Consider the following 425,999-nt stretch of genomic DNA (forward strand, 5'->3'; position numbering starts at 1 on the left):
TAGCCTGGGCGATTATTATCTGGTCTGGCCAAAGGGAAAGGCCGAGTCAGAGCCATTGAAATCCTTCCGCAAGTGGCTGCAAACGCAACTTGACCAGGCACCTAAACATAGCTGACAGGCAGAAGACCGCCCTTTCGCCGCTACACGTCCAGAGATCGCGCGATCAGCTCTTTCATGACTTCGTTGGTGCCGCCATAGATCATCTGTACCCGCGCATCCGCATACAAGCGGGCAATCGGGTACTCCATCATGAACCCATAGCCACCAAATAACTGCAGACATTCGTGCATGACTTCATTCTGCACCTCCGAGCCCCAGTATTTGACCATTGATGCGGTGGCGGCATCCAACTCGCCTGCCTCAAGCTTGCCGATGCAATCATTGACAAAGCTGCGCAGCACTTCGGCCTTGGTCTTGCATTCAGCCAGCTTGAACCGCGTGTTCTGGAAATCCATGACACGCTGACCGAATGCTTTTCTCTCCTGAACGTATTTCACCGTCTCAGCGATGGCAAAGTCGATTGCGCCCAGCGCCATCAGGCCAATGGTCAAACGCTCCCAAGGCAGTTGCTTCATCAACTGATAGAACCCCTGACCTTCTTCGGGTCCTAAAAGGTTGGTCATGGGAACCTTGACGTCTTCAAAGAACAGCTCGGCGGTGTCGTTGCCCTTCATTCCAAGTTTTTTGAGGTTGCGCCCGCGGCGAAAACCATCGGCCCCGTCGGTTTCCACGGCAACCAGCGATACGCCTTTGGCCCCGAGGGATTTGTCTGTTTTGGCCGCAATGATTATCAGGTCCGCAGTCTGTCCATTGGTAATGAAGATCTTGGATCCGTTGATACGATAGGAATTCCCATCCTTCTCAGCTGTCGTCCGAACGGCTTGCACATCTGACCCTGTACCGGGTTCGGTCATCGCAAGTGCGCCAACCATCTCGCCCGAGGCCAGCTTGGGCAGCCATTTCTGTTTTTGATCTTCGCTGCCATAGGCGGTGATGTAATGGGTGACAATGGATTGGATACCGTACCCCCACCCTGCATCCCCACGCGCGGCCTGTTCGTAGATGGTGACTGAATCGAATCCCATTCCGCCACCGACACCGCCGTATTCCTCGGCGATCGCCCCCGCCATCAGGCCGGTGTCGCCTGCTTTTTTCCAGAACTCACGATCAACGACGCCGTTGGCGGCCCAGGTCTCGACATTTGGGCTAAGCTCATCATCCATGAATCTGCCTGCCATTTCAGCAAACATCCGGTGTTCGTCAGTGACCCATGCGGCGGTGGAGGAAAACAGCGACATCTCAAACTCTCCGATCAGTGGTTACAGAAAGGCTATATTTTGCGAAGCCCTCTGCCAATCCGTGTGACGCCGCGTCGCAAACCGACGCAACGCAACGTTCGCAGCTGCCTACGTCGGGACTTTCACATTACGCAAAACCGGAAAATTCAGGCGATCAGCCCTGCGCAATCTCGAGCAGTTGTTGCGCGGCCTCTTTTGCATCTTTGGCGGGGCTGGTGTTCTTCAAAAGTACAGCAGACACGATTGCGCCCTCTTGCAACAAGACGATCTGACTGGCCAGCTTTGCCGGATCGTCTACCCCAGCGTCGCGCGCCAATCGGGTGAAATGCTCCAACAGCAGGCGCTTGTGTTCAGCAGCTTGCACATGAATCGGGTGGTCGGCATCCTGATACTCGGCCCCCGCTTTGATGAACATGCATCCGCGAAAGCCGTCTTCCTCGAACCATTCTCTCAGCGCATCAAAGCTGGCGATCAGTTGTTCAGCAGGTGTATCCGCCACCTCTTCGATCCGACGCAGCAGCCAGTTGCGAAAGCTCTCATCCCGCAGTCGCAGAGCCGCCAGGATCAGGTCTTCCTTGGTGCGGAAATGCTTGTACATGGAGGTTTTGGACACACCAGTTTCCACTACAAGCTTGTCCATGCCGGTGGCGTGAAACCCGTCTCTGTAAAAGACCTGCAGGGCCTTTCTGACCAGCTCATCCCTCTTGTTTGGGCGCATGATTCGGCTCCTATATGTACCGATCTGTACATATATAATCGAACCATCGGGCGCAACATCACGATATTTAATACATTTTATCAATGCAGTACGTCACGGATGCTAATGCACTTTCGCACCTTGCCTGTTTTTTGCGTGAAAAAGGTTACCGATCTGTACATTTTCAATATAGTTTACCGATCTGTACACCTTAGGATCTGCCCAATGAAACGCCATGCCAGCCCGTTTTCCGCGCAATACGTCCCACTCATGTTGACACTTGCCCTTATTGCCGCCGCACTGACTTGAAAGACTAAAAAATGGGCCGACCCCCTCTACCACCCTTCACTCAGGAAACCGCCACTCAAAAGGTTCGGATGGCGGAAAACGCATGGAACAGCCGAGATGCGGATATTGTAACGCCAGCGTACACAGACGACAGCCAATGGCGGAACCGGGCTGAGTTCCTGTCGGGCCATACTGACATACATGCTTTTTTGACCCGCAAATGGCACAAAGAGCTGGACTACCGGCTAATCAAAGAGCTTTGGGCTTTTTCAGGCCACCGTATCGCTGTCCGCTATGCCTATGAATGGCATGATGACAGCGGACAATGGTTCCGTTCTTATGGAAATGAAAACTGGGCGTTTGCTGCAGATGGAAGAATGTCGCATCGCCACGCTTCGCTGAATGACCTTCCCATATCAGAAGATCAGCGGTTGTTTCACTGGCCGCTCGGCCAACGCCCCGATGATCACCCCGGGTTGTCCGATCTTGGACTTTAAGAGGATTTGTGATGCCACGTGCCTTTTCTGAACTGACCTTCACCCCCACCGTTCGCGCCCATCAGGAACGAATGGGGTCAGCAAAAAACTACGCAAAATTCATCGAAAGCGGACCGCAGCAGGGACATCTGATCGGAGACGCAGAAAAGGCGTTCATCGAGGCACGGGATGGGTTCTATCAATCCACGGTGTCCGAAACCGGGTGGCCCTATGTGCAGTATCGCGGTGGCCCCACCGGGTTCCTGAAAGTGTTGGGGCCGCAATCCATCGGCTACGCGGATTTCTCGGGCAACAAACAATATATCTCGCGCGGGAACTTGGACGGCAATGACCGTATTGCGCTGATCCTGATGGATTATGCCAATCAGCGCCGCCTCAAAATCCTCGGTCGGGTTGAATTCACCGAAGGCAAAGATGCGGCGGCCAGCCTGTATCCAGATGGGTCCGAGGCCCCCGCAGAGCGTGCCGTCATAATTCGCGTTGAGGCACTGGACTGGAACTGCCCTCGCCACATCACGCCCCGGTTTACCGAGGCTGAGCTGCGCCCGCATTTGAACACGCTGGGGCGGCAGCTGGCCGAGCTAAAGGCAGAAAACGAGCGATTGAAACAGGAAGTCGCCAATTCAGGTTGAGGTCCTCAGCCGTCACAAGAACCTTTTCCAAACGTGAGTTCAGGCAGCAAACGCCTTATTGCGCCTAGGTTGGCTTTTCTTTGATCAATTTTGGCGTCACGGAAGTTACAAAACATCCCCCAGTCAAGTCCGCGCAGCCTTTACCATTGCTTCGATGCCCGCGGCGCAGAACTCGATCAGATGATCGACATCGGTCAAATCTCCGCCTTGCGCCAATGCCTCGACGCGCCACGCACTATTGAGATGTGCAAGCATCGCTGAAACCGAATAGACCTGTCCGCTGGCCAATAGCGCTGGATCAGTATCGGGATAAAGCGCCGCAATCTCAGCAATAAAACGGTGCGCAGTTGGGTCAAAACACTCGGCCGCAATGTCGCGCCAGCGCGGATCGACCGAGACATGGGCGACCAGACGCCCATAGGCTAACCATCCCGGTCCTCCCGTTTGTGCAAGCATCACATAGGGGCGGATAAAACAGTCCAAAATGGCCCGCAGTGATAGCGCACCCTTTGCTTTGACCATTTCCAGCGCCTCGATCCTACGGAGAGCCAGGGCGTTAGCGCGGCGGGCAACTGTGCGATAAAATAGCTCTTCCTTACCGCCGCCGTGGTGATGCACCAACCCAATCTGAACACCCGCCTTAGCAGCAATATCCCGGATCGAAGCCCCTTCGAATCCTCGTTCGGCAAAAATGGATTCCGCCGCATCCAAAATGCGTGCCTTGGTCTGCAGGGACCGCTTGGAAGGCGCTCTTTGCCTTGGTTTTTCAGCACTTTTGATCGTCATGAGATTCATCTTGCCTTATTTTGGTCGTTCGTTCAAGTTAAGCGTCACGAACTTGGGGAGGGTTCATGACGGAGACGCGCGACACATTCGCCCTGATCGGGGCGGGCCCAATGGGTTTGGCTGCGGCCAAAGTGCTGACAGAACAGGATATCCCCTTTCAGGGGTTCGATCTGCATTCGGATGTCGGCGGTCTGTGGGACATCGACGCCCCCAGGTCGACGATGTATGAATCCGCCCACCTGATTTCATCCAAACGGATGACTGAATTCACCGACTTCCCGATGAAGGATGCGGTCGCCGAATACCCTTCACACCGTGCAATGCGTGACTACTTCAGCGACTTCGCCGATCACTACGGATTGCGTGATAAGTATCTGTTCAATGCCGAAGTTACCGAGATCTCGCCGCTCGGTAAATCGGGCGACGGCTGGCGTGTCTCGTGGCGAGATCAGGATGGTGAACACGAGGCCGAATTCGCCGGGGTTCTGATTGCAAATGGCACCCTTTCAGAACCCAACATGCCCGCATTCCCCGGCACCTTCGACGGCGAGTTGATCCACGCGTCGCAATACCGCTATCCCAGCCAGTTCGATGGCAAACGTGTCCTTGTCGTGGGCGCAGGAAACTCCGGTTGCGACATAGCGGTGGATGCAATCCACCATGCGCAACGCTGTGATCTATCGATGCGACGGGGATATTACTTTGTGCCAAAATACGTGTTTGGCAAGCCCGCAGACACGATGGGCGGCAAGATCCGCCTGCCGATGTGGCTGAAGCGCAAAGTGGACAGTCTGATACTCAGCTGGTTTGTTGGCGACCCACAGAAGTACGGCTTTCCGAAACCCGATTACAAGCTCTACGAGAGCCATCCAATCGTGAACTCTCTGGTCCTGTATCACGCAGGTCACGGCGATTTGCGCATCCAACCGGACATAGAACGGCTGGAAGGAAAGACCGTTCATTTCAAGGATGGCAGCCGCGAAGATTACGACATGATCCTTGCAGCAACAGGGTACAAACTGCACTACCCCTTCATCGACAAAGACCTTCTGAACTGGCAAGGCGATGCTCCGCACCTTTATCTCAATGCCATGCATCCTGAACGGGACGATCTATTTGTTCTAGGGATGATCGAGGCCACTGGGCTGGGCTGGCAGGGGCGGCATGAACAGGCCGAGATGGTGGCCCGATACATCAAAGGCCTTCAACATGATTGCCCTGTGGCCTCCGAACTGACCGCGCAAAAACAACAGGCTTACGGGCGCGCCACCGGAGGCATGAATTACCTTAACCTCGCCCGCATGGCCTATTACGTCGACAAAGCCACCTATCGCAAAGCGGTTACCGGTTGGATCGCACGTCTCAGGAAAGCCACCGGATGAGTGGTATTGACGAGATTACGCTGAATTTCAGTCCGGGTTCGCTGACATTGCTGAACGCAATCCTGGCGATTGTCATGTTCTCGATAGCCATTGACCTGGCGCCCAGAGATTTCGATCGCCTGCGCAGGGCCCCGAAGCCGGTTATCGTTGGGTTGGCTTCCCAGTTCATCATTTTGCCCGCGCTGACCTTTGCGATGGTCTGGGTAGTGGCTCCGCCTCCTTCGATTGCATTGGGTCTGATCCTCGTGGCCGCTTGCCCGGGCGGTAACATATCGAACTTCATCACGCATCGCGCAGGTGGAAATGCCGCCCTGTCTGTGTCCATGACTGCATTTGCCACGATTGGGGCGATCTTTCTAACGCCGCTGAACATCGCTTTGTGGGGTGGGTTGTACCCCCCAACCCGCTCGATCCTACAGCAAACCGAGATCGACCCGGTTCAGATCACCATCATTGTCGGGCTGATGCTGATCCTGCCGCTTGTGCTGGGCGTCACATTGAACCAGCGCCAACCAACGCTGACGGCGCGCCTGCGCGCGCCACTGCAATACCTGTCGATGGGGATTTTCATCGCCTTCATCATACTCGCTCTGGCTGCCAACTGGGGGTTCTTCCTAAGCTACGCCGGAGCCGTCGCAGGGCTTGTGATCCTTCACAACGCTCTGGCTCTGGGCGGCGGTTGGGTTGCTGCCACTGTCAACCGCTTGTCCCCCTTTGACCGACGCGCAATCACAATCGAAACAGGCATTCAGAATTCGGGCCTTGGCTTAGTTCTGATCTTTGCGTTCTTTCATGGGTTGGGCGGGATGGCCGTGGTCGCTGCGTTCTGGGGAATCTGGCACGCCATCTCGGGCCTCGCGCTCGCCTCGGTCCTGTCCAAAACCGAGGCCACACGATGACCCGGATCCTGATCACTGGTGCGGCGGGCATGGTTGGGCGCGCTCTTTTGGCCGAACTGCATGATCATGAGGTCTTCGCCACCGATTTACATCGCCTGGACGACATGCCCAAAATGATCAGTTTCCTACGTATGGATGTCACCACAGAGGACCCCGCACGGGTCATTGCTGAGGTCAAGCCTGATGTCGTTGTTCACCTGGCCTCGATCGTTACGCCACCGCCCAAAATGGGACGCGAGGCCGCTTATGCAGTCGATGTCGAGGGCACGCGCAACGTTGTGGAGGCCGCCATCGCCAATGGCGTGCGCCGTTTGGTGGTCACGTCTTCTGGTGCTGCATACGGTTATCACGCAGATAACCGCGTGCCTCTACGCGAGTGCGACCCTTTGCGTGGAAATCCTGAATTTCCGTACTCGGACCACAAACGGCAGGTTGAAGAATTGCTGGCCGAAACACGAAAGCACGCCCCGGAACTGGAACAGGTTGTTCTGCGTGTCGGCACGGTGCTGGGGGAGGGCACCGAAAACCAGATTACCGCTCTGTTCCGTAAACCGCGCTTGCTGGCTGTGTTCGGGAGTGAAAGCCCGTTTGTCTTTATCTGGACCCGTGACCTGGCCCGCGTCTTAAAGCGCGCCGCCACTGATGGCCCGCCTGGTATCTTCAACGTCACCGGAGACGGCGCTTTGGGTATCACTGACCTTGCCAAAGCAATGGGAAAGCCAGTTCTGCGGCTACCCGCATGGGTGCTAAAGACGGCATTATGGTTGGCGCGGCCGTTGGGCTTGTCGCGATACGGGCCCGAGCAGGTTCGCTTTCTGCAATACCGACCTGTATTGGACAATTCAGCGCTCAAGTCAGAGTTCGACTATACGCCCGAAAAAACCAGCGCCGAGGTTTTTGACCTCTGGAAGCAGCAGGCTGACCTATGAAAACCGCTGTGATATCGGGCGGTGCAGGTGGGCTGGGTCAGGCACTGTCCAAGGCTTTGTTAACACGTGGCTGGCGGGTTGTGGTGTTGGACCTGAACGTCTCAGACCTTGCGCCCACCCCGAACCTAGTGCCCATCGCCTGCGACCTGACGCAGCCTGAGCAATTGAGCAGCGCCGTCTCTGACATCATCGCCACCAGCGATAGCGTCGATCTGGTCATCTACAATGCCGGGATCACCCAAATTTGCGGGTTTGATCGATCCGATGAGGCCAGCCATCGCAAACTGTTCGAGATCAACTATTTCGCGGCCGTTGAAATGGCACGTGCGTTACTTCCCGAAGTGCGAAAATCCGGTGGCGCACATCTGGTGATGTCATCCGTCGCAGGGTTCACGCCGCTGTATCATCGTACAGCATATGCGGCTTCCAAACATGCGCTGGAAGGATTCTTCAAGTCGCTCCGCTCAGAAGAGAAATCCTATGGTGTGACGGTACACATCGCGGGCCCGTCCTTTGTGGCGACCAACACAGGAAACGCGGAAGCACGGACTGATGGCACTGCCAGACCGGGTTCGGCGCGGGACGGGATGGATGAAATGAGCCCCTCTGAGGCAGCCGAGATAATCTTGCGCGGCCTTGATAGATCGCAGCCCACAATTCCTGTGGGTCGCGTGGCGCGCCTCGCATGGTGGCTCAACCGTATTTCTCCGCGGCTGTACCAGCGATTGATGGAACGAAAGATCAGTGGATCCTGACTTAATCCAGAAAATCGCAAACCGACCCCTTGACCTTCCCGTCACTGGAAGCCCCATGTGAAGGGCAGACAAACTACGGGATGAGTCGGATGTCAGACGTTCGAACAGTTCAGCTGAACATTGTCGGAATGGGATGTGCATCATGTGTTGGTCGCGTCGAAGCAGCGTTGCGCGAAGTACCTGGCGTCGAAGATGCACCGGTCAATTTCGCGTCCGAAACAGCGCAAGTCACCTTCGCGGGCCCGATGTTGGACATTGCGAAAGCCTTGGACACCGCAGGATATCCGGCGGCGACGCGGCAAGTTGAACTTCGTATCGATGGAATGAGCTGCGCGTCTTGCGTATCCAAAATCGAGCGCGCGTTAGAATCCGCTGCTGGAGTTGTTGCGGCTCAGGTGAACCTCGCGACTGAAGGTGCGACGGTTACCTATCTCGAAGGATCAACCAGCCCGGAGGCGCTGTCCCAGGTTCCAACCGGCTTAGGTTACCCTGCGCGGCCGAGTTCGATTCAAGGTAACGAAGCGACACCTGACGCGAAAACCGAAGAAATTCAAAAGCTGACTCATACAACAATTGTTGCCGCCGTGCTGGCGCTGCCAGTTATTATTCTGGAAATGGGCGGTCATATGATCCCTGCTTTTCACCATTGGGTCCACGCAACCCTTGGCGCACAAACCAGCCAGTTGATCCAGTTTGCATTGACATCTGGCCTGCTGATCGGGCCGGGGCGGGTGTTCTATTTGAAAGGCATCCCGTCATTGATACGTGCCGCGCCGGATATGAATGCACTGGTCGCCTTGGGCACCGGTGCTGCCTATCTGTATTCGGTCACAGCCACTTTTGCGCCACAAGTGCTGCCCCAAGGCACTGCGAATGTGTATTTCGAAGCCGCTGCGGTCATCGTCGTTCTGATCCTGTTGGGTCGCCTTTTGGAGGCACGCGCCAAGGGCAAGACCGGTGCGGCAATCCGCAAGTTGGTAGGATTGCAGCCCAAAACCGCGCGGGTCGAACAAAACGGTACCACTGTGGATCGTCCAATCGCGGAAATTACTGTTGTAGACATCCTGCAAATCCGGCCGGGTGAGCGTGTGCCTGTGGACGCCGAGGTTCTGGACGGCACTTCTTATGTCGATGAAAGCATGATCACGGGCGAACCGGTGCCAGTCGGAAAATCCGCAAAGGATCAAGTTGTCGGAGGTACAGTGAATGGCGCGGGTGCGCTGCGTGTGCGGTCCAGCCGTGTCGGTGCGGATACCGTGCTGGCACAGGTCATACGGATGGTCGAACAAGCGCAAGGGGCCACTCCGTTGTTTATGGCGATTGATGGTCAGGCGGCGGCAAGCCTAACCGTCTCGGACCCGATCAAACCGGGCACCCCGGAAGCACTGGCGCAGTTACACGAGATGGGCCTTACTTTGGCTATGGTCACCGGCGACAACGCACGAACAGCGCAAGCTCTAGCAGATCGGCTGGGGATCGATCATATCACCGCCGAGGTGCTGCCAGACGGCAAATTGAGCGCGATAAACGCGCTACGAAATCAGTATGGAACGCTGGCATTCGTTGGGGATGGCATCAACGACGCCCCAGCACTAGCGGCTGCCGACAAAGGCATCGCGATCGGCACCGGTACAGATGTAGCGATCGAAACAGCAGACGTCGTTTTAATGTCGGGCGATCTGCGCGGCGTGACAAATGCCATGGAAATGAGCCGCCGAACTATGCGCAACATCCGCCAGAACCTAGGATGGGCGTTTGGCTACAACATTCTTTTGATCCCGGTGGCGGCCGGCGTTTTGTACCCGTTCGGAGGGCACCTTTAGTCGCCTGCACTAGCGGCAGGCGCTATGGCATTGTCGAGCGTCTTTGTCGTCTCGAACGCGCTGCGCCTGCGCCGTGTCCGCGCCAGTGCAGCGGAAACCACGTTAGCCACACCTAAGGAGGCCCATGCATGAATATCGGAGATGTCTCAAACCGCACCGGTCTTCCAGCCAAAACCATCCGGTATTACGAGGATATCAACCTGATCAAACCGATGCGCGACGACAACGGATATCGTCGGTTTCGCGAACAGGACGTGCATAAGCTTAGCTTTTTTGGGACGTGCCCGTGCATTGGGGTTCACAATCGAAGACTGTCGCACCTTGCTGGCCCTCTATGAAGACGAAACACGGGTCAGCGCCGACGTCAAACGGATCGCGCGAGATCATCTTACACAGATCGAGGCCAAGATAGCGGACCTGAATTCCATGCGCGACACGCTTGGCCACCTGATCGACGCCTGCGCAGGCGATGACCGCCCAGATTGCCCGATCCTGCACGATCTGGGTGGCAAATCGTAACGCGGGGTTGCCCTTTCGGCGCAGCTTTGCTTTGTCTCTGCTGAACAATCCGGTCCGCTGCTCGGCAGGCGGAGGGACCGGTCAGCGGAGAGGATCACCAAATGGCAAAAGTTGCTTTCCTTGGCCTTGGCGTCATGGGCTATCCCATGGCTGGCCACCTACAGGCCGCGGGTCACCAAGTCACCGTTTTTAACCGTACCACCTCAAAGGCCGAGGCCTGGGTGGCTGAACACGGTGGCGCATTGGGCAAGACACCCAAAGAAGCAGTTCAAGGCGCAGATTTTGTCATGGCTTGCGTCGGCAATGACGACGATTTGCGCAATGTCTGCACTGGTGATGATGGCGCGTTCCATGGGTTGAGCGCGGGCGCTGTTTTTGTGGATCACACAACCGTATCGGCCAAAGTCACCTTCGAGCTGTATGACGCGGCCAAAGCGCAAGGAAATGCATTCGTCGATGCTCCGATTTCTGGTGGTCAGGCTGGAGCAGAGAATGGCGCGCTGTCCATCATGTGCGGCGGCGATCAATCGGCTTATGATGCGGCAGAACCAGTGATGCAGGTCTATTCGAAGATCTGCCGACGCTTAGGCGACAGTGGCGCGGGACAGATGACGAAGATGTGCAACCAGATCGCTATCGCCGGGCTGGTTCAGGGCCTCAGCGAAGCCCTGCATTTCGCCGAAAAAGCAGGGCTGGATGGCCGCGCAGTTGTCGAGGTTATAAGTCAAGGCGCTGCGGGCAGCTGGCAGATGGCGAACCGATACGAAACGATGCTGGACGACCATTTTGGCCACGGTTTTGCCGTCGACTGGATGCGCAAAGATCTGGGCATTTGTCTGGACACCGCGAATGAGACCGGAGCGTCCCTGCCCGTGACCGCTTTGGTCGATCAGTTCTATAAGGATGTTCAAAAGCTGGGCGGTGGTCGATGGGATACATCCTCACTGATCAAACGGCTTCGGGCACTGGACTAGGGAACCCAAGAACAAATGGCCGATTTGACTGCATTTTGGGTTAACGCGTTGCGCACGCATTGGGGGCTTGAGGTCAAGCTCTCGCGCCTCGATGGCGAATACGATCTGAACTTCCTGGTTCAGGCCAAAAATGGGCAGGACTACGTGCTCAAGGTCATGCGGGCAGGCTGCGCGCGTGAATTGGTCGATTTGCAGATCAAAGCGCTCGAACACATCGCTACTGAAGCTCCGGGACTGCCATTTCCCAAAGTGTTGCCGGATCTGAAGGGTGCGTTGCTTGTCGACATTCAGGACGAGACTGGCGAGCAAAGGCTGGCCTGGTTGCTGGAACGCCTGCCCGGACAGTGCTACGCCAAGGCCGCCCCCAAAAGCGAAGAACTGATCCTTAAACTCGGCCGCGTTCTGGGCGCAACGGATCGCGCTTTCGAGCAGTTCGAACATGACAGTCTTAATCGGGCCGGTTTCAAGTGGGATCTGACACAGGCGGGTTGGGTCGCCGACAAGTTAGAGGTGGTTTCCAATCCTGACCGGCGCGCTTTGCTGGCCGGAATCGCAATAGAATTTGATGGCATCGCGGGCCAGCTGAGCGCCCTGCCGAAACAGGCCATTCACAACGACGCCAATGACTACAACATTCTGGTCGAAGGTGAGTTGGGCCAACGCCAAACAGTATCGGGCATGATCGATCTGGGCGACATGTGCGCCGCGCCGCGTATCTGTGATCTGGCTATCGCCGGGGCATACATCGTACTGGATCATCCCAAACCCGAGCGCGCCCTGACCGCTTTGGTCCGCGGCTATAACGCTGCCAATCGCCTGAGCCCGGCCGAGGTTGACCTGATCTGGCCATTGCTGCGGATGCGACTGGCGGTGTCTGTGGTGAATTCCACCCTGATGGCGATGGAAAACCCGGATGATCCGTATGTCACCATCTCTCAGAACCCGGCATGGAGGTTCTTGGAAAACACCTCGATCAATGGGGGCTTGATGCCGGCACGGCTGCGCGCGGCGTGTGGGCTGCCTGTCACCGATGGGGCGGAACGCATCCACGCCTATCTGTCGGAACATAGGGGGCATTTTGCTCATATTTTCGATCAGGACCTAGGTGATGTGCCAATGGGATCCCTTTCCGTCGAAAACTCGGTTTGGCCGCAAAATCCGTTTCACATGCCATTGGAAGAGGCCGCGAGGGTTGGCGAAGAATTCGGCGAAGACCTATGGCTTGGTTACTATAACGAACCCCGCCTGATCTACACCGAATCCGGATTCAGAAAGGGGCCGTGGAAAGCATCCGACCGCCGTACAGTGCATCTGGCTGTGGATGTCTTCGCACCCGCCGGAACCGTCCTGCATGCGCCGATGAGCGCGCGGGTCGAAGCGCTCGAAAACCGGGACAGCCAACTCGACTATGGCGGCGTAGTCATTCTCCATCATGAAACACCCGAAGGTGATCCGTTCTATACGCTTTATGGTCATTTGGACCCCGAGGTTTGCGACCGCCTAAAACCCGGTGACCCGGTGGCGCAGGGTGCCGCCTTTGCCCGTCTTGGCGATGCCAGTCAAAACGGCGGCTGGGCTCCGCATGTGCATTTCCAACTGGCACTGACAACAGATGGGATGGAGGCCGACTGGCCCGGCGTCGGCGACCCGGACGAAATGGAATTGTGGCATGCCGTTTGTCCCAATCCCGCAGCCCTGCTGAACTTACCAGATGACAAGGTGTTCTACCGCCCCACAGACAAACAAGCGATCCTGCAAGGGCGACACGACCATTTTGGCGGCAACCTCAGTCTGACCTATGATGACCCCGTTATGCTGGTTCGCGGATGGAAACATCACCTGTTCGACGAATGGGGCCGCCCCTATCTGGACGCCTACAACAACGTCCCCCATGTGGGCCATGCCCATCCGCGCATTCAAGCCGTTGCGGCAGATCAGTTGAAGCGGATGAACTCGAACACGCGGTACCTGCACCCGGCGCAGACGGCATTCGCCGACAAGATACTCTCCAAGCTGCCAGGTCAGTTAGAGGTCTGCTTTTTCGTCAATTCCGGCACCGAAGCCAACGAACTGGCCTTGAGACTGGCGCGTGCACATACCGGGGCTAAGGGGATCGTGACGCCAGACCATGGCTATCACGGCAACACCAACGCGGCTGTGGCTATCTCGGCCTATAAGTTCAACAAACCAGGCGGCGTCGGCCAGGCGGATTGGGTTGAACTGGTCGAGGTTGCCGATGATTTTCGCGGGTCTTTCAAGCGGGATGATCCGGATCGTGCTGAAAAATTCGCAGATTTGGTGGACCCGGCAATCACCGCTCTGCAGGAAAAAGGGCACGGGGTTGCGGGTTTTATCGCGGAGACGTTCCCCTCGGTCGGTGGGCAGATCATTCCGCCCAAAGGTTACCTGCCTACCGTTTACGAAAAAATCCGTGCCGCAGGCGGCGTTTGCATCGCGGATGAAGTTCAAACCGGCCTAGGGCGGTTGGGAAAGCACTACTTTGGCTTTGAACACCAAGGCGCTCTACCGGATATCGTGGTTTTGGGCAAGCCCATCGGCAACGGCCATCCATTGGGCGTTCTGGTGACGACCCGAGAGATCGCCGAAAGCTTTGACAACGGGATCGAGTTTTTTTCGACCTTCGGCGGTTCAACCCTGTCTTGCCGGATCGGCAAAGAGGTTCTGGATATTGTCGATGACGAAGGTCAAAAGGACAACGCCCTACACATGGGATTACGTCTGATGGACGGGTTGCGCCAGATCGCAGCTCAATTCGGGTGCGTCGGCGATGTGCGGGGGATGGGTCTGTTTCTGGGTGTGGAATTGGTCAACCCGGATGGAACCGAGGGCACTGAAATCTGCAAATACGTCAAGAACAGAATGCGCGATCACCGTATCCTGATCGGCAGCGAAGGTCCAAAAGACAATACCCTGAAAATCCGTCCACCTTTGACCATCGAGGCCGAGGATGTGGACATGATACTCTGGGCCTTGCGAGAGGTCCTGTCAGAAGTTGGCGAATTTACCCCTGCCCCTCTGTGTGACCATGATCATCACCACGCAGGATGTGGGTGCTGCTGACTCACAAAAAACCGGCTCTCACCGGGGTTTCGCGGTCAGGCATATCAATCTAGTGCAATACAGCCGAGTGAGCTTTGTGACCTGTTGTTGGCATCGGCACGGCGGCTGTCATGCGACGCAGGGCCAGCCCCAGCTCTTCCGACATTGAAGCCAATGCAGGTGCAAAATCAGGGCGCACAATCAGCGACGCCATCATCATCGCGTCTTCGCGCGCGCCGTCAGACGCTGCTGCAATCATCTGGGCAAAACAATTCTCATCTGCGCCGAGACACGCACATCCCAGCCCGTGACGCACCAATGGACGGCGGCCATGATCGGCGCAAAGCGAGCACAGACGATCCAGTGTCAGCATCACCGCTCGTCCGTGGTCGCGACCCAACGCGATGTCAAAATCGCTGGCGGCATCAGCGCGACCGCTTTTGCCTTCGCCCCAAAGGCGCAGATACATAACGGCACCGGCTTCGACCGGGCTGAGGTCAGACAGGCGACCAACGGCCGCCCCACCCCGAGACGCAGATCCGCTCATTTTGTGAGGATCAATTTGCCGGCGCGGGTGATGCGCAGCGTGTAAAGCTGATCGCCCAGCTCGATATGGGCCAGGTTGCCACCTTTTGTCAGCTCTTCAGCTTTATGCGCGGGAAGCATCGAGACTGCATAGGACTGGCTGGGGTTTGGGGTCTGCGCGTTCATCGGACAACTCCAGAGGTTTTAAGGCAAACGGCCTAATCTGTTCGCGTTTCTAACGATCTGGCTGACCCAAAATCAGGTTGGCTGATGGTACCTACACTTAATCTGATTAATTTAGTAAGGTATGTCAAGTGCCGGCTGGAAAGAACCTGAAACCGGCATGATTGCGGTGCATCTCATTGCGCGATAGGTCTTGGAAAACGCTTGAAATGGGCAGGTTTTCAATGAACACAGCAATCGTATTCGATCTCGATGGGACGCTGGTGGACAGCATTGGTGACCTAGCCGGGGCAGCGAACAGAATGCTGGCAGACGTGGGCCGAGATCCTTTGCCGCTGGACATCATCAAACGATTCGTCGGCAACGGCCTGCCCAAGTTGGTCGAACGGGTTCTTCAGCATTGCGACCTGCCAATGGACCGCCACAACGAACTTACCCAACTCACCCTTTCGCGCTACACTGCTGCGGCCAGCGACACGACCGTGCCATACCCAGGCGTCCCAGAGGCCCTGTCTTACCTGCTGGCCAGCGGTTGTGTTTTGGGCGTTTGCACCAACAAACCGGAAGCACCAGCCCGCCATGTATTGGATGCACTGAATCTGTCCCAATACTTCGATGCCGTGCTGGGGGGTGACACGTTGAACACACGAAAGCCCGACCCGGCCCACCTGATCGCAAGTTTCGAAGCACTTCCACGCCATAACAAACGCCTGTTCGTCGGCGACAGCGAAGTCGATGCGGAAACCTCAGTTCGTGCGGAGATACCGTTTTTGTTGTTTACCGAAGGATACCGAAAGTCGCCTGTTGCCGAGATCCCGAACCAAGTCAGCTATAGGTCCGCAGCGGAACTGCCAGCGTTGGTGGAGCGCTTGTCTCAGCAGCAATAAAACTAAATGGAAGGCCTTAAAATTATTGAGGGGCCGACCGAGGGGGTAGAGGCCGACCCCTCATCGGGGAAAAGTGGTGTGGTCTGGGAAGACCTACTGGTTGAATCTTGTTTACCGACTCTTGTTGGCGCGCGAAATTGGGGGATTCCCGTAGACGGCCACTATTTTCCCGGTTTTGAGCGCGGTTGCCCTGCCCAATTCGCAAAAACGGCTGGTGCTTTGCCTTGAAACGCGGAACGGCGGCTCGACGTCTCGGAAAGCGGGAACAAAACCGCTGACAGGAAATGACTACCGGTCACGGGCATCGGATTGCATCCGAGCCAAATAAACTAAGAAAAGCCAACTGGTTTTGTAGTTTGACGCTCGATCAATCGCACTTGCGTGCGTTTGACCTCCGATGGCTCAACAGAGTTCTCCAGCCAATCCAAAACGGTTTCTGCAACCTGTCGACCAAAGTCATCGACACCGCAACAAATTGTGGACAATGCAGGCCAGCATTCTGCGGCCTCTTTGATGTCGTCGCAGCCGATAATCTGAAACTCTTCGCCAATGGTTTTTTGGGCCTTGTGACAGGCATTGATCATTCCAAATGCGACAAGATCGTTAAAACACACAGCCGCATCGTATTCCGGATGGTCTGTAAACAAAGAAGCTGCGGTGGTTTGACCGAATGAACGGCTGCTGCGGCCCGTCAGAACCATGGGCGGAAGGTCCTGTTCGGCCATGACCTCGAGATATCCTGAAACCCGTTCATGCGTAACAGGACGACCTTCGAGCCCGCCAACAAACGCAATACGCCGTGCTCCTGCTTGCAAAAGAACCCGCGTCGCCATACGGCCACCGGTCAAATAGTCAGGCGCCAGGAACGGAAACTTGGCGTAGTCACTGCTGATCTGACGCATCACTTGTATCGTTGGCACGCCAGAACGTTCGATCGCGGCAATCGAATTTGCCACGTCGCCATAAGCGGGCGATAGGATCAGCGCCGACACACCATGTTCCAGCATCGCACCAATAACCTGATCCTGGATTTCCGTATCTTCATTCGTGTTTGCCACAACGACGGCATATCCACGAGATCCCAAGGCCATCTGCAGGGACGTAGCAAATTCTGTGAAGAATGGGTTGTTAAGGTCGTTGATGACCAACCCTATCAGTGCAGTACCGGAAGATCTGAGATTTGCCGCGGACCGGTTGTAGACGTAGCCGATCTCTTTCATCGCAGTGTGCACCAATTGGCGCGTCGCGGGCTTCACCTGCTCACTGCCCTGCAGAACAAGGCTTACCGTAGATTTGGAAACGCCCGCCTTGGTGGCGACATCTATGATCGTCGGTCTGCGCATTCAGCTTATTGCTCAACCCCATGAAGGTTCAAAAGTGTGATCATCCGCTTTTTGGCCATATCCGGATCCAGAAGCAATCCGGCCTGATCCGCAAGCCGGAACACTTCGGCATAATGGCAGATGTCGCGGCTGGATTGGAAACCACCGGGCATAACAAAATGAGACTGCGCGCCGTTCAACCACGCCAAATACGCAATCCCTGCCTTGTAGTACCGAGTTGGCGCCCTGAAAATCTCACGGCTGAGAGGGACGGTTGGTGCGAACAAGGAGTTGTAACGATCCATGTCGTTCTGGGCGAGCGCTTCAAGCGCTTGACTTGCGGCCGGGGCAATTGCAGCGAAAATTCCCAGCAAGGCGTGAGAATACCTCGATCCATCCCCGGCAATTAAGTCGGCGTAGTTGAAATCATCCCCAGTATACAGGCGAACCCCGTCCGGGAGGCGGGCGCGAAACGCCTCTTCATGCGCCTGATCCAGCAAAGAGATCTTGATGCCGTCAACCTTGCCCGGGTTCTCGGCGATCAGAGACAGAACAAAGTCACTGGCCTTCTCGACATCGGCACTGCCCCAGTAACCGGTCAGCGCAGGGTCAAACACATCGCCCAACCAATGCAGGATGACAGGATCCTTCGCCCCATCAATCAATGAACGATAGACATGATGATAGACATCTGGCCCAGCCTCGATTGCTGGAAAAGCGCGAGATGCCATCAGGATCAGCTGTCCGCCTGCCGCCTCGATCTGTTCTGCCTGCATCTGGTAGGCTGACAGAATACTATTCGCGGTTTTGAGGTCTTCAAGGCGCATATGATCCGTCCCTGCCCCACATGCGACCCTAGGAGACAATGGATGAGATTTGGAGGCGACCATGGTGCGCTGGATCAACTCTAACGCAGTGTTCCAATCCACACCCATGCCACGCTGTGCCGTATCCATTGCTTCTGCCAGGCCAAGCCCTTGATCCCACAGCCCTTGCCTAAACTGTAGCGTTGCATCCCAATCCACAGCCGGACGTCCGTCCCATGGGCCTCGCTCGGCCAGCGGGTCCGAGACCACGTGCGCAGCGGCGAATGCCGTGCGGGTCAAGGGCACTTTCGGTGCGCGCGGCACCAACGGTGTTCCGGACAAAGTGTAAGGTGCCAATTGGCCATCGAGTCCTGGCAAGGTCAGGGCCATCTCCTCAGACCTCCAGATCCAGGACCAAAATCCCGTCGATCCCGCCTATTGCGTTCTCGACAAGCTGCCCGCCCAGTGCCTTGTGGGTTTCGTTGGTCGCATATGCCTCAAGCGCGGACCAGTCAGCGAAATCAATGACAAACCCGTGCATATAGCCACGCTCAATCTGTTCGGGGCTTTCGCTGCGACCCCCGGTAAACCCACCTGCCCCGGGCAGCGTCTCGGACAGATCAGAAAGCCCTGCGTAGATTTTCAATATGGCCTGCTCGGTCACATCCGGGCGAAACTTGGTTAGAACGATATGGCGGATCATTGTGTTAACCCCTGATCTTGTTTGATCATGTCAGCGGCTTTTTCACCGATCATGATGGTAGGTGCGTTTGTGTTTGATGAATTGACCATTGGCATGATCGAAGCATCAGCGACGCGAAGCCCTTCGATCCCGTTGAATCGCAGGCGCGAGTCCAAAACCGCTTCGGCATCGCCGCCCATCCGACAAGTGCCCGCACAGTGGTGAGACGTCTTGGAATGCATGCAGATAAAGTTGAAATACTCTTGCTCAGTGCGAACATCTGGCCCTGGCAAACGTTCGGCAAGGATGAAGGGTTTCAAGGCATCTTGCGCGAGGATGTTCTGGACCAGTTTCAGCCCGCGGATCGACATCTCTCGATCATACGGATCGGCCAGATAGTTCGGGTCGATCAACGGCATCGCTGCGGGATCAGCACTTTGTAATCGAACGCTGCCACGCGATCGCGGTCGTAAGAAACAAGCGTTAAGGGTTACGCCTCCATTCGGCATCGCCTCGACACCCGCTTCGATACCGGTTCCAAGCCCCAGATGCATCTGAAGATCCGGCGAACGCGCGTCTGGATCGGCGTACCAGAACCCTCCAGTTTCAAACAGGCTAGAGGCCACAGGACCTTTTCGGGTGAACAAGTATTGCAGGCCGGCAAAGGCTGAGAGATGCAACTTAGCAAAACGGTCGTACGTGTGTGGTCCCGAGACCTCACAAATCGAGTACAAGTCTAGGTGATCCTGCAGGTTTTCACCAACTTGCGGCTGATCAAAGACCGTCTTGATGCCAAGGTCTTCCAGATGATCCGCCGGGCCAACCCCAGACAACTGCAACAAACGTGGAGAGCCAATCGCGCCAGAACAAAGAATGACCTCATTCGATGCGCTGAATTTTTTACCGTTGATCAACTCCACGCCCGTTGTCCGGCCACGATCCACAAGGATGCGGCGGACCTGGGCTCCAGTCTGAACGGTGAGGTTCGAACGGCCCCGGTTTGGAGCTATAAACGCCATGGCAGCTGACGACCGACGCGCATTTCGCTGGGTCAGTTGGTAGTATCCGGCCCCGTCCTGTTTTTCGCCGTTTACGTCACGTGTTTCGGGAATTCCGACCTGTCCAGCCGCCTGAATGTAGGCGTCGCAAATCGGCAGGGGTGCGGCAGGCATTGAAACCCCCATAGGCCCGCCCCTTCCGTGGAATGTGTTGTCATACGTGTCGTTGTCTTCAGATTTCTTGAAATAGGGCAGCACGTCGGCATAGCTCCACCCGTCGCACCCCATCTGTCGCCAGTCATCGTAGTCCTGCGCGGCGCCGCGCGTGTAAATCTGTGCGTTGATCGCAGATCCGCCGCCAATCACCTTGGCTTGGGTATAGGTGAAAATCTTATCTTGCATGTGCTTCTGCGGAACGGTCGACCACCCCCAGCTGCCAATGCCTTTGGTCATTTTGGCAAATCCGGCAGGCAGATGGAAAAACGGGTGCCGATCGGTTGATCCGGCCTCGAGCAACAGTACATTGGCCGAAGGGTCTTCGGACAAACGCGCCGCAATGACCGAGCCCGCCGACCCGCCACCAATCACAATGAAATCATACCCTTCAGACATTCTGTTTTGCCCTCAGATCCTTGGTGTTCAAAGTCGCGAGATTGACAGGCCGCCATCCACTGGGATCACGGCGCCGGTGGCGAATTGCATCTGACCTTCAACAATCGGCAGGATGACATCCCCGATATCCTTCGGCTCGCCCCAGCGCGCCGCCGGGACAAGGCCACCCTCGATCCGATCTGTGTATTTGTCGCGCACCCCTACCGTCATGTCGGTGGCAATAATGCCCGGGCGCAACTCAAAGACGCCAATGCCAAGCGGTGCCATACGCACGGCAAAAAGCTGCGCCATCATCGCGGCGGCCGCTTTGGACACGCAATATTCTGCGCGTTCAATCGACACCATCGTTGCGCTGACAGAGGTGACAAAGGTTATCGACCGATAGCTGTCCCGAGGCTGCGCCTCCATGCGTCGCGCTACGTGCTGAGCCAGAAAGAACGCCCCGCGCAGGTTGATATTCTGTACGGAATCCCAGTTCTCGGGCGTTAGATCCAGCATATCTCCGCGCACGGGCGCACCCACGCCTGCGTTGTTGATCAAAGCAGTGATCGGACCCAACTCAGCCTCGACCTGATCCAACAGCGTTGGGACATGAGCGATATCTGACACATCGTGCTGCACATGGATGGCGGCAGGGCCAAGTTCGGTCAATGCCGCCTTCACCGCGGGTGTGTCAGGGGCCGAGCGCGATGCCAATGCCACCTTATAACCGGCAGCGATCAGGGCACGGGAAATGCCCAGACCAATGCCTTTCTGCCCGCCGGTGACCAAAGCCGTTCCGCTCATGCTGCAAACTCCGTTTCGATAATGTGGCGACCCGCTCGCAAAGCGAGGGCGGCGACGGTCAGCGCCGGGTTTACGGCAGCCGAAGTCGGTAAGACCGACGCATCAACAATGAACAGGTTCCGATGGTCGTGGCTGCGGCAATGGGTGTCGACCACGCTGAGTGACGGATCGGTGCCCATACGCGCCGTACCACACTGATGCGACGGGGTGCGCCGATCAAACGGACGAGAAAGAACGATCGGAAACCCGGCTTGCCGGAGGTGCTTTTTCAAACGCGCGACCAGTGCTTCGTGCGCTTGCCAGTTCGAACGCTTCCAATCCAGACAAATTTGCTGGCCTCGGACGGTCACGCGGCTGTCGCGGTTCGGTAAATCCTCGGACATCGCGTAGAAGTCAAAACTTCGATTGGCGATAAGCGCCGCGATGGGGCCCGGCAGGTTGGTTTGTGACGCAAGGATTGGACCCGTGATCTTGCCCAGCATCTGGATGTTGCCCAAGGGCGGAACTCCGTTGCCGACAGCGTTGTAATAGTCGTTAAACATCAGCGTCTTCTGATATACGGACCGGTTTCGGCGCAGCGGGTGAATAGCCAGCACTGCCGAGCAATTGTGGTTCATGAAGTTCCGGCCTACCTGATCTGACCGATTGGCAAGACCAGTTGGACAATTTTCGTTCGCGGACTTGAGCAACAACACTGTGGATTGAACTGCCCCGGCCGCCAGAGCAATCAAAGGGGCTTCAAAAGTGCCTCGCCCTTCGACTTCGACGCCTGAAACGCGACCTTCATCACTGGTTATCAATCTCTGCACAGCCGCACCGGTCTGCAGTTCCACATTTGAATGCAACAAAGCTTGGGCCAGCGCATTGGTTTCCGCATCCATCTTGCCACCGCAGGTGTTCGGATAGGCATCCCACGTGGTTTGTCCGTGTGCCAGCCATCTGTCGATATCGACCCCGAGCGGGACTGACGAAGGGGTCAGACCAGTGCGCTGCAGACGAAGTCTGAGATCCGCAATATCGGGCTCATCCGGAACTGGAGGATATGGATAGTCACCGCTGTGGGGCGGCTCGGTTGGATCCTCGCTGGTGACACCGCGTACATTGTAAAGGGTCTCGGCCGCCTGATAATCAGCCTCGAGTTCTTCATATCGGATCGGCCAACCGGGTGATTGCCCGCCCATATGTTGGCGCGGTTCAAAATCCGCGGCCCGGTACCGTATCAGCGCCGCACCGTAGAATTTGGAATTCCCGCCCACACAATAATAGTTGCCCGGGCTGAAGAGTTTACCTTCGCCATCCTGCCATGTCTCATCGGGTCGAAAACGCCCGTCAGCGAATATCGCGTTTGGATCTCGATCCCAAGATGACGGGGTCAGACGTTCGCCCCGTTCAAGGATCAGGATTCGGCGCCCGCTCGGCGCAAGCACCGCAGCCAATGTCGCCCCGCCTATGCCGGACCCAATGATTATGACGTCGGCACGTGTCACGGAACGATCCGCATCTCGCTTTCAGGATCAAAGGCCACTGCCTTTTCCATGTTGACGGCAAAGTTGAAATCCTGACCTGCCGCAACCTCGGCATCCGAACGCATCCGGGCGATGACATCGCGCCCGCCCAATTGCATCGACACAAACGTGTCTGAACCCGCAGGTTCGGTCACAACGATACGGTTGGTCATATTCGCAATGTTCGAAGACTTTCGGTCGGCGCCATCCATATCGGTAATCGTTTCCGGTCGAACCCCCAGCAGGATGTCACGCCCGGCCCACGTCGCTAGATTGTCCTGGCTAAAGGGCAAATGCGCCGTCGATCCATCGTGCAGCACTACTTCGGCATGCGGGCGACCGTTCAACACCTCTACGCGCGCAGGCAACACGTTCATTGCAGGCGACCCCATGAAAGTGGCCACAAAGATATTGGCCGGGGTGTCGTAGATATCCTGTGGCGTACCAAGCTGCTGAACGTATCCGCCATTCATGACAGCGATCCGACTGGATAGCGTCATGGCTTCGATCTGATCATGCGTTACATAGACAATGGTAGTGCCAAGATTTTGGTGCAGCTTCTTGATCTCGGTCCGCATATCCACTCGCAGTTTCGCATCGAGGTTTGACAGAGGTTCGTCAAACAAGAACACGTCAGGTTCGCGCACCAACGCACGCCCCATTGCAACCCGCTGACGCTGACCGCCAGAAAGCTGCCCGGGTTTGCGGTCCAGCAATTGTTCGATCTGAAGCAGACTGGCGACTTCGATCATGGCTTTGTCGCGATCCGATTTGGGAACGCCATGCATTTCCAGACCAAAAGTGATGTTCTGTCCAACGGTCATATTCGGATAGAGCGCGTAGCTTTGGAACACCATGGCGATGTTGCGGTTTGATGGGTGGACCCCGTTCATCACCTTGTCCTTGATCCGAACCTCACCACTGGTGATCTCTTCCAGCCCGGCGATCATGTTCAACAAGGTTGACTTACCGCACCCGGATGGGCCGACGAGAACCAGAAACTCACCTTCCTCCACCGAGATATCAACCTTATGCAAAACCTCGACCGAGCCATAGGATTTGGTCGCGTTGTCTATGTCCAGAAAACCCATAAGGCCTTATCCTTTCACGGAACCCGCCATCAGGCCGCGGACGAAGTATCGACCAGCCACGATGTAGACGAGCAGAGTTGGCAAGGCGGCAAGAATGGCGCCTGCAAAATGAACGTTGTATTCCTTCACACCGGTTGACGATTGCACCAGGTTGTTAAGCGCGACCGTCATCGGTTGGCTGTTGGCATCCGCAAAGGACGCACCAAACAGGAAGTCATTCCAGATGTTTGTGAACTGCCAGATGATTGAGACCACTGCGATTGGACCGGAGCTGGGCAGAAGAATGCGCCAGAAGATCTGAAAGAACCCGGCCCCATCGATTTGCGCGGCCCGGATCAGTTCGGTTGGGAAGACAGCATAGTAGTTGCGGAAGTAAAGCGTCGTGAATCCGATACCGTACACCACATGCACCAGGGCCAGGCCCCAAGTCGTTCCGGCCAACCCCATCAGACCCAGCATGCGTGCCATAGGGATCAACACGATCTGGAACGGGATGAAACAGGCGAAAAGCATCAAGCCAAACAAGATAGTGTCGTATTTGAACCGCCACTTTGTAAGCACATACCCGTTCAGCGCACCCAGAACGGTCGAGACTATGACAGCCGGAACCACCATCTTGATGGAATTCCAGAAGTACGGGCGCAAGCCTGTCGGCTCGACCCCGATCTGAGCCGACGACCAGGCTTTGATCCAGGGCTCAACGGTAAAGACCTGCGGCAAGTTCATCATGCCGCCGCCGGTAATCTCTTCCAGCGGTTTCAGTGAGTTTGCCAGCATCACGTATAGCGGCAGAAGATAGAACAGTGAGAACAGTAATAGCACCAGATAGATCAGCGTGCGCGTGATGCGCCCGGTGCGGATCGCGGTATCCTGAGTCGCCTGAGCCATCAGCGTTTCTCCCGCAATTCAGCATAAAGATAGGGGATCATGATCGCTGCGATAGTCATCAGCATAATCGTCGCCGATGCAGCGCCAATCCCCATCTGATTTCGGGTGAAGGTGTAAGAATACATGAAGGTTGCGGGCAGCTCGGTCGCGCGGCCCGGGCCGCCTCCGGTCAAGGCGATCACGAGGTCAAATGTCTTGATGGCCAGATGGCTGAGGATAACAAACGCAGACAGGAATGCAGGTCGCAATTGCGGAATAATGATGCGACGGTAGAGGTTCCAGTTCGACGCACCATCCATCTGTGCGGCACGCAGTATTTCGTTGTCGATCCCCCGCAGACCAGCAAGAAACATCGCCATAACGAAGCCGCTGGTCTGCCATACGGCGGCCAGAACAACCGTGTAAATTGCGTAGTCCCGGTTTTTGATCCAGTCAAACTCGAAACTTTCCCAACCCCAGCTGTGCATCACGTTTTCCAACCCGATACCGGGGTCCAAAAACCACTTCCAAGCGGTACCTGTCACGATAAAGCTGAGTGCCATGGGATATAGGTAAATCGGGCGCAGCAAACCTTCGCCGCGGATTTTCTGATCAAGGAAGATCGCCAGGCCAAGCCCGATACAGGTGCAGATCACGATATAAAGACCCGCAAAGATGCCCATATTGATCAGAGATGTTTCCCAATGGCTAAGCCGCCAAAGTTTGTCGTAGTTTTCCCAACCAACCCATCCAAATGACGGCAGGATGCGGCTGTCGGTAAAGGACAGGTAGACCGAAAACAGGATGAACCCGTAAACAAAGACCAGCATCATCGCCAACGAAGGCGACAGGACCAGTTTCGGGATCCAGTTTTGAAGGCGTGTCTTGAAATCCGCGTCGGCTGAAACAGCCATGGCGCGTCCTCCTAAAGTGGTGGTGTTCTAAGGCTTGGATTGCCCTCTTGGGACAGGGCGGTCGAATGACCGCCCCATCGGGAGGATCACTCTTCGATCACTTGGCGATCGATACGGCGTCAACCAGCTCGACCACAGCTGTTTCGCTGTCGTACTCACCGTTGAAATGCGCCGTCACGACGTCATAGACCGCATTCTTGACCGACGCGGGCGCTGCGTGGCCATGAGCCATCGAACCAAACAGGTTACCCGATGCCGCTGCTGCGGCCAGATCTTTCATGCCTTGCTTACCGCAGGCGTCAAAATCTGCGTCGCTGACATCTGTACGGGCCGGGACCGATCCCTTCACGACATTGAATGCCGACTGGAATGCGGGCGACAGGATGGCACTGGCAAGTGCGGCTTGTTCTGCCGAAACCGAACCGCCCTGATCGAACATCATGAACTGGTCGGCGTTGAACGTGACCTGATCGGCCGTTCCCGGGAAGCGGAAGCACAGGAAGTCTTCACCCGGAACTTTGTCCGCATTCAGAAACTCGCCTTTTGCCCAGTCGCCCATCATCTGGAAACCGGCTTCACCATTGATGACCATCGCCGTGGCGAGGTTCCAGTCGCGGCCCGAGAAGTTTTCGTCAACGTTGTCACGGATAAAGGCCATGCGGTCGAAGGCTTCTTTCATTGCGTCTCCGCCAAGTGTGCCTTCGTCCAGATCAACAAACGCCGCCTTGTAACCATCCGGACCCAGGGTCGACATCGCAACCGCATCAAATATGGTCGCGTCCTGCCATGCCTGACCACCATGTGCGATCGGCGTAATACCCGCGGCTTTCAACGCCTCGACGGCTGCAACAAATTCGTCCCAGCTGGCTGGTTGCGCGATGCCATTTGCGTCCAGCACGGCCTTGTTCGCCCAAACCCAGTTGGTCGAGTGGACGTTGACAGGCGCAGACACCCACTTACCGTCATGCTTGGCAAACGCTTTCAACGCGTCAGGTACAACGTCGTCCCAGCCTTCTTTGGCAGCAACGTCATTCAAGTCAGCCAGCGCACCCTGTGCGGCCCAGTCCTGAATATCAAAGCCCAAACCCTGTACAGCTGTTGGTGCGTTACCAGCAGTGACACGCGCCCGCAAAACGGTCATCGCCTGTTCACCACCGCCGCCTGCAACAGGCATATCGGTCCAGCCAACGCCCTGTCCTGACAAATCGTCCTTCAGGACGTTCAGCGCTGCGGCTTCGCCGCCTGACGTCCACCAATGCAGAACTTCGACCTCTTCGGCATGGGCAAGGCTGGACGTGCACAGCAGGCCAGCCACAATGGCCGATTTCGTCTTGAGTAGTTTGCGCATTATATTTCCTCCCTAAATGCGATCGTCGTTCGTTGAGCACCTTTTGTAGGTGCCTGTTGTTAGCTTTCCTGCACCCATCGCGTCCGGCTGTTGCCGATCCGCATAACCACAGATTTCACTTCAAAGAATTCCTCGAACCCATATCGTCCAATCTCTCGTCCCTGCCCTGATTGCTTGAACCCACCGAAGGCAACTTCGGGGAATCCATCCATCCAGGTGTTGGTCCAGACCGTTCCCGTTTCTGCACGGCGGGCGAGTTCAAGGCAGGTGTGAACACTCTCACTCCACGCGCCCGCGGACAGACCGTAAGCGCTATCATTGGTCAGTGTAACGGCCTCGTCCAGTGTTTTGAACGTCAGGATGGAAAGAACCGGGCCAAACACTTCGTCTCGTGCGATGGGCATGTCGGGCGTGACCTCGTCTATCACTGTTGGCTGATAGAACTGATTGCCCAGACCTTCGACGTTCAACGGGGCACCGCCAAGCACAACAGTCGCGCCATTAGCCTCGGCTTCCTTGACATAAGCATCAATTTTCAAGTTGTGCTGCGGGGTTACGATTGCGCCTACTTGCGTAGTTGGATCCAGCGGATCGCCGAACTTGACCTTGCGAGACAGGTCAACAACACGGTCGCGGAAATCTTCTGCAATATCTTCATGCACGATAATCCGACTGCTTGAGTTGCAGCACTGCCCTACGTTGAAATAGACACCAAAAACAACAGCATCCGCAGCAGCATCCAAATCGGCATCTGGGAAGATCACTTGGGGGTTCTTGCCGCCTAGTTCCAGAGCCACTTTCTTAAGCGTATCCGACGCTGTTGCGCTAATGGTTTTGCCAACCCCCGTCGACCCCGTGAAGCTCACCATATCTACGGCCGGGTGGCTGGACATCAAGCTACCAACCGGCACACCGTACCCAAGCACAATATTGCAGACACCAGCTGGTAGACCTGCCTCGACCAGCAGCTCACCCAGCATCAGGGTTGTCGAAGGCGTCATCTCTGACGGTTTCACCACGACGGTGCAGCCCGCCGCCAGTGCAAAGGGCAGTTTCTGGCTGAGAATCCAAAATGGGAAGTTCCACGGCGTGATGATCGACACTACGCCGATAGGCTCTTTCAGAACCATGCCTACTATGTCTTCACCCAGCGTGTTGTGACTGTCCCCATGTGTGCTGCGTGCCAGCGAGGCCGCATAGCGCCACAAATCTGCAGCACCACCGACTTCTGCCTGGGACTGGCTGATCGGCTTACCGCTTTCCAGTGTTTCCATCAACGCGATGCGGTCGACATTGCACTCAATCAAGTCCGCAACTTTGAGTAAGATCAATGCGCGGTGTTTGCCAGATGCCCGGCTCCAGACCCCGCTGTCAAAAGCCGCGCGGGCCGCTTCAATCGCTTTCTCAGCCTCAGCCTCTCCGCCCAATGCGGATCGGCTGACGATGTGCCCATGCGACGGGGAGTGGCGTTCGAAGGTCTCACCAGATGCGCTGTCACAAAAAACACCGTTGATCAGGTGCCGACCTTCGAAAGGTTCGGGCAGATCGAAAGAAATTGCCGGGTTGATCGAAAGATCTTTCATCTTGTCAAAGGCCTGAAAACTGAGGGTTTCGTTTTTCCTTAAAGGCCGCAACACCTTCGTCGCGATCCGCTGAAGCCGCAGCCGCAGCGCTACCGAGGGCTTCGACGACGGCCTGCATGTCTTCGCCAACCGCTGCATGGATCATGTTTTTTGAGATTTCCACGGCACGCGGGGACAAGCCTTGTATGTCAGCCACCATCTCAAGCGCGCGGGCCAGTGGATCGTCTGCCACCTCGGCCGCGAAACCTAGTTCAACAGCGCGTTCCGCCCCAATGCGACGGCCAAACAGCGCCATCTCTTTCACAGCGCCTTCCGGGATCAGCCGGGTTAGCCGTTGCGTTCCTGACCAACCAGGCACAATCCCGACGCGTGCCTCTGGCAAGGCCAGCGTCGCGCGGGGGGCCACCAGCCGCAGATCACAACAACTGGCCAATTCCAGCCCTCCGCCAAATGCATGGCCGTTAATCGCGGCAATCGTCGGCTTGCCCAGCCGCGCCAATCGGTCAAAAATCCGATGTCCGTCCCGCACCCAATGGCGCGAAAACTCAGCCGGGCTTAAGTCACCCCATGCGCCAATGTCGGCGCCGCAGCAAAAAGCCTTGTGGCCCGCACCGGTTACGATCAAGCTTCGTAGTGAGCTGTCGCGCTCAACTTGCTGAACCCGCGCTTCCAGCGCATCCAACATCTGCGTCGTTAAAGCATTCAGTTTGGCCGCGTTGTCCAACGTTAAGACTGCCGTTGACCCGTCGATATGAAAACCAATCCCGCTCATGGGGTCATCCCCATCGGGCCTTCGGCAAAAAGCTTACCGGGCATGAGTTTGGCGTTTTCTGCCACGGATATACGCCCGCCGGACGCGTCGACGATATCGCGTTGCGGATCAATACCGGGCATGATCTCGTTCGCGACCAAACCGCCCTCAGTCAAGCGGATCACGCAACGCTCGGTGACATATAGAACGTCTTGACCCGTCTCGCGCGCACGGCGCCCCGAGAAGGTGACATGTTCAACCTGGTCCACCATCTTGGTGAATTTTCCGGGCGCCGTGACATTGATACCATCTGATCCCAGATCGATCTTGGCGCCTGCCTCGAACCAACCGGAAAATACGATTTTCTTCGCCCGCGCTGTGATATCAACAAAACCACCGCATCCCGCTGTCAGGTAAGGTTTTTTGCCTAGCTTGGAGACGTTCACATTGCCTTCGACATCCACCTCGAGGAACGACAGGAAAGACATATCGAACCCACCGCCCTGAAAGTAGATGAACTGTTGTGGCGACGGTACGTAGGCATGGGCATTGGACGCGCATCCAAACGCAAATCCAGTCAGGGGCACACCACCCACGGCACCTTGCTCAATGGCCCAGGTCACTGCCTGCGGGTGGCCCTCTTCCAGTAGAATACGCGGGACCATTGCGCTGATCCCAAAGCCCAGATTCGCGCTCATCCCCTTGCGCAACTCCAAAGCGGCCCGGCGCGCGATGACCTTCTCGACACCGTGTTCTGCTAGAGAAAAACTATCCCAGGGACGCATGACCTGTCCTGATATCGCCGGATCATAGGGTGTCTCAGTGGTCTGTTTCTGAAGCGGGTCCTCAACAATCAGGTCAACCAGATGACCCGGGACACGCACATCATGGGGCCGCAGACTGCCCGCAGCAGTGACTCGCTGAACCTGTGCGATCACCAGCCCACCGTGGTTGCGCACGCAGATTGCCTGTTCCAACCCGCCCAGATACGCACCTTCATGTTCGTATGTCAGATTTCCGAATTCATCCGCCGTGGTGGCGCGCATAATACAAACGTTCGGAACGATGTTGGGAAAGTGTAACCAGGTCTGACCATCGAATTCTGCCCGGGCAACGATCGGTGCATCCGCACCGCGCGCATTCATCGCACAGCCTTCTCGGACCGGATCAACAAAGGTATCCAATCCGACTTGGGTTAACACGCCGGGCCGCTTTGCAGCAGCCTCGCGGTGCATATCGTACAGAATGCCCGAGGGAACGTTGTAGGCCGCCACCCGATCCTCGACGATCATCTTCCAGATTTCAGGCATCTCAAGGCTTGAAGGGCCCGAAGGGTACGATCCGGCGAAAACGCGGCTCAGCAGCCCGTCTTGGGCCAGATGCTCCATACCCTTTACCCCGTACATGTCCCCTGCCGCGATGGGGTGAAGTGTTGTGATGTTGCGCGGATGCCCTTCGGCCTGAAACCGCTGACCGATGGCTTCGAGCACCAGATCGGGGCATCCCAAAGCGGAAGATGACGACACCGTCACCACTGCATCGTCTGGGATTCGAGAAACAGCCTGGGATGCGGATACAAGCTTGGTCATCAGAACCCACCGTAATCGACATCAACCCGCTGGCCTGTCGCGGCAGCTTTACGCACGCAAAGTGCCACAGAAAGAGATTTTACCCCATCCGGGCCATCGGCGGCAGGCCGGCCCTGTCCTGTGGCGGCGGCAACAAACTCGGAAACGCCTTGAACATACAGGTCATGATCCGAGTACGAGATGTTTTCCTGACCGTCCTCGGTCACCAAGGTGATATCGCCAACCGGGCTTTGGGTCATAATGCCCTTTGCAAAAATCGATCCGTGCGTTCCGTGCACCTCCAAACCTGATCCGGCAAAAGGGTGCGTAAAGCTCTCATGTGTCATGACCATCGCACCGGAGGGCATGGTCCAGACAGACATGCAAGAATCCTCGACCCCCTGCCCCATGCCCGAGCTAGCCATCTGAGCCACGACAGAGGCTGGGTCCTCCTGCAGCAGAAAGCGCGTAACATCTGCGTCATGCACCACAATGTCAGGAATCACGCCGCCCCCGGCACCTGCATCGTTTATCCGCCACCCTTGTAGATTGCCTGGTAAGTGAACGGCATGATGAATGCGCAACGACAGTACCTGCCCCACGCGCCCTGCAGCAATCAGATCACGAATCGCGCGATGGCTGCCCGAACAGCGCAGGTGGTGATTGGTGCCAAAGACGGCATCCGCCGCCTCGGCCGCGCGCACCATCTCGATTGCCTCTTCCTGGGTCATCCCCAATGGCTTTTCGCACAACACGTGTTTGCCTGCCGAAATGGCGGCCATGGCCTGCGCATGATGCTTTTCGTTGGTGGATGAAATGTAGACAGCCTTTACCTTGGAATCAGAAAGCGCTTCGGACAGGTTGGTCGTCGCGCACGCAATTCCATGATCATCGGCCCATACCTGAACCCGTTCAGGAGAGTTGCTAACGATCCAGGTCACATCGTGCCCCGGTTGTTGGCGTACTGCGTTCAGCATGTGTTGGGCAGCGATTGTACTTGCTCCAACAAAAACCCAGTCCATTTCAGATCCCCCAATTAGAACGTTCCAATTCACTACTGGAACGTTCCAAACTTAGCAACAAGAAAATTCAAATCACGTCTGATCGGGGTAGTATGGCCTAAACGAGCCAAAGAATTTTGGCTGCCAGAAACCATTGCAGAAAGCCATTTCAGCATCGGTTTGACTTTGTCCTGTGCTGGGTCGTACCCCGGATCAGGTCACAGTCTCAGTCGACGGGCGCCGTTCAGCCCGTACTGTTCAGCGCGCCCAACATTCCGGTTTCTTTGACCGCCTCCATCGCGACAAATGTGGATGTACTGGCGACATGCGGCAGGGAAGAGACCTTCTCGGCTAGCACAGCGCGATACTCTGACATCGAACCGGTGCGAATTTTCAATAGGTAGTCGAAATTCGAGGCGATCATATGCGCCTGTTCTATTTCAGCTACTTTTCGAACCGCCGCATTGAACTCAGCCAGCGCCTTTTCACGGGTGTCTGCCAAACGCACCTCGACAAAGGCAACGTGATCCAACCCAAGACGGATCGGGTCCAACATAGCGCGATAACCGGTGATGATACCATCGGCTTCCAACCGTTTCAGACGTGCCTGCGTGGGCGATTTGGACAGCCCAATCTTTCGGGCGAGATCCGCAACCGAAATACGTCCGTCTTCGGCAAGCACCTTAACGATAGAGCGGTCAAACCGATCCAACGTTGGAAAGTCTTTTTGCATCTCAGTCCCCTAAATATTCAGGCGATTAGACCACAATACAGCAAAACTCGGTCCGTTGTCCTGTCATTTAGCGAATATACTAACAAAAAGCCCGGAGAAACCATGTCACGTAACCTGCGTACCCGTATCGATACCCTGACCTATGCGGACCAGACCGCAATTCTTGATGCCCTGATCCACCAAGCGGCCCTTACGGACGCAGATCGCAGTGCAGTTTGCGATGCAGCCGCGCAGCTTGTTCGAGACATCCGATCGAACACATCACCCGGTATGATGGAGGTCTTTCTGGCCGAGTATGGCCTGTCTACAGACGAAGGCATCGCCTTGATGTGCCTTGCCGAAGCGCTGCTCCGCGTTCCCGATGCGGATACGATCGACGCGCTGATCGAAGATAAAATCGCGCCATCGGACTGGGGTAAACATCTGGGACAGTCCTCATCATCTTTAGTTAACGCATCAACTTGGGCGTTGATGCTGACGGGCAAAGTCCTGGATGAAGGCAAGGCATCGCCGGTCGGTACATTGCGGGGTGCGATCAAGCGTCTGGGCGAGCCGGTGATCCGAACCGCCGTGGGACGCGCCATGAAAGAGATGGGGCGCCAGTTTGTGCTGGGCGAAACGATCCAGTCCGCGATGAAACGGGCCAGCGGGATGGAGGAGAAAGGTTATACCTACTCCTATGATATGCTGGGCGAGGCTGCGCGGACAGACGCGGATGCGGCGCGGTATCATCTGTCATATTCCCGGGCCATCGCCGCGATTGCCGAAGCTTGCACACATGACGACATCCGTGCCAATCCCGGTATCTCGGTCAAGCTGTCGGCACTGCACCCAAGATACGAATTGGCCCAGGAAGAACGGGTGATGAAGGATTTGGTCCCGCGCCTGCGCTCTCTTGCACTGCTGGCGAAATCGGCCGGAATGGGCTTGAACGTTGACGCCGAAGAGGCTGATCGCCTGTCGCTGTCAATGCAGGTGATCGAAACGGTGATGGCCGAACCGGCGCTGGCCGGTTGGGATGGCTTTGGCATTGTTGTTCAGGCTTACGGCCCGCGGGCCGGGCTTGTTCTGGATACGCTTTACGAGATGGCCCAAAGACACGACCGCAAACTGATGGTCCGTCTGGTCAAAGGTGCCTATTGGGACACCGAAATCAAACGCGCGCAGGTCGAAGGTGTCGACGGCTTTCCGGTGTTTACCCACAAGGCTGCAACCGATGTGTCCTACATCGCCAACGCCCGTAAGCTTTTGGGTATGACCGACCGCATCTATCCTCAATTCGCCACGCACAATGCGCATACCGTCAGCGCGATCGTACACATGGCCGAGGATCAACAGTACGAATTCCAACGCCTGCATGGCATGGGTGAGACACTGCATCAGATTGTGAAGGACCAACAGGATACGCGCTGCCGCATTTACGCTCCGGTTGGCGCACACCGTGACCTGCTGGCCTATCTGGTCCGACGGCTGTTGGAAAACGGGGCAAATTCGTCCTTCGTCAATCAAATCGTAGACGAGAACGTGCCGCCAGAGGAGGTCGCTGCAGATCCCTTTAGCACCATTCAGACACCGCCTGCCCCTTTGCCGACCGGACCAGAATTGTTCCAGCCTGAACGACCAAACTCAAACGGCTTCGATCTGAATCACACCCCGACGCTTGACATGATCGACGCCGCGCGGGACCAGTTCCGAACCTCTGATTGGCATGCTCGACCGCTATTGTCAGACAAAGCCAAGCCGGGGTCAGATGAACCCATCGTCAACCCAGCCGATCCCCAAGACGTGCCCGGTACTGTTTCGCAGGCGAGCGCTGAAGATGTCGAGCTGGCGCTTGCGTCGGCAAGCCAATGGCGGGTTCAGGCCACCGAACGCGCCCGTATCCTGAACGCTGCTGCGGATCTGCACGAAACCCATTATGGTGAACTTTTTGCCCTTTTGGCACGTGAAGCGGGAAAATCCCTGCCCGATGCGGTTGCGGAACTGCGCGAAGCGGTCGATTTCCTACGCTACTATGCCGCCAATATCCCGGATTCCGATCCAGCTGGTACGTTCACTTGTATCAGCCCATGGAACTTCCCATTGGCCATCTTTTCCGGTCAGATCGCGGCAGCCTTGGCCACGGGCAATGCAGTTTTGGCAAAGCCTGCGCCACAAACACCTCTGATCGCACACCGTGCAGTTCAGCTTTTGCATGAGGCCGGAGTGCCCCGCGATGTGTTGCAACTGCTGCCGGGTGGCCCGGCTGTTGGCGCGGCATTGACCTCGGATGCGCGCGTGTCCGGTGTGGCCTTTACTGGATCAACCGTCACGGCGTTGAAGATCAGAACAGCAATGGCCGAGAACATGCGCCCCGGAACGCCGCTGATTGCGGAAACCGGTGGTCTTAACGCAATGATCGTCGACAGCACAGCCCTGCCCGAGCAGGCCGTTCAGTCCATCATCGAGAGCGCGTTTCAGTCGGCAGGTCAGCGATGCTCGGCGCTGCGCTGCCTGTATCTGCAGGAAGACATCGCCGAGGATGTACTGACGATGCTCAAAGGCGCGATGGACGCCTTGTCGGTTGGGAACCCATGGATGATCTCAACCGATTGCGGTCCGGTCATTGACGAACTGGCACGTCAGGGCATCGCGGATCATGTCGCACAGGCGCGCAGCGAGGGGCGGGTTCTCAAGGAACTTGACGCACCTAACAAAGGAATATTTGTTGCCCCCACATTGATCGAGGTCTCGGGTATCTCGGCCATGGAACGCGAGATCTTTGGTCCCGTCTTGCACGTTGCGCGCTTCAAAGCTCAGGAAATCGACAAGGTCATCGCCGATATCAACGCTACCGGCTACGGGCTGACCTTTGGCCTCCATACCCGGATTGATGACCGGGTGCAGCACGTCACCGAGGCGATCCACGCGGGCAACATCTATGTGAACCGCAACCAGATCGGAGCCATTGTCGGATCGCAACCGTTTGGTGGGGAAGGTCTTTCCGGCACCGGGCCGAAGGCGGGCGGACCCAATTATATGGCCCGGTTCTGTGCACCGGATCGCCAAGCTGCGACGGGTACTTGGGACGCCAAGGCAGATCTGCCCGCGCCGCAGGCGCAACCTGCCGCGGTCAAAACCCAATCTCTGCCAGGTCCAACCGGCGAGTCCAACCGCCTGAGCGAATACCCTCGCCCACCGTTGTTATGCATGGGTCCCGGAGAAACCGCGGCGCGCGCGCAAGCGGAATCTGTGATGAACCTTGGTGGGACTGCAATTCAAGCGACGGGCATGCTGGACCTGCATCGGTTGGAAGACCTGACCGAAATCTCAGGCGTCTTGTGGTGGGGCGATGATGAGACTGCACGTCAGATCGAGCTGTCTCTGGCCCGGCGGGATGGCCCTATCCTGCCCCTGATCCCGGGGAAGCCAGACCGGACGCGTGTACTGGGCGAACGTCATGTTTGCGTCGATACCACAGCAGCGGGTGGCAACGCCGCCTTGTTGGGTGGTGCGGCATAACCTTGCCTTGACGCTGGGCGCGGAAAAGCCCAGCGTCGCGCCATGTTTCCTATTCGCGACCATAACCCTTCGGGGCGTACCCCTTACGTCGTCTATGCCCTGATGGCGGCGAACATTCTGATCTTCCTCAGCTATGTCGGGATCATGAATGACGCGCCACTGATCAACAGGTTCTATTTCGATTACGCGATCATCCCGGCGCGGATCAGCGACGGGGTGGCCTTCGAGACCTTCGTGACGTCAATGTTCCTGCATGGAGGCTGGATGCATCTGGCGGGCAACATGCTGTTCCTGTGGATTTTTGGCGACAACCTCGAGGACGAAATGGGCCATGTCCTGTTTCTTGTCTTTTACCTCGTCGCAGGCATCGGAGCCGGTCTGATCCATGTGATCACCGCACCCGAGTCGGTTGTGCCGACAATAGGGGCCTCTGGCGCGATTGCTGGTGTCATGGGCGGCTATCTGCTGCTGTTCCCGAAGGCGCGTGTCGATATCTTGCTGATCCTGATCGTCTATTTTCGCGTGTTCACGATACCAGCCTTTGTGATGCTTGGCGTCTGGCTGGGCATGCAGTTTCTTGGCAGCCTATCCAGCAACCCGGACGAAGGCGGCGTCGCCTATTGGGCACATACCGGCGGGTTTGTCGTCGGGTTGCTTCTATGCGTTCCGCTGTGGCTTAAGCGAGGGGGCATGGCGTTTTGGAGTCAAACCCGCGGGCACCCACCACATCCAGAGGCAAAATACCCCTTGTCCCGCTCGAGAATTCCAAAGATTCCGCGCAAGTGACTATGGCCAGCCCAAGTAAGGAGCTTAGTCTCGGATCACTTTGGCGAACGTGTCAAAGATCGGTTCGTTCGCACAAATGACTTCACCGTCAGTCAGAATATCACCTTCGGGATTCAGAGGCTGCACAAAACCGCCCGCTTCTTTCACGATGATGATCCCTGCCGCAATATCCCATGCGTTCAACCGGCGTTCCCAAAACCCTTCGTAGCGACCGGCGGCGACATAGGCCATGTCGAGCGCGGCAGCACCCCAACGGCGGACACCGGCGCAAGCGGGCATCAGACGCGCGAGATCTTGCAGTGTAGCGGGCAGGTCTGAACGGCCGCCAAATGGCAACCCTGTCGAGAAGATGGACTCGATCATGCGATGCCGTCCAGACACGCGAATTCGCATGTCGTTCATCCAAGCGCCTTCACCTTTTTCGGCAAAGAACATCTCGTCCTTAGCGGCGTCGTAGATCACACCAGCGACGATATTGCCTTTGTGCTCAAGGGCAATTGAAACGGCCCAATGCGGCAAGCCATGCAGGAAGTTGGTCGTACCATCCAGGGGATCGACAATCCAGCGGCGGGTTGGATCTTCACCGTCGATCGACCCGCCCTCTTCGGCCAGCCAGCCGTAAGTCGGGCGCGCACCCAGAAGTTCTTCCTTGAGAATTGCTTCAGCAGCGATATCAGCCTTGGAGACAAAATCACCCGCGCCCTTCATCGACACCTGCAAGTTCTCGACTTCACGAAAATCCTTGACCAAAGAACGGCCCGCCTTGCGCGCGGCCTTGATCATGATGTTGAGATTTGCACTGCCAACCATTGTCCAAAGGCTCCTGTCCGGTCAAACCGCGCGTATACTGACGCTAGGCGCCCTTGCCAAGAGGAATGATGCGCATAGCTGCCCCGCAAGAAACGCCGCTACTGAGCCTGCAGCTTACGCGCCTCGTCACGCGCCAGTTTCACCAGCTCTTGCACAAAGGGTTTTTCCAAATCCTCGGAGCGAACGGCAGCATACAGGCGGCGGGTGATACCTTCTTTTGTCAGTGGCCGCGTAACATAGTCCGAGTTGTATTTGACCTCTCGTACGACCCAATCCGGCAGGACCGAAATCCCGCGATTGGATGCGACCAACAGCAGTATGACTGCCGTTAGTTCGACCTGTCGGATCGTTGCCGGTTCGACCCGTGCAGGGATTAGCAACTGGCTGAACACGTCCAGCCGTGTTCGTTCCACCGGATAGGTGATCAGGGTCTGGCCACGGAAGTCTTCGGCTTCGATGAATTCCTTTTGCGCCAACGGATGCGAAGAGGCTGCCACGAATACCGCGTTATAGTCGAACAGTTCGACAAACTCGACACCTGGCAAATCCTCGGGATCCGAGGATACAACCAGATCGACCTCTTCCTTTTGCAATGCAGGCAGTGCGTCGAAGGCCAAACCCGGACGAATGTCGACATCCACGTCACCCCAGGACTTTCGAAACGCCTCAAGCACCGGGAACAACCACTCAAAACAGGCATGGCATTCAATTGCGATATGCATTCGGCCAGTGCGGCCATCCCTGAGCGATGAAAACTCGTGCTGCGTGGCCTCAACCTGCGGCAAAATCTGCTCGGCAAGGCGCAACAGACGTAAGCCTGCAGCAGACAGTTTCATAGGTTTTGAGCGACGCAGAAACAACTCGACCCCGGCCTGATCTTCCAGGCCTTTGATCTGGTGGCTCAACGCTGACTGGGTGATATTCAGCTGATCTGCCGCCCGCGCAAGCCCACCACATTCATGGATCGCTTTAACTGTCCGCAAATGCCGAAATTCAATATGCATAATTTACTGCGCTCATGTTGTTCTTGAACAATATGAGTTTGTCTCACAATGCGTCACATGGCACAAGTGGCCTAATTGATCCAATGAGGCCGTTATGACCAAACCTGAAATTTCATTCGAGTTCTTCCCTCCAAAATCTCTGGAAGCGTCATTCCGCCTTTGGGACACCGTGCAAACGCTGGCCCCACTAGACCCGCGGTTCGTCTCGGTCACATACGGTGCTGGTGGCACGACCCGAGAGTTGACGCGGGATGCTGTTTCAACTCTGCACAAATCCTCGGGGCTGCCCGTGGCGGCGCATTTGACCTGTGTCGATGCCTCTCGGCAGGAGACATTGGACATCGCAGACACCTTCGCCCGCGCGGGTGTTCAGGACATCGTTGCGCTGAGAGGCGACCCCCCCAAAGGCCAAGACCGGTTCGAACCGCATCAGGAAGGGTTTGCCAACTCGGTCGAGTTGATTTCCGCGCTGGCTGAGACCGAGATGTTCTGCATTCGTGTCGGCGCCTATCCGGACACTCACCCCGAGGCCCAAAGCGTCAGTGCCGGGATTGACTGGCTCAAGGCCAAACTGGACGCTGGGGCCGACGAAGCTCTGACCCAGTTCTTTTTTGAGGCCGAAACCTTTTTCCGCTTTCGGGATGCCTGTGCCAAGGCTGGTATCGACAAGCCGATCGTTCCGGGAATATTGCCGATCGAGAACTGGAAAGGCGCACGTAAATTCGCCCAGCGCTGTGGTGCCCACATTCCGAACTGGCTGGACCAGGCATTCGACAAGGCTGTCCGCGATGATCGTGAGGACCTGCTGGCGACCGCCCTGTGTACGGAACTGTGCTCGGACCTAATCGACGGCGGCGTGGACAAGCTGCATTTCTACACGCTCAATCGTCCGGAACTGACGCGCGACGTCTGCTTTGCGTTGGGCATCACGCCCAAAACGGAATTGCAAAACGTCGCTTGATTCCCACGCCCGCCTGCAAAACGCCCGGGTCACTAAATGGCCCGGGTGTTTTTGCGACCATATTTGTGTGATCCATTTCACAGCTCAGCGTTTCGCCGAATTCCAAAGACGGAACAATCCGGTCGTCGCATCTAAATTGTAGCGGCAACTACCCTCGAAACTCTGGAAAAATTGACAAAAATGTGGCGCTGCTCACACTGAGGATGTGTAGTTGTTTTTAGTTTAATGAGTGATTTGAGTATGGAGCCTGTAGATAAGATCAACGCGCGCACTGACGCGCTGGCGGACTTGGGGCTGGCCGCAAATGCCAGCCCGGATGACATTCGAAACGCATGGCGGCAGATTGCCTTCCATGCCCATCCAGACCACACGGGCGGTGATTGTGCCGACTTTTCGCGCGCTAAAGTTGCCTATGACTTTCTGCGCAACCAGGGGCTCACCGTCAAAGGTGCCGCGAATTCAGCAGCGCGACGGCCCCGGCGCCCGCGTCTAAAAAAGCGCATGATCGAATTGGCCCAGCAAGACATCACGTCTTGCCGGGCACTGCTGAACCCAGAACAGGCGCTCTCACACGACTCAGGGTTACGTGAGACCGTGCCAGACAGAGAACACTTCAAGGCATCGGATCACGTCCCGGAAGCCATAGGATGCTATGGGCGCAATCTGACCTATTTCGTAACCACTTCGGTATGTGAAGGTGCAAACCGCGTGGCTTTGCCAACAAGTGTTCTAACCAACAACCGGCATATGGAAACGGAAGTGCTAAGCTTTCAATCAAAAGACATAGGCGCTGGTGAAGTCGTCGTTCCCGACACCATCTGCGAAAGCAAATTTCCAGGCGCCAAAAGTGTTCGGATCAGGTTTGAAGCCAATCAAGACATGCGTGACGAATTCTGGTTGGCCAGTTAGGTCGCAAAGAAAAACCCGGCTCGTGAGGAGCCGGGCTTGCTTATTACATATTACAAACTTTTAGTTTGTGACGGGACCTTCCGAAGTGAACTTGGGAATAACGCTGGACGACGCATCCGCAGGCTCGATGCCGGGCCAATTGCCTTCGGCCAGGTTGATATTGCCAGGGACGTCTTCTTCCCAGAAACCGACAACAACATCAGTGATGTTGAGGTACAGCTTGTCATCAACGATACGCCACAGGTTCGGGTTCGCCGGAACTTTGCCGCCGCGCGACACGCCATAGGCGCAGTGGCCATCATATTGCGGCGCATAGTAGGCAGGGTTCTCCAGAAACGTATCGCGGTTTTCTTCCGAGGCAAAAGCCCAGGTAGCGCCGTTATAGTCTGCGGTGATGTCAGCTTGCCCACGCACAGGTTCAGGCTGAGACTGGCCAACGGCAACCTGATCCAGGCTGCGGTAGGCAACCACGTCGTAGCCAGAAACGGCAAATCCAGTTCCATCAACATATTGCGGACCGGCAAAAGCCGGAACGGCAAGGGCAATGGCCGCTGCGATTGAAAGGGCAAAACGTTTCATAAGGACAATCCTTTTCATGTCATCTGCATCAGGGGTGCCGTGTTGGCGCGATCACGGAGACAATAAGCGATTCTTCCCAACTTCGTAGTCATGCTCGCGCCGCTGTGACCACGGACGAAAAAACGTGAGAAGTTGCCCGCTAATTATTACAGGTTATGTCCCATGTTCGGGGTTGGAACATGAAAGTTGCAACATTAGCTGTAGATGCGTCGGGATCGCGGCCCCGAAAATGTCAAGAAAGGCAAAAGATGAGCGACCAATCCACTTACACTCCTCCAAGCGTCTGGACCTGGGACAGCGAAAGCGGCGGACAATTCGCCAACATAAACCGGCCAATCGCCGGAGCCACCCATGACAAAGACTTGTCCGTTGGGCGCCATCCTCTGCAATTGTATTCTCTGGCGACGCCCAATGGTGTCAAAGTGACCATCATGCTCGAAGAGTTGTTGGCACTCGGCCATGAAGGTGCCGAGTACAATGCCTGGCTGATCAATATCGGCGAGGGGGATCAGTTCGGTTCAGGTTTTGTCGACGCCAACCCGAATTCCAAGATCCCGGCGCTTTGGGATCGGTCAGGCGAAGAACCCCTGCGCGTGTTTGAAAGCGCGTCGATCCTATTTCATTTGGCTGAAAAATTTGACGAATTCCTTCCCAAGTCCGGCCCCGGACGCACCGAGGTCATGAACTGGGTATTCTGGCAAATGGGCAGCGCGCCGTATCTGGGTGGTGGGTTTGGGCATTTCTATGCTTATGCGCCTGAGAAGTGGGAGTACCCAATCAACCGGTTTGCAATGGAAGCTAAGCGCCAACTGGATGTTCTGGACCGGGAACTGGCCGACAAGACCTATATCGCAGGCGAGGACTACACGATTGCCGATATGGCGATCTGGCCGTGGTACGGCCAATTGGTGCTGGGACGTCTTTACAGCGCGGCTGAGTTTCTCGATGTGAACTCCTACAAAAACGTCATGCGATGGGCCAAACTGATTGATGATCGCCCTGCCGTAAAACGCGGCCGAATGGTCAATCGCCCCTTTGGCGAGCCGCATACGCAGCTTCACGAGCGTCACGAAGCCAGTGATTTCGAAACGCGCACCCAGGACAAGCTGGAAGCCAGCGTCGAGTAATATCACGCACACCTCATTACGCAGCGCGCAGGTGCTGCGTGATGTGCTGACCTACAGCTTGGTTACTTCAGGATCGGCGGTTTGTCGGGGTTGCTACCTGGGACCTGTCGCACCGGGTTAACCACTTCCGGCTGCGGTAGATCAAATCTTAAGCCCGTTTTTGCCAGCAGTGCCGCCGCCGCGTCTTCGGGTGCAAAAAACCCGACATCCATTGCGCCCGCTTCTATTCCTGAAAATGTCAGTGCTTCGGAGGCAGCCTTGGCCAGCGCGGTTTCAGCGCCTTCAATTGCGCCAACAAATCCCAGAAGATGTCCCATGACCCCTTCATCGGATTTCGTTGCCACCAAAAAAGCGGCCTGTGCAAACCCTCCGGCCGTCGCCAACTTGGCGTCCAGCGCAGTCAACAAGTTGCCCGGCAGTCCGGACGGCGGCAAAAACTCTGCCAGTTTTTCCTGCACTTCCTCAGGGGCGTGCTGCAACGTTGTTGCCAACCAGACCAGCGCCTCTGCCGGGATCAACATTGAAGAGGAAGCGGTTTCGAGGTTTAGCCCCATGCCGATCCCCTGCCCTGCCAGCATTGACGATAACACCCGGCCAGACAACGCCACATAGGGTACGGGACGACCCGCGAATTGCGCCAATCGTTCCTCGCGGTCAAAAGCCAGCACGAAACGCCCATCCGCAACATCAAACACTTCGGGCGAGATGTTTTCGTCCCGCGCTTCTTCGGTCAGCATCAGGAACAGCTCGCTATCCGACAACCGTTCAAAGAACTTCAGCCTGCTGGCATCATCCTGCGGGGCAGCCTGCATCGCGGCATGGGCGGCGTCCAACGCCGTGGTCTTAGTCATTCAACACCTCTTGAACCCTAGCGCGCAAGACCGGCAGCAGATCAGCCTCGAACCATGGGTTTTTTTTCAGCCATGCCGTATTGCGCCACGACGGATGAGGCAAGGCAAAGACCTGCGGCGCATGGTCCTGCCAATTTCGAACCGTTTCAGTCACCGAACTGCGCACGCCGAGATGGTATTTATGCGCATGCCCTCCGACCAGCACGGTCAAGGGAACCTGTCCCAACGCCCGCATCACCCGATCATGCCAGGTAGAGCCACAAATGGCAGGCGGCGGCAAATCCGCCTTCCGCGCGTCATAGCCTGGGAAACAGAACGCCATCGGCACGATGGAAACACGCGCCCGGTCATAAAATACTGTCTGATCTATCCCCAACCAGTCGCGCAAACGGTCCCCTGACGGATCAGTGAAAGGTAGCCCCGATTCATGAACGCGGGCGCCGGGTGCCTGACCGGCAATCAGAATAGGAGTTCCCGGCTGAAACCACACGACCGGGCGCGGCTCATGCGCTGTTTCCGTTTGCGCAAATGTTTCAGCGCAAATCCGGCATGCGTTGATTTCGTCTGCCAAGCTTTTCATTTGACTGCAAAGCGTCCCCAGCTGGATTCTATGCACATCCGCACAAAAGATTTTGTCGTCCGAACATGATCTAATGCTCCGACCTAAGCAGCAACCAAACATCACGTGATCCCGGCCACTGTTGGTATGCATTGATCATTTGTTTCATAATTCGACATAATGTAGCCAACATGAGACACTAGGAAACACGTTTCATCGCCACCCTACAAGAGCGACAAACAAACGGAATGAGCAGCAGGCCGCTAATGCTAGAATTCGAAAATGTCAGCAAATCCTTCTGGACCGGGACAAGCCGCAAGGTGATCCTGGATCAGGTCTCATTCCGGATTGAACTCGGGAAATCTATTGGCATTCTGGCCCCAAACGGGACTGGAAAAACCACTCTAATCAATATGATGGCTGGCTTGGAAAAGCCAGATGAAGGAGTGATACGGCGTGAGTGCAGGGTTTCTTTCCCGATGGGTTTCACGGGCGGCGTGTCCGGCAAGATGTCTGCACTCGAAAACGCACGATACATCGCCAAGATCTACGGAATGGACCCCGATTACGTCGAAGCATATTGCAGTTGGCTGTGCGGTCTAGGAGAGTACTTCAACCAACCGCTTGCGACCTATTCTTCGGGAATGCGCGCAAGGTTTACGTTTTCCCTGATGCTGGCACTGGATTTCGACATGTACCTGATTGACGAGGGGATGCCATCAACGACCGACGTTGAGTTCAACAAAAAAGCAGGTGCGATTTTGCAGGAAAGACTGCGTACGACGACCATCGTGATTGTGTCGCACAGCCCATCGATCCTTGAGAAATTTGCGCAGCAAGCCGCCGTTCTGCTGGACGGGCAGCTTTACGTGTTTGAAACCTTGGAAGAGGCAAAGCAGTTATATGACTACGAAACCCAAGGTTAAGAAATACAACTGGCGCCGTAAACGTCAGGGCGAGGGTACGGCCGATGCGCGGTCGGATGCGATTTCGCGCATCCGCAACGCAACGCAATCCCCCGCCGCCGTGAACGAACCGCAACCCGGAACAGAGCTGGACGAAATCAAGCGCGAAGGTTTGACGGGCCGTCAACTGCGCATCGCGCGACGACTGGCCCTGAAAAACGGGTTGGCCGCGACATCAGACTATGACGCTGTACGTTTGTTGCGCAAAAAGGGCATTGATCCGTTCGAGCGCACAAATCTGCTTGATCTGGCATCCGTGTCAAAACCCAATGACGACAAGAAGGCCAAACCGAAAGACAAGATCCAAATTCAATTGCCGCAGACGGTTCGTGAAGGACCTCAAAACCTGCCGGGTCCGGAACTGAGCCCGTCTGAGCGCCGCAACTTTGAAATCGGTGAAATTCAAAAAGACATCGCGCGGCGGCGGCGGCGCAAACTGTTCGCGCTTTTTGCACGGTTGGCAGCTTTCGTAATCTTACCGACATTTGTCGTTGGCTACTATTTCTACCGTGTAGCGACGCCCATGTACGCCAGTGACTCGTCTTTTTCGATACTGCAGGCCGATGGCGCGGCGGGCTCGATCGGCGGTTTGCTGTCCGGCACACAATTTGCAACGGCGCAGGATTCCATATCGGTTCAGGATTTCCTGGAATCCAAAGAGGCCATGCTGCTGCTGGATCGTGACGCTGGTTTTGCCGATGTCTTTAAGCAGGACTGGATCGACCCAATCCAGAGATTGGAGGCCAATGCGACACTGGAAGACGCGTATAAGCTTTACACTCGCATGATTACGATCGGCTACGATCCAACGGACGGGATTATCCGAATGGAAGTCGCGGCGCCCGACGCGCAGACATCCACCGAGTTTTCTGAGCGTCTGATCTCTTACGCCGAGGATCGGGTGAATACACTGTCGGGGAAAAAACGCGAAGACCAGATGCGCGAAGCCCGTCAGAGTTTTGAGGCGGCACAAGAATCACGCAGGTTGGCGCAAGAAGACTTGATCGAGCTGCAACTTCAGGGCGCCGTTCTGGACCCGGAAAACGTAATCGCCGGATTGCGTGGCCGTATCAACGAGCTTGAAATCCTCCTGCAAGACAAAGAACTTGAGTTAGCCGCTTTGCTCGACAATTTACGGCCCAACAAGGCCAAGGTCGACGGGGTCAGCGCCGACATTACCCGGTTGGAGAAAGTGCTTGAAGAATTGAACGCAGAGATGTTGGACGCCTCTGCCGGCGAAAACTCGCTGGCGCGATTGAGTGTTCGAATCCAGATGGCTCAGGCTGATCTGGTGGCACGGGATATGATGCTGCAAACGGCAATGCAGCAAATGGAAGCCACCCGAACAGAAGCGAACCGGAAGGTGCGTTATCTGACGGTGTCGGTAAACCCCGTCCCAAGCCAGGAACCCAGTTATCCGCGCAAGTTCGAAAATACGATTTTGGCTTTCCTGTTGTTTGCTGGTATCTACCTGATGATCTCGCTTACCGCGTCGGTCCTTCGTGAACAGGTATCCTCGTAAGACAAATGAAACATGTAAAAATATCCGACCTGACGGTCGGCAACGATCTTCCGCTGACCATCATCGCCGGCCCCTGCCAGCTTGAGACAGCAGACCACGCCCAAATGATTGCGGGCAAAATGAAAGAAGCCTGTGATGCTGCCGGGGCGCGGTATATATTCAAAGCCTCCTACGACAAGGCCAACCGCACGTCGCTGTCTGGCAAACGCGGCATGGGGATCGACGGTGGGCTTAAGGTTCTGGACGATATCCGCAAAGCAATGGGCATCCCTGTGCTGACCGATGTCCATACCGAAGCACAATGCGCCATCGCGGCCGAGGCGGTCGACGTTCTGCAAATCCCTGCCTTTCTGTGCCGTCAGACCGATATGCTTCTGGCAGCTGGTCATTCCGGTGCCGTGATCAATGTCAAGAAAGGGCAGTTTCTGGCGCCTTGGGAGATGCCAAATATCGTTGCCAAAATTGAGAGCACGGGAAATCAGAACATCCTGCTGACCGAACGTGGCTCCTCGTTTGGGTACAATACCTTGGTTGCCGATATGCGGTCCCTGCCCCAAATGGCTCAAACAGGGTATCCGGTCGTGATGGATGCAACACATTCCGTACAACAACCCGGTGGCATGGGCGGATCTTCGGGTGGGCAGCGCGAATTCGCTCCTGTGATGGCGCGGGCGGCCGTTGCAGTCGGCACGGCAGCTGTCTTTATGGAGACGCACCAAGACCCGGATAACGCGCCCTGCGATGGACCGAACATGATTTATCTGGACCAAATGCCTCAACTTATTGACACATTGATGCGCTTTGATGCGCTGGCCAAAGCTAATCCTATTCAGATTTAACGATTGAGACTTGTCATGACCAAACCGATCCCCGAGGTGACACCAAACACCTGGAGCTTTCTGCGCGACGCGATGATCAAACCAACCGGATTCCGGGAGTACGACGCGCGTTGGAAGTATCCAGAAGAGATCAACCTGCCGGGCATGACCGCCCTTGGTGTGGGTCTTGGAACACAGATGCGCAGACGGGGCATTGAACCCATTATTGCAGTCGGCAACGACTACCGCGACTACTCACTGGCCATTAAGAACGCGCTGATCCTTGGGTTGATGCAGGCAGGAATCAAGGTGATGGACATCGGACCAGCGGTGAGCCCAATGGCGTATTTCGCGCAGTTTCATCTGGATGTGCCCGCAGTGGCCATGGTCACGGCCAGCCACAACCCCAACGGTTGGACTGGGGTGAAGATGGGCTTTGAGCGCCCCCTCACCCACGGCCCGGACGAGATGTCGGAACTGCGCGACATCGTCCTGAACGGTGAAGGTTCCGGCCACGCCGGCGGATCGTATGAATTCGTTGATGGCGTGAAAGAGGCATATATCGACGATTTGGTCGGCGATTTCAAAATGTCCCGCCCGCTCAAGGTTGTCTGTGCGACGGGTAATGGGACGGCCTCGGCCTTTGCCCCCGAGATATTCGAGCGGATCGGTGTTGAGATTGTTCCCAGCCACAACACCCTAGACTACACCTTCCCTCATTATAATCCAAACCCCGAAGCCATGGAGATGTTGCACGACATGGCTGATTCCGTGAAATCCAGTGGTGCCGATTTTGCGCTGGGGTTTGACGGGGACGGCGACCGCTGTGGCGTTGTGGATGATGAGGGCGAGGAAATCTTTGCCGACAAGGTCGGCGTCATCATGGCCCGCGATCTTGCCAAACTACACCCAGGGTCGACCTTTGTTGCGGATGTAAAATCCACTGGCCTGTTTGCGAGTGACCCCGAATTGCAGGCCCTTGGCGTAAAGGCTGATTATTGGAAAACCGGCCACAGCCATATGAAACGGCGGGTGAAGGAAATCGGCGCCCTCGCAGGATTCGAAAAATCCGGGCACTACTTTCTGGCCGAACCAATAGGGCGTGGTTACGACTGCGGGATGCGCGTGGCGGTCGAGATTTGCAAATTGATGGATCGCAACCCGGATCAAAGCATGTCCGATCTGCGCAAAGCGCTTCCCAAGACATGGTCCACCCCCACGATGTCGCCCTATGCTGCCGACACCGAGAAGTATGACATCCTTCAGCGGCTGGTCGACAAGCTGGTCGCCAAGGCCGACGCGGGTGACAGTTTCGCAGGTCGCGCGATCAAGGAAGTTGTTACAGTCAACGGGGCGCGGGTCATTCTGGACAATGGCAGCTGGGGTCTGGTGCGGGCATCGTCAAATACGCCAAATCTGGTTGTGGTTTGCGAAAGCAGCGAAAGCGAAGAAGAAATGCGGGCGATCTTTGCCGATATTGACGCGGTTATTAGAACCGAACCTGATGTCGGTGATTACGACCAGACGATCTGAGTTTCGGGGCGCTCAATGCGCCCCGACTCTGGTGCCAATGCGTTTCAATCGGCACCAAACAGTTTCAGCAGGCCTTTCTTCGCCTCCTCTTCAAGTTTGTTTTTGACCGCGTCTTCTATCTGATCGCTATCCGTGATTGTTGTGTTCAACTCATCGCCGACCTTGTCAAAAACCTTTTGCTTGGCGTCGTCTTCCAGTTCTTTCACCTTCACATCCGCCGCAGCCTCGATGACCTTGGTCAGGTCTGGCTTGATCGAAGGATCGCTCCATGGCCCTGCGATGCGAACCGGAACTGAAATCCCCGCGCCCGAGTTCGCGCGCAATGCAACCGGTGTGAACAAATAGTCGATGCTACGCGCACCCAGATCGACGATACCCTCACCATCAGCACGGAAGTTTTTCAGGATCATCAGCAAGTCGTTGTTGGTCAGCACACCGCTGTCCATGACGTAGCTGGCAGTCAAGCTGTTGAACACTGTTGTGCCGCCCGACCCGGTACCGCGCCCCATTAAACGGTCAAGATCAAATCCCGAGATCACGCCATTGCCGATCTCTACATTTCCCTTGCCACTGAGCGAGCGCATGATCTGGTCCTCAGTCTGGCCGACACCCAGAAATTCAAATGCGCCCGCGCCTGTTCCCGAAAGGCGTTCGATCCCGCCCAAAGTCGTCAGCGCTTGCTGAACATCGATCCCGCTGACCTGCAAGTTTCCCCCAACCGACAGCCCGTTGCGGTTATTGGCGACGACCTGACCGTTCAATTGACCGGAAAACAAAGTGGCCGGGTGCATTTGCAGCACCGCCCGCGACCGATCCAGACTCAGCGTGAGGTCACTGGGGCCAAGGGTCATGCCCGGTACCGCGATCGACTTGGCCGTAAGCCGAATCTTACCATTGGCCAAGGACAGCGCCGACGCATCAATCCGGTCTTTTGACCATCCTTCATCGACCGCAGGCGCCTGACCTGACCCTTGTCCAGAACCGCCTTCGCTTTCGGCAAAATTCGACAAATCAAGATTGCCGGCGTCCAGGCGCGCGGTGATCTGAGGTGGATCAGCGATCGTCATATCGGCTTCTCCGGTAAACATATTAGCATCCAGCTTCGCCACCATGTCGCGCAATGAAATACGTCCGTCTCGGGTATAGGTCATCTGGCCGGAAACATCTGCCGCTCGCCCCAGACCCAATGGAACTGCGACTCCGGATTGGCCAAACGCCGCCAGCATCTTTTCGGTGTCCTTTGTGATAACTTGAACTTTGCCGTCCATTTCACCGACAAGATTCACGCGCCCATCGAAACCAATTTCGCCACCCGGAGCTTTCAACGCCAAATCCAGTGGGGTCACGGTGCCGGATGCAAAGGCGGGCAAATCCGGGATCTTCAGATCGACCTGTACTGTACCTCCAGGCACGGCCATATCAGCCTCCATCACCATAGGTGCTGTGACGTCCGGCCAGCTGGCGGACAGATTGACCTGGGCAAAGTCCAGTGCAACCGCACCGTTCTCAACATAGACAAGGCGCGCGTTTGTCAGTTCGAGGCCGTCCAGAGTAACCGCACCGGGAGCTTCTGCCGTGGCAGAGCTTGCTGGGGTAGTCCCCGAAGACGTGGACTGTGCCGGAGCGCTGAGCTCCCAATTGCCGCGCCCATCAGACAGCTCAAGCCGCAGCACTGGATTGTTGGCGAAAACACGCTTAATCCGCAGGTCACCCTTGATCAAGGCCGCAGCGTCGACGCCAACGGAAAGGCTCTCGGCGCTCAACATGGGGTCTGGCCCGGCCCAGCTGGCATTGCCGAATGTCACCGGCCCAGTCTCCATTCCCAGAATGGGCCAGAAGGACAGGTTAACATCACCGGAAAGTGTCAATTCACGCCCGGTCTGGGCCCGAACCTGTTCAGACAGAATCGCGGCCAGCTTGTCGCCCGGCATCAAAAGCAATGCGCCGATGATCAGCCCAAACGCCACCACCAGAATAAACAGAATGCGTATCAGCCATTTCATTTTCTGCTCTCCGCCTTTTTGGCTTTCCTTCGTTACAATCATTCAAACGACGCACCGCATTTGCAAGGGGAAGCTTTCCCCACTATATGCCGCGCAATGACCACGAACCCACCAAACCTCCGCCCCGACCTGGCGCCAGCCGCCCGGATCACCGAGACGCCCCGCAGCAATCAACCGACAATCGGTATGGTTTCGCTGGGATGCCCAAAGGCTTTGGTCGATAGCGAACGTATCCTGACCCGGCTGCGCGCCGAAGGATATGGGATTTCGCCCGACTATGCGGGAGCCGATGCCGTGATTGTGAACACGTGCGGGTTCCTCGACAGCGCCAAGGCCGAGTCTCTGGACGCAATTGGCGAAGCTCTGGTTGAAAACGGCAAGGTCATTGTCACTGGGTGTTTGGGGGCCGAACCGGACTATATCCGCGCGCATCATCCGCGCATCATGGCCGTAACCGGGCCCCATCAATACGAACAGGTTCTGGATGCCGTGCATTCCGCCGTGCCAGCTGACCCAAACCCCTTTGTCGATTTGCTACCCGCCCGCAGCGTTCAGTTGACCCCACGCCACTACAGCTATCTCAAGATATCCGAGGGCTGTAACCACAAGTGCAAATTCTGCATCATTCCCGACATGCGCGGAAAACTGGCCAGCCGACCTGCTCACGCGGTGCTGCGCGAGGCAGAAAAGCTGGTCGACAATGGCGTGCGCGAACTATTGGTGATTTCCCAAGATACCTCGGCCTACGGTTTGGACCGCAAATACGATGTGAACCCATGGAAAGACCGCGAGGTTCGTAGCCATATTACTGACCTCGCCCGCGAGTTGGGGCAGCTTGATGCGTGGGTTCGACTGCACTACGTCTATCCCTACCCGCACGTCCGTGATCTGATCCCGCTGATGGCGGACGCAGGGTGCAACATATTGCCGTATCTGGACATCCCGTTCCAGCACGCCCACCCGGATGTCCTGAGGCGTATGGCCCGACCGGCCGCCGCCGCAAAGACCCTGGAAGAAGTTCAGGCGTGGCGGGACATTTGCCCCGACATCACCCTGCGTTCAACCTTCATCGTCGGATACCCGGGGGAAACCGATGATGAATTCCAGACGCTGCTGGATTGGATGGATGAGGCGCAATTGGATCGCGTCGGGTGTTTTCAGTATGAAAATGTCGAAGGCGCAAGATCCAACGATCTGCCGGATCACGTGCCCGCCGAGATCAAGCAAGACCGCTGGGAACGTTTTATGGAAAAAGCCCAGACAATTTCCGAAGCCAAACTTCAGGCGAAAGTAGGCCAGACCATAGATGTGATCGTGGATGAAGTCGACGATGAGGCAGCGACGTGCCGGACCAAAGCCGATGCACCAGAGATTGATGGGAACCTGTTCATTGATGACAGTTACGAAGACCTCAAACCCGGGGACATTGCGACGGTTGAGGTGGATGAAGCAGGGGAATACGACCTCTGGGGTCGTCTAAAGCCCTGAACTGCCTTTGAGCCTAATCTCGGGTCGGCGTAAATCCGCCCGTTGAACATCTAAGCATAAAAAAACCGCCCTGAAGGCGGCACGACGGTCAAAAGAATGCAGACGGCCCCAAATTGGGACCGTCTGCGAATAATTTACTGACCAACTGGGTTACAGACGGTTTGGCCTGCTTCGGTTGTCGCCAGATCATACCCGCCTGGGCAGCTGGGTGAGCCGGACTTGTCATAGCTGGGCTGGGTGTAAACCGGTGTCGGTTCTTCCTGCTGCGCGCACGCGGTCAGGATCAGGGCAAATGCGCCAACAGCAGCAAATTTGAGTTTCATGTCCATCAGTCCTCTATTACTTTTCTGATATTGCCCAATTTTTCGGGGCCGCAACCAGAATACGATCTGAACGACAATCTGGCAACAGAATCGATCACTTGGCCGTGATCGCTGGCGGAACCACGCTTGGACAGCGGCGATTGTCGCAGGAAAATGCGCGTCGCTGTCTTTTTTGCCGTGTTGCTTTAAACTGATTTGACGACATCAGCCGAAATCGGAGGAGCCGCATGTCTGAACCGCGAATCGTAGCCCAGAAATCACCATTCCCAGTCGAGGTGACCGAAGGGAAAAGTTATTTTTGGTGTGCATGCGGCCGGTCCAAGCGCCAACCGTTTTGTGATGGATCCCACAAGGGGACAGATTTGGAACCTGTGAAATACACAGCCGATGCCAGCAAAAAATTGTTCTTCTGCGGATGTAAGCAGACTTCAAAGCCACCGCTTTGCGACGGGTCCCATTCGGGCCTTTAACCCACCGTTCAAGGCATTCAGAGCACTTGCGTTGGCGCAAAAGTCGGGCACCGCTTCCGCCCATTCCTGTTGCGTCGCCATCCAAACCTCGCAGCGCCGACTGCTGGGGCACGTCCGACAACGCGTGATTAACTCAGCGTAGCCTTCAGGTGACAGCTGTCCATCGGCCAACGCCCCGGTCAACGAAATACCCACGCAACGGGCGGCGGATCGCGTAAGCCAGAAGTGCTTGTCAATGTCCCCGAGTAGATCTTGCGACATCAGATCCTCGTAACAGTTTGGCTTGCAACACTGCAAACCGCTCCCGGTTTAGACAATGCGCGGGGACCTTTGCATCAGAGCGGTGACGATCCAACCAATCCGGGCAGTCAGGCGCCCACGCACAACCGCGGCATAACTGGACCATGTCAGCCCAATTGTCTTGGCTCAGGTGCCCATGCTGATGGGCCGACACAATATCTGTTCCGGTTACCTGAGCCATTCGCAACACAAGCCGGAGATGGGTCATGATCTCCCCCAATCGCGACATTTAACCCTCTCCTGAGCTAAGGCATCAGCTTGTGAAGAAGATCCCTGTTGCGACAATACTCGGGCGTGTGGTTCAGAAAAGCCGTATCACTTATCGTGCTCTGGCAGTGCGCAGGGTTTGGGCATTCTGTGCACCGCACAACAGCGTCAGAGATTTGATCGATAGAAACGGAACCGCCAATGGCGGCCTCTTCCAGATCAACGTCGAGCATTTTTGCCATCTCGTCCACCAGTCCGGCGTGCAGTCGCAAGGTCTCTCGGCTGGGCATGCTGGGTCCTTTCCCTAAAGCGAATTGCCCAAAGAATACCGTCTGCCTAAACTGAAACCTTTGACACAGGTCAATGTGCGACATCGATCTGATCGAGATAGGTGCGTGTTGCGTCCTGCACCCTCCGAAACCGGTCTCCACCCAGCTTTTTGCCACCATACCAGCGGGTGACAATGATCAAATGGTTCTCAAGACCGGCCCGCTGCATCATTCGAAGGATCACCATCCCGGCACCGCCTTCCCCATCATCCGCTTTCAGTGCCCCGGTCGGCAGTGTCGCAGCCCAGGTATTATGCGTGGCTTTCGCAAAGGTTTTGTCTGATTTCAGCTCATTCAAAACGGCATCGATTTCGGCTCTGGACGCAACACGCGCGCCCGAGACCGCGTATTTCGATCCCCTATCCGTCAGGACCACCCCAAGCCTGACCAAGTCGGTCATTGCGTTAAGCCGAGTTTTTGGGATGTCTCAAGCACCCTCTGAACCCGTTGCGCATTGGGCGGGTGCGATCCAAGAAACCGATCGCCCGGGTCCGGAATGCGGTCAAAGAACTCAGCCCCAATCAAAGGGTTGTACCCCGCCTTATACGTAATAACCGTTCCCAGTTCGTCTGCTTCCAGCTCGAATTCCTTCACATAGGCTTGGACGCCAACCTTGGCGCCCAGCTTTTGCGCCTCTTCGATTTCTGCATCGCTTCCACCTCGCTGTCGTTCCTGATCACCGAACTTCGTTGCCGCGTCGCTGGCGTTTTTAGACTGCCGGGCAATGTGACCCAAAACATGGTGCGCCGCTTCGTGCCCCATGACAAAAGCCAACTCATCTTCGTTTTGTGCGGAACGGATCATTGAGCGTGTAAAAATGATCACGGGTTGGTTGTTTTCGTCCAAGGTTTGAAAGGCGTTAGCAGGCGCGCGCGGGTTCACGTCGACCATGATCCTGAAATCGCAATTCTGCTTTCGTGTCTCACGTAAACACTGCGTTCGTGCTTCGCTTCCGACTGCGCGGCTTACTTCGCGAAACGTCGCGGCTGTGATGGGCGTGCCAGACGTGGGTTGATCCCATTCTTCAGCCGGCACAACACGAAAAGTATCTGTTTCACAAGCCGCCAACAGCAGGAAAAACAGGAAGAGTATTACACGGTGCATTACATTTCCTTTGGGCGCGCCCGGCCGCTGGGCCAGCATAACGTTACCTATGCGGGGTCGCCACTCACAGATCAATGCACAACGGCTTGCATTGGGCGTCAACCGGCTGCACTCTGCCAATATGTTTTCGATTGAGCATGAATTCGACTCGACCGTCATTACTCTGGTGGACGAAGGCCCAAAGCCTTTGCAAGAGGATGTCGTGATCAACAGTTTCGCTGAGTGCGTAACTTTAGAGCAATTGGACCCGCGCACAGAGCAAGTCCATAAGATAACCCTATCGCCCGAACAGGTCCGCGATCTGGCTGCTGCGTTGGACCTGCCGGAGGGGGTTTACCAGATTCGGGAAACTCAACGTCACGAGTCATGAGAAATACCTTTTCAGGCGCGTTTAGCCTTGTTACTGCCGCGAGTCTCATCTGACATCCCAGCACTACGAAAGCGTGCTATCTCGACCAGGTTAATTTGCCCTGATGCTTCTGAAAAAAGAAGCAATGATTTGTGATAGGTCATCCGGGAACTGAAGACGGTTGCGAAAGCCTTATCTCAGGTAGATGTCGATTGCTTCCCGACACCCTTCTTGCCAGATCAAGGACAACCAGTTGGAAAACTCTTGCGTAAAGCGGTCGTCTAGCCCGGTTTCGCCATACAGGTTGGTCTGACCGACCCATGCCTGCGGATCATCCTTGGCGGCCAGAGCCGCTGCCTTCAACTCCGCCCACAACGGATCATTCGCTTCGATTTCTGTGCCGTCTTCACGAACGCCGGCGCACATCCGCGCCCAAAAAGCGGCTGCCAAAGCGAGTCCTGTAACAGACGAACCAGCTCCGAGCGCGTCTCGAAGGGAGGGAAGCAAAAATCCCGGATGGCGCGAGGACCCGTCAAAGGCGACGCGGCGGGTTGTGTCATAAATCGTAGAATTCGCAAATCGACGTTCAACTAGCTTAAGGTATTCGTCAGGTCTTGTTCCTGATACAGCCGCGACATGCGGTACGATTTCTTCAACTTGAACTTTCCGGAAAAATTCCAGCACACCGGCGTCTTGCATGCAATCAGATATCGTCGGGATGTTTAGAATTTCCCCGACATTGGCAAGAAGCTGGTGACCCCCATTCAGAATCCTCAACTTCATGGCCTCATAGACATGAACGTTGTTTGTCATCGTCACGCCGACATCTTCCCAAGCAGGTCGTCCTGCACAGAAATCGTCTTCAATCACCCATTGGCGAAAGTTTTCATGCGTAACCGGAGCAAGATCGTCGATACCCAACTCTCTGCACTGGGAGACAACCTGATCCGTGGTGGCCGGGACGATGCAATCCACCATAGAATTCGGGAAGGCCCCGTGCTGATCGATCCAGTTTGCCAGATCGGCGTCAGACAGGCGCGCCAAACCCACTACGCAGTTGCGCAGGATACTCCCATTACCCTGCAGATTATCGCAGCTCAATGCGGTAAAAGGGGCTACCCCGGCCGCCCTGCGTTTACGAAGAGCGGCAACGATTGCACCAAAGACAGTTCTTGGGTCGGACGGATTCTGTGCGTCATGTCGGATATCATCATCCTGCACATCAAACGCGCCGGTGTTGGGATCCAGAAAGTACCCGCCTTCTGTCACCGTCAAAGACACGATGCGGATCGCGGGATCAGACATTTGTCGGATCAAGGGCGCATTGCCTGCCTCAATTGGCAGGTAGTCCGTCATTGGACCGACCACTTCTGCAGAAACGCCTGATGGATCAAGCTCAATGAGTGTCGTAAGGTAGTCCTGCCGGCGGAGCTTTTCGCGCATAGCAGCGTCATAGCTACGTACACCTGCACCGATAATTGCCCAGTCATGAGCAGCCCCCCGCTGCATTAAGCGATGCAAATACCATGACTGATGCGCGCGATGGAAATTCCCTACTCCGATATGGACAATGCCAGGTTTCAAGTCGGACCGGTTATACGACGGGCGTGCGATGGATGCCGGCAGATCAGCAAGTCGATCACGCCGCAGCTGGACAGATGCATGTGCCAGAGATCCCATTAGCTCATCCAGTTTCCGCCATCGACATTGTATGTCTGTGCCACAATGTAATTTGCCTCATCAGATGCGAGAAACACCGCTATGCCCGTCAAATCTTCCGCGCGGCCCATGCGCCCGTATGGGACCGCCGCTGCGACTTCGCGCTTTTTCTCACCGGGCGCTTTACCTTCATGTTTTGCAAAGAACGCGTCCACGCCGTCCCAATGCTCACCATCCACAACGCCGGGTGCAATCGCATTCACGTTGATTCCATGAGAAATGAGGTTCAGACCTGCCGACTGCGTTAACGAGATGACAGCCGCTTTGCTTGCGCAATAGACAGCGACCAAGGGCTCTCCGCGGCGTCCGGCCTGCGAGGCCATATTGATGATCCGGCCTTTTACCTGGTGTTCAATCATATGCCGCGCGACGGCTTGCATCGTAAACAAAGTGCCCGCGACATTGATGTTAAAAACTCGGTCGTAGTCGGCGCGGTCGATTTCGACAAGTGGCGCGGCTGTAAAGATGGCCGCGTTATTTACCAAGATATCGATTGCGCCAAACTGTCTAGCGGTGTTCGCGATTGCGGCGTCAATGCTTTGCTTATCGGCGACATTCATTTCGACAGCCATCGCAGCCTCACCAATCTCGGCTGCAGCCTCGCGCGCGCGAACGACATCGACATCCGCAATGGCCACGCGCGCGCCTTCAGAAACGTAGGTCTTGGCAAACGCCAGCCCGATCCCTCGCGCGGCGCCAGTGATCAGCGCAGTCTTACCTGCCAACCGTGTCATTCGATCCGCAGCCCTTTCGCGTCAAATCGATGGATTACGTCTGAGCGCGGCGTCAGATGGATGCGATCCCCGTGCTTAAAGGCCACTTCGCCATCTGCCCTTACGGTGATCGTTTCGGCCAAACCAGTTTCATGCACGTGAAAGAATGTATCTGAACCCAGATGCTCGGACACGCTGACCTTTCCAGACCAGGGACCTTCGCTGTCGGACACCGCAATATGCTCAGGACGCACTCCTATCGTATGAGCGCCATGCTTCGCAGCCTCTTCCCCTTCGATGAAGTTCATCTTGGGTGAGCCGATGAACCCCGCGACGAATAGGTTACGCGGCGCACGGTACAGGTCCAGCGGACTGCCAACTTGTTCGATCACACCTGCATGCAGAACCACGATCTTGTCGGCCATTGTCATCGCTTCGACCTGATCATGGGTCACGTAGATCATCGTGGTGGCCAGACGCTCGTGCAGTTCGCTGATTTCCAGCCGCATACCGACACGTAAGGCTGCATCCAGGTTCGACAGAGGCTCGTCGAACAGAAAGGCCGCTGGCTCGCGGACAATCGCGCGTCCGATCGCAACACGCTGGCGCTGCCCCCCGGACAGTTGCCCGGGGCGACGATCCAGATAGTCGGTCAGGTTCAGAACACTTGCGGCGCCGTCTACACGACGATCGATCTCGGCCTGCTCCAACTTGGCCATGCGCAGGGGGAAGGCGATGTTCTTGCGTACGGTCATATGCGGATACAATGCGTAGGACTGGAACACCATGGCGAGGCCACGCTTCGCGGGTGGCACATCTGTAGCATCCGTCCCATCGATCTCCATCGAACCTGAGGTCATGTCCTCAAGCCCCGCGATCAGACGTAGCAATGTGGACTTGCCACAGCCAGAAGGGCCGACGAAGACCGTAAACTCGCCATCTTCGATGGTTAGATCCAGCGGTGGAATGACCTGTACGTCGCCGAAGCTTTTGGTCACGGACTTGAGTTGAATACGTCCCATGTGTCGTGTTCCTTATTTCACAGCGCCGAAGGTCAGGCCTCGGACAAGTTGTTTCTGGCTAAACCAGCCAAGGATCAGGATTGGTGCAATCGCCATCGTCGAGGCCGCGCTAAGCTTGGCAAAGAACAGACCTTCGGGGCTGGAATAGCTGGCGATAAAAGCTGTAAGGGGTGCCGCATTGACAGCCGTCAGATTGAGCGTCCAGAACGCCTCGTTCCAAGCAAGGATGAAGTTCAACAAAACCGTCGAGGCAATGCCGGGAATGGCCATGGGTGTCAGGACGTAGAGGATCTCCTCTTTCAATGTCGCCCCGTCCATCCGTGCAGCTTCCAGAATTTCACCAGGAATTTCACGGAAGTAGGTGTAAAGCATCCAGACGATGATCGGCAGGTTGATGAGCATCAGCACAACCACGAGCCCCGCGCGGCTGTCCAGCAGCCCCAACCGGATGAACAGCAGATAGATCGGGTAGAGCACGCCCACCGCAGGTAGCATCTTAGTGGACAGCATCCACAGCAGGATGTCCTTAGTGCGTTTGGAAGGCACGAAAGCCATTGCCCACGCAGCGGGCACGGCGATGATCACACCTAGGATCGTCGAACCGCCTGCGATGATTACCGAGTTCCAAAGGAACCGCATATAGTCAGAGCGTTCCTGCACTATGGCGTAGTTTTCGAGCGTCCAGTCGAAGTTCAAGAAGATCGGTGGGCTGGCAATTGCCTGCGCCTCAGTCTTGAAACTGGTCAGTATGGTCCAGAGGATTGGGAAGAAGATCAGTAGACCGACAATCCAGGCTAAGGCTGTGTTAAAGGTCTTGCGTTGTGTCGTGACGGTGCGGGCCATGGTTTTGTCTCCTCACGCGTCCAGGTTCTTGCCGACGATGCGCATCAGGAAGATCGCAACGATGTTGGCTAAGATGATTGCGTAGACACCTCCGGCTGATCCAAGACCAACGTTCTGGCTTTCCAAAACACGTTGGAAGATCAGGTAGGTGAGTGTGCGGGTGCCGAAAGCGCCGCCGGTGGTCACGAAAATTTCGGCGAAGATCGACAGTAGGAAGATCGTCTGGATCAAGATCACAATCGTGATGGCGCGACCGAGATGCGGCAGAATGATGTGATAGAAGCGCTTTAGCGGTGGTGCACCGTCCATCTCAGCAGCTTCAAGCTGTTCGCTATCCAGGGATTGGATTGCAGTTAGCAGGATCAGCGTCGCGAAAGGCAACCATTGCCACGATACGATCATCACGATTGAGGGCATGGAAGCTTCGGACAGCCATGAAATGGGTTCCGCCCCGAAAAAGCGCCAGAGATGGGCAAACAACCCGTTCACAGGGTCCATGAACATGTTCTTCCAGACCAAGGCTGAGACAGTCGGCATGACAAAGAACGGCGCAATAACAAGGATACGGACAACGCCCTGTCCCCACATGGGTTGATCCAGCAGCATCGCCAGAAGAATGCCCAGGACGACCGTAATCGCCAGCACGCCGCCAACGATCACCAATGTCGCTTGAACCGCGGGCCAGAAGGAACTGGAGGATACGAACCGAACGTAGTTGTCGAAACCAACCCAGCCCAGATCACCACCGCGAAGCGGCAGGTATTTCTTGAAGGAAAAGTACAGTGTCATCGTCAGCGGCACGAGCATCCAGCCAAGCAGCAGGACCACTGCGGGTGCCATCATCAGGCGAGCAACGGATCGGGAATGTTGAGTAGCCATGACGCAAGACCTCTCTGTTCAGGCGCGTGTCAGCCTGCGAGAAAAACGCGAGTTGTGGAAGTAGTGTGTTGGGAGCGGGTGAGCAGAGAGCTGCCCACCCGCCTGGGAGAAAGCCTCAGTACCCTGCGGCTTCCATTTCTTCGGAGGTGAAGGCCTGCGCTTTGGCAAGTGCTTCTTCTACCGTCTGTTGTCCGGCATAAACTGCCGAGAACTCTTGGCTTACCTGTGTTGCGATGCCCGCAAACTCAGGGATCGCAGCGAACTGAATACCAACGTAAGGCACTGGCTTTACAGTCGGATTGTTCGGATCAGCTGACAGGATCGATTCCAACGTCATCTTGGCGAACGGAACGGCCTGATAATCCGGATTCTCGTACAGCGAGGTACGTGCGCCCGGAGGCACGTTGGCCCAGCCTTCGTTTTCGGCCACCAGCTCGATGTAGTCTTTCGAAGTAGCCCACTCGATAAACTGTTTGGCCGAGTCTGCCTGCTCCGTACCAGCCGGAATTGCCAGAGCCCACGCCCACAACCAATTCGAACGCTTGCCGAGCCCGGTGTCAGGTGCAAGTGCAAAACCCACGCTATCCGCGACTGTCGAGTCAGTCGGATTGGTCACGAAAGATGCCGCAACTGTTGCGTCGATCCACATGCCGCATTTGCCCTGCTGGAACAACGACAGGTTTTCGTTAAATCCGTTAGTGGCGTAACCTGCAGGGCCGGATTCGTTCATCATACCCACGTAGAAGTTCAGCGTGTCGGCCCATTCGGGCTGATCGAACTGCGGCTTCCAATCTTCATCAAACCAGCGCGCACCAAAGGAATTGGACATCGCAGTTATGAAGGCACCGCCCTCACCCCAACCGGCCTTACCGCGTAGGCAGATGCCGTTGATGTCAGCGTCGCGATCGGTCATCGCCGCAGCAGCTTCGCGGATGAATTCCCAAGTTGGAGCATCCGGCATTTCCATACCCGCTTTTTCCATCAGGTCGGTGCGGTACATGATCATCGAGCTTTCGCCGTAGAACGGAGCCGCGTACAGCGTTCCCTCATGGCTTAGACCGCCTGACATGGCTGGCAGGATGTCACCCACATCGTATTCTGCCGACAGGCCATCCAGCGGCACCAGCCAACCATTCGCGCCCCAGATCGGCGTCTCGTACATGCCGATGGTCATGATATCGAACTGACCACCCTTGGTGGTAATATCGGTGGTTACGCGCTGACGCAGCACGTTTTCTTCCAGTGTCACCCATTCGACGTCGATACCGGTCGCTTCGGTGAAATTGTCTGTGTAGCCCTGCATCCGGATCATGTCGCCGTTGTTCACGGTCGCTATTGTTAAGGTATCCGCATGAGCTGCTGCCGTCGCGACGAGTGTCATTGCAGTCGCCGCACGAAGTGCGTTTCTCAAATACATCCCTGTCCTCCCTGAGCTTGGATGTCGTACAGCAATCGTAGTTGAGAAGTTGCCGCGCCGTCAATAAAAACTTTACGCGCGTTAAATTTTTTCTATGCAGACTCCCGTAAAACCAGCCGTGCAGGAAACAAGGTTTCTGTCCGATTTCCAAGTTTCCCTCCGTTTTCAATGAGTTCAAAGAGGGTTTCCACACTGCGACCGGCCACATTGTCATAGTCATGTGCAGCGGTTGTCAGCGACGGGCAGGTGAATCGCGAGAAGGGATGGTTATCGTTTGATGCCACCCGCAACGCGCAATCTTCACGGCGGCCCACCCGAATCCCCATCTCATAGCAAGCCGAAAGAAAGCCAATCGCCAGACGATCATTGCTGCACAGAACCGAGTTTGTTTTCAGCTCCTGACGACCCAGAACCTTGGCCGCTCCTTTGCGCCCGATCTCTTCAAAGGCCCAACCTTCGCCATCGATCTTGATCACATGCGGCTCGAACCCAAGCTGCTCCATCACCTCAATGTATGCCTTGCGCCGCTTATTGGCGTTCGGGTTTGCAGGGGTGCGCATTTCGAAGAAAGAGGGTGGTTCGCCCGTTCGGGTCATGTATTCGACCGTTTGCGATACAAAACTGAAGTTGTCAGACCCAATGAAGGCCGCGCCAAGCCCTTCAAGATTGCTGTCAAACAAGACCGTAGGAACGTTTTCGCAAAATTTCTCAATCGCTGAGCGGTCCGATGCCCTGCCTAAGGGCGCAAGCAGTACGCCTGCGGGTTTCAATGATCGCAAGCTGTCCAGAATTTCATTTTCGAGTTTGTGTTCGCCATGCGAGCTGAAAAGTGAGGGGCGATAGCCCGCCGCGATACAGCTTTGCTCAAGGTACCGCGCGATTTCTGCAAAGAACGGGTCTGCGAGATAGGGCACCACGATCCCAATATTCTTTGTCAGCTTTCTGTTTTGGTTCACTGCGTAGATGTTCGGACGATAGTCGAACCGTTCCAGCGCTTCCTCGATACGAGCCCGGGTTGTCGCCCGAACGCTGTCTGGGTCGTGGAAGTATTTCGACACCGTAGGTCGAGAGAGACCACTGACCGCGGCAAATTCTTCCATGTTTCTAATTTTTGTCATGCTCTCTAACCTGCGGATTCGCACCGTCGCGATCTTACCACTTTTTACATATTCTTTGCGCGCGACAAAAAAATCAACAGCGGGACCCTTGTCGCAGAAACTTCGCAAGACTACAGGTTTCATATGTACGCAGGTATTGATATCGGCACATCAGCCGTAAAAGTTGTCTGTACTGACGGGGTGAAGATCCTGGCCGCGGCATCCGCTGATCTGGACACATCTTCGCCCAAGCCGGGTTGGTCCGAGCAGCACCCCGATATCTGGTGGCAGGCGACGTGCGATGCGTTGCGACAGTTGAGCGACAAAATCAATCTGTCTGACGTGAAAGCCATTGGGCTATCTGGCCAAATGCATGGCGCAGTTCTACTCGACACCGATCAACGGCCTATCAGGCCTGCGATATTGTGGAATGACAGCCGCGCTGCGAACGCGTGCGAGCAACTCCGCGGAGCCGTGCAGGATATCGGTCAAATAGCAGGTGTCCTCCCGCTGCCCGGCTTCACGGCCCCCAAGATCATGTGGCTGAAGCAAAACGAGCCTGAAAACTACAATCGCATTGCGTCGATACTGTTGCCCAAGGACTATGTTGGTTTGCGTCTTCACAGCGAGTTGGCGACAGACACATCAGATGCCGCCGGAACCTTATGGCTGGATCAGGCCGCGCGCGCCTGGAGCAGTGAGATCGCCGAGGCCGCGGACGTGAATACAAGTTGGCTTCCGCAAATATTTGACGGTCACGACATCGTCGGCGCGGTAACCCCTCAAGCCGCTGCGAAAAGTGGATTTCGGGTTGGTGTACCCGTCGTCGCGGGCGGCGGCGATGCGGCCACCGGCGCCGTATCGCTGGGCGCGACAGAACCGGGGCGGGGTTTCATCTCACTAGGGACATCCGGCCAGCTCTTTGTTGCCGGTCGGGCATACAAACCCAACCCCGCAAGATTTGTGCACGCCTTTGCGCATACCCTGCCAGACCGTTGGTATCAGATGGCTGCGATGCTGAACGGCGCGAGACCCATATCATGGATCGGAGGTCAGCTAGGCCTGTCGGCGGCCGAGGTTGTGGCTCTGGCGGAAACTGTCACAACCGATCGCGTGCCTATTTTTCTCCCTTATCTGACTGGCGAGCGCAGCCCTCATGGGGACCCACATATCCGAGCCTGTTTTTTTGACCTCGAAGATGCGACGACGCGCGCAGAAATCTGTCGTTCGGTTGTGGAAGCTGTTGCTTTCTGTTTCGCCGACGCGGCCGAGAGTTTTGGCGATACTCTGTCAAACCTGTCCGAACTGGCCTCAATTGGCGGCGGCAGTCGAAGCGACCTGCTGCTGAGCCTGATCGCCACTGTCACCGAGAAATCCATCATTCGGCCTGATGGGGCAGATTCGGGACCGGCGATGGGGGCGGCAAAGCTGGCGGCTTGCGGTGGTAAAACGCTATGCATCGCCGATCTGGGAGAGCCCCCCCCGGAGATAGGGGCTTTTGAACCTGAAGCAACGCCTGCCCTGATTGACCGGCTGCACAAGTTCCGTTCGCTCTATCAAAAGATCAGAACCGAGGTTTAGACATAGATCTCGCGTTTAGCAGGTGATTGTCGTTCACTTCCCCAGCCTGCCCACAACAGCGTGAAACAGACCCTTACAAAAACTCAAAGGCTGACTTGATCGCGGGCGATAATCACTTGGCAAATGGGCGACGAAATCGCCAATTTGGGTTCTTTATGCGACCTGAAACAAACACACATGTGAAAACCCGCATCAGTTTGCAACTCAGGAAAGTCACATCACACAAAATCAATCGCTTACAAAAGTCACGACTCCAGAATTGCGAACTACCTCGCATTTTTAACCAGTAAAAGGTTGTAACTATGAAAACTACGGCCACAAAAAAGCCGAGCTAAGCGCGGCTTCATTTCAGTGATTTATTAGTTTTGTAGCGCCTCTGTGGCAGCTGCCCGTTCCAAGACGTGTATTTTGGTTTTGTCTGGGTCTCGAACAGGTCCAACACCTTTGTTGTGCAGTCGTTTGAGAACGTGAGTACGATGAAGCCAAGTGCGTCTGATCAATTCTCTCGACGTCATATGTGTACCTTGTAATCGGTCGACATCCTCGCTGCAGCAATGCACAGGACGCCAAGCAGACTTGTACGCGGTGAAGGTCTCATTATTGGCTGCTCTCCTTCGCTCAGCCTCTTCATAGCAACTGAAATGATCTTCGATACTTGCGCCACCCGCCCCCCGTTTCTCTTTGTATTCTGACTTCAAAAGCCCGATTTTCATCTCAACGTTAGCTTTCTTTTTCTCAGCGAGTGCTAGAGCGAAAAAGTGGGTTTCAACACGGATGTTTCCAACGGCACTATGTGCCTGAAGGTCTCGACTAGTGAATAGTTGGGCGAGAGCGTTCTCATTCCCTGAGATCAGAAGGTGACCCTCTGAACTTCCGTTCACGACTTGGAAAGAAGCACTGCCGATGCGAACGCGATCATGAGGATCCCAAAAAGCTCTACCGCCGAGTTCTCCTTGTCTTTTTGCAATCAGTGAACGCGCCCTACCCACACAAGGGACTAAGGAGAAATCACCTAATGGCCGACGCGCTCCAGAACTCCGGCCGCAATCAGTCGGATCAATGTTCGAAAGCCCCGTGCCCCGAGATCAATGCGAAACACAAGTTTGATAGCTTCACAGCCCCAAGCAGCTGATCTGCCAATTCTAACGCTGCCGCATTAGCAACGTCGTCGCTTCTCGAACACTTCAAAAAACCTGGCATTGCGTAGTTCAACAGTGTCTATGCACTTGTCTAGTCAGGACACGCACCTCGTCAACGAAGCCAGAGCTTATGGTCAGGGCGATTATCGCGATCCTCGATCGAAACATGCACGCCAAGGCTTTCACCGAGACCGGTATTCAATGCACCTATTTTGTACAAGTATGGATCTGGAGCAGGATACGGCCGCTGTTTCTTTCTCTAGTCCAGCACGGATTTCGGAAAGTAGAACGACACTGTCCAATTCGGCATATCCACGATTTCACTGATCCGCAGGTCTCCGCAGACCGAACACAGCATATAAGCTTCAAGCGCGGTCATGCCTGTTGTCAATGATATCCAATCAACCATGCCCGAGACCGCATCGCGGGCAGCCTGCATCAGGTCCTCGCCGATACCGGTTGTAGCCCTGTACCCGGCGGTATCGAAATGGCGGGTAACGGGGCCGTTAGTCTCGAACCTCGGGAAGGGCAGGTTTTCGCCTCTGATCAGGTCGATCTTGATGGCCACGTCCATTGGGCTTTCGATGGCAGTACCGCAAATCTCTCCATCACCCTGCGCAGCATGGGTATCTCCCAAAGACAGCATCCCGCCTGCAACCTCGACCGGCAGGTAAAGCGTTGTGCCCACGCTATTGTCGCGGATATCCAAATTGCCACCGACCCGTCGCGGAGGCACAACCGAATGCAGGCCAGGTTCCACCAGTGCCAATCCTATTGTGCCCACAAACGGCTTGAGCGGTACCTTGCCACCGGGACCGAACAGGGCCGGGTCCATCGCCAAGGCATCATATTTCCAGATATGAAGCGCGGCATCGGGAAACTGGTCGGTTAGCAGGCCAAATCCGGGAATGTTGGCGGTCCAACCCCAGCCCGACGGCTTGAAGTCCAGGAAAGAAACAGCGACCGTGTCACCAGGCTCGGCCCCGTTGATGTGGATCGGCCCGGTAACCGGGTTGACCTCGTCAAAAGACAGCTTGCCCAAATCAGCCAGAGTCGAGGACGCGTTCAGCTGACCGCCCGAGCTGTCGATGGTCTCGACCTCGACCGTTTCGCCGGGATCGACACTCAGCACGGGGTCGATGGAGTTGTCCCAACCGAAATGGTGATTGTGTTTGTGGATGGTGTGGTTGCAGCCCATGACTCACTCCTGTCCTTTCAGTAAGAAATCTTCGATTTCGTGGTCGCCCATGATGCCGCCAGGGCGCAGCGCCATTGTCAGCACGATCACAACTCCAAGGGCGATACCCGACAGGCCCAACACCTCGGGCAGGTCAACGCCCAGCAGAACCGGACCGGTTTCCAGCCAGCGTACGCATTCCAAACCGAAGGATATCAGCAAAGTGCCTAGCACCGCCCCTGTGACCGTCCGCATGCCCCCAAGGATCAACATGGCGAGGGTCAGAAAGACGTGGTTGAAATAGAATGGCCGCGCGCTGATCGTGCCGAGGAAAAACGCATAGGCAATCCCGGCTACCGCCAGTAGGACCGCGGACAGGACCCAGGCGATCAGGCGCAGCCTGCGGATGTCCACACCCATCGCTGCAGCACCGACTTCATCATCGGCGCAGGCGCGCAGCTGGATGCCCCAACGGCTTTCTCGGAACAGGCGCACGACGAACAGCACGATCACCGACAGGATCACGATTGATGTCAGCGAAAACACCTGTGGAATACCGAAGAATGCCTGATTTCCCTTGAATATATCGGTGCGGTACAAAAAGACCGAATGCACAATGACCAGAACGGCAAGCGAAAAGATGGTCACACCCGACCCTGTCAAGCGCACCACGAACAACCCTATGATCAGGGCCAGCACCGCCGTGATCACGATAGCCAGAAAAGCCGAGCTCACCGGATCCAGTGAAAAGGCATTCAGCCCCCAGGGCGCATCGGGCAGGGAAATGGCTTTGACCGTCACTGGGGTCACACAGATCGCGGCAACATAGGCACCGATGCCCATGAACGCGCTGTGGCTGAGATTGGTCAGACGCGCATTGCCCATGAAGACCTGCATCGCCAGCACGACCAGCAGGTTCACAAAGGCGCTGTAGACCAACCGCAACTGATAACGCGAGCCGAAATAGGTCACGATCAGGCCAATGGCGATCAGCACGGCGGCAAGGATCGCGGCTCCGACCAGCCCGCGTTTCTGACTGGGGTTCAGGATCATATCTTGTCCCCCTTCTCGGTTCGGGGGGACAGGATGCCGTCCGGTCTCCAGACAAGAACTAAAGCGATGATGCCAAAGACAAAGGCATCTTTCATGCCGCCGTATTCCTGTGGCAGCAGGACCAGCATGGCGACCTCGATCGCGCCAAGAAGAAAGCCGCCCAGCACCGCGCCGGGCAGGCTGCCAAAACCACCAACCACGCAGGCTACAAAGGCCTTGAGCACCGGGTTGAATCCCAGATGCGGATCAACCGACCCGCGTCGCGCCATGATAAAGATACACGCCAGACCGGCCAGAAGGCCCGACACCATGAAGGCCATGGCAAAGACCCGGTTCGATCTGACGCCGACCATGCGGACCATCTCAAAATCCAGCGAGGCGGCGCGCATTGCCAGACCCAGCGTCGTGCGCTTCAGAAACAGCATTAGGCCGATGATCACCAGAACGGTCGTCACCGCCTCGAACACCTGAAGCGAGGACACCTGCACGCCCATGAGCCGCACCGGCCAGTCCAGAAAATAAAGTGAGGTGACAGCCACCGGCCGGGGCGACACTACCAAAAGAAACACGTTTTGCAGGATGATCGAAACGCCGAAGGCGGTCAGCAAACCCGTGGTTGGGTCCGCATAGCGCACGGGCCTGAACGCCACCCGTTCCAGCGTCAGCGACATCAGGACTGCCGCAGCAATCGCGCCGCCGATGACGATGAAAGGGTTGCTCAGCGCCAGCGCGGCAAAGGCCACCATTGTGTAGCCGCCAACCGCGATCACTTCGCCATGGGCGAAATTCACCAATCCCATGATCGAAAAGACAATCGCCAGACCCAGGGCGATCAGCGCGTATTCCGCCCCAAAGGCAAGGGCGTTCATAACCTGCTGGGCCACATACTCCATATCAGGCGATCCCCGTGAGTTCTGCCATCAGCGCGCTGCTTTGGCCCAGTGTCTCTTTTGTTCCTTCTGCCACGATCCGCCCGTTGTTCAGAAGATAGGCGTAATCCGACAATCGCAGCGCCTGCGTGGCGTTCTGTTCCACCAGCAGGATTGTCATGCCGTCAGCCTTCAGTTGTTCGATCATCTGAAAGATCTGGGTGACGATCTTGGGGGCCAGCCCGAGGCTGGGTTCGTCCAGCAGCAGGATCTTGGGTCGGGTCATCAGCGCACGGGAAATGGCCAGCATCTGCTGTTCACCGCCTGACAAGGTGCCCGCCAACTGGTCGCGACGCTCACCCAGGATCGGAAAGGTTTCAAGCCAGCGGCTTATGTCGGCGTCCTTGCCATCGCGGTCAGGGCGGGTTGCACCGCCCAGAACCAGATTTTCTTCGACACTGAGGTTTGAGAAGATCCGCCGCCCTTCGGGCGCCACGGACATGCCTGCCTGCACGCGTGATTCCACCAGCAGGTCCGAAATGTCGGCCCCGTCGAACGCAATCTGCCCCGACGATCGGGCCACGCCCATCAGCGCCGAGATGGTCGAGGTCTTGCCCGCCCCGTTCGGGCCCAGCAAGGACACACAGCGGCCCTGGTCCACGGCAAAAGAGATGCCGCGCACGGCCTCGATCGGACCGTGTGAGACGATTAGGTTTTCTACTTTCAGCATCGGTTCGGGGCCGGGCGCGGGAAACGCACCCGGCTGTGTGCTCAGTTCCAATCCTGCGGCGTGTTTTCCGGGATCTCGTTCGAGATCAGAACCCGCTTGCCATCCTTGAAGCCAATCACCGGGATCGTGCGTTGGGCATAGGTCTTGGTATCCTTGAACGAAATACTATCGACCGTCATGACCGGGATGGACTCGGCATTGCGGATCGTTTCTGCAATGACCGCCGGGTCCGAGCTGCCTGAGGTTTCGACCGCCCAGGCAACGGCCTTCACCGTGTCAGCGCCGGTTGCGGGGAACAGGCCGGGCATATCGTGGCCGATTTCCTTGCAATCAGACATAAACTTTACCACCGCGCTTTCGTCGTGGCTGGGGGCCAGCGTTGCGAAAAACACCTTGTCCAGGATCGATGGATCATCCGCGGCCACAGCATCCAATGATGGGTCATCAAACCCATCCGACCCCACGACCCAGGCATCAATACCTGCGCTGCGCAGCTGACGCACCAGAACACCGATATCCGGCATGATCGAAGAGATATAGACCGCGTCAATTCCTTCTCCCAGCGCTTTCATATCCGCGATCTGCGGAGACCAGTCAGATGTTCCGAAGCTGAAATTCATCTTGGCAAGCACTTTGCCACCGCCTTCTTCGATCACATCGCCGAACCACAAGGGGGTGCGCGCGGACCACGAACCGCCTTCGTCCGAAGTCAGCAAGACCACGTTCTTGACGCCCTGGCTCAGCGCATAGTTTGCGGCAGCCGTTGCGGTGAACGGATCGGGTGATACGCCGGTAAAGAAGTTGTCGACGATACCCGCGTGCATCTCGACCTGCGTGGACTGCGGCTGAAAGATCGACACGCCGTAAGGCTGGGCGATCTGCGCTACCGGGATCATCGTATCCGAGAACGGTGTGGTGCCCAGCATCACGACTCCTTCGTCCAGAAACTTCTGCGCCAGCGAGATTGCCGCTTGCGTATCGCCCGCAGAATCCTGCACCAGCACTTCGATCTTCTTGCCGCCTGCACCGCCTTCGGCGTTTATCATGTCGGCCATACAGCGCGCGCCCAGATATTCGGAATAAATCGCCAGATCGCCGGTCATCGGCACACCCAGCCCGATTTTGATCGTGTCTTCTGCAACAGCCGGAAGCGCCAGGCTCATGGCGGTCAGAGTGGTAAGGGTCAGCTTCTTCATACTCTCTCTCCTGTTGAAAGCCGCCTGCGTCACGCGGCCCGTTCATCGGTTTCGCCAAGATAAGCGTCAATAACCTCTTGGTTCTTGGTTATGTCTTCGGGCGCGCCTTCGGCGATGACGGTGCCCATGTTCAAAACGGTGATCCTGTCGCACAGCGACATGATGAATTTCAGATCGTGGTCGATGACCAGGATCGCGCAGTCCGAATGCGACCGAACCCAGCTCAGTGACCGGCCCAGAGCGTCAGTTTCCTGTTCGTTCATTCCGGCGGCGGGTTCATCCAGCATCAAGACGCGCGGATTCAGGGCCAGCGCACGCACGATCTCAAGACGCCGCAGCTGCCCGTAGGCCAGCGAGCCTGCGCTTTTGTTCAGTTTATCCGACAGGCCAAACTCCGGGATTGCAGCCTCCACCATCGCAGAACCCCGCCCGGAATAGCGGGCCACGTCGATATTCTGGGCCACGCTGAGGCTGGGAAAGACCCGAAGGTTTTGAAAGGTACGCGCCACTCCCAGCGCGGCGCGTTGATGCGCGCGCAGGCGGTCCAGGGGTTCGCCATCCAACGACAGGCTTCCCGCCGAATGGGCCAGCAAACCCGAAATCAGGTTCACCAGTGTCGTCTTGCCCGCCCCGTTTGGGCCGATCAGGCCCCGCACCTCGCCCGAGCTGACGGACATGGTCACATCCTGGACCGCGTGAACCCCGCCAAAGGTCTTGGTGATGTCGTTCAGGTCAAGCACGCGACAGCTCCTCGACCAGCTCGGCTGCGGTAACCTGCCGGCAATAGCCGTTGATCGCGCGCAGGGAGTTTTCGTGGCGCTCCGGAGTGTAAGTCAGGCACGCATCGGTGACCTGCGTCACCAGATAGCCCAGATCGCAGGCATCCCGGATCGCGCTTTCGACGCATTGATCGGTGATCAACCCGGCCAGAACCACCTGCCGGACGCCCAGATTGCGCAGGATGTAGTCGATATGCGTGGACACAAAGACCGAGGATGACGATTTGGGCAGTACAATCTCATCCCCCACGGGCGCAATCTGATCGATCACTTTTCCGTCCCAACTGCCTTTGGGAACAAGAAAGCCTGTGATTTTGTAGTCCAGCGACCGGTCGCGCCCGTCCAGTGTCAGGCTTTCGATATTGGTATACATGACTTCGACCCCGGCGGTGCGGCAGGCGGCCTGAATGGCTTGCATGTTGGGGATCACACGGGAGTCCAACTGATCGAAGTACCAGCCATATTTCTGCTGAAACTCGGCCGTTGGCAGGTCCTTGAACTCTGCTCCGCTCCGATGGGCCGAGAAATTCTGCACATCGATAAACACAAGCGCGGATTGCGACGGGATCAGAGCAACGTTGCGAGTCAGGGTCATGGCTTGGTCTCCAATATCCGGGTGAAGGCATCCGCCAGAAGTTGCGCCCAGTCTGCCGCGCCTGTTTCATCGCGGATCAGGTCGTTGCGGATTTCGACCAGAGAATGCGACAGGCCGCGCGGTTCGACGAAATGCGGGATGAACCAGTCGCTGTCGCTGTCGATCTGGTAGGGCTGGTTCAGTGCCAGGAGCAGATCCGGGCGGCTGGTCAAGATATGGTCGATGACGGCCTGCCCCGTTGCCTGGTCCGCACGTGTCAAGAATCCTGCGTGCCAAGGTCGGGACTCATCTGCAACACGCGGGGTGAAGGAATGGATCGACACGGCCAACGTCCGCGGAATTCGGTCGAGCATGTTTTCGATGGCGGCATTTAGCGGCGCCACAATCTCTCTCTGGCGTGCGATCCGTTCGGGGTCGGTCAGGTTCAGATTTGCCGGAATCTGTTCTCCGAAGCTGTGCGGCGGAATAGAATCTGGGGCAGCTAAGGGCCGGTTGCAGTCAATAACAAGCCGGGAATAACGCTGCAAAATCAGTGGGGCCTGCAACCGGTCGGCCAGTTGCCGCGCCACGGTCTCGGCGCCAATGTCCCAGCCGCGGTGACTGGCCCGCACCTCTTTCGATACACCCAGATTGCCCAGCTTTTGCGGGATCGCCTGCCCGGCATGCTCGCACAACAACACGACCGGCGCGGCGCTGTCGCGATTAACCCATTCCACCGGGGCAGGGTCCCCCGTGGTCAGCAGGTTCTCGAATGCGAGTGTTGTGGTCATGCGCCCCACGTTAGAGAACAAGTTTTTTCAGAGTCAATTAAAAATGTATTGACTGAAATTTTCTTTCCATGCGATCCGTTTTGATCAGGAGGTGTCTGTGTGCTTATTAGGCAAAGAATTGAGGCGAAGGCTGAAAGCATGACTGCGAGTGAACGCAAGTTGGCCGCTGCCTTGCTGAGCGATTATCCCTATGCGGGTCTGGTATCGATCCAGGAATTGGCCCGCCGGGCCGAGGTTTCGGCCCCATCCATATCGCGGTTTGTGATCAAGATAGGATTGAGCGGCTATCAGCAGTTCCAGCGCGCCTTGCTGTCCGAACTGAAAGAAGGGGAACGCTCGCCTACCGATCTGCACGGTGAGGGGCGCAGCGTCGATGGCGGGTTTCTGCGGGATTTCATAGCGCGCGCCTCGTCCCAGATGGCGTTGTCCGCAGAAGGCATCACCGAGGCGCAGTTTCAGCGCATCTGCACCCTGCTGAGCCAGCCCAAAAGCGATGTCTACACGCTTGGTGGGCGGATCAGCGACACCATCGCGCAGCACCTGTCTTTTCACCTGCGTCAAACCCGCAGAGGCGTGTATCATCTGCCTGCAAACCATGAGGTCTGGCCTGAATACCTGCTGCGGATGAAGCCCGCGGATATCTTGTTTTTGATTGATTTTCGTCGCTACCAACCGGCGCTGGCTCAGCTGGCAGCCTCCGCAGCGCAGGACCGCGGGGTGCGTGTCGTGTTGATGACAGACAAATGGCTTTCGCCCATATCACGCCATGCCGCAGAAATCTTGCCAGTGCCCATCGAAAGCGGCACACTCTGGGACACTTACACAGCGGCATTGGCCGTAACCGAAGCGCTGGTAACCCGTATTGCCGAAGACAATTGGGACCAGACGAAATCCCGTATCGAAGCCTGGGATGCCCTGCGATCCCACAACCAGGATCCGACATGACGATACCTAAAACGCCACTGATTTTTGTCGCCACATCCGACCTTGCCGGTAAACTGCGGGGTAAGGCATTTCCAGCCGAGCAGCTCAATAAACGTTTGCAACGCGGCGTTGGATGGACGCCGACCAACGTGCAAATCAATTGCTTTGATGAGATCGCCGAAAGCCCCTTTGGCGCCTTGGGAGATCTGCTGCTGATCCCTGATGCGCGGGCTGAGGCGAAGGCTGAATTTGGCGAAGATTTGGGCCTTCATTTCATCATGGGGAACATCGTCACGCTAGAAGGTGAGCCTTGGGACTTTTGCACGCGCGGTTTGCTCAGCGCGGCGCTAAACCGGCTGCACTCGGTTGCAGGCGCGCATCTGGTGGCCGCGTTCGAACACGAGTTCCAACTTAAAGGTGCGCCACAACCGGTGGGCCAGGCCTATGGTCACGGCGGTTTTAGCCAGCAACGCGACTTTTGTGAGACCTTGGTCGACGTTATTGCTCAGATCGGTTTGAAGCCGGATTCCATCATGAAGGAATACGGCCCCAACCAGTACGAAGTGGTCATCGGTCCGGAACAAGGTGTGCGGGCCGCCGACGCTGCCATCATGGTGCGCGAATTGACCTACGCCACCGCACGCGCCTATGGCGAACAGGCCACCTATACCCCCATCCGCGATGTCGCGAGCGTCGGCAACGGAGTTCATATCCACATGAGTTTCGTGGACGACGAGGGCACACCATTGACCTATGACGCAAACGGGTCTTGCAGCATGTCCGCGCTGACCGCCTCCTTCGCTGCGGGGGTTCTCAAATATCTGGACGCTATACTGGCGCTTACCGCACCGTCGGTGATTTCTTATGAACGTCTAACACCGCACCGGTGGTCGGCGGCGTTCAACAACCTCGGTTTCCGTGACCGTGAGGCCTCTTTACGGATTTGTCCCGTGACCGCCAAGGATCCGACCTCAATCGCTCGGCAATTCAACATCGAATACCGCGCGGCAGACGCGGCGGCCTCGCCCCATCTTGCGCTCGCGGCCGTCGTTTTCGCGGGAGCGCAAGGAATCGAAGAGGGTCTGGCCGCCCCGACCCCGACCGAAGATGATTTGTCGTTGTTGGATGCCTCTGAGTTGGCCAAAAGGGACATCGTGAGACTCCCGCAAACATTGGAAGAGGCGCTGGACCGGTTCGTGAGCAACCCGGTGGTGACAGGCTTGTTCCCGGACGGCTTTGCGCAGGTCTATCGCGCACATAAACAGTCGGAGATTAAAAAAACTGCAGAATTGGACACGGATGCTCGCTGCCGTTTGTATGAAGACACGTATTAAGGGCAAGCTACCTGGGTATTTTCGACTGGTATCATTCAGTTGCTTAGCGAACGACCGACTTGGGAGCGTGAAGCGGACGCAAGAATGGTGCCGGCTAAATGGCGGCTCAGGGCCGTTGTAGGGCGCTATGCAGGCAGCAGTAGCGACTACTGCTGCGGCGCACACGAGATCTGTTTGATGCCCAAACCACTTGATACTGCGCAAACCTGAATGACGGGTTTCTCACAGTCATAGTCCGGGGCTACAGTTGGACATTTTGTCGAAATTCTCGGGTAACAAGTTCACGCAGCGTGAAAAAACATGGAACCCCTTCACACTATCCGCAGCAACCATCGCCCAACTGAATTGGTGGGCAAGGAACGGTGGCGTAAGAGCAGTAGACACAACAGTCGCCTTCCATGGGTTTCAAAACTGTCTTGCATGACCTGCACTCGTAGAACCACTGGCAAGCATCCGTAGGCATTTCTTCCGCTTCGCTGTGCCCACACGCTGGGCACGTCAGTGTGCTTTCAAGCACCACAGTTTGGTCCGTCATTGTCTCACATCTGCATTATTAGGAAATCGTTGATCCGAGCCTCATAGAAAACGACAACCCAAGCCAATCCGGTCATCGCGGTCGTGCCCAAAAGCCACCACTTCAACTTTGGCAGTGAACCGCGCTGATAAGACATCAGCCAAGATACCATGACGAGCACGGTTGAAATCGCCAATACATAGAAGCTTGCCGCTGCTATCTCCCCAAAGACTGCCATCCAACTGCCGCCTATTCCCATCAGCATCATCGTCATGGGCAATATGCAGCACGTCGCGACCCCAAGTGCTGACAGCGATCCTATGTAACTGAGGCTAAGGTACTTCTGCATTTCCGTTTCTTACGGCCCTTTTTGTGAGGAGTTGTCTAAGCGATCCGGTCTTATATAACTTCTGTAGTCACTACAGGATCAAGGTAGGAAATCTCACATGTTTGCGATTGGGGAAGCATCTCGGCAAAGCGGAGTTGGCATTGAAACGATCCGCTACTACGAACGCGAAGAGATCGTACCCAAGCCAGAACGGGCATCAAATAATAGACGCATGTACTCCACGCAGGATATTGGAAGGCTTCGCTTCCTAAAAAAGTGCCGTGAACTAGGCTTTCCGTTGGCCGATGCGAAGACGCTCCTCGAACTATCCGAAGGCGACAGCGAGGATTGCCAATCCGCTAAGGGCTTGGCGGGGCACCACATCTTAAATGTGCGCAAAAAGATAAAGGAGCTTAAGCGTCTGGAAGCGGCATTGACTGAACTTACAGCCAATTGCGACAGTGGGAATGTTTCCTGCCCAATGCTCTCTCAACTCCGCTCCATGTAGTGGAAATTTGGGCGTTGCGCGGCCCTCTGGTACGCGCGCTGTATTGGGTTTGAACCCGGGCTGGGTTCGCCTCGTGAAGTACATTCGACCAAAAAACCCACAGTGCTAACGGTGTTTCTGATCCTTATTAAGGGGCTTGGGAGTGTTGTGCGTACGTTATCCAATGAGTTCGCTGGCGCTGAGCAACTCTTTCATCGTCATCGGCGGCGCGATTGCTGCGGCGATCCTGATGTCGCTGGCGTTGGAACGGGTGGCGTTCAGGCCCGTACGCGGCGGCGCCGATGGTTTGACCGATCCAGAAATGCTGGGTCTGTTGTGGCAGACCCCGGTTGGCAACGTTCTGGTCTATCGGGTTGCCAACACGGTTCTGATAATCGTCGGAGCATTCATGTCCTTAGTCGGCCAACGGATCGCACTTGTCGGTGGATTGATCGCTTTGTTTTGATTTGTTCAGATCGGACATGTTCCTGAATTGAAATTACGGAGCGTCCGTTTGCTATTGCTGCTGCACATTCCGGGCATTGCGTTTTGGATCGGCGCCCTTGGACTGTTGTGTGCCCTGTCGCAACGACCTGAATATCGGAGCAACGCGGCTGTGTTGGGGCATCGGTTTGGGCAGGCAGCTTCAGTTATTGTCCCTGCATTGATTGTGGCGGAGCTGCTGATAGCTTGGATGTTGCTGGGATATCTATGCGCTTTGACGACCACTGGCTACGGACAAACTCTGCTGATCAAGCTTGCACTTGCCGGCGCGGTCCTGACGTTGGCGGCTGCAAACAAACTCCGCTTCGTTCCTGCTATGCAGGCCGGGACGAGAAAGCTGCGCGCCACTTAGCACGCTCCATTGAAATCGAATCTGCGGTCATTCTGGTAGTGCTTGCAGCAACCGCGACGCTCACTAGCGTTTTGACTCTACCGAATTGAGGTATCCCATGAACGGGCGGGATTTTTTGATCATCATATCTTTCAGCTTCGCAACAGGCGCAAGTGCTGGTCACGAATTGCACGACCGGGACTCGGCCAATCGGCAGGCCCCACACGCCGAACAATGAGTGTCTTGCCATGGCGTCAATCTCGAAGGAGGGCAGCCGGATTGGCAGACGCCCGATGACAACGGCATTCTGCCTGCGCCGCCGCATGACGAGACCGGCCATACATGGCACCACGACAACCGGCTTCTATTCGAATACACCCAGCTGGGTGGCGCGGCGGCGCTGGACGCGCGCGGCGTCAACGGCTTTGCAAGTGGCATGCCCGGATTTGGTGATACCCTCACCAATGACGATATTTGGGTCATTCTCGTCTACATAAGGTCCATTTGGCTTGAGCGAGTTCCGGAAAATCAAGCGGGCCGCGATCCACCGCACCAGTGACGCAGTGTTTTCGAAGTCGGCATAGGAGATTGACTGACAAAAGTCCGCATGTTTGTGCGATGTGTAACTTCGGCTGAACCCGAATTTTGCAAATGCGACGAATGACCGCAATACGGGCTGCAAATGCAGAATGCCAGCCGTCTGCATGATGTCTCTCATGGGCCGTCCGCCGCTACTGTTGGAAGTGAAGTACCGCCACGCTGGCTAGGGTCGGCGCCAAGCTTAAGTGGCTCGAACTAAGCTAGTCACTTGTGTCAGCCCTCTCGAAACATCGACTGATAGCTCGACGGTGACGTGCGAAGGTGTCTATGGAATGCTCTGCGCATCTTCTCCTGATCACGAAAGCCGCAGGCCTTCGCGATGATTTTAAAACTAAGTGTTGTTTCAATCAGAAGGTTTCGCGCGGCGTCCACCCTCATCTTCTCTAGCGAATTGGCCGGGGTCAAACCCACGCTCGCTGCATAGCGACGCGAAAAGCTGCGAGAACTCATCGAGCATCTTTCGGCCATATCGCTGACACTGATGGAGTGGGCCAGATTGCCCCGTAGCCAATCATGTAGCGGAGCAAACTCGCCTTCTGCATCGCGCGTTTGACGGGCAAGATCGGAGCTGAACTGTGATTGTCCGGCCGACCGGATCATGGGCGTCACCAGAGATCTGGCCAAGTGAAAGGCGGGCGCAGCACCCAGGTCTTCGCGGACAAGCGCTAGGGCCATGTCAATGCCAGCGGTAATGCCAGCGGAAGTCCAGATCGAACCATCCTTGATGAAGATCGGGTCTTCTTCGACTTGCACGTTGGGAAACCGGTCTGCGAGTTGGCTGCAATCCTCCCAATGCGTCACGGCTCTGCGTCCATCGAGCAATCTCGCCTGAGCGAGAACGAATGCGCCACAGCAGATCGAGCAAGTGCGTCTGACGCTTGTCGACAATTCTCCGATTTCGCGAACCAACCGAGTGTCGGTCTCGGCTACCCGCGCCCCGTCGCCACCCACAACTACCAAAGTGTCGATCTTCGCAACTTTGGCACCATCCCGAAGCCCGGCGAGCGGCACGGTGTCAATCTGAACGATTGTGTTGGTCGGGACCGGGCCTCCTGCTATGGACGCGACGTGGGTATTATAGGCAAGATCACCGGTGTCACCCTCGCACGCTCGACTGAAGACATGCAAAGGTCCAACCAAGTCGAGCAAGACGATGCCTGGGTAAACAACGAACACGACGTTCGGTTTGTCGGGTGCGGGATTGGGTGAGTTGGCATGAAAAGGGGGCATGTTGTCATTCATGCCACAGGCCGCATCATGTATCCAGTGAGCGACAGGTAATGGAGACACACCATGAAAACGCTCGCCGCGCTGGTTTTCCCCGGCTTCCAAACACTGGATTTCTTTGGACCAATGGAGATGCTTGGAGACCCCAAATACGAGATCCGGATCATAACTGTCGCACAAACGAACGCCCCGGTGACCAGCCGTCACGGTCAGAGGATCGTGCCCGACACAACAATAGCTGAACGTTCCACCTACGACTTGCTCTTAATCCCCGGTGGGGATGCCGCGTTGGAAGAGTGTACCAATGCGGAGATGCTTCAGTGGATTAGGGATGTCTCCGAGTCCGCGGAACGTGTGATGGCCGTTTGCACAGGCACAATCGTCTTGGGAATGACCGGCCTCATCAATGAAAGACGCGCAACGACCAACAAGCAAGACTTCACCGCTACCATCCATCACGCGCCCAAGGTTGATTGGGTTAAAGAGGCGCGATGGGTGGAAGACGGGAAGTTCTTTACGTCCTCTGGTGTCTCAGCAGGAATGGATATGGCTCTAGCTGTCCTCGCGGACCTCTATGGGGACGAAAAGGCCGAGGCGACTGCAGTCGGGACGGAGTATTCATGGCACCAAAATCCACATGAGGACCCGTTTGCAAAACTCGTCGGGTTGGTGTGATGGCTTAAGCGCACTCGGCTCCAGTCGATGAAACGTGGATCGAAATTGAAAACAAAGACGAATTTGGGACCCGACGAGTGCGCGGCGAGTGTCCGAAATGCGGGCTGCAACCGCAGTATTGACAGGCGTCAGTCTACGGCAGCAACGGGCCGAGAGAGCTGCGTCAAAGAGCGCCGACTGCTTGCAATCGCGCTATTACGAGACTGGTCATGTTGGCGCATCGTGTGCCGCTAAATGGGAAGATTGCTTCGAAGCCACCCCGGACCCGGTTTTCAATTGTAGTTTGCAACCTGCGGCGGGGGTGAAAAATGCGTGTTCTTACCGTTATCGGGTTGATCTGAAGCTGACTTGCGATGGCGAGAATACTCATTTCTTCTACTTCGCACAGCAGAAACGGCGGTCGCAGATGGGGTGGCAGATCGGAAACGGCAGTTTCAAGCAAGTCTCTCAATTGGGCGCGCCCAAGCGCTGTGTCGGGCAGTTCAGAGTCTTGTCCGGGGAACATAGTCACATTGGGTGCGCTGGTTTCGTTCACGGTGTCGTACTCTTCAACAATACGCGCTTGTCTGCGCTCGTGCAGACCGCAGTTTCAATCACTAGGAAAATATGGCGCAGCTTGTGAACGGCCTCAGATGATACCCGAGACCACTCATTCGCATCACCCGTCAAATGACCTATTGAAACGTTTAGGTCATGTCGCATGAAACGCCACACAAAAGTTACATTAACAAATGGCTAACTACATTTCGAGTGCCCGCAACTGCGGCAGGTCATGCAGCCCTCAATCATAACCATGTCAAATTGACCACACGATGGGCATGCTTTGCCGCGTGGCGCATCCATGTTCACCACTTGCGCCTTTGGGTCAGACTTGAGACCCATGCCTTCGCCCTCAAGAAAGCCAATATTGACCATGTGCTGTTCGATCACCCCGCCAATCGCGGCCAAAATCGAGGGGACGTACTTGCCTTTGACCCAAGCCCCACCGCGCGGATCGAAAACAGCCTTCAGTTCTTCAACAACAAAAGAAACATCCCCGCCACGACGGAACACAGCAGAAATCATACGGGTCAGCGCAAGCGTCCAGGCATAGTGCTCCATGTTCTTCGAGTTGATGAACACTTCAAACGGGCGTCGGCGCCCACCGATGACGATATCGTTGATAGTCAGATAGATCGCATGCTCACTATCCGGCCATTTCAACTTGTAGGTCGACCCCTCCAGTGATTGAGGGCGATCCAGCGGTTCGGACATATAAACGACTTCGCCGCCATCAACCTGGTGGGGCGCGTCAGCACTTTCGCCCGGCACCTTGTCTTCGCTCTCTGATACGGTCAGAACCGATCCGGTCACGTCATTCGGGCGATAGGTGGTGCAGCCTTTGCAGCCCTGATCCCACGCCTGCATGTAGACGTCTTTGAACGCATCGAAACTGATGTCTTCGGGACAATTGATCGTCTTAGAGATCGAGCTGTCTATCCATTTTTGCGCCGCCGCCTGCATTTTGACGTGATCCGTCGGCGACAAGGTCTGTGCATTCACAAAGTAGTCTGGCAGTTCCGCTTCACCAAACTTATCGCGCCACATCTGCACGGCATAGTCGACCACTTCCTCTTCGGTGCGCGAGCCGTCCTTTTGCAGCACCTTGCGCGTGTAGGCATAGGCAAAGACAGGTTCGATTCCGGAAGATACGTTCCCGGCGTACAACGAAATGGTCCCTGTCGGCGCAATCGAAGTCAGCAGAGCATTGCGAATGCCATGTTCGCGGATCGCGTCGCGCACGTCGTCATCCATCTGCTGCATGGTACCGCTGGCGAGATAGTTCTCGGCGTCGAACAGGGGGAAGGCCCCCTTTTCGCGTGCCAAATCGACCGACGCCAGATACGCGGCGCGCGCAATCGCGTGCAACCAGCGCTCGGTCTGACGCGCCGCTTCGTCGGACCCATAGCGCAGTCCCAGCATCAACAGCGCATCCGCCAGACCGGTCACGCCGAGCCCGATGCGCCGTTTGGCCTGAGCTTCAGCCGCTTGCTCAGGCAGTGGAAACTTCGACGCATCCACCACGTTGTCCATCATCCTGACGGCAGTGGCGACAAGGTCCTGCATCGCGGTCTCGTCCAAATGCGCACTGCGCTCAAACGGCTCTGCAACCAGACGTGCCATATTGATCGACCCCAGCAGACAAGCGCCGTAAGGCGGCAATGGCTGCTCACCACAGGGGTTCGTCGCTGAAATGGTTTCGACATAGCTTAGGTTGTTGGCTGCATTGATGCGGTCGATGAATATCACGCCCGGCTCGGCATAGTCATGAGTCGCCTGCATGATCTTGTTCCAAAGGTCACGGGCTTGGACGGTGTGATAGACCTTGTCACCAAACACCAGTTCCCAAGGGCCATCGGCTTTGACCGCTTCCATAAACGCATCGGTCACCAGCACCGACATGTTAAACATGCGCAGGCGGGCCGGGTCGGATTTAGCGGTTATGAAATGCTCGATATCCGGATGATCGCACCGCATCGTCGCCATCATCGCACCGCGGCGCGACCCGGCGGACATTATGGTGCGGCACATCGCGTCCCACACGTCCATAAAGCTCAACGGACCCGACGCATCGGCGGCCACCCCATGCACGTCAGCGCCACGCGGGCGAATGGTCGAGAAGTCGTATCCGATCCCCCCACCCTGCTGCATGGTCAAAGCGGCCTCTTTCAACATGTCGAAGATACCGCCCATGCTGTCTGGGACCGTGCCCATGACAAAACAGTTGAACAGCGTTACCTGCCGCGCGGTACCCGCGCCCGCAGTGATGCGCCCGGCGGGCAGGTATTTGAAATCTTCCAATGCCGCGTAGAACTTTCCTTCCCAATGCGCAGGGTTTTGTTCCACCCGGGCCAGATCGCGCGCAATACGTCGCCAACTGTCTTCAACCGTCTGGTCGATAGGCGTGCCATCCGCTTGCTTGAAGCGGTATTTCATGTCCCAGATCTGCTCGGCGATGGGGGCGGCAAAGCGGCTCATTGGTGATTCCCTGTCTAGAAAGAGGTATCCAGAGTAGCTCATTTGGCACGCTTACCACAACACCTTGATGACGACAGATCATGAGCTACAATATGAAGACGGGTCTCGGGACGACTCTGTGGGAAAGCTGTGGATAAGTACGTAAACCTCATAAAACTCTCAGTTGGGTCGGAAAGCGTCGACACACTGATCGAATGGCAAGACAGCCGTAAACCGCTTTATGAGGACGGATTGCCGCGTCATGTCACACGCATGTGGCCCAAGCGACAGACCGAGATTCTGAGCGGTGGATCAATCTATTGGGTGATTAAAGGCGTGGTTCAATGCCGCCAGCGCATTCTGAGGCTGGATGAGGTCATAGGCGAAGACGGTATCCGCCGCTGCGCCATTGTATTGGAGCCCGAAGTGCATCGCACCCAGAACGCACAAAAACGGCCGTTTCAAGGCTGGCGCTATCTGAAACCCGAAGACACCCCCCCGGATCTGCCCAAGGGTCGATCTCAGGACGATGCCTTGCCCGATGACCTTAATCGTGCGCTGGCTGAAATCGGCGTGCTGTAGCCTCAGCCAAGCCGATCCAGCAGGTCTGTCAGAACTTGTTTTTCTGCGGCGTTGTATTTGGATATCCGACTACGCCACAACGTTGCTTGTGATTTTAGGATCAGCCCGTCAGACAGGATTTTCAGGTGGTTGGCCCGCAAGGTTTCCCCGGTCGAGGTGATATCCGCAATCGCCTCAGCTGTTTCGTTCATTACCGTGCCTTCGGTCGCGCCCTGACTGTCGACAAGGGTGAAATCGGACACTCCGGCGTCAGACAGAAATTCCCGAACCAGGCGATGGTACTTTGTCGCAATCCTCAATCGGTGTCCGTGAGTTTTGCGAAACGCCGCTGCGACAGCGTCCAGATCATCCAGTGTATCCACATCAACCCAACATGCAGGCGTCGCGATAATCAGATCAGCCTGACCAAAGCCCAAAGGAGAAACCTCTTCGACCTGCTGTTCCCAACGCGGCAGCTTTTCCTGCACAAGATCTGTGCCCGTAACCCCAAGGTGGATGCGCCCGGAAGCCAAGTCGCGCGGAATTTCACCTGCAGACATCAGAACCAGAGAAACTCCGTCGATACCATCGACTTTGCCCGCATATTCCCGCTCGGATTCACTGCGCGACAAGGTGATGCCACGCTTTTCAAACCACGAGAAGGTCTTTTCCATCAAACGACCCTTGGATGGCACGCCAAGTTTCAAGCTCATGAGGCGACCCCCTCGATCTCAAGCATCAGATCCGGTCGGAGCACGCCACCGACGGCTGGGATTTCTGCCCCTTTGCCCAGTTGGCGCGTCAAGGCGTCATACCGCCCGCCCGTTGCAATCGGAGGCAGGTCGGGACGACCTTCGGCATAAAACCCAAAGACAAACCCGTCGTAATACTCCATGGAGGTCCGGCCATAAGCCGCTTCGAAATCCAGCTTTTCGACATCAACACCCCGCGCCTGAAGCGCTGCAATTCGACGCTCTAACCGGTCCAGAGCTGGCGTGATCTGCGGTAGATCCACTGCTACATCACGCAATTGTTCCAACGCAAACGGCATGGTTTCACGCACGGCCAGCAAGGACTCGAGACCCGCAAGCTCGGTGTCAGAAATGGGTGGGGTCTCACGATCCTCGCGCAGCGCTTCGATCCGCGCTTCAATTTCCGAGGGGCGCCGCTTGCCGACCATCGGCATCTCATATGCCATCGGATCCTTCGCATCCAAAAGACCGGCTCTGTGTTCCGGCTCAGGTTTCCGCCCTGCGAACCGATCCAGCAGAGTGCGAAACCGGCGGGGGCGCCAAAGATGCCGCATCAACGCGGCCTTGCGCCGATCCGTTGTGCGCAATCCTTGCACCGCAGCCGTTAGTATGCCGATATCCCCTGTGGCGGCGCGCAAAGGTAGTCCGCGCAACTGCATGGCAAAAAGCGAAAATACTTCTGCATCGGCCCCAGCGGGATCGTCGCGATCAAAGACTTCGTAGCCCACCTGAATGTATTCGTTCGCCCGGTCGGGATCATGTTCCTGTCGCCGAAAGACCTCACCTGAATAGGTATATCGCGCGGGTTCTGCGCCTTCGTTCATATGCATCTGAACAACGGGCAGAGTAAAATCGGGGCGCAGCATCTGTTCGCCCCGCAGAGCGTCGGAGGTGACATAGGCGCGCGCGCGGATGTCCTCACCATAAAGGTCCAGCAACGTCTCAGCCGGTTGCAGCAAGGGCGGGTCCACGACCCGCGCCCCGGCGGCCTCAAACCGCAGGCGCATCGCCGCAGAACGGGCCTGTATCTGAGAACGGTTGGGCATAGTTCAGTCCTGACTGTCCAAAATTTCGCGCACTTTGGCGACCAAATCGCCGCGCGGCACTTCGAACTGGCTGGGGCGTTCTTTCCATTCCTCCAGCGTGGCGCTTTCGGCAATCTTTGCACCCAGGATCAAATCCTTGATCTGCACGATGCCACTCGCTTTTTCGTCACCACCTTCGATCACGGCGATCGGAGAATTGCGCTTGTCTGCATATTTCAGCTGATTGCGAAAGTTCTTGGGGTTTCCCAGATAGACCTCGGCGCGAATGCCAGCATTGCGCAGTTCAGCCACCATTGCCTGATAGTCTGCCATACGGTCACGATCCATGACGGTCACGACAACAGGTCCAGTGGCTTGGGCACTGATACGACCCTTTTCGCGCAGGGCGGCCAGTAGCCGATCAACTCCGATAGAAATACCAGTTGCCGGGACTTCTTGTCCGGTAAAGCGTTTCACCAGATCATCATAGCGACCGCCGCCTGCTACGGACCCAAACTGCCGCTTGCGGCCTTTTTCGTCGAAGATTTCAAAGGTCAGCTCGGCTTCGTACACAGGCCCGGTGTAGTAGCCGAGGCCACGGACGACCGATGGATCGATCTCAATCCGATCCGCGCCATAGTCACCCGCAGCCAACAGCGCACCAATCTGTTCGAGCTCGGCAATACCATCCGCGCCGATCTTACTATCACCCACAGCAGCCTGCAGATTGGCCAGTGTTCCCGCGGTATCCGTAGCTTTGGAGGTCAGGAACGCAATCACAGGTTCCGCCTGATCATCGCTGAGGCCGACACCGTCGATAAACGCGCCCGACGCATCCACACGACCCTTGGTCAGCAACTCGCGCACCCCGGCTTCTCCGACTTTGTCGAATTTGTCGATGGTGCGTAGTACGTTGTCGCGGGCAGCGACATCATCGCCCAGCCCCATTGCTTCAAGTACACCGTTCAAAACCTTGCGGTTGTTGACGCGCACCAAATAGTCGCCGCGCGGAATACCCACGGTTTCCAGCGTATCCGACAACATGGCACAGATCTCGGCATCAGCCGCCATTGAGGCCGTGCCTACCGTATCCGCATCACATTGATAAAACTGACGATACCTCCCTGGTCCGGGTTTTTCGTTGCGCCAGACGGGCCCCATCGCATAGCGACGATAAGGCGTCGGCAGGTCGTTACGGTGCTGCGCATAAACGCGTGCCAAAGGCGCGGTCAGGTCATAGCGCAGGGCCATCCAGTCGCCCTTGTCATTCTCGTCAACTTCCTGCCACGCAAACACACCCTCGTTCGGGCGATCTACGTCGGGCAGAAACTTGCCCAGCGCCTCAACCGTTTCAACCGCGCTGCTTTCAAGCGCGTCAAATCCGTAGCGATGATAGACGTCCGCAATGGCCCGCAGCATCTCGGTGCGCTGCGTGACTTCCTGGCCGAAATAGTCGCGGAACCCTTTTGGCGTGATGGCCTTGGGGCGGGGCTGTTTCTTGGGCTTGGCCATTTGGGGCGTCCTTGGGAGTTAGTCGTTCCGCGCGCGGTCTATCCCATGGCCGGGATCGGGGCAAGCCAACGCGCGGCCGCACAGCGCGGTTTCACTGGTCATGCGCTTGCCGGGCCGCTATGAGCGAGACAGACACAAGCCCCCACAGGAACCCGATATGCAGCATCTGGAAGAACAGATCGCCCATCTGACCCGTACGGTTGAAGACTTGAACGCAATTGTCACCCGGCAACAGGACGAGATTGATAACCTCACCCGCCGGGTTGAGATCCTGATGCGACGCGAAGGGGAACGGGCTCAGGAAGGAACAGGCGGTATCGTCTTGGGGGACGAACGCCCACCGCATTACTGAAGGTGCGGTGAATTTAAGGAGTTGTACAACACTCAGAGCGTGGATGTTACGACTTGTACAACACCCTGAACGACGCAAACCGCCCCAAAAGGCAGCAGACGGAGATAGCCGATGACCCAAAAACTTGCGCTTGTGACCGGGGCTGCCCGTGGCATCGGCTTGGCCACCACAAAGCTGTTTTTACAACAAGGGTGGCAGGTCGCAATGGTGGACCGGGACGCGGATGAGTTGAAGCTGGCCGCTGAGGGGTTGGGCAGTGCGCAGCCGTTTTTCTACGACATCTCGGTCCCGGAGCAAGTATCCGAAATGGTTGAGGCGGTACTCCACCATTTCGGGCAGATCGACGCGGTCGTGAACAATGCGGGCGTAGCGGATTTTGGTCCTATCGAAGAGGCGGATTTTGCGACCTGGCGACGGGTCATGGAAACCAATCTCGACGGTGTATTTCTGGTCAGTCAAGCGACTGTGCAGCCCTTGAAGACCAGCAAAGGCGCAATCGTCAATATCGCGTCAATATCAGGGCTCCGCGCCAGCACTTTGCGCGTGGCATATGGCACATCAAAGGCGGGGGTCATCCACCTGACGAAACAGCAGGCGGCGGAACTGGGTGAGTATGGCGTCCGGGCCAACTGTGTCTGTCCCGGTCCGGTCCGCACCAAACTGGCGATGGCCGTGCACACGCCCGATATCATCGCAGCTTATCACGACGCGATCCCCTTGAACCGCTATGGGTCGGAACAAGAGATCGCCGAGGTGATCTGCTTTCTGTGCTCGGACAAGGCCAGCTATGTGACCGGACAGGTGATCGCATCCGATGGCGGGTTTGACAGCACCGGCGTCGGGCTGCCCGCGCTTCGTCAGGACTGTTAGGAGGTCACGAAGCTAAGCCGCAACAGACCTGGCGATAAGCCCATCATAGTCCCAGCGTTGATTTCACCGCATTGTCAACAACACCAGCCAGCAATGCGTCTTTGTCATCCGCGCATCCGTCGCGCAGGGCTTCCACAAACGCCTGATGCAGTTTGGCTTTTTCCTCGTCAGAGGCCGCGTGGTCATTGATATCGATCTGACGGTTATAGATCGATACGGCGGTCAGCTTTTCGACGACGGCATAGATAAAGGCTTCATCCCCGTCTGCCTCTTCTACGACTGAGACACAGGTATGATACATCACGGGCAACGCATCCTGGACCATTTGTTCGGCGGCCTCATCAGCAAAGGCCACGCTTGGCAGTGCTACACAAACGCTTGCCAATACGGCTCTTAAGGGGGTCATACGCATCGCATTCACTTCCAGTTGTGTCCAATAAATGCCCCGGCCACACCACCAATGGCTGCGCCCTTGCCGTCTCCGATCAGGGCGCCAACCCCCGCGCCGATCAACGCGCCTTCGATCGTATTCTTCTTCTTTTTGTTGTCGGCAAGCCCCGCCGATGCTGACAACAGCACCAGCGACGCAGCCGCGGCGAAAGTGATTGTTCTGAAACCGGTATCCGCAATTTTCATCTGGGCGCTCTCCTGTGATCTGACCCTTGAATACACATTCTGAATTCAGCCTAGCGAGGCCTGGACTATCTGGCAACAAAGCCGTCTTCGGTCAGATCTCTTCGACTGACATCACACCTTCCAACGACTTCAGCGCACCTTTGATCTGTGGATTGATGGGAAAATCCTGACCCAGATCCAGTTCAACATCACCGGGCAATCCTGGATCCAGCAAACAAAGCTGGATTGGGCCTTTGGCCGCGCTGCGTGCGGCGCTGGCGGCGTCTTCCAACACTTTGGCGAGCGTTGGCACCGCCTGAGCCTGATCCACGAAAATCCGAAGACCGGTGGCGCCTGCGTCAGCAACAACCGAATCAATTGGTCCAACTGAGCGCCCCAGCAGTTTGAGCTGATCGGCCTCCATCGTTGCCTCAGCGGTCAGCACGACCTGCGCACCGGTTTCCAAAAACTCGCGCGATTTTTCCAGAGTTTCGGAAAACAGAGTGACCTCGTAAGCACCGCTTGGGTCAGACAATTGCGCAAAGGCAAAGCGGTTACCCCGGGCGGATTTCCGTTCCTGACGCCCCGCAACCACTCCCGCCATCTTTGCGATCAACGGGCCGGATCGCGCCTTTTCCATCACCTCGTCCAAGGTCAGAACCTGTTTGCGTTTCAACGCAGGCATGTAGTCATCTAGGGGATGGCCGGACAGGTAGAAGCCAATTGCCTTGAACTCTTCGCTCAGGCGCTCGGCCGGTAACCAATCTGGCGTCGGCGACAGGCGCGGTTCGGGCAAATCATCACCCGCCTCACCAAACAGCGACACCTGGTTGGAGTTCTTCTGTTCGTGAATAGCCGCCGAATACTGTACCAACGGATCGAGGCTATCGAATACACGGCGACGGTTTTTGTCGAGTTCGTCGAATGCCCCTGCCCGCGCCAACATCTCAAGCGGACGTTTACCAACTTTCTTAAGATCGACCCGGCGGGCTAAGTCGAAAAGATTGACGAATGGCTTCGCACCGCGTCCTTCAATCACAAGGTTCATCGCCTCGACACCTACATTCTTGAGCGCGCCCAGCGCATAGACCAAATGCCCTTCATTGACGTCAAACGTCGCCTGTGACCGGTTCACACAAGGTGGCACATACGGCAGTTCCAGCCCTTTGCGGACTTCTTCGAAGTACACAGCCAGTTTGTCGGTCAGATGGATATCACAATTCATGACACCCGCCATGAACTCGACCGGGTGGTTCGCTTTCAGCCAGCCGGTCTGATAGCTGACCACCGCATAGGCCGCCGCGTGCGATTTGTTGAAGCCGTAATTGGCGAACTTGTCGAGCAGGTTCCAAACCTCGGTCGCCTTGGCTTCGTCCACGTCGTTTTCAGCCGCACCTTTGAGGAATTTGGGCCGTTCGGCGTCCATCGCCTCCTGGATTTTCTTACCCATTGCGCGGCGCAACAAGTCCGCGCCGCCAAGGCTGTAACCCGCCATTTCCTGAGCGATCTGCATCACCTGTTCCTGATAGACGATAATGCCCTGGGTCTCGTCCAGGATGTGGTCGATGGACGGGTGCAGCGTGTCCCGCTCGCTCAGCTTGTTCTTGACCTCGCAGAACTTGGGGATGTTCTCCATCGGGCCGGGACGGTAGAGCGCGACGAGGGCAATGATGTCTTCGATACAGTCCGGCTTCATGCGCTTGAGCGCATCCATCATGCCGCTGGATTCCACCTGAAACACTGCCACCGTCTTGGCGGCGGAATAGAGTTTGTATGTCGCCTCGTCATCCAGCGGGATGGCGTTGATCTGGTTTACCGCCCCTTCAGCGGGCTCATAAAGCTCGGTGCCGTCAGGGGCGATGTGCAAATCGCGCCCGGACTTGAAGATCAGATCCATCGCATTCTGGATCACAGTCAGCGTCTTCAAACCAAGAAAGTCGAACTTCACCAGCCCGGCCTGCTCCACCCATTTCATATTGAACTGGGTCGCGGGCATATCGGAGCGCGGATCCTGATACAGCGGCACCAGCGCGTCCAGAGGGCGGTCCCCGATCACAACACCTGCCGCGTGGGTCGAAGCGTTCCGCAACAACCCTTCAACCTGTTGGCCGTAGGTGAGCAAGCGGTCGACGACCTCTTCATTGCGAGCCTCTTCGCGCAGGCGGGGTTCGTCTTTCAGTGCCTTTTCGATGGAGACGGGTTTCACACCCTCGACAGGGATCATCTTGGACAGGCGATCCACCTGGCCGTAGGGCATTTGCAGAACGCGCCCGATATCGCGCACGGCAGCTTTGGACAGCAACGCACCAAAGGTTATGATCTGCCCTACCCTGTCGCGCCCGTATTTTTGCTGCACGTAACGGATCACCTCTTCCCGGCGGTCCATGCAGAAATCGATGTCGAAGTCCGGCATCGAGACACGCTCGGGGTTCAGGAACCGTTCGAACAGCAGGGAATAGCGCAGCGGGTCAAGGTCCGTAATCGTTAGCGCATAGGCCACCAAAGAGCCCGCGCCAGAGCCTCGCCCCGGACCAACAGGAATATCCTGATCCTTGGACCATTGGATGAAATCCGCGACGATCAGGAAATAGCCAGGAAAGCCCATGCCTTCGATGATATCGAGCTCGAAATTCAGCCGTTCCTGATATTCCTCAGGCGTCACCGCATGTGGGATCACGGCAAGGCGTTTCTGCAAGCCTTCATTGGCGATACGGCGCAGTTCAGCAACTTCGTCATCGGCGAATTTAGGCAAGATCGGATCGCGGCGATAGGCCATGAAGGCGCAGCGTTTGGCAATCTCGATCGTGTTCTCGATGGCCTCAGGCAGGTCGGCAAACAGCGTCGCCATTTCCTGCTGAGACTTGAAGTAGTGTTGCGCGGTCAGGCGGCGGCGACCGGCCTGCTGGTCCACGTAAGCCCCTTCGGAAATGCAGATCAGCGCGTCATGCGCCTCATACATGTCCGAGGTGGGGAAATAGACGTCATTTGTGGCCACCAGTGGTAAGTTCTTGGCATAGGCCATCTCGACATGACCGCGTTCAGTCAAGCGTTCGGCCTCGGGCTGACCATCCTCGCCGGGATGACGTTGCAGCTCAACGTAAAGCCGGTCTGGGAACATCGACGCCAACTGATCCATCAAGGCTTCGGCCGCTGGGCGCTGGCTTTGTTGCAGCAGCCGCCCGACCGGCCCGTCCGGCCCGCCGGACAGGCAGATAAGGCCGTCGGAACGTTCTGCCAGTTCCTCCAACGTGACTTGCGGCAACTGACCGCCCTTGTCCACGTAGAGGCAGGAACTGAGTTTCATCAAGTTCTCATACCCAACCTCGGACTGAGCCAGCAGCACCAGCGGTGCCGGGATCTTGGGCTTTTCACCGGGTTGCGCTTGCACATAGGTCAGGTCAACCTGGCATCCCATGATCGGCTGGACACCTGCATCGCTGGCGGACACCGAAAACTCCAACGCCGAGAACATGCTATTGGTGTCGGTCACCGCGACCGCCGGCATATCCATCTTCTCGCAAAGACCCGGCAGCTTTTTCAGCCGTACGGCGCCTTCCAGCAGGGAATATTCGGTGTGAACGCGGAGGTGAATGAATCGGGGAATACTGCTCATACCACGCAAGCTATCCCAGCCGGCGGTCGCGCAAAAGCCGGAACCTTAACCACCAACTGTCAAAAAAATCATCGTTGATTATTCGGCTTTTTCAGAAGGTGCTTCGCAAGGCGGCGCCGACCTCCAGCATAAAATGCTTTAGTTCCAAACAATTAAACACTACACACACACGACGATCTTACGCTGCATTGATGGAATGGTGCATATTACAGGTAGTTTTTCTTGCCAGATCACGCACGCTGTTTCTAACATCTTATGGCAAGCTACCAGCCCGCTACTCTTTCTACGTCGCATCGAAGGAGGGCACCGAGGGGCGCAACCGGGTAACGCGACGGGTTTCACGAATGAACATCACGTTTCTTCTGAACGGAGAGACAGTGGAGCTGGCGGATGTAAATCCGACAGCGACCTTGCTGGACTGGCTGCGCGAAGATCGCGGCCTCACCGGCACCAAGGAGGGCTGCAACGAAGGCGATTGTGGGGCTTGCACCGTCATGGTGACTGATGAAGGCGGCGCGAAAGCTCTGAATTCCTGCATTCTGTTTCTACCTCAGTTGCATGGAAGGGCTGTGCGCACCGTCGAAGGGGCCAGCGGCCCAAATGGAGAGGTGCACCCGGTTCAACAGGCGATGGTCAACCTGCACGGGTCGCAATGCGGATTCTGCACGCCTGGTTTCGTGATGTCGATGGTTTCCAGTCACATTAATGGCGCCACGGATCACGACACCCAACTTGCGGGCAATCTATGTCGCTGCACGGGATACGCGCCGATCATTCGCGCCGCCGAAGCCGTCGAAAAGCACCCAGTACCGGTTTGGGTAAAAGACACGCCAGTAGCGACGCAGGTGACTTCTACCTTGCTGCCCGGATCGTCGGACGAGCTGGCCCGGATTTACGCGCAATACCCGGACGCGACCCTGGTCGCCGGTGCGACCGATGTGGGCCTGTGGGTCACCAAGCAGCTACGCGATCTGGATCCGGTGATTTTCCTGAATGGCTGTGACGACCTGAAAGAAATCACCATCACAGAGGAAAAAATCCGGTTTGGGGCCATGGTTGACATGAACCGGATGGGTGAGGCGTTGGCGGATCTGCATCCATCTTACGCCGAGATGATCCGCCGCTATGCCAGTGTACAGGTGCGCCACGCAGCTACCCTTGGTGGCAACATCGCCAACGGCTCCCCCATCGGAGACAACCCGCCTGCGCTGATTGCGCTGAATGCTGATGTCCACTTACGTAAGGGCGACGTGCAACGTTCGATCCCGATGGAAAGCTTCTTCATCGACTATGGCAAGCAGGACCGCGCTCCCGGCGAATTCGTCGAAGCCATCAGCTTCCCGCGTCAGACAGACCGGTTGAAATGCTACAAACTGAGCAAACGGTTCGATCAGGATATCTCGGCGGTGTGTGGATGTTTCAAGATTTCGGTCGTGGACGGTGTCGTTGCCGACGCACGGATCGCCTTTGGCGGCATGGCGGGCATTCCGAAACGGGCTGCATGTGTCGAGGCCACGCTGGTCGGAGAGCCCTGGACCCTTGAAACCATCCGGGCTGCTATCCCCGCCTTTGCCGACGACTTTACCCCGATGACGGACATGCGCGCCTCGGCACTCTATCGGCTTGAAACGGCCAAGGCATTGCTTGAGCGCTATTTCCTTGAGGATCAGGGCGAAGCGACCAATGTGTTGGAGGTGTCGGCATGAGCGTGACTAAACCCCTCCCTCACGACGCGGCGCCGCTGCATGTGTCTGGCACTGCCCGCTATGTAGATGACATCCCAACGCCCAAGGGAACGTTGCATCTGGCCTTTGGCCTCAGCCCGATTGCCAAGGGTACGATCAAGACCGTGGATCTGTCTGCAGTTAAGACTGCAGACGGCGTTTTGATGGTGATGACAGCAGAAGACCTTCCGTTTGCCAACGATGTCTCCCCTTCTATCCATGATGAACCCCTGCTTTCCAACGGCACCGTTCACTACATCGGTCAGCCTGTTTTCCTTGTGGTCGCGACCAGCCATCTAGCCGCGCGCAAAGCCGCAAGATTAGGCAAGATCGACTATGCCGAAGAGACGCCGATCCTGACAGTGGAAGAGGCATTGGCCGCCGACAGTCGGTTCGAAGATGGCCCACGCATCTATGCCAAGGGCGATGCGGAGGCCGCCATTTCAGCCGCGACCCATGTGATCGAGGGCACGTTCGAGATTGGTGGCCAGGAGCATTTCTATCTGGAGGGTCAGGCCGCGTTGGCCGTGCCGAATGAGGGTGCGGATATGCTGGTGCACAGCTCGACCCAGCACCCGACTGAGATTCAGCACAAAGTTGCGGATGCGTTGGGCGTTCCCATGCACGCGGTCCGTGTCGAGACCCGCCGCATGGGCGGAGGGTTTGGCGGCAAGGAAAGCCAGGGCAACGCCTTGGCCGTGTCCTGCGCGATCGCGGCGCGTGCGACCGGTAAGGCTTGCAAGATGCGCTACGATCGGGATGACGATATGATCATCACCGGCAAGCGCCATGCGTTCCGTATTTCGTACCGCGCCGGGTTTGACGAGCACGGTCATATTCAGGGGGTTTCTTTTCTGCACTATGCGATCTGCGGCTGGGCGCAGGACCTGTCCCTGCCCGTCGCGGACCGTGCCATGTTGCATTCGGACAATGCCTATCTGCTTCCGAATGCGCGGATCGAGAGCCATCGGCTTAAGACAAATACGCAATCCGCCACCGCTTATCGCGGGTTCGGCGGTCCGCAGGGCATGGTCGGCATCGAACGCGTCATGGACCACGCGGCCCATGAACTGAAGCTTGACCCGGTCGAGTTGCGGCAGCGGAACTACTATGAGCCTGCGCATGCGGTTGCCGATCTCGCGCCAACACCGAAGCCACTAGGACACCCGGATCCGCACGAAGATCTGACCAGCCGCGGCGCGGCTGAAATGGCCCCATCAAACACGCCGGTCCGCCCGGTACCTGAAGGCGGTAACACGACGCCCTACGGCATGGAAGTTAGCGACTTTGAATTGCATGGCATGACGACCGCCCTGCTGGCCTCCAGCGACTACGCAGCGCGTAAAGCGGCCATCGCACAATGGAACGCCAAGAATTTCGTGATCAAGAAAGGCATTGCGTTTTCTCCGGTCAAGTTTGGTATTTCTTTCACGCTGACACATCTAAATCAGGCGGGTGCGCTGGTGCATGTCTATCAGGATGGCTCGGTCCATCTGAACCATGGCGGCACCGAGATGGGGCAAGGGCTATTCCAGAAAGTGGCGCAGGTTGCGGCGTCGCGTTTTGGCATCCCTTTGGAGATGGTGAAGATCACCGCAACTGATACGGCCAAGGTGCCGAATACCTCGGCCACGGCAGCATCGTCCGGTAGTGACTTGAACGGGATGGCGGTCAAAGCCGCCTGCGATACGATCCGGGACCGCATGGCGGACTATCTGGCCGAACGCCATCAGGCCGATCCGTCAAGCGTTCGTTTCACCGACGGCCATGTGGAAGTTGGCGAGGAGCGCTACAGTTTTGCCGAGGCAGCGGCGCTTGCCTATCAGGGGCGAGTCAGCCTGTCCGCAACCGGGTTCTACAAAACCCCCAGGATCGAATGGGATCGCATCAAGGGGCACGGTCGGCCCTTCTTTTACTTCGCTTACGGAGCCTCGGTCACAGAGGTTGCGGTGGATATCCTGACAGGCGAAAACCGCATCCTGCGCACGGATATCCTGCATGATGCAGGCGCGTCGCTGAACCCTGCATTGGATATCGGGCAGATAGAAGGTGGCTACGTACAGGGCGCGGGCTGGTTGACGACGGAAGAACTGATCTGGGACGACAAGGGCAACCTTCGTACCCACGCGCCGTCGACTTACAAAATCCCGGCCTGTTCTGACCGGCCCGACGTATTCAACGTGGCGCTCTGGGACGCGGAGAACCGAGAGGACACGATCTATCGGTCCAAGGCGGTGGGTGAACCGCCGTTCATGCTGGGCATATCGGCATGGCTGGCGCTGTCGAATGCGGTGGCAGCCTGCGGCACTCGTTATTCGGCGCTGGACGCCCCTGCCACGGCTGAACAGATCTGGCACGGCGTCCAACGGGTAAGGGGAGATACCTGATGGGATTTGATCGGGAGGCTTTGAGGGAGGCGGTCATTAACCACGGCACCGTGGTCCGCGTTGTGGTCGCCGGGATCAAGGGATCGTCTCCCCGCGAGGTTGGGGCTTCGATGCTTGTTTGGAAGAAGGGTCAAAGCGGGACAATCGGCGGCGGCACTTTGGAATTTCAGGCAGCTGAGGCGGCGCGGTTGCAAACTGCGCCGTCCCGCCTGACGCAACATGCGCTTGGGCCAGATATGGGACAATGCTGCGGAGGGGCGGTGACGCTGTTAAGCGAGAGCTATGACCGAGCAGCTGTAGACTGCCTGGACGACGCCATTATTGCTCGTTCGGTATCTTGTGGTGAGATGCCTTTGTCGGTGAAGCGCTTGCTGGCAAAGGCCCGTGGACAGGGTGCGCAGCCAGATCCGCAACTCATCGATGGCTGGATGGTAGAGCCGGTGCATAACCCAACTCGTCATCTTTGGATCTGGGGCGCTGGCCACGTTGGTCGCGCGTTGGTTGATGTTCTGGCACCTCTCCCTGATCTGGCCATTACCTGGGTTGACACCGGACCAGAGCGGTTTCCCGAAATGGTACCAGCGGGCGTAACCACCGTGCCCGCGGCGAAACCCGCCGAGCTTGTCCGCCACGCCCCGCACGATGCCGAACATCTTGTGCTGACTTATTCACACAATCTGGACCTGGAACTGTGCAACAGGCTGCTTTTGCACGATTTCCGCTTTGCGGGCCTGATTGGGTCGGCTACGAAATGGGCACGGTTTCGGTCGCGACTGGCGGCCCTTGGGCATTCGCCCGAGCGGATCGGGCGGATCACCTGCCCAATTGGTGACCCATCACTGGGTAAGCACCCGCAGATGATCGCCGTTGGTGTCGCGGCGCAGATCCTGCGCCCAGCCCGGCAGAACGAACTGAAGAAGGACCTGAGCGCGTGACCACTCCACTTCTGAGCCTGCAAGGGCTGACCAAAGCCTATCCCGGCGTCGTGGCCAATGATCAGGTGTCCTTTGACATCGGTGAGGGAGAGGTTCACGCCTTGTTGGGCGAAAACGGCGCGGGCAAATCCACACTTGTTAAGATGATCTATGGCTTGGTGAAACCCGACAGCGGCACAATGCTGCTGCGGGGGCAGTCCTTTACACCATCCGAGCCCCGCGCAGCGCGCGCCGATGGGATCGCGATGGTGTTCCAGCATTTCTCACTGTTTGACGCGCTGAACGTGGCCGAAAACATTGCGTTGGGGATGGAGAACCCACCTGCGATGGGGGATTTGGCCTCGCGCATCCGGGAGGTATCCGAGACCTATGGCCTGCCGCTGGACCCGTTTCGTACTGTTGGTGACCTGTCAGCCGGTGAGCGGCAGCGGGTTGAGATCATTCGCTGCCTGCTGCAAGACCCAAAGCTGCTGATCATGGACGAACCGACCTCGGTTCTGACGCCGCAAGAGGTTGAGATTCTGTTCGAGACCCTGAACAAGTTGCGGTCCGAGGGGACCTCGATCCTGTATATCTCGCATAAGCTGGAAGAGATCCGGACGCTGTGTGACCACGCCACGATCCTGCGTTTAGGCAAGAACGTCGGCGAATGCGTTCCGTCTGAGACCTCGGCGCGCGATATGGCCGAGATGATGGTCGGATCGACCTTGCAGACACCAGAGCGTAGCGGGCGTGAGTTTGGCGATGTCGCACTGGATGTCAGCGGCTTGTCGGTGCCGTCGCCCTCAGAATTCGGTACAGCACTGCGCAATGTGCATATGACGGTACGCAAAGGTGAGGTTCTGGGCATCGGTGGGGTCGCCGGAAACGGCCAGGACGAATTGCTGGGCGTGCTGTCCGGTGAAATTCCGACCGCAGCTGATGCCATTAAATTCGCCGGTCAGCCTATTGGCAAGCTTGGACCCACCGCGCGGCGCAAGCTGGGCGTCCTGACCGCGCCAGAAGAGCGGCTGGGCCATGCGGCGGCGCCTGACATGAGCCTGACCGAGAACGCGTTGCTGACCGGATCGGTCCGCGAAGGGCTGGAAAACAACGGTTTCCTCAAGTGGGCCGAAACCCAAAGCTTTGCCGAGAAGATCATCAACGCGTTCGACGTTCGCACACCCGGCCCCGAGAACGCGGCGCGGTCCTTGTCGGGCGGAAACCTGCAGAAATTCGTCATCGGGCGAGAGGTTTTGCAAGATCCCGACGTGCTGGTGGTGAACCAACCAACCTGGGGCGTGGATGCGGCCGCGGCGGCCGCGATCCGACAGGCCATTCTAGATCTGGCCGCTAAAGGCACCGCGGTTGTGTGCATCAGTCAGGACCTGGATGAGCTCATGGAAATCTCAGACAGCTTTGCCGCGCTGAACGAAGGGCGGTTAAGCGCTCCGCGCGAGACGACCGGTCTGACCGTGGAAGAGATTGGCCTGATGATGGGCGGCGCACATGGCATGGAGGTTGCTCATGTGTGAGCCGCAGAATCGCCTTTGGCGAGAGTATTTACAAAAAGATGAAGAACGCGGGGGGATGAGCGTGTGATTGTGTTGGAGAAGCGGCCTCAGCCGTCCAAGGCGTGGTCCTATGCGACCCCTTTGGTGGCTGTGCTGGCAACGATGGTGTTTGGGGGCATCTTGTTCACCATTCTGGGCAAGAACCCCATCGAAGCCATTGGCACCATTTTTTGGGAGCCTCTGTTTGGCGAATTTGCGTTCTACTATCGTCCGCAATTGCTGGTGAAAGGCGCGCCATTGGTGCTGATTGCGATCGGCCTGTCGCTGGGCTTTCGCGCCGGCATCTGGAACATCGGTGCCGAAGGGCAATACATCATGGGTGCAATCTTTGGGGCGGGCGCCGGTCTGGCGTTTTATCCAATTGATGCGTTCTATGTTTTCCCGATCATGGTGCTGGCCGGGGCCTTTGGTGGCTGGCTTTGGGCATCTATTCCGGCCTTTTTGAAGGTGCGGTTTGGCACCAACGAAATCCTCGTCTCGCTGATGTTGGTTTATGTGGCCGAGCAGATGCTGGCCTCAGTCTCACTGGGGTTACTGAAGAACCCCGAGGGTTTTGGCTTTCCCGGCTCGCGCAACCTGCAATCCTACGACGCTGCCCATAACGCCGAGCTGATCTCCGGATCTGGCATGCATTGGGGTGTTGTGACCGCGTTGATTGCCGTGATCTTTGCCTATGTTCTGCTGAACCGGCACATGTTGGGGTTCCACATCCGCCTTACGGGTGAGGCTCCGCGCGCCGCTAAATTTGCGGGTGTGAACCCGGCCCGCTTGATCCTGTTTTGCCTCGGCCTTTCCGGCGCGCTGGCCGGGTTGGCCGGTATGTTCGAGGTCTCTGGCCCCTCTGGTGTGGTCAGCATCGATTTCAACGTCGGCTATGGTTTCACCGCGATCATCGTGGCGTTTCTGGGCCGTCTACATCCGGTGGGTATCCTGCTGGCCGGTGGGCTGATGGCGCTGACCTATATTGGCGGTGAAATTGCACAATCCCAATTGGGTTTGCCGGCCGCCGCCATTCAGGTGTTCCAGGGGATGCTTCTGTTCTTCCTCTTGGCCTTTGATCTTTTGACCAATTACCGCATCCGTGCGGCCCGTAGCGAGGTAGCCTGAGCCATGGATCTAGGTGAAATCAATCCCGTTCTTCTGGTCGCCTCGTTGATGGTGGCTGCAACCCCGCTGCTGCTGGCCGCCATCGGCGAGCTGGTGGTCGAGAAAGCTGGTGTGCTGAATCTCGGTGTCGAAGGCATGATGATCGTTGGCGCGATCAGCGGTTTTGCGACATCCGTCGAAACCGGCTCGCCCTGGCTGGGATTCCTTGCAGCAGCGGTCGGCGGCGCCGTGTTGTCGTTGCTGTTCGTTCTGCTAACTCAGGTTGCGTTGGCCAATCAGGTGGCCAGCGGGTTGGCCCTTACGTTGTTCGGGTTGGGATTCAGCGCCCTTCTTGGGCAAGGCTACGTTGGGGTAAAACCGCCAAGTATGGGTGAAATTCATATCCCGGTGATCAGCGATATCCCGGTGATCGGACCAATCCTGTTCCAGCATGATCCGATCCTTTACGTTGGCATCGCCCTAACCGCCGCAGTCTGGGCCGTTCTCAAATACACGCGCGCCGGCCTTGTGCTACGCGCGGTGGGCGAAAACCACGATGCCGCCCATGCTCTGGGATACAAAGTTATCAAGATCCGTATTATGGCGATCATGTTTGGCGGCGCCTGCGCTGGCTTGGGCGGCGCTTACATCAGCCTGATCCGAGTGCCGCAGTGGACCGAGGGTATGACGGCCGGTGTCGGCTGGATCGCGCTGGCACTGGTTGTCTTTGCCAGTTGGAAACCATGGCGCGCGCTTTTGGGTGCTTATTTGTTTGGCGGAATCACGGTCTTGCAGCTTAATCTGCAGGCAGCGGGCGTTGCCATTCCCGTCGAGTATCTGGCAATGTCACCCTATATCATCACGATCCTTGTGCTTGTGATCCTTTCGGCCGACAAGAGCAGCGCACCTGCCTCACTGGGCCGGATTTTCCACGCCTCGCATTAGACGGGGCCAATTGAACCAACTTGGGGAGTAACTACATGAAATTCACATCACTTCTGGCAAGCGCCGCCATGGCGCTGGGTCTGGCCTCGGGTGCCATGGCCGAAGACAAAACCAAGGTCGGCTTTGTCTATGTCGGTCCTGTCGGCGACGGCGGCTGGACCTATGAGCATAACAAAGGTCGCCTGGCCGTCGAGGAACATTTCGGCGACAAGGTTGAGACGGTGTTCGTTGAATCGGTGCCCGAAGGCCCGGATGCAGAACGCGTGATGACTCAGATGGCGCTGGAAGGCGCGGACCTGATCTTTACCACCTCGTTCGGCTATATGGACCCGACCATCAACGTGGCCCAAAAGTTCCCGGACGTGAAGTTCGAGCATGCGACCGGCTACAAAACGGCTGACAATGTATCGGTCTATTCGGCTCGCTTCTATGAAGGCCGTGCCGTTCAGGGGCACATCGCTGGTAAGATGACCGAGTCGAACATCATCGGCTATATCGGGTCTTACCCGATCCCCGAAGTGATCCGTGGCATCAACTCGGCCTACATCCACGCCAAAAAGGTGAACCCGGATGTCGAGTTCAAAATCATCTGGGCTTACACGTGGTTCGACCCGGCAAAAGAGGCTGATGCAGCTTCGGTTCTGATCGAACAGGGCGCGGACGTGATCCTGCAGCACACCGACTCGACGGCACCGCAAGCGGCTGCGCAAGAGGCCGGCAACGTGATCACCTTTGGTCAGGCCTCGGACATGAGCGAATACGCTCCGATGCCGCGCGTCAGCTCGATCATCGACAACTGGGCCCCCTACTATATCGCGCGCACGCAGGCCGTGATGGATGGCAGCTGGGCAACGGCGAACACCTGGGACGGTATCGGCCCGGGTATGGTCGAGATTGGCGAAATCTCGGACGCGGTTCCAGCGGATATCAAAGAAGAAGCACTGGCGATGACAGCGGCGCTTGCTGACGGTAGCTATCACCCATTCACAGGCCCGCTGAAAAAGCAGGACGGTAGTGACTGGCTGGCGGACGGTGAAACCGCAGATGATGGCACATTGGCGGGCATGAACTTTTACGTTGAAGGGCTGGAAGGCGAAATCCCGCAGTAAAGCCGCCAAAAGCGCTAAACTAAGAATGCCCGCATTGATCATGCGGGCATTTTCTATTTCGGTCAGGGAGGATCGACCACCCAGGTACTGCTGCTTAGCTGGCCCTAAGTGCTTTGGGAAAGCCCCTTCACGCCCTCACGCCGCCCGAGGCGCGCTCGGTGGTTCTTTCGCGCCTGTCATAAAGGCCACGGCATCAGACATGGTGTAGTCCTTGGGATCGATGACACAAAGCCGTTTGCCCAACCTGTGCACGTGGATACGGTCGGCAACCTCAAAGACATGCGGCATGTTGTGGCTGATCAGGATGATCGGAATACCGCGCGACTTCACATCGATTATCAGCTCTAACACCCGACGGCTTTCTTTCACGCCCAAAGCCGCAGTTGGTTCGTCCAGAATGATCACCTTAGACCCGAAGGCAGCAGCGCGTGCGACCGCAACACCCTGACGCTGACCACCTGAAAGGGTCTCGACGGCCTGATTGATATTTTGGATCGTCATCAAACCCAGTTCGGTTAATTTGTCCCGGGCGAATTTTTCCATCGCAGGCCGGTCAAGCATTCTGAAAACCGAACCCAACGGGCCTTTTCGACGAATTTCCCTGCCCATAAACATGTTGTCGGCAATAGAAAGCGCCGGAGACATGGCAAGTGTCTGATACACAGTTTCGATCCCTGCTCCCCGTGCATCAATCGGAGAATGAAAATTCACCTTCTGGCCCTCAAGCCAGACCTCACCTTCGTCAGGCGCCACCGCGCCCGAAACGGCCTTGATCAGCGTCGACTTACCGGCACCATTATCCCCGATCACCGCCAGGATCTCTCCTGGCATCAGGTCGAAGTCGCATTGATCCAGCGCGGTTACCTTTCCATAGCGCTTGACCAGGTTCCGTCCTTTGAGAATGGGTTCCATCAGGCTGCTACCTTTCTGATCCACTGGTCAACGGCGACCGCTGCAATGATGAGAATGCCAATCAGCAAGAAGGTCCATTGCGCATCAGCCCCGAGCAGGCGCAAGCCGAGCGTAAACACCCCGACAATCAGCGCTCCGAACAGCGATCCGAGGATCGACCCGCGACCGCCAAACAGCGAGATGCCACCAATCACAACCGCCGTAATGCTTTCGATATTGGCCAACTGCCCTGACGTCGGGGATACCGACCCGATACGCCCAATCAGTGCCCAACCCGCAAAAGCGCAAATCAGCCCCGACAACATGTAAACTGACATCAGCGTCCGATGGACGTTGACCCCCGACAACTCAGCCGCTTCCGGGTCATCGCCGACCGCATAAACATGCCGTCCCCAGGCCGTATGGCGCAGCGCATAGGAGAGCCCAAGGATGAGCAGCAGCATGAACAACACGCCAACAGTGAACACCGCCCCACCCACGTTAAACTTGGTTCCGAACAGCTGCAATATGGGTGCGTTGGCCTCGATGTCCTGGGACCGGATCGTTTCGTTTTGCGAATACAGAAAGTTTGCGGCCAACACGATTTGCCACATGCCAAGCGTGACGATGAAGGGTGGCAGCTTGATCCGGCTGATGAGAAATCCGTTCACCGCCCCGAACGCGGTACCAACGGCAAGCCCGCACAGGATCGCAACAGAGGGCGGCAATCCGTAGCGGAATGTGAATTGCCCCATGACGACGGAAGACATCACCATGATCGCACCAACGCTCAGGTCGATGCCCGCCGTCAGGATCACAAGACTTTGGGCTGCGGCCACGATGCCAACGATCTGAACCTGTTGCAGGATCAGGGTCAGCGCGAAAGGTGAGAAGAATTTTGCGCCGAGCAAAAGCCCAAACACAACAATAGCGGCGACAAGAACGATCAACGGAACCAGGGACGGGTTAACATGCAAAAAGTGCTGAACCGTCCCGACAAAACCACGGTGATGGTCATCAAACTCGGCGACTTGCTCCGGGCTGCCAGCTGCTGCGGCCTCGAAGTCATCGGATTGTCGTGAAGTCTCGGACATTAAGAATCCCCCAAGCGTCAAGTGCCCGTTTACGGACCACTTTAGCAAGTTTTTGGGTGAGAGGGTGGTTTGGCGTCAGGAGGCCACATTTGCAGCCTCCCGCAGGTTACTTTAGCCCCAGCAGAGGTCCATGCCTTCTTTCACTGAAATGGACTCAACGCCCTCAGCGGCTTGATCGGTCACAAGCGCAACGCCAGTATCATAAAAGTCTTTTCCCGGCGTGTTTTCAGGCTTAACGCCCTCGTCCGCCCATTTCTTGACCGCTTCAACACCCAGAGACGCCATCAAAAGCGGGTACTGCTGTGAAGTTGCCCCGATTACACCGTCTGCCACGTTTTGCACACCTGGGCAGCCCCCGTCGACGGATACGATCAGCACATCGTTCTCGCGCCCAATGGCTTTCAGCGCTTCATACGCACCCGCGGCTGCAGGTTCGTTGATCGTGTGAACAACGTTGATCGTCGGGTCCTTGGCCAGAAGGTTCTCCATCGCGCGGCGACCGCCTTCTTCATTGCCTGCGGTCACGTCACTGCCGACAAGGCGTGGATCATCTTCATCCCCGATGACATTCGGGTCTGCTAGATCAACTCCGAACCCTTCCAGAAAGCCTTGGTTGCGCAGCACATCCACGGTGGGTTGGCTGACCGCAAGGTCCAGCGTGGCGATTTTAGCATCATTAGCGGCATCCCCGAGGGACGCTTTCGCCCATTGACCGATCAGCAGCCCGGCCAGGAAGTTGTCGGTGGCAAATGTCGCATCGGCCGAGTCAATCGGCTCCAGCGGTGTATCCAGTGCAATCACAAGCAGGCCTGCGTCGCGGGCCTGTTGCACAGCCGGAACAATTGACGAGGTGTCCGACGCTGTCAGCAGAATGCCCTTGGCGCCATCCAGTATGCAGGTTTCGATCGCCTGCACCTGAGTTTCGTGGTCGCCATCGACCTTGCCTGCGAATGCCTTGAGCGTCATTCCCAATTCCTCAGCCTTGGCTGTGGCACCTTCTTTCATTTTGACGAAGAAGGGGTTGGTGTCAGTTTTGGTGATCAGGCAAACGGTTTCGCCTGCTGCCATCGCGCTACCCGCCATGGCAGTTACCGCCAGCGCCGTAGCACCCGCAAGATTTGCAAGTTTCATTAGTAATCCTCCCAGTTTCTCCCATGCCCGCAAGGGCATATGGGTGATCGGGTGGATAACGACCCGACCCCACAGGAAAAATCATCTTGAGATTCGGTATTTTTGTCAATAATTAAATCACTCTTAATTATTATTGACAGGTTGGGGCGATCCTCACATTGTTGAGCAAGGGAGGGAGCGCGTTGCCTGTGGACTTGAAGCAAGACGACACCCCGTCAGATCGGGTTTCAGACGTGCGCGGCACCAACCAAAGCGGTATGCGCGCGCGCAATGAACGGCTTGTTTTGTCCCTTGTCAGACGGCACCAGGCATTGGCCAAATCCGAAATTGCGCGCATGACGGGGCTTTCGGCGCAAACGGTTTCCGTCATCATGCGCCAGCTGGAACAAGACGGGCTATTGCTCCGGGGTGAACCGATCCGCGGCAAAGTCGGGCAACCCTCGGTTCCAATGCGACTGAACCCTGAAGGTGCGTTGTTTCTGGGTTTGAAAATTGGACGCCGCAGCACTGAACTGGTTTTGACAGACTTTCTGGGTAATGTCCGCCAGCGCGAAAGACGGACATATGACTATCCCACGCCTGTTGCTACGCTGGATTTCGCACGCGAAGCGCTTGACAAAATGCTGTCCGATCTCCCCCCGGTCGAGCGGGGCAGAGTTTCAGGCCTGGGGATCGCAATGCCTTATTTTCTTTGGGATTGGGCCCAAACGCTGCGGGTACCACAAGAAAAAATGGACCCATGGCGCACCACAGATATCAAAGCGGCTTTGGCTGCGACCTATGACTTCCCGGTTTTCCTGCAAAATGACGCAACAGCTGCCTGCGGGGCAGAACTGGTTTTTGGTCCCGCCGAAGGCCCCCGAGATTTCCTGTATTTCTATGTCGGCTACTTCATTGGCGGAGGGGTGGTTCTAAACAGATCGATCTTTTCAGGGAGAGGAAATGCAGGAGCGTTGGGGCCCCTGCCAGTGCCAACGGAAACAGGTCAGGTGCAACCTTTGATCGACGTTGCCAGCCTCTACGTTCTTGAACGTTCGATTGCAGGCAGCGGTGATGCAGCCAATTTGATGTGGGAATCGACAAGCCGATGGGACGTACCAGACCTCCATCTGAACAACTGGTTGAAACAAGCGTCACTCGGGCTGGCATATGCCATCGCCTCATCTTGCAGTGTTATTGATTTTAATTGCGTGAAAATAGACGGCTGGATGCCACCGGACATCAAAACCCGCCTGATTGAAGGGATCGAAGCGCAGTTGTCCCGCATCAATCTGACGGGTCTTGAGCGACCGGAAATTCACGCCGGATCTGTTGGCCCAGACGCGCGCTCGCTTGGGGCAGCGAGCTTACCTCTTTCAGAGAAATATCTGGTAGAGGCCTGATTTCAATGTCATTTCACCTGAATCCAAGCATCGGAATGGACGTCACTGGACGGCAGAAAATCATCCGCCAAACTTGATCACGGAAAAGGCGAAGTTGTCCTGGTCAGGCGAATCCAGATCCTTTAGCGCTTTAGCCAATCTGCCCGCTATTGCTTCGCTCTGATATAACCTATTCCCAGCCACGATGGATTGGATGCGTTCTTCGCTCAAGAATTGCAGGCCATCACTGGCTGCTATCAGGATATCGCCGGGCTCAAGATGGGAAGCGTGTTCCGGGCAATCTGTTTTGGGAATGTTGCCTCCCATGATCACCGACGTCAGCGTGTTTCGGTCGGGGTGTTCATAAGCGCTTTGTTGGTCCAGGATGCCCAATTTGACCATCATGTCGATCTGAGGTGCCATCGAATGATCCTCATTCATCTGACACAACTCTCCGTCACGCAGGCGATATAACGGCGAATCTCCAATGGACAGCCAGAAGGCCCGAGATTCGATCAGCACCAGGACCAAAAGGGTCGCACCCATGCCCCTGGTTTCGGAATAACGACTAGCAACCTCGCGTAAACAGCCATTTGCTACTTCGGCTGCTTTCATAAGGCATTCTCGCACTTCCGCGTCCGAGGATAGGCAATTCAAACCGGAGAACTTCCAGTAGTTGAACACTTCAGTGGATACAATCTTGGATGCGATATCCCCTGCCGCGTGACCACCCATACCGTCAGACACAACCACGATACCGATGTCAGAACCCACGGGGCAATCCATCAGGATCGCGTCCTCTTGATACTCGCGTTTTCCTGGGTCGATGACGGTTGCAATATCAAGCTGGGTGGCGGATTGACCCCGGGTTTTTGGCCGTTTCACTTTTTCAAATTGTACCATTAGCTTTTCTGAGTACGGATCTAATAAGTTCTTCAAGTTCATTTGGCTACCTGCGACGAAGTTGCCTAGAGGCTTTCTGGTTTGGATCACGCCCCTTCTAAAAATCCCCGAATACGCTCGCGCGTTGCGCGACAGGATAGGGCTATTTGACGGGTCGGGTTCGTGATCTTTCGCGTTACTTAGTTTCGAATATCTCTCAGCACCCAAAGGTCTCTCGCGATCTTCATCAACACGTTTTGAAGTCATTCGACCTCCTATCCACCGTTGGCCTGACTGTAGTTTCCTATTTGAATTCAGTCACTAAGGCGCAAGTGGAAGCTCGACGGCCTTCAATTCGCCGTTCCGCGCGATCGTCAACAGCGCCGTTTCCACTCCAGTATTCCCCAAGGCTTCAAATGTTTCTTCAAGAGCGTTTTGACCTTCAAAAGTAACTTTGGAAGCGGCTTCCGAGACGACAACATCGCCAACGCGTAAAGATGAAATTGCGGATGGGGACCGGGACACTTTTGTGATCCACTTGTCGTCGCCGATGCTAACCGTCATGAATTGCACACCATTTGTCAGTTCGGTGGCCTTGCCGGTGCCGACAATCAAACTCTGTTCGACAATGGGGCCGTCTCTCTCGGTTTTGACCCTCATTTCGACCAGCTTCTCACCCGTGCCAGAGACATCGGATTTTGACTGGATCGCACGAATGATTGATGCATCATCCACGACCAGATGGCCGTTGACCGAATAGATGATGGTGCCGGATTTCAACCAGTCCGTTGCGTTTTGATCAAGGTCTGACCGGACCAAGGTGACCATCGAAAAGCTGCCTTGTGGCTGCGCCGTGGTAACGGTTGTGAACGGCAGGTCAACTGCCTGCCCCGACCACCCAATCCAACTCGTTGCCAGAGCAGCTGGTGTAACCGCGGCCTCCGCTATATCAGCTTCGTCTGCCACGGGTTGAACGACAACTGCGGCGTCTGCGACAGATGCGAGTTCCTCAGCCGATGCCGCGGCCGCCACAACGCTTTCCTCGACCACAGGCTCCACTTCTGAAGTTGCAATATTGGTCACATTCGTTTCAGTCGGAGCTGGAGCGCCGCCTTGCATGACAAAAAATCCAACCCCGCCGATCACCGCAGCAACAACGAGCGCGATGAGAGCAACAGGTTTGGACCCGCCACTGCGCTCGGGGCCCATGTTCACTTCAACCGTATCGCTGACCTCTTTGACATCCGCGGGTACAGCCTTCATTTCGACCGGCATTTTTTCGTTCAGCGCATCCAACCATTCCTGAACGGACTGGAACCTGTCTGCGGGTGGAATGCTCAGCGCCCGATCAATTGATCTTAGGAAAGACGGGCGATACCCTTCTATTGCGCCTTCCAGCGGCTTGTAGGTGTCGGCTCCGTTCTGAGCCAAGCTGGCCAACCGTGCCTGACTGTCATCCGGCGCATTCCCTTTGATGACGTGATAGAAAGTGGCGGCCAGCGCATACAGGTCGCTGGATTGATCCTGCTCCCCCCCCTGAAGATAAAACTCCTGCGGGGAGTAACCTTCTTTGACGACACGCAGCATCGACATGGCCCGGTCAGATTTGGCTTCGCTTTCCCGAGCAGCGCCGAAATCGATAACGACAGGTTCACCTTTCTGGTTGATCAGAATGTTGTCCGGAGAAATATCCCGGTGAAGCATTCCGTTGCTGTGAATGAAACCCACCGCTTCGAGCGTCTGGCGCAGCATTCTTTCAACTTCGTCCGGTGGGATGTTCTCGCGTTCTTCTATCGTGTCCAACAAATCTTGGCCTTCGATAAAGTCGATCGCCATGTAAGCTGTTTCGTTGTCCCGGAAGACCTGATGAACACCTGCGATGTTCGGATGAACAAGCTTGGACTGGTTGCGGGCTTCTTTTTCAAAAGACCTTACAAGTGCCTCATAGGATGAGACATGCGATTGCGAGCGAGGGCGGACCGCCGTCTCGCTTCTCCGACAAATTGCCTCGGGGAAGCACTCCTTGATCACAACAGTTCGTTCTAGGCTGTCCTTGGCAAGATATGTGATGCCGAACCCGCCGCTGTTTAGAAAACGGATGATCGTATACTGACCGGATAACAGTTGAGTTCCCGGCGCAAGTTCATCCTGGAACTGCTGGCTAGTGTGAACTGGTTGTACCATGAATAATCGTTACCTTACTTTGACCAGGTCAATCTGTGACTGGCCGTTGTTTTGTCAGCGCCGCTACCTGAGTGTGTTAAGGCACTGACTTTTAATTCCTAACCTTCCCATGCGAACCCATCCGCATTGGGTCTTTGTACTTCGCTCCAAACCTCAACGCGTCGGTTTTTCGCACGACCTGCCGCGTTTGTGTTGCAGGCAACAGGAGCCATTTCGCCATAGCCCCTGATTTCGATCACGGTGCCTTCTGCCCCGTTTTGGTCAACGTTGTCTTTCAGTTCGCTCAGCACTTTTTTCGCACGTGCCAGCGACAAGCTGCGGTTCTTGCCAAAACTGCCGCCTGCATCAGCGAAACCGGCCAGCACAATTCTGTCTGGCTTGACGTCGGCAATGTAATCGGCAATCCGGGCGATATCCCGTTTGGCCTTGTTGTCCAAATTGGCGGACCCGGGCGCAAAGCGGAACGTTGTGGACAGGCGTGTTGTCGTAAGCCTGTCCGCGACGAAAGAACGGACTTCTGTCGCGTTGGCCGAAGCCGACATCGTTTCGATGTCCGCCTGCAGCTGATGGTATTTCTCTACCTCGTCCTGTTCGATAACGGACAGGCTTGTGATCCCCGATTTCGATACCAGCCCATCGATTTTGGGGCTGTCGAGAAAGCTCACAAACGATGCGCTAAGACCGTTCAGATCACGGCGGTTATACGCAGTGACCCGGTTTTGCAGGCCATATTCCTCGGTCTTCATGGCGAATTGGTTCGGCAGATGAACGATGCCGCATTCGCTGCGCAATGGGACGGGACGGGCGTCGCGGATGCTGGAAAACCGCATGACGCCGAAACCGTATGGATCGGATTCAATAGCGCGTGACAGCTCACGCACAGATTTAACCGTTTTTGTGTCTGAGCGGGCCTGACGCCCCTGCGGCGACAGGATCAGAGCATCGATCCGATGAAAGGCCTCTGATGCCTTTGGCAAAGTATAGACGTTGATCTTGTGATCAGGGCCACCCAGGTCTTGCCAATTGCCAACTTCACCGGACATGACCTGTGAAATCTGTTCGATTGTCAGAGTTCCAAGGGTGTTTTTCGGATGTACAGTGGCGGTATAGCCATCCACGGCCAGAACATGCTCTTGTTCAAAAGCGGTCAGCTCCCCAAGGCCGTTTTTTCTGGCCTGCGCGAAATTCTCGGGCGTAACGGGCTCTTCGCTGATAATCAAATCGCCTGAGCGCGAAATCAGGGTGTCAAACAGCCCCTGGCCAGAGGCTTCCTTGACCAGCACATTATGAACAGGGTTTGCATCTTCATCCGTGATCAGGATGTCAAAGGCGGTCTTTTCGTCAGCAGTAGAGTTACGGTCACCTAGTGTGCTGAATTCATACTGTTCACCAAGCGGCGAACCTTGCAGATCAAACACATCAGACAGAAGTTCTTGTTCAGCGGCAAACCCTTCAACAACCAGCGGCAGCAGGATGTCAGCAAGGCCTGCCGCCCCGGCAACGACCAGATCCGTGTTTGTTGGCAGAGCTTTAGGGCATGCAGCGCCCTGACAGTCAAACGCATCCGCATCTAAAGACAGAACACCGATATTGGACCGAATAATGAACTTTCCGGGCTGCGCGGCGACAAGCTTACCAGAAACCGATCTGGTGCCCTTCTTGGCCGTCAGGGTGACCTCCTGTGCAAGACCCGCAGACGCAAATCCGGCAAAAGCAATCACTGCAGTGTATTTTAACCAGGTCTTCATACTCGAACTACACCTTGGAAACATTGAACTTGATATTAGGAAGCCACGGCAATACGCGCCGTGGCTTCCATTCGTCATTTACTCCGCGATCCAAACTTCGACACGGCGGTTGATTGCACGGCCACGCGGGCTGTCGTTACACGCCACCGACTCAAGCTCACCAAAGCCAGCCGCTTTCATCTCAATCCCATCGAGCTCACCATCTGTCGCAACTTCGATGATGTGTTCCAGGGCGGCTTCTGCGCGTTCCTGAGAGATCAGCAGGTTCGAGTCGAACGGGCCTTTGTTGTCGGTGAAACCCACGACCAAAACTTCGCTTGGCTTGTTCTCTTTCAGGTAGCGCACCATACGCATCAGATCTCGCTCGGCCTTGTTATCAAAGCGTTTGGAACCCGGTGCAAAACGGAACGTCGTGGACAGACGCGAATGCGTGTTCATGTTCTTGAGAAGGCTCTCGACCAATTCGGCCTCGTACTCGTTCTCACCTTCTTCAAGCTCTGCAGCCAGTCGTTCTGCAGCACGTTCCTGGTTGTCTGCTGCGATCGACAGGTCGATGTAGCCAGCTTTGGCGACCAAACCGTCAAGGCTGCTGTCGTCCAGGAAATCAACAAGCTCTCGTGCATACCCTTCAACATCCGAGCGGTTGTAAGCCACAACGCGTTCCTGCAGATAGTACTCTTCGGTCTTGAGGTTGAAGTTAGTAGGATCCTGAATGATGCCACAGGTTGTCCGCAACGGTACAGCCCGAGCCGAACGCTTGGCCGCGTAGTTTACGATGCCAAAGCCGGCGACGTCTTCCATGATTGCCGTCGTAAGCTCGGTTCTGTCATGCACGATGCTGGATTCGTTCGTCAGCGTCTTGTCGGATTTTTTGAACAGAAGCTTTTCGATATGATGATATGCCTCAGTTTGCGGGTCGAAGGAATACACGTGAATTGGTGCATCTGAACCGCCCACTTCTGACCAGTTGGTGATGTCACCGGCCATGATGTCACGCGCTTGCTTAGCAGTCAGGCTGGGGATCTGGTTCAACGGGTTCACAATCATTGCAAAACCGTCCACAGCGATAACCCGCTCCTGATCAAAGGCACGCAAGTTACCACCCTGCCCTTCGGACACGATCGAACGATCCGCTTTTCGTGCAGCTGTTTCCGTAAAAATGATTGCTGCGTCATTCTTTGCCAGCCGTTCATATAGCCGCGCACCATTCGCTGTGTGAATTCCAAAGGTGGCGACGTCATCACCTTCGAGATCCGTCAGAACCAATGCAAAGTCGTGTTCTTCACCATATTTATGGTCGCCAACATCCACTGTTTCGGTATCAACCGGCTCGCCATTTTCGTCATACAACTGAGCTTCGGCTTCCAGGGCTGCCGCGGCGTAGCCTTCAGCCAGAATTGGCACCAAAACCTCAGCGATTTCGTCCGGGGCCGAAATCTCCATATCATAGACGTAGGTCTGCTCGGTTGGGCAGGCTTCGCCTTCACATGTCACCAGATCTTGGTTGATGACAAATTCGCCGATGTCCGTCTCGACTAGGAACTTACCATCTTTCGATGAAAGCAGATTGCCGATGACGTCAATATTGCTGTCTTTACCAACCAGTCGCACCTCTTGTGCGAAGGCCCCGGTTGCGATGCAACCTGAGACGATTGATGCGGCCATACAGAGCCGTGAAAACTTGGAACTCAACATCTTAACTCCTCGAGTCAGCACTCATTTGATGTATTTTTGATGCACTAAATTTGTGCAACAAAAAGGTCGGGATTGTGGCATCGTTTCGATTTCGTTGCTTTTCCGATGTATGAAGCGACTAAACCACAAAGTTGGTCTTCACCTGTTTCTAACCACCAAAGATTACGAAGCCTGCACTTTGTTTTTCAGGGGTAATTTATGGCTGTTGAAAGATGTTTTCTCTCTCAAGTGAAAACCGGTTACGTATTCGACTGAGACTTGAAACAGTCGAAATCAGGCCGGAAATTAGGAATCCAGTTTGATCGCCTCTTCGTACAGCAAAGCGGCTTTTTCTGATTCGAGTTCCAGAACATCCATTTCTTCGCAGAAATGCACAACATCATCGATATTCGGCACTTCCTGGCTGTCAAGCTGTTCTACAACCGGCTGCAATTTCGCCCAATGCACCTGAACTTCGGTCAGAGCCTCAAGCGCGGCATTGCTAGGCGGTTTTGCCATCGTGATCGAGCTGCTGCTGCCTTCGATCAACACATCGATGATCTTGCCGAATTTCTTGGCGTTCTTTTTGAACTTTTTGTGGTGCTCGGCAGTTTCCTTACCTGTCGCGGCAAGAGCAATCTCTTTGCAGATTTTCTGCGTGTACATCCGCTGACGGCCAGCAAAATCCAATGCCAAGGCCAACGCAAGATCAATATCTACGTCGCCGTAAGCCTCTTCCAGCTTGCGAACGACCTCATGGCAGGCTTTTTCCAGAACCTCATCATTGTCGACGATAAGGTGAAGGTGTTCATCATCGACCGAGCCGGCCTCGATGATTTCCTCGATAGCTTTACGGTAGGGCGCCCAAAGTGCTTCCACTTCTTTCAAGGCGTTGTTCACCGATACAAAGCGTTCACGGTCAACGCCCGACGTACCTTTACCTTCTTTGAAGCCCAGCAGAATGTTGTCGAATTCATCGTGCGCATACTGCAGTTCTTTAAGGTCCTTTTCGACCTCAGCACCCAGGCTCAGAAGCACAACGGCCTTTGCAACCTTCTCGGTCAGAAAACTCAGCTTGTCAGCGGCCAAAATTCTGTGCGCAACCTGACCAACGGCCATTGCCAATGCGTTCCCGCCAACCGGCAGTAACGTCGCAATCGCAGCTAGTGCAGCGCTGTTCATGAACGCGCGTCTGTTTAGTGTCATAGCAGTCAACCTTACCCTTTTAATCGTTAACCCACCGCTTTTACCTATTGCGACATTTCGTACGCCAATGTGGTCCGCCCAAGAAGAAAATGTGGTGATTTTAGGACTGGCGTGCGCCCAGTGGTTTGGTCGTAACGCTTTGTTTTATAATATCTAGTTGCACCGCCCAGCCTTCTGGACGGCGCAATCTGGGCGTTTTCTTCACGCCCACTTACAACGAAAGTGAAATTGACACGGATCTGAAATTAACCGGTGCGGCATCCCTCATTCGGGTCGCCGCCTCGACACTCCGCTACTCTGAAATTACGCTGCAAAGACGGGTTGTCGTCGTCCAGGAGAAGTCTTGGAAATCGCCTAGCCCAGCGGAATATGCCAACGAAATACTCTGGTGCAACATACGTTACCTTAGGTTGGCAAACAGTCCACACCAGAGTTCGAAATGGATGCGTCGATTACTCGTCCTGCCAGTCAAATGTCTCATCACAGAATGCAGCAAATCGCATCGTTGTCTTGCTGATCCGAATGCTGTCACCGCTAGCAAGCGCCACCGTGCTCAACACTGGACTATCGTTCAATCGCACAAGATTCGCCTTACCACCGTGACCCAAATAGCATTTGCGATCCTCGGGGTCATAGGCAATCACCGCGTGGCTGCTACGCGAAATGCCATTGTCGCCGAAATCCAGTTGAATGGATTGATCGTCATTGCGGCCGATTTGCATGAGACCGCCCGACAAAGCAATGCTTGTCCCGCGGCCAGGCCCATCGGAAATGACAAGCCACCCGACCGGGAAACTAGCACGAGCCGCCTCCGATTTGGCAACCGGAGCGCTGTCCATCAAGTCCTGAACGCGGTTTTCTGTCTGTCCAAATCCAATGAACGTGGTTTTAACCCGTTTGCGCCGATTTGCAGCCAGAGATTCCGATGCCTCCGCAACAGCTGGCGCAGCCTCGGGTACAGCGGCAGGCTCGGGCATAACCTCGGATAACACCGGTGGTTCAGGGTTGGTTGTGGGCTCAGAAGAGAATGCGACTTCTTCTTGCTTAAGGCTGTCGTCGGAAGCCTCTACAAGTTCGATAGCCGGTGTGGCGTACGCTTCATCGTTAGCCTGTTCAGATACCGTGCCAGCCTCATCTTCTCGCGCATCGTCGTCCGCCACCGGAGCCGAGACGTCATCATGAGGCTGTTGTTCCAGGCCTTCCCCGGACAGCGTCCGACGCAAAACGTCGGTATCTTTGAAAACTTCAACCGTTTTTTTCTGACCGGTTGCATCTTCGCCTGCTTCAGCGGGCGTACCGGTTCCATCGAGAATTCGGCTCAGTGGGCTTTTGTATTTAAACATCAATCGACACCTTTTACCTTAACAACATGATGGGAATGTGCTCCATCATGCGGAGCCCCCATTCCAGCTTTGAACCACAGGAACATCTATGTTCCCAAAACAAAAAGCCGGCCAAATTGTTAAAATTTCTCATTGCGTCCAAATTTTGTTCTCGAGGAGACGCCGATAAGGAAATGACTTGGTTCAAAACCCATTTTCTCGCCAGCGATCAAAAATCGGGGATATTGTTTTATTAGTTGGAAATCCGCGTGAAAACACAAACCGCTACCAAATGAGTTTATGCAAAAACTTAACTGGGCTAATAAATTCAATTATGCCAGATAAGACCCAAAAGAGGATCACCATGACTTGGGATAGGTTTCCAACGGGCTCCACTGTCATCGCCGCAATAGTTGCGAGTTCAGCGGTTGCAGAGATTGCCGAAGCACACGGCGCAAGTTTCTACCATTAGGTCATCGGGGACGGACCACCACTCCTAACTATACACGGCGAAATAGGCTAATCCACGAGTACCTACGCCCCTATTTCGATTGGTGGTCCGCAACATACACTGTTGTCTACTGTGACCATTCCAGAAATGGCTGCTCAGACAAACCGGATGGCTACGCGGATACGTCATTCGATCGCCCGGCATCCGAGGCGGCGGAACTGACAGCATTGCTTAGGCACAACGCGTTCATCTTGTGCGGATCGGCTTGACCGTTTGGTGTTAGGCGACACTGTCCCAGCTTTAGACCATCAGCCCACGGTGACTGGCCCGAAAGAGAATATGAAAGCGTTCGGGAAGCTTTTCACGCAGCCTATGCTGGACGATGCAGGCTGGCAGGCAAGTGGGATCCCGTTGCGCAGACGTACGTTCAACAATGGGATCCCGAAGTGGGCGCTGATTTGGGTGCGCGCAGGGTACACGAACATCGCGCGGAAAGCTGCCAGCGGCTTGCTCGGCAGTTTCAACACAGTTGAAAGGCTTCCGAATGTCCAAACTCGTGCCTTGGAAGTCGCTGGCAGTCACAACAGAACTACACCACATTCTCCCATAGGTGGTTTTTGTATTGAAATCGGAATACCAGTTCGAAGGGCTTCAGACCGATCACTTTGTTCGCGCCAGATAAGCGTTTCTAAAGCTTGATGCGGAATGCCGCAAAACCGTCCGCTCCGTCACCGGCATCTTCTATCTCTATGCCACCAACGTCGCTCATGTACCCCCGCCCGTTCGGGCCGGTTTCAAACAAGACAGTGGTGTCCCCAAGCGGTGCGAATGACCAGTTGCCGTCGGCCTTTGGATCAATCGTTCCTTGCTCAACAATGTAACGCACAATGACGTCGCGATTGGTGTCCGGAGCTTCGAACACTACGGTATCGCCTTTTGCTCCGGGGAATGACCCTCCTCCGGAGGCGCGATAGTTATTGGTAGCGATGATGAACTCCATGTCATCCGTCACTGGCACGCCGTCAAAAGTGAGGTTGACGATACGCTCCGCTTCAGGGTTCAGATCCTCGCCATCCGGGTCAAAACGTGAGGGCTGTGAGAGGTCGATCTGGTAGGTGACACCATCCATGACGTCGAAGTTATACGACGGGAAGGCCGGATTCAGCAGGATGGCATCTTGCGAGCCCGCTTCGATCTGATTGAACATTCCAGCCGAACGTTCCAACCAGCCACGCACCTGTGCCCCGTTTACGCGCACCGCGCGCACTGTGTTGGGATAGAGATACAGGTCTGCCACGTTTTTGATCGCGACATCGCCGACCGGTACGTCTGTGTAATATTCCGGTCCTCCGCGACCTCCTGCCTTGAATGGGGCTGCTGCCGACAGGATTGGCAAGCCCTCATGCTCGGTACCTTTCAGCATCTCTGCAACATACCATTTCTGGGCGATGGAGACGATCTGTACAGACGGATCATCAGCCACCAGGGCGAAATAGCTGTGCAGCGGGGCGGATGTTTTGCCGACCGCGCGGCGCACATACGCCAGCGTTTCTTCGTGATCGGCGGTCACCGAGTCCAATACGGATTGGTCATCTCCGACCAGTGCTGTGATCGAGCGATCTTCGTTGCGCCGCGAGATTGGCCGTGCCTCGGACGTGGTTGTGACCACGCGCCACGCATTGCCATCTCGTTCCAGCAATAAATCCAACAATCCCAGATGCGATCCCCAAAACCCGCCCATGACGGCTGGTTTGCCCATCAATGTGCCTTTGTCGACGTCGATGCCAGGAAGATCCGCAAAAGTGGGTGACGGAAATACCAAGTGATTGTGGCCGGTCACCAACGCATCGATGCCTTCAACGCCGGCGAGCACAACCGATGCATTTTCCATCCCGTCGGCATGATCGGCATCACCGATCCCGGAATGCGACAGAGCAATGATCAGATCACAGCCCTGCTCTTGCATTTCCGGTACATAGGCTTTGGCGGTTTCCACAATGTCGCGCGCTTCGACATTGCCTTCCAGGTGCTTGCGGTCCCAGTTCATGATCTGCGGTGGCGTAAATCCGATAACACCGATTTTGATCGGATGCTTGGACCCGTCACCCAACTCGATCTCGCGGTCGAGAATCGCGTAGGGCTTGACCAGTGTCTTGTCTTCACGCGGAGTTCCGCCCTTTTCCTTGGCGACGTTTGCCAGCACCACCGGGAACTCGGCCCCGGCCAGCGACTTCTCAAGGAAACTCAGACCGTAGTTGAATTCGTGGTTCCCCAAAGTGGCCGCATCGTACCCGATAGTGTTGAAGGCGGTAATAATCGGGTGGCTGTCGCCCTCGTTCATGCCGCGCTCATAAGCGATGTAGTCGCCCATTGGGTTGCCCTGCAGGAAGTCGCCATTGTCGACCAAAAGCGAGTTGGTCGCTTCTGAACGGATCTCATTGATGATCGAAGCGGCCCGAGACAGGCCAACAGTGTCACGCGGTTTGTCTGCATAATAGTCGTAGGGAAACACGTGAACGTGGATGTCCGTGGTTTCCATGATCCGCAGGTGCGCCTGATTGTTCGCCGCAGAAGCAGAGTATGGATGCAAGGCAATGACAGCGGCGCCGGTTGCCGTTGTTGCAAGAAACTGACGGCGCGAAATAGAGGAACGATGGATGTAGGGCATTTGGCACCTTTCAGAGTTTTGATTGACGCGGTTTCTGGATGCTTTTGACAACAGAGATGTGACACAAAACTGGAAACCACCACGCACGTCGGGCTGAGACGACTTACCGGATCAATTTGATACCATTCTCTTAGCCGAGTAAAGCAGCGCCGCTGACATGCTTGACCCGCGATGGAACGCAACAACCACATCGGGCTTGAACCAACGTATTACTTTGCTCCGCCGGCTGGCACCATAAAGGGGCGCAGGCTTTCACTGAAATGTTCAATGAACTCAAGCGTGATCAGGGAAGGTTGTTTCAGAACCGGCCGAACCAGTGACAAGGTATGCGGCTGGAAGGGTTTGAAGGGGCGAAAGCTCAGCCCCAAATCCACGTATTTGACAGCATCCAGTTCACTAACGATCGAAACCCCGACGCCCTGAACCGCCAATTCGCAAGCCGCAGTGAATTGGCGTACCTCAATGTGAGAATTCAGCGGGACTTCGGCGTTTTGAAACGTCTTTGACAGTCGAACAAAGAAATCACTGTCGCGCCGCGTGTGAATAATCTTCTCATGCGCGAGATCGGCTGGCGTAACCTCGGCAGCATTCTCTAAGGCATGCCCTTTTTTGAAGACGCACACAGTTCGGACGTTCACATCCCGGCTTTCGATTGCGGGATGCCCGTTGAACCCATCGGTGACGCCAAAGTCATATTGCTCGCCTATCATCCATTCCAAGATACGCTCCGGTCTGTCGGGTTCGATGGTCATGGTCACGCCGCGCCGGTCTTTCAGAAAGTTCGCGATGACCTTTGGCATGTGGCTTGTGGCAAACCCCGGAAGGCAGGCGACGCGGATATGTCCTGCTTTCCGCTGGGTGATATCCTGACTGACATCGGATATCTGGGTCATCAGTTCCAGAACGCGTTCGACACTGGGCTGTAGAAAACGGACCTCTTGCGACGGAACCAACCGCCCATCACGGCGATCAAAAAGCTGAAAACCTAGGGTTTTCTCAAGATCGGCCAGAAGACGACTTACAGCTGGCTGGCTGATACCAAGGCCCGCAGCAGCAGCCGTCATAGAACCGTTAACTGTCACAGCCATAAGTGCTTCAAGCTGTCTGACCCTCAGTGTTTGTCGCATTCCCTATCCCGTCGGCCGTCGCATTTCACCATAGTATAATGCAATGTTATGTTCCGACCCAATAATCAAAACTTGAATTATGATTTTCCGGCGGTAACGTCGTAAAAGTATCAAGTCCACCGTGTACGCGATGCGCACGGTGTTAACTGACGCATCAAAAATGATGCATGGGAGGAATCATGACTAAGAATCTACTCGGCGCATTGGCCGTAACCACAGTGTTGTCGCCAGTGGCGGCATTGGCGCAGACCGAAGTTCAGTTCTGGCACGCCTTTACAGGGCGTTTGGGCGAACTGGTGACGGCACAGGTTGAGGAATTCAACGCCAGCCAGAGCGACTATGTCGTAGTGGAAAGCCACAAGGGTAACTATTCTGAGACATTGAATGCTGGTATCGCCGCGTTCCGCGCCAGCGAACAGCCCCATATCCTGATGGTGTTCGAAGTCGGAACAGCAACAATGATGTCTGCCGCAGGCGCCGTCAGACCAGTCTATGAGGTGATGGCGGAAAGCGGCGCTTCATTCGACCCGGACGCTTATATCGGCTCTGTAAAAGGGTACTACACCACGACGGACGGCGATATGCTTTCGCTGCCCTTCAACTCCTCCACGCCTGTATTGTGGGTCAACCGCGATGCGATGACGGCCGCGGGTGTTGACCCTGACACTGATCTGTCAACCTGGGAAAATGTCGGAGCAGTTCTGGATCAACTCAAAGCAGGCGGGGAAGAGTGTCCACTTGTGACCGCCTGGCAAAGCTGGATTCACCTAGAAAACTTCTCAGCCTATCACGATGTTCCCTTTGCCTCTCAGGATAACGGGTTTGCAGGCCTTGATACCGAGCTGATGCTGAACGGCCCTGCCCAGGTGGCACACCTGACCGCCATGGGCGATTGGGCCAAAGACGGCAAGTTCATCTATACAGGCCGCAGAAATGAAGGCGGTGCGAATTTCCGGGCGGGCGAATGTGCACTGTTCACCGAAAGCTCGGCTGGTTACGCGGGCATCAGTTCGGAAGCCGAGTTTGAATTCGACGTGCGTCCGCTTCCGTATTGGGAGGCTGTCACGAGTGAGCCGCAGAACACCATTATCGGCGGCGCATCCCTGTGGGTGATGGAAGGTCATGAAGCTGATGAATACAAAGGCGTCGGCGAGTTCCTGAGCTTCCTGTCGTCATCAGATGTGCAGGCCGCGTGGCATCAGAACACCGGATACCTGCCAATCACTGCCGAAGCTGGAGATGCGACACGGGCGGCTGGGTTTTATGATGATAACCCCGGCACGGACATTGCTGTGATCCAGATGACGGCCAAGGAGCCCACCGCAAACTCGAAAGGTTTGCGCCTAGGGTCGTTTGACCAGATTCGCGGCATCATCGATGAAGAACTGGAAGCCGTCTGGTCTGGCGACAAGACTGCCCAGGAAGCGATGGACAGTGCCAAGGAACGCGGTGACGCCCTGTTGCGCCGTTTCGAATCTGCCAATCAATAACGTTGAAATCGATGTGGGCCCTAGCGGCCCACATCTTCTTTTGGGTGGGTTGCCGAAATGGAAAAACGCGTCACATTTCGCGGTTGGCTTTTGCCGCTGTTGCTGATTGCACCGCAGGTTGTCATTTCAGCCGTCTTCTTTTTCTACCCGGCGGCGCAGGCCATCTGGCAATCGCTGTTCATTCCTGATCCGTTCGGCCTGTCCTCACAATTCGTTGGCCTCGGCAATTTCGAATTCCTGCTTAGTGACAAGTTCTACCGCGCTTCGTTCGTCACAACGGCGATTTTCTCGACCCTTGTTACTCTCTGTTCGATGATTCCTGCGTTGTTTCTGGCGGTCATCGCGGACCGCTTGATCAAGGGATCTGGTGTCTACCGAACACTTTTGATCTGGCCTTACGCCGTTGCCCCGGCCGTTGCAGGTGTGCTTTGGCTGTTCATGTTCAACACCCGCGTTGGCGTTGTGTCCTGGTATCTGAGCCAGTTGGGCTACGACTGGAACCATGTGCTAAACGGGACCGAGGCAATGGGGTTGGTCGTGGTCGCATCTGCCTGGGGCCGCATCAGCTATAACTTCCTGTTCTTTTTTGCCGCTCTGCAATCGGTGCCTAAATCCGTGATCGAAGCTGCGGCGATTGATGGCGCCCATTTCTGGCGAAGGTTCTTCACTATCGTCCTTCCGCTGTTATCCCCTACAGCCTTCTTCCTGCTTGTCGTCAACGTGGTCTATGCATTCTTCGAAACATTTGGCGTGATCCACACGATCACCGGCGGCGGACCACAGCAAGCCACAACGATCCTTGTCTACAAAGTCTTTTCAGACGGGTTTGTGGGCCAGGACCTTGGATCGTCTTCTGCACAATCCGTCATTCTTTTGATTGTGGTCGGCCTGCTGACAGTGATCCAGTTCAAATACGTTGAAAAAAGGGTGCATTACTGATGGCGTCCCAACAACACGGAATGGTCGAAAAGCGCGGCGCCGGTATCTGGCTCACCCACGTGATGATGATCCTTGGCGTCCTTGTGATCTTCTTTCCGATCTGGCTGGCATTCGTCGCCTCGACAGTTTCGCAGCCGGAAATCACGTCTCCGCCCATGCCGATCTGGCCTGGGGATCGGTTCTGGGAAAACTATTCGGCTGCGCTGTTTTCCGGTGTGAATGTTCCTGTCGCAACCATGCTGTTCAACAGCCTCGTCATGGCCATCGGCATTGCTGTGGGCAAGATCATCATCTCGCTCTTGTCAGCCTTCGCGATCGTCTATTTTCGCTTTCCGGGCCGCACAACGTTCTTCTGGTTGATCTTCATCACGCTCATGCTGCCAGTCGAGGTTCGGATTGTGCCGACATTCGAGGTTGTCGCCGGGTTTGGCATGCTCAACAGCTACTACGGCCTGATCTTTCCTTTGATCGCCTCGGCAACAGCAACATTCCTGTTTCGCCAGTTCTTCCTGACCATCCCCGATGAATTGGCCGAGGCAGCTCGGGTTGACGGCGCGCGGCCCATGCGGTTCTTCATCGATATCGTCGTACCGATGAGCCGCACGAACATTGCCGCGCTGTTCGTCATCCTGTTCATCTACGGCTGGAACCAATACCTCTGGCCGTTGCTGATCACCACCGATCCGGACATGAACACCATCGTCATGGGCATCAAGCAAATGTTCCCATCGGGTGATGATGTCGCGGATTGGCCTGTGATTATGGCGACCTCCATTCTGGCAATGATCCCACCGGTCATCGTGGTGGTGTCAATGCAGAAGCTCTTTGTCCGTGGTCTTGTCGATAGTGAGAAATAAGAAATGGCAACAGTAACCCTTCAGAACGTCAAGAAGAGCTTTGGCGAAACGGACGTCATCCACGGAATTGATGTGGACATTGCGGATGGCGAATTCATCGTCATCGTCGGCCCGTCCGGCTGCGGTAAATCCACGCTGTTGCGCATGGTTGCTGGCCTTGAAACCGTAAGTTCGGGAGAGATCAGGATTGGCGACGAACGCGCCAACGAGAAAGAGCCCATGGATCGCGATATCGCCATGGTGTTCCAAAACTACGCGCTCTACCCGCATATGTCTGTGCGTCAGAACATGGGCTATGGGCTTAAGATCGCCGGATTGCCTAAGGGTGATATCGATCAAAAAGTGACTGAAGCCGCGAAGCTGTTGCAACTTGAACCGTTGCTGGACCGCAAACCCAGGCAGCTGTCTGGTGGTCAACGTCAGCGGGTCGCCATGGGCCGTGCGATCGTACGCGAGCCCGCCGTGTTTCTGTTCGATGAACCGCTGTCGAACCTGGACGCCAAACTGCGTGTGCAAATGCGTCTGGAGATTCGAGAGCTTCAGGAAAAGCTTGGAATCACATCCCTTTACGTGACGCACGATCAGGTCGAAGCGATGACGATGGCCGACCGGATGATCGTGATGAACGGGGGCATCGCGGAACAAATCGGAACACCGTTGGATGTCTATGAAACACCGCGAACACTGTTTGCGGCCCAGTTTATCGGCAGCCCAGCGATGAACATGTTTGACGCCGTATGCAAAGACGGCACGCTTAAGGTTGCTGACGTCGAAATCGGTCCTGCAGCGGTAGCGGATGGCGCTGTAAAACTGGGTATTCGCCCTGAGCACCTTGTGCAGGACGACAATGGCCCGATCGAAGCCGCCATCCAAATATCCGAACCGCTGGGCGCTAACACTCTGTTGCATGGTCAATTCACGGCAAACAAGACAGCCATTACCATCAGTCTGCCTGGCGTCCATCCAATAGAGGGCAAGCATGTGAACATGCGGTTTTCGGTGTCACCAACTCATATGCATTTCTTTGACCCGACCAAAGGGCACAGGTTGGAACGCTAACGGCTGTGTAGATATGCACGTACTCGCGAGACACCTTCTTTAAGCTCCAATTTGGAGAAGGAGGATGTAATCGATGACAGAGGACCAGTGAGAGATCCGTCATAAATTGCGTGTTCTTGGGCGGGTCGATGGGGTTCGCCGATATGGTCGCGATGTAAATACTTCTGGCCGGGCCAGCTGCCGCCAATATCACCAGACGGTCCTTTACGGAGGATCGTGGTAAATTGATGCAGTGATACAGAAACTGACGGGCAGAATGGCGCTTGCCATCCGTGCTCCACCAAGCAGCGGTCGGACAAGCGCTTGCAGAAGCAAGGGACCTTCCTACCAATTTACATAGACATGCCGCAATAGCCTCAGCAGTGAGACCAAAGCGATCGTGTTCCTCGATTAATACAAAGCCCTGTTTGTTGTGGTGTCGCGTGCATCAAATCCGCGGAAACCGCTCACTCCCTGACATCACGCACGCCCATTTTTTTCAGACCATCCGGCCATCGGGTGAGATACGCATCGCTCTCGAACGGCGCAGTTTTTACCTCGTGGATCGTGAAATCAGGTTTCACCACCAAAAAATTCGTCGACAACCCTTTGCTCCTCACTGGCGAGCCCAAGACGCCGCAATACCGGCGTATAGGTGTGTTTCAATCCGTCAGGGATTTAGTTCATCTGTTCGAAGGATGCTTTAGCTGCGTCATAATTCGCAGCGAAATGTCGGACCCAACCCAGATTCCAAAAATACCAGTGCTGGTGGTGCGGGTTCAGCCGGATCGCTAGTTTCATACACTCAACGGTCTGGGGCGGGTTGCCGCCATAGACCACTGGGTCAATGGAATCTGCCAGGACGAATGCTGAATTTGGCGTGATTGTTAAGGTCATCAAACGCCATGACTGCAGTGGAGAATTCATCTGACGCAGGCGCGATTTGCTCCTTTGAGGCAAGATTTCGCGTCGAACACCACGGTTGCCACCACGCAATAACCAACTTGACCATGGCGGCCGCGACGCTGGCTGCGATGAACGGCTCGCTTTTTCCAAACTATTCCCTGACGGGCGCGTTCAGGGCACGATGGCTGCAGCTCTATCATCCAAGGCAGGGCCGAACACGCGCACCGGCTCGGAGATGTTTTTAGCGTCATGCGTGCCCAAGTCCTGAATTGTAAGATCCAACTTGGTCTTCACTTGTTCGAACAGATTGGCCGACATGTATGTACCGCCGGGGCTGGCAATGCGGATGCATGCAATTCGATGCGCGAGCATAGCCGTAGCATCGCACTAGAACCCGCGTCGTTTGCTCGAGCTTGTGTCAATAGATCAATTCAGGCCATTTGTTTTCACATTCGGGACTAGTGTGGCCACGCACCCCATCTCGCCTTGCTTCGCAAAGGGCCTTCAGAGGCGCCAATCTCATCTATGTTCACATTAGGACAAGGCGAGTCACAAGCACCCGGCCAGTGTTTCAGCCATGTTTCTGATGAGTTGGGGGTAAAGGGCCGGACCCGGCTCCAGATCAGATCCAAGCGGGTCAATCACACCGGTATTGGCTTTTGTCCCGTCCAGCACGGTGGCGATAATACCTTGATTGAACTGTGGCTCGGCCAGAACACAATCGATACCTTCGTCACGAATACGGCTTTGGACTTCTGCAATACGAGCGGGGCTGGGATCTGAAGCGTCGCTAAGAGAGATTGCGCCGGAGGCTGGGAAGTCAAAGGTGTTCTCAAAGTACTGATAGGCGTCGTGAAACACGATGAAACTGCCACCGCGAGCAGGTTCGAGCATCGCCGACACTTCCGCCGAAAGCCTATCCATTTCCTCGCGAGCCGTTGCAGCATTGGCAAAATAGGCGCCCGCATTTTCCGGATCGGCTGACGAGAGTTGCGCTGCAATCAGGTTGAGCCAAACACCTGCGTTTTCAGGCGACAGCCACGCATGCGGGTCATGTGCGCCATGATCATGATCATCGTGATCGTCACCGCCTTCATGCTCGGCATGTTTTTCGTGATCGTGGTCATCGCCATCCGCATGGTCATCATGGCCGTCATCATGAGCATGTTCTTCGTCTTTGCTGTGGTCATCACCATGGTCATGATCTTTGTCCTTGGCATGTTCCTCGTGATCATGGTCAGTGTGATCGTCATCGCCATGCTCGTCTTCGTGATCGTGGCTGTCGTGCCCTGCATGGTCTTCGTCGCCATGATCATCGTCATCGTCATGATCATGCGCTTCGAACAAAGCTCCCTCACGGAAGTCCAAAAGGACGGTGCCGTCAGAGTCCAGCAAAGTCGTGACAGTCGCACCGTCGGCGAGGGTTTCTACCGCGCCAGTCATCCAAGGCGTCAGTTCCTCGCCCAGCCAAAACACCAGATCCGCATTTTGCAGGGCCGCAGCCTCGGACGGGCGCAGGTTGTATTCATGTGGAGACGCACCCGGTGGCACAATCAAATCAGGCGTGCCGACCCCCTCTATCACCATGGCCACCAATGAATGAACCGGCGCTATGTCGACCGCGACGTTCGGGACATCTGCTACGGCTGCACTACCCAACAACGCGGTGGTGATCGAAACTGGAAGGAGCTTTCTGGACATCAGACCCTCTGTGTGATTTTATAACGTTACGAGCCGCATACATGATATGGAATAACATGACAAGAGAGACTCGACCCGCGCCCGCCGAAGACTCGGCTCTCGTTGGGTTTCAGAAGCACAATCATGAAAACTGCGTTGAAACCGGCTTGGCCACGGCCGAGGCGCGATGCAAAGAAGACGGACTGCGATTGACGCCGGTCAGGCGTAAAGTCCTGGACTTGTTGCTTCAAGAGCATCGAGCGCTTGGAGCCTATGCCATCTTGGACCGGCTGCGGGACGAAGGGTTCGGATCGCAGCCGCCTGTAGCTTACCGAGCCCTTGATTTTCTGGTTGAGAATGGGTTCGTGCATAAGATCGAGCGCCTGAATGCGTTTGTCGCCTGTGCACATCCCGGCGCTACGCATTCGCCTGCCTTCATGATTTGCAGAAGCTGCGACGCCGTGGCAGAAGCCCATACCGCACCCGCTAAAGGTGCGTTAGGGGCAGCCGCGCGCGCAGTGGGTTTTGAAATAGAACGGACAGTTGTCGAAGCAGAAGGCCTGTGCCCCGACTGCTCCGAAAAGGCGTAGAAATGGAACTCATCACTGTCGAAGATCTTACGGTGCGATATGGCGCAAGCACCGTTCTGCGTCATGTCAACATAACGATTGCCCCAGGTGAGATCGTTACAATTGTAGGGCCCAACGGATCGGGCAAGACCAGTTTATTTCGGGCAATTATTGGGGCGACCAAGCCGGCTGAGGGGCGGATCAAACAAAGGGCGGGTCTAAGGATTGGCTATGTGCCTCAAAAGTTGCATATCGACCCGACGCTGCCGATTTCTGTCGAGCGTTTCATGCGCCTCGCAAATGGCGTGTCACTGCGGAAGTGCGAAGATGCGCTAGTAGCTGCAGGTGCGCCGGATCTCTTGAGACGCCAGATGTCACAGCTTTCGGGCGGACAGTTTCAACGCGTTCTTTTGGCAAGGGCATTAATTAACAAACCCGAGGTTCTTTTGCTCGATGAAGCAACTCAGGGTCTTGATCAGCCCGGCTCGGCCGCATTCTATCGTCAAATCGAAGCCGTACGTCGTGACACCGGGTGCGCAATTCTGATGATCAGCCACGAGCTGCACGTGGTCATGAGCGCGTCAGACAGGGTGATCTGCCTGAACGGTCATGTCTGTTGCGAGGGCTCGCCCGCAGTGGTGGCGTCGGCCCCGGAATACCGCGCCTTGTTTGGAACGGGGACAGGGGGCGCACTAGCGCTCTATCGCCATGACCATGACCACGATCACGATCATAGCGCAAATGCACAGGAAGCGGCGGAATAATGCTAGATGACTTCATGACGCGAGCAACGCTTGCTGGTGTTGGCGTTGCTTTTGCAGCTGCACCGTTGGGGTGCTTTGTCGTTTGGCGCCGCATGGCCTATTTCGGCGATGCGACGGCGCATGCTGCAATCCTTGGTGTGGCGCTGTCACTGACATTTCAAATGTCGATCTTTACCGGCGCGCTCGCCGTGGCTCTGATAATGGCGCTGGCCGTGACACTGCTTGCTGGCCGTGGCTATGCGATGGACACGCTTCTGGGTGTTATGGCGCATTCCGCACTGGCTTTCGGTCTGGTTGCCGTCTCATTCCTGTCGGGCGTTCGTATCGACCTGATGGCGTATTTGTTTGGCGACATTCTGGCTGTGTCGCGCGCGGATCTGGCGGTAATCTGGGGAGGAGCGGCCTTGGTCGTGGCGCTGATCGCATGGCGCTGGTCGCGGCTTTTGACCGCAACTTTGAACGAAGAGCTGGCCTATGCCAGCGGGTTCGACCCCAAACGCGAGCAGCTAGTGTTGACCTTGTCCCTTGCCGTCACTGTGGCAGTTGCAATCAAGGTGGTGGGTGTCCTGCTGATCGCAGCCATGTTGATCATTCCTGCCGCCGCCGCCAGAAACCTGGCGCGGTCGCCGGAATCAATGGCGGCGATTGCCGCCGCGATCGGAGCTGTTTCAGCGGTCGCTGGCCTGCGGGCGGCCTATGTCTTTGACACGCCGGCGGGGCCGTCGATCGTCTGCGTGGCCGCAGTTTTATTTGCTTTTCTCAGTCTCGTTGGCTGGCAGACCCGAACCGGAGCCTAGCACAACATCTGTGCTAGCGAGCGTGTGTGGAGCAGAGATCACTAGTCTATTCTTGTTTCCAATCGCGGCGTAGGCCCGTTGCATCTGTATCGAAACTATGTTCGGCGCCAGAAGTGCTGACGTCGGGTCGCCACCCGAACCTAGATCGCACTTGCTGCTGTCATGTTATTCTAGCTTTAAATCAATGAATCTGGAGCCTAAGGTGCGAGCAAACCCGAGAGTTTTCTTGCCCCGTTCTGAAGTGTGTCCAAGCACTGAGTTAAACTGCCCAAGTTACGGCGTTGGGTTGGCGCATGAACGGCCAGCGTGGCTACGAGCCTGTTATTTTCATCCAAGACTGGCACCGCAACAGCGGCCATGCCGGCCATGAATTCTTCGTCGTCAGTCGAATAACCTCTTTGCGTAATAAGCTTGAACTCCTCGCGTAGTGCTGTTGCGTCGGTCAAAGTCTGGTCAGTATGTTGGTGCAACTTGCGGGCGGACAGGTATCCTTCAAGTGTATTTTGTCGGAGGGTAGACAGGTACATTTTACCACTGGCCGTACAATGAAAAGGGACTTGTGTTCCGACAGGTAGTTGAATGCGCAGTGGCCACTTTGTCTCGACCCGATCCAGATAGATCATGCCCTCTCGGTCCGGGATGGCCAGGTTGCAGGTTTCACCGATTTCATCCGCAACCCCGCGCAGAATCGCAAGTCGCGCGGTCCGCAAATGTTCGGACGACACCGTGTTCACGGAGAGCTGCCGCAACCGTGGACCAGGTCCGTAAGACCGCCCATCCAAGTCACGCTGCAAGAACCCTTCTGCCTCGGCTGTTTGCAGCAAGCGATGGATCGTTGGTTTTGCCAGACCCAATGCCTCGATCAGGTCTGACGGTTTAACCGCGACCCCACGCCTGGCGACCTCTTCCAAGATCAGCAGCAAGCGCAGGTTGGTCGGTATTTGGGTATCTTTTTCTGGTGTGTCCGTGTAGGCCATCCCGCTACATTCTAGTTGTTTGGCAGCATGATCAAGGCCAGATCAGGTACGAGTGAAACCAAAATCCAAACAGACAGCAATGCCACAAGATATGGCACAGTGTAACGCAACAGCCGGAAATAGGGCACGCCCGTCACGCTGGATGCGACATAAAGGTTCAGCCCGTATGGTGGCGTAATGAAACCAATCGATGCACCGACCAGGAAGATCACTGAGAAATGGATTGGATCAACACCAACCGACGCAGCAATCGGTGCCAGGATCGGGGCAAGGATGATCGTCACCGGCAGGCTTTCCAACACCATGCCCGAGAAAAAGACAATCACCATAGACGTGAACAAAACCGCATAATACCCGCCCATAGACGTCACGAAATCGCCGATGGTTTGCTGTGCACCCAGCAATGATAGAATTTGCTGCATGACCACCGAGATGGCGATCAGCGGTGCAAGAATACCAGTAATCTGGGCCGAGCGGATGACGATTGAAGGGATCTCGGGGATTGTGAAGCCTTCGACGACCAGCATCTCAGCAAAGCTTTTATCGGTGGGTGAGACGTCGTCGCGAGCGCCCATGATCCGGTTGATCGGATAGCTGACCAATCCCGCTATCACGCAAAACCCGACGGTAACACCGGCCGCTTCGGTTGGGGAAAATTTGCCTGTGTAAATACCCCAAAGGACGAGACCGATGGCAAAGAACCCAAGCCACGCGCCAAACGCAGTTTTAAGGATCCGGTTCAGTTGCAACGGAATCAAATAGCCCCAGCCATTCATGCGGCAAATGATCCAGCAGGCAAATTGCATGCCAATGACCATCAAGGCGCCGGGCAGGATTCCAGCCAAGAACAGCTCGGATATCGGCAGGTTCATCAGGAACCCATAGACGATGAAGATAATCGACGGTGGGATAATAATACCGACGGTGCCACCAGCCGCCGCTGTCGCGGCGCTGAAGCGCTCGTCATAGCCGCCCTTGACCATCTCGGGGTGCAGCATCGAACCAATTGTTGCCGTGGTCGCCGAGTTCGACCCGGAAATCGCCGCAAACAACCCGCAAGCGCCCAATGACGCCATCGCCAGCCCGCCGCGTATCCAACCCAGACACGAGTAGGCAAAGTCGCTCAATCGTCGCGCGATACCTGACTTGTTGATCAAATCTCCGGTCAGAATGAACAGGGGCATCGCCAACAGAGCAAAGCCTTTGTTGAAGACGTTCAACAATTCGGCGCCCATGTTGTCGAGTGTCAGGCCCAACACAAAAGAGCAGCCAATCACCCAATAACCGATGACCAGCAGCACCGGCACGCCCAGCATGAATAGAAACGTGACCCCCAGCGAGATCAGTGTGACAATGGTTCCGTCAGTCATCAGTCTGCCCCAATCACGGCCTGCTTGATCAGCGGCTCGCCTGTTTTCCAATTGCGCAAATCGTCAGCCAAATTCTGAAACACACGGCCGACCATCAGAAAAAAAGAAAGCGGTGCCGCAAGCAGGAACCACCATTGCATGATGTTGTCGGTTCCTAGGACGATTTGGAAGTTCGATGCGGACAACGCTACAAGTCGCGAGGTTGTCACAATCACGATGACGGCAAAAACAAACCACAAGACTGCGTCCAAAATCAGACAGCCTAGCTGCCCGGCACGCGGCATTGCGCTACGAAATTCGCTGAAACTCAGATGCGTACGCAGACGTACATTGTAGGACGCCCCGAACCAGGCCATGACCATGAACAGCAGCGGCGGAATGGTTGTGGACCAAGGTTCCTGATCGTTAAAGACAAATCGGTCGATTACGCCCCAAAAGATGATCAGCGCGATGGCAAGATATGAATACACCATGACCGATCGTTCAAAATGGCGCTCGATGAACGGCACCTTGCGATAGATCAGCATAACGAGAAATCCGCCGATCGCGGCGACAACTGTGCCAACAACCCAAGCCGCATCGGATCGCAACGCACTTTGAATCTCGAACGAATCCTGGCTCAACAAGGCGCTGAAAATAGCGCCGACATCTGCCCAAAACGACATGAACCCCGTCCTCCCAGTCGGTGTTTAGGTGAACCGGCCCGTATGGGCCGGTTCATCAGAGCTTAGATTAGGCCTCGCCCTTCCACCAACGGCGTGGCTCAACATTTTCTGGCAGAGTATCAGCCGGGATCTCACGCGCGATGTCGTAGATCTCTTGATAGGTGTCGATACCACCAGCCCATTTATTCAGACGCTCGCGCCATTCAGCCCAGGGTTCCGGATTGTAGTTCGGGGCGCACATCTCTTCGGCCAGTTTGATCTGATCGTCGGCCAGGAACGCGGCACGCACGCCGTTTTCGGCAAAGATCGTGTTCGGCAATTGCGGATCCGAGAAACCAACTGTGTTCAGCAAGGCCGCTTCGTTGGCCCCTTGAATAAGCGCTTGGGTGAAGTAGGACGATTCCATAACCGCATCCTGCAATTCGCCACCCAGCCCATCGAAGACGCTGGCAGACATCGAAGTATGCTCGGTTCCGCAGAAGAACTTGAGGTTCACAGACTGCGACACCACTGGCGCCATGTTGGCGTATGCCACAGCGGATGCCCAGGTTTCTGCACCATCGATCAGACCTGTTTTCAACGCATCAAGGGTTTCTTCCCACGCCACCGGAACCGGGTTCAGGTTCAGAAGCTGCATCGCGATCCGGCCCAGCTGCGTGCCCGTGACACGGTTTTTGGTGCCAAACAGTTCTTCCAGTTTCGTAACCGTCGGCTTGTCAGCAAAGGTAGATCCCATCTGCAGGCCACGCAGTTCACAATGCGTAAACAAGAACTTCAGCCCATGCCGCTTCTCGAGCGGTTCACGCAGGATGCGCTGGCTCGCGGGGCTATAGAAGAAGTGATACTGCGCCGCGCGGCTTGGGAACATGTATGCATAGTCCAACACGTTCAGATAGGGCGCGCCACCCGCCGAGTTCTGGGTCGACGCCGCATAGATGTCGACGATTCCCTGCTGTGTTTTTTCGACACAACTTAGCTGGCCACAGATCTGATTGTCGCCAATGAACTCGATGCGAATCTCGCCGTCTGTGCGTTCTTCCAGGTCGCGTGCAAATTCAATTGCCCCGGCCCGCTCGATCAAAAGGTTTCTTGTATTGAACCCGGATGCACCGAATTTCAACGTATGCTTCGGCTCTTTCGAGAACCGCTTTTCATAGGTGGATTCTGCAGCTTGCGCCAGATTGGCGATACTCATGGCACCACCGAATCCGCCAGCAGCCAACAACGTGGAGCTCATGCCATACCGGCCTGCCACACGGAAAAAATCTCGACGCGAAATACCACTTAGTTTTCGACCGATCTCCATTGCTTACCTCCCTGATCGCAATTATTGAGACATTTTGTATCAAAAAAGGCTAGTATAATTCTTCCATCTTGCATAGAGTTTTTTTCAACGACGTTGGGAGGACCCGGATATGGAAGTGGATTATGCGATTGTCGGAGCCGGATCTTCGGGCTGTGTCATTGCCAATCGACTAAGCGCAGATCCAAAGACATCCGTGGCGCTGTTGGAGGCCGGCGGGCCCGACAGGAACCCCTGGATTCATATCCCCGTTGGCTATTTCAAGACGATGCACAACCCGTCGGTCGACTGGTGTTACCGCACCGAGCCTGATCCTGGCCTGAACGGCCGATCCATTGACTGGCCACGTGGAAAAGTACTCGGTGGATCGTCTTCCCTGAACGGCCTTCTTTATGTACGTGGCCAGAAAGAGGACTATGACCGCTGGCGCCAAATGGGGAATGTCGGCTGGGGCTGGGATGATGTGTTGCCCTTATTTAAGCGCAGCGAGGATCAGGAACGTGGCGAGGATGAATTCCACGGAATCGGAGGGCCTCTTGCGGTTTCGAACATGCGTATTCAACGACCCATATGCGATGCTTGGGTCGCCGCGGCGCAGACGGCGGGCTATCCGTTCAATCCAGACTACAATGGCGCCAACCAGGAAGGTGTGGGGTATTTTCAGCTGACCACCCGCAATGGCCGACGCTGCAGCGCAGCCGTCGCCTACCTCAAACCGATTCGGAACCGGCAGAACCTGAACGTCATCACGCATGCTCTAGTCAGCCGGATCGAACTGGACGGAAAACGTGCGACCGGACTGATCTATCGCGATCGCTCAGGTCAGATGAAAACGCTCAAGGTGCGCCGCGAGATCATACTATCTGGCGGCGCGATCAACTCTCCCCAGATTCTGATGCTGTCGGGCATCGGTGATCCGGATCATTTGAAAGACAACGGGGTAGAGCCCATTCACGCCCTGCCTGGGGTTGGCAAGGGACTGCAGGACCATCTGCAAGCCCGCCTTGTCTTTAAGTGCAACGAACCAACCCTGAATGATGAGGTGAGAAGCCTGTTCAATCAGGCGCGTATTGCACTGAAATACGCCCTATTCCGCGCCGGACCCATGACCATGGCGGCAAGCCTTGCGACCGGATTCGTTAAAACCCGCACGGACGCTCAAACACCGGACATCCAATTCCACGTCCAGCCTTGGTCCGCCGATAGCCCAGGTGAAGGTGTACATCCGTTTTCGGCCTTCACCATGTCCGTTTGCCAGTTGAGACCGGAAAGCCGAGGGGAGCTACGCCTGGATGGCCCAGACCCGACAAAGTATGTCAAAATCATCCCCAATTACCTGTCGACCGAAACGGACTGTAGAACCATTGTCGATGGCGTAAATATCGCGCGCGGGATCGCACGTCATAGTCCACTGACTTCCAAAATATCCGAAGAGTTCCGACCAACGTCGGATCTGTCATGCGACGACTACGAGGGTACATTGGATTGGGCGAGATCGAATTCCGTCTCGATTTATCACCCCACAGGGACATGTTCGATGGGCACATCCGAAAACTCGGTGGTTGATCCCAGCCTGAAAGTAAACGGAATTGGTAATCTTCGGGTTGCTGATTGTTCGATAATGCCCGAGATCGTCAGTGGGAACACAAATGCACCTGCGATTATGATAGGTGAAAAAGCCAGCGAATTGATCCGCGCCACTCTTTGAGATTGCTATCAAGGTTCAGTGAACCCGTGGGCGCACTGCCGTGTGCAGACAGGCCAGTTTTAGCAATACTGGCAGCCAACGCACAGCTTCTCGAAGGTGGATTTGAATTGACGGACAAGTATTTTAGCGACGCGGAAACAATCAAGCCATGTAGATACACAACATCTTCGGCTGGAACTTGATCCTGCGCAGGACTGTGAACCCGCGATGACAAACGGCCTGTATTCGATACAATCCTGAAACATGTAGAGAATCTATGCGGCGCCAATGGCAGCAACCTGCAATTGCTCAATCAAACTGGCACCCATTTGTACAACTCCGCCATCGGATCGTGGGACGACAATAGCTCATTCCCAATCGGGATGGAATTTAAACTCGCCGTTCCACTGGTCATGTGCATTGCAGTGACCGAAGCAAGGGCCGTCCACTACGACGATTCGAAGGAAACGGAATTCTACAAAGCGGCCATGAAGGGCGACGTACATCGGTGGGTATCGAGGGCGTTCGCACGCATCTTAATGTTCCGCTTATTCAGGATCGGGGTGCGTTCGGGAACTTTATTCTGAACGGCAGGGTATAAAGACCCTTCTCCTTAGACGACATTGCCCTGGTTGAAGCCTTCACCGCTCAGGCGGCGATCCCCATCGAAACCGCCGCGCAGCTCCGTGTCCTTTAAACTTGACTGGCGCGCATGGCACGACGTCCTGCAGGTCATCAGTCACAATCACGATGACGAGAAACCGGTCTTTGATGCGATCCTGAAACGTCTGCGCGCTGCGCAATGCCCTCTGGCAGGTCTAATTCCGGGGACATCTGAAGATGAGTTCAGACACTGGCAGCGCGCATCGGGATGTTTTCTGAGGCGATTGATCTATTCGAGACAGGGCAAATGCGGATGGGCGTACATTGTCTTTGACGATATAGGCCAAAGCGACCTGAAGAAGGTTACGGTCCGGTCGTACCTTCAATGGTGGATGCGTCCAATATCAATAACATACTGCTCGTCCCCTTGATGAAGAATGGCATTGAACAGCCCCACTCGAGTAATCCAAATTAAAAGTTGTTGCATGGTTGGGAGTGGGTCCATTGGGGTACGGGCCTTTGATGCTGGTACCTGGTCACAGAAGATAGTCAACTAACACGCTGGTAAACAGTTCAGGCTTTTCCAGATGTACTGCGTGTGCGCATCCTGGGATAACCGAAAGGCTTGCGTTGGGGATGCTCGACCAGAGCAAGCTGGTCTGCTCCCACGAATAAGTTCTGTCCCGGTCGCCACAAATTATGAGTGTCTCCTGAGGCAGTGCCGAAAGGTTCTCGGTACCTGACCAGTTCTTCATCGCATCAAGACCTGCTTGGATGGCCTCCATCGACGCCATTTGCGCCAGACGTTCACAAGCTTTGAAGTTTGTTGCCTGCTCGTTTTTCCAGAACCATGTCGCAGCGATCCGACTGGCCGTATCTTTAACACCATTGCTTTGAACCCGCGCTTTGCTTTCATCGATTGTTTCGAACCTGCCGGGTAGGACGCCGATCGCGCCAGTCGCATAAAGTATCAGACGTTGAACACCACCTGGATCCATGCGCGCGATCTCCTGAACGATCATCCCTCCCATAGAATGACCCAAGAGGTGATACTGTTCTATACCCTTGTCTCGAAGCGCACTTAGAACCCAATCAGCGAGTTCATCGATGCGACTTATGGCCGGCAAATGACGGTTGCGGCCGAATCCTGGCAGGTCAAGGGCGGTAACGCCAAAATGGTCTGAAAGAGCTTTGAGTTGCAGATCCCATTGTGCGCTTCCCCCCATCAGCCCATGGACAAGGACAAGCGGTTTCATTTGCGTTGACCCTGAACTATGCGATCCAAAATCATAGCACAGAACAGGATTGCAAAACCGGCGAGGATGCCCTGCCCGACGTTGGCGTATTGCAATGCCTCAAGTACATCTTCGCCCAGTCCTTTGGCGCCAATTAATGAGGCGACCACTACCATCGCCAGCGACAACATGATCGTCTGGTTGATCCCCGCCCGGATCGAGGGGCTGGCCAAGGGCAAATCGACCTTTGTCAGCAAGTACCATTTGTTGGCTCCAAAGCTGATCGCTGCCTCTCGCACACTTTCCGGTACGCCGCGCAAGCCAAGAACAGTCAGGCGAACGACGGGTGTGCCGCCAAAAATCATTGTGGTGACGACGGCGGCGGGTTTACCTGTTCCAAAGAACGCGATCACCGGGATCATGAAGACAAAGGCTGGCATTGTTTGCATAAAGTCCATGATTGGCTGAATAAACGCGTAAAACCTTGGACGCCTCGCCGCAAACATACCCAACGGAATGCCTATGATGATCGACAAACAGGCGGCGGTGCCCAGCAGGGCAAGCGTCGTCATCGCTTTTTCCCAGAAGCCGAGCAGACCCATATAGGCCAAAAACGCCCCGGAATAGATCGCCATCCGGACACCTGCGGTCAGCCACGTCAGCAGTATGATCAGCGCAGCGATCACGACCCACGGCGTGCTGACGAAAATCAGTTCCAGCGCGTCCAGCATCAACCGAATGCAATAGGTGATCCCATCGAACAACGCCTCGCCGTTCAACACCGCCCAGTTAAAGAAGGCTTCTACGCCTTCGATGCTGACCAGACGAATTTCCGGGTTGGTCGGGAAGTTGCTCAGGATCTCGAAGCGTCCGGGGAAACTGTAGTTCACCATGGCAACGGCGACGATCAGGACCATGAAAATCGCACTAAAAGCGATTTGGGATATCGGCATGCCCGAGCGGAGACTACGGTTCGAAAGCCATTCGGAAAACCGCGCTTCAAGCGCCCAATTGGCGACAATCGCTTCGACGAGCTTAACCGCAACAAGGACTGCAAGGCCCATTAAGGCAATTGTCGGGCCCTGCTCGGCCAGCGCCTCGGCTTCGGCGCGAATGCCGCCGATATTGGCTTCCAGCCCATCCACGGCACGTTGAAACGCATCCACCCTATCCGAGCCACTTTCGATGGCTGCCGCCAATTGTTGTCGACGTAGTTCCAGCGTTCCTTCAATCGAGGCGATACGCGCCATAGCGTCCGAGGCCAGATCACCAAACAAACCCCGCGCGATCTGCACAAATGCAATCGCCTCGACGATCAGAAAGCACAACGCCCAGGACCATAGCCCCCGCGCGCCAAACCAGATTGGGCCGAAAAGACCGGCGAAAAAATTGAAGGTTGCCGTGAACCTTGCCGACGCACCAACCTTGTCGAAATTTGCGATGTAATAGTCGGGGCTTGTGCGGACAAAAGCACGGATGTTTTCTTTGCGCTCTTCTGCATAGGCCAGCGCGGCCTCGCTTTCAGTGTCTTCCAGCGGATTGATGTTCTGATCTTTCATGACACCTCTGTCCCTTCAATAACGGTCCGCAAAAGATCAGCGCGGGTAATTGCGCCGACGTCAGCGCCAGCGTCGGTCACGACGATCGGCTTGTCGTCGTCAATGGCAAGGTTGATAAGGTTGCTCAACGTCTCGTCGGGTTCCACGCGGTACACATCGGCAGGCAACGGGCCATGAGTTTCGATCCAACTCTCGATGGGCTGCATCACCACCTTTGCATGAACCACCTTCAGGCGTGAAATCCCGGCCACAAAATCAGCGACATAGTCGTCTGCCGGATGCATCACGATATCTTCGGCGGTCCCCATCTGAACCATCTTTCCATCGCGCATAATCGCGATGCGATCGCCGATCCGTACGGCTTCATCCAGATCATGCGTGATGAAAATCGTTGTCTTCTTCAGTATTTTGGAAAGTCGTATGAACTCATCCTGCAACTGGCGACGGATCAGCGGATCGAGTGCAGAAAACGGTTCGTCCATCAACAACACATCCGGGTTTGCCGCCAGGGCGCGGGCCAGACCCACGCGTTGTTGCATACCACCAGACAATTCATGCGCAAACTTCGCGCCCCATGCGCCCAACTCAACAATATCAAGGATCGCTGCCGCCTGTCGCATGCGCTCGTTCTTGGCGACTTGCCGGATCTCTAGCGGCATCGCGACGTTATCCAGCACCGACCGGTGCGGCATGAGCGCGAAATTCTGAAAGACCATCCCGATTTTCTGATTGCGAAAATGCTGAAGATCTCTGGCCCCAAGGGCCATGACATCGGTTCCTTCGATTTCAATCTTTCCAGCCGTAGGCTCCAGTAATCGGTTGAAATGGCGCACCAAAGTCGACTTGCCACTTCCCGACAACCCCATAATGCAGAATATCTCACCCCGGTTCACTGACAGGCTCACATCCGCGACACCGACCACACAATTGTACTCGGACAGAACCTCGGCCTTGCTTAGGTTTCGGTCGCGGATCGCCTTTAGCGCCACTTGTGGCTTAGCGCCAAAGATCTTCCAGACGTTCGAGATTTCAATGACAGATTCTGGGGTCATTTCGCGCCTGCATGTAAGATTGGTCGGTTCCAGCACCGGCCATCGCCGGTGCTGTCGTTGTTGCGGGTGCGCTCAGAGCCCCAGCATCGAGTCGACGCGATCGGAATTGGCGCTTACCCAATCCTTTGCGGCGTCCGCTGGATCGCGCCCATTGGCACTTATCTCAAAGGCCAGCGCGCTCACATCATCTGCGGTCAGCGCGAAATTGGCAAAGAAATCGGCAATTGCGGGCGAGCGATCTACAAGCGAGTTCGACCACGCAATTTGCACCTGCTTCAGCGCGTCCTTTGTAGCAACGTTCGACTTTTCGTACCAATCCGCGTCATCTGAAGGCTGCACCATGACATACTTCGCGGGATCAAAGGTAGGCTCGGTCAGCATTTCGACGTCGAACATGAACCACACAGCATGGGGTTTGTAGCAATAGAATGCGTAACCCTCACCCTTGGCGATCGAGTCCTTGATCCGCGCGGTTTTCACACTTTCCTCGGCCCGGATCGGTTCGATAAAGTCCAGCAATCCGTAATCCCGCACTTTGACCTCGTTTACATTTGCCGAGGCCCAGCCTGGTGCGCCGATCCACATCTCTCCCTTCCCATTACCGTCGCTGTCCATCAGTCCCGCAACGTCTGGGCGACCCAGATCAGTAATGTCGGTGATATTGTTAGCCGACCCGAAATCCTTTGAAACGCAAAAGCCCTGATTACCCTCGTATGGGTTCGATGACAGCGTTACGGTGCCGGCTTCATCCACATATTTCTTAGTGAAACTTTCCTGATTTGGCAGCCAGACGTCAGGGTGTACGTCGATATCGCCCTTACCCTGATCCATCGCTTGAAAAATCGTGGCATTGTTGCCGGGCACGTATTCAACTGTGCCTCCGATCCGCGAGGTGACGACCTCACCCAGAACATAGGCGATGGCTTGTGCCCCGGTCCAGGAAGGCACACCAATCTTGACATCTTCAGCAAACGCAGGAGCGCCAAAAGCGCTCAAGAATGCCAAACCGGTTAACGTTTTCTTCAGTGTCATTACAAAGATCTCCTTGTTGGTGGTTTTTTGTTTATTGTTATTATGAAGCATACCCGGGAAGCCCGAAGGTATCAGAATAGCCAAAAAGGGCAGCGCTTCCGCCAGTATGCAGGAAAACCACGTTGTTCATCCCGTCAAAATACCCTTTGCGGATTTGGTCGATCAGCCCATCAAGCCCCTTGCCGGAATACACCGGGTCAAACAAAAGACCCTCGGTCCGCGCCAGCAACTTGATGGCCTCGACCATACCGTCGGTTGGTTTGCCATAGCCGGGTCCGACGTAGTCGCAGTTTGCACGCACATCACCGCGCAAAATTTCCACACCCGTTCCCAAATGATCGGCCGTGCGCGTCGCAAGATCAAAGACCATTTGTTCTTGCTTTTCCCGAGGCGCCCTGACGCCAATCCCCAGTAGGTGGGTGGTGCTTTTGATTGCAGATAACCCCGCCACAAGCCCCGCCTGAGTACCGGAACTACCGGTGGCATGTACAAGCGCATCCAATGAAAGGCCCATCTTGGCGGCCTGCTCAATCAGTTCCCTCGCGCAGTTCACGTACCCTAGGGCACCAACTGAATTAGACCCACCCCCTGGAATGATGTACGGTGTTTTACCCTTGTCACGCAAACGCTTCGACAGGGCCTCCATCTCGGCGTTCATGTCTGTGCCGTCACCGCGTTTTGACACAGTTGCCCCATGCAGGCGATCCAGCAATACATTCCCATTCAGAGTATAGTCGGGATCATTTGACCCGGTTCGGTCCTCGAGCAGAATATGACAGTCCATCCCCAGCTTCGCCGCGGCTGCAGCGGTTTGGCGTGCGTGGTTCGATTGGGTCGCCCCTTGGGTAATGATCGCGTCAGCACCCTGCCCTGCGGCATCCGCCATCAAAAACTCAAGCTTCCGTGTCTTGTTGCCGCCGGTCGAAAGACCGGTGCAATCATCCCGCTTAACCCACAAACGGGGACCACCCAGAACCTCACTCAGTCGGTCCATCGGCTCAAGCGGAGTAGGCAGATGTGCGAATGAAATACGGGGAAATCCTGCCAACGTGATCGAGAGCTCCTTGCAGAGACTAACAGTCATATCCACGGCATCACCGGCGCCGTGTTCCGCGATGTCTACTGTCTCGGCCATTCTCTGGGGTCCTCCAACTTGGGTTTTCCCAAAGCGTTTCCTATCGAAACACAGAAAAACAGTGCTTTTTTCTATGGCTGCTCATACTTTTGCTTTGGCTGGAGGTGAGATTAATGGATACGCAATGGCTGGATGACGTCCTTGCTCTTTTGGAAGAAGGTAATCTGAGCCGCGCTGCCGCACGCCGAAACATCACACAACCTGCGTTTTCCCGACGCATACGTTCGTTCGAGGATTGGCTGGGTGTCCCGGTTTTGAACCGGAAGACAAACCGCGTCGAAATTGGCGAAGCGTTGATTTCGAACGAGTCAGAAATCCGCGCAATTCTCTCACAACTACGCGAGATGCGCACAAAAATCGTTCATCATGATCCCAAAGCAAACACGGTCAGGATAGCGGCGCAGCACGCCCAGGTGTTTTCTCGTTTCCCGGATATGGCGCTCAAGGCGCGCAAAAAGCTGCCGGGCATAAAGTTTCGCCTCCATCCCGCAAACCTAAGCGATTGCGTGAGTATGTTCTTGCGCAAGGATGCAAGCATGCTTTTGTGCTACGAGTCTGAACTTGCCGAACCCCTGGAGTTCGGAGCAAATGTGTTAAGAGGATCGTGGGGTCGCGACTATCTCATACCCGTGGTCGGCGGCTCAATGCGTTTTGCTGTGAAAGACGGTGGTGACATACCGGCGGACTCTCCATCCGTTGTCTATCCAGACAACAGCTATTTCGGTCAGGTATTGCGAAAAAAGGAAAGACTGTTCGGAACCGCTGGTTTCAGCACAAATCCTATTTGCGAAACGGCATTTTCGACGGGGATTCGTGAGATGCTCCTCAAAGGGCTAGGCGTGGCCTGGTTGCCATTCAGCATGGTGCACAACGAACTGCAAAGCGGAGACGTGATCTCATTGGCAAATCGGCTTGGGAAAGAACCCATGGATGTTGCTATTTACGCCGACCGCAACAACCCAACTGCGTTGAGCCTGTTTGATATTTGGGGCAGTGCGCCAAAGTAGTATTCCAATCGTGCCCTGCCTCTGCATGGGCAATGAGTTCGCATCAATCAGACCATTTACACGGTTTGGAAACGGCACGCATCATCGTATTCCACCAACCATCTTGCTTTACCTGCGCTGGGATGAAATTGATCGCCTGAACTCAGCTTCTTACCCTTGAAACTGCGGCACGGCTGACCAACATACGTAGCGTCGATGTAAAGAAAGTTAACATATGACCTTGAAGAACCCCGCCGCCCTGGAGTTTCTGCACTCGCGTCGGTCCCGACCTGCCAAGACGTTGATCGCGCCGGCCCCTAACCGGGATGAGCTGATCCCCTTGCTGACGGCCGCAGCCCGCAGCCCTGATCACGGAAAACTGGAACCCTGGCGGTTTGTTGTTCTTGAGAAAGGCGCCATGCCGCGCCTGGCAAATCTGACCGAAGAAACCGGCCGCGCTTTGAACAAAAGCCCGGAAGAAATCGTGAAGGCGCGCAGCCAGTTTGACTTGGGCCATTTGGCCGTTGCGGTGGTTGAAGTACAAAAACCCTCGGCCAAGATACCCGCGATCGAGCAGACCTACTCAGCGGGGGCCGTTTGCCTGGCGCTATTGAACGCCGCTCTGGCCGCAGGATGGGGCGCGAACTGGTTGTCAGGGTGGCAAACTCATGATCGAGGATTCTGTGAAAAAGCACTGGGGCTGTCGGAGAATGAGCGCGTCGCAGGGATGATCCACATTGCCACAGAGAGTGCTGCCCCACCGGAACGTCCACGCCCGGATGTCACCACACTGACCAAATGGGTTTCTGAATGATCATCCTGAACGCCTTTTTTGCTGCCTTGGGTCAAATTGGTGATCCAAAGTTCCGATCCGTTCTTTTGCGCGGCATTGGCCTGACGATCCTGCTACTGATTGTCGCCTGCGCCGTTGCAATCTGGTTCATAAACATGCTGTCCGGGAATGAGATTTCACTGCCCTTCATCGGTGCTGTGCCCTGGTTGAACGATGTTTTGAACTACTCGGGCATATTGTTGGCGCTAGTGCTTCCAGTGTTTTTGATGATGCCCGTAGCCTCGGCCATAACGTCGATCTTTCTGGAAGATGTCGCGCAGGCTGTGGAAGACAAACACTATTCCAGCCTGCCCCCTGCCCATAAAATCCCCTTTGGCGAGGCGCTGCTGGACGGTCTGAGTTTTATGGGTGTGTTGATCGTGGCAAACCTGCTGGCCCTGATCCTCTATGCAATATTCACGCCGTTTGCGCCCTTCATATTCTGGGGAATGAACGGATTTCTGCTGGGTCGCGAGTATTTCACGCTCGCAGCGATGCGCCGTTTGGGGCGCGAGAATGCCCGAAAGCTCCGGGCGAAGCATTCAACGACCATATGGTTGGCGGGAACCTTGATGGCAATTCCACTATCTGTCCCGTTGGTAAATCTGGTGATTCCGATCATCGGTGTCGCCACGTTCACCCACATCTACCACCGGTTGTCCGGCCTCAATTCCTGATGGGCCTTACCGGGGTTCGAGGTTGTTCAACCAGTCGAAGTCCCGCACCGAGATCACACCGGAAATAATGATCCCGGCAATGATAACCCACAAGATCACCGTGATACCTGTGGTGATCCACAGCTTTTTCTTCATGTGATGCACTTCGGGGGCACCCGCGTGGGTGCCCGGCACAATCTCACCCAGATCGCCTTGTGTCTTGATGCGAATGGGCAGCACAACAAGCAAGGTCATGAACCAGATCACGGCGAACAACACCAAACCGGCTGTTATGGTCATTTCAGGCCCTCCGGGCTGGGGTTCAAACCTGCTCTAGCTCAACAAGGCAGCCGTTGAAATCCTTGGGATGGAGGAACAAGACCGGTTTGCCATGGGCACCGATCTTTGGGTCACCCGATCCCAGAACACGAGCCCCTGTTTCCTTCAGATGGTCGCGCGCCGCGATAATGTCTTCCACCTCGTAGCACACATGATGAATGCCACCGGCGGGGTTCTTTTCCAGAAATCCGTTGATCGGGCTGTCATCACCCAGCGGGTACAGCAATTCGATCTTTGTGTTTGGCAATTCGATGAACACAACGGTTACGCCATGATCGGGTTCATCCTGTGGCGCACCGACTTTGGCGCCCAGCGCGCTGCGATATTGCTCTGACGCCGCCTCAAGATCGGGCACGGCGATAGCGACGTGGTTCAGACGACCAATCATGTCATTCTCCTCAGTCCTGTGTTGCATGGGTTATGGGGGCAGACCTGCTAAAGGACAAGTGCGCCAAATCGCCTGTTAACCCTGTGTTAGCCAGAAGTTCCTAGCGTGAGGCATCTGCTGAATAGGAGATCTGCCATGGACGATTCGGGTCCTTTCGCCACCACCGTCGCTACGCCAACCGCTGCCCGGCCCTTGCTGGGGCAAACCATTCTGGTTGTCGAGGACAGCCGATATGCCTGCGATGTGATACGCCTCATGTGCATGCACAGCGGCGCCAGAATCAGGCGCGCCGATTGCCTGAAATCAGCGCGTCGGCATCTGCAGATCTACCGCCCCTCGGTTATTCTTATCGATATGGGACTGCCTGACGGGTCCGGCGCGGATCTGATTGCCGAGCTTTCGAATGCCAGCCCCCGCATCAGTGTCATTCTGGGGATGTCCGGCGACGATTGCACTAAAAGCGCCGCTCTGGACGCTGGGGCTGATGGGTTTCTAGCTAAACCGATAGAGTCCATGTCGTTCTTTCAAAGATCCATCCTGAAATTGCTGCCTGAGGATCGACGCCCCAGCGGCCTACACTCGGTTCGCGACGAGGTGATCCGGCCAGATCCCATGGCTTACCAGGATGACATGGCCCATATCGCGGACGTGCTGGCGGGGCCGAATGACCATCGGACATTAGACTATGCGGCACAGTTTTTGTGCGGCGTTGCGCAAGAAGCAGATGACAATGTACTGGCGGAAGCCGCTCGTCAGTTGGCCAGGTCGCGTGCACATGGCACACCGGTTACCGCGCAGGCCGCAAAGGTTGCCGGTATTGTCCAAGACCGCCTGGAACAACGGGAGGCAATCTAGAATGGTCACTGCCTATTTCATCACAGCAACCTTTTTGTGCCTGTGGGTCTACCGACAGACACGCCACACTGCACGAGCAATACGGGCGAACAGAAGCGACCTGAAAAACCCGTTGGACTAACGGTTTTCGACCTCAGCGAACAGTCCAACACTCGGGAAGCGCGGGCATTCGGGCCTAGCGGTGTCCGCGCCACCGGCAAAACAGTGGCGCGATTGGACGACCAGACTGTCTTTACACGCAGTTCAGGTTGCGATGGATGACTAGTCTTGCGGTATAATCCGCAAACCCAGTTCCATCATTTGATCTGAGGTCGGATCAGACGGCGCATCCATCATCAAATCTTCAGCACGCTGGTTCATCGGAAACATCATCACTTCGCGGATATTGGCCTCATCCGCCAGCAACATCACAATCCGGTCGATGCCTGCAGCGCAACCACCATGCGGAGGAGCGCCATAGTGGAAGGCATTGAAGAGTGCGCCAAAGCGGCTTTTAACTTCATCCTCACCATAACCCGCCAGCTCAAAGGCTTTCAGCATGATCTCAGGCTTGTGGTTCCGGATTGCGCCTGAAACCAACTCGTACCCGTTGCACGCCAAATCGTATTGATAGCCGCGTACATCCAGCGGGTTACCCTGCAACGCCTCCATCCCGCCTTGCGGCATCGAGAACGGATTGTGTTCAAAATCAATCGCGCCGGATTCTTCGTCCTGCTCGTAGATCGGGAAATCCACGATCCAAGCGAAGGCAAAGCGGTCTTTCTCGGTCAGGTTCAACTCGTTGCCGATCACGTCGCGGGCTTTGCCCGCAACTTTTTCAAAGGCTTTTGGCTTGCCGCCGAGGAAGAACGCGGCATCGCCGACGCCCAGACCCAGCTGTTGGCGAATTGCCTCGGTCCGCTCGGGGCCGATGTTTTTGGCGAGCGGCCCTGCGGCCTCCATGCCTTCGCCCTGATCCCGCCAGAAGATGTAACCCATTCCAGGCAAGCCCTCTTTCTGGGCAAAGGCGTTCATGCGGTCACAGAACTTGCGGCTACCACCGGTGGGTGCGGGGATGGCGCGAATTTCGGTGCCCTCTTGCTCCAACAGTTTGGCGAAGATCGCAAAACCTGAGCCACGGAAATGGTCGGAAACAACCTGCATCTTGATCGGGTTGCGAAGGTCCGGCTTGTCACTGCCATACCACAGCGCCGCGTCTTTGTAGGAAATCTGCGGCCAGTCCTGGTCGACCTTGCGACCACCGCCAAACTCTTCAAACACACCGGTCAGAACCGGCTGGATCGTGTCGAACACGTCCTGCTGTCCAACAAACGACATTTCGAGGTCGAGCTGGTAGAAATCAGTCGGCGAACGATCAGCGCGCGGGTCTTCATCGCGGAAACAAGGCGCGATCTGGAAGTACTTGTCGAAGCCCGACACCATGATCAGCTGTTTGAACTGCTGCGGGGCCTGAGGCAGCGCGTAGAACTTGCCTGGATGCAGGCGCGAGGGCACCAAGAAGTCGCGCGCGCCTTCTGGCGAGGACGCGGTGATAATCGGCGTCTGATATTCGCGAAAACCCTGATCCCACATGCGACGGCGCATCGAGGCCACGACGTCCGACCGCAGTGTCATGTTCTGCTGCATCGCCTCACGGCGCAGGTCCAGATAGCGATAGCGCAGGCGGGTTTCCTCGGGGTATTCCTGATCGCCGAACACCATCAGGGGCAGCTCGTCGGCAGCACCCAGCACTTCCAGCTCGCGCACGTAAATCTCGATTTCACCCGTGGGCAGTTTGGAGTTAACCAACTCGGGAGCACGCGCTTTGACCGTGCCATCGATACGGATGCACCATTCGGACCGCACCTTTTCGAGCTCGGTAAAAGCAGCGCTGTCGCCATCGCACAACACCTGGGTCACGCCGAAATGGTCGCGCAGGTCGATAAACAGCACGCCGCCATGATCTCGTACCCGATGCACCCAGCCAGAGAGGCGAACGGTTTCGCCAACATTGGCGGCGGTCAGAGCGGCGCAGGTGTGGCTGCGATAGGCGTGCATGAAATATCCCTTCGGGCGCAAAATTCGTCGCGCCGGTACACCGCGTCAGACTGAGAAAGTCAAGGCAGGTCGCGCCGTCAAAACGGCCTTTGCAGGTTCCCGCAATAGAAATACACACCCAAAGCCACGGCAACGATGATATTACCCAAGATTGGTCGCAACAGATCAACATGGAAAATAACCCGTGCTGATGGTAAGCCCAACTGAATGACAGCCCGCCCGCGACGGTCACGGCGGCGTTCAACAGTTGTGCCCCACGCCCTTCCGGCGGGATTGCGTGGTATCGCCAAAAACAAGCCGAAACCGCAACTCCTGCGGCATCGCCCGGGTCAACAGGTCACCAATTCTACCGGTATCAGCCCGCGTAGCGAGTTTCCCATATATACGGTTTGCGCATTCTGGAGATCGGTCAGGGTCAACTTGGACTCCGTAAACTCATGACCTTCCAAAAGCTCTTCGCGCAGAATGCCTGGCAACAGCCCACACGACAGTGCCGGAGTAAGGCGTTCGCCGTCTTGCATCACGACAAACAGATTGGTGATCGTACCTTCACAGAGTTCATCGTGCTCGTTCAGGAAAAGCAACTCGTCAATATCGTCCGCCATAGCCGCTCGGGCGGTGTCATATACCGAGCGCCGCGTTGTTTTGTAACGCAGCCAAAGATCAGACGCGTTCAGCCTTGTGTCGGCCAGCGCTAACCGCCAATGGGGCGGGTTATTCGCCAGAGGCGCTGTTGTCAGTTCGAACTTTCCCGAGATGTCCATCGTCAGCCTGCACCGCAACGGTACCTCATTCGGCACATCAGCCAGAGCTTCCAAAGCCTCGTCCACTATGAATGGCAAGCCTAGTGCGGCGGCGGTTCGCGCCATGCGCCTCAGATGGCGGTCTCGCCTTACTAAACCCTGATCTGGCCGGTGGGCCAACGTCTCGATCAGGCGGAAATCAGACTCAACTGGTGCGCAAAGCGGGCCTTCCATAGCGCTTCCTCATATTCAGACGGGGCTGTACTGTCCCAGACTACTCCACCACCCACGTTCAGCGTCGCCGCGCCATCTTCGACCATCAGGGTGCGGATGGCCACGTTGAATTCGGATCGTCCATCCGGGGCCGCCCATCCGATGGCACCGCAGTAGATGTCTCGCGCCCATGGCTCCAGCTCGGACAGTATTTCCATGGCGCGTATTTTGGGTGCGCCTGTGATGGAACCGCACGGGAACAGGGCAGACAAGATATCAGACAACCCGGCACCCACCTGCAACTGAGCCCGCACGAGCGACACCATCTGGTGCACCGTCGCGTAAGTTTCGACCTTGAACAATTCGGGCACGTGCACCGATCCTGGTAGGGCAACCCGGCTTATGTCATTGCGCAGCAGGTCGACGATCATCAGGTTTTCGGCCCGGTTCTTTTCGTCAATCGACAAGAAATTCCGCCGGCGCGCATCCTCGGCCATATCTTCGCTGCGGGGCTGCGTGCCTTTCATCGGGCGCGTTTCGATACATCCCATTGTATCGGTTCGAAAGAACAATTCTGGCGACCGGCTGAGCAGGTCTGGCAGGTCATCCTGTTCGACAAAGGCGCCGTGCCCGACAGATTGACGGGCTGTCAGCGCGGCAAAAAGCGAAGCACTATCGCCGTTTATGGTCATGTCGATCGGGAAGGTCAGGTTAGCCTGATAGATATCTCCGGCGCCTATGGCATCGTGAACCGTCTGAAAGGCCCGCGAGTATCTCTCATCATCCCACCTGGGTCTAAAGTCGGAGATTCCTGCATCCGCTTTTGGTAGGTCGCTTTGGGTCGGATGATCGTAAACGCCAAAACACATCAACGGCAAACGGCGATCTTGCGGCAGGAGCGCCAGAAGGCGCGCCTCTAACGCATACCCAAGCTCATAGCTTGCATACCCGGCCACCCAGGCACCGCTTGCGCGTGCCTCATCCAGCGCCGTCATTGCCTGGGGCACGTCCTCCGCCATGTCAGCGCGGATTATCTGGGAAGGCCGGGCAAAACGGGTTCCCGGACCGGCCGGCCCCTGATCAAAACGAATACGCAATTGCATCCTCATTTGCCGTGCAACGGGGTATAGAGATTACGCCGACGAGGGGAAGAGGGGAAAGCGGCAATTTCGCCCTTGTTTTCGATACCTCTTGAACCTTTTGGCGCGGTCCCTATAACGCAGGACAATTTGGGCGCTTGGGCGGCGCCCCTGACTCGCGAACATCGAAGGACGTAGGCCATGCCGAGAAGAACCGACATTCAGTCGATCATGATCATCGGGGCGGGCCCCATTGTCATCGGTCAGGCCTGTGAATTCGACTACTCGGGCGCTCAGGCCTGTAAGGCCCTGCGCGAAGAAGGTTACCGGGTCATTCTGGTGAATTCGAACCCTGCGACAATCATGACAGACCCCGGTCTCGCAGACGCGACGTATATCGAACCGATCACGCCCGAGGTTGTCGCCAGGATCATCGAAAAAGAGCGCCCCGACGCGCTGCTGCCCACCATGGGTGGGCAAACCGGCCTGAACACCTCGCTGGCACTGGAAGAGATGGGCGTGCTGGACAAATTCGGGGTCGAAATGATCGGCGCCAAGCGTGACGCCATCGAAATGGCGGAAGACCGCAAGCTGTTTCGCGAGGCGATGGACCGGCTGGGATTGGAAAACCCCAAGGCCACCATCATCACCGCACCAAAGAACGAAAACGGCAGTGCTAATCTGGACGCCGGCGTGCAGATGGCGTTGGACGAGCTGGAAGAGATCGGCTTGCCAGCCATCATCCGCCCCGCCTTTACCTTGGGCGGTACCGGCGGTGGCGTGGCGTACAACCGTGAGGATTATATCCATTTCTGCCGCTCGGGCATGGATGCCTCGCCGGTCAATCAAATTCTGGTCGATGAATCCCTGCTGGGTTGGAAAGAATTTGAAATGGAAGTGGTGCGCGACACCGCTGACAACGCCATAATCGTCTGTTCCATTGAAAACGTTGATCCGATGGGCGTGCATACTGGTGATTCGATCACTGTCGCCCCTGCCCTGACGCTGACCGACAAAGAATACCAGATCATGCGCAACGGCTCGATCGCCGTTCTGCGCGAGATTGGGGTCGAGACCGGCGGGTCAAACGTGCAATGGGCGATCAACCCTGATGATGGCCGTATGGTCGTGATCGAGATGAACCCACGCGTTTCACGATCCTCGGCGCTGGCGTCCAAGGCGACCGGCTTCCCGATCGCAAAGATCGCCGCCAAGCTGGCCGTTGGCTATACTCTGGACGAGTTGGACAATGACATCACCAAGGTGACCCCGGCCAGCTTCGAGCCCACCATCGACTATGTCGTCACCAAAATCCCGAAATTCGCATTCGAGAAATTCCCCGGCTCGGAACCGTACCTGACCACCGCGATGAAATCGGTGGGTGAGGCCATGTCCATCGGCCGCACCATCCACGAGTCGATGCAAAAAGCGCTGGCCTCGATGGAATCTGGGCTGACGGGTTTTGATGAGGTCGAAATCCCGGGCCTGAGCGTTGGCGTCTGGGAAGAAGCCCCTGACAAAGCGGCGGTGATCAAAGCCATCAGCAAGCAAACCCCGGACCGTCTGCGCACCATCGCGCAGGCCATGCGTCACGGTCTGTCTGACGATGAAATCTTTGGCGTCACCAAGTTCGACCCCTGGTTCTTGGCCCGTATCCGCGAGATTATCGAAGCCGAGCGTGACATCATAAAAACCGGCCTGCCGGTGACCGAGGCCGGTATCCGCAGGCTCAAGATGTTAGGCTTTACCGATGCTCGCCTTGGAAACCTGACAGGTCGCGACGAAGACAACGTCCGCCGCGCCCGCCGCAATCTGGGTGTTACGGCAGTGTTCAAACGCATCGACACCTGTGCGGCCGAATTCGAAGCGCAGACGCCCTACATGTACTCGACCTACGAGGCCCCGATGATGGGAGAGGTTGAGTGCGAGGCACGGCCATCAGACCGCAAAAAGGTTGTCATCCTCGGCGGTGGTCCGAACCGGATCGGTCAGGGCATCGAGTTTGATTATTGCTGCTGCCATGCCTGTTTCGCGCTTACCGACGCAGGTTATGAAACCATTATGATCAACTGCAACCCCGAGACTGTCTCGACCGACTATGACACATCGGATCGGTTGTATTTCGAGCCGCTGACCTTCGAACACGTCATGGAAATCCTGACGAAAGAACAGGAAAACGGCACTTTGCATGGTGTGATCGTTCAGTTCGGCGGCCAGACTCCGCTTAAACTGGCAAATGCACTGGAAGAAGAAGGCATCCCGATCCTCGGCACCACGCCGGATGCCATTGATCTGGCGGAAGACCGTGAGCGGTTCCAGGCTCTGGTCAATGATCTGGGCCTGAAGCAACCCAAGAATGGCATCGCCTCGACCGACGAGCAGGCGTTGGAGATTGCCGAAGACATCGGTTTCCCATTGGTAATCCGCCCCTCTTACGTTCTGGGTGGTCGTGCGATGGAAATCGTACGCGATATGGATCAGCTGCGGCGCTACATCAATGAAGCCGTCGTCGTGTCGGGCGACAGCCCCGTTTTGCTGGACAGCTATCTTGCCGGTGCGGTCGAGTTGGACGTAGATGCGCTTTGCGATGGCACAGACGTGCATGTAGCGGGCATCATGCAGCATATCGAAGAGGCAGGCGTTCACTCCGGCGACTCAGCCTGTTCGCTGCCGCCGTATTCGCTGTCGGACGAGGTCATTGGTCGGATCAAGGAACAGACCTTCAAGCTGGCCAAAGCCTTGAACGTTGTCGGCCTGATGAATGTGCAGTTCGCTATCAAGGATGACGAGATCTACCTAATCGAGGTCAATCCGCGTGCCTCGCGCACAGTGCCCTTCGTTGCTAAGGCCACGGACAGCGCAATTGCCTCGATCGCTGCGCGGGTGATGGCGGGCGAGAAACTTTCCAACTTCCCAATACGCCCCGCGTATCAAGAGGGTCAGGACACCAAGATCGCAGATCAAATGACTTTGGCCGATCCCAATATGCCTTGGTTCTCGGTGAAAGAGGCCGTACTGCCTTTCGCTCGGTTCCCGGGCGTCGATACGATCCTGGGCCCAGAAATGCGTTCAACCGGGGAAGTCATGGGTTGGGATCGGGATTTCCCGCGTGCGTTCCTCAAGGCGCAGATGGGGGCTGGCATGGTCCTGCCATCGTCGGGCCGGGCGTTCATCTCGATCAAGGACGCCGATAAAACCCCGGCTATGCTGGAGACTGCGCAAGTGTTGGCAGGGCAAGGCTTCACGCTGGTGGCCACGCGCGGCACACAGTCATGGCTGGCAGATCAGGCCGTTGCCTGTGATCTGGTCAACAAAGTCTACGAGGGCCGCCCGGACGTGGCCGACATGCTGAAAGATGGTCAGGTGCAATTGGTGATGAACACGACCGAAGGCGCACAGGCTGTTGAAGACAGCAAAGTCATCCGGTCGATCGCTCTTTACGACAAAATCCCTTACTTCACGACCGCCGCCGCCAGCCACGCCGCGGCGCTGGCGATCAAGGCGCAGGCCGAAGGGGATGTCGAGGTCAAATCGCTGCAAGGCTGAGCAGCCATAGATTTGAAACGAAAAGCCCCCGGTGACAAACCGGGGGCTTTTTTTGCTTTTAGTGACCGCTTAAGTGGCGGTTTGAACCGCCAGTTGCTTCCTCTCATCCCGCGCAAAGAACAGCAGGTAAAACACCGGCGCTGCAACCATGGTCAGGACCGTTGCAAAGGCCAGACCGCCCATGATGGTTACTGCCATCGAGACGAAAAACGCATCTGTCAGCAATGGTGCCATCCCAAGGATCGTTGTGATCGCGGCCAGCATGACCGGGCGCAGACGCGAGACTGAGGCTTCGATGATCGCCTCGCGCAACGGTGTGCCGGTCGCACGGACCAGATCGATTTCCTCGACCAGCACAATACCGTTCTTGATCAACATCCCGGATAAGCTGAGCAAACCCAGAAGCGCGGTGAACGTGAAAGGCAGACCGGTCCCAAGCAGGCCAATCACCACGCCGTTTACCGACATTGGTACCAGCAGCCAGATGATCACAGGCTGACGGATTGCGTTGAACAGCAGCACGGAAATCAGAACCATGATCAGCAAGCTAAGGGGCAGCTGCCTGCCCAAACTTGCCTGCGCATCGCCCGAGTCTTCGAACTCACCACCCCATTCCATCTTGTACCCGGGCGGCAGGTCAATTGCTTCTATTGCGTCGCGAACTTCGGCGTGAACCTGCGCCGCTGTCAGCTCGGGCGGGATATCGGCCCCAACCGTAATGGTCAAAACCCGGTCGCGACGATGTACCAGCGTATTGAGCGAGGTGTATTCGAACCCATCCACCATTTGCTCGATCGGAACAAACCTTTCGGACTGATCCGAGTACACGACCTGATCGACGATCGAATACTCGCCATCGGCCGGTCGGCGCAGGATGATCGGGATCAAGCGGTCACGCTCGCGTAAAACCCCTCCGGTGATACCATCAGTGGAAAACTGCAATGTCGCTGCAATATCTTCGCGCGTCACGCCTGCGGTCTGTGCGCGTTCGGTGGCATAGATCGGCTGCACGGCCAGCTCTTGCTCGCGCCAGTCGTGGTGAACCAAAAGAGCGTTGGGTGAGGCTGCGGCCATTTGTTGGACCGCTTCCTCAGCCAGTTGGCGCAGAACCTTCGGATCGCTGCCCGAGAACCGCGCCTGGATCGGATCCCCGCCACCTGGGCCGAAGACCAGACGTTTGGTGCCAAACTCTCCTTCGGGGAACTGGACCGATCCAAACGCCTCAAGGTCCGCCTGAAGGGCTGGGATGTCCTCCAAGGTTTCAGTGCGGATGATCATGTGACCATAGCTTGGATTTGGCTTTTCCGCCGAATAGGTCAACATGAACCGGGTTGCGCCCTGCCCCACAAAAGTGGTCGCAGAAACGACATCGTCCCGGGCCGCTAGCCATTCTTCAAAAACCGCCATATCCTGCGATGTGCGTTCAATCGGTGTGCCCTGAGGCAGCTTATAGTGAACAAAGAACAAAGGTGTGTTCGAGTTGGGGAAAAACTGCTGCTTCATCAAACCAAAGCCCGCATAGCAGACCACGGTGACCGCGACCAATCCGGCAACCACCAGCCAGCGGAACCGCAACGCCCAGCGCAGGATTGCACCATAGACGCGGAACAAAATGCCGCTGTAGGCGTCCAGCTCACCCTCTTTGCCTTGCTTGAAGAAATAGTGACCCAGCATGGGTGTCACCGTGATGGCCAATACCCAGCTCAGCAACAGCGAGATGCCAATGACGGCGAACAGCGAGAACAGGAACTCTCCCGTCGCATCCGGGCTGAGACCGATCCCCGCAAAAGCCATGATGCCGATCACCGTTGCGCCAAGAAGTGGGATCTGCGTTTTAGAAGCCACGTCTTCGGCAGCATCGCGCGAAGATTTGCCCCGCAGCATCGAGATCTGCATCCCTTCAGCCACCACGATTGCATTGTCTACTAGCATCCCCATGGCGATAATCAGGGCGCCCAGCGAAATCCGCTCCATCTCGATGGAAAACAGCGACATGAACAACAACGTACCGACCACGGTCAGCAATAAGGTTGAACCAACAACAACCGCAGCCCGCCAGCCCATGAAGATGCCCAGAACGGCAACCACGATAGCCACTGACATGGCGAGATTCACAAGGAAGTCGTTCGAGGCCTGTTCGACAACAACGTGTTGCTGGTAGATCGGCAAGATTTCCACACCAAAAGGGATTTCCGCATCCAGTTCAGCCAGTTTTGCATCCGCAAGTTTGCCAACCTCGACAATGTTCTCGGTCGCCAGCCCCGCAATCCCTAAGGTGAAAGCCTCGGTCCCATTGAACCGGATGATAATGTCGGGATCGGTTTGCCGCGCGCGATAAACATCGGACATATCGAACAGATTGATGACCTGACCCTGAGAGCCCACGGATAGCCCGGCGATGGCCGAAACGCTGTCCGAGCCTTCAGCGGTCAAAATGGTGGTTCGCTCACTTTCCGAGCGTAAGGACCCCGAAGAATTGACCGAGTCCGCATTGGCAATCGCATCATTGATCGCTTGTAAAGGAACGTTCTGGTTAACCGAAATCGCCAGGTCGGGTTCTACAAAGATGGCCTCATTCGGCAGGCCCTGCACCTCAACATCTGCGACTCCGTCAACGGTAAGCAATTCACGGCGCAGGAACGTTGCAAGCTCGTGTTTCTCCGCGTCCGAAAACCCCTCGGCCGTCACTGCATAAAACAAGCCGAATACGTCGCCAAACCCATCATTGACATAAGGGGCGCTGACCCCCGATGGCAGGCCACGCGCAGCGTCGCGCACTTTGGCACGCAGGCGCGTCCAAACGTCGGGCAATTCCGTGCCGTCGTAGATTGATTTGATTTCCACTTCGATCAGGGACTGGCCCGGCTGATTGACCGAAGTGATCACATCCACTTCACCCATCTGCTGTATCGCGGATTCCAAAGGTTCTGACACTTCCAAGGCCACCTGTTCCGCTGTAGCACCCGGGTATTGGGTCGCAATGACCGCGTTTTTGATCGTAAACGCCGGATCTTCAAGGCGTCCAAGCGACAGAAATCCCCAGATGCCGCCGAAAAGTGCAATCATAATTATCAGCCACGTGTAAAGCGGCCGGTCGATAGAGGCGCGTGCAATATTCATCTGTCAGCGCCTCAGTTCGCAAAGCCAGTAAAACGGCGCACAGCCTGACCGTCGGTCAGCACAGCGCCACCTGCGACGACGATCTCGTCGCCATCAGACAGGCCGGACAAAACACGGACATCGCCGGTTTGGGTCGGTTCGATCGTCACCGGCACAGATCGTACCGTACCGTCATCCGCACCAACCGGTGAAAAGACCATCACGCTCAGATCTCCGTTTGCACCAGCCACGATGGCGGTTGCCGGCACGACGATTCCACTGCGATCATCCTGCACCCGGACGTTTACGGTGACGGAGGACCCCGGCAGAATTTGCATGCCCTCGGGCGGGGTCAGACCAAACTGAATGCGAAAAGTCTGTCCTACGCTTGAGGTTTCCGCGTCGAATTCCCGGATTTCCAGCGGAAAGACTTCATCGCTGACCGGGAATTTGGCGGTGATTGTCAGGTCGTCATTCTGCCCCGATCGCTGAAACAGGATTTCTGGAACATCAACCTCGATCCGAAGTTCAGACATATCGTGGATGCGCACGACCGGCGTGCCCGCCGAAACGGTGGTAAAGGCCTCGACCGCTCGGCTGGAGACCAGCGCATCAAACGGCGCAGTCAGCGTGGCATGTTCCAGTTCGTATTCCGCATCCCGCAGCGCAAGCGCTGCCAGTTGTGCTTCTGTTTCGGCGTCATCAACCGCAACCTGGCTGGCGGTGGTTCCGCGCAGACGCGACAAGCGGGCTTCGGTCCGGTCAGCTTGGTCTTTTTGCAGGCGTGCACGATCCAGACGCAGCTCAAATGGCTCCTGATCAAGGCGGGCGATCAGACCTTCTTTGGGGATCACAAAACCTTCGGTCACCGGCATTTCAACAATTTGCCCTGCGACCTGAAAGGCAAGGTCAACGGTTTGGCGTGCGGCGACGCGGCCAAAAAACTGGCGCGAAAAACCGGGTGTCGTTTCGCTCACCTGCATCAGTTTTACCGGCTTGGGAACATCTTGTGCGACAATCGGTGTCGCCAGAACGGCCAGAGCAAGGCCCAGTGAAGTCAGGAGTTTCATTTCTTCAATCCCTCGGGAATTCCCGTTTTCAGAATGTTGTCACGGATTTTGCAAGCCATTCGCGCGAATTCGACAGTTTCTTCTGCGTTCAGTCCAGAGGCCCTGTGGAACAGGTCTCCGGCCTCAGCCACGAGCATGTTCCGCGTCTCGTGCCCCCGCTCTGTCAGAACAAGAAGCCAGGCGCGGCGGTCTTCAGGGTCTCGTTCGCGGATCAGGTATCCTTGCTTCTCCAAAGCATCCGCCGTGGCCGTGATCGTGGACGGAACACTTAACATGTCCGCAGCCAAAACGCCCATCCGCTTGGGTTCATTCAGCTTTATCAGCATATGGCATTCCGGATGGCTCAGGTCCGTTTCGATGCAATCGAAGGTTTCTTCAAGCTTCCAGTACAGGGCATAGACCCCCATGATCGCCTGGATCTCGGGGCTGAGGCGCCCAAGCCTGGAGTGGATATCATCTGGCATTCAAAGCCCTCGTGCGAGTCTGTGTTGCCATATACTTCAATTTTCGAACTATTCAAGATGTGAAGCGCATTGCGCCGCAAACATTCCCTTGGGTCAAGATCACTTGATCAAATCCCGTTGTGACTGCATTTTGGGCGAATCCGAAACATCCAGGACCTATCATGTATACGCCCGCCATCACCGGTACAGGTGTTTTCACACCCGAGAACATCATCACGAACGCCGAACTTGTTCAGGCTTTCAACGCCTATGCCGACAAGCAGAACGCCGAAAACGCCGAGGCAATCGCCGCCGGAACGATGGAACCGATGCAACATTCGTCTGAAGAGTTCATTCTGAAGGCATCCGGTATCGAGAACCGCTATGTGATGGACAAGACAGGTATTCTGAACCCCGGGGTCATGCATCCCTCGCTCCGCCAGCGTAGCGATGATGAGCCAGGCATAATGACCGAGATGGCGGTGGATGCTTGCACCAAAGCGCTGGCGCAAGCCGGGCGTACAGCCGCAGATGTCGACCTGGTGATCTGCGCAGCTTCAAACCACGAACGGGCGTACCCTGCGATTGCAATCGAGATTCAGCAGGCTTTGGGCATCGACGGGTTTGGGTTTGACATGAATGTGGCCTGTTCGTCGGCAACATTTGGCATTCAGGCCGCCGCAGACATGGTCCGGTCGGGCTCGGTCAGGGCCGCGCTTGTGGTGAACCCGGAAATCTGCTCGGGTCATCTGGAATGGCGCGACAGGGATTGCCACTTCATTTTCGGTGATGTGGCGACTGCTACGTTGATTGAGCGTATTGAAGACGCTCAGGGCCCTCATTTTGAGATTCTTTCGACGCGCTGCGCCACGGCGTTCTCGAACAACATCAGAAATAACAACGGTTTCCTGCGCCGCTCGCGTCCTGATGGCGTGGTCGACCGGCGCGACATGCAATTCATGCAGAACGGACGCAAAGTATTCAAAGAAGTTCTGCCCATGGTCAGTAAACATATCAGCGATCATATGGGTGCCGAAGACATCAACAGCGACGGCCTAAAGCGTCTATGGCTACATCAGGCGAACAAAACGATGAACGATTTCATCGGCAAGAAAGTCCTGGGCCGAGAACCTGAAGCGGGCGAACAACCCAACATTCTTCAGGACTACGCGAATACGTCCTCAGCCGGATCCATCATCGCATTTTCAAAGTACTCTGATGATCTGGAGGATGGCGATGTCGGCCTGATCTGCTCCTTCGGCGCTGGCTATTCGGTTGGTTCCGTTATCCTCAGAAGACACTCTTGAAGCAGTCAACGCGTTGCTGGTCTATGCGTTGACGCGGAAAATCAGGAACGCCGCGTCCGGTTTACCGGGAATTTCCTCTATCCCGTCTGGCAGATCTCCACGCAGCAACTCCGCCGGCAATCCGTCACCGTCGGATACGGACGACCAGTAAGCTGCCCGGGGATGAGGTTTGCAGACCATAATGTAGTCAACGCCAAGTTCATCAAGGCGAGGGCCAATCTCAGATGCTTTTGATCTGAAAAGGTCGATTTGGGCAATGATCCCTGCTTCGTTGCGATGGTAGTTGCCAGCAAGAACCGAGTGGTCCGTGTAGAGAAGAATATACGAGGCGAAGTCAAAATCAGCGACGATCAAACCCGGTTCTAGTTCTTTCAGAGGAAGAAAATCGTTCTCGGTTGTGCAGGAAAGAACGGGCGCAGCGTGACTCTGACCATTTGTTTCTTCCTTAACCGCAGTCATCGCCTTGTAGCTTTTTTCCAGGCTAGCCCCTGTTTTTGGCGACATAAGCGCGACAAACAAGATCATAAGAACGCCGAAACTACGCTGATCTTCAACTTTGTACTTTCGGTACATGACCCGCAGCACTTGAGCTTGCACAGCAACAAGCGACACCGTCAGAAAGGTCATCATCCGGGATTGATACAGAAACAGGACAAACCCTGCTGCTATCAAAAATAGAAACAGAAGATACTCGATCTTTGGTTCGGTTTTGTATGCAAAAAGGGCCGCAGCAAAAATCGAGAAAATGGCGATGCAGATCAGCGCAATAGTCTCTCCCGCGTAACGTTGGATAACGAGTGTGACGTTTTGCGCTTCAGTGACCTGGCTCAGCCAAAAGTCGCGGACATCGGACGCCATGTGGTTAACGGGGTTTTCCAGGCAATACGGCGCAAACATCTGTGCGACGACAACAACACTCCCACCCAAAACCAGTAGACAAGTTGCTCGCACGGTAAGTGCACGGTTCGAAGCGACAAGGGCCGCAAATGGTAAACCAGCCGCTGCAAGCCCAGCAGGCAAGACAACATTAAGAGTTAGTGCGTCACACCCTGGATAATAAAAACTGTCGCGACTTGTTGTTGCAATTACCGCCACTAGCAGCGTCAAGACAATTGCAGTGCCGAATTCAATGCTGCGGCGGCGGGCAGCCAAACCTGACAAAACCCAGTCAATGGCGACAAATAAACCTATTATTCCTATCTGTAGCAGGGATTCAGCACCAATTGACACAGACAGAGCAAGACAAAACCCCATCCACAGCCCGGCGTGCGGCTTGTCTTTTCTAAGAACAAAGAACATCACCGCATAGACGAACAGCAAAACCTGCAGCCCGTGATGATCGAATGAATACTGGTCAAACTTGCCGGAATTCATGAGCGCAAACACACCCATGACCAGAGCTGAGATCGCCCCCGCACGGTTCCCCAATGCCCCTCCCGTGGCGGCAAATGCCCAAAGCGTTATACCGGCCAGAAACGACGGCCAGATCAATGCAGTTGCGGTCAATGCCATCTTCGCAGGAAGAAACGCGCTGCTCACCCAGTAAATTGCTGCGATCGGAACATCGACAATGCGAGACCAGTGCATCAGAGTGCCCTCATCAGGCCCGAGACGGTGCTGATAGGGATCGAACCAGCCCTGCCCGTTTTGCAGGTCCAACACTGAGACCCAGCGCATGATGTCATCCGGGCCTTGCGTGGGGCCGGTGAGGATCATGAAGCAGACAAGCACCAGGAATGCCGCGCAGAACGACCAGCATACCAGCCTGTCAGCCAGGATGTTGTAAGATCCTTGCGATTCCTGCATGTTGTTCTGCCCTTTGTGTCGTGGCTTCAGGTCTTTGCAACTTTTCTGACAACAATGGGGCAGGAGATTGACGATGCATCGCACAGTGGATTTGTGATGCAAGTTGGTTGGCACAGCCTAATATTTTGGGCCGACCAATGCCGACAGTGCCCTGCTTGCGCAGAACAGGTTGATCCCGATCAACTCACACTTTCTTCTTCCAGATGTAGCTTCATCTCGATTAGAACCTGTTGCAAAAGGCTAGTTTCCCTCAACAACCGCTTGGCCTCGTTCATTGTGATGATGCCGTCTTCGATTGCCGCCTGATATTCGGTCATCAACATCGCGAATCTTTGGCTCAACGCGATGACATCAGAATTCACGCCACCTGTACGAGGGGCATCGGTATTTCGACCGTCATAAGACAGTGTGATGTTTTTCAGGTCGGCCAAGGCCGAGGTGACGTGGGGGTAAGCTGCCGCGTTTTCAAGCCGGGCCACTGCATCCACGGGCATAAATCGATCAGCATGCTCGGCATTGTCAGAATAATATCGTCCCAACGTTGCTTTGGACTTGCCCGTAATCTCACAGGCGGCCTCGATTCCGACATCTTTAACGAGTGCTTCTGTATGTTTCTTCAGATAGGCCCCGATATCTGCCATTGCTTTACCTTTGTTACCTGCGCGCGCCTTCCCGACGGTAGATACGGGGGAAAGCGTGGGGAAAATTCCCATACTCGATTCATAATTGAAATGTCATACATTGGCTATCCCTCAGATAAGCGGGGGATTTTGTGAGTGAGTGGCGGCAGTTTCTGCCGGTAAAGAGTGAACGCGAGGCAAGTTTTTTAGCTTCGCGAAGGTTTGGCCGCATGATGGCCAACGGCGTCGCTGTTGCGAGCGCGGGGGTTCCATCCCCAAGAGCTTACGCTCGGCCTCTGCAACCGCGATGGCGACGTCGCTTATCTTTGGGAATTGACGCCTTGTTCGTATGCCCGAAGCGTTTTAGACCCGCGCCATGGCTAAACTGTATTTCAACTATTCCACCATGAACGCGGGCAAATCGACCGTTTTGTTGCAGGCCTCGCACAACTACCGTGAACGGGGCATGGACACCTACCTGATGACGGCCGCCGTCGATGGGCGCGCAGGAGACGGGCGGATCGCATCGCGTATCGGGATCTCGGAACAGGCGGACAAATTTCGTCCGGAAGACGACGTGTTTTCGATGATCGAGAATCGCTTGAACCGCGGGGCAGTGGCCTGCGTGTTCATTGATGAGGCGCAGTTTCTGTCCGAAGTTCAGGTCTGGCAATTGGCACGCGCGGTGGATGACCTTAACGTGCCGGTGCTGGCCTATGGGTTACGCGTAGATTTTCAGGGCAAGCTGTTTCCGGGATCTGCCGCGTTGCTGGCACTTGCAGATGAAATGCGTGAAGTCCGAACGATCTGCGAGTGCGGTCGCAAAGCCACTATGGTGATTCGCCGGGATGAAAATGGGCAAGCCATTACCGAAGGCGCACAGGTGCAGATTGGCGGGAACGAGACGTACGTTTCGCTGTGCCGCAAACACTGGCGTGAGGCTGTGGGCGCCTAAACCGGATTGGGCAATGCACGCCCCTGGACAAACGCCGCGACATTATCCAACGCCATATGTCCCATGCTGGTGCGCACTTCTTCAGTCGCTGTGCCCAGATGAGGCAGCAGGGTCACGTTCTCCATATCCTGCAATGAGTTTGGAACGACTGGTTCGAATTCGTAGACATCCAGGCCAGCACCGGCGATTTGCCCGGCTTGCAGACCAGATATCAAGGCGGCTTCGTCCACGACTTCTCCTCGCGCGATGTTAACCAAAATCGCCGAAGTTTTCATCGCCTCCAAAACTTGCGCATTGATCAGGTGGCGTGTGTCGGCCCCACCGGGAACCGCCACAACAAGGAAATCCAATGCAGATGCCAGCGTCAGAATATCCGGCATGAAATCCGCCGCAAAGTCGAGCTGCTTGGCGCTGCGTGCCAAATAGGCAACCTGCATGCCGAATCCGAAATGGCAGCGACGGGCAATTGCCTGACCGATCCGACCCATTCCAACGATGCCCACGCGCTTGCCGGTGACGTGATGCCCCAACATCTGAGTTGGGTGCCAGCCTTGCCAATTGCCCGAACGGACCAAACGCTCGCCCTCACCCGCGCGACGAGCGGTAGACAGCAGCAGCGTCATCGCGATGTCCGCCGTTGCATCTGTCACCGCGCCAGGCGTGTTGGTAACCTCGATTCCCACGGCCTGCGCCGCGCTGACATCGATATGGTTGTAACCGACACCGAAATTCGCCAGCAATTTGCACTGCGGTGCGGGTACATCCTTGAAGACCTGCTCCCCAAACTGATCCCCCAGTGTCGGGACCACCATGTCGAATTCAGACAAGGCACGTGTCATCTCGTCATGGGTTAAAGGCGTGGTTGTTTCGCGAATCTCGGCATTGAACTCCTGAATCGCGCGGGCTTCAACCGCTGGTGTCATCGGGCGGGTGATCCAAAGCTTCATCAGTGCATCCGTCCACCAATTGGAACTTTCCCATCCGGGCCGATCAGGACGATCTCGTTGTTTTCATCCGGAAGCCCCAGAACCAGAACTTCGGACATGAATTTGCCGATTTGGCGGGGGGGAAAGTTGACCACCGCCATCACTTGCTTCCCAACTAAACTTGACGGGTCGTAATGCGCCGTGATCTGGGCCGAGGTTTTGCGTTCGCCAATCTTTTCACCAAAGTCGATCCACAGCTTGATCGCCGGTTTGCGGGACTCGGGATAAGGTTCGGCGCGGATCACTGCGCCAACGCGGATATCGACTTTGAGAAAGTCGTCAAAAGATATCTCACTCACGCGACAACTCCTTGGATCGATCAGTTGCGGCCTTAACAGCGCGGTGCAGAAGGTTCGGAAAACCTTCCTCCTCGTGCATCAATACTTCCAGTGCGGCATGGGTAGTGCCTTTGGGCGACGTCACATTGACTCGCAGTTGCGACGGGTCCTCATGCGAGGCCATCGCCAACGCCCCTGCCCCGGCCACGGTGGATTTGGCTAATCGCATCGCCAACGCGTGTGGCAGGCCCTGTGCTTCACCTGCTGCGGCAAGCGTTTCGATCAGGTGAAAGACATAAGCCGGGCCAGAACCGCTGAGGCCGGTCACAGCATCCATCTGCGATTCCGAATCCAAACGCACGGTATCGCCAATTGCTGACAGCAGGTTTTCGGCCAACTCCAGATCTGGGCCCGCCGTATGAGAGTTCCCGATCACCGCCGTAATCCCCTGGCGAATGGCAGCGGGTGTGTTCGGCATGGCGCGCACGATTGGGGTGTTATCACCCAAGACGTCTTCAAACGTCGCGATAGAGGTGCCCGCGGCAACGGAAATGAACAGGCTATCGCCGCCGCCAAGTGCCTGGATCGCAGGCAAAGCGGTACCCATCATCTGCGGTTTGACAGCCACCAACACAACTGCCGGTGCTTCGGGCAACGGAGTATTGATGCTGACGCCCTGGGCCTTCAGCCACTCTGACGGGTTGGGGTCAATCACCCAAACAGAAGCGGCGGGCAAGCCGTGATCCAGCCAGCCAGCCAACATGGCGGATCCCATCTTGCCGCAGCCCAGAAGCACAAGCCCCTGCTCGGCGATACGCGACATGTCCATGATTGCCCCTCCCCTTAACTAGCCGGTTCGGGGCAAAGCTTTACGCGCGGCCATAGGCCTCTGCAATGGCGACTTGCATCGCGTCTTCGGGGTCGCGGTTGCCCCAGGTGACCAATTGGATCGCAGGATAGTAACGCTCAGCGCTTAGCACTGCGGCAGTGATCATCGTATCGATCTGTTCCGGGCTGGCCGTTTGGCCGCCTGCTAGAACCAGGCCGTACCGGTAAACCATAAGCTTCTGGTTCGCCCAGTACGTAAATGCCCCCGCCCAGCACTGGTCGTTCATTTTGTTTAGAAGTTTATAAAGCTCGGTTTCGCGGTCCGCGGGTGGTTCCATCTCAAAGGAACAGACCATCCGCAATGTCTCGTCATAGTTAGACCAGGCCAGCGTGATCGAATATGTGCGCCACTGTCCTTCGACAGCCATTGCAATCTGATCGTCGCCGATGCGGTCAAAATCCCAGTCGTGGTGTTCGGCCAGATGTTCAACAATATCGATTGGATGAAGGTCTTCTTCGAGAAACTGCTCGGAAAGGGCCATAATGCCACCTCACTCTTCTCTAGCATTTAGGGGCTGGCAGCGCCCCAGCGCTAGTTGCCTGCTCTACAAGCCGGGCTTCCCCCGTTGGCCTGTACTAAATATGGTGCGATGTGGCCGATACTCTGGCAACCCCCATTTTTGGGGATAACAGCAATAAGTTGTGGATAGCTGGCAACGCGGATCAAAATATTGGCACTACTTGCAGCTTTGTCTTGATTAAATTCCGCAAGGCGTCAAACTACACGGCATCGCACAACCCGAGATTTGGATTGCGCGGCAATAGTCTTGTCCGAAAAACCTGATTGATACGGAACGCGACGGCTTTACTTATCCAGTTTAGCCTCAAGCGTCGCAATGCGGGCTTCCAGTGCCGCATTCTCTTCGCGCGCTTTTTGCGCCATCGCCCGAACGGCATCAAATTCTTCACGCGTTACAAAATCACGGTCAGCCAACCAACGGTCGACCATTGACTTCATTGCGTTCTCGGCCTCTTCCCGCGCGCCTTGCGCCACACCCATGGCGTTGGTCATCAGCTGAGAGACATCGTCCAGGATCTTGTTACGGGTTTGCACGGCTTTACTCCGGTATCGCAGTTGGTCTCTATATGGGTAAAGAATGGCCCGGGCACAAGGTTGACTTGCCCCGCAAACCCCGGGCAATGAGGCGCACATGCAGGCTGTTCTGAATTTCCCCGATCTGTCGCCCGAGTTATTCTCGATCTCATTGTTCGGGATCGAGTTCGCCCTGAGGTGGTACGCACTGGCTTACATTGCAGGTATCTTGATAGCGTGGCGCATGGCCGTGATGGTCCTAAGGCGCCCTGGCCTTTGGCCGGATGACACGCCACCAATGCGCGCTGAGCAACTCGATGACCTGATCACCTGGATCATTCTTGGTGTCATTCTGGGCGGACGCCTAGGCTTTGTGCTGTTTTACCAACCGGCCTATTATCTTTCGAACCCCTTGGACATCTTGAAAGTTTGGCAAGGCGGCATGGCTTTTCATGGCGGGTTGTTGGGTGTCGTCATTGCCTCGTTCCTGTACTCTCGCCGCCACAACATTCCGACGCTTTCATTGGGCGATCTTGTCGCGTTTACTGTGCCGCCTGGGCTGCTGCTAGGCCGTTTGGCCAATTTCGTTAACGCCGAGCTTTGGGGCAGACCAAGCGAGCTACCCTGGGCAGTGATCTTCCCGGGCATAGCCGCGCAGGAATGCCCTGACGTTGTTGTGGGCATGTGCGCCCGGCACCCCTCACAGCTGTACGAAGCAGCACTGGAAGGCGTGCTGCTGGGTGCCCTGCTCCTGGTTCTGGTCTATCGCAGCAGAGCCTTCCGTAAGCCCGGTCTGATCATGGGTGTGTTTCTTGCCGGCTATGGCGCATCGCGGTTCATTGTCGAGTTCTTCCGCCAACCGGATGCGCAATTCGTCTCACCCGGCAACCCCTTGGGGCTGGCGTGGCATGTCGGTGGCTACGGCCTGACTATGGGCCAGTTGCTGTCACTGCCTATGATCGCGCTTGGTCTTTGGTTTGCATTGCGCGCACGCCAGAAAACATGAGCCTATTGGACCATCTTACTACGCGCATTCTTCAGGATGGCCCGATAAGCGTGGCCGCCTACATGACCGAGTGCTTGCTGCATCCAAAGCTGGGCTATTACACCACGCGCGACCCGCTTGGCCCGCAGGGCGACTTTACCACCTCTCCTGAAATCAGTCAGATGTTCGGTGAGGTGATTGGATTGTGCCTGGCGCAAAGCTGGATGGATCAGGGGCAACCCTCTCGGTTTATACTTGGTGAGCTTGGTCCGGGGCGCGGCACTCTGATGGCGGATATCTTGCGCGCAACACGGCGCGTGCCCGGATTCCATCAGGCGGCAAAGGTAGTACTGCTGGAAGTGTCGCCTGAACTAGAGAAAAAGCAGGCCGAAACCCTTCGTGAATACGCACCGGAATGGGTGGGCAACATCGCTGAGTTTCCGGATCTGCCATTGTACTTGGTCGCTAACGAATTCTTTGACGCCTTACCGATCCGACAGTTTTTAAGGGATGGCGACAGCTGGCGTGAACGGTTGGTCGGCGTGTCAGCTGGCTCGCTGACGTTCGGCTTGGGTCCTCGCACAGAACAGTCCGGGCTCAAGCACAGGATGGATGACACGACGGATGCCGATCTGGTCGAGCTATGTTCGGCCGCAACTCCTATTCTGACGACGGTCGCCCAAAGAATCGCGACATGTGGCGGGTCAGCTCTGATTGTGGACTACGGTGATTGGCGCTCTCTGGGCGATACATTGCAAGCGATGCAAAACCATAAACACTCGGACCCGCTGGAAAACCCGGGCCAGGCTGATTTGACGTCACATGTCGACTTTGAAGCTTTGGCCGGGGCCGCCCGGGCAGCAGGGTGTGCATACACGCGTCTGACGCCGCAGGGTGTGTTTTTGGAACGGTTGGGTATCACGGCAAGGGCCCAGACATTGGCCAATTCGCTACAGGGATCTGAGCTGGAAGGGTTGATTGCTGCACATCGCAGGTTGACGCACCCCGAGGAAATGGGAAACCTGTTTAAAGTGCTGGGCCTGTATCCGGCACAATCGGCGCCACCACCGGGACTGGACTCATGACACTGGAAATCTTGACATCAGATATTCTGTCCCCTGTTCGCCATGGTTTCTTTAGCCGTCGTGGCGGTGCGTCTTCCGGGATATTCTCAGGTTTGAATTGCGGCCATGGATCATCTGACCAGACCGAGGCCGTGGCGCTGAACCGCCGCAGGGTTGCCGACGCAATGGAAGTGACGCCCGATGCGTTGATCGGCGTGCATCAGGTGCATTCTCCCACCGCCTTGACGGTCGAAGGACCTCAGAACGGCGAAAAACCCAGGGCGGACGCGATAGTGACGGCGACCCCTGGGCTGGCCCTGACAATCCTGACAGCCGATTGCCAACCGGTCCTTTTTGCCGATCGCGAAGCTCAGGTAATAGGAGCGGCCCACGCGGGCTGGCGTGGTGCTTTGGACGGGGTGCTTGAGACCACTTTGGACGCCATGGAAGCACTAGGTGCCAAACGGGAGAACACCTGCGCGGTCATCGGGCCAACCATCTCGCAACGGGCCTACGAAGTCGGCCCGGACTTCATGGACGAGTTCATTGCCGAGTCACCAGACAACACCCGTTTTTTTGCAAATGGCCAGGAAGATAGGCTGCAATTCGACCTCCCTGCATTTGGCCTTCACAGGCTTCGCCAAGCGGGAATCGGTCAGGCTGAATGGACAAGACACTGCACTTATTCAGACCCTGAACGGTTTTATTCTTATCGCCGTTCAACCCACGCGAAAGAAGCGGATTATGGCCGCCTGATTTCCGTCATTAAATTATAGAAGTTGCCGAAAATAAGGCAGGTTTGCCACCTTTCCGCCATATTTATTGTGTCTATCTTATTAAGAATCGTATTGAATTTTTGCCAGTAGATCAGACGTTATCTGACGATCCGACCTTTGAAATCTGGCATCCAAAATAAGAAGGACTGCCATACTTCATTTTCTGCCTGCATATCATCCAGCTAAAGCCTTATCGCTGCCTCAAATGGGCATGACACTAGGTTAATACGGAATTCGGGGCATCAGACCCCAAGCAGAGCAGGATCAGGGAATGAAAACGAAATCTCGCTTTCTCAGCGCAGTGGTCGCGGCCACGCGGGACCAGAATTTGGAAATGCCTTGGAAACGGGTTTCAAGCCATTCTGTCAGGGTCGCACGCCGTTTGGCCGCACGACGCTGAAGTAGGAAACCTGAGGGGCCAAGCTGCCGGTCTTGACGGGGAGAACGCGCATCGGAAATTGCTCCGGTCCGATGCGTAACAGGTCGCGATCAACTCCGCGGCATGTTTTTGGAGTGTGTGTGTAGGCAATTGTGGCCTGCAAAGTACGAGTTTGTCTGGGGGGTCACTATGTTGACCAAAGGAACGCGAAATTGCTTCGCTGTGCCGCGCCATATTGGCCGGGGCACAGGTCTTACCCGCTTGTTTCAAGACAAAGAACCTATCTGCCAGGCGGGCCTGTATGGGGTACGCCGCGCCTGACGGAATTTTGAAGGGAACGGAATATTATGACTATTCCAAATTCACTGGCCAGCCCGGCCAGCCACGCTGTTAAAACATCTGCATTACTGAGAGAGGCGCCACGACCAGCCACAACGCAGAAGGCACAGCTGCGGCGCTATGAGGTCAGCTGCTTGATGAAAAACGGCGACGTTTCGCAAATGCGCCATATCGCGCCTGCCTTGCCAATGTTCGAGGATGCATTCTGTGCGTTTTCGCGAGGATCTCTGGTAGAAACAGAGCTGGGGCCGGTTGCGATTGAAGATCTGATGCCTGGCGACAGTGTCCTGACTCAGGACGGCACTTCGCAAAAGGTGCTGTGGAAGGGGTCGGTCACTTTGATCCCTGGGCGCGAGGATTCTCGTGGCCGTACACGGCCGCTAACACGAATCATGGCAGATACGTTCGGAATGCAAAAGCCGTTGTCTGGCGTGATCGCCGGTCCTGCTGCGCGACTGCTGGGAACGCCTGCGCACCTGCGGCATATCCATGGAAACGAGGCTATCCTGACACCTGTGTCCGAATTTCAGGATGGGATGGGCGTTGTCGAAACAATGCCGCCAACACCAGTCGAATTGTTTCACATTTGCCTGGAAAAGCACAGCGTTATACGGGTGGATGGTTTACAATTTGAAACCTATCACCCAGGTATTAATGCAGTTCGGATGATCAGCCATTCACTTCGGTCGATTTATCTGAACCTGTTCGCGCATATTGAGTCACTGAACGATTTTGGCCCGCTTTTGATACCGCGCGCCGGAGATGGAGAGGTGGACGCAATATCTGCGTAAGTTGTTAACGATTACTGCAAGTGTGGGGGCATCATGCAGCTATTACTAACCTGGATCATATCATTGGCGGTTGTCGCTATTCTTCCGCCTTGCGAGGCACATTCAAAGCGCATGCGGTTTACGCCGTCCGGTTCATTCGTTCTTCCAGAACGTCGAACGGCACGCCGGGCTCGTCTTTTGCGCCGCGGATAACAAGCGAAGTCTTAACGCTGGCCACGTTTGGCGTGGTCAGCAGCTCGCCTGTCAGAAACTGTTGAAAACTGCTGAGATCAGGCGCAACGCATTTCAGAATGAAGTCGACCTCGCCGTTCAGCATATGACATTCCCGTACCAGGGGCCACTCGCGGCAACGGTCTTCGAAGGCACGTAGTTCTGTCTCGGCCTGACTGTCCAGCCCGACCATCGCAAAGACCTGAACTTCGAACCCCAACTCTCGCGAATTCACTTCGGCATGATAGCCAGTAATATAACCGGATTCTTCAAGAGTACGAACACGTCGCAAGCATGGTGGGGCCGAGATTCCGACGCGTTTGGCCAATTCGACGTTGGTCATACGACCGTCCGCCTGCAATTCCGCCAGAATCTTGCGGTCAATTTCATCCAGCCGAGTCGTGACCATCAAATGCTCCTGATTTTTCGGTTCTTATATCAGCACCCCGCCTATGCGCAATAATGTTTCGCATCTGCGCAATTTTCTTTGTTTTCAAAACGCTCGATTTTGTGACCCCATTCCCCAGCTGCATATCTGATGTTGCGCAGGAAGGGGCTTTAAGCCCTGCGCGACCGCCGTTATATCGGTGCGACGGGCAAATGGCCCAATTCAGCCAGTTCGAGCGGGGGTACCATGGCCGACACACGACACACCAAGGTTCTGATCATCGGATCGGGTCCTGCAGGATACACTGCCGGCGTTTACGCCAGCCGGGCGATGCTGGAACCGATCCTGGTGCAGGGGATCGAGCCCGGTGGACAATTGACGACCACAACCGAAGTCGAGAACTGGCCCGGCGATACCGAGGTTCAGGGCCCTGATCTGATGGTTCGGATGCAGGATCACGTCAAAGCAATGGGGTGCGAAGTGATCGGTGACATCATCAGCGATCTTGATCTGAACCAGCGCCCGTTCGTCGCAAAAGGCGACAGTGGAACCACCTACACCGCCGACGCCGTCATTCTGGCAACCGGTGCCCGCGCAAAATGGCTGGGCCTGCCGTCAGAAGAAAAGTTCAAAGGTTTTGGTGTCTCGGCCTGTGCCACTTGTGACGGATTCTTTTACCGTGGACAGGAAATCGTTGTGATCGGCGGCGGCAATACCGCGGTCGAAGAAGCATTATTCCTGACAAATTTCGCCAGCAAGGTCACTCTGATTCACCGCCGGGATGAGCTGCGCGCCGAAAAGATCTTGCAGGATCGCCTGTTCAAGAACGACAAGATCGAACCGCTCTGGTTCCACCAACTGGATGAAGTCGTCGGCACGGACACGCCACTGGGCGTCGAAGGTGTGCGCGTGAAAAACGTCAAGACCGGCGAGGTCACCGAGATCCCGTGCAAGGGTGTTTTTGTCGCTATCGGGCATGCGCCGGCCAATGAGTTGGTCAAAGACAAACTAGACAGCCACATGGGCGGTTACGTGGTCACCAAGCCCGGCTCGACCGAGACCTCGGTCCCTGGTGTGTTTGCGGCGGGTGATCTGACGGATCACATCTATCGGCAGGCCGTCACAAGTGCCGGAATGGGCTGTATGGCGGCCCTCGATGCTGAACGCTTCCTGGCTGAGCAAGACTAAGACAAAAGCAGGGTTCTCGGGCGCAGTCCTAAAACCCTGCTTCGCTTTCAAGCGATGCTGGGCATCGGAAGCGGGGCATCGCCTCACCCAATGAGCAATGATTTTGCGTCGATTCCAGTCGACTGAAATCGACGCTTGGCTTGACCCCCGCGCAGAGGCCCAGCAAACTTGCGCTGAACAGGATGAATGCGGGTGACAGCATTGGACAACGCTCTTTGGCGCGGCGGGTGGACAACCCGCCTTAGAATCGGCAGCGGCCTCGCTCTATTCACCTTCGCATTTTTTCATTTCATAAACATTGGCTTAGGCCTTTTTCACACCGACTATCTTCACGGCATGCAAGACGGGCGGCAAGCGATCACCCGCAACAACTTAATAAGCACGCTTTTCTACGCGGCATTGTTCGTACATGCAGGCCTGGCCCTTGCTTCAATCGCTCAGCGCAGAACCCTGCGCATGCCTATTGGTTCCGCTTTGCAGATCGTGCTCGGGCTGTTGATCCCGCTGCAATTGATCTCGCACATCGTCCAAACGCGCGTTGCTCATGAGATTTACGATGTCAATGACGAGATGGGCTATATCATTGTCTTGATGTGGCCCAACTCGGCGATATGGATGCAGAGCCTTTTGTTGCTAATCGTTTGGGTACATGGCTGCATCGGCCTGCACATGTGGTTGCGACTGACCCACTGGTGGCGCAACACGGTGCCTTATCTGATCGGGTTGGCGGTGTTCATACCGTCCTTTGCCCTGGCCGGGTTGCTGACCGAGGGTCGACGCATCTGGTCCGATATTTCAGACGAATTTCTGCGCGAACAGTATGTTGAACACTACAATTGGCCGTCACCCGAGGCGTTCCAAACCATGTTCAGCATTAAAGACAATGCTCTGATTGCGTTTTGGTTCGCGTTGGGTGCAACGGCCTTGTTCTATGTTGGCCGCAAATTGTGGCGGCGCAGACACTCGGTGCGTATCACTTATGCACGAGGGCCCGAAGTCGTGGCAGAAAAAGGCATGACTCTGTTGGAGATATCTCAAGCCAACGGCGTTCCACACACCGCGCTATGCGGCGGCAAAGGGCGGTGCACCACCTGTCGCGTCATTGTCGAAGATGGGGCAGACAGCTTGCCTCCGACTGGCGATGTCGAAGCGCGCAGCCTGGCTGCCGTTGGCGCATCCGGACAAACAAGGCTTGCGTGCCAAATTCGCCCCACCGAACCACTCACTGTTTTTCGCGTTTTCAGACCCGATGGTGGCCGCAATCGCGGGCACGCGAGTCAGGGACAGGAACGGCAACTGGCTGTTTTGTTTCTGGACATGCGCGGTTTTACTGCGCGCACCACTGGGCAGCTGCCCTATGACATCGTCTTTCTGCTGAACCGTTTTTTTGACGCGATTGTCCCGGCGATCACCGCCGAGGGTGGAGTTGTGGACAAATACATGGGTGACGGGCTGCTCGCGGTTTTTGAAAAACGTGATGCCTCCAGCTCAGCCCGCGCCGGGTTGAAGGCTGCGATCGACATCAGCCGGGCGCTGGACAGGTTCAACGAACAATTGGAAGCAGAAGGAAGCCCCCGGATTCGCATCGGGATGGGGTTGCATCTGGGTGATCTGGTCTTGGGTGAGATTGGAGCGGCCGGACACGCCTCACGGACCATCATCGGCGACGCAGTGAACGTTGCGAGTCGCCTTGAGAGCGAAACCAAGGCGTTAGGTGTTGAGTTACTGGTCTCAGACGAGCTGTTGCAGGCAGCAGACGTTGCAATCAATCCGGATGATGTGCGCTTGTTTCAGCTGCGCGGCGTCACGCAACCTGTTCCTGCCCTGCCAGTGGCCCGCGCATCAGACTTGGGCCAATCAGTCCATGGTATGGAACACATATACTCAGGCTGATCAGATTGTTGCCACGTGGCGGAACCAAAGTCGCATTTTCGACGCCTGACCGGAAATTCCTTCCCTTCCGGTGAAAATCAGCGCATATCGTCCTTTGTTTCATTGACGTCGGTGGACTCCGCTCAATAGTCGAGGCAAATGCCCTGCAAACCGCCTGGAATCACCGGCAATACAAAACTGCTATAAGAGTATTCTGATGACGATGTTAAGCAATTTGGCCCCTATCCCTGAACTTTATGTGTCGTATGACTCGGCCCTGAAATTGAAAGTCGAAGCCGCAGACCTGACCAGTTGGGACCTGAGTCCGCGCCAGATCTGCGATCTGGAACTGTTGATGAACGGTGGGTTCAACCCACTCAAAGGGTTCCTTGGTGAAGCAGATTACGACAACGTGGTCGAGAATATGCGTTTGGCAGACGGCACGCTTTGGCCGATGCCTATCACTTTGGACGTAAGCGAAGACTTTGCAGAGAAAATTGAGCTGGGTCAGGACATCGCCCTGCGCGATCAGGAAGGTGTCATTCTGGGCACCATGACCGTCACCGACCGCTGGGCGCCGAACAAGGCGCGTGAGGCCAAAAAAGTCTTTGGCGCCGACGATGATGCACACCCGGCGGTGAACTACCTGCACAACCATGCTGGCAAGGTCTATCTGGGCGGCCCCGTGGTCGGCATCCAGCAACCGGTTCACTATGACTTCCGCGCACGCCGCGACACACCAAACGAACTGCGTGCTTATTTCCGCAAGCTGGGCTGGCGTCGCATCGTGGCGTTCCAAACCCGCAACCCGCTGCACCGTGCGCATCAGGAACTGACCTTCCGCGCCGCCAAAGAAGCTCAGGCCAACCTTTTGATCCATCCGGTTGTCGGCATGACCAAGCCTGGCGACGTGGACCATTTCACCCGCGTCCGCTGCTACGAGGCGGTGTTGGACAAATACCCAGCCTCGACCACCTCGATGTCGCTGCTGAACCTGGCGATGCGCATGGCGGGCCCGCGTGAGGCGGTCTGGCACGGCCTGATCCGCGCCAACCACGGGTGCACTCACTTCATCGTTGGCCGTGACCACGCCGGCCCCGGAAAGAACTCGGCCGGTGAGGACTTTTATGGCCCCTATGATGCGCAGGACCTGTTCCGCCAGTTCCAGGATGAGATCGGCGTTGAAATGGTCGATTTCAAACACATGGTCTATGTGCAGGAACGTGCCCAGTACGAGCCTAATGACGAGATCGAAGACAAAGAAAACGTCACGATCCTCAATATCTCGGGCACCGAACTGCGCCGCCGCTTGTCTGAAGGTCTGGAAATCCCCGAATGGTTCAGCTTCCCCGAGGTTGTGACCGAGCTGCGCAAGACCAAACCGCCGCGCAGCCAGCAAGGGTTTACCGTCTTCTTTACCGGCTTCTCGGGCTCAGGCAAGTCGACCATCGCCAACGCGCTTATGGTCAAACTGATGGAGATGGGTGGGCGTCCTGTCACCTTGCTGGACGGCGACATCGTCCGGAAAAACCTGTCGTCGGAATTGGGCTTTTCGAAAGAGCATCGTGACCTGAACATCCGCCGCATCGGTTATGTGGCCAGCGAAATCACCAAGAATGGTGGTATCGCCATCTGCGCACCGATCGCACCCTATGCCACGACCCGCCGCGCGGTGCGTGAAGACATCGAACAGTTCGGCGCGTTTTGTGAAGTTCATGTGGCAACCAGCATCGAAGAATGCGAACGCCGCGACCGTAAGGGTTTGTACAAGCTGGCAAGGGAAGGCAAGATCAAGGAATTCACTGGCATCTCGGACCCTTATGACGTTCCAGCCAACCCCGAACTGAGCGTAGAGACCGAAAATGTCGAAGTCGACAATTGCGCCCACCAGGTTCTGCTGAAGCTCGAAAGTATGGGCCTGATCGCAGGCTAGTAGACCCGCGCGACGAAAAAATCAAAGGGCAGCGCTTGAACAAAGCACTGCCCTTCTCATTTTTAGTTTCGGCCGTTTGCGATTGTGTTCGCAACATCGTTGGCATCAATCGGCGCGCCAGAAGCCCGCAATAGATCGCCAACCTCCCAGTCCCCGCCGTTCACGGGTGCCGGATTGTCCAGCAGCGACATCAGATCGGCGTCGTCATTTGGCTTCCAGTTCGGCATGTTGCGCACAAAGGACATCGGATCGCCGTCCAGCAACCCTCCGAACACCTCAGCAACGATGGTACCACCCACTGCCCCGAGCATGCGACCCGAGTTGTTTGCCGGAAGAATTTGGCTTTCTTTCAAAATGTAGTGCCACAAGATATCCTCATGAGGATCGTTGATCGCATGCGGTGTCAAACCCATCCGCTGTGCCACATCAGAGCCTTTTGGCAACTCCAGACGCATTGAGCGTAACAGATTCAGGAAGGCCAGCATGTTGGGCTTGGGTGCCGGGCCTTCATCCAACGCAAAAACCGCCGACGACAGCTTTGTGTCAATCCGTCTGGCAGGCTGCGGGAAAGGTCCGGCTGAATTGATGTCGAAGAACCAATCCCATTGCACCGTATGGCGATGCGGGAAGGAGCGGAAACCGCGCAGGTCGTGGCGGATATCTCCTTGGTCATCCTCGGGGCCATCGGGGTGGAAGATCGGCAGCTCTTTTCCAAATCCAAGCCCGGTATCGTTATCATCGTTAACGTTGACCTGATATCCTGGACGTATCAGCGAATGGCCAAAGCGATAGGTCGCCACAGAAAACTCGACCGGCATAAACGGCTGATAGTTCCAATCATAAACGGTGCCGTTGAATTTGTGGTTGTCGGACTTGTCCAGAACCCTGGTCCAAATTGCATCGCTGACCAGGCGTTTAATGAAGTCGTTCCACACAACGTATTGATAGAACCAACGCACTTTGCGCTGTGCTTCCTGAAACTTTTCGCCGTCAAAACCGAACTCGGTCGTCTCATCATCCGGATCACCGGTTGCCAGCTTCTGCATGACCCGGTTGTGCAGTCGCAACATGGCCAACTGGAACTGGGAAACGATCACGTTCTCATCGTTTCGCATGTCGCCAATAATGGCGCGCCCCTGCCGGTTGCGCAGCAGGTCCGGTTCTTTCGAACCCGCGATGTCCTTGTCGCCCGTCCAGTCCTTCTCAGTTGTCCCAAGGAGGAACACCCCGCCACGATTCTTGTCGTACATAAAAGGTTCATCTGCCGGGCCTTCGCCATAGAGACAATCCAGGTCAAGGCGTGGCGTGCGGAAGTTTTCTAGCTTCTCGGGATCGCTTTGACGCATCAGGGAGGAGGTTGGGTCAAACGTAATGTCGTGATCCACGAACTGACCAAAATAGGTGTAACCCGCCGGCAGATTTGCATTGTCCAGATCGTCCTGCCCGGCTGTTTCGCTCATCTCGTTGGTCGCAAAATCGCGTAACGCTGCGACGGCTGTGGCGTCATCGCCATGGGGAGACCGCCACGGTGGAAGTTCGCGAAACAACCTTCCGAATGGGCCTTTGTAGTTCTTGGATCTGGGGAGGCTGGTAATGCCATACCTGGATGACGAAACGCTCATCAAAGTGCTCCTAAAATAATACTCGTTACTATTCAAACGGCCCTTCATCGGGCGCAAAATTGATAAAATTTAGTTCTCAAAAATGCCGCCCGACCCCGCAAAATACCGGGACGGCCGCGAAACAATGTTACCACGAAACGCGTGGAAACGATAGATTCATAAGTTATCCGCGCAAAAAACGGCCAGTGCTTGCAGTTCGTTCAATCATTGCAATTGCTTGCACCAAGGGACAATCATCCGTCGCACGCCAGGATGAAATCTCGGCCCGAAGTATTTTCACCGCTCGTCTTTCGAATTCTCAATAGTCCACGGCCTGCGTTTGGGCACTTTTTTGACGCCGTCAGACGCATTTTATTATACTCTGGGCTGGCGGTTTTGATGGCTGTTTGAATATCGTCGTGCGTTTCGCGCAGAATCATGCCGGCAGTGTCAAAGAAATCACCGATGTTGGGTACCCCCAATAGATCGGTACCGAAAGATACAGAACCGCATCGGTCAGTTCACCTGAGAGATAGTCCCTCTCGCACACCCACTCGATGACCGAATGACGCAATTAGTGCCCCACGAGATCCCGCTTGGCTGAGGTGGTCAAGGAACAGAACTTGGTCCTTTCGGACGACAGTTAGCCCCATCCCGGGACCATCGTCACGCCACAGCGCAGAAGGGCATAACTGCCTGAGTCATCAGAATTGATCAGGCAGATTGACCTGCCCGCGCATCAAGACATGGCCGCGACCTGCAACCTTAATCCCTGTCATTGCGTCGGGCGGGCCAACCCGGGTTACTGTCGCCTGACCGGGGCGACCCATATCGTGGCCTTGTTCAGCGGTGAACGTGTCTTTGTCCATCAGACCGTATTTCCACAGATAAGCAGCCATGGCACCCGTCGCGGATCCGGTAAAAGGATCCTCCGGCGGGCTGGGTGGTGCCAGCAATAGACGCGAGAACGTGTCACCCCCAGCCGTTGCACCCTGAAGTGTCACCAGAAACGGCTCGGCCATATCCGAGCCCGAATAGCCCGCGGCGGCAGCGACTTCGCGCAGCGGACCTTCAGCCAAACGCGCTGCTCGCAGTGTTTCATGATCACGCAAAACAGTGATGCAGAACGGCAACCCGGTTGACACCATCTGCGGCGGAGAAATGATCGCGTCCTCACTCAGCCCAATCGCAGAGGCAACAAGGTCAGCCGAGACATGTGCGCCAAATTTTGGCGCGACCTGGGTCATTTCAATCTCGTCCCCGTTCAGCTGTATCGAAACAAGCCCAGCCCCAGTTTCCAGGATCAGACTATCGCCTGAAAAAAGCCCCCGAGATTTCATGGCCGCAACCGTGGCAATTGTGGGATGGCCTGCAAATGGAATTTCGCGGCTGGCAAGGAAGTATCGAACCCGAACATCGGCGATGTCCGACGGACCCGTGAAGGTGCACTCCACCAGCGAGGTTTCACGGACATAAGCGGTGCAAACATCCTCGGTCAGCGCCGCGCCGCCATGGACAACAGCACACCCGTTGCCCCCAAAGGCGCGATCACTGAAGGCATCCACCCAATCAAACTCAAACCAGCTCATGCACCTTCTTTCGGATCTTAGCGGTCAAATCATTGGCCATCGGGCCGCGTCAGTGAACGGCCACGGGCGAAAGGTCATGCTGTCGCGCCAAGACAAAGGCCAGCTTACGATCGGCCACGAGCGCAAGTTGCTGACCGTCCGAGTCGTGCACGGCATACAGATGATCCAGATCGCCGGCCTGTTCTCGCAAATCACGCGGCAGGTCAGCCACATCCACAGATTTCACATAGACGATCCGGTCGCCTTCGGTATTGATCTCAATCGGTGTATTCATAGCTCTTACCCCTTCTTTATATTGATTGTTTGCACCACGGTTTCGGGCACGGCACGGGTCAGGTCGACATGAAGCAGACCGTTTTCCATGATTGCCTCGCCCACTTCGACCCCATCGGCCAGCACGTACATGCGCTGGAACTGGCGTGCGGCGATCCCGCGGTGCAGGAATATACGCCCCTCGCTGTCGTCGCGTTGACGGCCCCGGATCACCAGTTGGCGATCCTCGATGGTGATCGACAGGTCCTCTTCTGCAAAACCGGCCACGGCCAAGGTAATGCGGTACGAAAAGTCCGAGGTCTGTTCGATATTATAAGGCGGATAACCTTCGTTACCGGCCTTGGCAGACCGTTCCAAAAGGCGTTCCAACTGCTCGAACCCCAAAAGATGCGGGTATGAGCCAAGAGTAAGTTTTGACACGTTTTCTCGTCCTTTTTTGCCAAAGCGACGTTTTGAGCGGCCCCAGTTTCGGCAACCACACATAATAGAATATGGGAAGAAATCAGGATGTCCACAAGGTCTGGCCGGATTCACTTGAACACACTATCTTGTGTGGAACGCACCACCTTCAAAATTGAGTCGCCCATGAACGCGCCTACCGATCTTTCGATGAAAACAGATGAAGTTCTGCGCGTTGAGCTGGAGGTTTTCCGCCGCCAGCACCGCGATCTGGACGAAGCCATCGAAGCGTTGCAGTCCAAGGGCACCTCGGATCAGCTGACAATCAAACGGCTGAAAAAGCAGAAACTGAAGCTGAAAGACCTGATCCGCCTGATCGAGGATCGCCTGACCCCAGATATCATTGCTTGACGCCTAACAGCCTGACTGTAACGCATTGCCACGAAGACGGATTTGGCTATAGTTCGCGCTCTTTAAAAAGCCGGGGATATGAGCGGATGGGTGAGATCAAAGTCGGGATCATCATGGGCAGCCAATCGGACTGGCCGACCATGAAGGAAGCCGCAGATATTCTGGATGAATTGGGTGTCGCTTATGAAAAGCGCATCGTTTCGGCCCATCGCACCCCTGATCGGCTCTGGGACTATGGGAAAACCGCGGTCGAGCGTGGGTTGAACGTGATCATCGCAGGTGCAGGTGGTGCTGCGCATCTGCCTGGCATGATGGCGTCCAAGACCCGGATACCCGTGATCGGCGTGCCAGTGCAGACGCGTGCACTATCAGGTGTCGATTCACTCTATTCCATCGTGCAGATGCCCAGAGGCTTTCCGGTTGCCACTATGGCCATAGGATCTGCCGGCGGCGCCAACGCCGGTCTGATGGCCGCCGGCATTCTGGCCCTGCAGGATGAGGCGCTGGCCAGACGGCTCGAAGCATGGCGTGAGGCTCTCTCGGCCTCGATCCCGCAGGAGCCAAAAGATGTCTGAAACACTGGCACCCGGCGCAAGAATTGGAATCTTGGGTGGTGGCCAGCTGGGCCGCATGTTGTCGGTCGCGGCGGCGCGGCTTGGATTTGTCAGCCATATCTACGAACCGGGCGCAAACCCACCCGCCGGACATGTCGCAGATCACGTCACGACAGCGGGCTATGATGACGCGGATGCGTTGACGGCCTTTGCCGCCTCGGTCGATGTGATCACCTACGAGTTCGAAAACATCCCGACCGAAGCGCTGAATGTGCTGGAAGCGCACCGCCCGATCCGCCCGGGACGCGAAGCACTGCGGGTCAGTCAGGACAGGTTGACCGAGAAAACCTTCCTTCAGGGGCTGGGGTTGAATACCGCGCCCTTTGCCGACATCACCGATCTGGACAGCCTACGCGCCGCAATTGATGCGATCGGAGCGCCAGCGATCCTTAAAACCCGCCGTTTTGGCTATGATGGCAAAGGTCAAGCGCGGCTTCGCGCACCAGAAGACGCCGAAGCGGCATTGTCCGAGATGGCCGGAGCACCAGCCATTTTGGAAGGATTTGTTGAGTTCACACATGAGGTCTCAATCATCGCGGCACGGGGTCTGGATGGTCAGGTCGCCTGTTTCGATCCGGGCGAGAATGTGCATCGAGATGGTATCCTGCACACGACCACCGTCCCTGCCCGGCTGCCACCTGCGCAGCGCACCGATGCTATCCTAGTAGCGGCCAACATCCTGAACGCCTTGGACTATGTGGGTGTCATGGGGGTCGAGCTGTTTGTGACGCCGAAGGGATTAATTGTGAACGAGATTGCACCGCGTGTGCATAATTCGGGTCATTGGACACAGAACGGCTGTGCCGTCGATCAGTTCGAACAACACATCCGTGCCGTCACAGGTTGGCCGTTGGGTGATGGGCAGCGCCACTCGGACGTGGTGATGGAGAACCTGATCGGGCATGACATGGACCGAGTGCCGGAGCTGGCACGGGAGAGCGATGTCGCGTTGCATCTCTACGGCAAAGCCGAGGTTAAGGCGGGCCGTAAGATGGGCCACTTCAACCGGATGGTTCGTTAGGGTTAATCGCGCATCCGCGCGAGGCATCTGGCAGGAGTATTTGCGAAAAGATGAAGAGTTGGCGCGGCGTTAGGTTATGAACCTGGCGGCGATGTCTCCGGACATGTAGCTGACACGCCCACCAGCCATCGTGGCGACCACCCGGTGATTTTCAGCGTTCAAGATGACAAGGTCCGCACGTTTGCCGGGTGCCAACGCTCCGCGATCTGTCAGACCCAATACCTTGGCCGGGCCGGATGAGATCAGAGCCCACGCACCGGCCAGATCCAGCAGACCGCTTTTGGTCAGCATCAGCGCGGCACGACGCGGACTGGGATAGTGGTAATCCGACGCAAGCGCATCACACAGGCCCATAGCGATCAGGTCCAAAGCACTCGCGTTGCCTTTGTGCGAGCCACCCCGCACCACGTTGGGCGACCCTAGTATGATGTAGTCCCCGGCTGTGCGTGCAGCTTCGGCGGCGTCCAGCGTTTCGGGAAACTCAGCGACGGAGACACCGCGCGCGCGCCACCAGGCCCGCGCCTCAGCCGTTGCATCATCATGGCTGCCCAGACGAATGCCAAGATCAGCAAGGTCGGAACAAAGCACCTCTAGCGCAGCCGGAACTTCACCCCTGCGCGCGTGCATGGTCTGCAACATCTCAAGATGGGTTTCCGGGCTACGCCCGGCCTTCAGGGCTTGTCCCGTCAGACGTGGTGGCGTTCGGCTTTGTGCCAACCGGCCGTGCGGTAAGTGGTCGTTGAACACCACATAGGGCACCTGCCATCTCGCGATCCGTTCTGGCAATCCGGCATAATCATCCAGCATATGGGTCTCAAAACGCAGCTGTGGGATCAGGTCTGTCACCACACTGCCTTTCACAGCAGCAATCGCGTCAAAGACTTGAGAGGCAAATTCAGGCCCACGCACGCCCCCCTCCCAGCTGTAAAACTGCGCCAGAACAGCGGTGGTAATACCATTGGCAGCCAACTCGGCCTCAACTGAAAGGATGCCTTCATCCATCTGCTTCATTGCACCCCGGCGCGGCGCAATATGGCGTTCGAACCCGTCGCCGTGCAGATCGACAATACCAGGCAAGACAGTGTAGCCGGACAGATCCACTTGCGGCCCCGCAGGATCCTTTTGCACCTGCCCGTCAGCGATGGTCAGGTTCGCGCGCGACAATCCGACATCTGGCAGCAAGACATCCGCGCCTGATAAAGTCACCTCCAATGCCGTCATTGTGTCGGCTCCGAGTCCGGTTCTGAGCAGTCTTCTCCGATGCAGATCTCATCAATCACGTCCATCACCCCGTCAAGCCAGGTGATTTGCGGGTCAAACTGCCCGAATTCGATGAAATGCAGCGCTTGCGCCATGACACGTGGATTGTTCATCATGAAGGTGTGGGTCACAGGCAGAATGATGTAGTCGGCCATCCCTTCTACTTTGGTGGTTTCAATCGACACTTTGCCATCATCCGGACCATCAATCAGCGATGAAAACACCGGGTTTAATGAGTTTTTGCCTGCGATCACGCCCAGTTCAAAATCAACCGGCGGCAATTGTCGCGGTATACCTTCTGGCCCTGTTCCCAGTTGCAAACCTGCGGGCCCGTTGAGATAGCCAAACACTTCCCAGGCGCTGAGTTCATCAACCAGTTGACTGCCCTGATTTGGCGGGCCCAGCATAACGGTACGGCCCAGATTACTCGGCCGATTGTCCTGCAACCAGTAACGTAGCAATATCCCCCCCATGGAGTGAGACACGACATTCGCAGTATCTTCACCGCATGCTGCAAACGCATCGGGCAAGGTTTGGTTTGCCAAATCGGGAATGCCCATATCGGTTGACGGATAACCAGGGCGAACAACTGTGTAGCCATGGGTTTTGAACAATTGCTCCATGACGGAAAAAGATGCCTCGGTCCGCGCAAGACCATGCAGTAGGATCACGCATTTCGCGCTAACTGCGGCAGGGAAAAGACAAAAGAGGAAGGCGAACAGGAATCTCATATCCGCCAGATAAAGCCTATCCTTCGGCAATGAAAGACCTAGCCACGTCGTGGTCGCGCGACGGCCAATGCTATGCCGCCGAGGACGAACACTGCCCCCACGACCAAACGTGGTCCGGCTGTTTCGCCAAGCAGTATGACACCAGCGACAATAGCAATAACCGGAACGCTAAGTTGCACAACAGCTGCTGTTGACGGGACAAGCTGTGGCAGCACGCGGTACCAAAGCGCATAGCCCAGCCCTGAGGTCACACCACCCGACAGCGCGGCCAAGACGTATCCAAACACGCTCATTTGCCAAGCATCGCCAAGGGCCAGCAAAGCCACGGCTGTCACGGGCAGTGCCACAACAAAGTTGGCAGCCGTCCCTTCCAACGCATCCGGTTCGGATCTTCCGGCAAGCGAGTAAATGGCCCAGCCGACGCCCGCCGTGGCCATCAAGACCGCCCCGACCAGATCCACTTGGATCGCGCCGGATGGCCACAAGACCCAGGCCAACCCGCCCAGCGCCAGTCCGGCGCCCGCAAGCTGCTTAGCTGTCGGTATTGTTCCTGTCAGAGAAGTGGCGGCAAACATCGTGATCTGCACCACCCCGAACAGGATCAAGGCACCCAGCCCTGCGTCGAGCGTCAGATAGGCCACGGAAAACCCGATCATGTAAAGCGACAGAGACCCAGCCCCGACGATCCGTCTACGGTTGCTCAGGGTCAAACGACCACCGCGCAATTTCACCAAGCCAGCAAGGACCAGAGCCCCCGTAAGAACCCGGACAACGGCAAAGCCGGCTGGATCACTGGCACCACTGTCAATTGCAAGACGGTTCAGGATGGAATTCGACGCAAAGGCGCACATTGTCAGCGCTATTAGCAGAAACAATCTCATATCAACGGCATAGCTGCTTGCACGCGACATTGATACTCACTTTCGCGATCGTTTTGATCTGCGGCCAAAATTTAGGATTCTAGGCGCAACCATTCCCAATTGAATTCGGAGCTTCAAAAAAACGGGGCCGCACAACAGCGACCCCGTTCAATAGCATTGACGCGTGTCCGGTCGGCAGCTTGGCCAAAAAGGCCAAGCGCCACCAGGGCTATCAGAACTCGCCGAGGCGAATTCCGCGTTTTACATCATGCCGCCCATGCCGCCCATGTCGGGCATGCCGCCACCGGCAGGCGCGCCTTCTTTGGCGGGCTTATCAGCAACCATCGCTTCAGTTGTGATCAGCAGGCCAGCAACCGATGCCGCATCTTCCAGAGCGGTACGGACAACTTTGGCCGGGTCGATCACGCCGAATGCGAACATGTCACCATATTCTTCGGTCTGAGCGTTGAAGCCAAAGGATGCATCGCCGGATTCACGAACTTTGCCAGCTACAACCGCACCGTCAACACCTGCGTTTTCAGCAATCTGACGCAGCGGCGCTTCGATGGCTTTACGAACGATGGTGATACCGGCGTTCTGGTCAGCGTTTTCGCCTTTCAGAGTTTCCAGAGCTTTACCAGCCTGAACCAGCGAAACACCACCGCCAACGACGACACCCTCCTGAACGGCAGCGCGTGTTGCGTTCAGAGCATCGTCCACACGGTCCTTACGCTCTTTCACTTCAACTTCGGTCATGCCCCCGACGCGGATAACAGCAACACCGCCTGCCAGTTTGGCAACGCGCTCTTGCAGCTTCTCACGGTCGTAGTCGCTTGTGGTTTCTTCGATCTGGGTGCGGATCTGAGCAACACGTGCTTCGATCTCGGCTTTCTCGCCAGCACCGTCGACAATGGTAGTCTCGTCTTTGGTGATTTCGATTTTCTTGGCAGTGCCCAGCATGTCCATGGTCACGGACTCGAGCTTCATGCCCAGATCTTCGCTGATGACCTGACCGCCGGTCAGGATTGCGATGTCCTGCAGCATGGCCTTGCGGCGATCGCCGAAGCCCGGTGCTTTGACAGCAGCAATTTTCAGGCCGCCGCGCAGCTTGTTAACAACCAGCGTTGCCAGCGCTTCGCCTTCAACATCCTCGGCAATGATCAGCAGCGGCTTTTGCGACTGGATCACCTGCTCGAGCAGCGGAACCATCGGCTGCAGCGAGGACAGTTTCTTTTCGTGCAGCAGGATCATGCAGTCTTCGAGGTCTGCGATCATCTTGTCAGCGTTGGTCACGAAGTAAGGCGACAGGTAGCCACGGTCGAACTGCATACCTTCGACAACATCAGTCTGGGTTTCCAGGCCTTTGTTTTCTTCGACAGTGATAACACCCTCGTTGCCAACCTTCTGCATCGCGTCTGCGATCTGCTGACCGATTTGGGTTTCACCGTTGGAAGAAATGGTGCCAACCTGAGCAACTTCTGCCGAGTCTTTGACTTCACGCGCCATCTCTTTGATGCCTGCAACAACCTTGGCAGTTGCCAGATCGATGCCGCGCTTCAGGTCCATCGGGTTCAGGCCCGCCGCAACCTGCTTCAGACCTTCTTTGACGATGGACTGAGCCAGAACGGTTGCGGTGGTGGTGCCGTCGCCGGCTTCGTCATTGGTGCGGCTGGCGACTTCTTTCACCATCTGCGCGCCCATGTTTTCGAACTTGTCTTCGAGTTCGATTTCCTTGGCAACCGAAACACCGTCTTTGGTGATGCGCGGTGCGCCGAAGGATTTGTCCAGAACCACGTTGCGGCCTTTGGGGCCCAGGGTTACTTTGACAGCATCAGCCAGGATGTTCACACCTGCCAGCATGCGGTTACGGGCATCGGTGTCAAACTTGACGTCCTTAGCAGCCATGTATTTTCTCCTTGAGAAATAGTTTTAAGAATAAGCGTCCAGAGATCAGAGAAAGCGCAGGGCTTACTCGATGATCCCCATGATGTCGCTTTCTTTCATCATCAGCAGCTCTTCGCCGTCGACGTTAACCTCTGTGCCGGACCATTTGCCGAACAGGATTTTGTCGCCAGCTTTCACAGCCATCGCGATCAGCTCTCCACTGTCCTTACGTGCGCCTTCGCCAGTCGAGACGACTTCGCCTTCGCTGGGCTTTTCTTTTGCGCTGTCGGGAATGATCAGACCACCAGCGGTTTTTTCGTCGCTTTCGGTACGGCGAACCAGCACGCGGTCATGAAGCGGTTTCAATGCCATCTTTGCAGCTCCTTGGGCTCAAAGTTTGTTTTCCTCCCCCCGCCGGTTGGCGAGGCGTTATCACTCGACCCTTGCGAGTGATAACGTCGCATAGCTAGGGGGTCGATTGCAGCGAGTCAACAAGATGAGAGAGATTTTTTGGTTCGTCCGAAATGAATTGGCTTCAATCGGTCTGTTCCCAGCTATAGGCCCAGTGTTTCAGGCCGTCATACCCGGCATCAGTCAACCCGTAGATGCCCTTCTCCACCTTATCAAACCATCCATAATGGTTGTCTCGCATCAGGCGCGTCGCCTCGGTCACTCCGGTGGCCATGGCCACGTCCGATCCTTTACTCGCGCCGCACTCAGCAAGATGGCTGGCACACTTCAATGCGTCCTGACGGTAGGCCGTGACGATCCCGTGCCGTGTCGCACCCCCTGCGTTTGGATCACCTTCAAGGCGGTCGAATTCCCGCAGCAAGCGCGCGGTCTTTTTCTTGTCCTTACGCGGTGCGTAAGGACCTGGGTCGCACTGCACCTCGACCTCTCCATCCATCCGCACCGTGATAAGGCCCAGCCCCAACCGGCGACACAGCACGAGATTGTCCTTCAACATCCGCCGGGCACTGCGTCCCTTTGGTTTGCACACCGCGATGTAGACCTGATCGGTCAGTTTCAATCTGGTGATCGCCTGATGAAACAACGCCAAAGAGAATTTTAGCTTGAGCTCGACTATGACTGGGTCAGAGCCTTCGCGAATGGCCACAATGTCGGCCGCGCCGACCTCGCCTTTGACGTCATAACCCTGACGCTGCAACAAAGCCTTGATGGGGGGATAAAGATCCTGCTCGCGGTCCATGATCGCATGCTATGCGATTTGCTGCGGAATGCCAGAGGCCGCGTGCAACCCCTTGGTTCGCCTTGCACACCGCCCTGCGCCGGGGCAAGGTCTTGTGCAGAGATGACCCCATCAGGATACCACACATGCGCCTATTCCTGTTTCTGACCTGCCTGCTGCTGCCTGCGACAGCTCGCGCCGCCTGCGAGGGCCGCGATCTGAGAGAAGACTTTACCCCCGAACTGCAAGCAGAATTGGATCAGGCCCTGATCAACTGGCCCTTTTCGGAAGGCAACCATTGGGTCGCCACCAAGGGTTACACGGTGCTGCATCTGATTGGAACGATGCACCTGAACGATCCGCGCATGGATGCGACCGTCGCGCGGCTGACGCCAACACTCAGTCAGGCCGACGCTTTTTATTTCGAAGTGACTCAAGAGGAGATGAACGCCTGGGAACAGGAACTGGCCATGGACCCAAGCCAGATCTTGATCACGTCCGGCCCGACCCTGATTGACCTGCTGCCCGAAGAGGCTTGGACAACCCTGTCTTCTGCGCTGGCCGAGCGTGGCATACCCAGCTGGATGGGGGCGAAAATGCGCCCCTGGTTTTTGGGGATGACGCTGACTATGCCTGCGTGCTTAGTTCAGGACCCGGACGCCAATCATGGGCTGGACGCGCGTCTGACCGAGCTGGCCAAAGAACAAGGCATTCCCCAATTTTCATTGGAGAGCATTGAGGAACTGATGGCCATGTTCGAAATCTACACCATCGAAGAGCAGGCGGAATCGCTGGCGCGGTGGGTCAATTCGTATGAAAACAGCGACGATCAGATGGCCACTGTGACAAATGCTTATTTCGAGGAAAATCACGCACAGTCCATCGAACTCGGTCGAATTATGGCGCGTGAGTATTCTGGTATGTCGCCCGAAGTGTTTGCCGAGGAATGGAGCGCATTCGAACAACACTTGCTAATCGAGCGGAACAACAACTGGATGTCGCATCTCCTGAACATTCAGGATCAAACGGCCGTGATAGCCGTGGGTGCAGCGCATCTTGGCGGCACACATGGCCTGTTGAACCAATTGCAGCAGGCGGGGTACACCCTGACCCGCTCAGCGTTTTGACAGGACCTGGCTAAATTCAGGCCAACTGTCGCAGCGAAAACTCTGCCGGGTGACAACCCAAGCGGACCGCCCTATAAGGCGCGCAAATTCCCATTTTTCAGGATTCCGACATGACCACCCAAGTATTCGGCCATAAGTCCCCCGACACCGATTCCACCGGCTCTCCTATACTGTGGGCCTGGTACTTGAATGAAGTCAAAGGCGAAGCGGCCGAGCCTGTTTTGCTGGGCGAGCCGAACACCGAAGCAGCGTTCATGTTGGACCGCTGGAACCTGCCCAAGCCGCGGATCATCGAAGATGTGGCCGAAGGCGCGGCGGTTGTAATCGTTGACACCAACAATCCTGCTGAACTGCCCGCCAGCATCAACAGCGCCGATATCCAAGCGATCATTGACCACCACAAACTGGTTGGTGGCCTGGAAACCAAAGGCCCAATCGACATCACTGTACGCCCACTGGCCTGCACCGCGACGATCATGATCGACCTGATAGGCGATGACGTTGCCAAGATACCCGAAGCTATCAAGGGCGCGGCACTGACCTGCATTCTGTCGGACACTCTGGAATTCCGCTCACCGACGACCACCCCGCATGACCGCGCTGTGGCCGAGAAACTGGCGGCCGATCTGGGACTGGATGTTTCCGCCTATGCCGCAGACATGTTCGCTGCAAAATCCGATGTCTCATCCTTCTCGGATGCCGAGTTGATCCGCATGGACAGCAAGGAATACGAGGTCGACGGCACCAAGTTCCGTGTCTCGGTTCTGGAAACAACCGCACCAGGCGTTGTGCTGGACCGAAAAGCCAGCCTGGCTGAATCGATGGTGGATGTTTCGAAAGAAGACGGCGTTGATCAGGTTCTGCTCTTCGTCGTCGACATTCTGAACGAAGAGGCCACTCTGCTGGTGCCCAACGATCTGGTCAAAGGCGTCGCAGAAAAGAGCTTTGGGGCATCCGTTGAAGGCGACAGCGTCGTTCTCCCCGGCGTGATGAGTCGCAAGAAGCAGATCATCCCCAACCTTAAAGTCTAAAGAATGAGCGGGGCCTTTCGCTGTGCAGCAGTCAGGCCCCGCAGCATTGTTCTAAAGATAGCCTCCAACAACAGTTGTACCCAGTGTTGAATCTGATGCGAGTGCCGCCGAATACTTTTCGGAAGAACGGCGACTAAGCATTGTTTCACAAAGCAATGCTCATCGGTGTTTTGGCGTTTTCACTCACCGCATGCTCTCCATCCTGGAACAGGACAAACCTGGATGGGGCTGTAAAACAACAACCTGTGCGCCATGTCGCCGCAAGCCAGATCGAACTGAGCAGCGCCGCGTATCGATCAGTGGCCAATCTTTTGCCAATCGGTCATAAGGCGTATGCAGTTTCAGCTTGAGGCCACATATGACCCAGATCATCCCCTCCCTCGCCACTATTTCGGACCGCTACAAGGCCTTGTTTGTGGATCTCTGGGGCTGTGTCCACAACGGAATTACAGCCTTTCCCGAAGCCGTCGCCGCCTTGCAGGCCTATCGCGCCAGCGGTGGGTTGGTTGTGCTGGTCACCAATTCCCCAAAGCCGCGCGCCGGGGTTGCGACCCAGTTGGAGCAATTCAACGTCCCACCAGATGCCTATGACACCATCGCAACCAGCGGCGACTCGGCCCGGTCAGCGATGTTTCGCAGCGCTGTCGGCGAGAAGGTCTACTTCATGGGAGAATGGGAACGCGATGCAGGGTTCTTTGAACCTTTGAAATTGCTCCATCATCCCATCCACATCGAACGTGTTCCTTTGGATCAGGCGGAAGGTATCGTGTGTTGCGGGCCGTTTGATCCTATGGCGGATCCTGACGTGAACCGCCCTGATTTCCTGTATGCAAAGCAGATGGGCCTCAAACTGCTATGTGCCAACCCCGACATCGTCGTCGACCGGGGCGAGGTTCGCGAATGGTGTGCTGGGGCACTGGCACGGCTGTACACCGAAATGGGTGGTGAGAGCCTTTATTTCGGAAAACCGCACCCACCGATCTATGATCTGGCCCGCCGCCGGCTGCAGGAGCTGGGCACCGACGTTGCGGACGCGGAGATTCTGGCCATCGGGGACGGCCCCCACACCGACATCATGGGCGGAATGGGAGAGGGAATCGATACCCTCTTTATTTCGGGCGGTCTGGCTGCTGCGGAAACAAAAACAACGCACCATCCACACGCAGAATCACTAACCGATTATATTCAAAAAGAAAATATCAACCCCACCTATACAATCGGTCGTCTGAGGTAGATATTTTTCACTTGATTTTCTGCAACTGCGAAGTAATAAAGTTGCCAACCTTGGCCTGATGGTGGTTTTTTCTTTCACGGCCGATATCGAGTGAGGGCAACATGTTGGACAATCTTCCACGCGGAACGATTTGTATCGAAGACATCGAAATGGGCATGACCCGGCATCTGCGCAAAGTGGTGACAGATGAAGATATCGAGATGTTCGCGCAGATCTCTACTGACCGGAACCCGGTGCATCTGGATGATGACTACGCCCGCGATACAATCTTTGAGGGGCGTATCGCCCATGGAATGCTGACGGCGGGCCTGATCTCGGCCGTGATCGGTGAGCAGCTGCCCGGCCATGGTACGGTCTATATGGGCCAGTCGCTGAAATTTCTGGCCCCCGTGCGCCCTGGTGACATGGTTTATGCCGAGGTCAAGGTGATCGACATGGATGTCGCAAAGCGACGCGTCAAGCTGGACTGCCATTGTTCCGTCGACGGCAAGAAGGTGCTGGTGGGCGAAGCCATGGTTCTGGCACCGTCGCGCAAATTCGACTGATCACCCGTTCAAGCAATTAACCAAGAGATTTCCATTGGAAGGATCGGCCGCAAGTATGCGCCGGTTCTGGTCGCGAACGACCTGATGCGCCTTGATCAGCAAGGCAAGACACCACAGACGTTCGGAATTTTAGATAGACGTCGAAACGAGACGCTTGAACATAGTCTCGTTGGACAGTACCCACGCGTCATGCAGATTATTCGGGATTTCCAGTTTATCGAACCAAAGGATCGCGGGGCCAGTGTGGCGATCGGAAACTTTGATGGCGTCCATGTCGGGCATCAGTCTGTCATTGAACTGGCCCGCACTGCGGCACCAGATGCGCCGCTGGGCATCCTGACATTCGAGCCGCATCCGCGCGAATATTTCATGCCAGAAGCCCCCCCATTCCGTCTGATGCGTGGCAATGCACGCGCGCACCGGTTGCAAAAACTGGGCGTACAAAAACTCTATGAACTGCCGTTCAACGCGGCGCTTGCCGGTTTGTCGCCCGAGGAATTTGCACACAACGTTATCTGCGGCGGGCTGGGGCTGTCTCATGTCGTGGTTGGTGCTGATTTCTGTTTCGGCAAAGGCAGGAGCGGAACCGCACAGGATATGGTTGGGTTTGGTCAGGACATGGGGTTCGGTGTCACGATCGCCCCGCTGATGGAACGGTCGGAAAACGTTGTGTCGTCTACCGCAATCCGCACCGCTCTTACCGAAGGGCGGCCACGGGATGCCGCTGCCATGCTGGGTCACTGGCACCGGATCGAAGGCGAGGTTATCGGCGGCGAACAGCGTGGGCGCGAGCTGGGTTTTCCCACTGCAAACATGTCGATCGAGGGCCTTCATCCCCCAAGGTTCGGCGTCTACGCGGTACTGGTGGACGTGTTGGATGGCCCGCATCAGGGCAGCTATCATGGGGCAGCGTCAATCGGGGTTCGACCGATGTTCCAGGGTGAGACGCCAAACATTGAAACCTTCCTGTTCGATTTCTCAGGTGATCTCTATGGAGCGACCCTTTCGGTTGGACTGATCGATTTCCTGCGCCCGGAACTGAAATTCGACCGGCTGGATGGGCTGATTGCGCAGATGGAGGCGGATTGCGACCAGGCGCGCAGTATTCTGGCATCGCTATGACAACAGACCCTATTGATCGGGCAGGCCTGCCCGCGCGGTTCTGGGAGCGCAAGCCCCTGCGCAACATGACCCAACCCGAATGGGAGGCACTGTGTGACGGCTGTGGGAAGTGTTGCCTGAACAAGTTGGAAGACGAAGACTCAGGCGAAGTTGCCCTGACCTGTGTTGCGTGTCGGCTATTGGACGATGAAAGTTGTCGCTGCACTCAATACGACATTCGGCACCAATTTGTACCTGAATGCATCGTGATGACACCCAGCAATATAGATCAACACGCCTACTGGCTGCCACAGACCTGCGCCTACCGCTTGTTGTGGGAAGGTAAGCCTCTTTACGACTGGCACCCATTGCTGTCAGGTACACCAGACAGTGTCCACGCGGCTGGTGTTTCCGTTCAAGGACGCACTGTTTCAGAGTTCGAAACCCCCATGGAAGAGTGGGAAGACTACATCATCGAGGAGCCGACCTGATGCATTTCGCGTCCGACAATTCTGGTCCTGTTCATCCGCAGGTCATGGCCAAAATGACCGAGGCCAATCAGGGATATCAGATGGCCTATGGGGCAGACGTGCTTATGAATGAAGTGCGTGATCGCATCCGCGGTGTTTTTGAGGCTCCGGGGGCTGCCGTCTATCTGGTGGCAACGGGCACGGCAGCAAACTCGCTGGCTCTGGCGACCTTGTCACAGCCTTGGGAAACCGTGTTTTGTTCGCCGGTCGCCCATATCCACGAAGACGAATGCAATGCACCCGAATTCTACAGTGGCGCCAAGCTGACGCTGGTCCCCGGCGGCGATAAAATGAACCCTACGGCTCTGTGGAGTTCCATTTTGGCTGAGGAAACGCGCGGCGTGCATGGTCCGCAGCGCGGGCCGGTATCGATCACGCAAGTGACTGAGCGCGGTTCGGTTTATTCTCTGGAAGAATTGCAAGCGCTGTGTGCGGTTGCCAAAGAGTATGACCTTCCGGTTCATCTGGACGGCGCCCGGTTTGCCAATGCGCTTGTTGCCTTGAATTGCTCGCCCGCCGAGATGACGTGGAAAGCAGGTGTGGACGTTGTCAGTTTCGGGGGAACTAAGAACGGGCTAATGGGTGTGGAAGCCGTGGTCTTTTTTGACGAAAGCAAAGCCTGGGAGTTTGAGTTGCGCCGCAAACGCGGGGCGCATCTGTTTTCGAAACATCGCTTTCTGTCGGCGCAGATGGCGGCCTACCTGCAGGACGATCTGTGGCTGAAACTTGCGCGGCAATCGAATGCGAACTGTGCCCGCCTCGCAGATGGCCTGCGCGCGAAAGGCGCCTCGTTTCTGCATGAGCCACAGGCTAACATGATTTTTGCGTCCTTCCCGCGATCCAAACATAAGCTTTTGCACTACGCGGGTGCCACTTATCACCTGTGGGGTGCTGAACTGGTTGGGGCGGATGAAAACGAAGCTCTGGCCTGCAGGTTGGTTTGCGATTGGTCTATCGGGCCGGATGAGATCGATCGGTTTCTTGATCTGTTGTGACCGGCAGCGGGGCATTTGAACGCCAGAAGTCCTGAACCAGAATAGCGGTTTCGCGTGGATGCGAGATCGGCAGCATGTGCCCTGCCCCATCGACCGTTGCGTGGCTTGCCGAAGCGAGAAGTTGTGCAAGCCCGTCGCAGATGGCCGGCATGACAGGATGGGTTTTTGATCCGCTCAGCAGCAGGATTGGCATTGACGCCTGGCGCAGCGACGCGGGCGCAAGAAGCCCTGCACTGTCGTCATGCAACGCGGTTCGCACGGCTGGCACAACGTCTATCCCCCGGATCATGGCCGCGCGCGTGCGATCCGGCAAGTCAGCCCATCTGGGGCTGGACGTGGAAGCCCACATGCGATTGAACAATCGGGCAGCGCGTGGTTTGTCACCAGCTGCGAACGCCTCATCAACGGGCTGTGCATCGTTTTCGTATTGTTGAAACAGAGCAGGCGAGTTTTGTTGCGCCACCACAAAAAACACCGGTTCGATCAAAACGGCGCTGCGTACCAGGCCCGGGTACTCAACAGCCAGTCGAAGCGCAATCATCGCCCCAAACGAATGACCGATCACATCCATCGGTTCGCTCAATTGCGCCCTTGCCATCGCCGTGGTCTGATCAAAATAGTCACCTGTACCATCCCAATCTGAACTGCGGCCATGAGACAGCATGTCAGGAGCGAAAATCCTGACATGCCCTTTCAGAGCAGACGCCAGACCAGACCATGCACCAGAATGGGCTATCGTACAGTGAAGGGCGAGCAGATTGCGCTCGCCCTCTCCCATCGATCTGACATATCCCGGCTGACACGGCACAGCTTGGATCGTCACCTACTCAGTACTGCGAGATGTCGATCCAGGTCGTCCAACCGATCCTGGCCCCAGAACCGCTGATCGTCTTCGGTGATGTAGAACGGAGCGCCAAAGACACCGCGATCTACCGCCTCTTCCAGATTGGCCGCATAGGTTTCAGCGCCAACCAGAAGGCCGCTATCAGCAAGGTCCGGGTTGAACCCCGCGTTCAACAGGCATTCCCGGATCACCTCATCTTGCGCGATGTCTTTTTCTTCGGCCCAGCAGGCGCGTAGAACTGAATAGCATAGCTGACCGACATCCCCAGAGCCGTCCTTGATCGCGGCGATAACGGCATAAGACGACGGTGCCGCATTTGTTGGCCAGTGGGCAGGTTGAAGATTGAACTCCATCCCAACTCTCTCGGACTGACGCAGCAGCTCCTGCGCGCGGTATTCGATGCGCGAGATGTGCCTGTCTTTGGGAGAGACCCCGCCGGTCCGGCCAAACAGGGCGACGATGTCCAGCGGCTTGTAATTGATCGATGCACCATGCTTGGCAGCGATCTCCTCCAACCGCAGGCCCGCCAGATAGGAATAGGGCGACAGTGTCGCAAAAAAGTAGTCAATCTGGGTCATGTTCACTTTCTCCGCTGGGCTATCTTTGCGGAACGGTAAGGCCATGCTAAGCGGTGTCAACATCACGAATCTGTCACATTGCCAACGCTGCCCGGGGACCTCAGCCGATGCCGACACTCAACGAACCCAAGCTTATCGCTGGGAACGCAAATCTTCCGCTTGCCGAAACCATTGCCCGCCGCATGAGCCTGTATCGCGGTGTTGACCAAGGTCTGGTCGATGCGAGGGTCGAACGGTTCAACGACGGAGAGATTTTTGTCGAAGTGTTCGAGAACGTCCGCGGCGAGGATATGTTCATTATCCAGCCGACCTCGAACCCGGCGAATGACAATCTGATGGAACTGCTGATCATAGCTGACGCGCTGCGTCGGTCGTCGGCCTCGCGTATCACTGCGGTGATCCCTTACTTCGGTTACGCCCGTCAGGATCGCCGCACCAAAGCCCGTACACCGATCAGCGCCAAGCTTGTTGCCAACATGCTGACCGGTGCCGGAATCGAGCGGGTTCTGACCATGGATCTCCACGCTGCCCAGATCCAGGGCTTCTTTGATATCCCGGTAGACAACCTTTATGCCTCACCCATTTTTGCGCTGGATGTAAAGACCCAGTTCAAGGATCAACTCGACGAAATAATGGTCGTCTCGCCCGACGTTGGCGGCGTGGCCCGTGCGCGTGAGCTGGCAAAACGCATCAACGCTCCGCTGTCGATCGTAGACAAGCGCCGCGAAAAAGCGGGCGAAATAGCCGAAATGACTGTGATCGGGGAAGTCAAAGACAAGATCTGCCTGATCGTCGACGATATGTGCGATACAGCCGGAACGCTCTGCAAGGCAGCACAGGTTCTAATGGATAACGGTGCCAAGGAAGTTCATTCCTACATCACCCACGGCGTCATGAGCGGCCCAGCGGTCGAGCGCGTCACGAATTCCGTCATGAAATCGCTGGTGCTGACGGATTCGATCCAGCCAACCAAAGACATTACCAAAGCGAAAAACATCCGCATCGTTCCAACAGCTCCGATCTTCACCCAAGCGATCCTCAACATCTGGAACGGGACAAGCGTTTCGTCCTTGTTCGAGGACAAAACGCTGACTCCGATTTACGAGTCGATGTATCACATGGACTAACCGGGCGGGGCGGCAGAGTATTTCGTGCCTTGCCGCCAACGCTATGAAATTCTGACTTCATAAGACAATGATTGCCTGCAAAGCGGACCTATGCGTTTACATCGTCATTGTCGGCTTCGTGGTTCAAGAGGCCATACGTCAGTCAAACATTCGTAACAGCTGTGACTGTCTCTCGAAAGAAATCCAGCAAACCATCCGTTTCGTGCGAAACAATAATTGTGCGACTGACAACATCGCGCTGCCTTAAGCCATAGAAAAACTGCTGTTCAAAACGGGTCAGATGCCAGCCATCTCCTAACGCAAAAACTTCAAGCCCAAGAGCTTCGGTTCCTTTAGGGAACACTTCCTGACCGAGTTGCGTGATCACCGCCATCAAGGCTTCGCGAGAATTGGCCCGTTGCCAACTCGTGTCCGTCTCGTCGCGGAAATGCTCGATGCGAAAATCAATGTCATCCGAGATCAAGTCAAAAAGCGAGGCATCGCCGAAGATAAATTTCGTAAGCGCCTGTCCAATGGCTGTTTGTTCCAGCTTAACGGAGGTCAACTGCATGGTCATCAATTCCCTTTGTTGTGACCATGCCAATCTGCCGTCGCTCAATGTATTTGAAAATTGCCATTATATCTATCTATGATATAGGCAATGACTATGATAGATCTGAACACATTGCGCTACTTTACAAGCGCATTTGAGACAGGAACGTTTAGCCAAGCGGCGCGTGTAAACGGTGTCAGCCAGCCAACGGTCTCTGCGGCAATCCAAAAGCTGGAAGACAGGCTGAGCACGCCTCTGTTCAAGCGATCAAAGAGCGGACTGACGCCGACACCGCTGGCGCACAGGCTCTACTACGAAGCAGAGCAAAGCGTTACTCATTTGTCCACATTGGAGACCCGCCTGTGCGACCAGCCACAACAAACGGTCCGAGTTCATTGCGCCCCGGACATTCTAATCGAAGGGATCGCGCCCGGGTTGAGCAGTCTGCGGAGAAGTACTCCTACCCTGATCTTCAGCTTCACTGAGAATGCCCGAGACAGCGATCTTGCCTATCTGTCTGATATGTGTGTTCCAGAAGGCCACGTATTTGCCACGCTGGCAGAAGAACCATATCGCATCGCCGTCGCACGCTTCCATCCGCTCGCTTCATTGCCAGGAGTGCATTTGGCAGATCTCGAGGATGCCCCGCTGATCCACCGGCCATATTGCCCGAATGCCGATCGCATCGAGCTTGTGCCTTCTCGGTTGTCTGTCGCGGCACACGCTACAAACGACATGCAACTAATGGAACTGATTGGGGCTGGGTTGGGAATTGCTTTTGTGCCGCAGTCACACGGAGATGGGCGCGACGACATCAAGCTGTTGCCATTGCTCGATGCAGATGCCGGTACTCGCACGACCGGTATTTCACATCGCAAGTCCGCCTTCGCAAAAGGATTGGCCGAAAGACTGTTTCCGACTTAGATGCAACAAAACTGCGCTGTGTCGAACAACCTGTTTGCTGCGCCGCTCTTGTCCGTCATGACAGTCGGAATTTATGTGAAGGTTTGCTTTGATCGCTGTCGGACGCTCGCCATCATTAAGAATCCAGCTCTGCAAGGCAGAGCGCGACTTTTGCTAGATGCTAGCTAAGAAATGTCCCAGTCATCTTCATTTGCCACTTCGCCAATTGCAGTCCAGGCGACTCGGATGCGGGCGATGCGCGTGTCTGACCAGGTTCGGAATACAGCATAGAATCCTTCGACCGTAACCTCCTCGGCCTGTACTTCGGCGCGCAAGGCAGAGGACGTGTCCACGTCCCACAGTGACACACCAATCTGGACGACCGGAACTGACCGGAAAGGCTGGCTGAACGCAATTTCAGTCCTACGTTCACGCGGGCCATCGCCTGTCCACATCTGTCCGCCATCGGCGAATTCCGAAAATAGAACTTCTTCGCCCTGATCAATGCCAATGGGATGGGATTTAAACGTTTTCATTCTTGCATCATTTTCATTCAATTCTTGCAGCCTACCCCGACCTTATGGCGAACGCACGACAAAAAACGGCCCCGCAAACGCAGGGCCGTCTAAAGAAAACATAGTGCACAGAGACGCTTACAGGCTCATATGCGTTCCCAGAGCTTCCATATCAGCCAGCAGCTTGGCCGCATCGTCGACAACAGACTGATCCTGCCCCTCTTTAGCTGCATCATGCGAGGTGCGGGCCTCGGCGATCAGATCGTCCAGACGCGACCGGGTCACTTCGGCCACTGGAATGGCCTTTTCAGCCAGAACCGACAGGCTGTCGCCGTTGATCTGGGCAAACCCGCCGGTGACCAGATATTCGCTGGACCCTTCGGGTGCCTCGACCTTCAACAGACCTGGGCGTAGCGTGGTAATCGTCGGGGCATGATCGGGCATTGCCGTCATGTCCCCGTCCGCGCCGGGAAGCTGGACCGCGCTGACCTCAAGCGAAGCAAGGCTCCGCTCGGGGCTGACGAGGTCGAATTGCATCGTGTTTGCCATCAGGTGTGCTCCTTAGGCGGCTTCTGCTGCCATCTTTTCGGCTTTTGCGATCACTTCGTCGATGCCGCCAACCATCAGGAAGGCTGCCTCGGGCAGGTGGTCGTATTCGCCGGCGACGACGGCTTTGAATGACGCGATGGTGACATCGAGAGCAACCTGAACGCCGGGCGAACCGGTGAAGACCTCGGCCACATCGAACGGCTGCGACAGGAAGCGTTCAATCTTACGGGCACGGGCCACGGTCAGTTTGTCTTCTTCCGACAGTTCGTCCATGCCAAGAATGGCGATGATGTCCTGCAGCGACTTGTAGCGCTGGAGGATCTGCTGAACGTCGGTCGCAACGGTATAGTGCTCTTCACCAACGATGGCCGGGTCAAGCAGACGAGAGGTCGAGTCAAGCGGGTCAACCGCAGGGTAGATACCTTTTTCCGAAATCGCACGGTTCAGAACCGTGGTCGCGTCCAAGTGTGCGAACGATGTGGCCGGCGCGGGGTCGGTCAAGTCATCCGCAGGGACGTAGACGGCCTGCACCGAGGTGATCGAGCCCGACTTGGTCGAGGTGATCCGTTCCTGCATCGCGCCCATGTCGGTCGCCAGTGTCGGCTGATAGCCCACAGCCGAAGGAATACGACCCAGAAGAGCCGAAACCTCGGAACCCGCCTGAGTAAAGCGGAAGATGTTGTCGACAAAGAAAAGAACGTCGGTTCCGGTTGCATCACGGAATTGTTCCGCCAAGGTCAGACCCGACAGAGCGATCCGCATACGCGCACCCGGAGGCTCGTTCATCTGGCCGTAAACCAGTGCAATTTTCGAATCTTCCAGCTTATCAGGAACGATAACGCCGGATTCGATCATCTCGTGGTACAGGTCGTTGCCTTCACGGGTCCGCTCACCAACACCAGCGAACACGGACACGCCCGAGTGCACTTTGGCGATGTTGTTGATCAGTTCCATGATCAGAACGGTTTTACCAACGCCGGCACCGCCGAACAGGCCGATCTTACCGCCTTTGGCGTAAGGGGCCAGCAGATCCACAACCTTGATGCCTGTGACCAGAACTTCGGATTCAGTGGCCTGATCCGAGAAATCCGGCGCATCCTGGTGGATGGCGCGGGTTTCTTTGGTTTCCACTGGGCCTTTTTCGTCGATGGGCTCACCCACAACGTTCAGGATCCGTCCCAAGGTCGCGTTACCGACCGGAACCGCGATCGGGGCGCCGGTGTCGGTTACGGCTTCGCCACGGACCAGACCTTCGGTCGCGTCCATCGCGATGGTGCGGACAGTGTTTTCGCCCAGGTGCTGTGCAACCTCCAAAACCAGCTTCTTGCCGTTGTTGGTGGTTTCCAGCGCGTTCAGAATTTCAGGCAGTGCGTCATCGAAGTGCACGTCAACGACGGCCCCGATGATCTGTGTGACTTTGCCTTTTGCATTCGCCATGTTTCGTCTCCGGTTTGTCTCTACAGCGCCTCAGCGCCGGAAATGATTTCAATCAGCTCGTTGGTGATCACGGCCTGACGCGAACGGTTGAACTGGATCGTCAGCTTGTCGATCATTTCACCCGCGTTGCGTGTCGCGTTGTCCATTGCAGACATCCGTGCACCCTGTTCCGAGGCCCCGTTTTCGAGCAAGCCTGAGAAGATCGCAGTCGCAACCCCCTTAGGCAGCAAATCAGCCAGAATGGCTTCTTCGCTGGGCTCGTAATCGAACACCGCGCCGCTGTCGTCACCCTCGATATCCTCGAACGAGGCAGGGATGATCTGCTGTGCCGTAGGGATCTGCGTCACAACGTTGACGAACTTCGAATAGAAGATCGTGGCAACGTCGAACTCACCCCCGTCGAAACGAGACAGGACGTCCTTTGCGATGTCCTGCGCGTTGGTGTAGCCCAGACGCTTAACCTCGCTCAGATCGACATGGCCCACGAACAGATCGCCATATTCGCGTTTGATCGCGTCGCGACCTTTCTTGCCGACCGTCAGAATTTTGACCGTCTTGCCCTTTGCTTGCAGCTCATAGGCTTTGGCGCGGGCCAGCTTGGCGATGTTCGAGTTGAAGCCGCCACACAGGCCGCGCTCAGCTGTCATGACGACGAGCAGATGGACATCATCACTGCCCGTCCCACGGAGCAGCTTGGGGGCGCTGTCGCTGCCCCCGACCGATGCCGCCAGCCCCGCCATCACGGCATTGAACCGTGCAGCATAGGGGCGCGAGGCTTCGGCAGATTCCTGGGCGCGGCGCAGTTTTGCAGCCGCGACCATTTGCATGGCCTTGGTGATCTTGCGGGTCGACTTGACCGACTCGATCCTGTTTTTAAGATCCTTAAGATTTGGCATATGCCCGCCTCTCCCTTAAGCGAAGGTTGCGGCGTATTCGTCAATCGCAGCCTTGATCTTGTCGGAAGCATCGCCCTTGATCTTGGGATCTTCGTCGGTGATCCACTGGAGCAAGTCGGCGTGCTTGCCGCGCAGATGCGCCAGCAAGCCAGCTTCGTAACGGCCAACATCGGACACGTCGATCTTGTCGAGGTAGCCGTTGGTACCGGCGAAGATAACGCAGACGATCTCGGCGTTGGTCAACGGCGAGTACTGCGGCTGTTTCATCAGCTCGGTCAGGCGCGCACCACGGTTCAGCAGCTGCTGGGTCGCGGCGTCGAGGTCGGAACCGAACTGCGCAAACGCAGCCATTTCGCGGTACTGAGCCAGCTCCAGCTTAACCGGACCGGCAACCGACTTCATCGAGTTGGTCTGAGCCGAGGAGCCCACACGCGAAACCGACAGACCGGTGTTCACAGCGGGGCGGATACCCTGGTAGAACAGTTCGGTTTCAAGGAAGATCTGACCGTCGGTGATCGAGATCACGTTGGTTGGAATAAACGCCGAAACGTCACCACCTTGGGTTTCGATAACCGGCAGAGCGGTCAACGAGCCCGCACCGAAGTCTTCGTTCAGCTTCGCCGAGCGTTCCAGCAGGCGGGAGTGAAGGTAGAAAACGTCACCAGGATAGGCTTCACGTCCGGGCGGACGACGCAGCAGCAGCGACATCTGACGATAAGACACAGCCTGTTTCGACAGGTCATCATAGATGATCAGTGCGTGGCGGCCATTGTCGCGGAAGAATTCGGCCATTGCGGTTGCGGCATAGGGTGCCAGGAACTGCATCGGCGCCGGGTCGGACGCGGTTGCGGCCACAACGATCGAGTAGTCAATCGCGCCGGACTCTTCCAGTTTCTTCACCAGCTGCGCAACGGTCGAACGCTTTTGGCCGATCGCAACGTAAACGCAGTACAGCTTCTTCGACTCGTCGTCGCCTGCTGCATCGTTGTAGGTTTTCTGGTTCAGGATGGCGTCCAGAGCAACGGCAGTTTTACCGGTCTGACGGTCACCAATGATCAGCTCACGCTGGCCACGACCAATCGGGATCATCGCGTCAACCGATTTCAGGCCGGTTGCCATCGGTTCATGAACCGATTTACGCGGGATGATGCCAGGTGCTTTGACGTCAGCAACGCCACGCTCGGTGGATTCGATGGGGCCTTTGCCGTCCAGCGGGTTGCCCAGACCGTCAACAACACGACCCAGCAGACCGTTACCAATCGGAACGTCCACGATCGAGTTGGTGCGCTTGACGATGTCACCTTCTTTGATGTCACGGTCGGAACCGAAGATAACAACACCAACGTTGTCGCTTTCCAGGTTCAGCGCCATGCCCATGATGCCGCCGGGGAATTCGACCATCTCACCCGCTTGCACATTGTCCAGACCGTATACGCGGGCAATCCCGTCACCGACGCTCAGCACGCGACCGATTTCGGCCACTTCGGCTTCCTGACCAAAATTCTTGATCTGGTCCTTCAGGATTGCAGAAATCTCTGCAGCTTGGATTCCCATTTATCCGACCTCTTTCATTGCATTCTGTAGGGAGTTGAGCTTCGACCGGATCGAGCTATCGATCATCTTCGAGCCCACTTTAACGACAAGACCGCCGATGAGGCTTTCATCAACGGTCGCATTGATTGTTACGTTTTTGCCAACACGCTCGGACAGCGTCTTGGACAGTTTTTCCATTTGCGTCTTGGTAAGCGCCTTGGCCGAGGCAACATCGGCAGTCACTTCGCCGCGTTCATCTGCCAGCATGTCGCGCAGGACGTTCACCAGTTGCGGTACAACGAACAGACGGCGTTTCTGCGCCATCAGGCCCAGCGTATTGCGCAGGATGGCATGCAGCCCCATCTTGTCGGCAATCGCGGTAATGGCTGATTCCTGTTCTGAGCGAGACACCAGTGGCGACGCAATCAGGTCGCGCAAGTCGGGACTGTCGCGCAAAGCTGCTGCCAGATCATTGATGCCGGTTTCCAGACCTGCGAGGTCTTTATTCTCTTTGGCGATCTCGAAGATCGCGGTGGCATAGCGCATGGCAATGCCTGTGGAAATCGAAGCTGGTTCGGACACGTCCACCCTTCCGATATTTTGGGCCCCGAATTCGCGTTGCGGCAGCTACCCCGGGGGCGTGAAGAAACCCCGTCCAAAAGGCCGGGGATCAAAATCAACGGGGATGTAGCAGAGCCGAACCAAGCTAGCAATATATTATAACCATCACAGTGTTATCCACAAAACGTTTCAATTCATACACTTACGGCAAGTGCGACCCTTTGGTTCAGGCACACCAGTTGAAAAATGTTACGAAATTGCAGGTTTTTGCGATTCCTGTGACTTTTTTCCCTCATGATTTTGCCTTCAACGGACCTTATAAAGCCTCGATCCATTAGGCAGGCTTCAGCAATCCATCGAGTGCTTTTATCGGTCGTTTTTCGGTGTCTTTGGTCACGTTGCCACCTGGCGGTCGTATGTGTTTGGTCGCTTCCACCATCAGGACGCCACCTGCCATGACCGTCGGCAATCGTTGTCCTGTTTTTTCGATCAGGCTGCCGGATTTCAGCCAGTAGCGCTTGAAGGATGGCGGCATGTACAGGGCGGAACAATGAGACCCCGGCAGGAAATGATGGGCCTTTAACTGGTTTTCCAGTTGTGAGGCCGAATAAGGTCGCCCGTAGCCGAACGGGGTTCGGTCCGATCGTGACCATAACCCGGCCCGGTTCGGCACAATAAACAGCGCCCGCCCGCCTGGGCCCAGAACGCGCCAGCATTCTTCTAACAGCTGAGTAGGTCGTTCTGAGGTTTCCAGCCCGTGCATCACCACCAACTTGTCCACATGACCGGTTTCGATGGGCCAGAGCGTTTCTTCCGTCAGAACCGAAACATTCGGCATCCCGGCCGGCCACGGCATAACACCTTGCGGGCCGGGCATGAGGCCGATCACACGCCGCGCCTCCTTCAGGTAGGGGCGCAGCAGCGGCACAGCAAACCCAAAGCCTGCAACTGTCTGACCCTTTGCCTCGGGCCAAAGATCTGTCAGGCGGCCACGTATCGCCGCCTGCGCCGCACGCCCTAACGTGCTGCGGTAATAGAAATTCCTCAGATCCTGCACATCAAGATGCATTGCGGACACCCGGTCAATCGGCTTAGCTGAGTGCAGTCTAGCAACGAAAGGGCAAAAGGCCATGCCTCTTGAGATCGTCACCATCCCGTGCCTCAGCGACAATTACGCATTTCTCGCCCACGACCGTGTCAGTGGCGACACAGCGCTTGTCGACGCGCCGCAGGCAGAACCGATTCTTACCGCGCTGAATGAGCGGAACTGGCAGTTGAGCCACATTCTTCTGACCCATCACCACTGGGATCACGTTGATGGCCTTGCTGCTATTCGTGAAGCCCATCCGGCAGAAGTGGTCGGCGCTGCGGCAGATGCCCACCGCCTGCCGCCCCTGAACTTGCAGGTTGCTGAAGGGGATAGATTTGAAATCGGCGGCGAACCGGTCGAGGTTCTGGACGTCTCAGGCCACACTGTAGGCCATGTGGCCTTTTACCTACCCAAAAGCAAAGCGGTGTTTACAGCCGACAGCCTGATGGCCCTTGGGTGCGGGCGTCTATTTGAAGGCACCGCCCCTCAAATGTGGTCTTCTCTAAGCAAACTAGCCGCCCTGCCCGACGACACGCTGGTATGTTCGGGGCATGAATACTCCCAATCCAATGCCAGATTCGCCCTGACAATCGATCCGGACAATTTGGCTTTGCAGGACCGCGTAGTCGAAATTGATCGTGCGCGTGCAACAGGGATACCTACTGTTCCTTCAGTTCTGGCTTTGGAAAAGGCTACAAATCCCTTCTTGCGGGCGGCAGATCCGGCGATTCAAGCGCATTTAGGCATCGAAAACTCGGACCCAGCCAAAGTTTTTGCCGAGATCCGGTCTAGAAAAGACAGGTTTTAGTGCCTATTTCGCCCTCTTCACGGCCACGGTCACAGGAAATGTGACTGTCAAGTGAAAGAAAACCCTTGAAGCCGGGCGTCGATCAACCAAACTCTAATAGTATGAGGACATGGTTGGGATGGGGATCCGGCCGAAGCCCGCCCCTTCCGACCCAAGACAGAGGAGCACCCGCGTGCCTTCATTCTCGAGCACATTAGAACAAGCCATCCACGCGGCCTTGGCAGCTGCGAATGAGCGGCGCCACGAATTTGCAACGCTAGAGCATCTGCTACTGGCGCTTTTGGAAGAACCTGACGCCATCCGCGTCATGAAAGCCTGTAGCGTTGATCTGGACGAGCTGCGTAGCACTCTGGTCGAGTTCATTGATGAGGACCTGTCCAATCTGGTCACGGATATCGACGGATCCGAAGCTGTCCCGACTGCAGCTTTCCAACGTGTTATTCAGCGCGCCGCCATCCATGTCCAAAGTTCTGGCCGAACCGAAGTTACCGGAGCAAATGTACTGGTTGCGATCTTTGCCGAGCGCGAAAGCAACGCGGCCTATTTCCTTCAAGAACAGGACATGACCCGTTACGACGCGGTCAATTTCATCGCCCATGGTGTTGCCAAGGACCCAGCATATGGCGAAAGCCGGTCCGTCTCCGGTGCGGATCAGGTCGAAGAAGAGGCGCAGGCGGGTTCCGGCGAGGCAGAACAGAAAGAAAGCGCACTGGGAAAATACTGCGTCGATCTGAATGCAAAGTCCCGCGCTGGCGATGTAGACCCCTTGATCGGCCGGGCCGACGAGGTGGAACGTTGCATTCAGGTGCTTTGCCGCCGTCGCAAGAACAACCCGCTTCTGGTTGGCGACCCCGGTGTTGGCAAAACGGCCATAGCCGAAGGTCTGGCCTATAAGATTGTGCAGGGCGAAGCACCCGACGTGCTCTCCGAAACAACAATCTATTCGCTCGACATGGGCGCGCTGTTGGCCGGGACCCGCTATCGCGGCGATTTCGAAGAGCGTCTCAAGGCGGTGGTAACCGAGCTGGAAGACCACCCTGATGCGGTGCTGTTCATTGATGAAATTCATACTGTCATCGGTGCTGGCGCCACCTCAGGCGGTGCTATGGATGCCTCGAACCTGCTGAAGCCTGCGCTTCAGGGCGGCAAGCTGCGCACCATGGGGTCGACGACGTATAAAGAGTTCCGTCAGCACTTTGAAAAAGACCGTGCCCTGTCCCGTCGGTTCCAGAAGATCGATGTAAACGAGCCAACGGTTGAAGACAGCGTAAAGATTCTGCGCGGCCTCAAGCCCTATTTCGAGAAGCATCACGAGATCAAGTATACCGCAGATGCAATCAAGACAGCGGTTGAGCTGTCTGCGCGCTACATCAATGATCGCAAATTGCCGGACAAAGCCATCGATGTAATCGACGAGGCTGGCGCCGCCCAGCATCTGGTCGCAGAAAGCAAGCGTCGCAAAACCATCGGCGTCAAAGAGATCGAAGCTGTGGTGGCCAAGATCGCGCGCATTCCGCCGAAGAACGTCACCAAAGACGATGCCGAGGTTCTGAAAGACCTGGAAGCATCTCTGAAACGCGTGGTGTTTGGTCAGGATCTGGCCATCGAAGCGCTCTCAAGCGCGATCAAACTGGCGCGCGCCGGTCTGCGTGAGCCCGAAAAACCAATTGGCAACTACCTGTTCGCGGGACCAACTGGTGTCGGGAAGACTGAGGTCGCAAAACAACTGGCCGATACTTTGGGGGTCGAACTGCTGCGCTTTGATATGTCCGAGTACATGGAAAAACACGCGGTCAGCCGTCTGATCGGCGCACCTCCGGGATATGTAGGCTTCGATCAGGGTGGCCTGCTGACTGACGGTGTCGATCAACACCCGCATTGTGTGCTGCTTCTGGACGAGATCGAAAAGGCGCACCCGGATGTGTTCAACATCCTGTTGCAAGTGATGGACCACGGTGAATTGACCGATCACAACGGCCGTACGGTGAATTTCCGCAACGTTGTCCTGATCATGACTTCAAACGCAGGTGCGCAGGAACAGGCCAAGGCCGCCATCGGCTTTGCCCGTGATCGTCGCGAGGGTGAGGATACCGCAGCGATCGAACGCATGTTCACGCCGGAATTCCGCAACCGTCTGGATGCCGTAATCTCCTTCGCACCATTGCCGAAAGAGGTCATTCTGCAAGTGGTCGAGAAATTCGTCCTGCAGCTTGAAGCGCAATTGCTGGATCGCGGTGTGACCATCGATCTGACGACCAAGGCGGCTGCCTGGCTGGCCGACAAAGGATATGATGACAAGATGGGCGCGCGGCCTCTTGGGCGCGTCATTCAAGAGCATATCAAAAAACCTCTCGCCGAAGAGCTTTTGTTCGGGAAGCTGGCCAAAGGCGGTGTGGTGCGGGTATCGGTCAAGAAAGGTGAGCTGGACCTAGAAATCCTGGGGCCCGATCAGCGGCGTATCCCGGGCGACAAGCCGCCATTGCTGACGGCAGATTGATCTAACCGACCAAAATTTATCAAGAACCGCCCGGCCGCTGACCAGCGCCGGGCGGCTTTGCGTTTTGGTCTGGGTCAAATCTGACACTGTATCTTGTCTGCGCGACGGAAACTGAAACTCCATACGTTTAGTCCTAGTACACGGTCATCTGAGGAGTTTGGGAATGCACAGGAAAAAAACCATGATTTGGGGTGTCGCTATTTTGGCATCTGTTAGCGCGGCCGTAGCGACGGCACAGCATAGGTTTCGCTATCATGACGAAACCGAAACCAGACCGATCAACCTTGTGCCTGCAACGGTCGACCCAGGCACCAATCAATCCGAAATCAAAGAAACGGCATCTAAGCTGCGCCTGACTGGCAACGGCATTCCTGACCACCTTGTTGGGCAGTTTCCCAACCGCGGAAATCCACACAGCATTTCCACTCAGAATGTAAAACTGAACATTCCGGCAAATCCAAAATCGACCGGATCCAGAACACCGTTACAAATGGGTTGGAATTTTGGCGTCTCGCTGACCGGGGTGACGTTTGATCCACTGGCAGCAGAATTCTGGCACGGGGATCAACGCTCAGGGTGGTCTTACAATGCCTTGGGTGGAGCGATTGCTCTGGGTCTTGACGCGAACTATGCGCATGTTCAGCCAACTGGAAAATATCACTATCACGGCGTCCCGACCGGATTGATCGAACTGCATGACTGGTCACCTGTAAAGCACTCGCCCCTGATTGGGTACGCTGCCGATGGCTATCCGATTTATGCCATGACTGGTGTGATTGACGGCCAGGTGATCCAAATGACCTCATCTTACCGTTTGAAATCCGGCAATCGGCCAGGGGGCAACCAACCGGACGGTCGATATGATGGCACGTTCAACGAGGACTATGCCTATGTTCAGGGCAGCGGGACATTGGATCAGTGTAACGGCGCGTTTACTGTTTCAGCCGAATACCCATCTGGAACCTACGCCTATTTCCTGACCGAAGACTACCCGGTGATCCCAAGGTGCTTTGCCGGAACACCGGACAAAAGTTTCCGTTTTGGGCGTCAATAGTCTGAAGTCTCAGAAAACCAACGATTTCATCGTTCGGTGAGCTTCAGCTCGATCCGACGGTTCTGCGCCCGGGCTTCGGGCGTGTTGGCCGGGTTGACGGGTTGGAACTCGCCGAACCCGTTGGCCGCCAATCGGTTCGGCGGTATGCCCAGCGCGTCGACCATGTAGCGCACCACTGACAAGGCACGACCCTGGCTAAGCTCCCAGTTGTCACGATATCGACCACCACCGCCCAAAGGCACGTTATCCGTATGACCGTCGACCCGAATGACCCAGTTCAGGCCGGATGGAATTTCGGCCGCCACACCACGCAAGATGTTGGCCACTTTGGCGACTTCCTGACGCCCTTCCGCTGACAAAACCGCCGAGCCGGTATCGAACAGAACTTCCGAGGAAAAGACAAACCGGTCCCCCTCGATCCGAACGCCCTCCTGATTGCCCAGAACATCGCGCAACCTGCCGAAAAACTCGGAGCGATAGCGTTCAAGGTCTGCGGCCTGCGCCGTCAGCTCCTGATTTTCACCGGCAAGGGATTCCGCTTCCGCCTCAAGTCGAAGACGCTCGGCCTCTTCCAGCAATCGGCGGCGACGCTCTTCCGAGGCGGCCCGTGCCAATGCCGCGTTCAGGTCCTGACCCAATGTCTGAATTTGAACTTCTGAGGCTGCATTGCGCTCCTCGAAGTCGTCCAGCAGGGCCTGCAAAGACCCCAGCTGTCCTCGCAAAGCTGCGATCTGTTGGTTCAACAAGGCAGCCTCGCGTTGTGCTTTAGCGGAGATTGTCTTCTCTGCCAAAATTGTTTCGCGCGCGACGGCCAGCAGGGCCTCTCGTTGATCCGCTAATGATCTTTGCTCATCCGCGTCGACTTGCGCCTGTGTCCGCGCCGCAAGAGCGGCCTCCAACTGCGCTTGTAGTTCCTCGTTGTTCAGTTCCCCAAACTGGCGTTCAAGCTCAGCTCTGGCAGCTTGCGCAGCAGCCAACAAGGTCAGGGTTTCCTCGGCCTCCTTGCGCTGCGCCTCCAGCGCAAGGGTCATGGCCGTCAACTCAGCATCTGCGTTCTGCAACCGATTGCGCAGGTTTTCCGCAGCTGCAGCTTCCGCCAAGCGGGCCGCTTCTTCGTCGCTCAGGTTCTGTTCCAGTTCTGAAATCTGGGCCACACGTTCCGCTTCGGATTGCTCTAGATCAGCAATCAGTGCTTCCAGTGCCTCGCGACGGGACGCCGCCAAACGCGCTGCTTCAGCCTGTGCGTCAATCTCGTCCCGGCTTTGGGTAAGTGCAAGGTTCAGCGCTTCTTGCGCGCTAAGTAGTTGTTCACGCTGGTTTTCCAAAGCAGCGATATCACCCAACGCCCGTTCCTGATCAGACAACAAGGCCGCGACCTGCGCTTCGAAATCCGTGATACGGGTTTGGGCCTGATCCAATGCCGCCGCTTGCCGGTCCCTCTCGGTCGTCAGTGATGCGATCAGTGACTGCGCTTGCGCCAAGTCACCTTCGGCCTCCGAGAGTGTCGTCGTAAGCGCCCCGAGTCGAGCTTCCAATCGACTATTTTCGCGTTCTTCCAGACCAAGCGCGCCCGCTAGCGCAGCCACTTCATCTGACAGGGCCGTCAACTCATCTTCTTGCCCCGAGATGGTTTCACGCAGAACAAACTGTACCACCATGAAGATGGTCAGCACGAAGATCAGCACCATCAGCAAGCCCGTCATCGCATCCACGAAGCCGGGCCAGATAGAGCCTTGGAATCGTTGGCCGGTGCGGCGGGAGAGCGCCATGGGTTACTCCCCTTCCGGCGCGGTGCGCACCGCGCCGCGCGGCAGTGTCATCGCTTTGACTAACAGTTCAAGATCCTTGCGCAGTTCGTTCATGCTTTCCTGCCGTCCGGCGGAAATCTCTTCCAGAATGCGCAGCAATTGGACATCCATGGATCGCAAGCGCATGCGGCTTTCGGCATCAATCCCTTCGCCTGACCCGTGATCGCGCAAATGATCCAACAACGCGTCCTGGCCCAACGCGATCCGTTCCAGCGCGGCAGTCACGCCTTCGCTGTCTGCCTGACGCAAGTTCATGTCACCAATTACATCAACCAATTGGCTTAGCTTTGCTGAAACGTCTGCCCTCTCAGTTTCCTGCGAAATAAACATCGACTGCAACGCATCCATCTGTTCTGACATCGCATCAAGAACCGGCGTCAGCACAGCAATCTCGGCACCGCCATCCTCACCCGAGGCAAATCCGACGCGGGTGATACCAGACAGCCATTCTTCCAGCTCACGGTAGAAACGGTTTTGGCCGTGCCCGGCAAACACTTCAAGAAGGCCGACAATCAGTGACCCGGCCAGACCCAGCAAAGACGAGCCAAAGGCGACGCCCATACCCTGTAACTGCGCCTCAAGCCCGGTCATGAGGCGGTTGAATACGGCCAGCCCTTCTTCGCCCTCTTGCGGATTAAGGCTGCGGATAGTGTCGACAATGGCCGGCACGGTCGTGGCCAGACCGAAAAACGTTCCCAAAAGACCCAGATAGATCAGGACGTTGGTGATATAGCGCGTAATCTCGCGTTCTTCCTCGACCCGTTCCGCCACGGAATCAAGGATCGAGCGTGTCGATGTTGAACTGATCTGAGACCGTGCGCCCCGTTCCCGCAAAAGCGACGCCAGCGGTGCCAACAGTTGAGGCGTGCGGGCGTCTTCACGGACCACCCCGCCAACGAATGCCTCGATCCATCGGACCGAGCCGATAAGCTGCGTGACCTGATAGAAACAGGCGAACACACCGATAACAAAGACCAACAGAATAAACCCGTTCAGATACGGGTTCGCGAAAAACACCGGCAGCACATAGGGCAGCGCCATGAATATCCCCAGCCCTGCAAGGCCGATTGCGATCAACATCATCACAATCTGCCGAATGGGATGCGAGAAATGGGGTCTCGCGCCCTGATGTGCCTGCGCCATGCGCGTTGTTCCCGATATTTGCCTGCTCTGGGCCGAATCTAGCGAAATTACGCCGGTGACGCCAAGAGTTTATGCGGTAAGCTTGCGCACCCGTTGCGACAACCACTCAAGATCCGGATCGTGTAAGCCGATCTCGGTCAGATGTTCGGCTGTATTGTACAGATATTCGGTGTTAGGGCCGCGCCCGCCAACCGCATGGGCGATGATCTGGGCCTGATCCTCTAACGGCATACCGCCGCAATATTGAACATGATCGCCATCAATCACATATGTCACGGCATTCACGGCCTCGCCATTATCCAGATGAACATCCAGCATTCGTTCAACATAGGCCGACGAGATTAGTTCGCGTTCGCGTAGTTCTTGCAATGTAAGGTCTTCGTGCCCGGATTCCACCGCCAGAGCCAACCCTTTGCACTGAGCCTCGGCCTGTTCGTCCAACGCCAAGACAAGGCCCGGGTTTTCTTCTGTCCCGCGGTGGTGGATCGAGCTCATGCAAAATGACCGCGCATAACCGTGCAACGTCGCGCGTTCGCTGCGGGCCACCGGAAAGCCCGGATTCCACAGCAGAGATCCATAACCGAAAACCCACATCGTCATTGCACTGGTCCTTGCACGTTTCGGCCTATAAACATCAAATCCAAAGCAGGAAAAAGGGCCAATGCGCATGCGCCGTCTGATACGAGTGATCATTTTTGCGGCTCTCGCATGGAGCGCCTACTGGTTCGTTGCCGGGTATGGCCTGCGCAATGCGATCACAAGCTGGTTCGACCAACAGCAAGACCTGGGCTGGCAGGCCGATTTCTCGGATGTCGCCACCGCTGGATATCCCGCGCATCATCTCACCCGGTTGAACAATCCTGCGCTGGCGGATCCGGTGAACGGCACGGCCTGGAGCGCGGATTGGATCGAATTCCAAAGCCCCGCAATCTGGCCCGGACGGCAGGTTTTGCGCTTTGCCGAAACGCCTCAGCGCTTGTCCTACTATGATCAGACTTCAACCATTGAGGCAGATGCGCTTCAGGCCGAGCTTCAATTGCAGCCCGGCGTTGCCTTGATGCTTGAGAAAATGGCCCTGACTGCCGGGCCATGGATGATCACCGAAGACACAGAAACGCTGGCCGCCGGAAGCACACTCGGGCTTATCATGGAGCAAACGGCCGTTCCCGAGGCCTATATGATTTCGGGGAAAGTGGACGGCTTCACGCCCGGGGATGACCTGCGCAACCTGATGAAGTCAGCCGCGTCGCTACCGCAGGCGTTCGATACGCTGGAGTTGGATATGGTCGCCACGTTCGACAAGCCATGGGACCGCTCCGCGCTAGAGCAGAGCCGCCCGCAGCCGACGCAAATCGATCTGAATCTGGCTGAAATCAAGTGGGGCGAGTTAAGGTTGTTTGCGGCCGGAGAGCTTGATGTCGACACCCAGGGTATCCCAACTGGCGAGATCGCGATCAAAGCAGAGAACTGGCGCGATATGATCGCAATGGCGAATGCTGCGGGCGCCCTGCCCGATCAGGCCGTTGACCCAGTGACGCGCGCCCTGAATTTTCTGGCCGGCTTGGGTGGCAACCCCAATGCGCTGGATCTGCAGCTGAACTTTCGCGATGGATTCGTCGCGTTGGGGCCGCTGCCACTTGGGCCTGCCCCTCGCCTGATCCTGCGCTAGCGGCAGTATGGACCGCTGCGATAGCGTGCTGTGTCCAGATGGAAATGGTCGCGGTGGTAATGATCTGAGTTCGGCCCCAACACAGTACCAAAGGGTCCGCACGCGCCGCGCCAGACTTTCTTGAGTTGTTTTTGGGATGGGTTCTTACGCCATCCCTGATACACGCTCACCACTTCGCCATCTGCCATCACAAAACCCGAGATATCTATGGCGCGCCCTTTGCCATGCTCGGAAACACGGGCGCCTTTGCGGTTGTTGCGGGTGCGACACGCATAATGTGCAGCCACCTGCAACTGGACGACCGGACCCCGCCGCTTGAAGGTTGGCTTGACTGACTTATCCACCCACTTGTTCAGCGCAATTGCCGTTCCGCAATCCATTGTCGACGGGCGGCTTAGCTTCACACCCGAGATCGAGGTGATCTGAACAGCGTCCTTAACTCCGCACGCCTTGATTTTCCCCGGAACCCTTCCAACGGCTTTGCCTTGAATAGCGATGTCGCCACACACCGAGCTCTTACGCAATTTCCGTTTCTTGAACAGCACCTCTTGTTCCAGCGACTTGGGCCGCATGTACGGCATCAGAGATATGTCGGGTGCCAACAAGGGCAAATCCGACGGCCGCGCGGTAAAGGCCGCAACCTGCGGCGAGGCTGGGCGCAATTCAGGGCGCAATTTGGGGATGGCGATCACTTGGACCGACGCGCTCTGGACGGCGACGGGGACAATTGATGCTCCGCCTGAATAGATCGCCGGTCGTGCGACCGGTATCAACGACTGTTCCAATGGCATCGCCTGAGGCGCTGAGGCCCAGATGACTGCAACTCCGATTAGTAGTCTTCCCCCCAAAACTCTCATCAGCTTGCCTTTCCGCGACCGAAATTCGGCGCATCGGTATCCTGACCCGCGTCGATGATACCGCGCCGAATGGCGCGGGTACGGGTGAAATAGTCAAACAATTGCTCACCGTCGCCGGTTCGAATTGCCCGTTGCAACGCAAACAACTCCTCGGTGAAACGCCCCAGGATCTCTAGTGTTGCGTCCTTGTTGGTTAGGAACACATCGCGCCACATGGTCGGATCAGAGGCAGCAATACGGGTGAAATCACGAAAGCCCGCTGCCGAGTACTTGATGACCTCGCTATCGGTCACCCGCCGCAGATCATCGGCCACACCCACCATCGTGTAAGCAATCAAGTGCGGCGCATGAGAGGTCACGGCCAAAACGAGATCATGATGGTCGGCGTCCATCTCATCGACGTTTGATCCCAAACCTTCCCAAAACGCGCGCAATCGGGCGATGGCGTCCGGGTCGGACCCATCGACTGGAACCAGCAAACTCCAACGGTTGTCGAACAATTCGGCAAAGCCGGATTCCGGACCCGAATGTTCCGTCCCCGCCAACGGGTGGGCCGGGATAAAATGCACGCCTTCGGGGATGTGCGGAGCCACAGATTTTATGACGTGGCGCTTTACAGACCCTACATCTGACACTGTTGCGCCTGGCTTCAGAACCGGCGCGATGTCTTTCGCAACTGCGGCCATTGCCCCCACGGGTACGCATAGAACAACCAGATCTGCACCCTGGACAGCTTCTTGCGCAGTGTCGCATACCCGGTCGCACAGCCCAATGCGGCGGGCGGTGTCCCGGGTCGCCGTGGACCGGGCAAAGCCCGTAACCTCGTTCGCAAGGCCTGCGCGTTTGATCGCCCAGTACATGGACGAAGCAATCAAGCCCAAACCAATCAGCGCCACGCGGTCATAAATCTGGCTCATGCAGCGCCCCCTTTGAACGCAGTGACAGCCGCGACAACACGGCGACAGGCCTCTTCATCGCCCACAGTGATCCGTAAAGCGCTTGGCAGGTTGTAACCCGCAACACGTCGCACGATCAAACCCTGCGTTTTGAAGTGGTCGTCACAAGCCTCGGCCTCGGCCTGATCTGCAAAGCGCGCGAGAATGAAATTGGTGCTGGATGGATCAGAGGGCACACCAATCTTCGCCAGTTCATCCGCCATCCAAACCCTAAGGCGCGCGTTCTCAGATTTGCAGAACTCTAGGAACTCGGTATCGTTAATCGCAGCTTCGGCCGCAGCAAGCGCGGTCAGCGACAGATTGAATGGCTGGCGTACCCGGTTCAGCACATCGATAATCGGCTTCCGCGCATATCCCCAACCGACCCGCATACCGCCCAAGCCATACACTTTGGAAAAGGTCCGCGTCATGATCACGTTCTCAAAGCGGTCGACCAAAGACGCACCGCCATCAAACCCGTCGACGAATTCCGTATAAGCACCGTCCAGCACCATCAGACAATGGTCAGGCAGGCCCTGGGCCAGACGCTCCAATTCTGCTTCGGAAATCATGGTCGAAGTCGGGTTACCGGGGTTGGTTACAAAAACGATTTTTGTCTGTGGCGTCACCGCATCCAAAATAGCATCGACATCGACCTTTCGGTCGCGCTCAGCCACCATAACCGGTGTCGCGCTCGCCATACGCGCGATGATTGGGTACATCGAAAACCCGTGCTCGGTATAGATGACCTCGTCCCCCGGTCCCGCATAGGCCTGGGCTACAAATTGCAGCACTTCGTCGCTGCCGACACCGCAGATGACCTGTGCCGGGTCAAGCCCGTGCACATCACCGATGGCCGCGCGCAGGCTCGCGTGGTCTGTGTTGGGATAACGATGTAATGTGGCCGCGCTGTCGCGAGCGGCTTCAATCGCCTTGGGACTGGGGCCAAACGGGTTTTCGTTGGAACTCAGCTTGATAACCTGTTCCACCCCCGCAACATGCGACTGGCCGCCCTGATACAGCGCAATGTCCATAATGCCGGGTTGAGGGGTAATTTGGGTCATGAGAGGCTCCGTTAGTTGAGCTCCTCATACCTGTCTCAAGGCGTTGAGAAAAGCGGCAATTCCGTCAGGCGGCCTTGAAGCGGGCCGTCGCCGGATCAGCATTGTAATACGGCACGTACTCTTCGGTCCGGTGGGACAGCTCATTAACACTGTCGATGATGAATTGGACCGTTTCCTCGCTCATCAAATACGAGAAGTTCAGCCGCACCCAGCCGGGTTTCTTCATTTCCGCCCCGGCCGACAATTCGGCGTGCAATCTTTCCGAGGTCGCCTGGTCAATGTCCAAAAGGCGGTGGGCATAAGGGCCCGCGCAGGCGCATCCTCCCCTTGCCTGAATGCCGTAGATATCGCTGAGCATCCGTGTGAACAGTTGTTGATGCACCGGCTGTCCGGCATTGTCACGGACAAGGAAAGAATAAATCGGCAAGCGATGCGGGTTGCCCGTTCCCAGCAAAGTCAGGTTCGGATTGTCCTTCCAGCCGTCCAGCGCCATGCGGTTGTACAAAGCTTCGCGCCTGGCGATCTCGTCCGTGCCAACCACGTCTTTGACAATAAAGGCAAGTGCCGCACGAATATCGCCAATGACATTGGGCGTTCCGGCCTCTTCCCGCGCAGACAGATCTTCGCTGTAATCGTGCCGCCAGGGCGAGACGAAGCTAACGGTCCCACCGCCCGGCCAACTGGGGCATGTGCGTTGAACGGCAGGCCGGTTTACGACCAGCACGCCGGATGCACCCGGCCCGCCTGGAAATTTATGAGGGGACACAACGATTGCATCCTTACGGGCATCATGTGGCCCCATATCCATCGGCAGATACGGACCGCCACCAGCATAATCCCAGACGGCCAGCGCGCCATGCGCTTTCAGCAGCCGTGTCACCGGGTCAGGATCGGTGATGATCCCAGTCACGTTCGATGCGGCCGAAAACGACCCGATCACCAGATCCGCGCCTGAATTTGCACTCAAGGTGTCTTCTAACACCTGCAAATCAATACCTCCGCCAGATGCCTCGGGTATTTCTATCACCTGCGCTTTGCTTTCGCGCCATGGCAGGATGTTCGAGTGGTGTTCGTATGGACCGATCAAAACAATCGGTTGGTCAGCCTCCTGCACTCCCAGCAGACTGACCAACCGATTGAGCCCAGCAGTGGCACCAGATCCGGCAAATATCACCGCATCTTCTTCCCGTGCGCCAACAATGCGGGCTATTTCTGCGCGCGCCTCGCGCCGAAGCCGCGTCATATACGAACCGCAGTAAGAGGCCTCGGTGTGGCTGTTGGCATAGAACGGCAACACATGCGCGGCTACGAAATCTTCTACCTGCCGCAACGCGCGGCCTGAGGCGACGTAGTCCGCATATACAAGCGGCACGTCCCCATGCAGACCCGGGATCAGGACATTCTCTCCGATCAACCCATCGCGCAGGCTGGAATTGTGAGTGGTGGATTGGATTTCCGCACGAAAATTGGTCAGGGTCATAACACAGGCTCCTTACTGTAGAACCAATATGATTGGCCTGGATCGCAGAAACTTCGTCAATTTTTGCGTATACGTTCGAAATTTTGTGTCGTATGATCAGATATGACCTCGAAATTAGACCATATTGACACACGCATCCTTCGAGAGCTGCAAAAGGAAGCAACACTGTCGCAACGAGAATTGGCTGATCGGGTCGGCCTGTCTCAAAATGCATGCTGGCGTCGCCTGAAGGCCCTGAATGATGACGGGGTGTTGCTGGGATCAAATGCGCGGATCGCGCGCGAGAAACTTGGGTTGACCCTTGTGGTCTTTGTAATGCTGCGAACACGACACCATTCAGCCGACTGGCTGCAAGCGTTCCGCAGTCATGTACTGACGATCCCCGAGGTCGTGGATTTTCATCGGATCGGTGGAGATTATGACTATCAACTGAAAGTGGTGACGCAGGACATGGCCAGCTACGACAAGGTCTATCAACGACTGATCGAAAAAGTCGAACTGGACAGCGTGACGTCGTATTTCGCAATGGAAGCAATCGCTGAAAATCGCCCCCTGCCGATTTGATTACTTCAGAAACAACGACCGCAGCTTGCGAAAATGAGGCACGGCAATCGATCGGAAGGCTTCAAGTTTGGCAGAGGGCCAGACATCAGGATGTGCCACCACCCAGATATCGGCGTAGGGCTGAGGCGGCACACCCGGGATCTGCACCAAACCCGGCAGCGACCGACCCAAAAACATCGGCATCCTGACAGCGCCCAATCCAGCCTGCGCCGCGGCGGACAATGCGACCATATCGTCAAATCGCATTCGAATTCGCGATCCTGGAAGGGATTGACGCACGGTAGCCGGCAGTTCCGAATATCTCTCATACACCAGCCAATCGACGACACCCCGCGGCTCCGCTTTGATGCGTTCCACCCAGGCTTGGGTCGCGAAGCTGGCAGTGTGTTGCCCGGTCAGGCGCAACCCTTTGAGGCTGTCGCCAGGATTGCGGCTGATACGGATGGCAATATCAGCCTCTCGCCGGTTCAGATCCAGCATCTCATTGTCAGCCCGTACTTTCAGGTCGATCGCCGGATGTTTCCTGTTAAATGCATCCAGTACCGGGGCCAGAACATGAGCGATCAACAGCTGCGGAGCGGTCAGGGTCATAGCCCCCTCAAGCCGAGTGTCCTGCCCTGAAAGCCCGCGGCGCATTGCAAGTTCTGCGCTTTCCATATGTGCCGCGTGCTCGGCCACTGTCAGTCCAGCTTCCGTTGGGCGATATCCATCAGCCAGACGCTCGAACAGAGCTTGGCCAACGACCGCTTCGACCCGCGCGATCCGCCGCGCAACGGTGGTATAGTTTATCCCAAGCCGGTCAGAGGCTGACGACAACGAGCGTGCGCGCACGACTTCCAATACCGCTCGATAATCATCCCAATGCGCCAACATGATATGCGTTTTCGCATATCTAAGATGCATTTACACGCGTTTTTGCTCGAGCGCGCTGCGCCTAACTTGGTTCAGCACAACCAAGGAGCTGAGAACATGATCTACGCATTTGCGAAATTGACGGTAAAAGACCCCGGCGCGCTGGCGGCGTATCGCGAAAAAGCTGGCGCTGCGCTAGCACAACATGGTGGCAAGGTTGAAACAGCCACAGCCGAACCGACGCCACTGGATGGGACGCCGGATTTGCCGGACGTCGCAGCACTATTGTCTTTTCCAGACCGGGAGGCCGCGCTTGGTTGGATCAACGATCCCGAACTGACTGAAATCCATGCCTTGCGCCACAGCATTGGCGCATCAGATATCACTCTGCTGGGCTGACGCGGATTCGTACTTAAAAAAAGAAAGAGCCGCGCTCGAAGGCGCGGCTCTGAACTCAGACTGGTTCGGCGAAGATTAATTCTTCGCGTAGAATTCAACGACCAGGTTCGGTTCCATGACAACCGGATACGGCACGTCACCCAGGCCCGGCGCGCGGACGAAAGTTGCGGTCATTTTCGAATGGTCGGCGTCGATATAGTCAGGCACGTCACGCTCAGCCAGAGCCGCAGCTTCCAAAACAACAGCCAGCTGCTTGGACTTGTCCCGCACTTCGATCACGTCGCCTTCTTTGACACGGTAGCTGGGGATGTTGACCCGCTTGCCGTTTACTTTGACGTGGCCGTGGTTCACGAACTGACGAGCCGCAAATACGGTCGCAACGAATTTGGCGCGGTAAACGACAGCGTCCAGACGGCGTTCCAACAGGCCGATCAGGTTTTCACCAGTGTCACCCTTCACACGCTCGGCTTCGCCGTAGATGCGGCGGAATTGCTTTTCAGTCAGGTCACCGTAGTAGCCTTTCAGCTTCTGCTTGGCGCGCAGCTGAATGCCGAAATCTGACAGTTTGCCCTTGCGGCGCTGGCCATGCTGGCCGGGTCCGTATTCGCGACGGTTGACTGGGGATTTCGGACGACCCCAGATGTTTTCACCCATCCGGCGGTCAATTTTGTGCTTGGCAGACGTGCGTTTGGTCACGGCTGATCTCCTTCGTTTTGATCGAAGCCCGAATGGGCAACTATGAAGGGCGTTGTCCTCTTGAGGTTTCCCCCATGACAGGCATCCCCTTGCGAGGGCCACCAACACCAATGAAGCGGGGCTTATATCCGCAGTAACAGCAGAGTCAACAGGCCTAGCGGCGCAGTCGCAAAAATATCTAGAAAACCAAGGGGCCTGTTGTCATAGCGAATTCCAGCGACCCAAATGCGGGGGCCAATTCCGAAGACATTTTTGTTCGGCTAGGCTTGGGATGGGAAAGAGATTACAGCGGATCCGCCTATCTTGTCTGCATATTGCGGCAGGGGCTGCTCGGTCACTTCGCTGATCCAGAACTCCTGATCGCGTGGGGGGCATCCATGTTCGAAAACCAAAGTCGGGTAGATGTTGTCGTAATCAACAACAATATCCGCATCAAAGCTCTGAGCACCGTTGGTCAAAACTATTGTTCCACTGACGTGACCCGGCACTTGTCTGACCGTTGGAAAGCGACTGCCCGTTCGAGACGCAGCGCCACCAGCATACCCGGTCTGTTCGAGCTTGTGTTCCACAGCTTCACTCAGCACCATAGCTTGACCGCGCCAGGACCATGCCGCCCCAACAGCCAAATAGGCCAGAGGTGCAGCCTCAAGCCCATCAATATCCGTTTGTTTCCACGAAATAGCTACGCGACCGTTGAACCCGATTCTCATCTGCCCACTCACACCTTTCAACATACTACCACTTACGCACGCCCCCTTATCAGTCGAGATTCCGGCGGAAAAGAGACGCAATTGCAGCAATCGCGAGAATGTTACATTTCTCAAACACTGATGTGGAACTGGCGAGGCTTGGCCGGCCTCATGTATCGTACGCCTCACACCCCAAACCGGGCCGATACGTGGCGAAAGCGAACGCAGCGCTTGTATTGGGCGGGTTGGTTTTGATTGGCCAAGCCTTTTCAAGCTCTTGCCGAGGACCATTGGCCAAAAACAATAACCTCATCGCCAAACTGATTGATGACGAACGCATCGTAGAGATCAACCAACAGGCAAACCGGTTCAGCCACAAGGCTCATTCCTGCGCCTCATTTCCGCCAAAAGCGCCGCGCCATAGGCCGCCTTGACATGTGTCGGTACACTGCTTCGAAGGTCCAAGAAGCTTTCGCGGACTTTGATGACGGAATCATTCCGGGCCGCCGCGCCTACTGTGCGGATGGTTTGTAACAGCGGTGTGCCAAGCGCGCTGAGTTCGTGGTTTTGCGCCGATACTTGCATCTTTGTGCAGCAAAAGACCCCTGCCCGGGGCGAGGAGACAAAGAGGGGGCGATCATCATCACTTGCTACGGCTTGCGCAATCCTTTGATCCAAAAGAGCAAATTTATGGGCCAACGGGTCATCGAGAAGGTCATCGGCTCCGCCATCGACGAGGGCCGGCAAGGCGGTGTGATTTACGTATCCAGTTTCGTTGGAGGCAGTGGAAGCGCAGTGTGCACCGCATTTGCAGCGCACACTTCGTCAACAGTGTCTCTGGCGACGATCAAGCCGCGATTGTCACGGGCGATGACCTTGATGTCGGGTGTGAGCACACCCATGACGGAGCGCGCGAGATTCGCACCTTTTATTCCGCCACCCATGACGAATACATCAATGTCGTCGGGCTTCGCTACTCCTCTGTGGTCTGTGGGCCATAGCTGGAGAACAACTCTGCAGCCTTCTCTATGTCTGCTTCGCTTAGGACATGCGGCGTGCCCAAAAGGAGGCTGTGATAATACTGGCTGGCCAATTGTTCCAATTCACCGGCCAACCAAATTGCGCGCGTCATGTTCGGGCCAGTTACGACCATACCGTGATTTGCCATCAGGCAACCGGCGCTGCCGGTCATTGCCTCCAGAACCATCTTCGACAGATCATCTGTACCAAATGTTGTGTAGTCAGAGCATTTGATTTCAGTGGTACCGAAGGCTGCAATCATATAGTGGACCGCCGGAATAGGCTTGCGTAGGATTGACAAGATGGTAGCGAATGGTGCGTGGGTGTGCACGACCGCGCCAGCATCTTCGCGCGAAGCAAGGATGCCGCGGTGAAAACGCCATTCAGTCGAGGGCCTGCATGGCCCGTCCCACGCGCCTGTCTCGTCATCGATGGCAATTTTGGCAACTTGGTCGGGCGACATTTGCGCGCTGGGAATACCTGAAGGCGTGATCAGCATGTGATCTCCGCAACGGGCCGAGACGTTGCCTGATGCACCTTTGTTCATCCCTTCCAGGCTCAATTCCTGATAGGCGGCAACGACTTCGGCCCGGATTTTGGTCTCATTCATATGCTAGGCTCCACAAAAGTTGTTCAAAGGATTTCCCGTGATATAGTTTACCTCCTCGGCAAGAACTTGGGCAGCGTATTGTGCGGCCCGTGCCGAGGCGCTCGCGATGTAAGGGGTCAGTGTCACGTCATCGAGTAGAAGTAATGACCAATCGGGCGCGTGGATTCGACAGAGAATGTCTCGCGCATATGATCGGGCCCACGTCGGTCACAAGCCGCGCTTGCTCAGCGACAAGAGCCCCGACTAAGTCTCGGGCGATCTGGCTAAATGGTTGCAGGGCAAAGGCATGAAACACCCGCGCTGCGCGCCCTACATGATTGTGGCGCGACATTCAGGCTTTCCATCAAATCAGGCAATTGGTCTTATCTGTCCGGAAGGGCAGACGCTCGCCAATAACCTGCGAATTTAGGCACTAAACCCAAATAAGGTCTAACTACAGCCATGTATAACGCCGCGCAGTTCAGCGAGGCCGCGCATCCTGCCTACTAATGGATAACCAGGCTGTGACGGACGTGTGAGATCGCTCAGTAGGGCGTGGCCGTGGTCCGGTCGCATGGGGATCTCATAATCTGACCGTCCCTTATTTCGGCGCCGTTGCTCCTCGGCCAACAAGGCGCGGATTGTTGCAACCATATCGGTGTCTCCGGCCAGATGTTCAGACTCGGAAAAACTGTGGCGATTGTTGTCGCTTGGACCGTCGCGCACCGTATTGCGAAGATGTACAAAGTGGATGCGATGGCCAAGCTGAGCAATGAAAGACACAGGGTCGAACTCTGTATCAACACCCAATGAACCGGTGCATAGAGTTACCCCATTTGCCGGGCTGTCGACCGCATCCAACACGGTGACGTAATCACTTTGCGACGACATGACCCTAGGCAGCCCAAGCAAAGGAAAGGGCGGGTCATCGGGGTGGCAACATAACCGGATGCCGAGGTCTTCAGCCGTCGGGATTACCTCGGACAGGAAATCAACCAGATTGGACCGGAGCATTTCAGGTGTCACACCGATATATGCGTCGAGGTTACGTTTCACGTCCGCAAGAGACCAATTGTCGTTCGCCCCTGGCAAACCAGCGACGATATTGTTCGACAATTTCAGGCGATCTCCGTCGCCCAGATTTACAAACCGGGCCTGTGCAGCTTCTACGATCTCGGTTGAATAGTCTTGCTCTGCGCCTTTCCTGCATAGGATGAAACAATCGAATGCGATAAAATCCAAGAGATCAAATCGCATCGCGTGCCCACCATGTGGAAGCGCATAGCTTAGGTCTGTCCGCGTCCAATCCAGTACAGGCATAAAGTTATAGCAGACCGTGTAAATGCCGCACTCGGCCAAATTGCAAAGCGTTTCCTTGTACGTTTCAAGGTGATGGCTAACCGGTCCGGTTTGCGATTTAATTGCTTCAGACACCGGCACACTTTCAACGATATCCCAAGATAACCCGGATGGAACGCCTCCGGGCTGTTCAATCTGTTGCAGCCGCTCTTTGATCCGCTCGACGGACCAAACCTCTCCTGTTGGAACATGATGTAAGGCTGAAACGATGCCGGTTGCGCCGGTTTGCCGTATTTCACCAATGGAAATCGCATCGGAAGGGCCAAACCACCGCCAGGTCTGTTTCATGGTCTTGCTCTTTGATCATACGGGGTCACCATCACGCCTCATCTTTCCCGAGATTTACATCGACAGGAATGAGCGCGCCTTTGTGGCGGACGACATGGCTTGCAAGGCGACATCCTTGCCATATCCCGGCAGTTAAATCATCGTGGCTTAAAACGCTTGCCAATACGCCAGCATTAAAACTGTCCCCTGCCGCAGTGGTATCGACAACGCCTGTTACTGGATCAACGTCCACCACCCCGCGTTGACCATCTTTCTGAAAGACCACTGGCTGAGCGCTGTTTTTGACGACAATCTGATCCACCCCAATCTCAGCATATCGGTTCAGCGTTGCAATTGAATCGCGATCCCCGAACCACTCTGCTTCATCATCGTATGATGGCAGAACGATATCAGATTGTGACGCAGCCATCATAATCATGTCTGTCATTTCTTGCGGCGTAGACCAAAGCCGCGGTCTCAGGTTCGTGTCGAAGGCAACAGTCATTCCGTGCGCTCGAGCATGACGCAAAGCATCAAGCAACTTTTTGCGTGATGGTTGATCGAGAATAGCGAGAGTTATTCCAGACAAGTAGATTAAGTCTGCGTCGCCAATTGCCAGCCCAAGTGCAATCTCGTCGACCGCGAGTTGTCTGGCTGCGGAGTCGCTGCGCCAATAGGAAAAACTGCGCTCACCATTGGTGAGATGGATCATGTATAGCCCAACTGTTTTGCCTGCGATGACCTGGACGTGCGTATCGCAAATCCGACTGTCCTTTATAAACGTCCGCATATCCTGCGAAATCGCATCGTCTCCGACAGCGGTCAGATAACTGACGTCGATATCTGATGCGACCTGTGCAAGATACCACGCCGTGTTGAAGGTATCGCCCGCAAAACCAAGCTTGAACTCACCGATCTGATCTGATGGGGCAAGTTCTGCCATGCACTCCCCGATTGCCAAGAAACGCATATCAGTTACAAAAAATCGTCGCGACGGGGTGTGAAACTGTCGACCAATGTACCAGGCTCCAGGCATATGCAGCCATGGGTTTGACCTGATGGGATGACAAAACTGTCGCCGGGGCCAAACTCTTGTTGGCGTTCACCAAGTGTGAAACGAAATCGTCCACTCTCAACATAGGTCGCCTGAACATGCGGATGGCTGTGAAGGGCACCAATCGCCCCGGCCGCCTGAAACCGGAAGGCGACAACCATGATCTCCGAATGATCAGAAAGGACCTGCCGCGTGACATGCTCACCGGTGGAGACGATCGGAAAATGGGACACAGGTTCTCTCCTTTTCTATTAGGAAAATAGCATGCCACCGTTGAGATCAATATTTGCGCCCGTGATGAAAGCACTGTCCTCGCAGGCCAGGAATAGAACCAGGTTCGCTGCATCATCCACATGACCTTGACGCTTTAGCGGCGCGTTGGCTTCAAAGCCGCGACGACCGGCGTCAGGCGTGTGAACGTTGTGAAAATCGGTGTCGATCATACCAGGGCAAAGCGCATTTACGCGAATGTCGGGGCCGACTTCCTTTGCCAATCCGCGTGTCATGGTCATGACCGCGCCTTTGGCAGTGGCATAGGCGACGGCGCCCGGCCCACCACCATCGCGCCCGGCTTGACTGGCGAGATTCACAATGGCTCCTGACGTCATCCTGGACAGGCAGGCCTGCGTCATCAGGAATGTACTGGTCAGATTCAGACTCATCACGGCGTCCCAATGCTCAACGGACATTTCCGCAATGGTTTTGCGAGCAATCAGGCCGCCCGCGTTGTTGACCAGAATGTCGACGCCTCCAAAAACTTCGACAGTGCGATACACCAGCGCGTCAACATCCGCTCTCTTGTTCAAGTCTCCTTGTAAGGCGATCGCCTTACCGCCATTGGCTTCGATTGCAGCGACGGTTTCGTCCGCGCCATTCGAGCTGGAAAAGTAGTTAATCGCAACATTTGCGCCTTCAGTGGCGAGCTTGAGTGCAACGGCGCGACCAATATCACGGCCTCCCCCGGTCACGATGGCGGTTTTACCTGCAAGTTTCATCTTGGTCCTTCCTGTAGCGAAGCACCCAGCTTCGCATTTGTCATTGGTTTAAGTTGGCTGCCTTCGGAATGCGCTCATAGCGCAACGGGAGGAGCTACTAACGGAATGCCCCCGGCATAAGTGCCTTTGGGAGCCACAGAATGATTTCGGGAAATGCCGCCAGCAGAATGAGAATGACCAGCATCGGGGCAAGGATGAGCACAACCTCTTTCAGGACTTGCACAACGTTTAGGCCGCCGATCGCTGCAGAGATTAGCAAACACAAGCCGTAGGGCGGCGTCACGAGCCCGAAAGCAAGCGAGACGATACCGATGATGGCGAAGGCGATTGGATCAACCCCACCCGCTTGGGCCACAGGCATCAGAACCGTGCCAAGAATGATGATCGTCGGGATTGCGTCGATAAACAGGCCAAAGAGGAGAAACAGCAGGGCAATCAATAGTGCTGTTCCAAAAGCGCCGAACTCCCACGCGGTCAAGACGCCGACGATAAGACGCGGCGCATCGTAGAAGGACAGTAGCCAGCCGAATGCCGACGCGGTGCCGATTGCAAACAGCGAAATGGCTGCAAAACGTGCAGTGTCATAGAGGATGAAGCCCAAGTCTTTTGGTGTGACCGTCCGATAGACAAACATGCCCAAGATCAGCGCATATCCCGCTGCGATGATTGCGCTTTCAGTTGGTGTGACGAGCCCACCTACGATCCCGCCAATCACAAAAACCGGCGTCAAAAGGGCCAGCGCGGCCGCCTTCCACGCGGCCCAAAACTCACCCCAGTTCGGCGTCGCCGTCACCGGGTAGTTGCGGGCTTTTGCAAAGCCATAGACCGTAGCCATCAAGGCAAGGCCGATCATCAGGCCTGGAATTGCACCGCCCAGAAACAACGCGCCAACAGAGACCTGCATGACACCGCCCCAGACGATCATCAAAATCGACGGCGGGATGATGACCCCCATCACAGAAGAGCAGGCCGTGATGGCAACGGCAAAGCGCGTGTCGTATCCCTCTTTCTGCATGGCAGGTATAAGGATTTTTCCAATGCCCGCCGCATCCGCTGTTGAAGACCCGGAGATACCTGCAAACAGCATTGATACAGCGACATTCACATGGCCCAATCCGCCGGGCATCCAACCGGTCAGCACACGGGCCAGTTCGATAAGCCGGTCGGTTACCTTGCCGGAATTCATCAGGTTGGCTGCCAGTAAAAAAAATGGAACGGCCAACAGGATGAAGGAGTTATAGGATTGGAACATCCGATCCAGCACGATGAACGGCGTCAGCCGCAGCTCAAGCAACACAACCGGAAGGGTCGCCAAACCCAATGCGAATGCCACTGGGATGCGAATAAAAATCAGCACCAGAAAGCCAGCAATGAGCATCGTGGCGGCAGTTGCAGTATCGAGGATCATGCCTGGTTGCTCTCTCGGTCAAGATACTGAGCGACGGCTTCGGACAGCCGGTAACCCGACAAGAGAAACCAAAACCCTCCGGCAATCGGGACCGAGATGTGCGTAATCGCAAGATTGGCGCGCATCATTACCGACCGCTGGTTGCCCCCAAATTCGGTGTATTCGATGCCGTAAAACAGGAAGAACGCCCCAAAAATCATTATGGCAACGTGCACAATGCCGTCTTGAAGCAAACGTGGTAGCGGTCTCATTGCATTCCGGGTGATCCGAACATCGAAATGCGTGCCGTCCCAGACAGCAACAATCGACCCGATCATTACGATCCAGACGAACAGGAACGTCGCCAGCTCTTCGGTCCAAAGGTAAGTCGGGATCAAACCGGTGTAGCGAGAAACAACTTGCATCGCGACCGGGATGGCGAGTGTGCCCATCATCACACCAAGCAATATGCGAAGCCCAGCGCAGAACTTATCCAGATATTTTCCAAGCATGTTCCGCCCTACTCCGCAATGTGACGCGTCAAGCGCATCTGAAATTATGCCGACAGGCGAGCTTGATGACTCACCCGCCCGTCAGCTGGGAGATTACATTCCGCGAACGTTGTTGAGCAGTTCTGTCGCGCCCAGCTCTTCAGCATAGGCGTCTTGGACCGGCTGAACCAATTCCAGCATTTTCTCGCGGCCCTCGAACTCGTGCACTTCGATCTGACCTGCGTCGATCATTGCCTGAAGCTTTTCACCGTCCTGACCGCTCTCTAGCGCGCGACCAAATGCACCGGCTTCAGCGCCAGCTTCCATGATAGCAGCCTGCAGGTCCGCTGGCAGTTCATCGAAGATTTTCGCTGACATCACAATTGGGCGTACAGTGATCGTGTGCTGGGTCAATGAAACATGCGGCGCGACTTCGTAGAACTTCAGGTTCTGGATCGAGGCCGCTTCATTTTCGAACCCGGCAATAACGCCTGTTTGGATTGCGTTATAGACTTCGTTGTAGGCGATGGCAGATGGTGCCGCACCAACAGCTGAGAAAGTCTGCGCTTGAATCGGCGCCCCCATGACGCGCATACGGTGTCCTGCAAGCTCTTCCATGTTTGTGATGGGCTGAGCTGAGGCCAGGTTCCGCACACCGCCGCCATGATACCCGACAATCACGATGCCAGCGGCTTCGCGCAGATCATCCTCAAGAGGCTTCAGCGCATCTGATGAAAGCACCGCATCCCAGTGTTCAAGATCGCGGAACAGGAAAGGCATGTCCATCAATGGAATGGACTCTGAAAACACGGCCATGTTGGACGGGGCCAGGATCGTGTAATCTACCGCGACACCTTGGTTGAGGTAGGTGACATAATCGGATTCGACCCCAAGCTCACCATTCAGCCGAAGATCAAACTCGACCTCACCATCGTAGTTCTCGGCGACCAACCGTTCAAACTCGCGCAGTGTCTTGGTGAACGCATGCTCTTCATCAAACATGCTTGCGCCGCGCAGCGTGACGTCAGCCTGCGCGGTCGGAATCCCGCTTAGCAAAACAGCCGTCACAGCCATCGTCTTTAGTGAAAAATTGAACATTCTATCCTCCCAGATCAAGTTCAGGTCTTGTTTTCTTCCAGTCGTCTCTGACTGGCGATCGTGTTCGAAACCTTGCAAGCGGCCATGCCAGATCAGTCTTCACCCAAATCTGGATGATCTGATGCCCTCCCAGCTAGCACGATTGCTCCGCCCTCGTTCATGGGCATACACAACACGAAAACTGGGATACTAGTCAACATAGATTCTGTAAAATTTTTCAGACCATTTATAATTATCCATATAAAACAGTAAATATTATGTCTCCTAGTATCCTAATTTACTCTGTTACTTCTCTCATTTATCTGCCAAACTGGTGCTAAGCAGAGGTTGGAAAAAACAAATGGCAGCATTGGGAACCCTTGAGCGTACGACGAGTAGCGATGTCGTCTTTGACGAACTGTTTGGACAAATTACCCGGCTGGAGTTGCTTCCAGGGACAAAGATATCCGAAGCGGATGTCGCGAAATCATTCGGGTTTTCACGTCAACCTGTGCGAGAGGCTTTCACACGGCTTGCCAACCTCAATCTTCTTTTGGTTCGACCCCAACGGGCAACAGTTGTTCGGCCGTTCTCAAGGCAGTTAATCGCAAATGCTCGCTTTGTGCGGTCAGCGGTCGAGTTGGAAGTCATTCGTGCTGCAGCGTCAGATCGCGACAAGTCGGTAGATGCAGCGTTAAAAGCCAACCTACGTGAGCAGGCCACTGCAATCTCATCAGAAGATGTCAGTTTGTTCCATGATCTGGACTACCAGTTTCACAAACTACTTTGCGCTTCGGCCAAACAAGCGTTTGCGTTCGAAATCATCGCCGAGAACAAGGCGCAGGTTGATCGCCTTTGCATGCTGGCTTTGACCAGCAAAGAAGCAATGGATGTTCTGTACCAAGATCATCAATCTCTTTTGCAGGCCCTGTTCAGCGGGGATGCGCAAACAGCCGATCAAGTCCTTCGCACGCATCTTGACCGTTTGACACCGACGATCCAAGCGATTTACACGACCCACAACGCTTACTTTGATGAGTAGAAAACTTGTTTTAGGCGGCTTCTTTTATGTCTTGCTGCTCCGCTGTATAACGTAGAAACCGGTGTTACATGAAACGATCTCTGGCTGAGCAAGCCGGCTCGGCTGCGTGTCTCCGGCGTCTCCCCTTCAAGCGGTCCAAAAGCCGTCATTGGCTCAGGTGCGAAGAAGGCCTGCAACTCCCTCAGCAACACAAGGGCAGCTCGATCATCCGGCCCTGACCGCAACATCCCAATCACATCTGGAGCGTCGATTATGTTCACGCAAGCTGAGTAACAGACGTCCCTAGAAGATGCTCAAGGTGTTGGAGAGTACACATGCGAGGCTTTACCCATGGCGGTCAAACAGAAGATGAACAGCGCAGATTTGCTGGATGCACTATACCGATTGCTCCTGCAGCGAGGGAAACCCGAAAGCATTCGTTCGGACAATGGCTCACCCAAGGAGCCACGAAGGCGTTTGTGTTGAATGCGAAGACAAGCAAACTACTAGGTCATTGCATCAGCAAGCATATATGGCGGGCGGCGTCAGCCCCCGGAACGAAATTGGCAAGCCCGTCACTCGGTGCGGCTGTCACACATGACTGAAGCGCGCAACGAAGCGCCGATTCGCGCGATTACTCCGGTGGCCACTTTCGGGGCGCCCAACCTGTAGCAAGAGCAATCAGACCCTATGATTTACTCTTGCGGGCAATGCTCCGACTCCTCGTGAATTAGTTTCGAATGCTCAGTGACCAAATCAGCTATCTCTGGCCGGCAAGAACCGCAGTTCGTTCCAGCCTTAAGAGCATCTCCGATATCGTTCACACTGATCAAACGCTTGTCGTGAACAGCGCGGATGATGGTTCTTAGCCCGACCCCGAAACACGAACAGACGATTGGTCCACAGTCTTCCGAAGCCGCAGATGAACGGCCGGACAAAATCTGCTGGGGCGCGACCTCGGGTAAGGTTGCCAAGTAGTCTCGCATCAGTGTGATGGGTTTTCGGGATACGAAGAGCACCGCCAATAAGCGCCGCCCTTCCGACAGCGCAATTCTGTACGATCCACTCTTTGAATCTTCTACAGAAGTTGCCACGGCATTGTTTAATCCGAACCACTCTCGGGCAGTGCTTTCCCAGTCGTCGATGACGTGTTTCCCGGCCAACTCCATCCTGTATCCTTTGGCCGCTCTGGTGGTTGCCCAATAGTCTGCCTTAGGCGAGGCAGCAGCAACCGAAACGGCAAAACCGTACCAAGCGGCATTCATACGTCGTACAGAAACTGGTGTTGCCTTACTTTCCGGCTGTCCGGAAATCGGATCGGTCACACTTGGAACAAGCGCGTCCACACGGGCTGCTGGGGACGTTTCGCCCGTCCAGTGAATAGGCGCAAATACCTGACCCGGGGCGATAGCTTCCGTGATGCGAAGCCGAAAGATGCCGCTTCCGACTGAACTGCTAATTTCGACCAAATCGGCATTACCAAGACCCAGTCGATCAACGTCCTTCGGGTTAATCTCCACATAAGGCTCGGCAAGATGGGCCGATAGACGAGGCGACAAGCCAGACCGGGTCATAGTGTGCCACTGATCCCGATTCCGCCCTGTGTTCAATAGGAAAGGGTATCGTTCAGAGATTTCTGCCTCGGGTGGCCTGTGGGCGACAGGAATAAAACGCGCTTTGCCATCTGGATGGAAAAACTGCCCGTCGCCAAAGAAACGCCCGTCTTTAGTGCGCGATGTCGTTGGCCACCGTGTCGGGCTCAGCGCCTCATAGTCTTCTTCATCAATGTCTGAAAACCCTACAATGTCGAAGTCCTTGCCAAACAACACGGCAAGGGAGGTCATGTTTGCGTATTCTCGAAAAATCTGCGCCGGAGACTCATAGCTGAAAGCCTTTTTCCATCCCATGCGGCGACCCACCTCGGCCAGGATATGCCAGTCCGCGCGCGCTTGTCCCGGGGGTGTCAGCACAGCGCGTTGTCTGCTGATCGTGCGGTCGGAATTGGTTACTGTACCGCTTTTTTCGCCCCAACCCGCAGCTGGCAGCAATACGTCTGCGATGCGAGCGGTGTCTGTCTGAGCAGTCAGGTCGCTTACAACTGTGAATGGGCAGTTTTCGATAGCAGCTTTCACTCTGTCTGCATCTGGCATGGTGACTGCTGGATTGGTGTGGATGACCCAAAGCGCCTTGATCTGGCCGCGTTCGACGGCGCGAAACAGATCAACTGCTTTGAACCCCGGCTTCTTCGGCATCTTGGGCGCCTTCCAGAAATCCCGGACGGCTGCACTGTGGGTTTCGTTTTCGATATCCAAATGGCAGGCGAGCATATTGGCCAAGCCGCCCACCTCTCGACCGCCCATCGCGTTTGGCTGACCTGTGACTGAGAACGGCCCCATCCCTGCGCGCCCGATCCGACCGGTGGCTAAATGGCAATTCAGGATCGCGTTGACCTTGTCGGTTCCGCTTGAGGATTGGTTCACACCCTGACTAAAGATCGTAACAACCCGCTCGGTACCAATCCACAGATCGCAAAACGCCTCAATCTCATCAGGGCTAAGCCCCGTCTCATCGGGATCGTCAAGCTGTGCCAGCTCAAGGGTCTCAGTGAACCCAACGCTGCGATCCAGAAAATCCGCTGCCACATGCCCAGTTTGGTGAATTCTGGCTAACAAACGGTTGAACAGCGCCACGTCGCTGCCCGGCTGCAGTGCCAAATGCAGGTCGGCTTGATCGCAGCTAGCTGTTCGGCGTGGGTCTACAACCACAATCTTTGTACCGCGCGCCTGACGCGCCGCAATGACCCGCTGATAGAGAACGGGATGACACCAAGCGAGGTTCGAGCCAACCAATACAACCAAATCCGCCTGGTCTAGATCCTCATAGGTTCCGGGCACTGTGTCCGTCCCGAAGGCCCGTTTGTGCCCGGCCACGGTTGAGGCCATACAAAGCCGCGAGTTGGTGTCGATATTCGCCGAACCCATGAATCCTTTCATAAGCTTGTTGGCGACATAGTAATCCTCGGTCAGCAACTGGCCCGAGACGTAGAAGGCCACACTGTCCGACCCGTGCTCATCTATAGCGGCTGAGAACCGATCCGCGACCAGTTGCAACGCATTGTCCCAGCTGGTGTCCTGGCCAAAGGTGCGAGGAGACAGCAATCGCTTTTCCAGCCCAATCGTTTCGCCCAACGCTAAGCCCTTCGAGCACAAGCGCCCGTAATTCGCCGGGTGGTCCGGATCACCGCGTACCGCCAACCCTCCGGCCCCATCGTGACGCAACAGGACCCCGCAGCCGACACCGCAATAGGCACAAGTCGAGCGGACCTCAGGCAGGCCGGTTCCATCCATCAGGCCGCGCTCCGCCGGGTAACCGCACTATCGTCCAGCAGGATACGACCGTCTTCGAGACGCACTGGATAGGTGTTGATCCGACCTTCATCAGCGCCCTGCGCCTCACCCGTGTTCAGTTCAAAAACCCAGTTGTGCAGCGGGCAAGTGACCGACTGGCCATGCACGATACCTTCGGACAGAGGCCCGCCCTTGTGCGGGCAGCTATTGGTGGCGGCATAGACTTCCGTCTCGGCGGTGCGGAAGACGGCGATACAACCTATATGGGTTTTCACCAGGCGTGCGCCACGCAACGGCACCTCGTCGATATGTCCGATGTCGATCCAGCTCATTCCGCGGCCTCCAGTGTGAAATCTGCGATCGGCCCGTAGGTCTGCGCCTTCTCCCGCACATGTTCGGCCCAGGGATCCTTGCGGTAGATACTTTGGGACAGCTCGAACCGGGCGACCAAGGCGTCGCGGTTTTCAAGATCATCGACGACCTGAACTTTGACCCAGTCCATGCCGACCTTCCCCAGCCATTTATAAAGGCGGTCCAGATACTTACCGCCTTCTCGGTAAGCCTGGGTGACTGCCATAACGACTTCGATCGCTTCATCTTCTGTGGACACCTGGCATAGTGTTTCAGTCTCTTTCACATCCATACCCGCGGCCCCGCCGATGCTGATCTGATAGCCGGAGTCGACACAGACCACGCAGATATCCTTGCAGGTCGCCTCGGCACAATTCCGGGGGCAGCCCGAGACAGCCAGCTTGAGTTTGTGCGGTGTCCAAGACCCCCAGAGAATCTTCTCAAGTTTGATGCCGAGCCCCGTGCTGTCTTGGGTCCCAAACCTGCAATGATCAGTGCCAACGCAGGTTTTTACTGTGCGCAACCCCTTGGAATAGGCATGACCTGAGACCAACCCCGCCTTGTTTAGATCCGACCAGATTAAGGGCAGGTCCTCGCCCTTCACCCCCAACAAGTCGATACGTTGGCCACCGGTCACTTTGACTGTTGGCACGTCGTATTTGTCCGCCGCATCGGCAATCGCTCGCAACTCCTCGGGCGTGGTGATCCCGCCCCACATGCGTGGCACAACGCTGAATGTGCCATCCTTCTGTATGTTGGCGTGTTTGCGTTCGTTCACGAAGCGGCTTTGCGGATCGTCCTGATACTCCAGAGGCCAATCCGCCAGCAGGTAATAGTTGATCGCCGGACGGCAGACGTGGCAGCCGTTGGGCGTGTTCCAGCCCAGTTCCTGCCAGACAGCGGCCTGGCTTTTTAGTTCCTGTCCCTTGATCAATCGACGCACATCCTCGTGCGTCAGGTCTGTACAGCCGCAGATCGACTGCGCGGTCGGCATCTCGAACCCGTCGCCCAGAGTGACCTGCAGCAATTGCTCGACCAGACCGGTACACGTCCCGCAAGATGCGCTGGCCTTGGTGCTAGCACGCACTGCGCCCAGATCACCGGCACCCGCGCTTATCGCCTCTACAATATCGCCCTTGCATACGCCGTTGCAGCCGCAAATCTCCGCCTCAGGCGGCAATGCTGCAACGGCTGAGAGAGGGTCCGCAGTATCGCCCCCCTGGTAGGCCGGGCCGAAGATCAGAGTTTCGCGCATTTCATCAATGTTGGTGCCGTCCTTGATCAGGCCGAAAAACCAACTGCCATCGGCGGTATCGCCATACATGACTGCGCCGATCAGACAGTCCTCTTCAATCACGAGTCGTTTGTAGACCCCGCGCGAAGGATCACGGAACACGATATCTTCGCGTCCTGGTCCATCCGCAAAATCGCCCGCGCTAAACAGGTCACAGCCGGTGACTTTCAACTTGGTCGATAGGCTTTTCTGGACGAAGGAAGCTTCCTCGTCCAAAATCGCCTGCCCCGCCACTTTTGCCTGATCATAAAGCGGCGCGACAAGGCCGAAGACCTCCCCATTATGCTCAACACATTCCCCGACGGCGTAGATGTCCGGGTCCGAGGTCAGCATCTGGTCATCGACATGGATACCGCGCCCGATGGCCAGACCAGTGTCCTGTGCCAGCGCCGTATTCGGGCGGATGCCCACAGCCATGACCAGCAGGTCACAGGGCAGCTCGGTTCCGTCATCCAGCAGCAGCGCGCGGACTTTTCCGCTCCGCCCAAGGATCTCCTTTGAGTTCGCCTGCAGGCAGATCTTAATGCCTTTGTCTTCCAGCGATTTCTTCAGCAGGTAGCCTGCGGCTTCGTCCAACTGGCGCTCCATCAAGTGGCCCATGATGTGCACTATGGTCACGTCAACACCGTGCGCGGCCATACCTGCCGCCGCCTCAAGCCCCAGCAGACCGCCGCCAATCACGACAACCTTGTTGTCGGGACCCATGTCCATCATTTGTTGGGTATCTTCCAGGTCGCGATAAACGATCACGCCCTCAAGATCGTGACCGGGCAGCGGGATGATGAAAGGATTCGACCCGGTCGCGACAACGAGTTTGTCATAGGGCACATGCCCGTTCGCGCCCTCTACCACCTTCATCTCGCGATCGATCTTTTCCACTTTCTCGCCAAAACGGCAGGCGATGCCGCGCTCGGCATACCAGGCGTCATCATGGGTGACTATCTCTTCATAGGACTTCTCACCCGACAGCACCGGACTCAGCATGATGCGGTTATAGTTTCCGCGTGGCTCGGCGTTGAAAAGGGTGATATCGAACGCGTCAGGGGCAGAGGCGGTCAGGTGTTCTAACACCCTTCCCGAGGCCATGCCTGCACCTATGACAACAAGTCTTTGTTTCATGGTTTTACTCCGCTGCAATAGCTTTTGGGGCAGGAGATTTCGGCTTGGCGCCGTGTTCGTATTCTTCCAGGAAATCGAGGACTTCCTGCCGATAGGCGTAGTAATCCGGATGCTCCAGCAGGGCCTTGCGGGTGCGCGGACGCGGCAGGTCGACTTTGGTGATCTTGCCGATCGTCGCCTGCGGGCCGTTGGTCATCATCACCACACGGTCGGCCAGCAGGATCGCCTCGTCCACATCATGGGTCACACAGATTGCGGTGACCTTAGTGCGGGACCAGACCTCCATCAGGACTTCCTGCAATTCCCAGCGTGTGAGGCTGTCGAGCATTCCGAACGGTTCATCCAGCAGCAGCAGTTTGGGCGACAGGGCAAAAGCGCGGGCAATACCGACGCGTTGCTTCATACCGTTCGAGAGATCCGAGGCAGATTTGTCCATCGCATCGGCCAGTCCGACGCGTTCCAGATAGTACTCCACCACGTCCTGCCGCTCGGCGATGCTTGCCTTGGGATAGACCTTGTCGACGCCAATCGCGACGTTCTCCTTGGCGGTCAGCCAGGGGAACAGGTTGGGCGATTGGAACACCACAGCGCGTTCCGGGTCGGCGCCTTCGACGTGACGGCCATCCAGCTTGATCGCGCCTTTCGAGATATCGTTCAGACCCGCAGCCATAGTCAGAACCGTGGATTTGCCGCAGCCCGAATGCCCGATCAGCGAGATGAACTCACCCTTGTCGATTCTCAGGTCGAAATCCTCAACCACGGTCAGCGGACCTTTGGGCGTTGGATAGACCTTGTGCAGTTGCGAGAAGTCGAGGAACCGGTTCTCGATCAGCCCCTTCTGCGCCTCAGCCACCGCAGTCGGCACACCATGGATCGGCGTCACATCCGGCAGGATGCGCGAACCTTCAACTTTGGCCTCAATGCCTACATCCATCAAGTATTTGGTGACGTCCGCGCGCAAGTGTTTGAAGGTCTCGTCATTGTTCATGGCCCCGCGGTCGCGCGGGCGGGGAATCGAGACGCGGAATTCCTGCCCCAGCGTCCCATCTGGGTTCAGGGCAATGATGCGGTCAGCCAGAATGATCGCCTCATCTACGTCATTGGTGATGAGGACACAGGTTTTCTTGTCGGCTTCCCAGATATGTTCGATCTCATCTGCCAGATTGGCGCGGGTCAGTGCGTCAAGCGCCGACAGAGGTTCATCCAACAGCAAAACCTCGGGGTTCATCGACAAGGCGCGCGCCACATTAACCCGCTGGCGCATCCCGCCGGACAATTCCGCCGGGCGGCGCATCGCGGCGTGGCTCAGGCCCACCATTTTCACATAATGCGCGACCTTCGCGGCCTTGTCAGCCTTGTTGAGACCGGGAAAGACCGTATCGACAGCGAGCCCCACATTGCCGCTGACCGTTAGCCATGGCATCAGCGAGTAGTTCTGGAAGATCACACCACGTTCCGGCCCCGGTCCCTTGATCGGGGCATCCTTGAATGTGACCTCGCCGCCGGTTGGGTTATCCAGCCCCGCCAGCAGGTTGATCAGGGTGGTTTTCCCGGTGCCGGAAAAGCCGAGGATGACCAGAAACTCACCCTCCTGCACCTCCAGATTGATGTCTTTCAAGACATCGGTCCGCGCGATGCAGTCGCCAAAGGATTTCGAGGCGTTTTGGAAGCTCAAAATGCTCATCGCGCTCACCGGTTGTTGGTAAAGGTAAAGAGGGATTGCAGCGCGTACATCACCCGATCCAGCAAGAAGCCGATGACGCCGATGGTGAAGACGGCAACCATGATCTTGGCCAGAGAGCTGGAGGAGCCATTCTGGAACTCATCCCAGACGAACTTCCCCAAACCGGGGTTCTGCGCCAGCATTTCGGCCGCGATCAGAACCATCCATCCGACGCCAAGCGACAGGCGCAGGCCGGTGAAGATCAACGGTAGCGCCGACGGTAGAACCAGCTTGGTGATCTTGGTATAGGTGTTCATTTTCAACACCTTGGACACGTTCACCAAATCCTTGTCGATGGACGCCACACCCAGCGCGGTGTTGATCAGCGTGGGCCACAGCGAACACAGGGTCACGGTAATGGCCGAGATCAGAAAGGATTTGGCGAACCAGCCGTCATTAGTGACATAAACGGCCGAGACGATCATGGTCACGATCGGCAGCCATGCCAGAGGTGAGACCGGTTTGAAGATCTGGATCAGCGGGTTTAGGGCGGCATTTGCGGTCGGAGACAAGCCAGCAGCGATACCAAGCGGAACCGCGATCACAGTGGCGATCAAAAACCCGAAGAACACGGTTTTGATCGAGGTCCAGATTTGTTGGTAGTACGTCGGAGCCCCGGTGAAGGCGACATTTTTCACCTTCTCGGGCTGGCCTGCGTCAATGAATTTCTGATTGCGCTTCTCGACCATTGCCTCGAACTTGGCTCGCTTGGCCGCTTTGGCCTTTGCGTCTTTGTTCAGGCTTACCATTTCCCCCCAAACCTGAGCCGGTCCGGGAACCGCGCCCAGAGAGGTCTGCACCTTGGGTGCCAACGTACCCCATAGCAACAAAAAGGCGCAGATAGACAGTAGCGGAATGATCAGCAACCGCCAGATCTCGGTCATCTGAGCGCGGGGATTGTCTCCGGCGGCGGCCTTCAGAACGGGTGTGGCCCAACTGAGGCCCAGTACCTGAAACCATTTATCGGCTGCGTTGATGCGAGTGAAAAGGCGGGCGCGACGCTGTTGCCGCGCGACGTCTGTGTTGAATTCGGGATCGACCGTTGTCATCTTTTGTGTCCTTGCGATGGCGGGGCACCTTGGAGTCCACACCCGACATCAGCCGGGTGTGGCGTTTCGGGATTAGCCTTGTACGTCCGAGCCAACGATCTTCTGGTCGCCCTTCAGACCAATAGACAGGCTTTCGAGATAGGCGTTGGGGGTGCGACCGTCATAGGCGATACCGTCGATGATATCCTCTGACGGGGTCGGCGCTTTGTAGCCGTCACTGTTCCAAGGGAAGTCGTCGTCATTCGCCAGGCCTTCGTCGACCAGCAAGCGCGCGGCTTCCAGATAGATCTCGGGCTTGTAGACTGACTTGGCGATCTCGTGGTACCAGCTGTCTGGCTTGGAGTCGGGGATCTGGCCCCAGCGACGCATCTGGGTCAGGTACCAGATAGCGTCCGAGTAGAACGGGTAGGTCGCGTGATAGCGGAAGAACACGTTGAAATCCGGAACGTCACGTTTGTCGCCCTTTTCGTATTCGAAAGTCCCGGTCATCGAGTTGGCGATAACATCGTAATCCGCGCCGACATATTCCGGGCGGCTGAGGATTTCGACCGCTTCCGGACGGTTGGCATTTTCGTTTTCATCCAGCCACTGCGCCGCGCGGATCAGCGCCTTGGTCACGGCCAAGGTGGTGTTCGGGTATTCCTCGGCGAATTCGGCAGTGATGCCAAAAACCTTTTCGGGGTTGTTCTTCCAAAGTTCATAGTCGGTGATGACCGGAACGCCGATGCCCTTGAACACCGCTTGCTGGTTCCAGGGCTCACCCACGCAGTAGCCATAGATTGTGCCTGCCTCCAAAGTGGCGGGCATCTGCGGCGGTGGCGTCACCGACAGGAAAACATCCGCTCCGATCTGACCGGTGACGTTTTCGGGGCTATAGTAGCCAGGGTGCAGGCCACCAGCGGCCAGCCAGTAGCGTAGTTCGTAGTTATGGGTCGAAACCGGGAAGACCATGCCCATGTTGAAGGGCTTGCCTTCAGATTTGTATTTCTCAACAACTGGAGCGAGCGCCTCGGCACTAATCGGGTGCTGCGGACGGCCGTCATCCATCACAGGGATGTTCGGCTTCATCTCTTCCCAGATTTCGTTGGACACGGTGATGCCATTGCCATTCAGGTCCATCGAAAACGGAGTGATAATATGGGCTTCCGTCCCGTACCCGATGGTCGCCGCTAAGGGTTGCCCGGCCAGCATATGCGCGCCATCCAACTGACCATCGATCACACCGTCCAGCAACACCTTCCAGTTGGCTTGTGCTTCCAGCGTGACGAACAGGCCTTCATCAAGGAAGTATCCTTGCTCGTAGGCCACAGCCAGCGGTGCCATGTCTGTCAACTTGATAAAGCCAAAGGTTAGTTCGTCTTTCTCCAGTTCCAACTCAGCAAATGCAGGAGAAACAAACGATGTCGTCGCTGCCAGGCTCAAAAGTAGCTTTTTCATCTCGATCCCTTTCGGTTCAGCCCAACCCCATGGGCAAACAAAAAAGCCGCCGACACAGTCCGCCGGGAGGAGGTGGCGGATGGTCGAGCGGCTTTGCTCTTGATAGGTGCCCTGGATTGTGGGCGAATTCCGTCGGTAAGCGTCGTTGCCTGCCGATTAGACGATTAAGCCCGTCAGACGTCGGGACGTCATCAGTTTTTGCCATTTCGTCGTGAGAAATTCTGCACCGCAGCAAACTTTAATGCTGCGGTGCAAAAAAATTGTGCAATCTCACCCGGTCGGCTCGAAAACGCGCCGGTCGAAAAACACGTTTCGAGGCAGAATCAGACTGCCATTGGTCGACGCGACCGCGGTCGACTCGGTCAATGCACCTTCCAGCTTCTCGGATGCACCGGGTGTTTCAACGCCAAGGCTCTGCAATTCGCGACGATACAGATCGCTGCGAAAGACTTTGGCTGCCTGACGTTCCGCAATACCAGCGTCCAACCCGTTTCGTATCGCAAGTTGATGCGCGACCCACTTCGCCTGACTACGCCATGGAAAGGTGGCGGCTCCGTCGAAGAACTCGACAAACCCCTCCACATGGCGCTGCTCTCCAAGCCCGGAAATCGTGAAGTCGCCCATAAGAGCGCGGTCGATCAACTCGGGCGAGACATTCAGGTAGGCTTTGCGCGACAGCATCTCAGATGCGGTTGTCCGGCTTTCTGGGTTAGACAGCCACCGACCCGCGCGCCAGACCGTTCGCATAAGGCTGCCCAACAGGTGGGGCTCGGTTTCGGCCCAGCCGTTTCGGACGGCTAGCACCTTCTCCGGCGCACAGGTCCAGATTGCGCGACCCGGCAGGAGCAACGTACCGACACCGTCGTCTACGGCAACGGAACCCCAAGGCTCACCCACGCAGAAGGCATCGATCTCACCGGTCGCAAGTGCCTGCGCCATCAATGGCGGTGGTACGGTGCGAATTTCGACCTGTTTCGAAGCAAGTTCGGTTCCTGCTACCCAATAACGTAGCAATTCGACATGCATCGAAAACGGGAAAGGCACCCCGAAGACAAGAACGTCGCTGGCAGCCTTGGCCAAGCCAGCGCCTGCCGCTTCGGCATCCTTAAAATCGAAGCCATATCCCAAATCGGCTAGCCGTCCCGCCAGATTGGTGCCAACACCAATCACGTTGCCATTCAGGGATAGGACGGACACCGCGGAAAGCGGTGTCGCGATGCCGCCCAAACCCAAGGCCATCGCCACAGGGATCGGAGAAAGCAAATGCGCTGCATCGACATGGCCAAAGGCCAACATATCGCGCAGTGATGACCACGAAGGAGCTGGCTGCAGGTCCAGCGAGATGCCCTCGGCATGGTCGAACCCCATCTCGCGCGCGACGATCAACGGGGCCGCATCGACCAGCGGCATATAGGCGACGGGTAAGGTAACGGTTCTCACGATAGCAACCCCGAAGCTGTCACTAAGGCTTCGGCTACATCCGCGACGCGCCGGTTCTGGTTCATCGCTGTTTTGCGCAGCAGGGCGTAGGCCTCATCCTCCTGAAAGCCTTTTGCTTTCATTATCAGTCCCTTGGCCCGGTCGATCAGCTTACGCTCTTCCAGTGCGCGGCGCGTTTCTTCCAATTCAACGCGCATCTGACGCAGCATCTGAAACCGTGCGATCGCGATATCCATAACGGGTTTGATCCGATCGGCCTGAAGACCGTCGACGACGTATGCGGACATGCCTGCCTCAACTGCTGCCTTGGCCAATCCGCCAGCCGCACTGGATACAAACATTGCCACAGGGCGTTCCATTGGGCCCGAAGCAACGGTCAATTCTTCCAGCATATCGCGCGATGGATTGTCTATATCAATCAGAACAATGTCCGGGCTGTGCGTCGCAATCTGACGTGCTAGCCCTGAGACATTACCGATTACAAAGACGTCTACATCTCCGGACTCTTTTAAGGCATCTACAATCGCGAAAGCGTGTTCTTGATTTTGCTCGACTACAACGACAGTCAGGTGTTGTTTCATGCGAACTCAATTGAGCCCAAGCTTTGTTGATGACAATTCGAAAGCCATCAAACTCTCTGTCAGGCTACGGGTTCGCCCAATTTAACAGCGGTTATTTTGATCTAGCAGAATGATTGCACAGTTTTTTTGCATGCCATCAAAGAAAATTGCTTTGAGCCTGGTCTCCGAGCATAGGATCGAGTTTTTGGCTCATACATCTGACGTTCACCTTGGGTCACGAAGGACCAATACCATTCCCATCGGCAACGCGAAGTCGCATCTCGCTTGGGGAGCCCGTAGTTGTCGCAGTGCTGAATTTCGCTAGCAGTGGGGGCGGCCATTGTCGCAAGTCCGATTGGGCAACTCGACCCACGCGAACCCGAACCTGCGTGCGAATGTCGGATTTCCGCCGATTCTGTCAAAAAACAACGTGTTGCTGGCAGGTTGAAAACACACGGGGGACTCAGGCCCTAAGAAGACATTTTCAGAACCTGGGCTGCTGAGTCGGATCGATTCATTATTAATCCTGTCCACAAGATGTCGGGACTGAACGCCTAAAAGGCCACCCGATCTCCACCCTTCAAATCCAGAATTTCCCTGGCTTCATCGGGCGAAGCAACCTGACTGCCCAGATCCTCTACGATACGTCTAATTTTGGATACTTGCTGAGCATTGCTCTCGGCCAGTTTTCCGCGAGAGATGAACAAACTGTCCTCCAGTCCGACACGAAGGTTACCGCCCATCTGGCTTGCAGTGGTGGCAAGTGCCATTTGCGCGCCGCCAGCTCCTAGAACGGACCAACGATAATCGTCACCAAACAGCCTATCTGCAGTGTGTTTCATGAAGATCAGGTTATCGACCTCGGGGCCGATGCCACCGAGGATGCCAAAGATGAATTGAATGAAGATCGGCGCTTTGAACAACCCGATATCCATACAGAATTTCAGGTTGTACAAATGGCCGACATCATAACATTCGTGTTCGAACTTGATGTCATGCGGGGCCAGAGTTTCGGCCGCTTCGCGAATGTCACGGAACGTATTGCGAAAGATGTTCTGATCGGAGTTCGCAACATAGTCCTTCTCCCAATCAAACTTCCAATCGTCATCGCCATACCGTTTGGCCAGTGGATGAAACGAGAAGTTCATCGAACCCATGTTCATAGAACACATCTCGGGGCTGAAAGTCTTTGCCGGATTGATCCGGTCCTGAATGGACAGTGTCAGCGATCCGCCAGTCGATAGGTTCACGACAGCATCCGTCGCTTGTTTGATGCGCGGCAGGAAAGGCGCGAAGTCATTCGGGTCGACCGATGGTGAGCCGTTCTCGGGGTGGCGCGCATGCAGGTGCAGGATCGAAGCACCGGCCTCGGCAGCTTCGACCGCCTGCTGTGCGATGTCGTCATAGGTGTAGGGCAATGCATCTGACATTGTCGGCGTGTGGATTGCACCAGTTACGGCACAGGTGATTATGGTCTTTTTCTGTCGGGCCATGGGTTCAGTTTTCCTTGGATTGTCCGATGTGCTTCACGCGGTAGCCCAGCGGAAAAAGTTGCAGATCATAGCGGCTGCGGATAACGCCCCAGATGCCTTTGGGGGCCTTGAGCATGACGACAATCGCAACGACGCCAAGAACGATCAGGTAAGTTGTTCCGAGATCGGCCAGCGTTTCGCGCAGGGCAAAGAAAACAAGCGTGCCGATAATCGGGCCCTCGATTGTGCCGATGCCGCCGATCACCACGATGAAGATGACAAAGGCGGTCCAGTCGTTGACGCTGAAGGCGGCATCCGGTGATATGCGCAGCTTTTGCAAGAAAATGAGGGCACCAATCATCGCGGTGAAGGCCGATGTGACGACATATACGATGAATTTTGTGCGCCAGATATCGATGCCAAGACTACCGGCAGCCAGTTCGTTGTCGCGAATTGCCGTCAGCGCCAACCCTTGCCGAGAGCGCAGGAAGAGATAGACGGCTGTCACCACCAGAACAGCGGCCCCGAGCGCCAGCCAATAACTCAGCGCCTCTCGCATCGCTCGACCGGACGCCAGCGATTTCACGATGCCGACGGGCAGCGAAGATCCTGATCCCCCTCCAAGCGCAGAGATTTGTGCGAAGCTCAATCGAAAGACTTCGGCGATGACCCATGTACCTATGGCAAAATAGGCGCCGCGGAGCCTGAAGATCAGAACAGCAACCGGGATTGAGATCAAAGCCCCCAGCACTCCCGCGGCTGCGATAGCAACCAATGGATTCAACCCTCCCAGCATCGTAAGCGCGAAGAGCATGTAGCCGCCAAAGCCGACATAGGCCTGCTGACCAACCGAGACGAGACCGGCGTAACCCGCCATGAGGTTCCAAAGGGTGGCGAGGGATAGATAGAGAAACAACTCGCCCATCAGACGCATGTCAGCGCGGCCCGCCCACCAGGGCGCTGCTATCAGAACGAGTAGAGTGACCGCCGCAAGGATCGCAGCAACCCGGGCTGCTTTTGACGATCGAGATACGGAATAGTCCTGCAGATTCATCCTGAAATCCTCGGGAAGAGGCCGTTCGGACGAACGGCAAGAATGACAAGAAAGGCGATATGGCCAGCAAGCACCTGCCAACCCGGATCGATCTTGGCACCGATGGTCTGCGCAACACCAAGGATCACGCCGCCAACCAGTGTACCCCACAGGTTGCCGAGCCCCCCGATAATGACGGCCTCAAAGCCAAAGATCAGACGACCGCCGCCGATTGAGGGATCAAAGCTAGTCCGAATCCCAAGCAGGATACCGGCAATCGCAGTCACACCCAGGGCCAGAGCCATGGCCAGACCAAAGATGTGCCGACGATTAAGGCCCATGAGCTGGGCGATGTCCTGATTGTCCGAAACGGCACGGAACGCGCGCCCCAAAGCGGTATGATAGAAGGTCCATTGCAGCCCCCAGATCACCGCGATGGCGATACCGAAAGTGAGAAGCGGTAAGATTCCGAGTGCCACACCGCCCACGGCAACGCTTGCTGTTTCCAGCGCACCGGCATTCAATGTTTGGGGGTCTGCGGTGTAGACCTCCAGCAACCCGTTCTGGATGATCACGCTCAGGCCGAAGGTGACAAGCAAGGGCGGAAGAATATCGTCGCCCAAAGTTTGGTTCAGAAGGCCGCGCTGAAGGGCATATCCGATCAACGCCATGGCGGGAACAACGATCACCAACGCGGCCATCGGATGCATTCCCGTCGCGGTCGTAACCGTCAGCCCGAGATATGCGGCCAGCACAATCAGGTCACCATGGGCAATATTGACCAGCCGCATGACTCCAAAGATCAATGACAACCCTGCCGCGAACAGGGCGTATAGCCCGCCGAGTAGAGTTCCCTGCACGATAGCGTTCAGCCATTCCATGTTATTCGATCCCGAAATAAGCGCGCGAGATGTCTTCGCGCGAAACGGTGTCAGACGCGCTTTCCAGCGAAACGCGTCCCTCTTGCAGGCAGTAGACCCGGCTCGAGACCGACAGTGCCTTGGTGATGTCCTGTTCAACGATGATCGCGCTCATACCCTCGCCAATGATACCGGGAAGCGCTTCGTAGATGTCTTTGATGATTATCGGCGCCAGCCCGAGGCTAACTTCGTCAAAGAGGATCAAATCAGGGTTGGCCATGAGAGCGCGCCCGATAGCAACCATCTGCTGTTGACCGCCAGAGAGCGAAGTAGAGGCCTGATCTTTTCTCTCTTCAAGAATTGGAAATAGATCATAGACGGCTTTCAGATCCCAGGGGCCTTTGCGGCCAACTTGCGCACCTATCATCAGGTTTTCTTTGATTGACAAAGAGGGGAACAATTGACGACCTTCTGGAACCATGGCGAGGCCAAGTTCGGCAACCTCGTCCGCTCGAAGTCGGCTGACATCCTGCCCCCGGTAGTGGATCTGACCCGGTCCGTTCGTCAGCAACCCTGTGATGGACCGCATCAAGGTGGTTTTTCCCGCACCGTTTGCACCAATAATGGCAAGGACTTCGCCCTCGCCCACGTCCAGTTCGACGTCGTAGAGCGCTTGGAAGTCGCCGTAGAAAGAGTTTAACCCGCGTGTCTGGAGAATTGGATCAGGCATCGGCTTCGATCCCTAGATATATCTCTTTGACCTCAGTGCTTTCCATGATTGCCTGCGGCTCGCCCTCGGCGATCTTCTTTCCGAAGTCGATAACGATCAGGCGGTCCACAACGGCCAACAGGGCGTGCACAACGTGTTCGATCCAGATGATGGTGACGCCGGAGGCATGAATGTCCTTGATGGTTTGAACCAGTGATTTGCACTCGGCTTCGGTCAGCCCACCGGCGATTTCATCCAGCAGCAGCAATCTTGGCTTGGCGCAAAGCGCGCGTGTCAGTTCCAGGCGTTTTCGTTCCAGCAATGTCAGGCTACCTGCAACAGTGTTTGCCTTTGGCAGCAGCTCCGTTTGATCCAGTACTTCCAGACAAAACCGTTCAGCTTGGTGCCCACGCAGCCCAGCCGATTGCGTGGCGGCGATCATGGCGTTTTCGAAAACGGTCATGCCCGAAAATGGCTGCGGGACCTGAAACGAACGGGCGATCCCTGCATGGCTGCGTCTTGCTGCGCTCCATTTGGTGACGTTCTGACCATCAAACTCGATACGTCCGGAATTCGGTTTCAGCGTTCCAGTGATCAGGTTGAACATCGAGGTTTTACCGGCGCCATTAGGGCCAATCACCCCAAGTGCCTCACCTTGTTGGACCTGATAGTTCAGCGCATCGGCGACAGTGACTGCGCCAAATGCTTTGCTCAGGTCTTGGAGATTCAGGATTGTTGTCATGCTTCTCTCGGATGAAGGGTTCGGCACCAAGATCGGCGCCGAACAATTGGTCAGCCCAGCAGCTTCATGTCTGCCGTCACCGGAACCTCGGGCGCGGTGCTGTTTGCAACGATCTGCAACTCATACGCGTCCCCGGACTTTTGCCACTGACCACCGACCAGTGGCGTCTTGGTGACGTTGTTCATCGGCCCATCACCCCAGTTCACCGGCCCGACGATTGTGTTCAGGTTGGTGGATGTGATTGCCGAGATGATCGAAGACGGGTCTTCCAGATCATCCGCTCGTTTGGTGACATCCGCGACGACCTCAAACAGAGCGTGTTTGAAACCAAGCGGTTGTGTCCATGGGCGCCCCGACTCCGCCGTGTAACCTTCGGCCAGTTCTTTCGAGGAAATTCCGGTCAGCGAAGACGAGAACGGGTGATGTGGTGACCACCAGACCTCGGTCGACAATCCATCGCCACGATCGCCGAGCGATTCAATGACAGACGGGAACAACAGCGCCTTGCCGATCGTGACAACCTTGGGGTTGAAGCCCTGCTGTGCGGCCTGGCTCCAGAACGTTGCGAAATCCGGCGGGATCATGTTGCCGGTAACGATTTCACATCCAGCCGCCTTAAACGCTGCAATCTGGTTTGAGAAGTCGTCAGACAACGGCTGATAGCGACCGGGATCGGTCAGCGTGTATCCTGCAGCAGCAAGCGGTTTGGGCAGGCCCAGTTCCGCATCACCCCAGGCATTGCCATCGGCATCATTGGGGAAAAGACCGCCCACGGTCTTGGCCACGCCTGTCTTGTCCCACATGTCGAGGAACGCGGCGATAACGTCTTCAAGACCCCAGAAGAAGTGATAGGTGGTCTCAAACCCTTCGCCCGGAACGCCGTTGCGACCAAAGAAGTATGGCTGCCAAGGGCAGTCGGTTGTGATGCAGGGAACTTCATTAATCTCTGCCTGATCGGCGACAGGGTTCACCGTGTCCGGCGTTGACGCCGCAACTATGATATCGACTTCATCGCCCAAGATTAGGTCAGCGGCGACCTCTGCAGCGCGGTTTGGATTGGACTGGCTGTCTTTTGAAATGATCTCGACATTCCAGGTCTTGCCGTTGTTGTCCAACCCCGCCGAAAAGACCTGCTGAATGGCTTGCAGCACATATTCATCGGCCTCGGCAAAACCAGCCAGCGGCCCGGTGCGCGGGCTGACATTACCAACCCGCAGCGTCGGGTTCGCGGCATAGGCCCGCGTTGCCCGAAGGATGGCCGGAGCAGCAATCGCCGCTGTGACACCGGCTATGAAACCACGCCTTGTAGCTGTTTTGAAAGTCCTTGTCATTGCGTCCTCCCTTCACCGGCCTCCCGCCAGTGTTTGATTGATCTTACAAAGTCTTCTCGAGATTCTTCAGATGCGTTGCGACACGCTGGCGAACTTCATCTGCCTCGCCTTCGGCCCACTTTCTGAACCCTTCGCCGGATTTCATGCCCAGCTTGCCCGCATCGACGAGCGCCTTGAGATAGGTTGATGGTCCCTTGTGCGCCTCAAGATCGTGCAGCACGTTTTCGTGGATATCGAGCGTCAGATCGGTGCCAACAAGGTCAGCGTTCTCTAACGGTCCAAGCACTGCCAACCGGCGGCCAAAACTGGACTTGATCACGGTATCGACGGCCTCTGCGTCGCAGATACCGTTTTCCACCAGACTGACCGCTTCACGCCATAAGGCGTGCTGAAGCCGGTTTCCAATAAAGCCGGGCACATCCTTTTCGACCATCACCGGAGTTTTTCCGGCATCCCTCAATAGATCGTACATTGTCTGTGCAGTCTCTGAGTCTGTCCACTCAGTCTTGATGACCTCGACCAAGGGGATCATATGCGGCGGGTTCCACCAATGCGTTCCGATGGCCCGGTTTTTCAGCCGCAAACCAGACATGATCTGAGTGATCGGCATGACCGAAGTATTGGATGCGAGAATGCAAGTCTCTGGTGCGTGCGCCTCGATTTCAGCAAATATCGCTTGCTTAAGCTCCAATTTTTCCGGTGCCGCTTCGAAAACCGCGTCCGCATTTCGGACCGCGCTTTCCGTTGTCGCAAAGATCTCAATCATCTTGAGGGTCTTTGTGATTTTATCCTCGTCATCCCCCATCGCCGCCATACTGGTGCTAATGCGTTCTGACACCGTATCTCGGGCTTCTTTCACCGGATCCGTGATGGCGACGTATTGACCGGCCTTCGCTAAAGTCAGTGCAATGCCATGGCCCATAAGACCTGCGCCAACCACTGCCATCTGCTGCTTCTTACGAACCATCATTAACCCGCCGTATATCCACCGTCGGCATGAAGGATATGCCCGGTGTAAAAATCAGATGCCCTCGACGCGAGAAACAGGAGCGGACCTGCAAGGTCTTCTGGCTCACCCAGTCGCCCCTTGGGAACACGGGTAAGGAAGCCATCGCGCACCGCTTTGGCCTCGTCGGTTTCTTCGAACATCCAAGCTGTTAAAGGGGACCTGAACACTGTCGGCGCAATCGCGTTGACGGTAATTCCAGTCGGCCCGAGCTCACACCCCAAGGCTTTGGTGATCCCGTTTACTGCAGCCTTTGATGCGCAATACGCAGTATAGCCAGCCGGGTGGCCAAGGATACTGCGAGCGGAACTGACGAAGATGATCTTGCCATATTCGCTGACCTTCATCTGTTTCGCCGCCGAACGCGCGAGCAACCAGCTTTGATTGACGTTGGCATCCATTACCGCATCAAAGGTTTCGGGAGCCATTTCGTTGATTGGAGCGACTTTGTTCATGCCGGACGCGACGACGAGAATGTCCAGCTTGCCAAAACTGTTGACCGCTTCATCGACCAACGCGTCGCATGACGCCTCATCGTTTGGGCGTGTGTTCACTGTTACAACAGCAGCTCCGAGCTTCTCGCACTCTTTGGCAATCTCATCGAGCGCTTGTTGGTTGCCTGCTGCCAAAACCAAGTTGCACCCGGCCCCGGCAAGAACACGTGCGGCCACCATGCCAAAAGCCCCAGAGGCCCCCGTGATCAGTGCGACATTGTCCTTAACATCAAATATCTTGAGTGGATTAGACATACTATTCGTCCTCAGCTTTCTGGCGGGTACGGAATGACGACAAGCATCTTGCAGGTGTGGTTCGAACGGTTTTCAATTTTGCGCACTTCGTCAGGCGCAATCGTGCAGCTGTCCATGGGTCCCAGAATGGTTTCTATTCCATCAATGATGACGGTCATTTCGCCGTCCAAAACCACGTAGACCTTCTCGAACGGCGTTGAGTCCGGCCCCGCGCCTCCACCCGGCAGGAACTGACTGAAGCCGATCCATTGATTTGTCGGCCCGCCTTCCTCGAACCCCTGCAACCGAAGCCCGTGGCATCCAAAGTGGTTCGGTGCTTCGTAGGGTTGGGCGTCTTTAAACCGCTTTAGATGCATGTTCGTCTCCGCTCAGGATTTTTGTATTGATGGCCGCCGGCGAACCGGCGACCGGTCCGTGAGTGTTCAGAATTCTTCGCCAGCTTCGATGCGGTAGGATTGGTTCTTGTCGATCATCGCTACCAGACGGATGATGCAGCCATCACCACGGTCCCAGTTCCAAGGGAAGAATGCGAAGGTGCATCGCTTGCCGGTCACCGCATCAAGGTCACCGCCAACATTTTCAATTCCAAGAATACCTCTGGAGAACAGCATATTGTGCACCGGTTCCCACTCAGGGAAGTCAACTTCCCACGGAGTTCCACCCGACCACTCAAGATATTCCTTCTCAAGATGAGGCATGATCGGACCGTTTCGCTGCGGACCAATGGCCGTTGCCAGCGGGTGATCGTTTGCCTGGGTGTCATGCCCGACAACTTTCACGCCCTTTTCGATCATCCACTCGGCGGCTGAAGCGACAAGACCGGGGCAGTAGGCGAAGTAGTCACCATCCTCGTACTGCTTGTGCCAACCGGTATTGATGATCAGAACATCGCCTTTGCGGATTGCGTGCCCGCAAGCCTTTTCCAGATCATCTCCTGTGATTTGTTCCCACTTCTTCTTGGGAACTGAAACCACCAGGCCTGAACCGAAGAAATGCGGCAGTGGCACCTCGTCGATGAACGGCGTTCCCTGAACCACGTGCGCAGGTGCATCGATATGCGTGGTCACATGCATGGTCGTAGTAATTGTTTGCGACAGGACGCCCGACTTCGCCATGTAGTGTTTCCGGTCGATCTGGACGTCCTTGAAGTACGGCCAGTTGGGGCACTGGAACCCGTATCTGTGACTCAGGTTATGAAACTCCAACCCCATGTCATTGTCGGTATTGCCCTGGAACTCGATACCGCGGATTTCAACCATTGGGCATATCTCCTCTGTTCGCCGACGATGCGGCGTTTGTCGCTTTGAATTGTATGGGTGGCCTCCCCACCTGTCCCGTATCATGATGCATGCGCACCGCAATGCGGTCAATATAAAACTCACATTACGGTTGACTTGCACCGTATCGCGATACAATGTGGCTGGATACTCGATACCGATATGCAGTGGCAGTACGAAGTGCGAGGGTGACTTAAGTGTCGGAAAAAAATGAAAAAGGTGGAATTCAGGTTATTTCACGAGCAGCTTCGATTCTGCGCGTATTGAAGGAAAGCCAATCTGGAATGAGCCTGGGGAAAATCGCCGAACGCGTCGACTTGCCCCGCTCTACGGTACAGAGAATCACAAGTGCCCTTGCTGAAGAAAAGTTTGTTATTGCCGACGCCAATGGAAGCGGGTTGCGGCTCGGCCCTGAACTGAACGTGCTCGCAGGCGCAGCTAACTACAATATTGTAGAACACTGCCGGCTTCTATTGACGGAACTGACCCAGAAAACCGGAGAAACCACAGACCTCGCAGTCATGCGTGGTATCGGTATGGTTTTTCTGGACCAGGTTCCGGGAGTTTACAGATTAACTACGGTCTCCCAAGTCGGGGAGGTTTTTCCATTGACCACGACGGCGAACGGAAAAGCATGCCTGGCAAAACTCAAGGCGGAGGATGCCATCAAGCTCATCCAAAACGAGTGGGACCGAAACGGCGTTAACAGAAGTCTCGAAGATTTCCTGGCTGAGTTGGACAAGATCCGAAAACAGGGACTTGCTTACGACCTGGACGAACATTCAGCTGGCGTGTCGGCAATTGGATTTTCCTTTGCCGACTGGGTTGGGGATTTACACGCGATCTCAATTCCCGTCCCCACGACACGGTTTTCAAGACAAAGAGCCATCATCGAAAAAGCGCTGCTTGAGACAGCCGCCAATATACATCAAACTTTTCAGTGAGCTCGCAACTGAGATCCGGCTTCGGTGAAATCGCGTACCCCAGTTGGCTCAAACGTCCGCGATGGGCCCACATAGCCTCGGGATTAGGGCTTCTCGGCGAAGTAATGCACAGGTTCCAAGGTCGACAGGGTTGCAAGCCAGATAACTCGTTCCCGAGCCGTTAATTTATCCTTGTGCTAGGGTGCTTTGGACAGTGTCACCAAAAATGCAACTAAGTCTGCAATCTCCTGCTCAGTCAAATTCAGCTCCGAGAGAATGGCTTCACCGTCGGCGTGCAGCCTTTCTGTATCAATTTCGCTGTAGTGTCGGATCACTGCTTCCAAATCAATCAGGCTGCCGTCATGCATGTAAGGCGCGGTTTCAGCCACGCCCCGCAGGCTTGGTGTACGAAAAGTTCCAAAATCAGAATGGCTCCTGCGCACACCGCGAACTGTCCATGCACCTTGCTTGTCCGGATCGTCGCTCCACTCGCTGTCCAGTGTGTAAGCGCTGGAGAGTAAAAAGTTCAATCCACCAAACCTCCCCTCATCGACTTCGGTTTCACTCAGAAAATATGGTACGCCAGCGTCGTGGAATTCGTTGTTGGAAAACCCCGGGCCGTTGTGGCACAACACACACTTTCCGCGGCCCAAAAAGAGTTGAAGACCTCGCTGGGCAGGTTCGGGATAGTTCGCCGCCATAGCCAAATCGCGGCGTTCCAATGCATCACGAAAATCGTCGAACTGAGTCCGGTCCGTAACCAACGTTTCCAAGTAGGCGGATAGAGTTTTGGCAGTGTTCACCAGCACAAGTTCTGGATCTTGTGTCTGGATGTCGCCAAACATGGCTTCAAATTCATCAATGTAGCTACTTTCAGAAATAGCTGTTTTCAGGCTTTCTTTACTGTGGGCCATCTCTTGTTCTTCGATGATCGGATGCAGACTAGCTGCCCAAAGACTGTCACTCTTGCCGCCCCATCCATACCACCGGAGGCCAGCAAGGTTCCGCAGTGATGGAGAGTTTCGATCTAGCAAGACACGGCCGAGCGCTCGCGCCTCGAACGTTGTAAATGCCTGTTCTGGATCATGACAACTTGCGCAGGAAAAAGCACCGTCGACGGACAACACCGGATCGTTGAACAAGGCCGCGCCCAGCGCAATTGCTCTTGTATCGTTTGAAACCCTATTACTTGGATCCGATTGGAACGATGGCGGCCACGGCCCGAAGGGTAGCGTTTGTTGGATTTGGTCTTCTGATAACAAGACCTCTGCACGCGCTGCACCTGTCAGAACAAACAACGCTGTTGTCACCAACACCTTCATTTTAGCATGATGTTAGAAGTGTAGAACACCGATCGATCGCCGAAGCCGACGTCAACTTGCAGTTCCCACAGACCCGGCATGTGAAACAGCATGTTATCAACACGGAATACTCCATCGCCCAATGCGGTGACCTTAGGGGTATAGTTCAAGCCATGTTGATGAGCGGGCATTAGTGCATCAACACGCATCTCGCTTACGTCAGTATTGTCGCAAACGGTAATGAGAATGGAAAACGGTTGGGCCAATGGAATTTCATCGACTGTAACATGCACCTTGGGTGCGTTTTGAGTTTCCGAACCCATGCGTTGTCCTGTCGCTTCACAAGCAACGGCCGCGCCGGACGATACTAGAAACCAGAAAGCCCAGCGGATCATTCTGATGCCAGTAAACGTTCTGCATTGGCATACGCGATATTGTCCGCGATCTGGTCTGGAAGCAAATCCAACCATTGGCGTGAAAAATCTGCATGAGAGCCGACGTAGTACCAACGCTCCGGGACGAATGTATCTGTACCAACCATGAACCGATCAGGGTGCGCTTCGAACGCAGCCCTCCAATCCGGGTCGAGACGGCCGCGCGAGGCCATATCCGAACGAAACGCCAGATCGGCCCAAAGCCTGGGATAAGTGTCTAGGGCATCGACCACACTGGCCGGGTCGTCAAAGCCAGAATGGGCCCACAGAACCCGAGCCTCTGGCCATGTTTCGAAGATCAGGTCAACCGCTTCGCGATCACCGTGGTGGTGCAGAATTAGGTTCCGCTCCTTTGCCAGTGCGATCATACGCTGGATAACTGGCGTTTTAATGTCGTTTCCATAAGCGTGGAATTCACCGATGGCTTCGTATTTGTTCTTTGCCAGATTTGCTTCCAGATAATCGATTACGGTTTCATCATGCATCCAGGTGTTGATCTCACCGCGACGACGATAAGGGCGAAGGGCCGGAACAACGATGTCCGGCGCTGCGGCCAATAGCAATTGGGTACCATTGTCATCCGAGCTGGAAACCAGTGCTTTCCGCACACCTGCGTCCCGAAGGATTTTGGCCACTTGTTCGGGTGGAACCAGTTTGACGGCATCATGGCTGTAATGAATATGTGCATCGAAGATCGGTCGCTCTTCTGCGATCGCCGCTGCGCTGAACACCACTGCAACTAAAAGGAAGATATATTTTAACACTTCAAGCATCCTCAACAGCATTCAGACTCTGGCTAGCTTCACATCGAACTTTACGTGCAAGAAAGGTTCAGTGATCTTGCCAGAAAGTTCCATGCCTTCGGGAAATTCTGAAGCTGGCCGTTCAACATAGGTCATCACCAGATCGTCCCGTACACCAAACACTGTATCCTGATCCAGATAAGGATCATCGTCGGGAAAAATCTCAGTAACCAAAGATCGGTGGCCAGGCGCCTTGACGATAAAGTGCAGGTGCGACGGTCGCCAAGGATGGCGACCGCACGCGCGCAGAATATCCCCCACTGGTCCATCTGAGGGTACGGTATATTCAACGGGTTTGACGGTCGTGAATGCATACTTACCGTCCTCACCAGTGTTCATCAGGCCGTGAAACGAATAGGTGTCCTGTTCTTCATCCTGGCTTGCATACATTCCATTTGGCGCCGTTTGCCAGATGTCGAGCTCTGCACCGGCAATCGGATTACCCTCGGCATCCCGGATAACGCCCTCGGCCAGCAGAACCGGCCCACCGTAGTGACGCTTCATATCACCACCGAATGGCAGTGGCGGTGCGCCAGAGACGTGAAAAGGCCCAAGAACGGACGAGCTTGTGGCGTCTGGAGTTGAATGGAGCATGTCCACGAGCGATGACAGGCCCAATACGTCCGAGGCCAAGATAAACTCATGCCTGTCTTCGGTCTCCACAGCGGCACACCCTTCCAAAAATGCAATTCCCCTGCGCCATTCGTCATGCGTCAGGTTAGTTTCACGGGCGAAATCGTGGAGGTGCTTGACCAGAGATCCCATGATTTCACGCATCCGCGGATCGGTGTCTTTGGACAGGTATCCCATGAACACTTCGGTGATATTGTCTTTGGTGACAGAGCGCATCTTGGCCTCCTTAAATCAGGGCAAGGCTGAGGATCGGGAACTCGATCAGAATGAACAGAACGATTAGCATCACAAAGGCGAAGGGCAGCGCGCCCACGAATACGTCTTTCAGCGAGATGCGATCGTCGTTGATCGTCGATTTGATAACAAAACAGGATATGCCCAGCGGCGGGGTCAAAAGCCCGATTTCGGCTCCGACCACGGTGATGATCCCGAACCAGATCAGCGACATATCCAGCGCTTCGGCCATGGGCAGGAACAACGGGACAACGATCAGAATGATGGATGCCGTATCGAGCAATGTTCCCAAAAACAGCATCAGAAGCACATAAAGCAGCATGATCGACCAGAAGGACGCGGAATTCCCCGCAAGCAGGTCCTGCAACTGGTTGGGCAGCCCCGCCAGTCCCAGCATGCGGCTGTAGATCGAAGCCGCAGTGATCAGGAACAAAATCGCCGCTGTGATATGACCGGTTTCCAGCAACGCGTCCCAGAACGCTTTTGGGGACATGGAACTGCGTAAGACCGCGATAATCAACGCGACAAATGCCCCGGCTGCTCCTGCCTCGACCGCAGTAAGCCAGCCGGTGTAGATCCCACCAAGAACGATAGTGATGATGCACAGCGTTGGTAGCGTTTTGGATGCGATCTCGCGGCCGGACATCCATTCCGTATCTTCGACGATCCGGCCGCCTACGAACGCTGGTGTGAAACGGCCCATGGCCCAGATCGCGCCAACATAGGCGATCGCCAGCATGATCCCCGGAATAACACCCGCCAGGAACATGTCGCCCACGGATTGTTCAGCGACAAAGGAGTAGATGATCAGCATGGCCGATGGGGGGATGATCATGCCCAGAACCGAGGATCCGGCGACTACGCCGACTGCAAAACGCGGGTTGTAGGCTTGTGACATCATCTGCGGTACTGAGACTTTGGTGAACACCGATGCCGATGCAATGGACGACCCGGTCACCGCGGCAAAGACCGCGTTGGCTCCGACCGTGGCCATTCCAATGCCGCCTTTGACCTTGCGAAACCGCATGGTCATGACTTCGTAAATGTCCCTGCCCAAACCGGCCTTCGAGACAATGAGCCCCATAAAGGTAAACAGTGGGATAGTTGCGAAACTGTATTCCATCGCGCTGTCGCCGACCGCCACTTTCAGCAGGTTAAGCGCAAGCGTGAAACTGTCCCGCATTAGCCAGATCGACACGAACGAGACGACGCCCAGCGCTATGGGAATGTAGACGCCTGCGTAGATCAAAAAGACGATGGCAACGACCGAGATCAGGCCAATCTCAATCGGCGTCATTCTGCGGCCCCGTCATGTTCAGGAGTGCGGATAAGTTGCGGGCGGTCCTGCGCCGTGACGACCTTGAGCAGGAAGATCACGCAGGCAAGCGCAGTACCGCACGCAATGACCAGTTTGACTGGCCACCAGGGTAATGTGAAAAGACCGGGCACTCCGAAATAGTCCTGCGTCTGCCACATGTGTAGGAATTCAGGGAATGTCACATAGGCGATCAACGCCATAAAGATCGCCGAGATGGCGTTGATGATGCGCCTCAGGTTTGCAGTCAGACCGGGGCGACGATTGTGCAGCAGGTTCAGGAACCCGTCCGAACGTGTCAATCGGTCCACTCTGACCACGTCTGCCAACTGCAGAAAGACGATCAACACCACCGAAAACTGAACCATCTCATAAGTGCCGCGCAAAGGGGCTGAAAACAGACCACGCGCAATAACATCGACATTCAGAACAACCACCAACGCCAGGACGACGAGCGTACCCAAAGCGTTGGCGGCGATTGCAAGCGAATTGGCGACCCGCGACAGTCCAGAAACTGCTGTCTTCAGCATAAAAGGCCCCTTTCGTGGATCGCAGAGCGGCTATTCAGCCGTCCAGTCTCGTACTCCGGTGAAACCGGCGTCTTGAAGCTTGCCAAGGTAGGCGGCCAGCATCTCTGTGCCCTGTTCGCCATTGTCATTAAGCGTCGCGGCCCACTCCTGCGCGACATTCGGCATGGCGTTTGCCCAGGCGGCGCGGTCTTCGTCCGAAACCTCAACGATCGTTCCACCTGCTTCAACGTAAGCCTCCCGTGAAGCAGCAGCCCGGTCCATCGCGATACCCGCGACATGGTCACGGTAGTCGATGGCAACTGCCGTCAACACGTCTTTGACCTCATCCGGGAGATTTGCCCAATAGTCAGTATTGACTGTAATGGTTTTTGAGTTCACCGCACCCAAGTCAGCCTTGAGCATATAGGGCGCAACTTCGGCGATCTTGAACGTCTTCGCCGCTTCGGGCCACAGCATTCCACAATCAACCAGACCCGTCTGAAGCATATTGTAGAAATCGGTCAGACCACCGCGCACACCTGCCGCATCCTTGATGCCTTCGAGATACCGTAAGTTGAGGCCGGCACCGGCAATCTTGCGACCCTCAAGGTCCGAAACCGAGGCAACCGGTTCCGTGCAGAAAATCTGATATGTGTCGAGGACAACACCCGTGGCCAGATACACCTGGTTCTGTGCGGCAAACTCGTTCTGCATCGCCGGGTATTCGCGTGCGATTTCATCTACGGCCTTGGCCACGGCACGGGAATCCGATGCCACAAAGGGTGTCGATCCCGAAATACCCTGACTGGGCAGCTTCGAAGAATGGAAGATGGTTGTGACGATGCCTATGTCACCAAGGCCCAGCTGGATTCCTTCCAGAACGCCTTTCGGCTTTACGATTGAACCGCCATAATTTTCTTGCCAGTTCATCTTGTAGTTGCCGGATTCGGCCAGTCGCTTGTCCACTTCCGGAATGAAGAAGCTGGTGAATTCTTTCACCCACAATGCCCGGTCTGGGTAGCCGTCGATGACAACGGCAGAAATAGTTTCTTCTGCTGCGGCGGGCAGCGCCATGACGCTTGCCAGAGCAGCTCCGATAAGGCTGCGTTTGGTCCAGATTTTCATTTCTCTCCTCCCAGAAAGTCGGGCCTTTTGTCTTTATTTGTTTGTTTGACCCAGTTGACGGTCAGGTCCGTGCCTGCCGCTTCAAATAGTTTTGCGATGGCGCAATACTTGGCTGTCTCTTCACCCACGCGTGTCAGCTCCTCCTGACTGGCGGGCGTGTCACACTTCACGGTGAGTTCGATTTCAGGAAACGGAACATCGATTTCCTCCTCCATCAGAACACCGCGCCGATCCAACCTGCATTTCGCATCGATTGTCACCGTGCCAAGATCAATCCCGAACCGGTGCGCGTTCTTGTGCCCAATGACATTCGTACAGGCGATCAGGGCTGCCATTGCGGTTTCGGTCGGAGACGGGCCAAGATTTGTTCCGCCGCGTTCGACGGGTTCGTCGACAACCACGTCAAGATCGCGAATTGGGATCTCGGTACGCGCATGTGTCGGGCATTGAGCTGTCGTGCGGTAAGTCACGACAGGTTTCACTTTCATGGCCACAGGGTTACCTCCTCATGCATAAGAGCAAACCTTTTCGAATGGGAAACGTGGAAGCTTCTGGAACAAACCGGTCTCGTCCGCGTAGCCCAGATTGCAAAGAAAATTGGACTTGAGCGTCGTGCCAGCGAAGAACTCCTCGTCGACGATCTTGTTCGAAAAGCCTGACATGGCGCCGACGTCCAACCCGACAGCCCGGGCCGCAATCATGAAGTACGCGCCCTGCAGAGTGCCGTTTCGGTAGGCTGTGTCCGCTACGTATTCGGGTTTGTTTTCAAACAAAGGCCGACGATCTTCGTGCGGGAAAAGAAACGGCAGTTCCTTCCAGAAGTCCAAGTCATAGGCAATGATCGCCGTGACCGGTGCATCCATCATCTTTGGCACGTTCTTTGGCTTCAACGACTTGGCAAGCCGCTCTTTTCCCTCTGCGCTTTTCACGAAAATAAAGCGCGCAGGCAACGTATTCATGCTGGTCGCGCCGTTGATCGTGATGTCGTAGATCTCTTCAAGTATGTCGTCAGAAACAGGCTTGTCGTTCCACGCGTAATGCGATCTGGATTCGCGCAAGATCAAGGCGATCGCGTCATCCGACAAACGTGGAATGCGATCGCGCAGATCGCGATGATCCTGCTGCGCCTTGGCGCGAAGTGCCTCCAGCTCTGCCCCGGTTGGTGCACTCATGCCGCAGCCACCCTTGATTTGGCGTCCTTTTCGTCGATGACCGGGCTGGCGCAAATTCCGATGCCTTCAATTTCGACTTCGACGGTTTCACCCGGCTTCAGCCAACGTGGATTGGGTTTTTTGGCGTGACCGACACCCGGTGGTGTGCCCAACGCAATCAAGTCTCCAGGCTCCAGAGTGGTGTATTCCGAAATCGTCGCAATGACCTGACGAACGCCCCAGATCATGTTGGCGGTGTTCGAGCTTTGTAGGATTTCATCGCCCACGCGGCTTTCGATCTTCAGACCGGACGCCCCTTCAGGCAGTTCGTCCGGCGTTACGGTGAAAGGACCGATCGCGCCCGTATCATCGAAGTTTTTGCCAGGCGTCCATTGAACGGTTTTGCGCTGATAGTCCCGCAGCGATCCGTCGTTGAACACGGTGTAGCCAAAGACATAATCCAGTGCGTCCTCTTCCGAGATATGCCGACCACGTTTTCCGACGATCAGCATAAGCTCGGCTTCGTAGTCTAGCTTCTCAGAACAGGCAGGCCGCACCATGGGCTGCCCCGCCGCCATGATCGAGTTTTTCCCGCGCATAAACAGCGTCGGATACTCCGGGATGTCATACCCGCCTTCTTTGATGTGATCCGTGTAGTTCAACCCCATGCAAATGATCGTTCCGGGAGCGGCAACGGGCAATGCCGGAGTGATGGAAGACACAGGCACACTGTCTGCGGCGTTAATTTTGCTGGCAAGTGAGTCGGCCAGTTCAGGCTTGGCTATCAAACCCTTCAAATCATAACCGACAGCAAGGTCCAAAGCCGTTAAATTCACTGCATTTTCACCGTTCACAGCAAAAACCGCAGCACCTTCTGAAGTCTCTCCCACCAGGTATTTCATTTGCACCATCCATGTCAGTTCGCTTGATTTTTGCCGACTATTTTGACATGTGTCAAATAATATCGATATTTTGGAGAGCACCGATGGTTGCCTGGGCAGACTATAAATCAGAAGCGAAAAGCCGTGGCGCACTGGCATTGGAGCTTTATGTTGCACTCAGCACACCAGCCAAAGCGCCAGAAGACGTAAAGGCGTCAGTTCCAGATCACTTGGCGTATCAGGCGGATCTTGAACGCTCGGGGCAGTTGGCTTTTGCCGGACCGATGTCGGATGAGACCGGTGATCATATGCAAGGGGTTGGCCTGATCATCTATCGCGCCGAAAGTCTTGAGGCCGCGCGGAAGCTGGCCGAGGACGACCCCATGCACAAAAGCGGGGCGCGCAGCTTTGTACTTCGACGCTGGATGATCAACGAAGGCTCGCTGAACATTTCAGTTGGTCTATCGACGGGAACAAGCGCCCTCAGTTAAGAGCACCCAAGAGTTTGCGCCGCGAAAAAGGAAAAGTCGGATATGGACGCCATACTAGATACCGAGGGCAAAGAAACATCAGCCACTCATGGTGCATATCGAAGGTTGCGCGAAATGATCCTGACAGGCGAATTGCCCCCAGGGCAGAAACTCAAGATCGAGCAACTCCGCAAGCTTCTGAACACTGGCGCTAGTCCGGTACGTGAGGCGCTTAGCCTGTTAACTTCGGACATGCTGGTCGAGCGGATTGACCAGCGCGGGTTCAAGGCTGCACCGGTCAGCAAGTGTAATTTCGAAGAAATCCTTCTACTGCGTTGCAACCTCGAAGAAACCGCGCTGCGCGCGTCTATCTTCAACGCGGATGCGACCTGGGAGGATCGGCTTGTTTTGCGTCACCACCATATGAAAAGGGCCGGCCAAAACGGGTCACACGACTTCGAGCACGCGCACAAAGCGTTTCATATGGCCTTATTGGATAATTCGAAACTGCCGTTGCTGCTACGGTATTGTTCGCAGCTATACGACCTGAACATTCGCTACCGTTATCTAGCGGCCGGCGGGTCGAGCTACAAAAAGCGGAACATCGCCGCCGAGCATCAGCTGATTATGGACGCTGCATTGGACCGAGACGCGGATGCCGCAAGCCGGCATTTGATCGATCACTACTGTCGAACGGGTGAATACCTGAGCAGTCAGATGGGCTCATGATATGCAACGGAATTCGTTTCTGGTCGATCTGCTGAACCAATTGCTGGACCGCCCCGGCAAAAAGCGCGGCAAGAATGACAAATGATCCATTACTGAGCTATGTGACGCGCTTTTGCCCGCCGAAGCTGAAGACCTTGCCAAGCTGATCGACATCGCCGGGGAGGGCATTCCGGCGTGGCTCTGGTCCAGGTCCGCAAGCAATGACAAATCGGTGCTTGGGGTCGGTATCGAACGCGCCATGCGCGAAAGTGGCTGATTCTCCTATCGATACGCGCGCATCGCATTTGCAAGGGAGGCTACGCTAGGAATGGTGTTGAGCTATCCCATTGATACGGCCCCGGAAGACAATCCCGATGATTTACCCGCTGCCATCGCGCCTTTTGTGGCGTTGGAACAGCTTTCGGTCGGCACGTGGTACATTAATGCCCTCGCGGTCTTTCCCCGTTATCGCGGCAGCGGGATCGGGACGATATTGCTTCGCGCAGCCGAGAAACAAGCGCAGGCAGCCGACTATGCGCAGATAAGCATTCAGGTTTACGCGCAAAACAGCAGCGCGGTACGACTTTACTCCAGACTTGGGTACGATAAAGACGCGCACAGTCCTGTGCGAGACCATCCTTGCCAGCCATATTATACTGGTGACGTACTAATGCTGAAAAAGCAGATTGCCTGAGTGACGTGCCAAGAATGATTGGGAAAGCAATGACAGAAACACTGAATCCACCGATGGTTCGATCCCCAGCGAACAAAACATTCTCGATCTGCCTTGCTGAAATCCTGAAGGCAGATGTGAAGGACATCCCCCGCGCGTCCACCGGTTTGGGCTTGAACTATATTGGGTATTGGCTGGCGGCACAGAACCTAGCTTTGATCCCTGTCCATGAACCAGCCGCATTCCAGTGGGCTGGCTGGTGGATCGGGCGATTGGAAGGCGGTGACGGATATGTCGTGATGGCCGGAACCCCCTCCGGTGTCGCCTGGGTGCCGCCAGGTGTAATCTGTGGATCGGGTGAGGTCATCGAAGGGTGGGTAATTGCCCCGCCGGCCCTTTCGTTTCCGTCACGAGGCGCCAATCAGGGAACTGTCGAGGCGATCTACCTGTTCGCGGGTTCGGGCGCGCCCGGTGAAGAGCTGAAAAGTGCTCAGCTCATCGCGGGCGTCGGAATGGAAGGGGATCGTTATGCTCTGGGTAAGGGGCATTTCCAAAGCGAAGGTCGCTGGGGTCAGGCGCTCACCCTCATCGAATCCGAGACCTTCGAGGCGCTCGCGTCCGAACATGGTGTCGTTATGGCAACGGTCGAGACGCGGCGGAACATCGTCACGCGTAACATTGATCTCAACGCCCTCATGGGGAAACGATTCCGCATTGCCGACGTTCTGTGCCAGGGATCACGGCTGGCTGAACCTTGTGCCTGGCTGCAAAGGACCACGCCCAAGGGAATGCTGCGCGGCCTTGTGCATCGCGGGGGGCTGCGTGCCGATATCCTGGAGGATGGGCTGATAGAAGCGGGAGATCCAATTCTACCAGATACTTCCACCTAATCCGAAGCAGAGCGCTCATGCCGCCCCGCCGACACGAAATGTGCTTCCTTGCTCTTGGCTGTTCGCTTCGGAGTTGGCGGTCATGGGTTGCTCTGACCTCGCTTCAGATGCCAGTGGACCTTTCGTAACAGATGCTCGACGGCGTTTTTCTTAAGCGTTCGACCATACGCTGCGATGAAGTCAGATAATTTCATGCGTTTTAACCTGGGTTAATTCCTGACTGCTGCCGTTTGCATAGTTTGCGCTCAAACCATGGACGCAAAAGGAGTAACGGCATGGATATCAAAAACAAGCACATCGTTATCACCGGCGGCGCGTCGGGCCTGGGTCTAGAGCTGCTGCGGCAGCTTGAGGCTGACAACCACATCTCGGTCATCGCACGACCCTCTGCCGGGGTGGATCTGCTGCGCAAAGCTTATCCCGATGTGAGCATTTATGAGGCGGACCTCGCCGATCTAGATGCAGTCGAAACAGCCGCCGATGCACTGGCCAAGACGGGTCAGCCCATCGACATGCTGATCAATAATGCGGCGGTTCAATACACGGCCCGCTTCACGGATACCAACTTCCGCTACGAGACGATACGCCGGGAAATTGACGTCAATTTCACCTCAGTTTGTGTGCTGGTGCATCTGCTGTTGCCCAACCTGATGCAATCGCCATTCAGCATGATTGTGAATATCAACTCTGGTCTGGCGCTGGCGCCCAAAGCAGATTCCGCGATCTATTGCGCAACCAAAGGGGCCTTGAACATCTTTTCCCAGTCGCTGGCCTATCAGTTAGAGGGCAGCAATGTCGGCGTGAAACAGGTTTTCTTGCCCTTGGTCGATACCTCAATGACCAAGGGCCGGGGGAGCAACAAGTTGGCGCCGCAAGAGGCCGCCACAGAGATCATCGAAGGGTTGTTATCACCCCGTGCAAACATCGACGTGGGCAAGGTCAAGGCCTTGCGGTTGATTCAACGGATCGCGCCAAGCGTGGCCACCCGTATTATGAAGGCGGCCTGAAGAATGAAACCACTTATCAAAGTAATGCTTATCCTGGGTTGCCTCTTCGCGCTTACCTTTGTTGCGGGCCGGTTGCTTGGTATCCTGACTGTCGAAAATGTTCAGAACTGGCTGGAATGGGCGGCTCGGGTGGACCCGCTTGTGGTCGCAGGGATCATCGTTTTGCTGCTCTTCGCAGATCTTTTTGTCGCTGTGCCCACACTCACGATCACAATACTCGCTGGTTTTTTGCTGGGCTTCCCAATGGGGGCTGCCGCTGCCTTTATCGGGATGTCGCTGGCCGCGTTCTCCGGCTATGGGATCAGCCGTATCTGGGGTCAGCGCGGGATCGCCTTTGTGGTTAAAGATGCGGATGACCGCGCGGCGCTGACCAACTCCTTCCGGTCCGGTGGGCCGTTTATGATCATGCTGTCCCGCGCCGTCCCAATCGTGACCGAAGTGTCCGCGTGTATGGCCGGCGCAACACGCATGCCTCTCGCGCACTACTGCACATTCTTTGCTGTTGGCACCGTGCCTTATGTCTTGATCGCGACCTATGCGGGGTCAATCAGCTCGCTCGACGATCCGGCACCGACTATCATCGCGGTGCTCGGATTGAATGCTGTGTTGTGGACGTCATGGGTCGTTTTCAATCGGCGCGGAAAAGAGCAGAGTGCCTAAGACACAGCGCTCCCCTTCCCACGTAGAGCGGCCATTCATCCGCAGCGCAACATTTTGCAGTAAGGGCTGCTAGAAGAGCTCAGAGGCAGCGCGGAATCCCGTGACATGATCCCGCATCAACGTCGGTATGTCGTTTTGGGAGGGCATGGCAGTTCGGAGGATCAGTCATGGAAACAGCTAGCTTACCTGCCATTCGCGCGTGTCCGTCGAGAAATGGATGGAAGACGAACTCATGATGGGGTCGGAATACCTTTGGCCTGATCGATTTCAAGGGCGGTTGCACATTCGACCCGCCTATATGCGTGGATCGTTAGAGATTGCGTCACATCAATCGTTCTTGAAGCTAGCGCCTGTGACGAACACACGATGCGCCGCCCAAAGTTCACGCAGATCTACAACAAGACGGACAATCTGCGTGCGGTTCAACCCTTGCTCGGCCACGCCAAGATGGATAGCAAGGTTCGTTATCCGGGCCTAGGGCTCGAAGACGCATTGGCCGTCGCGGAAGCCATAGAAATCTAACTTGATCGGGCCGCCTACATGGGCAGCCCGGAGTTGGCCTTCATCGTATCGTCAACAGCTGCAGTGCAGCTTCACCAAAGCCGTTGCTCATTTTCAATACCACCCCTTCTTTCGTCCGCCGCTTTGAATGGTCAATGCGGCAGACGAACTCTTATGAGTAATCGTAGGCTGCCGGCACAAATTCATACCTTCCAGCCAATTGATCGACATAGCCAAAGCCGGGGAACTCGAGATGTGCTCCAGTAACTTGCAAGCTATCTGCCGCGGCGCGATCCAGCATTTTGGCACGTGTAGCAGTGGTTTGAGCAGGATCCATATCAAACGCGACAAGCCAACCGGGATTGTCAAATTGCAATCTTGGAAGATGGATCAAATCGCCCCAAAATAGAAGGTTGTCGCCACGGCTGTGCAACTGGAAACCAGCATGGCCTGGCGTGTGGCCTGGCATTGAAATAGCCTGAATTCCGGGCAGCACCTCCTCGTCGTGTCCAAAAAGTACAACTTGTTCCAAGTAGGGCATGGTCGCGCTGCGCGCCATTTGCACAAACGATTGAACTTGATCTGGAAGCGCATCCGCTGCCGCCCCATGCCAAAACTCCCACTCGATCTTATTCACAAGAATCTCTGCACTCGGGAACTGGCGCTCAGCGCCAGCCATCATGCCACCAACATGATCAGGATGTAGATGGGTTATCAGCACAGCGTCGATGTCAGTTGGGTCGATACCCGCCTGCTTCAAAGCTTCATGATATCCGCCAGTTTTTGGCGAGAACCCCGGCAGCGTTCCAGTGTCGATGGCAATCTTTTTGCTGCCTGTGTCAATGACATGCCCCAGGACCGGTAAAGGTCGCGTCCCGCTGAACGGCGGCAAATGCTGGCGTTTGAGGGCTTGATCGGCAGCCTCCTCATCAAAGCCGACGATCAAATCTGGCCCGACATCGATTGTGCCGTCCAGCAGGACAATGACATCGACATCCCCGACACGCCGCTTGGAATAGGACGGCAAGCTACCAGCAACTACACCGCAGTCAGCGGCCTGCAACAAAGTTGGTTTTGCTAAAAAGGGCGTTGCCAATGTAGTGGTACCAACCATTGTCAAAAGGTTTCTGCGTGTGATTTTCATAAGTATTTCCTATGTCTTCTATTGTCTTTTTTCCCAACCGCAGATGTAGTGACCTGATATATTGGAAACCAGCTCACATTGCCTTATGTCTGGTATAAGCATTACTTAGGGGTAGAATGGATCGCTTAGGATATCTGGAAAGTTTCCTTGAAGTCTTGGATCAAGGCTCATTGAGCGCTGCGGCACGAGCCCGCAACGTCAGCCAGCCAGCCATAAGCCAGCAAATGGCCGCTCTCGAAGCGGATTTCGGCACCCCGTTGCTGCAGCGCACTACATCTGGCGCAATGGCAACACGTGCAGGTAGCATCGTTGCAAGACATGCTTCTGACATGGTCGCCACACACCAGCGGATGCGCGCTGATATTTCCGCGATGGCCACTACTGCTGGTGGAGAACTGCGCATCAGTATCAGCAAAGTGATGGGGGAAAATCCGGTCGGAGATGCAATACAGGAGTTGCATGCCGCGTATCCAGACATGAAGCTAACGGTCAAAGTCGAAGACCGTCTGGTTGACGTGGTCAGAGAAGGATATGACTTGGCGCTCAGGACCGGTGACATCGGTGACGCCAATGCGATTGTCCGCAAGATTGGCCAGTTTGAAACAGTTCTGGTCGCAGCACCATCGTACTTAGATCGCTTTGGCCGGCCGAAGCATCACTCTGAAATGGGCCAACATGCCTTTATTCAATACGCCGATCATCGCGTTTATGGTTTTCACGCCGTGCGCAAGGACAGTCATGAGGCCGAGATCGAACTGGTGACCAAGCTGATTGTGGATACGCCCTCACATCTGATGAACGCGTTGGTGGATGGCTTGGGATATGCTCGACTGCCACGTGTCTTGGCGGATGAATTCCTTAAGAAGGGATCATTGGAAATCATGCTGGCAGACTACACCATAGAACCAAAAGACATCTATCTTGTATATCCCCATAGACATGCCATTACGGAAAGCACGCGAGTTGTAGTCAATGCCATCTATCAGGGCCTGACCAATTACGGCGGAACGCATGTCATTCAGCATCAGGACCTGAAGCCAGTGCGTTAGGTGCTCAAACTGAATGCTGTCGTTCTGTGAGGTACGGTCCATTGTTGATATTCGTGCCGCGCGCAGCATTTTGTTTGATCAGATGGTGGCTTTGCGGACCAAGCGGCTAGAATGTGAAGGTCTGCTATAGCAGAAGTGAGACCATAGTGAGGTCAAAAAATTCAGCGAAAGCCTAGGAAGATAAGAGGTGCGCGCGCCATAACCGGTCACATTAGGTTGGAACGATTGCGCACCATAGAGGACCGCAATTGCCCCAGTCCAAAAGAAAGAGTGCCGAGTTGATGGCTCATGTGACGCCGACCCTGGCGGGCGCAGGTTATCTGTCGGTGACCGAATTTTGATAGGCCTCGAGTATCGCAATCAATTCTGCACCAACCGACACTTGGTTTCTTGCACAAAACTCTGCCCAAACGCCACCATAAGGAAGGTCCTTGAGCTCCTCGGTTAGGGCCAGTCGGGCGGAAAAATCTAGCTTGTCCTCTGCTGCCCGTAAGGTCTCCCACGGTTTAAGAAGAGCTTGCAACAAGGCTTTTTGCATGTTGCGGGTCCCAATTACCCATGCGGCTGTACGGCTAATCGTGGCGTCAAAAAAGTCCAACCCGATGCGAGTGCGACCAAGAAGGTCTGCACTGACCAATTCGTGGGCCATTGCGAGTATGTCATCGTTTAGGAGGATTACGTGGTCACTGTCCCATCTCATGGGGCGCGACACGTGCAACAGGATCTCCGGCATTGAAAGCGATACTGCTGACAGCTTGTCGGCGATGTTTTCAGTGGGATGAAAGTGCCCCATGTCCAGACACAATAGCGTGCCCTTTCGGATCGCATAGCCGAGATAGAATTCGTGGCTGCCCACCGTGCAGGCCTCGACACCAATGCCGAAGAGCTTGGATTCAACGGCGTCCAACATGTTGTCCTTCGCTTGCAACAGCATTGAATCCAACGAAGCCTCAAGCCGCGCCCTGGCCGCCATACGGTCGACTGGGATGTCTTTGTAGCCATCGGGCACCCAAATGTTGTTGACCGATGGCGACCCGAGTTCCTCGCCCATCTTTGAAGCGATGTCGCGTGTGCGACGACCGTGTTCGATCCAGAAGTCACGGATGCCCTCGTCAGGGTGAGATAGCGTAAGATTGTCGTCGGCTTTGGCGTGCGCAAAGAAGGTTGGGTTAAAGTCCAGTCCGATGCCTTGGTTCTTCGCCCAGTCGACCCAAGGGGCGAAATGGCGGTATTCAATTTCGTCGCGATCAGGGGTCTCTTCTGCGTCCAGATACATGGCGTGCAGGTTGAGCCGGTGCTTGCCTGGAATTTGCGAATAGGCGAACTCCAAATCGGCTCGAAGTTCGTCGGGATTGCGTGCCCGCCCGGGATGGTTTCCCGTCGCTTGTATGCCACCGCCGGACGAGCTGGTCTGGTTTTCAAATCCGACAACGTCGTCGCCTTGCCAGCAATGGACCGAAATCGGGATGTCCTTCAGGCGATCGATTGCGGCCTCGGTATTGACGCCCCAATCCGCAAACTGTTCTTTAGCGCTCTCGTAACCCATTCTTTTACCTCTTTACCGCGTGAACGCCTGAACATTGCCCGCGTCGACGTTCAGGATATTGCCGGTTGATTTGGAGGAGGTTTCGGCTGCGAAGAAATAGCAAGCCTCCGCAATGTCCTCTGGCAAGACGGCGCGCTTTAGCATCGACCGGTTGCGATACATCTCCTCAAGGCCTTCTTTGTCGGTGCCATAGGTCGATGCACGCTGGTCTAACCAATCGCCTTCCCAGATCTTAGAACCTCGCAGAACAGCATCCGGGTTCACGACATTGACCCGGATCCCGGCTTCAGCGCCCTCAAGAGCAAGACAACGAGCGAGGTGGATTTCCGAGGCCTTAGCAGTGCAGTAGGCCGACGCGTTAGGTGATGCCGCAAGCCCGTTTTTCGAGGCGACGAAGACAATCGACCCGCCCATTTCCTGCACTCGCATCACCTTGAAGGTCTCGCGGCTAATCAGGAAGTAACCGGTCGACAAAACATCCATGTTCCGGTTCCAAAGCTCCAGCGAGGTTTCCTCGACCGGAGCGGAAGACGCGATGCCTGCGTTCGAGACCAGGATGTCGATACCACCGAATTCGACAGCTGTTTCGGCAATGGCGCATGCCACAGCAGCTTCGTCGGTTACATCCATTAGAGTAGAGCGCAGCACATCCATACCGAATCTCTGCTTCAGAGCGTTTTCCGTGGATGCAAGACTGTCAGCGTTGATATCGGCGATCATTACGCACGCGCCCTCTGCCAAGTAGCGCTCCGCCGTTGCCGACCCAATCCCACCCGCGCCGCCCGTGACCATCGCCACGCGACCGGCAAGCGATTTGGGCTTGGGCATGCGTTGAAGCTTAGCTTCTTCCAAGAGCCAGTATTCGATGTCGAAGGCTTCCTGTTCGGGTAGCCCGCAGTATTCGCTCACCGCGCTTGCCCCTCGCATCACGTTGATTGCGTTGACATAGAACTCGGCAGATATCCGGGCGGTCGCTCTGTCCTTGGCAAAGGTGATCATGCCGACACCCGGAATCAGGTAGACAACCGCGTTAGGGTCTCGAAGTTTGGGCGAATTGTCGTGTTTGCAACGCTCATAATAAGCCGCGTAGTCGTCGCGATAGGCGGCGACTTGCGCCGGAAGGCCGGCCAGAACCGCGTCGATGTTTTTCTTTACAGGATCGAAGCCGACAACGAGGGGGCGGATTTTCGTCCTAAGAAAGTGATCAGGGCAAGAGGTGCCAAGCGCCGCGAGGGGTTCCATGTCCTTGGCATTTACAAACTCAAGCACGGCATCGCTGTCGCTGAAATGCCCAACCATATGCTGATTGTCGCTCACGAACCCGCGGATTGCAGGCATTAGGCGCGCAGCAACGGCGCGGCGCTCAGATGGCGCAAGGCACTCATGCTTCTCGCCACCAAAAGCTGGAACATCAGCTGTGCGCTTTGCCAACCAACCGGTTGCGACATTGATCACGTCGATCGTACAATCGTAGCAGTTCTTGGCGGTATCAGCCCATGTGAAGAGACCATGGTTCTCCAGAACCACACCGTCGGCATCAGGGTTTTCAAGGCAGAATTTCTCCAGCCAAATGCCTAGCTCATAGCCGGGACGCTTCCAGGGCAACCAGCCAATACGGGTTCCAAAAATTTCTTGGGTCAGTGCACGTGAGTTTCGTGATGCCGCAATTGCAATGATCGCGTCTGCGTGGACGTGATCAACATGTTTGCGTGGCACATAGGCATGCAGCGGGGTGTCGATGGATGCCGCCCGCGGATTTAGTTTGAAGGTGCAGTGCGGCAGGTAACCGACCATCTCGTCTTCAAACTCCACACCTCTGTAGAGCCCTTTTAGAGCAGTCAGCTTATCCATGTAGAGCGTCGCGAATCCATCAAGCTTCATCGAACCGATGTCACCCCCTGATCCTTTGACCCAAAGGACTTCGACATCCTTGCCACTCAACGGATCGGTCTCGATGATCTTCGCTGAAGTGTTCCCACCGCCGTAGTTCGTCACGCGTTTGTCTGATCCAAGGATGTTTGAGCGGTACAGCAGTAAATCCGATTCGGACATTCCTGCCGCAACACTCTTATCCCACCGGTTCTCCAGAAGCTGATTCTCTACCGATTTCAACATGTTGCCCTCGCTGTTGCCTGGATTCGGCGGTGACTTTGTGTTCCGTTTAGCCTTGCCTCGATCCGGCAATATGTCAATCAATATCGATCAATATCGGTCATGCTGCGCCGCAGAATGACCGATATTGACTGAAAATGATTGACAGATGCACCGAATCTGCGCACCGTTCAAGACATGGGAGGCGTACTTGCACGAAAAAGAACGACATAGGATTATTCTCTCGGCGGTTCAGGATCGGCCAGTCGTGACCGTCGTGGACTTGTGCAGCCTGACGGGCGTGTCTGAGGCGACCATTCGGCGCGATATCTCGACTTTACACATGCAAAAGAAGCTCCGCCGTGTTCGCGGAGGCGCTGAGGCTATCACACCACCGCAGTTCGTTGGACTTGCCGGTCGCCCGTTCTCGGTCAACGAGACTTTGAGAATAAACGAAAAGCGGGCCATCGCCCGGGCCGCAGTTGAGATGTGCGAAGATGGCGACAGCATAATCATCAACGGCGGTACAACGACATTCCAGATGGTACACCCGCTTGCCAATCGGCGGCTGCAAGTTTTCACTAACTCGTTCCCGATAGCCGAACATCTCCTGAAGCACTCTAAGAACACAGTCATGCTGTCGGGCGGAACAATCTACCGTGAGCAGAACATTATTCTGTCCCCGTTCGACAACGACGTGACCCGCAACTTCTACGCCAAGCGAATGTTCATGGGCGCGCAGGGCCTGGGACCAATTGGCCTGATGGAGGCTGATCCTCTGCTGATCCAGGCCGAGCAGAAGCTAATCGGCCAAGCTGACGAACTCGTCGTTCTCGTCGACAGCTCGAAGTTCAGCCAGCGGTCTAGTCTGGTTCTTTGCCCGCTCGATCGCATCAGTACCGTCATTACGGATGATGGCGTTTCTGACAAAACGGCGGCCATGCTGGCGGCAGCAGACGTAAAACTCATCGTCGCTAGTTCTGGCAGCATTCAAGAGAAAGGGGCGGCCTCCTGACCACCTCATCTACTAACTATAACAAGCCACCTTAAGGGAGAATCAAATGAAACGTCGAACTTTCACTTCAGTCGTTGCCGGGCTTAGCCTAGCGGCAAGCATGTTGGGATCAACGGCTATGGCGCAGGAAAACATGCGCATTGCGCTGGTTGTAAAAGCTCTGGGAATTGGATTCTTCGAGGCGGCCGCTGAAGGCGCTGAAGAGGCTGCTGGAGAGCTCGGCAATGTCGAGATCATTTATACCGGTCCGACCGACACTACGGCGGAAGGTCAAATCGAGGTAGTCAACTCGCTCATCGCGCAAGGCGTTGATGCCATTGCGATTTCAGCAAATGACCCTGACGCGGTTGTACCTGCGCTCAAAAAAGCAATGGAGCGCGGCATCACTGTGATTTCGTGGGATTCGGGCGTCGCCCAAGAGGGCCGCCAGATGCATCTGAACCCATCGTCGACACCGTTGATTGGCAATACCATCATCAAGCTTGCCGCCGACCATATGCCGGACGGTGGTGATGTTGCGATCCTTTCCGCGACTGCTACAGCGACTAACCAAAATGCTTGGATCGAAGCCGCAAAAGAGGTTCTACCCGACTACGCAGGCGTGAACCTTGCCGCGACTGTCTACGGTGATGACCTGTCCGACAAATCCTACCGAGAGGCTCAAGGCCTTATGTCCACCTACCCGGACCTCAAGGCGATAATCGCACCAACGACTGTTGGGATTCTCGCGGCATGCCAGGCCGTTACAGACGCAGGCAAGATTGGTGAAATCAACGTTACTGGTCTGGGTTTGCCATCTGAAATGGCGGGCTGTGTAGACTCCGGCGCGACCAAGAGCTTCGCGATCTGGAATCCGATTGACCTTGGTTACTCCGCAACCATGTTGGCAGCGGCGATCGCCAACGGCGCTGAAGCTGCTCCGGGCGCTGAGATCCCGATGGGTCGGATGGGAGCCGTAACGTTGGACGATACCAATACAGCGGCCATGGCTGACCCGTTCACCTATGACAGTTCAAATATTGACCAGTTCAAATCGATCTTCTGATCTGAACGGTTTCCGGCGCGGGCTTTTGATCCGCGCCGGTACAATCACAATCTCTTAAAAACCCAATCGAGCCCATGCAGTTGGAGATCAGACCAAACGTGTCTAGCCGAACCGCCCCAGACATCGATCCCCTGCTGTCGCTTTCGGGGATTACGAAGACTTTCCCGGGTGTGCGGGCGCTGTCGGACGTGTCGCTGAAGCTTTTCCCAGGAAAAGTGACGGCATTGGTTGGCGAAAACGGCGCGGGCAAATCGACCGTCGTCAAGGTTCTGACGGGAATTTACCAGCCAGACGAGGGCGACATCCGGATCGGCGGCCAACCAGTGCGCTTCCCGACTCCACAATCGGCAGAAAACGCCGGCGTAACAGCTATCCACCAAGAAACCGTTCTGTTTGATGAATTGTCGGTCGCCGAGAATATTTTCCTTGGGCACGCCCCGAGGAGCAAGTTTGGACTTATTGACAAAAAAGCGATGGTCGCGCGCGCCCGCGAGATACTGTCGGGCATCGGTGCCAAGATCGACCCTGGTGCAACGCTTAAGGATCTTGGAACTGCAAACAAACATTTAGTGGCCATAGCTCGTGCGCTCTCTATCGATGCTGGCGTCGTGATCATGGATGAGCCAACAGCAGCATTGAGCCAGAAGGAAATCGAAGAACTCTACGAGCTCGTTGAGAACCTGAAGCGTCAAAACAAGGCAATCATGTTCATAAGCCACAAGTTCGATGAGATCTTCCGTATAGCGGACTTCTACACTGTTTACCGCGACGGCCAGATGATCGGCGAAGGCGCCATCGAAGACGTCAATGAACCAGAACTTGTAAAGATGATGGTCGGGCGGGACGTAAGCCAGATTTACCCAGATCGAGATCATAACATTGGTGACGAGGTGCTTGCAGTCGAAGGCTACGAGCACCCGACGGAGTTCGCGAACATCGGGTTTACGCTCCGGCGAGGTGAGATCCTGGGGTTTTACGGGCTGGTTGGAGCGGGCCGTTCGGAGTTCATGCAGGCCCTCTTTGGTATCACCCGTCCCTCTGGCGGCAGTGTAGCAATCGACGGCGCGTCGATCACCATCCGCTCTCCAGCAGAAGCAGTGGCGAGCGGTATCGTTTATGTTCCTGAGGACAGGGGTAAGCAAGGTGCGATTGGCACTTTACCAATATTTCAAAACGTGACGTTGCCGTCGCTGGCACGCACGTCGCGCAATGGTTTCCTCAAACTTGCCGAAGAATTCAAACTAGCGCGTGAGTACACCGAACGCCTCAATCTGCGCGCTGCGTCTTTGGACATCGATGTGAACAATCTTTCGGGCGGAAATCAACAGAAAGTCGTGATCGCTAAATGGCTCGCCACTCAACCCAAGGTCATCATCCTGGACGAACCGACCAAAGGTATCGATGTTGGGTCAAAGGCGGCGGTGCATGAATTCATGGCAGAGCTTGCGGCTCAGGGCCTCGCGGTCATCATGGTCAGTTCGGAGATCCCAGAAATCATTGGCATGTCCGACCGGGTTATCGTGATGCGCGAGGGACGGATTGAAGCCGAGCTGGATCGCAAGGATATCACTCCGGAAACGCTGGTTACTCACGCCGCCGGAATCAGTGAGGCAGTGCAATGAAGCAGATACTTGCCTCTCGTGAGCTTCTGCTACTTACCGCGATCGGATTGCTGCTCATGCTGATTGCGTGGCGCTTTCCGGGTTTCGTCGCCCCCTCAAATCTTGTTGTTGTCTTTAATGACACCTCGCCGCTGATCCTGCTGGCGATCGGCCAGATGATTGTCATTCTGACCAGGTGTATCGACCTTTCCATCGCTGCAAACCTTGCTTTGACAGGCATGGTCGTTTCGCTGGTCAACATTGCCGTGCCCAGTTTGCCAATCATCGTCATCGTATTGATCGCAATTGGGTTCGGCACAATCTTGGGAATGTTGAATGGCATTTTGGTTTGGAAACTCGCTATCCCGCCAATCGTCGTGACGCTTGGCACACTGACCATTTTTCGTGGCATCATCTTCCTTCTTACCGAGGGTAAGTGGGTCAATAGCCACGAGATGAGCGATGCCTTCAAGGCCGTTCCACGAACGGATATTTTCGGCTTACCGGTCTTGAGTTGGATCGCAATCACCGCAGTGATTTTGTTTTCAGTCATAATGGCGCGAACAATCCTGGGGCGCGCGTTCTACGCTGCAGGAGGCAATCCACACGCCGCCACTTATGCCGGGATCAACGTTGGTCGAACACAGTTCTGGGCTTTCACGATATCGGGGGCCATAGCGGGCCTAACAGGATATCTCTGGGTCTCCCGGTTTGCCGTCGCCTATGTCGATGTCGCGGGCGGGTTTGAGCTAACTGTCGTTGCGGCCTGCGTCATTGGTGGAGTGTCCATCATGGGGGGCATAGGTACAGTGCAGGGTGCACTTTTGGGTGCGTTGTTTCTCGGGATCATCGCAAACGCGCTGCCGGTCGTGAACATTTCACCCTTCTGGCAAATGGCCATCTCAGGCGGTGCGATCATTATTGCCGTCGTCTTGAACGCGCAGGCCAACCGTACGCCCGGTCGCATCATCTTGAAACGCGCGGAGCATGCGACATGAGTACCACTCGTAGCATCCCCGATCGCCTGCGATCGCCAATAGAACGAAACCTTAAGAGCTGGGAAAGCCTGCTGTTGCTAGTCGCCGTTGGCATCTTTGTCGCCAACTCGTTCGCGTCTCCGTATTTCCTGAACGCCTGGAACCTCTCTGATGCAACGTTCAACTTCACGGAAAAGGCGATGATCGCGTTTGCCATGGCTCTGCTCATCATTTCTGGCGAAATCGACCTTTCTGTCGCAGCTATCATTGCATTGGCATCAACAGCTATGGGGGCAGCGGTGCAAGTTGGCGTCGGGACCCCCGGTTTGATCTTTATTGGGATTGCTGTCGGCCTGTTGTGCGGCGCGTTCAACGGTGTTTTGGTCACGGGTCTTGGGCTGCCGTCTATCGTCGTCACAATCGGTACCATGAGCCTGTTCCGTGGCCTCAGCTTCATTATCCTTGGAGATCAGGCCTATAGGGGCTACCCGCCAGATTTTGCCTTCTTCGGGCAAGGGTACGTTTGGTGGGTGATCTCGTTTGAGTTGACGCTCTTCGCAATCATCGCGGTTATCTACGCAGTCCTTTTGCACATGACCAATTTCGGGCGTGCGGTTTATGCGATCGGCAACAATTCGACGGGCGCGCTGTTTTCCGGGATTCGCGTCGGCCGCATAAAGTTCATCTTGTTCCTGCTAACCGGCCTTATGTCCGGGGTCGCGGCGATTTGTTTGACGTCACGACTTGGCTCAACGCGGCCATCCATCGCCTTCGGGTGGGAACTTGAGATTGTGACCATGGTCGTTCTCGGCGGCGTTAGCATCCTCGGCGGCTCGGGATCTATCCCCGGCGTTGTCATTGCAGCATTTGTCATGGGGCTGGTGACTTTCGGGCTCGGCTTGCTGAATGTGCCAGGGATCGTAATGTCGATCGTAATCGGCGTGCTCTTGATTTCGGTTATCGCGCTGCCGAGGCTCTGGTCGATGTGGAGACCTGCCTGATGGAAAAATACGCCTTCAAGATGCATCTCAATCCGGGCTGCAAAGACGAGTACAAGACACGCCACGACGAGATCTGGCCCGAGCTTGTCACCTTGCTGAAGGATGCAGGCGTGTCAGATTATTCGATCCACCTGGACGAAGAGACCAACACCCTTTTTGGCGTTCTTTGGCGGACCAAGGAGCATACGATGGATGCCCTGCCCGGACACGAGGTCATGCAGCGCTGGTGGTTGCATATGGCAGACATCATGGAAACGAAACCCGACAATGAACCGATAGCGGAGCCGCTAACGCCCGTGTTTCACATGCCATGAAAGCCCGCCACATCGCTGTCATCGACATCGGTAAGACCAATGCGAAGCTTGCTCTCGTAGACACATTTGATTTGTCCGAGATTGCCGTCGTCACTCTGCCAAACACTGTCCTTGATCGGCCTCCATATCCACATTTCGATGTCGAGGGAATCTGGGCATTCCTCCTCGACTCGCTTGCCAAGTTTCATAAAGAACAGGGTGTCGACGCGATCTCTATTACCACTCACGGCGCATCCGGTGCCCTGATTGCCGCCGACGGGAGCCTTGCAGCACCGATACTCGATTACGAGCATACAGGGCCCGACAGTGTGGCTGCGGACTACAACGCGCTTCGACCCGCCTTCGAGGAAACCGGATCGCCAAGGCTGCCGGTGGGACTTAATCTTGGCGCGCAAATCCACTGGCAATTCACGCGCGACACTTCGCTTCGCGACCGCACGAAAGCCATCATCACTTATCCGCAATACTGGGGTCATCGGTTGACCGGAGTTCTCGCCAGCGATGTGTCGTCCCTGGGCTGCCACACTGACCTCTGGAACCCCTACAAAGCGGAGTTTTCTTCACTCACCGACCATCTCGAAATCAGAGGTAAGCTGGCTCCGGCGCGAAAATCCACCGATGTTCTCGGTTCTTTATTGCCGGATATTGCCTCCAGAACCGGCCTCAGGCCCGACACACCTGTCCTTTGCGGTATTCACGACTCCAACGCATCGCTCCTAACTCATGTAATGCGGCGCAATCCTCCGTTTTCAGTGGTGTCGACAGGGACATGGGTAATAGTCATGTCCGTCGGAGGGCCCAAAGTGGTGTTAGACGCAACCCGCGACGCCTTAATCAATGTGAGCGGTCTGGGCGAACCAATTCCTTCCGCCCGCTTCATGGGCGGTCGAGAATACGAGATAATCCGGGCTGGCCAAAGCGCAATTTGTGATGCAGCTGTGCTGAGCGCAGTCGCGGAAAACGGCCCTCTACTTATGCCTGCTGTCGTACCTGAGAGCGGCCCTTTTCAAGGGCGCGTGCATCATTGGATTGGGTCAGAACCCAAGCAGGGTACGCCAGAACGCATCGCCGCACTTAGCTTCTATCTTGCATTGATGACAGCGGAATGCCTGTCGCTAACAGGGCATCGGGGCCCGATCGTTGTCGAGGGCCCTTTCGCCACAAACAACGGCTACTGTGAAATGCTCCGCGCAGCAACAAACTGGCCCATTTTTGTCTCCGAAAGCGCAACTGGGACAAGCCAAGGTGCTGCTCTGCTATCATTGAAATCGGACGCGCTTCCAGAGAGCGTAGAGCCGAGTCCATTCAGGTCGGCCAACGACCCCACCCATCGCGCATATGCGGAGAGGTGGCGGAGGGCCGCGGTTATCTGAGGCACGGTCGAACGCCCTGTCCAAATCGGGAGAAGTCATCAGAACCGACGCTGCCGCCAACTCTCAGACCTTATGCCGTCTTAGGGTTTTGAAAACGTTGGTTGCTGCAGTCTATTGGGCTCTTATCGAAGTGAACGTAGGTCAGGTCCGTATGACCTTTCAAAGCGCTATCTTGAAATCCGATCTCTCAATACACCCGTGCTGCACTGAGAAATTCAGTATCGATAGAAAACCACATGTTCGCCACCAAGTGACCATTGAATAAGATGGGCTCACAGCCGACCTCGGAGACAGTCCAGTATTGCCGCCTGCCCCACATCTAACGGATCTCGAGGACGGCCCATAAGAGACATTGCAGCCATGCGCCGAGGGGTGCACCAACGATTGATCTCGGCTCTCATCGGCACAATTTGTGCGCTCTTTACCTTGAAATCAGCGCGGCATGCAATTTGGCGAAAAGTTCGGCTTGAGATGATATCTGCAGCTTTCGATAAATGTTCCTGCGGTGAACCTTTACGGTATCGGTAGCGATATTCAGATGGCCACTGATGGAGAGGTTAGAATGGCCCTCCAGGATCAACGCAGAAATTTCTGCCTCGCGACGCGTCAACTCCTTCGGCGGTAGGCGTTTGCTGAAGTTGAGGATCAACTTTGCTGTATCTGGTCCACCGGTCTGTTTTGTTGCAGCGCTGGACACATGAACTTTCTCAGCATGCTGGCGCAGCAACTCAGTGATCACAGGTGCAATCGCGCGCCAACCATTGACTTCAGACCTCGAAAACGGTCCGCCACGCTCGTCGCGGCTGCTTGAAATCGCGCTGACCGAGCCGTCGGACTGGCGGACCAGTACACCAACCTCGTCACAAAGCCGCGTCTGTGCGTAGTAGCGGCGGTAATATTCAGACCTGTAGAACCGATCAGGCGCAATGTCTCTGAGGCGAAAGAAACCGGGCCGAAAGGAACGCATTGCCATCTGATAGTAGGGATCAAGCCGGTACGTACCGCTCAGATATTGCGAGTGACAGATTTTCAGTAGTTTCGGATCCCCGATCTAGCTGTATTGCAAAACCGGCTCGCGATCAGGGTAATACGTCAGGATCAGAAAGGTGCAGAACGAAACTCTGACGCCGAGTTCCCGCTTGAGGTCGTGGCCGAAACCCGACCGGGATGTCCGTTGCATCAGCAAGGACAAGGATTTTGCAATCCAGTCACGGATCAATGAATTATACCCGTTTTAACCACTAAAACTGGTATAGGGCGCTGCCTTCTCCTCGGGCAACCCTATTCGAGAGTTCTGTGCCCTCGGCTGCATCTGCGGGCCGCACCACCATTGTCGAATAGCATTGCCCCCCAATCCGCGTTCTCCAACTGGCAGATCAGCAGGAACAGGCGCCTTCGGCGTCTAAACTGCAAGCCGCCCTGATTTTTCCAAAACGAAGTCAGGATCAATCAAATCGGTTGGGATGCTGGATGAACGGGGTAAGGCGAAAATGGCAAGGTTCTTTCGCTGGTGGCAGAACTTTGTGTCGCCTCATATTGCGAGATGTGGAGCGACACAAAGTTTTGCCATTAGATGGAAGTTAAGTCATTGGTTTCGCTTACTATGAGTATTTTCCGTCGCACCAACCTTACCATTTGCGACTCAAGGGTCTGCCATTAAACCCGAGTGTCCTTTTTAACTGACGTTGCTGTCCGCTTCAGTGACCGGCAAGACAAAGCTCGAAAGCTATTTAGACTCCGCGCTCGACACAGGACACTTTTGGCGGAGTGAGAATTTCGCCACGCAACCAAATGAGGGTTTGAAGCAGACACGATGAAACATGTTGTGAAGTCTGTTCCGCCGCTTAAAACAACTGCTTTTCTTTCGCCAGCAGAGCGGCTTGCGTTCTGTTGGAAACGCCCAGTTTGGCCAGCACATTTTTTACGTGCAGCTTTACGGTAACCTCTTGGATTCCCAGATTTCGAGCGATCTCCTTGTTGGAAAGGCCGATGCAGAGCTGCTCCAGCGTCTGCATCTCCCGGTCTGACAGGGTGGCAAAAACGCCAGATGACTCCGCTGGCTCGTCTGCCTGTCCAAAGTCAAAGGGGAAATACCGTTCGCCTGACAGTACAAACTTGATGGCGTTGACCAGCGACACGGCTTTCAAAGATTTGGGAATAAACCCATTTGCACCATTCTCCATTGCCTTATTGGCTACCTCGCGATTAGCGACACCTGACATCAGTACGACCTTGGTCGCAGGAAAGGCCTGGCGGGCACGACTAAGGCCACTCAAGCCGTCCATACCTGGCATGTGATAGTCGAGGATAAGCAGATCGATGGAATCTAGGCCACGCATCAATTCCAACGCTTCACCCAAATTGGCGGCGGTCTGGACTTTGAAGTCGTCTACGGTTTCCAGATAGGCCGCAATTGTGTCACGGACCAGATCATGGTCGTCAGCTAAGAGGATATTGGGCATGTCCACAGTTTCCTTTCGCTGAACGCATTCACAACCAAAAAAATCAGGCCAAAACATGACAGAACTATACTTTGGTATAGGTGCCTATGCCAATGCTCTGATGACTGTACGGGATTAATAGTTACAACCCTGTTTACCTGACCCGGAGGCTATTCGATGGCACAAAAACACTACTCGCGGATTTATGTCGTGCTGTTCTTGCTCTTGTTGAGTTGGGTCGCTCCAGCTTCAGCTCAGGCAGAGATGACGTTGGAAGTAACGACATCAGGCCCTGCCTCCGATACCCTCGAACTCAGCCTTCAAGATCTTGACGCAATGGACCAGGTGTCATTCAGCACCTCGACGATCTGGACAGATGATGAAGTTACGTTCTCGGGGGTGCCGTTGAAAACCCTGCTTACCGCACTAAACACGGGCGGCACGAGTGTCGAAATGGTGGCCTTAAACGACTACAAGGTCACGATGCCACTGGCGGATCTGGAAGACAACGCTCCGATCATAGCCACTCGCATGGACGGCGAGACAATGTCTGTTAGGGACAAGGGGCCGTATTGGGTTGTTTTCCCATACGATCAGGATCCCAAATACCGGGTTGAAACGATCTACACGTTCAGCATCTGGCAGCTTAAGCGTTTGAAGGTCGTGGATTAACTCGCTGAGTGTGCTTACGGTGACCTCAAACAGGAGGTTGCACTTGAAGCCGGAGTTGAACCGATACCGTCTCTTGGTATTGGCAGGCATCTGCCTGTTGATCATCTTGTTCGCCATAATGGTCTCGAACCTGCTATCACAAGTGCGCGACCTGTCGAGCGCTGATGAAGACAACATCCAGTGGAGCATTTCGCAGCTCGACATAGAGTTTGCGAACCTCGACACCATTCTGACCGAGCAAGCCGCCACACAGAAAAGCTTCTCCGACCAAGTACAATTGCGAGCAGATATTGCGTTAAGCCGTTTGAACGTTGTCAATTCTGGGCGGGCACGCGAAATTTTTGGTGACAGTACCGAAGCAGCTGATTTGATTGAGCCAATCAATGCGTTTGCGGACGATGCCGTTGAGATTTTGGATTCAACGGACCCGCTGGACGAAACGAAGCTGCTTGAATTGAAAAGTTTGGTACGTGACGTTCGCCCTTTTGTTCGAGAGCTTGCATTGTTGGGAGTCCGTTTAGGTGCCGAACGTTCCGAAGACCGGCGTGCTGAGTTAGCCAGTCAGTTGTCTCGAACCGGAGGTATTGCGATTGGCTTGTTGATCCTCATGGCGCTTCTGATGCTTTTCCTGGATCGTCTTTTGCAACGCTCAGCACGCAGGGACGCAGCATTGTCCGCATCGTCAAAGCAACTGACCTCGACTGTCGCTGCTTCTCTTGATGCCATTGTGACTGCAGATAGTTCTGGGCGGATTATCGACTTCAACGCCTCTGCCGAACGTGTTTTTGGTTGGGGGCGCGACGAGATTGTCGGATTGACGATGGACGACACGTTCATCCCTCATCGAATGCGCGATGCGCACCACAATGGGATGAAGCGTTACCTTGAGAAGGGTATGCCACGTGTCGTGGATGCCGGCCGTGTTGAGCTTTCCGCATTGCGCAAAAGTGGCGAGGAGTTCCCCGTCGAACTAAACATTACAACCACGCATAGTGGTGATGACATTACGTTCATCGCTTACATCCGCGATATCAGCGAACGTAAGATCACCGAGCAAAAGCTGATTGATGCCCGCGACCGGGCCGAACGGACGGATAAGGCCAAGTCACAGTTCATGACAGTAATGAGCCACGAAATGCGCACCCCGCTGAACGGTATCTTGGGTGTGCTTGATCTGCTTAAGACTACCCGCCTAAACGACCAACAGGCTCGCTACACCCGAATTGCGACATCTTCCAGCGAGATTTTGCTGGAACATGTGAACGAAGCACTCGACATCACTCGGATTGAAACGGGCAATTTGCAACTGAACTCCGAAGCCTTTGATCTAACAGAGCTTATGCAAGCGTTAGTCGACCTGTTCGAACCGCTCGCCGATGAGAAAAATTTGGCCATCAAACTTGACATAGATCCGACAATGCAGGGTCCATATCACGGTGATTCCGGGCGAATTCGCCAGATACTAACCAATCTGATCGGCAACGCCATCAAATTCACTGAAGTTGGCGAGATCACATTACGTGTAGACGGTATTCACGGCTCCGAAGCCTCTTCACTTCGTTTCGAAGTGATCGATACCGGCATCGGCATTCCCGCCGAAAAGCATGAGCAGGTGTTTGAGGATTTTATTGCCCTCGCGAGTAGCGAGGGTCGCCAGGCTCGTGGGGATGGTCTGGGTTTGTCCATCTCTCGTCGTATCGCACGTGCCATGGGCGGGGATGTATCCCTTAAAAGTGTCGAAGGTGCGGGATCGGTGTTTATCTTAACTTTATCCTTGCGACGCACGGAACCTGTGACTCGAGTTGGCAGTGACAACCTAGCCAAAAACGCCAAGCAAGCACCCTCATGCAACATCCTTATTGTCGAAGATAACAGCATCAATCGTAGCGTTCTTGGCGACATGCTAACGGCCATGGGGCACAAGGTACACGAGGCAGTTAACGGCGAAGATTGCCTGCAAAAGGCCAAGAATGAAGCTTTCGACATTATCTTGATGGACATTAGCATGCCAGTCATGGACGGGATCGAAGCAACCCAACGCTTGCGCCACGGTAACGGGATAAACGCGGGGACACATATTGTCGGCCTAACAGCCCATGGGCGCGAAGAGTTCCGTGAAAGGTCTGTAGCTGCGGGCATGGATCGTTTTCACACCAAGCCCATCAGGCTGGAGGCCCTACACAACATTGTTGCGGAAGTGACGTCCAAGCATTTGTCCAAACCGGATACGGCACACTTTCCCGAAGCGCTTGTGGAGATGATCAAATTGCTCGGCAGCGCCAAGGTCGCAACCATCGCAGAAAAATTTCTGTCCGAGATGGCTACATTTGCGGCGGACCTTCGCGCAGCGAGCGACCCGCCCGATATGCTGGCTTTTGCAGAAGCAGCCCATAGGGCCAAGGGCGCGGCGTCTCTTCTAGGGCAGATTGAACTACACGATACTTTGGAAAAGCTGGAACTTGACGCGCGCGATGGAAAACTCACGGCAACGCGGACCTGGGCCGAAACACTGGACGCCGAGGCGACAAAGTCAAAATCGGTACTTGATAGCGCTATAATCCAAGGCGCAGACGCCCCATAGGGCTACCTACCCTATCCGTCGGGATAGCTGCCCCATTCCTATTCCACCCAATCTATACTCTCGCACCCCGGCGCATTTCGCTCCGGGCCTCTACACCTGAGTTCATCTTGAACAGGGTCGCCTGGAGGGGCCCGCGCAGAGGAACATCAAAATGAAAGATTCAAAAAACATCATAGTGGTCGGTGGCGACGGATTCTGTGGCTGGCCAACGGCGCTCCACCTATCAAAGCTGGGTCATAACATTACTATCGTCGACAACATGTCGCGCCGTGAAATTGATGCGGCGTTGGGCGCTGACAGCCTAACGCCGATTGCCTCCATGGATGATCGACTGGCCGCATGGAAAGAGCATTCAGGCAATACCATTGCATTTGAGAACATCGACATTGCAGAGGATTTTGACGCTGTCACCACTTTGCTGGACACGATCAAACCAGACACCATTGTGCATTTTGGCGAGCAACGCGCCGCGCCATATTCGATGAAGGGTGTCGGTGAGAAACGCTACACCGTCGACAACAACATTTCGGGCACTCACAACCTGTTGGCGGCATCGGTCGCGTTGGGTTTGGATGCACACTTTGTCCACCTCGGCACTATGGGTGTCTATGGATACGATGATGACGGATTGGAAATCCCCGAAGGCTACCTGCCGGTCTATGTCCCTGGTGACGATAAACAGATCACCAAGCGTGATATCTTGTACCCGACCAACCCCGGCAGCGTGTACCATCTGACCAAATCCATGGATCAACTGCTGTTCCAGTTCTACGCCAAGAACGATCGGCTGCGGATCACCGACCTACACCAAGGCATCGTTTGGGGGACTCAAACGGACGAAACCAAACTGGACGAACGCCTGATCAACCGCTTCGACTATGACGGGGATTACGGAACGGTATTGAATCGCTTTTTGATGCAAGCCGTCGTTGGTCATCCGCTTACCGTACACGGCACAGGTGGCCAGACACGGGCTTTCATCCACATACAGGACACGGTGAAGTGCCTTGCCCTGGCCGTTGAAAACCCGCCTGAAAAGTACGGCAAGGTTGCCATCCTGAACCAAATGACCGAAACGCATACCGTGCGCGAGTTAGCCAAACTGGTTTCTGATGTTTCCGGCGCGCTTATCGCCAACGTGGAAAACCCCCGCAACGAAGCTGCAGAAAACGATCTGCGTGTTTCAAACAAAACTTTTCTCTCTCTAGGTCTGAAGCCGATCACGCTGGCCGAAGGCTTGATCGATGAAACACAAAAGATTGCCGCAAAGTACGCAGACCGGTGCATTCATAAGATGATCCCTTGTGTATCCACCTGGACCCACAAGCAACGTCCAGGAATCGTCTCTCCAAAGCCACGCAAGGTGGCCTGACAACTTCGCACCGCTCGCGTTTGACCTGCTTGGAGGTGGGCCTAACGCGAGCGGTTTTTGTAACCATAAAACTACAGTGAAAAACATGCGCATGATTGGCATTGGGCTCATGGGATTTCTCTTGGCAGGTATAGCCCTCCTGCTATCGACAATGAACATTCTGGAACAAGGAAAACGCTACATCCATGAAGTAACGTCCGGCCCGCAATTGGTGTTTGAGCACCGTACACCCGCCAAAGCACAAGATTTGTACGAAGCAGTGATATTGCGCGCCGATCCCGACAATCCAGTCATTTTATCCGGTTTTCCCGCCTACCAGAGCGTCGCATTCATGATGCCAGTGGATGCACGCCCGACGTCTGGATACCTCCAAATCGATGCAACGTCTCAGGTTCTGGATGGGGTTGAAGGGGTGCTACGCATCTCAATCAACAATACCCGCCGAGGCGAGATGCTGCTGCGTTCAGGCGAGGTGGGACGTTCTCTGCAAATTCCTCTCTCAACGACAGACTTTGCAGGGAACCAACTGGTCGTTTCCTTCTCGCTGCAGGGCACTGGCACTCAACTCCAGTGTGGTTCGCAGGACGGTTTCGAAGCCGTTGTTGAGATCGAAACGACCAGTGCTGTTTTCTTGACGCTGGATCGACCGCTGCAAAGTGTACGCGATCAGGTGCATGCCTGGGGTAATGTCGTGCGCGTTGCATGGCCCGATTGGCTGAAAAAGGACGAACAGCTTCGCCGCATGGTGTTGGCAACCCAGTTCCAGCGACGGGGCCTTGCAACCGTGTTTGCTCCGTCCTCACAAGAACCAGCTCTAACTACCCTCGAGCTACGCGCGGCACTTCCAGCCTTTCCTGAAACCGAATTACATACCAACGTAGGAAGTGCGTTACCCCGCAAAAGAACAAATGTCGGTTTGCGCCGCTTTTATAGGCAGGCTTTATGGCGTGAACGGTTCGATTTGGGGGGCGGCGGCGGACAGTACATACCCAACCAGTTGGATTTGCGCATGCAGCTTGGGCGCCTCATGCCTGGTCAGAATTGGTCTCTCACCGTAACGCTAAACAACCGACTTGTCTTTCAAGAACATACCACAGGGGCTCATGCCGAGTACCGCGCGTTGATTGATCTCCCTTCTGATATTCAGGTCGCCTCAAACACGCTCGAAGTGGTGGCGACAACGACCGCTCCGCAAGACGGCGTTTGTGATCTGGGTCCTGAACTTGTGGCCGAGTTGCTACCTGATTCCCGTTTGATCGTTGGTGAGACGCCCTTTGCCGACGACCTGTCGGGTCTGCAATCCGCTTTGCAAAACGTAGGGCCAGTGAACATTGCGATGACCTCAGAGTTGACGGCGCTGGACGCTAGCGTGGTGAGCCGCATATTGCACAAGGTGGTACCTGCTGGTGTTGAACTCAAACCGGCTGGCAGGAAGGTTCACATCACTGTTCTGAGCCCTAACCACCCTACCCCGCCTCTAACTGAAGCTGGCCCCACCTGGTTGGTCACCGTCACCCAAGGCTTGTCCGTTAGAAAATTACAACAGAACGAAACAGTGTCGCATGTCGGTCTCGCACTGCTGGTTTCACCCACCGTGCCATCATTACCGGAGGCGGACGGATGAGTGACCTTGATGACAAGCGCGAGCAGATCAACTTTGTCTCGGTCGACAGCGCGCCCAAACGCTTTGCCGGACCGGTTTCAGAATGGCAGGCACCCAAAATGCTGGCGATGTTTGCACTGCTTGCGACAACACAGCTTTGGATAGTGAACACTGATCTTGTTGCACAGGTGTTTCCAAACCGTGACTACGTGTTTTCGGCCCACTCGGGACGGCACGCCATTGCGATCCGGATCTTTCTGATCTCATTCTTTGTTGCTTTCGCTGCCTTCAGCTCCGGCGACATACGTGGGCGTTCGATGTTCGGCCTCGATCTGGTATTAACCTTCCTGGCAGGCTGCGCTGTTTTCGATCTGGCAAACGCCTTGGCCGAAAATCTCCTCGGGTCATCATTCTCCCTGCATTTCAGTGCCATTGCCTCTGGGCTGTTCGGCTTCGCGGTCTATTCGTTCAAACTGCTTGAGCGGGGCTTCATGCCTGCACGCATCCGGGTCGAGCATATCCCAGTTAGTCAGATGCGTGCCTTATTGCGGCTTGGCGTCACAATTGGCATCGCGGCGGTAGTCGCGATGTGGGTTGGTGGTATGGATCTGCATGCGGTCGAAGTGATGCGCAACTTGACACTGCTAGGCGGCATTGGTCCGGGTGTGTTCCTGTTCCTGCCGGTGCTATTTGGGCAGCTCTATCTGCTTGCGATCTACGATGTAGTGACCGCCAAGACGCCCAGGTTTAACCCACCCGTTTCGGTCATCGTGCCTGCACACAATGAATCCTACATCATCAAAGATACAATCAACGCGATGGACCGCGCTGCCCACCACTATGGTGGTGAAGTTAACATCCTAATTATGAACAACAATTCCACCGACGACACAGAAGAGATCGCGCGCGAGACACTCTTGTCTTGCAAGGCTGCCAAAGGACGCGTGATCAATGTTCCAAAGCCCGGCAAGTCGAACGCTCTCAACGCAGGTCTTGATGCGTGCGAGACCGAGTTTCTTGTGCGTGTCGATGCCGACACGCTTGTGGGTGAAGATAACTTTACCCGAGCTATGCCATACTTCACAGATCCCTCCGTAGGTGTTGTAGGCGGCGTGCCTGTACCACCAGGTGGAGCCCTTTTTGACCGGGCTCGCCTGTTAGAAGTTCTTGTGAAGCACGGCTTTTACTCAGTTGCCATGGGGGCAGTGAACGGAGTTGTGGGTATCCCGGGCATGTTCGTCGTCTACCGCACGCAACACCCACGCCAACTGGGCGGTTTTGTCGAAGGGATGAATGGTGAAGACACCGACATCTCGCTCCGAATTGGTGAGTTGGGCTTCCACTCGGTTGTTGATCCCAAAATCCGCTACATCTCTGAAGTGCCGTCATCTTACAGCCATATGCGTGAGCAACGCATGCGCTGGTTCCGCTCAATCTATCACATCTCGTCGCGCTGTCGGGACCTGATCTATGGACCAAATGTGACGTTGAGGGGCAAGGTGATCCTGCCCTACATGCTGGTAAACTCAGCACGTCGAGCGATGCTTGTGCCCCTGATAATCTTTGGTGTCTTGGAGTGGGGCGTCGCGTTCAACGAAAACACTCCTATCGTTTGGCAGTCGATCATCGCTGTGACCACAGGCGCGCCCGCAATCGTCGCGGTGGTTGCTTCGCTGCTAAATGGCGTGCCACGCGGCATCCTTGCGCTGCCAGAATACCTGATATTCCGGGTACTACGGGCGTATTTCACTCTCGAATCCATGCTCAGCATTCTGATCGATATCCGCGCCGAAAACCTTGAGCTTGCAATCCGACGCGACATCGTCTCGGACAAGCCCATACGCGTAGCATGATGACGACATTTCATTCTCGGCCACGGAAGATTGGCCGACACAAACTACGGGATTAAGTAGAGGAGCGTAAAATGAAACAAATAGCTTTGGCCGCTACCTTAGCTTTGACTTTGGCGAATGTGGGCGCTGCTCAGGAACAACGCTTACAATTCAAGACTCTTGTCAAGCAGGAGCAGACCAATCCAATTGCAACATATGCCGCAATGACATCATTGGCAGAAAGTGGGTACGTTCCAGCAATCGATCGGGTCGGATACTACTTCCGAAAAGGGATCGGCACGCAAAAAGACCTAGAAGTGGCGCGTCATTGGTATGCGAGCGCCGTCGATGCTGGTCATCCTTGGTCCACCGCGTCTCTGGCTCGGGTAGAAATGGAGTTGGGACGGGGTGATGCTGCATTCGAGTTACTCCAAGCTGGTGTCAGCGACAACCAACCCGGCGCAGAACGCCTTTTTGCAACTGGCCACATTGATCGCAAGTTTGGCACCGCTTCAGACATCAAGCAAGGACGAGCGATCTTGGAGCGCATGGCGCAGAGCGGTGACCAAAATGCTGCACGCGATTTAGTGGTGCGCGTAAACTGGAAACGTTTAAGAGGACCTGCACCAGATACCGCTGTAGATCAAGTTGTGCGTGCAGGCCTTGCGGGTGACGCGAAGTACGCCGCAGTTGCGCTTGTGTATCTGTCTTCGGAGCCTGATAGAAGCGAAGAGACTATTCATACGCGTGCCATGCTCGCGGAAGTTCCTGGCGTTCCTGATCGGGTATTGTCGCCGGAGCTGATTAGGCTTGCCGCAGACATGCATCCCAGCCAATTCTGGTTGGAAGTGGAGGAGATTCTTGAAGGCACTCAACCAGAAAACTACGCCAAGGCAGCAAGTACGGCTTTTTGGATCAACAAGAATGCGTGGGTTCGTATATTACAGAAAGAGCTGCGCACCTTGGGCTATTACCGGGGCAGGATCGACGGGAGGATGACCACACGTACGATCAGGGCTCAAAACCGTTTTTGCAGGGATCGCGAGCTTTGGCCAATTTGCGCAGCAGGCCCACTGCGAGGAGCAACTGTGCGAAACGTGGCAAGCGCCATTGCAAAGGAAAAAGCATACTAGTCAAATTGAACATATTGCGCATCCGGGGTCATGAAAAGTGGCGGAGCAAATGGAAGGTCATAGGCAGACAGGCTCAGACTATTGCGAGTCGACCGAAGAGATCCGACTGTGCGCACTTCGTTAGAGCGTCGGACGCAAACAACCACCTGTTGTTTCGTTACTTCGCGACCAGCCACGAACGTCGGTGAAGCGGGTTTATGTGAAGCGGTCTCTGGTTGAGCGGTCAGCTCATCAGCGTATCGCCGACACAATCACTAAGTCATGTCTGAATTCATCCAATGACCATTCGTGCAAAGAATACCTGCTATCAACCCCAAGGCAGTAGTCGCAAATCAAACGAGCCAGAGTGACCGCGATAAATGGATGGCAACCCCCAACGGAGTAGAAAAACTCAGCGCGAAAGCGGGACTTGGCACGTAGTTCCACGCCACCCGCCGTAAACTCGCCTATCAATGATGATCCCGCGATAACCAATCACGCCGAAAACTCGGACTTCAACCAGACATATCGAGATTAGCCAACTCTCGCGAAGCTGAATTCAGGAAAGAGCGCTTTTAGTATCCTGATGTACTAATCTGTTTTTATGCCTCGAAATAATGTCAAAAACATCGATATTGCTATTTTTCGAAGAGTACTTTGAGAGGTCAGGGCTCTAAGAGAACAGATAACCCTTGATACCGAAGTAAAGTGTGCCGCACGGCTTTTGTCCGAAAATGAGATCGTGCGGTTGTTCATCAATGATCTCGACCAACCCGCCCTATACTCGAGAATGTAGTGCGCAATGGCTTCCAAGGTGGAATGCGCGGCAATTATTAACATTTCGATGGAAACACAAAGCGATGTGTATGAGGTTGCTCAATAGTGGCTGATCCGGAGGTCGGATGCTGAAGAGACATGAATTGTGTTTGATCTCACTCTATCCAACCTTTCTACCTTGGCTCCAAACCCCGTGCAGCAAGGGTGTTTGGCCCACCGTGCGCACGCGCAGTATATCTCCGCGTAGTCCTGACTGCAGCGCTCCACGGTCAGCCAATCGCGCGGCCTTGGCCGGGTTGGCGGTCACCGTGGAAATAGCGCGGGGTAGATCATCCCAGAGACGGGCGAGGTGGAAAGCCGACAAAAGCAGAGCTGACGGAACGTAGTCGGACGACACGATGTCCAGAAGATCGGCCGTGGCCAGCTCTTCCGCCGCAACATTGCCGGAATGCGAGCCGCCCCGGATCAGGTTTGGCGCGCCCATCATCACCGCAATGTCGTGATTGCGGCAGGCTTCGGCCGCCTCAAGCGTCGTTGGGAATTCCGCAAAGCCGGCACCGTTCTCAGAAGAGGTTGCGACATGTTCGGCGGTTGTATCGTCGTGGCTTGCCAGCACAGCGCCAAGACGGCCCGCCTCGGCGACGGCCCCGGCTTCGTGCTTCTCTCCAAAACGGTCCTGAAGGCGCAGCAGGTTTTCGACATGATCGGAAAACTCCGCATCATTCATACCGCGCTTTTTGGCGACATAGGTCTTCAGCGCGGACAGATCCCGGAACTGGCGCTGGCCGGGCGTGTGATCCATCAGGCTGACAATGCCAACCCTGTCTTCCGGCTCAAAAGCGGCCAGTTCGTCCAACAAAGAGTCCGAACAAATCTCGGCCCGCAGGTGCAGGAAATGACTGATCTTGAACAGCCCTTCGGCGCGCGCGGCCAGCAGCTCATCCGCAAGTTTACGGGCATAGTCGATGTAACGCCCTTTGCCAGAGTGGATCGAGCCCACGCGCATGGCGTCGAACACGGTTGTGATCCCAGTCGAGGCCAGCTCGGCATCATGAGCGATCAGAGCAGGCAGATGCGGCCAGTCCACTTCCGGGCGCGGTTCGATATGGCGCTCGACGTTGTCGGTGTGAAGCTCGACCAAGCCGGGGATCACCAGATCGCCCCCGCAATCCACAGCGCCTGTTGGGACGCGGTCGCCTTCCGTAATCTGCGAGATCACACCATGTTCGACTGTTATGGACCCGACAACCACCCGATCCGGCAACACCAGTTGCGCATTGGCAAGGCAAAGATCACCTGACATGTCGTTGTCACAAGACGTCGTCAAAGTGGATGCGGAGAAAGGGGAATTCATGTCATATTCTCGATTTGCGATTTGCTATGTTCCGCCTAAAGGACCGTTGGCCGATTTCGGCGCGACCTGGCTGGGCTAGGATATTGCGCGGGGCGTTGAGGTCCCTCAGCCCGATCTGCCTGATTTGCATGACATCACGATGACACCGCGCAAATACGGGTTTCACGGCACGTTGAAGCCGCCCTTTCGATTGAAGGAGGGCAAGACGTTTGACGCTCTGGAAACGGCCACATCGGACCTCGCCACATCGCTTGCTCCGGCCTGTTGTGATGGGCTGGAGTCGACGCGGCTGGGCCGGTTTCTGGGATTGACTCCGAGTGGTGATTTGGGGCCGTTGCAGCGGGTGGCCACGGCTTGCGTCCGTGAGCTTGATGGGTTCCGCGCCCCCGCCTTTGAGGCCGAGCTTGCCCGCCGTCGTAAGGCCGGGCTTAGGTCCCGGCAAGACGAGCTGTTGGTGCAATGGGGCTACCCCTATGTGATGGAGGAGTTCCGGTTTCACCTGACCCTGTCGGGCCGGTTGTCCGAAGACGCGCTTCCGCAATGGAGTGAAACACTGCGGCGGCATCTGCCGGATCTGCCCACGCCCTTTGAGATGGATCAGATCGCGCTGTGCGGCGAGCGGGGCGACGGGCGGTTCGAGCTTATCCATCGCTACACGCTTGCCGGTTGAAGCCGTGCCACGCCACGCGCAACCGTCTGTGATAGCGATCCGTCGTTGCAAAGATGGATCACCTCAAGGCCCGTTGGCAAAGGTTTTGAGGCCTGCGCAAGGCGCGCTGTGATCTCGTCTTCCGTCTCGCGCCCGCGGGCTGCAAGGCGCTGCGCTAAAGTTTCGGGCTTTGCGGTGATGTTCAGAATGATCAGCCCCGGAAAAGCGTCCGCACCTGCCAAGAGTGCCTTCCGCGAGAAATTCGCAAGACAATGCGTTCCTTTGTTCAACTGATAGCGCACGTTTTGCGGGATGCCGTAGTAAAGACCGTGCGCACCCCAATGGACGGCAAAGGCGCCGTTCGCGGCCATGTCCTGAAACTCGGGCACGGACACAGCGTCATAATCCTCGCCGCCCTGATCTGGTGCGCGGGTGATCACGCGCCGCACGAGGTGCGTGTCAGGCATAACGTCGTGAATGCCGCGCATCACACTGTCTTTTCCCACACCCGATGGGCCGACAACGGCGATGAGGCGCCCTTGGGTCATGCGGCGATCCCTGGGGTAAAGTGGCTGACGTCAATCTCGCGATCGCAGACGCGGGCCCGGGCGGCTTCGTCATGAAAGATGCCAATGATAGCCGCGCCGCGCGCTTTGGCCTGTTCGATAAGGGTCAGAACGACCTCGCGGTTGGCGGCATCCAGGCTTGCGGTGGGTTCATCCAGCAGCATCGCGGGAAAGGAGAGGGCAAAGCCGCGCGCGATATTCACCCGCTGTTGCTCCCCGCCGGAGAAGGTCGTGGGCGAAAGGGACCACAGACGCTGCGGTATGTTAAGTTGTGTCAGAAGCGCTTTGGCCCGCTCTGCCGCCGCATCTGTCGAGGCCCCTGTAGCGCGCAGCGGTTCGGCCACCACATCAAGCGTCGGCACCCGTGGAACAACGCGCAGGAACTGGCTGACATATCCCAGCACCTTGCGGCGCAGGGCGATGATGTCGCGCGGTTCGGCTTGTGCGATGTCGGTATCACCGATGCGGATCTGGCCCGCCTGTGTCAGGTAGTTGCCATAGATCATCCGCATCAGGGTCGACTTGCCGGCACCCGAGGCGCCCGTCAGCGCCACGCATTCGCCCCTGGCGACAGCAAAGGACACATCGTTGACCACTTCGATCACAGCACTGCCCTGATTGTGCAATGTGAAGGTTTTTTTGACGTTCTTAAGTTCAATCATCGCTCAGACCTGCAAAACGGAACTGACAAGAAGTTGGCTATAGGCGTGCTGTGGATCATCGAGTACCTGATCGGTCAGCCCTGCTTCGATCACGCGGCCCGATTTCATCACCATCAGGCGGTCGGCCAGCAGGCGCACCACGGCGAGGTCGTGCGTCACGATGATCGCCGAGAGCCCCATGTCGCGCACGAGGCCCCGCAGCAGGTCAAGCAGACGCGCCTGCACGGAAACATCGAGCCCCCCGGTCGGTTCGTCCATGAACACCAGCCGTGGGCCGGTCACAAGGTTGCGGGCAATCTGCAGACGCTGCTGCATCCCGCCCGAGAAGGTCGTGGGCCGGTCATCGACGCGGGCCGCGTCAATCTCGACCCGCTCCAGCCAATCGGTGGCCTTGTCGCGGATATCGCCGTAGTGGCGCTCGCCCACAGCCATCAGCCGCTCACCCACATTGCCACCCGCAGAAACGCCCATGCGAAGCCCTTCTCGGGCATGCTGATGAACAAAGGCCCAATCGGTGCGTGACAGCATCCGGCGCTCTGGTTCGGACATGGTAACGGTATCGCGCGGCCCATCCATGCGGGTGTCGAAAACCACCTCTCCCACATCCGGGGCAAGATGCCCGGCCATGCAGTTCAGCAGCGTTGATTTCCCTGACCCGCTTTCACCCACGATGCCCATAACCTCGCCGGGGTAGAGATCAAAACTGACGTCAGCACAGCCAATATAAGAGCCATAGTGTTTGGTGACGCCCTGAACGGACAACAAAGGTGTCATGCCGCGTCCTTTCCCTTGTGGCCCGCCGCCCGACGTGCCTCGCAATAATCCGTGTCAGAGCAGACAAACATCCGCCCGCCAGCGTCATCGATGATCACCTCGTCAAGATAGCTGTCTTCCGCCCCGCATAGCCCGCAAAAATGCGCCGCTTTGGAGGCTTCGAACGGGTGATCTTCAAAATCCAGGCTAACCACCTGCGTGTAAGGAGGCAGAGCATAGATACGCTGTTCCCGGCCCGCGCCAAACAGTTGGATCGCGGCCATGTCGCCCAGTTTTGGGTTATCGAATTTCGGGATCGGCGAGGGATCCATCACATAGCGCCCCTCAACCCTGACCGGATAGGCGTAGGAGGTGGCGATATGGCCATGGCGGCTGATATCCTCGTAGAGTTTCACATGCATAAGCCCGTATTCTTCAAGGCTGTGCATCTTGCGCGTCTCGCTTTCGCGGGGCTCAAGAAACCGCAGCGGCTCGGGGATGGGCACCTGATAGACAAGGATCTGACCCTTGCTCAGCGGTTCTTCGGGAATGCGGTGACGGGTTTGGATCACGCTTGCCTCGGCCGTGGCCGTGGTTGTCTCCACCCTGGCTGTCCGCTCAAAGAACGTGCGGATTGACACCGCGTTTGTTGTGTCATCCGCCCCCTGGTCGATCACCTTGAAGCAATCCTCGGGCGTCAGAACGGCGGCCGACACCTGAACGCCCCCCGTCCCCCAGCCATAGGGCATCGGCATTTCGCGGCTGGCAAAAGGCACTTGATAGCCCGGAATGGCGAGCCCCTTGAGGATCGCGCGACGGATCATCCGCTTGGTTTGCTCGTCCAGATAGGCAAAGTTGTAACTCTGATCAGTCATAGCATCCCCCGTTGCTGCAAATCGGCTTCAAGCCGTTGTGGCGAGGTGAAACGAATGCCATCCATCCCCACAGCGCAGGCCCCCTTCACATTGCCCAAACTGTCATCAACGAAGATGCATTGCTCGGGGCCACGCCCGCGCGCTCGCACAGAATGTGGAAGATGCGCGCCTCAGGTTTGAGCACGCCTTCGCGCTCCGAGATAACCAGCGTATCGAAGGCGTCTTCCAACTCGGGCTGTGCCTTCAACCCTTGGGGCCAGGTTTCTGCCGACCAGTTGGTGATCGCATGAACGGGCACAGATGCCGATCTCAGGCGATGCATCAGCGCCCAGCTGCCGTCGATCTTGTCGGTTACGGTTCGGGCATACTGCGGCACGTATTGCACAAACAACGCCCGATCCTCGTTATCCGCCAGTTCAGCGGCAAGATCGGCAAACCGCGCGCCACCATCTGCGCGCAAGTTGCGCGCTTTGAAGTCCGTGCGCGCCATAAAGGCCTCGGCCTCGGCCTCGGCTTGCGACCCCAAGGCATCCACCCAGGCCAAATGCGGTTTCCACGTCACCAACACACCGCCAATGTCAAATATCACGTGCCGCTCTGTCATTCCGCGGCCTCCTGAACCTGATCCGCGCCCGCCTCGCGACGCAGTTTGCGGACCAGTTCCAGCTCGGACTGGAAATCCACGTAATGGGGCAGCTTGATGTGTTCGAGGAACCCCGTCGCCTGAATGTTATCGGCGTGATAAAGAACGAATTCCGCGTCCTGCGCGGGCGCGCCTTCAAAATCTTCGCCAAGTTCTTCCCAACGCAATGCCCGATCGACCAAGGCCATGGAGATCGCTTTGCGCTCGGTCTGGCCAAAGACAAGGCCGTAACCGCGGGTGAATTGCGGGGGTTCGGTTTTCGAGCCTTTGAACTGGTTGATCGTCTCGCACTCGGTCAGCACCACCTCGCCGATGTCGACGGCAAACCCCAGTTCCGGGATATCCATCTCGACGGGCACGGACCCGATCCGCAATTCGCCGACGAAGGCGTGGTTGCGGGCATATCCGCGCTGCGTGGAATAGGCGAGACCAAGTGTGAACCCCTCATCTGAACGCGTCAGCGCCTGCAGACGCAGAGCACGGTCAGCGGGCATCTCAAGTGGTTCGCGGGTCAGGTCAGGCGGCGTTGTATCGTCATGTGTGGCCTCTTCGATCAACCCCTCGCGGTTCAGAAATTCGGTCACATGAGGCACATCGCCCGGCTCGGTCGGCTGCGAAGGGGATTCGGACACATCACCATCAGCGGCCAGTTTGAAATCCAACAGGCGATGCGTATAGTCAAATGTCGGTCCCAGCACCTGGCCGCCCGGCAGGTCCTTGAACGTGGCTGAAATGCGCCGGTCACAGGTCATGCTCCCTGTATCGACAGGTTCGGACACGCCAAAGCGTGGCAGCGTCGTGCGATAGGCGCGGATCAGGAAGATCGCTTCGATTAAATCGCCGCGTGCCTGTTTGATCGCCAGTGCCGCAAGATTAGGGTCACAAAGCGAACCTTCGGCCATGACCCGGTTGACGGCAAGGCTCAGCTGTTCGCGGATCTGCGCGACACTGAGTTCAGAGATATTCGTATCGCCTCGGCGTTCTTCGGCAAGCCAGGCATGCGCGTTTTCAATCGCGCGCTCGCCGCCTTTGACAGCAACATACATCAGGACACCTCTGTCGTTCGTGGCAAGGCGGCAAGGCGGTTGCCGCTCGTAAAAATGAAGTCGAGGCCCAAGGGAAACAGCGTGCCGTTGACGCGGAGCACTTCTTTGTCCGGAAGCGACAGGTGCGCAGTTTCCTTGATGCCGGGGCCTTTGAGCGTTGCGCCGGATGCGACAAGCTCGGGGCACTCCACGATCAACGTGACTGAACGGTCCGGGTATTCTGGGGTGCCGATGGAATAACCCGATAAAGGCGTCAACGTCTCCCAGCAGCCTACTGCGAACATGCAGTGCGACGACCCCGTCACAGGTGCACCGGTGTGGAAAGCCAACCATGCGCGCACGGCATCGCAATCCGCCTTGCCGGCCAGGTAGACCGGCGTTTCAGTATCACATAGCGTCAAAAGAACCGCACCTGCGGCCTTGGATAAGGGCGCTGGCGGCTCTGCGCCTCCAATGTCCTGGATCGTGCCGGGACGGGCCATCGCCTCCATCACGCTGCGAAAAGCTTGGGCCGACTGGACGGCGGGATCGGCAAAACCGCCAGACAGGGTTTCAGCCTGCATCAATCCTCTCCCCTGACCATTGTGAAGAAATCAACCTTGGTCGCGGCGGCTTTTGCGGCGCGCGCAGCCTTTGCGGCTTTCTGCTCGTCTTCGAGCGGCTCCAGCACGGCTTTGTGCAAGCGGACCGCCACATCGGTTTGCATCAGCGCATCGACCAGTGCTGCGGCTTCAGCATCAGCCTTGCGGCGGCCCTGAATGTAGGCATGCCCCACCTCACCGGTCGTCAATGTCAGCGCACAGCGGGTCACTGTCATCTCGCCCAGATTGAATGGCGCGCCAGTGCCGCCCGCGCGGCCGCGCACCATGGTGCTGCCGATCTCAGGCGCGCGCAGCCACGTGAAGTTTGGGCGGGTTATGGCCGCATCGAGCAGAGCAGCAACCCGGCCTTGAGCAGCCTTGGCCAGCAGACTCATCCAGGCCCGGCGGGCAGTGGTTTCGTCGAAAACATCTTTCATCTCGACAGCTTTTCCATATACTATACAACTATACACATCTTATCAGATTAACGTCCCCGAGACAGAGGATTTTTGTGAATTTTGCGTGACAACTCTGCCAAGACCCCGATCTGGAAAGCCATCGCTGATACCCTTCGCAGTGATCTGGCCGAAGGGCGCTACATCCCCGGTGACAAGCTGCCCACCGAAGCTGCCTTGGCAGAGCGCTTTGGCGTCAATCGCCACACGGTGCGTCATGGCATCTCCGCCCTTGTCGGTGAAGGGTTGATCCGTACCCGCCGTGGTGCCGGGGCTTTTGTTGCCGCAACCCCCACCGATTATCCCATCGGAAGGCGGGTGCGGTTCCACGAAAACCTTATCGCCGCAGGCAGAAGACCGGAAAAGCGCGTACTGGATGTGGAAGAGCGCGCGGCGACAGAAAGCGAAGCTAGGGCTTTGCATATCGCAAGCGGCGACCCGGTCTGCGCCTATCACGGGCTGTCATTGGCCGATGGGCAGCCCATTGCCGTGTTTGAGAGCTTGTTTCCACTCGCATACCTTCCGGATATCCGTACCGCGCTTGGAAAAATCAGCAGCGTCACCGAGGCACTGCGCGCGGTTGGCGTGTCTGACTATACCCGCGCCTCCACACGTTTGACCGCCGTGCGCGCAACGGCCACCCAGGCGTTGCATCTGCAACTGGCCGAGGGTGATCCTCTGCTCAGATCATCAGGCGTCAATGTGGATGAGACGGGCCAACCGGTGGAATATGGCCGCACGTGGTTTGCCGGGGACCGAGTGACTCTAACTTTGGAAGCATGAGTACCCTGAATGTTGGAAAGACTGCTATGCGGGGCAAACCTGTCATTCGTCGCGAGCGAACGAATGTATGCAAGCAGTAATGACTATTGCTACAATCATCTAAATGCTTTCCCGGCTTGTTCTGGCTGTTGGTGGATTGTAGCGCAGTGCTAAATAGACACAAGCAGTGCGGCAACACTGGTGACCACTAAGCCCTACACTGTTTTTTCATGGTTTGAGCACCGTTCTGCCCAGATCCCCGCGAATAAAAGATTATTGACCTTGTGACCACTTGCTCGCAAGTCTGCTGAACGTTGATGGGAAGAACCAATGAGCCTCACTCGCCTGATATATTATAGCCTGCGCAATCCATCGGTAAGTGCAGATGTACCCAAGCTGATTGAGACATCTATCCGCAACAACAGGGCAATGAACGTCACGGGTATCCTGCACTACAACAAACACGCTTTTTTGCAGGTTCTTGAGGGCCATCGCGCCGAGGTCAGCGCGATCTATCACCGCATCACCACAGATACACGCCACATCAACATTATTCTAGTCGAGTGCGTCGGTGTGAACGAGCGAATGTTTCCCCATTGGTCTATGGCTCTGCATGAAGGCATGGACGATACGACCAGAAGCGTATTCCTTAGATACTTTGGTAGCACCAAGGTAAATCCGGAAACAGTTGGCCCACAAGAACTGCTGAAAGCACTGCAAGAACTGTCAGCTGATTTGAAACATAATCTACCCGCCGAATCGGACTGATTTCAGTTTCATCTGATGTCAGCGCTTCTACTGAGCAAGACTCCGTTGATGTGACTATGGATTGTTAGGCGTGGGCCTGATCTGGTGGATCCGGGATCAGTCATTCAGGCACCCTCAATTCTGTTCCTCACGAGGGGTGACTGGTGAACCATGCATCACGGCGGGCGTCGATGTGGACCGCGGAACTGGTAAAATGGGCTCTAAGCAGTCATCTAATGTGGTGCAAACAGCCAGAATCTGACTATCCCCCGTATCGCTCCAGAAACGCTTCGGCCTCAAGCGCGCGGAAATCCTCCAGGGCCAGTCGCAGCGCGTCGTGGGGCCAGTCCCACCAGGCCAGCGCGATCAGGCGCTCCGCGATCTCGCGCGGTTGGCGCAGGCGAAGGGGTCGCGCCGGCGTGCCGGCGACGATGGTGTAGGGATCGACGTCCTTTGTTACGATGGCACCAGCAGCCACGACCGCGCCATGGCCCAATTTCACTTCTGGCTTGACCATCGCGGCCGCGCCAATCCATGTGTCATGGCCGATATGAGTGATCCGGGATTTTCTATGAGCAAAGAACTCTTCGTCATGCCCGGCATCGTCCCAGTAATCCCTCGAGCGATAGAGGAAATGGTGGCAGGACGCCGTGTGCAACGGGTGATCCGACGCGCCGATGCGGGACAGGGCCGCGATATTGGCGAATTTGCCGATCTGCGAATTGGCGATATCAGCATGGCGATCGCAATAACTGTAATCGTCGAACACCGAATGCGTCACGCGACTGCCTTTGCCGATCTCCACATAGGCGCCGAATGTGCTGTCGGTAATCTGGCAATCGGGGTGGATAACGGGGGTGTCCTTGGAAAGCCGCGCCATCAGTCTTTCCGCCCGATCAGCTTGCCGCGCAGCCAGCCCGAGAACCAGTCCATGAACATCACCATGACCACAATCAGAACAATGTAATAGGCGACTTCCTCCCAGTCCTTTTGCGTCTGGATCGCCTGGGTCAGCATCAGGCCGATGCCGCCGCCTGTGATCGCGCCGATGATGGTGGCGGACCGGGTATTGGATTCGAGGAAATAGAGGATTTGCGCCAACAGCACCGGCACCACCTGCGGGATCACGCCAAAGCGATACCGTTGCAGCGGCTTGGCCCCGGTGGACGTCACCCCCTCGATCTGTTTCTGGTCGACGTTTTCCAGCGCCTCGGAAAAGATTTTGCCGAATGTGCCGGTGTCGGTGATCAATATAGCCAGCGCGCCAGTCAATGGGCCGGGCCCGAACGCGCGGGCCAGCACCACCGTCCAGATCAACGCATCCACCCCCCGGACAAAATCAAACAGGCGGCGTGTGGCGGCGCGGATCAACATGATGGGCGAGAAGCGTTTGGCGGCGAGGAAGGCCAAGGGCAATGCGATGATCGCCGCCCCCATTGTCCCAAGGAATGCCATCAGGATGGTCTCGCCGATGGCCCAGGCCACATCCTTGTGGCGCCACATGGCGTTGTTCCACCAGTCCGAGACGGCCCCCGCGATGTTTGAGCGGGTCGGGTCCAGCCGCTCGCCAAACAGGATCGTGCCGACCCCTTGCCCATGGTACGGGCTATCGAGGGTGAACCAGAACAGTTCCCAGCCGGGAAAATAGTTGAACACTTCCGTCCGCGCGCCGGTCAGGGTGATGCGCCCTTCGGGTGTGGTGATGCCGATGCGCCGTTCCGAGGCCGAGATCCAATCAGGAACATCCTCGGGAAGGTTGCTCGTCAGGCTACGACCCTCGGCTTGTACTTCAAGCATTGGGAAGCCGGGGATCTCAATCTCGGTCCGGCTATCCGGGAGGTAGCGAACGGTGTGATCGCCGCCAAGGTCAATGGTCAACACCTCATCGCCGCTGACCCAATCGGGGCGCATGTTATCAGGGTACATGCCTTTGCGCTCGCCTTCGACGGAATAGGTAATTTCGCCTGATAGGTTGTCGCGCGTCACATGAACCTTGTGCGACCAGCTGTCAGAGGCAAGCGTGACAGCGTTGCCCAGGCTGGCCCGCTGCGCAAGACCAGGCAGATCGAATGCAAAGAAGATGTAGACAAGGTAAAGCGCGATCATCGCCGGAATACTGAACCCGATAAGGCGCTTGCGCTGGAATAGCTTTTCAGCGGCGAGCTTGGTGGTGCTCAACTCCGTCGCGGTCATTGGCCCTGCCCTTCTGTCAATCGGTTGCGGTAGCGGCTGGAGACCTGGTCGAAAAAGACGATGGTGCCAAACAGGAGAAGGAATATAGCCGCCGCGTCATCAAAGCGGCCTTGTCCCCACCCCAGTGCATTGCGAAGCTCGTAACCAATGCCGCCGGCACCGACAAAACCGAGGATGGCAGAGGCGCGAATGTTGATCTCGAAGCGCAGCAAAGTGTAGCTGACATAGTTTGGAGCCACCTGTGGCAACACCCCCAGTAACATGCGCTGCGACCACGTGGCCCCAGTGGAGGCGAGACCTTCGATGGGCTTCAAATCCGTATTCTCAGCGACCTCCGAGAACATCTTGCCAAGGGCTCCGGCGGTATGGATCGCGATAGCGATCATCGCTGGTACTGGGCCGCCACCCAACACGAAGATCAGAACAAGCGCGATAACGATCTCGGGTACCGCGCGCATGATGTCTGATATCCGGCGGAACAGTGGGATCAGGCGTGGCCATTTGGCCAAACCACGTGTCCCGAGCAGTGACAGGAACAAGCCGCCGATAGCGCCAATCAGGGTGGAGACCGCCGCGATGTTGATGGTCTCGATCAGCGCCGGGAAATACTTTGCAATCAGGCCGGGCAGATCGGCGCGCTTTTCCCACGCCTCTGACATAACGTCTGCCGGGTAATCGCCAACTTGATGCAGGCCTTCCCAAAAGCCACCTGCATTGCGGTTGCCGGCAATGTTAAAGCCCGAGACCATCAGCACAACAAAGATGAGAAGCGTCAGCCCGCCATACAGCCTGCGGCGCTGAACTTGCGCACAATAACTAGACTGAATACTGTCCACGCTCTGCGGCGCGACACCCATAGTTGCGTCAGACATCCCCAACCCCCCAACAAAGTACCGGCGGTCCCGAAGGACCACCGAACGCGTCATAGAAATGACTTAGCCGCCAATTTTCGCGCGCCGTGCGCCGACGATCGAGGTGTAGGCATCATGTGTAATCGGGTCAAAGCCCTGGATTTCTCCGCCGCCCACGCCATAGGCGCATTCGGGATCGGTTTCCCCCAGCGTGTCCATGATATTTGTAACGCTGGTGCGCACGACGTCAGGCAGTGCGTTGCGCATCACAATCGGCTCGCCCGGGATCAGCTTCGAACGCCAGATTTCGGTCAAGTCGTTCATGTCGACAAGACCCGCATCTACCGCTTTGCGCAGCGCACCAAAGTTGTATCCGTCTTCCCAGTTGCCTTGGCCATCAGCCCAGGTCACCCCGGCGTCAATGTCACCATTCTTCACCGCAAGGATCGTCTGCTCGTGGCCACCTGTGAACTTGACCTCGCCGAAGTAGTCGCCGCTGTCCATCGACGCGCCGGTGATTTCAGGGATCTCAATGGATGGGATCAAGTAGCCGGAAGTGGAGTTGGGATCACCAAAGCCAAAGACCTTACCTTGAACATCTTCCAGGCTTGTCAGACCACTGTCGACGCGCGCGAAGCCAATCGAGTGATATCCGATGGACCCGTCAAGGTTGACCTTCACCAGGATAGGCGAAGCAGCTTCGGGATCAGCAATATGGAGGGCCGCATAAGAAGAAGGACCGAGCAGGGCCAGATCAATGCTGCCACCCAGAATGCCCTGAATCACACCGTTGTAATCCGCTGGCGCGAACATTTTTACTTCGACGTTCAGTGCTTCGCTGATTTTGTCGGCCAAACACTGGTTGTTTGTCAGGCGGTCCTGTGCGTTCTCGCCGCCCAAGATGCCAATGCGGAATTCGGTGATCTCTTCGGCAAATGCGCCGGCGCCGAGGGCGGTGGTGGCGGCAAGCGCCAATGCGAGGGTCTTTTTCATCGTTGTCTCCCTTGGGTTTGATGAAGATGGCCCGCGCGATGCGCGGGTGGATACTGGCTCAGACGTAGGCTTCCGCTTCGCGGACCTCGGGCCTGTCCAGTGTTTCGATTTCGGTTGATGTGGCCGCTTCGGAAAAATCAGCACCCGCGCCATAGATGTCGCGTGCCACGCCAGTGGTCAGTTGGGCGGGCGTTCCATCGAAGACGATCCGGCCGTCGCGCATTCCTATGACCCGGTCGCAATAGCGCCGCGCCGTATCCAGCGTGTGCAGATTGGCGATAACCATGCGGCCATCTTCTTCGTGGATCGTGCGCAACGATTGCATCACCACTTGCGCATTCATCGGATCAAGCGAGGCGATGGGCTCATCGGCCAGAATGATCTTGGGATCCTGCATCAAAGCACGGGCAATGGCGACCCGTTGCTGTTGGCCGCCAGACAGCGCCTCGGCACGTTTGGAAGCCTGTTCGGCGATCCCCAGACGATCAAGAATTTCAATGGCTTTGTGAATGTCGGATTGCGGATAGAGGTTGAACATGGTCGCGAAGGTCGACCGCCTGTTCAGCGTGCCATGCAGCACGTTCGAAACCACGTCCATTCGGGGCACCAGGTTGAACTGCTGAAAGATCATCGCACAGCGGGATTGCCAGCTTCGCTTGGCGGCTCCCCTAAGCGCGGTGACGTCTTCACCCTCAAAGGTGATTCTGCCGGCGGTCACATCGCTGAGGCGGTTGACCATGCGTAGCAATGTGGACTTGCCTGCACCGGATCTTCCGATTATCCCGATCATGGTTGGCTTGTCGACCGATACATTCGCCGCATCAACGGCTATCTTGTCACCGAACCGCTTGGTCAGCTTGTCAATCTGTAGCATGTCGCCCCCACTTCCTAAGGGGCGGATAGAGGGTGAGAACTACAGTTTCATGACAGCTTTGATACAGTTTGTTTAAGGCTGTGTGACGGAAATGTGATGGCCTTTGCCAGTGTCCGGGCGCAGCCCGACAGCACAAAGCTTTTGCTACAGTTTAGACTTCTTACACACAGACCGTCATAAAACTGTTACACCTTGCACCGTGTCTAGATAGGTTTTGTGTATGATCAACCGTGTTGTTGTCATCGTGGCCATGTGCCTCTCGCTACCGCCGCTTGCTCAGGCGCATATGACAGATGTCAGCTGCGATGATAGCGGCCGAATGACGCGGATGTTGACAGACGTCCTTGGTGCCGAGCGTCTGGGCATGGGCTTGCGCGACCCTGAAACAATGCTGGAGGTCTGGGTCACGCGTAGAAACAGCGACTGGCTGATTGTTCAGAGCTACGCCAACGGCACCTCCTGCATCATCGCCATGGGCGACCATTGGCAGGGTTCGCAAGCGAACCCTGCCTAGGCGTCTTTATCGCAATCAGTGGATGCGTTTCACTCCGCCGCAACTGGCTTGGCCCAGTCGTCCCAAGCGGTACTGGTGTTAAAGATGGGTCCGTCCCATGTGAAGGGAATCTCGTGAATGACTGTGTCTGCGTCGTCTGCGACGATCACGCAGTAAGACGGAGCCATCGGCGCGCCCTGCAACAGATCCCGCTTTGACAAGTCAAGCAGGAACTGATTTCCGGTCGAGCGGACAGAGCAAAGGGAATGCCGCATCGAGGCCGTGAACGAATGCAGCACATGACCAAGATGGATATAGTCGATGCGGCCGCGATGCTGCGTCAGAAGGCGGGCAAGCGATGCATGGTCCTCAGGGATCAGGGCAATATTGTCTTCTGCAGGCAGACCAAGTGGCATGACATTGTGGTGCACGAAAATGCGCGCACGATCGCAGGTCTTAAGCTCGGCCGCCAAACAGTTGCGACGTGTGGGACAAAAATGTCCGGCATGTGCACGCGGGGTCGTCGTGTCGAGATAAATCAGGCGAGTGCCCTCCACCGTTTCGGCGTAGTCGATGAACCCGTCGGCGCCTCTTGGATGGTCTGGGACGGCTGCCAAAAAGTCCGCCCTGTCGTCGTGATTGCCGATTTGCAGACGCAATGGGCACGGTAGATCGCACAAGGCCCTCTGTAACGCGGCATAGGCGGAAGGCTCGTCCAATGAGCCAGGTCACCGGTTATGATGATCCGTGTGGCATCGCTATGGTGCGCGCGCACTTCGTCAAGTGCTTGCGCAAGGCGTCGGAGGGGGTTGAGCCCGCCCATGCGTTCGCCGGGAACGGTCAGGTAAATGTCTAAAAGACCGGGATCGCGGCAGGTGCAATGTCGCTCGGCTCTTATGCGAGAATTGAACGGCCACATGAAGCCGGACGGGTGCGCACGAGCGTGGTGACGTCGGGGCCGTGTATCCGGTTATGAAAGACAGGCGAGCTTGCGAGATTTCAGACAGTTGTACCCTTGATGCGGATTGCGGAGCCTAGGACGCCCGCAGCCGCGCCGACAAGAAGCGAGACCAGCAATTCCAGCATATTGACCTGGGCAAGTTGAAACTCCGCGAAAACTAAGGTTTCTATTGCGCCCACGGTCGCACCAATGGCCATGCCCAACATCCAGTTGCGGGTCATCATCCCCAGCGCAACGCCCAGAATCCCGGGCAGTCCCAGAACATTGGCGCCAATAGTTCCCAACAGGTTTAGCATTTTTTGGCTCCGGTCTTTGTGGCGCGCGTGGCGCTGGTTCTATGGGATTGACGTTTCAAGATAGTCCTTGATCACCACCGCATCGACGGTGTCATGTGCTTTGCGTATCGAAGGATCCCTGGCGGCCAGACGGTCCACCAGGTTCTCGTATCGTTGCTGATACCCGGGCGGCAGGTTGTGCGCGATGCCCTGATGGCAATCGATGCAGGTCATGTCGTTGTCGATCGCGCGCTGATGCTCAGCTGCGGCGCGGGTTTCCTGTATGGTGAAGTCCATGTATTCGAAGTTGTGGCAGTTCCGGCACTCGCGGCTGTCCGACAGCTTCATCTTGGTCCAGACCGCCTCTGCCATTTCCAGACGATGTTCTTCGTATTTCTCCGGAGTGTTCATTGTGCCTGCGATCTCATGGTAGACATCCTTGACCGCCATGACCTTAGCCTTGATCTTGTGCTGCCATTCATGCGGCACATGGCAATCTGAGCAGATTGCGCGTACGCCCGAGTGGTTGTTATAGTGGATGGTCTGACGATACTCGCCGAGGTTTGTTTCCATCGTATGGCAACTGGTGCAGAATTCCTCGGTGTTGGTCATTTCGAGCGTCCAGTGAAAGCCACCCCAAAACAGGATGCCCGCCAGAAACCCGGCAATCAACGTGAAGCCGACGCTGAGCACCGCCGTGGGCGACCAGAACCAATCCCACAACCGCAGAATGATATTGCGTTTCTCTTCCGGTTCGTCTGTCATTTTCCGATGCCTCCCACGGCCAGATCAACGCACAGCTGGCGACGAAGGTACAAAAGTGTTGGACACCAAGGGGGCGACATCTGCCTGCGGTACGTGGCACTGGTTGCAAAAGTACCGAGTGCCAGCGATGTGGTCCGTCTCCATTCCGGAGCGGTCCAGATAGTGAGTCATCGAAAGCGTCGGTGCGTTGCGTTCACCTGCCTTTGACCAGTCATGGCATGACAGGCACTGGTTGACGCGCAGATCCATCTGGTACTGCGCGATCGAATGCGGGATCAGCGGAGGCTGCTGGCGGTAATTGCGCTGCATCCTGCCTTCCTTGCCCTTCCATTGGAAATCAGGACCAAGGCGGTTGGGCGCATTCACTGGATCTGTTCGCAGTGCCGTCACCTGCGCCTGCTGGGCCAGCGCATAGCCGCCGATCCCAAGCACGGCAGCAATGCCCAACGTGCCGATCAAGGAAAATGTCTTCATGTCATCCACTCCTATTCTGGCACCGATCAGGCGCGTTCCACCTTGCAGGCGCATTTCTTGAAATCCGTTTGTTTGGACAGCGGGCAAGTGGCGTCCAATGTCAGCTTGTTGGTCAGTTGCCCTTCATCAAACCACGGCATGAACACCAGCCCCGGCGGCACTTTGTTGCGCCCCTTGGTCGCCAGTTTGCTACGTACCTCGCCGCGGCGGGTTGCAATTGTGATCTCTTGTCCATGCCGCAAGTCGCGTGCCTTGGCATCCTCGGGATTCATGAACACCACAGCGAGTGGGAAGGACCGGTGCAATTCGGGCACCCGCCTGGTCATTGTGCCTGAATGCCAGTGTTCCAGCACTCGACCTGTGCAGAGCCACAGATTGAATTCGGCATCCGGCATTTCGGGCGGGGCCTCGTAGGGGGCAAAGATGATCTTGGCCTTTTTGTCAGGATGGCCATAGAACTGCACCTCGGACCCCGCTTCGACATAGGGGTCGCTGCCTTCGCGGAAGCGCCAGCGCGTTTCCTTGCCGTCGACCACTGGCCAGCGCAGGCCGCGTTCTTCGTGGTATCTCTCGAACGGGGCAAGATCGTGACCGTGACCGCGCCCGAAGGACGCGTATTCCTCGAACAGCCCCTTCTGGACGTAGTAACCAAAGTGTTCCGCGTCGTCGTTTGGGTAACCGTCAGCGGTTTCAGACATCGGATAGGCGTCGACCTTGCCGTTCGCAAAGAGCACATCATACATTGTCTTGCCGCGCGCATCCGGCATCTTGTCCAGCAACTCATCACCCCATACCTCTTCGACCGTGAAGCGTTTGGAAAACTCCATCAGCTGCCAAAGATCTGAGCGCGCTTCGCCCGGGGCTGTTACTTGCTGGCGCCAGACCTGTGTGCGTCGCTCGGCATTGCCATAGCATCCTTCTTTTTCCACCCACATAGCGGTGGGCAGGATGAGGTCTCCGGACAACGCCGTTACGGTAGGATAGGCGTCGGACACCACGATAAAATTGTCCCCGTTCCGGTAGCCGGGATACCCTTCTTCATTGAGGTTCGGCGCGGCTTGCATGTTGTTGTTGCATTGCACCCAGTAGGCATTGATCAGCCCGTCCTTGAGCGCGCGGTTTTGTTCGACCGCGTGCAGGCCCACCTTGTCTGGGATTGTTCCTTCGGGCAGTTGCCACAGTCCTTCGGCATGGGCGCGGTGCTCGGGGTTGGTCACCACCATGTCGGCAGGTAAGCGGTGCGAGAACGTGCCTACCTCACGCGCGGTTCCGCAAGCCGAGGGTTGGCCCGTAAGCGAGAATGGCGAATTCCCAGGTTCGGAAATCTTGCCGGTCAGCAGATGGACGTTGTAGCAGAGCGAGTTAACCCATCCGCCGCGTGTGTGTTGGTTAAAGCCCATAGTCCAAAGGCTCATGACCTTGCGGTTTGGATCGGCGTACTGCTGTGCCAAGCGTTCCAGCTTGTCGGGTGAAACGCCTGACATTTCCGTGGCTTTTTCAAGTGTGTATTCGGCCACGCTCGCCGCGTACTCATCAAATTCGATGTCGGTTAGTTTGCCGCTGTTGGGATGTGCTGCCGCCTCTTGCAACGGGTTGTCTGCACGCAGCCCGTAGCCGATGTCGGTTTCGGTTTTGGTGAAGTTGACGTGCTTTGACACAAAATCTTCGTTCACTGCGCCGTTCTGGATGATGTAATTGGCGATATAATTGAGGATTACCATATCCGTCTGCGGATTGAACACGATACCATTGTCAGCCAGTTCGAACGACCTGTGCTCGAACGTCGAAAGCACATGCACCTCGCATCCCGGTTTGGTGAGGCGTGTGTCGGTAAGGCGTGACCACAGGATCGGGTGCATCTCGGCCATATTGGAGCCCCAAAGCACGAAAGTATCCGCAGCTTCGAGGTCATCGTAACAGCCCATCGGCTCGTCGATGCCAAAGGTCCGCATGAAGCCCACCACTGCCGACGCCATGCAGTGCCGTGCGTTGGGGTCAATATTGTTGGAGCGAAATCCAGCCTTCATCAGCTTTGAGGCTGCGTAGCCTTCGTACACCGTCCACTGCCCTGAACCGAACATACCGATAGCGTCGGGGCCCTTGGCCGCCAGAACCGCTTTCCATTTCTCGGCCATGATGTCGAAGGCTTCGTCCCAACTGACAGGTTCGAATTCGCCGTCTTTGTCATAGACACCGCCGGATTTGCGCAAGAGCGGTTGCGTCAGACGGTCGGAGCCGTACATGATCTTGGACAGGAAATAGCCCTTAACGCAATTCAGGCCGCGATTGACTTCGGCTTGCGGGTCGCCCTGTGTCGCCACGACGCGACCATCTTTGGTCCCAACCAGCACCGTGCAGCCTGTGCCGCAGAACCGGCAGGGTGCTTTATCCCAGCGAATGTCCGGAGGTGCAAACTGCGCCGATGCGGGGCCGGAGAGCGGAATTCCCGCCGCCGATGCCGTTGCTGCTGCGGCGGACGCTTTGAGAAAGGTTCTGCGGCTGTCGGAAAGGGTCATGGCATGAGTCTCCGCGAAAGGTTGTGGCTACGTGGCTGCCGAAAGGTCTTCGAAATGGTGATAGGTCAGCGTCAAAGAAACGACGCCGTCGATTTGGTGCAGGTCCATGATTGTTTCCGACGCCAAGCGATCACTGGTGTCTTCGACCACAACCACAAATCGCCCGCCCTCGTCGCGGGCGTGTATCTCGACGCCGGGGGTGGTACCGATTGTTTCTGCGGCATCCTGAACACTGTGCGGGGCGACATGAATGAGGCAACCACAGATGTTCATGCTGCGGACTCATCTGCTTGTTGGGTGTCGTGCACAAAGGCAACCGCGTCCGCTGGGCACACAGACGCACAAGCCCCGCATCCTGTGCATACCATTTGGTCTAGCAGGGGTTCAGCACGCCCGCCTGTCATCAACTGAAACCGGATTGCGCTAACCTCGCAGGCATCCTGACAACTGCGGCAGGCGATCCCGTTCAAAGAGAAACAGGTTGGCGCAACAGAAGCGCGCCAGGGCCAGTCGGTCACGGCATCGGATTGCAAGGCACCAGTAGGGCAAGTCTCGGCGCAGGCACCGCAAAAGGTGCAGCTGGAGTGCGCCAAGGACACAACTGGGCGGCCCTTGTTGTCCGCAACAATGATACCTTCGGGGCACGCATCATGACATAAAGTGCAATCTTGGCAGAGACGCTCGAAGTCGTATGACATCGCGCCCGGTGGCCGCATAATGTGGCGGTCTTGCGCAGCGTCGAGCATCTCACCCCGTAGGAACCCACGCCGGTTGAGCTCAGGTGCAGTCGCGTCGTCGGAATGTTTTGTGGGCCGTCGAGAATCTAGACGCATTTGCGTTCAGTGTTGATCACGAGCTAGTTTGTGTCGTCGCGTCAAATTGTCACGATTCACTATAATTCTGAACGGACATCTTGACCTCCGGACAATAATGCAGGTGCGCTCGAGCGCCGGAAAACTGGTCTATGATACGTTAGAATCGACTTGCCCCGTGTGAGCGTTCGACAAGAGAAGGGCATGGCACGTGGTACACACCAAATCATCGCTGTGTCGAATAGTTGGGTGCCTTTTCCAGGGCAGACCACACTGCTTTCCGCGCGAAAAAAGGATCTAACTAAGTGCGACTTGCCTAACGCACCACACCGAGCGTCGACCCGAAAACTGACATCGATGAGTTTTGCAGCATTGGTCACTATGGGCTTACCGCACACGTTCCCTGCGGGGCGACTCGACTAGCGGTAGTAGCCCCGACCAGACCTTCACCGCCATTTAGTGCTTCGCTCATGCAGAAAGCTACGAAACGGCAACAAACGGACATCCAGCGCTGCTTTGTGAAATGCCAAGAAGTGGGCAAAACAGACTTTCGCTGCACTTGCCCCAATTGGCAGCTATTTGCACATCGTGTCTGTCGAGATTGGTAGCCAGCTTAACACCATTGCCGCGTCTCTAATTGTCAAAGCTAATGCTAAGTTCATCTGAGGTAGCGAGACTCTGGCAGGATAGTATATCTCCTCGGGTGACATCGCTGTCTTCTAGAGCCATTCGCGCGTGCATGTGGACCTGACCCTTTGTAAGACGCGCTTTGCAGGCGCCGCACACCCCGGATTGGCAGCTGAAAGGCGGCGTCAAACCAGCCGACAATATCGCGTTCAGGAGGGTTTGATCGGCGGCAACGGGAACCTCGTATGTCGCCCCGCCCAGTTCAACTTGGGCATTGGCGGCGATACCCGTCACACTGGAAGCTGTGACTGTCGCCCCTCCGAAGCTTTCCATATGAATTCTGTTTGCAGGTACATCCAATGCCATCAACGCGTTGCTCACGTCCGTATTCATCGCTCCGGGTCCGCAAATCCAATATTGGACATCTTGCGCCACAGGCGGGGTTTCCGTCACGGCGACCTTTATGGCTTCGGCATCCACGCGCCCTTTTCGCCAGGGGCTGGTCCAACTCCACAGCGAGGGTGCCGACAGGACATGGCGCAATGTGAACCGGGTGGCATGATCACTTGCCAGTTTGTCCAGTTCTTCGGCAAAGATGATGCTTTCACCATCGGCGTTGCCATAGATCAGATGAGCCACTGAATGAGGTTCTTCTTTGAGGACAGCATTGATCATTGCAAAAAGCGGCGTGATGCCACTGCCTGCGCCAAAGAAATAGTGGGTGCGACGTTTCAGCGGATCCGGTGTCAGGGAATACTGACCGAATGGCGGCATGACATCGACCGTATCGCCGGGCTTTAGATGGTCACCGATATGATTGGACACCAACCCACCGGCCACCCGTTTTACCGTGATGCGTAGAGGGGCACCCGGTGGGTTGGAAATAGTGTAGCTGCGGCGTTGCTCTGTGTTGTTGAGGTGAAAGCGCAGAGTGACATGCTGCCCTGCCTGCCAGCTAAAGGTCTCGGCCAGATCAGCGGGCAGATCAAAGATCACGCTTGTGGCTTTGCCTTTGATCTCGGGCCGGATTTCAGCAACGTTCAGTGAAAAGAAGTTGGGGGTCATGGCATCCTCAACGATAATCAAACGTGGTGTCGAGAGATCGGATTGCCAGCCGACCAACTTGGGAGATGATGAAAAACCTATCCGTCTGAACCATCGTTCCCGTTGCGTCACCCCAGATGTAGCCAACACGGGTTGTGGCGGTGACACGCGTGCCGTCCTCGGTGATCGCCGAGGTAATCGTGGGCGCATCGCGCTGTGTTTCCTTGTATCCCTGCATCGCGTCGGCCAATTCCGGGTCTTGGCTCCAATCAGAAAGCATTTCCCAATCGGCCACCGGGTATGAGAACTGCTCATCCGGGTACCCGAGCCCGAATTTGATTGTGACAGAGTGCACGGCCTTCGGGTGCCAGTCCTTCCACGTCGCGGCGATTGCTGTCTCATCTGATGCACCAAGATAGCGCGTCGCCAAGTCCTTGGGTTCGTCTGACGGGCTGGCCAGGACCAGACCAGTTGCCAGGATCGTTCCGATCAGGGTTGCAAAAATACGTTTCATTTTCTTTCCAAATTCAGTGGAGTGGCGGGAGTTTTCCGAACAGGCAATTGAGGGAATGGCCCATTTATGCCCGAAGGCACCTGGCTAGTCCCGGCCTGTTGTGTCGCAAAAAAGTCCAGGATCGCTTGTTGGTGACTGACAACCGGGCTCTCTCCGTTGGCGGCTGGGCCGACCTCGAAATACGGGCTGGTCAAAGACTTTTGCTGTTGCTCGCAGGCGTAAATATCTTCGGCCGTGAAATCACCTGACGCCATTGGATCATCTTCGCCGGTTGCATCGCCGTCGGGATATTTCGGTCCACCGAAATCCTTCCAGAAGCTCCAACTGCTCCACTCCTGTTTCTGAAACTCCCACCCTGAGGCATTCGCCAGCTTGGTGCGGTTTTCCACGCGCGTCAGTTCAGGCCCCAAAGGCGTGAGAATGAAGATGTTCCAGCTGTCCTCACCGGCGCCAAGCCCGATTCCGGGAAACAGCATGGGCACCCAGGCCCCAATATGCGGCTCTGGTATCACCCGCGGTGTCGGCAGGTTTTTCTCCAATTCCGTTGCATAGTCGGGCGCCGGCGGCTCCCAGAAGTGATAATGCGGGCCCTTCCAGCCGTATTCTGCCCGCGCATGGTCATACATGTGCAGCGTGTTCGAATGCAGGTGGCTCAGATGGTAGACGTCGATGTAATTCTCGACGACGATCTTCCAGTTGGCCTTGATTTCATAGCTTCGCCGCGCATCGGGATATTCCACAAGATCTTCCGGTTTATGCGGCCCCAGCAGCGGATCAACCGCGCCGAACCACTCAACTAAGCTGGGTGGGTTTGGGTCGGGATGAACAAACAGCATGCCGCGCCAGATATCGACGCTGGCGGGTTTGAGACCGAGGCAGGATTTGTCGATTCCATCGGGATATTCCTTTGCCTCATCCGGAACCGAAATCAGGTTGCCCTCCAGATCGTATGTCCAGTCATGGTAGGGGCATGTCAGCGCCTTTTGCGTTTTCCCGACGGCCCGGATCAACTGGGTGCCACGGTGACGGCAGATGTTATGAAACGCGCGCAATCGGTGATCGCGCCCCATCACGGTAAAGATGTTGTTCAGCCCGGCCTGAACCGAGATGAAATGACCGGGCTCTGGCACGTCTTCGGCCAACCCGGCATAGCGCCAAGTGCGCGAGAAGATCTGCCTTTGCTCGCGGTCGAACCAGTCTTGCGACGTATAGGCGTCAACGGGAAGGCGGTGGTACATGCGGGTCATGGCAACCTCTTAGACAAGCCAGATGGCATAGGCGGGAAACAGGCTGGCGGCGATCATCATTAGGCCGAACACCGCCCAAAGGATCGCGACGGCCCAGAACAGAATCGGATCGTGTTCGCGCGAGATATCAAAGACTAGTGCGGTCTGGCCCGTCATAATTGACGGCACCAACCACCACAGAAACAGCAAGCCCCAAACCCAGTAGAGCCCCAGCACAGCCGCAACCAAAAGAACGGGCAAGGCCATGTGATTGACAAGGCGTCGGATGCTCATACGGTCACCTCAAGGCTGGCAGCAAGGATCGTTGCGGCCTGTTTCAGCTCTTCGCGCCAGACCTCGGGCGGATTTAGCGGGGTCAGAGAATCCAGGTTCACATATGTTGCAGAGATCCCTTGCGAAACCGCGCGGATCTGGGCAGTGGGCGCGTTCGGGGAATCCCGTTTCAACACGACCTCGATTACCTCAAAGAACTGTTCCAAGCTGTCGACAAGGGGCTGTCGCATTGACGGGTGATCGACGACGGATGTGACAAGCGACTGGTAGGCCAGCATTACGCGCGAATCATTGGGGGCAGATTTATCAAACAGCAGATCGATCAGATCAGCTGTTGTGCCCGTTGGCTCCAACGCGTCCCGAAAGGCGGTTGTCGCCTGCGCAAACCTGTCTACAACATGACTAATAAGGGCCCCGGTCATCTGGTCCTTGTTGCCCAAGTAGTGACGCAGGATGGGTCGTTTGACCCCGGCCTCAGTAGCGATGCGCTCTTGGGTTGCCCCCTCCAATCCGAAACGGGACACACAGGTGAGATATGCATCAAGGATCTGTTCTGATCGCTGGTCTTTAAGGCTGGGGCGGGGCATCGTTTCTCTCGTTTATTGTCGCATCTGACAAATAACTACTCTAAGTATATTGTCAATGATGACAATTAATAAATCTCGGTAAGAGCCGATGCGCCCAGGGCCTCGAGAGTTTACTTCAATGCATTAAGGTTTCTGGGTTTGTTTCCGCTTCAGGTAGCTTTCGTCGCATTGAATCCGTGTCGACCTCTAGTTTGCCAAAAAGTTTGTCGACCCAATGGATGGCCCCGGATGTCAAAAGAAAAACCTCTGGCACCACAATCCACTCGCCAATCCAGACACCGCCGGAACGCTCGTGCTGGTGCAGGGTCAATTCGCCATTCTGCTCGGCGCGTTGACGGCCCAGTCTTCCGACAGCCTCGCCAAACTCTTACGCCCGTTGGTTCTGCTTATGCGCCATTGCGGATGAGGCACCCCGGCCCGTTTCATGGGTTTCGGTGATGTCGGCGATGTTGATTTGTCGAATGAAACTTTCCCGGTCAACAGCCTACAGCATTTTACATCGGCGACACGCCCGTCTTTGCACAGCGTCTGTCCTGCACTGGTGAGTTGGGTTGGCAGGTTTTCATCACACCCGACTTTGCCGAGCATGTGTTTGAAGCCCTCTACGCGGCGGGTGCGCCGCTGGATCTGCGACTGGTGGGCGGCGAAGCCTTGAATGCTCTGCGGATCGAGAAAGGCTTTTTACACTGGGGCCATGATATGTCTTACACTGAAGCACCTCATCAAGTTGGCCTGGGGTTTGTCTGTAAGCCCGAAAAGGCTACCCCGTTTATCGGGCGTGACGCTTTTGTTATTCGCAAGGCTGACGGCAAAGGCCCATTCCTGTGTCACATCAAATTGCAAGATGCCAGCCCCCTGCTCCATCACAACGAACCTGTGCTGAAAGACGGAAAAGTCGCAGGCTACATAGCGAGTGGTGCCTATGCCTATGCGCAAGGTGCGGCCATCGGGACCTGTTTTATCAACACAGAAGACCGGGCTACGGTCACGCACGGAGCGTTTGCTGTCATGGTAAAGGGGCAGGCCGTTCCGGCGACCGTCAGTTTGCATCCTTTTTCCAAGCCCCAGCTGTCAAACCTATCACTCAACACTTCACAAGGATTCGGCGGATCTGAGTTTGGCCATTATCCGGTTGTCTCACTGCGCTCAGAACGTAGGGATCAACGCTTGATCATACGACTACCAATGTTCTCAGAATAAACATGACAACTTACACATCAATGTCCGCGCTCAACTGAATGAGATATCCTCCCGGCGACCGCAGAAAATGGCCGCTTCGCGCCGCAGTGTTTCGCAGCGTTGCCGCCAATTGAACGTGACCAACAGACTAAGTACGGTCAAGGTCGCTTTTGCGCGGCTTGCTTGAATTCGACCCGGTCGTGATTTTTGCACTTGCCGCAAGTGGCCGGCAAGAGGGCTGCCGGTGCAGCGTTCGTTGGTTTGGGCCAACGACAGGTTAGGGCCATTCGCAGCGGAACTAACCATCGGCCTTCTCTTTGCATTATCGGTGGCGAGCACCGAATACTGTGGCTTTGATGAGCGATTTGCCGACTGTTTGGCAGACGAAACTTGAGCGTAGGAGCGAATCCATCCTCATGCTACTTTGAAGAAGGTTTTGAAGGATCGAAAACCGTTGGATCGCAACCATACAAACGAGATTGACCGTGTCTTGAATGGGTTCGACACAGGACGGGACCGTCTTGTTGCAGACAGCTGGCAGCGCTGTGTTGAAGCCTATGGTATGGATCCCACGCGACTAGAACCTGCGCACATCCTTCCTGACACCCAGTTTCGTGAACACCTGGAACAATCTGAACGTCTTATCGCGACGGCGCGCTCGGGATTGCAATCGCTGTTTGCACAAGTCGCAGGGCAGAACTACGTCTTGCTGCTTGCAGATGCGGACGGCGTCTGCGTCGATTTCTTTGGCGATCGGAGTTTCGAGGATGAGCTCAGAAATGCCGGGCTTCATTTGGGATTCAAGTGGACGGAAGAGTTGGCAGGTACAAACGGTGTGGGGTCTTGTATCGTCACAGGCCAACCGGTGACGATACATCAAGGAGATCATTTCTCAATCACTCATACGCCCCTCTCCTGTACGGCGGCACCGATTTTTGATACCAAAGGCGGGCTTGCAGCTGTTCTAGATGTGTCCTTGTTGCGCGGACCCTCACCCAAGGCATCGCAGAATCTGGCCATGACGCTGGTGACGAATTCCGCTCGTCGGGTGGAGATGGCGAACCTGATGGCGTCGACCCGTAGGGATTGGGTTCTGCGCTTCTCGGCCAGCCCCGAGTTTCTTGAGGTCGATCCTGAAGCGGCGGTTGCGGTGGATGGAAGTGGCAAGATCATCGGTATGACCTCGGGTGCCCGCTGCGCGCTGGACCCGGGCGGTTTGGGTCACCTGATCGGTTCGCAACTGCAGGACTGGCTTGAAATCAGCGTTGATGACATGCCCGAGTTCATGCGTGGGCGCCCGTCCGAGGAACGTGTCCTGCACCTCAAGGACGGGCGCGCGCTCTATGGTCATGCCGTCGCGCCGCAGACGCCCCAGATGACGGACGCACTTCGAAAGCGAGAACCAGTTCTGCCCGGTGCCCTTGGCAGTTTTGCAGGGCCGGATGCCAACCTGCAGCGACTACTGAACAAAGCAGCACGACTTGCGCCAACAAACCTCCCACTTTTGCTGACCGGCGAAAGCGGTGTTGGTAAGACAAAGCTGGCGCGGGCCATTCACATTGCCGACCCTGCAACACAGGAATTTCATATCGTGATCTGCTGCGACACAGAGACCTTCGATTTTTGTCACGCGATCGAAGCCGGAACGCTGTTTTTGCGCGGAGTCGAAGACCTGAGCAAACCTGGCCAAGCCTCTCTATTGGCGGTGTTGGAGCTGCGGGCCGATCTTCGGATCATTGCCTCGTGCAGGCAGGCCCCAGCCTTATTGCAGGGCAGTCTGCGCGAAGACCTACTGCATCGAATTGCCGGTGCCACACTGTCCTTGCCACCCCTGCGCCATCGCGCAGATTTGGATTGGCTGATTGATCGCCTGCTCAGACGGTTTGCCAGCCATGACATTCGCCTGTCCACAGCTGCGCGTGCTGATCTAAAGTCACGGCTGTGGAGCGGGAATATTCGTGAACTGGAACATCTACTGCACAGCACGGTCACCTTGTGTCAGGACAACATCATCGACTTGACCGATTTGTCCGCCCCCGTGCTTGCTGCTGAGCAAGAGCAGGCAACAGATGATCTGGATGCACTTTTGCGAGCGTGCGATTGGAACATGTCGCAGGTGGCGCGGCGACTTGGAGTGAACCGGTCAACAATTCTACGTCGCGTTCGAAAAGCCGGGCTCATACCGCCTGCATAACGGCATTTGCACTGTGTTGCGCCCTTGTTGCAGGCGCAACAAGCAATAGTGTTTTTGGGTCGCGTAAAGCTATGACCCGGCAATATCGCTTGCCCAATGGGAGGCGGATTTGTCAGCCTTCTGTTCCGTGGAGACAGGGAGGATGATATGCTCGACACAACACTCTCGGATCAGGTCCAGGGGTTTCTGGATGACTTTGGGGCGGCCTTGTCCGGTGGCGACATCGATGCCGTTTGCGATATGTTCCAAGACGATTGCTATTGGCGCGATCTGGTCAGCTTTACCTGGAACATCAAAACCGTAGAAGGTAAGGATCAGGTCGCTGACATGCTTTCGCATCAGCTGGTCACAACCAAGCCGAGTGGTTGGAAAATAGCCGAGGGTGAGACCCCCACCGAAGACGGCGGCGTGACCACTGCATGGATCGAGTTTGAAACCGAAGTGGCACGTGGTTATGGGCTGCTCCGTCTGAAGCGTGACAAAATCTGGACGCTATTGACCACGATGGTTGAGCTTAAGGGGCATGAGGAGCCCAAAGGGTTCAACCGTCCGCTTGGAGCCAAGCATGGTGCAGGCAAGCATCGAACCACGTGGGCAGAAGAACGGGGGCAGGAAGAGGCAGACCTGGGCTACACAACGCAGCCCTACTGCGTCATTATCGGCGGCGGTCAGGGCGGGATCGCCATGGGTGCGCGCCTACGCCAGCTTCGTGTGCCCACAATCATCGTCGAGCGGAACGATCGTCCGGGCGACAGTTGGCGTAACCGCTACAAATCACTCTGCCTACACGACCCGGTCTGGTACGACCATCTTCCTTATATGAAGTTCCCGGAAAATTGGCCGGTGTTTTCGCCCAAGGACAAGATCGGCGACTGGCTTGAGATGTATACGAAGGTGATGGAGCTGAACTATTGGACGCGCACGACGGCCAAATCGGCCGCGTTCGACGAAGGCAAGGGCGAATGGACCATCACGGTAGATCGAGATGGCGAAGAAGTAGTGTTGAGACCCAAGCAGTTGATCATGGCCACGGGCATGTCCGGCAAGAAACGCATGCCAGACTTCCCAGGTATGGATGTGTTCAAAGGCGAGCAGGTGCACTCTTCGGAACATGATGGGCCGGACAGATGGGCTGGTAAGAAGGTCGTTGTGGTGGGCTCTAACAACTCGGCGCATGACATCTGCGCGGCGCTTTGGGAAAATGATGCCGATGTGACAATGGTGCAGCGGTCCTCAACCCATATTGTCCGCTCGGACACTCTTATGGAAATCGGACTGGGCGATCTTTATTCAGAACGTGCGGTGCGGTCTGGCATGACGACCGAAAAGGCCGATTTGATCTTTGCATCGCTGCCCTATCGCATCCTGCATGAATTCCAGATCCCCGCTTATGCGGCGATGAGAGAGCAGGACAAGGAATTCTATGAAGGTTTGGAAAGAGCCGGGTTCTGGCTGGATTGGGGCGACGACGAAAGCGGGCTGTTCATGAAGTATCTTCGCCGCGGATCGGGCTACTATATCGACATCGGCGCCAGCCAGTTGATCATTGAGGGCGAGATAAAGCTGAAACGCGGTCAGGTGAAGGCGCTGGATGAAACAGGTGTGATACTTGATGACGGAACTCACCTTGATGCCGACCTAGTGGTCTACGCGACTGGATATAACTCGATGAACGGCTGGGTTGCCGATCTGATGGGCCAAGAGATGGCAGATCGGCTTGGCAAATGCTGGGGTCTGGGGTCTGATACGACCAAGGATCCAGGCCCTTGGGAAGGCGAGCAACGCAATATGTGGAAGCCGACACAGGTTCCAAACCTATGGATGCATGGTGGAAACCTGCATCAGTCCCGGCATTATTCACAGTTTTTGTCGCTCCAGATAAAAGCCCGAATGGAAGACATTCCAACGACTGTCTACGGTCTTCAAAAAGTACACCACTTCAATTAGAGCGTGCAACTTAAAACTCGGCAACCCTATTGGACAGGGCGGTCCTTGGCGGCGCCTGCGGGCACCACCAGCCCTGTCGAATAGCAATGCCTCGCCGCCTCCCGTGTTCGCCACATGGCAGATTGGCAGGAGCAAGCGGCTTCGCCGTCTGAACCTGCAAAACAGCGCTGATTTTTCGGAAGGTAAGTCAGATCAAAATGAAACATTCCACTGGACAATGAAATGGGAGCATTTGGGTCAATTCATGACGCAAAGGTCAAATTCAACCGATGTCCAACATTGGGGGCGCCGTCTGATGTCGAACATTCATCACATTTCTGGTGCAACTGTGACGGTTGGGTCAGGTTCGTGTGACGCTCAACAAAAGTGTCGGGCGACACATAGTTTTGTCATTCGACGGTAGCTAAGCGATTGATTTTAAATTGACGTTGATCTACCCGGCCCACAAAATTTAACACTTGCGACTCAAAAACCTTCCAATTCCTTGGAACGACCGGAAAGCCATTTTGGCCGTGAACGCCCTCATTGGTGCAGATCGTTTCTAGATCGCAAAAAGTTTGCACCAGCTCTGCTCTCCGACAAACTCAAGGCGATTGGCAATGTTGTCTTTAAGCACTGACACTCTGTTATTGGTGCTGATAAGCTGCCGTGAGCCCGCTCAAAGTCATTTCTGAAACCTCCACGGCCCTCCCACTAGCGCCCATAATGCCCAAAGCCGTCAGGTAGAGTTCGCACAGTGCTGGCGCTCCAATCAAAGTCACTGTTTGATCCCGCCAGTACTGTCTTACAGCCATCAATTCCTGACCGATCAAAAGACCTGAAAGAGTGGCACGAGCTTGCGCGCTGGTTTGCTTTCCGACCAGCATATCCGCACGGATTGCAAAAAGGCGACGCGGGACGGCGGAAGGATCATCGGTTGCGAAGCGAATTGCCGCCTTAAAGGCACAATCGCTCCACCCACCGTCAGGCATCGAGTGTGACAACACGGATGCTTTGGAAAAGAACGCGAATTGCTCGCCAGTCATACAGGTTTCAAATTCGATGATGGCACCATCCGTGACCCGGACCCATTTCGTATGTGTTCCTGGCAGGCAAACAATGCCGTGAAAATCGGAAACAAGATGAAGAAGCCCGGCAATCTGTGTTTCTTCCCCGCGCATGACATTGGCTGGTGATTGCTGCTTAACACCTGGAAGTATGCGTACCTCACGCGATGCGTTACTGACTCTGATTGCGCCCGCCCCAAGCTCATCAAGACGCGTTGGTGCCGATAAGTATGGGGCCTCACACCAACCTTGTGCGGCACCTGCCATGCCACAGATAATGGCTGGAACGTCTTGACCTATGCCCAGGTCATTCAGGCTTTCTTCAAGTACGCGACCAAAGTCACAGGGTTCAAGATTTGACATGCCAAATGGGCCATCGATCGAGGCAAGGGTGTTCCCGCAAGAGCCCAGCACCCACAGCCGAAAGCCAGTGGTTCCCCAGTCAACAGCAATCAAGGAAGGGTGAGACATAGCGCGATTCAATTGCAGATATCGTATCGGAGGATGAAGTCCCGGTCCGGCTCCACACCCAGACCGGGCCCGCTTGGAATGGCAATAAACCCGCCGGTCGCTGCGACTTGGGGTTGAATGTTCAGCGGATCCACAAGCAGTTCATCCCGAAACTTGTTGTCGGTCGTATCAAACTCGAGCATTGGTTCCCACGGGAACAACCCGCCTGGCAGGGGCGGCATTGCTGCGAGAAGGTGCATGTTGGCGGCTACAGCGACGGCGGACCCCCAGACGTGATTCACTACCGGAGTAAAGTGCGCATGGCATAGAGCCAGAACTCGCAGATATTCGGTGATCCCACCCAGAGCACAGACCTCTGGCTGGGCGATATCTAAACCCCGGCTTTCCAACAGGGCGCGCCATCCCCATCGGTTGAATTCAGCCTCACCACCGGAGATGTTGACATTCAGACCGGCACGCAGTTCGCGATATCCGTCAAGATCTTCCGGGGCGACGGGTTCTTCGAACCAGTAGGGGTCGAATTCTTCCATCGCGCGACCCATGTAAAACGCATCATGGGTCGTGTAGCCGTGGTTCGCATCGATCATAAAGCGGTAGTCATCACCGATGCCTTTACGAACAGCTTCGATCAGGCGTACGTCATCCTTGGGGCCAAGCCCCACTTTCATCTTTGTCGCGCTGAATCCCATATCCTTGATTGCGGCGGCTTCGTCTGCGAAGCGGGCGGCCAGACTGTCCGTACTCTCAGGGCGGAGCATCATGCCGTAGCCATAAACCCGAATGCGGTCGCGATGGTTGCCCCCGATGAGCTTATGCAGTGGTAAGCCTGCGACTTTGCCTGCGATGTCCCACAGCGCGATGTCGACACCCGAAAGTGACTGCATCGGCATTCCCTTCTGGCCATGATCGCGCATCAGGTTGTAAACCTTATGCCAGATCACATCCCGGTCCAGAGGGTCCATGCCCAGAACCATTGGCTGGATCACCTGCTCGACGATCCCCTTGTTGGCCAAGGCGATGTTGCCCGCACCAAAGCATTCCCCCCAACCCGTGACACCTTCGTCAGTCTCCACCTCGACCAGATGCGCCGTGCGCTTGTGATAATACTGCTGAGAATACCCAAGTGGCTCTGGCAGGTCGTAGCTTAGAACATGGCTGGTAATGCAGGTAATCTTCATTGCTTAACCCCTCGAAATCCGGTGGTGTCGAGGGCGCGCGTGATCCGCTTTTGTATAAGGTAATCGTGCAGCGCGAGGTTCGAGCAATCATGCCCGATCCCCGACTGCCCGATCCCGCCATGCGGCAGATCGATGTCATACTTCACCCCGTTGATTTGAATTTCGCCATAGCGCAGATGCGCGGCGTAATGCTCGGCCCGCCCCAGATCGCGCGTAAACAGATAAGCCGTCAGCCCGCCCTCCTCGCAATCATTGGCCATTTCAATGAGCCCCGTTTCATCCGCGAAGGGGATCAGGCTGACGATGGGGCCAAAAGTTTCCTGTCGGTAGATCCCCATCATGTCGGTCACGTTGTCCAAAACGGTTGGCGCGACGTAATGGCCTTTGTTCAGGTTCGGGGGCCGGTCCCCACCCGCGAGCAGAGTAGCGCCATCAGCGAGTGCATCGTCAATCAAACCCTTGATGCGAGCCCGTGCGCGCTCATCAATGACAGGCCCCGTTGTGATGTCGGCAGTTTTGTCAAAGCCAACCGTCGCCGCCTTTGCCCGGTTCACCACCTTTTTGGTGAACGCCTCACGCACGGTCTCGGCCACAAAAACACGGTTGGGCGAGACGCAAATCTGTCCCGCATTGGAGAACTTTACACCGGTTACGATGTCAGCGGCCAAATCAAGGTCGGCATCTTCAAACACGATCGCAGGAGCGTTGCCACCAAGCTCCATCGAATAGCGTTTGATGGATGTAGCACCGGTGCGCATGATGTGCTGCCCGGTCCTGGTCGAGCCAATCAGGGTCACAACTTGTGGAATGGTCGAGGCGGTCAGAGTATCAGCGACGTCATACCCATCCGTACAAAGAATTTGCACCACACCTTTAGGCAGACCGATTTTTTCGCAAAGCGACCCCACAGCGTAAGCTGAAATCGGCGTCGCCTCTGATGGACGGATGATGATCGGGCACCCCGCTGCCATGGTCGGGCCAATCTTGAATGCCAGATTCAACAACGGGAAATTCCATGCAAGATAGGCCACCGCCACACCGGCGGGTTCGTAGACCATGCGATGCGCATGGGTTCCAGCCCTGTCGATGAGGCCATAGTCTAGAATGCGGGCAATTTCCTCTGCATAGAAATCCAAAGAGGCGACCAGCCTGTCCCAATCCTCATGCGTTTGAGCCCATGGTTTGCCCATCTCATTGTGCACGCAGTCGCGCAGAAATTCCTCATGGGCAATCACCTCATCACGTAGCCGTCGCATCCACATTTGCCGGTCTGCGATGGATGTCGCAGCCCATCCGGGAAACGCTGATTTTGCCGCCTGCAATGTGCGCTCGACATCCTCGAAACCCGCCGTGGTGACCGTGGCGATGTGTTCTTCCGTGGCGGGGTTGATGACCTCTTTGCGCCCGCTGCCATCTGTCAGTGCGCCGTCAATGTAGATCTGCGTTGGAAACTCCATGGCCACCTCAGTCAAACAGCGTTGCGATGTTGGTTTTGATCTGATCGCCGACATAAAGCGCCAGCGCTTGAATCGTGGAGGTCGGATTTACCGCCCCGGCCGTAACGAAAATCGAGCCATCCACGATGAACAGGTTCTTCACGTCATGGCTACGCCCCCACCCGTTCACAACGGACGCTTCGGGGTCGATGCCCATACGGCAGGTGCCCATCTGGTGCCACCCTGCCCGCCACCAGACCTTGTCACCCTTGGGCAGAACACGCTTGGCGCCGGCGGCCAACAGAACCTCTTCGGCGCGGGCCTCGCCGTGTTTCAGCATCGCCCGCGTGTTTTCACCCAGGCGATAAGTAATCTTGGGGGCCGGGATGCCATCGCTATCGGTTAGATCTGGGTCGAGGGTCACACAATTATGCTCTTCCGGTAGATCTTCTGTCACCACAGTGAGACCGGCCAGATAAGGATAGACATTGTCCATAATCTCGCGGTGTTCAGCGCCCCAAGGGATAGGATTGTCGATGCCATATCCACCAAGCGCATAGGTCATCGGCGTGGTTGAACGCCCCGAATGCAGGCCATAGCCACGTACAAACCCGCGACCGGGATCACTCTCGTAAAATTCTTGCGAAAGGATCGAACAGGCCATCGGCCCTTCGTGTCCTTTCATTGGCTCATCAAACACGCCCGCAACGCCGATAAGTGGATGGAACATCAAGTTCTTACCGACCTTGCCGGAACGGTTCGCCAAACCTTCTGGGAATAATTTGGATTTGGAATTCAGCAGTAAGCGCGGTGTTCCAACCCCGTTGCAGGCCATAATGACCAGCTCTGCCTTCTGCTCCTGAACTTGCCCGTCGGCCCCATGGTAGAGCACGCCGGTCGCGAATCCGCTGTCCTCGTCCACCAATATCTCACGGACACGCGCTTTGGTGCGCAACTCTACGCCTGCGTTTTCAAGCATCGGCCAGTAGGTGAAATTGGTTCCACCCTTGGCTCCTGCTGCGCAACCCAAATCGCAGGTCCCAGCATTCACGCACTTTTGGCGACCATCGTCGTGCTCACTCAGGATCGCGACATCTGACGGCCACCAATGCCAACCCTTTTCATTGAACCCACGCGCCAGAGTTTGCCCGAGTTTGCCCATCGGAATGGGTGGATGCGGCGGCGTATAGTTGGGGTAGGCCGGATTGCCCCCCAAACCAGAGACGCCCGTGTAGCGGTCGTTCATGTCATAGAACGGAGCTAAGTCATGATAATCGACCGGCCAGTCCTCACCCACGCCATCCAGCGACCTGGTTCGAAAATCTGACGGTCGCATACGCGGCCAGTGGCCCAGAAAGTTGATTGTCGACCCGCCCACGCCATTCCAATTGACCGGCGTGATGCAGCTATCATCCGCGTTGATCGGGTAGTCTTGCCGAAGACCTCGCACGTTCGGGTCGCAAGAAAACTCAGCATATCGTGCAAGCTCATAATCCTCTCGACGCGACGGGAAATCTATATCCGGCAGATGGTCACCCTGTTCCAGGCACAAGATGCGCATCCTTGTTTCCAACAACGACCAAGCGATCGCAGCGCCCGATGCCCCTGCACCAATGATCAGAACATCAACAGGATCGTGGTTCATTTCTGATCTCCGGTAGGGTCACGAAACACCGGCCCGCGGGCGCGCACAGGTGCAGTCAGTTCGTTCAAAAGAGCAGGCGATTCGCTGGGAACCTCGTACCCGGCTGGATGCGCAGGATGCGAACCAACCCCGACCTTGGCGCGCATGTCAGGGCGGCTGTAATAGCCTTTGTAGGTTTCCCTGAGCAGCAATCTGAACGCTTCGGGCAATTCGGATTCCAGCTGGCGGACGGTATGGGGAGTAATACCGTCCGCCAGTTCGCCGGCGCGGGTTAGCAAGGTGACGAGCGCGCTGTTTAGAGCGGGTTTGCGCGCAGCCGCCTCTGTGACAAATGCCGCCACACCCAATTCACCCGCCGCCGGAATGCCTCGGTCGCGATTTGCAGGGATGAGGACATCGAGGATCGCATCGAGCGGCGACTGCGGATTGATATGTCTATGTTTTGACATCGCCGCCCGCTACCTGCCACTTCCGTTGCCCGGGCGCGACAAGGCGTCAATCGCGACGGCCAAAAGTAGGATTGCACCCGACACCATCAGCTTATCCGCCGCGCTCGCTCCGGTCAGGTCCAGCCCGTTTCCGAGCGATCCGATGACCAAAGCGCCAAGGATTGCATTCCAGACCGACCCGCGGCCGCCAAAGAGCGATGTGCCTCCAATCACTGCCGCGCCGATCGCCTCAAGCAGCAACGAGCCACCGGCGAACGCCGTATAAGATACCGACCCATAGCGGGACGCTCCGAAAATTCCGCCAATGGCGGCCATAAGGCCAACAATTGCGAAGGCCGAAACCCGAATACGTTTGACCTTCATCCCAACGCGCCGCGCGCTTTCAGCATTCCCGCCAACAGCAAACAGTGATCGACCATACGGTGTGTTGGTTGTGATCCACCCCAACAGTGCAGTGATTGCGATAAGCAGCACCAGCAACAAAGGCAGAGACCGATAAGCGTTAAGCGTCAGCACGACGGCCACGACAATGACAGAAAACGCGACGACCTGCCCCCAAAGAGCGAATGGACTGTCCTGTTCCAGGCCAAGCGCCTTGCGCCGGGCTTGCTTGCGCAGGTTGGCGTAGGCAAAGAGACCTACAACTGCCAACCCGATCACGATCCCCCAAAGGTCCGGGATAAGAACCCGAGCTATTCCGCGCACGAAAGGATCACCGACGTTCAGGTTTCCCGTCGGCAGGATCTTCTGCATCAAGCCCTGATATCCAAGAAGCCCGGCTAGTGTGACGACAAATGAGGGGATGCCGACATAGGCAACAAGCAGGCCTTGCGCAGCGCCCATGATGATGCCCACGAAAATCACAATGATGCAGGCCAGCCAACCGGGCACGCCGCTCAGCACCAGCACGCCCAATAGCGCGGCACAAACACCTGCGGTCGCGGCTGCAGACAGGTCTATGTCACCCAGCAGCAATACGATTGTTATCCCAACCGCTAACGTGGCAATCACCGCAGATTGCATAAACAGGTTGTAGATATTGCGCGGGCTTAGAAAGATCGCGCGAAAACTGTCTGCTTCCCCGCTCATCAGATCAATGAGAGGCAATACGAGCCCAAAATACCCCCAGATTGCGGCCAGCGCGAGGAGGACGGGAACAAAGGCCCCGAACTGCGTCTCGCGTAGGGCGCTGAAACGATCGAGGAACGTCATCTTCGCCTCAGGCTGCATTCCCGTTCTCCGTGTCCAAGCCGCGAGTCATAGCGACCACAATTTCATCCGGGTTCGTTTCCGAGGTTGTGTAGGTGGCAACATTGGTGCCGTGGCGCAGAACCGTGATCCGGTCCGAGACCTCAAATATGTCGCGCATGTTGTGCGAGATGTAGACGACGGCGTGGTTCGTCTCGCGCAGCCGCTTTACCACCTCCAGCACCTGACGAGTCTGCGCAACGCCCAGTGCGGCGGTGGGTTCATCCAGCATGACCACCGAGCTTTCGGCGCCCACGGCGCGCGCAATGGCAATGGCCTGACGTTGACCGCCGGACAGGCCGCCCACCTTGGCCCGAACCGATTGCAAAGTGCGCACTTCAAGCCGGTCGATGGCCTTCTTAGCTTTTACTTCCATTTCCAGATCGTCCAGCGGGCGCAGAAGGCGTGGAAGGAACCCCCAGCCGGGTTTCACGAATTCCGCCCCTAAGGACAGATTGGCCGCAACGTCCAGATTTTCGCACAAAGCAAGGTCCTGATAGACAATCTGAATACCCAGCTCGGTTGCATCATTGGGTGAAGTCACTTCGACAGGCTTACCGTCGAGCAAGAACGCACCGTCGTCCGCAAGATGTGCCCCGGCAAGCACTTTCATCAGTGTGGATTTGCCTGCGCCGTTGTCGCCTACAAGGGCCATCACCTCGCCGCGCGCGACCTCAAAATCAACGCCGCGTAGGGCGTGCACGCCGCCAAACCGTTTTTGGATTCCACGCACAGCAAGGTGCGCTGGTGGGGCAGCTTGCCCCACCATTTTGTCTTCAGACGTCATAACTTGACCTTGTTACTTGCAGAAGTCGGTTGAGGCGGCTTCGCCCTGGCAGACCATGTCTTTAGTGATCGAGGCATCGTTTTCGATCACATAGTCAACCCCGTCTGCCCCGATGGCCGAGTACGAACCCACCGGCACATAGGCCACTTCCGCTCCGACACCGTTAGTGACGGTTTGTGGCGCAAGATCCGAGAAGTCCTCTCCATTAACCAAACGCACTGTGACCTGCGCTGCGGCGGCGGCCATGTCTTCCAGCGGACGCCATCCACACTGGGTCTGTTTGCCAAGCAGCATCAACTGTTGTGCTTGCACCGTGCAGTCCAAGCCAGAGACGGGGACGGTTCCCGCCATCCCTTGCTCCTCCATCGCGGCGATCGCGGCACCGGCGTTCCCGTCGTTGGAAGACACAACACCCTGAACGTTGTTATCCAGTTGAGTCAGCGCCTGATCCATCGAACGACGTGCAATGGCGGGGTCCCAGCCCTGTGTCCAGTTCTCATAACCCATGACGCGTGCACCGCTTTCAAACAAAGGCGTGAGTGCACGAAGCTGACCATTGTGGATGACTGCCGCATTCGGATCAGTCGGCGATCCTTTGAGCAAGACCAGAGTGTCGCCATCCTTGGTGTTCTCAATCACGTGGGTCGCCTGATCAAATCCCATGCCTTCTAGATCGGCCTGCACCCAGAACGTGGTGTTGGATGAGTTGATCATCCGGTCATAGGCGATTGTTGGGATACCTTCTTCAGCCGCCGTATCGGCAATGATTGCCGAGCTTTCCCCATCAATAGGAATGACAACAAGAACTTTTGCGCCCTGAGTCATTGCCTGTTCCGCTTGGCGTTGCTGGGTGGCTGTATCGTTATTAGCATTGAACACCTCAACTTTCACGTCGGGTGCAATCTCGCCCATGGTGCGCACAAACGCTGCTGCATCTTGTTGTTCCCAACGCGGATTCACGTTTTCGGGCAGCAACAGAGCAACCATATCCTCCGCCGATACCGTTCCGGCTGCCAGCAACGCAGACGTCGCGACAGTTCCAGCCAGCAGGCCTTTCGAAAGCTTTGAAAACATCATATCCTCCTCGTCGATGTTTCTGGCGCATTGCGCCGGATTATCTGGTGGAGTTCTCCCGTGTTATCGGGCCAACCTGACGACATGAGGCTGGGTAGAAGCATGTCTCGTGTCGTCACCACTAGCCCGGCCACCTTTCCGGGAAGTGAAATTTTCATTCCTTTTTATTCGCTTGCACCACGTTTTGCGTTGAAATCCGGCAAGGCTCCTGAGAGGCGTTCATAGGTATCTGCCAAATGCTCGCGCATCGCGGATGAGGCCGCATGACTGTCGTGAGCCGCTATCGCCTGTAGCACTTGCCGGTGCAGGGGCAACGAACGTTTGTTTTCGCGCGGATCGCTGTTTGTCACCTTGATTGAACTCAGGAGGGCCGAAAAGATCACACCCTCCAGAGCGATAAGTACTTCGTTATTCGCGGCGCGCAGGACAGATCGGTGAAACAGCGCATCCGCAACTACAAAGTCCTGGATCGAGGTCGCCTGCTCCATGTCGTGCTGTGCTTTGCGAATGTCTTCGATCTGCTCTGGCGTTGCCGTTTGAGCCGCCCAGCCCGCAGCGTTGGGCTCCACCATTTGCCTGACATCCATCAACTGACGCAGAAACTCGGGCTTCGGCTCGATGCCCTGATGCCAGGCAAGCACATCATCATCCAGAAGGTTCCAACTTGCGCGCCGCCGCACCCTTGTTCCACTGCCGCGGCGCACTTCAAGCAGACCCTTGCCAACCAGCAACTTGATTGCCTCACGGACAACAGATTTGCTGACCCCGAAACGGGTGCACAGCTTGTTTTCGTCGTCGATCAAACTGCCTTCGGGGAAATGACCGGCCACGATACGCCGCCCAAGCTCACGGCACACCTGCGTTGCAAGACCGGGCGCCACACCCGCGGAATCTTTCAGATCATAGTACAGAAGTTCACTCATGAGGCATTTTAAACATCTGATGTTTCATTTGTCCAGATGTTTTATAGACAGTGCTTATACAGATGGATTAACAGGCTGGATTTCCACCTAAGTACTGCCATTTATAAATTTACAGGGATCAAGAAGTCTTACTCGGGCGTACATTGATCAACTGCATCCGTGTGTAATCCACCTGACCGCGTCCCTTACATCGTTTGATCGAGTAGCTTTTCTGAAGAGATTTTGCCAGATCGCGGTGGGTCGTAGGTGTCGATGAGATACCCAATCGTATGGGGCATACTGTCCTCAGAGGATCTGACTACATCAAAGGAAAAAAGCGATGTTGACGAGGAGCAACAGGAACCATAACTCGATGCTAACTCAATCACGAGTAGAAGATTTTGCGCCCGGCTTCTCGCAACCCTTGGATGTTTTGCAACGCCATAGCAAACCGCGAACGCCGCTGAACCGGAGCTATGCGAAGCGATCTCTGGTTGAGTGCTGCCATTCAGTAGGGTCATTGCGAATGGCGGTCTCGCGGACTTTGTTGCCGTTGACGTTTGCGAGAAAACTCTAAAGGTTTTCACTTGAATTGCACAAAAAAGAACCCGCCATGGAATTTTCAGATTACAAAGAAATGCCACCAAAAGTAGGAGAAAGCGCAACCGAATACTGTGCGCGTCTGGAACAGGACGGTTTTGAGGAGATGTTTATGCGCAAAGCGTTAGCCTATCACCTGCACATGCGGGGTGAGGAATTCGGATCATTTTTCAACAAGTTCGAGCAAGCGCGTCTCCGCCATCTTACAATGCTCTCACGAATGGCACCTAAACGCAGTGAATTTTCATTCGCAAAGAAGGTCTCAAAGAACTTGGGAATTTCGGAACAGCTGGCCTCACTGTGGGTGACTCGGTTTGGAGAAGTTGGTGATGTAGAATACGTCGGAATGAATGCGGCTAAATCAGTTCCCGAGTAACTCAGAACCACAGTCTCTTTGGGCTCACAACCGACATCAGAGGCAGCGCAGCATCTCAAAGCATTGCCCTGCTACCTCAGAGGGTGGCCCATTTTCGACATTGACCGTGGCTACAGGTTGCAGCAGTGCGGTCCGTTGAACCAGCCATTCGTGCACGGCGCAGCGTTTACAAGGGACTAAAAACAATAGTTACGCGGGGCTTTGAAACCCCATGTAACAGCCGTTGATAACGAGAAGAGCGTCCAGAATTGCGTTCGTGCCTGCAGCGCTGAATATTCAGAGATTCCCCGACTTCAGGCATTCGATAAAGCCGACTTCGGCAAAATCCAAATCGACTGTACGCTGCAACCTGCGTCAACCTTCGGTTCGCGGTACAAAACGGCAAGGCGGCCACCTTTTCTCGTTCAAACCGCGTTTAGCTACTAGGTAGAACATGCTTTGCAGGTATCTTGGCATAAGCCCCATCATAGAAAAAGTTCAACCAGATGGAATAACCGTCGGAGTAGATATCAGAAACGCCATGGGTGTTTGACCCTGCATCGAGTGAATTTACTCTGCCTTCAGTGTCCAACTGCATCAGCTTGAACGCCTGGTGATCCTGATGCCCACGGTAGCCGCCGACAACCACCGTTCCCTCTACAACCTCAACGGATTCAAGGTTTCCAAATCCACCCGCCAGTTTTTCTGACAGACCGGCCTCACCCAAACCCGAGATACGATAAACAGCGCTATCCCAAGCGTCATCAGTACCCCATGACACCGCATAGATTTGATCGTCGGTGATCTCAAATCTGGCAAGACCATCGATCTGAACATCATTCAGGGTCGGTTGGATATCGCCCGTGTTTGCCGACACACTGACAAAGCCTCCACGCCCAAAATCGCTGACAAGCAAAGTTGCACCGTTCAGAACCTCGACATCGTAGAAGAACACACCTTCTTCGTCGTAACTCCTACGCCAGTTGACGTCCCCTTCGGGGGAGAGCGAGATTACTTGATTGCCATCCACAAGGACGATTTGATCGCCAAGTTCAACCAACCCGGTCGGGTTGCGGAGACCTTCGCCGTCTGACAGAGTGATACTCTCATGTACGCCGTTCGGTCCGAGTTTATATAGCCCACCATTGGTGGCTTGGGATCCAAATTCTTCACCAGGGCCACCAGGGCCGATAGAAATCGCATAGACGTCTGCCTCAAAAGGCAGGATTGCTTCGGTAAAGGGTGGCAGGCCACTGACCAGGACCTCTTCCGCGGAAACAGGTTGAATAATCGTCAAAGTTAACAAGGCGCTCAAACGTTTTATCATCATTAAAATTCTCTCTGAAACTGTCTGCCGTTGGGGCAAAGGGGGGGGATTGACCATTTCGGATGATCACGAACCAGAACTTGTGGATTGCTCGTGATCACCGCGTATCGGAGCAACGTTAAAGGTTGATCTGTTCACCTCGGAAATACGGCCCAAGAGCCGCAACGACACGGTCGATGGTCAGCGGGTCCTCATAGAATTGAAGCTGATTGGCACCATCGATCCAGTGAAGTGCTTTATGGGCCGAAGGGATCTGTTGATAGATTCGCTTCGGAATATCCGGGCCGCTGGCGGCTTTGTCACCGTGGACCATGAGAACCGGCAATGAGAGGCGCGATGCCGCGTCGCTGATCTGCCAGCCCCAAATTCCCGCTTCGCTCATTGCAGTAATCCGGTTTTCCCAACCACCGCGGTGGAGAAACCACGGCGCTTCGTTGTCCCATGGCAGATACCACTCGGCGACGGCCGTGGCTGTCAACAGGGCTTCGGGGGAACCGACTATTGGAATATAGTCCACCGTACCGGTCTCGGAGAACTTCGCGGCGGCCGCCGCTGAGCGGTTCATGCGCGCCTCGACTGACGCAGCTTCGCCGAGATACATGATTGCCGTATCGGGGGTCAGGTAGTGACCGGCAACAATTCCAAGCGATGCGATCCGCTCGTCCTGAGCCGCAGCTTCAATCGCCCAATTCACGCCCTGACAGATTCCAAGGAGATGGAGTTGGCTTGGGTCAATCCCATCCTGTTCCCTAAGGAAATCGACCGCAGCGCGAAGATCTTCGATCTTTGCCTCACCGGATTCAAACCGGCGCGGCTCACCTGTGCTGGCGCCGTGATTGCGCGGGTCAAAGATCAAAACCGCAAGGCCCTGTTGCACCAGCCTTGTGGCGTATTGAATTGGTGATTGCTCTTTTACAAAAGCCACGGGGCCCATGATCGTCACCGCAGGGTGCAAACCCTCGCCTGTAGGCATGAAGAGTTTGCCAGCAAGCGTCTCCTGGCCACTGGGGAATGTCACATCGCGTATTTCGTACATGCCAGAAGCTCTCGTTTGTGCTGTGGCGTACTTAGGTATGGATGCTGGAATCGTTGCTGCGGCACCCCAGAGTACCATCTGCCCAGCTAAGTTTCGGCGGGTTGTGTGCATATTTTCTTCTCCCTCAATCTCAGGGCTTTACGTGCATTGTTGAGGCTGGAATTCATCGTTTGGTCTTTCAGCCTTGGAGCTGAAGACTTGGACATCAAGATTTCTTGGCGCCCTTGACTTTCATCTTTCCAGCACCGCCACCCTGGTTTTCGCTCGCGTCGACGACGCCGTCACCGTTCGTGTCTGCGCCATCGAAAATAGCCCTGTGACGATCAATAAACGCTTGGGTCCGATCAATTCCCGCAGGGTGATACTCAAGCATTTCTTCAAACGTCACGACTCCATCTTGGTTCAGGTCGTGCGTTTCGGTCGATACATCGGCAAGCACCATGGTGGCTGCAAAAACGACGCTCCCGGCTATGATAGCCAATTGGACAAGTCTCATGGGGGTTCCTCATCGTGTTCAGTTTCGATGAGATCTAAATGTACGCAGCTTGACATAACGCAAATAACGCAAATAGCATGCTGGTCATGCAAAAACTGAATGATGAATTAGCTTCGATGGATTTTCGCGTTTTGCGATTTCTGCGAATCTTGTTGCAGACTGGCAGCGTGACCCGAACTGCTGAATTGCTTGAGATCAGTCAGCCCGCAGCAAGTCGCATTCTTGCCCGCATTCGGGATCTGACCGGCGATCCATTGTTAATCCGAACTCAGGCAGGGTATCAGCTGACGGATCACGCCCTGTCGCTTCAGGAACCGGTGCTTGAGGCGATCCACGCAGTCGAAGCGGTTTTTCTGCCGCCCAAGTTCGACCCCTCCCATTCAAGTCGGCGATTTCGCATCGCTGGTACCGACTATGCTGCGGCCTGCATCATTGGGCCGCTTGTCGATCGGCTGGCGACGGCAGCGCCACATGTTAGAGTGGATGTAACACCATTGGTTCCAGACAGTTTTTCGGAAATTCAAGACGGCGAAATTGATTTCGTCTTTTACGCTGGGCTCAATGTGAAGGGTGATCTGATTGTCAAAAAAATCTTCACAGACAGCTACGTCCTTCTCATGCGTGAGGGTCATCCATTGCATGAGCTTGCTGCGCAGAAGGGCTTTCTAGAACCACCGGATATCACACCGTACCGACAGATTGAATTCAGCTACCCGACGGTTGATCGGTTGCGTGCGGATACCGTAATGCGCGCGACCAGCAATGGCGACCCGGCAATGTTGTCTGTACCCTTCTTCACCTCAATGCCTTTCCACGTCGCAAACAGTGACGCCGTTACAGCCGCTCCGTCACGTTTGGGAGTTCAACTCTCCTCATTCTCCAGCATCTTGTCGGTACCCTTCAGGTCAGGGGCGGAATTCTCCTATTACCTGCTCTGGCATGAGCGGGGGCAATTCAACCCGGCCATTCGCTGGTTTGTGGATGAGGTCCTACAGACCGTCACGCAGCAGACTACGTCCTTCGGAAGAGCTTCGGAGACGTAACCAACAATGGCGCGTCTTTCATGCCGTCTCGCAGCGGCTTTTCTACGCGAGGATCGGCCCTTAGCGGTTACTCAGAGACCCAGGATCAAGTCCCAAGAGTGGTCATTGGTGCACAGCGCAGCATTTCGGTTTTTCGAAGATCTCCAACGCAAAGCGATGTGAACGTCCAAGTCCTTCAATGCAATCTCCACTTTGCTGAAAAGGCCGGCATACTGAGCAGCGGCTGGTATATCTTAAACACAAGGTTGCCTATGTGAACTCACTTTCCAAGAGAACGGAAACAGAGATGGCGTCGATGAATTTGACATCTGGAACGCCGCCGCCCGAGCATCTTGAAGTCCGAATGTCAGAATTTCTTTGCGAGCGGGAAGTCAATCTGACAACACCTCATTCGTGCTAATCCTGATCTGTGCACGGCGGTCGAAAGAAATCAGTTTAACGACAATGGGTTTGCGAAGTTCCTCAGAATGACGCAAAAAATCCGAAAGGAGTGTTTCATTGACTGACGTACTTGTGTCTGGTGCCGGGCCCAGCGGGTTGGTGCTGGCGATTGAACTGGCGCGACGTGGCATTGATCTGCGCATCATCGACCGCGATACATCCGCCCCAACCACGCCGCGCGCATTTGTGGTAAAGCCGTCAACATTTTATGCGGCGGAGCAGTTGGGCGTCCTTGATCAGATATTTGAGCTGGGTGTTCCGGTTCAGTCTATGGAGCAATCCTTTGAAGGTAGAATTGCGGCGCATGCTGAACCATCTGATGAGCGCTGGCCATGGCACCTCAATCTCGGCGAGGATGATCTGGTCCCAATTCTGATTGCGCGGCTGGAGAGGCTGGGCGTTCTTATCGAGCGCGGGTTGGAGCTTGTACGTTATGAACAGAGTGCGAGAGGAGTCATCTCTGTCTTGAAAAACCGAGCCGGTGAGGAAGAGAGAATCGAAACCTCTTGGCTGATTGGTTGTGATGGCGTGCACAGTACAGTACGGCAAGCTGCCGGGATTGGGTTTGAAGGCCATGATAGTGACCTTCACTGGCATGTGTTGGATGCGCAAATCGAAGGTTGGCCATACACAGCAAACCACGGGATGTTATTTCTCGACCATCTTGTGGTCGCAGTTTATCGGACAAGATCAGCGTTCAGAATATATTCTCTTTCGTTAAACCACTGTGATGACAGTTGGACTTCGCTACATGATATTCTGCGTGATGTTGCACCGAGCGCGCGCCTCGGCCCACCAATTTCAGATGTCAGCTTTCGATGCTCGGCCCGATTGGCTTCTGACTATCGAGTTGGAAAGGTGCTAATCTGTGGTGATGCATGTCATGCCATGTCAGCGAGTAGTGCTGGGGGTATGAATACCGGTATACAGGACGCAATGAACTTGGGTTGGAAATTGGCCTCAGTTGTTTCTGGGCACGCCGATGATGCTCTTTTAGACACCTATGAAAGTGAACGCCGACCCGTTGGTCGCGCTATGATTGATGTTGGCCAAAAAAACGACGACCTCTGGTCGATCAGTGATCCAGTCGAAAGAAGCTGTGCAATTCGACACTTTGCGGTGAACTTTTGGGCCTATCTGGAAAACGGTGGAAATGGGTACGAAGCAGTGATGGGGGATTATAAAGCCAGCAGAGTTTCAGTTGGAGAACAGCCTCCGATTGGGCCCGGCCCCGGAACTCATGTGCCGGGTGATATACGCCTGCATAAAGTAAACGGCGCTGCTGTTTTTCTCACTGGTGCGTTGTCGTCGCCGTGCAACACAATTCTTCTTCTGATCGGTGATGGGGGATTGGAGGCAGAGCAACTTGTGAAAACTGCAATTGACCTTGTCAGAGCGAGCGAAAAGGCACTTGATCTGGTCGTAGTCGCTCATAGTACCGAAGGGGCCGCCGCACGCCGAGTTCTTGATTTCGATGAAAACTCACTCCTGGTAGATCCAGGGCTGAATTGTCACAATCGGCTGGGCATTGCTATGCGCTCGGCTTTATGGATCAGACCGGACGGTCGCATTGGTAGTCGAAATGATGATGTAGAAGATACTACGTTGTTGATAGATCAATTGAACGCTGCATTTCCCGGCTTGCTGCAATCACCAGAGTTCTCATGAGGACCGGCCCATTCCAGACCTTCAGCGATGAGATTTAGCGCTACGACAAAGGGCCACACGGCAAATATTCGCGACTAGCGCCAATGACAGCTTTCGCGTCGAAAAGACTGCTCTTGATTTAACTGGCACGCATCCAAAAGTGTGGGAAGCAGTTTGTACACACTTTGGCGAGATGTCCTATACAGAAAGTGCCCCGCAAGCTGGCGGAACTTTTTGTACTTTACCCCTAGACTAGTCCAGTCACAAAGCGTGAATGTCTCGAGGTTCAGCAAAGCCTTTGATCTTGGTGCGTTTATAGGTTCGAGCCACCTCGACCTCCTCCAGCAGTTCAAATGTTGATTGATCGATAAGGAATTGACTTCCAGTAGTTTTCGTTTCCGCTTCCAACCTTGCGGCCAAATTTACGGTGGAACCGATGCAAGTATATGTCGCCCGACTATCTGTTCCCGCATAACCTGCAACGACCTCACCAGTTGCAATGCCAACACCAATCTGCAGATCACCTTCTCCCTCGCCGGCCCGTTCAGCATTAAGCATTTCTATCATGTCGAACATTTCCTGCCCCGCCCGAACCGCACTTTGGGCCGAATTCTCAATCGGTTGGGGTACTCCGAACAGAGCCATCAGCCCATCCCCCAACATAAGACTAACGATCCCGTCATTGCTGGTGACCGCCTCGAACATCAGCGTGTAAAAGGTGTTGAGCAGCTCTATCGCGGCCTCGGGTTCGAGTTGTTCAGACAGGCCGGTGAACCCTCGAATGTCGCAAAACAAAACGGACGCATGCGCGCGTTTGCCACCGATGACAAAGCCTGAACTTTGCAGGTCCTGCGCCACCTCACTAGTCGCGAAACGCTCAAGCAGGCGCTTTTGCTCGTCGCGCAATCTCTTTTTCTCAAGGCAACTGGCCAGCCTGGCTTTTAGTAACGTTTTGTTGACGGGTTTGGGCAGGTAGTCATCGGCGCCCAGTTCAATACAGCGAACGATGTTTTCAAGCCCCTCAACAGAGGATGTCACAATGACAGGGATGTCTCGAAATTCCGGCTTAGATTTAAGAACTTCAAGAACCTCAAATCCGTTCATTTCCGGCATTTCAATATCAAGCAGCAGCAAGTCAACATCTTGTTTGGCCAGTAAATTGACTGCGACGCGGCCATTTTCGGCAAGCAAAGCCTTATGTCCCAACATTTCGACGCTGCGCGACAAAAGAAGGCGATTGACCTTGTTGTCGTCAACAATCAGAAGCGTCCCCGACAACTCAATCATAGATCAACTCCTGCAAAGCGGATCTGACCGTTTCCAGTGCAGTTTGCAGGGTATTCGCATCCGTCACGTCGCCGTCTCCTGGCATGTCCCCAAGTTCGATTTTGCGTGCCAATTCAGCCAATGAATACGCGCCAAAAGTGGTCGCATTTGATTTCAGAGTATGAGCCGCGCGGCGATACCCATCTGCATCTCCTGCCGCAAGGGCCGAATTCAAATCGGCCATCATTCCCGGAGCTTCATCCAAGAATATGCTAACGAGTTCGGCTGCAAATTCGTCACCGGTTGCGTCTTTGAGCTCGTTGAAAACGTCTAAATCTATGGGGCCGTTGGTCATGGGTCACGTTCTTTGGCTGGGAACATTCAAAAGGGTTTCGACAAGAGAAGGGACACGAATTGGCTTTGCGATATAGTCGTCCATACCCGCCTCCAGGCACATTTCCCGATCACCTTGCATGGCGTTGGCCGTCATGGCCACGATACGGGGGCGGTTGTTGCCGGGGAAGGCTGCGTTGATGCGGCGTGACGCTTCCAGCCCGTCCATCTCAGGCATCTGTACGTCCATCAGAATGACGTCGTAACGCTGACGTGCCACGCTTTCGACAGCTTCGGCCCCGTTAGAAGCAAGATCTGCGCGGTAGCCCATCTGCTCCAACAGGCGCAGTGCAAGTTTCTGGTTCACCAGATTGTCTTCGGCAAGCAGGATGCGTAGCGGGTGACGCTTGGCCATCTCTGGGTCGGTCTGCGCTTTGCCATCAATTTTGGTGCGTTTGACCGGCGCGGTCTTTGTTTCAAAGAGGGTGACCAATGTATCAAATAAATGCGATTGACGCAGAGGTTTGGCGAGGTTCGCGACAAACAGGCCGTCCTCAAGGTCCAATTCACGCGGACCAAGAGAGCTGAACAAGATCAGCGGCAGGTTTGGGTTCGCGTTTCGGACTTTCTTGGCCAGCTCAACCCCATCCATCTGGGGCATATGCATATCAAGGATAGCAAGGTCGAATGAGTCGCCTTTCCCGAATGCCTCCAGGGCCTCAGACGGCGTTTCAAACGCTGTTGTCTTAGCACCCCATTTTTCGGTTTGTAGCGACAAGATTTTGCGATTGGTGGCATTGTCGTCGACCATGAGGATGCGCTTGCCATCCAGCTCGGACTGGACCCCCACCAGATCACGTGATGATGATTTGATGGGTTTGGATGGTTTGGCCCGAATTGTGAAAGTAAAGGTGGATCCATGTCCCTTGCCATCGCTCTTAGCCCACATTGTGCCACCCATCAATTCGGCAAGCCGCTTCGAAATGGCTAGCCCAAGGCCGGTGCCGCCGTATTTCCGCGTGGTGGAGCTGTCAGCCTGACTGAAGGACTGAAACAGGCGGCTCATGCCTTTTTCAGACAGGCCAATACCGGTATCTCGTACGATAAAGGTCAGTTCCAGAACGCCCCTTTTCTTGGCTGTTTGTTGCACAGACAAGACGACCTCGCCGCTTTCGGTGAACTTCACCGCGTTGGACAGCAGATTCAGGAGGATTTGCCGCAAGCGTGTCAGATCTGCACTAATCGCAGTCGGTAATGCGTCATCAAGTTCATAGGCCAGATCAAGTTGCTTTTCTGCCGCCTTCCCGCTGATCAGATCCAGCGCGCTTTCGATGCATTCGCGCAAATCGAAGGGGTGGGTTTCGATATCCATCTGGCCGGCTTCAATCTTCGAGAAGTCGAGAATTTCATTGATGATCCCGAGCAGCGCATCACCACTGTCGCGGATCGTGCTGGCATAGTCGCGCTGTTCGGCGTCAAGCTCTGTGTCCATCATCAGTCCACTCATCCCGATCACAGCATTCATCGGAGTGCGGATTTCATGACTCATCGTGGCCAGGAATGCGCTTTTTGCTTCATTGGCGGTTTCTGCCGCTTCGCGAGCTTCCTGAGCTTCGTTGAACAGGCGCACGTTTTCGATAGCGATGGAAGCTTGACCCGCGAATGTTTCGATAATCTCCTTGGTTGTCTCCTGGATAATGTTTTTGTGTCCAAACCCTAGGGAGATTACCCCCCAGATGTTGCCCCCCACCAGAATTGGCACTCCAAGGGCCTGATAAAGTCCATTCTTGCGGCACAATTTGTGATCGTAATAGCTTTCATCCTGCGTGTCTTCGATGACAACGATCTTACCTGCTTTTGCGGTTTTTCCGACTACGGTGTTTTCAAGTAATGCAAGTGGCTCGCGAGTTCCCGCTTCACTCAGATAATCCTCTTCAAAACCATGCGTTGCGCAAAGGTGCGATAAGTCGTTTTCAATCCGCAAAAAAGTGCAGGCAATTGCACCGGTGATCTCTACAGCCGTTCGCGCAATTGCTTCAAAAACGGGTTGTGTATCGTCCGGAGAACTATTGATCACTCCCAGGATGCCCGAGGTCGCAGTTTGTCGGGCAAGCGCAGATTGCGTTTCGTTGAACAAGCGTACGTTTTCTAGGGCGATAACCGCCTGATCTGCAAATGATTCAGCGACAGATATTGCTTCGTCGTCAAACACCTCGCCTGAATTGCGCACAAATACCAGACAGCCAATGCTTCCCGTGTCGCGTATCAGGGGAACATTCATTGCGGATTTAAACTTGTGCTTCTTGATTATCTCCCGCTCCCGTGGCGGCAATTCTTCAACGCGTGTGTCCGGGCCTATCTGATTGTTCTTACCGCTTAGCATGGCGCGCGACGGCAGGTTGTTGGCAGCATCAACGGGAAATGGGGTTTGCGTAAATCCTGTTTCGATACCATCGGGTGTAGCGACGGCGGCTTGCCAGAGTTGCGTTCCATCGCTTTGCAACGCAACAGCAAGGTCACACCCGATCAAATCAATAGACAATCTGACAATCTCTTCAAAGACCGGTGTGATCTCATTTGGGGATTCACTGATCACCCGCAATACATCTGCACTCGCCGTTTGGCGAGCAAGCGAGGTTTGGGTTTCATTGAACAAACGCGCGTTCTGGATGGCGATAACGGCCTGATCGGCGAAGCTTTCCAGCAAAGAGATTTCTTCTGCGGTGAAGGGTTTGACCTCACGTCGATACAGAGCGATGTTGCCAATTCCCTGACCATTTTGAACCAGCGGGATCGTCAGAAATGTTCGAATTCCTTCTTCATCCACTGCCATGCGTCGCATGGCATTTCCAGCGCGGTATCTGTCCGTATCTTTGAGGTCGCGAATGTGTATGGCTTTGCATTCGAGAATGCTATCGGCGATGGACACTCCTGCTTCCATCACCCATCTGGTTGTTCCGACTTCAATCACATCAAGCTTGTCCCCGTGATGCGCCACAAGATCGGCATGGCTGCGCGTTTCGTTGACGATGTTCAAACTCGCCATGGGTGAGGCGCAAAGCTTGGCGGCTCGACTGAGAATTGCCTCAAATACAGGTTCAAGATCAGACTGTGTTTGACTGACTACCCGCAGAATATCGGCACTGGCTGTCTGACGTGCCAGGGCGGTTTGCGTGTCGTTGAAGAGGCGCGCTCCTTCGATCGCGATCACGGCCTGAGCGGCGAAAGATTCCGCAAGAGCGATTTCCTCCGCGCTAAAGGGTTTTTTGGTTTTGCGCACAAATGTCAAAGCACCCAAAGCTGTCTTCTTGCGCATCATAGGTACGTGCAGCCCGACCCTGAACCCGTGTTTTTCGGCGCGAGCGATATCGCGCGGCGGCAAATCGTCCAGGCCATAGACATGATGCAGGGTATCGCCAAAGACCATGGCACGTGCGGGCGAATTATCATCGGCATTCAAGGGCGAACGCGCCTCGGAGATTTCAGTTTCCTGACCATGGGGCGTGGCCACCGCGGTTTGCCAAACGTCCTGCCCATCGGTTTGCCCGGCAATCGACAGATCGCAGTCGATCAGTCGAATACCTGCCTGAACGATTTCTTTAAAAACAGGGGTCACATCGTCCGGTGATTGGCTGATGACACGCAGAATATCCGCGCTGGCTGTCTGACGCGCCAAGGACGTTTGCGTTTCATTGAACAGGCGGGCATTTTCGATCGCGATGCTCGCCTGATTGGCGAAACCCTGCACAAGTTCGACGCTATTTTTCTGCGGTGCACCGGGTTCGGACCACCCAACTATCACAACGCCCCAGATGCGCCCGTCAGCCCGGACAGGGATACCCATCAAACGCCGGTATCCAGCTGCCTTGGCAAGGTCCGGATTGAAATACTCAGAGGACCAGGCATCGGTCATATGTTGTACAGTACCAGTCTTTACGACCAAGGGCGCGATGTGCCCTTTTGCAGGTTTCAGCGGGTAATCGGAAGTCAGAGTTTTTAAGGTCTCGGGTGGGAACCCGAATTGCGCGCAGAAATGGAAATGCTCGTCTTCAAATTGTTCGAGTACTGCAAATTGAGCGTCACACAGTTCGGCTGATTTCTGGACAACCAGATCAAAGACCGGTTGCAGGTCGGATGACGCTTCGTTGATGACCTGCAAAATTTCGGCACTGGCTTGCTCACGGACAAGTGCCTCCTCGACCTCGGCGGTCCGAGCCTGAACTTCGTCAAACAACCGCGCATTGCTGATTGCGATTACCGCTTGTGAAGCAAAGGTCTCCAACAATCCAATTTGCTTTTTCGAGAATGCACTGGCTTTACTGTGGGCCATCACGATGACGCCGACCGTGACACCGTCTTTGACTAGCGGCACCCCAAGCGTGGTCAGATAGTCACCGATTGCGGCGGCCTCTTTCCATTCATAAGTTGGGTCCTGGCTGGTATCTTCGATATAGACTGACTTGCCAGACAATGCTGCACGCCCGATACAGGTGCCTTCGCTTGGCAGAATGGGATTGTCGTTCAAATACTGTTTGAAGTCGTCAGAAACATCATGCGACAGCGCTACGCGATACAAACCGTCCTCAGCATCCAGCATTGCAAAGAACGCGTATTCCGGCGCGCAAATACGAGATGATACGGTCAGAATGGACTCAAGAACCGGTTCCAGTTCGTTGGGGGATTTTGAAATCACCTCAAGAACCTCGGATGTGGCGGTCTGGTACTCCAGCGCCTCTTCGATTTCGGTAGTCCGCTCCTGCACTTCGCGGAATTGACGGACGTTTTCCATGGCAATCACAGCTTGTGCGGCGAAGGTCTGAACAAGGGCGGTATCGTCGTCCGAGAACGGCGCGACCTCGCGTCGGTAAAGTACCATGACGCCGAGCCCCTTACCGTCTTTCATCAGTGGCACGGCCAAAACCGAACGAGCCCCTTCCAGATCAACCATCTGCACCCGCTTGGGGTCGCGGTCCTTATAATACAGCGGATCATCCGCGATATCGTCCTGTCGGATGACCTGCCCATCAATCATGGGGCGAATTGCGACCAGCTCAGTTCGGGTAAGAGGTTCAACGAACCCTTGCAGCGCCTCATCAAAATCCGTACGAGCACCGATATTGGCGGGGATCGTCGCCACCCCCCGCTCATGATCTGCGACGCAGAGGAAAGCAAGCGGCGCTTTGCACAACTGGCTCGCGTTCTTGAGAATGCTATTGAACACCGGCTGATCGTCATCCCGGCTTTGGCTGATGACCTCCAGAATCTCGCGCGACGCGGCCTCTCGTTCTAACCGTTCCTGCACTTCACGGAACTGGTGGGTGTTTTCTATGGCAATCACCGCGTGCTTGGCGAACGCCTCTATCAACTGAACATCATCGTCAGAAAATGGGCGGACGACACGCCGGCTGAGTCCAATCGCACCGACGGCTACGTCCTTTAGCATCAACGGAACAGCGACGCGGGACCGGATACCTTCGATTTCCACCATTTTGACCGCGACCGAATCACCGGAACGGTAAAAATCAGTATCCGCGTAGTCATCGATCCGAACGGCTTTGCCGGTTAGAATTGCCTTTCCCGCAGAGAGCGGGCCATCCAGCGGCCATTCCTGACCGACGTGCAACGCGGATTGTTCATGCCCCCAATTCGCGGCCAATCGACCAAGTGTGCGGGCGTCGTTGGCCAGTATCAATGCAGCTTGATCGGCTCTACATACTCGCGCTGCTTGCGCAAGAACCATGTCAAAGACACGCGCATCGTCATCGCGACTTTGGCTGATAACTTCCAGGATCTGCGAGGAGGCTTTCTCGCGTTCAAACCGATCTTGAATTTCGCGGTACTGGCGCACGTTTTCGATGGCTATGACAGCTTGCGCGGCAAAGGTTTGGACCAGCTCAATCTCTTCGGGGCTGAAAGGGTCCACATCATAACGAATGAGCGTTATCGTTCCTATCGCGTATCCCGATTTTATCATCGGTGCGAACAGTACGCTGTGAATCTTGGCTTCATCCACCATGCCACGTACAACCGGGCTACCCTTAGCGTAAAGATCGCTTTGGCTCATATCAGCGAATTGTATCAGGCGTCCTTCGATGATTGCGCGTGCATTATACGACAAGTCAGCATCCATCAGCATCTGGCCAGACTCATACATGTCCACTGTCGCCTGAGGAATATTTCGAGAGGCCGCAAGTGTTTGAACGGCATCACCGGGTTCTGCAAGGACCAGAGCCGACATCGGTGCTTTGCAGAGAACTTGTGCATTATCCAGTATAGCTTCGAAAACCGGCGACTCATCGTCGCGAGACCGGCTAATAATCTCGAGCACTTCGCGCGTTGCGGCTTCACGACTTAGGCGGGCTTGCAATTCGCGGTATTGGCGTACGTTCTCGATAGCGATAACCGCCTGTGACGCGAAAGTTTCAACCAGTTCGACTTCGTCATCCGAGTAGGCCAGCACTTCATCGCGTGCGAGCATCAGGCACCCAATCGCTGAACCTTCCAACATCAAGGGCACGAACAGATTGCTTCGACACCCGTGTTTGTCGACGATCAATTTGAAGCGCTCGTCACCTGACCTGTGGAAATCCGTGTCCCCCATGTCCAGTACGCGATTAATCTGACCTGTCAGAATTGCATCCCCAACAAGCGAGTTTCCCGGCTCCATTGTGTATTTGCCGTCTTCCCACAATTTCTGGATTTCCGGGTGCAAGTTAACACTTGCCACAAGTCTCTGAAGTTTGTCGCCCTTGCGCCCCAAAACAAGCCCGGCAAAAACGGCTCCGCACAGGTTTTTTGCCAGCCCGACAATTAGATCGACTATCGGCTGCACATCATCCGGGGAGTCCGCTATCGCACGCAAAACCTGAGCAGCGGCCTCAAATCGCGCCTTTAGGTCTTCAGCACTCAGTTCCCGATCATGTGTAGCAAAGTGCTCGGGTTGTATTTTTTTCCCAGACACCTTGTTGCCGTTCTCCAATATCCAAAATTCCAACTCAATTTGCAAAAAATGACAGGTTAACTGTTAGTGAACGTGAATTGAAAGTCACTCACTATTTTGAAATGTGTATAGAACGCCGAGATTTGCAGACGCTTTACCCGGAACGCTGGGAAGCAAAATACGATGCATATGTCGAAGTATTTTATCCTAAAATCATGATATCAGCGTAACAATTTCCCAAGATGCTGAAGGCTGAGCGAAGGAATTTGAACCTTGAAGCCAGGTTCCCGTCGGATGTTTCGATATCGGGAGTGCCATCTGATGTCGAACGTTCGCCTAGTTTCTAGTCCAACTATGACGGTTGGGTCAGGTTCGTCTGAAGTTCAACAAAAAGTGCCGGACGACACATAGATTTACCATTTCATGACAGCTAAGCCTTTGATTTTGAACCGTTCTAGCTTTTATTGGAGCGCAGGCTCTACCAGTGACGACTCAAAGCTCTTCAGTCACGTAGACGCGTCTCGGTAGACGCCATTGAACTCGAGCACGGCAATCACCTGGAACGAGCCCAAAGAGGATGACCCAATTCCAGGTTTTGATACGCACTGGCGGATTATGGGACGCGAAGTCGGTATAAGTTGACTCTACACTCGCGGCTTATCCGAGTGCTCGAAGTCGCTTGAGTAGCGAAGAGGTATCCCATCGACCGCCCCCAAGTTTTTGGACATCCTTGTAGAACTGATCTACCAGCGCCGTCACAGGTAGACTAGCGCCGGTTTCATTGGCTGTATCAAGACAGATACCCAAATCTTTGCGCATCCAATCAACAGCAAAACCATGGCCAAAATGGTCTTCGAGCATCGTTTCGTATCTGTTCACCATCTGCCAGCTGCCTGCGGCCCCTTGGCTTATGACTTCAACCACTGAACGACCATCAAGACCGGCTTTCTCCGCGAAATGCAGCGCTTCGCTCAACCCTTGAACCAATCCAGCGATGGCGATTTGGTTGCTCATCTTTGTCAATTGTCCGGCACCGCTCTCTCCAATCCGTCGACAGATTTTCGAGTACACTTGCATGATAGGCTCAGCGGCGTCGTATACGTGTTGATCGCCTCCACACATAATGGAAAGAACGCCGTTTTCGGCACCCGCCTGACCTCCAGAGATTGGCGCGTCTAGAAAGGCTAGACCGATCTCTTTAGCGGCGGTGTACAGTTCGTGTGTCACCATCGCAGAGACGGTCGTGTGGTCAACAAGCGTTGCGCTCTTTGACATGCCGTTGAATGCACCGTTTGAACCTGTACAAACGTTACGAAGATCATCGTCGTTCCCAACGCATGTCATGACAAATTCTACGCCTTCGGCCGCCTCACGGGGTGTCTCACGCATGCTGCCACCATGCTCGGCAACCCATGTTTCGGCTTTGGAAGATGTCCGATTGTATACGGTCACCTCATGCCCCGCCGCCTGTAGGTGGCCCGCCATTGGATAACCCATTACGCCTAAGCCAAGGAATGCTAGTTTTGCCATTGCAGTGTTCTCTTCTACAAAAGGTCTCGGGGTGTTTTGCCAGCAAAGAAAGCGTCTAAATTGTCCAAAGCGCGAAAGCCCATTGCGTCGCGTGTTTTTGTCGTTGCGCTTCCGATATGCGGCAACATGAAGATGTTCTCGTACGCGGCGAACTTTGGGTTGCCCCCCGGTTCCGTCTTGAAACAATCAAGACCTGCAGCAGACAGCTTTCCGTTTTCAATTGCGTGTACCAGCGCATCTTCGTCAACAAGTGCGCCTCGGGCTGAATTCACGAGTATCGCCCCATTCGGAAGCGCGGCTAAACGTTCAGCGTTCATCAGGTCAAGAGTTTCAGGAGTGGCGGGACAATGAAGCGACAGGAAATCGGCAACTTGTAACAGTGTGTCGATACTTTCATGGTAAATTGCCCCGTGTTCCTGATCGGGTGGAAGGCGGTTGCGGTTGAAGTAGTGGATTTCCATGTCGAACCCGCGCGCTTTTGCTGCAAATGCCCGACCCACACGCCCCATCCCGACAATGCCTAGTCGTGCACCCGTGACTTGCTTGCCGACCATAAAAGATGGGCTCCAGCTGTCCCAAGTGCCTGTACGCATCAGGCGGTCGCCTTGAACCGTATGTCGCGCTGCACCAAGCAAGAGCAGCATTGCCAATTCAGCCGTTGCATCGGAAAGGACATCGGGCGTGTTTGTCACCGCGATCCCCTTCGCCGCCAAAGCGGCGAGGTCGCAATGATCAACACCAACAGAATGGTTCGCGACAATCTTCAGGCGTGGGTAAAGTTGCGACACGACTTCAGCCGAGAATTGTTCAGAATGACAGGGCATCATAGCGTCAACCTGGGCGCTCATAGCAATGATCTCATTTGACGTACCCGGCGTGTCGGCCTCGTTCAGGACCAAGTCGTAGTCCCGGCGCGCCCGCTCGATAGTCGCGTCAGACACCCGACGAGGAAGCCAGAGGACTGGTTTGTCGCTCATGAGATCAGTCCTTTTTTACTGCGTCTTCCCAGAAATTGTAGAGTGCAAGGGCGATCACGAAAACCGCAATGCACAAGAACGGCAACCCGCCCCAAAATCCGGCGAAGCCGGTCGAAATACTGTGCGCGAGGCCAAGTACAAAGGTCATCATCAGGCCAGTGCCGATAACGCCCATGAGAATGTTTGTCAGCCTTGACATACGTTTACTCTCCTTGTTGTTCCTGTACCTTGAGGCTATGTTGAACCCATGATGCCGTGCGAAGAAGCCTGTCATCTTCCTCGACCGCGCCAATCAGTTGTACGCCGATAGGAAGGTCATTCTGCCCCACCAGTAAAGGCAGCGTTAGGCACGGCAAACCTGCCAGCGTCCAATTCAGACAAAAGACGGAGTCTCCGGTATGTCCAGCGCTCAGCGGTACCGCTTCTCCTGTGGCCGCCGGGGCCAGGATTGCGTCGAAATCGTTGAAGTATTCTGCAAAAAAGCTTTGAGCCGAGGCCATGACTGCCAAGGCATCTTCATATTGCGCCAAGCTAATTTCTGCACCACGGTTGATTGCAGATTGCATTTCGGTACTGAGCTCAGTCCAATGGGCTTTAGAAATCTCAGCCATGTTCTGGCGGATTTCGTAGTCGTAGATCGTTTTGTGAATGTTTATTAGATCGGCCAGTTGGGGTGAGGCCGAAAACCGCTCAACCCGCCCTTCCAAGCCTTCAATGACAGCATTAAGGCCTTCAACTGTATCCCCGTCCAAACGGTCGTCGAACGGAAAACCCAACCAAGCGATATTCGGTTCGACCGGAGCCTCTGCCCGAGCGCCCGCCAGCATGTTAGGCTGCGGTCTCGCAAAGCTGGCCGGGTCGGTTTGATCGTAGCCCGACAAGACATCCGTCAACAATGCGATGTCTTCCAGAGAATTCGCAAAGCCGCCGACGTGATCCAGAGATACGGATGTACGGAAAACACCGCTGCGCGAGATCGTCCCTCGGGACGGTTTGAAACCATACACGCCACAAAACGATGCTGGGCGAATAACCGAACCACCGGTCTGGGTTCCAATCGCCACGGGAACGTGCCTGGCTGCCACTGCGGCTGCAGATCCGCTCGATGACCCGCCCGGAGTTCGGGTCGGGTCGAAAGGATTTGTAGTGTCGGTCGGATGCATGAAGGCGAATTCAGTGGTCTTCGTTTTGCCCATTACCACTGCGCCGGCTTCACGAAGATGCTCGACCAATCTGGCGTCCATCTCAGGTTGGCGTCCTGAAAAAATTGCCGATCCGCATTGCGTTGGCATGTCTTTGGTATCGACAATGTCTTTCAGTCCGACGGGCACACCGTGTAGCGCGCCCATTGCCCGCCCTGCCATGCGAATACGATCTAGCTCACGGGCCTGATCAAGAGCGACACCAGCGTCGAGGTAGGCCCACGCATGAACCTTGTCATCCGTTTCTTCAATTCGCGATAGGCAGGCTTCAACCAATGCTTCAGACGAAATGCGCCCGGTTCGGATGGCCTCGGCGGATTGGGCCGCCGAGAACAGTGACAGATCATGTTTGGTCATGGCACCCAGACTCCGAAGAGGTAATCCGGCAGCCACAACGCGATCCCCGGGAACTGATACATCAGCACCATACATAGGATCACGATGGCCAGATACGGCATCAGACCTTTGAATATCTCCATGAGCTGGATCTGGTTTTTTAGAACCCCTTTCAAATAGTAGGCCGACATCGCCATAGGTGGCGTCAGGAAGGAGGTCTGTAGGTTCAGAGCAACCAGCATCGCGAAGAAGTATGGATTGACACCAAACGTATCCAGCATGGGCAGAAAGATCGGTACAAAAATGATCAGGATTTCAGACCATTCAAGCGGCCAACCCAGTAGGAAGATGATCAATTGAGCAAGAACCAAGAACTGCCAGGGTTGAAGATTCATACCAACAACCCAATGCTCGATCACATCATGCCCACCAAGATAGGAAAAGATTGATGCGAACGTCCAAGACCCGACGAACAACCAACAAACCATCGCGGTGGCCTTGGCGGTCAGGAAGACACTCTGCTTGACCTTGTCCCAAGTGAGCGAACGGTACAGCACTGCGAGAACCAACCCGCCCAATGCGCCCATTGCAGCAGCTTCCGCTGGGGTCGCAAGGCCTCCAAGGATGGAGCCAAGTACAAGCATAATCAAAATGGTCAGCGGCACGAATGACACCAGCAGATCCATATAAACCTGACGCCTCGGAGGAATGTCTTCCTCCTGCGGCTTCGGTGCCAGGGCCGGGTTCAACCAGACACGAACCATCACGTAGACGATGTACAACCCCGCCAACATAAGGCCTGGGAAAACTGCCGCGGCGTACAATCTCAACGGTGAAAGCTCGGCAATAGCGGCATAGACGATCAGCATGATCGACGGCGGGATCAGAATTCCCAAAGTTCCGCCCGCGCAGATAACGCCAGAGGCGAAACTGCGTTGATACCCGGCATTAGCCATCGCAGGGTAGGCAAGCAGACCCATCAACGTAACAACTGCACCAACAATTCCGGACGCTGTCGAAAAAACAGCACAGGTAAGTAGCGCCGCAATGGCTAGGGAACCTGGCAAGTTTCGTGCCGCCATGTACAACGAAAAAAATAGTCGATCAACGATGTTCGCCCTCTCGACCACGTACCCCAAAAATAAGAACAGTGGGATCGCAACAAGCGTGTCGTTCTCCATCACCGAGTAGGTGTTTTGGTTGAGAAGGTAGAAGATGTTGTTGTTGAAGATGTCCGAAATGCTCTCAGGCGCAGACTGGTAGTAGGCGTAGTACCCAAAACCAACACCCATGGCGAGCAAGGTGAACGCTATTGGAAAGCCCAGCAATACCAAAAGAATGAAGAGGCTGAGCATCATGATGGCGACTTGTGGATCAGTCATCGCTACGGCCTCCCTCTTTAGAACCCGTTGTCCGAATTTTATCGATGGTTTCTTCCATCAACATGTCTTCGGTTTCGCGCACGTCATCGAGCCGCTCTAGCCAGACGCCATTTCGCATCGCCAGCCAGCACCGGGCCATTTCGGCAAGGCCTTGAAGCATTAGTAGGAAGCCAGCGACCGGAATCAGGGTTTTAAAGAAGTAAATCTGGATACGTGCCGGGCTGTTCCAGCTGACCTCTTCATAGCGCCAACTGTCCTTCGCGATCTCCCATCCGTACCAAAACAGAGCGAACATGCCTGGAAAGAAAAACAGGATATACAGAACAAAATCGACGCGAGCCTGCCAGCGGACAGAGAACAGTCGGTACAATACATCGCCGCGGACGTGTGCGTCTTGCGCCAAAGCATAGGCCCCGGCCATCAGGAACAACGCGCCGTACATCTGGACCATCATGTCGAACGCCCAGACAGTTGGCTTGTTCAGCACGTACCGTACGAACACTTCGTAAGACACGGAAAGTGTCAGAATAAGGATGCACCATCCGAAGGCTTTGCCGACCCATTGGCTTAGCCCTTCGATGGCGTGGATTGTTTTGATCAAGGTCAGTTCCTCGCCTGTTCTGCCCGGTGTTAAGAAAGCCGCGCAAAAAGCGCGACTTTCCCTATTAAGCGATTGGCAGGTCTCAGCCGAAATAGTGCTTATAGGCCAGCTTATAGTCGGGTTGGTTCAGGTTGAGGTAGTTCATCACAGTCTTCGCATAAGCCATCTGGCTTTCGATGACCTTAGCAAAGAAGGGGTCTTCATTTGAGATCCGCTCAACTACAACGTCCCACGCCTCAAGCTGCGCTTGCATGACGCTGTCCGGCGTCCGATAGACGTTGACGCCTTGCTCTTCCGCAAGCGTGACCAAGTCTTCGGAATAACGTTTGGTGTTGTTCCAGTAGAAGTTAGAGTTCTCTGCTTCGGACGCGTATTTCAAGATCGCCTGAAGCTCTGGCGCCAGTGCGTTATACTTGTCCTTGTTGAAGGTAACTTCAAAGAACTCCTGACTCTGGTGGAACGACGCAAGATGGTAATGTTTGGACACATCCTGCATACCAAAGTCGCGGTCCGACGTCGGATTGTTGAACTCTGCAGCATCAATCAGGCCTGACTTCATTGCAGGTTGGATTTCACCACCGGGCAGCTGCACGACGGACATGCCCATCTCAAGCAGAACATCCGCGGCAAGACCAACGGTCCGATACTTCAAGCCGTTCATTTGATCTGCGCCAGTGATCTCTTCCTTGAACCACCCAAGAGGCTGAGCCGGCATCGGCGAATTGAAGAAGGATACAACGTTGAGTTCGAGTATCCCCATCAGTTCATCAAACAATTCCTGGCCGCCGCCATAGTTCACCCAGCCCAGAACTTCCTGACTGGACCAGCCAAAGCAGGGGCCGGTTCCGAACAGAGATGCCGTCTTGGACTTGGAATACCAATACGCTGGAACATAGTGCGCAGCATCCAGAACGCCGCGATGAACCGCGTCCTGCATCTGGCTGGTTTTTACAACAGAATTCACAGGCAGCAGTTCGATCGTGAGTTTGCCGCCAGACATTTCGTTCACACGGTCGACATAAGACTGCGCGTTTTCGAGAAAGATGCCGCCGCCCCAAGCCGCCTGCATCTTCAAGGTTGTTCCTTCCTGCGCATGGACAGCCGGAGCGGCAAGCGCGCCAGCCCCTACAACAGCGGACCCTCGCAGAAAACTTCTGCGGTTCAAAGATTTTGTCATGTTTCCTCCCTAGACTGGGCCGTCGCCGATATTCCTTGGGCATTGGCACCAAACCCGCCCTCCAGCGGATAGAAACTACGATAAGCCAGATTCGCGATTTTTCAAAATATTTTGGAAACTCTTTCAATTTTGACGCCGAGATACACATAGTAAATTGATATTTATTAATTTTATATTTTCATTTTTTCGCACTTGCGAACAAGTTAGAATCTTTTCACAAGAAGTTAGACGATGGCTGCGACAAAAATGAACGAACCAAAGACTGCTGTCCGACGAGGACGCCCACGCCTGAAAGCGAATGAGGAAAAAACCGGAGGTTCTCTTGTCGGGGCGCTTGATCGTGGGATTCGCGTCCTGATCGCTGTCGCGGATGCGCGAGGCGCAACACTTGCAGACATCGCAAGAACCACGGGAATACCGACGGCGACAGCGCACCGACTTCTGACCACGCTTCACCAGCGGGGCATGGTTTTCAACGATGCGGAGCAGGGCAAATGGCGCATCGGGCCTCAGGCCTATCGGATCGGCAGTACGTTTGAAGAAGCCTCGAATTTGCTGGAGGTCGCGCCAGCTTCGATGCGCAAGCTTTCAAAGGAAACTGGTGAGACAGTAAATCTCGCAATCGAAGAAGGTGGACAGTTGCTTTACCTTATTCAGGTGGAATCCGAAAATCCGATCCGAGCCTCGATCAAAAATGGAACCGCAGCCTACTTTCACACATCAGGTGTGGGCAAAGCTATCATGGCGTTCATGAACGATGCCACGCTTGAAAAGCTGCTGGCCCCCCTTACACTGGCTCGGCAAACGCCCAATTCAATTACGGACAAACAAAAGCTGAAGGACGATCTACTCAAGTCCAGACAACGAGGATGGGCGTTAGACGATGAGGAGCGGTTTCCCGGCCTGCGCTGTATCGCAGCGCCTGTCTTCGACTCGCTGGAAAATGTCGTAGCTGGGGTCTCTGTCTCTGGACCTATTGCCAGATTTCCTGACGACAAGCTTGAAGCCTTGGCCGCTTCGGTCGTTGAAACCGCTAAAAGCATTTCGAAAAAGCTCCGCAATTCATCACCTAGGATTTAATTTCATAAATATTTCAGCCATTTAGAAATTCATTTTGTCGTTTACCCGACCCTCAATAGGACACAGCATTCTATTTCTTTTTCAAAAATGGCGCTTCAAAATTATTCCGCGGAAGGCTGCAAATCGCTGTTGTGAGTGCAAACAATTAAACGAACAAGCCACACAAGTTACTAGGATATCTTGATAGGCTGTGCATATTTCCAGGCTCAAAGACATGCGCAGACATTTTTTGGCTGAATAGCTTCTCTGTGACAAACAGCGAACGTCGCTAAAGCTTTTTGTGAAGCGATCTCTGGTTGAGTGGTCAGCTCATCAGAAGACCCAACGCACCATCACTTAATTCGCCCAGTAGCGGCCATTGATCGTGTATGCAGAGAACGTCAGCGATGAGCCCATCTTGTCGAATACTTAGACTTTGTGGAATGACGGCCAATGGAAAAGTGGTCGTCTCCTATTTCTATTCCACATCAGTTCAAAACAGTGTCCGAACCACCTTTGGAACGCTCATTCACATACTGACGCGGTGGGCGGCCCATCACCCTTTTGAAAGCTGTGTTGAACGCGTTTTCGGACTTGTATCCGAAGGCATCAGCGACGGTTGCGATGGTGCATCGGGATGACAGGAGTTGATCGCTCGCTTTGATCATTCGGAGAACAGCAAGATATTCCATGGGACTTTGTCCCGCGGCTTCTTGGAAACGCCTCGCAAAGACTGATCTCGACATATTTGCGACTTCAGCCAAATCGCTCAGTGTCCATTTCTTGCCGGGATCACTGTGCATTGCAGTCAGCGCCAAAGCTAAGCGTGTGTCAGCGAGTGCCTTGAGCCAGCTCAGTTGGGTATCCTTCTCCGCATGATGATGACGCAGGGTCTGGATCAGGACCACGTGCGAGAGGTGATGAGCAACCAAAGCACTACCCGGACGAGCATCAGCTAGCTCTTCCAGAATCAATCCTACTGAGTGAACCAGATGGGCGGCGATCTCTTCTTGCGCCGGAATAACCATAATCGACGGCAGCATCGAAATGAGCCTGAATGCGTGAGCTTGAGACACGGTAAAGCGGCAGCTTGCAATCATTGTGTCCCCGCCACCGTTGATAACCGCCGGCTCGTCCGAAAGTGGCGCTGTCAGAAGCTGCTCTACGGGTTTGGCTTCAAGGGAAGGATCGGTCTTGATCGAAAAAGGGCGACCCGTCGGCAGGATAAAAAAGTCGCCTTCCTTAACCAGAACGGGTTCTTTGCGACCTCCAACAGACACCCAGGCACCACCAGAAATCATGGCGTTGCATTTCAGAGCACCCGCCTGATCGGGAAAGTCAATCGCAGAGGGATGACCAAGGTCGAGAAGACCTGCCAGATGGCTCTGAGGTTTCAGGATGGAGAGGATATCAGAAAGAGGGTCCATGTAGTCCCTGCCGGTTTGGTTTGTATCGGAACTCTATCAGCTTGAAACCGTATATCCAAGGATTTGGGACGATTGCGAAGATAATCGAGATGTTCACTTATTGATAACTTCAGTTTCGCCGGTACTTCTATTGACGAAAAACCTGAGCCGCCGCGCAGGTTTCAACACGTCATAGGAGATATCAATGCGCGTTTTTGTCACCGGAGCCACTGGCTATGTCGGATCTGCCGTCGTCCGCGAACTATTGGATCACGACCACTCGGTCATCGGGTTGGCTCGTTCAGAATCCTCCGCCGAGGCCTTGAAGAAAGCCGGTGCTGAGGCACATCACGGAGACCTTGTGGATCTCGACAGCTTGCGCGCAGGTGCAGCTAGGGCAGACGCTGTGATCCACCTTGGCTTCAACCACGACTTCTCGAAATTCGCAGAAAACTGCGCTCATGATGCCGAAGTGATCCGTGCCATCGGGAACGAGCTGGCAGACTCTGACCGGCTTTTCCTTGCGACATCCGGCACAGCGATACTGACGCCAGGTGTCGAATCCAAGGAAACCGACCTTGCTCCGACGGGAGACATGGTAAACCCCCGGGTAGCGACGGAACACGCTGGCGCGGAAATGGCGCAAAATGGTGTGAAGATTGCTGCTGTGCGCCTCGCACCTTCGGTACACGGCGCGGGTGATCATGGTTTTGTCCGGATGTTGGCGGACATCGCGAAGCAAAATGGTGAATGCGCTTACATCGACGAAGGGCAGAACCGCTGGTGCGCCGTCCATCGCCTGGATGCAGCACGTCTTTACCGGCTGGCTTTGGAGCGCAACGAAGGCGGCGTTCATTACCACGGCGTTGCCGAAGAAGGCATGCCTTTCAAGGATATCGCCGAGGCCCTGGGTCGCAGTCTGGGGCTACCAGTCTCGTCCAAAACCGGCGACGATGCGCAAGCCTATTTTGACTGGTTCAGCTTCATGGCTGCTTCGGACAGTCCGGCATCGAGCACATGGACTTGCGAGGTTCTGAACTGGTCGCCATCAGAGCCAAGTCTGATTGAAGACGTTGATGCTGGACTCTACCTTTCATCGAAAGACTAAGGAGGAAAAGAACAGATAGGCATGAGATGGCAGCGTGGGTGCTTGCCGGTGCGTAATTCTGGAAGCGATCATTCGCGCGCTTGGTGGGAATGACAGCTACAACAACGTGTTCTGGCGCAAAAAGTAACGCCGCAGCCTGCTCCGCCGCACTTGTTTTTTGGGGCCAGCGGGATTTGGACAAGCCAAACGCTTCTGGCCATCAGGGGTAAGACACTGCCTTCCCCCTCGGGCAACCCTTTTAGACAAAACCGTGTCCTCGGCTGCGCCTGCGAGCCGCACCACAATTGTCGAATAGCATTGCCTCGCCCCCATCCGCGTTCGCCACTTGGCAGATCAGCAGTAACAGGCGCCTTCGGCGTCTGATCTGCAAATCAGCCCTGATTTTCCGAAAAGGGAGGTCAGGATCATTGAAATCGGTCTAGGTGCTGGATGAAGGAAGTGAGGCGAAAATGGCAAGGTTCTGTCGCTGGTGGCAGAACTATGTGTCGCCTTACAAAAATATGTGGAACGTCACTGATCTCCGACTCAACCCGCGGCCAAAACCTCTATAAATCAGAGAATTACGTCATTCAATTCTGAGTCCAACGTCAAGCATTCCTGGCCCAACACGAATACGGACAATCAGGTTTTATGGACGTTGCTTGTCGCGCTTTTTCTAGAAGTCTCGCTTAACTGAATAGAATGAGCCAGCACCTTCGGGAGGAGGTGAAGATGCTGGCCCTTTGCGTTGGCGCTCCCCATAGATTTTTCGCCGCCGCTCATGCTGGCTTACTCTGGGAGGAGCGAGAACCAGCAAGTTTCGTGTAGTCTTCTGACCTAGTGAACCTTCGCTCTAGTCGTCAGCCATCAGTTTCGCGGCATATTCCGGGATATCAGATCGCGAGATTCCGATCTGAGCGAGTTAGTAGTCGCTCATATTCGAAAGTGTGGAGAGCATCCGAGCCATTTGCAGTGTCTTCAAGGCATTATTTGCTGTGGATCCGATCCACGCCAAGAGGCCGATTGATAGGGCGATGGCGTGACCGCGATCTGTGCCAGCCGTTTGGGTGTCAGCAACCATAAGCGGCCTCCAAAGCGAGCTTTTTGATGTTGCTGCGTGGGATGCCCAGATCTGTCAGATCACGGTCGGATAGAACTGAGAGTTCATAATACGTAGCTCTATAAACTCTGCGTTTGGCCTGTGCCTTTCGCATCGTGTCCAGCTTTTGATTAAAGAACGTGCGGCCAGCTTCGAAAACGACATCCAGCCCGCTGTTTGATCGTGTAATTGCCATGATATTGCCTCGTCTCTTGCTGCGATGCAGTATTTATGCTGCACTGCAGAGATACACCTGTTTGGTAGCGCTAACAACTCGACAATTTGGCAAAGGCCCCATGCCATATTGGAACAGCAAAGGTCATGACATGGACATTTCTGCGCAAATGCTAATCTTTGCGACGGTTGTCGAGCAGGGCAGCATCTCTGCGGCTGCAAGATCGATGGGGCAGACCCCATCAGCTGTGAGCAAACAAATCGGTTTGCTCGAAGATCAGGCCCATTACCGCTTGCTCAACCGTACCAGAACCGGGGTTTCGCCCACACAAGAGGGCCAGGAATTCTACGAAAAATGCAAAGCGATGGCCGATAAATTCAAAGAGGCCGAGGCGATGATCCAAAACTTTGATGGTATCCCGCGCGGAGTACTCAGAGTCGCATCCACGGTTGCCTTTGGTAAGTCCCAACTGATCCCTGCTCTTCCTGAATTCATGGAAGAGCACCCAGATGTCCAAGTGTCGCTAGATTTAACCGACCGGGAGATTGATCTTCGGAGCGACGGGTTCGACGCAGCGGTCTGCTTTGCAGAACAACGCAAGAACCCAGATATGGTCGTCAGGCGCATTATGCAGAGTCGCAGGGTGCTTTGTGCTTCACCTAAATACATCGAGCGATCTGGAACACCGTCGAATTTTACCGAGTTGGCTGAACATAATTGCCTGAGGGTTGCTGGGAGAAGCCAACGAAACGCTTGGAACAGTATCGAACCGAAGTCAGGCGAAGAATTTGAAGCAACGGGGAGTTTTGAAGGAAACAGCACCGATGTTGTCTTTCGTGCGGCACTGGCTGGTATCGGCATCGCGCGGCTACCACTCTACATGGCAGACCGGAAGTTTGAGTCCGGAGAACTCGTCCATGTCATGCCAGAATACGCACCACCTAGCACAGATATTGTGGTGATGTTTGCCGACAAGCGCAACCTAGCGCCGAAAACCCGTGCGTTTGTGGACTATATGGTGAGGAGATTTCGAGATACCAAAGACAATCAAAAGACATGACAAACAAGTCTGTAAGCCAAACAGAAGGTCACAGATCAAGCCCGCCCTTTTCGCCGGGAAAACCTTGTCGCATTCGAAAGGCAAGTTGCTTAAACGAGCGATTAGACGACACTAAATCGAAACAAGTCCAAAAACTTCGCCGAGACAAGGTTTCTTCAATGACTACAACGACGGTTCCGCGCCTGAAAGATAGACCAAATTGGGTTTACCTTTTGCGGGAGTTTGATGCGCTGTACCGCCATGGTTCTGCGGGAGGCAGTAGTGCCATCCGGGCGCATCGCAAAACTGTACGTGATCGACTATCTGCTGCAATGACGCATAATCCGGAAATCCTTCAAAGGTTACATGAGTTGAAGCCCGTAACGGCGCACTTTGCTCGAGCGCTGGATTTAGGCGAGCGGGCTGCTATGCAGGGCATGGCTCGAGCCCTAAGAGAAGTGCGAGATGAGTTAACATGGGAGTATGGCTACGAGCGTATTAGCAAAACGCTTAGTCAAAAATACGCCTATTGCGAAATCCTTGGCCCGAATGGACCTGTTGAATGCAAGAACCTCATATTGGGTTTTGTCCTCTTTGCACCGAGTACGACCTACCCGCAGCACAGTCATCAAGACATCGAAGAAAGCTACATTTCAGTTGCGGGTGCCTGGTCCGAAAACAATGCAGCGGTCTTTGCACCGGGATCTCTGATACTCAACCGATCGGGCGATGAGCACAGAATTACGACTGGAGATCTTGACCCATGTCTGTTGGCATATGCATGGACGGGCCCAGAGGCGCGGTTAAAAACTCCGAACATGCGATTAACCGGAACACGGAAAGCCAAGACGAAATCCTAATACCCATGTTACAACAGTACTTCAAGTTACGGCGTGACTGCTGATTCAACCGGTTGCACGTCAATTTCGCTTGTCAAGTATCTACGGTCGACTTTGGAGAAACCACCGAAAGGAGGTTCGCAAAGACTTCATCGGCACCATCCAGTGTATTGACGGCGCCTTTCGGCACATAATACGACAACACAGGAAGTGTTTGCTCGTAGTACTCGCTTAGCCTTGTGCGAACTGTCTCGGCGGTGTCGTCTGCCCTGCGTTTGAATCTTTTTCCGCCGCAAACATCACACACACCTTCCAGTTTTGGCCTGGTAAAGCGGATATGATACCCCTCACCGCAGTCTGCATATGTGTGCCTTCCAGTATTTCTTTCGCCAAGATCATCGTCGTTGACTTTAAGTTCGACTACTTTCTCGACCCGCTGGCCCGACTGCTTAAGCAAAAGGTCGAGTGCCTTCGCTTGAGCGACTGTGCGAGGGTACCCGTCGAAGATCACACCCGCTTGAGTGTCTGGCTCCGCCAGTCTCTCTTTCAACAATGCATGGACAACGTCATCACTTACTAGCCCACCGGCCTCCATCGTCGCCTTAGCAATCAAACCCAATGTAGATTGTGCTTCTACCGCAGAACGCAGCAGATCTCCTGTCGAAAATTGAATGTATCCTAATTCATCGGCCAGGCCTCGGGCTCTGCGTCAAGCCGCGAGCAAGAGTTCTAACTTTCGGTACGCAGACAAAGCTCTAGTTTAGTAAGCGAGGTTTGCTCCGAGCCACCCGTTCGCGGCTGGGGAAACATTACTTTATTTGGAGCACTTGCTGGCACATGTGTTCCGAAGATATTTGTTACAAAACAATACCCTCTATTCAAACGGACTCACTTCAGGACTAAATTTCAATCAATGTGTATTAAAAACGAATCCTTGCCTCTCCAATCGTTTGAATAAGAGGCGCCAACTGAGCTTCATAGTTGCGCCATTTTTCCTTGGACGACTTGTATAGCGGCTGGCGTACTTGCTGAACGCTGGCAGTGCGGACGCGCCGCTCCCCTTTATGGAAGTCAAGGCAGCGTTCGTCCCATTTTAGGCCGCAAAAAGCGATCATGCGACGCGCTTCAAATTCGATGTCTTCTACAAGGTTCTCATAGTGAACCGTAAGGAAACTGTCGGCAGGTAGCAATTCGTTCCAATGTTGCATAACACGAACATAGGCCTTGAAATACCGGCCCAACTCGACCTGATCATAGCTATGATACTGGCTACGCTGAAAAACGCGGGTAAAGCAGGACAAGCAGGTGTCAAACGGGTTACGCGCAATATGCACGATCCGCGCGTTGGGTAGCACTGCATGAATCAGGCCAACCATCAGGAAGTTGGCTGGCATTTTATCTACGATATGCGGTTGGCAAGGAGCATGCGCATCAAGCTGCTGAACATATCGTTGCGCACGCTGCGTAAGCCCATGTTCCGACAGGCTTGCAATCAGGCTGCCGGTTTTCTTGTTGCCGCCGCGAAGCTGGTCGGCAAACAAATTGTGTAAATAGCTCAGTTCTCCGGCGCCAAATACATCTGTGTGGCTGGCAAGGATCGACTCGGTCAGCGTTGTTCCGGACCGAGGCATACCAACCACGAAGATCGGCTGATCGCTGTGCAATGCGCTTTTGCGCAGTTTTTCGATTAGCGCGGGCGTGAATACTCCGATCAGGTTGTCGGCCGTTTCTTCAATCTGATCTGCGTCATAATCGATTATGCTGCGTTTTATTGCAGCCCCTTTTGCAAAGTGTTCAAAGGCAGTTTCGTAGCGTTTGAGGTCTTCGTAACACTTTCCCAACGCATAGTGATACGAGACTGACTGTTCAGGGAGCATCTTGTCGGCGTCGGGCAATGCGGCTTCAAGAGCTTTGAAATCCGGGTTGTCTTGGGTGACCCTGTCCAGCTTGACCAGCGCAATCTGGGCATTCAGGCGCGCTTTATCTTCTTCTGCTGCTTTGTTGAACCAATGCCGGGCTGAGTCAAAATTTCCTTGTTCCATTTTCAGATAGCCGAGGGCGATCATGGCTGCGGTGAAATCAGGTTTCAGCTCAAGGGCCTTCTGGTAATTGACAAAACCTGCGTCCATGTCACCCAAGTAAGATTTGCAGACTGCTATGTAATGATAGGCAGGTGCGTGCGAGTGATCTATGCGTTGCGCTTTTTCTGCCTCTAGAAGGGCAAGTTCGTGTAGATTTTTCTCAGCCAGAACCTGTGCAAGCCCGACATAGGACTCGGGCTTTGTCTCATCCAGCGAAATGGCCATGCGGAAGCAGCGTTCTGCCTCATCCCATTCGCAATGCAAGACATGAAGCCGCCCGCGGTTACGATGTAGCTCTGCGGAAGCGTGCCCTTTTTTAACATACCTTTCTGTCAGCTCTCTGGCTTCGTCGACAGCTTCAGTCTCGATCAGAACTGAAATGAGGTTGTTCACGCTCTCCAGATGATCCGGTCGTAGGTCCAGTACCTGTCGATAGAATGAGATTGCGGCCGTCCTGTCACCTTTGTCGCGCGCGATTGAACCCAGATTGTTGTACGCGGCAACTAGATCCGGTTGGAGGGCCAATGCCTTTTTTTGAGAAGCTTCGGCATCGATTAGGTCGCCCAGATCATAGTAGGCTAACCCTAGGTTTGAATGGGCAATTGCAGACCCGGGATCAAGTTGGACTGCGTGTTTACCCGCACGGATCGCTTCTTCAGCTTTGCCGTTTGTCCGCAATACTTCGATAAAATTCGACAGAAACCCGGCATTGTCCGGTTGCAATCGGATCGCTTCGCGCATGGCATTTTCGGCTGGCCCAGTTTGACCGGTTTGAAACGCAATTACGCCAAGCAGTTGATGCGCGGGCGCGTATTTGGGCGCCGCCTTGAGCACTTGGTTCAGAACACTGACAGCTTTATTCAACTCCCCTGTTTCGTAGGCATGTACGCCCTGGTTGTAGGCCTCTCCGATGGACAAGGTCTTGTTTTTTGACATCCAAGTAGCTCCAGAATTCCTACGACGGCAACCTGGCCCAAAGCGCCGTCAAATTGCCACATTGTGTTGCAGTTTTTCTACGGATTTCCAACAACAACAAGCCAGTTTATGCAATGCATAACTGGCATCTTGCATATTCGTTAACGGTTTTTTAACGGTTTGGAGGGGTAGCCGATCGCGAAAACGCGGCGAGCTTCGATAAAAAAACACAAAATAAATCTAACGGGATAGTACATGTCAAAAAATGAGTCCGGGGTGAACGCCCTCAAGCTCCGTGGTGGGCGTCTTTTCAAGTGGAAAGGCCAAATTGTCAGCGCTGCTCCTGCTGCATTGCTGGCGCAGGTGTCGATGATTGCACTCACTGCCGGGGTGGCGCATGCGGATGCGATCTCAAATGTGGTGACTACGCCTCAGGTTTTCACGACCGATGCTGATCACGAAGTGACTGCAAGCGGTGCGATTGAGATAGCTTCCACAACTGCTGCTGCTCTTACGATCACTACGGATTATTCAAGTACGTTTACCAATAACGGCTCGATTTCAGTCGTTGCGTCAGACACTGACACTGCGACGGGTCTGCTATTGGATGGGAACCTGCTTGAAGGCGGCGAACTGATAAACAACGGCACCATCTCGTTGGATATCACGGGGTCTGATCCAGAGGACATCTATGCGTTACAGGTCGACGGCGATGTTGCCGGGTCGATTGTGAACAACGGCACCATTGAGGTTGATGTGCAGGCAACAGATGGGGACATCGAGGCCTGGGGTATCCATGTCGACGGCGACCTCACCGAGACCGGTGAAATCGCCAACACCGGCACAATCAAGATCGATGGGCTTATCGACACGACCGACGGGAGTACTGCATCAATCTACGGCATCGCCGTTGACGGTGACGTTGGGGGGGTGATCAGAAACAGCGGTACTATTGACATACGGGCCAGATCATTCGCCGACGATTATGCCTACGCTTGGGGCATCTACGTAGACGACGACCTGCTAGAAACAGGTGAGATTGTTAACTCGGGCACCATCAAAGCGGTTGCCATCACCAAAATCGATAGTACCGCGTCTGCCTCGGGGATTTACGTCGACGAAGATGCGGCCGGTGTGATCCGCAATACAGGCACGATGGAGATTTTCGCGTCTGCTCCAGAAACCTACGAGGCGACTGCATACGGTATCCACGTGGAAGGCGATTTGTCCGGCCAGATCGAAAATAGTGGTACGATCAAAGCTACTGCGCTTGCAGTCGAATCTGATGCGTCCGCATATGGTATTCATGTAGACGATGATGTGCTGGATGGTGCTACCATCATCAACAGCGGAACGATCACCGCCTTTGCAAGTGCCGATACCGATGACGAAGCCTATGCAGGCGGTATGTATCTTGAAGACATTGTCGCTGGCACGGTCGTCAACTCGGGTACGATTACTGGCACGGCGCAATCGCTCAACACAGCCTCTGAAGCGACAGCTTCGGGCATCTATGTTGGTGATGACGTCTCGGGTGCAATCACCAATTCGGGAACCATGACGCTGCGCGCCGAGGCCGCTGAGGACTCCGCAACAGCCGCTGGCATTTATCTGACAGACAATCTGAGTGGAACAATCACGAACTCGGGTATGATCACTGCCACGGCCATCTCTCGGGATACCGAGGCTGAAGCCTACGGCATATATATCGACGAAATCTCAACCGGAGACATCGCGAACTCTGGCAGTATCTCTGTCGCAGCCGAAGGTGGGATGACGACTGGGGACCAATCGACTGCAATTGGGGTATATGCCAGCGACATGCAGGGATCGTTCTCGAACACAGGCGAGATCACCGCAAGTGCAACTGGTGTGTCGGGAACACGTGCTTCCGGTATTCAGTTCGACAATTTCGACGGCACGATCGATGGTCTGGGAACCATTCGGGTATCCGGGAATGATGAAGTTTACGCCGTCTATCTCGGCTCGGGCTCGGGTACGCTCAACGCTGATACCGGGGATGATGTCCAAGGCATCATAAGGGTCAACGAGCATAACGTGAATCTCGACGCTCAGGGCGGCAGCGCCATCTTCCGCTTTGAAGATGCTGCACCCGGAGCTGGCACTTTCACGACTACGGTATCCAGCGAAGGTTCAGCCTGGTTTGTGGAAGATGAAGGAGGAGCGGCCCCCGTCTATGCGAGTGTCGATACCGGTGATATCGCGTTTTCCGGTGATATCGTCGCAGCCTTCGGCAGCACAGTAGGCAGCAGCGGCAATGCGCTGAGCTATACGTCTGCACCGGAGGTAGCACAGGGGGTGACCTTTGTCGGATTCCGACCATTTGCGTTGATCAGTGCCGAGTATCGCGAGTTCGAATCCGATTCCAGCGCCGATACCGATGTGTCGATTTTCAACGGAAATGCTGGGTTTACAGGGCGAATGGACAATGGCCTTGCATTAGCTGTCGGCATGGGCGTGTTTTCGGCTGATGGAGATACTGATTCCACAGATTTTGACACGACCGGTTTCTATCTTGACGCCGCTTTGGGTCGACAAATTGGCGCTTACACTTTTGAGGCAGGGCTTGGCTACGGCTGGCTTTCGACGGATCGCACCCGACAAATCAGTGGGAGTGACGATGCAAGTGCCGACTACGACAGCAGGTTGTTTACAGCGCATGTCGCGGTTGAGCGTGACTTTGACATCAACGGCGATTTCGGGCTGCTTGGCTTTGCAAATGCCCGCTATACCAACCAGCAGGACGATGGCTATACTGAAACTGGGTCAAGTGCCAACGCCACTGTTGGGAACATCACCACCGAAGTTATCGAAGCCCAGTTGGGTGTGGAAGCCCAGAAGCAGTTCAACAATAGCGGAGTGTTGAGCGCTCAGCTGAGCGGAGTTCTAAGGCGCGATCTTGGAACTTCCGAAACGGATGTTACGGTGTTTTCCTCAACTCAGTCGCTGGTCTTTGCTTCAACTGACTTCACCGGCGCACGCGTCGCGATTGGTTATGAGAGGGACCTTGCTCAGGATATGCTCTTGGAACTGAATGCAGAGCAAGAAATCGGCAACGACGCGCAAGGCCCTTTCCTGCGCGCAGGCCTTCGCTGGTCGTTTTAAACCAAAACTACTCTGCGGCATCTCATGTGGTGCCGCAGAGTTTGAACCCAGCCGAGCGACATCGAGCTATTTAGCTACAAAGTCAGTTATCTCGCCAGCCTTGTTGGGTGTTTAGATAGCCGATAGGTAGTCGAACTTAAGTCCCACAGCTGCCTGAAGCTCTACGTGACTATTTCTTGAGCTAGAGTTAGCCGCCATCGGTTGATCGAGCAGCATCGGTTAGTTTGGGCTCTCCCGGCACCTTCGCCGCGAAATCCATGAACGGCAGTTCTGAGCCGAGGCTGTGTGAAAACTCCGTATGCTGTATGCTTTTTGGTATAGACTGGAGGCGGGTATGTCGGGATATATCGAGGGCGCGGAGCGAAGTCAGACGACGCTTTTTCCGGATCGGCTTGAAGATTGGATCGACGAGGATAATCCGGTTCGCGTGATTGACCTCTTTGTGGAGGAGATTGATCTTGAGGAGATCGGTTTCCTGCGGACGGCACCTGCGCGGACAGGGCGGCCAGGTTATCACCCCTCGGTCCTGTTGAAGCTCTTCATCTACGGCTATCTGAACCGCGTTCCCTCCAGCCGCGCGCTGGAGCGGGAGGCTGGTCGCAATGTTGAGGTGATGTGGCTGACCGGGCGGTTGGCCCCGGGCCACAAGACAATCGCCGATTTTCGGCGCGATAACGGTCCGGCCATTCGGCGTACCTGTGCGCAGTTCGTCGAACTCTGTCGTCGGATCGGGGTGCTGAAGGGGGATTGTGTCGCCATCGACGGATCCAAGTTCAAGGCGGACAACAGCCGAGACAAGAACTTCACCAAGGGCAAGATTGCCAGCCGCACCGCCCATCTGGTCGCGAGCATTGAGCGCTACCTTGATGAAATGGTCCGGATCGACCGTCAGGAAGAGGGTGAGGTTCGGGCCGAAAAGATCGCTAACCTGGCGCAACGCTGCGAGCGCATCCGGCAGGAGATCGCGCGCCTGGTGGACATGAGCGAGGCGCTCAGGAAGAGCCCGGACAGGCAGATCTCCCTGACTGATCAGGATGCCCGCTCCATGGCCACCAGCGCCAAAGGCAGCGGTTTTGTAGGCTACAACGCCCAGTCCGCAGTGGATACCGAGACCCACCTGATTGTCACGCATGACGTGATCAATGCCGGGCACGACCGTGAACAGCTGTCGCCGATGGCCAAGGCAGCGAAGGCCGCTCTTGGACGTGACGAAATGAGCGCGGTGGCAGACAAGGGCTATTTCAGCGGCCGGGAAATTTTGGCCTGTCACGAGGATGGCATCATCACAACCCTCCCCCGACCCGAGACATCCGGCAACCGCAAGAAAGGCATGTATGTGAAGACCGACTTTGCCTATGACGCGGATGCGGATGTTTACCGATGCCCAGCAGGTGAGACGCTGATTTACCGCTACACGACCGAAGAGGGCGGCCTGATGGTGCGGCGATACTGGACCAACGCCTGTCAGACCTGCCCTCTCAAGGCGGGCTGCACGACCGGCAAGGAACGTCGTATCACCCGATGGGAGCACGAACATCTGGTCGACGAGATGCGTGACCGATTGAGCCGCGACCCGGCCTTGATGGGCCTCCGTCGCTCAACTGTTGAGCACCCGTTCGGCACAATCAAGAGCTGGATGGGGGCGACGCACTTCCGGATGCGCACGCTCAAGAATGTCCGTACCGAGATGGCATTCCATGTCCTCGCCTATAATATCAAACGGATGATCGCTTTGATCGGGGTACGTGGGCTTCTGACTGCCATTCCGGCCTAAACGGGGGCGAACCGTTCAGATTGCACGGCGCGAAACGCCGTAAGTGCTCAGTTTCCACCCCGCTCCAGCGCAATAAGCCCCAAAGTGGTCCAGAAACCGAAAACCCAAAAGGAAACCAGTAGAAAATCTTCAAAGCTAAAAATCAAAGAGGTTTCCACACAGTCTCAGCCCATTGCCGCAGTCGACCGATCTTCTGTCGTTTGCACGTGCGGCACGTCGCGAACCGCACATTCCGGACGTTCAGAAACCGGTGACATCTGGCAGGTGAGCGGACAAAGTGTGAATTCGCTGCGGCTGCGCGAATGTCCGCTTCTTAAAATCCGGGGTGGTAACAAACGGTTATTTATGTTTCCGACCTTGTGCCCGTCTATTGAATTAACCCAGCAGATGGCGCCCCGCTTATTCCCTAATGCCTTCATTTGCAAAGACCGCATTGAATGCAGATTTGGTTGAATGGTTACTTTGACAGATGGCGCTTTCGCCGCGCGGCCACAGCGTCGGTAATTTGTCCAATCGTAAGCAGCCTAAGTAAGTCTGGATGAGCATTATGAATTTTCTTCAGGACTTGCGAATAGCCTTCAAAACCCGCCAGCAATTTGACAGACCTTCCGTCAAAGAGGATGAGCCTCACTCCCGTTGCGGGGCCTTTGTCGACTGGTTCAACACGTGAAATCTCTTTCAATGAAAATCGCTCAGGACGACGAAAAAGACGCCGCAGAACAATGTCATCAACTGAGACATGAACACTTGTGCATGCGGCGGCAAACAGAGCTACAGCCAAAGTAGAGAAGACCAGGCCGATAACGAAAGTGAACCAATTCTTCGTGGTCTGCCCACTTGGTTCGGCTAACACGACTTGCCAATAGTATGCCGCAAAACCTCCGAAAAGGATCAGCGTCCAGACGGCGATATATGTGTAGCGGCGGGGTCGGCGCATGACGAGTATGGCTTGGGTACCTATCCCCGTATCATGTCGCCGCTCAGACCTACCAGCAGGGGTGGTCCAGCCCGATCTTTTTGCTTCCGCGTTCTTTTCAGCGGCACGATGCAGAAAATGTGCCTGTAACCAATTTGAAATCACCACAACACTGATGATCACCACCGCGATGATTGGGTTGTTCAACAGAAATCGTAATACGTCCACCACTGGCTCAAACATGTCGAGTTCCTAACAGTTCCAAACCGATGATCGCACATATAGAGTTTAGACTTACACCCTTGTGCTAGCAATTCGAATGTAGAACGGTCCACCCACACTCCCCTGTTTGACCGTCTCATTTTCGCGGCCAACCATTGACACCAGACCGGCAAAGCCCGCAAGCTTTGACTCATCACGCTGGCCAACGGCAAAAGTCTACTCGGAGTCTGATGTGCTACCGAAAGACGGATATGTTCGCATTAGCTGGGGTCGTCGGGCTAGACTAATTTAGGGACCGGACCTTGGACAAACAAATACAGTGCTACGTCTTCAGACGCTTGAGTGACATCGCTTCCTTCCAAAGAAAATCTCGTGCTGAAAGGTGAGCTTCTTGACGTTGGTCTTTTTGCTCGTGCTCGCACCTCTGATCTGGGTCGCTTTAGCGATTTGGTGCGTCGTGCGTCAAGTCACGGCATCCGGCTTAGGTCTTTGGCGTTTTGCGTCTGTGGTGGCTATACAGATAGCAGTGGTATCTCTGCCGTTCATCATCGGCGAAATATACCTCAAACAAACCGGGCTTTCTGACTTTACGGTCTGTCCGAATGGCCAAGAGTATTGCGACGATTTTTACCGACTTGAGCGATTAAGGGGCCGCATACTATTTTACCATGTTTTCGCAGTTTGGGTTGGAGTGACCATATGGACTCTGGCCTTGTTGGCGGGCTTCCGGCAGAAGAAGCAGAGCGCGTGAGTTTACCTGATGCCATCCAAGGGCGGACTGCGCAATCGCAGCATGAACCGCTTCGCCTGACTGAAGTCCACGTAGGAAAGGTCCCGACATTTCATCAGGGCCTCAACATTTGACCAATCAGCTACAGATCAGGCCTCCAACGACTCCGGTGACTTTCCAGCAGCCAGTGCTTTCTTGAACCAGTCCACAGGCCGCCGATAGACTTTGCAAAGTTCTCTATCTGTACATTGCTGTAATTGGGGTATCGCGCAGCATCGGTCAAAGTGGGCTCGATGCGGCCACTCTCTGCGACGTCCCCAATTGGTCTAAAGAGCCCTTACCAGACCTTAACCGCATTTTGAGGCTTCGCTCGTGCAGCACGTCGTGAACGGTGCAAACCGGACATTCAACGAAGATCTATCAGTTGCAAGTAAGCGGGACGAAGCGAACTTCCGATTTGCTCATTTCAATGTCGGCTTTCGATACGTGTTAGGTAATCGTCGACTATTTCTTCCCAGAGAGTTGGCTGGAACATCAACCAATGGCCTCTATTGTGGCCTGGAACAGACACGACATGAACTTCACTCTCAGCGCCCATCTCTTCCATTGCTGCAAGATTCGATAGCGAATGCTCAATGCTGTAAAACGCGTCGTCCTCGCCATAGACTGACAATACCTGACCATCAAAAGTGCCGATCCGCCGAAAGAGTATAGGATTGATTTCGGGGTCTCCAAAACGTTCTCCCATCCATCCTCCAACGAAGTTAATCACACCGGCAGCGTTTCCTGGATCGTCCCCGGCTTGCATGAGGGCAACAACGCCTCCGCGCGAGAAGCCTGAAAGAAGGACAGGTTCCAAACTCACATTGGGTCGCTGCTGCAACGCTCGCAGGGCAGCGTTTGCATCTACCAAAGCGCGTTCTGCCCCTGCCAACGATATTTGCGTGTCCGGCGAATATCCTTGCGACCGATCGTCAGCAAAGCCCTCATCGTACAAACCATCAGACCCACCCCGACCACGACGCTGAGGGAATGCAACGATCCAACCGTTGGCGTTCAGAACATCTGCAAGCCAATCGTTGGCAAAGAACCGATTAAAAGCTTGTGGATCAGTCCCGTAGCCCGTTGACCCGTGATGAACGAGAGCCAGCGGGAACGGTCCATCACCAGCAGGCGCATAGATCGCGACCGCAAGCTCAACTTTCGAACTGTCTTCTTGCAGTTCGGTTGCTAGGAATTCGCGCGTACCGAGCTCGAACCACTCGCTTGTCGGCGCTGCCAGGACAGCCGTGAGAGTTTGTCGCTCCAAAATGGCAAAACGATCCTCAGTCGGATAGATACCGCGCAACCGTCCGGTAGCTGAAATTGAGTATCGCGCAGCGAAGCCGCTATCAGTAAACACCAGAGTGTCGCCGTCCAATCGCGCTTGGCTGCGGAACCAATTACCACTGCCATGATGGCCACGCCCCACTGAATAGATGACACTGAATAATCCGTCTTCGGCCTGGCTTTCCACGACGAGAATGTGACTTCTCCAAGTGTCCCATCTTCCCGTCCAAACCCCGAGGAAGGGGGAATTATCCTGGGCGGTGATTTCGATATCGTCGGGCAGGGGAGCATCACCCACGAGGATTGATTCCTGTGCCAATGACTGACTGGTCAGAATGAAAAGCGTGGCGATGGCAAAGATGATGCGCATGGCTGGTTTCCGAATGTCGCGGCTTGATACGAGGCGATACCAATAGAGCACAGAACGTGGGTACGGACATATATTAAGTGTTCGAGTCACCGAAACTGACATTCGCCATCTTGCAGAAACTCGGGACTATGGGCTCGAACCAGACCTTCGATGCGGCTGACGCAAATGGCCGCTTTGGGCCGTACTTACTAGTTGTGGCCGGGCTATCGGCCATCGATCTTTTTGTGGACCAGCGGGATTTGGACAAGCCAAACGCCACTGGCCGTCAGGGTGAGGGCGCTGCCCTCCGCCTCGGGCAACCCTATTAGACAGGGCCGTGTCCTCGGCTGTGCCTGCGGGCCGCACCACCCCTGTCGAATAGCGTTACCTCGCCCCCTCCCGCGTTCGCCACGTGGCAGATTAGCAGGAACAGGCAGCTTCGCTATCTGACCTGCAAATCAGCTCTGATTTTCCGAAAGGAAAGTCAGATCAAACCAAACTGTCTGCGGGAGTCTGAGATAGGGTCGGCGTGTTAGTTGATGACGCAAAGATCAAATTCAACTGATCTCCAACTTTGGGGGCGCCTTCTGATGTCGAACGTTCACTGCATTTCTGGCCCAACTATGACGGTTGGGTCAGGTTCGTGTGACGTTCAACACAGGATACCAGTGGCGGACCGAGGAGGATTCGGCGACCTCTATAAATATGTTTATTTTCAATAATTTACATGATTTCACCGCAAAAAATGTTGCGGGATTTGTTGCGGGAATTTCATTTACCTTCTGAGGGGAATATCTGATCTCCGAACTTTGCCCCACGCGTCATCCACGCCGTTCTCCTCAAGCAACATTGCCAATGACTCATAAATTGGCCAACTCGTTTCTGTTGGACCCACGATTATCTCTTCCAGGATTTCTTTGACGGCATATCCAGAATAGCCGGTGGTGGCATCCGCCTTTAGTGGCAACTTGATGACCTCTTGCGGAACACCACCGATAGTTTCGATTTCTTCCTTCATGATGGGCGACCGGCCAAAAAGCGTCGGCGAATAAATTACACGCCATTCTCTTTCTTCTGAAAACCCAGGATTCTTTGTTGAGAGAGATGCCATGTGGAATGCCCAGTAGAGCTGCTTGAAGACCTCATCAGGCCCAATCTCATTCAGCAGATCGAATTCTGCTTCCAATCCTCTAACCAGCCTAACGAACTCTTCCTTAAAACCATCGTAGTCTGCATAAAGAACTGGGCTTGAAAATGCCTGGAGTTTCACTTCCTCAGACCTGAAAGGCGAGTTGTTAAAAATGAGAGCGACATTGGTATCACCACCGTATGCTCGCCACATGGACAACCGCCCATATTTCTCCTCGGCAATATCTGGATTCCCGTGCTCGCTAACGGACATGAGAAAACTCTGCACCGTTCTTTCTGTTGAGTGAGAATCGAACGTCTCGGCAAGACGATCTGCCAAGTCATCCGCTAGTTCACTCAACAGCTTTCTTAGCCGTCCACCGACTTCTTCGTCTTTCCAACTCTCGGCCAGGCACATTTCGCCGTGTTGGACCTCACTAAAGTCATTCATTACTAGAGCATTGCGTAGCCAAACCTCTTCATTTTTTATGATTTGGGTTGCGGCAAATGCACTAGTGTAGTGAACGAACTTGGTATTTTCGGCTTCTACAGCCTCCACGCGGTCCATAGCATACGGCATAAACAGCCTTGCCAGTTTCGCTTGCAACTCGTCCATAAACTGAATCCCCTAAAACAATTCACGCCATACTAGTGCGTGCGTGTTTTGTGCTGCAAGCCGCGCTGAAGACAAATGTTGCGGGATTTGTTGAGGGAATTGTTGCGGGATTTGTTGCGGACAATGTTGCGGGATTTCAGATGTTGCGGGATTGCCTAATTTTTAATCGGAAAATCTAAGGATAACCTATTGTTTTTGATTGATTTTCCAAACGCCGCCACTTTTTTAGGCGAAAAAGTGGCGGACCGAGGAGGATTCGAACCCCCGACCCCTTGATTCGTAGTCAAGTACTCTATCCAGCTGAGCTATCGGTCCGCGTTGGTGAGGCGCTGTTTAGACCCGGGACGTAGGACGTGCAAGACGATTCTTCGAAAAACCTTCAAAAAGTCATCTCCCCGCGAGGAAGCCTTATTTCAAACGTGGTTCCCTCAGGTCCAGTGTCTTTCAAGACAAGATCGCCCCCATGGCCACGAACCAGTTCCTGCGAAATTGCCAGGCCCAGACCAGACCCGCCTTTGCGCACCCCGCCCTGAAACGGGGTGAACAGATTTTCGCGCGCTTTGGGCGGCAATCCTGGACCTGTGTCGCGGATCTCGAGGCACCAACTGTCTTCAAATTCGCGGCCGGCAATAGTGATCTGACCCGGCTTGCCAGATGCGACCAAAGCCTGCCTGGCATTCCGGACAAGGTTCATGATAACTCGGAACAGTTGTTCTGGGTCCGCTCGGGCAATGAGGTCGTTGGGCACATCGTTGACTATTTCCACGCACGCATCTGCGATCGCGAGTTGTTCGCTTGCTGCAACATCTTCGGCCAAATCCCGCACTCGGACCATGTTCAGCGTCGGCGCGGGCTCTTCGGCGCGGCCAAAGGCAAGCGTGTTTTCACAAAGCGAAACCGCGCGTGTTATCGAGTTCACCAGTTTCGGAGCCATCCGCCGCACAAGCGGGTCATCGCTGGCCTCAATCCGATCGGTAAACAGCTGAGCGGATGTCAGAATGTTACGTAAATCATGACTGACTTTGGCCACTGCCCCACCCAACTGAGCCAGCCTCTCACGTTGTTTGAGCGCCTGGGTCAGATCCGTTTGCAGCATCTTCAAGGCTTCTTCCGCCTCGCGCAGCTCGGTCACTTTGGAGTTCGGCGAGATGATACCCCGGGCATCCTCGGGCGCGCTGGCGTAGCGTTGCATGTAGCCGACCACGCTTTTGATTGGTCGGACAAGCACCACCCGCACCGCGAGAAACAGGAACGAGGCAGTAATGATGGAAATTACAAAGGACAGGCCCAGAATACGCCATCCGTAGTCCGTCATCGCCATTCGCAGGGGGGCGCTGTCAGTTGTCACTTCGATCAGAAGACCGGCGCCTTTGACCGGCTCGCCGATCACACGGATGACCTGGTCTTCGACAGTGAATAAACGAATCATCGCGTCACGGATTAGAACCCATGGTCCAGCATCCCTAAGGTCGTAGGTTTTAGCGATTTGTTCAGGAATGGGGGAAGACAGCATCAACTGACGTACTTCGTCACGGCGCAGAACGACGTTATAGACACCAGCGTTTGCCAGCAGCTCGGCCTCAAGATCTTCGGCCAGCATGTCATCGGCCAACAGGGCCAGCGACGCAATCTGAGCACGTTCCAGGCGGTTCAGCAGGAAATCTTCCCGAAACCGCGCAATCGAAGGCACGAAGATCAATACCTCGGCCAACATCACGAAGACCGTTGTCAGGATCAGGAAACGTCCGGACAGCGAATTCAATGGGCGCTCCTTTTTCGGTTAGGGGATCCAGCGCTGGACGAATCTGACCACTCGTTTAACTGTCTGATTCTCAAACAGCCTTGGCGAGAAATAGGCCCCCGCGACGCGTTTGTTAAGCTCTCCGATTGTCGGATATGGGGGCACCATCGCAGCAATCTGACCCATTTTCAGGTTATTGGCTATCACCAGAGACCACAAATTGATCAATTCACCCGCCTGGTGGCCAACGATTGTGGCACCCACTGGACGACCTTTGACAACCATAACCTTGATAAAACCGGTTGTCCTTCGTTCCGCCACAGCACGGTCGTTGTGATGAAAGTCAAACCGTGCAATTTCGACGTTTTTGCCGTGTTGCGCGTGCGCCTGCGCGTCGGTCAACCCAACTTGTGCCAGTTCCGGCTGCGTGTATGTGGCCCATGGGATATGGTTTGTCTTGGCTTTGGACGGCAGACCAAACAAGGCCGACCGGATGATAATGCCCGCGTGGTACCCGGCGACATGGGTGAATTGCATCCCGCCAGCGACATCCCCAATGGCATAAACCTTGCGGTTTGTCGTGCGCAACGCATCATCTGTTTTTATCCCGGTCCGCGTTCGGTCAATGCCTGCCACTTCAAGATTCAGACGCTCGACATTGGCCTTGCGCCCAGCCGCCAGCAACAGATGGGAACCAGCATAAATCTCACCGTTTTCGGTGACAACTTCGACTGCGCCATTAGAGCCCCGGATTTGCGCGACCATTGCGTTCTCGTGAATGGCGACCCCTTCCGAGCGCAAGGCATCGAGCACGACATCTGCCGCCTCGGGGTCATCTTTGCTCAGCGCCTTAATACCTTCGATCACGGTCACTTTTGATCCTAGCCGAATATGGGCCTGGGCCATCTCCATACCGATCGGGCCACCGCCGATGATCAGCAGGTGGTCGGGTTTTTCCCGCAGCCCAAAGATGGTTTCGTTTGTATAGAAAGGGACGTTGTCGAGCCCGGGAATAGGCGGCACCAATGGTGAAGACCCTGTCGCAATCACCACGCGTCGCGCTGTGATCACCTGATCACCCGCCTGAACTTGAGTTGGAGAGACGAATGAACCGTATTCACGGATCACCTTGACGCCAAACCCCTCAAACCGCTCCTGACTGTCCATGGGCTCGATCTGGGCGATAACGTCTCGGACATGGTCCTTGGCGGCTGCGTAGTCCACTTGAGGTGCGCTATCAGCAACACCAAAGACCGCCGAATGTGCTTGTCCGTAGGCTGCTTTGCCACTTGCAATCAAAGCCTTTGACGGCACACAACCGAAATTCAAGCAGTCACCTCCCATCTTGTGGCCCTCCAGCAAGATGACATCGGCGCCCATCTGGCTGGCACCCGCGGCAACGGACAAACCACCCGACCCGGCCCCAATCACCAGGATATCGGTTTTCAGATTTTTCATGTTTCAGACGTCCTTTCGGCCACGCAGGTATTTGATGCCGATCGGCAATGCGGCCAATACGCATAAACCAATGATTGGGCCAATCACAAAAGGTTCCCACAACAGCGACACATCAGGAGTCTCGCCTCGGTCGAATACGCCGCCCAAGCCAACACCGATCCAAGTATAAACGATCCCACCGGGGATAATGCCCAGCGCCGTTGTCAGCAGAAAGTTGCGGAATTTCACGCCAACCAAAGCCGGAACAAGGTTTGCGACAAAGAACGGGACTACTGGCACAAGCCGCAGCAGAAACAACACTGAGATTTCATTTTCCCGCAGCCCGTCCTTAAGCTTTTTGATGGAGCCTTCTGACGATTCCAATCGCGCCGTCAACGACTCGCCCAGGCCCCATCGTGCCGCTAGGAAAATCGCCGAAGCGCCGACCGTGGCTGCAAAAACGTTGAACACAGTTCCCGCAACAAGACCAAAAAGGAACCCGCCGGTCATCGACGCAACGGCCGCGCCTGGCAAGGAAAACGCCACCACCACTATGTAAATCGCGATAAACGCCACCGTCATCGCCCAGTAATTCGCATCCCTCCACGCCAGCAAGGCCTCGCGGTTATCACGCAGAGTTTCAAAGGTCAGGTAGTCCCCAAGTGTAAAGAACCCGACCGTGGCGACGGTAAGGATAACAAGCAATGGGATGTGACGTGCAATCCCGCTGCGTGGCGGTTGGGTCGTTTCGCTCATCTGGTTGTCCGGTTTTTTGGGTTCCATTCTCCTCACAAGATGCGCTGCCTGCGCGCCCAACAACAGGGTGTTCACGGCCCCTTGAAGTTTCCCGCCGCGAATGTGAGTGTTTTCTGTATAAAAGCCGGTTTCTGAAATGTTTTGCGACGACGGATTACAGAATTGTTGCAAAAGGCGCGAAAACCGCGTCCATGGGGTTTGACTTACCCTACTCTTAGCAGTAGAGGACGGGCTTCGAACACTACGGGCAGGCGAATCCGCGCCGCACCCGACCGCATAGATTGGAGACGGAGCGATGAAACGCACCTATCAGCCTTCGAACCTGGTTCGCAAACGCCGCCACGGTTTCCGCGCGCGCATGGCTACAAAAGCCGGCCGCAAAATCCTGAATTCACGCCGCGCCCGCGGTCGTAAATCGCTGAGCGCATAAAACCGCCCACCGATCAGGTTATGAACATGACGCCGCCGGAGGCCCCTGAGGATGGTAAGAACCAGCCCGGGGATAAGCCCCCGGCGGCGTCCGTTTGCGCGCCTGAAACTCTGACTATTCTCAAGAACCGTTCCGATTTCCTCAAGGCAGCGCGGGCGCGCAGGCAAGGCACGTCCTCGATGATGGTGCAGGCCCGCAAGCGCGCCTCGGATGAGGCAACCGGGATTCGCGTTGGCTTTACCTGCTCCAAGAAAGTTGGCAATGCGGTGGCCCGTAACCGCGCCAAACGTCGGCTACGCGAAGTCGCGCGCGCCGTTTTGCCTGCCCATGGCCTTGATGGCTGGGACTATGTCCTGATCGGACGTGCCGATGTGACTGCCGCACGTCCATTTGATTCCCTTTTGGACGACTTTCGATACGCGCTGCGCAAGCTGCACAATGCCCAGAAATGACTTTGCTTGCGCATATCCTTGCCCTGCCCGTGCGGGCTTATCGTCTGATCTTCAGCCCGTGGGTTGGCTTCAATTGCCGCTACCAGCCGACTTGCTCAGCCTATGCATTGGAGGCCTTGGAAAAACACGGCGCGATCAAAGGCGCTTGGTTGGCCGCACGCCGTATCGGCAGGTGCCATCCCTGGGGCGGCGATGGATATGACCCGGTTCCCGATCACCAAAAAGACTGATCTTCTCAGAGCAACGCCAAGTTGCCCCGATCCGTGAGTGCTCGGGTTGGAATCACCTCACGATCCAGCTTGCCCATAAAGGTATGGTGAAGGTCTTCGTAGAACCGCGGCGAGTCGAAATACCAGCTGTGGCTTGCTGATTTCCCGTCCGAAAAATCAGCACGATTGTCTTTGAAGAACTTGCCACAATAGAGGTTCACGGCCTTTTCGGGATGTTCAGCGGGCAGACCTACGCGGCCAAGCCTGCGTGATACGCCTACACGTTTCACCTCGGAAATCGACAGAGCTTCGTCAAAGGGGCTGTAATAGCAGGTCAGCCGAGTGCATCTGCGCAGAAGCGATGACGACTTAGGATTGCCGACGCCAAGTGATTTCGACGAAATATCAGCGGCCACAAAGGCGACCTGACTGGTGGTCCAGCTATGCTGCGCGGTTGTGTGATCATCATCTGCATAATCCATCGCCTCACGCACCAGATACGTTCCCATGGAATGCGCCAGAACATGGATGTTATAGCGGCAATCAGGCGTCTGCATACGCGATAGCCTTTTGATGCCATGGGTGAACAATTTATCCGCCGAACGACGCGCATCAGCTCGGTCCGAATTGTAGCCAAGCACCGACCCGTCGCTAGGCCAATCATAGCTGATAACTGTCCCTTTGAATCCGTGCGCCTCTAGCCCCGAGCGGATTTTACGATGGCGTTCCAACATCTCGAATTGCTCGGTGTTGAAGCCGTGCACGAAAATGACGATGTGCCCATTCTCTTCATCGTTTGCCCCGGCTTCGGCCTGAACCCTTTGTATCCAATCCGAAACCCGAATTTCGTGCTGCCGTGCAGGTCGTCTGGCATTGGTGGGGATGGCCAGATATCGCGTGCCCCCCGGTTTGTTCGAATAATGGTTGCCATCGCGGCCGCGGACGGAAAAAAAGTAGTCCATCGATCAATCCTTTCAAAAAATATCCGCACAGCATAGCACAAATTGTCTCCTAAATCAGGTCTTTGCAGCGCGGCGCTTCCATGGCATACGCCCGCAAGCCTGAGGAGAGCCGACATGCTGGACGATGACAGCGACATCCATCCCCTATTCGCCGGGGCGCCCTCGACCACCGAGTTCAAAAAGCTGCGCAAACGCATCGTGCGCCAGACCCGCGAGGCTATTGAGCAGTATGGGATGGTGGCGCCATCTGCACATGACAGGGACGGCAAAGCGCCTCGCTGGCTGGTCTGTTTGTCGGGCGGCAAGGACAGCTATACCCTTTTGGCGGTTCTATACGAATTGAAGTGGCGCGGATTGCTGCCGGTGGATCTATTGGCCTGCAACCTGGATCAGGGGCAACCGGGCTTTCCAGCCACCATCTTGCCTGAATTTCTGGACCGGATGGGCGTGCCCCACAGGATCGAATATCAGGACACGTATTCAGTGGTTGTGGACAAGGTCCCGCAGGGACGCACGTTCTGCGCGCTGTGCTCGCGGTTGCGGCGCGGAAACCTGTATCGCATCGCGCGTGAAGAAGGATGCTCGGCCGTTGTCCTGGGTCATCACCGGGACGATATCCTTGAGACGTTTTTCATGAATCTGTTCCACGGCGGACGGTTGGCCACGATGCCACCCAAGCTGGTGAATGAGGAAGGTGATCTGTTTGTGTATCGCCCGCTGGCCCATGTGGCCGAGGCGGATTGCGAGAAGTTTGCCAAAGCCATGACATATCCCATCATTCCTTGTGACTTGTGTGGGAGTCAGGACGGGTTGCAGCGTCAGCAGGTCAAACAGATTCTGGATCAGTGGGAAAAGAACAGCCCGGGTCGTCGGCAAGTCATGTTCCGCGCGCTGACAAACACGCGTCCATCTCATCTTTTGGATCCGAAACTATTTGATTTCACGGGTCTTTCTCTGAAGTTAGACAAAAACGCAGAAAATTCGGACGAAATTCCTGTGTTGCGTTAACGACTGACTCAGACTGGTTTCCTACGCTCGGCCGTGCGCGATCTATGCCCAAGGCCGAAGACCAATGCGGAACCATCCTTCTTTTGACCGATTTGCCCATTCTCTTGTCAGAACTCTGAACAGCCCAGCCGCGTTGGCCTTTCTCCCAGCGCTATGCCTAGGTGCCTTTTGGGTCGGAGGGGAGCGCGCGCTTGTTGCTGCGGCTCTGGGCCTGCCACTGGCGTATGCGGGCGTTGGCATACTAGGTGTGGGCGGCGCAGCACGATCCAACCGGCACACTGGCGGCTTAGTGGCAAATGATCGGTTTGAACTTGAGCTTGAAAAGGTGTTTGAGGCTGCAAATCGCAGCGGCGAAACCTCGGCCTGCATTGCTGTGGCGCTGGACGACTACAACCAGTTGCTTGATCTTCACGGACAAGCGGCAGCAAACCACGTAACGGAACAGTTCTGCACCCGCGTTCTGTCCATGATCCGCACCCGCGACGTCGCCACGCGCGTCGGTGGAAACAAAATGCTGATCGGCTTGCGGCCAGCTCAACAGCTGGATTTGGAAACATGTATTCAGATGACGGGACGCATCCAATCCGTAGTCGAGGACCCCGTGATGCTGAACGGCACGGGTTTGTACATGTCGTGTTCTATCGGCTTTTGCCTCAGTACGAACGAAACAAGTAGCACCGCAGAACAGTGGATCAACGCCGCAACTGGCGCACTGGTGGAGGCGCAGCAAAATGGACCATCTACAATCAGGGCGTTTTCAACGGAAACACGGCGCAGGTCGCGGATCAGGACCAATTTACGCAAGGAATTTGATGCTGCACTAAGCAGCGGAGAGATCTGCCCCTGGTTCCAACCGCAGGTGTCTACTGATACCGCGCGCATTACAGGTTTTGAAGCTCTGGCTCGTTGGGAACACCCGCAAAAGGGTGTTTTGGGACCGCATGTCTTCCTACCGTTTGCCGAGCAGGCAGAACTCATGGAACGTCTTGGGCAAACAATACGCCACCACGCATTTACCGCCATGCAGGCCTGGGATCGCGCCGGTGTCGTCGTTCCCCGAATTGGCGTGAACTTTTCCTCAGACGAATTGCGAGACCCGGGCCTTGTTGATCGCCTCAAGTGGGAGTTGGACCATTTCGACCTGACACCGGACAGGCTGGCGATCGAGGTTTTGGAAACCGTTTTTTCTAGGCGACCCAACGACGTGATCACGCGCAATGTCACCGGACTCGCCGCGCTGGGATGTTGCATCGATCTGGACGATTTTGGAACCGGGCACGCGTCGATTGCGTCAATCAAACGCTTCAACGTCTCGCGGATCAAAATCGACCGATCATTTGTTGCCAAATCAGATCAAGACCCCAGCCAACAGCAACTCGCCAGCGCCATTCTGACCATGGCCGAACGATTGCAACTCGAGACACTGGCCGAAGGTGTCGAGACGCCCGGAGAACACGCTTTGATGGCGCAACTGGGCTGTGACCATGTTCAGGGGTTCGGGATTGGGAAGCCCATGCCCTTTGATCAGACGCTGGATTGGATCGCCACGTATCGCAACAAAGTCAACGGTGTTCCAAAAATCGGACGGCAAACTGGGTAAAGGACCTGAGTTTACCGCAAAGAAGATCCATGCATGACGAATTAAAGGGCGATTCCGCTTGACCTTTCGGCCTGCACTCTGTTGAACCCTGCGGGTGTCTTTCACTGCTCAAGGTGGCTGTCCCAGATGGACGATCAGAACAAGAATCTCATCCTCGCAACCGCGCTCAGCTTCCTGGTGATACTGGTTTGGTTCGTCCTGTTCCCCCCACCAGAGCCGGCACCAATACCCGAGCAGTCCGAAATCACCACTGCGCAAGGTGATGAGGTTCAAGCCCCAAGCGCGTCCGGCACAGGCACCGTGGGTGAGGCGACAGCTTCCGCCGAAGAAACGTTGCCAGAGGATCAAGCCCCCCGCGTGCAGATCGACACACCACGCCTGAAAGGCAGCCTGTCTTTGTCGGGTGGCCGCATTGATGAGCTGTTCCTGAAGGACTATAAGGTTTCGATCAAAGAAGGCGCTCCGATTGTCGAACTCCTGTCACCGGTCGGATCAGAATCCGCCTACTATGCGCTTTATGGTTGGGCGCCAGGTGCCGGTGTGACTGGCACGGATGTTCCCGGCCCAAACACCCTATGGGCGCTTGAACAGGGTGAAACGCTGGGCGTTGACGCCCCGATCACTCTGGTCTGGCGCAATGAGAACGGCCTGACGTTCCGCCGCACCATTTCGGTGGACGAGGATTATATGTTTTCTGTCACGCAGTCGGTGGAAAACGCGACTGAGGCCGAGGTTGGCATGGCCCCCTATGGTATTCTGGCCCGTCACGGAATTGGCGAAGACGGGGACCTGCCCGACTTGAAAAACTTCTTCATCCTGCATGAAGGCGTGATGGTCATGGCCGATGGCGTTCTGGACGAAATCGATTATGGCGACGTTCAGGATTTCGACATCGATCCAGTTGAACGCGCCCAAGCTGAGGTGTTTCAGGTCAAAGAAGGCGGCTGGGTTGGGTTTACCGATCATTATTGGATGACCACACTAATCCCCGAGGAAGGTACGACCTTCAAAGCTGCGGCAAAATACGATGCCCGTCGCAAGATTTATCAGACGGAAACGGTTCTACCGACCCTGACCGTTGCACCCGGCGCGACCGAGCAAGTGACGACGCGCCTGTTTGCAGGGGCGAAGGAGTGGGAAACCATCCGCGAGTATGAGGCGGAAGGGGTGCAGAAGTTTATCGAGAGCATCGACTGGGGTTGGTTCTCTTTCCTGACGAAGCCGATTTTCTGGCTGCTGCACAACATCAACGCCCTGATCGGCAACATGGGTTGGTCTATCATCGGCCTGACCCTGATCATCAAAGCAATCCTGTTCCCGCTTGCCTTCAAATCCTATGTCTCGATGGCAAAGATGAAGGAATTGCAGCCACAGATGGAGGCCCTGAAAGAGGCCGCAGGTGACGACCGCCAGAAGATGCAGCAAGGCATGATGGAGCTGTATAAGAAGGAAAAGGTGAACCCTGCCGCAGGCTGTTTGCCGATCCTTATGCAGATCCCAATCTTCTTCTCATTGTATAAGGTGATCTTTGTCACGATCGAACTGCGTCAGGCCCCCTGGTTTGGTCCGTTCCAAGACCTCAGCGCGCCGGATCCAACCTCGATCATGAATTTCTTTGGCTGGCTGCCCTGGGCGGGACCACAGCCAGATACCATCATGGCCCTGATCTTCATTGGTATCCTCCCCCTGCTGTTGGGCATCTCGATGTGGCTGCAGCAGAAACTGAACCCGGCCCCGACTGATGCGACGCAGGCGATGATCTTTGCCTGGATGCCATGGGTCTTCATGTTCATGCTGGGCGGATTTGCGAGTGGTCTGGTTGTGTACTGGATCGCCAACAACACGATCACCTTCACGCAGCAGTACCTGATCATGCGCAGTCAGGGGTACAAGCCGGACGTATTTGGTAACATCATATCCGGGTTCAAACGAACGCCAAAAACGGATGACAAATGACCGGATCGATCACCAGTCTGTGGCGATATCCGATCAAAAGCCACGGGCGCGAAAGCCTTGATGACGTAACCGTATCTCCCGGGCAGACACTGCCCGGGGATCGCGTTTGGGCCGTCGCGCACGAGGCGTCAAAAGCCGACGGCAGCAAATGGGTGCCCTGTGCCAATTTCAGTCGCGGATCGAAGGCGCCAAATCTGATGGCAATTTCGGCTCGTCTTGAAGGCGACACTGTTACGCTCAGCCATCCTCAACAACCAGATTTGCGGTTTGCTCCGGATACCGAGCAGGATGCGTTTCTGAACTGGGTCAAGCCATTGATGCCCGCAGATCGCGCCGCATCGGCACGCATCATTCGTGTTCCGGGCCGCGGGATGACAGACAGCGATTTTCCGTCCATCAGCTTTTGCAACATGGCCTCGCACCGTGCAATTGAGCAGAAGCTGGGCCATGACCTGTCGATTTGCCGCTGGCGGGGGAACATCTGGTTTGATGGCCTGCCTCTATGGGAAGAATTTGACTGGCTGGGTAAGGACGTTCAGATCGGAGAGGCCGTGTTCCATGTGCGCGAACGCATAGTGCGCTGCCTTGCAACCACTGCCAATCCAGAGACCGGTGAGCGGGATGCCGACACGCTTGGCGCATTGAACAGCTGGGACCATCAGGATTTCGGCGTTTACGCCGTCGTGGTTCGGGGTGGCAACATCCGTGTCGGTGACAAGGTTCAGGTTCTATGACCGCACTTCCTTTTCCACTGGCCGAAGACCCCGACGCCTTTGCATTGGAACGCGGACGTAAATTGTTCGCTGGCCCGTCGGAGTTCGTCAAAGGTGTCGTCGCAATGGACGGCCTGCCAGCCCCTGACCGGCTTGAGGTTTGTTTCGCAGGTCGGTCAAACGTGGGAAAATCCAGCCTGATCAATGCGCTGACCGGCACCAAAGGTTTGGCGCGCGCCTCAAACACGCCGGGGCGCACGCAAGAGATCAACTTTTTCTCGCAGGGCCCAGAGCTGTATTTGGTCGACCTGCCGGGATATGGCTATGCCAATGCGCCGCTTAAGATTGTCGAGAAATGGCAGCGACTTCTGAAAAAATACCTGAGCGGACGACAAACCCTGCGTCGCGCCTTTGTTCTGATCGACGCGCGCCACGGGGTAAAACCGGTTGATGATGAGATCATGAAGCTCTTGGACACCAGCGCGGTTACTTTTCAGTGCGTTATGACCAAAGCGGATAAGGTTAAGTTCAAGGATCGTGAAAAAGTGCTGGATCAGGTGCGCACCGCCTTGTCCAAACACCCGGCCGCCTACCCAGAAATCGTACTAACGTCATCTGAAAAGAATGACGGTGTTCCAACATTGCGCTCCATCATCGCGCATCTGGAATGAGAGCCATCACGCGCCTCCTCAGTCTTGTGACGCTTCTTGCTTTGGTCGCGACCGGAGCAATCCCGCAGGGTTGGATGCCAACGCAGGGTCAGGACGGCAAACTCCTGCTTGTCATATGCACCGGAGAAGGAGCGGTCGAGCAATGGGTCGATCTGGACCCAAGCGACCCAATGCATGATGAGACGGACCGCCGATCGGAGTGTTCGTTTGCGGGGCTGTTTGCGGATGTACATGTGCCAAATTCGGGCGCCCTGAAACACCTCGACTTTCCGGTACAACTGCGCTGGGCGCACGCAGAATTCACCCGCCGCAGCGCGGGTTTCCATGCGCGCTATGACGCGCGAGCGCCACCCCAAATCTCCTGAACTAGCGAAGTCTTTTTTGAACCTGCGCACCTCGTGCGCAGGGCAATTCCGCATCTGGAGATTGAAATGGCAATGAACGGCCAAACTGTGGGTGAAAGCCCGGCGCAGAACAGTACTGCGCAAAAACTCTATTTTGCTGCCTGGAGGTGGCATTTCTACGCCGGGATATTTGTGATCCCATTCCTGACAATTCTCGCCGCAACCGGGTTGATGATGATGTTCATCACGCAAATTGACGGCCGTGATGGCGAAAAGATCAGCGTCGAAGTTCAGGGCATGGCCCTGTCCGCTTCTCAACAAGCCGAGGTCGCTCTGACCAAAGTGCCGGGATCGGTGGTTGAGTGGATTGGCCCAAAAGCAGACAATCTGGCCACTGTTTTCCGCATCGAAACGGAAGGCGGTCAGCGCCTTGTCGCCGTGGATCCCTATGCTGGTGAGGTGCTGGAAATATGGGATCGCAGGGCTGGCTGGTATGATATTGCAGACAACGTTCACTCATCCCTCATGATCGGAACGACCGGAGACCGGATTCTCGAAATTGCTGCCGGGCTAAGCCTGGTTCTGGTTTTTACCGGCCTCTACCTTTGGTGGCCGCGTGGAAACGCAATGTCAGCGTTTGTGCCCAATCTCCGCGCCAGGGGACGCGCGCTGTGGAAGTCGCTTCACGCCGTCGTCGGGTTCTGGATGTCGGGGTTGCTGGTCGTCTTCTTAATCTCAGGCTTGTCCTGGGCCGGCGTCTGGGGCGGTATGTTCGTCCAGGCCTGGAGCAGTTTTCCAGCCGAGAAATGGGACAATGTCCCGTTGTCGGATGATCTGCATGCCAGCATGAACCACGGGCATCAGAATGACGTCCCGTGGGCGCTCGAGCAAACACCGATGCCCGCGTCCGGATCTGAGGCAGGTGTTGACGGGGTGCCCGAGGGTACGAATATCGATATCGACGCGCTCGTTTCGCTTGGAACCGCGCTCGACATGACGGGCCGTTTCCGCGTGGCTTACCCCAACGGTGACAGCGGGGTCTGGACACTGAACCGGGACAGCATGAGCAGCGATACAACAGATCCGGTAAGTGACCGCACCGTTCACGTAGATCAGTACACCGGAAAGATCCTCGCAGATGTGCGATATGAGGATTACTCGCTGATGGGCAAAAGTATGGCCCTGGGTATCCCGTTTCACATGGGTTTGATGGGCATGTGGAACTTTGTGCTCAACGTGGTGTTCTGCTTGTCGGTGATCTTCGTCTGCGTCTCAGGTGTTGTGATGTGGGTTAAACGTCGACCTCGAAGCACCGGACGGTTGGCGGCCCCACCACTACCGGTGGAAATGCCGCTTTGGAAAGGTGCCGTTCTGACGGGACTGTTCACGGCAATGGCCTTCCCGTTGGTCGGCCTGACACTGCTTGGCGTTCTGGCCTTTGATCTGTTGATCCTGAACAATATTCCAGCAATGAAACGGGCATTAAGCTGATCTGGAACGGGCCGCGCTGAACAGGCGTGGCCCCACTTTGCAGCAATTGCTGCTATCTGGTCTTGGCAGCCCGTTCTAAAGGCCCTAACAGGGTTGATCAGAGGACTGACAGCCATGAAGACAAGAGACATGAACCGGGATTGGATCGCAACTGCCGCCACGCTAAACAGCGCACTGCCTTACCTGCAGCGCTATGACGGCGCCATTGTCGTCATCAAACTGGGTGGCCACGCCATGGGCAGTGACGAAGCCATGGAGAGCTTTGCCCGTGATGTGGTTCTGATGCGGCAGGTCGGTGTGAACCCTGTTATCGTGCATGGTGGCGGGCCGATGATCAACTCGATGTTGGACAAGCTTGATATCCAGTCCGAGTTTGTAAATGGAAAACGTGTCACCGACAAAGCCACGGTCGAAGTTGTTGAGATGGTGCTTTCGGGTCTTGTTAACAAACGTATCGTTCAAGCCATCAACCGTCAGGGCGGCACCGCTGTCGGCCTTTCGGGTAAAGACGCCAATCTGATGAGCTGCGAACAAACGGATGCCTCTTTGGGGTTCGTAGGCACACCCGCGCAGATGGATCCAAAGGTTTTGCATGATCTGTTTTCACATGACGTGATCCCGGTCATCGCACCGCTGGGTGCTGGCAATGACGGGGAAACATTCAACGTCAACGGCGACACAGCAGCGGGGGCAATCGCCTCGGCCTTGAAGGCAGACCGCCTTCTGCTTCTGACGGACGTCTCTGGCGTCAAAAACGCTGCCGGTGATGTGGTGACCGAACTGAAAGCCGGACAGATCCGCGAGATGACGAGTGAAGGAACAATTGCCGGAGGGATGATCCCGAAAACCGAAACCGCGCTTGATGCTTTGCACAGCGGCGTGCGCGCGGTTGTCATTCTGGACGGGCGTGCGCCGAATGCGGTATTGCTGGAATTGTTTACTGAACACGGCGCGGGGTCACTGATCCGGCCAGACTAAGCCGAAAACGCGCGGAGGGGGCATGGTAGAGCAGTCAAAGGCCGCCTTTGATCCAGATCCGGGTTCTTCCTACGTCCGGATAGAAGAGGCCGTCAACGAGGCTGGGCTGATCGTGATGGGTGCGCTGCACCCCCGCGCGACACAGGCCAGAAACCTCGAGTCTGGTACGTTGATTTTGCTCGGCGCAGCTGGCGCATTCTGGCCCGTGCTAAAGACGTCACCCGAATGGATGGATCAACGCCCGGATCCAGTTGACCGTTGGTCTTTGCGGGTCATCGGAAACATGGCTCAGAATCTAGGCGCGCAGGCTCATTTTCCCTTTGGCGGCCCACCATATGCCCCGTTCATCGACTGGGCGCTTAAGTCAGGGCGAACGTTCAGCAGCCCTGTCGGGGCGCTGGTGCATGACACAGTAGGAATGATGATCTCGTTTCGCGGCGCGCTTCACTTCTTATCTGAATTTGACCTACCAGACGCGTCGGCACCCTCACCCTGCACCACGTGCGACGCGCCTTGCACAACGACCTGCCCTGTGGGCGCGTTGAACGCCAAGAGTTTCTACAATGTCGACGCCTGCCACAATTACCTGAGCTCGGCAGCGGGCCAAATCTGCATGACAGGTGGATGTGCCGTGCGATTGGCCTGCCCTCTCAGTAAAAGCGCGGGCCGCCTTGCGGAACAGTCAGCCCACCACATGAAAGCGTTTCACCCGACATGAGCCTCACCTTGATCCTGACACGCCATGCAAAATCAAGTTGGGATGACCCGCTGCAATCAGACCATGACCGTCCTTTGAACAAACGCGGGCGCAAATCGGCACCTGCCATTGGTGCTTGGTTGACAAGAAATAGCTGGCTCCCTGATGAGATTATCAGTTCTACCGCTGCCCGCACACGCGAAACGTTTGACAGGATGGGGCTACGGCCCAACTCAACTGGCTTCACGCACCGTTTGTATCACGCCGGGCCCCATGACATGCTATGCGTCCTGAAGGGCGCCACAGGGCACTGTGTGTTGATGCTGGGGCACAATCCTGGGATCGCGGCATTTGCCAAGCAGATTGTCCGACAAGCTCCGAACCACACACGGTTCCACGATTATCCAACCTGTGCGACGACCGTTATCCGCTTTGGTGTTGCCAATTGGGCCGATGTCCAATGGCACAGCGGTGAGGTTTTGGGCTTTGTCATTCCGCGAGAACTGCTGGAATAGAAAAAGGCGGGGACCTGCCCCGCCTTCTTACATTGATATTGAACTGGATCAGTGCCCCAGAATCTGGCTGAGGAACAGCTTGGTCCGCTCGCTTTTGGGGTTGTTGAAGAACTCTTCGGGTTCGTTCTGTTCCACGATTTGACCGGCATCCATAAAGATCACGCGGTTGGCGACCTGACGGGCAAAGCCCATCTCGTGGGTCACGCACAGCATGGTCATACCTTCTTCGGCCAGCTCGATCATGGTGTCGAGCACCTCTTTGATCATCTCCGGGTCCAGCGCCGATGTCGGTTCATCGAACAACATGATCCGCGGCATCATGCACAGGCTTCGGGCAATCGCCACACGCTGCTGCTGACCACCCGAAAGCTGACCGGGATACTTGTCGGCCTGTTCGGGAATTTTCACCTTTTCCAGGAAGTGCATGGCGCGCTCTTCGGCCTCTTTCTTGGGCGTCTTGCGCACCCAGATCGGGGCCAGCGTGCAGTTCTCTAGAATGGTCAGGTGCGGGAACAGGTTGAAGTGCTGGAACACCATGCCGACCTCGGACCGGATTTTGTCGATATTCTTGAGGTCATTCGACAGCTCGATCCCATCCACAACGATAGAACCCTGCTGGTGTTCTTCCAACGCGTTCAGGCAGCGGATCAGGGTTGACTTCCCTGACCCCGACGGGCCCGCGATCACGATCCGCTCGCCTTGATTGACGGTCAGATTGATGTCGCGCAGCACGTGGAAAGATCCGTACCACTTGTTCATACCGTTGATGTCGATGGCGATTTCATCGCTCACCTGCATTTTCGAGCGGTCGATTTCACGTTCAATTGCAAGTTCAGACATGTGTTGAACTCCTTAATGATGATCAGTGGCAAGACGACGTTCGAGCCACTGCGAATATTGTGAGATGCCGTAGCACACGACAAAGAACAGGAGCGAGGCAAAGCCCAGCAGCTCCCAGTAAACGCCATTCCATTCGGTCGAAGCCAGGATCGGTCCGCGAATCATGCCCAACAGGTCGAACATCGAGATGACCGAGACCAGCACGGTATCCTTGAACAGACCCACTGCGACATTCACGATACCAGGGATCGAGATCTTCAGTGCCTGCGGCAAGATGATCAGCCGCATAGCCTGAGGGTAGTCGAGACCCAGACTGTCCGCTGCTTCGTACTGCCCGCGCGGCAAGGCTGCCAGACCGCCGCGGATCACCTCGGCAATATAAGCGGCCGAGAACATGGTGATCATGATCACGACGCGCAGGAACAGGTCGACCGTGCTGTCAGGTGGGAAGAAATACGCCAGCATCACCGAAGCCACAAACAGCAGCGTGATCAAAGGCACGCCACGAATGAATTCGATGAAGATGACACAGACCCACTTGATCAGCGGCATGTTCGACTGACGTCCCAATGCAAGCGCGATACCCAAAGGCACAGAGAGCGACACGCAGGTCACACCCAGCATCATGTTCAGCATGAAGCCACCCAGATCACGGCTGGGCACGGGTGAAAGCCACGCATTTTCTGATGCGCTTTCAGGGATCAATGCGCCGCCGATGTTCCAGATCACCAATGCAACAACGATGGCCCCAAAGAACCCCGCAGCAAAGCTGTTCTTGCCAAATTTCTGGAAGACGCCGCCTGCAACCACACATCCGATCAGGGCAACCAGCGGTACCAGGATGCTGCCACCCCAGATCAGCCAGAACGCGATGAACGGGTAGACGGCTGTGAACAACAGCAATTTGCGCGGCAGGTCAAAGAACAGAACCGGAGCAAACGCAACCAGCATAAGGATAAAGGCCAGGTTTGGACGCCAATAGGCATCGACGGGGTATTTGAAGCCATAAATCAGCTGCGGCCAGCGTTCGGCAAGAACTGCGAAACACGCACCGGTTTTACCCGCCAATATCTCGCGACACTCTGCCAACGAATTCGCATTCCAGACCCCATTAAAGATCCAAGGCAACGTGTTTTTTAACAGCAGATAGATCAGGATCAGCGACAGAACCGTCAGGATCGTGTTCGCCACGCCTGAAAACAGGTTCTCACGCAGCCACTTGACCGCGCCCGTTTCGCGGGCAGGAGGGGGTGACTCCGGGATGTTCCCGTCAGCCACAAACGCGATCGGATTGTTTGTTTGATCAGCCATGGCTCAGCGCTCCTTCAGCTTAACGGAAGCGTTGTAGAAGTTCATCACCGTCGAAATCAGCAGCGAAGCCGTGAGATAGAACAACATCAGCAACAGAACACATTCGATCGCGCGACCAGTTTGATTCAGCGTGATGCCACCCAGCGTCGCAGTGATATCCGCATACCCCACGGCAATCGCCAGCGACGAGTTTTTGGTGATGTTCAGATACTGAGAAATCAATGGTGGAATGATCACACGCAGCGCCTGTGGCAGCACCACAAGGTTCATGATCCGGCCCTGACGCAACCCCAGAGCGGCCGCGGCCTCGGTCTGACCCTTCGAGATGGCCTGAATGCCGGCGCGCACGTTTTCTGCGATAAACGCGCCAGTATAGATCGACAGTGCAAACCACAGCGCGATCAGCGGGCCACCGACATTGATGCCGCCGCTGAAGTTGAACCTTTTGAGTTCCGGGATGTTCCAGGTCAGGCCCATCACAAGCATCAGCAGTGCAAACGGCACCAGCCATACACCCAGTTTCAAAACCAGCGTCTTGGGCCGTTCACCGGTCTCTTCCTGCTTCTTTGTTGCGCGTTTTTCGATTTCGCGCGTGGCGAACCAGGACCCAACCAGAAACGCAATAACCAGCAACCAGTTGAGTGCTGTTGAGCTGAACAGCCCATTCGCGAACTCAGGGCGCGGTATATATGCACCCCGGTTGGTGAACGCAAAAGCGTCGAACAGCATGCTGGATGACGGGTTTTCGCCACGAAAAGCGCTTGGTGCAGGTAGAACGGCCGTCATGATCGTAAAGATGATGATGATCCAGATCAGCACCGGAATATTCCGGAAGATCTCGACGTAGACCGCCATAAGTTTCGACACGAGCCAGTTGTTGGAAAGCCTCAACACACCGGCGGCCACACCAAAGATGGTCGCGGTGATACAGGCAAGAAACGCGACAAGCAGCGTGTTCAGCAGACCAACCAGAGCCGCACGTGCGTGCGAGGATTGGCTGTCGTATTCGACCAGTCGCTGGTTGATGTCGTACCCGGCAGAGTCGCCGAGGAATGAATAGGAAATATTGAGCCCTGCGGCTCTCAAATTCTGGATCAGGTTGTTGCCTAGATACCAGATACAAAGCGCAATAACGATGGCCGCGATCACCTGAAATGTTAGTGAGCGATAGCGGGTATCGTTTATGAGCATCGACAGCCGAAATTCAGATTTCGGCGGGTCAGTCATAGTCGACATATTTTGGGATCCCCGTAGCTTGCGGGCTACTTATTCTGGCGAGGTTTTCCCCGCTCTACATCTGCCCGCAGCAGTTTATTGTGGAAGAGGGCGCGGGTTGCCCCGCGCCCTCTTCCGTTTATGTCTTAGCGGAACGGCGGTGAGTACAGCAGACCGCCATCGGTCCACTGTGCGTTCAGACCGCGTGCCAGACCGATCGGAGTTTCTTCCCCGATGTTTTTGGCAAATACTTCACCATAGTTACCACCCGCTTTAACAGCGCGTGCCGCCCAATCAGCGTCCAGGCCCAGCATCTCGCCCAGGGTACCTTCGGTGCCCAGCAGACGGTTGACTTCCGGGTTGTCGGTGCCAGCGCTCAGCTCATCGATATTCGCCGAAGTGACGCCCAGCTCTTCTGCTGAGATCATGGCGTTCAGAGTCCAGCGGACAACATCGCCCCACTCGTGATCGCCGTGACGGACTAGTGGGCCCAGCGGCTCTTTCGAGATGATTTCAGGCAGCAGCACGTGCTCATCCGGGCTTTCGAACGTGGCACGGGTTGCGGCCAGACCCGAAGCGTCAGTGGTGTATACGTCACACGCACCGGCCAGGTACTGCTGCTGTGCTTCAGCGTTGGTTTCGATCGGAACCGGCTCGTAGCTGATGTTGTTGGCACGGAAGAAATCGGCCAGGTTCAGCTCGGTGGTGGTGCCGGTCTGGATGCAGACACGGGCGCCGTCCAGTTCCTTGGCCGAGCTTACGCCCAGTGCCTTGGGAACCATGAAGCCCTGACCGTCATAGTAGTTAACACCAACGAATTCGAACTTCAGGTCGACGTCGCGGCTGAAGGTCCAGGTTGTGTTACGGGCCAGCATGTCGATCTCGCCCGACGCCAGCGCGGTAAAGCGTGTCTTACCGGTGGTCGGAACAAATTCAACAGCGTTCGCGTCACCCAGAACGGCCGCAGCAACCGCACGGCAGACGGATACGTCAAAACCTTGCCATTCGCCATTTGCGTCAGGCGCTGCAAAGCCGACCAGACCTGTGGTCACACCGCAGTTCAGTGTACCGCGCGCCTTAACGTCGTCGACGGTTCCTGCCACGGCTGCACCAGCGGCCAGACCGGCAACTGTTGCCGCGCCCAAGATTACGGATTTTTTCATTTTTACCTCTTCCTGATTTTCCGCCCCTGATTGAGGCGGCTCTGTCCGGCAAGTGGATGCCAGAAAGGTTACCCCAAAGGTGTCTCCCCTTTAGTGGGCATGAGTTTGGTCGCATTCATAAACAAACGTCAAGGGTTGGATCAGTGAAAACGATGGGTCGAGCCCAATGGATTTGCTCATGCGGCCAATTTTTTGGTCAGAAAGGATCAAACCGATATGTCGAAGAAGTTCTTGGCATGCAAAAACGCGGTTTTCTTGGTTTCGGCAACGGCATGGGCTTCGTCATCATGGCCCCATTGTTCGATCTGCCAAAGCTCATCGAGCCTTGAAATGCGCCAAATCTCGTCCGGCGCGCGCCAATCCATCGCCGCCGCAAACCCGAGAATCAATGACCCGGACAGGCTGACAAGATCGTGGAAAGCAGCCAGCTGAAACTCATCCAATGCGTGAACACGCTGTCGCAGAATTGCCAGGGCTTCATCTGATTGTGATTGATGCAGAACTCCGGACACAGGTACCAACCGAGCGGAAAACGTTTCAGCCGCCCAATCCAGCGCCGGGTCCCATTCGGCAGATTGCTTGTTCTGCAATTCCTGGGGATGCGTTGCCCGATAGCAGAGCAGATCGGTATCGCCATAGTCGGCCAACATCTCAGCAACCTCGTGATGCTGAATGCGCACCTTGTCGATCGCCGCGTTGGCGGTGCGGGTGAACGGCATCAGGGTTGGGTCCACAACCTCGTCCTGCGCCTCCCATTCGGCGGCGACAGCCTCAGCCATGGCGCGGGTCGGCAGGATCAATGTTTCTCTGGCCGGGGTTTTGACCCGGCGGCCATCCAGTTCAACCGTATGGCCACCTTCGGCTTCTAGAACTGCGCTTTCTGTCCAAAAGCGTTTCGGTTTCCACTCGCTCATGAGTTCAAGTCCAGACATTGGCCAGCGCGGCGGGCAACTGGTCGAAGGTTTCAATCACACAGGCTGCAGCGGTCAGGGCAGAATTGTCGTGATAGCCCCAGGACACACCTATGCCGGTAACCCCAGCAGCAGCCGCCATATCCATGTCAAAGCTGGTGTCGCCGATCATCGCGGCATTCGCCTCTGACACACCGGTTTCCGCCAGTGCCGTCTGCACCATCGACGGGTGTGGCTTTGACGGATGGTGATCTGCAACTTGCCGGGTCACAAAGTACTGCTCCAACCCATGCGCCTCGATCAACGCATCCAATCCGCGCTGAGATTTGCCGGTAGCAACACCCAGAAGGATCTCGGGGGTTTCGTGCAGCGTTTCAATAGCCTCTCTGGCGCCGGGATAAAGCGGAGAGCTGGCGGCGCCAAGTTCCTGACGATGGGCATAATAAGCCTGTTTGTAACCCTCGACCAATACCTCCTGAACCGAAGTCGACTGATCCGGCGCCAAACACGCCATCGCGTGTGGAAGTGACAATCCAACAATCGACAGAATCGCTTCACGATCCGGTGCAGCGACGGAAGCAGCCTGAAAGCTGGCCGTCATTGCGTGGACGATGCTGCCCTGGCTGTCGACCAACGTGCCATCCACATCAAACAGAACCAACCGCAAGGGTGCGCTCATTGCAGCGCCTCAAACGGGTCGTCGGCCGCCATATCCTCGGTCCAGCCAAACGTGTCCCAGCTGTGTTTCATATGATCAGGTAGCGGCGCAGTCACTGTGATCGACTTGCGCGTCGTCGGATGCTGAAAGGACAAGCGCTGCGCATGCAGATGCAGCTTTTTACTGATGATCCCGCCCAGCTGAGCACCCCAACCGTCGCCCATGTTTTCCTGACCCGAGCCACCATATTTTCCGTCCCCAATGATCGGGTGTCCAATGGCAGCCATGTGCGCGCGCAACTGGTGCGTCCGGCCTGTAATCGGCTCCATCGCCACCCAAGCCGCGCGACCAGCAACGCGATACAGTGTGGCGTACAGTGTATGGGCGCGTTTCGCGCCAGGCGTGTCGTTAAGGTCGCTCAGATGAACCGGTATCATCTTTTCGCCTTCGCCCTGTTTGCCGTGACCGGGAGCTTTGACCAGACCTGTCTTGATCTCCCCCAGATAGGGGGTCGGCACACCGGCCACCAAGGCCCAGTAGATCTTGCGCGTGTCACGGTGCCGGAAGGCGGCTGTCAAACCTTTGGCGGCTTCGCGGGTGCGGGCCATCAACAAGACCCCGGACGTGTCCTTGTCCAAACGATGTACAAGGCGCGGGTTTTCGTCATAGCCAAACCGCAAAGCCTCGGACAAGCTGTCAACATGGCGGGTTTGACCACTGCCGCCCTGAACCGGCAAACCCTGAGGCTTGTTCAACGCCAAGACGTGATCGTCTCGGTAGATGACACAAGACTGAATCATCTTGGCATCCGCCTCAGAAACCCGCCGTTTCACTTCAACAGGCTTGTGATCCGCATCCGGCAAGGGTGGAACCCGCACAACCTGTCCGACCTCTAGCCGGGTCGAAGCCTTGGCCCGACCGCCATCTACGCGCAGTTCACCCTTACGGCACATCTTCTCGATGCGACCCTGGCTGACATGCGGGAACAGGCGGCGCAGCCACCGATCCACGCGTTGATCGCCATCACCTTCTGCGACCGTAATCATCTGCACGCCACTCATGCCATTGCCCCTTGCACCGTGCGGCTGCCCCGCTCGGACTGTCCCGATGTCAGTGTCTTTGAAAACATGCGCGTCTGTCGCGCGCAAAGCCAAAAGAGTCAAGGACAAGCGCCGTCAGATCATGGTCTCAGATGTTGGAAAAGTCGCCGCCGCGCCCTGCCCCATCGCGGAACCTGCCAGCACCTGCCGTGCCCTCGCGCCGGATCGCCTCTAACCCATTGCTCCATTCAACCTTGAGGGCGTCGCGTACCGGCAGACCACGGGTTTCGATGATCGAGCGGCGGTCTGCCCGAACTGCCGCTTGCGGAAATCTGGCAATCTCGTTGGCCATCGCTTCGGCCGCGATGCGCGCTTCGCCATGCGGCACCACTTTCTCCGCAAGTCCAATCTGATAACACTCATCTGCCTCGACCTTGCGTCCGGTCAAGGCAATCTCAAGTGCTTTGCCTTGCCCCACCAGGCGCGGCAGCCGTACTGTGCCGCCATCCATCAGGGTAATCCCCCAACGACGGCAATACACGCCCATGAACGCCGTTTCCGCCATCACTCGAATATCACACCACAAGGCCAGCTCCATCCCACCGGCAACTGCCGCACCTTCAATCGCGCCGATAACGGGTTTCGACAGCTCCAATCGAGAGGGACCCATCGGCCCAAGCGCGGACGGCGCGGCACCAATCGGAAAGTCGCGCGTTCTGAAATACGCCTCACGTGCCTCGGGGTCCGACAGCGTCGCGGCGAGTTTCAAATCCCAACCTGAGCAGAAATTGCCGCCTTTGCCCCAAAACACAGCCACCTTGGCAGAACTCTGTTCGAAATCCAGAAAGGCATCCGTCAGAGCTTTTGCATGTTCTGTATCAACGGCGTTTCTGACTTCGGATCGATCATGAAGGATCGTCCAAACATCTTCCGCCTTATCTATCGAAACGGCCATAAGCTCTCCTCCGTAAAACGCGGTGACCTTGTGGGAAAAAGCTAACCCACTCGGCCACAAATTACGTTTCAAGATAAGACCAACAGGCTGAAGTTAACTAGCTGTTTCGTTGCGTGCGCAGCTTGGCAAAGTAATCCAGCCGCTTCTTCAACTCGCGCTCAAATCCACGCTCGACCGGTTGGTACAACACGGGCCGCGTCATGGTTTCGGGGAAATAGTTCTGTCCAGAAAACCCATCTTCAGCTTCATGGTCATAGGCATAACCTGCCCCATATCCCTGATCTTTCATCAGCGATGTCGGCGCGTTCAGTATGTGTTTAGGAGGCGGTTCGCTGCCCGACTGCTTGGCCAGTTTCATCGCGGCTTTGTAGCCGACATACGCCCCATTGGATTTGGGCGCCAGCGCAAGATAGACCAATGCCTGCGCCAGTGCCAATTCCCCCTCGGGCGAGCCGAGGCGTTCGTATGTCTCCCACGACTGAAGGCAAATCGCTTGGGCCTGAGGATCGGCAAGCCCGATATCTTCAACCGCCATACGGGTGATCCTGCGGGCCAGAAACCGAGGGTCCTCGCCCCCCGTCAGCATGCGCGCGAACCAGTAAAGTGCTGCGTCCGGGTCCGAGCCGCGTACCGATTTATGCAACGCCGAGATCAGATTGTAATGTTCATCGCCCGATTTGTCGTATTTGGCTGCACGCCGCATCAGCCTTGTGGCTAGCGCGTCAGGGTCCAATGGAGTTTCGACATTCCACGCCGCAACTTGTTCGATCAAGTTCAGCAGGGCCCGCCCATCCCCATCGGCCATTTCCTGCAGCGCGTCGCGTGCGGCTGGTGCCAGGGGCAAAGCGCGATCCAGCTCTTTTTCCGCGCGCTGGGTCAAGCGTTCCAAGTCTGCAAGGTTGAGACGTTCGAGAACAAGAACCTGTGATCGACTCAGAACCGCCGCGTTCAGTTCGAATGAGGGGTTTTCTGTCGTTGCCCCCACCAGAAGGATGGTGCCATCCTCCATATGGGGCAAAAACCCGTCCTGCTGCGCCTTGTTGAAGCGGTGAATTTCATCAACGAATAACAAGGTGCCCTGCCCGTTCTGGCGCCGGATTTTTGCGGCCTCGAACACTTTTTTCAGATCAGGTATGCCTGTGAAAATCGCACTGATCTGGACAAAATGCAGATCGGTTTCCTTTGCAAGCAACCTTGCAATCGTGGTTTTCCCGACGCCCGGCGGCCCCCAGAAGATCAGGCTGGACAAGCTGCCCGAGGCGAGCATGACACCCAGTGGCGCATCGGGACCCAGAACCTGTTCCTGACCGATGACCTCGGCCAGCGTTTGTGGCCGCAGCCGGTCGGCCAGAGGGCGATGGGGCGCTGGCACGGCGTCGGTCTCCCCGGTGTCGAACAGGTCGCTCACGATCTACAGCCGGAACCGCAGGGAAACGGCACGCCCCCCGCGCTGGATAGTCATCTGCACTCTGCGGCCCGGATCGGTCAACGCCGCTTCGACGTCGTCAGGATGCTCCATTTCATCACCATTGATATCGTCCAGAACGTCACCCACTCGCAATCCGGCACGCCCCCCATAGGGTCCTGGATCGACCACGACGACGCCAGTTTGGGACAGCAGCAACCCCAGACGAGAAATCACTGCCGGGTTGATCCGCGAGACTTTCAAATCAGGCAAAACGGTGCGTTCGCTCAGGGTTGCCTCATCAGCTGCTGGTGTCTCCGGGGCTTTGATCAGTGCGACTTCGACATCGGCGACCTGCTCTCCGCGCAACCGTGTCAGGACCGACCTGCCGCCGACTCCGGCCACAGACATGCGGAATTTCATCTCGGCGGGCGAGTTCACTTCATCCCCATCCACATGCGTCACGACATCCCCGACCTGAAGACCAGCCTCGGCCAATGGGCTTAGCTCATGTAGATCAGAGATCACGACGCCTTGCGGAATGACCAGACCCAGCGACTCGGCGATATCAGCGCTCATATGTTGACCGGCCATACCAGCCCAGGGGCTGACAAAACGGTCGTTGCCTGCTTGCGCCTGCCGCAAGAACTCGGCCACCAGATTGGCGGGAATGGCAAAACCGATCCCGTTCGATCCGCCCGATCGTGTTAGGATCGAGGTGTTGATCCCGATTAGGTCCCCGTTCACGTCGATCAGCGCCCCACCAGAGTTGCCTGGATTGATCGCCGCATCAGTCTGGATGAAGTAGCCGCGCGCGTTGCCGGTTGCGGTACCCGTTCGCGCCAGCCCGGAAATAATACCGGATGACACTGTTTGGCCCACCCCAAACGGGTTACCTATGGCAAGCGCCAGCTCACCCACTTCGACCTGATCTGAATCGCGCAGGTTTAGGTAAGGAAGGCCGTCTGCCTCCTCCAAGCGGAGTATGGCAATGTCGCTTTCCTCGTTCCCCAGCACGACTTTGGCCGAGAACTCCCGCCGGTCGGTTGTAACAACGCGAATTTCGGTCGCCATGCCCACGACGTGATAGTTGGATACGACATAGCCATCACCGGACAAGATCACGCCGGACCCTAGCGAGTTTTGAACACGCGGCTGCGGCGCACCAAACCCTCGGCCAAAGAAATCTTGGAAAAACGGATCGGAAAACAGAGTGTTTGCACGACCCTGTCGAACGATCTTGGCATAGATGTTCACAACCGCCGGTGACGCCTGTCTGACCACTGGGGCAAAGCCAAGGCTGATTTCGGCCTGCGATGCTGGCACCTTTGTTTCGGCATAGGCTGAAACCGCGAACGTCGCCAACAACAGGGAATACAGAAATTTCCGCATGATCTTTCCGTCAAATAGTCGCCATCCGGATATGCGAGGCAAGGGACGGGATTGCAAGCGTGTTAAGCGATCTTGCGCGTTGACTTAAGAAGCTGGGATTGGAATGGTCCGCTCAAAACCATTGATCAGAACGGATAAATTATGTTCAAAACTCTTTGCCGCAAACAGTTAGTATACCTGCTCTCTTCCCTTTTTATCCTGACCGCAACGATGGGTTTGATCACCCCGACGGCTCAGGCGGCAGACACCAAATTGACCTTTGGAACTGGTGGGAAAGGCGGGTACTATTTTAGGGTTGGCGACCTATTGTGCAAGTCTTTTGCGCAAGGCACGGACGGGTTTAAATGCCGTGCCCGCACAACGGATGGCCCGCGCGAGAACCTGCCAAATTTGCGCAGTGGAAAGTTTGATTTCGTCGTGGCGCGATCTGACTGGGCAAAAAGCGCGAGAGGTGGGTCTGGTTTTTTCAAAGGCAAGGGCGCGGATTCTTCATTGCGATCGCTGTTTTCTATTCACAGCGAACCTCTGACTGTCATTGCACGCAAAGGATCCGGTATTTCGTTAGTCAATGATCTGGATGGCAAACGTGTCAAACTGGGCGTATCGGCCTCTCGCCTGGTCCGGCAACTTCCTCACCAAGCGAATTGGGATACATCCGCGTTCAACACCTTCAGGCCCGGCGATCTGAGCGCACAGCGGAAGGCGTTGTGTTCCGGAGAAATAGACGCCGTTGCCCGCGTCGTCGCTTACCCGTCTGGGTGGGTTCAAAAAACAGCGCAAACATGCCCGATTCAATTGGTCGAGTTGTCGGGTCGTCAGATTAATAGCTTGGTTGCGGGTACCGATACACTCAGCAAAGCGACGATTCCGGCAAATGTGTATACCGGAGTGACGAGATCAACGATGACCTTTGGCTACAAGGCCGCACTATTAAGCAGCACTAACGTTTCCGATAACGATGTCTATGCCTTCGTCAAATTCACGTTTGAAAACCTGCCTCAATTGGGCCAGCAGAACCCAGCCCTGAGGGGTTTGCAACCATCAGAAATGATCCGAGACAGTATGGTTGTCCCCCTACATCCCGGGGCGGTCAGATACTACCGGGAACAGGGTTGGATCAAGTAAGTTGCGAAAGGCCTGACTGGCAGGCAAAAAGAAAACCCCCGCGTCCGAGACGCGGGGGTTTTTACATGAAAGCCGGGCTTTCTTATTCTTCGTCTGCGGCCTCTTCAGCAGCAACGCGGGCCTTGTCGGCCGCGCCTTTCGCGTCCAGATCACGGTCAACGAATTCGATGATCGCCATCGGGGCCATGTCGCCATAGCGGAAACCAGCTTTCAGGATGCGGACATAACCGCCCTGACGCTCGGCGTAGCGGGGGCCCAGAACTTCGAACAGCTTTGCGACGTATTGGTCTTCTTTCAGCTGCGATGCGGCCTGACGGCGGGCGTGCAGGTCGCCGCGCTTGCCAAGGGTGATCAGTTTTTCAACGATCGGGCGCAGTTCTTTTGCCTTGGGCAAAGTTGTCTTGATCTGCTCATGTTCAATGAGCGAGCCAGCCATGTTCGCAAACAGAGCCTTACGATGCTCATGAGTACGGTTCAGGCGGCGATAACCACGTGCGTGACGCATTTTCTAGTTCCTTCTTCAGCGTTTTGCTTTGTCTGGCCGGCGATGCGTGTCACCGGCTCTCCTTGGGGCATGATTGCCCGTGCATTCCCCGCAAGCGCGGGCATTGGGAAGACGCGCTTAAAACGCGTCTTCGAATTTCTTCGCCAGATCTTCGATGTTGTCGGGCGGCCAGTCTTCGACATCCATGCCGAGGTGCAGGCCCATGCCGGACAGCACTTCTTTGATCTCGTTCAGCGACTTGCGGCCAAAGTTCGGGGTGCGCAGCATCTCGGCTTCGGTCTTCTGGATCAGATCGCCGATGTAGACAATGTTGTCGTTCTTCAGGCAGTTTGCCGAACGGACCGACAGTTCCAGCTCGTCCACTTTCTTCAGCAGCAGCGGGTTGAACTCCAGACCATCGTCTTCGTCCTGACGGCCAGCCGATTCCGGCTCGTCGAAGTTGACGAAGATCGACAGCTGATCCTGCAGGATGCGTGCAGCAAAGGCCAGTGCGTCCTCAGGTGTGATCGAACCGTCGGTTTCGATCTTCAGGGTCAGCTTGTCATAGTCCAGAACCTGACCTTCACGAGTCGGCTGAACGTCATAGGCAACCTTTTTGACCGGTGAATAGATCGCATCGATCGGGATCAAGCCAATAGGCGCATCTTCGGGCTTGTTCTTCTCAGCCGAGACATAACCCTTGCCGGTGTTGACGGTCAGCTCCATGAACAAGTCGGCGCCATCGTCCAGGTGACAGATGACGTGATCGCGGTTCAGAAGCTCGATACCGGCGCTTTCGCTGATGTCACCGGCGGTAACAACCGCTGGGCCTTTGGCATTGATCGACAGGCGCTTGGGGCCTTCGACTTCCATACGCAGGGCAACCTGCTTGAGGTTTAGGATGATGTCGGTAACGTCTTCGCGAACGCCCGCAACCGAGGAGAACTCGTGCAGGACGTTGTCGATCTGAACGCTGGTGATGGCCGCGCCTTGCAGCGAGCTCATCAAAACGCGACGCAGGGCGTTGCCCAAAGTCAGACCAAATCCACGCTCCAGTGGCTCGGCGACCAGAGTCGCCTGACGTGCGGGATCATTGCCCGGCTTGCCATCCAGCTGGGTCGGCTTGATCAATTCTGCCCAATTCTTATGGATCATGTAATCCCTCCATTCCTGTCTGCGCCCCATGACCAATCAGGTGCAGACGCCCGAGGTTTCAAAACGGCGAACCGGGGCCGTGCAAAAACACAGCCCCAGCTCAGTAATAATATCGCTTAGACGCGGCGACGCTTCGGTGGGCGGCAGCCATTGTGAGCAATCGGCGTCACGTCACGGATCGACGTGATGTTGAAGCCCACGGCAGCCAGCGCACGCAGGGCCGATTCACGACCCGAACCGGGGCCCTGAACTTCGACTTCCAGCGTCTTGACGCCGTGATCCTGTGCTTTCTTGCCTGCGTCTTCTGCAGCCATCTGAGCAGCATACGGAGTAGATTTCCGCGACCCTTTGAACCCCATGGTCCCAGCCGACGACCATGCAATGGCGTTGCCCTGCACGTCCGAGATCAGGATCTTGGTGTTGTTGAAGGTCGAATTCACATGGGCGACGCCCGATGCGATATTCTTGCGCTCTTTTTTCTTGGTACGAGTCTTTTCGCGTGCCATCGGTCAGACCCTCCTTATTTCTTCTTGCCAGCAATGGCCTTTGCGGGGCCTTTGCGGGTACGAGCGTTGGTGTGGGTGCGCTGACCGCGAACGGGCAGGTTACGACGATGACGCAGACCGCGGTAGCAGCCCAGATCCATCAGACGCTTGACGTTCATCTGAACTTCACGACGCAGGTCACCTTCGACGGTGAAGTTCGCGTCGATATGCTCGCGGATGGCCAGAACTTCGGCGTCGGACAGCTCATTAACGCGACGGTGCGCTTCAATGCCCACGGCTTCGCAGATTGCCTGCGCGGATGTGTTGCCGATACCGGTGATATATGTGAGGGCGATTGGAACCCGCTTTGCAGTCGGGATGTTTACGCCGGCAATACGTGCCACGTGTCACTTTCCTTTTTGTTGCGGTTCCGTAGCTCCGGAACCTTTTTTCACAACACTCGACCGTGGCAGTGACGCCAGAGGGCCCAGTATTATTCGAGGTGGTCGGGGCGTTTGGGACGAATCCCGCACGCGATCTTGATTCCCTTTAGGGATGGGGGTCGATATGGGCTTTTGGCGCTGGCGTCAAGTCTGAAACGAAGACCGTCGAACTCGGTGTTTTTCACAGAGAACAAAAAAGCCTAAATAGCGCCGGATCTGGGGTTACTCAGACCATTTATCAACGCTTATGTTTGATCCCGGATCGTGAGCAATACTCAATCCCTTTCGTTGAAACTCATACTGAATATCAGACATCTGGCTTTGCAAAACAGCTCGCTTACGACGGATAGCCCACGTGATCAAAGCGGGCAGACAAAATACGGTGAGGACGTAGAACAGAGTCACGCTAATATACTTCAGAGTGTATTCTGCCAGAAACAGCCACAAAGCAAAGATGGGTAATCCAAGCAGAAACCATCGCTTTGTAGACCTTAAGAAAAGGCTGCCCCTCTCTTCAAGAAGATCGCTGTAAAGATCAATCTTTGGCTCCAAATCGGGAGGAACTGCTGTGTTCCGATAGATCATACGAAGCCCCTGCGGACTACCCAAGCACAGCCTCAATCGACGCAGTAACCTCGCCGATATCTGCAAGACCATTGACCGGGCGCAGATCGCCCTTGGCATAGTAGTAGCCAATCAGCGGCGAGGTCTTCTTATAATACTCCATCAGACGGGTCTTGAGGCTTTCCTCATTATCATCGGCCCGGCGTTTGAAGTCATTTTCCTTGCCGCAATTGGTGCAACGCCCATCTGCTGGTATCGGCTTGGTCTTATCGTTGTAGACCTCGCCACAGCCGCCACAGGTTGAGCGCGCCGTGATACGCTCGACCAGTGCCGTGTCGTCGACTTCCATCTCAATCACGGCGTCGAGGCTGTTGCCCGTGGTCTCCAGCAGTGCGCCCAGAGCATCCGCTTGTGCCAGCGTGCGCGGGAAGCCGTCAAAGATGAAACCGCCCTCGGCGCCATGCTCAAGCTTTTCGCGGATCAGGCCGATGACGATCTCGTCCGTGACCAGTTCACCTTTGGCCATCACATCTGCCACGCGGTTGCCCATTTCGGTCCCGCTGTCCTTGGCTTCGCGCAGCATGTCTCCGGTGCTCAGTTGCACCATGCCGCGTGTTTCAACCAGGTGACGCGCCTGCGTCCCTTTGCCCGCTCCTGGGGGCCCCAAAAGTATGATGTTCATCGACGAGAGGGTCCCTTCCTGCCGCGTTTCTTACTTTTACCGCGCAGCTGGGACTTTTCGATAAGACCTTCGTATTGATGCGCCAGAAGATGGCTCTGAACCTGCTGAATCGTGTCCATGGTGACCGAGACGATAATCAGAACAGAGGTGCCGCCGAAGTAAAACGGGATGGCGAACTGACCACGCAGGATTTCAGGCAGCAGGCACACCGCCGCCAGATAGGCTGAGCCCAGAACCAGAACGCGGTTGACCACGTATTCCAGATATTCGGCAGTTTTCTTGCCAGGACGGATACCCGGAACAAAACCGTTCTGCTTTTTCAGGTTATCGGCGACATCGTCCGGTTTGAACGACACGTTGAACGTATAGAAATACGCAAAGAAAACGATCATCGACGCAAAGAACAGCAGATATAGCGGCTGCCCGGGGCCAAAGTTGGCCAACAGCCAAGACATCACCGGTCCGTTGGTAGCACCTGACGAAAAGGTCGAAATCGTCACGGGCAACAGCAGCAGCGAGCTTGCAAAGATCGCGGGAATAACGCCCGCCGGGTTAACCTTGACCGGCAGATGGCTGGAACCGCCTTCATAGACCTTCATACCCGCCTGTCTGCGCGGATATTGAATATGAACCTTGCGCAATGCGCGCTCCATGAACACCACAAAGGTGATGACTGCGATGACCATGATAATCACACCGACAATCACAGCCGGGCTGATTGCACCCGAACGACCCGACGCAAAGAACTGCGCCAGTGCGGCCGGAACCTCGGCGATAATGCCGACGAAGATGATCAGAGAGATACCGTTGCCGATGCCACGCGCGGTGATTTGCTCACCCAGCCACATCAGGAACATGGTGCCACCAACCAAGGTGATCATGGTCGACATGCGGAAATAGAGCCCGGGATCCGTCGCCAGATCACCCGATTCCAGCGAAACAGCCAAGCCATAAGCCTGAACGGTGGCCAGCGCCACGGTGCCAAAACGTGTGTATTGGTTGATCTTCTTACGGCCTTGCTCGCCCTCTTTCTTGAGTTGTTCGAGCGCGGGAACCATCGATGTCAGCAGCTGCACGATGATCGAGGCCGAAATGTAAGGCATGATGCCGAGGGCAAAGATACCCATCCGACCCAGCGCGCCCCCGGTAAACATCGAAACCATGCCACCGATGCCCTGCCCCGCCTGTTCCATGAACTCACGCAGCGCCTGACCATCAATGCCCGGCACCGGAATAAAGGTGCCCAGACGATAGACGATCAGCAAAGCGAGCGTGAACAGGATGCGGTTGCGCAGATCGGTGGCTTTGCCCAAAGCAGCCCAGCTAGTGTTGGCTGCCATTTGTTCAGCTGCTGATACCATAAATCGGTCTCTCTTATGCAAACACCGCCCGGAACCGTTTTCCGGCTCGGGCGGCGTCTTGGAAAACTCTGAGGTCTATGTAAGCGGGTCTTGGCCCGCTCACAAGCGCTTACTCTGCCGCAGCAGCTTTTGTGACCGTAAGTGAACCGCCCGCTTTCTCGACCGCTTCAACAGCAGCTTTCGAAGCACCGGTTACTTCCAGATTCACTTTGGAGCTGATTTCACCCTTGGCCAGAACACGGATACCGTCCAGCTTGCGACGCACCAGACCGGACGCAACCAGTGCATCCTCGGTAATCGCGGCTTTGGCGTCCAACTTGCCAGCTTCGACAAATTTCTGGATCAGACCCAGGTTGATAACGGCAAATTCCTTGCGGTTCGGCTTGTTAAAGCCACGCTTCGGCAGGCGCTGGTACAGTGGCATCTGGCCGCCTTCGTAGCCATTGATAGCCACACCCGAGCGGGATTTCTGGCCTTTGATACCACGGCCACCCATTTTACCTTTGCCGGAACCGGGGCCACGGCCAACGCGCGTGCGTTTCTTAGTGGCGCCTGCGTTGTCGCGTAATTCATTCAGTTTCATTTCGCTTCTCCTTCGCCGGAATTGACCCCGAAGCGTGATGGGTCAGACACGGCATTTCTTGATTTTGATTCTCGTGGACACAATGCCACCGGAGCCCGATACAGCTTTGTGCCCATGGTTGCAAGGTTTCTTGTCTCGCGCGCGGAAGCGCGGCCGCGATTTTGTGATCGGAACGCCTAAACACAAAAGAGGCGCCATAAGGCGCCTCAGGGTTCGTATATCAGCTGGGCTGATTTATGCGCAATATGCGTGCTCGCGCGCGATGTCTGCAATGTCGCAACGGCGGATGCCGATGTCGTCCAGTTCACGGTTGCTCAGGCGGTTGAGCTCAGAGTACGTGCGGGTGTATTCGCTCGCCCGGGCGCGGTTTTCCTTTACGCGCTCGATCAGGTTTGCAAAACGGGCGCTCAGGTTGAAGCCGCCATGTGTCAGTGTTGCTGTGTGTGCCATATCTCTATTCCTTTCGAATGTCGGGGCGTATTCCCCGATGTCACTTGGTTGTTCCTTATTCGGACAAGGCTGAGATAGGCGCGTACGATACCGCTAACAACACAGGTTTTGGTCTAGCCGCTATGCGTTCAGTGAATGGCAGAGCGGGATTGATTTTTTCTCATGTGGACTAAGCCTCCGCAAGACTGCAGGTGACTGAGTTTTTGAAAACTTCTGTCATTTCTTAGTAGCGTGCCGTCTGCGTGCGCTCATCCTTCTACCATCTCGTATACTTAGCCCCATCAAAATCAGATTGGCTGCTCCGGCTGTCAGTTCGACAATCTGTACTGCATAAAAGTTCGTGTCGAAGGATCCGGCACTGGCTTTCATACTCAGATAGATCGCTGCTGGCACCAGGATCAGCAAGCCGTTCGCGGCTATGATTGGCATTCTCTTCTTTTTGGCGATTGCCGGCGCATCCTTACGGCGGCGCCCCATGGACATGCCAGTCGCACCAACGATAACCATCGCTGGCACGAGGATGAATAGACCGTTGACGATCATGGATTTGACAACGGTTATGGCCGCGTAAGTTCCAAACAACTCAGTGTAAACGGTGGAGGTCCAGAAAGTCAGGATCGTCAAGAACCCGATTGTTCCTGCAACAGGGTGGATTGCTCTTAACACTTGGCAGCTCCGATTAGGGCGTTAGGCGATGCAGTGGTTTTCGACGGCCATCTTCTGAAAAAGATGGGGGCGGGCCACGGCACTGTTGGGGTATTCGGACAGCAGGCGTTGGAATTCGGGCTGGCTAAAGGCGTCACGGAAGCTTTTGACATCTTGCCAAATGGCATAATTCACGTAGGCCGTACTGCCTGCGATACCTTTATGCATCTGCGTTGAGATGTATCCTGTTTGGGATTTCATAAAATCCGCATCATGTGTCCAGGCCTCTATCAAAGCCGCTTCGTCTTTCACATCGACCTCAAACAGGTTGATCAACACGATTGGCCCCTCTTCCGACTGCATCTGGTCAGCCAAGGCGACAATCTCATTCAACTCCTCAAAGCGTACCATCGTGCGTCCTTTCCACTAGATTAACATAGCTAGCTATATAATATTGTATAGCATACTATGCAAGTGTAAGTTTCGGCCATGGATTTCGAAAAAGAGAACTCAGCCGGATACCTCGTCAACCACATGGCGCGGCTGTTCGCCAAGGAGTTGCAGCGCCACATTGTGCCTTTGGGCATTGTTGTCGGACAATTCCCAATTTTATTGGAACTCTGGGTTAAGGATGGCGTTTCGCAGAAGGATCTGCTTGCTAAAATCGACGTCGAACAAGCGACACTGGCCAATACACTTAATCGAATGGAACGCGACGGCCTGATCAAGAGAACAAAAAACCCTGCTGACGCCCGAGCACAGTTGATCTGGTTGACAGACAAGTCCTCGGCACTCCGAGACAACGCCTATGACTCGGCGCAGACGGTGAATGCCGAAGCGCTTCAAGTTTTGAGTGTGTCTGAGCAAGCGCAATTCATGGATTACATGCGCAGAGTTATAGCCAACATGCGCTCAGGTTGAGCCAAGCCTGATTGGTCTCAAATCAAGAAACTTGCACAAAAAAACGCCCCCGAACTTGTCGGAGGCGTTTCAATCTTTCAAAGAACTGCGTTTAACCGCGCTCTTCGATGATCTCTACCAGATGCGGGATCTTGTTGACCATTCCGCGGACCGAAGGGGTATCCTCCAGCTCACGGGTTTTGTGCATCTTGTTCAGGCCCAGACCGATCAGGGTTGCGCGTTGTTCGGCGGGGCGACGGATCGGGGAACCGATCTGCTTTACGACGATGGTTTTTGCCATGGGTCGCTCTCCTTATGCTTCTGCTTCAGCAGCAGCTGGTGCTTCGTCCCGCTTGGGCAGGATGTCGGCAACCTTTTTGCCGCGACGCTGTGCAACCGAACGCGGGCTCTGCTCTTTGGTCAGGCCGTTGATGGTTGCGCGGATCATGTTGTACGGGTTCTGCGAGCCCAGAGATTTAGACACAACGTCCTTCACGCCCAGCATTTCGAACACGGCACGCATCGGACCACCGGCGATGATACCGGTACCTTCAGGCGCTGTGCGCATAACCACTTTACCGGCGCCATGACGGCCTTCCATATCGTGGTGCAGGGTCCGACCTTCGCGCAGTTGCACGCGGATCATCTGACGCTTGGCTTGTTCGGTCGCCTTGCGGATGGCCTCGGGTACTTCTTTCGCTTTACCCTTGCCAAAGCCGACGCGGCCTTTCTGATCGCCTACGACCACCAGAGCGGCAAAGCCAAAGCGCTTACCACCTTTTACGGTTTTCGACACACGGTTGATCGCAACCAGACGATCTGCGAATTCCGGAGTTTCGTCGCGGTCACGACCACGGCCCCGGCGGTTATCACGTTCTGCCATTTTGGCATCCCTTTTCTCTAGTGGCGCTATCCGCGCCGTTTGTTCAATCCAAGTGAGCCCCGACTTGTGCCGAGGCTCCTGGATCATCGGGGCGGCCGGTCGGCCACCCGCAGGTTTTAGATCTTCAGACCACCTTCACGCGCAGCGTCGGCGACAGCCTTCACTTTGCCGTGGAACAGGAAGCCACCACGATCGAAATAGGCCTCTTCGACACCTGCCTTCTTGGCACGCTCGGCGATAGCCGCGCCCACTTTGGTGGCCGCTTCGACATTGTTTTTGCCAACAACACCCAGATCCTTTTCCAGGGTCGAGGCCGAGGCCAGAGTCACGCCACTTACGTCGTCGATCAGCTGAACAGAGATGTTCTTGTTCGAACGATGTACGGACAAACGCGGGCGACCCGCGTTGACCTTGCGAAGTTTGTTCCGAACGCGCAGGCGGCGCTTCAGAAACAGGGTTCTTTTGCTGTTTGCCATTGTTTGCGTCCTTACTTCTTCTTGCCTTCTTTGCGGAAGATGAACTCGCCCTTGTAGCGGATACCCTTGCCTTTGTACGGCTCGGGACGGCGCCAATCGCGGATTTTCGCTGCGACTTCGCCAACCTGCTGCTGGTCGTTTCCTTCCACAATGATCACCGTCTGCTTCGGTGCGGTGATGGTGACACCTTCCGGAGCAACGAAATCAACGTCGTGGCTGTAACCCAGGTTCAGCTTCAGGGTGTTACCCTGCATCTGCGCCCGGTAACCAACACCTTGGATCTCCAGCTCTTTCTTGAAGCCTTCGGTCACACCGGCCACCAGGTTTGCGACCATCGTGCGGCTCATGCCCCACTGCTGGCGCGCGCGCTTGGACATGCCGCGAGGGTTGATCGTAACCACGTTGTCTTCGACCGACAGCGTAACGTCGTCGGTTGCGGTAAAGCTGCGGGCACCTTTCGGGCCCTTAACTTCGATGGTCTGGCCGGACACAGTGGCGGAAACGCCGCTGGGCAGCTCGACCGGTTTTTTACCAATACGAGACATTGACAGACCTCCTTAGAAGACGGTGCAGAGCACTTCGCCGCCAACATTGTTGGAGCGTGCGTTCTGGTCCGACATCACACCTTTCGGAGTGCTGACAATCGACACGCCCAGACCCTGACGGACCTGCGGGATGTCATTGACGCCCATGTAAACACGACGGCCGGGTTTCGAGACCCGTTTCAGTTCGCGAATAACAGGAGTGCCTTCGTAGTATTTCAGGCTGATTTCGATGGCAGGATGACCGTTGGTCCCGGTCGTCGCTTCGTAGCCACGGATGTAACCTTCGTCCGCCAGCACGTCCAGAACCCAACCGCGCAGCTTTGACGCTGGGGTGGAAACGGTGGACTTGCCGCGCATTTGCGCGTTGCGGATACGGGTGAGCATATCGCCGATAGGATCGTTCATATCATTCTCTCCCTTACCAGCTCGATTTCACCATGCCGGGGATCTGACCAGCAGAGCCCAGCTCGCGCAGCGCAATACGGCTGACCTTCAGCTTACGGTAGTAAGCATGAGGACGGCCGGTGAGCTGGCAGCGGTTGTGAAGACGGGTTGCCGAGCTATTGCGCGGCAGCTTCGCCAGTTTCAGACGCGCTTTGAAACGCTCTTCCATCGGCTTGCTCTCGTCATTCGCGATTTCTTTCAGCTCGGCACGCTTTGCGGCATATTTGGCCACCAGGCGCTCGCGCTTCTTTTCGCGTTCGATCATTGCTTTTTTAGCCATGTCTTAATCCTCCCGGCGCTCAGGCGTTGAACGGCATGTTGAATTGCTTCAACAATGCCTTGCCTTCAGCGTCGGTTTTCGCTGTGGTGGCAATTACGATATCCAGGCCCCAGACCTCATCGACCTTGTCGAAGTCGATTTCCGGGAACACGATGTGCTCTTTCATGCCCATGGCAAAGTTGCCTTGACCATCGAAAGACGGCTTTACACCGCGAAAGTCACGAATACGCGGCATCGCGATGGTGATCAGGCGATCCAGGAATTCGTACATCCGGTCACCGCGCAGGGTCACTTTCGCACCCAGCGGCATGTCTTCACGGACACGGAAACCCGCGATCGACTTTTTCGCCTTGGTCGAAACAGCCTGTTGACCAGCAATCGCAGTCAGATCCTCGACGGCGGCTTTTGCTTTTTTGGAATCCCGAACAGCTTCTGCACCACATCCGATATTCAGAACAATTTTTTCCAGCTTGGGCAGCTGCATGTCGTTCTTGTAACCGAACTCTTCTTTCAGAGCCGGGCGGATGGTTTCAGCGTACTGAGCTTTCAGACGCGGGGTATAGTTTGCGGTATCAAGCATCGATCACGTCCCCCGTGGTCTTGGCGAAGCGCACTTTCTTGTCGCCTTCCATGCGGAAGCCAACGCGGGTTGCTTTGCCGTTTGCGTCCAGCAGAGCCAGGTTCGACAGTTCGATCGGATTTGCCTGAGGCAAGCGACCGCCCTGATTGTTCTGGGTCTGGCGGGTGTGACGGATCGCGATGTTTACGCCATCAACGACAGCTTTACCGGCGGATGGATCAACCGAGGTGATAGTCCCCTCTTTGCCCTTGTCCTTACCGGCAAGCACGACGACCTTGTCGCCTTTGCGGAGTTTAGCAGCCATGATTACAGCACCTCCGGAGCGAGTGAGATGATTTTCATGAAGTTCTTGCCGCGCAGTTCGCGAACAACGGGGCCAAAGATACGGGTACCTACCGGCTCATTGTTGTTGCCCAGAATGACGGCGGCGTTGCGATCGAAACGGATCGCGGTACCATCTTCGCGGCGAACTTCTTTGGCGGTGCGCACGACGACGGCCTTACGGACGTCCCCTTTCTTTACGCGGCCGCGCGGGATGGCTTCCTTCACCGAGACGACGATTACGTCGCCAACGGAGGCGTATTTACGCTTGGAACCACCCAGGACCTTGATGCACTGAACTCGGCGTGCGCCGGAGTTGTCAGCGACATCCAGATTGGTCTGCATCTGGATCATGTGGTTTCTCCCGACCTGTGGGGGCTGGTCTGGTTAGATCCCCCAGGGTTTCGACAAATGGAAAAATCCTGGAAGCTTAAGCTTCCAGAACCTCCCAACGTTTAGTCTTCGATTTCGGCGCGCATTCGATGATGCGGACTGCATCGCCGACCTTGAAGGCATTCTTTTCATCGTGAGCCCGGTATTTCTTGGACTTACGGATGGTTTTCTTCAGAACCGGATGCGTAAAGCGGCGCTCGACGGATACGGTTACGGTTTGTGCGTTGGCATCGCTGGTTACGGTGCCGGACAGGATACGCTTGGGCATAGGATTACTCCTCCGATGCCGCAGCAGCGGCCTTTTCGTTCAGAATGGTTTTGACGCGGGCAGCGTTGCGGCGGGCCGCTTTGATGCCGGCGGTGCTTTCCAGCTGACCGGTGGCCTGTTGAAAGCGCAGGTTAAAGCTTTCTTTCTTCAGGTTGGCCAGTTCCTCGCGGAGCTGGTCCGGGGTCTTGTCACGCAGTTCTTGGGCGTTCATCGCCTTTTTCCTTTGCTCAAAACACCAGAAGGCCCCTTAAAGGGTCACCTTTGACCTGGTGGATGAATGATAGACATACGAATCCCCCGACTCAGCCGGGTGATCGCAAGATGCCGCTCTATAGGGGAGTCGCTGGTGGGTGGCAAGGGAAACTTTGGGAAGACACAAGCAGCTACTCTAAGCACGCTATTCCTTGCTTACTTCACTAAGCCCAAATGTCGTGCGATGGTGGCGCTGTCGTAATAGTCTCTTCCCTCAACAACCATGCCACCTTTCACCCGCATCACCGAACAATAACGCACTTCGTATCGCTTTCCGGTCGGTTCGAATTCACCAAGGCTTGAATGCAGCACACCTGTATGAGTGCCGGTATTGTGGAACTCGACGATAGCCCATTCACCGCAATCGCTGACGATCACATTGTCAACGATGCATTCTCCATCTGGGAATGCCAGTCGCCAGCGCTCGTAGTCCTCTTTGTATGCTAACTTGCCAAGTTGTTTTTCTTCACGAGCAACATCCTCAAACTGGCAATCTTCGGCAATTACCTCGGCGCCGCGATCAGGATCGCGCATACCCCAACTCTCGTGGAATTGGCGAACCACTCGTTCAGCTTCTTTCACAGAAAACACCCCCCATGATCCAAGGAGCATACAAGATTCTATATGAGCTGGCTCCAGATTTTCTCAGATTGTGTTACTGACCATTCCAATCGAAGGTGTGTGGCAACTCAGTCAAAAATCTAGTTAGGTCTAAATTGAAACGAAAAACGCGGCCTCGTTTGCACGAGACCGCGTCTTCAACTGTTAAAGTCTGAGTGACTTACGCCAGAGCGATGTTCACAGCCGACTCACGACCGTCACGGCCGGGCTCGATGTCGAACGTTACTTTCTGGTCGTCGGCCAGGCCGGTCAGACCCGAGCGCTCGACAGCAGAGATGTGTACAAACACATCTTTGCCACCAGTCTCTGGTGCGATGAAGCCAAAACCTTTAGTTGTGTTGAACCATTTTACGGTGCCAGTGGCCATATCCGTAGTCTCCTAATTAGTTGCTGTCCGCGGAATTGCGACAGCGCGGCGTAGTAGGTCTGGATCGAGAGACTGAGCGCCGAAAATCAGGAGACAGTGGTCGAAAAAGAAAAACGTAAGCGTGCCCCACATGGGTTATATTCCAGCACATTGCAAGGCTTATCCCCAATTTGCGTCAAATCTCCTAGGCGATCGGCGGCGCTTTGCTAATCCCACTTGTAGTTGAAGCTAACACTGATCCGCTCTTCCTCGGCCATATTCATCGGCACCTCGTGACGCAGCCAGCTTTCCCAAAGCAGGACATCTCCCAACTCGGGTTTCACATAGATGAACGGCTGCAACTCACGTCGCCCGCCCTTCAGACGCGTCGGCGCTGCCATCATACGGGCCGAGCGGGGATCTTCCAGCTTTAGCACGCTGGTGCCATTGGGCATCGACACATAAGTCGTGCCCGAGATCACGCTGTGGGGGTGGATATGGCTGGCATGCATCCCGCCCTCGGGCAGGATGTTGATCCAGATGTCCTCCAGTTTCAGTTCTCCCTCACCCAGATCAAACTCCAGATCTTTGGCAAAAGCCGCGACGTGCTGGTCCAGCGCCTTGACCAGATCGGCAAAGATCGGAAACCGCCAGGGCAAATCGCTCAGAGAGGCATAGCTTGTGTAACCGGGATAGCCGTTCTCTTCACACCATTCCTGCCCGGCTTCGTCATCCTCTGCGATGACAAGGCAGGAGCTTTCCAGCTCTTCCGGGTCGATCTTGGGATCGAACTCGGACAAAGCTGCGCGATAGAGACGGGTAACGAAAAGCGATTCAATCTGTGCCATGGGCCGGGCATAACCTAGCTTTTCCAGCAAGGCCAGCCTACGCGACCGGGTTATGCCTTTAGGGGCCCCTTGCCGCAGCGCGGGATCGGTCGGCCGCCATCCGCATAGGCAAGGCACAGCACAATCTCGTCCGGTTTCGGTGCATCGGGTACACTCAATGTCATCGTGTCGAAATGGTCGAAAGACCATGGATTGTCCTTATGACCAAGCGGCAGATCAATCGCACAACCTGGCGCACCCAGTTTGGCATTTGAAGGAATAACAGCCTCACCCCCGCCAGCCACCGCGCGCATCGGGGCACCTAGGCGCGGGTGGATTACAGCTCCACCCTGCTCAAGATCACCATTCGCGCCGACGATCACAGCCTTCCCATACGAGACGGGATCACTAGCCAGATGAGCGATTGCTTCAGCCGCGAGAACGCCGCCCACAGTTCCGCCGATTTCAAACAACTCCGACAGATCTTCCGAGAATTTTCCGGCCAGGGGGTTTTGGAACACAGCCATCACCGCAACGCGAACGACTGGCGTGCAAGGCTGGCCAAGTTGATCAGTGGTGACCACTTCTTTGACCAGTACCTTTTTGCGTAACTGAACCATGGCGACCTCTCGTTAACTGATCGGCAGCCTAGGGGTAGGTTTGCCATTCGTCGATCTCAATCACGTTATTGCGGATTTTCTGTACCGAAGAAAAAGAAGACCCCCGCCGGGTTCCCGACGGGGGTCAGTCTTATCACGAACGGGGTCTCCCCCAAAATCGCTTACCAGTCTTCGCGAACCACGACGCGGGTCTTGATCGGCAGCTTCATCGCGGCCAGGCGCAGGGCCTCGCGGGCGATGTCGTCATTGACGCCGTCGATCTCGAACATCACGCGGCCAGGCTTGACTTTGCACGCCCAGCGGTCGACCGAACCTTTACCTTTACCCATACGAACTTCGATCGGCTTTGCAGTGACCGGAGTGTCGGGGAAGATGCGGATCCAGACACGGCCCTGACGCTTCATGTGACGCGTCATGGCACGACGTGCAGCTTCGATCTGGCGTGCAGTTACACGCTCAGGCTCAAGAGCTTTCAGACCGTAGGTGCCAAAGTTCAGATCAGAGCCGCCTTTGGCTTCACCCTTGATCCGGCCTTTGTGCATCTTGCGGAATTTAGTACGCTTTGGTTGAAGCATATCTTTCCCTCCTTAGCGACGACCGCCACCAGCACCACGAGGTGCAGGGCCGTCCTGGAGTTCCTGTGCTTTACGGTCACGTGCCTGTGGATCGTGCTCCATGATCTCACCTTTGAAGATCCAGACCTTGATCCCGATGATCCCATAAGGAGTCATCGCTTCGGCTTGTGCGTAATCGATGTCGGCGCGCAGCGTATGCAGAGGCACACGGCCTTCGCGGTACCACTCGGTCCGTGCGATTTCGGCGCCGCCCAGACGGCCAGCGACGTTCACCCGGATACCCAGAGATCCCATGCGCATAGCGTTCTGAACAGACCGCTTCATCGCGCGACGGAACGAAACCCGGCGCTCCAGCTGCTGAGCGATGGACTCGGCAACCAGTTGCGCATCAAGCTCGGGCTTGCGCACTTCGACGATGTTCAGGTGCAGTTCGCTGTCTGTCATCAGGGCGATCTTCTTGCGCAGAACTTCGATGTCCGCGCCTTTTTTGCCGATGATGACGCCCGGGCGTGCTGTGTGGATCGTGACGCGGCACTTTTTGTGCGGACGTTCGATGATCACACGGGCGATGCCCGCTTGCTTGCACTCTTTGTTGATGAACTCACGGATTTTCAGATCTTCCAGCAGAAGATCACCGTAGTCCTTGGTATCTGCATACCAGCGGCTGTCCCAGGTGCGGTTCACCTGAAGGCGCATGCCGATCGGATTGACTTTATGTCCCATTAGGCTTGCTCCTCAACTTGACGCACCTTGATGGTGATCTCCGAGAACGGCTTCATAATCTTGCCGAACCGACCACGTGCACGCGGGCGACCGCGCTTCATGACCAGGTTCTTGCCAACCCATGCTTCGGCAACGATCAACTCGTCGACGTCCAGGTTGTGGTTGTTCTCGGCGTTGGCGATTGCGGACTGAAGGCATTTCTTCACGTCCTGAGCGATCCGCTTGTTCGAGAACGTCAGGTCGGTCAACGCCTTCTCGACTTTCTTGCCACGGATCATCTGTGCAACCAGGTTCAGTTTCTGCGGGCTGGTACGGAGCATGCGCGTTTTCGCCATTGCTTCGTTTTCGGCCACGCGGCGGGGGTTCTTTTCCTTGCCCATGACTTACTTCCGTTTCGCTTTTTTGTCAGCGGCGTGACCGTAATAGGTCCGAGTTGGCGAATACTCACCGAACTTCTGACCGATCATGTCTTCCGAGACGTTGACGGGGATATGCTTGTGGCCGTTGTACACACCAAAAGTCAGACCCACGAACTGGGGCAGAATGGTGGAACGACGCGACCAGATTTTGATAACTTCGTTACGGCCCGACTCGCGCGCTGCTTCTGCTTTTTTCAGCACATAAGCATCGACGAAAGGACCCTTCCAAACAGAGCGAGACATAGATTAACGTCCCTTCTTCTTGGCGTGCCGCGAGCGGATGATCAGCTTCTGGGACGCTTTGTTTTTGTTGCGGGTACGCTTACCCTTGGTGTCCTTACCCCAAGGCGTAACCGGTGTACGGCCACCCGAGGTCCGACCTTCACCACCGCCGTGCGGGTGATCGATCGGGTTCATAGCGACACCACGGACCGACGGACGCACGCCCTTGTGGCGCATACGACCGGCTTTACCGAGGTTCTGGTTCGAGTTGTCGGGGTTGGACACGGCACCGATGGTCGCCATGCATTCCTGACGGACCATGCGCAGTTCACCCGAGCTCAGACGGATCTGAGCGTAGCCGCCATCGCGGCCAACGAACTGAGCGTAAGTACCGGCCGCACGTGCGATCTGACCGCCTTTGCCAGGCTTCATTTCGATGTTGTGGACGATGGTACCGATTGGCATGCCCGAGAACGGCATCGCGTTGCCCGGCTTGATGTCGGCCTTGGCAGATGCCACGACTTTGTCACCAACAGCCAGACGCTGCGGAGCGAGGATATAGGCCTGCTCGCCGTCTTCGTATTTTACCAGTGCGATGAATGCGGTCCGGTTCGGGTCATATTCGATCCGTTCAACGGTTGCCGAGACATCAAATTTATTCCGTTTGAAGTCAACGATCCGGTAGAGACGCTTTGCGCCACCGCCGCGGCGGCGTGAAGTGATCCGTCCGGTGTTGTTCCGGCCGCCCGATTTGGTCAAACCCTCTGTGAGAGACTTGACCGGACGTCCTTTCCAAAGCTCCGAACGGTCGATCAGCACCAGCCCGCGCTGGCCCGGCGTCGTCGGCTTGTACGACTTGAGTGCCATGCTTTCTGTCTTCCGTTTAGCAAGTGCAGGGATGTTCCCCGCTATGTGATAGGCCCCCGTAGGTGCCAAGGGTATAGGGCCCCGAAGGTCCCCGGTTACAAATATCAGAGGCCCCGGAACGAATCCGAGGCCGCAAGATTGGGTGCGTTTAGCAGTGTTGGGGGTGGGTGTCCAGCCAATTAGGACATTAGTTTGAACCATGAGCGAACAGCTAGATTCAACCTATCCTGTTCAAGCTCATCGGTGGGATTGCAGTGCGCGATCGGTCCTCTTAGAAGGTTCAACTGGTTGGTAATATTGCTGACAGCAGTCTTCGAAGAAAAGATTGGGTCGAAAACATCCCAATTGTCGGTTATCAACTGCGACAACTCGCCGAAGGTTGTATAGTCAATTAGGTCAAAAGATCTGGGAGTTATGCCGCTATCAACTTCCTTTTTATGACGTTGCTGCGCTGGCCTTCTTACCTTCTCTTCATGAACTCGCGAACTGTGCCACCAATCAGCGCCTTCGGCTTCAATCATCGTGTCTTGAACAAGGCGCCGTATCGAATTCTCTAGGCAATAGAATACCTCATAAAACTCCGACATGCGCGCCGCTTCTTTTCTGAGGCTTACTTCGAATTGCTCATACTCCGACACTTTGCGGTCTTTTGTATCACTTGGCTTAAGCCCCAAATCCACTCCGTGATCATTTTGGACTTCCTCCAAATCTGTCACAATCTGTAACCCGCTCATTCCGAATGCTCGGATCAACCCATCCGGACGCTTAGGCATCGTCATCCCTCAAAAGATGCTCTTTCAGACTCTTAAAGATCGCATTGAATACTGCTTGATCGGACGTAGCCGGTAAATTCAGATTGATCGTGTAACCAAGATTCAGGCCAACACTACCAACTTGAGTAGTATTGGTGGAATTAGAGAACTCATGAATTGGCTCGACACCGTTATTCGGCTTCGCGTCTTTTTGATCTGAAGTGTCTTCGAAATCCACCTCGCCAATTTCGCAAATTTCTTCAGCGCACTAATGCAACTGAATGTGTATCTGACGGAGTTCGCGTCGTGTGCTTGCCCCGTTTCCTCGATTATGAGCCCACGAAGACTGTCATCATCAAGTTCATGCATGTATTCGCTTCGAATATAAAGAGGTGCATAAGCCTTCCTAATTGCATTCGCGATAGCTTTTCCTGATGTGGCCGGGTTTCGAAAAGATATGTACAGGTCGGTAGGTTTCCCATCACCTGCAGCGAGTCCTAACTTCTTGAGAAAAGTGGTCATCTGGTTTCCAGAACCACCCGGAATCTTTAGAATTGTTTTTACAAAATCTTGGCTAACAAATTCGGGCACGGCAGCGGCCTTAATGCCAGCTAAAGCTTTTTCGATGTTTCCGGAAGATGTAACGTAAGGAAGTGAGGCCAAAACGCGCTCCTAGTATTAAATGACTCAACTTAGTTTGAGGCTATTCGATCCATAATTGCAATGGCTTGACACAACTCTTAGTAGATAGCTCAACCAAGCGCGGGACAAGGCCGAAGGCCGCCGCGCCAGCGACTGCCCGTCCCGGCGGGCTGGCGCTTTAGGGACGTTTGCGCCTCACTATGAGTTCGGATGTATTTGGCACCATAAAGCGCTCTGTTCAAACGTAGTGGCGCCATCCCACGGGCAGTCGCTGGCGCGGCTCACGGACACAGCCCAACAAAAAAACCCTCTCTCGCGGCGGCCTTCACCTCTGTCCAAAGACGGGTCCGATCAGAGACCGGTGGACACGTCGATGGCGCTCCCCACTTCCATGGTCACATATACCTTCCTGACGTCTTTCCGCTTGCCCAACTGGCCTCGCACGATCACTTCTTGTCGCGCGCGGCCTTCTCTTCTTTGGTCAGTTTGGCGTTCCAGACATTCTTGCTCAGACCAAGCTCAGCGGGCGCGGGTTTGGTTTTGCCGATGCTGACTTTGCCTCCTTTATCCAGGAACTCCTGAATAAGGGCGTCATCTGTTGTTTCTTTGGGGACATGTTTCATGGATGTGACCCTATCCGCATCACACGCCCGGGGCAACGGCGGCAGCGCGGGCATTGCCGCAGCGCCTCACGCACCCGAGTTAATCATGTTGCGGATCTTCACCGCCTTCTCGAAATGATCCAGCTTGTGCTTTTTGATCCACCACTCCGCTGCTTCCATAAGCAATTCTGGATCATCGTTCTTATTGGCAAAAAACGCGTAGAACGACAGGCCAACGGCTTCACCTTTCTTGGCAACCTTTTCGTTGCAGACTGCGGTAGCCTTGGCTCTCAGACTTGATCTCAATGTGGTCGCTCCGTCGTTGCCCTTAGGCCAGTAGCACACCGCTTGAGTGATTGGAATCTGGCAAGCGTGGGCGAAAACAGGCGGTCGCTAAAACAAAAAAACCCCCGCTTGCGCGGGGGCTTTTAATTCGCTCCAAAGATGGATCCGATCAGAGACCGGTAGAGATGTCGATGGTGTTACCCTCTTCCAGGGTCACATATGCTTTTTTGACGTCTTTCCGCTTGCCCAATTGGCCGCGGAACCGCTTGACCTTGCCTTTGGTGATGGTGGTGTTCACCGCCTTCACCTTGACACCAAACAGCGATTCAACCGCTTCTTTGATCTGCGGTTTGTTGCTGTCGATCGCCACTTCAAAGACAATCGCACCGTTTTCAGACGCCATGGTCGACTTTTCGGTGACAATCGGCTTGCGGATCACGTCGTAGTGTTCTGCCTTCGTGCTCATTTCAGTCGAGCCTCCAGTGCTTCGACACCCGCTTTGGTGATCACCAGAGTGTCACGCTTAAGGATGTCATAGACGTTTGCGCCCATCGTTGGCAGGATATCCAGACCTTCGATGTTTGCGGCTGCACGGGCGAACCCTTCGTTCACGGTGGCGCCGTCGATGACCAAAGCGCGTTTCCAGCCCAGGTTTGCAACCTGCTTGGCCAGAGCGGCAGTCTTGCCCTCGGATGCGGCGTCTTCGATCACAACCAGCTCACCAGCTGCCATTTTGGCAGACAGCGCGTGGCGCAGACCAAGTTTGCGGAACTTTTTCGGCAGGTCGTGACCGTGCGAGCGCACGACGGGACCTTTGTAAACGCCACCACCCCGGAAGATCGGTGCCGAACGGGCGCCGTGGCGTGCGCCACCGGTGCCTTTTTGACGATAGATCTTCTTGGTCGAGTAGGACACTTCCGAGCGGGTCTTGACCTTGTGGGTGCCAGCCTGCGCGTTGTTGCGCTGCCAACGGACCACACGGTGCAGGATGTCCGCGCGCGGCTCGAGGCCGAACAGGTCTGCATCCAGCTCGATGTTGCCGGCTTTTTTGCCGTCCAGTTTGATTACATCAAGTTTCATGCTTCACCACCTTCCGCGGGTGCTTCTTCCGCAGGTGCTTCAGTTGCGGCACCTTTTACGGCTGCCGGGAAAGGCAGACCTTCCGGTGCTTTCTTCTTGACGGCGTCCTTGACGGTAACCCAGCCCGATTTCGGTCCGGGAACGGCGCCTTTGATGAAGACCAGGTTCCGGTCGGCGTCAGTTTTGACGACTTCCAGGTTCTGGGTGGTTACACGGGCTGCACCCATGTGACCGGCCATCTTCTTGCCTTTGAAAACCTTGCCTGGATCCTGACACTGGCCAGTTGAACCGTGCGAGCGGTGGCTGATCGAAACACCGTGTGAGGCGCGAAGACCACCGAAGTTGTGGCGCTTCATTGCACCGGCAAAGCCTTTACCAATCGAGGTACCCGAAACGTCAACCTTCTGACCTTCCAGGAAGTGTTCGGCCGAAATCTCAGCGCCCACTTCGATCAGGCCATCGGCTGAGACGCGGAACTCGGCCAGCTTACGCTTGGGCTCGACCTTGGCAGCGGCATAGTGGCCGCGCATGGCCTTCGAGGTGCGTTTTGCCTTGGCAGCACCGGCGCCCAGCTGAACAGCGGTATAGCCATCTTGCTCATCAGTGCGCTGTGCAACAACCTGCAGGTTGTCCAGGTGAAGAACGGTCACAGGGATCTGCTTGCCGTCTTCCATGAACAGGCGGGTCATGCCGACTTTTTTTGCGATAATACCAGAGCGCATAATCTATACCCTCCGATCTTACGACTGCAGCTTGATCTCGACGTCCACACCAGCGGCGAGGTCGAGCTTCATCAGCGCGTCAACGGTCTGGGGGGTCGGATCAACGATGTCGAGCAGACGCTTGTGCGTGCGGATCTCGAACTGGTCGCGGGATTTCTTGTCAACGTGAGGGCCACGGAGAACCGTGAACTTCTCGATCTTGTTCGGCAGCGGGATCGGGCCGCGCACGTTCGCGCCGGTCCGCTTGGCAGTGTTGACGATCTCTTGCGTGCTGGCATCCAGGACGCGATAGTCAAATGCCTTCAGCCGAATACGAATATTTTGGCTTTGCATAATAACAGCCTTTTATCAGGCGTTGAGGTTGAGAGGAGGACAAGCGCGCATCGCCAACCCTCATCGAACCCAAAAGGCGGGAATCACCCCGCCTTGATGTTCTTGTTGAGAACTCGCGCGATCTACAGGGGTGTGAGGGGTTTGGCAAGGGGGAAGTGCAACAAACAGCATTGGTCGGTGAAACAAACCTTTGCCCAACGCGTTTGCCTTTCCCACACGCCCAATACAACATGTCAACATCAAACAACGCCGAAACTGAACCACGACGGCAGGAGCATATCATGGCAATAACTGATCAAGTCCCGACGCAATCGACATTTCACGCCAAGAGCACAGGAGCCGAGGTGTTGAATGGTTTGGACCTCTCGGGGAAAACCGCGATTGTGACCGGTGGTTATAGCGGGATTGGCCTTGAAACGGTTCGCTGTCTGGCCGCAAATGGAGCCTCGGTGATTGTTCCGGTTCGCACTCCGAAAAAAGCCGAGGACGCGCTGGGCGGCGTACCCGGCGATGTTCAAACTGCTCCGATGGATCTGGCGGATCTTGATTCAGTTAAGCGCTTCACCGAAGCGATGCAGGATCAACTTTCGCAGTTGGATTTCCTCATCAACAATGCGGGTATCATGGCCTGCCCCGAAACCCGCGTCGGACCCGGTTGGGAATCTCAATTCGGGGTCAATCATATGGGCCATTTTGCGCTGAGTTTAGGGATGCTCTCCAAACTGAAAGACACATCAGGCGCCCGGGTGGTGAGCCTATCTTCGACAGCTCACAAACTCTCAGACATGATTTGGGACGACATCAACTTTGAGCAGACCGCCTACGAAAAGTGGCAGGCCTATGGGCAGGCAAAGACGGCAAACGCATTGTTTGCAAACGGCCTGTCCCGGCGACTGAAGGACGCCGGAGGTACCGCTTTCTCCGTCCATCCTGGGGGAATTTTTACGCCCCTGCAGCGGCACTTGCCCAAAGAAGAAATGATCGCACTAGGATGGCTCGGAGAAGATGGCGAGCCATCCGAACTGGCCAAGCAAGGGTTCAAAACACCAGAACAGGGCTGCTCAACGACGCTGTGGGCGGCAACGGCAACGGTGCTAGCAGACTACCCCGGTGTGTATTGTGAAGACTGCAATGTGGCAGCACCAACCGACCCGGAAAGCCCCATGGCCCGGTACGTGGGCGTTGACCCACATGCTTGCAATGATGAAAGCGCCGAGCGTTTGTGGGAAATCAGCGAGCGACTTTTGAAAGCTACCTGAGAGCACCAGACTGCAACTCAGCCTGTCCGCTTTTGTGTGACGCCGTAAGGCTACCTTGGCACTTTTTGGTGGCCCTTAAACGCGTTTGACCTGGCGAAAGAGTTCAGAAGTTCTGAAATTGCTTTTATCAGTTTGCGTTTGCGTTGAATGGCATTCTGCATCCAAAAACAACACTGGCAGTACACAACAAATCTGCATCCACTCCTTAGAAATGGCAAGAGACCCTTATGATCAATCGCATAGAGACCGGCGAACGTTCGTCCAAAATTGTAAAACACAACGGAGTCGCCTATCTGACCGGGCAAGTTGCTGAAGGTGAGACGATTCAGGAACAAGTCCGGATTTGCCTTGAGAAGATCGACGCTCTGCTTTTGCAGGCAGGTTCGTCCCGTGAAAAAATGCTGCGCGTGACGATCTGGCTTGCCGACATGAAGGACTTTGCGGGATTGAACGAGATCTGGAATGCTTGGGTTCCCTCCGGGCACGCCCCCGCGCGGGCGTGCGGCGAAGCCAAACTGGCACGCGCCGAACTCAAGGTAGAATTCATAGTCGATGCCGCATACGACTAAGCGGTAGATCAAAAGAAGGCCGCCCGTTGTGGGGCGGCCTTCTTTGTTTCAACGATGTGCCGGGCTGACGCCCGGTCTACCGATTACTCTACAATCTTCGACACAACGCCGGCGCCGACGGTGCGGCCGCCTTCGCGGATGGCGAAACGCAGGCCGTTTTCCATTGCGATCGGTGCGATCAGCTCAACTTCGAACGACACGTTGTCGCCGGGCATAACCATCTCGGTGCCAGCCGCCAGGGTCACGGTGCCAGTCACGTCAGTCGTACGGAAGTAGAACTGCGGACGGTAGTTCGCGAAGAACGGCGTGTGACGACCACCTTCATCCTTGGTCAGGATATAGGCTTCGGCTTCGAACTTGGTGTGCGGTGTTACCGAACCCGGCTTACACAGAACCTGGCCACGCTCAACGCCTTCACGGTC

420 protein-coding genes, 1 tRNA gene and 4 pseudogenes (1 of these 425 cut by a window edge) are annotated in these 425,999 nt (G+C 55.7%); 144 read left to right on the plus strand and 281 right to left on the minus strand.

Translation table 11 applies throughout. The features are described 5' to 3' along the window. Positions 1 to 115: the end of a LysR substrate-binding domain-containing protein gene (locus Q1B13_RS00550; RefSeq protein ID WP_299076921.1), read on the plus strand. It extends 788 nt beyond the left edge of the window; the window shows 115 of its 903 coding nt (coding positions 789-903); the start codon falls outside the window, past its left edge; it ends in the stop codon at positions 113 to 115. A 25-nt stretch (positions 116 to 140) separates the two neighbouring features. On the opposite strand, the gene Q1B13_RS00555 is transcribed toward Q1B13_RS00550, so the two are convergent. Beyond that, positions 141 to 1,298, minus strand: coding sequence for an acyl-CoA dehydrogenase family protein (locus Q1B13_RS00555; RefSeq protein ID WP_299076924.1), 1,158 nt, complete (start codon positions 1,296 to 1,298; stop codon positions 141 to 143). A gap of 154 nt (positions 1,299 to 1,452) precedes the next feature. Continuing rightward, positions 1,453 to 2,016: a TetR/AcrR family transcriptional regulator gene (locus Q1B13_RS00560; RefSeq protein WP_299076927.1), complete on the minus strand. Its 564-nt coding sequence runs from the start codon at positions 2,014 to 2,016 to the stop codon at positions 1,453 to 1,455. Between the two features lie 299 nt (positions 2,017 to 2,315). On the opposite strand from Q1B13_RS00560, the gene Q1B13_RS00565 reads away from it, so the two are divergent. Together Q1B13_RS00565 and Q1B13_RS00570 are read left to right on the plus strand one after the other, a co-directional pair. After that, a complete protein-coding gene (locus tag Q1B13_RS00565; protein ID WP_299076930.1) occupies positions 2,316 to 2,780 on the plus strand; it encodes a nuclear transport factor 2 family protein in 465 nt (154 codons plus the stop codon). An 11-nt stretch (positions 2,781 to 2,791) separates the two neighbouring features. Then, a complete protein-coding gene (locus Q1B13_RS00570) occupies positions 2,792 to 3,412 on the plus strand; it encodes a pyridoxamine 5'-phosphate oxidase family protein (protein ID WP_299076933.1) in 621 nt (206 codons plus the stop codon). A 123-nt stretch (positions 3,413 to 3,535) separates the two neighbouring features. On the opposite strand, the gene Q1B13_RS00575 is transcribed toward Q1B13_RS00570, so the two are convergent. Continuing rightward, the gene (locus Q1B13_RS00575) at positions 3,536 to 4,198 is read right to left on the minus strand and encodes a TetR/AcrR family transcriptional regulator (RefSeq protein ID WP_299076936.1); all 663 of its coding nucleotides are present in this window, start codon (positions 4,196 to 4,198) and stop codon (positions 3,536 to 3,538) included. A 65-nt stretch (positions 4,199 to 4,263) separates the two neighbouring features. Here Q1B13_RS00575 and Q1B13_RS00580 point away from each other — a divergent pair, with 65 nt between their 5' ends. The 8 genes and pseudogenes from Q1B13_RS00580 to Q1B13_RS00615 all read left to right on the plus strand — a co-directional run bounded on the left by Q1B13_RS00580 (position 4,264) and on the right by Q1B13_RS00615 (position 14,560). Then, entirely contained in the window at positions 4,264 to 5,580 is a 1,317-nt protein-coding gene (locus Q1B13_RS00580) for an NAD(P)-binding domain-containing protein (protein ID WP_299076939.1), read from the plus strand. Beyond that, complete coding sequence (locus Q1B13_RS00585) at positions 5,577 to 6,479, plus strand: bile acid:sodium symporter family protein (RefSeq protein WP_299076942.1); 903 nt, start codon at positions 5,577 to 5,579, stop codon at positions 6,477 to 6,479. Before Q1B13_RS00580 ends, Q1B13_RS00585 begins: the two co-directional genes overlap by 4 nt. Continuing rightward, entirely contained in the window at positions 6,476 to 7,408 is a 933-nt protein-coding gene (locus Q1B13_RS00590; protein ID WP_299076945.1) for an SDR family oxidoreductase, read from the plus strand. The genes Q1B13_RS00585 and Q1B13_RS00590 overlap by 4 nt, the downstream gene beginning before the upstream one ends. Beyond that, positions 7,405 to 8,163 carry an SDR family oxidoreductase gene (locus Q1B13_RS00595; protein ID WP_299076948.1) on the plus strand — a complete coding sequence of 253 codons (759 nt, stop codon included), beginning with the start codon at positions 7,405 to 7,407 and terminating at the stop codon, positions 8,161 to 8,163. The genes Q1B13_RS00590 and Q1B13_RS00595 overlap by 4 nt, the downstream gene beginning before the upstream one ends. Before the next feature lie 89 nt (positions 8,164 to 8,252). After that, a pseudogene (locus Q1B13_RS00600) lies at positions 8,253 to 10,118 on the plus strand (HAD-IC family P-type ATPase). Then, positions 10,115 to 10,505: pseudogene (cueR, locus tag Q1B13_RS00605) on the plus strand (Cu(I)-responsive transcriptional regulator). The pseudogenes Q1B13_RS00600 and cueR overlap by 4 nt, the downstream one beginning before the upstream one ends. A gap of 101 nt (positions 10,506 to 10,606) precedes the next feature. Beyond that, positions 10,607 to 11,479 carry an NAD(P)-dependent oxidoreductase gene (locus tag Q1B13_RS00610; protein ID WP_299076951.1) on the plus strand — a complete coding sequence of 291 codons (873 nt, stop codon included), beginning with the start codon at positions 10,607 to 10,609 and terminating at the stop codon, positions 11,477 to 11,479. 15 nt (positions 11,480 to 11,494) lie between these two features. Then, on the plus strand, positions 11,495 to 14,560 hold the full coding sequence (locus Q1B13_RS00615) for an aminotransferase class III-fold pyridoxal phosphate-dependent enzyme (RefSeq protein ID WP_299076954.1): 3,066 nt from the start codon (positions 11,495 to 11,497) through the stop codon (positions 14,558 to 14,560). A 49-nt stretch (positions 14,561 to 14,609) separates the two neighbouring features. Here Q1B13_RS00615 and Q1B13_RS00620 read toward each other — a convergent pair whose 3' ends face one another. Together Q1B13_RS00620 and hemP are read right to left on the minus strand one after the other, a co-directional pair. Further along, positions 14,610 to 15,086 (minus strand): hypothetical protein, encoded by a 477-nt coding sequence (locus Q1B13_RS00620; protein WP_299076957.1) that lies wholly within the window; start codon positions 15,084 to 15,086, stop codon positions 14,610 to 14,612. After that, positions 15,083 to 15,250 (minus strand): hemin uptake protein HemP, encoded by a 168-nt coding sequence (gene hemP, locus Q1B13_RS00625; protein ID WP_120631905.1) that lies wholly within the window; start codon positions 15,248 to 15,250, stop codon positions 15,083 to 15,085. Before hemP ends, Q1B13_RS00620 begins: the two co-directional genes overlap by 4 nt. Before the next feature lie 221 nt (positions 15,251 to 15,471). On the opposite strand from hemP, the gene gph reads away from it, so the two are divergent. Next, on the plus strand, positions 15,472 to 16,134 hold the full coding sequence (gene gph, locus Q1B13_RS00630; protein ID WP_299076959.1) for a phosphoglycolate phosphatase: 663 nt from the start codon (positions 15,472 to 15,474) through the stop codon (positions 16,132 to 16,134). Between the two features lie 329 nt (positions 16,135 to 16,463). Here the strand turns inward: gph and Q1B13_RS00635 are convergent, their stop codons facing one another. The 15 genes from Q1B13_RS00635 to Q1B13_RS00705 all read right to left on the minus strand — a co-directional run bounded on the left by Q1B13_RS00635 (position 16,464) and on the right by Q1B13_RS00705 (position 32,701). After that, positions 16,464 to 17,477, minus strand: coding sequence for a LacI family DNA-binding transcriptional regulator (locus tag Q1B13_RS00635; RefSeq protein WP_299076962.1), 1,014 nt, complete (start codon positions 17,475 to 17,477; stop codon positions 16,464 to 16,466). Between the two features lie 5 nt (positions 17,478 to 17,482). Then, complete coding sequence (locus Q1B13_RS00640; protein WP_299076965.1) at positions 17,483 to 18,652, minus strand: dihydrodipicolinate synthase family protein; 1,170 nt, start codon at positions 18,650 to 18,652, stop codon at positions 17,483 to 17,485. Between the two features lie 4 nt (positions 18,653 to 18,656). Continuing rightward, a complete protein-coding gene (locus Q1B13_RS00645) occupies positions 18,657 to 18,965 on the minus strand; it encodes a Dabb family protein (RefSeq protein ID WP_299076967.1) in 309 nt (102 codons plus the stop codon). Further along, entirely contained in the window at positions 18,962 to 20,554 is a 1,593-nt protein-coding gene (locus Q1B13_RS00650) for a GMC family oxidoreductase (RefSeq protein ID WP_299076969.1), read from the minus strand. The genes Q1B13_RS00645 and Q1B13_RS00650 overlap by 4 nt, the downstream gene beginning before the upstream one ends. Before the next feature lie 27 nt (positions 20,555 to 20,581). Beyond that, a complete protein-coding gene (locus Q1B13_RS00655) occupies positions 20,582 to 21,340 on the minus strand; it encodes a 3-ketoacyl-ACP reductase (RefSeq protein WP_299076972.1) in 759 nt (252 codons plus the stop codon). Then, complete coding sequence (locus Q1B13_RS00660) at positions 21,337 to 22,827, minus strand: GMC family oxidoreductase (RefSeq protein ID WP_299076975.1); 1,491 nt, start codon at positions 22,825 to 22,827, stop codon at positions 21,337 to 21,339. Before Q1B13_RS00660 ends, Q1B13_RS00655 begins: the two co-directional genes overlap by 4 nt. After that, entirely contained in the window at positions 22,824 to 23,936 is a 1,113-nt protein-coding gene (locus Q1B13_RS00665; protein WP_299076978.1) for an ABC transporter ATP-binding protein, read from the minus strand. The genes Q1B13_RS00660 and Q1B13_RS00665 overlap by 4 nt, the downstream gene beginning before the upstream one ends. A 6-nt stretch (positions 23,937 to 23,942) precedes the next feature. After that, positions 23,943 to 24,824: a carbohydrate ABC transporter permease gene (locus Q1B13_RS00670; protein WP_299076981.1), complete on the minus strand. Its 882-nt coding sequence runs from the start codon at positions 24,822 to 24,824 to the stop codon at positions 23,943 to 23,945. Next, positions 24,824 to 25,717 (minus strand): carbohydrate ABC transporter permease, encoded by an 894-nt coding sequence (locus Q1B13_RS00675; RefSeq protein WP_120631896.1) that lies wholly within the window; start codon positions 25,715 to 25,717, stop codon positions 24,824 to 24,826. The genes Q1B13_RS00670 and Q1B13_RS00675 overlap by 1 nt, the downstream gene beginning before the upstream one ends. Positions 25,718 to 25,814: 97 nt before the next feature. Further along, on the minus strand, positions 25,815 to 27,065 hold the full coding sequence (locus tag Q1B13_RS00680) for an ABC transporter substrate-binding protein (protein ID WP_299076985.1): 1,251 nt from the start codon (positions 27,063 to 27,065) through the stop codon (positions 25,815 to 25,817). A 59-nt stretch (positions 27,066 to 27,124) separates the two neighbouring features. Beyond that, positions 27,125 to 28,648: an aldehyde dehydrogenase family protein gene (locus Q1B13_RS00685; protein WP_299076988.1), complete on the minus strand. Its 1,524-nt coding sequence runs from the start codon at positions 28,646 to 28,648 to the stop codon at positions 27,125 to 27,127. A gap of 4 nt (positions 28,649 to 28,652) precedes the next feature. Next, entirely contained in the window at positions 28,653 to 29,420 is a 768-nt protein-coding gene (locus tag Q1B13_RS00690) for an enoyl-CoA hydratase/isomerase family protein (protein ID WP_299076991.1), read from the minus strand. Then, positions 29,417 to 30,988, minus strand: a complete 1,572-nt coding sequence (locus Q1B13_RS00695; RefSeq protein WP_299076993.1) for an acyl CoA:acetate/3-ketoacid CoA transferase — start codon at positions 30,986 to 30,988, stop codon at positions 29,417 to 29,419. The genes Q1B13_RS00690 and Q1B13_RS00695 overlap by 4 nt, the downstream gene beginning before the upstream one ends. Beyond that, the gene (locus Q1B13_RS00700; protein ID WP_299076995.1) at positions 30,988 to 31,989 is read right to left on the minus strand and encodes a Gfo/Idh/MocA family oxidoreductase; all 1,002 of its coding nucleotides are present in this window, start codon (positions 31,987 to 31,989) and stop codon (positions 30,988 to 30,990) included. The genes Q1B13_RS00695 and Q1B13_RS00700 overlap by 1 nt, the downstream gene beginning before the upstream one ends. A 223-nt stretch (positions 31,990 to 32,212) precedes the next feature. Further along, positions 32,213 to 32,701, minus strand: a complete 489-nt coding sequence (locus Q1B13_RS00705; protein WP_298933600.1) for a winged helix-turn-helix transcriptional regulator — start codon at positions 32,699 to 32,701, stop codon at positions 32,213 to 32,215. A gap of 102 nt (positions 32,702 to 32,803) precedes the next feature. Here Q1B13_RS00705 and putA point away from each other — a divergent pair, with 102 nt between their 5' ends. Together putA and Q1B13_RS00715 are read left to right on the plus strand one after the other, a co-directional pair. Beyond that, positions 32,804 to 36,202 carry a bifunctional proline dehydrogenase/L-glutamate gamma-semialdehyde dehydrogenase PutA gene (gene putA / locus Q1B13_RS00710; protein WP_299076998.1) on the plus strand — a complete coding sequence of 1,133 codons (3,399 nt, stop codon included), beginning with the start codon at positions 32,804 to 32,806 and terminating at the stop codon, positions 36,200 to 36,202. Between the two features lie 42 nt (positions 36,203 to 36,244). Then, the gene (locus Q1B13_RS00715) at positions 36,245 to 36,988 is read left to right on the plus strand and encodes a rhomboid family intramembrane serine protease (RefSeq protein ID WP_299077000.1); all 744 of its coding nucleotides are present in this window, start codon (positions 36,245 to 36,247) and stop codon (positions 36,986 to 36,988) included. Positions 36,989 to 37,012: 24 nt separating this feature from the next. Here the strand turns inward: Q1B13_RS00715 and Q1B13_RS00720 are convergent, their stop codons facing one another. Both Q1B13_RS00720 and Q1B13_RS00725 read right to left on the minus strand, forming a co-directional pair. Next, on the minus strand, positions 37,013 to 37,798 hold the full coding sequence (locus Q1B13_RS00720; protein ID WP_299077003.1) for an inositol monophosphatase family protein: 786 nt from the start codon (positions 37,796 to 37,798) through the stop codon (positions 37,013 to 37,015). Positions 37,799 to 37,896: 98 nt separating this feature from the next. Continuing rightward, positions 37,897 to 38,802: a LysR family transcriptional regulator gene (locus Q1B13_RS00725; RefSeq protein WP_298933608.1), complete on the minus strand. Its 906-nt coding sequence runs from the start codon at positions 38,800 to 38,802 to the stop codon at positions 37,897 to 37,899. A gap of 94 nt (positions 38,803 to 38,896) precedes the next feature. Here Q1B13_RS00725 and metF point away from each other — a divergent pair, with 94 nt between their 5' ends. After that, positions 38,897 to 39,763 (plus strand): methylenetetrahydrofolate reductase [NAD(P)H], encoded by an 867-nt coding sequence (metF, locus tag Q1B13_RS00730; protein ID WP_299077006.1) that lies wholly within the window; start codon positions 38,897 to 38,899, stop codon positions 39,761 to 39,763. A 225-nt stretch (positions 39,764 to 39,988) separates the two neighbouring features. Continuing rightward, positions 39,989 to 40,672 (plus strand): J domain-containing protein, encoded by a 684-nt coding sequence (locus Q1B13_RS00735; RefSeq protein WP_299799575.1) that lies wholly within the window; start codon positions 39,989 to 39,991, stop codon positions 40,670 to 40,672. 60 nt (positions 40,673 to 40,732) lie between these two features. Here the strand turns inward: Q1B13_RS00735 and Q1B13_RS00740 are convergent, their stop codons facing one another. Then, the gene (locus Q1B13_RS00740) at positions 40,733 to 41,251 is read right to left on the minus strand and encodes a YHS domain-containing (seleno)protein (RefSeq protein WP_299077011.1); all 519 of its coding nucleotides are present in this window, start codon (positions 41,249 to 41,251) and stop codon (positions 40,733 to 40,735) included. A 248-nt stretch (positions 41,252 to 41,499) separates the two neighbouring features. On the opposite strand from Q1B13_RS00740, the gene yghU reads away from it, so the two are divergent. After that, positions 41,500 to 42,378: a glutathione-dependent disulfide-bond oxidoreductase gene (gene yghU, locus Q1B13_RS00745; protein ID WP_299077013.1), complete on the plus strand. Its 879-nt coding sequence runs from the start codon at positions 41,500 to 41,502 to the stop codon at positions 42,376 to 42,378. Positions 42,379 to 42,440: 62 nt separating this feature from the next. Here yghU and Q1B13_RS00750 read toward each other — a convergent pair whose 3' ends face one another. After that, positions 42,441 to 43,229, minus strand: a complete 789-nt coding sequence (locus tag Q1B13_RS00750) for an SseB family protein (protein WP_299077015.1) — start codon at positions 43,227 to 43,229, stop codon at positions 42,441 to 42,443. Beyond that, positions 43,222 to 43,809, minus strand: coding sequence for a uracil-DNA glycosylase family protein (locus Q1B13_RS00755; RefSeq protein ID WP_299077017.1), 588 nt, complete (start codon positions 43,807 to 43,809; stop codon positions 43,222 to 43,224). Before Q1B13_RS00755 ends, Q1B13_RS00750 begins: the two co-directional genes overlap by 8 nt. Positions 43,810 to 44,054: 245 nt before the next feature. Between Q1B13_RS00755 and Q1B13_RS00760 the strand changes: the two genes are divergently transcribed. From Q1B13_RS00760 to Q1B13_RS00775, 4 genes are read left to right on the plus strand one after another with little or no spacing between them, the layout of a single operon-like run. Further along, positions 44,055 to 44,714, plus strand: coding sequence for an ABC transporter ATP-binding protein (locus Q1B13_RS00760; RefSeq protein ID WP_299077020.1), 660 nt, complete (start codon positions 44,055 to 44,057; stop codon positions 44,712 to 44,714). Beyond that, on the plus strand, positions 44,692 to 46,275 hold the full coding sequence (locus tag Q1B13_RS00765; protein ID WP_299077022.1) for a capsule biosynthesis protein: 1,584 nt from the start codon (positions 44,692 to 44,694) through the stop codon (positions 46,273 to 46,275). The genes Q1B13_RS00760 and Q1B13_RS00765 overlap by 23 nt, the downstream gene beginning before the upstream one ends. A 5-nt stretch (positions 46,276 to 46,280) precedes the next feature. Next, positions 46,281 to 47,114, plus strand: a complete 834-nt coding sequence (gene kdsA / locus Q1B13_RS00770; RefSeq protein WP_299077025.1) for a 3-deoxy-8-phosphooctulonate synthase — start codon at positions 46,281 to 46,283, stop codon at positions 47,112 to 47,114. A 15-nt stretch (positions 47,115 to 47,129) separates the two neighbouring features. Next, entirely contained in the window at positions 47,130 to 48,626 is a 1,497-nt protein-coding gene (locus tag Q1B13_RS00775) for a phosphomannomutase/phosphoglucomutase (RefSeq protein WP_299077027.1), read from the plus strand. Between the two features lie 44 nt (positions 48,627 to 48,670). Here Q1B13_RS00775 and Q1B13_RS00780 read toward each other — a convergent pair whose 3' ends face one another. Next, a complete protein-coding gene (locus Q1B13_RS00780; protein WP_299077030.1) occupies positions 48,671 to 50,629 on the minus strand; it encodes an AsmA family protein in 1,959 nt (652 codons plus the stop codon). 96 nt (positions 50,630 to 50,725) lie between these two features. On the opposite strand from Q1B13_RS00780, the gene rimO reads away from it, so the two are divergent. Next, positions 50,726 to 52,117: a 30S ribosomal protein S12 methylthiotransferase RimO gene (gene rimO / locus Q1B13_RS00785; RefSeq protein ID WP_299077033.1), complete on the plus strand. Its 1,392-nt coding sequence runs from the start codon at positions 50,726 to 50,728 to the stop codon at positions 52,115 to 52,117. A 134-nt stretch (positions 52,118 to 52,251) separates the two neighbouring features. Here the strand turns inward: rimO and Q1B13_RS00790 are convergent, their stop codons facing one another. Continuing rightward, a complete protein-coding gene (locus tag Q1B13_RS00790) occupies positions 52,252 to 52,440 on the minus strand; it encodes a hypothetical protein (protein WP_298933630.1) in 189 nt (62 codons plus the stop codon). 227 nt (positions 52,441 to 52,667) lie between these two features. Between Q1B13_RS00790 and Q1B13_RS00795 the strand changes: the two genes are divergently transcribed. Next, positions 52,668 to 52,910, plus strand: a complete 243-nt coding sequence (locus Q1B13_RS00795; RefSeq protein ID WP_298933632.1) for a CDGSH iron-sulfur domain-containing protein — start codon at positions 52,668 to 52,670, stop codon at positions 52,908 to 52,910. Here Q1B13_RS00795 and Q1B13_RS00800 read toward each other — a convergent pair. The 5 genes from Q1B13_RS00800 to Q1B13_RS00820 form a co-directional block, all read right to left on the minus strand. Beyond that, on the minus strand, positions 52,869 to 53,171 hold the full coding sequence (locus Q1B13_RS00800; RefSeq protein WP_299077036.1) for a DUF6455 family protein: 303 nt from the start codon (positions 53,169 to 53,171) through the stop codon (positions 52,869 to 52,871). The genes Q1B13_RS00795 and Q1B13_RS00800 overlap by 42 nt on opposite strands. Next, positions 53,143 to 53,439 (minus strand): DUF6455 family protein, encoded by a 297-nt coding sequence (locus Q1B13_RS00805; protein WP_299077039.1) that lies wholly within the window; start codon positions 53,437 to 53,439, stop codon positions 53,143 to 53,145. Before Q1B13_RS00805 ends, Q1B13_RS00800 begins: the two co-directional genes overlap by 29 nt. A gap of 16 nt (positions 53,440 to 53,455) precedes the next feature. Beyond that, on the minus strand, positions 53,456 to 53,707 hold the full coding sequence (locus tag Q1B13_RS00810; RefSeq protein ID WP_299077042.1) for a DUF6455 family protein: 252 nt from the start codon (positions 53,705 to 53,707) through the stop codon (positions 53,456 to 53,458). Positions 53,708 to 53,777: 70 nt separating this feature from the next. Continuing rightward, entirely contained in the window at positions 53,778 to 54,146 is a 369-nt protein-coding gene (locus Q1B13_RS00815; RefSeq protein WP_299077044.1) for a YigZ family protein, read from the minus strand. Continuing rightward, positions 54,143 to 54,850 carry a M48 family metallopeptidase gene (locus tag Q1B13_RS00820; RefSeq protein ID WP_299077047.1) on the minus strand — a complete coding sequence of 236 codons (708 nt, stop codon included), beginning with the start codon at positions 54,848 to 54,850 and terminating at the stop codon, positions 54,143 to 54,145. The genes Q1B13_RS00815 and Q1B13_RS00820 overlap by 4 nt, the downstream gene beginning before the upstream one ends. A gap of 121 nt (positions 54,851 to 54,971) precedes the next feature. Between Q1B13_RS00820 and Q1B13_RS00825 the strand changes: the two genes are divergently transcribed. Then, positions 54,972 to 55,220 carry a hypothetical protein gene (locus tag Q1B13_RS00825; RefSeq protein ID WP_299077899.1) on the plus strand — a complete coding sequence of 83 codons (249 nt, stop codon included), beginning with the start codon at positions 54,972 to 54,974 and terminating at the stop codon, positions 55,218 to 55,220. Between the two features lie 171 nt (positions 55,221 to 55,391). Here the strand turns inward: Q1B13_RS00825 and Q1B13_RS00830 are convergent, their stop codons facing one another. The 7 genes from Q1B13_RS00830 to Q1B13_RS00860 form a co-directional block, all read right to left on the minus strand. After that, positions 55,392 to 56,879, minus strand: a complete 1,488-nt coding sequence (locus Q1B13_RS00830) for a mannitol dehydrogenase family protein (protein ID WP_299077049.1) — start codon at positions 56,877 to 56,879, stop codon at positions 55,392 to 55,394. Further along, the gene (locus Q1B13_RS00835) at positions 56,879 to 57,652 is read right to left on the minus strand and encodes an L-iditol 2-dehydrogenase (protein ID WP_299077051.1); all 774 of its coding nucleotides are present in this window, start codon (positions 57,650 to 57,652) and stop codon (positions 56,879 to 56,881) included. The genes Q1B13_RS00830 and Q1B13_RS00835 overlap by 1 nt, the downstream gene beginning before the upstream one ends. Next, entirely contained in the window at positions 57,649 to 58,653 is a 1,005-nt protein-coding gene (locus tag Q1B13_RS00840) for an ABC transporter ATP-binding protein (protein ID WP_299077054.1), read from the minus strand. Before Q1B13_RS00840 ends, Q1B13_RS00835 begins: the two co-directional genes overlap by 4 nt. A 12-nt stretch (positions 58,654 to 58,665) precedes the next feature. Then, on the minus strand, positions 58,666 to 59,496 hold the full coding sequence (locus Q1B13_RS00845) for a carbohydrate ABC transporter permease (protein ID WP_298933651.1): 831 nt from the start codon (positions 59,494 to 59,496) through the stop codon (positions 58,666 to 58,668). A gap of 12 nt (positions 59,497 to 59,508) precedes the next feature. Further along, the gene (locus tag Q1B13_RS00850) at positions 59,509 to 60,375 is read right to left on the minus strand and encodes a carbohydrate ABC transporter permease (RefSeq protein WP_298933653.1); all 867 of its coding nucleotides are present in this window, start codon (positions 60,373 to 60,375) and stop codon (positions 59,509 to 59,511) included. Positions 60,376 to 60,490: 115 nt separating this feature from the next. After that, complete coding sequence (locus tag Q1B13_RS00855) at positions 60,491 to 61,792, minus strand: sugar ABC transporter substrate-binding protein (protein ID WP_299077057.1); 1,302 nt, start codon at positions 61,790 to 61,792, stop codon at positions 60,491 to 60,493. 92 nt (positions 61,793 to 61,884) lie between these two features. Continuing rightward, positions 61,885 to 62,910: a LacI family DNA-binding transcriptional regulator gene (locus Q1B13_RS00860; RefSeq protein ID WP_299077060.1), complete on the minus strand. Its 1,026-nt coding sequence runs from the start codon at positions 62,908 to 62,910 to the stop codon at positions 61,885 to 61,887. 123 nt (positions 62,911 to 63,033) lie between these two features. Here Q1B13_RS00860 and xylB point away from each other — a divergent pair, with 123 nt between their 5' ends. Further along, the gene (xylB, locus tag Q1B13_RS00865; protein WP_299077063.1) at positions 63,034 to 64,470 is read left to right on the plus strand and encodes a xylulokinase; all 1,437 of its coding nucleotides are present in this window, start codon (positions 63,034 to 63,036) and stop codon (positions 64,468 to 64,470) included. A 1,398-nt stretch (positions 64,471 to 65,868) separates the two neighbouring features. Here xylB and Q1B13_RS00870 read toward each other — a convergent pair. Genes Q1B13_RS00870 through Q1B13_RS00905 form a run of 8 tightly spaced genes read right to left on the minus strand, consistent with a single transcriptional unit; the run spans position 65,869 to position 72,778 of the window. Continuing rightward, entirely contained in the window at positions 65,869 to 66,807 is a 939-nt protein-coding gene (locus tag Q1B13_RS00870) for an acetamidase/formamidase family protein (RefSeq protein ID WP_299077067.1), read from the minus strand. A 3-nt stretch (positions 66,808 to 66,810) separates the two neighbouring features. Further along, entirely contained in the window at positions 66,811 to 67,839 is a 1,029-nt protein-coding gene (locus tag Q1B13_RS00875) for a branched-chain amino acid ABC transporter permease (RefSeq protein ID WP_299077070.1), read from the minus strand. Further along, complete coding sequence (locus tag Q1B13_RS00880) at positions 67,836 to 68,732, minus strand: branched-chain amino acid ABC transporter permease (RefSeq protein WP_299077073.1); 897 nt, start codon at positions 68,730 to 68,732, stop codon at positions 67,836 to 67,838. The genes Q1B13_RS00875 and Q1B13_RS00880 overlap by 4 nt, the downstream gene beginning before the upstream one ends. 1 nt (position 68,733) lies before the next feature. After that, on the minus strand, positions 68,734 to 69,438 hold the full coding sequence (locus tag Q1B13_RS00885) for an ABC transporter ATP-binding protein (RefSeq protein ID WP_299077902.1): 705 nt from the start codon (positions 69,436 to 69,438) through the stop codon (positions 68,734 to 68,736). A 41-nt stretch (positions 69,439 to 69,479) separates the two neighbouring features. Next, positions 69,480 to 70,634 carry an ABC transporter substrate-binding protein gene (locus Q1B13_RS00890; protein WP_299077076.1) on the minus strand — a complete coding sequence of 385 codons (1,155 nt, stop codon included), beginning with the start codon at positions 70,632 to 70,634 and terminating at the stop codon, positions 69,480 to 69,482. A gap of 29 nt (positions 70,635 to 70,663) precedes the next feature. Beyond that, the gene (locus Q1B13_RS00895) at positions 70,664 to 71,374 is read right to left on the minus strand and encodes an ABC transporter ATP-binding protein (protein ID WP_299077079.1); all 711 of its coding nucleotides are present in this window, start codon (positions 71,372 to 71,374) and stop codon (positions 70,664 to 70,666) included. Beyond that, the gene (locus tag Q1B13_RS00900) at positions 71,367 to 72,008 is read right to left on the minus strand and encodes an isochorismatase family cysteine hydrolase (RefSeq protein ID WP_299077082.1); all 642 of its coding nucleotides are present in this window, start codon (positions 72,006 to 72,008) and stop codon (positions 71,367 to 71,369) included. Before Q1B13_RS00900 ends, Q1B13_RS00895 begins: the two co-directional genes overlap by 8 nt. Continuing rightward, positions 72,005 to 72,778, minus strand: coding sequence for an N-formylglutamate amidohydrolase (locus Q1B13_RS00905; protein ID WP_299077085.1), 774 nt, complete (start codon positions 72,776 to 72,778; stop codon positions 72,005 to 72,007). The genes Q1B13_RS00900 and Q1B13_RS00905 overlap by 4 nt, the downstream gene beginning before the upstream one ends. A gap of 99 nt (positions 72,779 to 72,877) precedes the next feature. On the opposite strand from Q1B13_RS00905, the gene Q1B13_RS00910 reads away from it, so the two are divergent. Then, entirely contained in the window at positions 72,878 to 73,723 is an 846-nt protein-coding gene (locus tag Q1B13_RS00910; RefSeq protein WP_298933674.1) for a MurR/RpiR family transcriptional regulator, read from the plus strand. Next, positions 73,720 to 75,036: a glutamine synthetase family protein gene (locus Q1B13_RS00915; RefSeq protein ID WP_299077088.1), complete on the plus strand. Its 1,317-nt coding sequence runs from the start codon at positions 73,720 to 73,722 to the stop codon at positions 75,034 to 75,036. Before Q1B13_RS00910 ends, Q1B13_RS00915 begins: the two co-directional genes overlap by 4 nt. A 316-nt stretch (positions 75,037 to 75,352) precedes the next feature. On the opposite strand, the gene Q1B13_RS00920 is transcribed toward Q1B13_RS00915, so the two are convergent. After that, complete coding sequence (locus Q1B13_RS00920) at positions 75,353 to 75,571, minus strand: GDCCVxC domain-containing (seleno)protein (RefSeq protein WP_299077091.1); 219 nt, start codon at positions 75,569 to 75,571, stop codon at positions 75,353 to 75,355. A 4-nt stretch (positions 75,572 to 75,575) separates the two neighbouring features. Beyond that, a complete protein-coding gene (locus tag Q1B13_RS00925; protein WP_299077096.1) occupies positions 75,576 to 75,899 on the minus strand; it encodes a hypothetical protein in 324 nt (107 codons plus the stop codon). Between the two features lie 97 nt (positions 75,900 to 75,996). Between Q1B13_RS00925 and Q1B13_RS00930 the strand changes: the two genes are divergently transcribed. The 4 genes from Q1B13_RS00930 (at position 75,997) to Q1B13_RS00945 (ending at position 77,759) form a co-directional block, all read left to right on the plus strand. Next, a complete protein-coding gene (locus Q1B13_RS00930) occupies positions 75,997 to 76,386 on the plus strand; it encodes a MerR family transcriptional regulator (RefSeq protein WP_299077099.1) in 390 nt (129 codons plus the stop codon). Between the two features lie 163 nt (positions 76,387 to 76,549). Then, positions 76,550 to 76,831: a hypothetical protein gene (locus tag Q1B13_RS00935; protein WP_299077102.1), complete on the plus strand. Its 282-nt coding sequence runs from the start codon at positions 76,550 to 76,552 to the stop codon at positions 76,829 to 76,831. A gap of 27 nt (positions 76,832 to 76,858) precedes the next feature. After that, a complete protein-coding gene (locus Q1B13_RS00940; protein ID WP_299799590.1) occupies positions 76,859 to 77,221 on the plus strand; it encodes a CopD family protein in 363 nt (120 codons plus the stop codon). A 217-nt stretch (positions 77,222 to 77,438) separates the two neighbouring features. Next, entirely contained in the window at positions 77,439 to 77,759 is a 321-nt protein-coding gene (locus Q1B13_RS00945; RefSeq protein WP_366870796.1) for a cytochrome c, read from the plus strand. 254 nt (positions 77,760 to 78,013) lie between these two features. On the opposite strand, the gene Q1B13_RS00950 is transcribed toward Q1B13_RS00945, so the two are convergent. Next, positions 78,014 to 79,030, minus strand: a complete 1,017-nt coding sequence (locus tag Q1B13_RS00950; RefSeq protein WP_299077108.1) for a GlxA family transcriptional regulator — start codon at positions 79,028 to 79,030, stop codon at positions 78,014 to 78,016. A 63-nt stretch (positions 79,031 to 79,093) separates the two neighbouring features. On the opposite strand from Q1B13_RS00950, the gene Q1B13_RS00955 reads away from it, so the two are divergent. Next, positions 79,094 to 79,702, plus strand: a complete 609-nt coding sequence (locus tag Q1B13_RS00955) for a DJ-1/PfpI family protein (RefSeq protein ID WP_299077111.1) — start codon at positions 79,094 to 79,096, stop codon at positions 79,700 to 79,702. Positions 79,703 to 79,865: 163 nt separating this feature from the next. On the opposite strand, the gene Q1B13_RS00960 is transcribed toward Q1B13_RS00955, so the two are convergent. Beyond that, positions 79,866 to 80,237 (minus strand): sigma factor-like helix-turn-helix DNA-binding protein, encoded by a 372-nt coding sequence (locus tag Q1B13_RS00960; RefSeq protein ID WP_299077115.1) that lies wholly within the window; start codon positions 80,235 to 80,237, stop codon positions 79,866 to 79,868. 200 nt (positions 80,238 to 80,437) lie between these two features. Beyond that, positions 80,438 to 82,720 (minus strand): adenosylcobalamin-dependent ribonucleoside-diphosphate reductase, encoded by a 2,283-nt coding sequence (locus tag Q1B13_RS00965; protein WP_299077118.1) that lies wholly within the window; start codon positions 82,718 to 82,720, stop codon positions 80,438 to 80,440. Positions 82,721 to 82,849: 129 nt separating this feature from the next. On the opposite strand from Q1B13_RS00965, the gene Q1B13_RS00970 reads away from it, so the two are divergent. After that, positions 82,850 to 83,281: a DUF1489 domain-containing protein gene (locus Q1B13_RS00970; protein WP_298933692.1), complete on the plus strand. Its 432-nt coding sequence runs from the start codon at positions 82,850 to 82,852 to the stop codon at positions 83,279 to 83,281. A 2-nt stretch (positions 83,282 to 83,283) separates the two neighbouring features. Here Q1B13_RS00970 and hisG read toward each other — a convergent pair whose 3' ends face one another. From hisG to hisS, 3 genes are read right to left on the minus strand one after another with little or no spacing between them, the layout of a single operon-like run. Next, positions 83,284 to 83,973, minus strand: a complete 690-nt coding sequence (gene hisG / locus Q1B13_RS00975; protein ID WP_298933693.1) for an ATP phosphoribosyltransferase — start codon at positions 83,971 to 83,973, stop codon at positions 83,284 to 83,286. Further along, positions 83,970 to 85,058: an ATP phosphoribosyltransferase regulatory subunit gene (locus Q1B13_RS00980; RefSeq protein ID WP_299077120.1), complete on the minus strand. Its 1,089-nt coding sequence runs from the start codon at positions 85,056 to 85,058 to the stop codon at positions 83,970 to 83,972. Before Q1B13_RS00980 ends, hisG begins: the two co-directional genes overlap by 4 nt. A 3-nt stretch (positions 85,059 to 85,061) precedes the next feature. After that, positions 85,062 to 86,549, minus strand: a complete 1,488-nt coding sequence (gene hisS / locus Q1B13_RS00985) for a histidine--tRNA ligase (protein ID WP_299077123.1) — start codon at positions 86,547 to 86,549, stop codon at positions 85,062 to 85,064. A 157-nt stretch (positions 86,550 to 86,706) separates the two neighbouring features. Here hisS and Q1B13_RS00990 point away from each other — a divergent pair, with 157 nt between their 5' ends. Next, positions 86,707 to 86,901 carry a SlyX family protein gene (locus Q1B13_RS00990; RefSeq protein ID WP_299077126.1) on the plus strand — a complete coding sequence of 65 codons (195 nt, stop codon included), beginning with the start codon at positions 86,707 to 86,709 and terminating at the stop codon, positions 86,899 to 86,901. 111 nt (positions 86,902 to 87,012) lie between these two features. Then, entirely contained in the window at positions 87,013 to 87,771 is a 759-nt protein-coding gene (locus Q1B13_RS00995) for an SDR family NAD(P)-dependent oxidoreductase (RefSeq protein WP_299077129.1), read from the plus strand. A 43-nt stretch (positions 87,772 to 87,814) separates the two neighbouring features. Here Q1B13_RS00995 and Q1B13_RS01000 read toward each other — a convergent pair whose 3' ends face one another. From Q1B13_RS01000 to dnaE, 3 genes are all read right to left on the minus strand, one after another. Beyond that, on the minus strand, positions 87,815 to 88,177 hold the full coding sequence (locus Q1B13_RS01000; protein WP_299799595.1) for a hypothetical protein: 363 nt from the start codon (positions 88,175 to 88,177) through the stop codon (positions 87,815 to 87,817). Between the two features lie 11 nt (positions 88,178 to 88,188). Next, positions 88,189 to 88,407, minus strand: coding sequence for a glycine zipper 2TM domain-containing protein (locus Q1B13_RS01005; protein ID WP_299077135.1), 219 nt, complete (start codon positions 88,405 to 88,407; stop codon positions 88,189 to 88,191). Positions 88,408 to 88,498: 91 nt separating this feature from the next. Beyond that, a complete protein-coding gene (gene dnaE, locus Q1B13_RS01010) occupies positions 88,499 to 91,999 on the minus strand; it encodes a DNA polymerase III subunit alpha (RefSeq protein WP_299077138.1) in 3,501 nt (1,166 codons plus the stop codon). 344 nt (positions 92,000 to 92,343) lie between these two features. Between dnaE and xdhA the strand changes: the two genes are divergently transcribed. The 7 genes from xdhA (at position 92,344) to Q1B13_RS01045 (ending at position 101,738) form a co-directional block, all read left to right on the plus strand. Further along, positions 92,344 to 93,705, plus strand: coding sequence for a xanthine dehydrogenase small subunit (gene xdhA, locus Q1B13_RS01015; protein ID WP_299077141.1), 1,362 nt, complete (start codon positions 92,344 to 92,346; stop codon positions 93,703 to 93,705). Beyond that, entirely contained in the window at positions 93,702 to 96,110 is a 2,409-nt protein-coding gene (gene xdhB / locus Q1B13_RS01020; RefSeq protein ID WP_299077143.1) for a xanthine dehydrogenase molybdopterin binding subunit, read from the plus strand. Before xdhA ends, xdhB begins: the two co-directional genes overlap by 4 nt. After that, positions 96,110 to 97,045, plus strand: coding sequence for a xanthine dehydrogenase accessory protein XdhC (gene xdhC, locus Q1B13_RS01025; protein WP_299077146.1), 936 nt, complete (start codon positions 96,110 to 96,112; stop codon positions 97,043 to 97,045). The genes xdhB and xdhC overlap by 1 nt, the downstream gene beginning before the upstream one ends. Beyond that, the gene (locus tag Q1B13_RS01030; protein WP_298933714.1) at positions 97,042 to 98,559 is read left to right on the plus strand and encodes an ABC transporter ATP-binding protein; all 1,518 of its coding nucleotides are present in this window, start codon (positions 97,042 to 97,044) and stop codon (positions 98,557 to 98,559) included. The genes xdhC and Q1B13_RS01030 overlap by 4 nt, the downstream gene beginning before the upstream one ends. A gap of 63 nt (positions 98,560 to 98,622) precedes the next feature. Beyond that, the gene (locus Q1B13_RS01035) at positions 98,623 to 99,705 is read left to right on the plus strand and encodes an ABC transporter permease (RefSeq protein ID WP_299077149.1); all 1,083 of its coding nucleotides are present in this window, start codon (positions 98,623 to 98,625) and stop codon (positions 99,703 to 99,705) included. Positions 99,706 to 99,708: 3 nt separating this feature from the next. Next, complete coding sequence (locus tag Q1B13_RS01040) at positions 99,709 to 100,629, plus strand: ABC transporter permease (protein ID WP_298933719.1); 921 nt, start codon at positions 99,709 to 99,711, stop codon at positions 100,627 to 100,629. A 35-nt stretch (positions 100,630 to 100,664) separates the two neighbouring features. Next, entirely contained in the window at positions 100,665 to 101,738 is a 1,074-nt protein-coding gene (locus Q1B13_RS01045; RefSeq protein ID WP_298933721.1) for a BMP family ABC transporter substrate-binding protein, read from the plus strand. Between the two features lie 135 nt (positions 101,739 to 101,873). Here the strand turns inward: Q1B13_RS01045 and Q1B13_RS01050 are convergent, their stop codons facing one another. From Q1B13_RS01050 to Q1B13_RS01060, 3 genes are all read right to left on the minus strand, one after another. Beyond that, positions 101,874 to 102,650: an ATP-binding cassette domain-containing protein gene (locus Q1B13_RS01050; protein ID WP_299077152.1), complete on the minus strand. Its 777-nt coding sequence runs from the start codon at positions 102,648 to 102,650 to the stop codon at positions 101,874 to 101,876. Then, on the minus strand, positions 102,650 to 103,723 hold the full coding sequence (locus Q1B13_RS01055; protein WP_298933723.1) for an ABC transporter permease: 1,074 nt from the start codon (positions 103,721 to 103,723) through the stop codon (positions 102,650 to 102,652). The genes Q1B13_RS01050 and Q1B13_RS01055 overlap by 1 nt, the downstream gene beginning before the upstream one ends. A 111-nt stretch (positions 103,724 to 103,834) precedes the next feature. Then, the gene (locus Q1B13_RS01060) at positions 103,835 to 104,854 is read right to left on the minus strand and encodes a sugar ABC transporter substrate-binding protein (RefSeq protein WP_299077155.1); all 1,020 of its coding nucleotides are present in this window, start codon (positions 104,852 to 104,854) and stop codon (positions 103,835 to 103,837) included. 257 nt (positions 104,855 to 105,111) lie between these two features. Between Q1B13_RS01060 and Q1B13_RS01065 the strand changes: the two genes are divergently transcribed. Next, positions 105,112 to 106,236: an ROK family transcriptional regulator gene (locus tag Q1B13_RS01065; RefSeq protein WP_299077905.1), complete on the plus strand. Its 1,125-nt coding sequence runs from the start codon at positions 105,112 to 105,114 to the stop codon at positions 106,234 to 106,236. 60 nt (positions 106,237 to 106,296) lie between these two features. On the opposite strand, the gene Q1B13_RS01070 is transcribed toward Q1B13_RS01065, so the two are convergent. From Q1B13_RS01070 to Q1B13_RS01105, 8 genes are all read right to left on the minus strand, one after another. Next, the gene (locus Q1B13_RS01070; RefSeq protein WP_299077157.1) at positions 106,297 to 107,118 is read right to left on the minus strand and encodes a protein phosphatase 2C domain-containing protein; all 822 of its coding nucleotides are present in this window, start codon (positions 107,116 to 107,118) and stop codon (positions 106,297 to 106,299) included. 300 nt (positions 107,119 to 107,418) lie between these two features. Then, positions 107,419 to 109,281, minus strand: a complete 1,863-nt coding sequence (locus Q1B13_RS01075) for a serine/threonine-protein kinase (protein WP_299077160.1) — start codon at positions 109,279 to 109,281, stop codon at positions 107,419 to 107,421. Between the two features lie 98 nt (positions 109,282 to 109,379). Then, positions 109,380 to 111,029 carry a phosphate ABC transporter substrate-binding/OmpA family protein gene (locus tag Q1B13_RS01080; RefSeq protein WP_298933733.1) on the minus strand — a complete coding sequence of 550 codons (1,650 nt, stop codon included), beginning with the start codon at positions 111,027 to 111,029 and terminating at the stop codon, positions 109,380 to 109,382. Between the two features lie 78 nt (positions 111,030 to 111,107). Continuing rightward, positions 111,108 to 112,724: a phosphate ABC transporter substrate-binding/OmpA family protein gene (locus Q1B13_RS01085; RefSeq protein ID WP_299077162.1), complete on the minus strand. Its 1,617-nt coding sequence runs from the start codon at positions 112,722 to 112,724 to the stop codon at positions 111,108 to 111,110. Positions 112,725 to 113,009: 285 nt separating this feature from the next. After that, on the minus strand, positions 113,010 to 113,909 hold the full coding sequence (locus tag Q1B13_RS01090; protein ID WP_299077165.1) for a type IV pili methyl-accepting chemotaxis transducer N-terminal domain-containing protein: 900 nt from the start codon (positions 113,907 to 113,909) through the stop codon (positions 113,010 to 113,012). A 452-nt stretch (positions 113,910 to 114,361) separates the two neighbouring features. Continuing rightward, positions 114,362 to 115,252, minus strand: coding sequence for an FHA domain-containing protein (locus Q1B13_RS01095; protein ID WP_299077168.1), 891 nt, complete (start codon positions 115,250 to 115,252; stop codon positions 114,362 to 114,364). 1,118 nt (positions 115,253 to 116,370) lie between these two features. After that, positions 116,371 to 118,350, minus strand: coding sequence for a bifunctional 2',3'-cyclic-nucleotide 2'-phosphodiesterase/3'-nucleotidase (locus Q1B13_RS01100; RefSeq protein WP_299077170.1), 1,980 nt, complete (start codon positions 118,348 to 118,350; stop codon positions 116,371 to 116,373). 209 nt (positions 118,351 to 118,559) lie between these two features. Next, positions 118,560 to 119,477 carry a LysR substrate-binding domain-containing protein gene (locus Q1B13_RS01105; RefSeq protein ID WP_299077172.1) on the minus strand — a complete coding sequence of 306 codons (918 nt, stop codon included), beginning with the start codon at positions 119,475 to 119,477 and terminating at the stop codon, positions 118,560 to 118,562. Positions 119,478 to 119,656: 179 nt separating this feature from the next. Between Q1B13_RS01105 and ugpB the strand changes: the two genes are divergently transcribed. From ugpB to Q1B13_RS01125, 4 genes are read left to right on the plus strand one after another with little or no spacing between them, the layout of a single operon-like run. Beyond that, positions 119,657 to 120,967, plus strand: coding sequence for a sn-glycerol-3-phosphate ABC transporter substrate-binding protein UgpB (ugpB, locus tag Q1B13_RS01110; protein ID WP_299077175.1), 1,311 nt, complete (start codon positions 119,657 to 119,659; stop codon positions 120,965 to 120,967). A 57-nt stretch (positions 120,968 to 121,024) separates the two neighbouring features. Continuing rightward, a complete protein-coding gene (gene ugpA, locus Q1B13_RS01115) occupies positions 121,025 to 121,906 on the plus strand; it encodes a sn-glycerol-3-phosphate ABC transporter permease UgpA (protein ID WP_298933748.1) in 882 nt (293 codons plus the stop codon). Between the two features lie 20 nt (positions 121,907 to 121,926). Beyond that, a complete protein-coding gene (gene ugpE / locus Q1B13_RS01120; RefSeq protein ID WP_298934063.1) occupies positions 121,927 to 122,763 on the plus strand; it encodes a sn-glycerol-3-phosphate ABC transporter permease UgpE in 837 nt (278 codons plus the stop codon). Between the two features lie 3 nt (positions 122,764 to 122,766). Beyond that, entirely contained in the window at positions 122,767 to 123,822 is a 1,056-nt protein-coding gene (locus Q1B13_RS01125) for a sn-glycerol-3-phosphate import ATP-binding protein UgpC (RefSeq protein ID WP_299077178.1), read from the plus strand. A gap of 446 nt (positions 123,823 to 124,268) precedes the next feature. Here the strand turns inward: Q1B13_RS01125 and Q1B13_RS01130 are convergent, their stop codons facing one another. The 4 genes from Q1B13_RS01130 to Q1B13_RS01145 form a co-directional block, all read right to left on the minus strand. Continuing rightward, a complete protein-coding gene (locus Q1B13_RS01130) occupies positions 124,269 to 124,406 on the minus strand; it encodes a hypothetical protein (RefSeq protein ID WP_299077181.1) in 138 nt (45 codons plus the stop codon). A 73-nt stretch (positions 124,407 to 124,479) separates the two neighbouring features. After that, the gene (locus Q1B13_RS01135) at positions 124,480 to 124,728 is read right to left on the minus strand and encodes a hypothetical protein (RefSeq protein ID WP_299799606.1); all 249 of its coding nucleotides are present in this window, start codon (positions 124,726 to 124,728) and stop codon (positions 124,480 to 124,482) included. A 150-nt stretch (positions 124,729 to 124,878) separates the two neighbouring features. Beyond that, positions 124,879 to 125,025 (minus strand): hypothetical protein, encoded by a 147-nt coding sequence (locus Q1B13_RS01140; protein ID WP_299077184.1) that lies wholly within the window; start codon positions 125,023 to 125,025, stop codon positions 124,879 to 124,881. Positions 125,026 to 125,256: 231 nt separating this feature from the next. Then, the gene (locus Q1B13_RS01145) at positions 125,257 to 126,408 is read right to left on the minus strand and encodes a zinc ABC transporter substrate-binding protein (RefSeq protein ID WP_299077187.1); all 1,152 of its coding nucleotides are present in this window, start codon (positions 126,406 to 126,408) and stop codon (positions 125,257 to 125,259) included. A 56-nt stretch (positions 126,409 to 126,464) separates the two neighbouring features. Between Q1B13_RS01145 and Q1B13_RS01150 the strand changes: the two genes are divergently transcribed. The 3 genes from Q1B13_RS01150 to Q1B13_RS01160 are packed head-to-tail and all read left to right on the plus strand — an operon-like array spanning position 126,465 to position 128,517. Further along, on the plus strand, positions 126,465 to 126,977 hold the full coding sequence (locus tag Q1B13_RS01150; protein ID WP_299077189.1) for a Fur family transcriptional regulator: 513 nt from the start codon (positions 126,465 to 126,467) through the stop codon (positions 126,975 to 126,977). A 2-nt stretch (positions 126,978 to 126,979) separates the two neighbouring features. Further along, positions 126,980 to 127,720 carry a metal ABC transporter ATP-binding protein gene (locus Q1B13_RS01155; RefSeq protein WP_299077192.1) on the plus strand — a complete coding sequence of 247 codons (741 nt, stop codon included), beginning with the start codon at positions 126,980 to 126,982 and terminating at the stop codon, positions 127,718 to 127,720. Continuing rightward, positions 127,720 to 128,517, plus strand: a complete 798-nt coding sequence (locus tag Q1B13_RS01160; RefSeq protein ID WP_298933782.1) for a metal ABC transporter permease — start codon at positions 127,720 to 127,722, stop codon at positions 128,515 to 128,517. Before Q1B13_RS01155 ends, Q1B13_RS01160 begins: the two co-directional genes overlap by 1 nt. 197 nt (positions 128,518 to 128,714) lie before the next feature. Here Q1B13_RS01160 and Q1B13_RS01165 read toward each other — a convergent pair whose 3' ends face one another. From Q1B13_RS01165 to Q1B13_RS01180, 4 genes are all read right to left on the minus strand, one after another. Continuing rightward, entirely contained in the window at positions 128,715 to 129,494 is a 780-nt protein-coding gene (locus Q1B13_RS01165) for an IclR family transcriptional regulator (RefSeq protein WP_299077195.1), read from the minus strand. 11 nt (positions 129,495 to 129,505) lie between these two features. Beyond that, positions 129,506 to 130,864 (minus strand): TRAP transporter large permease, encoded by a 1,359-nt coding sequence (locus Q1B13_RS01170; RefSeq protein ID WP_298933786.1) that lies wholly within the window; start codon positions 130,862 to 130,864, stop codon positions 129,506 to 129,508. Beyond that, complete coding sequence (locus tag Q1B13_RS01175) at positions 130,864 to 131,529, minus strand: TRAP transporter small permease (protein WP_298933788.1); 666 nt, start codon at positions 131,527 to 131,529, stop codon at positions 130,864 to 130,866. Before Q1B13_RS01175 ends, Q1B13_RS01170 begins: the two co-directional genes overlap by 1 nt. A gap of 67 nt (positions 131,530 to 131,596) precedes the next feature. After that, positions 131,597 to 132,835 carry a TRAP transporter substrate-binding protein gene (locus Q1B13_RS01180; protein ID WP_298933790.1) on the minus strand — a complete coding sequence of 413 codons (1,239 nt, stop codon included), beginning with the start codon at positions 132,833 to 132,835 and terminating at the stop codon, positions 131,597 to 131,599. A 109-nt stretch (positions 132,836 to 132,944) separates the two neighbouring features. On the opposite strand from Q1B13_RS01180, the gene Q1B13_RS01185 reads away from it, so the two are divergent. Next, complete coding sequence (locus Q1B13_RS01185) at positions 132,945 to 134,540, plus strand: GMC family oxidoreductase (RefSeq protein WP_299077198.1); 1,596 nt, start codon at positions 132,945 to 132,947, stop codon at positions 134,538 to 134,540. A 1,118-nt stretch (positions 134,541 to 135,658) separates the two neighbouring features. Here Q1B13_RS01185 and Q1B13_RS01190 read toward each other — a convergent pair. The 5 genes from Q1B13_RS01190 to Q1B13_RS01210 all read right to left on the minus strand — a co-directional run bounded on the left by Q1B13_RS01190 (position 135,659) and on the right by Q1B13_RS01210 (position 141,135). Next, positions 135,659 to 136,378, minus strand: a complete 720-nt coding sequence (locus Q1B13_RS01190) for an alpha/beta fold hydrolase (RefSeq protein WP_299077201.1) — start codon at positions 136,376 to 136,378, stop codon at positions 135,659 to 135,661. Further along, positions 136,375 to 137,916: a proline/glycine betaine ABC transporter permease gene (locus Q1B13_RS01195; protein ID WP_299077204.1), complete on the minus strand. Its 1,542-nt coding sequence runs from the start codon at positions 137,914 to 137,916 to the stop codon at positions 136,375 to 136,377. The genes Q1B13_RS01190 and Q1B13_RS01195 overlap by 4 nt, the downstream gene beginning before the upstream one ends. Beyond that, positions 137,913 to 138,968 (minus strand): glycine betaine/L-proline ABC transporter ATP-binding protein, encoded by a 1,056-nt coding sequence (locus Q1B13_RS01200; protein ID WP_299077206.1) that lies wholly within the window; start codon positions 138,966 to 138,968, stop codon positions 137,913 to 137,915. Before Q1B13_RS01200 ends, Q1B13_RS01195 begins: the two co-directional genes overlap by 4 nt. 72 nt (positions 138,969 to 139,040) lie before the next feature. Continuing rightward, positions 139,041 to 140,000 carry a glycine betaine ABC transporter substrate-binding protein gene (locus tag Q1B13_RS01205; RefSeq protein WP_299077209.1) on the minus strand — a complete coding sequence of 320 codons (960 nt, stop codon included), beginning with the start codon at positions 139,998 to 140,000 and terminating at the stop codon, positions 139,041 to 139,043. A gap of 40 nt (positions 140,001 to 140,040) precedes the next feature. After that, on the minus strand, positions 140,041 to 141,135 hold the full coding sequence (locus Q1B13_RS01210) for a D-cysteine desulfhydrase (RefSeq protein WP_299077212.1): 1,095 nt from the start codon (positions 141,133 to 141,135) through the stop codon (positions 140,041 to 140,043). Between the two features lie 113 nt (positions 141,136 to 141,248). Here Q1B13_RS01210 and Q1B13_RS01215 point away from each other — a divergent pair, with 113 nt between their 5' ends. From Q1B13_RS01215 to Q1B13_RS01225, 3 genes are all read left to right on the plus strand, one after another. Next, complete coding sequence (locus Q1B13_RS01215; protein WP_299077214.1) at positions 141,249 to 142,142, plus strand: LysR family transcriptional regulator; 894 nt, start codon at positions 141,249 to 141,251, stop codon at positions 142,140 to 142,142. A gap of 214 nt (positions 142,143 to 142,356) precedes the next feature. Further along, positions 142,357 to 142,935 (plus strand): nitroreductase family protein, encoded by a 579-nt coding sequence (locus Q1B13_RS01220; protein ID WP_299077217.1) that lies wholly within the window; start codon positions 142,357 to 142,359, stop codon positions 142,933 to 142,935. Then, positions 142,932 to 143,630 (plus strand): EI24 domain-containing protein, encoded by a 699-nt coding sequence (locus Q1B13_RS01225; RefSeq protein WP_299077219.1) that lies wholly within the window; start codon positions 142,932 to 142,934, stop codon positions 143,628 to 143,630. Before Q1B13_RS01220 ends, Q1B13_RS01225 begins: the two co-directional genes overlap by 4 nt. Positions 143,631 to 143,636: 6 nt before the next feature. Here Q1B13_RS01225 and Q1B13_RS01230 read toward each other — a convergent pair whose 3' ends face one another. Beyond that, entirely contained in the window at positions 143,637 to 143,909 is a 273-nt protein-coding gene (locus tag Q1B13_RS01230) for a DUF1467 family protein (RefSeq protein ID WP_298933806.1), read from the minus strand. Between the two features lie 22 nt (positions 143,910 to 143,931). After that, the gene (mce, locus tag Q1B13_RS01235) at positions 143,932 to 144,336 is read right to left on the minus strand and encodes a methylmalonyl-CoA epimerase (RefSeq protein WP_299077222.1); all 405 of its coding nucleotides are present in this window, start codon (positions 144,334 to 144,336) and stop codon (positions 143,932 to 143,934) included. A gap of 135 nt (positions 144,337 to 144,471) precedes the next feature. Between mce and Q1B13_RS01240 the strand changes: the two genes are divergently transcribed. Continuing rightward, positions 144,472 to 145,191 carry a response regulator gene (locus Q1B13_RS01240; protein WP_298933810.1) on the plus strand — a complete coding sequence of 240 codons (720 nt, stop codon included), beginning with the start codon at positions 144,472 to 144,474 and terminating at the stop codon, positions 145,189 to 145,191. 261 nt (positions 145,192 to 145,452) lie between these two features. On the opposite strand, the gene aspS is transcribed toward Q1B13_RS01240, so the two are convergent. The 3 genes from aspS to Q1B13_RS01255 all read right to left on the minus strand — a co-directional run bounded on the left by aspS (position 145,453) and on the right by Q1B13_RS01255 (position 149,287). Then, a complete protein-coding gene (aspS, locus tag Q1B13_RS01245) occupies positions 145,453 to 147,228 on the minus strand; it encodes an aspartate--tRNA ligase (RefSeq protein ID WP_299077225.1) in 1,776 nt (591 codons plus the stop codon). 329 nt (positions 147,229 to 147,557) lie between these two features. After that, a complete protein-coding gene (locus tag Q1B13_RS01250) occupies positions 147,558 to 148,205 on the minus strand; it encodes an aminotransferase class IV family protein (RefSeq protein ID WP_299077228.1) in 648 nt (215 codons plus the stop codon). Next, positions 148,160 to 149,287, minus strand: coding sequence for an aminodeoxychorismate synthase component I (locus Q1B13_RS01255; protein ID WP_299077231.1), 1,128 nt, complete (start codon positions 149,285 to 149,287; stop codon positions 148,160 to 148,162). Before Q1B13_RS01255 ends, Q1B13_RS01250 begins: the two co-directional genes overlap by 46 nt. 177 nt (positions 149,288 to 149,464) lie before the next feature. Between Q1B13_RS01255 and carB the strand changes: the two genes are divergently transcribed. After that, entirely contained in the window at positions 149,465 to 152,809 is a 3,345-nt protein-coding gene (carB, locus tag Q1B13_RS01260; RefSeq protein WP_299077234.1) for a carbamoyl-phosphate synthase large subunit, read from the plus strand. A gap of 69 nt (positions 152,810 to 152,878) precedes the next feature. Here the strand turns inward: carB and Q1B13_RS01265 are convergent, their stop codons facing one another. Genes Q1B13_RS01265 through Q1B13_RS01275 form a run of 3 tightly spaced genes read right to left on the minus strand, consistent with a single transcriptional unit; the run spans position 152,879 to position 157,442 of the window. Further along, positions 152,879 to 155,929 (minus strand): efflux RND transporter permease subunit, encoded by a 3,051-nt coding sequence (locus Q1B13_RS01265; protein WP_299077237.1) that lies wholly within the window; start codon positions 155,927 to 155,929, stop codon positions 152,879 to 152,881. A gap of 11 nt (positions 155,930 to 155,940) precedes the next feature. After that, positions 155,941 to 156,978: an efflux RND transporter periplasmic adaptor subunit gene (locus Q1B13_RS01270; RefSeq protein WP_298933820.1), complete on the minus strand. Its 1,038-nt coding sequence runs from the start codon at positions 156,976 to 156,978 to the stop codon at positions 155,941 to 155,943. Then, entirely contained in the window at positions 156,975 to 157,442 is a 468-nt protein-coding gene (locus tag Q1B13_RS01275) for a MarR family transcriptional regulator (protein WP_299077240.1), read from the minus strand. Before Q1B13_RS01275 ends, Q1B13_RS01270 begins: the two co-directional genes overlap by 4 nt. Positions 157,443 to 157,603: 161 nt before the next feature. Between Q1B13_RS01275 and Q1B13_RS01280 the strand changes: the two genes are divergently transcribed. Then, on the plus strand, positions 157,604 to 158,728 hold the full coding sequence (locus tag Q1B13_RS01280; RefSeq protein WP_299077243.1) for a beta-ketoacyl-ACP synthase III: 1,125 nt from the start codon (positions 157,604 to 157,606) through the stop codon (positions 158,726 to 158,728). A gap of 21 nt (positions 158,729 to 158,749) precedes the next feature. Here Q1B13_RS01280 and Q1B13_RS01285 read toward each other — a convergent pair whose 3' ends face one another. Together Q1B13_RS01285 and Q1B13_RS01290 are read right to left on the minus strand one after the other, a co-directional pair. Beyond that, positions 158,750 to 160,534, minus strand: a complete 1,785-nt coding sequence (locus Q1B13_RS01285) for a hypothetical protein (RefSeq protein WP_299077246.1) — start codon at positions 160,532 to 160,534, stop codon at positions 158,750 to 158,752. Positions 160,535 to 160,713: 179 nt separating this feature from the next. Next, a complete protein-coding gene (locus Q1B13_RS01290; RefSeq protein WP_298934065.1) occupies positions 160,714 to 161,175 on the minus strand; it encodes a hypothetical protein in 462 nt (153 codons plus the stop codon). A gap of 355 nt (positions 161,176 to 161,530) precedes the next feature. Here Q1B13_RS01290 and Q1B13_RS01295 point away from each other — a divergent pair, with 355 nt between their 5' ends. Beyond that, positions 161,531 to 162,109, plus strand: coding sequence for a thymidine kinase (locus Q1B13_RS01295; RefSeq protein WP_299077248.1), 579 nt, complete (start codon positions 161,531 to 161,533; stop codon positions 162,107 to 162,109). On the opposite strand, the gene Q1B13_RS01300 is transcribed toward Q1B13_RS01295, so the two are convergent. The 5 genes from Q1B13_RS01300 to Q1B13_RS01320 all read right to left on the minus strand — a co-directional run bounded on the left by Q1B13_RS01300 (position 162,106) and on the right by Q1B13_RS01320 (position 165,315). Then, on the minus strand, positions 162,106 to 163,056 hold the full coding sequence (locus Q1B13_RS01300; RefSeq protein ID WP_299077251.1) for a D-glycerate dehydrogenase: 951 nt from the start codon (positions 163,054 to 163,056) through the stop codon (positions 162,106 to 162,108). The two genes, Q1B13_RS01295 and Q1B13_RS01300, sit on opposite strands and share 4 nt — an antisense overlap. Beyond that, on the minus strand, positions 163,056 to 163,394 hold the full coding sequence (locus Q1B13_RS01305; RefSeq protein ID WP_299077254.1) for a tRNA-binding protein: 339 nt from the start codon (positions 163,392 to 163,394) through the stop codon (positions 163,056 to 163,058). Before Q1B13_RS01305 ends, Q1B13_RS01300 begins: the two co-directional genes overlap by 1 nt. Beyond that, positions 163,387 to 164,202 carry a pyrroline-5-carboxylate reductase gene (gene proC, locus Q1B13_RS01310; protein WP_299077257.1) on the minus strand — a complete coding sequence of 272 codons (816 nt, stop codon included), beginning with the start codon at positions 164,200 to 164,202 and terminating at the stop codon, positions 163,387 to 163,389. Before proC ends, Q1B13_RS01305 begins: the two co-directional genes overlap by 8 nt. A gap of 40 nt (positions 164,203 to 164,242) precedes the next feature. Further along, the gene (locus tag Q1B13_RS01315) at positions 164,243 to 164,743 is read right to left on the minus strand and encodes a YbjN domain-containing protein (RefSeq protein ID WP_298933836.1); all 501 of its coding nucleotides are present in this window, start codon (positions 164,741 to 164,743) and stop codon (positions 164,243 to 164,245) included. A gap of 323 nt (positions 164,744 to 165,066) precedes the next feature. Beyond that, entirely contained in the window at positions 165,067 to 165,315 is a 249-nt protein-coding gene (locus Q1B13_RS01320) for an accessory factor UbiK family protein (protein ID WP_299077259.1), read from the minus strand. Positions 165,316 to 165,412: 97 nt separating this feature from the next. Between Q1B13_RS01320 and lgt the strand changes: the two genes are divergently transcribed. The 5 genes from lgt (at position 165,413) to Q1B13_RS01345 (ending at position 169,628) form a co-directional block, all read left to right on the plus strand. Continuing rightward, on the plus strand, positions 165,413 to 166,300 hold the full coding sequence (lgt, locus tag Q1B13_RS01325) for a prolipoprotein diacylglyceryl transferase (protein ID WP_299077262.1): 888 nt from the start codon (positions 165,413 to 165,415) through the stop codon (positions 166,298 to 166,300). Then, positions 166,297 to 167,364 carry an SAM-dependent methyltransferase gene (locus Q1B13_RS01330; protein ID WP_299077265.1) on the plus strand — a complete coding sequence of 356 codons (1,068 nt, stop codon included), beginning with the start codon at positions 166,297 to 166,299 and terminating at the stop codon, positions 167,362 to 167,364. The genes lgt and Q1B13_RS01330 overlap by 4 nt, the downstream gene beginning before the upstream one ends. Further along, entirely contained in the window at positions 167,361 to 168,119 is a 759-nt protein-coding gene (gene pgeF, locus Q1B13_RS01335; protein ID WP_299077268.1) for a peptidoglycan editing factor PgeF, read from the plus strand. The genes Q1B13_RS01330 and pgeF overlap by 4 nt, the downstream gene beginning before the upstream one ends. Positions 168,120 to 168,390: 271 nt before the next feature. After that, positions 168,391 to 168,519 carry a hypothetical protein gene (locus Q1B13_RS01340; RefSeq protein WP_298933848.1) on the plus strand — a complete coding sequence of 43 codons (129 nt, stop codon included), beginning with the start codon at positions 168,391 to 168,393 and terminating at the stop codon, positions 168,517 to 168,519. Positions 168,520 to 168,845: 326 nt separating this feature from the next. Next, the gene (locus Q1B13_RS01345) at positions 168,846 to 169,628 is read left to right on the plus strand and encodes a Hint domain-containing protein (RefSeq protein ID WP_299077270.1); all 783 of its coding nucleotides are present in this window, start codon (positions 168,846 to 168,848) and stop codon (positions 169,626 to 169,628) included. A gap of 118 nt (positions 169,629 to 169,746) precedes the next feature. Here the strand turns inward: Q1B13_RS01345 and Q1B13_RS01350 are convergent, their stop codons facing one another. Beyond that, positions 169,747 to 170,247, minus strand: a complete 501-nt coding sequence (locus Q1B13_RS01350; protein WP_298933852.1) for an Lrp/AsnC family transcriptional regulator — start codon at positions 170,245 to 170,247, stop codon at positions 169,747 to 169,749. Between the two features lie 225 nt (positions 170,248 to 170,472). Here Q1B13_RS01350 and trxB point away from each other — a divergent pair, with 225 nt between their 5' ends. From trxB to Q1B13_RS01365, 3 genes are all read left to right on the plus strand, one after another. Beyond that, positions 170,473 to 171,414 (plus strand): thioredoxin-disulfide reductase, encoded by a 942-nt coding sequence (gene trxB, locus Q1B13_RS01355; RefSeq protein ID WP_299077273.1) that lies wholly within the window; start codon positions 170,473 to 170,475, stop codon positions 171,412 to 171,414. A 186-nt stretch (positions 171,415 to 171,600) separates the two neighbouring features. Next, positions 171,601 to 173,307: an adenylate/guanylate cyclase domain-containing protein gene (locus tag Q1B13_RS01360; RefSeq protein WP_299799618.1), complete on the plus strand. Its 1,707-nt coding sequence runs from the start codon at positions 171,601 to 171,603 to the stop codon at positions 173,305 to 173,307. 196 nt (positions 173,308 to 173,503) lie between these two features. Further along, positions 173,504 to 175,219: a bifunctional sulfate adenylyltransferase/adenylylsulfate kinase gene (locus Q1B13_RS01365; RefSeq protein ID WP_299077276.1), complete on the plus strand. Its 1,716-nt coding sequence runs from the start codon at positions 173,504 to 173,506 to the stop codon at positions 175,217 to 175,219. Between the two features lie 62 nt (positions 175,220 to 175,281). Here the strand turns inward: Q1B13_RS01365 and Q1B13_RS01370 are convergent, their stop codons facing one another. From Q1B13_RS01370 to Q1B13_RS01385, 4 genes are all read right to left on the minus strand, one after another. Beyond that, on the minus strand, positions 175,282 to 176,841 hold the full coding sequence (locus Q1B13_RS01370; protein ID WP_299077279.1) for a heme peroxidase family protein: 1,560 nt from the start codon (positions 176,839 to 176,841) through the stop codon (positions 175,282 to 175,284). Positions 176,842 to 177,524: 683 nt separating this feature from the next. Then, positions 177,525 to 178,409, minus strand: a complete 885-nt coding sequence (locus Q1B13_RS01375) for a PhzF family phenazine biosynthesis protein (protein WP_299077282.1) — start codon at positions 178,407 to 178,409, stop codon at positions 177,525 to 177,527. 49 nt (positions 178,410 to 178,458) lie between these two features. Next, the gene (locus Q1B13_RS01380) at positions 178,459 to 178,683 is read right to left on the minus strand and encodes a DUF1150 family protein (RefSeq protein ID WP_298933863.1); all 225 of its coding nucleotides are present in this window, start codon (positions 178,681 to 178,683) and stop codon (positions 178,459 to 178,461) included. Between the two features lie 5 nt (positions 178,684 to 178,688). After that, positions 178,689 to 179,102 (minus strand): Hsp20 family protein, encoded by a 414-nt coding sequence (locus Q1B13_RS01385; RefSeq protein WP_298933865.1) that lies wholly within the window; start codon positions 179,100 to 179,102, stop codon positions 178,689 to 178,691. A gap of 165 nt (positions 179,103 to 179,267) precedes the next feature. Here Q1B13_RS01385 and Q1B13_RS01390 point away from each other — a divergent pair, with 165 nt between their 5' ends. From Q1B13_RS01390 to Q1B13_RS01400, 3 genes are all read left to right on the plus strand, one after another. Next, positions 179,268 to 179,492 (plus strand): DUF465 domain-containing protein, encoded by a 225-nt coding sequence (locus Q1B13_RS01390; protein ID WP_299077285.1) that lies wholly within the window; start codon positions 179,268 to 179,270, stop codon positions 179,490 to 179,492. An 86-nt stretch (positions 179,493 to 179,578) separates the two neighbouring features. Continuing rightward, positions 179,579 to 180,067, plus strand: coding sequence for a 5-(carboxyamino)imidazole ribonucleotide mutase (gene purE / locus Q1B13_RS01395; RefSeq protein WP_299077288.1), 489 nt, complete (start codon positions 179,579 to 179,581; stop codon positions 180,065 to 180,067). Next, a complete protein-coding gene (locus Q1B13_RS01400; RefSeq protein ID WP_299077291.1) occupies positions 180,060 to 181,127 on the plus strand; it encodes a 5-(carboxyamino)imidazole ribonucleotide synthase in 1,068 nt (355 codons plus the stop codon). Before purE ends, Q1B13_RS01400 begins: the two co-directional genes overlap by 8 nt. Before the next feature lie 69 nt (positions 181,128 to 181,196). Here the strand turns inward: Q1B13_RS01400 and Q1B13_RS01405 are convergent, their stop codons facing one another. The 6 genes from Q1B13_RS01405 to Q1B13_RS01430 form a co-directional block, all read right to left on the minus strand. Then, positions 181,197 to 182,348 carry an alpha-D-ribose 1-methylphosphonate 5-triphosphate diphosphatase gene (locus Q1B13_RS01405; RefSeq protein WP_299077294.1) on the minus strand — a complete coding sequence of 384 codons (1,152 nt, stop codon included), beginning with the start codon at positions 182,346 to 182,348 and terminating at the stop codon, positions 181,197 to 181,199. Continuing rightward, positions 182,345 to 183,118, minus strand: coding sequence for an alpha/beta hydrolase (locus tag Q1B13_RS01410; protein WP_299077297.1), 774 nt, complete (start codon positions 183,116 to 183,118; stop codon positions 182,345 to 182,347). The genes Q1B13_RS01405 and Q1B13_RS01410 overlap by 4 nt, the downstream gene beginning before the upstream one ends. A gap of 38 nt (positions 183,119 to 183,156) precedes the next feature. Beyond that, positions 183,157 to 184,029 carry a DMT family transporter gene (locus Q1B13_RS01415; RefSeq protein ID WP_366870823.1) on the minus strand — a complete coding sequence of 291 codons (873 nt, stop codon included), beginning with the start codon at positions 184,027 to 184,029 and terminating at the stop codon, positions 183,157 to 183,159. A 210-nt stretch (positions 184,030 to 184,239) separates the two neighbouring features. Next, complete coding sequence (gene groL, locus Q1B13_RS01420; protein WP_299077300.1) at positions 184,240 to 185,883, minus strand: chaperonin GroEL; 1,644 nt, start codon at positions 185,881 to 185,883, stop codon at positions 184,240 to 184,242. Between the two features lie 63 nt (positions 185,884 to 185,946). Then, complete coding sequence (locus Q1B13_RS01425) at positions 185,947 to 186,234, minus strand: co-chaperone GroES (RefSeq protein ID WP_298933877.1); 288 nt, start codon at positions 186,232 to 186,234, stop codon at positions 185,947 to 185,949. 163 nt (positions 186,235 to 186,397) lie between these two features. Next, positions 186,398 to 187,072 (minus strand): DUF2161 domain-containing phosphodiesterase, encoded by a 675-nt coding sequence (locus Q1B13_RS01430; protein ID WP_299077304.1) that lies wholly within the window; start codon positions 187,070 to 187,072, stop codon positions 186,398 to 186,400. Positions 187,073 to 187,197: 125 nt separating this feature from the next. Here Q1B13_RS01430 and Q1B13_RS01435 point away from each other — a divergent pair, with 125 nt between their 5' ends. The 7 genes from Q1B13_RS01435 (at position 187,198) to Q1B13_RS01465 (ending at position 193,614) form a co-directional block, all read left to right on the plus strand. After that, a complete protein-coding gene (locus tag Q1B13_RS01435) occupies positions 187,198 to 188,178 on the plus strand; it encodes a TraB/GumN family protein (protein ID WP_298933879.1) in 981 nt (326 codons plus the stop codon). Positions 188,179 to 188,288: 110 nt separating this feature from the next. Continuing rightward, positions 188,289 to 189,209: a manganese-dependent inorganic pyrophosphatase gene (locus Q1B13_RS01440; RefSeq protein ID WP_298933881.1), complete on the plus strand. Its 921-nt coding sequence runs from the start codon at positions 188,289 to 188,291 to the stop codon at positions 189,207 to 189,209. 358 nt (positions 189,210 to 189,567) lie between these two features. Beyond that, complete coding sequence (locus Q1B13_RS01445; RefSeq protein ID WP_299077307.1) at positions 189,568 to 190,443, plus strand: TIGR01459 family HAD-type hydrolase; 876 nt, start codon at positions 189,568 to 189,570, stop codon at positions 190,441 to 190,443. A 101-nt stretch (positions 190,444 to 190,544) separates the two neighbouring features. Further along, entirely contained in the window at positions 190,545 to 190,988 is a 444-nt protein-coding gene (locus Q1B13_RS01450) for a MaoC family dehydratase (protein ID WP_120632010.1), read from the plus strand. A 189-nt stretch (positions 190,989 to 191,177) separates the two neighbouring features. Continuing rightward, positions 191,178 to 192,110, plus strand: a complete 933-nt coding sequence (locus Q1B13_RS01455; RefSeq protein WP_299077310.1) for a bifunctional riboflavin kinase/FAD synthetase — start codon at positions 191,178 to 191,180, stop codon at positions 192,108 to 192,110. Further along, on the plus strand, positions 192,107 to 192,580 hold the full coding sequence (locus tag Q1B13_RS01460) for a YcgN family cysteine cluster protein (protein WP_299077313.1): 474 nt from the start codon (positions 192,107 to 192,109) through the stop codon (positions 192,578 to 192,580). Before Q1B13_RS01455 ends, Q1B13_RS01460 begins: the two co-directional genes overlap by 4 nt. After that, positions 192,580 to 193,614 (plus strand): low specificity L-threonine aldolase, encoded by a 1,035-nt coding sequence (locus Q1B13_RS01465; protein ID WP_299077316.1) that lies wholly within the window; start codon positions 192,580 to 192,582, stop codon positions 193,612 to 193,614. Before Q1B13_RS01460 ends, Q1B13_RS01465 begins: the two co-directional genes overlap by 1 nt. On the opposite strand, the gene Q1B13_RS01470 is transcribed toward Q1B13_RS01465, so the two are convergent. Both Q1B13_RS01470 and Q1B13_RS01475 read right to left on the minus strand, forming a co-directional pair. Further along, a complete protein-coding gene (locus Q1B13_RS01470) occupies positions 193,571 to 194,437 on the minus strand; it encodes an alpha/beta hydrolase (RefSeq protein ID WP_299077319.1) in 867 nt (288 codons plus the stop codon). The genes Q1B13_RS01465 and Q1B13_RS01470 overlap by 44 nt on opposite strands. After that, positions 194,434 to 195,036: a 2-hydroxychromene-2-carboxylate isomerase gene (locus Q1B13_RS01475; RefSeq protein ID WP_299077322.1), complete on the minus strand. Its 603-nt coding sequence runs from the start codon at positions 195,034 to 195,036 to the stop codon at positions 194,434 to 194,436. Before Q1B13_RS01475 ends, Q1B13_RS01470 begins: the two co-directional genes overlap by 4 nt. Before the next feature lie 107 nt (positions 195,037 to 195,143). On the opposite strand from Q1B13_RS01475, the gene Q1B13_RS01480 reads away from it, so the two are divergent. Further along, on the plus strand, positions 195,144 to 196,163 hold the full coding sequence (locus tag Q1B13_RS01480; RefSeq protein ID WP_298933896.1) for a ribose-phosphate pyrophosphokinase: 1,020 nt from the start codon (positions 195,144 to 195,146) through the stop codon (positions 196,161 to 196,163). A gap of 142 nt (positions 196,164 to 196,305) precedes the next feature. Here Q1B13_RS01480 and Q1B13_RS01485 read toward each other — a convergent pair whose 3' ends face one another. Further along, on the minus strand, positions 196,306 to 196,761 hold the full coding sequence (locus Q1B13_RS01485) for a hypothetical protein (RefSeq protein ID WP_299799625.1): 456 nt from the start codon (positions 196,759 to 196,761) through the stop codon (positions 196,306 to 196,308). 42 nt (positions 196,762 to 196,803) lie between these two features. On the opposite strand from Q1B13_RS01485, the gene Q1B13_RS01490 reads away from it, so the two are divergent. Further along, complete coding sequence (locus tag Q1B13_RS01490; protein ID WP_299077328.1) at positions 196,804 to 197,619, plus strand: LysR family transcriptional regulator; 816 nt, start codon at positions 196,804 to 196,806, stop codon at positions 197,617 to 197,619. 164 nt (positions 197,620 to 197,783) lie between these two features. Here the strand turns inward: Q1B13_RS01490 and Q1B13_RS01495 are convergent, their stop codons facing one another. From Q1B13_RS01495 to Q1B13_RS01525, 7 genes are all read right to left on the minus strand, one after another. Beyond that, positions 197,784 to 198,134, minus strand: a complete 351-nt coding sequence (locus Q1B13_RS01495) for an H-type lectin domain-containing protein (protein ID WP_299077331.1) — start codon at positions 198,132 to 198,134, stop codon at positions 197,784 to 197,786. Between the two features lie 117 nt (positions 198,135 to 198,251). Beyond that, complete coding sequence (locus Q1B13_RS01500) at positions 198,252 to 198,662, minus strand: F0F1 ATP synthase subunit epsilon (RefSeq protein WP_298933904.1); 411 nt, start codon at positions 198,660 to 198,662, stop codon at positions 198,252 to 198,254. 12 nt (positions 198,663 to 198,674) lie between these two features. Next, the gene (atpD, locus tag Q1B13_RS01505; RefSeq protein WP_298933907.1) at positions 198,675 to 200,099 is read right to left on the minus strand and encodes a F0F1 ATP synthase subunit beta; all 1,425 of its coding nucleotides are present in this window, start codon (positions 200,097 to 200,099) and stop codon (positions 198,675 to 198,677) included. Between the two features lie 20 nt (positions 200,100 to 200,119). Next, the gene (locus Q1B13_RS01510) at positions 200,120 to 200,995 is read right to left on the minus strand and encodes a F0F1 ATP synthase subunit gamma (protein ID WP_298933908.1); all 876 of its coding nucleotides are present in this window, start codon (positions 200,993 to 200,995) and stop codon (positions 200,120 to 200,122) included. 15 nt (positions 200,996 to 201,010) lie between these two features. Continuing rightward, a complete protein-coding gene (gene atpA / locus Q1B13_RS01515; RefSeq protein WP_299077334.1) occupies positions 201,011 to 202,549 on the minus strand; it encodes a F0F1 ATP synthase subunit alpha in 1,539 nt (512 codons plus the stop codon). After that, on the minus strand, positions 202,550 to 203,110 hold the full coding sequence (locus Q1B13_RS01520; RefSeq protein ID WP_299077337.1) for a F0F1 ATP synthase subunit delta: 561 nt from the start codon (positions 203,108 to 203,110) through the stop codon (positions 202,550 to 202,552). A 313-nt stretch (positions 203,111 to 203,423) separates the two neighbouring features. Then, positions 203,424 to 204,158 carry a class I SAM-dependent methyltransferase gene (locus Q1B13_RS01525; protein WP_298934067.1) on the minus strand — a complete coding sequence of 245 codons (735 nt, stop codon included), beginning with the start codon at positions 204,156 to 204,158 and terminating at the stop codon, positions 203,424 to 203,426. A 61-nt stretch (positions 204,159 to 204,219) separates the two neighbouring features. On the opposite strand from Q1B13_RS01525, the gene gloB reads away from it, so the two are divergent. From gloB to Q1B13_RS01540, 3 genes are all read left to right on the plus strand, one after another. Further along, positions 204,220 to 204,987 carry a hydroxyacylglutathione hydrolase gene (gene gloB, locus Q1B13_RS01530; RefSeq protein WP_299077339.1) on the plus strand — a complete coding sequence of 256 codons (768 nt, stop codon included), beginning with the start codon at positions 204,220 to 204,222 and terminating at the stop codon, positions 204,985 to 204,987. Positions 204,988 to 205,159: 172 nt separating this feature from the next. After that, positions 205,160 to 207,484, plus strand: coding sequence for an ATP-dependent Clp protease ATP-binding subunit ClpA (gene clpA, locus Q1B13_RS01535; protein ID WP_298933916.1), 2,325 nt, complete (start codon positions 205,160 to 205,162; stop codon positions 207,482 to 207,484). 163 nt (positions 207,485 to 207,647) lie between these two features. After that, positions 207,648 to 208,538, plus strand: coding sequence for a YHYH protein (locus Q1B13_RS01540; RefSeq protein ID WP_299077342.1), 891 nt, complete (start codon positions 207,648 to 207,650; stop codon positions 208,536 to 208,538). Between the two features lie 26 nt (positions 208,539 to 208,564). On the opposite strand, the gene Q1B13_RS01545 is transcribed toward Q1B13_RS01540, so the two are convergent. From Q1B13_RS01545 to Q1B13_RS01555, 3 genes are all read right to left on the minus strand, one after another. Next, positions 208,565 to 210,307: a peptidoglycan -binding protein gene (locus Q1B13_RS01545; protein WP_299077345.1), complete on the minus strand. Its 1,743-nt coding sequence runs from the start codon at positions 210,305 to 210,307 to the stop codon at positions 208,565 to 208,567. Positions 210,308 to 210,310: 3 nt separating this feature from the next. Next, positions 210,311 to 211,489: a biopolymer transporter ExbB gene (locus tag Q1B13_RS01550; RefSeq protein WP_298933923.1), complete on the minus strand. Its 1,179-nt coding sequence runs from the start codon at positions 211,487 to 211,489 to the stop codon at positions 210,311 to 210,313. A gap of 69 nt (positions 211,490 to 211,558) precedes the next feature. Then, positions 211,559 to 212,089: a gamma-glutamylcyclotransferase gene (locus Q1B13_RS01555; protein WP_299077348.1), complete on the minus strand. Its 531-nt coding sequence runs from the start codon at positions 212,087 to 212,089 to the stop codon at positions 211,559 to 211,561. A 61-nt stretch (positions 212,090 to 212,150) separates the two neighbouring features. Between Q1B13_RS01555 and Q1B13_RS01560 the strand changes: the two genes are divergently transcribed. Beyond that, complete coding sequence (locus Q1B13_RS01560) at positions 212,151 to 213,158, plus strand: DUF2125 domain-containing protein (RefSeq protein WP_299077351.1); 1,008 nt, start codon at positions 212,151 to 212,153, stop codon at positions 213,156 to 213,158. Here the strand turns inward: Q1B13_RS01560 and Q1B13_RS01565 are convergent. The 4 genes from Q1B13_RS01565 to Q1B13_RS01580 form a co-directional block, all read right to left on the minus strand. After that, entirely contained in the window at positions 213,155 to 213,949 is a 795-nt protein-coding gene (locus tag Q1B13_RS01565) for an extensin family protein (RefSeq protein WP_366870882.1), read from the minus strand. The genes Q1B13_RS01560 and Q1B13_RS01565 overlap by 4 nt on opposite strands. Before the next feature lie 65 nt (positions 213,950 to 214,014). After that, the gene (locus Q1B13_RS01570) at positions 214,015 to 214,932 is read right to left on the minus strand and encodes a prephenate/arogenate dehydrogenase family protein (protein ID WP_299077357.1); all 918 of its coding nucleotides are present in this window, start codon (positions 214,930 to 214,932) and stop codon (positions 214,015 to 214,017) included. Further along, entirely contained in the window at positions 214,929 to 216,014 is a 1,086-nt protein-coding gene (hisC, locus tag Q1B13_RS01575) for a histidinol-phosphate transaminase (RefSeq protein WP_299077359.1), read from the minus strand. Before hisC ends, Q1B13_RS01570 begins: the two co-directional genes overlap by 4 nt. Before the next feature lie 64 nt (positions 216,015 to 216,078). After that, entirely contained in the window at positions 216,079 to 217,494 is a 1,416-nt protein-coding gene (locus tag Q1B13_RS01580; protein ID WP_299077362.1) for an aminotransferase class V-fold PLP-dependent enzyme, read from the minus strand. A 102-nt stretch (positions 217,495 to 217,596) separates the two neighbouring features. Here Q1B13_RS01580 and Q1B13_RS01585 point away from each other — a divergent pair, with 102 nt between their 5' ends. Further along, complete coding sequence (locus Q1B13_RS01585; RefSeq protein ID WP_299077365.1) at positions 217,597 to 218,058, plus strand: Lrp/AsnC family transcriptional regulator; 462 nt, start codon at positions 217,597 to 217,599, stop codon at positions 218,056 to 218,058. Here Q1B13_RS01585 and Q1B13_RS01590 read toward each other — a convergent pair whose 3' ends face one another. Continuing rightward, positions 218,059 to 218,961, minus strand: coding sequence for a LysR family transcriptional regulator (locus Q1B13_RS01590; RefSeq protein WP_299077368.1), 903 nt, complete (start codon positions 218,959 to 218,961; stop codon positions 218,059 to 218,061). Positions 218,962 to 219,027: 66 nt separating this feature from the next. On the opposite strand from Q1B13_RS01590, the gene Q1B13_RS01595 reads away from it, so the two are divergent. Beyond that, positions 219,028 to 219,309: a DUF1330 domain-containing protein gene (locus Q1B13_RS01595; RefSeq protein ID WP_299077370.1), complete on the plus strand. Its 282-nt coding sequence runs from the start codon at positions 219,028 to 219,030 to the stop codon at positions 219,307 to 219,309. Positions 219,310 to 219,384: 75 nt separating this feature from the next. Here the strand turns inward: Q1B13_RS01595 and rpsD are convergent, their stop codons facing one another. Together rpsD and Q1B13_RS01605 are read right to left on the minus strand one after the other, a co-directional pair. Beyond that, positions 219,385 to 220,005 (minus strand): 30S ribosomal protein S4, encoded by a 621-nt coding sequence (gene rpsD / locus Q1B13_RS01600; RefSeq protein ID WP_120631987.1) that lies wholly within the window; start codon positions 220,003 to 220,005, stop codon positions 219,385 to 219,387. 260 nt (positions 220,006 to 220,265) lie between these two features. Beyond that, positions 220,266 to 220,715, minus strand: a complete 450-nt coding sequence (locus tag Q1B13_RS01605) for a hypothetical protein (RefSeq protein WP_299077373.1) — start codon at positions 220,713 to 220,715, stop codon at positions 220,266 to 220,268. Positions 220,716 to 221,491: 776 nt separating this feature from the next. Here Q1B13_RS01605 and Q1B13_RS01610 point away from each other — a divergent pair. Continuing rightward, positions 221,492 to 221,695 (plus strand): hypothetical protein, encoded by a 204-nt coding sequence (locus Q1B13_RS01610; protein WP_299077376.1) that lies wholly within the window; start codon positions 221,492 to 221,494, stop codon positions 221,693 to 221,695. Here Q1B13_RS01610 and Q1B13_RS01615 read toward each other — a convergent pair. The 8 genes from Q1B13_RS01615 to Q1B13_RS01650 form a co-directional block, all read right to left on the minus strand. Continuing rightward, positions 221,668 to 222,324: a class II aldolase/adducin family protein gene (locus tag Q1B13_RS01615; RefSeq protein ID WP_299077379.1), complete on the minus strand. Its 657-nt coding sequence runs from the start codon at positions 222,322 to 222,324 to the stop codon at positions 221,668 to 221,670. The two genes, Q1B13_RS01610 and Q1B13_RS01615, sit on opposite strands and share 28 nt — an antisense overlap. Positions 222,325 to 222,753: 429 nt before the next feature. After that, positions 222,754 to 223,950 (minus strand): mannonate dehydratase, encoded by a 1,197-nt coding sequence (gene uxuA, locus Q1B13_RS01620; protein ID WP_299077382.1) that lies wholly within the window; start codon positions 223,948 to 223,950, stop codon positions 222,754 to 222,756. A gap of 31 nt (positions 223,951 to 223,981) precedes the next feature. Continuing rightward, positions 223,982 to 224,899, minus strand: coding sequence for a sugar kinase (locus Q1B13_RS01625; RefSeq protein ID WP_299077385.1), 918 nt, complete (start codon positions 224,897 to 224,899; stop codon positions 223,982 to 223,984). A 5-nt stretch (positions 224,900 to 224,904) separates the two neighbouring features. Next, positions 224,905 to 225,216, minus strand: a complete 312-nt coding sequence (locus tag Q1B13_RS01630) for a cupin domain-containing protein (RefSeq protein ID WP_298933955.1) — start codon at positions 225,214 to 225,216, stop codon at positions 224,905 to 224,907. Positions 225,217 to 225,234: 18 nt separating this feature from the next. Beyond that, the gene (locus tag Q1B13_RS01635; protein ID WP_298933957.1) at positions 225,235 to 225,978 is read right to left on the minus strand and encodes an SDR family NAD(P)-dependent oxidoreductase; all 744 of its coding nucleotides are present in this window, start codon (positions 225,976 to 225,978) and stop codon (positions 225,235 to 225,237) included. Between the two features lie 97 nt (positions 225,979 to 226,075). Then, positions 226,076 to 227,386, minus strand: coding sequence for a TRAP transporter large permease (locus Q1B13_RS01640; RefSeq protein WP_299077388.1), 1,311 nt, complete (start codon positions 227,384 to 227,386; stop codon positions 226,076 to 226,078). Continuing rightward, complete coding sequence (locus Q1B13_RS01645; protein ID WP_299077390.1) at positions 227,383 to 227,877, minus strand: TRAP transporter small permease; 495 nt, start codon at positions 227,875 to 227,877, stop codon at positions 227,383 to 227,385. Before Q1B13_RS01645 ends, Q1B13_RS01640 begins: the two co-directional genes overlap by 4 nt. 93 nt (positions 227,878 to 227,970) lie before the next feature. Then, the gene (locus Q1B13_RS01650) at positions 227,971 to 228,954 is read right to left on the minus strand and encodes a TRAP transporter substrate-binding protein (protein WP_299077393.1); all 984 of its coding nucleotides are present in this window, start codon (positions 228,952 to 228,954) and stop codon (positions 227,971 to 227,973) included. A 340-nt stretch (positions 228,955 to 229,294) separates the two neighbouring features. Here Q1B13_RS01650 and Q1B13_RS01655 point away from each other — a divergent pair, with 340 nt between their 5' ends. Beyond that, the gene (locus Q1B13_RS01655; protein WP_298933965.1) at positions 229,295 to 229,975 is read left to right on the plus strand and encodes a GntR family transcriptional regulator; all 681 of its coding nucleotides are present in this window, start codon (positions 229,295 to 229,297) and stop codon (positions 229,973 to 229,975) included. Positions 229,976 to 230,649: 674 nt separating this feature from the next. Here the strand turns inward: Q1B13_RS01655 and Q1B13_RS01660 are convergent. From Q1B13_RS01660 to Q1B13_RS01745, 18 genes are all read right to left on the minus strand, one after another. Next, positions 230,650 to 233,301 carry a nitrate reductase gene (locus Q1B13_RS01660; RefSeq protein ID WP_299077398.1) on the minus strand — a complete coding sequence of 884 codons (2,652 nt, stop codon included), beginning with the start codon at positions 233,299 to 233,301 and terminating at the stop codon, positions 230,650 to 230,652. Beyond that, positions 233,301 to 233,633: a nitrite reductase small subunit NirD gene (gene nirD / locus Q1B13_RS01665; RefSeq protein WP_299077401.1), complete on the minus strand. Its 333-nt coding sequence runs from the start codon at positions 233,631 to 233,633 to the stop codon at positions 233,301 to 233,303. Before nirD ends, Q1B13_RS01660 begins: the two co-directional genes overlap by 1 nt. After that, positions 233,630 to 236,065: a nitrite reductase large subunit NirB gene (nirB, locus tag Q1B13_RS01670; RefSeq protein ID WP_299077404.1), complete on the minus strand. Its 2,436-nt coding sequence runs from the start codon at positions 236,063 to 236,065 to the stop codon at positions 233,630 to 233,632. The genes nirD and nirB overlap by 4 nt, the downstream gene beginning before the upstream one ends. A 4-nt stretch (positions 236,066 to 236,069) precedes the next feature. Beyond that, a complete protein-coding gene (locus Q1B13_RS01675; protein ID WP_299077407.1) occupies positions 236,070 to 237,749 on the minus strand; it encodes an ABC transporter ATP-binding protein in 1,680 nt (559 codons plus the stop codon). A 5-nt stretch (positions 237,750 to 237,754) separates the two neighbouring features. Next, positions 237,755 to 238,837, minus strand: a complete 1,083-nt coding sequence (locus tag Q1B13_RS01680; protein WP_299077409.1) for an ABC transporter permease — start codon at positions 238,835 to 238,837, stop codon at positions 237,755 to 237,757. 72 nt (positions 238,838 to 238,909) lie between these two features. After that, on the minus strand, positions 238,910 to 240,274 hold the full coding sequence (locus Q1B13_RS01685; RefSeq protein ID WP_299077412.1) for a CmpA/NrtA family ABC transporter substrate-binding protein: 1,365 nt from the start codon (positions 240,272 to 240,274) through the stop codon (positions 238,910 to 238,912). Between the two features lie 270 nt (positions 240,275 to 240,544). Beyond that, positions 240,545 to 241,714, minus strand: coding sequence for a CmpA/NrtA family ABC transporter substrate-binding protein (locus Q1B13_RS01690; protein WP_299077415.1), 1,170 nt, complete (start codon positions 241,712 to 241,714; stop codon positions 240,545 to 240,547). Beyond that, entirely contained in the window at positions 241,711 to 242,295 is a 585-nt protein-coding gene (locus Q1B13_RS01695; RefSeq protein WP_298933981.1) for an ANTAR domain-containing response regulator, read from the minus strand. The genes Q1B13_RS01690 and Q1B13_RS01695 overlap by 4 nt, the downstream gene beginning before the upstream one ends. Before the next feature lie 533 nt (positions 242,296 to 242,828). Next, positions 242,829 to 243,767: a 3-keto-5-aminohexanoate cleavage protein gene (locus Q1B13_RS01700; RefSeq protein WP_299077418.1), complete on the minus strand. Its 939-nt coding sequence runs from the start codon at positions 243,765 to 243,767 to the stop codon at positions 242,829 to 242,831. Positions 243,768 to 243,771: 4 nt separating this feature from the next. After that, positions 243,772 to 244,800: a branched-chain amino acid ABC transporter permease gene (locus tag Q1B13_RS01705; protein ID WP_299077421.1), complete on the minus strand. Its 1,029-nt coding sequence runs from the start codon at positions 244,798 to 244,800 to the stop codon at positions 243,772 to 243,774. Then, positions 244,797 to 245,660, minus strand: a complete 864-nt coding sequence (locus tag Q1B13_RS01710) for a branched-chain amino acid ABC transporter permease (protein ID WP_108862215.1) — start codon at positions 245,658 to 245,660, stop codon at positions 244,797 to 244,799. Before Q1B13_RS01710 ends, Q1B13_RS01705 begins: the two co-directional genes overlap by 4 nt. A gap of 1 nt (position 245,661) precedes the next feature. After that, positions 245,662 to 246,369 carry an ABC transporter ATP-binding protein gene (locus Q1B13_RS01715; RefSeq protein ID WP_299077431.1) on the minus strand — a complete coding sequence of 236 codons (708 nt, stop codon included), beginning with the start codon at positions 246,367 to 246,369 and terminating at the stop codon, positions 245,662 to 245,664. Then, a complete protein-coding gene (locus Q1B13_RS01720) occupies positions 246,362 to 247,090 on the minus strand; it encodes an ABC transporter ATP-binding protein (protein WP_282121279.1) in 729 nt (242 codons plus the stop codon). Before Q1B13_RS01720 ends, Q1B13_RS01715 begins: the two co-directional genes overlap by 8 nt. A 50-nt stretch (positions 247,091 to 247,140) precedes the next feature. Further along, the gene (locus Q1B13_RS01725) at positions 247,141 to 248,421 is read right to left on the minus strand and encodes an ABC transporter substrate-binding protein (RefSeq protein WP_299077440.1); all 1,281 of its coding nucleotides are present in this window, start codon (positions 248,419 to 248,421) and stop codon (positions 247,141 to 247,143) included. Between the two features lie 43 nt (positions 248,422 to 248,464). Continuing rightward, entirely contained in the window at positions 248,465 to 249,388 is a 924-nt protein-coding gene (locus Q1B13_RS01730; RefSeq protein ID WP_299799642.1) for a 3-hydroxyacyl-CoA dehydrogenase family protein, read from the minus strand. Positions 249,389 to 249,390: 2 nt separating this feature from the next. Beyond that, entirely contained in the window at positions 249,391 to 250,176 is a 786-nt protein-coding gene (locus tag Q1B13_RS01735; protein ID WP_299077446.1) for an SDR family oxidoreductase, read from the minus strand. 11 nt (positions 250,177 to 250,187) lie between these two features. Then, positions 250,188 to 250,532, minus strand: a complete 345-nt coding sequence (locus Q1B13_RS01740; RefSeq protein WP_299077449.1) for a cupin domain-containing protein — start codon at positions 250,530 to 250,532, stop codon at positions 250,188 to 250,190. 66 nt (positions 250,533 to 250,598) lie between these two features. Next, entirely contained in the window at positions 250,599 to 251,435 is an 837-nt protein-coding gene (locus tag Q1B13_RS01745) for a cyclase family protein (RefSeq protein WP_299077454.1), read from the minus strand. Positions 251,436 to 251,650: 215 nt separating this feature from the next. Here Q1B13_RS01745 and Q1B13_RS01750 point away from each other — a divergent pair, with 215 nt between their 5' ends. Next, entirely contained in the window at positions 251,651 to 252,397 is a 747-nt protein-coding gene (locus Q1B13_RS01750; RefSeq protein WP_299077457.1) for an IclR family transcriptional regulator, read from the plus strand. A 176-nt stretch (positions 252,398 to 252,573) separates the two neighbouring features. Here Q1B13_RS01750 and Q1B13_RS01755 read toward each other — a convergent pair whose 3' ends face one another. The 10 genes from Q1B13_RS01755 to Q1B13_RS01800 are packed head-to-tail and all read right to left on the minus strand — an operon-like array spanning position 252,574 to position 260,783. Then, on the minus strand, positions 252,574 to 253,674 hold the full coding sequence (locus Q1B13_RS01755; RefSeq protein ID WP_299077460.1) for a cytochrome c peroxidase: 1,101 nt from the start codon (positions 253,672 to 253,674) through the stop codon (positions 252,574 to 252,576). 20 nt (positions 253,675 to 253,694) lie between these two features. Next, complete coding sequence (locus Q1B13_RS01760; protein ID WP_299077463.1) at positions 253,695 to 254,072, minus strand: FixH family protein; 378 nt, start codon at positions 254,070 to 254,072, stop codon at positions 253,695 to 253,697. Continuing rightward, positions 254,069 to 254,875 (minus strand): amidohydrolase family protein, encoded by an 807-nt coding sequence (locus Q1B13_RS01765; RefSeq protein ID WP_299077466.1) that lies wholly within the window; start codon positions 254,873 to 254,875, stop codon positions 254,069 to 254,071. Before Q1B13_RS01765 ends, Q1B13_RS01760 begins: the two co-directional genes overlap by 4 nt. Positions 254,876 to 254,896: 21 nt before the next feature. Beyond that, complete coding sequence (locus tag Q1B13_RS01770; RefSeq protein WP_299077469.1) at positions 254,897 to 255,763, minus strand: dioxygenase; 867 nt, start codon at positions 255,761 to 255,763, stop codon at positions 254,897 to 254,899. 10 nt (positions 255,764 to 255,773) lie between these two features. Beyond that, positions 255,774 to 257,078: a TRAP transporter large permease subunit gene (locus Q1B13_RS01775; protein WP_299077472.1), complete on the minus strand. Its 1,305-nt coding sequence runs from the start codon at positions 257,076 to 257,078 to the stop codon at positions 255,774 to 255,776. Further along, positions 257,075 to 257,626, minus strand: coding sequence for a TRAP transporter small permease subunit (locus tag Q1B13_RS01780; RefSeq protein WP_299077475.1), 552 nt, complete (start codon positions 257,624 to 257,626; stop codon positions 257,075 to 257,077). Before Q1B13_RS01780 ends, Q1B13_RS01775 begins: the two co-directional genes overlap by 4 nt. Before the next feature lie 30 nt (positions 257,627 to 257,656). Further along, positions 257,657 to 258,730: a C4-dicarboxylate TRAP transporter substrate-binding protein gene (locus tag Q1B13_RS01785; RefSeq protein WP_299077478.1), complete on the minus strand. Its 1,074-nt coding sequence runs from the start codon at positions 258,728 to 258,730 to the stop codon at positions 257,657 to 257,659. Further along, positions 258,727 to 259,218 (minus strand): OsmC family protein, encoded by a 492-nt coding sequence (locus tag Q1B13_RS01790; protein WP_299077481.1) that lies wholly within the window; start codon positions 259,216 to 259,218, stop codon positions 258,727 to 258,729. Before Q1B13_RS01790 ends, Q1B13_RS01785 begins: the two co-directional genes overlap by 4 nt. An 18-nt stretch (positions 259,219 to 259,236) precedes the next feature. Further along, positions 259,237 to 259,902, minus strand: coding sequence for a malonic semialdehyde reductase (locus Q1B13_RS01795; RefSeq protein WP_299077484.1), 666 nt, complete (start codon positions 259,900 to 259,902; stop codon positions 259,237 to 259,239). Continuing rightward, on the minus strand, positions 259,899 to 260,783 hold the full coding sequence (locus tag Q1B13_RS01800; protein WP_299077487.1) for a fumarylacetoacetate hydrolase family protein: 885 nt from the start codon (positions 260,781 to 260,783) through the stop codon (positions 259,899 to 259,901). Before Q1B13_RS01800 ends, Q1B13_RS01795 begins: the two co-directional genes overlap by 4 nt. 83 nt (positions 260,784 to 260,866) lie before the next feature. On the opposite strand from Q1B13_RS01800, the gene Q1B13_RS01805 reads away from it, so the two are divergent. From Q1B13_RS01805 to Q1B13_RS01840, 8 genes are all read left to right on the plus strand, one after another. Then, positions 260,867 to 261,253 carry a YciI family protein gene (locus tag Q1B13_RS01805; RefSeq protein ID WP_299077491.1) on the plus strand — a complete coding sequence of 129 codons (387 nt, stop codon included), beginning with the start codon at positions 260,867 to 260,869 and terminating at the stop codon, positions 261,251 to 261,253. A gap of 42 nt (positions 261,254 to 261,295) precedes the next feature. After that, positions 261,296 to 261,961 carry a GntR family transcriptional regulator gene (locus Q1B13_RS01810; RefSeq protein ID WP_299077494.1) on the plus strand — a complete coding sequence of 222 codons (666 nt, stop codon included), beginning with the start codon at positions 261,296 to 261,298 and terminating at the stop codon, positions 261,959 to 261,961. 112 nt (positions 261,962 to 262,073) lie between these two features. After that, complete coding sequence (locus Q1B13_RS01815; RefSeq protein ID WP_299077497.1) at positions 262,074 to 262,217, plus strand: hypothetical protein; 144 nt, start codon at positions 262,074 to 262,076, stop codon at positions 262,215 to 262,217. 57 nt (positions 262,218 to 262,274) lie between these two features. Further along, on the plus strand, positions 262,275 to 262,634 hold the full coding sequence (locus Q1B13_RS01820; protein WP_299077500.1) for an N-acetyltransferase: 360 nt from the start codon (positions 262,275 to 262,277) through the stop codon (positions 262,632 to 262,634). A 29-nt stretch (positions 262,635 to 262,663) separates the two neighbouring features. After that, positions 262,664 to 263,503, plus strand: a complete 840-nt coding sequence (locus Q1B13_RS01825) for an MOSC domain-containing protein (RefSeq protein ID WP_299077503.1) — start codon at positions 262,664 to 262,666, stop codon at positions 263,501 to 263,503. A gap of 275 nt (positions 263,504 to 263,778) precedes the next feature. Then, positions 263,779 to 264,510, plus strand: coding sequence for an SDR family oxidoreductase (locus Q1B13_RS01830; protein ID WP_299077506.1), 732 nt, complete (start codon positions 263,779 to 263,781; stop codon positions 264,508 to 264,510). A gap of 3 nt (positions 264,511 to 264,513) precedes the next feature. Beyond that, positions 264,514 to 265,170 (plus strand): TVP38/TMEM64 family protein, encoded by a 657-nt coding sequence (locus tag Q1B13_RS01835; RefSeq protein WP_299077510.1) that lies wholly within the window; start codon positions 264,514 to 264,516, stop codon positions 265,168 to 265,170. Between the two features lie 366 nt (positions 265,171 to 265,536). Then, complete coding sequence (locus Q1B13_RS01840) at positions 265,537 to 265,692, plus strand: hypothetical protein (protein WP_299077512.1); 156 nt, start codon at positions 265,537 to 265,539, stop codon at positions 265,690 to 265,692. A gap of 151 nt (positions 265,693 to 265,843) precedes the next feature. Here Q1B13_RS01840 and Q1B13_RS01845 read toward each other — a convergent pair whose 3' ends face one another. Next, the gene (locus Q1B13_RS01845; protein ID WP_299077514.1) at positions 265,844 to 266,617 is read right to left on the minus strand and encodes an MBL fold metallo-hydrolase; all 774 of its coding nucleotides are present in this window, start codon (positions 266,615 to 266,617) and stop codon (positions 265,844 to 265,846) included. A 314-nt stretch (positions 266,618 to 266,931) separates the two neighbouring features. Here Q1B13_RS01845 and Q1B13_RS01850 point away from each other — a divergent pair, with 314 nt between their 5' ends. After that, the gene (locus tag Q1B13_RS01850) at positions 266,932 to 267,864 is read left to right on the plus strand and encodes a LysR family transcriptional regulator (protein WP_299077517.1); all 933 of its coding nucleotides are present in this window, start codon (positions 266,932 to 266,934) and stop codon (positions 267,862 to 267,864) included. 316 nt (positions 267,865 to 268,180) lie between these two features. On the opposite strand, the gene Q1B13_RS01855 is transcribed toward Q1B13_RS01850, so the two are convergent. Together Q1B13_RS01855 and Q1B13_RS01860 are read right to left on the minus strand one after the other, a co-directional pair. Further along, positions 268,181 to 269,410 carry an L-rhamnose isomerase gene (locus Q1B13_RS01855; RefSeq protein WP_299077520.1) on the minus strand — a complete coding sequence of 410 codons (1,230 nt, stop codon included), beginning with the start codon at positions 269,408 to 269,410 and terminating at the stop codon, positions 268,181 to 268,183. A 12-nt stretch (positions 269,411 to 269,422) separates the two neighbouring features. Beyond that, entirely contained in the window at positions 269,423 to 271,525 is a 2,103-nt protein-coding gene (locus Q1B13_RS01860) for a bifunctional rhamnulose-1-phosphate aldolase/short-chain dehydrogenase (RefSeq protein WP_299077523.1), read from the minus strand. 187 nt (positions 271,526 to 271,712) lie between these two features. On the opposite strand from Q1B13_RS01860, the gene Q1B13_RS01865 reads away from it, so the two are divergent. From Q1B13_RS01865 to Q1B13_RS01895, 7 genes are all read left to right on the plus strand, one after another. Continuing rightward, the gene (locus Q1B13_RS01865) at positions 271,713 to 272,516 is read left to right on the plus strand and encodes a DeoR/GlpR family DNA-binding transcription regulator (RefSeq protein ID WP_299077526.1); all 804 of its coding nucleotides are present in this window, start codon (positions 271,713 to 271,715) and stop codon (positions 272,514 to 272,516) included. A gap of 46 nt (positions 272,517 to 272,562) precedes the next feature. Next, positions 272,563 to 273,561, plus strand: coding sequence for a rhamnose ABC transporter substrate-binding protein (rhaS, locus tag Q1B13_RS01870; RefSeq protein ID WP_299077528.1), 999 nt, complete (start codon positions 272,563 to 272,565; stop codon positions 273,559 to 273,561). Positions 273,562 to 273,635: 74 nt separating this feature from the next. Next, positions 273,636 to 275,183 carry a sugar ABC transporter ATP-binding protein gene (locus Q1B13_RS01875; RefSeq protein WP_299799654.1) on the plus strand — a complete coding sequence of 516 codons (1,548 nt, stop codon included), beginning with the start codon at positions 273,636 to 273,638 and terminating at the stop codon, positions 275,181 to 275,183. Then, positions 275,180 to 276,160, plus strand: a complete 981-nt coding sequence (locus Q1B13_RS01880; protein ID WP_299077534.1) for an ABC transporter permease — start codon at positions 275,180 to 275,182, stop codon at positions 276,158 to 276,160. Before Q1B13_RS01875 ends, Q1B13_RS01880 begins: the two co-directional genes overlap by 4 nt. After that, a complete protein-coding gene (locus Q1B13_RS01885; RefSeq protein WP_299077536.1) occupies positions 276,157 to 277,140 on the plus strand; it encodes an ABC transporter permease in 984 nt (327 codons plus the stop codon). The genes Q1B13_RS01880 and Q1B13_RS01885 overlap by 4 nt, the downstream gene beginning before the upstream one ends. Next, a complete protein-coding gene (rhaM, locus tag Q1B13_RS01890) occupies positions 277,140 to 277,454 on the plus strand; it encodes an L-rhamnose mutarotase (RefSeq protein ID WP_299077539.1) in 315 nt (104 codons plus the stop codon). Before Q1B13_RS01885 ends, rhaM begins: the two co-directional genes overlap by 1 nt. Beyond that, positions 277,451 to 278,827: an FGGY-family carbohydrate kinase gene (locus tag Q1B13_RS01895; protein ID WP_299077541.1), complete on the plus strand. Its 1,377-nt coding sequence runs from the start codon at positions 277,451 to 277,453 to the stop codon at positions 278,825 to 278,827. Before rhaM ends, Q1B13_RS01895 begins: the two co-directional genes overlap by 4 nt. A 421-nt stretch (positions 278,828 to 279,248) precedes the next feature. On the opposite strand, the gene Q1B13_RS01900 is transcribed toward Q1B13_RS01895, so the two are convergent. From Q1B13_RS01900 to Q1B13_RS01910, 3 genes are all read right to left on the minus strand, one after another. Next, entirely contained in the window at positions 279,249 to 279,800 is a 552-nt protein-coding gene (locus tag Q1B13_RS01900) for a helix-turn-helix transcriptional regulator (protein WP_299799658.1), read from the minus strand. A 78-nt stretch (positions 279,801 to 279,878) separates the two neighbouring features. Beyond that, the gene (locus tag Q1B13_RS01905; protein WP_299799660.1) at positions 279,879 to 280,007 is read right to left on the minus strand and encodes a hypothetical protein; all 129 of its coding nucleotides are present in this window, start codon (positions 280,005 to 280,007) and stop codon (positions 279,879 to 279,881) included. 664 nt (positions 280,008 to 280,671) lie between these two features. Further along, positions 280,672 to 281,289, minus strand: coding sequence for a response regulator transcription factor (locus Q1B13_RS01910; RefSeq protein ID WP_299077546.1), 618 nt, complete (start codon positions 281,287 to 281,289; stop codon positions 280,672 to 280,674). Between the two features lie 156 nt (positions 281,290 to 281,445). Between Q1B13_RS01910 and Q1B13_RS01915 the strand changes: the two genes are divergently transcribed. The 6 genes from Q1B13_RS01915 (at position 281,446) to Q1B13_RS01940 (ending at position 290,461) form a co-directional block, all read left to right on the plus strand. After that, on the plus strand, positions 281,446 to 281,940 hold the full coding sequence (locus Q1B13_RS01915; RefSeq protein WP_299077549.1) for a molybdopterin-dependent oxidoreductase: 495 nt from the start codon (positions 281,446 to 281,448) through the stop codon (positions 281,938 to 281,940). Between the two features lie 43 nt (positions 281,941 to 281,983). Beyond that, positions 281,984 to 284,521: an ATP-binding protein gene (locus Q1B13_RS01920; RefSeq protein ID WP_299077552.1), complete on the plus strand. Its 2,538-nt coding sequence runs from the start codon at positions 281,984 to 281,986 to the stop codon at positions 284,519 to 284,521. 151 nt (positions 284,522 to 284,672) lie between these two features. Next, positions 284,673 to 285,893, plus strand: a complete 1,221-nt coding sequence (locus Q1B13_RS01925; RefSeq protein ID WP_299077555.1) for an NAD-dependent epimerase/dehydratase family protein — start codon at positions 284,673 to 284,675, stop codon at positions 285,891 to 285,893. 151 nt (positions 285,894 to 286,044) lie between these two features. After that, positions 286,045 to 287,517, plus strand: a complete 1,473-nt coding sequence (locus Q1B13_RS01930; protein ID WP_299799663.1) for a cellulose biosynthesis cyclic di-GMP-binding regulatory protein BcsB — start codon at positions 286,045 to 286,047, stop codon at positions 287,515 to 287,517. Beyond that, complete coding sequence (locus tag Q1B13_RS01935; RefSeq protein ID WP_299077561.1) at positions 287,514 to 289,349, plus strand: glycosyltransferase family 2 protein; 1,836 nt, start codon at positions 287,514 to 287,516, stop codon at positions 289,347 to 289,349. Before Q1B13_RS01930 ends, Q1B13_RS01935 begins: the two co-directional genes overlap by 4 nt. A 71-nt stretch (positions 289,350 to 289,420) precedes the next feature. After that, entirely contained in the window at positions 289,421 to 290,461 is a 1,041-nt protein-coding gene (locus Q1B13_RS01940; protein WP_299077564.1) for a hypothetical protein, read from the plus strand. Positions 290,462 to 291,377: 916 nt separating this feature from the next. Here Q1B13_RS01940 and Q1B13_RS01945 read toward each other — a convergent pair. Further along, complete coding sequence (locus Q1B13_RS01945; protein WP_299077566.1) at positions 291,378 to 292,571, minus strand: alpha-D-ribose 1-methylphosphonate 5-triphosphate diphosphatase; 1,194 nt, start codon at positions 292,569 to 292,571, stop codon at positions 291,378 to 291,380. 139 nt (positions 292,572 to 292,710) lie between these two features. Between Q1B13_RS01945 and Q1B13_RS01950 the strand changes: the two genes are divergently transcribed. After that, positions 292,711 to 293,241 carry a DUF1045 domain-containing protein gene (locus tag Q1B13_RS01950; RefSeq protein WP_299077569.1) on the plus strand — a complete coding sequence of 177 codons (531 nt, stop codon included), beginning with the start codon at positions 292,711 to 292,713 and terminating at the stop codon, positions 293,239 to 293,241. On the opposite strand, the gene phnN is transcribed toward Q1B13_RS01950, so the two are convergent. From phnN to phnG, 8 genes are all read right to left on the minus strand, one after another. Beyond that, complete coding sequence (gene phnN / locus Q1B13_RS01955) at positions 293,223 to 293,768, minus strand: phosphonate metabolism protein/1,5-bisphosphokinase (PRPP-forming) PhnN (RefSeq protein WP_299077572.1); 546 nt, start codon at positions 293,766 to 293,768, stop codon at positions 293,223 to 293,225. The two genes, Q1B13_RS01950 and phnN, sit on opposite strands and share 19 nt — an antisense overlap. Continuing rightward, positions 293,765 to 294,448, minus strand: a complete 684-nt coding sequence (gene phnL / locus Q1B13_RS01960; protein WP_299077575.1) for a phosphonate C-P lyase system protein PhnL — start codon at positions 294,446 to 294,448, stop codon at positions 293,765 to 293,767. The genes phnN and phnL overlap by 4 nt, the downstream gene beginning before the upstream one ends. A 3-nt stretch (positions 294,449 to 294,451) precedes the next feature. Continuing rightward, a complete protein-coding gene (gene phnK, locus Q1B13_RS01965) occupies positions 294,452 to 295,222 on the minus strand; it encodes a phosphonate C-P lyase system protein PhnK (protein ID WP_299077578.1) in 771 nt (256 codons plus the stop codon). Further along, the gene (locus tag Q1B13_RS01970; RefSeq protein ID WP_299077579.1) at positions 295,219 to 296,076 is read right to left on the minus strand and encodes an alpha-D-ribose 1-methylphosphonate 5-phosphate C-P-lyase PhnJ; all 858 of its coding nucleotides are present in this window, start codon (positions 296,074 to 296,076) and stop codon (positions 295,219 to 295,221) included. The genes phnK and Q1B13_RS01970 overlap by 4 nt, the downstream gene beginning before the upstream one ends. Positions 296,077 to 296,161: 85 nt before the next feature. Beyond that, positions 296,162 to 296,680, minus strand: coding sequence for an HAD family hydrolase (locus Q1B13_RS01975; RefSeq protein ID WP_299077581.1), 519 nt, complete (start codon positions 296,678 to 296,680; stop codon positions 296,162 to 296,164). Continuing rightward, on the minus strand, positions 296,677 to 297,765 hold the full coding sequence (locus Q1B13_RS01980; protein WP_299077584.1) for a carbon-phosphorus lyase complex subunit PhnI: 1,089 nt from the start codon (positions 297,763 to 297,765) through the stop codon (positions 296,677 to 296,679). Before Q1B13_RS01980 ends, Q1B13_RS01975 begins: the two co-directional genes overlap by 4 nt. Beyond that, entirely contained in the window at positions 297,765 to 298,328 is a 564-nt protein-coding gene (gene phnH, locus Q1B13_RS01985) for a phosphonate C-P lyase system protein PhnH (protein WP_299077587.1), read from the minus strand. The genes Q1B13_RS01980 and phnH overlap by 1 nt, the downstream gene beginning before the upstream one ends. Continuing rightward, a complete protein-coding gene (gene phnG / locus Q1B13_RS01990; protein WP_299077590.1) occupies positions 298,328 to 298,783 on the minus strand; it encodes a phosphonate C-P lyase system protein PhnG in 456 nt (151 codons plus the stop codon). The genes phnH and phnG overlap by 1 nt, the downstream gene beginning before the upstream one ends. An 81-nt stretch (positions 298,784 to 298,864) precedes the next feature. On the opposite strand from phnG, the gene phnF reads away from it, so the two are divergent. After that, positions 298,865 to 299,584 carry a phosphonate metabolism transcriptional regulator PhnF gene (gene phnF, locus Q1B13_RS01995; RefSeq protein ID WP_299077593.1) on the plus strand — a complete coding sequence of 240 codons (720 nt, stop codon included), beginning with the start codon at positions 298,865 to 298,867 and terminating at the stop codon, positions 299,582 to 299,584. 309 nt (positions 299,585 to 299,893) lie between these two features. Further along, positions 299,894 to 300,331 carry a BLUF domain-containing protein gene (locus Q1B13_RS02000; protein ID WP_299077596.1) on the plus strand — a complete coding sequence of 146 codons (438 nt, stop codon included), beginning with the start codon at positions 299,894 to 299,896 and terminating at the stop codon, positions 300,329 to 300,331. A 241-nt stretch (positions 300,332 to 300,572) separates the two neighbouring features. On the opposite strand, the gene Q1B13_RS02005 is transcribed toward Q1B13_RS02000, so the two are convergent. The 5 genes from Q1B13_RS02005 to phnC all read right to left on the minus strand — a co-directional run bounded on the left by Q1B13_RS02005 (position 300,573) and on the right by phnC (position 305,221). After that, positions 300,573 to 301,190 carry a chloramphenicol acetyltransferase gene (locus tag Q1B13_RS02005; RefSeq protein ID WP_299077599.1) on the minus strand — a complete coding sequence of 206 codons (618 nt, stop codon included), beginning with the start codon at positions 301,188 to 301,190 and terminating at the stop codon, positions 300,573 to 300,575. After that, entirely contained in the window at positions 301,190 to 302,503 is a 1,314-nt protein-coding gene (gene phnE / locus Q1B13_RS02010; protein WP_299077603.1) for a phosphonate ABC transporter, permease protein PhnE, read from the minus strand. The genes Q1B13_RS02005 and phnE (Q1B13_RS02010) overlap by 1 nt, the downstream gene beginning before the upstream one ends. Beyond that, positions 302,500 to 303,375 (minus strand): phosphonate ABC transporter, permease protein PhnE, encoded by an 876-nt coding sequence (phnE, locus tag Q1B13_RS02015; protein ID WP_299077608.1) that lies wholly within the window; start codon positions 303,373 to 303,375, stop codon positions 302,500 to 302,502. The genes phnE (Q1B13_RS02010) and phnE (Q1B13_RS02015) overlap by 4 nt, the downstream gene beginning before the upstream one ends. 63 nt (positions 303,376 to 303,438) lie before the next feature. Continuing rightward, positions 303,439 to 304,347: a phosphonate ABC transporter substrate-binding protein gene (phnD, locus tag Q1B13_RS02020; RefSeq protein ID WP_299077611.1), complete on the minus strand. Its 909-nt coding sequence runs from the start codon at positions 304,345 to 304,347 to the stop codon at positions 303,439 to 303,441. A gap of 58 nt (positions 304,348 to 304,405) precedes the next feature. Next, on the minus strand, positions 304,406 to 305,221 hold the full coding sequence (phnC, locus tag Q1B13_RS02025) for a phosphonate ABC transporter ATP-binding protein (protein WP_299077614.1): 816 nt from the start codon (positions 305,219 to 305,221) through the stop codon (positions 304,406 to 304,408). 220 nt (positions 305,222 to 305,441) lie between these two features. Here phnC and Q1B13_RS02030 point away from each other — a divergent pair, with 220 nt between their 5' ends. Next, complete coding sequence (locus Q1B13_RS02030) at positions 305,442 to 305,735, plus strand: hypothetical protein (RefSeq protein ID WP_299077617.1); 294 nt, start codon at positions 305,442 to 305,444, stop codon at positions 305,733 to 305,735. Positions 305,736 to 305,764: 29 nt separating this feature from the next. Here the strand turns inward: Q1B13_RS02030 and Q1B13_RS02035 are convergent, their stop codons facing one another. From Q1B13_RS02035 to Q1B13_RS02090, 12 genes are all read right to left on the minus strand, one after another. Then, positions 305,765 to 306,433, minus strand: coding sequence for a phosphodiesterase (locus Q1B13_RS02035; protein ID WP_299077620.1), 669 nt, complete (start codon positions 306,431 to 306,433; stop codon positions 305,765 to 305,767). 280 nt (positions 306,434 to 306,713) lie between these two features. After that, positions 306,714 to 306,971 carry a hypothetical protein gene (locus tag Q1B13_RS02040; RefSeq protein ID WP_299077623.1) on the minus strand — a complete coding sequence of 86 codons (258 nt, stop codon included), beginning with the start codon at positions 306,969 to 306,971 and terminating at the stop codon, positions 306,714 to 306,716. 39 nt (positions 306,972 to 307,010) lie between these two features. Next, positions 307,011 to 307,715, minus strand: a complete 705-nt coding sequence (locus Q1B13_RS02045) for a NapC/NirT family cytochrome c (RefSeq protein WP_299077626.1) — start codon at positions 307,713 to 307,715, stop codon at positions 307,011 to 307,013. Positions 307,716 to 307,739: 24 nt separating this feature from the next. Continuing rightward, positions 307,740 to 308,189, minus strand: a complete 450-nt coding sequence (locus Q1B13_RS02050) for a nitrate reductase cytochrome c-type subunit (RefSeq protein WP_299077629.1) — start codon at positions 308,187 to 308,189, stop codon at positions 307,740 to 307,742. A gap of 26 nt (positions 308,190 to 308,215) precedes the next feature. Beyond that, on the minus strand, positions 308,216 to 310,705 hold the full coding sequence (gene napA, locus Q1B13_RS02055) for a nitrate reductase catalytic subunit NapA (protein ID WP_299077632.1): 2,490 nt from the start codon (positions 310,703 to 310,705) through the stop codon (positions 308,216 to 308,218). Between the two features lie 27 nt (positions 310,706 to 310,732). Then, a complete protein-coding gene (locus Q1B13_RS02060) occupies positions 310,733 to 310,978 on the minus strand; it encodes a chaperone NapD (RefSeq protein ID WP_299077635.1) in 246 nt (81 codons plus the stop codon). Beyond that, complete coding sequence (locus tag Q1B13_RS02065) at positions 310,975 to 311,538, minus strand: ferredoxin-type protein NapF (protein ID WP_366870864.1); 564 nt, start codon at positions 311,536 to 311,538, stop codon at positions 310,975 to 310,977. The genes Q1B13_RS02060 and Q1B13_RS02065 overlap by 4 nt, the downstream gene beginning before the upstream one ends. Before the next feature lie 612 nt (positions 311,539 to 312,150). Next, on the minus strand, positions 312,151 to 313,209 hold the full coding sequence (locus tag Q1B13_RS02070) for a 2Fe-2S iron-sulfur cluster-binding protein (RefSeq protein WP_299077638.1): 1,059 nt from the start codon (positions 313,207 to 313,209) through the stop codon (positions 312,151 to 312,153). A gap of 7 nt (positions 313,210 to 313,216) precedes the next feature. After that, entirely contained in the window at positions 313,217 to 313,702 is a 486-nt protein-coding gene (locus Q1B13_RS02075; RefSeq protein ID WP_299077640.1) for a hypothetical protein, read from the minus strand. Beyond that, positions 313,699 to 314,949 (minus strand): aromatic ring-hydroxylating dioxygenase subunit alpha, encoded by a 1,251-nt coding sequence (locus Q1B13_RS02080; RefSeq protein ID WP_299077643.1) that lies wholly within the window; start codon positions 314,947 to 314,949, stop codon positions 313,699 to 313,701. The genes Q1B13_RS02075 and Q1B13_RS02080 overlap by 4 nt, the downstream gene beginning before the upstream one ends. Before the next feature lie 9 nt (positions 314,950 to 314,958). Next, positions 314,959 to 315,222 (minus strand): hypothetical protein, encoded by a 264-nt coding sequence (locus tag Q1B13_RS02085; RefSeq protein WP_299077646.1) that lies wholly within the window; start codon positions 315,220 to 315,222, stop codon positions 314,959 to 314,961. Next, positions 315,219 to 315,809 carry a TetR/AcrR family transcriptional regulator gene (locus Q1B13_RS02090; protein WP_299077649.1) on the minus strand — a complete coding sequence of 197 codons (591 nt, stop codon included), beginning with the start codon at positions 315,807 to 315,809 and terminating at the stop codon, positions 315,219 to 315,221. The genes Q1B13_RS02085 and Q1B13_RS02090 overlap by 4 nt, the downstream gene beginning before the upstream one ends. Before the next feature lie 214 nt (positions 315,810 to 316,023). Between Q1B13_RS02090 and Q1B13_RS02095 the strand changes: the two genes are divergently transcribed. The 4 genes from Q1B13_RS02095 (at position 316,024) to Q1B13_RS02110 (ending at position 321,129) form a co-directional block, all read left to right on the plus strand. Then, positions 316,024 to 316,215: a hypothetical protein gene (locus Q1B13_RS02095; RefSeq protein ID WP_299799674.1), complete on the plus strand. Its 192-nt coding sequence runs from the start codon at positions 316,024 to 316,026 to the stop codon at positions 316,213 to 316,215. 140 nt (positions 316,216 to 316,355) lie between these two features. Continuing rightward, complete coding sequence (locus Q1B13_RS02100) at positions 316,356 to 317,009, plus strand: glycine cleavage T C-terminal barrel domain-containing protein (RefSeq protein WP_299077652.1); 654 nt, start codon at positions 316,356 to 316,358, stop codon at positions 317,007 to 317,009. A 403-nt stretch (positions 317,010 to 317,412) separates the two neighbouring features. Continuing rightward, positions 317,413 to 319,182, plus strand: a complete 1,770-nt coding sequence (locus tag Q1B13_RS02105) for a sigma-54-dependent Fis family transcriptional regulator (RefSeq protein ID WP_299799677.1) — start codon at positions 317,413 to 317,415, stop codon at positions 319,180 to 319,182. A 147-nt stretch (positions 319,183 to 319,329) separates the two neighbouring features. Then, positions 319,330 to 321,129 carry an NAD(P)/FAD-dependent oxidoreductase gene (locus tag Q1B13_RS02110; RefSeq protein WP_299077658.1) on the plus strand — a complete coding sequence of 600 codons (1,800 nt, stop codon included), beginning with the start codon at positions 319,330 to 319,332 and terminating at the stop codon, positions 321,127 to 321,129. 626 nt (positions 321,130 to 321,755) lie between these two features. On the opposite strand, the gene Q1B13_RS02115 is transcribed toward Q1B13_RS02110, so the two are convergent. The 9 genes from Q1B13_RS02115 to Q1B13_RS02155 form a co-directional block, all read right to left on the minus strand. Continuing rightward, positions 321,756 to 322,646, minus strand: a complete 891-nt coding sequence (locus tag Q1B13_RS02115) for a 2-dehydro-3-deoxygalactonokinase (RefSeq protein WP_299077661.1) — start codon at positions 322,644 to 322,646, stop codon at positions 321,756 to 321,758. A gap of 8 nt (positions 322,647 to 322,654) precedes the next feature. Continuing rightward, positions 322,655 to 323,824 carry a mandelate racemase/muconate lactonizing enzyme family protein gene (locus Q1B13_RS02120; protein WP_299077664.1) on the minus strand — a complete coding sequence of 390 codons (1,170 nt, stop codon included), beginning with the start codon at positions 323,822 to 323,824 and terminating at the stop codon, positions 322,655 to 322,657. Next, positions 323,821 to 325,281, minus strand: coding sequence for an NAD-dependent succinate-semialdehyde dehydrogenase (locus tag Q1B13_RS02125; protein WP_299077666.1), 1,461 nt, complete (start codon positions 325,279 to 325,281; stop codon positions 323,821 to 323,823). Before Q1B13_RS02125 ends, Q1B13_RS02120 begins: the two co-directional genes overlap by 4 nt. A gap of 7 nt (positions 325,282 to 325,288) precedes the next feature. Continuing rightward, positions 325,289 to 326,905: a GMC family oxidoreductase gene (locus Q1B13_RS02130; protein WP_299077669.1), complete on the minus strand. Its 1,617-nt coding sequence runs from the start codon at positions 326,903 to 326,905 to the stop codon at positions 325,289 to 325,291. Next, positions 326,902 to 327,354: a hypothetical protein gene (locus Q1B13_RS02135; protein WP_299077672.1), complete on the minus strand. Its 453-nt coding sequence runs from the start codon at positions 327,352 to 327,354 to the stop codon at positions 326,902 to 326,904. Before Q1B13_RS02135 ends, Q1B13_RS02130 begins: the two co-directional genes overlap by 4 nt. Before the next feature lie 9 nt (positions 327,355 to 327,363). Beyond that, positions 327,364 to 328,584, minus strand: a complete 1,221-nt coding sequence (locus tag Q1B13_RS02140) for an ABC transporter permease (protein ID WP_299077675.1) — start codon at positions 328,582 to 328,584, stop codon at positions 327,364 to 327,366. Then, positions 328,574 to 329,389, minus strand: a complete 816-nt coding sequence (locus tag Q1B13_RS02145) for an ATP-binding cassette domain-containing protein (RefSeq protein ID WP_299077678.1) — start codon at positions 329,387 to 329,389, stop codon at positions 328,574 to 328,576. The genes Q1B13_RS02140 and Q1B13_RS02145 overlap by 11 nt, the downstream gene beginning before the upstream one ends. Before the next feature lie 12 nt (positions 329,390 to 329,401). Continuing rightward, positions 329,402 to 330,463, minus strand: a complete 1,062-nt coding sequence (locus Q1B13_RS02150) for a sugar ABC transporter substrate-binding protein (protein WP_299077681.1) — start codon at positions 330,461 to 330,463, stop codon at positions 329,402 to 329,404. 164 nt (positions 330,464 to 330,627) lie between these two features. Then, positions 330,628 to 331,386, minus strand: coding sequence for a FadR/GntR family transcriptional regulator (locus Q1B13_RS02155; protein WP_299077684.1), 759 nt, complete (start codon positions 331,384 to 331,386; stop codon positions 330,628 to 330,630). A 592-nt stretch (positions 331,387 to 331,978) separates the two neighbouring features. Between Q1B13_RS02155 and Q1B13_RS02160 the strand changes: the two genes are divergently transcribed. After that, positions 331,979 to 332,341, plus strand: a complete 363-nt coding sequence (locus tag Q1B13_RS02160) for a hypothetical protein (RefSeq protein WP_299077687.1) — start codon at positions 331,979 to 331,981, stop codon at positions 332,339 to 332,341. 415 nt (positions 332,342 to 332,756) lie between these two features. Here the strand turns inward: Q1B13_RS02160 and Q1B13_RS02165 are convergent, their stop codons facing one another. The 3 genes from Q1B13_RS02165 to Q1B13_RS02175 form a co-directional block, all read right to left on the minus strand. Beyond that, positions 332,757 to 333,650, minus strand: coding sequence for a hypothetical protein (locus Q1B13_RS02165; protein ID WP_299077690.1), 894 nt, complete (start codon positions 333,648 to 333,650; stop codon positions 332,757 to 332,759). 115 nt (positions 333,651 to 333,765) lie between these two features. Beyond that, on the minus strand, positions 333,766 to 334,683 hold the full coding sequence (locus tag Q1B13_RS02170; protein ID WP_299077692.1) for an alpha/beta hydrolase: 918 nt from the start codon (positions 334,681 to 334,683) through the stop codon (positions 333,766 to 333,768). Positions 334,684 to 334,888: 205 nt separating this feature from the next. Next, positions 334,889 to 335,179: a hypothetical protein gene (locus Q1B13_RS02175; RefSeq protein WP_299077695.1), complete on the minus strand. Its 291-nt coding sequence runs from the start codon at positions 335,177 to 335,179 to the stop codon at positions 334,889 to 334,891. 86 nt (positions 335,180 to 335,265) lie between these two features. Here Q1B13_RS02175 and Q1B13_RS02180 point away from each other — a divergent pair, with 86 nt between their 5' ends. After that, on the plus strand, positions 335,266 to 336,222 hold the full coding sequence (locus Q1B13_RS02180) for a LysR family transcriptional regulator (RefSeq protein ID WP_299077698.1): 957 nt from the start codon (positions 335,266 to 335,268) through the stop codon (positions 336,220 to 336,222). A gap of 498 nt (positions 336,223 to 336,720) precedes the next feature. Further along, entirely contained in the window at positions 336,721 to 338,331 is a 1,611-nt protein-coding gene (locus Q1B13_RS02185; protein ID WP_299077701.1) for an FAD-dependent monooxygenase, read from the plus strand. 240 nt (positions 338,332 to 338,571) lie between these two features. Here Q1B13_RS02185 and Q1B13_RS02190 read toward each other — a convergent pair whose 3' ends face one another. The 10 genes from Q1B13_RS02190 to Q1B13_RS02235 form a co-directional block, all read right to left on the minus strand. After that, positions 338,572 to 339,597, minus strand: a complete 1,026-nt coding sequence (locus Q1B13_RS02190; protein WP_299077704.1) for an adenylate/guanylate cyclase domain-containing protein — start codon at positions 339,595 to 339,597, stop codon at positions 338,572 to 338,574. Further along, the gene (locus tag Q1B13_RS02195; protein ID WP_299077706.1) at positions 339,590 to 339,931 is read right to left on the minus strand and encodes an Hpt domain-containing protein; all 342 of its coding nucleotides are present in this window, start codon (positions 339,929 to 339,931) and stop codon (positions 339,590 to 339,592) included. The genes Q1B13_RS02190 and Q1B13_RS02195 overlap by 8 nt, the downstream gene beginning before the upstream one ends. 3 nt (positions 339,932 to 339,934) lie before the next feature. Continuing rightward, positions 339,935 to 346,870 carry a GAF domain-containing protein gene (locus tag Q1B13_RS02200; protein ID WP_299077709.1) on the minus strand — a complete coding sequence of 2,312 codons (6,936 nt, stop codon included), beginning with the start codon at positions 346,868 to 346,870 and terminating at the stop codon, positions 339,935 to 339,937. Positions 346,871 to 347,506: 636 nt separating this feature from the next. After that, entirely contained in the window at positions 347,507 to 348,379 is an 873-nt protein-coding gene (locus Q1B13_RS02205) for an NAD(P)-dependent oxidoreductase (protein WP_299077712.1), read from the minus strand. A gap of 14 nt (positions 348,380 to 348,393) precedes the next feature. Next, complete coding sequence (locus Q1B13_RS02210) at positions 348,394 to 349,356, minus strand: D-glycerate dehydrogenase (RefSeq protein ID WP_299077715.1); 963 nt, start codon at positions 349,354 to 349,356, stop codon at positions 348,394 to 348,396. Positions 349,357 to 349,360: 4 nt separating this feature from the next. Next, positions 349,361 to 349,555 (minus strand): hypothetical protein, encoded by a 195-nt coding sequence (locus tag Q1B13_RS02215; RefSeq protein ID WP_298936802.1) that lies wholly within the window; start codon positions 349,553 to 349,555, stop codon positions 349,361 to 349,363. A gap of 4 nt (positions 349,556 to 349,559) precedes the next feature. Beyond that, a complete protein-coding gene (locus Q1B13_RS02220) occupies positions 349,560 to 350,915 on the minus strand; it encodes an amidase (protein WP_299077718.1) in 1,356 nt (451 codons plus the stop codon). After that, positions 350,912 to 352,276, minus strand: a complete 1,365-nt coding sequence (locus Q1B13_RS02225) for a TRAP transporter large permease subunit (RefSeq protein ID WP_299077721.1) — start codon at positions 352,274 to 352,276, stop codon at positions 350,912 to 350,914. Before Q1B13_RS02225 ends, Q1B13_RS02220 begins: the two co-directional genes overlap by 4 nt. Continuing rightward, the gene (locus Q1B13_RS02230; protein WP_299077724.1) at positions 352,269 to 352,877 is read right to left on the minus strand and encodes a TRAP transporter small permease subunit; all 609 of its coding nucleotides are present in this window, start codon (positions 352,875 to 352,877) and stop codon (positions 352,269 to 352,271) included. The genes Q1B13_RS02225 and Q1B13_RS02230 overlap by 8 nt, the downstream gene beginning before the upstream one ends. Before the next feature lie 82 nt (positions 352,878 to 352,959). Then, positions 352,960 to 354,054 carry a TRAP transporter substrate-binding protein gene (locus tag Q1B13_RS02235; protein WP_299077727.1) on the minus strand — a complete coding sequence of 365 codons (1,095 nt, stop codon included), beginning with the start codon at positions 354,052 to 354,054 and terminating at the stop codon, positions 352,960 to 352,962. Between the two features lie 246 nt (positions 354,055 to 354,300). On the opposite strand from Q1B13_RS02235, the gene Q1B13_RS02240 reads away from it, so the two are divergent. Next, positions 354,301 to 355,134, plus strand: a complete 834-nt coding sequence (locus Q1B13_RS02240) for an IclR family transcriptional regulator (RefSeq protein WP_299799684.1) — start codon at positions 354,301 to 354,303, stop codon at positions 355,132 to 355,134. 467 nt (positions 355,135 to 355,601) lie between these two features. On the opposite strand, the gene Q1B13_RS02245 is transcribed toward Q1B13_RS02240, so the two are convergent. Next, positions 355,602 to 356,540 carry an AraC family transcriptional regulator gene (locus tag Q1B13_RS02245; RefSeq protein WP_299077741.1) on the minus strand — a complete coding sequence of 313 codons (939 nt, stop codon included), beginning with the start codon at positions 356,538 to 356,540 and terminating at the stop codon, positions 355,602 to 355,604. A 184-nt stretch (positions 356,541 to 356,724) separates the two neighbouring features. Here Q1B13_RS02245 and Q1B13_RS02250 point away from each other — a divergent pair, with 184 nt between their 5' ends. Next, positions 356,725 to 357,627 carry an SDR family oxidoreductase gene (locus Q1B13_RS02250; protein WP_299077744.1) on the plus strand — a complete coding sequence of 301 codons (903 nt, stop codon included), beginning with the start codon at positions 356,725 to 356,727 and terminating at the stop codon, positions 357,625 to 357,627. A 1,049-nt stretch (positions 357,628 to 358,676) separates the two neighbouring features. Here Q1B13_RS02250 and Q1B13_RS02255 read toward each other — a convergent pair. Continuing rightward, entirely contained in the window at positions 358,677 to 358,901 is a 225-nt protein-coding gene (locus Q1B13_RS02255) for a DUF1127 domain-containing protein (RefSeq protein WP_299077747.1), read from the minus strand. A gap of 100 nt (positions 358,902 to 359,001) precedes the next feature. Here Q1B13_RS02255 and Q1B13_RS02260 point away from each other — a divergent pair, with 100 nt between their 5' ends. Together Q1B13_RS02260 and Q1B13_RS02265 are read left to right on the plus strand one after the other, a co-directional pair. After that, positions 359,002 to 359,940 (plus strand): LysR family transcriptional regulator, encoded by a 939-nt coding sequence (locus tag Q1B13_RS02260; RefSeq protein WP_299077750.1) that lies wholly within the window; start codon positions 359,002 to 359,004, stop codon positions 359,938 to 359,940. A 158-nt stretch (positions 359,941 to 360,098) separates the two neighbouring features. After that, positions 360,099 to 360,779 carry a dimethylsulfonioproprionate lyase family protein gene (locus tag Q1B13_RS02265; protein ID WP_299077752.1) on the plus strand — a complete coding sequence of 227 codons (681 nt, stop codon included), beginning with the start codon at positions 360,099 to 360,101 and terminating at the stop codon, positions 360,777 to 360,779. 73 nt (positions 360,780 to 360,852) lie between these two features. Here Q1B13_RS02265 and Q1B13_RS02270 read toward each other — a convergent pair whose 3' ends face one another. Together Q1B13_RS02270 and Q1B13_RS02275 are read right to left on the minus strand one after the other, a co-directional pair. After that, positions 360,853 to 361,452 carry a nucleoside monophosphate kinase gene (locus tag Q1B13_RS02270; RefSeq protein WP_299077918.1) on the minus strand — a complete coding sequence of 200 codons (600 nt, stop codon included), beginning with the start codon at positions 361,450 to 361,452 and terminating at the stop codon, positions 360,853 to 360,855. 226 nt (positions 361,453 to 361,678) lie between these two features. Beyond that, the gene (locus Q1B13_RS02275; RefSeq protein WP_299077755.1) at positions 361,679 to 363,775 is read right to left on the minus strand and encodes a tetratricopeptide repeat-containing sulfotransferase family protein; all 2,097 of its coding nucleotides are present in this window, start codon (positions 363,773 to 363,775) and stop codon (positions 361,679 to 361,681) included. 234 nt (positions 363,776 to 364,009) lie between these two features. Here Q1B13_RS02275 and Q1B13_RS02280 point away from each other — a divergent pair, with 234 nt between their 5' ends. Both Q1B13_RS02280 and Q1B13_RS02285 read left to right on the plus strand, forming a co-directional pair. Next, positions 364,010 to 366,880, plus strand: a complete 2,871-nt coding sequence (locus Q1B13_RS02280; protein ID WP_299077757.1) for an autotransporter domain-containing protein — start codon at positions 364,010 to 364,012, stop codon at positions 366,878 to 366,880. A gap of 334 nt (positions 366,881 to 367,214) precedes the next feature. Next, positions 367,215 to 368,654 (plus strand): IS1182 family transposase, encoded by a 1,440-nt coding sequence (locus tag Q1B13_RS02285; protein WP_299077763.1) that lies wholly within the window; start codon positions 367,215 to 367,217, stop codon positions 368,652 to 368,654. A 457-nt stretch (positions 368,655 to 369,111) separates the two neighbouring features. Here the strand turns inward: Q1B13_RS02285 and Q1B13_RS02290 are convergent, their stop codons facing one another. Then, a complete protein-coding gene (locus Q1B13_RS02290) occupies positions 369,112 to 369,813 on the minus strand; it encodes a hypothetical protein (protein ID WP_299077766.1) in 702 nt (233 codons plus the stop codon). 1,175 nt (positions 369,814 to 370,988) lie between these two features. Further along, positions 370,989 to 372,221 (minus strand): dienelactone hydrolase family protein, encoded by a 1,233-nt coding sequence (locus tag Q1B13_RS02295; RefSeq protein WP_299077768.1) that lies wholly within the window; start codon positions 372,219 to 372,221, stop codon positions 370,989 to 370,991. Positions 372,222 to 372,298: 77 nt separating this feature from the next. Here Q1B13_RS02295 and Q1B13_RS02300 point away from each other — a divergent pair, with 77 nt between their 5' ends. Then, positions 372,299 to 372,529, plus strand: coding sequence for a hypothetical protein (locus Q1B13_RS02300; RefSeq protein WP_299077771.1), 231 nt, complete (start codon positions 372,299 to 372,301; stop codon positions 372,527 to 372,529). A 446-nt stretch (positions 372,530 to 372,975) separates the two neighbouring features. Here the strand turns inward: Q1B13_RS02300 and Q1B13_RS02305 are convergent, their stop codons facing one another. The 5 genes from Q1B13_RS02305 to Q1B13_RS02325 all read right to left on the minus strand — a co-directional run bounded on the left by Q1B13_RS02305 (position 372,976) and on the right by Q1B13_RS02325 (position 377,878). Next, positions 372,976 to 373,944: a DUF2971 domain-containing protein gene (locus Q1B13_RS02305; RefSeq protein ID WP_299077774.1), complete on the minus strand. Its 969-nt coding sequence runs from the start codon at positions 373,942 to 373,944 to the stop codon at positions 372,976 to 372,978. Between the two features lie 238 nt (positions 373,945 to 374,182). Beyond that, positions 374,183 to 374,259 (minus strand) — tRNA-Arg (locus tag Q1B13_RS02310). 64 nt (positions 374,260 to 374,323) lie between these two features. After that, positions 374,324 to 375,706, minus strand: coding sequence for an ATP-binding protein (locus Q1B13_RS02315; RefSeq protein WP_299077776.1), 1,383 nt, complete (start codon positions 375,704 to 375,706; stop codon positions 374,324 to 374,326). Between the two features lie 18 nt (positions 375,707 to 375,724). Next, complete coding sequence (locus Q1B13_RS02320; RefSeq protein WP_299077778.1) at positions 375,725 to 377,143, minus strand: FAD-dependent oxidoreductase; 1,419 nt, start codon at positions 377,141 to 377,143, stop codon at positions 375,725 to 375,727. A 3-nt stretch (positions 377,144 to 377,146) separates the two neighbouring features. Further along, entirely contained in the window at positions 377,147 to 377,878 is a 732-nt protein-coding gene (locus Q1B13_RS02325) for a TVP38/TMEM64 family protein (protein ID WP_299077780.1), read from the minus strand. A 295-nt stretch (positions 377,879 to 378,173) separates the two neighbouring features. On the opposite strand from Q1B13_RS02325, the gene rpmH reads away from it, so the two are divergent. From rpmH to yidD, 3 genes are read left to right on the plus strand one after another with little or no spacing between them, the layout of a single operon-like run. Continuing rightward, positions 378,174 to 378,308: a 50S ribosomal protein L34 gene (gene rpmH / locus Q1B13_RS02330; protein ID WP_005632162.1), complete on the plus strand. Its 135-nt coding sequence runs from the start codon at positions 378,174 to 378,176 to the stop codon at positions 378,306 to 378,308. A 26-nt stretch (positions 378,309 to 378,334) separates the two neighbouring features. Then, positions 378,335 to 378,760: a ribonuclease P protein component gene (gene rnpA, locus Q1B13_RS02335; RefSeq protein ID WP_299077782.1), complete on the plus strand. Its 426-nt coding sequence runs from the start codon at positions 378,335 to 378,337 to the stop codon at positions 378,758 to 378,760. After that, entirely contained in the window at positions 378,757 to 378,990 is a 234-nt protein-coding gene (yidD, locus tag Q1B13_RS02340) for a membrane protein insertion efficiency factor YidD (RefSeq protein ID WP_299077784.1), read from the plus strand. Before rnpA ends, yidD begins: the two co-directional genes overlap by 4 nt. A 5-nt stretch (positions 378,991 to 378,995) precedes the next feature. Here yidD and Q1B13_RS02345 read toward each other — a convergent pair whose 3' ends face one another. After that, a complete protein-coding gene (locus Q1B13_RS02345) occupies positions 378,996 to 379,931 on the minus strand; it encodes an alpha/beta fold hydrolase (RefSeq protein WP_299077787.1) in 936 nt (311 codons plus the stop codon). 114 nt (positions 379,932 to 380,045) lie between these two features. Here Q1B13_RS02345 and ttcA point away from each other — a divergent pair, with 114 nt between their 5' ends. From ttcA to Q1B13_RS02395, 10 genes are all read left to right on the plus strand, one after another. Next, positions 380,046 to 380,939 (plus strand): tRNA 2-thiocytidine(32) synthetase TtcA, encoded by an 894-nt coding sequence (gene ttcA / locus Q1B13_RS02350; protein ID WP_299077790.1) that lies wholly within the window; start codon positions 380,046 to 380,048, stop codon positions 380,937 to 380,939. Between the two features lie 64 nt (positions 380,940 to 381,003). Then, positions 381,004 to 382,539 (plus strand): bifunctional diguanylate cyclase/phosphodiesterase, encoded by a 1,536-nt coding sequence (locus tag Q1B13_RS02355; protein WP_299077793.1) that lies wholly within the window; start codon positions 381,004 to 381,006, stop codon positions 382,537 to 382,539. A gap of 126 nt (positions 382,540 to 382,665) precedes the next feature. Beyond that, complete coding sequence (gene yidC / locus Q1B13_RS02360; protein WP_299077796.1) at positions 382,666 to 384,495, plus strand: membrane protein insertase YidC; 1,830 nt, start codon at positions 382,666 to 382,668, stop codon at positions 384,493 to 384,495. Continuing rightward, on the plus strand, positions 384,492 to 385,229 hold the full coding sequence (locus tag Q1B13_RS02365; protein WP_299077799.1) for an MOSC N-terminal beta barrel domain-containing protein: 738 nt from the start codon (positions 384,492 to 384,494) through the stop codon (positions 385,227 to 385,229). The genes yidC and Q1B13_RS02365 overlap by 4 nt, the downstream gene beginning before the upstream one ends. Beyond that, entirely contained in the window at positions 385,226 to 385,879 is a 654-nt protein-coding gene (yihA, locus tag Q1B13_RS02370) for a ribosome biogenesis GTP-binding protein YihA/YsxC (protein ID WP_299077802.1), read from the plus strand. The genes Q1B13_RS02365 and yihA overlap by 4 nt, the downstream gene beginning before the upstream one ends. Continuing rightward, positions 385,876 to 386,244, plus strand: coding sequence for a DUF2946 domain-containing protein (locus Q1B13_RS02375; RefSeq protein ID WP_299077805.1), 369 nt, complete (start codon positions 385,876 to 385,878; stop codon positions 386,242 to 386,244). The genes yihA and Q1B13_RS02375 overlap by 4 nt, the downstream gene beginning before the upstream one ends. Positions 386,245 to 386,310: 66 nt before the next feature. Continuing rightward, positions 386,311 to 387,714: a PepSY domain-containing protein gene (locus tag Q1B13_RS02380; RefSeq protein ID WP_299077808.1), complete on the plus strand. Its 1,404-nt coding sequence runs from the start codon at positions 386,311 to 386,313 to the stop codon at positions 387,712 to 387,714. Between the two features lie 114 nt (positions 387,715 to 387,828). Next, the gene (gene argB / locus Q1B13_RS02385; RefSeq protein WP_299077811.1) at positions 387,829 to 388,692 is read left to right on the plus strand and encodes an acetylglutamate kinase; all 864 of its coding nucleotides are present in this window, start codon (positions 387,829 to 387,831) and stop codon (positions 388,690 to 388,692) included. Between the two features lie 22 nt (positions 388,693 to 388,714). Continuing rightward, positions 388,715 to 389,410 carry a ferredoxin gene (locus Q1B13_RS02390; RefSeq protein ID WP_299077814.1) on the plus strand — a complete coding sequence of 232 codons (696 nt, stop codon included), beginning with the start codon at positions 388,715 to 388,717 and terminating at the stop codon, positions 389,408 to 389,410. Beyond that, positions 389,407 to 389,904: a histidine phosphatase family protein gene (locus Q1B13_RS02395; protein WP_299077816.1), complete on the plus strand. Its 498-nt coding sequence runs from the start codon at positions 389,407 to 389,409 to the stop codon at positions 389,902 to 389,904. Before Q1B13_RS02390 ends, Q1B13_RS02395 begins: the two co-directional genes overlap by 4 nt. A 48-nt stretch (positions 389,905 to 389,952) precedes the next feature. Here Q1B13_RS02395 and Q1B13_RS02400 read toward each other — a convergent pair whose 3' ends face one another. The 10 genes from Q1B13_RS02400 to Q1B13_RS02445 form a co-directional block, all read right to left on the minus strand. Continuing rightward, positions 389,953 to 390,744, minus strand: coding sequence for an amino acid ABC transporter ATP-binding protein (locus Q1B13_RS02400; RefSeq protein WP_298937852.1), 792 nt, complete (start codon positions 390,742 to 390,744; stop codon positions 389,953 to 389,955). Positions 390,745 to 390,756: 12 nt separating this feature from the next. Then, positions 390,757 to 392,055, minus strand: coding sequence for an amino acid ABC transporter permease (locus tag Q1B13_RS02405; RefSeq protein WP_298937851.1), 1,299 nt, complete (start codon positions 392,053 to 392,055; stop codon positions 390,757 to 390,759). 3 nt (positions 392,056 to 392,058) lie between these two features. Next, on the minus strand, positions 392,059 to 393,291 hold the full coding sequence (locus Q1B13_RS02410; protein ID WP_299077819.1) for an ABC transporter permease subunit: 1,233 nt from the start codon (positions 393,289 to 393,291) through the stop codon (positions 392,059 to 392,061). Between the two features lie 125 nt (positions 393,292 to 393,416). Then, positions 393,417 to 394,433, minus strand: coding sequence for an amino acid ABC transporter substrate-binding protein (locus Q1B13_RS02415; protein WP_298937849.1), 1,017 nt, complete (start codon positions 394,431 to 394,433; stop codon positions 393,417 to 393,419). A gap of 206 nt (positions 394,434 to 394,639) precedes the next feature. Then, entirely contained in the window at positions 394,640 to 395,347 is a 708-nt protein-coding gene (locus Q1B13_RS02420; RefSeq protein WP_299077822.1) for an ATP12 family chaperone protein, read from the minus strand. A 4-nt stretch (positions 395,348 to 395,351) separates the two neighbouring features. Continuing rightward, the gene (locus Q1B13_RS02425; RefSeq protein ID WP_298937848.1) at positions 395,352 to 396,023 is read right to left on the minus strand and encodes an HAD-IA family hydrolase; all 672 of its coding nucleotides are present in this window, start codon (positions 396,021 to 396,023) and stop codon (positions 395,352 to 395,354) included. Continuing rightward, the gene (locus Q1B13_RS02430) at positions 396,020 to 397,063 is read right to left on the minus strand and encodes an RluA family pseudouridine synthase (RefSeq protein ID WP_299077825.1); all 1,044 of its coding nucleotides are present in this window, start codon (positions 397,061 to 397,063) and stop codon (positions 396,020 to 396,022) included. Before Q1B13_RS02430 ends, Q1B13_RS02425 begins: the two co-directional genes overlap by 4 nt. 127 nt (positions 397,064 to 397,190) lie before the next feature. Next, positions 397,191 to 397,997, minus strand: coding sequence for a crotonase/enoyl-CoA hydratase family protein (locus tag Q1B13_RS02435; protein WP_299077827.1), 807 nt, complete (start codon positions 397,995 to 397,997; stop codon positions 397,191 to 397,193). 97 nt (positions 397,998 to 398,094) lie between these two features. Beyond that, positions 398,095 to 399,405, minus strand: coding sequence for a replication-associated recombination protein A (locus Q1B13_RS02440; protein ID WP_299077830.1), 1,311 nt, complete (start codon positions 399,403 to 399,405; stop codon positions 398,095 to 398,097). A 3-nt stretch (positions 399,406 to 399,408) separates the two neighbouring features. Then, positions 399,409 to 400,794, minus strand: coding sequence for a trypsin-like peptidase domain-containing protein (locus Q1B13_RS02445; RefSeq protein ID WP_299077833.1), 1,386 nt, complete (start codon positions 400,792 to 400,794; stop codon positions 399,409 to 399,411). 141 nt (positions 400,795 to 400,935) lie between these two features. Here Q1B13_RS02445 and Q1B13_RS02450 point away from each other — a divergent pair, with 141 nt between their 5' ends. Then, positions 400,936 to 401,919, plus strand: a complete 984-nt coding sequence (locus tag Q1B13_RS02450) for a TAXI family TRAP transporter solute-binding subunit (RefSeq protein ID WP_299077836.1) — start codon at positions 400,936 to 400,938, stop codon at positions 401,917 to 401,919. Positions 401,920 to 402,001: 82 nt separating this feature from the next. On the opposite strand, the gene rplQ is transcribed toward Q1B13_RS02450, so the two are convergent. The 11 genes from rplQ to Q1B13_RS02505 form a co-directional block, all read right to left on the minus strand. Continuing rightward, entirely contained in the window at positions 402,002 to 402,424 is a 423-nt protein-coding gene (rplQ, locus tag Q1B13_RS02455) for a 50S ribosomal protein L17 (protein ID WP_298937843.1), read from the minus strand. A gap of 117 nt (positions 402,425 to 402,541) precedes the next feature. Next, the gene (locus Q1B13_RS02460; protein ID WP_299077839.1) at positions 402,542 to 403,558 is read right to left on the minus strand and encodes a DNA-directed RNA polymerase subunit alpha; all 1,017 of its coding nucleotides are present in this window, start codon (positions 403,556 to 403,558) and stop codon (positions 402,542 to 402,544) included. Positions 403,559 to 403,674: 116 nt separating this feature from the next. Next, entirely contained in the window at positions 403,675 to 404,064 is a 390-nt protein-coding gene (gene rpsK / locus Q1B13_RS02465) for a 30S ribosomal protein S11 (RefSeq protein ID WP_037311698.1), read from the minus strand. Positions 404,065 to 404,078: 14 nt separating this feature from the next. Beyond that, complete coding sequence (gene rpsM, locus Q1B13_RS02470; protein ID WP_074736181.1) at positions 404,079 to 404,447, minus strand: 30S ribosomal protein S13; 369 nt, start codon at positions 404,445 to 404,447, stop codon at positions 404,079 to 404,081. A gap of 261 nt (positions 404,448 to 404,708) precedes the next feature. Beyond that, entirely contained in the window at positions 404,709 to 405,071 is a 363-nt protein-coding gene (locus tag Q1B13_RS02475; RefSeq protein WP_299799688.1) for a hypothetical protein, read from the minus strand. Positions 405,072 to 405,087: 16 nt separating this feature from the next. Beyond that, positions 405,088 to 405,732: an adenylate kinase gene (locus tag Q1B13_RS02480; protein WP_299077842.1), complete on the minus strand. Its 645-nt coding sequence runs from the start codon at positions 405,730 to 405,732 to the stop codon at positions 405,088 to 405,090. Then, positions 405,729 to 407,093, minus strand: coding sequence for a preprotein translocase subunit SecY (gene secY / locus Q1B13_RS02485; RefSeq protein WP_298937840.1), 1,365 nt, complete (start codon positions 407,091 to 407,093; stop codon positions 405,729 to 405,731). Before secY ends, Q1B13_RS02480 begins: the two co-directional genes overlap by 4 nt. A 109-nt stretch (positions 407,094 to 407,202) precedes the next feature. Continuing rightward, positions 407,203 to 407,676, minus strand: a complete 474-nt coding sequence (gene rplO / locus Q1B13_RS02490; protein WP_299077844.1) for a 50S ribosomal protein L15 — start codon at positions 407,674 to 407,676, stop codon at positions 407,203 to 407,205. Between the two features lie 234 nt (positions 407,677 to 407,910). Then, the gene (locus Q1B13_RS02495; RefSeq protein ID WP_298937838.1) at positions 407,911 to 408,126 is read right to left on the minus strand and encodes a DUF1127 domain-containing protein; all 216 of its coding nucleotides are present in this window, start codon (positions 408,124 to 408,126) and stop codon (positions 407,911 to 407,913) included. Positions 408,127 to 408,342: 216 nt separating this feature from the next. Further along, positions 408,343 to 408,792, minus strand: coding sequence for a hypothetical protein (locus Q1B13_RS02500; RefSeq protein ID WP_299077847.1), 450 nt, complete (start codon positions 408,790 to 408,792; stop codon positions 408,343 to 408,345). A gap of 21 nt (positions 408,793 to 408,813) precedes the next feature. After that, complete coding sequence (locus Q1B13_RS02505) at positions 408,814 to 409,182, minus strand: antibiotic biosynthesis monooxygenase (protein ID WP_299077850.1); 369 nt, start codon at positions 409,180 to 409,182, stop codon at positions 408,814 to 408,816. A gap of 78 nt (positions 409,183 to 409,260) precedes the next feature. On the opposite strand from Q1B13_RS02505, the gene Q1B13_RS02510 reads away from it, so the two are divergent. Continuing rightward, positions 409,261 to 409,692, plus strand: coding sequence for a MarR family winged helix-turn-helix transcriptional regulator (locus Q1B13_RS02510; protein WP_299077853.1), 432 nt, complete (start codon positions 409,261 to 409,263; stop codon positions 409,690 to 409,692). 91 nt (positions 409,693 to 409,783) lie between these two features. On the opposite strand, the gene rpmD is transcribed toward Q1B13_RS02510, so the two are convergent. From rpmD to rpsJ, 29 genes and pseudogenes are all read right to left on the minus strand, one after another. After that, positions 409,784 to 409,972 carry a 50S ribosomal protein L30 gene (rpmD, locus tag Q1B13_RS02515; RefSeq protein WP_008757946.1) on the minus strand — a complete coding sequence of 63 codons (189 nt, stop codon included), beginning with the start codon at positions 409,970 to 409,972 and terminating at the stop codon, positions 409,784 to 409,786. Positions 409,973 to 409,984: 12 nt separating this feature from the next. After that, entirely contained in the window at positions 409,985 to 410,554 is a 570-nt protein-coding gene (rpsE, locus tag Q1B13_RS02520) for a 30S ribosomal protein S5 (RefSeq protein WP_120633993.1), read from the minus strand. Positions 410,555 to 410,670: 116 nt separating this feature from the next. After that, a complete protein-coding gene (gene rplR / locus Q1B13_RS02525; protein ID WP_299077856.1) occupies positions 410,671 to 411,030 on the minus strand; it encodes a 50S ribosomal protein L18 in 360 nt (119 codons plus the stop codon). 11 nt (positions 411,031 to 411,041) lie between these two features. Next, positions 411,042 to 411,575: a 50S ribosomal protein L6 gene (gene rplF, locus Q1B13_RS02530; protein WP_298937834.1), complete on the minus strand. Its 534-nt coding sequence runs from the start codon at positions 411,573 to 411,575 to the stop codon at positions 411,042 to 411,044. A 12-nt stretch (positions 411,576 to 411,587) separates the two neighbouring features. After that, positions 411,588 to 411,980 (minus strand): 30S ribosomal protein S8, encoded by a 393-nt coding sequence (gene rpsH, locus Q1B13_RS02535; RefSeq protein ID WP_298937833.1) that lies wholly within the window; start codon positions 411,978 to 411,980, stop codon positions 411,588 to 411,590. 13 nt (positions 411,981 to 411,993) lie between these two features. Next, the gene (gene rpsN / locus Q1B13_RS02540; RefSeq protein ID WP_010437098.1) at positions 411,994 to 412,299 is read right to left on the minus strand and encodes a 30S ribosomal protein S14; all 306 of its coding nucleotides are present in this window, start codon (positions 412,297 to 412,299) and stop codon (positions 411,994 to 411,996) included. Positions 412,300 to 412,318: 19 nt separating this feature from the next. After that, positions 412,319 to 412,879 (minus strand): 50S ribosomal protein L5, encoded by a 561-nt coding sequence (gene rplE, locus Q1B13_RS02545; protein ID WP_298937832.1) that lies wholly within the window; start codon positions 412,877 to 412,879, stop codon positions 412,319 to 412,321. After that, positions 412,872 to 413,183 (minus strand): 50S ribosomal protein L24, encoded by a 312-nt coding sequence (rplX, locus tag Q1B13_RS02550; protein WP_298937831.1) that lies wholly within the window; start codon positions 413,181 to 413,183, stop codon positions 412,872 to 412,874. The genes rplE and rplX overlap by 8 nt, the downstream gene beginning before the upstream one ends. A gap of 2 nt (positions 413,184 to 413,185) precedes the next feature. Beyond that, positions 413,186 to 413,554 carry a 50S ribosomal protein L14 gene (gene rplN / locus Q1B13_RS02555; RefSeq protein ID WP_298937830.1) on the minus strand — a complete coding sequence of 123 codons (369 nt, stop codon included), beginning with the start codon at positions 413,552 to 413,554 and terminating at the stop codon, positions 413,186 to 413,188. Between the two features lie 76 nt (positions 413,555 to 413,630). Beyond that, entirely contained in the window at positions 413,631 to 413,861 is a 231-nt protein-coding gene (rpsQ, locus tag Q1B13_RS02560) for a 30S ribosomal protein S17 (RefSeq protein ID WP_298937829.1), read from the minus strand. A 4-nt stretch (positions 413,862 to 413,865) separates the two neighbouring features. Further along, a complete protein-coding gene (gene rpmC, locus Q1B13_RS02565; RefSeq protein WP_037311745.1) occupies positions 413,866 to 414,072 on the minus strand; it encodes a 50S ribosomal protein L29 in 207 nt (68 codons plus the stop codon). A 197-nt stretch (positions 414,073 to 414,269) separates the two neighbouring features. Then, positions 414,270 to 414,695 carry an ester cyclase gene (locus tag Q1B13_RS02570; RefSeq protein ID WP_298937828.1) on the minus strand — a complete coding sequence of 142 codons (426 nt, stop codon included), beginning with the start codon at positions 414,693 to 414,695 and terminating at the stop codon, positions 414,270 to 414,272. A gap of 199 nt (positions 414,696 to 414,894) precedes the next feature. Beyond that, complete coding sequence (locus tag Q1B13_RS02575) at positions 414,895 to 415,101, minus strand: cold-shock protein (protein ID WP_298937827.1); 207 nt, start codon at positions 415,099 to 415,101, stop codon at positions 414,895 to 414,897. Between the two features lie 206 nt (positions 415,102 to 415,307). Further along, positions 415,308 to 415,928, minus strand: a complete 621-nt coding sequence (locus Q1B13_RS02580; protein ID WP_298937826.1) for a 2OG-Fe(II) oxygenase family protein — start codon at positions 415,926 to 415,928, stop codon at positions 415,308 to 415,310. Between the two features lie 50 nt (positions 415,929 to 415,978). Then, positions 415,979 to 416,527, minus strand: coding sequence for an amino acid synthesis family protein (locus Q1B13_RS02585; RefSeq protein WP_299077861.1), 549 nt, complete (start codon positions 416,525 to 416,527; stop codon positions 415,979 to 415,981). 161 nt (positions 416,528 to 416,688) lie between these two features. Then, entirely contained in the window at positions 416,689 to 417,102 is a 414-nt protein-coding gene (gene rplP / locus Q1B13_RS02590; protein WP_085823145.1) for a 50S ribosomal protein L16, read from the minus strand. A 12-nt stretch (positions 417,103 to 417,114) separates the two neighbouring features. After that, positions 417,115 to 417,825, minus strand: coding sequence for a 30S ribosomal protein S3 (gene rpsC, locus Q1B13_RS02595; RefSeq protein ID WP_037311761.1), 711 nt, complete (start codon positions 417,823 to 417,825; stop codon positions 417,115 to 417,117). Further along, positions 417,825 to 418,205: a 50S ribosomal protein L22 gene (rplV, locus tag Q1B13_RS02600; protein WP_120633916.1), complete on the minus strand. Its 381-nt coding sequence runs from the start codon at positions 418,203 to 418,205 to the stop codon at positions 417,825 to 417,827. Before rplV ends, rpsC begins: the two co-directional genes overlap by 1 nt. 3 nt (positions 418,206 to 418,208) lie before the next feature. Beyond that, the gene (gene rpsS, locus Q1B13_RS02605; protein ID WP_010437056.1) at positions 418,209 to 418,487 is read right to left on the minus strand and encodes a 30S ribosomal protein S19; all 279 of its coding nucleotides are present in this window, start codon (positions 418,485 to 418,487) and stop codon (positions 418,209 to 418,211) included. A gap of 3 nt (positions 418,488 to 418,490) precedes the next feature. Continuing rightward, positions 418,491 to 419,333, minus strand: a complete 843-nt coding sequence (gene rplB / locus Q1B13_RS02610; RefSeq protein WP_298937824.1) for a 50S ribosomal protein L2 — start codon at positions 419,331 to 419,333, stop codon at positions 418,491 to 418,493. 179 nt (positions 419,334 to 419,512) lie between these two features. Beyond that, positions 419,513 to 420,106 (minus strand): Swt1 family HEPN domain-containing protein, encoded by a 594-nt coding sequence (locus Q1B13_RS02615; RefSeq protein WP_299077863.1) that lies wholly within the window; start codon positions 420,104 to 420,106, stop codon positions 419,513 to 419,515. Between the two features lie 102 nt (positions 420,107 to 420,208). Next, on the minus strand, positions 420,209 to 420,748 hold the full coding sequence (locus Q1B13_RS02620) for a DUF5343 domain-containing protein (protein ID WP_299077865.1): 540 nt from the start codon (positions 420,746 to 420,748) through the stop codon (positions 420,209 to 420,211). Positions 420,749 to 421,078: 330 nt separating this feature from the next. Next, positions 421,079 to 421,168: pseudogene (locus tag Q1B13_RS02625) on the minus strand (50S ribosomal protein L23); the annotation flags it as partial. A gap of 5 nt (positions 421,169 to 421,173) precedes the next feature. Then, entirely contained in the window at positions 421,174 to 421,350 is a 177-nt protein-coding gene (locus tag Q1B13_RS02630) for a hypothetical protein (protein ID WP_299077868.1), read from the minus strand. Positions 421,351 to 421,416: 66 nt separating this feature from the next. After that, positions 421,417 to 421,635: a DUF6500 family protein gene (locus Q1B13_RS02635; RefSeq protein WP_299077871.1), complete on the minus strand. Its 219-nt coding sequence runs from the start codon at positions 421,633 to 421,635 to the stop codon at positions 421,417 to 421,419. A 148-nt stretch (positions 421,636 to 421,783) separates the two neighbouring features. Beyond that, entirely contained in the window at positions 421,784 to 422,080 is a 297-nt protein-coding gene (locus tag Q1B13_RS02640; RefSeq protein ID WP_299077874.1) for a 50S ribosomal protein L23, read from the minus strand. Beyond that, positions 422,077 to 422,694, minus strand: coding sequence for a 50S ribosomal protein L4 (gene rplD, locus Q1B13_RS02645; RefSeq protein WP_298937823.1), 618 nt, complete (start codon positions 422,692 to 422,694; stop codon positions 422,077 to 422,079). The genes Q1B13_RS02640 and rplD overlap by 4 nt, the downstream gene beginning before the upstream one ends. Then, positions 422,691 to 423,416 carry a 50S ribosomal protein L3 gene (gene rplC, locus Q1B13_RS02650; RefSeq protein WP_037314939.1) on the minus strand — a complete coding sequence of 242 codons (726 nt, stop codon included), beginning with the start codon at positions 423,414 to 423,416 and terminating at the stop codon, positions 422,691 to 422,693. The genes rplD and rplC overlap by 4 nt, the downstream gene beginning before the upstream one ends. An 18-nt stretch (positions 423,417 to 423,434) precedes the next feature. Further along, on the minus strand, positions 423,435 to 423,749 hold the full coding sequence (gene rpsJ, locus Q1B13_RS02655; protein WP_008756422.1) for a 30S ribosomal protein S10: 315 nt from the start codon (positions 423,747 to 423,749) through the stop codon (positions 423,435 to 423,437). Positions 423,750 to 424,030: 281 nt separating this feature from the next. On the opposite strand from rpsJ, the gene Q1B13_RS02660 reads away from it, so the two are divergent. Both Q1B13_RS02660 and Q1B13_RS02665 read left to right on the plus strand, forming a co-directional pair. Then, the gene (locus Q1B13_RS02660; RefSeq protein WP_299077877.1) at positions 424,031 to 425,008 is read left to right on the plus strand and encodes an oxidoreductase; all 978 of its coding nucleotides are present in this window, start codon (positions 424,031 to 424,033) and stop codon (positions 425,006 to 425,008) included. 227 nt (positions 425,009 to 425,235) lie between these two features. Then, the gene (locus Q1B13_RS02665; protein ID WP_299077880.1) at positions 425,236 to 425,577 is read left to right on the plus strand and encodes a RidA family protein; all 342 of its coding nucleotides are present in this window, start codon (positions 425,236 to 425,238) and stop codon (positions 425,575 to 425,577) included. A gap of 83 nt (positions 425,578 to 425,660) precedes the next feature. Here Q1B13_RS02665 and tuf read toward each other — a convergent pair. Continuing rightward, a pseudogene (gene tuf / locus Q1B13_RS02670) lies at positions 425,661 to 425,999 on the minus strand (elongation factor Tu); the annotation flags it as partial.

Source organism: uncultured Ruegeria sp. (genome assembly GCF_947489545.1).
Classification (GTDB): domain Bacteria; phylum Pseudomonadota; class Alphaproteobacteria; order Rhodobacterales; family Rhodobacteraceae; genus Ruegeria.

What these genes read in the sequence shown, in the direction of transcription:
- Q1B13_RS02325 (WP_299077780.1), bottom strand. Translation starts at nt 377,878, where the DNA reads ATGAGCGAAACGACCCAACCGCCACGCAGCGGGATTGCACGTCACATC.
- Q1B13_RS01295 (WP_299077248.1), top strand. Translation starts at nt 161,531, where the DNA reads ATGGCTAAACTGTATTTCAACTATTCCACCATGAACGCGGGCAAATCG.
- Q1B13_RS01465 (WP_299077316.1), top strand. Translation starts at nt 192,580, where the DNA reads ATGCATTTCGCGTCCGACAATTCTGGTCCTGTTCATCCGCAGGTCATG.
- Q1B13_RS01370 (WP_299077279.1), bottom strand. Translation starts at nt 176,841, where the DNA reads ATGAGCGTTTCGTCATCCAGGTATGGCATTACCAGCCTCCCCAGATCC.
- Q1B13_RS00610 (WP_299076951.1), top strand. Translation starts at nt 10,607, where the DNA reads ATGGCAAAAGTTGCTTTCCTTGGCCTTGGCGTCATGGGCTATCCCATG.
- Q1B13_RS02435 (WP_299077827.1), bottom strand. Translation starts at nt 397,997, where the DNA reads ATGGCCGTTTCGATAGATAAGGCGGAAGATGTTTGGACGATCCTTCAT.
- Q1B13_RS02660 (WP_299077877.1), top strand. Translation starts at nt 424,031, where the DNA reads ATGGCAATAACTGATCAAGTCCCGACGCAATCGACATTTCACGCCAAG.
- Q1B13_RS02130 (WP_299077669.1), bottom strand. Translation starts at nt 326,905, where the DNA reads ATGAACCACGATCCTGTTGATGTTCTGATCATTGGTGCAGGGGCATCG.
- Q1B13_RS02220 (WP_299077718.1), bottom strand. Translation starts at nt 350,915, where the DNA reads ATGACCAAACATGATCTGTCACTGTTCTCGGCGGCCCAATCCGCCGAG.
- dnaE (WP_299077138.1), bottom strand. Translation starts at nt 91,999, where the DNA reads ATGAGCAGTATTCCCCGATTCATTCACCTCCGCGTTCACACCGAATAT.
- Q1B13_RS00700 (WP_299076995.1), bottom strand. Translation starts at nt 31,989, where the DNA reads ATGGACTGGGTTTTTGTTGGAGCAAGTACAATCGCTGCCCAACACATG.
- Q1B13_RS01140 (WP_299077184.1), bottom strand. Translation starts at nt 125,025, where the DNA reads ATGTCGGCCAATCTGTTCGAACAAGTGAAGACCAAGTTGGATCTTACA.
- Q1B13_RS01905 (WP_299799660.1), bottom strand. Translation starts at nt 280,007, where the DNA reads ATGCAACGGACATCCCGGTCGGGTTTCGGCCACGACCTCAAGCGGGAA.
- Q1B13_RS00640 (WP_299076965.1), bottom strand. Translation starts at nt 18,652, where the DNA reads ATGGCCCTGACCTTGCCAGGACTCGATGGCCAATTGGCACCTTACACT.
- Q1B13_RS01615 (WP_299077379.1), bottom strand. Translation starts at nt 222,324, where the DNA reads ATGAATGAGACCAAAATCCGGGCCGAAGTCGTTGCCGCCTATCAGGAA.
- Q1B13_RS02295 (WP_299077768.1), bottom strand. Translation starts at nt 372,221, where the DNA reads ATGCGCATCATCTTTGCCATCGCCACGCTTTTCATTCTGACCAGTCAG.
- ugpE (WP_298934063.1), top strand. Translation starts at nt 121,927, where the DNA reads ATGGTCGAAAAGCGCGGCGCCGGTATCTGGCTCACCCACGTGATGATG.
- yghU (WP_299077013.1), top strand. Translation starts at nt 41,500, where the DNA reads ATGAGCGACCAATCCACTTACACTCCTCCAAGCGTCTGGACCTGGGAC.
- Q1B13_RS01895 (WP_299077541.1), top strand. Translation starts at nt 277,451, where the DNA reads ATGAAAGCCCGCCACATCGCTGTCATCGACATCGGTAAGACCAATGCG.
- Q1B13_RS02395 (WP_299077816.1), top strand. Translation starts at nt 389,407, where the DNA reads ATGAGCCTCACCTTGATCCTGACACGCCATGCAAAATCAAGTTGGGAT.
- Q1B13_RS02150 (WP_299077681.1), bottom strand. Translation starts at nt 330,463, where the DNA reads ATGTTTTCAAAGCTTTCGAAAGGCCTGCTGGCTGGAACTGTCGCGACG.
- rplQ (WP_298937843.1), bottom strand. Translation starts at nt 402,424, where the DNA reads ATGCGTCACGCACGTGGTTATCGCCGCCTGAACCGTACTCATGAGCAT.
- Q1B13_RS02475 (WP_299799688.1), bottom strand. Translation starts at nt 405,071, where the DNA reads ATGATCTATCGGAACACAGCAGTTCCTCCCGATTTGGAGCCAAAGATT.
- Q1B13_RS01330 (WP_299077265.1), top strand. Translation starts at nt 166,297, where the DNA reads ATGAGCCTATTGGACCATCTTACTACGCGCATTCTTCAGGATGGCCCG.
- atpA (WP_299077334.1), bottom strand. Translation starts at nt 202,549, where the DNA reads ATGGGAATCCAAGCTGCAGAGATTTCTGCAATCCTGAAGGACCAGATC.
- rpsE (WP_120633993.1), bottom strand. Translation starts at nt 410,554, where the DNA reads ATGGCAGAACGTGATAACCGCCGGGGCCGTGGTCGTGACCGCGACGAA.
- secY (WP_298937840.1), bottom strand. Translation starts at nt 407,093, where the DNA reads ATGGTATCAGCAGCTGAACAAATGGCAGCCAACACTAGCTGGGCTGCT.
- Q1B13_RS01060 (WP_299077155.1), bottom strand. Translation starts at nt 104,854, where the DNA reads ATGAAACTTGCAAATCTTGCGGGTGCTACGGCGCTGGCGGTAACTGCC.
- rpsJ (WP_008756422.1), bottom strand. Translation starts at nt 423,749, where the DNA reads ATGCAAAGCCAAAATATTCGTATTCGGCTGAAGGCATTTGACTATCGC.
- Q1B13_RS00555 (WP_299076924.1), bottom strand. Translation starts at nt 1,298, where the DNA reads ATGTCGCTGTTTTCCTCCACCGCCGCATGGGTCACTGACGAACACCGG.
- Q1B13_RS01390 (WP_299077285.1), top strand. Translation starts at nt 179,268, where the DNA reads ATGAACGCGCCTACCGATCTTTCGATGAAAACAGATGAAGTTCTGCGC.
- Q1B13_RS00925 (WP_299077096.1), bottom strand. Translation starts at nt 75,899, where the DNA reads ATGCAGAAGTACCTTAGCCTCAGTTACATAGGATCGCTGTCAGCACTT.
- phnK (WP_299077578.1), bottom strand. Translation starts at nt 295,222, where the DNA reads ATGACACCTTTGTTGTCCGTTCAGGGCGTCACCAAACACTATGGCTCT.
- Q1B13_RS01425 (WP_298933877.1), bottom strand. Translation starts at nt 186,234, where the DNA reads ATGGCATTGAAACCGCTTCATGACCGCGTGCTGGTTCGCCGTACCGAA.
- Q1B13_RS02480 (WP_299077842.1), bottom strand. Translation starts at nt 405,732, where the DNA reads ATGAACATCATACTTTTGGGGCCCCCAGGAGCGGGCAAAGGGACGCAG.
- rnpA (WP_299077782.1), top strand. Translation starts at nt 378,335, where the DNA reads ATGACGCCGCCGGAGGCCCCTGAGGATGGTAAGAACCAGCCCGGGGAT.
- Q1B13_RS01830 (WP_299077506.1), top strand. Translation starts at nt 263,779, where the DNA reads ATGGATATCAAAAACAAGCACATCGTTATCACCGGCGGCGCGTCGGGC.
- Q1B13_RS01825 (WP_299077503.1), top strand. Translation starts at nt 262,664, where the DNA reads ATGACAGAAACACTGAATCCACCGATGGTTCGATCCCCAGCGAACAAA.
- rpsS (WP_010437056.1), bottom strand. Translation starts at nt 418,487, where the DNA reads ATGTCTCGCTCTGTTTGGAAGGGTCCTTTCGTCGATGCTTATGTGCTG.
- Q1B13_RS02365 (WP_299077799.1), top strand. Translation starts at nt 384,492, where the DNA reads ATGACCGGATCGATCACCAGTCTGTGGCGATATCCGATCAAAAGCCAC.
- Q1B13_RS00880 (WP_299077073.1), bottom strand. Translation starts at nt 68,732, where the DNA reads ATGGAGTATGTGGCCCAGCAGGTTATGAACGCCCTTGCCTTTGGGGCG.
- Q1B13_RS01660 (WP_299077398.1), bottom strand. Translation starts at nt 233,301, where the DNA reads ATGGATGGAACCGGCCTGCCTGAGGTCCGCTCGACTTGTGCCTATTGC.
- Q1B13_RS01145 (WP_299077187.1), bottom strand. Translation starts at nt 126,408, where the DNA reads ATGTCCAGAAAGCTCCTTCCAGTTTCGATCACCACCGCGTTGTTGGGT.
- xdhB (WP_299077143.1), top strand. Translation starts at nt 93,702, where the DNA reads ATGAGCGTGACTAAACCCCTCCCTCACGACGCGGCGCCGCTGCATGTG.
- Q1B13_RS02375 (WP_299077805.1), top strand. Translation starts at nt 385,876, where the DNA reads ATGAGAGCCATCACGCGCCTCCTCAGTCTTGTGACGCTTCTTGCTTTG.
- Q1B13_RS02225 (WP_299077721.1), bottom strand. Translation starts at nt 352,276, where the DNA reads ATGACTGATCCACAAGTCGCCATCATGATGCTCAGCCTCTTCATTCTT.
- Q1B13_RS02425 (WP_298937848.1), bottom strand. Translation starts at nt 396,023, where the DNA reads ATGAGCGCACCCTTGCGGTTGGTTCTGTTTGATGTGGATGGCACGTTG.
- Q1B13_RS01290 (WP_298934065.1), bottom strand. Translation starts at nt 161,175, where the DNA reads ATGGCAGATATCGGGGCCTATCTGAAGAAACATACAGAAGCACTCGTT.
- Q1B13_RS02005 (WP_299077599.1), bottom strand. Translation starts at nt 301,190, where the DNA reads ATGGCGCGGCTTTCCAAGGACACCCCCGTTATCCACCCCGATTGCCAG.
- Q1B13_RS01700 (WP_299077418.1), bottom strand. Translation starts at nt 243,767, where the DNA reads ATGGCCCGACAGAAAAAGACCATAATCACCTGTGCCGTAACTGGTGCA.
- Q1B13_RS00780 (WP_299077030.1), bottom strand. Translation starts at nt 50,629, where the DNA reads ATGAAATGGCTGATACGCATTCTGTTTATTCTGGTGGTGGCGTTTGGG.
- Q1B13_RS01510 (WP_298933908.1), bottom strand. Translation starts at nt 200,995, where the DNA reads ATGCCAAATCTTAAGGATCTTAAAAACAGGATCGAGTCGGTCAAGTCG.
- atpD (WP_298933907.1), bottom strand. Translation starts at nt 200,099, where the DNA reads ATGGCGAATGCAAAAGGCAAAGTCACACAGATCATCGGGGCCGTCGTT.
- lgt (WP_299077262.1), top strand. Translation starts at nt 165,413, where the DNA reads ATGCAGGCTGTTCTGAATTTCCCCGATCTGTCGCCCGAGTTATTCTCG.
- Q1B13_RS01910 (WP_299077546.1), bottom strand. Translation starts at nt 281,289, where the DNA reads ATGCCCAATATCCTCTTAGCTGACGACCATGATCTGGTCCGTGACACA.
- Q1B13_RS01480 (WP_298933896.1), top strand. Translation starts at nt 195,144, where the DNA reads ATGCCGACACTCAACGAACCCAAGCTTATCGCTGGGAACGCAAATCTT.
- Q1B13_RS01545 (WP_299077345.1), bottom strand. Translation starts at nt 210,307, where the DNA reads ATGGCGCTCTCCCGCCGCACCGGCCAACGATTCCAAGGCTCTATCTGG.
- Q1B13_RS02085 (WP_299077646.1), bottom strand. Translation starts at nt 315,222, where the DNA reads ATGAGCATCCGACGCCTTGTCAATCACATGGCCTTGCCCGTTCTTTTG.
- Q1B13_RS02115 (WP_299077661.1), bottom strand. Translation starts at nt 322,646, where the DNA reads ATGTCTCACCCTTCCTTGATTGCTGTTGACTGGGGAACCACTGGCTTT.
- Q1B13_RS02420 (WP_299077822.1), bottom strand. Translation starts at nt 395,347, where the DNA reads ATGAGCGAGTGGAAACCGAAACGCTTTTGGACAGAAAGCGCAGTTCTA.
- Q1B13_RS01135 (WP_299799606.1), bottom strand. Translation starts at nt 124,728, where the DNA reads ATGAATTCTCCACTGCAGTCATGGCGTTTGATGACCTTAACAATCACG.
- Q1B13_RS01430 (WP_299077304.1), bottom strand. Translation starts at nt 187,072, where the DNA reads ATGGACCGCGAGCAGGATCTTTATCCCCCCATCAAGGCTTTGTTGCAG.
- Q1B13_RS01265 (WP_299077237.1), bottom strand. Translation starts at nt 155,929, where the DNA reads ATGAATATTGCACGCGCCTCTATCGACCGGCCGCTTTACACGTGGCTG.
- Q1B13_RS01375 (WP_299077282.1), bottom strand. Translation starts at nt 178,409, where the DNA reads ATGAGCTGGTTTGAGTTTGATTGGGTGGATGCCTTCAGTGATCGCGCC.
- Q1B13_RS02285 (WP_299077763.1), top strand. Translation starts at nt 367,215, where the DNA reads ATGTCGGGATATATCGAGGGCGCGGAGCGAAGTCAGACGACGCTTTTT.
- Q1B13_RS00595 (WP_299076948.1), top strand. Translation starts at nt 7,405, where the DNA reads ATGAAAACCGCTGTGATATCGGGCGGTGCAGGTGGGCTGGGTCAGGCA.
- Q1B13_RS02145 (WP_299077678.1), bottom strand. Translation starts at nt 329,389, where the DNA reads ATGACGTCTGAAGACAAAATGGTGGGGCAAGCTGCCCCACCAGCGCAC.
- Q1B13_RS02065 (WP_366870864.1), bottom strand. Translation starts at nt 311,538, where the DNA reads ATGCGTCTAGATTCTCGACGGCCCACAAAACATTCCGACGACGCGACT.
- Q1B13_RS00670 (WP_299076981.1), bottom strand. Translation starts at nt 24,824, where the DNA reads ATGGCTCAGGCGACTCAGGATACCGCGATCCGCACCGGGCGCATCACG.
- Q1B13_RS00820 (WP_299077047.1), bottom strand. Translation starts at nt 54,850, where the DNA reads ATGCACCGTGTAATACTCTTCCTGTTTTTCCTGCTGTTGGCGGCTTGT.
- Q1B13_RS01205 (WP_299077209.1), bottom strand. Translation starts at nt 140,000, where the DNA reads ATGACACTGAAGAAAACGTTAACCGGTTTGGCATTCTTGAGCGCTTTT.
- Q1B13_RS01445 (WP_299077307.1), top strand. Translation starts at nt 189,568, where the DNA reads ATGACCCAGATCATCCCCTCCCTCGCCACTATTTCGGACCGCTACAAG.
- Q1B13_RS02120 (WP_299077664.1), bottom strand. Translation starts at nt 323,824, where the DNA reads ATGAAGATTACCTGCATTACCAGCCATGTTCTAAGCTACGACCTGCCA.
- Q1B13_RS01050 (WP_299077152.1), bottom strand. Translation starts at nt 102,650, where the DNA reads ATGGAACCCATTCTCAAAGGACGGAACCTGGTCAAGCGCTATGGAAAG.
- Q1B13_RS01730 (WP_299799642.1), bottom strand. Translation starts at nt 249,388, where the DNA reads ATGGTTCGTAAGAAGCAGCAGATGGCAGTGGTTGGCGCAGGTCTTATG.
- uxuA (WP_299077382.1), bottom strand. Translation starts at nt 223,950, where the DNA reads ATGAAACAGACCTGGCGGTGGTTTGGCCCTTCCGATGCGATTTCCATT.
- Q1B13_RS01885 (WP_299077536.1), top strand. Translation starts at nt 276,157, where the DNA reads ATGAGTACCACTCGTAGCATCCCCGATCGCCTGCGATCGCCAATAGAA.
- Q1B13_RS01460 (WP_299077313.1), top strand. Translation starts at nt 192,107, where the DNA reads ATGACAACAGACCCTATTGATCGGGCAGGCCTGCCCGCGCGGTTCTGG.
- Q1B13_RS01640 (WP_299077388.1), bottom strand. Translation starts at nt 227,386, where the DNA reads ATGATCCTCGATACTGCAACTGCCGCCACGATGCTCATTGCTGGCTTT.
- rpsN (WP_010437098.1), bottom strand. Translation starts at nt 412,299, where the DNA reads ATGGCTAAAAAAGCAATGATCGAACGCGAAAAGAAGCGCGAGCGCCTG.
- Q1B13_RS02495 (WP_298937838.1), bottom strand. Translation starts at nt 408,126, where the DNA reads ATGGCACACACAGCAACACTGACACATGGCGGCTTCAACCTGAGCGCC.
- Q1B13_RS01415 (WP_366870823.1), bottom strand. Translation starts at nt 184,029, where the DNA reads ATGTCGCGTGCAAGCAGCTATGCCGTTGATATGAGATTGTTTCTGCTA.
- Q1B13_RS01200 (WP_299077206.1), bottom strand. Translation starts at nt 138,968, where the DNA reads ATGACCCCAGAATCTGTCATTGAAATCTCGAACGTCTGGAAGATCTTT.
- rpmH (WP_005632162.1), top strand. Translation starts at nt 378,174, where the DNA reads ATGAAACGCACCTATCAGCCTTCGAACCTGGTTCGCAAACGCCGCCAC.
- Q1B13_RS01230 (WP_298933806.1), bottom strand. Translation starts at nt 143,909, where the DNA reads ATGACCATAACAGCCGGTTTGGTGTTGTTCGCCGTGATCTGGTTCATG.
- rhaS (WP_299077528.1), top strand. Translation starts at nt 272,563, where the DNA reads ATGAAACGTCGAACTTTCACTTCAGTCGTTGCCGGGCTTAGCCTAGCG.
- rplF (WP_298937834.1), bottom strand. Translation starts at nt 411,575, where the DNA reads ATGTCTCGTATTGGTAAAAAACCGGTCGAGCTGCCCAGCGGCGTTTCC.
- Q1B13_RS00635 (WP_299076962.1), bottom strand. Translation starts at nt 17,477, where the DNA reads ATGCGCAGACCGACGATCATAGATGTCGCCACCAAGGCGGGCGTTTCC.
- phnL (WP_299077575.1), bottom strand. Translation starts at nt 294,448, where the DNA reads ATGATTGAACTTAAGAACGTCAAAAAAACCTTCACATTGCACAATCAG.
- nirD (WP_299077401.1), bottom strand. Translation starts at nt 233,633, where the DNA reads ATGAGCTGGATCGACATCGGACATATCGACGAGGTGCCGTTGCGTGGC.
- Q1B13_RS02235 (WP_299077727.1), bottom strand. Translation starts at nt 354,054, where the DNA reads ATGACAAAATCTTTGAACCGCAGAAGTTTTCTGCGAGGGTCCGCTGTT.
- Q1B13_RS00855 (WP_299077057.1), bottom strand. Translation starts at nt 61,792, where the DNA reads ATGTATTTGAGAAACGCACTTCGTGCGGCGACTGCAATGACACTCGTC.
- Q1B13_RS02510 (WP_299077853.1), top strand. Translation starts at nt 409,261, where the DNA reads ATGGATTTCGAAAAAGAGAACTCAGCCGGATACCTCGTCAACCACATG.
- Q1B13_RS00920 (WP_299077091.1), bottom strand. Translation starts at nt 75,571, where the DNA reads ATGACGGACCAAACTGTGGTGCTTGAAAGCACACTGACGTGCCCAGCG.
- Q1B13_RS02290 (WP_299077766.1), bottom strand. Translation starts at nt 369,813, where the DNA reads ATGTTTGAGCCAGTGGTGGACGTATTACGATTTCTGTTGAACAACCCA.
- Q1B13_RS01215 (WP_299077214.1), top strand. Translation starts at nt 141,249, where the DNA reads ATGGATACGCAATGGCTGGATGACGTCCTTGCTCTTTTGGAAGAAGGT.
- Q1B13_RS01455 (WP_299077310.1), top strand. Translation starts at nt 191,178, where the DNA reads ATGCAGATTATTCGGGATTTCCAGTTTATCGAACCAAAGGATCGCGGG.
- Q1B13_RS01950 (WP_299077569.1), top strand. Translation starts at nt 292,711, where the DNA reads ATGACACCGCGCAAATACGGGTTTCACGGCACGTTGAAGCCGCCCTTT.
- Q1B13_RS01075 (WP_299077160.1), bottom strand. Translation starts at nt 109,281, where the DNA reads ATGGTACAACCAGTTCACACTAGCCAGCAGTTCCAGGATGAACTTGCG.
- Q1B13_RS00565 (WP_299076930.1), top strand. Translation starts at nt 2,316, where the DNA reads ATGGGCCGACCCCCTCTACCACCCTTCACTCAGGAAACCGCCACTCAA.
- gph (WP_299076959.1), top strand. Translation starts at nt 15,472, where the DNA reads ATGAACACAGCAATCGTATTCGATCTCGATGGGACGCTGGTGGACAGC.
- hisG (WP_298933693.1), bottom strand. Translation starts at nt 83,973, where the DNA reads ATGAGCTTGAAACTTGGCGTGCCATCCAAGGGTCGTTTGATGGAAAAG.
- Q1B13_RS00690 (WP_299076991.1), bottom strand. Translation starts at nt 29,420, where the DNA reads ATGAGCGGGATTGGTTTTCATATCGACGGGTCAACGGCAGTCTTAACG.
- Q1B13_RS01195 (WP_299077204.1), bottom strand. Translation starts at nt 137,916, where the DNA reads ATGAAAGATCAGAACATCAATCCGCTGGAAGACACTGAAAGCGAGGCC.
- Q1B13_RS01150 (WP_299077189.1), top strand. Translation starts at nt 126,465, where the DNA reads ATGACAAGAGAGACTCGACCCGCGCCCGCCGAAGACTCGGCTCTCGTT.
- Q1B13_RS00720 (WP_299077003.1), bottom strand. Translation starts at nt 37,798, where the DNA reads ATGGTTGGCAGTGCAAATCTCAACATCATGATCAAGGCCGCGCGCAAG.
- Q1B13_RS00800 (WP_299077036.1), bottom strand. Translation starts at nt 53,171, where the DNA reads ATGTCGCAAGATCTACTCGGGGACATTGACAAGCACTTCTGGCTTACG.
- rpsK (WP_037311698.1), bottom strand. Translation starts at nt 404,064, where the DNA reads ATGGCACGCGAAAAGACTCGTACCAAGAAAAAAGAGCGCAAGAATATC.
- yihA (WP_299077802.1), top strand. Translation starts at nt 385,226, where the DNA reads ATGACCGCACTTCCTTTTCCACTGGCCGAAGACCCCGACGCCTTTGCA.
- Q1B13_RS02460 (WP_299077839.1), bottom strand. Translation starts at nt 403,558, where the DNA reads ATGATCCATAAGAATTGGGCAGAATTGATCAAGCCGACCCAGCTGGAT.
- Q1B13_RS00685 (WP_299076988.1), bottom strand. Translation starts at nt 28,648, where the DNA reads ATGAAAGATCTTTCGATCAACCCGGCAATTTCTTTCGATCTGCCCGAA.
- Q1B13_RS02075 (WP_299077640.1), bottom strand. Translation starts at nt 313,702, where the DNA reads ATGAAACGTATTTTTGCAACCCTGATCGGAACGATCCTGGCAACTGGT.
- Q1B13_RS01850 (WP_299077517.1), top strand. Translation starts at nt 266,932, where the DNA reads ATGGATCGCTTAGGATATCTGGAAAGTTTCCTTGAAGTCTTGGATCAA.
- Q1B13_RS00825 (WP_299077899.1), top strand. Translation starts at nt 54,972, where the DNA reads ATGTTTTCGATTGAGCATGAATTCGACTCGACCGTCATTACTCTGGTG.
- Q1B13_RS00790 (WP_298933630.1), bottom strand. Translation starts at nt 52,440, where the DNA reads ATGAAACTCAAATTTGCTGCTGTTGGCGCATTTGCCCTGATCCTGACC.
- phnN (WP_299077572.1), bottom strand. Translation starts at nt 293,768, where the DNA reads ATGACCCAAGGGCGCCTCATCGCCGTTGTCGGCCCATCGGGTGTGGGA.
- Q1B13_RS01490 (WP_299077328.1), top strand. Translation starts at nt 196,804, where the DNA reads ATGACTATGATAGATCTGAACACATTGCGCTACTTTACAAGCGCATTT.
- Q1B13_RS02390 (WP_299077814.1), top strand. Translation starts at nt 388,715, where the DNA reads ATGGTAGAGCAGTCAAAGGCCGCCTTTGATCCAGATCCGGGTTCTTCC.
- Q1B13_RS00935 (WP_299077102.1), top strand. Translation starts at nt 76,550, where the DNA reads ATGAGTTCGCTGGCGCTGAGCAACTCTTTCATCGTCATCGGCGGCGCG.
- Q1B13_RS01795 (WP_299077484.1), bottom strand. Translation starts at nt 259,902, where the DNA reads ATGAGTGCACCAACCGGGGCAGAGCTGGAGGCACTTCGCGCCAAGGCG.
- Q1B13_RS01565 (WP_366870882.1), bottom strand. Translation starts at nt 213,949, where the DNA reads ATGCCATTGGAACAGTCGTTGATACCGGTCGCACGACCGGCGATCTAT.
- Q1B13_RS00775 (WP_299077027.1), top strand. Translation starts at nt 47,130, where the DNA reads ATGACCAAACCGATCCCCGAGGTGACACCAAACACCTGGAGCTTTCTG.
- phnG (WP_299077590.1), bottom strand. Translation starts at nt 298,783, where the DNA reads ATGAAAGATGTTTTCGACGAAACCACTGCCCGCCGGGCCTGGATGAGT.
- Q1B13_RS01345 (WP_299077270.1), top strand. Translation starts at nt 168,846, where the DNA reads ATGACTATTCCAAATTCACTGGCCAGCCCGGCCAGCCACGCTGTTAAA.
- Q1B13_RS01170 (WP_298933786.1), bottom strand. Translation starts at nt 130,864, where the DNA reads ATGACTGACGGAACCATTGTCACACTGATCTCGCTGGGGGTCACGTTT.
- Q1B13_RS00665 (WP_299076978.1), bottom strand. Translation starts at nt 23,936, where the DNA reads ATGGGTTTTCTGGACATAGACAACGCGACCAAATCCTATGGCTCGGTC.
- Q1B13_RS02190 (WP_299077704.1), bottom strand. Translation starts at nt 339,597, where the DNA reads ATGATTGAGTTGTCGGGGACGCTTCTGATTGTTGACGACAACAAGGTC.
- Q1B13_RS02265 (WP_299077752.1), top strand. Translation starts at nt 360,099, where the DNA reads ATGACTACAACGACGGTTCCGCGCCTGAAAGATAGACCAAATTGGGTT.
- Q1B13_RS01065 (WP_299077905.1), top strand. Translation starts at nt 105,112, where the DNA reads ATGCGCGCGCGCAATGAACGGCTTGTTTTGTCCCTTGTCAGACGGCAC.
- Q1B13_RS02580 (WP_298937826.1), bottom strand. Translation starts at nt 415,928, where the DNA reads ATGGCACAGATTGAATCGCTTTTCGTTACCCGTCTCTATCGCGCAGCT.
- Q1B13_RS01340 (WP_298933848.1), top strand. Translation starts at nt 168,391, where the DNA reads ATGAAAACGAAATCTCGCTTTCTCAGCGCAGTGGTCGCGGCCACGCGG.
- rpsQ (WP_298937829.1), bottom strand. Translation starts at nt 413,861, where the DNA reads ATGCCCAAGCGTATCCTGTCCGGCACCGTAACCAGCGATGCCAACGCA.
- Q1B13_RS01780 (WP_299077475.1), bottom strand. Translation starts at nt 257,626, where the DNA reads ATGCTGAAGACAGCAGTTTCTGGACTGTCGCGGGTCGCCAATTCGCTT.
- Q1B13_RS02255 (WP_299077747.1), bottom strand. Translation starts at nt 358,901, where the DNA reads ATGGCAATTACACGATCAAACAGCGGGCTGGATGTCGTTTTCGAAGCT.
- Q1B13_RS00900 (WP_299077082.1), bottom strand. Translation starts at nt 72,008, where the DNA reads ATGACCCTGACTCGCAACGTTGCTCTGATCCCGTCGCAATCCGCGCTT.
- Q1B13_RS02345 (WP_299077787.1), bottom strand. Translation starts at nt 379,931, where the DNA reads ATGGACTACTTTTTTTCCGTCCGCGGCCGCGATGGCAACCATTATTCG.
- rplE (WP_298937832.1), bottom strand. Translation starts at nt 412,879, where the DNA reads ATGCTTGATACCGCAAACTATACCCCGCGTCTGAAAGCTCAGTACGCT.
- Q1B13_RS01155 (WP_299077192.1), top strand. Translation starts at nt 126,980, where the DNA reads ATGGAACTCATCACTGTCGAAGATCTTACGGTGCGATATGGCGCAAGC.
- Q1B13_RS01835 (WP_299077510.1), top strand. Translation starts at nt 264,514, where the DNA reads ATGAAACCACTTATCAAAGTAATGCTTATCCTGGGTTGCCTCTTCGCG.
- Q1B13_RS00655 (WP_299076972.1), bottom strand. Translation starts at nt 21,340, where the DNA reads ATGAGCGGAACGGCTTTGGTCACCGGCGGGCAGAAAGGCATTGGTCTG.
- Q1B13_RS00955 (WP_299077111.1), top strand. Translation starts at nt 79,094, where the DNA reads ATGAAAACGCTCGCCGCGCTGGTTTTCCCCGGCTTCCAAACACTGGAT.
- Q1B13_RS02245 (WP_299077741.1), bottom strand. Translation starts at nt 356,540, where the DNA reads ATGGACCCTCTTTCTGATATCCTCTCCATCCTGAAACCTCAGAGCCAT.
- Q1B13_RS01585 (WP_299077365.1), top strand. Translation starts at nt 217,597, where the DNA reads ATGACCTCGAAATTAGACCATATTGACACACGCATCCTTCGAGAGCTG.
- Q1B13_RS00850 (WP_298933653.1), bottom strand. Translation starts at nt 60,375, where the DNA reads ATGGCTACTCAACATTCCCGATCCGTTGCTCGCCTGATGATGGCACCC.
- purE (WP_299077288.1), top strand. Translation starts at nt 179,579, where the DNA reads ATGGGTGAGATCAAAGTCGGGATCATCATGGGCAGCCAATCGGACTGG.
- Q1B13_RS01840 (WP_299077512.1), top strand. Translation starts at nt 265,537, where the DNA reads ATGCGCCGCCCAAAGTTCACGCAGATCTACAACAAGACGGACAATCTG.
- Q1B13_RS01550 (WP_298933923.1), bottom strand. Translation starts at nt 211,489, where the DNA reads ATGGCGCAGGCACATCAGGGCGCGAGACCCCATTTCTCGCATCCCATT.
- Q1B13_RS01070 (WP_299077157.1), bottom strand. Translation starts at nt 107,118, where the DNA reads ATGGTACAATTTGAAAAAGTGAAACGGCCAAAAACCCGGGGTCAATCC.
- Q1B13_RS01770 (WP_299077469.1), bottom strand. Translation starts at nt 255,763, where the DNA reads ATGCGCTCTGTCACCAAAGACAATATCACCGAAGTGTTCATGGGATAC.
- Q1B13_RS00965 (WP_299077118.1), bottom strand. Translation starts at nt 82,720, where the DNA reads ATGAGCCGCTTTGCCGCCCCCATCGCCGAGCAGATCTGGGACATGAAA.
- putA (WP_299076998.1), top strand. Translation starts at nt 32,804, where the DNA reads ATGTCACGTAACCTGCGTACCCGTATCGATACCCTGACCTATGCGGAC.
- Q1B13_RS01555 (WP_299077348.1), bottom strand. Translation starts at nt 212,089, where the DNA reads ATGACGATGTGGGTTTTCGGTTATGGATCTCTGCTGTGGAATCCGGGC.
- Q1B13_RS01725 (WP_299077440.1), bottom strand. Translation starts at nt 248,421, where the DNA reads ATGACAAGGACTTTCAAAACAGCTACAAGGCGTGGTTTCATAGCCGGT.
- Q1B13_RS00840 (WP_299077054.1), bottom strand. Translation starts at nt 58,653, where the DNA reads ATGGGACGTATTCAACTCAAGTCCGTGACCAAAAGCTTCGGCGACGTA.
- Q1B13_RS00675 (WP_120631896.1), bottom strand. Translation starts at nt 25,717, where the DNA reads ATGGCTGTTTCAGCCGACGCGGATTTCAAGACACGCCTTCAAAACTGG.
- Q1B13_RS01675 (WP_299077407.1), bottom strand. Translation starts at nt 237,749, where the DNA reads ATGAGCATTTTGAGCTTCCAAAACGCCTCGAAATCCTTTGGCGACTGC.
- Q1B13_RS02135 (WP_299077672.1), bottom strand. Translation starts at nt 327,354, where the DNA reads ATGTCAAAACATAGACATATCAATCCGCAGTCGCCGCTCGATGCGATC.
- Q1B13_RS02210 (WP_299077715.1), bottom strand. Translation starts at nt 349,356, where the DNA reads ATGAGCGACAAACCAGTCCTCTGGCTTCCTCGTCGGGTGTCTGACGCG.
- Q1B13_RS01315 (WP_298933836.1), bottom strand. Translation starts at nt 164,743, where the DNA reads ATGGCCCTTTCCGAGCAGTTTCTCGAAGAAGACCTTCATCCAATCGAT.
- Q1B13_RS00725 (WP_298933608.1), bottom strand. Translation starts at nt 38,802, where the DNA reads ATGCATATTGAATTTCGGCATTTGCGGACAGTTAAAGCGATCCATGAA.
- phnH (WP_299077587.1), bottom strand. Translation starts at nt 298,328, where the DNA reads ATGCAGGCTGAAACCCTGTCTGGCGGTTTTGCCGATCCCGCCGTCCAG.
- rplV (WP_120633916.1), bottom strand. Translation starts at nt 418,205, where the DNA reads ATGGGCAAGGAAAAGAACCCCCGCCGCGTGGCCGAAAACGAAGCAATG.
- Q1B13_RS00755 (WP_299077017.1), bottom strand. Translation starts at nt 43,809, where the DNA reads ATGAAAAGCTTGGCAGACGAAATCAACGCATGCCGGATTTGCGCTGAA.
- Q1B13_RS01225 (WP_299077219.1), top strand. Translation starts at nt 142,932, where the DNA reads ATGATCATCCTGAACGCCTTTTTTGCTGCCTTGGGTCAAATTGGTGAT.
- Q1B13_RS01085 (WP_299077162.1), bottom strand. Translation starts at nt 112,724, where the DNA reads ATGTTGAGTTCCAAGTTTTCACGGCTCTGTATGGCCGCATCAATCGTC.
- Q1B13_RS02070 (WP_299077638.1), bottom strand. Translation starts at nt 313,209, where the DNA reads ATGACCCCCAACTTCTTTTCACTGAACGTTGCTGAAATCCGGCCCGAG.
- Q1B13_RS00750 (WP_299077015.1), bottom strand. Translation starts at nt 43,229, where the DNA reads ATGACTAAGACCACGGCGTTGGACGCCGCCCATGCCGCGATGCAGGCT.
- Q1B13_RS01275 (WP_299077240.1), bottom strand. Translation starts at nt 157,442, where the DNA reads ATGCCAGATGATATCCACTCCAGGCTTGGGCGCCTCAGCCCCGAGATC.
- Q1B13_RS01360 (WP_299799618.1), top strand. Translation starts at nt 171,601, where the DNA reads ATGCGGGTGACAGCATTGGACAACGCTCTTTGGCGCGGCGGGTGGACA.
- Q1B13_RS00760 (WP_299077020.1), top strand. Translation starts at nt 44,055, where the DNA reads ATGCTAGAATTCGAAAATGTCAGCAAATCCTTCTGGACCGGGACAAGC.
- Q1B13_RS01740 (WP_299077449.1), bottom strand. Translation starts at nt 250,532, where the DNA reads ATGCATCTAAAGCGGTTTAAAGACGCCCAACCCTACGAAGCACCGAAC.
- Q1B13_RS01745 (WP_299077454.1), bottom strand. Translation starts at nt 251,435, where the DNA reads ATGGTTGAAATCCGCGGTATCGAGTTCCAGGGCAATACCGACAATGAC.
- Q1B13_RS00930 (WP_299077099.1), top strand. Translation starts at nt 75,997, where the DNA reads ATGTTTGCGATTGGGGAAGCATCTCGGCAAAGCGGAGTTGGCATTGAA.
- Q1B13_RS01625 (WP_299077385.1), bottom strand. Translation starts at nt 224,899, where the DNA reads ATGCGTTTCTTGGCAATCGGGGAGTGCATGGCAGAACTTGCCCCATCA.
- Q1B13_RS01350 (WP_298933852.1), bottom strand. Translation starts at nt 170,247, where the DNA reads ATGGTCACGACTCGGCTGGATGAAATTGACCGCAAGATTCTGGCGGAA.
- aspS (WP_299077225.1), bottom strand. Translation starts at nt 147,228, where the DNA reads ATGCACGCCTATCGCAGCCACACCTGCGCCGCTCTGACCGCCGCCAAT.
- mce (WP_299077222.1), bottom strand. Translation starts at nt 144,336, where the DNA reads ATGATTGGTCGTCTGAACCACGTCGCTATCGCCGTGCCCGATCTTGAG.
- Q1B13_RS01450 (WP_120632010.1), top strand. Translation starts at nt 190,545, where the DNA reads ATGTTGGACAATCTTCCACGCGGAACGATTTGTATCGAAGACATCGAA.
- Q1B13_RS01175 (WP_298933788.1), bottom strand. Translation starts at nt 131,529, where the DNA reads ATGTCGTTTTGGGCAGATGTCGGCGCTATTTTCAGCGCCTTGTTGAGC.
- metF (WP_299077006.1), top strand. Translation starts at nt 38,897, where the DNA reads ATGACCAAACCTGAAATTTCATTCGAGTTCTTCCCTCCAAAATCTCTG.
- Q1B13_RS02155 (WP_299077684.1), bottom strand. Translation starts at nt 331,386, where the DNA reads ATGAGTGAACTTCTGTACTATGATCTGAAAGATTCCGCGGGTGTGGCG.
- trxB (WP_299077273.1), top strand. Translation starts at nt 170,473, where the DNA reads ATGGCCGACACACGACACACCAAGGTTCTGATCATCGGATCGGGTCCT.
- Q1B13_RS01970 (WP_299077579.1), bottom strand. Translation starts at nt 296,076, where the DNA reads ATGACTGATCAGAGTTACAACTTTGCCTATCTGGACGAGCAAACCAAG.
- Q1B13_RS01100 (WP_299077170.1), bottom strand. Translation starts at nt 118,350, where the DNA reads ATGCCCTACATCCATCGTTCCTCTATTTCGCGCCGTCAGTTTCTTGCA.
- Q1B13_RS02445 (WP_299077833.1), bottom strand. Translation starts at nt 400,794, where the DNA reads ATGCGGAAATTTCTGTATTCCCTGTTGTTGGCGACGTTCGCGGTTTCA.
- Q1B13_RS02355 (WP_299077793.1), top strand. Translation starts at nt 381,004, where the DNA reads ATGCGGAACCATCCTTCTTTTGACCGATTTGCCCATTCTCTTGTCAGA.
- Q1B13_RS01715 (WP_299077431.1), bottom strand. Translation starts at nt 246,369, where the DNA reads ATGCCTGATCCAATTCTCCAGACACGCGGGTTAAACTCTTTCTACGGC.
- Q1B13_RS02400 (WP_298937852.1), bottom strand. Translation starts at nt 390,744, where the DNA reads ATGTCTGAACTTGCAATTGAACGTGAAATCGACCGCTCGAAAATGCAG.
- Q1B13_RS01125 (WP_299077178.1), top strand. Translation starts at nt 122,767, where the DNA reads ATGGCAACAGTAACCCTTCAGAACGTCAAGAAGAGCTTTGGCGAAACG.
- Q1B13_RS01080 (WP_298933733.1), bottom strand. Translation starts at nt 111,029, where the DNA reads ATGAAGACCTGGTTAAAATACACTGCAGTGATTGCTTTTGCCGGATTT.
- rplB (WP_298937824.1), bottom strand. Translation starts at nt 419,333, where the DNA reads ATGGCACTCAAGTCGTACAAGCCGACGACGCCGGGCCAGCGCGGGCTG.
- Q1B13_RS02280 (WP_299077757.1), top strand. Translation starts at nt 364,010, where the DNA reads ATGTCAAAAAATGAGTCCGGGGTGAACGCCCTCAAGCTCCGTGGTGGG.
- Q1B13_RS01435 (WP_298933879.1), top strand. Translation starts at nt 187,198, where the DNA reads ATGCGCCTATTCCTGTTTCTGACCTGCCTGCTGCTGCCTGCGACAGCT.
- xdhA (WP_299077141.1), top strand. Translation starts at nt 92,344, where the DNA reads ATGAACATCACGTTTCTTCTGAACGGAGAGACAGTGGAGCTGGCGGAT.
- Q1B13_RS01410 (WP_299077297.1), bottom strand. Translation starts at nt 183,118, where the DNA reads ATGAGATTCCTGTTCGCCTTCCTCTTTTGTCTTTTCCCTGCCGCAGTT.
- Q1B13_RS00830 (WP_299077049.1), bottom strand. Translation starts at nt 56,879, where the DNA reads ATGGGATCTCTGGCACATGCATCTGTCCAGCTGCGGCGTGATCGACTT.
- hemP (WP_120631905.1), bottom strand. Translation starts at nt 15,250, where the DNA reads ATGAACGCGCAGACCCCAAACCCCAGCCAGTCCTATGCAGTCTCGATG.
- rplX (WP_298937831.1), bottom strand. Translation starts at nt 413,183, where the DNA reads ATGGCTGCTAAACTCCGCAAAGGCGACAAGGTCGTCGTGCTTGCCGGT.
- Q1B13_RS00870 (WP_299077067.1), bottom strand. Translation starts at nt 66,807, where the DNA reads ATGGGCTGCAACCACACCATCCACAAACACAATCACCATTTCGGTTGG.
- Q1B13_RS02320 (WP_299077778.1), bottom strand. Translation starts at nt 377,143, where the DNA reads ATGAAAAATCTGAAAACCGATATCCTGGTGATTGGGGCCGGGTCGGGT.
- Q1B13_RS02250 (WP_299077744.1), top strand. Translation starts at nt 356,725, where the DNA reads ATGCGCGTTTTTGTCACCGGAGCCACTGGCTATGTCGGATCTGCCGTC.
- rpmC (WP_037311745.1), bottom strand. Translation starts at nt 414,072, where the DNA reads ATGAACGCCCAAGAACTGCGTGACAAGACCCCGGACCAGCTCCGCGAG.
- rimO (WP_299077033.1), top strand. Translation starts at nt 50,726, where the DNA reads ATGACCACGAACCCACCAAACCTCCGCCCCGACCTGGCGCCAGCCGCC.
- Q1B13_RS00650 (WP_299076969.1), bottom strand. Translation starts at nt 20,554, where the DNA reads ATGTCTGAAGGGTATGATTTCATTGTGATTGGTGGCGGGTCGGCGGGC.
- ttcA (WP_299077790.1), top strand. Translation starts at nt 380,046, where the DNA reads ATGCTGGACGATGACAGCGACATCCATCCCCTATTCGCCGGGGCGCCC.
- Q1B13_RS01650 (WP_299077393.1), bottom strand. Translation starts at nt 228,954, where the DNA reads ATGTTCAATTTTTCACTAAAGACGATGGCTGTGACGGCTGTTTTGCTA.
- Q1B13_RS01935 (WP_299077561.1), top strand. Translation starts at nt 287,514, where the DNA reads ATGAGTGACCTTGATGACAAGCGCGAGCAGATCAACTTTGTCTCGGTC.
- Q1B13_RS01925 (WP_299077555.1), top strand. Translation starts at nt 284,673, where the DNA reads ATGAAAGATTCAAAAAACATCATAGTGGTCGGTGGCGACGGATTCTGT.
- rpsH (WP_298937833.1), bottom strand. Translation starts at nt 411,980, where the DNA reads ATGAACGATCCTATCGGCGATATGCTCACCCGTATCCGCAACGCGCAA.
- Q1B13_RS00570 (WP_299076933.1), top strand. Translation starts at nt 2,792, where the DNA reads ATGCCACGTGCCTTTTCTGAACTGACCTTCACCCCCACCGTTCGCGCC.
- hisS (WP_299077123.1), bottom strand. Translation starts at nt 86,549, where the DNA reads ATGGCCAAGCCCAAGAAACAGCCCCGCCCCAAGGCCATCACGCCAAAA.
- Q1B13_RS01280 (WP_299077243.1), top strand. Translation starts at nt 157,604, where the DNA reads ATGTATACGCCCGCCATCACCGGTACAGGTGTTTTCACACCCGAGAAC.
- Q1B13_RS02215 (WP_298936802.1), bottom strand. Translation starts at nt 349,555, where the DNA reads ATGTCAAGGCTGACAAACATTCTCATGGGCGTTATCGGCACTGGCCTG.
- Q1B13_RS00560 (WP_299076927.1), bottom strand. Translation starts at nt 2,016, where the DNA reads ATGCGCCCAAACAAGAGGGATGAGCTGGTCAGAAAGGCCCTGCAGGTC.
- Q1B13_RS02080 (WP_299077643.1), bottom strand. Translation starts at nt 314,949, where the DNA reads ATGACCCGCATGTACCACCGCCTTCCCGTTGACGCCTATACGTCGCAA.
- phnE (WP_299077603.1), bottom strand. Translation starts at nt 302,503, where the DNA reads ATGACCGCGACGGAGTTGAGCACCACCAAGCTCGCCGCTGAAAAGCTA.
- Q1B13_RS01735 (WP_299077446.1), bottom strand. Translation starts at nt 250,176, where the DNA reads ATGTCTAATCCACTCAAGATATTTGATGTTAAGGACAATGTCGCACTG.
- Q1B13_RS01570 (WP_299077357.1), bottom strand. Translation starts at nt 214,932, where the DNA reads ATGAGCCAGATTTATGACCGCGTGGCGCTGATTGGTTTGGGCTTGATT.
- Q1B13_RS01040 (WP_298933719.1), top strand. Translation starts at nt 99,709, where the DNA reads ATGGATCTAGGTGAAATCAATCCCGTTCTTCTGGTCGCCTCGTTGATG.
- Q1B13_RS00915 (WP_299077088.1), top strand. Translation starts at nt 73,720, where the DNA reads ATGACGATACCTAAAACGCCACTGATTTTTGTCGCCACATCCGACCTT.
- Q1B13_RS01210 (WP_299077212.1), bottom strand. Translation starts at nt 141,135, where the DNA reads ATGGCCGAGACAGTAGACATCGCGGAACACGGCGCCGGTGATGCCGTG.
- xdhC (WP_299077146.1), top strand. Translation starts at nt 96,110, where the DNA reads ATGGGATTTGATCGGGAGGCTTTGAGGGAGGCGGTCATTAACCACGGC.
- Q1B13_RS01250 (WP_299077228.1), bottom strand. Translation starts at nt 148,205, where the DNA reads ATGGAAGGCCCGCTTTGCGCACCAGTTGAGTCTGATTTCCGCCTGATC.
- Q1B13_RS02615 (WP_299077863.1), bottom strand. Translation starts at nt 420,106, where the DNA reads ATGCCTAAGCGTCCGGATGGGTTGATCCGAGCATTCGGAATGAGCGGG.
- Q1B13_RS02180 (WP_299077698.1), top strand. Translation starts at nt 335,266, where the DNA reads ATGCAAAAACTGAATGATGAATTAGCTTCGATGGATTTTCGCGTTTTG.
- Q1B13_RS01095 (WP_299077168.1), bottom strand. Translation starts at nt 115,252, where the DNA reads ATGTTTAAATACAAAAGCCCACTGAGCCGAATTCTCGATGGAACCGGT.
- Q1B13_RS00990 (WP_299077126.1), top strand. Translation starts at nt 86,707, where the DNA reads ATGCAGCATCTGGAAGAACAGATCGCCCATCTGACCCGTACGGTTGAA.
- Q1B13_RS01180 (WP_298933790.1), bottom strand. Translation starts at nt 132,835, where the DNA reads ATGGAGATCGGTCGAAAACTAAGTGGTATTTCGCGTCGAGATTTTTTC.
- Q1B13_RS02170 (WP_299077692.1), bottom strand. Translation starts at nt 334,683, where the DNA reads ATGTACGAAATACGCGATGTGACATTCCCCAGTGGCCAGGAGACGCTT.
- Q1B13_RS01045 (WP_298933721.1), top strand. Translation starts at nt 100,665, where the DNA reads ATGAAATTCACATCACTTCTGGCAAGCGCCGCCATGGCGCTGGGTCTG.
- Q1B13_RS02030 (WP_299077617.1), top strand. Translation starts at nt 305,442, where the DNA reads ATGATCAACCGTGTTGTTGTCATCGTGGCCATGTGCCTCTCGCTACCG.
- Q1B13_RS01380 (WP_298933863.1), bottom strand. Translation starts at nt 178,683, where the DNA reads ATGAATACACCGATTGAGATCAATACCGAAGGCGACCGGATCGTCTAT.
- Q1B13_RS02040 (WP_299077623.1), bottom strand. Translation starts at nt 306,971, where the DNA reads ATGCTAAACCTGTTGGGAACTATTGGCGCCAATGTTCTGGGACTGCCC.
- Q1B13_RS00805 (WP_299077039.1), bottom strand. Translation starts at nt 53,439, where the DNA reads ATGTCGCGATTGGGGGAGATCATGACCCATCTCCGGCTTGTGTTGCGA.
- Q1B13_RS01270 (WP_298933820.1), bottom strand. Translation starts at nt 156,978, where the DNA reads ATGAAACTCCTGACTTCACTGGGCCTTGCTCTGGCCGTTCTGGCGACA.
- Q1B13_RS00645 (WP_299076967.1), bottom strand. Translation starts at nt 18,965, where the DNA reads ATGATCCGCCATATCGTTCTAACCAAGTTTCGCCCGGATGTGACCGAG.
- Q1B13_RS02110 (WP_299077658.1), top strand. Translation starts at nt 319,330, where the DNA reads ATGCTCGACACAACACTCTCGGATCAGGTCCAGGGGTTTCTGGATGAC.
- Q1B13_RS00575 (WP_299076936.1), bottom strand. Translation starts at nt 4,198, where the DNA reads ATGACGATCAAAAGTGCTGAAAAACCAAGGCAAAGAGCGCCTTCCAAG.
- carB (WP_299077234.1), top strand. Translation starts at nt 149,465, where the DNA reads ATGCCGAGAAGAACCGACATTCAGTCGATCATGATCATCGGGGCGGGC.
- Q1B13_RS01090 (WP_299077165.1), bottom strand. Translation starts at nt 113,909, where the DNA reads ATGACACTAAACAGACGCGCGTTCATGAACAGCGCTGCACTAGCTGCG.
- Q1B13_RS01800 (WP_299077487.1), bottom strand. Translation starts at nt 260,783, where the DNA reads ATGAAATACCTGGTGGGAGAGACTTCAGAAGGTGCTGCGGTTTTTGCT.
- napA (WP_299077632.1), bottom strand. Translation starts at nt 310,705, where the DNA reads ATGACCCTTTCCGACAGCCGCAGAACCTTTCTCAAAGCGTCCGCCGCA.
- Q1B13_RS01685 (WP_299077412.1), bottom strand. Translation starts at nt 240,274, where the DNA reads ATGAAAAAGCTACTTTTGAGCCTGGCAGCGACGACATCGTTTGTTTCT.
- Q1B13_RS01705 (WP_299077421.1), bottom strand. Translation starts at nt 244,800, where the DNA reads ATGAATCTGCAGGACTATTCCGTATCTCGATCGTCAAAAGCAGCCCGG.
- argB (WP_299077811.1), top strand. Translation starts at nt 387,829, where the DNA reads ATGAAGACAAGAGACATGAACCGGGATTGGATCGCAACTGCCGCCACG.
- Q1B13_RS01915 (WP_299077549.1), top strand. Translation starts at nt 281,446, where the DNA reads ATGGCACAAAAACACTACTCGCGGATTTATGTCGTGCTGTTCTTGCTC.
- Q1B13_RS00810 (WP_299077042.1), bottom strand. Translation starts at nt 53,707, where the DNA reads ATGCCCAGCCGAGAGACCTTGCGACTGCACGCCGGACTGGTGGACGAG.
- Q1B13_RS01720 (WP_282121279.1), bottom strand. Translation starts at nt 247,090, where the DNA reads ATGACAACAATCCTGAATCTCCAAGACCTGAGCAAAGCATTTGGCGCA.
- Q1B13_RS02430 (WP_299077825.1), bottom strand. Translation starts at nt 397,063, where the DNA reads ATGAGTGGCGTGCAGATGATTACGGTCGCAGAAGGTGATGGCGATCAA.
- Q1B13_RS01680 (WP_299077409.1), bottom strand. Translation starts at nt 238,837, where the DNA reads ATGACAACGGTCGATCCCGAATTCAACACAGACGTCGCGCGGCAACAG.
- Q1B13_RS01220 (WP_299077217.1), top strand. Translation starts at nt 142,357, where the DNA reads ATGACCTTGAAGAACCCCGCCGCCCTGGAGTTTCTGCACTCGCGTCGG.
- Q1B13_RS02305 (WP_299077774.1), bottom strand. Translation starts at nt 373,944, where the DNA reads ATGGACGAGTTGCAAGCGAAACTGGCAAGGCTGTTTATGCCGTATGCT.
- Q1B13_RS00845 (WP_298933651.1), bottom strand. Translation starts at nt 59,496, where the DNA reads ATGGCCCGCACCGTCACGACACAACGCAAGACCTTTAACACAGCCTTA.
- Q1B13_RS01000 (WP_299799595.1), bottom strand. Translation starts at nt 88,177, where the DNA reads ATGACCCCCTTAAGAGCCGTATTGGCAAGCGTTTGTGTAGCACTGCCA.
- proC (WP_299077257.1), bottom strand. Translation starts at nt 164,202, where the DNA reads ATGGACATGTCGCGTATCGCCGAGCAGGGGCTTGTGCTTCTGGGCTGC.
- kdsA (WP_299077025.1), top strand. Translation starts at nt 46,281, where the DNA reads ATGAAACATGTAAAAATATCCGACCTGACGGTCGGCAACGATCTTCCG.
- Q1B13_RS02050 (WP_299077629.1), bottom strand. Translation starts at nt 308,189, where the DNA reads ATGAAGACATTTTCCTTGATCGGCACGTTGGGCATTGCTGCCGTGCTT.
- rplO (WP_299077844.1), bottom strand. Translation starts at nt 407,676, where the DNA reads ATGAAACTGAATGAATTACGCGACAACGCAGGCGCCACTAAGAAACGC.
- Q1B13_RS01285 (WP_299077246.1), bottom strand. Translation starts at nt 160,534, where the DNA reads ATGCAGGAATCGCAAGGATCTTACAACATCCTGGCTGACAGGCTGGTA.
- Q1B13_RS01595 (WP_299077370.1), top strand. Translation starts at nt 219,028, where the DNA reads ATGATCTACGCATTTGCGAAATTGACGGTAAAAGACCCCGGCGCGCTG.
- Q1B13_RS02095 (WP_299799674.1), top strand. Translation starts at nt 316,024, where the DNA reads ATGGATGGCCCCGGATGTCAAAAGAAAAACCTCTGGCACCACAATCCA.
- Q1B13_RS01805 (WP_299077491.1), top strand. Translation starts at nt 260,867, where the DNA reads ATGGTTGCCTGGGCAGACTATAAATCAGAAGCGAAAAGCCGTGGCGCA.
- rplC (WP_037314939.1), bottom strand. Translation starts at nt 423,416, where the DNA reads ATGCGCTCTGGTATTATCGCAAAAAAAGTCGGCATGACCCGCCTGTTC.
- rpmD (WP_008757946.1), bottom strand. Translation starts at nt 409,972, where the DNA reads ATGGCAAAAACCATCGTCGTAAAGCAGATCGGTTCCCCGATCCGTCGC.
- Q1B13_RS01240 (WP_298933810.1), top strand. Translation starts at nt 144,472, where the DNA reads ATGGACGATTCGGGTCCTTTCGCCACCACCGTCGCTACGCCAACCGCT.
- Q1B13_RS00815 (WP_299077044.1), bottom strand. Translation starts at nt 54,146, where the DNA reads ATGACCGACTTGGTCAGGCTTGGGGTGGTCCTGACGGATAGGGGATCG.
- Q1B13_RS02260 (WP_299077750.1), top strand. Translation starts at nt 359,002, where the DNA reads ATGCCATATTGGAACAGCAAAGGTCATGACATGGACATTTCTGCGCAA.
- rplN (WP_298937830.1), bottom strand. Translation starts at nt 413,554, where the DNA reads ATGATCCAGATGCAGACCAATCTGGATGTCGCTGACAACTCCGGCGCA.
- Q1B13_RS01975 (WP_299077581.1), bottom strand. Translation starts at nt 296,680, where the DNA reads ATGACAGAGCGGCACGTGATATTTGACATTGGCGGTGTGTTGGTGACG.
- rplP (WP_085823145.1), bottom strand. Translation starts at nt 417,102, where the DNA reads ATGCTTCAACCAAAGCGTACTAAATTCCGCAAGATGCACAAAGGCCGG.
- Q1B13_RS00740 (WP_299077011.1), bottom strand. Translation starts at nt 41,251, where the DNA reads ATGAAACGTTTTGCCCTTTCAATCGCAGCGGCCATTGCCCTTGCCGTT.
- Q1B13_RS01185 (WP_299077198.1), top strand. Translation starts at nt 132,945, where the DNA reads ATGGAAGTGGATTATGCGATTGTCGGAGCCGGATCTTCGGGCTGTGTC.
- Q1B13_RS01590 (WP_299077368.1), bottom strand. Translation starts at nt 218,961, where the DNA reads ATGCATCTTAGATATGCGAAAACGCATATCATGTTGGCGCATTGGGAT.
- Q1B13_RS01160 (WP_298933782.1), top strand. Translation starts at nt 127,720, where the DNA reads ATGCTAGATGACTTCATGACGCGAGCAACGCTTGCTGGTGTTGGCGTT.
- Q1B13_RS00995 (WP_299077129.1), top strand. Translation starts at nt 87,013, where the DNA reads ATGACCCAAAAACTTGCGCTTGTGACCGGGGCTGCCCGTGGCATCGGC.
- Q1B13_RS01500 (WP_298933904.1), bottom strand. Translation starts at nt 198,662, where the DNA reads ATGGCAAACACGATGCAATTCGACCTCGTCAGCCCCGAGCGGAGCCTT.
- Q1B13_RS01655 (WP_298933965.1), top strand. Translation starts at nt 229,295, where the DNA reads ATGGCAGCATTGGGAACCCTTGAGCGTACGACGAGTAGCGATGTCGTC.
- Q1B13_RS01005 (WP_299077135.1), bottom strand. Translation starts at nt 88,407, where the DNA reads ATGAAAATTGCGGATACCGGTTTCAGAACAATCACTTTCGCCGCGGCT.
- Q1B13_RS00950 (WP_299077108.1), bottom strand. Translation starts at nt 79,030, where the DNA reads ATGCCCCCTTTTCATGCCAACTCACCCAATCCCGCACCCGACAAACCG.
- Q1B13_RS00585 (WP_299076942.1), top strand. Translation starts at nt 5,577, where the DNA reads ATGAGTGGTATTGACGAGATTACGCTGAATTTCAGTCCGGGTTCGCTG.
- ugpA (WP_298933748.1), top strand. Translation starts at nt 121,025, where the DNA reads ATGGAAAAACGCGTCACATTTCGCGGTTGGCTTTTGCCGCTGTTGCTG.
- groL (WP_299077300.1), bottom strand. Translation starts at nt 185,883, where the DNA reads ATGGCTGCTAAGGACGTCAAGTTTGACACCGATGCCCGTAACCGCATG.
- Q1B13_RS02410 (WP_299077819.1), bottom strand. Translation starts at nt 393,291, where the DNA reads ATGTCGACTATGACTGACCCGCCGAAATCTGAATTTCGGCTGTCGATG.
- Q1B13_RS01645 (WP_299077390.1), bottom strand. Translation starts at nt 227,877, where the DNA reads ATGCTTGGAAAATATCTGGATAAGTTCTGCGCTGGGCTTCGCATATTG.
- Q1B13_RS01855 (WP_299077520.1), bottom strand. Translation starts at nt 269,410, where the DNA reads ATGGGTTACGAGAGCGCTAAAGAACAGTTTGCGGATTGGGGCGTCAAT.
- rplR (WP_299077856.1), bottom strand. Translation starts at nt 411,030, where the DNA reads ATGGCAAACAGCAAAAGAACCCTGTTTCTGAAGCGCCGCCTGCGCGTT.
- Q1B13_RS01810 (WP_299077494.1), top strand. Translation starts at nt 261,296, where the DNA reads ATGGACGCCATACTAGATACCGAGGGCAAAGAAACATCAGCCACTCAT.
- Q1B13_RS02175 (WP_299077695.1), bottom strand. Translation starts at nt 335,179, where the DNA reads ATGAGACTTGTCCAATTGGCTATCATAGCCGGGAGCGTCGTTTTTGCA.
- Q1B13_RS01945 (WP_299077566.1), bottom strand. Translation starts at nt 292,571, where the DNA reads ATGAATTCCCCTTTCTCCGCATCCACTTTGACGACGTCTTGTGACAAC.
- Q1B13_RS00620 (WP_299076957.1), bottom strand. Translation starts at nt 15,086, where the DNA reads ATGAGCGGATCTGCGTCTCGGGGTGGGGCGGCCGTTGGTCGCCTGTCT.
- phnE (WP_299077608.1), bottom strand. Translation starts at nt 303,375, where the DNA reads ATGTCTGACGCAACTATGGGTGTCGCGCCGCAGAGCGTGGACAGTATT.
- Q1B13_RS00680 (WP_299076985.1), bottom strand. Translation starts at nt 27,065, where the DNA reads ATGCGCAAACTACTCAAGACGAAATCGGCCATTGTGGCTGGCCTGCTG.
- nirB (WP_299077404.1), bottom strand. Translation starts at nt 236,065, where the DNA reads ATGAAACAAAGACTTGTTGTCATAGGTGCAGGCATGGCCTCGGGAAGG.
- Q1B13_RS01255 (WP_299077231.1), bottom strand. Translation starts at nt 149,287, where the DNA reads ATGCAATTGCGTATTCGTTTTGATCAGGGGCCGGCCGGTCCGGGAACC.
- Q1B13_RS01400 (WP_299077291.1), top strand. Translation starts at nt 180,060, where the DNA reads ATGTCTGAAACACTGGCACCCGGCGCAAGAATTGGAATCTTGGGTGGT.
- rpsC (WP_037311761.1), bottom strand. Translation starts at nt 417,825, where the DNA reads ATGGGACATAAAGTCAATCCGATCGGCATGCGCCTTCAGGTGAACCGC.
- Q1B13_RS01495 (WP_299077331.1), bottom strand. Translation starts at nt 198,134, where the DNA reads ATGAAAACGTTTAAATCCCATCCCATTGGCATTGATCAGGGCGAAGAA.
- ugpB (WP_299077175.1), top strand. Translation starts at nt 119,657, where the DNA reads ATGACTAAGAATCTACTCGGCGCATTGGCCGTAACCACAGTGTTGTCG.
- Q1B13_RS01900 (WP_299799658.1), bottom strand. Translation starts at nt 279,800, where the DNA reads ATGGCAATGCGTTCCTTTCGGCCCGGTTTCTTTCGCCTCAGAGACATT.
- yidD (WP_299077784.1), top strand. Translation starts at nt 378,757, where the DNA reads ATGACTTTGCTTGCGCATATCCTTGCCCTGCCCGTGCGGGCTTATCGT.
- Q1B13_RS02585 (WP_299077861.1), bottom strand. Translation starts at nt 416,527, where the DNA reads ATGGTTCAGTTACGCAAAAAGGTACTGGTCAAAGAAGTGGTCACCACT.
- yidC (WP_299077796.1), top strand. Translation starts at nt 382,666, where the DNA reads ATGGACGATCAGAACAAGAATCTCATCCTCGCAACCGCGCTCAGCTTC.
- Q1B13_RS00980 (WP_299077120.1), bottom strand. Translation starts at nt 85,058, where the DNA reads ATGCCCAACCGTTCTCAGATACAGGCCCGTTCTGCGGCGATGCGCCTG.
- Q1B13_RS02665 (WP_299077880.1), top strand. Translation starts at nt 425,236, where the DNA reads ATGATCAATCGCATAGAGACCGGCGAACGTTCGTCCAAAATTGTAAAA.
- Q1B13_RS01540 (WP_299077342.1), top strand. Translation starts at nt 207,648, where the DNA reads ATGCACAGGAAAAAAACCATGATTTGGGGTGTCGCTATTTTGGCATCT.
- pgeF (WP_299077268.1), top strand. Translation starts at nt 167,361, where the DNA reads ATGACACTGGAAATCTTGACATCAGATATTCTGTCCCCTGTTCGCCAT.
- xylB (WP_299077063.1), top strand. Translation starts at nt 63,034, where the DNA reads ATGTACGCAGGTATTGATATCGGCACATCAGCCGTAAAAGTTGTCTGT.
- Q1B13_RS01760 (WP_299077463.1), bottom strand. Translation starts at nt 254,072, where the DNA reads ATGATCCGCTGGGCTTTCTGGTTTCTAGTATCGTCCGGCGCGGCCGTT.
- Q1B13_RS02415 (WP_298937849.1), bottom strand. Translation starts at nt 394,433, where the DNA reads ATGAAAAAATCCGTAATCTTGGGCGCGGCAACAGTTGCCGGTCTGGCC.
- Q1B13_RS00795 (WP_298933632.1), top strand. Translation starts at nt 52,668, where the DNA reads ATGTCTGAACCGCGAATCGTAGCCCAGAAATCACCATTCCCAGTCGAG.
- Q1B13_RS02090 (WP_299077649.1), bottom strand. Translation starts at nt 315,809, where the DNA reads ATGCCCCGCCCCAGCCTTAAAGACCAGCGATCAGAACAGATCCTTGAT.
- Q1B13_RS01605 (WP_299077373.1), bottom strand. Translation starts at nt 220,715, where the DNA reads ATGAGAATCGGGTTCAACGGTCGCGTAGCTATTTCGTGGAAACAAACG.
- Q1B13_RS02140 (WP_299077675.1), bottom strand. Translation starts at nt 328,584, where the DNA reads ATGCAGCCTGAGGCGAAGATGACGTTCCTCGATCGTTTCAGCGCCCTA.
- Q1B13_RS01440 (WP_298933881.1), top strand. Translation starts at nt 188,289, where the DNA reads ATGACCACCCAAGTATTCGGCCATAAGTCCCCCGACACCGATTCCACC.
- Q1B13_RS01790 (WP_299077481.1), bottom strand. Translation starts at nt 259,218, where the DNA reads ATGAAAGTGAAACCTGTCGTGACTTACCGCACGACAGCTCAATGCCCG.
- Q1B13_RS00580 (WP_299076939.1), top strand. Translation starts at nt 4,264, where the DNA reads ATGACGGAGACGCGCGACACATTCGCCCTGATCGGGGCGGGCCCAATG.
- Q1B13_RS02000 (WP_299077596.1), top strand. Translation starts at nt 299,894, where the DNA reads ATGAGCCTCACTCGCCTGATATATTATAGCCTGCGCAATCCATCGGTA.
- Q1B13_RS02125 (WP_299077666.1), bottom strand. Translation starts at nt 325,281, where the DNA reads ATGGAGTTTCCAACGCAGATCTACATTGACGGCGCACTGACAGATGGC.
- Q1B13_RS00735 (WP_299799575.1), top strand. Translation starts at nt 39,989, where the DNA reads ATGAGTGATTTGAGTATGGAGCCTGTAGATAAGATCAACGCGCGCACT.
- Q1B13_RS02575 (WP_298937827.1), bottom strand. Translation starts at nt 415,101, where the DNA reads ATGGCCACTGGCACCGTAAAATGGTTCAACACAACTAAAGGTTTTGGC.
- Q1B13_RS02405 (WP_298937851.1), bottom strand. Translation starts at nt 392,055, where the DNA reads ATGGCTGATCAAACAAACAATCCGATCGCGTTTGTGGCTGACGGGAAC.
- Q1B13_RS02165 (WP_299077690.1), bottom strand. Translation starts at nt 333,650, where the DNA reads ATGATGATAAAACGTTTGAGCGCCTTGTTAACTTTGACGATTATTCAA.
- Q1B13_RS01405 (WP_299077294.1), bottom strand. Translation starts at nt 182,348, where the DNA reads ATGACGGCATTGGAGGTGACTTTATCAGGCGCGGATGTCTTGCTGCCA.
- Q1B13_RS00615 (WP_299076954.1), top strand. Translation starts at nt 11,495, where the DNA reads ATGGCCGATTTGACTGCATTTTGGGTTAACGCGTTGCGCACGCATTGG.
- Q1B13_RS02195 (WP_299077706.1), bottom strand. Translation starts at nt 339,931, where the DNA reads ATGACCAACGGCCCCATAGATTTAGACGTTTTCAACGAGCTCAAAGAC.
- Q1B13_RS01775 (WP_299077472.1), bottom strand. Translation starts at nt 257,078, where the DNA reads ATGACGCCGATTGAGATTGGCCTGATCTCGGTCGTTGCCATCGTCTTT.
- Q1B13_RS01365 (WP_299077276.1), top strand. Translation starts at nt 173,504, where the DNA reads ATGACGATGTTAAGCAATTTGGCCCCTATCCCTGAACTTTATGTGTCG.
- Q1B13_RS01875 (WP_299799654.1), top strand. Translation starts at nt 273,636, where the DNA reads ATGCAGTTGGAGATCAGACCAAACGTGTCTAGCCGAACCGCCCCAGAC.
- Q1B13_RS02060 (WP_299077635.1), bottom strand. Translation starts at nt 310,978, where the DNA reads ATGAACATCTGTGGTTGCCTCATTCATGTCGCCCCGCACAGTGTTCAG.
- Q1B13_RS00905 (WP_299077085.1), bottom strand. Translation starts at nt 72,778, where the DNA reads ATGACCACAACACTCGCATTCGAGAACCTGCTGACCACGGGGGACCCT.
- Q1B13_RS02640 (WP_299077874.1), bottom strand. Translation starts at nt 422,080, where the DNA reads ATGAGCACGAAGGCAGAACACTACGACGTGATCCGCAAGCCGATTGTC.
- Q1B13_RS01785 (WP_299077478.1), bottom strand. Translation starts at nt 258,730, where the DNA reads ATGAAAATCTGGACCAAACGCAGCCTTATCGGAGCTGCTCTGGCAAGC.
- Q1B13_RS01695 (WP_298933981.1), bottom strand. Translation starts at nt 242,295, where the DNA reads ATGAAACAACACCTGACTGTCGTTGTAGTCGAGCAAAATCAAGAACAC.
- Q1B13_RS00715 (WP_299077000.1), top strand. Translation starts at nt 36,245, where the DNA reads ATGTTTCCTATTCGCGACCATAACCCTTCGGGGCGTACCCCTTACGTC.
- Q1B13_RS01055 (WP_298933723.1), bottom strand. Translation starts at nt 103,723, where the DNA reads ATGTCCGAGACTTCACGACAATCCGATGACTTCGAGGCCGCAGCAGCT.
- Q1B13_RS01165 (WP_299077195.1), bottom strand. Translation starts at nt 129,494, where the DNA reads ATGGCCTACACGGACACACCAGAAAAAGATACCCAAATACCGACCAAC.
- gloB (WP_299077339.1), top strand. Translation starts at nt 204,220, where the DNA reads ATGCCTCTTGAGATCGTCACCATCCCGTGCCTCAGCGACAATTACGCA.
- Q1B13_RS01635 (WP_298933957.1), bottom strand. Translation starts at nt 225,978, where the DNA reads ATGAAACTTGCAGGTAAAACCGCCATCGTGACCGGGGGAGGCCGTGAT.
- Q1B13_RS02630 (WP_299077868.1), bottom strand. Translation starts at nt 421,350, where the DNA reads ATGAAACATGTCCCCAAAGAAACAACAGATGACGCCCTTATTCAGGAG.
- Q1B13_RS00590 (WP_299076945.1), top strand. Translation starts at nt 6,476, where the DNA reads ATGACCCGGATCCTGATCACTGGTGCGGCGGGCATGGTTGGGCGCGCT.
- Q1B13_RS00860 (WP_299077060.1), bottom strand. Translation starts at nt 62,910, where the DNA reads ATGACAAAAATTAGAAACATGGAAGAATTTGCCGCGGTCAGTGGTCTC.
- Q1B13_RS01560 (WP_299077351.1), top strand. Translation starts at nt 212,151, where the DNA reads ATGCGCATGCGCCGTCTGATACGAGTGATCATTTTTGCGGCTCTCGCA.
- Q1B13_RS02205 (WP_299077712.1), bottom strand. Translation starts at nt 348,379, where the DNA reads ATGGCAAAACTAGCATTCCTTGGCTTAGGCGTAATGGGTTATCCAATG.
- Q1B13_RS02045 (WP_299077626.1), bottom strand. Translation starts at nt 307,715, where the DNA reads ATGACAGACGAACCGGAAGAGAAACGCAATATCATTCTGCGGTTGTGG.
- Q1B13_RS02240 (WP_299799684.1), top strand. Translation starts at nt 354,301, where the DNA reads ATGAACGAACCAAAGACTGCTGTCCGACGAGGACGCCCACGCCTGAAA.
- rplD (WP_298937823.1), bottom strand. Translation starts at nt 422,694, where the DNA reads ATGAAACTTGATGTAATCAAACTGGACGGCAAAAAAGCCGGCAACATC.
- Q1B13_RS00875 (WP_299077070.1), bottom strand. Translation starts at nt 67,839, where the DNA reads ATGATCCTGAACCCCAGTCAGAAACGCGGGCTGGTCGGAGCCGCGATC.
- Q1B13_RS02450 (WP_299077836.1), top strand. Translation starts at nt 400,936, where the DNA reads ATGTTCAAAACTCTTTGCCGCAAACAGTTAGTATACCTGCTCTCTTCC.
- Q1B13_RS00890 (WP_299077076.1), bottom strand. Translation starts at nt 70,634, where the DNA reads ATGAAGAAGCTGACCCTTACCACTCTGACCGCCATGAGCCTGGCGCTT.
- Q1B13_RS01940 (WP_299077564.1), top strand. Translation starts at nt 289,421, where the DNA reads ATGAAACAAATAGCTTTGGCCGCTACCTTAGCTTTGACTTTGGCGAAT.
- Q1B13_RS00705 (WP_298933600.1), bottom strand. Translation starts at nt 32,701, where the DNA reads ATGCAAAAAGACTTTCCAACGTTGGATCGGTTTGACCGCTCTATCGTT.
- Q1B13_RS02160 (WP_299077687.1), top strand. Translation starts at nt 331,979, where the DNA reads ATGGAATTTTCAGATTACAAAGAAATGCCACCAAAAGTAGGAGAAAGC.
- Q1B13_RS01475 (WP_299077322.1), bottom strand. Translation starts at nt 195,036, where the DNA reads ATGACCCAGATTGACTACTTTTTTGCGACACTGTCGCCCTATTCCTAT.
- phnD (WP_299077611.1), bottom strand. Translation starts at nt 304,347, where the DNA reads ATGAAAAAGACCCTCGCATTGGCGCTTGCCGCCACCACCGCCCTCGGC.
- Q1B13_RS02505 (WP_299077850.1), bottom strand. Translation starts at nt 409,182, where the DNA reads ATGGTACGCTTTGAGGAGTTGAATGAGATTGTCGCCTTGGCTGACCAG.
- Q1B13_RS01930 (WP_299799663.1), top strand. Translation starts at nt 286,045, where the DNA reads ATGAACATTCTGGAACAAGGAAAACGCTACATCCATGAAGTAACGTCC.
- Q1B13_RS01105 (WP_299077172.1), bottom strand. Translation starts at nt 119,477, where the DNA reads ATGCGACAAACACTGAGGGTCAGACAGCTTGAAGCACTTATGGCTGTG.
- Q1B13_RS01525 (WP_298934067.1), bottom strand. Translation starts at nt 204,158, where the DNA reads ATGCATCTTGATGTGCAGGATCTGAGGAATTTCTATTACCGCAGCACG.
- rhaM (WP_299077539.1), top strand. Translation starts at nt 277,140, where the DNA reads ATGGAAAAATACGCCTTCAAGATGCATCTCAATCCGGGCTGCAAAGAC.
- Q1B13_RS01880 (WP_299077534.1), top strand. Translation starts at nt 275,180, where the DNA reads ATGAAGCAGATACTTGCCTCTCGTGAGCTTCTGCTACTTACCGCGATC.
- Q1B13_RS01580 (WP_299077362.1), bottom strand. Translation starts at nt 217,494, where the DNA reads ATGACCCTGACCAATTTTCGTGCGGAAATCCAATCCACCACTCACAAT.
- phnC (WP_299077614.1), bottom strand. Translation starts at nt 305,221, where the DNA reads ATGCTACAGATTGACAAGCTGACCAAGCGGTTCGGTGACAAGATAGCC.
- Q1B13_RS01190 (WP_299077201.1), bottom strand. Translation starts at nt 136,378, where the DNA reads ATGAAACCGCTTGTCCTTGTCCATGGGCTGATGGGGGGAAGCGCACAA.
- Q1B13_RS02380 (WP_299077808.1), top strand. Translation starts at nt 386,311, where the DNA reads ATGGCAATGAACGGCCAAACTGTGGGTGAAAGCCCGGCGCAGAACAGT.
- hisC (WP_299077359.1), bottom strand. Translation starts at nt 216,014, where the DNA reads ATGACCCAAATTACCCCTCAACCCGGCATTATGGACATTGCGCTGTAT.
- Q1B13_RS01860 (WP_299077523.1), bottom strand. Translation starts at nt 271,525, where the DNA reads ATGTTGAAATCGGTAGAGAATCAGCTTCTGGAGAACCGGTGGGATAAG.
- Q1B13_RS00695 (WP_299076993.1), bottom strand. Translation starts at nt 30,988, where the DNA reads ATGACCAAGCTTGTATCCGCATCCCAGGCTGTTTCTCGAATCCCAGAC.
- Q1B13_RS01300 (WP_299077251.1), bottom strand. Translation starts at nt 163,056, where the DNA reads ATGAAGCTTTGGATCACCCGCCCGATGACACCAGCGGTTGAAGCCCGC.
- Q1B13_RS00765 (WP_299077022.1), top strand. Translation starts at nt 44,692, where the DNA reads ATGACTACGAAACCCAAGGTTAAGAAATACAACTGGCGCCGTAAACGT.
- Q1B13_RS00835 (WP_299077051.1), bottom strand. Translation starts at nt 57,652, where the DNA reads ATGACACGGTTGGCAGGTAAGACTGCGCTGATCACTGGCGCCGCGCGA.
- Q1B13_RS02275 (WP_299077755.1), bottom strand. Translation starts at nt 363,775, where the DNA reads ATGTCAAAAAACAAGACCTTGTCCATCGGAGAGGCCTACAACCAGGGC.
- Q1B13_RS01710 (WP_108862215.1), bottom strand. Translation starts at nt 245,660, where the DNA reads ATGGAATGGCTGAACGCTATCGTGCAGGGAACTCTACTCGGCGGGCTA.
- Q1B13_RS00885 (WP_299077902.1), bottom strand. Translation starts at nt 69,438, where the DNA reads ATGCTGAAAGTAGAAAACCTAATCGTCTCACACGGTCCGATCGAGGCC.
- Q1B13_RS01980 (WP_299077584.1), bottom strand. Translation starts at nt 297,765, where the DNA reads ATGTATGTTGCTGTCAAAGGCGGCGAGCGCGCGATTGAAAACGCGCAT.